General features: G+C 55.0%; 261 protein-coding genes, 2 tRNA genes, 5 pseudogenes and 1 riboswitch. Of the genes and pseudogenes, 135 read left to right on the plus strand and 133 right to left on the minus strand.

Annotation, left to right across the window (positions count from 1 at the left end):
- From CGZ80_RS25935 to CGZ80_RS25970, 7 genes are all read right to left on the minus strand, one after another.
- Positions 1-363: transposase family protein (locus tag CGZ80_RS25935; RefSeq protein ID WP_143544164.1), on the minus strand; the 363-nt coding region annotated here is incomplete at its 3' end.
- A gap of 55 nt (positions 364-418) precedes the next feature.
- The gene (locus CGZ80_RS25940; protein ID WP_158222853.1) at positions 419-739 is read right to left on the minus strand and encodes a hypothetical protein; all 321 of its coding nucleotides are present in this window, start codon (positions 737-739) and stop codon (positions 419-421) included.
- On the minus strand, positions 736-2,010 hold the full coding sequence (locus CGZ80_RS25945; RefSeq protein ID WP_143544166.1) for a hypothetical protein: 1,275 nt from the start codon (positions 2,008-2,010) through the stop codon (positions 736-738). Before CGZ80_RS25945 ends, CGZ80_RS25940 begins: the two co-directional genes overlap by 4 nt.
- 141 nt (positions 2,011-2,151) lie before the next feature.
- Positions 2,152-4,485, minus strand: a complete 2,334-nt coding sequence (locus tag CGZ80_RS25955) for a serine/threonine-protein kinase (RefSeq protein WP_094418600.1) — start codon at positions 4,483-4,485, stop codon at positions 2,152-2,154.
- A 42-nt stretch (positions 4,486-4,527) separates the two neighbouring features.
- A complete protein-coding gene (locus CGZ80_RS25960) occupies positions 4,528-5,103 on the minus strand; it encodes a sigma-70 family RNA polymerase sigma factor (RefSeq protein ID WP_094418601.1) in 576 nt (191 codons plus the stop codon).
- 70 nt (positions 5,104-5,173) lie between these two features.
- Positions 5,174-8,575, minus strand: coding sequence for an efflux RND transporter permease subunit (locus CGZ80_RS25965; protein ID WP_143544167.1), 3,402 nt, complete (start codon positions 8,573-8,575; stop codon positions 5,174-5,176).
- 75 nt (positions 8,576-8,650) lie between these two features.
- The gene (locus CGZ80_RS25970; RefSeq protein ID WP_158222854.1) at positions 8,651-9,949 is read right to left on the minus strand and encodes an efflux RND transporter periplasmic adaptor subunit; all 1,299 of its coding nucleotides are present in this window, start codon (positions 9,947-9,949) and stop codon (positions 8,651-8,653) included.
- 90 nt (positions 9,950-10,039) lie between these two features.
- On the opposite strand from CGZ80_RS25970, the gene CGZ80_RS25975 reads away from it, so the two are divergent.
- On the plus strand, positions 10,040-11,236 hold the full coding sequence (locus CGZ80_RS25975) for a multidrug effflux MFS transporter (protein WP_094418604.1): 1,197 nt from the start codon (positions 10,040-10,042) through the stop codon (positions 11,234-11,236).
- On the opposite strand, the gene CGZ80_RS25980 is transcribed toward CGZ80_RS25975, so the two are convergent.
- The 3 genes from CGZ80_RS25980 to CGZ80_RS25990 all read right to left on the minus strand — a co-directional run bounded on the left by CGZ80_RS25980 (position 11,233) and on the right by CGZ80_RS25990 (position 17,266).
- Positions 11,233-12,345, minus strand: a complete 1,113-nt coding sequence (locus CGZ80_RS25980; RefSeq protein WP_094418605.1) for an EAL domain-containing protein — start codon at positions 12,343-12,345, stop codon at positions 11,233-11,235. The two genes, CGZ80_RS25975 and CGZ80_RS25980, sit on opposite strands and share 4 nt — an antisense overlap.
- The gene (locus CGZ80_RS25985) at positions 12,338-16,093 is read right to left on the minus strand and encodes a protein kinase domain-containing protein (RefSeq protein WP_143544168.1); all 3,756 of its coding nucleotides are present in this window, start codon (positions 16,091-16,093) and stop codon (positions 12,338-12,340) included. The genes CGZ80_RS25980 and CGZ80_RS25985 overlap by 8 nt, the downstream gene beginning before the upstream one ends.
- A 195-nt stretch (positions 16,094-16,288) precedes the next feature.
- Complete coding sequence (locus CGZ80_RS25990; protein ID WP_143544169.1) at positions 16,289-17,266, minus strand: DUF6666 family protein; 978 nt, start codon at positions 17,264-17,266, stop codon at positions 16,289-16,291.
- A gap of 254 nt (positions 17,267-17,520) precedes the next feature.
- Here CGZ80_RS25990 and CGZ80_RS25995 point away from each other — a divergent pair, with 254 nt between their 5' ends.
- Positions 17,521-18,345 (plus strand): c-type cytochrome, encoded by an 825-nt coding sequence (locus CGZ80_RS25995; RefSeq protein ID WP_094418608.1) that lies wholly within the window; start codon positions 17,521-17,523, stop codon positions 18,343-18,345.
- On the opposite strand, the gene CGZ80_RS26000 is transcribed toward CGZ80_RS25995, so the two are convergent.
- Complete coding sequence (locus CGZ80_RS26000) at positions 18,346-18,825, minus strand: LURP-one-related/scramblase family protein (RefSeq protein WP_094418609.1); 480 nt, start codon at positions 18,823-18,825, stop codon at positions 18,346-18,348. It lies immediately after the preceding gene.
- A 166-nt stretch (positions 18,826-18,991) separates the two neighbouring features.
- Between CGZ80_RS26000 and CGZ80_RS26005 the strand changes: the two genes are divergently transcribed.
- Positions 18,992-19,507 (plus strand): MgtC/SapB family protein, encoded by a 516-nt coding sequence (locus CGZ80_RS26005; RefSeq protein WP_094418610.1) that lies wholly within the window; start codon positions 18,992-18,994, stop codon positions 19,505-19,507.
- Between the two features lie 105 nt (positions 19,508-19,612).
- Here the strand turns inward: CGZ80_RS26005 and CGZ80_RS26010 are convergent, their stop codons facing one another.
- Positions 19,613-21,919, minus strand: coding sequence for an FAD-dependent oxidoreductase (locus tag CGZ80_RS26010; RefSeq protein WP_233148690.1), 2,307 nt, complete (start codon positions 21,917-21,919; stop codon positions 19,613-19,615).
- 352 nt (positions 21,920-22,271) lie between these two features.
- Here CGZ80_RS26010 and accD point away from each other — a divergent pair.
- From accD to CGZ80_RS26035, 5 genes and pseudogenes are all read left to right on the plus strand, one after another.
- Positions 22,272-23,167: pseudogene (gene accD, locus CGZ80_RS26015) on the plus strand (acetyl-CoA carboxylase, carboxyltransferase subunit beta); the annotation flags it as partial.
- 10 nt (positions 23,168-23,177) lie between these two features.
- A complete protein-coding gene (locus CGZ80_RS26020; protein WP_094418613.1) occupies positions 23,178-24,101 on the plus strand; it encodes a serine/threonine protein kinase in 924 nt (307 codons plus the stop codon).
- A gap of 113 nt (positions 24,102-24,214) precedes the next feature.
- Complete coding sequence (gene speA / locus CGZ80_RS26025) at positions 24,215-26,278, plus strand: biosynthetic arginine decarboxylase (protein ID WP_094418614.1); 2,064 nt, start codon at positions 24,215-24,217, stop codon at positions 26,276-26,278.
- A gap of 76 nt (positions 26,279-26,354) precedes the next feature.
- A complete protein-coding gene (locus tag CGZ80_RS26030; protein WP_094418615.1) occupies positions 26,355-27,194 on the plus strand; it encodes a serine/threonine-protein kinase in 840 nt (279 codons plus the stop codon).
- Between the two features lie 9 nt (positions 27,195-27,203).
- Positions 27,204-28,013, plus strand: a complete 810-nt coding sequence (locus CGZ80_RS26035; protein WP_094418616.1) for a PP2C family protein-serine/threonine phosphatase — start codon at positions 27,204-27,206, stop codon at positions 28,011-28,013.
- Between the two features lie 7 nt (positions 28,014-28,020).
- Here CGZ80_RS26035 and rdgB read toward each other — a convergent pair whose 3' ends face one another.
- From rdgB to fae, 3 genes are all read right to left on the minus strand, one after another.
- Positions 28,021-28,641 carry an RdgB/HAM1 family non-canonical purine NTP pyrophosphatase gene (rdgB, locus tag CGZ80_RS26040; protein ID WP_094418617.1) on the minus strand — a complete coding sequence of 207 codons (621 nt, stop codon included), beginning with the start codon at positions 28,639-28,641 and terminating at the stop codon, positions 28,021-28,023.
- 48 nt (positions 28,642-28,689) lie between these two features.
- Positions 28,690-29,583: an NADP-dependent methylenetetrahydromethanopterin/methylenetetrahydrofolate dehydrogenase gene (locus CGZ80_RS26045; RefSeq protein ID WP_094418618.1), complete on the minus strand. Its 894-nt coding sequence runs from the start codon at positions 29,581-29,583 to the stop codon at positions 28,690-28,692.
- A 164-nt stretch (positions 29,584-29,747) separates the two neighbouring features.
- Positions 29,748-30,248 carry a formaldehyde-activating enzyme gene (fae, locus tag CGZ80_RS26050; RefSeq protein WP_094418619.1) on the minus strand — a complete coding sequence of 167 codons (501 nt, stop codon included), beginning with the start codon at positions 30,246-30,248 and terminating at the stop codon, positions 29,748-29,750.
- Between the two features lie 156 nt (positions 30,249-30,404).
- Between fae and CGZ80_RS26055 the strand changes: the two genes are divergently transcribed.
- The gene (locus CGZ80_RS26055; RefSeq protein WP_094418620.1) at positions 30,405-31,550 is read left to right on the plus strand and encodes an ATP-grasp domain-containing protein; all 1,146 of its coding nucleotides are present in this window, start codon (positions 30,405-30,407) and stop codon (positions 31,548-31,550) included.
- On the opposite strand, the gene dusB is transcribed toward CGZ80_RS26055, so the two are convergent.
- Entirely contained in the window at positions 31,534-32,577 is a 1,044-nt protein-coding gene (dusB, locus tag CGZ80_RS26060; protein ID WP_094418621.1) for a tRNA dihydrouridine synthase DusB, read from the minus strand. The two genes, CGZ80_RS26055 and dusB, sit on opposite strands and share 17 nt — an antisense overlap.
- Before the next feature lie 380 nt (positions 32,578-32,957).
- On the opposite strand from dusB, the gene CGZ80_RS26070 reads away from it, so the two are divergent.
- A complete protein-coding gene (locus CGZ80_RS26070; RefSeq protein ID WP_094418623.1) occupies positions 32,958-36,524 on the plus strand; it encodes a hypothetical protein in 3,567 nt (1,188 codons plus the stop codon).
- A 33-nt stretch (positions 36,525-36,557) separates the two neighbouring features.
- On the opposite strand, the gene CGZ80_RS26075 is transcribed toward CGZ80_RS26070, so the two are convergent.
- From CGZ80_RS26075 to CGZ80_RS26085, 3 genes are all read right to left on the minus strand, one after another.
- Positions 36,558-41,630, minus strand: a complete 5,073-nt coding sequence (locus CGZ80_RS26075; RefSeq protein WP_094418624.1) for a tetratricopeptide repeat protein — start codon at positions 41,628-41,630, stop codon at positions 36,558-36,560.
- A gap of 119 nt (positions 41,631-41,749) precedes the next feature.
- Positions 41,750-42,880 (minus strand): glutamate--cysteine ligase, encoded by a 1,131-nt coding sequence (locus CGZ80_RS26080; RefSeq protein ID WP_409994569.1) that lies wholly within the window; start codon positions 42,878-42,880, stop codon positions 41,750-41,752.
- A 134-nt stretch (positions 42,881-43,014) separates the two neighbouring features.
- Positions 43,015-43,590, minus strand: a complete 576-nt coding sequence (locus CGZ80_RS26085) for a GNAT family N-acetyltransferase (protein WP_094418836.1) — start codon at positions 43,588-43,590, stop codon at positions 43,015-43,017.
- Between the two features lie 69 nt (positions 43,591-43,659).
- On the opposite strand from CGZ80_RS26085, the gene miaA reads away from it, so the two are divergent.
- Positions 43,660-44,670 carry a tRNA (adenosine(37)-N6)-dimethylallyltransferase MiaA gene (gene miaA, locus CGZ80_RS26090; RefSeq protein ID WP_233148691.1) on the plus strand — a complete coding sequence of 337 codons (1,011 nt, stop codon included), beginning with the start codon at positions 43,660-43,662 and terminating at the stop codon, positions 44,668-44,670.
- Here the strand turns inward: miaA and CGZ80_RS26095 are convergent.
- The 4 genes from CGZ80_RS26095 to CGZ80_RS26110 form a co-directional block, all read right to left on the minus strand.
- A complete protein-coding gene (locus tag CGZ80_RS26095) occupies positions 44,667-45,731 on the minus strand; it encodes an NAD(P)-binding domain-containing protein (protein WP_094418627.1) in 1,065 nt (354 codons plus the stop codon). The two genes, miaA and CGZ80_RS26095, sit on opposite strands and share 4 nt — an antisense overlap.
- 29 nt (positions 45,732-45,760) lie before the next feature.
- Positions 45,761-46,558: a glucosamine-6-phosphate deaminase gene (nagB, locus tag CGZ80_RS26100; RefSeq protein ID WP_094418628.1), complete on the minus strand. Its 798-nt coding sequence runs from the start codon at positions 46,556-46,558 to the stop codon at positions 45,761-45,763.
- A complete protein-coding gene (locus CGZ80_RS26105) occupies positions 46,549-47,778 on the minus strand; it encodes an HD domain-containing protein (RefSeq protein ID WP_094418837.1) in 1,230 nt (409 codons plus the stop codon). Before CGZ80_RS26105 ends, nagB begins: the two co-directional genes overlap by 10 nt.
- 125 nt (positions 47,779-47,903) lie before the next feature.
- Positions 47,904-48,716, minus strand: a complete 813-nt coding sequence (locus CGZ80_RS26110) for a hypothetical protein (protein ID WP_198953795.1) — start codon at positions 48,714-48,716, stop codon at positions 47,904-47,906.
- 238 nt (positions 48,717-48,954) lie between these two features.
- On the opposite strand from CGZ80_RS26110, the gene CGZ80_RS26115 reads away from it, so the two are divergent.
- From CGZ80_RS26115 to CGZ80_RS26205, 19 genes are all read left to right on the plus strand, one after another.
- Complete coding sequence (locus CGZ80_RS26115; RefSeq protein ID WP_094418629.1) at positions 48,955-49,545, plus strand: tRNA (cytidine(34)-2'-O)-methyltransferase; 591 nt, start codon at positions 48,955-48,957, stop codon at positions 49,543-49,545.
- Positions 49,546-49,927: 382 nt separating this feature from the next.
- Positions 49,928-50,104: a hypothetical protein gene (locus tag CGZ80_RS28140; RefSeq protein WP_158222856.1), complete on the plus strand. Its 177-nt coding sequence runs from the start codon at positions 49,928-49,930 to the stop codon at positions 50,102-50,104.
- Positions 50,105-50,669: 565 nt separating this feature from the next.
- A complete protein-coding gene (locus CGZ80_RS26120; RefSeq protein ID WP_094418630.1) occupies positions 50,670-52,436 on the plus strand; it encodes a hypothetical protein in 1,767 nt (588 codons plus the stop codon).
- 264 nt (positions 52,437-52,700) lie between these two features.
- Complete coding sequence (locus tag CGZ80_RS26125; protein WP_094418631.1) at positions 52,701-54,386, plus strand: hypothetical protein; 1,686 nt, start codon at positions 52,701-52,703, stop codon at positions 54,384-54,386.
- Positions 54,387-54,392: 6 nt separating this feature from the next.
- Entirely contained in the window at positions 54,393-56,300 is a 1,908-nt protein-coding gene (locus CGZ80_RS26130) for a reverse transcriptase family protein (RefSeq protein WP_143544170.1), read from the plus strand.
- A 119-nt stretch (positions 56,301-56,419) separates the two neighbouring features.
- Entirely contained in the window at positions 56,420-57,580 is a 1,161-nt protein-coding gene (locus tag CGZ80_RS26135; protein WP_094418838.1) for a hypothetical protein, read from the plus strand.
- A gap of 355 nt (positions 57,581-57,935) precedes the next feature.
- Positions 57,936-58,886, plus strand: coding sequence for a DNA integrity scanning protein DisA nucleotide-binding domain protein (locus tag CGZ80_RS26140; RefSeq protein WP_094418633.1), 951 nt, complete (start codon positions 57,936-57,938; stop codon positions 58,884-58,886).
- Positions 58,887-59,045: 159 nt separating this feature from the next.
- Positions 59,046-59,798, plus strand: a complete 753-nt coding sequence (gene cmoA / locus CGZ80_RS26145; protein ID WP_094418839.1) for a carboxy-S-adenosyl-L-methionine synthase CmoA — start codon at positions 59,046-59,048, stop codon at positions 59,796-59,798.
- Complete coding sequence (gene cmoB, locus CGZ80_RS26150) at positions 59,795-60,802, plus strand: tRNA 5-methoxyuridine(34)/uridine 5-oxyacetic acid(34) synthase CmoB (protein WP_094418634.1); 1,008 nt, start codon at positions 59,795-59,797, stop codon at positions 60,800-60,802. Before cmoA ends, cmoB begins: the two co-directional genes overlap by 4 nt.
- 218 nt (positions 60,803-61,020) lie before the next feature.
- On the plus strand, positions 61,021-61,506 hold the full coding sequence (locus tag CGZ80_RS26155) for a hypothetical protein (protein WP_094418635.1): 486 nt from the start codon (positions 61,021-61,023) through the stop codon (positions 61,504-61,506).
- A gap of 51 nt (positions 61,507-61,557) precedes the next feature.
- Positions 61,558-62,487 carry a histone deacetylase gene (locus tag CGZ80_RS26160; RefSeq protein WP_094418636.1) on the plus strand — a complete coding sequence of 310 codons (930 nt, stop codon included), beginning with the start codon at positions 61,558-61,560 and terminating at the stop codon, positions 62,485-62,487.
- Between the two features lie 123 nt (positions 62,488-62,610).
- Entirely contained in the window at positions 62,611-63,279 is a 669-nt protein-coding gene (locus CGZ80_RS26165; RefSeq protein WP_094418637.1) for a sigma-70 family RNA polymerase sigma factor, read from the plus strand.
- The gene (locus CGZ80_RS26170) at positions 63,276-64,988 is read left to right on the plus strand and encodes a FecR domain-containing protein (protein ID WP_094418638.1); all 1,713 of its coding nucleotides are present in this window, start codon (positions 63,276-63,278) and stop codon (positions 64,986-64,988) included. Before CGZ80_RS26165 ends, CGZ80_RS26170 begins: the two co-directional genes overlap by 4 nt.
- 71 nt (positions 64,989-65,059) lie before the next feature.
- A complete protein-coding gene (locus tag CGZ80_RS26175) occupies positions 65,060-68,392 on the plus strand; it encodes a PSD1 and planctomycete cytochrome C domain-containing protein (RefSeq protein ID WP_158222857.1) in 3,333 nt (1,110 codons plus the stop codon).
- Between the two features lie 140 nt (positions 68,393-68,532).
- Positions 68,533-69,960 (plus strand): DUF1501 domain-containing protein, encoded by a 1,428-nt coding sequence (locus tag CGZ80_RS26180; protein WP_094418640.1) that lies wholly within the window; start codon positions 68,533-68,535, stop codon positions 69,958-69,960.
- 131 nt (positions 69,961-70,091) lie between these two features.
- Complete coding sequence (locus CGZ80_RS26185; RefSeq protein WP_094418641.1) at positions 70,092-73,754, plus strand: DUF1553 domain-containing protein; 3,663 nt, start codon at positions 70,092-70,094, stop codon at positions 73,752-73,754.
- A 15-nt stretch (positions 73,755-73,769) separates the two neighbouring features.
- Complete coding sequence (locus tag CGZ80_RS26190) at positions 73,770-75,104, plus strand: DUF1501 domain-containing protein (RefSeq protein WP_094418642.1); 1,335 nt, start codon at positions 73,770-73,772, stop codon at positions 75,102-75,104.
- 216 nt (positions 75,105-75,320) lie between these two features.
- The gene (locus CGZ80_RS29300) at positions 75,321-75,566 is read left to right on the plus strand and encodes a zinc-ribbon domain-containing protein (RefSeq protein ID WP_158222858.1); all 246 of its coding nucleotides are present in this window, start codon (positions 75,321-75,323) and stop codon (positions 75,564-75,566) included.
- 306 nt (positions 75,567-75,872) lie between these two features.
- The gene (locus CGZ80_RS26205; RefSeq protein WP_094418645.1) at positions 75,873-76,133 is read left to right on the plus strand and encodes a GlsB/YeaQ/YmgE family stress response membrane protein; all 261 of its coding nucleotides are present in this window, start codon (positions 75,873-75,875) and stop codon (positions 76,131-76,133) included.
- Between the two features lie 116 nt (positions 76,134-76,249).
- Here CGZ80_RS26205 and CGZ80_RS26210 read toward each other — a convergent pair whose 3' ends face one another.
- Complete coding sequence (locus tag CGZ80_RS26210) at positions 76,250-77,881, minus strand: sulfatase (RefSeq protein ID WP_094418646.1); 1,632 nt, start codon at positions 77,879-77,881, stop codon at positions 76,250-76,252.
- Between the two features lie 22 nt (positions 77,882-77,903).
- Between CGZ80_RS26210 and CGZ80_RS26215 the strand changes: the two genes are divergently transcribed.
- Positions 77,904-78,164: a hypothetical protein gene (locus CGZ80_RS26215; RefSeq protein WP_094418647.1), complete on the plus strand. Its 261-nt coding sequence runs from the start codon at positions 77,904-77,906 to the stop codon at positions 78,162-78,164.
- 76 nt (positions 78,165-78,240) lie between these two features.
- Positions 78,241-79,449 carry a DUF1080 domain-containing protein gene (locus tag CGZ80_RS26220; RefSeq protein WP_094418648.1) on the plus strand — a complete coding sequence of 403 codons (1,209 nt, stop codon included), beginning with the start codon at positions 78,241-78,243 and terminating at the stop codon, positions 79,447-79,449.
- Between the two features lie 24 nt (positions 79,450-79,473).
- On the opposite strand, the gene CGZ80_RS26225 is transcribed toward CGZ80_RS26220, so the two are convergent.
- Positions 79,474-80,373: an LpxI family protein gene (locus tag CGZ80_RS26225; RefSeq protein ID WP_198953798.1), complete on the minus strand. Its 900-nt coding sequence runs from the start codon at positions 80,371-80,373 to the stop codon at positions 79,474-79,476.
- A gap of 70 nt (positions 80,374-80,443) precedes the next feature.
- Entirely contained in the window at positions 80,444-81,523 is a 1,080-nt protein-coding gene (gene lpxD, locus CGZ80_RS26230; protein ID WP_094418840.1) for a UDP-3-O-(3-hydroxymyristoyl)glucosamine N-acyltransferase, read from the minus strand.
- 356 nt (positions 81,524-81,879) lie between these two features.
- Here lpxD and CGZ80_RS26235 point away from each other — a divergent pair, with 356 nt between their 5' ends.
- The 6 genes from CGZ80_RS26235 (at position 81,880) to CGZ80_RS26265 (ending at position 91,248) form a co-directional block, all read left to right on the plus strand.
- The gene (locus CGZ80_RS26235) at positions 81,880-82,647 is read left to right on the plus strand and encodes a hypothetical protein (protein WP_143544172.1); all 768 of its coding nucleotides are present in this window, start codon (positions 81,880-81,882) and stop codon (positions 82,645-82,647) included.
- Between the two features lie 591 nt (positions 82,648-83,238).
- Positions 83,239-83,805 carry an RNA polymerase sigma factor gene (locus CGZ80_RS26245; RefSeq protein ID WP_094418652.1) on the plus strand — a complete coding sequence of 189 codons (567 nt, stop codon included), beginning with the start codon at positions 83,239-83,241 and terminating at the stop codon, positions 83,803-83,805.
- 193 nt (positions 83,806-83,998) lie between these two features.
- Positions 83,999-87,082 carry a protein kinase domain-containing protein gene (locus tag CGZ80_RS26250; protein ID WP_094418653.1) on the plus strand — a complete coding sequence of 1,028 codons (3,084 nt, stop codon included), beginning with the start codon at positions 83,999-84,001 and terminating at the stop codon, positions 87,080-87,082.
- Between the two features lie 72 nt (positions 87,083-87,154).
- Complete coding sequence (locus tag CGZ80_RS26255) at positions 87,155-88,024, plus strand: matrixin family metalloprotease (RefSeq protein WP_094418654.1); 870 nt, start codon at positions 87,155-87,157, stop codon at positions 88,022-88,024.
- Positions 88,021-89,166 (plus strand): hypothetical protein, encoded by a 1,146-nt coding sequence (locus CGZ80_RS26260; RefSeq protein ID WP_094418655.1) that lies wholly within the window; start codon positions 88,021-88,023, stop codon positions 89,164-89,166. Before CGZ80_RS26255 ends, CGZ80_RS26260 begins: the two co-directional genes overlap by 4 nt.
- 39 nt (positions 89,167-89,205) lie before the next feature.
- Positions 89,206-91,248: a tetratricopeptide repeat-containing sulfotransferase family protein gene (locus CGZ80_RS26265; protein WP_158222859.1), complete on the plus strand. Its 2,043-nt coding sequence runs from the start codon at positions 89,206-89,208 to the stop codon at positions 91,246-91,248.
- 20 nt (positions 91,249-91,268) lie between these two features.
- Here CGZ80_RS26265 and CGZ80_RS26270 read toward each other — a convergent pair whose 3' ends face one another.
- Positions 91,269-94,130, minus strand: a complete 2,862-nt coding sequence (locus tag CGZ80_RS26270) for a hypothetical protein (RefSeq protein ID WP_094418657.1) — start codon at positions 94,128-94,130, stop codon at positions 91,269-91,271.
- Complete coding sequence (locus CGZ80_RS26275) at positions 94,127-94,516, minus strand: fluoride efflux transporter FluC (protein ID WP_094418658.1); 390 nt, start codon at positions 94,514-94,516, stop codon at positions 94,127-94,129. Before CGZ80_RS26275 ends, CGZ80_RS26270 begins: the two co-directional genes overlap by 4 nt.
- Positions 94,517-94,740: 224 nt before the next feature.
- Between CGZ80_RS26275 and ilvB the strand changes: the two genes are divergently transcribed.
- Positions 94,741-96,519, plus strand: a complete 1,779-nt coding sequence (gene ilvB / locus CGZ80_RS26280) for a biosynthetic-type acetolactate synthase large subunit (protein WP_233148692.1) — start codon at positions 94,741-94,743, stop codon at positions 96,517-96,519.
- Between the two features lie 120 nt (positions 96,520-96,639).
- On the opposite strand, the gene CGZ80_RS26285 is transcribed toward ilvB, so the two are convergent.
- The 3 genes from CGZ80_RS26285 to CGZ80_RS26295 form a co-directional block, all read right to left on the minus strand.
- Positions 96,640-97,836 (minus strand): EAL and HDOD domain-containing protein, encoded by a 1,197-nt coding sequence (locus CGZ80_RS26285; protein WP_094418659.1) that lies wholly within the window; start codon positions 97,834-97,836, stop codon positions 96,640-96,642.
- Between the two features lie 145 nt (positions 97,837-97,981).
- A complete protein-coding gene (locus CGZ80_RS26290) occupies positions 97,982-99,733 on the minus strand; it encodes an efflux RND transporter permease subunit (protein ID WP_094418660.1) in 1,752 nt (583 codons plus the stop codon).
- Positions 99,676-100,263, minus strand: coding sequence for a hypothetical protein (locus tag CGZ80_RS26295; RefSeq protein WP_158222860.1), 588 nt, complete (start codon positions 100,261-100,263; stop codon positions 99,676-99,678). Before CGZ80_RS26295 ends, CGZ80_RS26290 begins: the two co-directional genes overlap by 58 nt.
- A 14-nt stretch (positions 100,264-100,277) precedes the next feature.
- Here CGZ80_RS26295 and CGZ80_RS26300 point away from each other — a divergent pair, with 14 nt between their 5' ends.
- Positions 100,278-101,720: an ArnT family glycosyltransferase gene (locus CGZ80_RS26300; protein WP_158222861.1), complete on the plus strand. Its 1,443-nt coding sequence runs from the start codon at positions 100,278-100,280 to the stop codon at positions 101,718-101,720.
- A 5-nt stretch (positions 101,721-101,725) separates the two neighbouring features.
- Here CGZ80_RS26300 and CGZ80_RS26305 read toward each other — a convergent pair whose 3' ends face one another.
- The 17 genes and pseudogenes from CGZ80_RS26305 to CGZ80_RS26385 form a co-directional block, all read right to left on the minus strand.
- On the minus strand, positions 101,726-102,499 hold the full coding sequence (locus tag CGZ80_RS26305) for a hypothetical protein (protein WP_094418663.1): 774 nt from the start codon (positions 102,497-102,499) through the stop codon (positions 101,726-101,728).
- 3 nt (positions 102,500-102,502) lie between these two features.
- On the minus strand, positions 102,503-103,405 hold the full coding sequence (locus CGZ80_RS26310) for a TRAFAC clade GTPase domain-containing protein (RefSeq protein WP_094418664.1): 903 nt from the start codon (positions 103,403-103,405) through the stop codon (positions 102,503-102,505).
- 49 nt (positions 103,406-103,454) lie between these two features.
- On the minus strand, positions 103,455-104,483 hold the full coding sequence (locus CGZ80_RS26315; protein ID WP_233148693.1) for a formylglycine-generating enzyme family protein: 1,029 nt from the start codon (positions 104,481-104,483) through the stop codon (positions 103,455-103,457).
- Positions 104,484-104,502: 19 nt separating this feature from the next.
- Positions 104,503-105,372, minus strand: coding sequence for a hypothetical protein (locus tag CGZ80_RS26320; protein ID WP_094418666.1), 870 nt, complete (start codon positions 105,370-105,372; stop codon positions 104,503-104,505).
- 20 nt (positions 105,373-105,392) lie between these two features.
- Positions 105,393-106,832 carry an FHA domain-containing protein gene (locus CGZ80_RS26325; RefSeq protein ID WP_094418667.1) on the minus strand — a complete coding sequence of 480 codons (1,440 nt, stop codon included), beginning with the start codon at positions 106,830-106,832 and terminating at the stop codon, positions 105,393-105,395.
- Positions 106,829-108,460 (minus strand): response regulator, encoded by a 1,632-nt coding sequence (locus CGZ80_RS26330; protein WP_094418668.1) that lies wholly within the window; start codon positions 108,458-108,460, stop codon positions 106,829-106,831. Before CGZ80_RS26330 ends, CGZ80_RS26325 begins: the two co-directional genes overlap by 4 nt.
- 85 nt (positions 108,461-108,545) lie before the next feature.
- Positions 108,546-111,392 (minus strand): response regulator, encoded by a 2,847-nt coding sequence (locus tag CGZ80_RS26335; protein WP_094418669.1) that lies wholly within the window; start codon positions 111,390-111,392, stop codon positions 108,546-108,548.
- Entirely contained in the window at positions 111,392-112,759 is a 1,368-nt protein-coding gene (locus CGZ80_RS26340) for a methyl-accepting chemotaxis protein (RefSeq protein ID WP_094418670.1), read from the minus strand. Before CGZ80_RS26340 ends, CGZ80_RS26335 begins: the two co-directional genes overlap by 1 nt.
- A gap of 51 nt (positions 112,760-112,810) precedes the next feature.
- Positions 112,811-113,332: a chemotaxis protein CheW gene (locus CGZ80_RS26345; protein WP_094418671.1), complete on the minus strand. Its 522-nt coding sequence runs from the start codon at positions 113,330-113,332 to the stop codon at positions 112,811-112,813.
- A gap of 52 nt (positions 113,333-113,384) precedes the next feature.
- Positions 113,385-113,582 (minus strand): hypothetical protein, encoded by a 198-nt coding sequence (locus CGZ80_RS26350; RefSeq protein ID WP_143544175.1) that lies wholly within the window; start codon positions 113,580-113,582, stop codon positions 113,385-113,387.
- A 63-nt stretch (positions 113,583-113,645) separates the two neighbouring features.
- Positions 113,646-114,083: a response regulator gene (locus CGZ80_RS26355; protein WP_094418673.1), complete on the minus strand. Its 438-nt coding sequence runs from the start codon at positions 114,081-114,083 to the stop codon at positions 113,646-113,648.
- A 62-nt stretch (positions 114,084-114,145) separates the two neighbouring features.
- A riboswitch (cyclic di-GMP riboswitch) is annotated at positions 114,146-114,229 on the minus strand.
- Positions 114,230-114,436: 207 nt separating this feature from the next.
- Positions 114,437-115,570, minus strand: coding sequence for an aminotransferase class I/II-fold pyridoxal phosphate-dependent enzyme (locus CGZ80_RS26360; protein WP_094418842.1), 1,134 nt, complete (start codon positions 115,568-115,570; stop codon positions 114,437-114,439).
- Positions 115,570-117,324: a dockerin type I domain-containing protein gene (locus tag CGZ80_RS26365; RefSeq protein WP_143544176.1), complete on the minus strand. Its 1,755-nt coding sequence runs from the start codon at positions 117,322-117,324 to the stop codon at positions 115,570-115,572. The genes CGZ80_RS26360 and CGZ80_RS26365 overlap by 1 nt, the downstream gene beginning before the upstream one ends.
- A gap of 49 nt (positions 117,325-117,373) precedes the next feature.
- Positions 117,374-119,079 (minus strand): annotated as a pseudogene (locus CGZ80_RS26370) (glutamine--tRNA ligase/YqeY domain fusion protein).
- 179 nt (positions 119,080-119,258) lie between these two features.
- Positions 119,259-120,662 (minus strand): cytochrome c, encoded by a 1,404-nt coding sequence (locus tag CGZ80_RS26375; protein WP_094418843.1) that lies wholly within the window; start codon positions 120,660-120,662, stop codon positions 119,259-119,261.
- Between the two features lie 158 nt (positions 120,663-120,820).
- On the minus strand, positions 120,821-122,371 hold the full coding sequence (gene gltX, locus CGZ80_RS26380) for a glutamate--tRNA ligase (protein ID WP_094418675.1): 1,551 nt from the start codon (positions 122,369-122,371) through the stop codon (positions 120,821-120,823).
- Between the two features lie 123 nt (positions 122,372-122,494).
- Positions 122,495-124,504 (minus strand): hypothetical protein, encoded by a 2,010-nt coding sequence (locus CGZ80_RS26385; protein WP_143544177.1) that lies wholly within the window; start codon positions 124,502-124,504, stop codon positions 122,495-122,497.
- 241 nt (positions 124,505-124,745) lie between these two features.
- Between CGZ80_RS26385 and CGZ80_RS26390 the strand changes: the two genes are divergently transcribed.
- Positions 124,746-125,351: an HNH endonuclease gene (locus tag CGZ80_RS26390; RefSeq protein WP_094418844.1), complete on the plus strand. Its 606-nt coding sequence runs from the start codon at positions 124,746-124,748 to the stop codon at positions 125,349-125,351.
- Between the two features lie 88 nt (positions 125,352-125,439).
- Here the strand turns inward: CGZ80_RS26390 and CGZ80_RS26395 are convergent, their stop codons facing one another.
- Complete coding sequence (locus tag CGZ80_RS26395; RefSeq protein WP_094418677.1) at positions 125,440-125,718, minus strand: ferredoxin family protein; 279 nt, start codon at positions 125,716-125,718, stop codon at positions 125,440-125,442.
- A 107-nt stretch (positions 125,719-125,825) separates the two neighbouring features.
- Here CGZ80_RS26395 and CGZ80_RS26400 point away from each other — a divergent pair, with 107 nt between their 5' ends.
- Positions 125,826-127,103 carry a class I SAM-dependent rRNA methyltransferase gene (locus CGZ80_RS26400; RefSeq protein WP_094418678.1) on the plus strand — a complete coding sequence of 426 codons (1,278 nt, stop codon included), beginning with the start codon at positions 125,826-125,828 and terminating at the stop codon, positions 127,101-127,103.
- 231 nt (positions 127,104-127,334) lie between these two features.
- On the plus strand, positions 127,335-128,000 hold the full coding sequence (locus CGZ80_RS26405; protein WP_094418679.1) for an FHA domain-containing protein: 666 nt from the start codon (positions 127,335-127,337) through the stop codon (positions 127,998-128,000).
- A 1-nt stretch (position 128,001) separates the two neighbouring features.
- Here the strand turns inward: CGZ80_RS26405 and cdd are convergent, their stop codons facing one another.
- Together cdd and CGZ80_RS26415 are read right to left on the minus strand one after the other, a co-directional pair.
- A complete protein-coding gene (gene cdd / locus CGZ80_RS26410) occupies positions 128,002-128,415 on the minus strand; it encodes a cytidine deaminase (RefSeq protein WP_094418680.1) in 414 nt (137 codons plus the stop codon).
- A gap of 51 nt (positions 128,416-128,466) precedes the next feature.
- Positions 128,467-129,756: a thymidine phosphorylase gene (locus CGZ80_RS26415; protein ID WP_094418681.1), complete on the minus strand. Its 1,290-nt coding sequence runs from the start codon at positions 129,754-129,756 to the stop codon at positions 128,467-128,469.
- A gap of 154 nt (positions 129,757-129,910) precedes the next feature.
- On the opposite strand from CGZ80_RS26415, the gene CGZ80_RS26420 reads away from it, so the two are divergent.
- Positions 129,911-131,242: a S1C family serine protease gene (locus CGZ80_RS26420; RefSeq protein WP_094418682.1), complete on the plus strand. Its 1,332-nt coding sequence runs from the start codon at positions 129,911-129,913 to the stop codon at positions 131,240-131,242.
- Positions 131,243-131,513: 271 nt separating this feature from the next.
- Positions 131,514-133,556 carry a carboxy terminal-processing peptidase gene (locus CGZ80_RS26425; protein WP_233148695.1) on the plus strand — a complete coding sequence of 681 codons (2,043 nt, stop codon included), beginning with the start codon at positions 131,514-131,516 and terminating at the stop codon, positions 133,554-133,556.
- Between the two features lie 77 nt (positions 133,557-133,633).
- Here the strand turns inward: CGZ80_RS26425 and CGZ80_RS26430 are convergent, their stop codons facing one another.
- From CGZ80_RS26430 to CGZ80_RS26440, 3 genes are read right to left on the minus strand one after another with little or no spacing between them, the layout of a single operon-like run.
- Positions 133,634-134,560: an N-acetylglucosamine-6-phosphate deacetylase gene (locus CGZ80_RS26430; protein WP_094418684.1), complete on the minus strand. Its 927-nt coding sequence runs from the start codon at positions 134,558-134,560 to the stop codon at positions 133,634-133,636.
- On the minus strand, positions 134,557-135,321 hold the full coding sequence (locus CGZ80_RS26435; RefSeq protein ID WP_094418685.1) for a glucosamine-6-phosphate deaminase: 765 nt from the start codon (positions 135,319-135,321) through the stop codon (positions 134,557-134,559). Before CGZ80_RS26435 ends, CGZ80_RS26430 begins: the two co-directional genes overlap by 4 nt.
- Before the next feature lies 1 nt (position 135,322).
- Positions 135,323-137,251 (minus strand): RecQ family ATP-dependent DNA helicase, encoded by a 1,929-nt coding sequence (locus CGZ80_RS26440; protein WP_094418686.1) that lies wholly within the window; start codon positions 137,249-137,251, stop codon positions 135,323-135,325.
- Positions 137,252-137,489: 238 nt separating this feature from the next.
- Here CGZ80_RS26440 and CGZ80_RS26445 point away from each other — a divergent pair, with 238 nt between their 5' ends.
- The gene (locus CGZ80_RS26445; RefSeq protein WP_315851434.1) at positions 137,490-138,992 is read left to right on the plus strand and encodes a sulfatase; all 1,503 of its coding nucleotides are present in this window, start codon (positions 137,490-137,492) and stop codon (positions 138,990-138,992) included.
- A gap of 49 nt (positions 138,993-139,041) precedes the next feature.
- Here CGZ80_RS26445 and CGZ80_RS26450 read toward each other — a convergent pair whose 3' ends face one another.
- Entirely contained in the window at positions 139,042-139,752 is a 711-nt protein-coding gene (locus tag CGZ80_RS26450) for a class I SAM-dependent methyltransferase (RefSeq protein ID WP_094418687.1), read from the minus strand.
- Positions 139,753-139,899: 147 nt separating this feature from the next.
- On the opposite strand from CGZ80_RS26450, the gene CGZ80_RS26455 reads away from it, so the two are divergent.
- The 11 genes from CGZ80_RS26455 (at position 139,900) to CGZ80_RS26505 (ending at position 153,690) form a co-directional block, all read left to right on the plus strand.
- Positions 139,900-141,663: a DUF1549 domain-containing protein gene (locus tag CGZ80_RS26455; RefSeq protein ID WP_094418688.1), complete on the plus strand. Its 1,764-nt coding sequence runs from the start codon at positions 139,900-139,902 to the stop codon at positions 141,661-141,663.
- Positions 141,664-141,703: 40 nt separating this feature from the next.
- On the plus strand, positions 141,704-143,020 hold the full coding sequence (locus CGZ80_RS26460; protein ID WP_094418689.1) for a DUF1501 domain-containing protein: 1,317 nt from the start codon (positions 141,704-141,706) through the stop codon (positions 143,018-143,020).
- Between the two features lie 93 nt (positions 143,021-143,113).
- Positions 143,114-143,689, plus strand: a complete 576-nt coding sequence (locus tag CGZ80_RS26465; protein ID WP_094418690.1) for a sigma-70 family RNA polymerase sigma factor — start codon at positions 143,114-143,116, stop codon at positions 143,687-143,689.
- A complete protein-coding gene (locus CGZ80_RS26470) occupies positions 143,686-145,206 on the plus strand; it encodes a serine/threonine-protein kinase (protein ID WP_233148696.1) in 1,521 nt (506 codons plus the stop codon). Before CGZ80_RS26465 ends, CGZ80_RS26470 begins: the two co-directional genes overlap by 4 nt.
- Positions 145,203-146,321, plus strand: coding sequence for a hypothetical protein (locus CGZ80_RS26475; protein WP_094418691.1), 1,119 nt, complete (start codon positions 145,203-145,205; stop codon positions 146,319-146,321). Before CGZ80_RS26470 ends, CGZ80_RS26475 begins: the two co-directional genes overlap by 4 nt.
- A gap of 105 nt (positions 146,322-146,426) precedes the next feature.
- Entirely contained in the window at positions 146,427-147,698 is a 1,272-nt protein-coding gene (locus CGZ80_RS26480; RefSeq protein ID WP_094418692.1) for a competence/damage-inducible protein A, read from the plus strand.
- Positions 147,695-148,444, plus strand: a complete 750-nt coding sequence (locus tag CGZ80_RS26485; protein ID WP_094418693.1) for an RluA family pseudouridine synthase — start codon at positions 147,695-147,697, stop codon at positions 148,442-148,444. The genes CGZ80_RS26480 and CGZ80_RS26485 overlap by 4 nt, the downstream gene beginning before the upstream one ends.
- 47 nt (positions 148,445-148,491) lie before the next feature.
- Positions 148,492-148,971, plus strand: a complete 480-nt coding sequence (locus tag CGZ80_RS26490) for a putative molybdenum carrier protein (RefSeq protein ID WP_094418694.1) — start codon at positions 148,492-148,494, stop codon at positions 148,969-148,971.
- A gap of 234 nt (positions 148,972-149,205) precedes the next feature.
- Entirely contained in the window at positions 149,206-151,413 is a 2,208-nt protein-coding gene (locus tag CGZ80_RS26495; RefSeq protein WP_094418695.1) for a tetratricopeptide repeat protein, read from the plus strand.
- Positions 151,414-151,427: 14 nt separating this feature from the next.
- The gene (ribD, locus tag CGZ80_RS26500) at positions 151,428-152,588 is read left to right on the plus strand and encodes a bifunctional diaminohydroxyphosphoribosylaminopyrimidine deaminase/5-amino-6-(5-phosphoribosylamino)uracil reductase RibD (protein WP_094418696.1); all 1,161 of its coding nucleotides are present in this window, start codon (positions 151,428-151,430) and stop codon (positions 152,586-152,588) included.
- A 76-nt stretch (positions 152,589-152,664) separates the two neighbouring features.
- On the plus strand, positions 152,665-153,690 hold the full coding sequence (locus CGZ80_RS26505) for a hypothetical protein (protein WP_094418697.1): 1,026 nt from the start codon (positions 152,665-152,667) through the stop codon (positions 153,688-153,690).
- A gap of 3 nt (positions 153,691-153,693) precedes the next feature.
- Here the strand turns inward: CGZ80_RS26505 and CGZ80_RS26510 are convergent, their stop codons facing one another.
- Both CGZ80_RS26510 and CGZ80_RS26515 read right to left on the minus strand, forming a co-directional pair.
- Entirely contained in the window at positions 153,694-154,668 is a 975-nt protein-coding gene (locus CGZ80_RS26510; protein WP_094418698.1) for an AEC family transporter, read from the minus strand.
- A gap of 251 nt (positions 154,669-154,919) precedes the next feature.
- Complete coding sequence (locus CGZ80_RS26515; RefSeq protein ID WP_158222863.1) at positions 154,920-157,124, minus strand: glycoside hydrolase family 32 protein; 2,205 nt, start codon at positions 157,122-157,124, stop codon at positions 154,920-154,922.
- A 138-nt stretch (positions 157,125-157,262) separates the two neighbouring features.
- On the opposite strand from CGZ80_RS26515, the gene CGZ80_RS26520 reads away from it, so the two are divergent.
- Complete coding sequence (locus tag CGZ80_RS26520) at positions 157,263-158,033, plus strand: helix-turn-helix domain-containing protein (RefSeq protein WP_094418700.1); 771 nt, start codon at positions 157,263-157,265, stop codon at positions 158,031-158,033.
- A gap of 13 nt (positions 158,034-158,046) precedes the next feature.
- Here the strand turns inward: CGZ80_RS26520 and CGZ80_RS26525 are convergent, their stop codons facing one another.
- The 4 genes from CGZ80_RS26525 to CGZ80_RS26540 form a co-directional block, all read right to left on the minus strand.
- A complete protein-coding gene (locus CGZ80_RS26525) occupies positions 158,047-159,234 on the minus strand; it encodes a serine protease (protein ID WP_094418847.1) in 1,188 nt (395 codons plus the stop codon).
- Positions 159,235-159,449: 215 nt separating this feature from the next.
- Positions 159,450-161,564: a DUF5722 domain-containing protein gene (locus CGZ80_RS26530; RefSeq protein ID WP_094418701.1), complete on the minus strand. Its 2,115-nt coding sequence runs from the start codon at positions 161,562-161,564 to the stop codon at positions 159,450-159,452.
- Between the two features lie 99 nt (positions 161,565-161,663).
- Positions 161,664-162,968 carry a tRNA (N(6)-L-threonylcarbamoyladenosine(37)-C(2))-methylthiotransferase MtaB gene (gene mtaB / locus CGZ80_RS26535; protein WP_094418702.1) on the minus strand — a complete coding sequence of 435 codons (1,305 nt, stop codon included), beginning with the start codon at positions 162,966-162,968 and terminating at the stop codon, positions 161,664-161,666.
- Positions 162,969-162,983: 15 nt separating this feature from the next.
- A complete protein-coding gene (locus CGZ80_RS26540; protein ID WP_094418703.1) occupies positions 162,984-163,322 on the minus strand; it encodes an ATP-dependent Clp protease adaptor ClpS in 339 nt (112 codons plus the stop codon).
- A gap of 212 nt (positions 163,323-163,534) precedes the next feature.
- Between CGZ80_RS26540 and CGZ80_RS26545 the strand changes: the two genes are divergently transcribed.
- The 3 genes from CGZ80_RS26545 to CGZ80_RS26555 all read left to right on the plus strand — a co-directional run bounded on the left by CGZ80_RS26545 (position 163,535) and on the right by CGZ80_RS26555 (position 167,609).
- A complete protein-coding gene (locus CGZ80_RS26545) occupies positions 163,535-164,923 on the plus strand; it encodes a dipeptidase (protein ID WP_094418704.1) in 1,389 nt (462 codons plus the stop codon).
- A 98-nt stretch (positions 164,924-165,021) separates the two neighbouring features.
- Complete coding sequence (serS, locus tag CGZ80_RS26550; RefSeq protein ID WP_094418705.1) at positions 165,022-166,293, plus strand: serine--tRNA ligase; 1,272 nt, start codon at positions 165,022-165,024, stop codon at positions 166,291-166,293.
- Positions 166,294-166,349: 56 nt separating this feature from the next.
- The gene (locus CGZ80_RS26555) at positions 166,350-167,609 is read left to right on the plus strand and encodes a PQQ-binding-like beta-propeller repeat protein (protein WP_094418706.1); all 1,260 of its coding nucleotides are present in this window, start codon (positions 166,350-166,352) and stop codon (positions 167,607-167,609) included.
- A gap of 892 nt (positions 167,610-168,501) precedes the next feature.
- Here CGZ80_RS26555 and CGZ80_RS26560 read toward each other — a convergent pair.
- Complete coding sequence (locus tag CGZ80_RS26560; protein ID WP_094418707.1) at positions 168,502-171,729, minus strand: efflux RND transporter permease subunit; 3,228 nt, start codon at positions 171,727-171,729, stop codon at positions 168,502-168,504.
- Positions 171,726-173,030: an efflux RND transporter periplasmic adaptor subunit gene (locus CGZ80_RS26565; protein ID WP_198953796.1), complete on the minus strand. Its 1,305-nt coding sequence runs from the start codon at positions 173,028-173,030 to the stop codon at positions 171,726-171,728. The genes CGZ80_RS26560 and CGZ80_RS26565 overlap by 4 nt, the downstream gene beginning before the upstream one ends.
- A 536-nt stretch (positions 173,031-173,566) precedes the next feature.
- On the opposite strand from CGZ80_RS26565, the gene CGZ80_RS26570 reads away from it, so the two are divergent.
- Positions 173,567-174,559 (plus strand): alpha/beta hydrolase family protein, encoded by a 993-nt coding sequence (locus CGZ80_RS26570; protein WP_143544178.1) that lies wholly within the window; start codon positions 173,567-173,569, stop codon positions 174,557-174,559.
- Between the two features lie 126 nt (positions 174,560-174,685).
- Here CGZ80_RS26570 and CGZ80_RS26575 read toward each other — a convergent pair whose 3' ends face one another.
- Both CGZ80_RS26575 and CGZ80_RS26580 read right to left on the minus strand, forming a co-directional pair.
- Entirely contained in the window at positions 174,686-175,390 is a 705-nt protein-coding gene (locus CGZ80_RS26575) for a PH domain-containing protein (RefSeq protein WP_094418709.1), read from the minus strand.
- Positions 175,391-175,594: 204 nt separating this feature from the next.
- Entirely contained in the window at positions 175,595-175,972 is a 378-nt protein-coding gene (locus tag CGZ80_RS26580; RefSeq protein ID WP_094418710.1) for a hypothetical protein, read from the minus strand.
- Between the two features lie 402 nt (positions 175,973-176,374).
- Here CGZ80_RS26580 and CGZ80_RS26585 point away from each other — a divergent pair, with 402 nt between their 5' ends.
- The 3 genes from CGZ80_RS26585 to CGZ80_RS26595 all read left to right on the plus strand — a co-directional run bounded on the left by CGZ80_RS26585 (position 176,375) and on the right by CGZ80_RS26595 (position 183,388).
- Positions 176,375-177,544, plus strand: a complete 1,170-nt coding sequence (locus CGZ80_RS26585; RefSeq protein ID WP_094418711.1) for a serine hydrolase domain-containing protein — start codon at positions 176,375-176,377, stop codon at positions 177,542-177,544.
- 99 nt (positions 177,545-177,643) lie between these two features.
- Positions 177,644-180,982, plus strand: a complete 3,339-nt coding sequence (locus CGZ80_RS26590; RefSeq protein ID WP_158222864.1) for a c-type cytochrome — start codon at positions 177,644-177,646, stop codon at positions 180,980-180,982.
- A 48-nt stretch (positions 180,983-181,030) separates the two neighbouring features.
- Positions 181,031-183,388 (plus strand): alkaline phosphatase D family protein, encoded by a 2,358-nt coding sequence (locus CGZ80_RS26595; protein WP_094418713.1) that lies wholly within the window; start codon positions 181,031-181,033, stop codon positions 183,386-183,388.
- Positions 183,389-183,431: 43 nt separating this feature from the next.
- Here CGZ80_RS26595 and CGZ80_RS26600 read toward each other — a convergent pair whose 3' ends face one another.
- Entirely contained in the window at positions 183,432-184,355 is a 924-nt protein-coding gene (locus tag CGZ80_RS26600; RefSeq protein ID WP_094418714.1) for a WecB/TagA/CpsF family glycosyltransferase, read from the minus strand.
- A gap of 196 nt (positions 184,356-184,551) precedes the next feature.
- Between CGZ80_RS26600 and CGZ80_RS26605 the strand changes: the two genes are divergently transcribed.
- On the plus strand, positions 184,552-185,700 hold the full coding sequence (locus tag CGZ80_RS26605; RefSeq protein WP_094418715.1) for a hypothetical protein: 1,149 nt from the start codon (positions 184,552-184,554) through the stop codon (positions 185,698-185,700).
- Here CGZ80_RS26605 and CGZ80_RS26610 read toward each other — a convergent pair.
- The 7 genes from CGZ80_RS26610 to panB form a co-directional block, all read right to left on the minus strand.
- Entirely contained in the window at positions 185,658-186,170 is a 513-nt protein-coding gene (locus tag CGZ80_RS26610) for a hypothetical protein (protein ID WP_094418716.1), read from the minus strand. The genes CGZ80_RS26605 and CGZ80_RS26610 overlap by 43 nt on opposite strands.
- A gap of 106 nt (positions 186,171-186,276) precedes the next feature.
- Positions 186,277-189,738, minus strand: coding sequence for a pyruvate carboxylase (locus CGZ80_RS26615; protein WP_094418717.1), 3,462 nt, complete (start codon positions 189,736-189,738; stop codon positions 186,277-186,279).
- 275 nt (positions 189,739-190,013) lie between these two features.
- Positions 190,014-190,979 (minus strand): deoxyhypusine synthase family protein, encoded by a 966-nt coding sequence (locus tag CGZ80_RS26620; protein ID WP_094418718.1) that lies wholly within the window; start codon positions 190,977-190,979, stop codon positions 190,014-190,016.
- A 52-nt stretch (positions 190,980-191,031) separates the two neighbouring features.
- Positions 191,032-192,612 carry an MBL fold metallo-hydrolase gene (locus tag CGZ80_RS26625; protein WP_094418719.1) on the minus strand — a complete coding sequence of 527 codons (1,581 nt, stop codon included), beginning with the start codon at positions 192,610-192,612 and terminating at the stop codon, positions 191,032-191,034.
- A gap of 46 nt (positions 192,613-192,658) precedes the next feature.
- A complete protein-coding gene (locus tag CGZ80_RS26630; protein ID WP_233148697.1) occupies positions 192,659-193,333 on the minus strand; it encodes a DNA-3-methyladenine glycosylase family protein in 675 nt (224 codons plus the stop codon).
- Entirely contained in the window at positions 193,330-195,144 is a 1,815-nt protein-coding gene (gene pepF / locus CGZ80_RS26635) for an oligoendopeptidase F (protein ID WP_094418720.1), read from the minus strand. Before pepF ends, CGZ80_RS26630 begins: the two co-directional genes overlap by 4 nt.
- Before the next feature lie 67 nt (positions 195,145-195,211).
- Positions 195,212-196,018, minus strand: coding sequence for a 3-methyl-2-oxobutanoate hydroxymethyltransferase (panB, locus tag CGZ80_RS26640; protein WP_094418721.1), 807 nt, complete (start codon positions 196,016-196,018; stop codon positions 195,212-195,214).
- A gap of 213 nt (positions 196,019-196,231) precedes the next feature.
- Here panB and CGZ80_RS26645 point away from each other — a divergent pair, with 213 nt between their 5' ends.
- The 5 genes from CGZ80_RS26645 (at position 196,232) to CGZ80_RS26665 (ending at position 202,197) form a co-directional block, all read left to right on the plus strand.
- Positions 196,232-197,914 carry a formylmethanofuran dehydrogenase subunit A gene (locus CGZ80_RS26645; RefSeq protein WP_094418850.1) on the plus strand — a complete coding sequence of 561 codons (1,683 nt, stop codon included), beginning with the start codon at positions 196,232-196,234 and terminating at the stop codon, positions 197,912-197,914.
- Positions 197,911-198,864 carry a formylmethanofuran--tetrahydromethanopterin N-formyltransferase gene (gene fhcD, locus CGZ80_RS26650; protein WP_094418722.1) on the plus strand — a complete coding sequence of 318 codons (954 nt, stop codon included), beginning with the start codon at positions 197,911-197,913 and terminating at the stop codon, positions 198,862-198,864. Before CGZ80_RS26645 ends, fhcD begins: the two co-directional genes overlap by 4 nt.
- Positions 198,861-199,634: a formylmethanofuran dehydrogenase subunit C gene (locus CGZ80_RS26655; protein WP_094418723.1), complete on the plus strand. Its 774-nt coding sequence runs from the start codon at positions 198,861-198,863 to the stop codon at positions 199,632-199,634. The genes fhcD and CGZ80_RS26655 overlap by 4 nt, the downstream gene beginning before the upstream one ends.
- Positions 199,635-199,761: 127 nt before the next feature.
- Positions 199,762-201,309, plus strand: a complete 1,548-nt coding sequence (locus CGZ80_RS26660; RefSeq protein WP_094418724.1) for a Gfo/Idh/MocA family protein — start codon at positions 199,762-199,764, stop codon at positions 201,307-201,309.
- A gap of 153 nt (positions 201,310-201,462) precedes the next feature.
- The gene (locus CGZ80_RS26665; RefSeq protein WP_143544179.1) at positions 201,463-202,197 is read left to right on the plus strand and encodes a peptidoglycan-binding domain-containing protein; all 735 of its coding nucleotides are present in this window, start codon (positions 201,463-201,465) and stop codon (positions 202,195-202,197) included.
- Between the two features lie 165 nt (positions 202,198-202,362).
- Here the strand turns inward: CGZ80_RS26665 and CGZ80_RS26670 are convergent, their stop codons facing one another.
- Positions 202,363-202,854 (minus strand): YbhB/YbcL family Raf kinase inhibitor-like protein, encoded by a 492-nt coding sequence (locus CGZ80_RS26670; RefSeq protein WP_094418726.1) that lies wholly within the window; start codon positions 202,852-202,854, stop codon positions 202,363-202,365.
- A 676-nt stretch (positions 202,855-203,530) separates the two neighbouring features.
- On the opposite strand from CGZ80_RS26670, the gene CGZ80_RS26675 reads away from it, so the two are divergent.
- From CGZ80_RS26675 to CGZ80_RS26710, 7 genes are all read left to right on the plus strand, one after another.
- The gene (locus CGZ80_RS26675; protein WP_094418727.1) at positions 203,531-206,257 is read left to right on the plus strand and encodes a hypothetical protein; all 2,727 of its coding nucleotides are present in this window, start codon (positions 203,531-203,533) and stop codon (positions 206,255-206,257) included.
- 252 nt (positions 206,258-206,509) lie between these two features.
- A complete protein-coding gene (locus tag CGZ80_RS26680; RefSeq protein WP_094418728.1) occupies positions 206,510-212,227 on the plus strand; it encodes a hypothetical protein in 5,718 nt (1,905 codons plus the stop codon).
- Positions 212,228-212,346: 119 nt separating this feature from the next.
- Positions 212,347-213,123 carry a hypothetical protein gene (locus CGZ80_RS26685; RefSeq protein ID WP_094418729.1) on the plus strand — a complete coding sequence of 259 codons (777 nt, stop codon included), beginning with the start codon at positions 212,347-212,349 and terminating at the stop codon, positions 213,121-213,123.
- Positions 213,124-213,222: 99 nt separating this feature from the next.
- A complete protein-coding gene (locus CGZ80_RS26690) occupies positions 213,223-214,029 on the plus strand; it encodes a hypothetical protein (protein ID WP_143544180.1) in 807 nt (268 codons plus the stop codon).
- A gap of 651 nt (positions 214,030-214,680) precedes the next feature.
- A complete protein-coding gene (locus tag CGZ80_RS26695) occupies positions 214,681-215,901 on the plus strand; it encodes a DUF1559 domain-containing protein (protein ID WP_233148698.1) in 1,221 nt (406 codons plus the stop codon).
- Positions 215,902-216,045: 144 nt separating this feature from the next.
- On the plus strand, positions 216,046-216,246 hold the full coding sequence (locus tag CGZ80_RS26700; RefSeq protein ID WP_094418731.1) for a hypothetical protein: 201 nt from the start codon (positions 216,046-216,048) through the stop codon (positions 216,244-216,246).
- A 400-nt stretch (positions 216,247-216,646) separates the two neighbouring features.
- On the plus strand, positions 216,647-217,849 hold the full coding sequence (locus tag CGZ80_RS26710) for a DUF1559 domain-containing protein (protein WP_094418733.1): 1,203 nt from the start codon (positions 216,647-216,649) through the stop codon (positions 217,847-217,849).
- A 62-nt stretch (positions 217,850-217,911) separates the two neighbouring features.
- Here CGZ80_RS26710 and CGZ80_RS26715 read toward each other — a convergent pair whose 3' ends face one another.
- Positions 217,912-218,643, minus strand: coding sequence for an AraC family transcriptional regulator (locus CGZ80_RS26715; protein WP_094418734.1), 732 nt, complete (start codon positions 218,641-218,643; stop codon positions 217,912-217,914).
- A gap of 188 nt (positions 218,644-218,831) precedes the next feature.
- Between CGZ80_RS26715 and CGZ80_RS26720 the strand changes: the two genes are divergently transcribed.
- The 6 genes from CGZ80_RS26720 (at position 218,832) to CGZ80_RS26745 (ending at position 227,038) form a co-directional block, all read left to right on the plus strand.
- Positions 218,832-219,764 (plus strand): dihydrodipicolinate synthase family protein, encoded by a 933-nt coding sequence (locus tag CGZ80_RS26720; protein WP_094418852.1) that lies wholly within the window; start codon positions 218,832-218,834, stop codon positions 219,762-219,764.
- Positions 219,764-220,756 carry a proline racemase family protein gene (locus CGZ80_RS26725; RefSeq protein WP_233148699.1) on the plus strand — a complete coding sequence of 331 codons (993 nt, stop codon included), beginning with the start codon at positions 219,764-219,766 and terminating at the stop codon, positions 220,754-220,756. The genes CGZ80_RS26720 and CGZ80_RS26725 overlap by 1 nt, the downstream gene beginning before the upstream one ends.
- Positions 220,753-222,012, plus strand: a complete 1,260-nt coding sequence (locus CGZ80_RS26730; protein ID WP_094418735.1) for an NAD(P)/FAD-dependent oxidoreductase — start codon at positions 220,753-220,755, stop codon at positions 222,010-222,012. Before CGZ80_RS26725 ends, CGZ80_RS26730 begins: the two co-directional genes overlap by 4 nt.
- A 141-nt stretch (positions 222,013-222,153) precedes the next feature.
- Positions 222,154-223,230: a magnesium/cobalt transporter CorA gene (gene corA / locus CGZ80_RS26735; RefSeq protein WP_094418854.1), complete on the plus strand. Its 1,077-nt coding sequence runs from the start codon at positions 222,154-222,156 to the stop codon at positions 223,228-223,230.
- Between the two features lie 111 nt (positions 223,231-223,341).
- On the plus strand, positions 223,342-224,925 hold the full coding sequence (locus CGZ80_RS26740; protein ID WP_094418736.1) for a WD40 repeat domain-containing protein: 1,584 nt from the start codon (positions 223,342-223,344) through the stop codon (positions 224,923-224,925).
- A gap of 103 nt (positions 224,926-225,028) precedes the next feature.
- The gene (locus CGZ80_RS26745) at positions 225,029-227,038 is read left to right on the plus strand and encodes a hypothetical protein (protein WP_143544181.1); all 2,010 of its coding nucleotides are present in this window, start codon (positions 225,029-225,031) and stop codon (positions 227,036-227,038) included.
- A 28-nt stretch (positions 227,039-227,066) separates the two neighbouring features.
- Here CGZ80_RS26745 and CGZ80_RS26750 read toward each other — a convergent pair whose 3' ends face one another.
- Positions 227,067-227,240, minus strand: a complete 174-nt coding sequence (locus tag CGZ80_RS26750; protein WP_198953797.1) for a hypothetical protein — start codon at positions 227,238-227,240, stop codon at positions 227,067-227,069.
- A 28-nt stretch (positions 227,241-227,268) separates the two neighbouring features.
- Between CGZ80_RS26750 and CGZ80_RS26755 the strand changes: the two genes are divergently transcribed.
- The gene (locus CGZ80_RS26755; RefSeq protein ID WP_094418739.1) at positions 227,269-227,529 is read left to right on the plus strand and encodes a hypothetical protein; all 261 of its coding nucleotides are present in this window, start codon (positions 227,269-227,271) and stop codon (positions 227,527-227,529) included.
- Between the two features lie 130 nt (positions 227,530-227,659).
- Complete coding sequence (locus CGZ80_RS26760; protein WP_143544182.1) at positions 227,660-228,310, plus strand: hypothetical protein; 651 nt, start codon at positions 227,660-227,662, stop codon at positions 228,308-228,310.
- Between the two features lie 199 nt (positions 228,311-228,509).
- On the opposite strand, the gene CGZ80_RS26765 is transcribed toward CGZ80_RS26760, so the two are convergent.
- Together CGZ80_RS26765 and CGZ80_RS26770 are read right to left on the minus strand one after the other, a co-directional pair.
- Complete coding sequence (locus CGZ80_RS26765) at positions 228,510-229,292, minus strand: hypothetical protein (RefSeq protein WP_158222865.1); 783 nt, start codon at positions 229,290-229,292, stop codon at positions 228,510-228,512.
- Between the two features lie 228 nt (positions 229,293-229,520).
- Complete coding sequence (locus CGZ80_RS26770; protein ID WP_158222866.1) at positions 229,521-230,594, minus strand: GNAT family N-acetyltransferase; 1,074 nt, start codon at positions 230,592-230,594, stop codon at positions 229,521-229,523.
- A gap of 414 nt (positions 230,595-231,008) precedes the next feature.
- Here CGZ80_RS26770 and tnpC point away from each other — a divergent pair, with 414 nt between their 5' ends.
- Complete coding sequence (gene tnpC / locus CGZ80_RS26775) at positions 231,009-232,442, plus strand: IS66 family transposase (RefSeq protein ID WP_233148700.1); 1,434 nt, start codon at positions 231,009-231,011, stop codon at positions 232,440-232,442.
- A gap of 97 nt (positions 232,443-232,539) precedes the next feature.
- Here the strand turns inward: tnpC and CGZ80_RS26780 are convergent.
- Positions 232,540-232,612 (minus strand) — tRNA-Arg (locus tag CGZ80_RS26780).
- 188 nt (positions 232,613-232,800) lie between these two features.
- Between CGZ80_RS26780 and CGZ80_RS26785 the strand changes: the two genes are divergently transcribed.
- Positions 232,801-234,120 carry a MauE/DoxX family redox-associated membrane protein gene (locus CGZ80_RS26785; protein WP_143544184.1) on the plus strand — a complete coding sequence of 440 codons (1,320 nt, stop codon included), beginning with the start codon at positions 232,801-232,803 and terminating at the stop codon, positions 234,118-234,120.
- On the opposite strand, the gene CGZ80_RS26790 is transcribed toward CGZ80_RS26785, so the two are convergent.
- The 4 genes from CGZ80_RS26790 to CGZ80_RS28935 form a co-directional block, all read right to left on the minus strand.
- Complete coding sequence (locus CGZ80_RS26790) at positions 234,101-234,802, minus strand: LuxR C-terminal-related transcriptional regulator (protein ID WP_094418744.1); 702 nt, start codon at positions 234,800-234,802, stop codon at positions 234,101-234,103. The two genes, CGZ80_RS26785 and CGZ80_RS26790, sit on opposite strands and share 20 nt — an antisense overlap.
- 473 nt (positions 234,803-235,275) lie before the next feature.
- Entirely contained in the window at positions 235,276-236,235 is a 960-nt protein-coding gene (locus tag CGZ80_RS26795) for an acetyltransferase (RefSeq protein WP_094418745.1), read from the minus strand.
- 134 nt (positions 236,236-236,369) lie between these two features.
- Positions 236,370-237,833 (minus strand): DUF1501 domain-containing protein, encoded by a 1,464-nt coding sequence (locus tag CGZ80_RS26800; protein ID WP_094418746.1) that lies wholly within the window; start codon positions 237,831-237,833, stop codon positions 236,370-236,372.
- 12 nt (positions 237,834-237,845) lie between these two features.
- Complete coding sequence (locus CGZ80_RS28935) at positions 237,846-240,896, minus strand: PSD1 and planctomycete cytochrome C domain-containing protein (RefSeq protein WP_233148701.1); 3,051 nt, start codon at positions 240,894-240,896, stop codon at positions 237,846-237,848.
- Between the two features lie 293 nt (positions 240,897-241,189).
- Between CGZ80_RS28935 and CGZ80_RS26810 the strand changes: the two genes are divergently transcribed.
- Entirely contained in the window at positions 241,190-244,156 is a 2,967-nt protein-coding gene (locus CGZ80_RS26810; RefSeq protein WP_094418747.1) for a PVC-type heme-binding CxxCH protein, read from the plus strand.
- Positions 244,157-244,173: 17 nt separating this feature from the next.
- Here CGZ80_RS26810 and CGZ80_RS28145 read toward each other — a convergent pair whose 3' ends face one another.
- Positions 244,174-245,850, minus strand: coding sequence for a methyl-accepting chemotaxis protein (locus tag CGZ80_RS28145; RefSeq protein WP_094418748.1), 1,677 nt, complete (start codon positions 245,848-245,850; stop codon positions 244,174-244,176).
- A 473-nt stretch (positions 245,851-246,323) separates the two neighbouring features.
- On the opposite strand from CGZ80_RS28145, the gene CGZ80_RS26820 reads away from it, so the two are divergent.
- Positions 246,324-247,652 carry a carbohydrate porin gene (locus CGZ80_RS26820; protein ID WP_094418749.1) on the plus strand — a complete coding sequence of 443 codons (1,329 nt, stop codon included), beginning with the start codon at positions 246,324-246,326 and terminating at the stop codon, positions 247,650-247,652.
- Positions 247,653-247,683: 31 nt separating this feature from the next.
- On the opposite strand, the gene CGZ80_RS26825 is transcribed toward CGZ80_RS26820, so the two are convergent.
- Positions 247,684-247,896, minus strand: coding sequence for a hypothetical protein (locus CGZ80_RS26825; RefSeq protein WP_094418750.1), 213 nt, complete (start codon positions 247,894-247,896; stop codon positions 247,684-247,686).
- A 257-nt stretch (positions 247,897-248,153) separates the two neighbouring features.
- Between CGZ80_RS26825 and CGZ80_RS26830 the strand changes: the two genes are divergently transcribed.
- From CGZ80_RS26830 to CGZ80_RS26840, 3 genes are all read left to right on the plus strand, one after another.
- The gene (locus CGZ80_RS26830; protein WP_233148702.1) at positions 248,154-249,278 is read left to right on the plus strand and encodes an SIS domain-containing protein; all 1,125 of its coding nucleotides are present in this window, start codon (positions 248,154-248,156) and stop codon (positions 249,276-249,278) included.
- Positions 249,279-249,351: 73 nt separating this feature from the next.
- Positions 249,352-249,879, plus strand: coding sequence for a KdsC family phosphatase (locus tag CGZ80_RS26835; RefSeq protein WP_094418751.1), 528 nt, complete (start codon positions 249,352-249,354; stop codon positions 249,877-249,879).
- Positions 249,876-253,004 (plus strand): hypothetical protein, encoded by a 3,129-nt coding sequence (locus tag CGZ80_RS26840; RefSeq protein ID WP_094418752.1) that lies wholly within the window; start codon positions 249,876-249,878, stop codon positions 253,002-253,004. Before CGZ80_RS26835 ends, CGZ80_RS26840 begins: the two co-directional genes overlap by 4 nt.
- A gap of 167 nt (positions 253,005-253,171) precedes the next feature.
- On the opposite strand, the gene CGZ80_RS26845 is transcribed toward CGZ80_RS26840, so the two are convergent.
- The 4 genes from CGZ80_RS26845 to CGZ80_RS26855 form a co-directional block, all read right to left on the minus strand.
- Complete coding sequence (locus tag CGZ80_RS26845) at positions 253,172-253,384, minus strand: hypothetical protein (protein WP_094418753.1); 213 nt, start codon at positions 253,382-253,384, stop codon at positions 253,172-253,174.
- Between the two features lie 500 nt (positions 253,385-253,884).
- Positions 253,885-257,232: an ATP-dependent RNA helicase HrpA gene (gene hrpA, locus CGZ80_RS26850; protein WP_315851436.1), complete on the minus strand. Its 3,348-nt coding sequence runs from the start codon at positions 257,230-257,232 to the stop codon at positions 253,885-253,887.
- Positions 257,172-257,936, minus strand: coding sequence for an AAA family ATPase (locus CGZ80_RS28940; protein WP_233148703.1), 765 nt, complete (start codon positions 257,934-257,936; stop codon positions 257,172-257,174). Before CGZ80_RS28940 ends, hrpA begins: the two co-directional genes overlap by 61 nt.
- Positions 257,933-259,948: a S46 family peptidase gene (locus tag CGZ80_RS26855; RefSeq protein WP_094418857.1), complete on the minus strand. Its 2,016-nt coding sequence runs from the start codon at positions 259,946-259,948 to the stop codon at positions 257,933-257,935. The genes CGZ80_RS28940 and CGZ80_RS26855 overlap by 4 nt, the downstream gene beginning before the upstream one ends.
- Positions 259,949-260,499: 551 nt before the next feature.
- On the opposite strand from CGZ80_RS26855, the gene CGZ80_RS26860 reads away from it, so the two are divergent.
- Positions 260,500-261,993 (plus strand): GGDEF domain-containing protein, encoded by a 1,494-nt coding sequence (locus CGZ80_RS26860; RefSeq protein ID WP_158222868.1) that lies wholly within the window; start codon positions 260,500-260,502, stop codon positions 261,991-261,993.
- A 14-nt stretch (positions 261,994-262,007) separates the two neighbouring features.
- On the opposite strand, the gene CGZ80_RS26865 is transcribed toward CGZ80_RS26860, so the two are convergent.
- The 3 genes from CGZ80_RS26865 to glyA form a co-directional block, all read right to left on the minus strand.
- Complete coding sequence (locus tag CGZ80_RS26865) at positions 262,008-262,385, minus strand: PH domain-containing protein (RefSeq protein WP_094418755.1); 378 nt, start codon at positions 262,383-262,385, stop codon at positions 262,008-262,010.
- Between the two features lie 69 nt (positions 262,386-262,454).
- Positions 262,455-262,922, minus strand: coding sequence for a response regulator (locus CGZ80_RS26870; RefSeq protein ID WP_094418756.1), 468 nt, complete (start codon positions 262,920-262,922; stop codon positions 262,455-262,457).
- 55 nt (positions 262,923-262,977) lie between these two features.
- Positions 262,978-264,240 (minus strand): serine hydroxymethyltransferase, encoded by a 1,263-nt coding sequence (gene glyA, locus CGZ80_RS26875; protein WP_094418757.1) that lies wholly within the window; start codon positions 264,238-264,240, stop codon positions 262,978-262,980.
- 539 nt (positions 264,241-264,779) lie between these two features.
- Between glyA and CGZ80_RS26880 the strand changes: the two genes are divergently transcribed.
- The gene (locus tag CGZ80_RS26880) at positions 264,780-267,752 is read left to right on the plus strand and encodes a zinc-dependent metalloprotease (RefSeq protein ID WP_094418758.1); all 2,973 of its coding nucleotides are present in this window, start codon (positions 264,780-264,782) and stop codon (positions 267,750-267,752) included.
- Positions 267,753-267,823: 71 nt separating this feature from the next.
- Here the strand turns inward: CGZ80_RS26880 and cls are convergent, their stop codons facing one another.
- From cls to CGZ80_RS26895, 3 genes are all read right to left on the minus strand, one after another.
- Positions 267,824-269,323, minus strand: a complete 1,500-nt coding sequence (gene cls, locus CGZ80_RS26885) for a cardiolipin synthase (RefSeq protein WP_094418759.1) — start codon at positions 269,321-269,323, stop codon at positions 267,824-267,826.
- Complete coding sequence (locus CGZ80_RS26890; protein WP_094418760.1) at positions 269,310-271,862, minus strand: chemotaxis protein CheB; 2,553 nt, start codon at positions 271,860-271,862, stop codon at positions 269,310-269,312. The genes cls and CGZ80_RS26890 overlap by 14 nt, the downstream gene beginning before the upstream one ends.
- Positions 271,863-271,928: 66 nt before the next feature.
- Positions 271,929-275,156 (minus strand): chemotaxis protein CheB, encoded by a 3,228-nt coding sequence (locus CGZ80_RS26895; RefSeq protein ID WP_094418761.1) that lies wholly within the window; start codon positions 275,154-275,156, stop codon positions 271,929-271,931.
- Positions 275,157-275,830: 674 nt separating this feature from the next.
- On the opposite strand from CGZ80_RS26895, the gene CGZ80_RS26900 reads away from it, so the two are divergent.
- On the plus strand, positions 275,831-276,391 hold the full coding sequence (locus tag CGZ80_RS26900) for a response regulator (protein ID WP_094418762.1): 561 nt from the start codon (positions 275,831-275,833) through the stop codon (positions 276,389-276,391).
- Positions 276,392-276,859: 468 nt separating this feature from the next.
- Here the strand turns inward: CGZ80_RS26900 and CGZ80_RS26905 are convergent, their stop codons facing one another.
- Positions 276,860-277,513 (minus strand): LuxR C-terminal-related transcriptional regulator, encoded by a 654-nt coding sequence (locus tag CGZ80_RS26905; protein ID WP_094418763.1) that lies wholly within the window; start codon positions 277,511-277,513, stop codon positions 276,860-276,862.
- Between the two features lie 237 nt (positions 277,514-277,750).
- Complete coding sequence (locus tag CGZ80_RS26915) at positions 277,751-277,972, minus strand: hypothetical protein (RefSeq protein ID WP_094418765.1); 222 nt, start codon at positions 277,970-277,972, stop codon at positions 277,751-277,753.
- 287 nt (positions 277,973-278,259) lie between these two features.
- Between CGZ80_RS26915 and CGZ80_RS26920 the strand changes: the two genes are divergently transcribed.
- Positions 278,260-282,234, plus strand: a complete 3,975-nt coding sequence (locus CGZ80_RS26920; RefSeq protein ID WP_094418766.1) for a chemotaxis protein CheB — start codon at positions 278,260-278,262, stop codon at positions 282,232-282,234.
- A 320-nt stretch (positions 282,235-282,554) separates the two neighbouring features.
- Complete coding sequence (locus tag CGZ80_RS26925) at positions 282,555-283,328, plus strand: response regulator (RefSeq protein ID WP_094418767.1); 774 nt, start codon at positions 282,555-282,557, stop codon at positions 283,326-283,328.
- Positions 283,329-283,437: 109 nt separating this feature from the next.
- Here the strand turns inward: CGZ80_RS26925 and fabF are convergent, their stop codons facing one another.
- From fabF to galE, 9 genes are all read right to left on the minus strand, one after another.
- Positions 283,438-284,727, minus strand: coding sequence for a beta-ketoacyl-ACP synthase II (gene fabF / locus CGZ80_RS26930; RefSeq protein ID WP_094418768.1), 1,290 nt, complete (start codon positions 284,725-284,727; stop codon positions 283,438-283,440).
- Between the two features lie 144 nt (positions 284,728-284,871).
- On the minus strand, positions 284,872-285,117 hold the full coding sequence (locus CGZ80_RS26935) for an acyl carrier protein (RefSeq protein ID WP_094418769.1): 246 nt from the start codon (positions 285,115-285,117) through the stop codon (positions 284,872-284,874).
- 223 nt (positions 285,118-285,340) lie between these two features.
- Positions 285,341-286,099, minus strand: coding sequence for a 3-oxoacyl-[acyl-carrier-protein] reductase (gene fabG / locus CGZ80_RS26940; RefSeq protein WP_094418770.1), 759 nt, complete (start codon positions 286,097-286,099; stop codon positions 285,341-285,343).
- A gap of 37 nt (positions 286,100-286,136) precedes the next feature.
- Positions 286,137-287,060 (minus strand): ACP S-malonyltransferase, encoded by a 924-nt coding sequence (gene fabD / locus CGZ80_RS26945; protein ID WP_094418771.1) that lies wholly within the window; start codon positions 287,058-287,060, stop codon positions 286,137-286,139.
- A 361-nt stretch (positions 287,061-287,421) separates the two neighbouring features.
- Entirely contained in the window at positions 287,422-287,604 is a 183-nt protein-coding gene (gene rpmF, locus CGZ80_RS26950) for a 50S ribosomal protein L32 (protein ID WP_094418772.1), read from the minus strand.
- Between the two features lie 292 nt (positions 287,605-287,896).
- On the minus strand, positions 287,897-288,904 hold the full coding sequence (locus CGZ80_RS26955) for a class I SAM-dependent methyltransferase (RefSeq protein ID WP_094418773.1): 1,008 nt from the start codon (positions 288,902-288,904) through the stop codon (positions 287,897-287,899).
- A gap of 4 nt (positions 288,905-288,908) precedes the next feature.
- The gene (gene aroF, locus CGZ80_RS26960; protein ID WP_094418774.1) at positions 288,909-289,916 is read right to left on the minus strand and encodes a 3-deoxy-7-phosphoheptulonate synthase; all 1,008 of its coding nucleotides are present in this window, start codon (positions 289,914-289,916) and stop codon (positions 288,909-288,911) included.
- Positions 289,917-290,117: 201 nt separating this feature from the next.
- Positions 290,118-292,052 (minus strand): c-type cytochrome domain-containing protein, encoded by a 1,935-nt coding sequence (locus tag CGZ80_RS26965; protein ID WP_158222870.1) that lies wholly within the window; start codon positions 292,050-292,052, stop codon positions 290,118-290,120.
- A gap of 161 nt (positions 292,053-292,213) precedes the next feature.
- The gene (gene galE / locus CGZ80_RS26970) at positions 292,214-293,206 is read right to left on the minus strand and encodes a UDP-glucose 4-epimerase GalE (protein WP_094418776.1); all 993 of its coding nucleotides are present in this window, start codon (positions 293,204-293,206) and stop codon (positions 292,214-292,216) included.
- A gap of 277 nt (positions 293,207-293,483) precedes the next feature.
- On the opposite strand from galE, the gene xerD reads away from it, so the two are divergent.
- The gene (gene xerD / locus CGZ80_RS26975) at positions 293,484-294,437 is read left to right on the plus strand and encodes a site-specific tyrosine recombinase XerD (RefSeq protein WP_094418777.1); all 954 of its coding nucleotides are present in this window, start codon (positions 293,484-293,486) and stop codon (positions 294,435-294,437) included.
- 6 nt (positions 294,438-294,443) lie between these two features.
- On the opposite strand, the gene CGZ80_RS26980 is transcribed toward xerD, so the two are convergent.
- The 3 genes from CGZ80_RS26980 to CGZ80_RS26990 form a co-directional block, all read right to left on the minus strand.
- Positions 294,444-295,265: a hypothetical protein gene (locus CGZ80_RS26980; RefSeq protein ID WP_143544186.1), complete on the minus strand. Its 822-nt coding sequence runs from the start codon at positions 295,263-295,265 to the stop codon at positions 294,444-294,446.
- Between the two features lie 216 nt (positions 295,266-295,481).
- A complete protein-coding gene (locus CGZ80_RS26985; RefSeq protein WP_158222872.1) occupies positions 295,482-296,657 on the minus strand; it encodes a serine hydrolase domain-containing protein in 1,176 nt (391 codons plus the stop codon).
- 28 nt (positions 296,658-296,685) lie between these two features.
- Positions 296,686-297,234 (minus strand): hypothetical protein, encoded by a 549-nt coding sequence (locus CGZ80_RS26990; RefSeq protein ID WP_143544187.1) that lies wholly within the window; start codon positions 297,232-297,234, stop codon positions 296,686-296,688.
- On the opposite strand from CGZ80_RS26990, the gene CGZ80_RS26995 reads away from it, so the two are divergent.
- The 3 genes from CGZ80_RS26995 to CGZ80_RS27005 all read left to right on the plus strand — a co-directional run bounded on the left by CGZ80_RS26995 (position 297,233) and on the right by CGZ80_RS27005 (position 299,581).
- The gene (locus CGZ80_RS26995) at positions 297,233-297,772 is read left to right on the plus strand and encodes a hypothetical protein (RefSeq protein WP_143544188.1); all 540 of its coding nucleotides are present in this window, start codon (positions 297,233-297,235) and stop codon (positions 297,770-297,772) included. The two genes, CGZ80_RS26990 and CGZ80_RS26995, sit on opposite strands and share 2 nt — an antisense overlap.
- 144 nt (positions 297,773-297,916) lie before the next feature.
- The gene (locus tag CGZ80_RS27000) at positions 297,917-299,344 is read left to right on the plus strand and encodes a sulfatase (RefSeq protein ID WP_094418782.1); all 1,428 of its coding nucleotides are present in this window, start codon (positions 297,917-297,919) and stop codon (positions 299,342-299,344) included.
- 163 nt (positions 299,345-299,507) lie between these two features.
- Positions 299,508-299,581 (plus strand) — tRNA-Arg (locus CGZ80_RS27005).
- Positions 299,582-299,586: 5 nt separating this feature from the next.
- On the opposite strand, the gene CGZ80_RS27010 is transcribed toward CGZ80_RS27005, so the two are convergent.
- The 12 genes and pseudogenes from CGZ80_RS27010 to CGZ80_RS27070 form a co-directional block, all read right to left on the minus strand.
- Positions 299,587-300,987: a tyrosine-type recombinase/integrase gene (locus CGZ80_RS27010; protein ID WP_143544189.1), complete on the minus strand. Its 1,401-nt coding sequence runs from the start codon at positions 300,985-300,987 to the stop codon at positions 299,587-299,589.
- Between the two features lie 75 nt (positions 300,988-301,062).
- On the minus strand, positions 301,063-301,245 hold the full coding sequence (locus CGZ80_RS27015) for a hypothetical protein (RefSeq protein ID WP_094418784.1): 183 nt from the start codon (positions 301,243-301,245) through the stop codon (positions 301,063-301,065).
- 19 nt (positions 301,246-301,264) lie between these two features.
- Positions 301,265-301,489, minus strand: coding sequence for a topoisomerase II (locus tag CGZ80_RS27020; protein ID WP_094418858.1), 225 nt, complete (start codon positions 301,487-301,489; stop codon positions 301,265-301,267).
- Positions 301,490-302,138: 649 nt separating this feature from the next.
- Entirely contained in the window at positions 302,139-303,005 is an 867-nt protein-coding gene (locus CGZ80_RS27025; protein WP_094418785.1) for a DNA adenine methylase, read from the minus strand.
- 18 nt (positions 303,006-303,023) lie between these two features.
- The gene (locus CGZ80_RS27030) at positions 303,024-304,460 is read right to left on the minus strand and encodes a hypothetical protein (RefSeq protein ID WP_094418786.1); all 1,437 of its coding nucleotides are present in this window, start codon (positions 304,458-304,460) and stop codon (positions 303,024-303,026) included.
- A 390-nt stretch (positions 304,461-304,850) separates the two neighbouring features.
- Positions 304,851-307,979 (minus strand): type I restriction endonuclease subunit R, encoded by a 3,129-nt coding sequence (locus tag CGZ80_RS27035; RefSeq protein ID WP_094418787.1) that lies wholly within the window; start codon positions 307,977-307,979, stop codon positions 304,851-304,853.
- A 166-nt stretch (positions 307,980-308,145) separates the two neighbouring features.
- Positions 308,146-309,813 carry an ATP-binding protein gene (locus tag CGZ80_RS27040; protein WP_094418788.1) on the minus strand — a complete coding sequence of 556 codons (1,668 nt, stop codon included), beginning with the start codon at positions 309,811-309,813 and terminating at the stop codon, positions 308,146-308,148.
- The gene (locus tag CGZ80_RS27045; protein WP_094418789.1) at positions 309,810-311,117 is read right to left on the minus strand and encodes a restriction endonuclease subunit S; all 1,308 of its coding nucleotides are present in this window, start codon (positions 311,115-311,117) and stop codon (positions 309,810-309,812) included. The genes CGZ80_RS27040 and CGZ80_RS27045 overlap by 4 nt, the downstream gene beginning before the upstream one ends.
- The gene (locus CGZ80_RS27050; RefSeq protein ID WP_143544190.1) at positions 311,114-311,473 is read right to left on the minus strand and encodes a hypothetical protein; all 360 of its coding nucleotides are present in this window, start codon (positions 311,471-311,473) and stop codon (positions 311,114-311,116) included. The genes CGZ80_RS27045 and CGZ80_RS27050 overlap by 4 nt, the downstream gene beginning before the upstream one ends.
- A complete protein-coding gene (locus tag CGZ80_RS27055; protein WP_233148704.1) occupies positions 311,470-313,338 on the minus strand; it encodes a class I SAM-dependent DNA methyltransferase in 1,869 nt (622 codons plus the stop codon). The genes CGZ80_RS27050 and CGZ80_RS27055 overlap by 4 nt, the downstream gene beginning before the upstream one ends.
- 341 nt (positions 313,339-313,679) lie before the next feature.
- Positions 313,680-314,221: pseudogene (locus tag CGZ80_RS27065) on the minus strand (RadC family protein).
- Positions 314,222-314,366: 145 nt separating this feature from the next.
- Positions 314,367-314,633 carry a hypothetical protein gene (locus CGZ80_RS27070; protein WP_094418792.1) on the minus strand — a complete coding sequence of 89 codons (267 nt, stop codon included), beginning with the start codon at positions 314,631-314,633 and terminating at the stop codon, positions 314,367-314,369.
- 96 nt (positions 314,634-314,729) lie between these two features.
- Between CGZ80_RS27070 and CGZ80_RS27075 the strand changes: the two genes are divergently transcribed.
- From CGZ80_RS27075 to CGZ80_RS27195, 24 genes are all read left to right on the plus strand, one after another.
- Positions 314,730-314,990 (plus strand): hypothetical protein, encoded by a 261-nt coding sequence (locus CGZ80_RS27075; protein WP_143544191.1) that lies wholly within the window; start codon positions 314,730-314,732, stop codon positions 314,988-314,990.
- Complete coding sequence (locus CGZ80_RS27080) at positions 314,987-315,376, plus strand: DUF6876 family protein (protein WP_094418794.1); 390 nt, start codon at positions 314,987-314,989, stop codon at positions 315,374-315,376. Before CGZ80_RS27075 ends, CGZ80_RS27080 begins: the two co-directional genes overlap by 4 nt.
- Before the next feature lie 24 nt (positions 315,377-315,400).
- Positions 315,401-315,766, plus strand: coding sequence for a phosphoglycerate kinase (locus tag CGZ80_RS27085; protein ID WP_094418795.1), 366 nt, complete (start codon positions 315,401-315,403; stop codon positions 315,764-315,766).
- A gap of 145 nt (positions 315,767-315,911) precedes the next feature.
- Positions 315,912-316,736 (plus strand): N-6 DNA methylase, encoded by an 825-nt coding sequence (locus CGZ80_RS27090; RefSeq protein ID WP_094418796.1) that lies wholly within the window; start codon positions 315,912-315,914, stop codon positions 316,734-316,736.
- A 76-nt stretch (positions 316,737-316,812) separates the two neighbouring features.
- On the plus strand, positions 316,813-317,175 hold the full coding sequence (locus tag CGZ80_RS27095) for a hypothetical protein (RefSeq protein ID WP_143544192.1): 363 nt from the start codon (positions 316,813-316,815) through the stop codon (positions 317,173-317,175).
- Between the two features lie 56 nt (positions 317,176-317,231).
- Positions 317,232-317,507, plus strand: a complete 276-nt coding sequence (locus CGZ80_RS27100) for a hypothetical protein (protein ID WP_143544193.1) — start codon at positions 317,232-317,234, stop codon at positions 317,505-317,507.
- A 204-nt stretch (positions 317,508-317,711) separates the two neighbouring features.
- Entirely contained in the window at positions 317,712-317,987 is a 276-nt protein-coding gene (locus CGZ80_RS27105; RefSeq protein ID WP_094418799.1) for a hypothetical protein, read from the plus strand.
- Positions 317,984-318,301 carry a type II toxin-antitoxin system RelE/ParE family toxin gene (locus tag CGZ80_RS27110; RefSeq protein ID WP_094418800.1) on the plus strand — a complete coding sequence of 106 codons (318 nt, stop codon included), beginning with the start codon at positions 317,984-317,986 and terminating at the stop codon, positions 318,299-318,301. The genes CGZ80_RS27105 and CGZ80_RS27110 overlap by 4 nt, the downstream gene beginning before the upstream one ends.
- Before the next feature lie 81 nt (positions 318,302-318,382).
- Positions 318,383-319,012, plus strand: coding sequence for a recombinase family protein (locus CGZ80_RS27115; protein WP_094418801.1), 630 nt, complete (start codon positions 318,383-318,385; stop codon positions 319,010-319,012).
- A 467-nt stretch (positions 319,013-319,479) separates the two neighbouring features.
- On the plus strand, positions 319,480-319,893 hold the full coding sequence (locus tag CGZ80_RS27120) for a plasmid mobilization protein (RefSeq protein WP_094418802.1): 414 nt from the start codon (positions 319,480-319,482) through the stop codon (positions 319,891-319,893).
- A complete protein-coding gene (locus tag CGZ80_RS27125) occupies positions 319,883-321,535 on the plus strand; it encodes a relaxase/mobilization nuclease domain-containing protein (RefSeq protein WP_143544194.1) in 1,653 nt (550 codons plus the stop codon). The genes CGZ80_RS27120 and CGZ80_RS27125 overlap by 11 nt, the downstream gene beginning before the upstream one ends.
- Positions 321,536-321,719: 184 nt before the next feature.
- Positions 321,720-322,163 (plus strand): hypothetical protein, encoded by a 444-nt coding sequence (locus tag CGZ80_RS27130; protein WP_094418804.1) that lies wholly within the window; start codon positions 321,720-321,722, stop codon positions 322,161-322,163.
- A 10-nt stretch (positions 322,164-322,173) separates the two neighbouring features.
- Positions 322,174-323,181: a hypothetical protein gene (locus CGZ80_RS27135; protein ID WP_094418805.1), complete on the plus strand. Its 1,008-nt coding sequence runs from the start codon at positions 322,174-322,176 to the stop codon at positions 323,179-323,181.
- Complete coding sequence (locus CGZ80_RS27140) at positions 323,174-323,878, plus strand: hypothetical protein (protein WP_094418806.1); 705 nt, start codon at positions 323,174-323,176, stop codon at positions 323,876-323,878. Before CGZ80_RS27135 ends, CGZ80_RS27140 begins: the two co-directional genes overlap by 8 nt.
- An 869-nt stretch (positions 323,879-324,747) precedes the next feature.
- Positions 324,748-325,089 (plus strand): hypothetical protein, encoded by a 342-nt coding sequence (locus tag CGZ80_RS27150; RefSeq protein WP_233148705.1) that lies wholly within the window; start codon positions 324,748-324,750, stop codon positions 325,087-325,089.
- 192 nt (positions 325,090-325,281) lie between these two features.
- The gene (locus tag CGZ80_RS27155; RefSeq protein ID WP_143544195.1) at positions 325,282-325,851 is read left to right on the plus strand and encodes a hypothetical protein; all 570 of its coding nucleotides are present in this window, start codon (positions 325,282-325,284) and stop codon (positions 325,849-325,851) included.
- Positions 325,851-326,648: a MotA/TolQ/ExbB proton channel family protein gene (locus CGZ80_RS27160; protein WP_094418810.1), complete on the plus strand. Its 798-nt coding sequence runs from the start codon at positions 325,851-325,853 to the stop codon at positions 326,646-326,648. Before CGZ80_RS27155 ends, CGZ80_RS27160 begins: the two co-directional genes overlap by 1 nt.
- Positions 326,649-326,650: 2 nt before the next feature.
- A complete protein-coding gene (locus CGZ80_RS27165) occupies positions 326,651-327,517 on the plus strand; it encodes a hypothetical protein (RefSeq protein ID WP_094418811.1) in 867 nt (288 codons plus the stop codon).
- Positions 327,510-327,848: a hypothetical protein gene (locus CGZ80_RS27170; protein WP_094418812.1), complete on the plus strand. Its 339-nt coding sequence runs from the start codon at positions 327,510-327,512 to the stop codon at positions 327,846-327,848. The genes CGZ80_RS27165 and CGZ80_RS27170 overlap by 8 nt, the downstream gene beginning before the upstream one ends.
- A gap of 359 nt (positions 327,849-328,207) precedes the next feature.
- Positions 328,208-329,911 (plus strand): type IV secretory system conjugative DNA transfer family protein, encoded by a 1,704-nt coding sequence (locus CGZ80_RS27175; protein ID WP_158222874.1) that lies wholly within the window; start codon positions 328,208-328,210, stop codon positions 329,909-329,911.
- Positions 329,912-329,944: 33 nt separating this feature from the next.
- On the plus strand, positions 329,945-330,478 hold the full coding sequence (locus tag CGZ80_RS27180; RefSeq protein WP_094418814.1) for a hypothetical protein: 534 nt from the start codon (positions 329,945-329,947) through the stop codon (positions 330,476-330,478).
- 26 nt (positions 330,479-330,504) lie between these two features.
- On the plus strand, positions 330,505-330,921 hold the full coding sequence (locus CGZ80_RS27185; RefSeq protein WP_094418815.1) for a hypothetical protein: 417 nt from the start codon (positions 330,505-330,507) through the stop codon (positions 330,919-330,921).
- A 58-nt stretch (positions 330,922-330,979) separates the two neighbouring features.
- Positions 330,980-331,981: a DUF3991 and TOPRIM domain-containing protein gene (locus CGZ80_RS27190; RefSeq protein WP_158222875.1), complete on the plus strand. Its 1,002-nt coding sequence runs from the start codon at positions 330,980-330,982 to the stop codon at positions 331,979-331,981.
- Between the two features lie 123 nt (positions 331,982-332,104).
- Positions 332,105-332,413 (plus strand): GIY-YIG nuclease family protein, encoded by a 309-nt coding sequence (locus tag CGZ80_RS27195; RefSeq protein WP_233148706.1) that lies wholly within the window; start codon positions 332,105-332,107, stop codon positions 332,411-332,413.
- Positions 332,414-332,505: 92 nt separating this feature from the next.
- Here the strand turns inward: CGZ80_RS27195 and CGZ80_RS27200 are convergent, their stop codons facing one another.
- Positions 332,506-333,075 (minus strand): hypothetical protein, encoded by a 570-nt coding sequence (locus CGZ80_RS27200; protein ID WP_094418818.1) that lies wholly within the window; start codon positions 333,073-333,075, stop codon positions 332,506-332,508.
- Positions 333,076-333,865: 790 nt separating this feature from the next.
- Here CGZ80_RS27200 and repC point away from each other — a divergent pair.
- Positions 333,866-335,197, plus strand: a complete 1,332-nt coding sequence (repC, locus tag CGZ80_RS27205; RefSeq protein ID WP_158222877.1) for a plasmid replication protein RepC — start codon at positions 333,866-333,868, stop codon at positions 335,195-335,197.
- Between the two features lie 54 nt (positions 335,198-335,251).
- Here the strand turns inward: repC and CGZ80_RS28400 are convergent, their stop codons facing one another.
- Positions 335,252-335,635 carry a hypothetical protein gene (locus tag CGZ80_RS28400; RefSeq protein ID WP_198953801.1) on the minus strand — a complete coding sequence of 128 codons (384 nt, stop codon included), beginning with the start codon at positions 335,633-335,635 and terminating at the stop codon, positions 335,252-335,254.
- On the opposite strand from CGZ80_RS28400, the gene CGZ80_RS27210 reads away from it, so the two are divergent.
- Positions 335,543-336,904, plus strand: coding sequence for a type IV secretory system conjugative DNA transfer family protein (locus CGZ80_RS27210; protein ID WP_158222878.1), 1,362 nt, complete (start codon positions 335,543-335,545; stop codon positions 336,902-336,904). The genes CGZ80_RS28400 and CGZ80_RS27210 overlap by 93 nt on opposite strands.
- Positions 336,905-336,913: 9 nt before the next feature.
- Here the strand turns inward: CGZ80_RS27210 and CGZ80_RS27215 are convergent, their stop codons facing one another.
- Together CGZ80_RS27215 and CGZ80_RS27220 are read right to left on the minus strand one after the other, a co-directional pair.
- Entirely contained in the window at positions 336,914-337,420 is a 507-nt protein-coding gene (locus tag CGZ80_RS27215) for a hypothetical protein (RefSeq protein ID WP_143544196.1), read from the minus strand.
- A gap of 53 nt (positions 337,421-337,473) precedes the next feature.
- On the minus strand, positions 337,474-338,193 hold the full coding sequence (locus CGZ80_RS27220) for a hypothetical protein (protein ID WP_094418822.1): 720 nt from the start codon (positions 338,191-338,193) through the stop codon (positions 337,474-337,476).
- 80 nt (positions 338,194-338,273) lie between these two features.
- On the opposite strand from CGZ80_RS27220, the gene CGZ80_RS27225 reads away from it, so the two are divergent.
- Positions 338,274-338,858: a hypothetical protein gene (locus tag CGZ80_RS27225; RefSeq protein ID WP_094418823.1), complete on the plus strand. Its 585-nt coding sequence runs from the start codon at positions 338,274-338,276 to the stop codon at positions 338,856-338,858.
- A gap of 12 nt (positions 338,859-338,870) precedes the next feature.
- Here the strand turns inward: CGZ80_RS27225 and CGZ80_RS27230 are convergent, their stop codons facing one another.
- The 8 genes and pseudogenes from CGZ80_RS27230 to CGZ80_RS27255 all read right to left on the minus strand — a co-directional run bounded on the left by CGZ80_RS27230 (position 338,871) and on the right by CGZ80_RS27255 (position 348,333).
- Complete coding sequence (locus tag CGZ80_RS27230) at positions 338,871-341,669, minus strand: MAP7 domain-containing protein (RefSeq protein WP_143544197.1); 2,799 nt, start codon at positions 341,667-341,669, stop codon at positions 338,871-338,873.
- A gap of 315 nt (positions 341,670-341,984) precedes the next feature.
- Positions 341,985-342,614, minus strand: a complete 630-nt coding sequence (locus CGZ80_RS27235) for a hypothetical protein (protein ID WP_143544198.1) — start codon at positions 342,612-342,614, stop codon at positions 341,985-341,987.
- Between the two features lie 14 nt (positions 342,615-342,628).
- Positions 342,629-344,431 carry a hypothetical protein gene (locus CGZ80_RS27240; protein WP_143544199.1) on the minus strand — a complete coding sequence of 601 codons (1,803 nt, stop codon included), beginning with the start codon at positions 344,429-344,431 and terminating at the stop codon, positions 342,629-342,631.
- Positions 344,428-345,279 carry a formylglycine-generating enzyme family protein gene (locus tag CGZ80_RS27245; protein ID WP_094418827.1) on the minus strand — a complete coding sequence of 284 codons (852 nt, stop codon included), beginning with the start codon at positions 345,277-345,279 and terminating at the stop codon, positions 344,428-344,430. The genes CGZ80_RS27240 and CGZ80_RS27245 overlap by 4 nt, the downstream gene beginning before the upstream one ends.
- A gap of 241 nt (positions 345,280-345,520) precedes the next feature.
- Positions 345,521-345,694, minus strand: a pseudogene (locus CGZ80_RS28945) (IS256 family transposase); the annotation flags it as partial.
- Positions 345,695-346,112: 418 nt separating this feature from the next.
- Positions 346,113-346,241: a hypothetical protein gene (locus tag CGZ80_RS29055; protein WP_255407731.1), complete on the minus strand. Its 129-nt coding sequence runs from the start codon at positions 346,239-346,241 to the stop codon at positions 346,113-346,115.
- A gap of 107 nt (positions 346,242-346,348) precedes the next feature.
- Complete coding sequence (locus CGZ80_RS27250) at positions 346,349-347,338, minus strand: hypothetical protein (protein ID WP_094418828.1); 990 nt, start codon at positions 347,336-347,338, stop codon at positions 346,349-346,351.
- Positions 347,335-348,333: a hypothetical protein gene (locus CGZ80_RS27255; protein ID WP_094418829.1), complete on the minus strand. Its 999-nt coding sequence runs from the start codon at positions 348,331-348,333 to the stop codon at positions 347,335-347,337. Before CGZ80_RS27255 ends, CGZ80_RS27250 begins: the two co-directional genes overlap by 4 nt.
- A 1,318-nt stretch (positions 348,334-349,651) precedes the next feature.
- Between CGZ80_RS27255 and CGZ80_RS27260 the strand changes: the two genes are divergently transcribed.
- The 6 genes and pseudogenes from CGZ80_RS27260 (at position 349,652) to CGZ80_RS27795 (ending at position 353,401) form a co-directional block, all read left to right on the plus strand.
- Positions 349,652-350,311: a hypothetical protein gene (locus CGZ80_RS27260; protein WP_146042913.1), complete on the plus strand. Its 660-nt coding sequence runs from the start codon at positions 349,652-349,654 to the stop codon at positions 350,309-350,311.
- Entirely contained in the window at positions 350,242-350,913 is a 672-nt protein-coding gene (locus CGZ80_RS29305) for a polymorphic toxin-type HINT domain-containing protein (protein WP_094418831.1), read from the plus strand. The genes CGZ80_RS27260 and CGZ80_RS29305 overlap by 70 nt, the downstream gene beginning before the upstream one ends.
- A gap of 11 nt (positions 350,914-350,924) precedes the next feature.
- Positions 350,925-351,299, plus strand: a complete 375-nt coding sequence (locus tag CGZ80_RS27270) for a hypothetical protein (RefSeq protein ID WP_094418832.1) — start codon at positions 350,925-350,927, stop codon at positions 351,297-351,299.
- Positions 351,300-351,519: 220 nt separating this feature from the next.
- A complete protein-coding gene (locus CGZ80_RS27275; protein WP_094418833.1) occupies positions 351,520-351,834 on the plus strand; it encodes a hypothetical protein in 315 nt (104 codons plus the stop codon).
- Positions 351,835-352,050: 216 nt separating this feature from the next.
- Positions 352,051-352,584 (plus strand): annotated as a pseudogene (locus tag CGZ80_RS27280) (SUKH-4 family immunity protein); the annotation flags it as partial.
- Between the two features lie 445 nt (positions 352,585-353,029).
- The gene (locus tag CGZ80_RS27795) at positions 353,030-353,401 is read left to right on the plus strand and encodes a hypothetical protein (RefSeq protein ID WP_143544202.1); all 372 of its coding nucleotides are present in this window, start codon (positions 353,030-353,032) and stop codon (positions 353,399-353,401) included.
- The last annotated feature ends 176 nt before the right edge of the window (positions 353,402-353,577 follow it).

Here is a 353,577-nt window from a genome sequence, read left to right on the forward strand (position 1 = left end):
GCGAAACTGTTCCAAGACACCGCCACGCTGAAGTTCGGCAAACACGTCCGCGAACGCTTCATTGAGTGCGTCGGCCTCGATCGGATCGAGGATCTCTCTGAATTGCGTGTCACTGGGGATCGATTTGATTCCGAAAACGTTTTTCAACGACGGATCATCTTGTCGTTCGCCGTAGGCAAGTAACGACGGATCTTTGAGTGAAAACATTGCCAGACCGCTGGCCAGCACGTCAGGCAAAGTGAACGTCAGGTGCGATTGCTTGCGAGGATCCTGGACCGTTTCGAATCGCTGTCGCAGCAACGCAAACAGGGCGTCGGCAGAAAGATAGCGTCTGGTGCGTGGGGAGATGGCAGGGCCGGACATGGTGCTTTCCACATGGCTTGCGAAAACTGTCAGGCACTATCATAGGATGTTTCGGTCACGAAGCGAGACGCAACAGGCCAAGGAGATTCTGGCGAACCGCTAGCAAAAGCCAAGTCGGCAAAACACGGTGTTTTTCAACAGGCCGGGAACTGCTGGTGCCAGATGGACTCCAGTAGCCAACCATCTGTGCATCCGACGGCAGTTTTTCACTGACCTGCTGTAACGCTTCATTCCTGGAGAGCGTCGATGTGGACTCCGCCGATTCCCATGCCTTTTCCAACAGATCAGTACTGGTGTAGGCAATGAGCACCGTTCGTGAATCGATCGCACCGGCATACATTTTCATGCCACCGGGTCCGAACATTTTTTCCATCATCCTTCCATAGCAGCCTGCTGCTCTGCGGGGAAACCTGGAATCGATTGAGCCGGCATGATCGTGCGTAAGACGCGATGATCCTTCACTGTCATCTCTTCGAATTGCGACTGTGCAATGAAAGATTGATCCGAGTCTTTGGTAATCTCGCGGACTTCCTTCCAATATTTGACGTAGTCATCCAGATACTGATCCGAGTCAGGAACAGTCATCGCGGCAGCCATCTGCCCGTAGATCGGCATGTCACCTTCTCCGGCTCCCATTAGGAACGACATTCCCTCGATGTTGGAAAAATATTCTCTCGACAGTTCCATCATCTTGTCGATTTCGCTGGGAGTCATGTGATAGAGCTGTGGCATCGACTGCATCATCGTCTTTGACAGATCAAGCATCTTTTCGAAGCCACCGCCGGGAATTGAGACTCCTGCCGCGATGACAAATGGGATGTCCGGCAGTCCGACCAGCAGGTCTTGTTCGCTTGCGGGAATACTCTTCAGCACGGGTGCCCATTCGCTATCCGGCTTGACGACAAAGCTTTTGGTCACACGCAGTGAACTTGACTCGTCCAGTCGCATCGTAACGGCGATCGATTGCAGATCGCTTTTCACGAAGACAAACAGTTTTTCATACATTCGCAGGCCTGCGATAGCGGGATTGTCCGGGCCGCTTTGCCTTTCGATCACACGAATCATTTCAGAAAGACCTTCCTGAGCGACCTCTGTGACTCGTACAAGCCCGGCTTCCGTGGCAACCATGGCCAGATCGAAATCGCCGCTTGGCTTTGTGACAGCCTCCCCACCACTCGCGATTTTCTGCAACGCAGACGCAAGAACCGCCCGATCGCTTGCCTGAGTGACAACCGCGTGCCCTTGCACCTTTCCCAAGGCCAGCGTATTGCCGTTGAAACTTCCTTCGGTGATTCCGTCTTCGGTCGAAGCATCCGTTAGCTGCTCGATCAACGCTTGATAGTCGTCGACAGGAACATAAACGAGCGGGGCGACACGATTCCCCGATGGCATCAACGCGATGGCTAGCGAACCATCTTGGTCCAACGTCGCGTTCAAATCGGGCATTGACGTGAGCAACGTTAGCACACTTGGAATGGGCAGATGCATCCGCTTGGACAGCATCTGGACTTTGCCATCAAGTTGTTCGGCATTGGGTACAACGACAAACCCATAGGCGTCGCTCGGTATCGCTGTCGTCACATCAGCGGCGAAGGACGATGCCGCTGTCGCAAGACAAGCAAACATCGCTAATAAAGGCTTTCTCATTTCCGGTCTCCGGTTCACGGTTAGGCACCAACACCGAATGGCATTTTCGCCAATCGCAATTGTAAATCAGTTTGCGATGCGTGGTGAGTTCGAGACGATAGGCCGAAAACCACGGCATCCGGAGCGCAAAGAGAAGAACCTTTAACGTTTTTTTGAATTGGCGATCGCCGACATCGCTTCGGATTTCAGTGGTTGCAGCCGACCATCCCATCGCTGAGAGAGCCAATCGCTGGAACGTTTGCCAACTTGTACACCGGCGTTTTGGTAGTTGACTAAGAACTCGACCCAATCAAACCACGGCATATTGGGAATAAAATCACTGCGAGATTCAGCTTGAACCAAGAAACCGGCCATTGTTTCGTCAGCAGCACGCAACGTTTCCATCGCTTGCTGATGGTCGCCGAGACCTTCATAAGCGATCGCGATCAAGGGTGTTGAAATCCCGCTGCCGCGCCAATCGAAGGTTTCTTGGTCCGCCTGTTTCAGACGAGCGATAGCCTGTGCAAATTGGCCTGCTCGCAGGTGTGCCCATCCGGCCACATACAGTTTTGCGCCAAGCGGCGGACCAGAACGGCGACGACGAACAACGTAACCTTGGGGCGGCTCCGGCACTTTCCCCTGGTCTTCGTACCCGGCGAGTGTTAATTGTTCTTCGGCAAACGTCACCAATTCAGTTGCGGTTTCAGGATCGATTGGCCCGATTAAACGGCCGCGTGCTTCCACGGCAAACTGGTCTTTTTCAAGCGTGGATAGTTTTGCGTTGATGCCTTGATAAACGGTGTGATTGCCAACCATCCAATGCAATTGAGGCACGCCGAGAAAATCCGGCTGATTGCTCACGCCACCGAGCTCAACCGATTTCGCGTAGTCTTCCGCGGCCTGTTCCCAAAGCCCAAGACTTGCATAGAACACACCGCGTTCGGACCAAGCTTGATAGAAACGCGGCTGGACTTCGATCGCAGCATTGTAAGCGGTGACGGCGTCTGCCAAACGTCCGGCGTCAACGTGGGCTCGCCCGGTCGCTAGGAACGAGTTGGCAAGCTTCAATCGTTCAACAAATCCGGCAAGATCTTGCCGTGCCTCGATCGCTCGTTTTTCCGACTGACGTGCGGTATCAAGCGCCGCGGTCGCTCGGTCGCGTTGAACCGTTGCTACCGAAGCTTGCCATAAACTGACCGCCGTTCCGACTAACAATGCGACCGCAACGATCGCTGTCGTCACGATCGTCACCTTGTTTCGTTTTGCATAGCGTGACAACCGATAGGTCCATGTCGGCGGGCGGGCGGCAACGGGATTGCCATTGAGGTAGCGTGTCAAATCATCAGCGAGCTCGGCAGCAGTCGCATAACGACGTTCGCGATTCTTTTCGAGTGCTTTCATCGCGATCCAGTCGAGATCACCTCTCAACACGCTTTCCAATCGATTTGATTCCGTACGACGAACCATGGAAACCGTTGAACGAACGTTTTGGTCAAGCGTGCTAACGCGTTTGCTAGGCCGTACCGGTTCTTCCTCGCGAATCATTCGGCGCAGTTCGTCAAAGCCGACCGTTTGCAACCGATCACTTGAAAGCGGCGGTGCCCCGGTCAGCAATTCATACATCAACACGCCTAACGCATAGATATCGCTGCGAGTGTCGACGCCGGCATTTGTCATCTCGGCTTGTTCGGGACTCATGTATGCCGGGGTACCGACCATCGACGCAAAACGGGTGTAGATCGTGTCCGCTGTCAAACGTTGCCCGATCGCTTTTGCCACACCAAAGTCAATCACCTTGGGAAGCGGCTCTCCGTCTTGAAGAGTGACCAGAACGTTGTTCGGTTTTAAATCGCGATGAATGATGCCTTTTTGATGTGCATGTAAAATCGCATGACAAATTTTGATCAGCAAATCCAACCGTTCTCGCATACTCAAACGGTTCTTGTCACAAAACGTTGTCAGCGGGACACCACGAACCAATTCCATCACGAAGTAGGGTTGCCCGGTTTCCGTCGCACCTGCATCGAAAACCCTGGCGATGTTGGGGTGATCCATCATCGCGAGTGCTTGCCGCTCGGCTTCGAAGCGTGTCAACACTTCGTGCGATTCCATACCGGGCTTTACCAGCTTGAGCGCCACACGTCTCTTGACGGGATCCTGCTGGTCCGCGACGAAGACGAGTCCAAAGCCGCCTTCGCCAATCAGTTCACGAAGCTTGTAGTTCCCGATCACGGTCCCCGGTGTGAATCGATACGAGGACGGAATTGGCATGCCCTGGTCAAGGGTTTCATCCATCAGCCCATTCGATCGGATTTCGCCGACGATCGGTTTATCGATACAGACTGACGTGTGTTCGTGACGGTGCAGCAGATCGGTAACCGACTGATAAAGCGATTGATCTTGATCACAAGCTCGCCGGACAAACGCATCACGCTGCTCGGGACCTTCGATCTCGAGGGCTTCAAAGAAGATCGACTTTTCATTTCGAGGGATCATGGCAATCTACGCCAACTAGGAATCGTCAACATCACACAGCGTTTACGGCAAGTTATCTGGTTCGGCATCCATCGCCCGCGCCAACCAAACACGTGCATAGGCCCAATGTCGTTTGACGGTTCGGGGAGAAATCGCCATGACCTCTGCGGCTTCTTCGACAGACAGTCCCGCGAAGTATCGCAGCTCGACTAACTTGGCAAGTTCGGGTTCATCGACCGCTAGCTTGGTTAGCGCCGCGTCCAGGTCCAAAAGTTCGTCGGCATTGTCCAACGTGACGATGCCGTCTGATTCATTGAGTTCGAATTGTTGGCGATCGCCTCCACGCTTCAATGCGTTTCGACGTCTCGCGTGTTCGATCAAAATTCGTCGCATCGCTTCGGCGGCCGCCGCAAAAAAATGCGACTTCCCATCCCAACGGACATTTTCATTGCCGATCAAACGCAAAAACGCTTCATGAACCAGAGCGGTCGGTTGTAAGGTTTGTGCATGGCTTTCCCTTCGCATCCGAGATGTCGCCAACCTCCGCAGCTCTTCGTACACGAGCGGCAGCAGCTCGCCTGCCGCTGCCGGATCGCCTTGTTCGAGGCTGTTCAAAATGCGAGAGATTTCAGAATCCATGAAACTAGTTTAGGACACCGGCATCATGACTGCATCGCGTCATTCTTTTTGGTGGTCTTGATAGTGTTTGTCAGGTAGTCGGCTGCATCGGGGGGAGCGTCTGGGACGTCGGTCGCTTGAACGGCAGGGCCAATCGCAGGTCAACGACAAGACTGAAAAACAGCGGCACGATCAGCAGTGTAAAGAACGTCGCCGTGGTTAGCCCGCCGACAACGATCGCCCCCAATCCACGGTACAGTTCACTGCCCGCACCGGGTGCGATCACCAAAGGCAACATCCCGAACACGCTCGTGCAGGTAGTGATAAAAATCGGCCGCGTCCGTGTTTGGACCGACAACGCGATCGCATCTCGAGGACTCATTGGCATCGCACCCTTTTGGTCGACTTCGTCGGTTTCGCCTCGCATAAAGTTCAACGCTTGGTGCACGATCAGAATTGCGTTATTGACGACCACACCGATCAAAATGACGAAACCCAACATGGTCAGAACGTCCAACTGCTGTGTCGGGTCAAACCAGTGAACAATCGCTAATCCGGCGAACCCGCCAACCGTCGCCAATGGGACCGTCAACAAGATCACCAACGGATAAATAAAGTTCTCGAAGAGGGCGGCAAGCAACAGATACGTGATCACCAGGGCGATAAAAAAGCGGCTTGTCGCAACACTTCCTATCGATTGCCAATCCCAACCGTACCAGCTTCCCATCAACAGCCGACGGACTTCGGACAACCGGTCAGCGTTTCCTGACAGGGTGACGAACATGTCGTTGCCGAGTTTTCCCGAGACACGGGCCTGTTCGACGATCGCCAAAATCCGTGTTTGGGCGTCTTCCAATGCAACGTCGTTTGGCGGCGTCACCGTCAACGCGATCGCCCGCTGTTGCTCCACCCGGCGGATTTCCTGTGACGCTTCGCTGGGGAGAAACGACACTAGCTGTCCGAATGGAATCGTGCTTGGCGTCCCCGTCGAATCTCGTACTGTGACAGGAACCTCGGCGACCTCTTCGGGGGCAAGTTCGATTGACGGATCGCGAATCAAAATCAAGTCGATGTTGTCACCTTCGAAATCGAAATCCCCAACAAATGCGCCATCGATCAACGAGCGTGCGGTCGTCGCCAAGTCGGTCGCGTTCAAGCCCAATCGCTTGGCAATTTCCTCGTTGACTTCGATCCGCAGTTCGGGACCGGATTCGTTGAAGTTACCCGGTGACGTTCGAACTGAAAATCGCGAAAACTCGCGTTGCAATTCTGACTCAAGGAAACCACAAGCCACTTTCAGTCGTCGCATGTCATTGCCGCGTACTTCGATATCGACCGCGTTAGAACTTCCAGCGCCACGTCCAAAGATCGATGCCTGTGACGTGACACCTTTGCTGGCCGGGACAACATTGAACGCACGGTTAAAAACGGCAGCGATTGGTTCGACGTTTGTTGGGTCTTGGCTGATCCCGATCATGAATACACTGCCGCGAGCGACAACGAAAAAGAACTCTTTGAGAGCCGGGATATCGGTATAAGTTTTCCCGGAACGTTGATCCACAATCGGACCATTGGCCGACGCCTCTTCACCGGTCGTTGCACTCCAGAACGGCTGGAGTTCCTTTTCGATCCGCTGGCCTACGGAGTAATTTTCCATGACGGAATAGCCCGCCGGAGTCGACATCCGACAGAACGTAAAGTTTTTGCTGCCGTTGGGTAGGTAGCTTGCTGGCGGCATCCACCACATGCTCAGACCGATCGATACGGCCATCGTCAACGCGATCAACAACACTCGCAACCACGCACTGGACAAACTGCGGAACGTCATCAGGTGAATCAGCCCCGCCCAACGGTCAGTCAGCCAAGCGAAGATCCCTACCAATCCAAACAAGTTGTGGGGCGAGAATTTCTGACTCGACCTAGCTGTGTCACCCGACGAAGCACCTTCACCATTTCGCGACCGCCCCAAAGTACGGTCGCGATGCGGTCGCAAGATCAGTGACGCGGCCATCGGGATTGCGGTGATCGAAACGATCAGCGAAAGAGCAACGGCCGCACAGATTGCTAACACCAAGTCATAGAACAACTGGCCGGCCTCATCTTGGATTGTCAGCACCGGTGCGAACACAGCGATCGTCGTTAACGTCGATGCCAAAACTGCCCCCCAGACCTCCCGCGTGCCTCGCAGTGTCGCGGTCCGCACGTCGGCACCAGATTTTAGGTACCGGTCGATGTTTTCCAGCACAACGATCGCGTTGTCGACCACCATCCCGACTGCGAAACTCAGTCCCGCAAGCGAAATGACGTTCAAGTTTCGTCCGCTAAGCCATAGCACCACGAAAGTCCCGATCACTGAAATCGGAATGGCCAACGAAATGATCAGCGTTGACCGCATGCTGCGCAAAAACAGCAGCAGAACGGCGATTGCAAGGCCGCCACCGATCAGCAAGTTGTCGCGAACCAGACCGATCGCACTATGGATGTAGTGTGAATCATCAAACGCATTTCGCAGCCGCAACCCGTAGCGATCGTTTTTGAACGATCGCAAGACGCCGCCTTCGGCATTCATTTCATCAACGACTCGATTGACGTCCTCGATGATGTCCAGCACGTTGCTGCCCGTCTTTCGTTTAACGAAAATGGTCATCGACGTTTTGCCTTTGCATTGGTCGAAGTGCACTGTCTTTTCGAGGACCAAGTTAGCACTTGCCACATCGGCAACACGGATCGGACTGCCCGCGACGTCATACTTAATTACGGTTTCACGCAACCGTTCCAAGGAATCGAACTGTTCGACGACACGAAAGCGAACGTCCTGACGACCGCCAGCCATATCGCCGGCAGAAACGTTCACGTTGTCTTGACGAAGTGCCGCGGCGACTTCGGGAATCGAGATATTGCGTCGGGCGAGTTCTTTAGGGTCAAATCGCACTTGGACTTGGTGTTCACGTCCGCCTTTGATGTCGATCTCTGCAACACCATCGATACGCTCCAAACTTGGCTTCAAGAAGCGATCGGCATAGTCGTAAAATGTCGCGACTTCGAAGTTCGGATCATCAGCCTGGAGCAGAAGATACGCGATCGAATCGTCGCTGGCCGTGTCGGCGATATCGATCACGGGACGGTCCGCGTCTTCGGGATACTCCTGGACCTCGTCCATCTTGTTGGAAACGTCTTGTAAGACACGGTCGGGAGGGCTGCCAACGTTGAACTCCAATGTGATCGATGCACTCCCCAGGCTGGCGAGCGACGTCATCTTCCACAGTCCCTGGACGGATTTCAGTTTTTCCTCTTGTTCGATGATGATCGAACGCTCGATTTCCTCGGGGCTTCGTCCAGACCAGTTCGTGCGCACGGTGATCACTGGCCGATCGACATCCGGCGTCAATTGGACAGGAATCGCGTTGAGTGCCAGTCCACCGAATAACAGCACCATGATGATGCCAACAGCGGTTTTCACCGGGTTTTCAATTGCAAATCGAATCGGGTCCATGGCAAACTTTTCGGTACAACGTGCGGTCGGTCGGACAATCAAACGGTGGGAGAAACGTTGAGTTCTACTGCGGGATCAGTCGACCATTTGCTGGCCGTTGGGATACGAACCGGGAACAGCGACCAGAGGTTGTCCGTCAGCGTCGATCCGCACGGGAACGCCCGGAACCAAACGCTCGAGGCCTTCGGTAACGACTTGCGCACCCGGTTTCAATGCGGCCTCATCAGCGGTCCGAACACAAGCGATTGCGAATTGCTCCGCCGTATGCGACAGAATTTTGACGGGAACCGGACGCGTGGTCATGGGCTTACCCGGTGTATCGCGTTTTGGGTTTTGTTCCAACGCGCGAGTGTCGATTTCCAAGATCCATACGACCGATTCGTCAGGCTTCGTCAACACCGCATCGCGCGGCACCAACAATTCGGTTGACGGTGGCATCGCGGGAACATCCAAGCTGACACCCATCCCGGGCTTTAGCCGCCCGTTTTGATCATCAAGTGCGATGCGGACGGGAAACGTTCGGCTGTCGAGCGAGCCTTTAGAATTGATTGCGACAACATTCCCGGTAATCTCGACATCGGTGTGGTCAAGTTTCACCGCGATCGCGTCACCAAGTTTCAACAACGACAGGTTCTGCTGCGGCACCATCGCTTTGGCATCGATACGACCGGTCGAGACGATGTCGACAATCGGAGCACCGACGGCGATGTACTCGCCGACTTCGGTGTGCTTGCTAACAACCTCGCCATCGAAGGGCGCGATGATATTCAGTCGCTCCATCCGTGTCCGAACTTCTTGCAGGCTCGCTTCCAGCTCGTCGAGCGATGCCTGTGTCTGCTCGATGATCGCCAGCTTGGCGTCGACTTCGCTGGTGGATGCGGCTTGCTGATTGAGCAGTTTTTTCAGCCGCGCCATCTCAGCTTGTTCAAAACGTAGCGTCGCGTTGGCTTGATCAATTTGTGCGGCGATCTTTTTTTCTTGTAACGTTTCCCAAGTCCCGTCGACTCGGGCTAAAACGGTTTCGCCACCAACGACGGTGGAACCTTCATCGACAAAAACTTCCGCGACTCGCCCAGGCACTTCGGTGGCAACGGCTGCGGTGCGAACGGGAATTAAATCACCCAGCAACGTTCGAGTGGGTGCGATCTGTTCCCGCTGGACCGTACCAACGCGCACGAGCATGGCCGGGGTAGACGGTGGCCCACTTCTTCCCGGGCCGCCCTTGGCACTTCCCGCGTCTTCTGATTCGCCTACACTCCCCCAGATCCCGTAACCGATCAAAACCCCAGCTGCCAACATTGTGGCGGCGGTCGAGAGCAAGAAAACCGCGTGTTTTTCCGACGTATCGGCGACTTTCTTTAGACTTCGGAGCATGACAGGCATTCGTGACGGGGAACCAAATGTGTGTGTTCCGTCAATGCGTCCTGTGGCTCCTACGGGTGCCAATGTTTTTTCAAAGTTGCCATGCCTCAGCACCTCTACAAGTACTTTCTCGGACTCCTGGCCGCGACCGCCCCACTGGCGACGGATATGTATCTGCCGGCTATCCCGATGCTGGCCGAACGTTGGCAGGTCCCGACCAGCACGGTCCACCTGTCACTCGTTCTGTGGTTTTTTGCCTACGGTTTGATGCTTTTGTTTTGGGGCAGCGTTTCCGACCGCACCGGCAGACGGCCAATCCTGATCATCGGACTGAGCCTGTTTATCGGGGCATCGCTGTTGTGCGCGATCTCGCAAGACGTGACGCAATTGATTGGCGCCCGGATCTTGCAAGGGATCGGTGCCGCCGGTGCGGCAGCGATGGTGATGGCGATCGCGCGAGAGCGGTTTGAAGGGCAGGAGCGGAAACGAACACTCGCCTGGGTTTCGGTCATCCTGGGCTTTGCCCCCATGATTGCACCCACGATCGGCTCGGCGATTTTGGAAGTAGCGTCATGGCGGGTGATCTTTATCGCCCAAGGTTCACTGGCGGGCGTCTCACTGCTGGCGACCTTGTTTCTCTATCAAGAGACTGCAACCATCACGGCTCGCAAGACATCGCGTATTGCGGGTGTGACGAAGGAGTTGTTTGCCAGATATGGGCGACTGCTGCACAACCCGGGCTACCTGCTGGCCAATGGATCAACCAGTTTATTGTCGGCGCCTCTATTGGGCTTTGTCGCTTACTCGCCCGTTGCCTTTATCGTTCACTTTGAATTCACGCAAACACAATTCGCGATGGCCTTTGGTGGCAACGCCGCTTTCGTCATCATTGGATCGCTGATCTGTGCCAAACTGGTTGACAGGATTGACGACCGCAAGCTGCTTTCGCTCGCATTTATGGGTTGCCTTGTCGGCGGCGTTTTGTTGCTCGCATTTGGGGCTCAGCAGTGGCTGGCATTTTCGACTGCGATGGCGATCTACTCGTTTTTCTTTGGACTCAGCCGGCCGCTGGTCAATCACCTCGTCCTTGATTACGTCCACGAAGATTTTGGCGCGGCGGCCTCCGGGCTGGTCAGCGTTCAATTCCTTTGTGGTGCGGCCGGAATGGCGATCGCGACAGCAGAATGGCAACAACCGTTCCTCGTCTTCGGCCTGCTATCGACCGTCTGTCCGGTACTCACACTGATTCTTTGGCCGCTCGCCAAAGCCTGTGAGCAGCCTGACGTCAGCCACTGCTAGGAAAGTGCGGCGGGACGGCCATAGTAATAGCCTTGGCCCAATTCAAAACCGAGCTCCAGGCAACACTGATGTTCCGCCTCCGTTTCGACACCTTCCGCAAGGGTGCTCGCCCCCGTATCGTGAGCGAGTTTCACCAGGGTACGCAACAGTTCCACACGACTGTTGGCTGCGGTGTCGATCCCGCGAATCAGCCCCATATCGAATTTCAAAACATCGGGTGGCACTTCGGCCAGTTCCAACAACCGGCCTTGGCCGGCGCCAAAGTCGTCGTATGACAATCGCATCTTCAGATCCTGCAAAACCGCCCGAAAGCGACGCATCGTATCCGGATCGGTAATGGATGCTTCATGGATCTCGATCGTGATCGGATAGTCTGGAAACTCGGCTCGCAAATCACGCAAGGACTGGATCAAACGATCCGTAACGACTTCGCTGGGGTGGGTGTTGAGAAACAATTCGCGTGAGCTGATCGAAGACTCAGACGCCTTTCGAACGCCTTCTTCACGCATTAACTCGCTGAGTGCGCATTGCTGGCCCAACCGTTCAGCGGCACCAAACATCAATGCCGGGTTCCCCAAGTTTTCCAGATCACTTCGTGCCAACAATTCATAGGCAAGGGTAGCGTTGTGATCATCGCTTCGTTCAAAATCAGCGAGCCGCACAATGGGCTGGAAAAACGGAACGACGGCACGCTCTGTCATTAATCGGTCGAACAACAACAGGGTTTGCGCCCATGGGATAATGCCTTCTTCCATGGTTCCATCGGCGATCGCGTCACAGCTTCGTCCGACACGAAAGAGCGCGTTGGCGAATTGCAGCAAGTCGCCGACAGCAACAGTTGAGCAATCAACTTGTTTCCCATTGACGTATGTCCCGTTTGTGCTGCCCAAGTCTTTGACCAACATCTCGCCTTCGAGGAACGAGATCTGCGCGTGACGTTTGGAGATCCCCTGTGCGGCGATCGTCAAGTCGGCCTCACCGGATCGCCCGACGACAATCGTACGGTTTGGCAAATCGAGCGTTCGCTGCTGATGTTCGCCCTGCCCGAATTCGGTCAACGTCCAGCGCTGCTTTAGACTTTGGATCGTCGAAGATTTTTGATTAAGCATGGCTTTGGAAAGGAATGGGTTTCATGAAAAGTTGGATGAGTCGATTTTTTCCGCCGGGCAGGTCGACGGTCTGATGTTGTGGTTGCCGATCGAGCGACTGAACGAGCGTTTGCACTGCCGGATCTGTAAAGACGCTATCGGTCAAAGCAATGCCTTGCGCAACTCGTTGTGAAAGCGCCAGCACTTGGCGAGCGGTTGTCCCAAAGTAATCGAGTCGTCCGTTCTGAGTTGTGACCAACAAGGTGCCGCGATGAAGCCCACAGGCCAGTGCGACGTCCGACAACTCTTCACGCTGCAAGCGATCCTCAATCGCCAAGGCTGCGGACAAGGCACGCCCGGGATCTTGGAATGACGCCAAGACCGTCTCGCCGAGCGACTTGATTGTCGCGCCTTCGTGTGCCACGACGGTTTCTTCAATTGCAGTCATCACACGCTGAATAATCGCATAGGCCTGTGCATCGCCGACCTGCTCGTAAAGTTCTTCGCCGCTGCCAATTCGAACGGCAAGCAATGTCAGTTCGTCTGATGTGATAGCGCCGCTTCGATCAAGCACTTGGTTCGGGAACAGTTCCCTGAAACGCGGCAGCGCGGATGCCACGGCGGCGGTCAATACATTGGAACGTCGAATGGTGCGTTCGAGCCTGACGACTTCGTGACATGCCTGATCGTTGTAGACGATTAACGTGATGCTTCCAGAACGCACGATCGGCAATGCTGACCCGCTACCGAGTTGGCTGGACCACACTTCGACACTGCTGGACGCTGAACGTGTCTGAACCTGCAACATTTCACTGTTGCCGACTCCGGATCGCCGTACCAAATAGTCGCCCTTGGTCAATTCGACGTTGACCTCTAATCGTTCGCCTGGCTGCAAACGCAATTGTGTAACGACGTGCGGTGAATGCTCGGGACCGCCAATACAGTATTGCCCGTTGTCGATTTTTCGAATCTCGGGATGAGCCTGAAAAACCAATTCGATGGCCGACGCGATGTCTGACCGGAATGCCGCGTCGCAAGCTTCACAGTGCGTGTGCTGCTCGATCTCGGCCAAAATTCCTGTCGCGGACGCCGGGGCACGACAACTTGGACAAAGGATATCCCAGCGCAATTGCAGCAATCCGCAGTGTGTTCCCACCAAACAGGCATCGACGATCTCTTCACTGGGAAGCCCCAACCGATCAGCAAGCGCGACGGGGCGGATCTGAGCAAGGTCTTGTGCCGCAGCGTTGCAAACATAGTCAACAAGGCGTGTTGCTGTTTCAACACCGATACCGAGCTGGATCATTTGGTCCAGCCGTTGTTCGACTCGGCGTTTGACTGCCTGCGAGAGCGAGATTGGTTCTTCGAATGGATCAAACAGCGGATTGTGTTTTTCGTTTTGCAGCGCAAGGTCGATCCGGCGATAAATACGGTTCAGCGCACGACCGCCTTTCCAGCCCGCTTCGATCGATGCGACCATTCGGCCCAACGCGTTGCGTGGCAAGATACGGACGGTATGAGTCAAGCGAGTTCCGCCTTCGGGAAGTGGCGTGAGTTCCACTAGGCTTAGGAACCACTCGAAAGGCCCGCTTTGGAACTCTCGCAAAATTCCCATCCGCTGGCCTTCGATCCATTCGAAGGGGTGTTCCTCCCACTCGATTTGCAAACCGGCGAGGCGAAAGTTCCCGAACTTGCGTAAACCGTGTTCCGCGTCTCGCTCCGTGCGATACTCCACCGCTTGCAACCCCGCAGCGCGGTTCAACCGATCGGTATTGGAAACATGCGGCCACAGTTCGCTGGGTTGGCTTTGCAGGTCCCATCTAAAGACTCGCTCCCAGAGCTTGCCTTGCGATTGGCTTGGCAAGCGAGGATGCTGCTCAAATTCGCTCACCTGTCCACGGAGCAACCGCTCGATTTCATGCACCAACTGGCCTGCGTCCCCAGGACGTTCGCCAGGCGACTTGGCCAGCATTCTGCCCAACAGTGTGGCGGTCGAGTCGGAAACGGAATGGTTGCGTTTACGAATATCTGGCGGTGCGTCGAAGCAGTGTTTTGCCGCCAAATTCATGGGATCGTTCGACTGAAACGGCGGTTCGCCGGAGAGCATCGCGTAAAGTGTGATTCCAATCGAATACACATCGGCGGCAGGTGAGATCCGATCGGTTCCTTTGAATTGCTCGGGCGCCATATAAGTCGGTGTGCCAAGCAACGAACCTGCCCGGGTAACCTCCATCGATGCGGTCTGCTGCATCGCTCTGGCGATCCCAAAGTCGGTCAACTTGATCTGAAACCGCCCCGGCTCCAATGTGTCTTCGAGATCGCTTTGCAACAGGACGTTTTCTGGCTTGATATCTCGATGGACGATTCCAAGATCGTGTGCTTCGACCAAGCCACGCGCGATGTCAGCAGCGAGACGCAACGCAAGCTCTTCCGTCATTGTCCCTAGCGATGCCATCCAACGCTTTAGATCCGTCCCATCGACATACTCGATCGCGATGTAGTGCACCCCTTGGTCAACACCGGAGTCGAACAGTCGCGTGACATACGGATTGTTCAAGCCGGCGAGCAAACGGGCTTCCTTCTTGAATCGTCGGACCGCTTGCGCGATATCGTTGCCGGTTGGCCGAAGCAATTTGATCGCGACGACGGTTTCGTTTGTCGTGTCCGTCGCACGATAAACGAGGCCCATCCCGCCTTCACCGAGCAAAGCGTCCAAACGGTATCGGGCAACTCGCTCACCGATCCCAGGCAATGGCTTGATGTTGTGATTGACAGCGGCAGGATTGATTGCGATTTCACCAGTTTTTTCATCACTGGCAACGCTTGGCGCCTGCCCGATGACAACCTGCACCTCGCCGGTCGCATCGGAAAGTAATTCATCTTCGTCAGAATGGTGACTGATCGGGTTGATCGCGACTTCGCAGGTCACATCGTCTTGTACGGAAGGAGTCTCGTTTCGATCTCCCAAACGCTGTGGCTCGGCGGGTTCAACCCGAGCGGAAGCAGCAAACCACTGTGACCACCGGTCGAAGGTATCGAGCGGATCTTCGTCCTGGTCAACCGAATTGAGCAACCGTCGCAACTGCCCGCGACGTTGACCACCTAGCTTTGCAGCCGCGGGATCGTCGATCACAGGACGCAGCAGTTGGCGTATAACGGAAACGGTCGCCCGCGCGTCCGCTTGAGCGGTTGCCGGCACTGCATAACTTTCGGCGGAGTAGAACCTGGCAAAAAAGTCGATGCAGATACTGCCTTCGTGATCTCGCAAGATCGAAAAAGGCGAGATCGCCCCGTGAAAGAGGCCTCCCATCAAGGCCTGCTCGACGGCAACAACGATCGACGCGCCAAGGTCGATGCGTGCTTCTGGCGTCAGCGTTGCATCAAAACTCGCCAACGGTTCCGCCAACTCACAAATCAATTTTGGCGGAGACTCTTCTAGGCGCCAGACGGCGACTTGGCGTGCAGAAACTCCGGCAACCAACCGAGTCAGTCGAAGTTGGTTTTGAAGGTTACGTTTCCAGTCGTGCGTATCCGGCCAAGGCAGAATACGGATTTCATAGTTGCGGGTCGTCGACAGGTCGACCGCTACAAATGCATTGCAATCCGCATCACGGCCGCCAAGCTCCGTTGGCAGTGGCTCCCAATTCGACAAGACAATGTCAGCGGAACCAGAGTCTGCGGCAACAGAAGGCGTACCGTTTGACGAAGGTCCGGCTGAAAGGGTGAATGAGCTGACCGAATTGATTAATGCAGGTTGAGCCGTGGACACCAATTGCCTCCGAGGTAGTGAACGGAGGCAGATACCGATTCAGTTTGGATACACCGATATCTCGCCCATCATTGACCTAGCTTTAGCAAAGGGCCCCGCGACACCACATCAACGGCCAACGAACAGGTTGTCACACTCGCATTCGGCTCGTATCGGCTGTAACGGTTTCGACGTCCGACGCCACCGGAGCGATACCTAAAGTCGAATCAGGTCGGCGGCCAGACTGACGGGTGACGCGACTTCAAACATCGGACTGAATTTGCCGCGGCGTGCCGAATACGCTTTTGCACCGGGATACCATTGAATGCCCAAAAATGCATCAACCGTCCCGGTATCGATTGGGGTGATAATATTTGTTTCGCCATAGATCGCCAGCGAAGGGGTAAGCGGCATCAAGACATCAGCCCCAAATAGAAACGATTCATCTTTCGCTGGCGCAAAACCCGTTACCGCGTTGTCTTCGCCATGCCCATCGGCCAGTCCTAGCCAAAGCGAAGTCTGCGCACCGGACTGCCAATAGTGTCGCCAGTAAAACTGCAATTGGTCGATCGGCTGGAGTCGAACGTCGGTTGATGCACCGAACGTTCCAGTGTCGTCGTACGAGCGCAACATCGCGGTAGCGCCAACTTGGTTGCATTCGTTGAAATCAAAACTCGAACGAAGCCGCCACTGACCCAAGCTGAAATCGTCGAAATAATCTTCGTACAGGAAATCGTGGACAACGCCCCAGGACCATCCGGAATCAAACCGCTGAAACATCCCCACGGTTGTAAAACTTTGGGTCCGCCCGGTTGTCTCGCCTACTAACTCGTATACACGAACGGCGTTGGAAGTGGCTGTGATGCTAGAACCGATTTGAAAACCAATTCCGTAGTCGGGCAGCACCGGCAAACCGAGATTGATTGTCGCCTGCGCCCCGGCAACCGCATTGACGCCGAAATCCTGCGGCTGCTTGGATCCGTCGAATGCGAAGCGAAGATAAAGTTCGTCGAATAGCCCGGGTGCCTTACAGACACCCGCGTTGTCACACGCCTGATACGAATCGAGCTCCCAAGGCTGCGTCACTTCTGCTGACGGAATTTGATCTGCAGACCGAGCGTCAGCGGCCCAAAGGGAAACGCCAGCCGCCACCAGCAGTACCAGTGCAATTTGTTTGAATCGATGCAGAGACACAGTGCTTCCGAATGCCGTCAAGTGTGTGTGAAACGGCTGCCCCGTTGGATTACCGCCAAGCTTCATCTACATCGGCCTGCGACAGACGGTTTGCTCAGGTCACGCCTGAAATTGGGATTGCGAAATCTATACGCGACTTTGACGGATGCATTCTTTTGAGAGCAAATTGCTGAGCAACAGGATGCTTGGCGGAAATCGTTCCCGATCCGTCATTCTGAAGAAGCGTCCTGAACTTTTACTCTCGGAGCTTCTGAATGATTGAAAGGCGATCGAGCCGCCGGCGAACGTTCCCACTTGCTTTCTTTTTCGCAGTAGGGCTGGCCGGCAGCAACTTGCTTGCAGGCGAGACCGCACTGGAATCGTCACCTCAAACCCACGCTGACCTTGTCGAACTCGGCGAGAGCATCGTTGCGCAAACATCAGAGCACCCTCTGTCCAAGCGGTATGTCGGCAACCGATTGAATTGCACTTCTTGCCACTTGGAAAATGGAAGGCACTCTGAAGCGGCATCGTTCATTGGGATCGCGACTGCGTATCCCGCTTGGTCACCGCGAGAAAAACGCGTGATCACGCTGCAGGATCGGGTGCTGAATTGTTTCATGCGGAGCGAGAACGGGACACGTCCTCCGCAGGGCAGTTTGGTTTCGATCGCGATCACGACTTATATCACTTCACTCTCAGAAGGGCTCCCGATCAAAATGAATCCCAATCGACCGCTAGGACCGAACGCCGTAAAACCGTTGCCAAACACAATAGGCAAAGCTGATCCGGCACGCGGCAAACAGCTTTACGAAATTCACTGCGCGTCCTGTCACGGAGACGACGGACTTGGCAACGATGATGAGCCGCCGGTCTGGGGTGACCAATCGTACAACGACGGAGCGGGTATGAGCCGCAACGAAAAGTTGGCTGCATGGCTGAAGGTCGCGATGCCACTTGATGACGCGATCCTGACCGATCAGGAGTCAGCCGATATTGCTGCCTACGTCAACGAACATTCACGGCCTCGCTTTGAATTGTCGAGCCATCTACCGCCACCCGACCAATCGGGCATTTACAACGGCGTTCAGCCTGACTGATCAATCGTCGTGGCAACACATGTCGATGACCACGGTGCAAGCAAGAATCAGAACATCATCTTCGCCGTCGATGATTTCCACGCCGTAGGTATCGCTCAACGAAAAGAACTTTTTCGAAACCGAAGCAACTGGTTTACCGTCACGAGTGAATGTGTATTCGTGGTGGATAAAATTACCGCTGGCATCAAGATCCCCGGCGGCTGTGTCTTCGACATCAAAGACATCACGGAAGAACGTAAAGTGTTTCTTCTTGACGTGCCCAACGGTTTGCCCATCACGGATCAAATGGTAGGTCTTCCCAAATGAGAGCACCTTTTGTTCGATCTTGAGCAACTCGCGACGTTGCATGTCTTGAAACGATGCCTTATCGCCAATCGAAAACGCTTTGCCGTCGACAAAGTAAACATCATTTCCGTCGGAGTCTTTGATGGTGAAATCATCGCCGAAGGAAAAGATTTTTTGTCTCATTTGGTAACGCATTGCAAACTCCACTCTCTTGCGGTTTCGAAATCATTCGACAGGATCGACTCCGTCGAATCGCCACGACAGGTTGGCTCGATCAACCTCGCATTGCGGCACAGACTCCTGTTGCCATTCGCGTGCCAACCTCGAAACTTGGCATTCGTTTTGCGGCAATCCCAATTGAATGGGTTACCAGCAGAGTTCCAATGTCGACGTCACCGCAGCGTGGGTATTCACCATCGATTACCAAAACTTACTGACCGTATTGATTGCCGGCGCACTGGGAGCGATTCTAGGTCTCGAGCGAGAAATTGCCTCGAAGCCAGCTGGAATTCGCACTCATATCCTGGTCGCTTCAGGGTCCGCACTCATGATGATCCTAGGCCAAGATATTATCAGCGAATTTCGACAGGAAAGTTCGCCGCCGGAGCTCCGCTCGGACCCCATTCGTGTCTTGCAGGCCATCGTGGTCGGGATCAGTTTTTTGGGAGCCGGAACGATCGTCCATGATAGAAAAGAGGGTGTCGAAGGGCTAACGACAGCGGCGACCATCTATGTGACAGCTGGTATCGGCGTAGCGGCAGCTGTCGACCGCGTCTACTTTGCGTTTCTCGTCACGGCAGTCGTCGTGATGGTATTGACTGCCGTCGGATTCGTCGAACGGTCCGTGCACCGATGGCAACAAAATCGTCGGCGTTGACAACACAAGCTGCAGCATGCGGTGATCGTCTACAGCCCATAGGCTGACTGATACACGATCGCTGCGACAGATATCCGGTCAACCGCTGCAGGCGCGCTCTCGCGTCTATTGTTTTAAGAACTGCGCCGCATCGAGATGCACCAACCCGGTGACACCTTCTGTTAGCTGAACCACTTTCACTTCGCCGCCGGCTTTCAGTTCCACCGTTCCGACTTCGACGAACTCGCCATCTTCGCTGCCTTGATAGTTAACGAGGCTTTCGGTGACATCGCCGTTGTGATGGATCTCGACCGGCGCCGACGTCGAACGATTGTCGAAAGGAGCCGTGCGGAGTCCGATGCGATAAACGCCGGATTCCTTTGCCGTAAACGAATACGTTGCTTTGGCACCGCTACCGTTTCCGGCATAGTGATACCCGTAATCGACATACCGTCGTCCGGTCGAACCTGCTTTCCAACCGCCTTCCACGTTGGCATCTCGATCGTCGATCACAACACCTTCTATCGTTTCCGAATCAACTCCGGTCGGAGGTCCGTACTTTGATGCCCGCGGCAACGCACCCGGATCGATCGTGATCGGCGCGGACGGTGTGCTTCGCCGTGCCTTTCCGGGCAGTTCCAACAATTCGAGCAGTTCTGCTAGGTGATGTTCATAGACATCACGGGGAGAGCACTGTTTGGCCGCACAAATCGATGCCGCCTTGCCAACGACTTCCCCCATCATGCCACAAGTCTTCATCACGCGTACGGTTCCCAATGCCTCGTGCGTCACACTGACGTTGCGACCGGCCATGAAAAGGTTGTCAATATTTCGACTGTAGAAACAGCGATACGGGACGGGGTACCCGTACATTCGGTCAACGCGTTGATCGTGAACCGCTTTGCTAATGAATGGATTGCTTGGGTATTTGTCCGCGTATTCATCCTTGGGGTAGTGCAGATCGATCGACCAAGTGCTTGGCACACAACCGTCGGGGAACTCACGCTTGGCAACGATGTCGTCCTGCTCGAGAACGACGTCACCTAATAGGCGGTTACTTTCGCGCGGCCCGCCGACAAAGGCGACCCACGTCAGCACCGCGTTTTTGTGATCAGCCGCGCCGTCACGATTCTTCATCGCATTGAATGCCCCATACACCGCACGCAAGTTCCAATCCCGAATGGCTTCCGCATCGCCAATAGCATCTTTGTCGAAACCGCTTTCCCAAAACCATTGGCCATGATGATCGCGCGGATAGGGAAAGTCTTCCATCACCAAATCAAGCGCCCATGGCGTGCTCGGAAACTCGGTCGGTGAGTCAGCCTCGTCCCATCGCCACATATTGCTCATACCCATCCGTCCGTCGGGAGCCATGTCGCGATCGGCATCAACGAATTGTCCCAACCACCCATGCCCGGTGCAGTCGGCAAATCGATCACCAATCATTCGGACGACTTGACCGGTTTGCGTATTGAGTGCGTCGACGGATGCGATCTTGTTTTCATGAATGGCTGCGTCAAAGACATGGTGATGCAGCCAAAGATCGATTTGGGGCTCGGCAAGGACGACGCGTTCTTTCAATTCGTCGCCGAACTCTTCGTATCGCCCGGGAGATTTTGTCGCCTGGTCAGCGAACTCCTCGACAATTTCGCCAATGCGAGGAAATTTTCCACGGCGAATATTTCCCATCGCCCAAACACGGACCTCACTAGATCCATTGCCGCCAAGCACCCCGCGGTCTTGGACCAGCGCGACACGGCAACCCATGCGTGCGGCACTCAAGGCTGATGCCATACCGGCGTATCCGCCCCCCACAACGACCAAATCGTACGGGCCGCGTTCCGCCGGTGACGCAGGCAAGTTCAACTGCTTGCGTCGCCATTCGGTGAGCACGCCGTCAGCCGGTGGCGGCGTGGCGTCTACATCCGTGGTCAGATAGATGCAATCACAGCGTCCATCAAACCCAGTGAGATCGTGCAAGCGAAACTCGGCAGGCCCACGATCCAAATTCACCAATCCGCCATCCTGCCATCCCCACGTTTTGCCCTTGGTTCCAAACGTCTGCGGCAAGGTGTTGCCGGCAATCCGAAGTTCAAATTTCCCAGGCGCCCCCTTCGCGTCCCAACGTGCTACCCAATCAAAGGTGCGAACCCAGACTCGATAGGTTCCCGCTTGGCCGACATTCACGGTCTTGAATGCATCGTCGACCGGTTCGCCTAGACCATGGGCCAGCAAATAAGGCGACCCCATTTGTTCAATAAATTGGGTATCGAGCTTCCATCCACCAGGCTCATCAAAGCTTTCACATTCGACGAAAACTTCAGCCGCTTGGGCAGAAGCCTCCAATGGCCCACGAAGGCCGTTGCCACCGATACCGGCCAGGAGAAACGCGACGAAGAACAGTCTTACTTGCCGCGAAAGTTCGCGGGTCATGCAGTCGGTGGACATGTATTGCGGGGATGTCGGAGGGAGGGAGGAGGAGGGGCAGGATGGTCTGTCCAATGATGGTTTTCCACCCTGGCTATTGGGGTTAGGATACACCGCTGGGCGACCGCCCGTGTATCACGCCCAACATCGGACGCCAGATCCGCCGCAAGACCGCTTACCCCGATTGGCGGATGAGCTTGTTTTGGGGCTGAGAAAGACGCCGGGTTCAGCTAAACTGGTCGACCTCTTAGCATGTACTCAATATTTCACTGCGGCATGGCGATCGGGACCGTTCCGACCCGTCGACCGTTTTCGAGTCTACTCGGCTTCTAGATGCGTATGGCGACTCTCGAATCCCAATCCAGTCAAAACTCGTCCAGCCGAATTTCCCCCAGCCAGCAACAGTCCAGCCGCAAGATGCCCGAATCGACCGAAGGAACCACAGGGCCAACCAAAAAACGCGGCGTCCCCGAGGGACTATGGCTGAAATGCCCTGGTTGCGGCACAAGTGTTTACAAAAAAGAAGTCGAGCAGCGTTTCAACGTTTGCCCTAAGTGTGAACACCATTTCTATGTTTCGGCGCTCGATCGCATTAATCAAGTGATCGACGATGGCACGTTCGAGTCGATGAACGAGCACCTGCGTCCGACCGATCCGCTCGAGTTTTCGGACCGAAAACGATACGCAGAACGCTTGGTCGGCGAGCAAAAACGGACGGGTCTGACCGATGCCGCGGTGACCGGAACGGGGATGATTCGTGCCCGCCGTGTCGCACTTGCAGTCACCGACAGTGCCTTCATCATGGGCAGCATGGGTTCGGTCGTGGGCGAACGCCTGACCCGTTTGATCGAGCATGCCACCAAACAAGACCTACCGCTGATCATCATCAGCGCAAGTGGTGGTGGTGCACGGATGCACGAGGGCATCCTATCACTAATGCAAATGGCCAAAGTCAGCGCCGCGCTGGCCAAATACGATCGTGCCGGTGGCCTGTTCATCAGCGTCTTGACCAACCCAACGATGGGTGGTGTTGCTGCCAGCTTTGCTTCACTCGGTGACCTCGTCTTTGCCGAACCGAAAGCGTTGATCGGATTCGCCGGCCCACGGACGATCAAAGCGACGATCGGAATCGAGCTTCCCGAAGGTTTTCAGACCAGCGAGTTTCTACTCGAACACGGCTACATCGATCGGATCGTGGCACGCAAAAACCTGAAGACCGAAATCGCGCGAGCTATCGACTACTGCGGAAAATAGGCCAGAGCTGATGGGAATTTTTGATTCCGTCAAATCCATGCTTGGCGGCAGCGGCAAGTCCGGTGGCGGCAAAATAGATTTAAAGGAGCGATTCGCACTCGAGCGGACAGCGGTCACGGGAACGATGGCCAAGTTCTTTGCCGCGAAAGACCTACATAACGACGGAAAAATCGTCGGCGTAAAGGTCTTGGACCCGGAAAAGGTCGAAGCATTTGAGTCCCGATTTCGGCATCTGAAGAAGCCCAGCGAGGGCGAGATTGCGATGAAAATGCATCATCGCAACATTGTCGAAACCTATGAAGTCGGCGTGTCAACAGACGGAAATCCGGTGTTGATCATGGAGTACATCGCCGGCCCCAGTATGCAGAACATCATCGTCAAGAAACAGGAAGAGCACGTCGCAGGTCGACGTCTGGCCCTGATCAAGTCGATGGCCGAAGCGTTGCGGTACGTGCATGCGTTGGAATTCATCCACCGTGACATCTGCCCGCGGAACTTTATCCTGACCCCGGATCGCAAGGACGTCAAATTAATCGATTTCGGTCTGACCGTCCCCGCATTGCCACCGTACATGGCTCCCGGAAACCGAACCGGGACTCCGTTATACATGTCGCCGGAAATCGTCCGTCGACGCCCTACCGACAAGCGTGTCGACCTCTTTTCGCTTGGGGTAACGTACTACTGCTTGATCGCATTTCGTCATCCCTGGCAAGGTGACGAAGTCACCGGACGGGCAGCGCTCCACCACGACACCTCACCCCCATTGCCGTTGACGACCGCCTGCCCAAACGTCAGCCCCGCGCTGGCTCGGACCATCATGCAGATGATCGAGCCCAAGGTCGACGACCGGACGCCAACGATCGAACACTTCATCCAATCCCTCGCCCGGGTCAAAGAAGTGTATGTTGAAGGTGCAGCCAGCCCGGCGAATTGACCGGTCGATCTCTCTCGCACCACCGATCTCTCTTGCAAATCGCGCTATAAAACCCATACTCCTGCGCGGTACGACGTATCAAATCAATCCGATTTTGAACAACAAATCGAGGCATGAGCGCATTGAAGACGATTGCACAGCCCACCTGGTCCCTTGAAGACGCCGAAGAAGAATACGGAATTGGCCGCTGGGGCGACGGATACTTTTCGATCTCGCCGCGTGGCACCGTGAGTGTCACTCCAGATCGAGACCCCAATAACGCAATCGATCTGGAAACCATTGTCGACCGGCTCTGCCAGCGTGGTCTGCAACTGCCGATCCTGATCCGGTTTAACGGGATCCTGCGAGATCGACTGCGGCATCTCGACAGCTGTTTTAAAAACGCGATCGAAGAAAGCGGCTACAAAAATCGCTATCGCTGCGTCTTTCCGATCAAAGTCAACCAACAACGCGAAGTTGTTCAGCAGATCATTGGCGAAGGGTCCAAGCTCGGTTTCGGTGTTGAAGCTGGTAGTAAACCCGAACTGCTGGCCGCGATCGCAATGAGCGACGCGAACGTGCCGCTGGTTTGTAACGGATTCAAAGACGAAGAATACATGCGGTTGGCTTTGAGCGCCCAAAAGCTTGGCCGAAAAGTCTTTCCCGTCATCGAAAAAGCGACCGAAGTCGACTTGGCATTACGCGTCGGCGCCCAAATTGGCGTCCGCCCGACCCTCGGCATGCGAGTCAAACTTGCCACGCGCGGCTCGGGACGATGGCAAGCCAGTGGCGGGTACCGCAGCAAGTTCGGCTTGACCGTCGCAGAGATTCTCGAACAGCTCGACCGCCTGATCAAAGAGGACATGGCGGACTGTTTGCAGCTACTGCACTTTCACGTCGGCAGCCAAATCGGCAACATCCGCCAGCTGAAATCGGCGATTTTGGAAGCCGCTAGGATCTATGTCGACCTGAAACGGCGTGGCGCGGCGATGGGATACCTGGACGTTGGCGGTGGTTTGGGCGTCGACTACGACGGCTCACGAAGCGATTCCGAATCGAGCATGAACTACACCGTTCAGGAATACGCGAACGACGTCGTTTATCACATTCAAACGGTTTGCGATGAAGCCGGAATCGAACACCCGCAATTGATTAGCGAAAGCGGACGTGCGATCACCGCCCAACACAGTGTGTTGGTGATGGAAACGCTTGGCGTCACCCGCCAAGGCAACACGAATTTGCCTGATTGGGCTGAATCGGCGACCGAGAGTGAAGAGCCGGTCGGACCGCCGGAAGAGTTTGAACAACCGGTGCATGACCTTTGGGACGCGTACAACAATCTGACGCAGGCCAACATGCGCGAGATGTACCACGATTCCCAGGTCGCACTCGATTTGTGCATGAATCTGTTTAGCGGAGGTTATCTGCCGCTGGAGCAGCGTGTGGCGGCCGAGACGCTGTACTTTGCCCTCTGCCACCGAATTCGCGGCCTGATCCAAGACGGCAGCGATTGCCCGAGCGAACTGGCCAACTTAGATCGCATGTTGTCGGACATCTACTTCGTCAACTTTTCGCTGTTCCAATCGATGCCTGACTCCTGGGCGATCGGGCAACAGTTCCCAATCATGCCAATCCACCGGCTGGAGGAACGCCCCACACGTCACGCGGTGCTAGGCGATATCACCTGCGACAGCGACGGCAAAGTCGATTCGTTCGTCTGCGGACAAGGACGCGCCAAAACGCTGATGCTGCATTCGTTCGAAGGCGCCGAAAAACCATATCGCCTCGGCGTCTTTGCCGTCGGTGCCTATCAAGAGATCCTTGGCGACCTGCACAACCTGTTCGGCGACACACACGCCGTTCACGTCGAATGCGATGGTGGCGTGGCAAAGGTTCGATCGATTGTCAAAGGAGACACCGTGAGCGAAGTCTTGAGCTATGTTCAATACGAAGTTCGCGAACTGATCGAGAACATTCAAGATTCGGTTGAGGAAGGAATCATCGCCAACCGGATTGACCATGAGCAAGCAGGTGAAATCGTTGAGTTGTTCGAGTCGGCGTTGCGGGGCTACACCTACCTGACGCCAGGCAAGAAACCGGCGATTCGCGATGGCGCGAACGTGGAATCCGATGCGGCACTTCACTCGCCCAACAACGGGTTCTCAACGCCAACGTCCGACGACGAGCGGGATTCGTAAACGAGTCGCTCGCCCAAGCACCACGATACGCGTTCCGCACCTCACCAGCTTGCGTTACGCCAATGAGCCATCATGAATGAGTAAGTACCCCGTTCCTACCGGCGCCCGCAAAGCACTGCGTACAGGCAGTCGCTTGGGAAAGTACCGGTTGGAAAAACGGATCGGACAGGGCGGCTTTGCTGATGTGTATTCCGCCACCGATACCCTATTGGGAGTCAAGGTCGCACTGAAAATCCCCAGTGCCCAATGGGTCACCGAGGATCTTGTCGACGAATTCCGTCGGGAAGTCAGACTGTCGCTGCGATTGGAGCATCCTTACATCCTGCCCATCCGCGACGCCAGCTTCATTGATGGACACCTGGTCGTGGTCACACCATTGGCGGACCGCACGCTCGACGATCGCTTGAAAAATCGACTTCGGTTTGAAACCGCTTTCGAATACACATCGCAGCTGCTCGATGCCGTTGCCTTCGCTCATGACGAAGGTGTCATCCACTGCGACATCAAACCCGAAAACATTTTTTTGTTCCCTGACAACACTTTGCGACTGGGTGATTTCGGGATCGCTAAGGTCGCCCAAAAGACCATTAATGGCTCGGGAACCGGCACGCTCGGATACATGGCGCCCGAGCAGGCAATGGGAAAACCCTCCCAACGAAGCGACGTGTTTTCCATCGGATTGATCGCATATCGCATGTTCTCGGGGAAGTGGCCCGAGTACCCCTTCGAATGGCCGCTCCCCAACGCGGCGCAACTCCGCCGACGCCTCCATCGCGATGTAATCGCTATCATCCGTAAATCCCTCAGCATTACGCCGCGCGATCGGTACGCTGATGCCGGGAAAATGGCCGCCGCTTGGGAGAAATCCCGTTTGAAAGCATTTCGATACATCAACCGCCAGCGTGCAAAGACGTAAAATGGCGGGATGTCTACGATAGTCGAAACAACCAAGATCTACCGCGAAAGCGACATGGATCAGCCAGAGCTGATTGATGTCGTTGGCGGTCATGTCGTGGCTTTTTCGAGAACCTGTCCGGGCAAATCGGAGCCCAATGACGACAGCGCTCTGATGATGTCGCTGTCCGCGAACCGCTTTGTTATGGCCGTTGCGGACGGTGTCGGTGGTGCCCCCCTCGGATACAAAGCCTCCGCAATCGCGATGGAGTGCTTGGCCGAATCGCTCGGTAAATTGGACGAAGCCGTCGACCTGCGTCCGGCGATCCTTGACGCGATCGAAAGGGCCAATACCGAGATCCTGGACCTTGGAACCGGCTCAGCGACCACGCTTTCGATCGTCGAAGTCTGCGACCGTGTCGCACGGGGATACCAAGTCGGCGATTCAATGACCATCGTCGTTGGCGGCCGTGGGGCGATCAAATGGAAGTCGAACTCCCATTCGCCAGTCGGCTATGCCATCCAGTCCGGGCTGATCGACGAGGAAGACGCGATGTACCACGACGAACGCCATTTGGTTTCGAATCTGGTGGGTGCACGTGACATGCACATCGAAATCGGGCCCGCGATCCAGCTCTCCGCCCGTGACACCATTGTCGTTGGCAGCGACGGACTGTTCGACAACCTACACGTCAGCGAGATTGTTTCCCGTTGCCGTGTTGGCCGACCGACCGACCGCATGAATGCACTTGTCCGCCTGGCAACCGACCGCATGCATGGCGAAGACGATTCACTGCCGGGCAAGTACGACGACTTGACCGTGATGATGCTCACGCCTTAGCAGGCTGTTAGACCGCTTGCGATTCGATCTGGGCCACCAATCGCCGCAGCTTGGGCAGGAACTGACGCAGCGCTCGGCTGCGATGACTGAGCGCTCGCTTGACCGTCAAATCAAGCTCGGCAAACGTCTTGTGGTATTCCATGATCTCGAACAGCGGATCGTACCCAAAGCCACCTGCACCAGACGGCTCAGTGCGAATCCTTCCTCCACAGGTTCCGCCCGCAGTGATCTGCACATTACCCTCGGGGTCCGACAAACAAATCTCGCAGTGGTAGCGTGCCGTTCGGCGTTCGAGTGGAACACCGTCCAGCGATTCCAACAGCTTGCAATTATTCGCTTCATCATCGCCATGCGTGCCTGCGTACCGAGCCGAATACACGCCCGGATCACCGTTGAGCGCATCGACCGCTAAACCGCTGTCTTCAGCCAATACCCAGCGTCCAAGATGCTTGGCCTGTTCGACCGCTTTCAACGCGGCATTTTCTTTGAAGGTCGTTCCGGTTTCGTCGACGTCAATTGACACGGGAATCTCGGCCAATGAATGCAGCGAGTAGTGCTCTGGCGGGAGCATCAGCTTGAGCTCGATCAGTTTCTTTTTGTTGTTGGTTCCGAGGACCAAATCGAACATGGGTTTGTTCCGAGAGAACGAATATTGATGGTGATTGCTTACGATCGACTAGGACGCGTCAACGAGTTTGGCCAAGGCATAGATCTCGCTCGCGTTGAGCACCTTGTCATTCGATTCGAACAAGGACCGGATCGCGGCCTTGTGCGTTTTCATTTTGAGTCCGCCAACACCGATCGCGCCATAGGCGACCGCCTCGGTGCCCTCAAACCCTTTTGCCTTGTCAAAGACCTCGATGCCTTCCAGCCCCGCTGGTGGGACGGCATTCAAGTCAATCGCGACACGCAGACTGCTCGATTGTGCCAGGTTTTCGCGTGAAGCCAACTGGACTCCCGCGGCGCCACAAGCGATCACGATCTGTGCTCCATCAAGCACCGATTGCAGTTCGTCGGATGTCGTCGGCGCGGCGGCCGATAGCTGGCCAACACCATCAACGCTGTCGCTTTCGAGTTGCTTGGCGATCTGCTGGCACACACTCTCGGCTCGTGATTTTGAACGGCTGGTCAGAACAACGTCTGCTCCATCGGCGGCAAGCAATTTGCCAACTCGCTGTCCCACCGGCCCCGTTCCGCCCAAGACGATTGCTTTGGCCCCGGCAAGGTCCACGTGTCGTCCGGCACAGACGACTGCCGCGGCAGCGGTCGTGTTGCATCCGTTGGCGTCCATCATCACCGAGACTCGAACCGGCCCAAAGAACGTGTCAGTGACACAGCGAAGCAGGGTTTCGGCGACGGCAACGTCCGACCCACCAATAAAGATTGCGGTGTGTTTCAAATCATCGCCGCCGCGGGTAAACATCGTCCCGTGGACAAGCGGCTCAACGCTGGTTGCCTGGACGTTGGCAACTGGGACCAAGTGATCGATGTCGGAGTCGATTGCGACAACGGAGTCAAAGGTGCTGCAGTGTGAATCGCTGTCGAATTGAAACAGAATGCGTTTACTCATGAACTCGCGATGAATCCTTGGCCAGAGAGGGCGCCATAGCAGAAGGGCAGGTAGACCATTGTCGATGGTCCTGCCGTGAGGCGTCGTGATCGACAACCCGATTGATGAAACGGTGACGCGATGTTAGCCGCGAAAACGGCTAACATCGACGATCACACGTTGATTTAGAAGTTGCCCTTGAATGGGTGTGCTGCCGAATCTTTCTTGGCAATCATTTCTTCGGCGGTGGGCTTGCCGCCCATCGCGTTGGCAACCGATTGCTTGACGGCTTCGTAGTTGTAGTTGTAGATCTTTTCGTCGTCGTCGGCTTCGGGGTGAATGAAGACGCCACAAACGCAAACCAAGTCTTCGGCTTGGTCAGCGGGGATCACGCCTTCGGCGACGGAATCGGCAATCGCTTTTGCGACAGCCGCTTGAGCAGGGCCGAACATTTGAACGACTTGCTTCATGCCTTTCAAAGTGACCTTGGTGATCATCACGGTCGAAGGCTTCACAGCGACGTTGGGTTCCAAAACGGCCAACAGGTTCGTGTGGCCTTCGCTCTGGGTGCTGAGCGCGTTTGCAAAAGCAACACCAACTGGGCCGTCTTTGCTGCCCAGCATCAAATCGATGTGTGCAACTTCGTTACCATCACCCACCAGGGCTTCACCAATGTAAAACTTCATTTCAGTGACCTACTTCAACAGAAACTTCATTCGGTAGACCGGTGGGGATGCACGAATCCGTTACCCCGCAAGCAAACCGGGGCAGTTCTGGAAGGAACCAAATTCGGCGCTTGGGGTGGGTCTGGACGGGAGAAAAGCTAACAAACCGGCACGCCCATGCAAACACCCCAGGACAATCCGTGTGCCCCTATTTGTGCCGATCTCGCTCGACGCGTCGTCCTAATCGGCCCGTCGGTTCGCGCCGCCGCCCAATCGCTGCAAATCGCCGGTTATTCGCCGATCGGAATCGACCAATTTGGCGACTTGGACACCCAACAGGCCTGCTCCCAATGGCATCGTTTGCAGGACTTTCGTGACCCGCCCCACAGTACGCCCGACAGCACGCGAATCGAGCCAATACTTTGCCAGACCGACGGCGTCTGGATTGTCGGCGGTTTGGCGTCGGGGTACGACTGGCTAGAACCGATCGCGGACCGAATCTTGGGAGCGTCGCCAACCGCGTTCCGTGACTCCACCTCCCCGGAAGCCCTGGCCGAAATCGCTCGAGTCGCCGGCGTCCATTTTCCGGCGGTAGTAGAACGTGGCACGATCCCAGTTGGCTGGCTAACAAAGCGACGAAATTCCAGCGGGGGCATTGGCGTCCAAATCGGCATCCCCGGCCAACCCATCCCTGTGGGGTGTTTCGCCCAGCAACGCGTGACGGGCCAGGTCTTCGGTGCGAGCTTGGTCGCCAACTTTTCGCACGCACATCTCGCCGGAGTCTGCCGACTTCGCAAGAAACGGTTCCCCCAACGACCGTTCGTCTTTGCCGGAGCGATCGGCCCGCTGCCCATCCAGCCTGCTGTCGCTGACCAGCTTGAACGCATCGCCAATGCATGGCTATCACAACATCCGATGACAGGGCCACTGAATATCGATTTCGTTTGCGACCACATCGGCAGTCGCATCACGTTGCTAGAGATCAACCCGCGGTATAGCGCGTCGATGGAGTTGATCGAGCGAGCCTATCGAGAAACTCTCGAACGACCGATATCGATGTTCGATCCGCCATCCCAGTGGGAAAAGCAGCTATGGCGGACTCGAAACCAACGAGATTGCCTCACACCGCTTAGCAAGCAGATTCACTTTTCCCGTACCGGAGACATCGTTTCGCCTGATGACTTCGCTGGCAAGGGACGATTCTCCGGCACCGGTTGGCACGACATCCCGGCCTCCCGCACCGTCATTCCTGCGGGCGGACCGATCGCAACCTGGATCGGCCCATTTCGTCGCGACCGCTTGCGGACTAAGACATTGCCTTGACTTCTTCGTTGGACATCAAGGGGAAGTATTCGTCGACGACCTGATGAAACTCTTCGGCGGTGTTTACACGTGCGACATGGGTACGGAAATGCCGAGCACCATGTTTGCCTTGGGCATAGCAGCATGCGTACTTGCGCATCAACACAGTGCCCTTCTCTTCGCCGAAGCGATCGACGACCAAACGGTAATGCCGGAGCATACACTCGCGTTGCTCGTGCAATGTCGGATCGGGCGGGATCGGTTCGCCGCGAAGTGCAGCCGCAGCTTGTGCAAACAGCCATGGCCGCCCCAGGCAAGCGCGAGCGATCATAACGCCATCAACGTTATAGTTTTGAAACGCGTGCACGACTTTCTCGGCCGAGTCCAAATCGCCATTGCCGATCAGCGGGATGTTCTTGAGGTAAGACTTGATCTCGCTGATTCGTTCCCAATCGGCATGCCCACGAAACATGTCTTTCGCGGTTCGCCCGTGAACGGTCAGCGCCGCGGCGCCCGCCTCTTCGACGATCTTTGCGATTTCGTTGCAATTGATCGTTTCGGGGCTACAGCCCAATCGAATCTTGGCGGTCACCGGCGTTGGGGCACAAGCTTGAACCAGCTTTGAAATGATCTCGAACATTCGCATCGGCGTGCGCAGCAAATAGCTTCCGCTGTGCGCTTTTTCGGTGACCTGGCGAACGGGACATCCAAAGTTGATATCCACGACACTGACGCGGTACTCCTCCACCAAACGACGCCCGACCTTGGCCATGGTTTCGGGATTGTTGTCCCAAATCTGCACCGCCAAAGGCCGCGCCTCCTCGGCGACCCCCCACAGGCGATCGGGGTGCTCCTCAGCGTGCTCGTCCATCCAAGCGAACCCGCGGGCATTGACCATTTCCGTCGCGATCAGCCCTGTTCCGCCGTAATCGCGGACCATTTGGCGAAACGCCGCATTCGTAAATCCGGCCATCGGCGCCTGCAAAATGGGCGGGTCGATGACCAAGTCACCAATCTTGAAAGCCGGGGGAGGAAAGGGTCGAGACATGCGCGATCGTGTTTTTGCTGTGAAGGTTTTGCATCACTCTAAAAAGACACAGGATTTCTGGCAATGTTCGAACTTTCTGGGATGGCGGAAACCGTCGGGAGCTCGCGATTTCTCAAAAGCCGAATCGACAAACCGTTTTGAACACCCCACTGCAGATTCTCCGGGAAACACGATCTGCGTTGACGCCTTCTTCAGCAGTTTGCTATAGCCGAATCCGAGTGAATTTTCGGACGCACTGATAGCAAAAGAGTGCCATGTCAGCCGTCCACCTGTCGGCTGGATGACCGGACCGAAACACACCTAATACGACTGAACGATCGCTGGTCGAGCACGGACGCGACAGCCCCTTCAGTCACACTGACGACGAATGGAATCGAACGATGGGCGAGATCTTTGGACTGCCGATATTCCCGATTTTTGTTTTCATCTGCGCCGGCATGGGACTGGGTTATCTGTATTGGTACCAAGTCGGCATTGAGAAAGACGAGCGGATCGGCGAGCTCGAAACAGAGATCCAACAACTTCGTGAAGCCTCGCTTTCGTCGGCTGATTCGCCTGTTTTGAATGAGGATGTTCGCCAGCTCAACGATTCGCTGGAATCGGCGAACTCGGACCTCGATCGTTTGTACGACGAAATCGCGGCCTTGAGATCCGACAACGAAGAACTCGACTCGATGCTGCGGCACGCCCGTGAGCATGCTGATGGTGAAGCCGAACGTCACCAGAAGTTGTTCGACCAAATCAATTCCCTTCAAACCGAACTCGAATCGACACAAAACCAACTGCAACAGTCCGTTGCTGCCCACGACGAAGTGGTCAGTACGCGCGATGAACTGCAGAATCTGCTGGACCTCGAACTCGCCGCCGCCCAAACCACGAGTGCCGAACTTGCCGAGCGACAATCGGAGTGCGATACGCAAGCAGAACAGATCGCATCGCTTAAAGAAACGATCGAAACGCAGGCCGCCGAACTGGAGACCTTTACCGCACTTTCGGATCAACTCGCACAGGCACGCGCAGAATGCGAACAGCGAGAAGCCCAAATTGACGAACTGCGTCAAGACCTTGCCCAGCTCGCAAGTGAAAAGGACAAAGTTGCCGCCGCTTCTGAACGACTTCAATCGCAACTCGATGCCGGTGGAACTGCGGCAACAGCAGCCGAAGAACAGATCGCCGAACAGCTTGAGCAAATTGCAACGCTCGAAGCCAAGGTTGCAAAGCAAACCGCAGAAATCGAAACACTGGAACCACTCGCAGTCCAGCTAGCAGAGTCACAATCGAACGTTAGCGACCGCGACACACAACTTGTCGAACTTGAAAAACAGCTCAACGAAATCAAGATCGAGAAGGATATCGCTTCTGCGGAGGTCGAGCGACTGCAATCACAATTCGATGCAGATGGGAATGCTGCGATCGTTGCTCAAGAGCGGATTGCTGAACTTCAAACGCAGCTTAGCCAATCGACGACCGAGAAAGGCAATGCGTTAGCGACTTGCGATCGCCTGCAAGCTCAACTTGACGCCGGCGGAACCGCAGCGACTGCCGCTCAGGAACAAATCGCCGACCAGACCAAACAAATTGCGACGCTGAAAGACACCGTTAAGCAACAAGCGGGCGAAATCCACTTCATGGAAGCTACCGCGGAGCAACTCAACCAGGCTCAAACAGAAATCGCCGAACTTGAGCAACAGATCACAGCACTGAACGACACGCTCGCGACAAAGACAACCGAGGCCGAAAGCCTTCGAGCGACTGCTGACCAACTCGCTTCGGTCCAATCAGAACTTGACGCGACTCGCGAACAGACTGAAACGCTGACAAGCGAACTGGAACACCGAAACCAAACGGTCAACCGTCTAGAAGACCAAATCGACCGACTTCAACAATCGCTTCTCTTGCGTCAACAATCGGATGCAGAACTCGAAGACTCGACACAACGCCTGCTGCAGCAAATCGATGACTTAAAGGATGTGCTCAGCGATAAAGACAATCAGATTTTCGAGCTAAAACAAGAAATCGAACGCCACCGCATTCGGGGCGAAGAGAGTACTGCCGCCGTCGATTCGCTACGCCGCGACATCGAAACTTTGTCTCAACAAAAGGACGACGCGACCGGCAAGTACGCCTCCATCGTCACCAGCGTCGAATTGATGCAGCAGCAACTTGCGTCCGCACTCGACCAAGCGGAACGGACAGCGGACCAAAATGAACGCCTCGCGGATCTGGTCGAGGAAAAACAAAACCAGATTGCGTCACTCGAATCCGATTTAAAGCACGCTGAATCGTACCGCGATGACTTGCTCGAATTGCAGGTCGAAAACGACGGGCGTGTCGCCGAATTAGACGACCGCGAACGGCTCATCGCGTCGCTGCAAAGCCAAATCGAATCGCTGCAGTCAGAACAAGATGCTGAGCTGGAGCATGAAAGAAACATTCGCTCTGGCCTGGAAACCAGCGTGAGCGAAAAGACCACTCGCATCGCTGAACTCGCCAAACGATGTGAAACAATCGATCCGCTTCATGCAGACAACGCACGCCTTGGCGAAACGGTATCGGCCCAGCTCGAAACGATCGCCCAACTTAGCGAGCAACTTGAACTAACCGAATCACAGTCCCAAAAATCTAGCCAGACGATTACCGAGCTCCAAGAACAGCTTTCCGTGATCGATTCGCTTGAGAACGACAACCAGATTCTGGCGGACAAACTTCGCGACCATGTCGACAAAATGGATTCGCTGACCAAAGGCCTGCGAGACCGTGATGTGCATCTCACCGAACTAAAAGCACAAGTCGAACATGTCGAAGACCTGGAAGCACACCTGGCGGAACTCACGGCCAAGCTTGCGATCAGCAGTGACCAAGTCGAAGACCTAGCCGATAAACTGAGTGCCCGCGAAGTCGAAGTGGCGCGGCTGTTGGATCAGACCGAGTTGGTCGCTCCGTTAACAGAAGCCAACGAAGCAATCTCGGCGCAGCTCAAAGAGGCAAATCGGCAAATCGCGGGATTGAATGCGGCACTGAGCGACCAAGAAATGGAGATCGAATCGCTTCGCGAAAAAGAGCAACAACTTGGCGAAGTCGAAAACCAGCTCGATCAGGCACAACTTGAATTCAACGAACTTGCGGAAGCGAAACAAGGTGTCGATTCTGAGCTTGCTGTTGCGATTGCCAAGTATGAAGCGTTCGCTGACGAAATCAGCGTCCTGAATGACCACAACGACGAACTTCGCAACGAACTCGCCGCGCAGCAGGAACGGTTGGTGTCGGCAATTTCGACGATCGAGTCGATGGGAGCAAAACTGCGAGAGAAAGACCAGATTGTCGCCGACATGAAGACCCGAATGGGTGGCGTCATCGATCTCGAAAAACAGCTTCACTTGCGTGACCGAGACATTCATCAACTGAAACAGCAGAGTGACTTGCAGACGCGAGCCTTCGCCGAACAGCGTGAAGAACTGCTCCGACTTCGGGAAGAAGTTGTTGATTCCGATGCGACGCGTCAGCACTTTGAAACCGCCCGTGTTCGCATCAACGACTTGACCGACAAATACGAATCGCTTCTGTCGACCAACAAGACGTTGCAAACCCACGCAAACGACCTGTCGGAAAAACTCGATTCCAGCAACTCGGTCCTGTCAGATTTACGTAAACAACTGACCGAACGATCCAACCAGAATCAGGTTGTCAGCGATCGGTTGAAAGACGTTTCGGCGGAACTCGATTCGGCCAAGCGGGCGAACCAAACGTTGGCCGCGAAAACATCCGACCTGACGGCCCATCTGAAACGCATCAGTGAGGAACACGAAGCAAGTTTGCAAGCCAACGAACAAGCACACGTGCAAATCCGCGAACTGCAAAACGACATTCACCGTCAAAACGCAACCATACGAACGCTACGACGCGAGCGTGGAACGATTGATGGGATCGATTCACGCGACGCCGCATAGCGAGACCGAAACGTACGCCCTCACCGGAAACATTCAATTCGCCGGTGGGGCTTCGTTGCGAGGCATGACGTATTTCGCTTTGCGAAGCTTCTTCGCCAAGCGTCGCTGTCCGGCCGCTTCGGCAATCCGTCCACGCAACTCTGCAAACACGTACTGGTCGACCTGCTGAAGCTCTCGATGGGCGAACTCGTCCATCCAATGGTCGATCAATCGCTCTTCATCTCCGCGTCCTTCGCGAATGCAGTCGACGCCGATTGTGATCAATTGGGCCATCCGTTTGAATGCCCAGTCCAAGTCGTTCTTATCGACCAGTCGAATCGCTTCGTCCAATCGATCGAGATCCATGGCATGAACACCGTACATAGCGATGATGACCATCATCTCGCTATTCATTGAATCAGCCCGATAGGAAATTGCGTCCTGAACCAACTCACTTGCCAATCGCAAGTCACGCTGACAAAGCGCCGCCAGCACAGCCGGCACCATCATGTGAGCTTCTCGGTCGACGACCAGCTGATACTTCGAGGCCAGCTTGGCGGCTCGCTTATTTTCCTCGCCGTATAACAACATCCATGTCGCCGCTTTCCAAAGCATGCCGCTTCCATAAGTCAGCGTCCCAAGCTTTCGAACGATGCGAATGGCAAGGCGATTTCCTGATTTACGGATAGCCATATCGTCCGATTCACACCAAACCGAAACCTTCCTGATCACATCGAACGCGGCGGCCGACAGTACCTCTGACTTTTCCGGAAGCTTTAGGAATCGTTTCACGCCTTCCGCAAGATTATCTTCCTGCACGTTGATTCGTGACCAAAGATAACCCAAGCTTGCCGAGGCGTTTTTTTGCCGGACCGCTTTATTCAACGACTTTGCAAGCTCTCCGTCGGAGCTTAGCTCAAAATGCCGAAGGATCTCGCGTGTGATCGTGACATAGTCTGCATCGCTGGGAAACTTTTGAAAAACGGTAATCAAGCCTGCGTCATTCCCCTGTGCAATCGCCAGCGTCCCCTGGGCAATTGACAACGCCATCTCATCGACGCGATCTTTCAGTGAACCGACAAAGCGTTCTGCCCGATCAATTTCGCTGTCTTCGATGAATAGCCCGAGTAGCTCGGGGACCGCATAGACGTACCCGCCGTCGAGGTCGAGCGCTCGTTGCAAATGCTCTTTGGCTTCCTCTCGGTTGCCTCGTCGCAGGGCCGTGCTGGAATAGTAACCGTGACTCGACGCCAAATACGGTGCACGATCCAACAACGCGGTTGAAGCCAAATCGTACAGTTCGAATTTCTCGAGTGTCTCCGCCCAATCCGCCAAGCGACTCCAGCCTTCTAAGTTACTCGGGTCACGTTCCAATGCAGAAACCACCCGTTCGCACGCCTCCTCCGTTTTGCCGGTTAAGTTCAGAAGATTCGCCGCGAATAGATTCAACTGGTTTAGATCAAACGGATCAATGCCTTCGGGGGAACAGCTCGCAATGGCATCATCAATCATTCCGCGTTCGTAGTACCGCTGAGCAAGCAACCCATGTAGATCGACATTACGCGGGTCACGCTCGATGGCAGACTTGATCACACCGACCGATTCATCCCATTGATCCTCACGATGCAACATTTCGGCCAAACGCAAGGTCGCGTTGGAATCACTCGGACGTTGGGCAACCAAATCTCTCGCGGCTTGTACGGCATCCGCTTCGCGATTTTCAAACTGACACAGCGACAACAGCATCGCCCATGTGTCACTGTTATTTGGCGATAACATCGCGGCGTCGAAAATCAACTTGCCACGCTCTGATTCGTCTTCTGTGTGCTTTCCAAGCTCCACCATTAACGCGGCGTCTGCCGGTGCCGCACCGAGAGCCCGACGAAGCGTTTTTTCGGCGTCCTGCGGGCGTTCTACTGTTTGGTAAACCTGGGCGGTGCGAATGGCGAGATCGCGGTTAAAGGGATCCAATTCCAACGCTTTCTCGAACGCTTCAACCGCAGCTGGCATGTCATTTTTGGCAAGATACACTTCCCCAAGATGTTGCCAATATTCGGGTAAGTAGCTGAAACGTTCTTCAACGCTACGGAGGACTTCCTCGGCTTCAGTGAAACGCTTGCAATCGCAATGATGATCGGCAGCGATCGTGTGCATTGTCAACACGTCCGGCCGGACTTCACGGAGTTGCTGATACTGCGAACAAAGCTTTGCGTCATCAACGAAACCCGTTGAAAAACGCTTGTATGCGATCACGCCATCGCCGTTGCTGTGTTGAAAGACCAGCTGCTGAAAGATCTCGTCGAGCGTCTCTTTGTTTTCGTCCTCATTTTTGCAGAGCTTCACCCACGTCAACATTGCGGGTGGATAATCGCAGTCCAATTGCACCGCTTGGCGGCAATGGTTGACTGCAGATTCCACATCACCTTGACCAGACTCGGCCTCGGCGAGAATGTTGTACGACATCGCCGACCGCTCGCATTCCAGCCCTCGGACGGCGCTTCGATAGGCTTCGTCATACCATCCGGCGGCCGAGCAAACCAATGATCGCTCTCGCCAAGCCCAGGCGTCAAAATCACAGGTCTCCAAGATTCGGTCCAAGTATCCGACGGCATCTTCGTAGCGTGCCGCACGATGCATGTATTCGGCCGTAATCGACAGCAGGCCACGGCAATGCGGGTGACGACAGGTAATTCGTTCCAAGAATTCGATCGCACCGCCAATGCCTCCGACGGTCGCTTTGAGGTCTGCGATACGTGAGACCGCATCGAAATTCATCGGTTGCAGGTGATGCAAATCCAGCAACGCCTCTAAAGCTTCGTCGGGTTGCCCTGCACTGAGCGCCAGGTTTGCCTTGGCGTACAACACCTGGTCTTTTGGAAGCGGAATGGTCGCGTTTTCCAGCAACTCAAGTCCGACAGAAGGTTTTTCAAACCGACCGAGGGCGGAGGCAGCTTCACACAACAAATCGCCGTCTTCGGGACGTACCTGCAAGGCTTTGCGAATGACTTCCGCCGCACGATCGGCGTGAGTTGTTCTTGCAAGAGCGTATGCATACGTCATTCCAGGTTGGCCGCTCGCGTGACCATGCTTTTCAAAGCGAACACGCATCACCTCGATCGCTTCGTCTTGACGGTTCATCCGCGCCGCGGCTGCCAGATACCGCCGCGCATGATCTTCATCGCGCTCTCCCGTCATCGAAGCCAGACGCAAAAGCTCCAACGCATCGTCCCGTTGCATTCGATCCCAAAGCAAAATCGCTTCCTGGGACAGCCCCTCTGGATTTGTCGGTGCGTCCTTGAGAATCCTGCGAAGCTGCTCGTGTTTTTCCTCGCTATCCGATTCGCTCTCTAAACGGGTCAACAAACGCAATCGACTTTCGATGCTTGGCGTTTCCCCACGCACGCACTCGCGCAAACGCTCAATCACTTTGTCTTGACGATCGATCATTGCTAACAAGTCACACTCAGCGAGGGTTAGCAATTCCGTATCGGGAAAGTTTTCACGCAACTTCTGAATCACATTCAATCGCTGCGGCAAATTGAAATCGTAGCGAGCCAATTCAACTTCGGACCACAACGTGATCAGGTTGTCCGGATCGGACGATCGCATCGAATCTAGAATCGCCACGGCATCGTCACGATCATGCTTTTGCAGTGCGATCGCGATTGCGTGCTGTTGGTCATAGCGATCCACGTCCGGCATCTCGATTCCCTCAAGCAAGCTCTGCTTGCCTTGTGGAATCAGCACCAATCCACGCGGTCCGAACGCTTGATACTGCTCAATAAACTCCCGCAACAACGCTTCGATCCCGTGCCATGTCCCTGGATCTTGCATTAACAAGACACCCCTTCTCGAATCGTATCCGCAAACGACGTTGATGTGCCCGCCACCCGGGTCAACACTCGAGATACCGAAGGGAATCTCCGCATCAATTAGCTGATGTGCGACTTGTTCCGTCAGACGAAACTCGCGTACGACCATCCCGTTTGCTTCGGCCCATGCGCGTTGGCGTACAGGAGCTGTGCCGTCATAGCAGATCTCGTTTACGACCGCGTCGTGATCGACCTCGATGCCCCAGTAGGCGGACAACATCGCGAGTGTCGCGGGTGCGCACGTCACATCGTTTTGTCGTACAAATGGGACATCAAGACGCTTCCGCTTTCCGCCTTCACGATTGTTTTTGAGATTCTCGACCAAAGTGTCATGAAACTTATTGTTTGCTTCGTGTGCCAGCGCGATCGCAGTTTCGTAGTCGCCATCGTAGCAAGCCAATTCGGATCGCATTTTCGCGAGCGACGAACGGACACTGTCCTGTTTCGCTCGGCCATTGCGTGCCGGATCCGCTAACGGAAAGTAATCTTCCAAATCACCAATCAGCTCTTTCGCGGCAGCATACTGACGCCGCTGAATCTCCATACTTGCGAGCTGTAACCTGCACCCACCAGATTGTGTTGTACCGATCGAATCGCGGAGCACTTCGAATGCTTCGTCGACCTGATTGTCTTGCAGCAACAGGTGCGAAAGCGTTTGAATCGATGGCGGGTAGCTAGGGATCATCGCAACCGCATCTCGACACGTTTGGATGGCAAGGTCCAAACGGTCATTTGACAGATGCGCCGTTGCGATCCGAAGCACCGGGCGTGGGTCGTCTGGCAACAGCGAGTGCCCCTGCTCAAGCAACTCAAATCCTCGATCAAAGTCTCGCATCCCACAAAGGATTAAGCCCTTCACGACGGCCCACTGTGACTGCAACTCTGGATCGTCAGTCTCCAGCTGTTGATCCCGAATTTGCAGCCAAACACGTGCCAGAGGCTGCCGCGAAAGTTTTTGCATCGTGCGCAAAAACCTGACTTCGAGATTGTCTGGGTAGAGTCGCCCCAAACGATACGTCAACACGTTCGCCAATTGCGTTCCGCCAAGACAGTCAGCGATTCGCAACGCCAATAGGCCTCCTTCGCAACCCGGCCATTGCAGCAGGTCATCACCAAGCTGTGACTTCACATATTCATAATTATCAAGATACAAACCCTGATCCGCTAAACGACGCATTTCGGCGCGTATGACAGTGAAATCAATGGTTTGATCGACGTGACGATCGAGTAGACTTTCGCTTTCGAATTGCATCATGCGAACCCAGACTGTGATGAGCTTGCCCAGTCAAAATTATGACGGAGCAAACGATGATACCAGTTTGGATCTCACGACAGTGCGGCGGCGGGTGGGTTCGCGACCCTTCTTTTATTTTTTTACTGACTAGAGCAATCAGCAAGGGAAATACCGTGTGCAGTCTCTCGAACGCAGCAGCGGACGGCCTCAGAAAAATCGAGCGAATTGCCCGCCCACTCACGTTGCTTCATCGCGCCATTTCCGTGCTGTGATAAGCGATGAAGAAATGACTCGACGCGATCAACGTCACCGGATTGTTTCAGCACCGGTGCGCACCAATCAAAGAGACGCCCGAGTAGACGGTGCGCATCAAGTGGCTTTTTTTCGACAGGGTCAATCAATTTTTCCGAAACACCATAGCGAGCTGCCTGCCACATCGCGTGGCGGAGCAATTGGTTACAGATAGGCTCCTGTGTGACGCGATCGTCCATGTCGACTTGAGTCTGCATCACTATCGCTCGTATCAGTCCGACATACGCTACAACGTCCTCAACGTGCAGCATCACATCCGCGACACGGAACTCGATCGTCGGAATTTTTTCAGGCAGACGAACATCCCAGTAGATGAAACTCTCGTCTGCAATCGCGCCGACTTGGATCAAGTCAGCAATCGTTTCTTGGTAGTCGGCGTAACTTTGAAAATGCGGTGGTGGGCCTGCCATCGGCCACTGTGCCCATAACTCACGTCGATAGCTGGCATACCCTGTATCGTGGCCGTCCCAAAAAGGACTGTTCGCGGTGATCGCGAGCAGCGCTGGCAACCAACGACGCGCTCGGTTCATCACCTCCAGCCCAAGCACGCGATCGGGCATCGAAACGTGAACGTGACAACCGAAGATAAACAGATCACGTGCCAGCTGCTGGTACTGCTGCGTCATCCGGTTGTAGCGTTCTTTGGGCGTGATGTCGTCGGTGTGCGGCAGCGGCAGTGGATTGGTACCGGCTGCCGATAATGCCGCACCTGTTTGCATCGCGGCCCGCGAGAGCGCCTGTCGGGTATCGACCAATGATTGCTGTGCTTCATCCAGCGTGTGGCAGATCGGAGACGCCATCTCGATCTGCGAAAGATGCAGTTCATGCTGGATCTCTGCGGTCACCTTGCCGTTTAAGCGACGCATCACACGTTTGCAGTCTGCCCGCATCGCTCCCGAATTTGGATCTACGAGCTGATACTCTTCTTCGACGCCGACGGCTGGGATGTCCATAGCAATGGTGATTTCGGGGAAGCGAATGGTCCTGCGATTTCATCCACCGAGGTGCACGTTATGTGCCAAAGGCGACCGGCGTGAGAAAGGCTACTAGGGCAGCGTCCATTACAGAATGACGCGAGCGAATCAGCACACGTCTAAGAACGTGCGCCGGCGACTTCAGCCGCCTTGTAGACAATCCGAGATTTGCGAAACCCCATTCGCTCGTACAGTCGTACCGCACCCGTGTTTTCGGTCGTGACTTCCAGGTGCATTTTTTCAAGACCGACGCTCGCGAAGCCAGACGCGGCCTTGGCCAGCAAGATACTGCCGAGCCCCTTCCCGCGATGCAGCGGGGACACCCCCAGATTCTGAACTGCTCCCCAGCCGTCGCTCGACAAACCCTGGATCGTTCCGACGGGCAGCTTGCAAATCGATCCCGTTGTCGGATCTTGTTCCAGATGCCTGATCAGCCAAGTAGCCTGGGGGACGAAGTCGTGCCGGCTGGTGATGTCGCGCATCAGCTTCAAACATCCGTCGCGACGGGCCAAACATGGAAACACATCGGCGTCCAGCTCGTATCGGAAGCTGTTGTACTTGGCAATCGCATGCTCACGCAGCTGGTCAGCGGCAAACGCCACCAACTCATACTCGGCCGGAACCATAGGCTCATCGCTTCGCAAATTGCGAAGGTCGAACTCCATCCGGTATCGCTTGAAATATGTCATCCCCATAGCAGGCAATTTTACCACGCGTTTACCGGTCATGCCCTCTTCGCCTAAACTTTAGCGGATCGGAACAACGTGACAAATCGTTCCGATTCAGCTTTTGACGCACACCTGATCCGCATGCCTGACTCGATCGTTTCAACTTACCCATCACTGATCGACAAAACCATCGTCCTGACCGGTGCAACCGCATCGGGCAAGAGCTCCTTGGCGATCGAACTCGCCAAGCGACTCGGTGGCGAAATATTGTCACTCGATTCCATCGCCGTTTACCGCCAGATGGAAATTGGGACTGCTAAACCGACACCCGAGGACCGCCAACAGGTTCCCCACCACCTGCTGGATTTGGCCGATCCGGATGAAGATTTTTCGGTGGCGTGCTACCTGGATGCCGCTCACCAATGTGTCCAAGAGATCCTGGACCGGTCTGCGGTACCGATCTTTGTCGGCGGCACACCGATGTTCCTCAAAGCGATCTTGCGCGGCTTCGATCCCGGCCCGCCGCCAGATTGGGCGTTTCGTGAAGCGGTCGAAAAAGACGTCGAACGATTTGGCGTCGAACCACTTCGCACCCGGCTTCAACAGGTCGACCCGTTGTCAGCGAGTCGCATCGCCCCGAACGATGTGCGGCGAATGATCCGTGCCTTAGAAGTCGCCAAAGCCACTGGATTCCCGCTCAGCCACCGCCAAGTCCAATTCGATCAACAAACGCATGCTGACGCCTGCAAGGTCTTCGCGATCCAGCACCCGCGTGCCCAACTGCATCAGCGGATCAATCAACGCGTCAATGAGATGTTCCGAATCGGACTGGTCGACGAAGTAAGGCGACTGCTCAGCGACCATGGCGAGCTTTCACGCACCGCCGCACAAGCAGTCGGATATCGTGAAGTCATCGAGTGGATTCGCGGTGGGGAGTCTACGCCGATCGAGACAGTGATCGAAGAAGTCGCCGCCCACACTCGGCAGCTTGCCCGCCGGCAGGAAACGTGGTTCCGATCCTTTTCCGAAATCACGACCGTACAAGTTGCTGACTTCGAAGGTTTCGACGCAATCCTTGAATGGCTGGTCGAACGAGTCAGCGGCTAGCTCTCCGGCTGTGCCACGATTTGCGATTCGTACTCACGCGAATGCTCGACGGACTGACCCGTTAAATGCGAGACAATCTTGTCGACATGGTCGTGACAGTTCTCCAGAAACGTCTTGTACTTGCTGGTTTGCGAACCGGCGACCGCGGTCCCGGCAACATAGATTCCAGGAACGTTGGTCTGCATCGTTTCCGGGTCATACTCAGGGCGTTTCACTTCATCGAGCAAGTGAATGCCGGCGGACGTCAGCAACGTTTTATCTTGCGAGTATCCGATCAAGCTCAGCACGTCGTCGGCGGGAACTTCGATCAATGCGTCGTCTGACTTTCGCCGCAGGCTGACCGTTCGCGATGAGATCTGCACTGCTTCGGTACCGACGAAGTTTTCGATGCGGCCAGCTTTCAGCAAGCCTTTGATTTCCGGCAACAACCAATACTTGATGCCGTCTTCTGGTAACTCGTCGCCACGATAGCTGAGCGAAACATGCGCACCGGCATGATGTAATCGCAGCGCCGCTTCGATTGCACTGTTGCGTCCACCGATGATTAGAACGCGACGGCCAAAGTACCGATGCGTTTCTCGTAGATAGCCATCAACGTGCGGCAGGTCTTCGCCGGGGATGCCAAGCTTGCGTGGGTGATCGGTTCCGCCAACGGCCAGCACAACCGCACGGGCATTCCAAGGCGTGACATTGCCAGACGGTTTGGTCGTGACACAAAATCCGTCGCCTGACGCTTGCACATCAACGACCGGGCAATACGGGTGGACGTTCAAATCGAACTGCGTCACCACGCCTCGCAGGTACATCAGGTATTCTTCACGCGTCGCCTTAGATTGATCCGTTGTCAACAAGGGCACGCCTGCGATCGCGATCCGCTCGTTGCTGCTGAACCAACGCGTCTGAGGTGCCCACCACGCGATCGTTTGCCCGATCGGGCCCGCATCGAAAACCACGGAGTCCACACCGGCCTTTTTCAAAGCGACGGCAAGCTCGAGCCCAATCGGCCCGGCACCGACGATCGCGACTTCTGTTGATTGGGCGGGCTCGTTTGAAGGGCTCATGGCTTTGGATATCGCGTTGGGCGAGTGGGTTAGGTTGTCTGTTGCTCTGTTGGCATCTTACGCGTGGTGTCGATCCCCAAGCCGGCCGCGGCATCTCGGTCGAGGACGACAGTAACGGCAGGGTGCTCACGCAGGAAGCTAGCAGGGACATCTGCACTGACTTCGCCAAGCAACATTGCGTTCACGGCATCGACTTTGCCGCTGCCCATTGCCAACAAAACAATCTGTTTGGCTTTCAGAATGGTCGCGATGCCCATCGTGATCGCCTGCCGTGGAACCTCATCGGCTGAGCTAAAAAATCTCGCGTTCTGTTCAATGGTATTTCCAGCCAAATCGACCAATCGAGTCTTGGTTTGCGAATCGGAACCGGGTTCATTGAACGCGATATGCCCGTTGTGCCCGATTCCCAGAAGCTGCAAATCAATGCCGCCATGGCGATCGATCATTGCTTCGTACTGTGAGCAATGTTCGGCGATGTTGTCAGCCAGTCCATCGGGGACGTATGTCTGCTCAATCGGCACGTCGATTTTGGAGAACAAGTTGTCGTTCATGAACGAGCGATAACTTTGCGGGTGGTCTGCCGCCAAGCCAACGTATTCGTCCAGATTGAACGTCGTCGCGTTTTGAAAACTGCATTGACCGCTTTGGTTCATCGCGATCAATGACTGGTACGTCATCAGTGGCGTACCACCGGTTGCCAACCCCAGCACGCATCGCGGATTCGCATTGAGCTGATTGGCGATCAGCTTTGCTGTGGCTTCGGAAGCTGCCTCCGCGGTATCACAAACCAGGACGGAGATGCCGTTGATGGTGGTGCTTACGCCCATTGGTTCTCTGCGAGTTCAGCCGTTTCGAGCAACAGATCGGCCCAGTGCTTCCCGGTCGGCAGCTTTTCTGCGAGCAGTTCACGGAGGTCTGGGCGGACGAACAAACGCACTCGCTTGACGTGATGATCAAACTGGCGTTCGGCAAGGACAGCGGCAACAGGTGAAGCGTCGCCGAGCCGCGATGGAGTACCGTCGTGGTGAATGACAACGGTGTTGATGTCGACTTCCAATTTGACCGGTGGCGCATCGATCAAGATGTCTGCCGGCGCGACGGGCACGTTGTATTGTTTCGACAGCCGCTCGGCGAGTTCTTCGGCCAACGTGACCAGCCACCAGTGCGGACGGTGTGCCAAAGTTTGATGCACCTCTCCGCCGTTGATGACACTGAATTCGACAACGCGTTTGAAAAGCTGGCGACGAGAACCGAACAAGCCTTCGACCATTGGTTCGGCCAAGCTTCCCGCAGCGGTCCGGCGAAGCTGCGCGATCCATTCCGCATCGCCGAGCTTTAGCGAAGCGGACAAGTCCAACCGGTGACGCAGCAGAAATACGCTGCGTTGCAACATCGCTGTCGCGGCCCGAACGGCGTGATGCCAATAAACTTCGCTGAACATGATGTATCGGGCGAAGACCATCATTTCGGCCGCGGTACGTCCTTTCTCGCCGACCGCCAAACGGTGCGATTGAGGATCAACGACCAACGATGAAATCAGTCGACCGGAATCGAAGTTGCGACCATACTCGACGCCGCAGTGCAGACTGTCACGCTGCAGGTAGTCGAGCTTGTCGATATCGACAGGTCCACTCAGACAGCTTTGCAAGAATCGTTCGACGGGCTTGGCGGAATCGGCGCCGACTAAAAGCGAGACCACGTCATCGGGCGAACAACGCCAATCGCTTTCGATCAAGGATGCAATTTCGCCGCTCAGGATGATACCACGTGCACGTTCTTCGTGACGTGCGACGTCGTCCAGCATCATGTCTTCGATGCAATGACAAAACGGCCAATGCCCGACATCGTGCAAAAGTGCTGCCAAGACAAATGCGTCACTGTTTGCATCATCTAGCAGCGCGGCGCCACGATCGTCGGCTGAAAAACGTGCCAAGAATTTCAGCGCGTTGTGGTAAACGCCTAGCGTGTGCTCCAAACGCGAGTGCGTCGCACCGGGATAGACGCGAGAGACCAAACCAAGTTGGCTAATCCCGGCCAGTCGATGCATCGAGGCAGTGTCGAGCAGACGACGGACTCGATCAGAGAGCGGAACGGAATCAGAGGGCGGTATCCGAATCAAGGACCCCGAACCTGCACCGGCTTGGTGAAGGAGATCGATTTCGGGAAGGCGAATCACAGGCGAGTTGCGGTAGGGGGAATCGGGCGGGGAGACTCAAAAAATCCCTGATGATTGGGCGAGGCGGATTCGCTGACAAGCTGCACCAAATCACGGTCGTCGTCTTCGTCGAGATCTGTCTCCACTCCCGCCAATGTAACGCCACTGACAAACGCCAGTAAGACGATTGAAACAAAGTACATTCCGGCATGGACCACGCCGTTGAAGTATTCGAGTTCAAAGGTTGCCGCGGATGCCAGCCCCCCGAGTGCGATCATTACGCACAGTGTCACTCCAAAAACGGCCCACGACATTTCGTTGATCTGATCGAGTTCAAAGACATAGGTGGGCACAAACGCGTACACGCACCAGATCAGTGGAAAGATCGCAGAACAGACCAGCACGCGATTTCGAAGCTCGGGTCCGACGTAGGGCTCGCGTTCTTGGTCATAAAGAAAGGAGTAGCCAGCCCAGATCAGTGGCGGTGCGGCGATAAAGAGCGCGACCAGCTTTGCCGCCAGTGGAACGCCATCGGGATGTGTGAAGCGGAACACAACGGCCAACCCGAAAACTGCCACGATGGAGCCAATCGTGATCAGCAGTCCGGTGCGGGTGACGTCCGTTTCTTTGCGGGTGATCGGCTTGAGAACGCTTTCGCCCTTGCTGTCCTTGGGCGAATCGTCCTGGGGGGCGTGGATGACGACTTGTTCATCGAGCGCCGGGATTTCGATCGGCTTCTTACAATTGGGGCAGGGGCCCGTTTTGCCGGCGAACTTGTCGCTTACTTGGAATCGTTTCAGGCAATGTCGGCAAGTGACTTGGATCGGCATGAATCGGGGCCGCTACCTAGAGTTTGAACCGGGGCCGTTGGAACAGGCATCGGTTTCGGGGGCGTTGAGGATGACCGGAGACACCCCGCTGAAATCTGCGTGGAATCTGTCATGATGTACGGACAGTTTGTCACGCCCGGCCAGCACTTTGCAACCCATCGGGCACCCACCCTGATGGCGGTGGCCCAGCGGTGTCGGCAAAGCCACTCGATCTAAATTCTTGCGACCGCACTGACATATGCCTGACGAAGCGACTCCCGACCCCGTCATCCAGCCGCCGATTTCCGAGGGCTCGCCCTCAGAACCCCCTGCCGCCCGTGAGGTCGAAACCGTTTCAGCGGATCGGGCAAACCCCGTCGCCCACGTCGTTCTTTACCAGCCAGAGATTCCTCCCAACACCGGTAACATTGGCCGTTCGTGTGTTGCCGTCGGCGCGAAGCTTTGGATCGTTCGACCGGCGGCGTTTGATTACAGCGAGAAACGGGTTCGGCGGGCTGGGCTGGATTACTGGCAGCACCTTGATTTTGATGACGCCGAAAACTGGGGGGAACTGGTGCAAAAGCTGCCGGCGACGAACATCTACTTTTTCTCGCGATTCGCCGAACGCACGATTTGGGACGTGGAGTTTCAGCACGGGGACTGCTTTGTGTTTGGCAGCGAATCGAAAGGCTTGCCGAGAGAGATCGTGCAGCCGGGCAACCCACAGGCGTTGCGACTTCCGACGACCAAGGTGGTGCGAAGTTTGAATCTGGCAACAACGGCGGGAATTGTGCTGTTCGAGCAGCAGCGACAATTACACCAGCGAGCCCAACAGGCAGGCAACTCTTAGGCGAAGTGCTTATCGAGCTAGCATGGCTCCAGGGTGATCACGGACGCTGCTGCGTTGTCGCCACACCCTCGCTGGTGGCGAGTAGCCTGTACAAAACCTTCTCTGAACATTTAGCGAGGGAGTGGCTCTCACGATGAGACGTGAGACGTCACGTTGATGGCGGCGTACAGAAATCCCAAAAGTCGGATTTGGCGCCGGGTCCGTCAACGTTGTATGAGGAGAGGTCAGAACGTTTCTCAGAGCGAGAAAACCTGGGTGGACTACGTCTGGTGTGCTTCAAATTTAAAGATGTTGTCACCAAGTAAGAATTGGAACGAATCTTGCTAGGAGAAGCGATCCGATAAAGGGTTATCTTCCTCCAATTCCATCAATGAGGCCAACGATGGTTACCTTGACTCCACAAACTGCAGCAACCAGCGCCGCTACCGCCGAGATCGTGATTCAAACTGTTCATGGGAACATGATGTCCATTTCGGTTGCAATGTTGCAGCAGATTGGGATTGGTCGTGGAACGAGCACGTTGCAGACGACGCGTGCAAATGCCGTCGCCAGCAAGTGATTGCGGATTAACCAGAAGCGGGCCAGGGCGATGCCCCCGCAAAACAACCGCCAAAGCAAATCGGCCTGATGCACTAGGGCTGGCCGATTGAGCCCGAGGTCTTGATTCCTAGAGTCGACCGACGGCGAGCAAGCAAAACGACCAAACATTGCTCTCCCCGAGCAACAACCGTCTCCCGAAAGGTGCCACCCACCTTCCGTCTTCTGATGGCACAGCCTCATCTTAGAAAGTGCCACCCACCTAACTGCGACCTGTCATCGCGCAAGTCTCTCTGATTGGTGCCCGACACTTTCCTGCCTTCGCACTGTTTGCTGGCAACCACATTCGGTGCCACCCACCTTTCAGAAAGCATTGGTTGGCTAGCAAATCAAAGCGGAACCGGCAAAGTGTCCAGCTTAGAAGGTTGTCGATTTTTGCTTATTCTGAACGGACTCGATCCATAAAGTGCCTGGCACCTATTGGTTGGTCGGAATTGCTAGTGCTGCAACATCGTGGCTTGAACGTCCGTATAATCGACGGTGCATTTCGCGATTGATTAGGTCTCACCGGAAGAAGCACATCGGACATGGCAGGGCGTTCGCAATCCAACAGCAGCTCTTGGCTGCTTGTCGAAGAACACTTCGAAACCGGTGCCCCCGCCTTCGTTGATGAACTCTGTCGCTGCGACGACGCCGAGAAGCTCGGCAACTTTGCAAGCCGCTGGCTGAGCGATCGTCGCCCTGAATCGCGTGAATTCCTCAGTCGATACCTCGACCAGCCACTCAATCACGCCCGCCACGAAGCTCTGGTCAAACGGCTATTTAAGTTGGCCGAAAAAGCTGAGGACGACAAAGTAATGGCGTGGATGATGGTCGCGTTTGATCGTTCCATTCGTCGCCAGATTCGGAAAACCCACCAATACGACTGGCAATCCAGAGAAAGCTGGGAAGAAGAAAGACTCGTCGCGCCTCCAGATTCCGCACTGCCTCGCGACCCGCGCATCTTGAAATGGATGCGCAATCTTGAGGAACGACGACTCTTCAGCTTGAAAACACGTCGGTACCTCAGACGTCGGAGCTGGCGTTACTTCCGAAACCTCGGTAATACGGATCCCGTTCGCTACATCAAAGCGATTTCAGTCGCACTTGACCGCTATCGCGACGACGACGTCGGAGATGGTGTTGCGTTGCTAGACAACTGGGGCATGATCCATGCAATGTTTCATCACAGCAAGCTACTCCAATCGCCGCCAGTAGGTTGGACCTTGGCCGAAGACGCCTCGCTCGCCGATTTGTCCGCCGCACCAGCATTCCCAACGGCTTGGAAGACCAACGCACAACCGCTGCTCAGATTATTAACCACCGCACAATGCCGTCCCGTACGCCAATGGTGCATCGCTTTATTGCGAGCGGATCATGCCGACGCAATTCAGTTGATCGACATTGGCACCCTAATTAGTTGGCTTGCGAGTGAACAAACGGAACTCGCTGAATTCGCGATCGAATCACTGCAAGTCGGCGCGTCCGCTGCAAAATTCAAGGACGAACACTGGCTAGCCCTGCTGTCAAGCCACAACCCGGCGGTAATCGCAAGCCTCTGTAACTTGGCAAGAGAACACCTTGCCCCAGACCGACTGACCCTCGATCAAATCGTTTCGCTAGCGGTCCAGCCATCAGCACTCGTCGCCCGCTTAGCCAACGAGTGGCTCCAGACACGTACCCTGTCGACTCGTTCGGAATGCCTGGATGCATTCAACGTTTGCGAGGCCCGCTCAGAAAGCACCCGCGAAACGCTTGTCGCGACCGCAATAGGCATGGTAGCGGCCTCGCCTGCGTTTACTCCCGAACTCGCGTTAGAGCCACTCGACAGCCGATACTCCGACGTACGAAAGCAAGGTTGGCAATGGTTGATCTCAGACGCTCGCTTGACCAACGAAACTCTTCTTTGGCAGCGTCTGATCGAATCGCCCTATGACAACATTCAACTGCCGCTCGCTGAATTGCTCGAGCAACAGTTGCTCGAAAGCAAGCTTTCGTCACGAGACATCGGCAATGGGCTGATTGCATCGACACTCGACGATCACGAACTACAACGACTTTGGGCAGCAGTCCTGCTCAATACGCGTCGTGGAAGTCGGCGAAAACCCGGCGTTATTCTTCAAGTGATCAATCACCTGATGGCGTCACCCGATCAAGCCGATCGTTTGGAACCACTGCTCGCCGTTGGCCTCAAGTCGATTCGCCGCCCCGAGTGGAAAGCAACCATCGCAGGCCTGACGCAACTTGCCGAGCGCCACCCGAATTTGCGAGAACGTTTCCAATCGGCTTTTGTTGAGCTGACGTTTTCGCCATGAAACGATATAACAGAAAACACTGAACCATCGGGAGGAGTGCGTCGTCGACCGAGACTAATTTGCTGTGGTGTTACGCCATGGTTTGAGATTGCTTCGCCATGCTTCCCCAAAGCCGTTGTTCGTTCGCCAGAGACTACACCGTAGCGGCGAACTGAAGCAACGAGGTTTACGCCGCTACGGTGTAGTCTCTGGCTTGGGTGAACGACCTTGGTCAACGCGTTGAAGTCGGTCGCACGAACACTCCTCCCGTGTTTTTTAATCACGATGGATCTATCAGTACGCTATCGCCAGCGAAGCCAAATTAGCCGCGGACCTTCAGGCCTCGCGATCGCGTTGGCACCGAATCTGCGCCGTGATCGCGTCAGCTTTCGGGGACAACTGACCGATCCTCTTTCGTTTCGTGAAGCGATTGGCGCGTTGCACGATATCGTGATCAGCGACCTGCGTTTCCAACCACGAGATCGCTCGGCGTACGAAGCCTATCAGGTCGCCGAACGGGAACGCGAAAATCAACTTCGCCGACGGACGTACCAAAGCCGACTTGGCGAACTGCGCGACCATCAAATCGAACCGATGCCGGATGGGCTGGAAACCGAATTCCAATCGATGCGTAAAAAGTACTGGCGAACGCGGATGAAGTACTCCGCGCATTTGCTGTTGCACGACCGGGAAATGTGGCGGCACTTGATGCCATGTGACCCTGTCGTCACGGTCGCGCCCGACGTTTTGCTGTTCGAGTGTTTTAGTGCTGACGAATCGAGTTACGGTTGCTTATCGGTTGATCGCGAGGCATTCCAATCCGAATCAGATGTAGCGATCGGCACGACCAACGTCGACTACTCGTGGCAACTCTACGAACATTTTCAAACACTGCGTAGTTATCGGCAAACGAGTTTTGTAATCGACCCGCAGGGCTTTTCCGCTACGACCGAATCGGCTGGTGGTCACTACGAAGAAAAAATTGATCTACCCGATGGATGGCTGCGCGGCTTCATGCAACTTCAGTCAGCAATGAGTCTACCAATGCGAAGAGTCGAAATCGGTCGTGAAGCACTTTATAACGTGCTGGCCTACCTTCGACGACATCGTGCGAAACGAAGCCCACGGGCGATACGAATCGAATGTCACCGTGGACAAGTTGCTCGACTAGTCTTGGAGCCCTGGGAAAAAGCGATCCAGCTTCCCCCGCAATCAGAAAACTTTACACAAAGTCTTTCGGTGCGGTTATGGGGACGTGATCGCCTTCACGTTTTGTCTCGATTGTTGCCGATCACCGACTCCGCTGAACTCTATGTGTCCGGATCAGGACTGCCTAGTTTTTGGGTGATCCGGATGGGCGCAATGCGACTGACATTGGCATTGAGCGGATGGACGACGAACGACTGGACGAAGTCGTCGGCACTGTCACAACTCGCCGCTCCAGTGGATCTAAGCGATGCGATGTTGACTCATATCGCTGCGGCATTCAAAGACTCTCCGTCACAAACCTTTGAACGCTTGTGTCAAACGATTCCAACGCGACCAGTCGAAATCGCTGCCGGGTTGAATCGATTAGCGCTGCTCGGCCAAGTGATCCACGACTTGCCTGCCAAGACCTATCGCTGGCGACAAGTGATGCCGGCTCCACTGACGTTCGAACAGCTAGGCGGGGACGATCCAGAGACGGATGCGGCGAAACGACTAGTGGCTCAGAATCGCATTAAAATCTCGCGAGATCAAACGACGGATTCAGGACTTCGGATCATGGAAGGAACGATTGAAGGGAGGGAAGTCGGTGCAGTCATCGATGGCGACGGACGGATAACTCGCGGAAATTGTACGTGCCCACACCACTTTAAAAATGCTTTGCGGCAAGGCCCGTGTCGACACTTGCAAGCGCTTCGCGGTTCGTTGCTCAACGAATCTGCGGTCGATTCAGTCGAAAGTTGGTACCAACGGTTTTGGAGCTAGGTGTCGATGGCTGATAAAGCAACCACCGAAGCTGTCGAACGCTTTGTGATCGAATTGGTCAACTGCGACGAAGCGTTCACGGCGGCTGACGTGACTCTGGGAGCTCGCGCGGCGGGCATTCAGGTTCACTACAGCGACTCACGCAACATTCTGCACGACTTACATCGTCGCGGTATTCTTGGAACTAGCTACCAGCGTTCTTCGGTCCAGCTCACCGATGGAACAAAACCTTTTGTCTATCATCCGGTTGGTTTCACGGCGAATCACTATCGCTCCAATCAATCCTCGCTCATGGCGAGCGATCACCCCGACCAAGTTAGCCAACCCAAGCCAGGCTTGCTTGCCAGGCTAAAGCAATTCCTTTTAGGACGAGGCGATTCGGATCGATCCGACAGTTCGAAAGATGCCAGGAGTTTAGCCAATCAGGCCCCAGCAACTCAGGCGACTCGTGCGGCTCAGCGCAAAAACGTCACGCTGAATTTGAATGCCCCATCGCTTCTTCCGATTAGCCGGAAAGAGTTGCTCGCAGGCGCGAAGTCAATCAACCTTTGGTCTAGCCCGTGGTTCGGTCGGCGTGATGTGATTCCGCCGATCGATGATCCACGCACGTTATTGATTGATCGGGCAATGATCACTGCAGGGTTGATAACGCCAGAAGAACTGGCCCGGATCCATGAGGTCGGTGCTCAGATGGATCGCTACCGGCCTGACGAGTTGCTGATGCGGCACCAAGCGAATCGTGCAGGGCGGGATGCGGTTGCAGAAGACCGGCGTGCGAAAGCAGAACGAAAAGCTGCAAAGAAAGCTGAGTCGGAAGCCAAGCGCCAGCGACGAAGAGAAGAAATCGAAATACGTCGCGCGACACGAATCGATTTTTTGGGTCGCCGCGTTTCGACAAAACTGCATCTGTGCGAAAGCGACGAAGAACGTTTGAATGCGGCCGGCCTACCGATATTGCATACGACGACTGAACTTGCCGATGCGATGGGGATTCAGCTCAGCCAACTGCGATGGCTAGCCTTTCATGATGACGTTGCATCATCGACTCACTACGTCGAATTTGACATCCCCAAACGTGCCGGCGGTGTTCGGCGACTGTCTGCACCGCTGCCGCGACTCGCTGAAGCACAACGATGGATCTACTCTCAGATTCTACGTGGGATGCCTGTCGACGACTGCGTTCATGGCTTTGTGCCAGGACGTGGTACAGCGACCGGTGCGGCACCACATGTTGGGCAGGACGTCATCCTTAATATGGACCTGGAAGACTTCTTCCCGTCGATTGGGTTTGCACGGATTCGACATACTTTTGAGCGGCTTGGATACTCACCGGCAGTTTCAACGGTACTCGGACTGATCTGTACCGAAGCGCCGCGACGGAAAGTGAGTTTCCAAGGGGCGACGTACTATGTCGCCACTGGGCAACGGGTGCTGCCGCAAGGAGCATGCACGAGCCCCGCGTTGTCCAACTTGGTCGCAGGCAAACTGGACCGGCGTATTCTTGGGTTTGCAAAGTGCATTGGGGCGACGTACACGCGTTACGCGGATGACTTGACACTTTCCGGCGGGCAGGATTTGGCAAATCGAATTGGCTACACGATTGCCAAGATTCGTCATATCAGCGAGGACGAAGGCTTCCGGGTGAAGCCGTCGAAGACTCGTGTGCTGCGTCAGAATACAGCGCAAAAGGTGACGAGTTTGGTCGTGAATTCAAAGCCGGGAGTTGGCCGCAAGAAGCTGAGACAGCTACGGGCAATCTTGCACAATGCATCACAAACGGGACTCCAAGCTCAAAACCGCAATAGCCATCCCAACTTTCGGGCTTCACTTGAAGGCATGATTGCTTACATCGGCATGACGCATCCGGAGAAAGCAAGCGAATTGAAAGCGAAATTAAAGACAATCGGCGACTAGCGCCCGTCTTGCGTTAGGTGCCACCCACCTATCAACTCCAGAATGGTGCCACCCACCGTTCAGTTGACATCGAACACCCTACGCCTACGATAGCGACACCCCCCTGCATGGAGAGTGTGATGCCGCGGCCGAAGCGATGTGAACAATTCACCACAAGCGACATTTGTATAGTACACATCACTCAGCGTTGCGTTCGCCGCGCGTGGCTTGCCGGCTTCGATCAGGTCACTGGAATCGATTATTCGTTCCGCAAGGAATGGATCCGACGTCGGATGGAAGCTCTGGCGTCTGTCTTTGCGATCGACGTACTTTCGTATGCCATCATGAGCAACCACATGCATCAGATTCTGCGCAATCGCCCAGACGTCTGTGCAACATGGACCGACGAAGAGGTCGCAATCCGCTGGCTTCGAGTCTATCCAGGGAAGCGACTTGAAGAGCACCTTGCGGAGCCCAACGAAAATGATGTTAAAACGCTTGCGAGAAACAAGAAATTGATCGCCATAATCCGTGAACGGCTTTGCGATCTCTCATGGTTCATGAGGGCCCTCTCCGAACCGATTGCCCGGATGGCCAATAAGCAAGACGAATGCACGGGCAGTTTCTGGGAAGGACGGTTTAAAGCACAACGCATTGTCGACGAAGCAGCACTACTCGCCTGCAGCATGTACGTGGATCTGAACCCAGTACGCGCCGCGATCGCCGAAAACGTCGAGGACTTTCCACACACAAGCGCGTTTGATCGCATTAAATCTCGACGTGGCGCGGAGATTCCGTCGGCTGCTTTCGACCTCGTAGCAATTCGTACCGATGAAGCGGGTCGAAAGATTCGCGAAACAACGGTCGACACGTTACGCGCCGAGAAGAAACAGAAAAAGAAAAATCCAACTGGACGTCGAGTTCGGCGAGACGGATGGCTGAGTCCGATTCGACTAAAACCGGAAAAGCTAACCAACGATGCCGAAGTCCATGCGGACGGACTTCGAAGTAGCAATCGAGGTTTTTTGAGCGTCAACTGGGAAGCGTACTGGGAGTTACTCTGCTGGACCGCAAAGCAAAGCGTCGATGGCCTGTCAGCCGAGATCCCGAAATCACTTGTAACCGTCGTCGGCAAGCTTGGAATCGACGTCACCATGTGGCGTGATTTAGTTTGGCACTGGCCGAAATTTTTTGGGAAGTCAAGTTGCGTCGGACGCCCTGATGCAGTCAAAGAGCACGCCAGGCAAACAGGCCGCCGCCATCACCACGGGCAAGCAAGCTCAGCCTGCTGTTTCACCTAGCTTCTCAATCGGACGGCAAAACGAGACTCTGTGGCAATCCGGCCTGCCACACGCTTAGGTCGTTTGCCATGCGCGTCTCAATCGTTCGACTGCTGCCGCGATGCCGAAAACGGCTTCCCTGACAGTGTCTCCTCGGCCAATGCTGGCCTCGATCCGTCAAAAAACCGACTAGCCAAGCCCGTTTGTGGGCTAGAAGCAAGCCAAAAGGTGTCAGGCACCTATCTGGGGAGAGGAAAGGTGGGTGGCACCAATTGGAGGGAAAGAATTTGGCGTGTGTCTGGGCGGAACTTTACGGGTGAGCTACAGTTAAGGAGAAATCTGTTCCCAGACCATCGTGACTCTCGATCGACCTGCCATGGCAAACCTCCGGCTGACCAAACACAACATTGCGATGCTCGAATCTGCGATGACTTTGGTCAACGACATCAACGCCGACGCGCTGGTGCTGCTGCTGGAAGGGGCCAGCGATTGGGAACGGATCTCCGAAATGGTCCGGAAAAAAGGCTGTGAAAAGCCTCTGATCGTTGCCGTCGACTCGGTCGAAGAACTGCAAGGTGCCGCCGAAGCTGGCCTCAAGCCAATCGCGCTCAACAAAGAGAAAGCACCACTCTTAGAACGGCTCCAACACGCAATCCTCGAAGCTGCCGCCGACGAATTCATCAAACCCAACGACGAATTGGTCGCGATCTACGGCGGATTCACCTCCGGACGACTCGATTCGATCAGCCATCTTAAGCTCGATGAACGCATGCGGCGTTTGAGCACACGAGACCTGCAATCGCTCGAAAGCAGCGTCCCACTGAAAGTCCTCAAGGCCGTCGTTGACCTGGCCGTTCAAATCGGTGTCGAAGGACGCGAGGGTAAACCGTGCGGTGCACTTTTTGTTGTCGGAGACACCCGCAACGTGCTCAAACATGCCAACGAAAGCGGTGTGGACCCGTTCAAAGGCTACAACAAAAAAGCCCGGAATCTGCTCGACCCCAAAACCCAAGAAGACGCCAAAGAACTCGCCCAACTCGACGGCGCCTTCCTGATTACCGCCGACGGAACGATCGAACGTAGCCGTCAAATGCTGGAAGTCCTGCACGAAGACTTGAACATGTCCAAGGGACTGGGATCCCGGCACTGGGCCGCAGCAGCGATCACTCGCCGCACAAAAGCCATCGCGATCGTGGTCAGCCAGTCGACAGGAACCGTTCGCCTGTATCAAAATGGCTTCCTCAAGATGCAAATCGAACCGATGGACAAAGGCATCAAGTGGCAGGAGATCTCCTTCAAGCCCCCCACCGCTAGCGGCGACGACTGAATTCGCCGTGCGGTTGCTTCGGAGTACCCAATTCATCCGAAGCCGCCAATGTTGCTGGTCGGCCCCGCACGCCGCTGTGGCCTTGTCGTCTCGTTCGGTCATCTGCGTCCCAGCACCGAACACAGCACAAACCATTCACCGCACCGTCCGCCATCCCCCATGCCTCGCGACAACATCTACGCGTTGCCCCGAGATCAAGTCGGAAGCTTTCAGTTCGACGATCACGTCGCCGAAGTCTTCCCTGACATGATTTCTCGAAGCGTCCCCGGCTACACCTCGATCCTCTCCGTCATCGAACAACTTGCCGAACGCCTAGTCCAGCCCGCTTCCAATGTCTACGACCTCGGTTGCTCCCTCGGCGCTGCAACTACACTGATCCGCGGCAAAGCTCCTGCCGACGCGACGATCTACGCGATCGATAACTCCGAAGCAATGATCCGCCGCTTACGCGATCAACTTGCCGGCTACAGCCAAACAGACACCGCGTCGGTATCCGATCTCTGCGATGTCATCATTCAACAACAAGACCTCTGCGACACCGAGATGTCGAACGCGTCAATGGTCGTGTTGAATTTCACACTGCAATTCATCGCCGCCGAAAAGCGAACCGAACTGCTGTCACGATGCTTCGATGCGATGATCCCAGGCGGCGGTTTGGTACTGAGCGAAAAAATTTGCTTCGACGATCCGGCAGAACAGGATCTGCTCGCCGAGCTGCACCTGGATTTCAAACGAGCCTGCGGCTACAGCGAACTCGAGATCGCACAAAAGCGAACGTCTCTCGAAAACACACTGATCCCGGAAACCCTACAAACACACATCAGCCGTTTGCAACAAGCGGGTTTCCAAACCGTCACGCCATGGTTTCAGTGCTTTAATTTCGTTTCCATTTTGGCCATCAAGTCTCGATGAGTGATTCGTCCTGGTTCGATCGCAATGAGCTCGATCGATGGTTGCGCGAACAAGGCCAAACGTCGTTCGCCGACTTAATCGCTGAACGCTCCGCGCAGCAAATCGACCAGCCAACCAACGGTGACCTGAAACGCTGGATCAGCACCTTCAACGAACTGCCGTCGCCTGATCAATTCCACTTGGACCTATCCGACGACCGCGTCCGGGTTCTGCCAACCAACGAAAACGACGACGAAGCAGTCAACACAACAACCGCATCAGAAGCAATTCGAGAACAGCTGATGTGTTTTCACCCCTGGCGAAAAGGCCCGCTCGAATTCGCCGGGCACTTCATCGATACCGAATGGCGGTCCGATTGGAAGTACGAACGCATCCGATCCGGTGTCGACTTTCGAAACAAAAAAGTGCTCGATGTCGGCTGTGGAAACGGCTACTACGGTTGGAGAATGCTGGCTGACGGAGCAAGCTTCGTCCTCGGCTTCGACCCAATCTTGCGGTTCCTCGCCCAATTCGAAGTCTTCCGACGGTACGCCAAACCAGACTGCCCGCACCACGTCGTCCCGCTGATCGACGAAAACCTACCCGACAAATTGAACTTCTTCGACGTCGTCGTTTCCGCAGGTGTCTTGTATCACCGCACCAGCCCAATCGATCACCTCCGCAGCCTCGCGGGGGCACTCGCACCAGGCGGACAGTTGGTCCTGGAAACGATCGTCATCGAAGACGATTCGCCAAATGTGCTAGTCCCCGAAGACCGCTATGCACAAATGCGTAATGTCTGGTTCCTTCCGTCCGTACCGATGATTTTTCGCTGGCTACAGCGAACCGGATTCACCAACCCACGCTTGATCGACATCAGCACCACGACGTCCGAAGAGCAACGCACCACCGACTGGATGACGTTTCAATCCTTGCGTGACTTCATGGACCCAAACGATCCGACCAAAACAGTCGAAGGATACCCTGGACCGGTCCGCGCGATCGTCGTCGCCGATTGCCTTTGATCGCCAATCGAGTCCCGTTTTCGCTCATCCAAGCAAAACATGCGTGACACGCCGTCACGATTGCTCAGGCTTCAAGTTAGCCAGCGCAATTCGGCATAGCAAACGTTTGCCCGAATCTGCTACAGCCGACGATGGCACGCTTTCTAAAGGGAGTTGTCACCCCATCTCGCCGCCGCGTTTCCCCCCTCGCCGCGTGGTCACACGAAAGGATTCTTATCATGTCAAAGCACAGGATTCTGGGCTCGCTATTCGCTGTCTTGGTCATCGCCGGAGCTTCCGTGCTCTGCCTCGTCGACGCCTTTGCCGATCAATCGGTCCAACCGATCGAGCAATCCGAAGGCATGCTAATGCGTTCGAAACTAAAACGATCCCAAAGCGTTCTTGAAGGCCTATTGCGAAACGACTTCGCCGCGATCGCTCAAGGTGCCAACGAAATGAAACTGATCAGTGAAGCCGCGGAGTGGCCACGAGCACGCGACCAAGTTTATGAACACTTCAGCGCCGAATTCCGCCGTCAGTGTTCCGAACTCGAAGACTTGGCACAGAAAAAGAACCATCAAGGTGCCACGTTTACTTATTTGAGCATGACGAAACTGTGTATCGAGTGTCACAATTACGTGCGTGATTCACTTCGCGTTGCTGAACCCAATGGGCGAAGCGGGATACAATTAATTCCAGCCCAATGGCCCGAAAGCGGCCGCTGATCAAGACCGCATTTCCGAATCGGCGTTACACCCGCAGAGTATCGTTTGCTGATGACGTTGCTTTACCAAGACGATCGCTTTCGCCTTCATGACACCGGTCAGCATCCTGAATGCGCTGCCAGACTAGAGCCTGCCGGTGAATACCTGCGAACGCTGAGCGAACACGACGGTATCGTTCGTCCAGAATGGGAGCCGGCGACGGTTCAGCAGATCGGCTCCATTCACCAGCCGTACTACATCGAAAAGGTCAGTAACTTCGCTTCCCGTGGTGGAGGCAGGATCGAAACCGACACGGTCATGAGTGCTGAGTCCTACGATGTGGCTCGGCTTGCAACCGGGGCGGTTTGTGATGCGGTTGAGCAGATTTTTGCGGGTAATGATCAGCGTGCTTATTGCTTCATTCGGCCGCCTGGGCATCACGCACTTGCGGGTGCTCCCATGGGGTTTTGCTTGTTCAATAACATCGCGATTGGGGCACGCCTGGCGATTGATCATTTAAAGCTTGACCGAGTTATGATCGTGGACTGGGACGTCCATCATGGCAACGGAACACAAGACGTTTTCTGGGACGACGCTCAGGTCGCATTCTTCTCCATTCATCGCTGGCCATTTTATCCAGGGACGGGAGACGAAGATGAAACCGGAACCGGTGCGGGCTTAGGGACAACCATGAATGTCCCGATCGGATTCGGAACATCGCCGCAGTCTTACTTGGATCAATTCCGGCGTCATTTAGAACCATTTGCCCGTTCGTTTCAGCCACAACTGTTGCTCCTCAGTGCCGGGTTTGATTGTCACTACAACGATCCCGTCGGGTCCTTGGGCTTGGACGCGGAGCACTTCAAGGAGATGACGGAGTTTGTCGTTGGATTGGCAAACGAGCATTGCGATGGAAAGCTCGTTTCGGTTCAGGAAGGCGGCTACGATCCGCAGGCGATGCGTGATTGCGTCAAAGTCCATCTCGAAAACCTGGCGTTGTAAACGAGTGATCGGAATTCGTCGGCACTTCAAGCGGTACGGGTCCGCAGATTCGTTTTCTTGAAAAACGGAGTTTCTTTTCCCGTGAAGGGGTAACCTTATCGCTTTAGCTGCCATAGTAAGGCGATGACGGTTCCAAAAGACACGACCGACAGCAGGCGTCAATGCGCCCCTAAGTTAGCCACCGAGCCAGCAGTGGACGCTGATTTGGAGCGGGTGATCGTACGCGCCCGCGGCGGCGAAACGTCTGCTTATGAAGGCGTTGTACGCCAATTCGAGACTCGCTTGAGAGCTTGGCTCGCCGGGCAGGCACCGCCCGGGATCGACGTCGACGATATCGCTCAGCGTACTTTTGTTGCCGCTTATTCTCGTCTGGCTGATTACACGCCGGGAACTCGCTTTGAAGCTTGGTTGTTCGCGATCGCTCGCTATCAGTTGAAAACCGAGATGACTCGCCTGCGCCGAGTTGCAGACTATCACGCCCGCTACGCACCCGATCTTTTACAGCGAGAGCTAGAACGAAGAGCAAGTGGTCCGACAGAGTTTGAGATCGAACGGTTGGAGTCTTTGAAGACTTGCGTCAGTTCGCTAGCTGATCATTTGCGGCGATTTATTCGCTGGCGCTACGATGAAGAGATTTCATTAGAGGAAATGGCGAGTCGTAGTGGACGGTCGGTCGCCGCTGTGAAAAAGCAGCTTTGGCAAATCCGCCAGCGACTCCAGGAGTGTGTGGAGCAGCGTTCGCTGGCTAGCGAAGGTGACTCATGGGCTGGCGATGGAGGTGAACTCGGATGAGCGATGAACAGCGGTTCGCGGAACTGTGGACGGACTATCTCGAAGGTGAACTTGATGCGTCGTCGATGGGCGAACTGCGTCAATTGCTTGAATCGAACGACCAGCAATTGAGGCAAGCCGCCGATCTGTACCAGACCCATCGCCTACTGAATCTGGTTGGTAAGCAAGACAGCCTTGCCGACCAGCAAGACGACTTTGTTGAACAGGTGATGAAGCGATTGCCCCGTTCACCAGAACGTTTCGTCGACGATGTGATGGCAGGCGTTCAAGCGAATGCGTCAAATTCCGTTTCACCTGTGCCGGTGACAAGTCCCATCCCGCCGACGTTCCTGGCGTTGATTGCGGCGACGTTAATCGGAATCGTTTCTCTTCTGTATTGGCAAGCGTTTAACAGTGATGCAGGAAACCGCGTCGCCGTTTCTCAGAATAGAAATCAACGCAACTCGCAGATTGCGACCAACCAAATCGCGGCCGTTCGTTTTGCCAACCTTGCTCACGCAAAGTTCTTTGGCGAGTTGCTGCCGCCAGTTGATTCGGCTCTCGCACATCAACGCGATTATGTACTGATGACAGGCTTGGCTGAGGTTCATTTTCCAAGCGGTGCGGAGGCTATTGTCGAAGGCCCTGCCGTCTTTCGTGTCCTTTCTGACGAATGCTTGGGATTGGACGTTGGCAAATGCAGTGTGCACGCGCCCGATGGTGCAGAAGGATTTCGGATCGAAACACCGATGATGCGTGTTGTCGATCGCGGCACCCGTTTCACCATCAATGTTGGTGAGACAAGCGAAACGGAAGTGCACGTCGTGGAAGGTGCGGCAGATGTGTATGAAACGTCGACTGCGGCAACGCCTGCCGGTCATTCACAAGTGCATCTGACGGACGGCCAAGCCCAGCGGTTTGCCGCATTATCCGAATTCGGTGCGGACCCGATTGAGTACGATCCACGACTCTATCGGCGTGAATTGCCCGATCGTGTGATCAGCTACGATGCCAGTAAAAACAAAGCTGGGCATGCCGACCAGCTTGTCAGTGTCACGGTTCAACGTGGTGGTCAGATTCAATCAGTTCCGGTCGAGCAATTGATTCGCGCGAAAACGATTGCATTCAGTTCTCCGGAAGTAGGTGGATTTCTTTGTGGACCGGCAATGCTGCCAGGTGATCGTGCGTCGCTAACGTCGGACAACAGTTTGGTGACTGGTGTGATCAACCCCGGTGGTAGCAGAACGCCGTACAACTCCGATCCGGTGTTGGCTGGTGATGCCCCGACGCCTGGGATGGCGATTCAGTTTGATCGTCCGGTCGTCAATGGACCGGGCGATGACTTGGTCGTCTTCGACTTGCAGGCGTTTTCGAATCCGCCTGATGGAGACGCCTTTCATATAGGGCCACTAAGATTTCGCGACGGTTTAAAGGTGCAGACCATCACGTCATTCGATCTGACCTTGGAATCGCCGTCCGCCCATCCCCTCGCCGACTTTTATGTCCATATGTTTCCCGGGCCTGTTTCCTCGGTCGATGAAGTTCAGTCGACTGAAACCGTCGGACGCCGACAAACCATTCGATTCCGAGGATTGGTTGTCGGTGTCGATTTAACGGACTTGGGATTCGACGACGGTGAATCGGTTGATGGGCTATTTATCCAAGACGCTTTAGACGACGACCATCATATTGATCCGGTATTTATCGGTGGCCTTCCGCCGCTGCCGTAGTCACTTAAAACGAAAACATGGCGATCCAAAGCCAAGCAATACTGAGTAGAAAGAAACGGATTCACGCCCCTATGAACACTTCTTTGTTGCCAGTTAAGAAAACATCGTTGCGACTGTCCGTCTTGCTTGGGTTGTTCGGGCTTGGTGGGAGCGTTGGCGGATTTGCCGGGGCAACTGAATCGGCCGTCCCCGACGAAGTAAACGCAGCGCAGCACTTAGCGTTTTTTGAAAACAAAGTTCGTCCGCTGTTGGCGAGCAAATGTGTGCAGTGTCATGGTGAAGAACAACAAAAAGGTGAATTGCGTCTCGACTCGATCGACGCGATGACCCGCGGTGGCGAAAGTGGAGCGGCAGTCGTTCCGCACAAACCGCAGGAGAGTTTGCTGGTCGAAGCGATCAACTATGAATCTTTCGAGATGCCGCCAGAAAAGCAACTGAAGGCGGAAGAAATCGAAGTCTTGACCCAGTGGGTTAAACTCGGTGCCCCTTGGCCGCAGGCAGATTCTTCGCAGATTCGCGCAGCCGGAAAAACGTTTACCGACGAAGACCGCAACTGGTGGGCGATTCAGCCCGTTTCCGATCCGATGCCGGCAGGAAGTGATACGACACATCCACAGTGGGCCAATCAATGGGCCGAAAATTCAATCGATCATTTCGTCGCAAAGCGATTGGAACAAGCCGGATTGAAACCGGCCGCGCAAGCCGATCGCCACGAATTGGTCCGACGCGCTTACTTTGATTTGCATGGGCTTCCGCCTACACCGGAGCAAGTCGACGCATTTGTGAATGATCCGAAACCTGACGCATGGCCGCGTTTGGTCAAGCAGTTGCTGCAAAGTCCTCGCTACGGTGAGCGATGGGCACAGCATTGGTTGGACGTGATTCGATATGCGGAAAGCGACGGTTACCGGGAAGATGCGTTTCGCCCCGATGCAAGTGTCTTTCGCGACTACGTCATTCGTTCGTTCAACAATGACAAGCCCTTCGACCAGCTGATTCGCGAGCATATCGCTGGCGATGAGATTTCGCCGGATGATCCAGACGCGTTCATCGGAACCGCCTACCTGCGTCACGGTGTCTATGAGTGGAATCAACGTGACGCCCGAATGCACTGGGACCTGATCGTCAACGAAATGACTCGGGTGACCGGGGAAGCGTTCTTGGGCATCGGGATCGGATGCGCCCAGTGTCACGACCACAAGTTCGATCCGATCTTGCAGAAAGACTACTTTGGCTTGCAGGCGTTCCTGTCTTCGGTTTCATGGCCCATGGATAAGCCGCTTGCCGATGCCGAACAGATTCGACAACACAACGAGCAGCAAGCGATCTGGGAAAAAGCAACCAAGTCGATTCGTGACGAAATCCATGAATTAACAAAGGTGGCGATTCAGAAAGCACGTGATAACGCGGTCGTGCAATTCCCTGACGATGTCAAAGCGATCTATCACAAATCTGAATCCGAAAAGACGACTTATGACAAACAGTTGTCGTATCTAGTTGAACGGCAGGCAGCCAGAGCGGCACGCGGCGTCGACTTTGAAAAATCACTGAAAGGAAAGCCAGACGATCTAAAGCGATACAAAGAGCTTCAGGATGCACTGAAAGAATTCGATTCGATCAAGCCCAAAGAGTTGCCAACCGCATTTATCGCGGTCGATCATGGTCCTCAGCCAGCACCGACTTATCTGGTAACACGGACGTCGAAGACGGAAGTTCAACCCGCGTTCTTAGAACTGCTGGGGCAGGCACCGCCCGAGATCGAATCGCTTGAACATTCCACTGGTCGGCGAACAGCTTTGGCAAACTGGATCGCTGATTCGAAGAACCCGTTGTCGACGCGAGTGATCGTCAATCGCATTTGGCAACGGCACTTCGGTACCGGAATCGTGCCAACGCCAAATGATTTTGGAACGTTAGGTGAACTGCCAAGTCATCCCGAATTGCTGGATTGGTTAACCGTCCGCTTTTTGGAAGGTAAATGGAGGATCAAAGCAGTTCATGAGCTGATCATGATGAGTGCCACCTACCAGCAAACTTCGGCTCGTGAGCCTTCCGATGAAGAGTTGAAAGTAGATCCCAGCAATCGTTTGCTGTGGAGTTATCCACCGCAACGGCTGGATGCCGAACAGGTTCGTGACGCGATGTTGGCTGTTTCTGGTGAGTTAAAGCAGCGAGAGGGCGGTGCATCGGTTGCAGGTAGTTCTCCTTATCGAAGCGTCTTCGTCAAGAAACTTCGCAACAAACCAGACGAAATGCTAGGCGGGTTTGATGCGCCACTGGGATTCGAATCAGCGCCGGATCGCGTTTCCACAACAACTCCGCTGCAGTCTTTACTGTTGATCAACGGACAATGGAGTGTGCAACGCTCACAGGCTTTCGCCAAACGTTTGCTCGGACAGCAAAAGCAAGCGTCTCCAGAATTGATTCAAAGCGCTTACCGCCTAGTCTACGGTCGATCGGCGACGGATAGCGAAGTCAAAGCCGCCTTGGAGTTCATTGTATCTCAAGCGGTGTCGATTGAAGAGCATGCCCCGTTGACGGTTCCAAAACCAAAGTACCCGGACGAAAATGGGTTGCGGCCCATCACGCAGCACTTTGGCAATGTCGATCAAAGGTTGCTTGGCGACAAAGCATTGTGGATCCAGCCTGAAAGTCGGTTTGAGCGGCTAAGGTTGAAACAGTCTGAAGGCTTGGCAGATCAATTCACGGTTGAAGCGATCGTTTGTTTGGACCGCGTTTATTCCGACGCGAGTGTCAATACACTGCTGTCACGCTGGGATGGGAACCAATCCGTCGGCGGTTGGAACATTGGAATCACCAGCAAGAAGTCTGCCTACACGCCACAGAATTTCATCGTGCAATTGGTCGGTCGAACCTTTCAAGACGAGGCCAAATATGAAGTGGTGGCGTCAGGATTAAAATTCCCCTTGGGAAAACCAGTCTATATCGCTGCAGCAATCTCGGCGACCGCCAGTGGTGACAACCCAACGTCCGGTACCGTGACGTTCTACATGAAAGATCTGTCGGATCCGGATGCAACGCTTCAGTCTGCGACCGTCGAAACGGATATTGTCAGCCATGTTCAGAATCCAAAATTGGATGTGATCGCCGGTGGCAGGCAGTCCACTGGCCATCTGTGGGACGGTCAAATGGCAAGGCTGCTGGTTAGCGACGGAGTCCTGACTCAAGAACAATTGCTGGTCAATCAACCGGACTCGACTTTGGTACGGTTGTTGGACTGGAAGTTTTCAGGAACCAACGGCGAGCAACCGGCTCCCAATACCGTTTGGTATCGACCGGCTAAAAAGCAAGATAGTCACGGCTATTCGAGCAAGCTTCATGCGGCAGTCACTGATTTCTGCCACGCTCTGTTTAATTCAAATGAATTCCTTTACCTGCACTAGCGAAGCGGGAAGCCCGTTCCATCGTCTGTGTTCACGCGGTGCATCGATCCAACAATGACCGCCACAAGCTAACTCATTCGCTTCGTTCACCCGTATCGTCGCGATAAAAACTCCGGAAAGAATCGCTCTGGAAAGAATCTATGAGATGCAACAATATTGACAAGCTTCATTCCCGGCGTGAACTGCTGACTCGTGCCGGATGCGGGTTTGGTGCACTCGCCTATGAGGCAATGTCCGGCGAGCGTTTATTCGGTGCAGAGACCGCGAATCCGGCATCGCAAAAGATTACCAATCGATTAGGAACGGCCAAAAACGTCATTTGGCTGTTTATGGAAGGTGGCCCCAGTCACATCGATTTGTTTGACTACAAACCTGCTGTGAACGAATTGGCGGGCAAGTCATTGCCCGACAGTTTTGAGAAGCCCGTCTTAGCGATGGGCGAAATCAATGCGCCGATTTTGGAATGCAAGCGAAAATGGCAGCAGTGTGGCGAAAGCGGATTGTGGATCTCTGATTGGCTTCCACACCATCAACAAATCGCGGATGAACTGTGCGTGATTCGATCCTGTGTTTCGGACGGGATCAATCATGCCGGTGGCGTCTGTCAGATGAACACCGGAGCTGTCTTTGGGGGCAGGCCGTCGCTTGGAGCGTGGGTATCCTACGGTCTTGGTAACCCAACGGAAAGCTTGCCGACGTTTGTCGTCATGAAAGATAGCTCTTCAATGGTCGTCAACGGAGTACGAGCTTGGGGATCAGGGTTCATGCCATCGATGCACCAAGGCGTCCTGTTCGAAACGGGTGATGAGCCACTGCGTCACCTGAACAACCCTGCCGGAGTTTCGCAGCAACAGCAGCGTAGCAAGTTGGATTTCATTAACCAATTGAATCGCCAGCACTTTGAAGGTCGACATTCCAATACAGAGCTAGAAGCACGTATCCAGAGCTACGAACTGGCTGCCAAAATGCAGGCGGATGCCCCCGTCGCGATCGATATCGACAACGAACCCGAGCACATTCGTTCGATGTACGGATTGGATCAAAAGGAAACCGAAGTTTATGGACGTCAGTGTCTGCTAGCTCGGCGACTGGTCGAACGTGGAGTCCGGTTTGTGCAGTTGTATTCGGGAGCCGGGAGCAAGTGGGACAGCCACAGCAATATCGAATCGAACCATTCACGTTTGTGCGGAGGAGTCGACAAGCCGATTGCCGGTTTGATCGCAGACTTGAAGCAACGCGGGATGCTGGAAGATACGTTGGTCATCTGGGGCGGCGAGTTCGGACGAACGCCGATGAGCGAAAAGGGCAATGGCCGTGATCACAATCCGACCGGATTCACTATGTGGATGGCCGGCGGTGGTGTGAAGGCCGGTCAGGCTGTCGGCGCAACAGATGAACTGGGGTTGCATGCGGTGGAAGACCGACTGCACGTGCACGACATTCATGCGACGATCATGGGACTGTTGGGCATGGATCACAAAGAAGTCGTGTACATGCACAAAGGCCGTCCTGAACGAGTCGATCTCAATGAAGGTGAGTTCTACAAAGGGATACTCGCCAAGACGTAAACACAATAGACCTTCATCCAACCTCCCGCCTGCTGGCAAGCATCCCTCCCCGCCTTCCCACCAACTGACTGCCCAAGAAGATCCTGATTGCCCGATCACAAGTTCTTCCATCTGTTGAGGAGTCCACGGTTATGTCAATCAATCTTGTCGCCGTCTTGTTCGCCTTTGCAACGACTGTCGGTGAATCTCCTGTTGCCCAGTGGAGCTTCGATGGCGAGTCCGTTGAGTCGGTCAGCAACCATGGTGACGTTCGTCGTGACATCGCCGGGCCACGTCCTCCCGAATTTCCGGATCTTGCCGAAACGAATACTGCGATCGAAGTCAGTGCCTCTGCATATGTCTCGATCCCAGACGAAGGACCTGAAAGCCGATTTGATTTTGCCAACGGCGACGAACTGACATTGGAAGCCTGGGTCAATCCGCAGCGATCGGCCGAGGGACAACCGGTTTACATCATTGGCAAGGGGAGAACGGGTTCTGCAAAGTTCACGCGTGATAATCAGAACTGGGCGTTGCGGATTATCAATCGTAAAGGCAACGCACACATCAGCTTTCTCTTTGCGACAAAGTTGTCTGGTAGCGATCGACACTGGCACCGGTGGACGTCGAATCGAAGTTTTCCGATCGGTACCGGATGGCACCATGTAGGCGTCTCGTATCGGTTTGGGATGCCGGAATCGATCCGTGGCTGGGTCAATGGAAAGCCTACCGAAGGCAAGTGGGACATGGGAGGAATCACGACCGAACCGCCCATCAATGATGACGATGAAGTGCGTTTAGGCGTCAGCTACGCGGGCGGTCTGGATCAGATCATGATTCATCGAGAATTGCTTGACGATCAGACGATGCGGCAACGCTTCCATCGAGTTGGCGAGCCACGGGTTATCGAGCCACAACCCGAAGTCATGCCACGGATCGCATCGATCCCAAACGGAAAGGTGGTGGTTCAACTTTGCGAGCGATTGCCCGCGGTCGATCGCTGGTTGAATAAGGGCGAGCAATGGCCGGAGGAAGCATCACGTTGGTACGGTGAATCGTTTCTGCTTCCCCGCATTCCTTTGCATTTCGATTCTTGGGGAATACGTGACGCTTGGGGAGCTCCGTTGTTGTTGCGCATGGCGGGTGATGTCCAGTTGCCAACAGGAACTCACCAGTTCTTGATCCGATCGCGAGCGATGAGCCGACTTTGGATCGACGGTGAACTTGTGACTCGAACCGATTCCGTTTCTCGAAAGCCACCTGATGGCGAAGAACCTGTCACCCCGCGGGCCGAGCCACCGCTGCCCGGTGTTCGTCCGCACGGATACAAACAACAGGAGGCTTTTGGCGAGATCACGATCGATGGATCGTCGGGACAGCCTCTCAAGACATGCCGTGTGGTATTTGAAGTCATCGTCGGTGGCAGCGGGCATCGCACCGAAACAGGTGAAATCTGTGTCGCAATGCTGAATGCAGAAGGCGATGGCTATGACCTGTTGGCGACGACCGAGACGCATATTCCTTTGTCGAACGAAATTGTCGAACCACTGCTGGAACGAATCGAAACCGAATTAGTCGACTTCGATCAGCAAAGCCAGCACTTGGCTGCGAAGTCGCAGGATGAATTCTGGATCAAACGCCAACAGATCGCACATCAGTGGATCGAGTCAAATCGTCCCAAACGAGACCAGCAGCTTTCCAGTCATCCGATTGATCATTTCATCGAATCGAAAATCCGAAACCGTCGACAACGCCAAACCGATATCGATCCTGATCTAGCGAGTCACTTCAACGAAAACGTCCTTCCGATTTTGCGTGAGGAATGCTTCCGCTGTCATGGTGAAAAAGAAAAAGGTGGGCTACGTCTGAATTCGCGTGAAGAATCGCTGTTGGCAGGTGATTCTGAAATCCCCGCTGTCGTTCCAGGTGATGTCGAAGCGAGCGAATTGATTTCGCAAATCCGCTCGGGCAACATGCCACCGACCGAGGAAGGGCTTAATGCAGACCAAATCGCGACGTTGGAAACCTGGGTTAGCAACGGAGCGGTTTGGCCGAGTCCGCCCTTGGACGAGGAAGCGATCAAGATCCCCTCGGTCATTGACGATGCATCATTCTTACGGCGAGCTTACTTTGATTCCGTTGGTGTGCCGCCAACGGCTCAGGAAGTTAAAGCTTTCTTAACTGACACGTCAACCGACAAACGACAGCAGCTCATTGAGCGTTTGATTGAAGATCAACGATTCGCGGATCGGTGGGTCAGTTTTTGGATGGATCTTCTCGCCGAGAACCCTTCATTATTAAACGCATCGCTCAATAGCACCGGTCCGTTCCGTTGGTTTTTGTACGACTCACTTCGTGACAACAAGCCGATTGATCGCATGGTCACCGAATTGATCATGCTGCGTGGTGGTGCAGCTGAAGGCGGAAGCGCCGGTTTCGGCTTGGCGGGTGAAAACGATTCGCCGATGGCCGCAAAAGGCCATATCATCGCGTCCGCTTTCTTAGGAATCGAACTGCAATGCGCTCGTTGTCATGATTCGCCGTACCACAGCACGACTCAAGAGGATCTTTATTCATTGGCGGCGATGTTCAGTCGCAAACCAATCAAAGTCCCCGCCACAAGTCGAGTCCCCGCTGCGTTTTTTGAAAATCAAAAGGTGCGCAAGTCGCTCATTCAAGTATCGCTTCCGGCCGATCAGGCTGTCACGCCGACTTGGCCGTTTGCAGAAGTCACCGGGGTGGAAGATGGTCCCGAAATAGATCGACTGGTTCGATCGAGCAACGATACCCGCGAAAGACTCGCGGCGTTAATCACGGCACCACAGAATCAACGATTTCCTCAGGTGATCGTAAACCATGCATGGAAACGATTGATCGGTGCTGCGATTGTCGAGCCGGTTCACGATTGGGAGGGCAACTTGGCCAGTCATCCGAAGCTGCTGCAATGGTTAGCGGATGACTTTGTGTCCAGCGGATATAATTTTCGTCGACTCATTCAACAGATCATGGATTCGGATCTGTACCAGCGTCAGGCCATCGGTACGAATCAAGTGGCCACTGCGGAGTCGCGGTTTTTCAATGCTCCTGATCGACGGCGTTTGAGTGCAGAGCAAATTGTCGACGCGCTACATCAATCGACAGGACACACGATTTCGGTGGAAGAGCTAACCTTCGTCCATGACGGACGACGTCCTTTGGGGGCAAGGCAAACGCTGGGAACGCCGACTCGGGCGTGGATGTTCGGGGACTTAAAAAATGAGCGTGATCGGCCCAGTTTGTCTCTGCCAAAGGCTCGAGCTGTTGCCGATGTTTTGGAAGCCTTCGGTTGGACGGGGGCAAGGCAGATGCCGATCGCCGAGCGAGACCAAGAGCCAAATGTATTGCAGCCTGGTGTGCTGGCGAACGGTGTGCTGGCAAGTTCGCTAACTCGCATTTCAAACCGAAGCGTTCTTGCAGAGTTGGCGATCAATGAGGATTCGCCCGAAGAGCTTGTGGATCAACTCTTTCTTCGTTTCCTCAGTCGACATCCCAATGCTGAAGAGCTGCACGTGTTCTCCTCTGCGATCGCCGAGGGCTATCAGCAGCGGATCTTACCGGCAAACGAAATCACCGAAGTGTTGGTCGCGAAACCACTGCCGCAGGTTGATTGGTTCAATCACCTTCGCCCCCAGGCCAATGAAATTCAGCTTGAAATTGAAAAGCGTGTTCAAGCCGGACCGCCTGCCGACCCGCGTTTCATCTCCGCATGGCGCGAAGTCTATGAAGACGTCGTCTGGAGCCTGATCAACCATAGTGAGTTCGTTTGGATTCCATAGCCAAAGCAAACCAAGATGAAAAAAGAAAAACAGCAAGAACTCAGCCGTCGAGCCTTACTTCGGCGAAGTGCGGCATTGGGTAGCCTTGCGTTGCCGTCGCTGGGGATTGCGAATGATGCGGGTGGCAATGTCCAAGGTGAGCACTCGCATCAGCAACCGAGCATTTCGGGAAACGCAGAACATGTGATCTCCATATGGTTGGGTGGAGGCATGGGGCAAATCGATACCTTTGACCCCAAAGAAAAAGGAGATCCAAAAGCGAACCGCCCCGGCGCCTACTATGACTCCATCGAAACATCCCTCGACGGAGTTCGCTTGTGTGAACATCTTCCGAACGTGGCTCGGTTGATGGAACACGTCACCGCCGTTCGCAGCGTCAATCATGACATGATCGACGAACATGCCGCGGCAACCAATCGAATGCACACGGGGCGCGCGGTCAGTGGAACCATCACCTATCCATCGATCGGTTCGATTATCGCACATGAACGCGGCGCCGCATCGGATACGGCACCACCCTATGTCTTGATTGGCTATCCCAATGTGACACGCGGGCCAGGTTTTTTGGGAGCCAAACATGGCTACCTGTACCTCACCGATACCACAAAAGGGCCTGCAGGATTGTCACGTCCGGAGGGCATCACGATGACGCGGCAGCAGCGTCGGGAGCACTTCCTTGCAACGCTTCGACAACAAGCGAAAAATGCACGAGGTCCATTGATCAATGACTATGAACAGGTGATTGATCAAAGCTTGAAGCTGAGTGGCCCCGAATTCAACCGCGTCTTTGAACTCGACAGAGAGCCTAACAGTCTGCGAGATCAATACGGTGGGGAGTTTGGTCAGCGATGCCTTTTAAGTCGACGATTGGTCGAACAAGGTGTGCGTTTTATTGAGGTCTCGCATAACCTGAACTTCCTAAATGGATCTGGATGGGATGTGCACAACGGAGGGATTCTACAACAGCACAAGCTGATCCAAGAGATGGACATTGCCGTTGCGACATTGATAGAAGATCTCCAGTCCAAGCGACTGTTGGACAAAACGTTGATCATGATTACCACCGAATTTGGACGTCCACCGGAATTTGACGGTGGTGGCGGGCGAGGTCATCAAGGCACTGCATTCACCTGCGTCCTCGCAGGCGGAGGGCTGAACCACTGTGGTGCCTTTGGCGAAACCGATGAGCGTTCGCAAAAGATCTTACAAGATCCCGTCAGCGTCCCAGATTTCTTCGCCACGGTTTGTGCGAGCGTTGGGGTGGACTACCAAAAGAACCTCTACGCCGGCGACCGTCCCGTCCCCATCACCGACCGCGGGCGGCCGATCAAATCGTTGTTGATCAGTTGATTCGGCGAACGGATCGAATGCCTTGCCGGTATGGCTCAATGCCATGTTTGACTTGAACGATTGCAGCGAGGACGTTTTGCGTACATTTGATTGGCAAAACGGTCACTCGGACTGCGAATGTGCAAAGGATTCGGTCTTGATCAACGATCGGTACAGACTTTGCGATCTTCGTTGATTGACAAGGGGCGATGCTTTTCAATCAACGGGGTCAGCACAATGGTTATCTTTGGAATCTCTACCAAGCAAAAAGTCGAGTCAGCTGGCGAATTTACTTGTCCCGCATGCACGACAAAAACGTCTTGTGGACGAGTAGTGATCGCGCGCTACTTCACACTGTTCTTTATTCCAGTACTTCCGTTGGGGCGTACACGAACACATCGCTTTGCATGCCGACGGTGTGGAAGCGTTTATTCCGAAGCCGCGGTTGGACACCGTCCGACAACCATCGGACTAAATGGGTAGCGATGTGGCTGGTCAATTTACGACCAATCGCAAGCGTCGTTCCGTGCTTGATAGCTTTGGCATGCAATTCGCATAGCAGATGATTCGAAGTTGCTCATCGACGAGCATCCCCAAAAGTCCGAATCATGCGTCTTCGACGCGTTCCCCGATTGTATGCGTCAGCGCATTGAATGAGGGTGAGTTGTGCGCAACGGCTTTCAAGGCCATGAGACTGGCGGGGTAAATAAAACGCGGTGTCAAACCTGACTTTGTTCAGTTTGACGCAGAAAAAGTTAACCAACGATAGTCAGTAAAGGAGATTCCACGATGTTGATTCCAATTCTTGGTTGGATGCTTTTCGGTCTGTTTATCGGTGCCATCGCAAGACTTTTGGTTCCCGGCCCCCAGTCAATGGGTTTGCTAATGACAATGATGCTTGGTGTCGCGGGATCTTTCGCGGGTGGCTTCGTTGCCTACCTGATCTTCGGCGGTACACCATTCCAAGCTGCGGGCTGGATTGGCTCCCTCATCGGCGCGGTTGCACTTTTAGTGATTGCCGAACGAACCAACCATCGCACAACCGCGTAACTCAAACACGCGACGCCAATTCAGAATCTGGTGGAAAGCGATCTGGCCCGGTGGGTGACATTGGATTGATGTCACCCACCGGGCCTTTCGTTTTTTCAATTGTGCGGAATGGCTACTTATCTCTTTCGATTGTTATTCCGCCGCTGCGGCCCAGCAGGGTCATCATCCTCTGGAACGCCGAACTTTTCTCTCGCGGCGGTCAATTGCTGCCGCAGCTTTTGCTGGACATCGCTGTAGTCCGTGCTGCCGTAGACGCTTTGCAGTTCGTTCGGATCTGATTTCAAATCGAACAATTCCCAATCATCGATCGTTTTCCCTTCGAGCGCATAGTAGTGAATCAGCTTGTGTGTTCCATCAGTAACACCATAGTGCCGAGCGACGTTGTGCGCACCAGGGTTTTCGTAGTAGTGGTAGTAAAACACCTGCCGCCAATCATCGGGCGTTTGACCTTTGAACAGTGGCACCAACGAACGGCCTTGCATGTCGTCTGGGACCGGTTGTCCGGCGAGGTCTAAAAACGTTTCGGCAAAGTCGAGATTCGAGGTGATGTCGTTGTTGACCGAACCGGGCTGGATCACACCCGGCCAACGAACCAGCAGCGGCGTGCGCAGCGATTCTTCGTACATCCAGCGTTTATCGAACCAGCCATGCTCGCCGAGGTACCAACCTTGGTCGGAGGAGTAGATCACGATGGTGTTGTCGGCTAAGCCAGCTTCGTCGAGATAGTCGAGGACTTCGCCGATTCCATCATCAACGCTTTTGACACAACGCAGATAATCTTTGACATAGCGTTGGTACTTCCATTTGATGATCTCTTCTTCTGTCATCGAATCGCGAGCATCCAGGTACGCTTTATTCTTTGGTCCGTAAGCGGCATCCCAAACCTTCTTTTGCTCGGCGTTCATGTTGCCATAGCCTGACAGCTTCAAGTCGTTGTCGTTGAGGTGCTCACGGACAGTCATCGTTTGCTTGCCTGCAGATTGCGTCCGCCCTTGGTAATCATCCCAAAGCGTTTCGGGTTCTGGGACAGTGACGTCGTCGAGCCAGTGCAGGTACTTTGGCGCAGGTCGCCAGTTTCGGTGCGGGGCTTTGTGCTGGTACATGACCATGAACGGTTTGTCCTTGTCACGATCATTCTTTAGCCAGCTCAGAGTTTTGTCGGTGATGATCTCGGTGGTGTAACCAGTGTGGCTGCGAGTGACCGGCTCGCCGTCTTTTCCGGCGGTGACCATTGGCGGGTTGTAATACGGACCTTGCCCTTTCAAGACGTCGTAGTAGTCATAACCTTGTGGTGTAGTGACAAGGTGCCATTTGCCAATGATCGCCGTTTGATATCCGGCCTGTTGCAGCAACTTTGGAAATGTTTGCTGATCGCCATTGAATCGATTGCCATTGCGAATAAAGCCGTTCAAGTGGCTGTACTTGCCAGTTTGAATGACTGCGCGGCTTGGACCACAGATCCCGTTGGTCACATAACAGCGATCGAATCGCATTCCCTCGCGTGCGATGCGATCCATGTTGGGTGTCGTGATCCGCGACGGGTCGTACGCACTGAGTGCTTGGGTGCAGTGATCGTCGGTGAAAATAAACAGGATGTTTGGCTGATCGGCGGCGATCGTTGGTCGAGACAACGCGTGCCCGATGAGGCAAGCGGCTAGCCCGAGCGACAAGACATAACCGAAGCCCTGACGCCATCCTCGATTGCAAGATTCGGGAGGAAGCGACGAGCGTGTTGCAGAGAATCGCATAGATTTCGTCAATTGGGAGGGAATGAGCGGGGCAAATGGCGATCGCGATAAAGAAAAATCGCCTCCGGAAGAATCTCCATCGTACCCGCCCCACGGTACCGACGCCCAAGACCACGGACAAACTTTGGTGATCGCTGCGGCACAAACCGGTGAATCGGACGAATTGCCAGTCCCCTGCGTCCGATTGGGTCGACGAAAACTGCTTTTTGGGCCACGAATCAAGGTGCTTTCACGGTCAGATGGTGGAGTAGTAGCCGACAGCGAACTAGACTTGGACCGCTAGAAAATTGGCTCTCGCATCAGCCCACGCTGGTCCGCCTACGCCTGGACGAGCTTTTTCCCCACTGCTTATTCCCACCATGACCGTATCGCTCTCTCGCTTGTTCGCAAAAACCGTTCTTCCCGCATTAATCTTGGCCGCCGTGCCAAACGCAAACCTGTTTGCTCAGCAACACGGCAGCGAAAAAGGCCCCGCCTACACCGAGCCGCCACAGGATGATGCCAGCTATCATTTGATGGGCGAGTTCGTTGGTAAGTTCAGGAGCGGCGAGAAGAAAGGCCAAATCCTGGCGTTGCAAATCCGTCCCGTCGCTGGCGACCAATTCCAAGCGATGGCGTTCTACGGCGGGCTTCCTGGTGAAGACGGTCACGAAGCCGAGGAACTGCGATTGATCGGCCTTCGTTCAGGAGACAATGTCATCCTGTCCGGCGGACCGTGGGGGATCTTCGTCGATTCCGAAGGCTGCAACATCATTGCGTCGGACGGAAAGATGCTGGGGCGATTGAAGCGAGTCAACCGCGTCAGCCGAACCCTTGGTGCACAGCCACCTGAAGGCGCCTTGATCCTTTTCGACGGCACTTCGGTCGACAATTTCGTCGGCGCCGAAATGACCGAAAATGGTTTGTTGAAAGAAGGCGCGTTGATCTCGCCGATGTTCCAAGACTTTGACTTGCACGCCGAATTCCGTTTGCCATACATGCCAATCGCCGATGGCCAACAACGTGGCAACAGCGGGCTGTATCTGCAAAGTCGCTATGAGTGCCAAGTCCTCGATTCCTTCGGCACCGAAAAGATGTTCAACGGACTGGGCGCGCTGTACCGCATGAAGTCGCCTGATTTGAACATGGCGTTCCCTCCGCTCGTCTGGCAAACCTATGACGTGTCGTTTACGGCACCTCGATGGAACTCCGACGGCAAGAAGATCCGTGATGCCCACATCACTAGCTGGATCAATGGGGTCAAAGTCCAAGACAACGTCGCACTGCCAAGCAAGACTGGTGCTGGCAAGCCCGAAGAACCGACGTTGTCACCGATCAACATCCAAGATCACGGCGATCCGGTTCGCTTCCGTAACATTTGGATCGTGGACCGCGGTATTAGCAACGCAAAGTTCCCTGTGATCGCTTCCCAAGAACAACGCGACGCGGCCGCGGAACTGGAGTGGAATCAGCCACCGAATGAAGAGGCGACCGAAGAAGCCGAATCGGAAGAGCAAGTGACTGAAGAAAAGCCAGCCGAAGAGCAGGCCGCCGAGGACGAAGCCGCCGAAGAAGCGTCTGGCGAGTAAGGCAGACGCTTCGTGAAAGCCATGTTATGCGGCTTCGCTGCGAAGACTCTTTTCGATCGTCGCCGCGTCGAGAGCGACAATCTTGATCCCATGTGTTTTGGCGAGACGTAGTGTCTCGTCACGTTCGACCAAGATCGTCATACCTGCTTCGATGACGATCGTCTTGCCACCGTTTTCGGCCACCCTTTCGATCGTTTGTGGGCCGATCGTAGGCACGTCAAACCGCATGTCCTGGTTCGGCTTGGCAACCTTCACCAATGTCCATCCGCCGCGACGGCAGAGCTGGCCAGTTCGCTCGATGCACGAATCGGTCCCCTCAACTGCCTCGACGGCTAAAACGGTCGAGTCTTTGATCGTGATTGATTGGCCAATATCCATGCCTCCCATCTGCTTGGCAACGTTCCAGCCGGACACCGCATCACGGTGTTCACGTTGATCCAATGGCGCTCCGGCGAGCTGACCTTCCTTGACCAACAGCTCGGGTGCAAAATCGGTTGCAGGGCAGACGTTCATTTTGTTTCTGGCGTAGGTTCGGGTCACGGACAAAAGCAAACTGTCGTCGCGTGAATCACGACGCTTTCCCAGCAGACAAGGACCAAAGGTACGGATCGCGGTCAGGTCGGGAAAGTGCTTGATCCAGACGCTGCCCTGGAACAGCAAGTCCGATTTAAAAAGCTTGCCTGCCATCGTGACGTCCTGTACGTCGTGACGACGAAAGTACCGCACATGGGCACCGATCTTGCCGACGCCAGACCATTTGACGTGATCACAAATCGATTCCAACTCTGGACTCGCATGACCAGTAATTGCGATGCAACAAACGCGCCCACCGGCGCTAACGATTTCTTCGGCAACTTGCACGGGAAAGGAGCCCCAGCCGGCGATCAGTCCGACGGGTTTGGGCTGGCCTTCGGAAGCCAACATCCCGCGTGAAAAGAAACTTCGCACCAGATCTCGTCCGTAGCTTTGGCGTTTGACGTTACGTTCCATTGCACTAGGCAGCACGCTCGTTGACGACACGAGAGCTAGCGTGATCGTCCGCGTCACTGCCATCGGTCAGCTCGCGAAGCTGTGCAGTCAATTCGGCCAACTGCTTTTTCAAGGACTTGAGTTCGCGCCGCATGTCAGGCAGCTTGCGCTGGAGCGCGAAGATTTGCATTTGATCACGTTGAGGCATCGCGGGAGCACCCAAGTAAACCTGGCCGCCTTCGCAGTCGTCCATCACGCCAGCTTTTGCGCCAACGATGGTTCCGTCGCCAAGTTTGATATGGTCTTTTAAACCGACCTGCCCGGCCAAGATCACGTGATCACCGGTGCTGCAGGACCCTGCGATACCGACTTGGCTGCAGATCAGATTGTGCCGCCCGATCTGGCAGTTGTGTGCAATCATGACTTGGTTGTCGATCTTGGTTCCTTGACCGATCCGTGTCGCGCCATAGGTGCCACGATCGATGGTGACGCCAGCACCAACATCAACGTCCGATTCAATTTCGACATACCCAAGTTGACTGGCCGGCATGTGCCGACCATTTTCGAATCGATAACCGAATCCGTCCGCGCCAATCGTCGAACTTGCGTGGATGACAACACGATCACCAATCTGTGTGTGTGAATAGAGAGTGACGTGAGGATGCAACACACAGTCGTTACCAATGCGGCATCCGGGCATCACCACAACGCCGGGCATGATCAGCGTTCGCTCGCCGACGACGACGTCACGACAGATCGTCGCTGTCGGATGCACCTTCGCTGAACTGGCGATCTTGGCGTTCGAATCGACTCCAACACCGGGCAAATTGGTCGTGATGGGGGGCCGGAAGTGGGCGACGATCCGAGCAAATGCAGCGTGCGGTTGATCGACAATGATTTGCGGACGATCGCAATTTTCGAGACGCGCCTTCGTGACAACCGCCAACGCGGTGATGGGTCCGATCTCTCCGACAGGCTGGACGACCAAGGTGATCTCTGCTTCGGTGGCGAGGTCCAACGGATTTGCACCCTGGCAGATCAAGGCACCATCACCATGCAAGGTACCTTCAACCAGTTGGCTGAGCTCGTCCAATCGAATTGCCATGGCGACTTCCTTTTCGCTGTTGCTTCTGTTTTCAGACCACTGGCAAGAATAGCGGGTGAGGCGATTTGATGACAAGAGAAATGAACACGGAACCTGGAGACCTGGGCAGGCTCGCGATCGTTGCCACCGACCACTGACGTCCAAATGAATGCGCGCCTACCGAAAAACGGATCATCCTGACCACACCAAAGATTCACAACGTTCGAACACATCTGCGTAAACCATTGCCATAAAGGCACTTAAAGAATCTCCACTGTTGTTGGCACAAGCGGTGCATAGGTCTAACGCCGTTACCCAATCCAAATTTGACGTCCGCAATGACGCCGGGCGAGCACGAACCGCTTCGGAGATCACGAATGATTCACACCACCAAATCCATCGCCTCGATCGTCTGCCTCGTCCTGGTGTCTGCAGCCCCTGCAGCTTTTGCAGGACATGATTCGCCACTCTACGGAGCGGCCGACGACTACCGTGACGCGGTCTGTGACTTCGAACGATTGGTGCTTCGCGAAGACTTTGTCGAGCGGTGTGACGAGCGTTTGGTGGATGACTTGGAAGACAGCACCAGTGATTTGCGATCGGCCTCGCGCGACACACGCCGACCGGAACGATTGTTCGAACAATTTGCGACAACCGAAGCGCTGCACTTCCAAGTCCAACAAACGTTCTTTGAAAGCCATCGGTACCCTCATTGCTCGCGGTTAGAAGCAAGCTGGCAAGTGGTCAGTTTGCGGATGTCGCACTTAGCTGCAGAGTTTCGAAACTTCGAATCTGCGATTCACCCAACAAGTTGCGTCACTCCCGCGATCGTTTCACGATCACAGACGTCCTTTCGTCCAGCAGTTCCCAATCGTCTCAATGGGAATCGAGTTGAGCTTCAAATCAGCGTCCCTCCACGGATGCCATCACGATTTGACCAACCCTCGAACCACCACGGAACATTCTACCGTTCACAGGTAGTGACGCCCCCCTCACACAGCCACCCTTCGTCTTCCGTGAATCGACGATCCCATTCGGAGGGTTTCCAACGCCATGACAATCGTTACCGGCGAGCAGAGACCAACGTTTCTGCCGGCGACGAAATTCGCCGTGCGATCGTTGGGGCATTGCTTCAACGTCTATGAATCGACGCGGAGTAAAAACTATTCAAAAACCCACTGAAAACCATGGCGGTCTCCGGCGGGTCTTGTTGCTCTCCTTTTCTGCAAGACAAGCAGCGAGCCAGGCACTGCAAGTGAACACTTCCGTGTCGGATACATGCGAAGTGATCTAGCGTCCAGGCTCTTCTCCACGCTGTGCCTGCTCATTGCTTGGCCTTGTCGTTCCTTGAAGAGAAGCATTTTCAAGACCGCCGGGCACGACCGTAATGGGGCAGCTCTACTCGTGCAGTAGAGAATTGCGGACGTGTCCGGCTTTTCTTTTTTGCTGACTTGTCGACCGAGTCTCTTAGCAGCCAGCCGGACGAATCCGAAGGTCCGCATCTTCAAACAGCAATTTCGGGGGGCACAAAACAGCTTCCGAGAGCTGATGATCGTGAGATTTGTCACGAGAATTCGAAAAAAAACATCGGTTCGTGAGATAAATTGCGCGGGTGGTTTGCTTGAGCCGAAGACAATCAAGGCTATCGTCGAACTACCAAATTGACGATGAACGTCTGCTTCGAACGCCATTAAGCCTCGATAGTTACAGTGGATCCAGCCTTACCCACTACCGACATGACTTCAACCGACCGATCGCTGGTGGTTGCGGTTCGTGATGGCAATGAGCAAGCGGCTTCGATCCTATATGACCGATATGCGCGTCGAGTATTCGGTTTGGTACGATCAAAAATCGGAACCAAGATCGGCGTGGTCACCGAGCCGGAAGACATCGTTCAGTCCGTCTTTAAAAGCGTCTTTCGCGGGATGCAATCGGGCAACTATGACGCGCCGCCCGGATCGACGCTCTGGAATTTGCTGGCCGTAATCGCGGTTCGCAAATTAACCAACCAGGCGAACCACCATACTCGCCAACGTCGAGACATCAGCCGAAACGTTTCACTGGAGGCGGCATCAGATGGCATCAAAGACTCTATTGACCAGACATCGATGGAGTTTTTGGAAATCTGCATTCGCGAGTCACTTGAATCGCTCCGGCCGATCGATCGTGAGATCTTAACCTTGCGAATCGCTGGCCACAGCATCGAAGAGATTCACCAAAAAACAAACCGCAGCCGCCGGACGATAGAACGCAGCCTTCAACGAAGTCGCGAACAATTGGCGGAGCAGTTACTCTCTGAATAGCAATTGCTGCGGTGGCGAATCCTGGCGACACACTCTTTTGCGGGCGAACGAATATCTCAACGTTTGCACCTTTTTTCTAAATTCGCTGGCGGGCGATTCGCGGGTTTGCTGCTCCACCCAAGATAGGAATGGTTCGGCCCGCCGCGTAATCGCTGGCCCAGGTTTATCCCTGATTTTGGACTAGGCTCACCGGATGATTAATCGAGGCACCTTCGACAGGCTTGATGAAGCAATCGACGAATTCGAAGCCTCGTGGACGCCAAATTCGACCGCAACGATCGAAGACTTGGTTGCCCGTTATGGTTTGAGCGATGACCACGATGCGATAGCAGAGCTAATTCGGATTGACATCGAACTTCGATATGAAAGCGGCGACACGATTGAGCTCGCTCAATACCTCGATCGATTTGATCTTCTCCAAGATAGGCCGGACTGTATCGCCGAAATCGCTTTCGAAGATTTCCGTGCGCGCTCAGCCATGGGCTATCCCGTAACGGTTACGAGATGGAAAGACTTACCGGGAGTTCGTAGCGAGCCTTGGTTTCAAGACCTCGCACGGTCGGCGAGACGCCAGGACGTTCAACGTCAACTCGACGAACTACGTACGAATCCCAACGAAGACGCCGCCTTCCAAGCCGAACTCGCCTCGATCGGATTCCAGTTGGTTCAGCAAATTGGGAGTGGTGCGTTCAGCCACGTTTACCTTGCCAACCAATCGGAACTCGCCGATCGATATGTCGTCCTGAAAATCGTCGGAGACACGCTTGCAGAACCCGAACGGATGGCGACTCTGCAACATACAAACATTGTTCCGATCTACTCCAGTCACCGAGTGCTCTCACGAACGGTGATCTGCATGCCCTACGCGGGCAGCGTCACACTGGCAGATTTCTTAAGCAATCGCACCGAAACGTCACAACGTAGTGGCGAAAGCTTGGTCGGAACTGTCGAAGCGAGAATCCAAGACACCAAAGTCATGGTGGTCGACGACGAAACTCAGTTGCCGCTGGCAATGTTCCCGCGAATTCCTGCGGCAGACGAAGTGAACGCCACACGGCCGTTGGAACGTTTCAAGTCACTCGATTGCGATGAATTAGCGATCTCCATTTTCTCGCGCCTTGCCGGGGCACTTTCCCATGCACACGTGCGTGGGATATTGCACAACGATTTGAAACCCAGCAACGTTCTGGTTCGAAATGATGGCGAACCGGCGCTGCTCGATTTCAACCTTTCACAAACTATCGGGCAAAAAACACACCGACGGGCCGGTGGAACGTTGCCATACATGTCTCCGGAAATGCTCCGCGCATTGATGGGCGCCGGTGACCAGCCCGATGCGACATCGGACATTTATTCGCTCGGTGTGATGATGTACGAATTCGTCACCAGCCGTCTTCCCTATGCGACACCGAACTCGATTGCCGAAATTGATTTGGCACCAGCGGTTGCCGACCGAAAGTCTTCACCGCGTTGGGATGCGAACGACACAGTCACACCCGGTTTGCGTTCGATCATTGATCGCTGCCTCTGTTTCGCGTCAGAGCAACGCTATGCAAGTGCGGACGAATTACATGTTGACCTGGTCCGCGAACAAGACCGTCGATCCTTAGCACACACCGACGAGCCCATCGGGTGGAAGTTCAAAAAGTGGACCCGGCGGCATCCCCAACTACTGTCTGCATCAATCGCATTCGTCTTGATTCTGGCATTACTGGTTCCCGTTTCGATTGCACTACAGAACAGCAAGAAAACGATTGACCGTCTCGACGGCCAGCATCGATTCGCGAATTTCTATGAGGCATCGAGTGACTACCTTGCCGAAGTAATGACGGATCCGGGCCGTCAAGATGTCGAAAGCATCGAGCGTGGACTTGCGTTGTTCGAGACGTTCAAGCTTTCAAGCTCAGACGAAATCGAACAGATGGTTCATGCGTTGCCAGCGACGCAACAGCAAAAAGCAAGAGACAGCCTGCTAATCTTCACCGTTCACTTGGCAATCCTCGAACAAAACAATCTCTGGAAGCAAAAATCACTTCAGGGTATCGACGAAACAGACCTTAACAGCCTGGATCAGCTGATCACCATCGCTGACTACCTCGACGGCGACTCCGCATCACGCGCGAAGCTCTACTTGCAATCACAGCGTGCGCGTCTTGTCGACGATATCGAGAGACAAGTGATGCTCGAATTAGACGCGATCACGGTCCCCGCCCAAACCGACACGGAAGTTTATCTCGACGCGGTTCGTTTGCTTTCGATTGGGGACTATAGTTCGGCTTCTGACCTGCTAGCGATTCTTGCCGACCGCGACACCGTTCCGTCGGCGCTTCGCTGGACACTTCTAGGACGGGCCCAATTTCAGGATGAACAATTCGACCAAGCGAAGTTGTCGTTCACGCAGTCGCTGGAACGAGCGCCAAATTCGGCCGAACTCTGCGTGCTCCGCGGACGCTGCCACTACCGTTTGGGCCAAAAATCAGCGGCAGAGCGTGACTTTCGACGAGCCATCGAGCTCATTCCAACCAATTCGGCCGCCTGGTATTACCTCGGCTATGTCCTACGTGACCAAGGACAACTGAAACCTTCGCTGGAGAGTTTTCTTGAAGCGGCAAGGCTTGCCCCCGATCGTATCCGCCCCCACTTGCAAGCCAGTCGCAACTATCAATTGCTTGGCGATGACGAGCTTTCAGAGCAAAGCCTTGAAACAGCTTTCAAGCTCGAATGCAATGATTTGGACAACCTGCTAACGCGTGGGCTCGCCAACATCAAACGCGAGCGTTATGAACTTGCCTTCGCTGACTTTGAATCAGCACTCAAAATCAATCCTTCCAGTGCACACGCTCGATTGCAACTTGCCTGGACACAAGCGACGTACTTGCATCGCTATCAAGATGCGATCGCAAATTACAAAATTCTCCTCGACATTCGCCCCTACGACGAACGGGTGTTAATCAGCATCGGACTCGCTTACCTGCGTGAAGGCATCCACGATCTAGCGTTGGCCTACACCAAGAAGGCGATGGATCCGCCCAACTCCCCGAGGACGATGTACCAAGCCGCCTGTATCCATGCGGTGATCGGCCGGCCGATGAATCGCCGACGTGCGATTAGCCTTTTGACAGAAGCTGTCAAACACGGTTATCCGGCTGAAAAACTCGAATCCGATGAAGACCTCCAATCGATTCGTGACACCGAAGAATTCGAGACGATCCGAAAATTCCTGGGCAACTCAAATCGACGCGTTTCTGAATCCGGCTCTGACTTCGATCCAGACTGAAAGCCCTGATTTACCCGACTGCCGCACCTCCGCTTATCAACGCTTTTGCAGCGAACGACAAGGAAGCCAACCATGCATCGCACAACGAAGAAGAATCGTTACTCGCAAATCAAACTCGAAAGCCTTGAACAACGGCGACTGTTAACCACTTTCGGAGAAGCTTGGCCCAATGAACGCGAATTGACCATCAGCTTCCCCGCTGACGGCGTCGCGATCGGCCACGGCGAAAACGAAATTGACAGCCTGCTCGATCAAGTTGCCGCACGACAAGACTGGCAAGAACTGTTGCTGCGGGCTTACCAAACCTGGTCGATCCATTCCGGTTTTAATGTCGGCTTGCGCAACGATTTTGACCTCCGTTTCGGTACACCCGGGCTGACCGTGGGCGACCCACGCTTCGGCGAATTTCGCATCGGTGCATTTCCACAATCAGGCTTGGTCGCCAGCAGCATCCCATTTCAGGCGATGGCCGGTACACACTCGGGCGACCTGTTACTCAATTCCAATCAAACGTTTACTTACCACGATTGGCAAGACGGAATCGCCCCCGATCCCGCGACGATCGAGCCAAACGACCGTGATCTATTCAGCTTGTTTTTACATGAAACGGGCAACACGCTTGGCGTACCAGACAACGATATGACATGGTCTGTCATGTTCGGCCAATACACAGCTCCCAAGGGATCCCTCGCTCAGGAAGACGTAGCGGCAATTCAAGCTTTGTATGGACATCGTGTCGACCCCTATGAACTCGTCGACAACGGTCAAGTTCAAGTCGCAACCCTGCTTGAAACGCCCGGTGATTTTGATCCCGCGTCACAGGTTTTGCGGACCCGCGGAAGCCTGAACGACGGCCAGGACATCGATGTCTATAAATTGTCCCCGTCGCCAACGCGAACGAAGTCACAGTCAGGATTCGCGCCGCTGGCGTCAGCCTCGTGAAATCGCAATTAGAAGTACTCGATGCCTCTGGCAGTGTTCTTGCCACTGACATCGCCAATTCCGTGTTCGACAATGACAACGAACTGACGATCAGCGGAATCACCGGACAAAGTGAACTTTACATCCGAGTTTCTCCGGCCGACACCAGCGACATCTATTCGGTAGGCGACTTCTTTCTCGAAGTCGACTACCGTGACGCCGCGACACGGGCGAGCGATTTACTGCGCAGCCCTTACGATAGTGGAGCCGACGCGCTGTTTGCCGGTTTCGACATGGCAGATTTCGAATCTGGCCAAGACGATATCCTTGCGAACGCGAACGCATTGACGTCGCAACCGACGCTCGATTCGAGATACGAGTTCGAAGCGTCTGTGTCGTCAGCGAATGATGTCGACTATTACAAGATCACGGCACCGAGCGATGTTTCTGGAAAGCTGATCGTGCATCTTTCCGCTGTCGGGATTGATTCGCCGAGTTTGAACATGCAGGTGGTCGATTCGACGGGGACACCGGTCGGCACCGCCGGGCGTGTACGTGCCGACGGCACCATCAGTATCGAAGTCGCTTCGCCACAAGCGTCTGAAGATTACTACATACGCGTCAGTGTCGACACCAGTTCCAGCGTCAGTGTTGGCAACTACATCACGGTTGCCGAATTCGACAACGCAGCCGCGACGATGCACCACCTTTCCGATGGCACCGTCGATGCTGACGTTGATAAATTCATTCGTTGGGAAGCGTGGAAATCGAAACTCTTTCGATTCGACCTTGCGGGCATCGGCGCGGACGCCGGTCAGTCCGTGCGTCTTACTATCTACGACGCACACACACGAGAAATCAAACTCGTGGTGCAAGCCAATTCTGACGTAACTCGATCAGCAATGGCATGGCTGCAAGAAGGTGAATACATCCTGCGATTTTCGTCCATCTCAAGCGGAAGCAATGCCAACCTTGGTATCGACTATTCATTGGCCGTCAACGGAATATCTGACGACCAAGATGATGACCCATACGATACCGGTGATGAACCGGATTACGATGCCTACAACTACGACTATCGAGACTACTACGACTACTCGGATGTCTACGCCTATGGGCCAAGCGAGTACTACTACTATTACTACTATGGATACTACGTCTAAGACGCCGAGCTCGGTGACTTCATGAAGGAATCAGACTCTGTGAGTGCCATCGAACCGTCTCTCGACTTGTTCATACGGTCGCTTCTGAAATCAGTGTCTCCCAATGCCACTGCGTCCGAAGCGACCATCGTGGGTGACTGCCATCGGCAACTACGTCAGCGTGTCAGCCATCACCGCAACGATGAACACGTCGCCGCAGCCGCCCCGGTGGTTCATGTCGTCGTCGCAGATTTGCTTCGCCAAAAAAAGCAAGACCAAGCGGTCGCTATTCTGTTTGCTCATGCGGACATGGAGAACGATCCGGTTGCGAACCGATTGCGAGCGTACGCATCGCTAGCGGCAGGCGACCTGGACAGTGCTCACGAAACGCTTGAACGATCGATCCAACTGGATCCTCATCAGGCCGAATGCTGGTACCTGCTGGGCAAGATCGCCGAGACGAAGGACAATCCAAAAGCAGCGTTAAAGTACTACGAACGCGGGTCGTTTTTCGATGACGAACAATACTCGTCCACACTGACTCTTGCGGAGTATCATGAACAACGCCACGACCTTGGCGAAGCTATTCACGTTATTCGCGTCAATCTCATCCGCGACGCACGCTCGGCAAAGCTCAATCGCACGCTTGCAGGACTGTTAGAAAAACGCGCGACCAACTTGGCTCGCCGCAGCCGATACCGGATGGCGAAACGTTTGCGTCTCGAGGCTTTGGAATGCTATGGCATTGTGAATGCTCGCGAACCCAGTCGAAAATCGCTGATCGCCGAAGGGCGTCTCCGGCAACAACTTCATCAATACGAAGCAGCAAGAGAGACGTTTGCAAAGGCTGTCAAACAGGACCCCGAGTCATCGATTTCGCTCAGCTATCTCGCCAGCGCGAATGTTGACTTTGGCGAAATCCCGACCGCTCTCAAACTGTTTGAAAAAGCCATAAAACAGGATCCTGATCGCGCCGAAACGCACTTCCGATACTCGCGTGCAAAGAAGTTTGAAGACAACGCTGCGACACGACAATACGCTAAGTTGCTACATCGCCTGATCGACCAATCTAAGCCTCGCGAGCAAAAGCAAATCAGCTTGAATTTCGCACTGGCAAAGGTCTACGACGATACAGGTCGCTATCAAGAGGCCTGGCAACACTACCAGCGTGGCAATCAGGTCAAGGCCGATCGCAACCGGGCGAAAGCGGAGGCGAACATACGTGGCCGGTCACTCGACCTTGCGATGTCCGATATCGTCGATCGAGCGATCGATTTCTTTACCCCGGAAATATTTTCAAAGCTCCGCCACCTTGGCAATCCTTCTGCGATGCCGATCTTTATCGTCGGGATGCCGCGGTCGGGCACAACACTGACCGAACAAATTGTCAGCAGTCATCCCGATGTTGCCGGTGCTGGTGAACTGTCTTCGATTAGCCAAATCCGATTTCATGCGTCCCATGTGGGCAACGCCCAACCGAGTCGCAACAATCCAAACAGCGACCGCCAACGACAGTACCCTGATTGCTTGGCCTCGATTGACGCGGTTGATTTTAAAGGCATGGGGCAAGAATACCTTGACGAGTTGGCAGCGTTTGCCGGTGATGCCGCACGAGTCACCGACAAGATGCCAACGAACTTCTGGCATCTCGGTCTGATCGGCATCTTATTCCCGAATGCAACGATCATTCATTGCCAGCGCAATCCGATGGACGTGATGGTTTCTTGTTTTTGCCAAAACCTAAACCCGCCGTTTTGCGATTTCGAACAGATGATGACTTACCATCGCGACTACCGCCGGATCATGCGTCACTGGGAGAAGGTTCTGCCACAGCCGATCTATCACAGTCGGTACGAGGAACTGGTAGCGAATCCCGAATCGAAGTCACGCCAATTGATCAATCACTGTGCACTCGAGTGGTCGGAACAATGCCTGACGTTCCATCAAAACGATCGAGCAGTTCACACACCGAGTAAATGGCAAGTCCGCCAGCCGATGTATCAATCGTCGGTCGAAAAATGGCGCAAATTCGAATTGCCTCTTTCGAAGATCGCCGAGCAACTGAATCAGGAATTGGCCGCCGAAGCGACCTTGACCGAGTAACGAGCTAGCAAGCGATCGCGTTATTCGAAATCAACCCGAATTCGAGTTTCCGGTTGTGGCATCCAATGACGGACGCCCTCGTCGCCAGAACGAATCGTGGATGCCTCCAGGAACCAAGCGTCACCGGGTTGGATCGGCCCACACAAACTGCGCAGCTCGATCGCAATTTCACACACGACGCCTTCGGGTTGTTCGCCGGTTGCCAAATACCATGTCGGATCCCATGGCAGCACACCGTCTAGATCGTCGCGAGTCCGTCCGTCACGACTGCAGGTAAAGTTCATTGAGGTCAACAAATCCTGGTCACAATCCAAACCGATCTTTAGCCGATCGACATGACGCAGGTCAGCGTCGCGGTAATGACGAATTTCAGTTTGCCCACTGGCTTTGAATTCTTCCTGCGGAACGATCGCTGACAAATACAGGTACTCATCATCCCAGGCCAATGCGATACGAATCGGCAATGCCCCAGCAGACGTCGCCGCGGAACTCTCCCAGGCAAGCTGCCACATCGCCTCGTCAAGCTTCCCATCAAGTTTAGGCGGTTGCGACGTCCGCTTCGCGACGGCAACTTGCCCCGAACGAGGTTGCAAAAGTTTCGCCCAAGCGGTGCTTTGACTCGCGATCTGCCGAAGGGCACCAGATGAAATCGTGCTTGCCGGCAGATCACCCTGGTTTTCTTGCTCAACTGTGTGATGCTGTCGTTGCTTTTCGATCGCAGCGTTGACGATCCGAGTCACCGGATGCATTTGCCAGGCAAGGTCCAGTTCTTGCCCAGTTTGCTTGGCGTTTTGCGCCGCCAGATCATTTCCATATGGATCCGAATCGGCAGGCATCATCGCAGACGTTTGCACGACCGACGGACCGCTTGACTGGCGGTTCTCTACGCTGCTCTGGAAAGGCGATACGATGCTGGAGTGCCCCGACTGCCCAGGTAAGATTTCGCGGGACTTTGAATCGAGTTGTGCGTACTCATCACCGCCAGTTTGCTGAACATCGTGCAAACGTTCATCGGGAACGATGCCTTCGCGACTCCTCTGCCAACTGGCCCATTCCAAACTGGTTGACCGAGTTCTCGCATAGAGCCCGGCAAGCTGTGCCGAAGAGGTGTCGGGAAAGTGTTTTTCAATCGCAAGCAAGACAGTCGGCAGGCTCGGGTGATTGCGTGCCTGTGCGGCAACCATCCATGCCAAGCGAAAACGATCCAAACGACTGGTTTGCGCGAAAAGTAAATCCAACGACTTGCTAAACGCGGTTGAATCAGCAGACGAACGTTTCAACAAGTCGGCGATCATTGACTGCTGACGCAATCGCCCCTGTACCACTTGTTGTCGGCGGCGACTGGCGGTTACCTGTCGTTTCGGCAAGCGACACGTTGCATCAAGTTTTATTCCGTCCGACAAATCATCACTACGCGTGAGTTGATTCCCTGCGGCATAGACGGTGTTGAGATAGATCCCTTGGCTCGAGCGATTCGCTTGAGAAAGTTGAAAACTTCGATCAGCCCAAATCTGGCAATCGATGTCGAGATCGTCAGCAAGCGTGCCCATTTCTGACAGCAACGCGTTCCGGTGCAGAAGTGTCTCGCCGGCACCTTCACGTGAAAACTCAACGACCTTGCTGGAGCTACCCTGCGCGGCAAACAATCGAATGCGGTGCCGCAGATCGGCAGCAACGGATGCGTCAACGGCGACGATCGGAGCCTCATAAATTGCCAGCAGCCCGGACAAGGATTTGTCACTGAAATCCGTCGCAAGATCACATCGTTCGATGGAAGCGACCCCCAGATTCATCGCCATCTGACGCATCGCAGGATCAATCGGACCGTTGGCCGAAACCAAGAGATTGCATCGCAGACGTTGCTCCAAGGCCTGACGCCCAACAAGCGCCCAGGGGATACTCTCGAGATCCTTGCAGATGACAAGAAGCCCACAATTGCCGGCTTCTCGCACCGAGTCCCAAGTGCGGCCACCGTCATTTGATCGAAAGATCTGTCCATGATCGCCAGCGCACAAAAATGTTTGCTCATCAATTTTGCATGACATGCGAACAAGGCATGGCTGCCCCACAATTTCCCGCCACCGCTGACAACGCTCAACCGTGATGTGACTGAACCTGTCTCGTTCCGCAACCGATTCGGTCCCATCCGCTTCGATTTCGTCGGACCGGATTCCCTGCCAACTCTCACCTCCGTCAGTGGACAGAAAGACGTCGTTTCCTGTGATCGGGTCGCGTTCGCCGAAAGCGACGATGCCGGGTGCCCGGCGAGAGTTGGACGTCGAAGAACGCCCTGTGAACTGGGATTCCCACTGCATCGACCAGAATCGCGGCAGATCATCGATCGCTGCCCTCCTCCAGGTTTGTCCTTGATCTCGGCTAACCAAAACAACTCCGCGTGAGATCGCGGTGACGGGATCCTGTCCGCCTCCCACGGCAATGACTCGATTGGAATCGAGCCAAAAGACGTCACTCAGCGAACATTCCACGCCACTAGCGACATCATTCCAAGTTTGGCCAGCATCATCGCTGCGGAGCATCAAGCCATGGTCACCAACCGCAACGCCAACCTTTGCAGCATTAAATCGCAAACAATGGATCGTCGCCGCCGAACGCAACACGTCACTGTCACAGTAATGAGGCGTATCGAGTGCGTGCGGGGCATCGGTGTCATTGGAATCATTTCGATTGGAAACGGCCTTCAGTGTGGGAGCATCGCGAAGCGGCCACAGGCCGCCGCCCGAAGGTGACTGCGAAAACGCCCTGGGACTTCCAAGCAGCACCAACGGGGCAATAAGAATCACCAGTCCGGCGGTAAAGCACTGCCCAAGTGACGGCTTCCCACCAATTGGCGTCGACCAGAAACTGAGAATTTGTTTTTTCATGAAGCCCATCCTTTGACCCAACCCGATGCCGCCATCAGAGCGGCCCAACCGAGAACCAAATTTGCTAGCGTGTACGCTGTTGATGCCCCCCACTGCCCATCTTCGGCGAGCACAGACGACTCGGAGGCAAAGGTGGAAAACGTTGTCAGTGACCCTAGAAATCCAACACGAACGGCTAAAATAACGCGCTCTGTGACGACCGAATCCGGCACCTGAAGGGCCGATATCCCGCCTAATAGGGCACATCCTAAGACGTTGACAATCGTGGTGCCATAAAGGGTATTCCCCCCGGGGACGGCTGCCGCAGCCAGGGTAATGCCGTATCGGCAAAGCGAACCGGTTGCGCCAGCTATCGCGATTGCCAACAAATTGAACCAAGTACTCATCGTGTCCGCAGGTTTTACGCATTGCCTAAGTTTGGGCCCCCACTTACGTTACCGTTTAGATTCGGAAGTTCTGTCGGCTGCGTAAATGTCAGTTTTTTTCCCGAACGTGGACTGAGACGGCTGACCAGCGAACCGCTGCCGGAGTTTTCGTGTCGCACGAGACGCGTGAATCCCTACTCGTGATTCCTGTTTTTCCCCATCTTTCGCAAGAACATTCCCCTGCCATGAGCACTGCAGAAGCTGCAAACACTGATAATCGCGTGATGACCGGAGCCGACATTGTTGTCAAGTCTTTGGTAGATCATGGCGTCGACGTGCTCTTCGCATATCCGGGCGGATGCAGCATGCCGATTCACCAGGCGTTGACGCGTTTTGGTGATTCGATTCGTACGATTTTGCCACGACACGAGCAAGGCGGCGGTTTTGCCGCACAAGGTTATGCTCGGGCAACCGGACGAGTCGGTGTGGTGATGGCGACCAGCGGCCCTGGTGCGACGAACTTGGTCACCGCGATTGCCGATGCAAAACTAGACAGCATTCCGATGGTTTGCTTGACCGCCCAGGTCCCCACCAAGGCGATTGGGTCGGACGCATTCCAAGAAACCCCGATGGTCGAAGTCTGCCGTGGGATCACCAAACATCATTACTTGGTGACCTCGATCGACGATTTGCCGCGCGTGATGAAAGAAGCTTTCCACGTCGCCAGCTCCGGTCGCCCCGGCCCTGTTCTTGTTGACCTCCCAAAAGACGTCCAGCTTTCGGACGTTACCGAAGTCGACCTCGACCCGCCGATGGACTTGCCCGGCTACGAGCCAGCCCCACCTGCAATTCCGGCCGAAACCGTTCGCCAAATCGCCGCCGCCATCAAACTGGCTCGCCGCCCCGTGATCTATTCCGGCGGTGGAGTCATTCTTGGCAACGCTAGCGAAGAACTGCGTGATTTCATCAACAAGACCGGTATCCCAACCGTCACGACGATCATGGGTATTGGCTCGGTTCCGCCCGAGAACGAGAACTCGCTGGACTGGCTGGGAATGCACGGCGCTGCCTACGCCAACTACGCTGTTCGCGACTGTGACTTGCTGATCGCATTGGGCGTTCGATTTGATGACCGCGTGACCGGCAAGGTCGAGGCATTCGCCAAAGACGCGAAGATCATCCACATCGACATCGACGGATCGGAGCTGAACAAGAACAAGGAAGCGCACATCCCAGTTCGTGGCGATGTGAAACAGGCTCTGACGGAACTCAACAAAACCGTCACACGCTGCGACATCGATCCGTGGCGAAAGCACTGCACCGAACTGAAGGCGAAGTTCCCCTTCAAGTACGACACCGAGTTCGACGGCATCCTGCAACAGCACGCGATCCAAACACTCAGCGACATCACCGCCAACATGAACACCCAAATCAGCGTGGGTGTCGGACAGCACCAAATGTGGGCGGCGCAGTTTTACAAGTTCCGTAAACCTCGTACCTGGCACAGCAGCAGCGGCTTGGGAACGATGGGATTTGGTTTGCCAGCGGCAATGGGCATCCAGGCTGCTTTGCCAGACGCTTTGGTCATCGACATCGACGGTGACGGCAGCTTCCAAATGAACATCCAAGAACTGGCAACTTGCTTCTGCGAAGAACTGCCCGTGAAGGTGTTCTTGCTGAACAACCAACACCTTGGAATGGTCGTCCAGTGGGAAGACCGCTTCATGGACCGCAACCGCGCCCACACCTACTTGGGCCCAATCAGTCACGACGAAGCTAGCGGCAACAGCACCGCCGAACGCTTTACCTATGCCACCGAGCGGTATCCGAACTTTGTTCAAATCGCCAAAGGCTACGGATGTGGTGCGGCAACGATTCGCAAGAAGTCGGACCTGGAAGGTGCGATCAAAGAAATGATCGAGCACAAAGGCCCGTACCTGCTGGACGTCGAAGTGCCTTACCAAGAGCACGTCTTGCCGATGATCCCAGGCGGAATGACCGTCGACGACATGATCATGAAATAGGCCGCTTCAGTTAGCCTTTGTTGATTGGCGACCGTGAAATACCAACGAAAACCGCCCGGTGCATGCCGGGCGGTTTTTTTGTGAATCAAGATCAATTTGAATCAAAGGCCGGCCTTCGCCCTAAAGCGTGAACCCGCTGCTGGTCAGCCACTGAAGGGATTCCTGGTACGCATCCCCAACCTTCGAAAATCCGATGTTTGTGCCCGTTGTGTTCCCTCGCTCGTAGCCCAACACGCTTTCCAGAACATCACCCATCGGACCAGAATGCTCCAGCAGCGCCTCGTTGATTTCGCCAGCCAACGGCAACAGTTCAAGCACCTCGTCCATTGGCTGATCTAGCATCGCGTCAAGGACGGAAAACAACCCTAGGGTGTAGTATCGTTCGGGAGTGTCGCTGTCGATCGCCTTGGCAAGCAACTCGCACGTCTTCGCACGCGTCATTGCCAAATTGATCAGCTCCTTTGGCTTGCTCTCATCCAAGCCAGTCAAAACTAACATCGATGCAAGTGAGCGAAGTCGCTGTATTCCCATCAAAGCCGTTGCCTGCTTCAACGATTCGATCTTTCGCGTCGTACCGGCTCCGGCAGAATTCACAAAGCGGAGCAATCGGTACGACAAATTCGCATCCATTTGAATCGTATTTTCGACATCGGTCGGCGTGATGTTCGGATCTTGCAATTCAGAAACCAATCGAATGACCGCCGCAACGTTCGACTGCATTTTCCCGCGACTGATCACCTGCGGCTTACTAAAGAAATAGCCTTGGAACAGATCGCAACCGACATCCACACAGAGTTCGTACTCGTCCTGCGTTTCAACCTTTTCGGCCAAGATCGTTTTAATGCCGCTGTCTCGAAGACGTTGCACGTGATCTTTCAATTCGTCTCGTGGTATCGCCGGGAGCTCAATTTTGACCAGATCAGCCAAGCAAATCATCGGCTCCAGTTCGGGCCGATAGACAAAGTCATCTAGTGCGATCGTGTAGCCCATCTGCCGGAGCTCACGAAGTGCCTCGAGAACTTCTGGGTCCGGTTGGATGTCTTCCAGCACCTCGAGCACCATTCGGTCTTGTGGCAAGCAGTTCAGCGTGCCATTAAGCAGCAGGTTGCGAGTGGTGTTGATAAAGGCGAGCTTGTCGCCAATCAGCGTTTCTAGTCCGATGTCCGTGAAGGCACTCAGCACAACAGTTGCGGTCGCGTGATCGCCATCGCGGAAATCCGCCGCAGACGTTTCACTGGAGCGAAAGAGCAGCTCGTAGCCGTACACATCCTGCGACTGAGTGAAGATTGGCTGCCGCCCGACGTATGCTTTGTTCATGATTTCCTGGTGTGATTTTAGTGTCCAGGGGAAACTAGCTTTCGGGAAAACCAGGATGACTGAAATCCGCAGTCCTTGAGGGATTTCGGCCCAGTCCCGTGGAGGACATCGCAAGGTAAAAACGGCTTCTGAAAGCCTGACTTGTTCAATCCGCTCCGATGCTGACAAGTGCCGGCAAGATGCTTAGGTTGACCCATGTACCAATGACCAACGTCCACGCCACAAGTGTGCCAAAAGTTGCCGTCGGAATGAACTCACTCGTCGATAAAACACTGAAGCCCGCAACGAGAGCAATCGTTGCTAACAACACCGGCGCACCGATATTACCAGCGGCAGAAACGGCAGCCGCATCGGACGTGCGGCCAATCTGACGTCGTTTTCGATAGACCATTAACAAGTGCACCGATCCATCAATCGAAAGCCCGACTGAAACAGCAGCAATCATTGCTGCTCCCATATTGATCCGACCACCTGCGAGCGAAACCACGGACAACACCAAGAACGCTGGCAACAGATTGGGAACCAGCGCCGCCGTCGCTTGACGAAGACTGCGTGTTGCGCAACACATCAGCCCCCAAATCAAAAGTGCGGCCGCACCAAAACAACGCCATTGATCACTGACCAACTGATCGACCAAGCGAGTCATGATGACATAGTATCCTGTGACAAGTGGCGGCGACTCCGCGCGAACCGACTCCCAGGCCTGCAATTCTGCCTTCGCGATCTCCAGCGTCCGGTCCATCAGATGCCGCTTCTGATCCGCTGGCAATCCTTCGGGACTTCGCAACATGATTCGCAGTTTTCGATACCCGGGTGAATCTGACAACGGGTTCGAAATCAGCGCCCTGATGAACGATGGCAACCGGGTACGCATCGCTTCGATTCGCATTGCCGCGGGCAACCATTTTCCAGCAGCGGATCGCCCCACAACCTCAGTTGCATCGGCAAGGCTGATCGCCTTAGCTAGTCCATGCGACCCAAGTTCATCCAATAGTTTCTGCTCAAGCTTGCGGACATTGGCGAGTTGTTGCTGCGTAATCGGGTCCTGAACCTCAAGCACCAAATCCCATACGCCTGCGCCACCAAGATTGTCTTCAACACGCCCGTAATCGATGACGATCGCACTGTCGTCACGAAAGTTACTCAAGAAACTCGTTTCCGTTTCTGCATCGATCACAACAATGACCGTGCCGACCATCACTCCAACCGTCAGCAATGCGGTTTGCCACCGAAAACGAACAAACTGACTGGCCACACGAAAACACAACCGCCGCATCGTGCGTGTGAGTTGCGAGTGATACCCAAACTGGGAACGGGCAATCCTTAGCTCTGGCATCAAAAAGCAAATCGGTGAGAACAGCAAGATCGCAACAAAGACGGCCAAAGCAGACATCGCGACCATCAAACCAAACTGACGCACCGGCTGGATCGCCGAAAACCAAAGTGCGGCGAAGCCTGCCGCGTCGGTCGCGCAGGTCCAAAAGATTGGCCAGGCCATTGCGTCCATCACTTGTCGCGTTGATTCCTCGCGTGAAAAGCCACGCCTCCGCCGGCCATGGTACCGCACGCCAAGGTGCAACACTGCGGTGACGGCAATCACGGTGACGATGGCGGTCAGGATCGACGCGATCAGTGATAACTCGATCCCCATCCAGTACATGGTCGCTTTGGTGATGATCACCGTCCAGCCGATCACCAGCGACAGCAGCACCACCAAACGAAAGTCCAACAGCGAAACGATCACCACCAATGACAACAAAACAACGGTCGTGATCGCTAGACGATTCCCGTCGCGACGAACCAACGAAAACGCTTGATCGACCAAGACGGGTTCACCGATTAACGCGACATCGGAGACGCCCGGTTCGCTTTTCCACTGCTCAGCAATCGCGCGGATCTGGTCAACCGTTTCGGCAGATCGAGTTGATCGATCATCGCGACGACGGCGGCATGCGAAAAGTCAACTGAATGCGTGTAGCCGGAAAAGATTTCGTTCAGCCCACTGCCTACCGGATCGTCCGGACGCATTAACCGTGGCAACGGGTTTTCATCTGTTTCACCGATTCCAAACGGCAGCGCTACTGCGCCCATGCCTTCAGCGGCGCCATTCAATACCCAGGGCGACAACACGGCCGTCACTCCGTCGAGCGATTTTAATTGGCGGGTGAGCTGTTCACTCCGCCGCATCCCGGAATCGCTCGGGAGTGCCTCGTCTCGATACATCAAGACCAAAATCTCGTCGTTGCCGAACCAAGTCTTCAGGGCTTGATACTGCCGCAGCGTTGGGTCATCTTTCCCAAACAACGATTGAACGCTCTGGTCAGTCTGCAATCGAGTGGATGCAGGATAAGCGACAGCCAGAAGGACGATGCCGAGCACCGACAGAACGAATCGGCCACGGATTGCGTATCGAATCAAGGTTTGCATCGCGTCGATGCTACGTGGCAGCTAGGATCGTCGTCAACCAGTCCCCATTTGCTGTTGCGGATTCGGCTGGACAGCCAGTCGTGATCCCATACGCCCCGGCGAGCATTTCATTGGATTTCCTGCGTCATCACCGATACTTGTTGCTTTCGATTGTGGCGTGCCTACTCGTTCGCGGGGGGGGACTGTTCGTCAACAGCAATCGCTTCGTTGAAGACCCTGATGCATACCAAGCGATTGCATCGACGATCTCTAACCACGGGGTTTTTGGCTTAACCTCTCCGCAAAACGTGCCACGAGCGATCGCATTCCGACCGCCGCTTTACCCGTGGCTGCTATCTTGGATCGTGGTTGATGATGCGACAAACGGGTCCCGTGTCAGTCCGGTCTTACTGGGGATCTTTCACACCTGCTTGGGTTGCCTGACCGTTTGGCTCGTCTTTCTATTCGCACGTGATACCGCTCGAAGGATTCGCAATGTGTCGCCGCGTTCAGCCGATGTCGTAGCGTCCATCGCGGCACTGATTTTCATCTTCGACCCGATCCTACTTCGCCAGTCAATTGACGCGATGACAGAAACACTCGCCGCAACCCTGGCGATGGCTGTCATTTATTGCTGGTACCGATGGTCAATCGCATCGCATACGAAAACTCAACTCGCTTGGTCGGTTTTGCTTGGGACCTCGCTCGCCCTCGGTTACCTTTGCCGCCCTACCTTTTTGGTGTGGAGCGTCTTCCTCTGCGGCGCGATGCTTTTGAACATTCGCGAGCGCCGCTTGTTGCCCCAGCTTGCATTGACGGCTGGAATCATCGTCATCGCGGTCGCTGGATGGACGATTCGGAATCAACGCGTAACTGGGCATCCGGTCTGGGCCACTACGCATGGTGGCTACACTTTGTTACTGGGAAACAATGAATCGTTTTATGACTACCTGGCAGACAACACGTTTGGCGAAGCGTGGGACGCAACCCGCTTTATCAATGCCTACCAACACCGCTACGAGGGTGATCCACTGACCGCAGAGTTTTGGTCGAAAGACTGGCAAGGCCCAGTAACGACAGCGGTATCAGCGTCTGAATACGAAGATGACCGACTCGTCTACCAATCCGCGGTTGAAACGATCAAACGGCGCCCATCGCTATTTGTATGGGCGTCGATCGTACGTGTCGCACGTCTATGGAGCCCTCTCCCGCACGAAGTCCAAGGGCGATCACTAGTCGCCATCCTTGGTGTTGGTATTTTCTACCTCATGCTCGGAGTGGCAGTCTTGATTGCGATCGCTCGCCATTGGAAGAGTTTGATCGATCAACGCTTCTGGGCCATTGGCCTGCTGGCATTCACGCTGTCCGGTGTCCATGCGGTGTACTGGAGCAACATGAGAATGCGAGCTCCGATTATGCCAGCGATCGCTTGTCTGGCTGTCCTCGCATTCCCTCGCGGTCGTGACCTGCCAGAGTAAAATCGCTATTTCGTCTCGCTCAAAACGCGAGCGATATCGATCGGTACGATACCAGAGCGTTCAAGTTCCATCTTCAGTTTCGGCGTCATCTCTTCATGCAGGAATTGGACGCGAAAATCACGTTGGCCAGACTGCTTTAACCCACACGCAAAACTTGTCGTACTTCGTTCGCTTGGATTGAGTTGGTCGAACACCAAGGTCAAGATCGGCAGCGCATCACACTGCCCAACGATCATCACCTTGTGCCGGTCACGAAGCAGGCTGACTGTTTCGCGGGCGATCCAGTTCACCGCGTGGCTAGGTAGTGTTGCAGGCGTACTGTCTGCGAAGTCGCTTTCGGGAAGTGGCATCGAAATTGGCTTGTCGGTCATTTCCGATTGCGGCAATTGGTGATTCTCGTCCGCGGGGAGAATCAGGTGGCCAAGTGCCAACGCCGTTCGAGCAAAGTCGATGGCATGAAAGCCATATTGCATTAACTGTCTTCGTGTCGCGACCAACGCATTGGTGACGACGGAAAACCCGCCGCGCCCGCTGTATTCTGGAGCCCCATGGATGCTGCGGGCGACCGCATGATGTGAATCGGAAAGCGCAAAAAAGCTCAGCCCCCAAGCGGATTGCAGATCACGATTCGGAGTCGTCTCAATCGAATTGTGGGACGGTGCCCACTTACAAAACGAGGTCGAGAGCGTGGCATCGATCCCGGCCGATTGGCCGATGATTTGATACCCTTGCATACGGCTTCGATTTGCCGATCCATAAGTGATCTGTTCAACAAGCATGGCTTAGCTGTTTTGAATGGCCCAGTGCAACGGTTCGATGACGCCACGTGGCTGGATATGAAGTGGCAACCGCGAGAGTGCTCCCGAATTCTGGCTCATCAATATCGACGAACCAACGACACTTGCGCTAAAGACTTCATGTCGCGGAAAGTTTTGGTGACAGTAATCGCTAAAACGCGGCATGTTGTTTTCCATGAACCGACGTGGATCAGCTTCCGCTTCAGGACACGTGTCGCTTTTCGTGAATACGATCGCGACCGCAGGCGTCAGGTCGCGTGATTTGTCCAAGTGCGACAGACCTTGCTGCTGTGCAATGTATGAACCGAGTTTCATCGCGAAGAGATCTTCACGGGCACCGTTGTCGCGGACTTCGATGGAATCGCACAGCAACAGGAACGCAGACGTCCGCTCGACGATGTGCGATACCGCCGGATAGGTTCCCGGGCGTTCCAATTCCATCGCAATCGCTTCCCCGGCAAAGTCGGGAGCGACAAAGTCGACTTGTTTAACCTTTCGTTTCGCCGAATCGGTGACGACGCAGTGCAACCATTTCCATTGGTCGGATTCGTTTGGTGTCTTTTCGGGAAAGCGGCGATCTTCGAGTGCCGAGACGACTTGTTCTTGTAACCGCAAGGAGAACGCTCCGTTGGGTACACCTTTCAAATACTTTGCGCCGCCACAAAGCACGTCCAACAACAACCCGAGGTAGACGGTCTTGCCGGCGTTGCTCGGCCCAACAACGGAGATAAAGTGAGGACTGACATGCCGTTTAGCGATCGAACGGGTGATTTCTGCTGGCGTATTACAAACATCACAGAAGTCATCATCGCTGTTCATCTGGGCGTCACAGCAAACGCAAAGGACTACTTCGTCCGTTTGCGGGATTTCATAAGTGTCAGTCGTCATGATGGGTGCAAGCCTACCTATTTCGTCAGTAAAACCAGAGCAGTTTTAATCAAGGAGCAGAGACGTCTGGAGGGTCCAGCCCGTCTGCGGAAAAGCAACATCGGAAACCCAAGTTGGGCTTTCGAGCCGTCAAAGTATCTGCACTACGGCTTTGGCAAGTCGTGTGTGAGTGGAAATAGCTGTCGTAGGCTCCGCCACGGATTTCCGCCATCGAATCCTGCATGTGGACGGTGATCTCTTCCGTCGCAGCTAAAAGATACTGTGTGTTGATCCACTCCCAGACGTTTCCGACCATTTGACGGATACCATCGGGGGTGCTGCCTTTGGGGAAGTCATGCACCGACGCGATACAGTGGTTTCCCGATGCCCAGGTATTGGCAAAACTCGGGTCAAAGGAATTTCCCCAAGGATACCGTGCCTCGGTCAAGCTATCGCCTTTGCTTAGACTCCAAGTCGCCGCCCGTTGCCACTCGGCACTTGTCGGCAAACGCTTGCCAGCCCATTGTGCATAGGCATTCGCTTCGTACCAACAAACGCCACTTACCGGTTGCGCTTCGGTGCCGGGAAGTGGCCGCCCGTCTTTCCATAGTGCCGGTCCGGGGTGACGCGTTGTGTCCACGAATTGAAGCACTGTGGTCAGAATCTGCTCGGGCCAGAGGTGCACATCATCATAGCCGCCGTCATCGACGAAACGCTTGTAATCATGGTTGGTGACACACCAGCGATCGATGAACAGCGACTCGACTTCGCTGGTCCCAAGCATCTGCGGCACTAGCGTGAGGCCTTCCGAAGTGTTGGTGGCGTATTCACCTTGCAGGACAACCGTCCCACCAGGCACATAGGCCATGTCATGGTCGATCGCCTGCCACGCGAAACCGATCGATTCGGCATCAAATTGCACGCCATCCTGTGGTCGAACGATATGCGCGTACTGTCGGTTTCGTACCAACAGACGAATATCAGGTGGCGCGTTCGGGAAGTCGAGCACCGGTGGCGGGGCTGAATCCGCTTTCGATTTCGCTCGTCCTGGTGAGCGAAAGAAACTCAGTGGACGAGTAAAAAAAGTCGTTAAGGGCACGGTAGTCTCCAACAGACAGTTATCGATTGCGGTTCGACCGAAGTGCACGCTGCATTCGTTTGAACTCTTCAATTCGTTGACGCGACTGTGCGTCATTGGGGGAAGCAGGGTCGCTTTCGGATCCGTCTTGAGGGCGACTTTGCACGGCGTTTGGAAGGATCGGCCGATTCGCTAGCGGCGGCACGATGTGAGGTGCGGACTGCGGGATCCCGCCGAGATTCGCCGCCTGCGGTTCGGTCGCGGCAACGGGCAGATGGGAAGGACTCGGGGTCACTCCCTGATTCCCATCCGCGTGCGTCGGTTCGTGTGAAGCGGGCTGAATCGACGTCGGCATCGGGATTTCGCCAACCGACGACTCTGCGTTGATCGGAGGCGTCTCCACCCCCGCATGCATCGCCGCAGCAGGAAGCACCGGTGATGCATTCGTCTGAGCGGGAAGCACCGGACGTACCACCGGCACGACAGTGGCTTTGGATGACGCGGTGCGTCCGCCTTGCATTGACTTTCGACGCTCGGCCTCGACTTCCAGCCAAGCTTCCGTCAATCGTTTCGCCTGGTCACGAAGAGCCAACTCGCGTTCGGCCGTTCGTTTGCTCCATTCCGTCTTTTGCTGGTCAAGCTTTGCGATTGCCCCGGCGAGTAACGATTCTCGTTCGAGCAACTGAGCCGATCGATTGATCACACGCCGGATACGAATAATCCACTGGCGTGTAAACTGCTCAACGTCACCGGCGATCGAGCGAAGTGCCTCGACGTCGTGTGCGTCCAGCGGTGTCGATGGCCCACCTTGAAACGAACCGCCCGAGGAGGCGTTGGAGTGCAACGCCCCCGAACCGAAATGGTTCTTCGGTTGGTGTGTCGAGGTGAAAAAATCGTTGGATGCGGTCATCAGTATTCAGCTGTTGGGGATCAATACTCGTCGCCGACTCGTTTCCACAAATTAGAAATCCGTCCCATCAACGTGCCGGGTTTATCGTCACGTTGTGATTTTTCCTCTTCATGAATTTCACGGAGGTGCTCGCGAAGCGTTTTGAGTTTGTATGCGAACTCGCGATCGGGTTGATCTTTCGCGACTGGTACGTTCCCAATGTCTTCTAGCTGTTTTGACAATTGGAAACGAATTCGCGAGACATCCGCCTTTTCTTTGGCAAGCTCAGCTCGCAACGACTGCACGTTTTCGGGCTCGTCGGTTTTCAGATGTTCGACCTGCCTGGATAATCCGGCAACCTGCTTTTGAGCTTCATCCAATTGCGAATGTAAGTCCGCATTTCGACGCTGCAATTCTTTCAGGGTTTCATCATCGAGCTCTTCTTCGACCGTCTTTCCGCCCATTCGTTTCTTTGCCGAGTGAAGCAACTGCTGAAGCTTGTCGCGTTCGGCACAGGTTGCCTCCAGGCGTTCTCGAAGTGCATCGTGCTCTGCTTTCAGTTCGGATTCACGCTGAGTGACGCGCTGTTCGATTTCGCTCACCCAAGTTTCCAAACACGCACGTTCGTCGCGTTCGGCTTGGTTTTGCACCTCGGCCGCTTGCAACAAATCTTGCAGCGTCGCGACGCGGTCATCATGCTCTTCGAGTTCTGCCAGAAGCGCGTCGACACGGTCCGCCAAATCGCTGCCTGCGAAATCCGTGGTGGTTGCAGGCACCATCGGAACTCCGACGGAACAATCATTTTCCCCTGACAATGTCGCGAGTTGCTCATCACGCTCGGCAAGTTGCATCCGGAGATCGTCAATCTCGGCTCGCAACAGCGCGACCACTTCCGGATCGATCTCATCATCAACGTCGGCCGGATCCCAATCGTAATCCTGGTCCAGCGAAGCGGCGGGGTCTTCAAAGGGCAATGTGAGCGCGGATTCCGGTTCGGATTCATCATCGAAACTCGCTTGTGGAGTCTCGGTAAATTCAGGCTCAAAGGAATCAGTATCGACTTGTGCTTCCGATTCCGATGACAACTCTGTGTCGATTGGCAAAGTCGCTTTGACGGATACGGGTGATTCGACCTTTGCCGGCGTCGGTTTGGGTAGTGCTTGCCCGACGACTTCGATTCGTAGGCTGCCGAGCATGATCTCGTCGCCGACGTTGAGTGCCGTCTTGTCATCAATGTTGGTCCCGTTGACGACAGTTCCGGCGTCTGACGCCCAATCCTGGACCGAAACGGTTTCACCTTCGACATCGACCAGACAATGAATTTCAGCGACGCCATCGCCTTCGATGTTAATTCCACACGAAGCGCTTTTGCCAAGAAAGACGCTACGCCCGTCTTCAAGTGCATGCTCAATCGATGACTTACCAGGTCGATGGACTACCAATCGAAAATGCGAGAGGGCTGGAGAGGTAGAACGACTCATGAAAGTGCCTCGACTTCTTGCGTGGGGCTATTGGGTGTGACGACCGGCGCGGGGGATGGAGTGTGCTCGGGTTGTGGTGCGAGTGGAATCGAATCAAGTTCACGCATTGTCGAAATCAGCGTTTCGTACTTGTAGGGCGATTTGATCAGGCGATCGGGTACGAATCCCAACAGGCGCGCCCAAGGGACGTTGGGATCATCAATCACCTGAGGTGGGGCCAGCACGATTTTCCTTGCGTCACCAAAAGCTTCTGTCGCCGCGGAATAAGCTTCGCGAATGGCATCACAGCTTTGCGGCGTGTCGACGGCAAAGAAAACGGCGTCCGGCTGAGTACGTTTGACGAGCAATTGCAGGGTCAACGTGTCACGGACGACCTTTCCTGCAAACGGTGTTGTGTTTTGTTTCAGCTCGCTGCGAAGTTGTGCCGCAACCATTGCGTTGGTTTCATAAGCGACATACTTTCCTTCACTCTCGTCACGTTTGCATTCAAGCACATCGGCGGCGATGAAGCCGGCCAGCACGCGACGCAGTTCATCACGTTCCCAGTTCAGTCGTTGCTGAAGGTCATCAAGCGAGCGTGGTTCGCTGACTAGGTTGAGCACCTTCATGTGCTGTGCTGACAGTCCGGCGCGATCCAGGTTTTGGCCACGAATCGCTTTTCGTGAATAGCGAAGTGACGATTCATCGGCTGGCAATTTCGATGCGTCGCAGTGCAGCGCATATTCGACCAATAACCCCATCAAGCCGATTTCCAACGGCAAGTCGCGTTGCAGCGAAGGAAACTCGTTGAGGGCTCGGAATTGAAATCCTTTCAGCGGACGACTCTGCACCATTCCGATCAGCATTGCCGCTTGGAATCGCAACAGTTTCGCGGTCAAACGTGGATCAAGGACTCGCTTATCCATCAACTGAACGAAGCCATCGAACTCGGCCGAGCCACGTCCTGCGATTGTCAATCGCAATACTTCCGACAGGTTTCGCAGCGATTCCGGCAATTGATCAACAATCATTTGCGTTTCATCGGGTTGAAGCCCTGTCGCGTTGATCCCTTGGACGCGACCGCGGTCCAGATAGATCCACAGACGCAGACGCTCGGCTTCGATTTCTAGAACACCTTTCTTGGTTCCGTTGTTCAAAAAATCGACGACTTCGCGAATTCCAAAGACGCTAAACCGGCCGGCGAAATCGGGCTCGGCAGTTTCGCCAATGATCTCAGGAACGGCCGAGCCTTTCGTTTGCGACTCGACGATCATCGCTGCCGTTTCGATCGCATTTTCGACCGTCGTTTTAAGCAGATTCTCGGTATACGGTTTGGGCAACATATCGACGACGTTGTCGAGATCCGCATACTCCACGTACGCCTTTTTCCGCAGCGTCGAACTAACGACCACAGGAATCGTCTTGAGCGTGGAAGAAGCTGCGAGCTGTTGGCAGACTTCGAAGCCCGTCGTGCCAGGCAATTGGTGATCCAGCAAAATCAGATCAGGGCGAATCTCTTCGGCCAACTGCAAGCCTTCTTCAGCGGTTGGCGCGAGAGTGACAGCATAGCCGGCGGGACTGAGGTGCGAATCGACCAGCTTTCGGATGGTCGCACTGTCGTCGATGACCAAGACTTTCTTTTCGGCCATGAAACTGATTCCTCAAGAACTGTGAAAAAACTGTGAATTGAATGAATCGGAAAAACGTTCCGATCGTGCCCCGCGTCCAACCGCATCAACGCTTTGCCCATGGCAACGATGCGACCACACTATCAAGCCGCTCAGGTGTGAGCGGTTTTTGTACATACTCCATCGCGCCCAACGCACGAGCCTGCTTGCCCGCGGTATCAATGCTTCGACTGCTAATCACGACTACGGGAATCGGTTCCAATCGTGGTTCGCTTTTGATCGTCTGCAATAGTTCCAGACCACTCATCCGCGGCATATCGATGTCGCTGAACACCGTTACGAACAGATCCTTTGCGAGCAGTTCGATGGCGGCTTGTCCGTCTTCCGCTTGAACAATTTCGACCGGGTATTTCTGCAATGCCCGAGTCGTTCGCAATCGAGCGCTCTTCGAGTCGTCAACGACGAGAACTTTTGGCAAACGCTTGCTCGAACTCGGTGTTTGTGGTGTCGGTGAAGAGACAACCGGCGAAGCCCCAGTCGCAGCTTCAGTTAACCCACGAGGGTCGAGCAGCAAGACCGTTTCTCCCATCCCACTGAGCGTCGCTCCGATGCAAAGTGGATGCGACTTCAACAGTGGCGGCATTGGCCGAACAACAACCTCTTCCGGCCCAAGCACTCGGTCGACCAACAGCACCAGATCCTTGTCATGGTTTCCATCAGCACTTGTTCCACCCGTCGCCAATTCGATAACCGATCGACGTTCATCGTCTTCTGCGATCGTTGCGATGGGACCTTGCAGCGACAGAACTTCGTTTAGATCCACCGGCGAATTAGATCGATCGAATTCTCCCGTACGACGAACCGCTTGCGCCGGCAGTGCAAACAGTTGACCGCCAGAACGAAAGACCATTGCGTGTTGAATCATCGATGGCAATGGCAACGAGAGTCGGATCGTTGATCCTTGGCCAGCTTCGGATTCGACTTCCACCCAGCCGCGCATTCTTTCCAGCGTCGCCGCGACAACGTCCATGCCGACGCCGCGTCCGGAGACTTGACTGGCGACTTCTTTGGTCGAAAACCCTGGGTGAAAAATCAACCGGGCAAGCTCTGCTCGACTGATCGATTTATCGCTTTCGATTAAGCCACGCTCAATTCCACGACGCCGAATCGCATCATAATCGAGGCCCTTACCATCATCGCTGACTTCGATAACCAACAAATCTGGCCCCGCGTGAGCATGCAGCTTGACGACCCCGGGGACCGGCTTGCCAGATGCCGCTCGTTCTTCTGGTGTCTCCACTCCGTGGCTTACCGAGTTTCGAACAATATGCAGTAGTGGCTCGAAAATACGTTCTTGAAGGGATCGTTCGATGCCGGTGTTTTCCCCAACCAACTCGACACGAACTTGTTTTTGTTCTGCCCTCGCCGCATCGCTGATCGCACGGTGCAAACGGCGGAACAATCCTGAAACCGGCATCCGTCGGAGTTGGACCAATTCCAATCGGAAGTTTCTGATGAACTGCGAAACGGCTTGGTTACCATCAGCCACCGGTTGGTAGCACTCACGCAACCGCTGGGCGGATTCCAGAACATCGTTGGCCACTTCGTTGAGATGTGAAAACGAGACGCCTTCCTCAGCCAAGGCGGGATCGGCCAAATTATCACTGGCCAACAGGGCTTCGCCTTCATGACTCAGCATCCGGATTCGTGTCACGCTGTGAATCAGCTCATCATGGATTCCTTTCAATTCCGAAATCTCGGTGTCGCGTTGGTTGCGCAACATGACCAATTCACTCAACATGTCCATCAGACGATTTAGCTGGGACGCTTTCACACGTACCGTTTCGTCATCGGAATGGGCGTCTGAGGCTGCGGCTGACTTGCGAGGCCCGGCAACGGGAGTACTTGATTGTGGCGACGCGACCGCAGCGGGACTGCTTGAGACAATCGGTGCATCAATGTGTTGTACTGGCTGAGATGCATTTAACGCGGGTACAGGGACCGCGTCGACCGGTTCCGGATCGTCGTCACCATCGACACGCGCACGGATCAAATCGACATGAGGGAGCAACAGTTCCGGAGTCACCGGGCGCCCTGCTTCTTGCGTTAGCCGGATTAGTTCTTCGACTTCGTGGATGTAGGTCGCGAGATTTGCCAAGCCAATACTGGCGGATGCACCTTTGATCGTGTGCAACTCACGTCCGATCGTTTTGACGATAACGGGATCCGACGGGCTCGATTCCAAATCAAGCAAAGCCTGTTCCATCGATTCCAAACCACGCGTCGCGTCATCCATGAACGCTTCCATCAATTCACCGTCGACGACAACATCATCTTTCGCGGGCGGCTTGATCTCGCCTGGCTCGGCACCGGGTGCCACCGATACTCGATCGGCAAACATTTCGCGAGGTTCGCTTGGCGCAGCGGCAACCGGTGGGGCGGGAACGGCTTGTGTTTGTGCACTCAGGCTGCTCAACAATGCCGCAATCTCTTCACGAGACGGCGCGGAAACGTCTTGATCTTCCTTGGTCGGTGTCGAGTCCCAACCGTCATCGAGGTTGACGTCACGAGGTACATCCGCCATCGCCTCAACACTTTCCAGACGAACATCGACCGCGTCCAACAGCATGCCCAGTTGCTGGCGATCAGGCTGTTCGCTTTCGCTGAAAGCGACTTCACGAATCATGCCACAGCTCTCGATCACGAAGTCGAGCAACTCCATGACCTCGGGATGATCATCGTTGAAATCTGAAAGCGACGATTCCACCGAGTCGGCAAGTCGTCCTAAGCGTTCAACCGCTTCGCCCAAGACGTCATCGACATCGTCGAGCCCGGCTTGACCGAGTTCCGCAAGCAATTCGACGGCGGCGGTAAAATCGGCAAGCCGATCATCATGTGGCACTGCAGTAGGTTGGGATGCCATCGGAGTAGTGTCTGCGTCGTGAGTGCTCATCAGACATCCTCCCGTGTGTCGACAACCATTCCTTCTGACGAAACATCAGCGGGTGTTTGGATTGCAAGGTCGACCAATTGGCGGCGTTGAGAAGGCGTCAAGTCAAGATTCGGGTTTGTGCATCCACGGAGGCGATGGATGTTGCCGTCTAGGTCGATCGCCGTTTTTGCAAGTGACTTGATCGCCCAAGACGCATGGTCGGCACGTTTGCGATCCGCCGCGTGAGCACTTGCGATCGAATCGATGCCGCCAGCGAGGCCTTGTACGAGTTGATGCTGTTGGTCGCCTTGCGACGACAAATCTGTGGCGACGTGTAATCCAGCCATTGTGACTTCAGACAATTCCAGCAGCGTCGAGCGAATCGAGTCGAGAACCATCATGTCGGCTTCAACCTCGCTCTGTTCACGCCCCAGTACCGAAAGGGAATCGTTCGTTTGCAGTTCAAGAGATTCTGCCAACACGCCGATCTCTTTCGCCGATTGAGATGTTTGTTCGGCAAGCTTTCTCACTTCGTCAGCGACCACTGCGAAGCCACGACCGTGTTCGCCAGCGCGAATCGATTCGATCGAGGCATTGAGCGCCAACATTTCGGTTCGGGCAGCAATGTCCGTGATTGTTCCAACGATATTGCCAATCTGACGTGTGGGATCGCCGAGCGAACGTAGCTTTTTCTTGCTCATTTCACTGCAACTACGGATTCGCCCGATTCCCTCGGCGAGTTGACCAGTCTTTTCTGTCGCCACACGAACCGCTTTTTCCGCAGCACCGATTTGCTGCTGCAGTTGCTTACAACGATCCGTCACCTTGCCAATTTCACTCGTCAGATTTTGCAGAAGTGCCGTCGTTCGATAGGTCGCTTCGGACTGTTTTGTGCTGTGGATTTCCGAGTTACAACGCCCGATTTCGATCAGGTCTTTTTCGATTTGTCCCATCAACTCATTAAGCGATCGCCCCATTCCGTTGAGCACGTTTTTGAATTGAGACATGTCGACCGATTCGATACCTTCGACATTTGAAAGTCGTCCGAGCATCGACTGAAGTTCGCGTTGATTCTGGCGACTGACAACTTCGATTTCGTCATAGTGCTGGGCGGTGTGCATGATCGTCTCACCCAAGGCATCAATTTCACGAATGCCGGTTGCGACCAAAGTCTGACGACGTTCGGTCAGCATTAACTGAAGTTGACCGAGCCCTTTCGAAACTTTGTAGCCGAGTGCTAGTGATGCGATTGCGGCGGCAACGACCGAAGTGGCCAACACAACCGACCAATGCATCTCGTCCCACATGGTCGATCCGGCCACTGCGACGGCGGATGCAACCACAGCCACGAAGCAATGGCTTGCCAGAAATGCGAAGTTCGTTTTCATACCGTGCTACTGTGTTGACGCTTAATTAAGTTGATTGAGAGCTAGACGGATTTAAACAGCGACGGTTTCCGCAACCGACCAAGGCGAAACGCTGGCAGACCACTGTGATTCGAGTGTTTGTTGGGCGATCCGCTGCAAACCATGAACGTCCAGTACGCTGATCACATTGCCGTCGTAACTTGCCGTTCCGAGCATAAAACTTGCCGAGTTTTCACCACGCTGTGCAGCGTCGATGTGAGTCTCGATGGCGTCAATCGCGATCACCTTGTCGATCGCGATGGCCCAATCGCCCAATTGACTTTCGACGACGATCATCTGCCCGACTTTGGCACAGCGCCGTGCTTGGTCACCAACGATTGGCTCAAGGTCGATCACTGGCAAAAACTCACTACGCAAATTGCCAATTCCCGAAAGCAACGGATGGCTGAGCGGAACCGGCACGATGGTCGGTTTGATTGTGACTTCGCGTACCGTCGTCGCGGGCAATGCAAAGATCGCATCACCACAGCGAAACACGCAGTGCTTGTCGCTCAGGTTTTCGATTCGAGATCGAGATTTGATTGCGCTGTCCATATGCCGGTCTGTGTTTTAAAACGCTTATGATGTCGTTGTCGCTGCCGAGTCGTTACAAGTTGCCATCGCGAAGATTGTCGATCACTCGTGATGATTCAGTGCCGCTTGGATCTGACGCGTCGCCCGTGAATTCGCTCAGTCGTCGCAACATCTGCGAGGCAAATTGATCGAGCTCAGTTTCCCAATCATCAAGCGTTTCGATGGTCAATTCGAAGTCTTCAGGGACGCCTGCGCTTGTGGGGTTATTCATATCAGTCACCGTTGCCAAGTGAGGGCATGCGTGTCGCAGTGATCGAAAGCAGGAAACGCGGCCTTAGCGCGCGTTTGCCTTGCGATGGATCAGTTTTGCGACGGTCTCGAGCAGCAAATCTGGTTCGGTTGGTTTGGACAAAAACGCGCCAAGTTCTTCGCCCAACACAGAAAGGTGGGGCTCTGAAGCGCTCGTCAAAAAGATCACGGGTGTGCGGCTATCCCAATCGGGATTGGCTAGCAGTTCGTGACAGACGCCATACCCGTCCAATTCGGGCATGTTGATGTCCAATACAACGAGATCTGGGTTCTCGGACAATGCACAAGTAACGGCACGACGTCCGTCCTCGGCGAGTAGCACTCGATAGCCGGCCTCACGTAACGTGCGATCGATCAATCGAAGGACGGTAAGACTGTCATCAGCCACAAGAACTGTTCGCTCCTGTGATGACGATTTGCGTGACCGATCGAGCGCATGGGCTGACGGTTGCGTAGCGGTCATGGATAAGACTCCGGTACCGGCGCAAAAAAGTCGTAGCGCCGATACTGTGCGTGGGGTGTTCGTTCGGTGGCGCGGCCATCTCCCCGAGTCGGAGAGATCCGTCACTTTGCGTGCACGGCCTCGCGGCCGGCTTGCCTTTATCGCGAGCCCCGGTCACCACCGGATTACTCACTGGTGCCCCCCTCCTTTCGCAATGCGTGCAGGGTAGGGCACTCTGGTGAAGGGTTGGTCACCGATACGCAGAGTCAAGTGAAACAAATAATTCTGACAAACAAATGTCGCACTCTACTCGCCCCCCGCGACAGAATTCGCACCTAAACCCTTGGGGACAATCGACTTTCGCCTCTACACGTTTACCGAACAGCGTCAACCAATCGCGACAGCATCTCGTCGGTATGTGCCGCCGATAAAGAAACACGCAACCGAGCAGTGCCTTCCGGGACGGTAGGCGGTCGAATCGCCGGTACAAATAAACGATGCTCGACCAGACGACGTGACATCTCCATCGCGTCCTCGTCGCTACCGATCACGATGGGAACGATCGGGACCTGCATCTCCAACTCGCTGCAGGACAATCCAAGTTGACTTCGCAGGCTTGATGCCAACCGGGTCACGCGATCTCGACGGTTCAATAAACCTGCGCCGGTAGCAAAGAAACGCAGTGCCGATTCGACAGCCAGAGGTGACAAGGCGGTACTAAAGATCAATGAACGGCAACGGTTGATCAAATAATCTGCGATCACATTCGGGCAAACGACAAAGCCGCCTTGGCTACCGATCGCTTTGCTTAGTGTTCCCAAGCGAATCGCGATTCGATCTTTGAGTCCGAAGGCTTCGCACGCCCCCGACATGTGCTCGCCAAGGATCCCCGTTCCGTGAGCTTCGTCGACGATCAGTTCAGCATTGTGCCGCTCGGAGATGTCGACCAACTCGGCCAACGGTGCGACATGCCCATCCATGCTAAAGACCGTCTCGGTTACGATCCACACGCGGCGGTAACGCTGACGATCACGCTGTAACAATTCCGAAACGAACTGAACGTCTCGGTGCGGATAAACGACACGTTCAGCGCGACTCAATCGGCAGCCATCGATCAATGAAGCATGATTCAATTGATCACTAACGATTAAATCGCCTTCCTGGCAAAGTGTAGCAATGGTTCCGCTGCACGCGGCAAATCCGCTCGGGAACAACACGGCCCGTTCGGTTTGTTCAAACCGCGCGAGTTGATTTGCCAACAGTTCGTGTTGCTCGGTCCAGCCACAAACCAATGCACTTGCCCCCGCGCCCATCAGCACATCAGATGTCGCCGCCGCCTCGATCGCCAAACCAAGATAGTCGTTGGAGCCAAAGTTAACCAACGTCTGCCCTTGCTGATCACTAATCTCGATGCCGTTCCATCGCCTTGGGATCAGCTCTCGAAAACGTGACTGCGCGTGCAACTGACCGAGAGCTTGCTCGAAATCTTGCCAATCCTTCCCCGACATCAGAACAACTGCCCCAGCGACGTCATCCACTGATCAACGTCTTCATTCGTCATCGCAGCTGAGTTCGTTGTCGCAGCGAACGACAATGATTTTGAGGCAGCTTGTTCGGAGACGCGACGGTATGCAAATTCGCCTTCGGCTGACTGACTTGCCGAAGCCTGACGCAGTGCGATTGCGTTGATCACCGACAACGCGTCACGTGGTGACAGCAATCCGTCTGCATTGGCATCGTAGAAATATCGCCCGGACGTTGGTGGAACAAAACCTGACTGACGCGCGAGCTGATTAATAATGGCGAGTGCATCCAAAGGAGTCGCCTCACCCGATCCGTCGACATCCAAGCGGTCATACAAGTTCGTCTGCACGACGCTGACACCACCATTCACGGCGATCTCGAATTGGCGTAGAGTCGGTCCAGACGAGGCAACGATAATGTAGTGTTCTCCAGCAACCAACGAAGCCGTCAATGTATTCCCGTTTCGTTGTCCGACGTCGGTGCGGTCGGGCTGCGTTACCCAAATGCTCTGGCCCAATGAATCACCGGCTTCAATCATTAAGCTCGCATTCGTATCCGCTTGGATCATCAGCGTTTGATACCCGGCCCCGGCTTCGAGATCGAACGTGCCATCAACCGTTGAAGATTTGATCGGCACATATCCGGTTTCGAAAACAGATTGCTGGGCCAGCAGTCCACTCACATCGATGTTTTGATTTTCCGTTTGATATTCCAGTTGCATCAACTGTCGGCTCACACCGCCATCGATCCAATAATCACCGACCGATAAAAACGATGACAACAATCCACCGGTGCCCGAACAAAACTCGTCTGCGAATTGACCATCGACGGATTCGACCGACACACAACCGCTGGTTTCTTCGCCAATGTCATAGCCCGAGTTCTCGTTCGCGTCGTCATACGCGATGCCAACCAAATAGCCACCGATGTTGCTGTTGCGAGAAAGGGTATGGGTCGCCAAAAAATTTGTATCGGATGACGATGGACTGAATCCATCGAGCAACTCGTAGGCAACGCCAATCGCGTCACGCTTGGTATGCAACAACGCTTCAAGGTGTCCGAGCGAACTGGAATTAAACTCCAATACGAAGTTCACAACATCATAGTAAGCCTGACGCTGGCGGTGAGCATCGGAACCGACCGCATACTCTGCTCGCGTTTGCGGCATGGTCGGTCCAGACTGGTATCCAATATTCTCATTGAAAGCGCCGCTGCTCCACTCACCCAGTGTGCTTTTACCGATGTAATCTGGAGTACTTGCCGCACGTGACGGGTTATACGTCAGGCCTGGCATTTGCCCCAAACAAGAAGACGCGCTGCCGTTTTCGGCAGTGCTATGGGCAAAGCAAGTTGTCTGCATCCAGGTATTGTGGTGGTCTGATTCGAGATAGAGCGAATCCTCCCACGCCAAAGGCGGCAACGGCTCCGTCGCTCGTAGCAAGTCGATTGCGGCACTCACATTCGACGGCGTCAAACTGGAAGCAATCGCCGTCCGCAGATCCTGCCAGACGGGATCGGTGTTGGAAAAGCCGTGCCCCGTGGCAGTCCGATTGCGCCGCATGTCATCCAGGACGTCTGCAAATGCTGGCGGGTCGGCACGCATCTGGTTGATGACGTCGAGTGCGTAGAACTCCATTGGCGACGCCACCATCAGGAAACGACACTCCAGGCGTTCAATCGCAGGTCGCAAGGTGGCTTTACGATGACGATACGTCTCGTTGGTCCGTATGGCTGCCATAGCAAAATTGCCTTGTTACAAGAACGTCGTCACCTGAGTTGTACCGGGTCTAGCCAGCTTTTCCAGTCGCTACCATTTTGCCCCAGCTATCACGCAATGGGACGATGCGATTGAAGACCTGTTTTTCGGCGGTGGAGTCTGGGTCGACGACATAGTACCCCAATCGCTCGAACTGCACGCGTTCGTCTTCGCCCGCCGCACTGAGCTCGGGTTCGGCATAGCCCGTCGTCACGTCAAGCGAGTTGGGGTTCATGTTGTCGAGGAACGTCTTGCCCTCTTCGGTTTGATCGGGGTTCTCGACGGAGAACAAGCGATCATAGTTTCGCACTTCGATTTCGACCGCTTCGCCGGCACTGACCCAGTGGATCGTGCCTTTGACTTTGCGTCCCGAGTTGTCTTCACCCGATTTGGTTTCGGGATCGTAAGTGCAAAGTACTTCGGTGATGTTTCCGTCAGCGTCTTTGACCACGTCATGACAATCGACGATGTAGCCACCACGAAGCCGGACCGAACCGCCTTTCTTTAGACGGAAGAACTTGCGCGGAGCTTCTTCTTGGAAGTCATCGGAACCGATCAGCAAACTGCCACTGAACGGGACCTTGCGTTTACCGGCCGATTCATCTTCTGGGTTGTTGCCGACCTCCATCATTTCGACCTTTCCTTCAGGCCAATTGGTGATCGTCAGCTTGATCGGATCAAACACAACCATTCGCCGTGACGCGACACGATTGAGGTGCTCACGGACGGCGTTTTCCAATCGAATCACGTCGATGGTGCTGTTGAATTTGGCAACACCCACATCGATCGCAAAGTTGCGAATCGACTCGGGCGTGTATCCGCGGCGACGCAGACCACTGATCGTCGGCATTCGCGGATCGTCCCAACCGTTGACGTGGTTTTCTTTGACCAGTTGCAACAGTTTGCGTTTGCTCATGACGGTGTAGGTCATGTTCAAACGCGCGAATTCGATCTGGCGTGGGTGATGAATCTCCAACGCACCGCAGTACCAATCGTAAAGCGGGCGATGGTTTTCGAATTCCAGTGTGCAGATCGAAAACGTGATGCCTTCGATCGAGTCACTTTGCCCGTGCGCCCAGTCATACATCGGATAGATACACCACTCGTCGCCGGTACGATGGTGGTGGGCGTGCATGATGCGATACATGACCGGATCACGCAGATTCAGGTTGGGCGACGCCATGTCGATCTTGGCTCGCAACGTACGGCTGCCGTCTGGGAACTCGCCCGCTTTCATACGGCGGAACAGATCCAAGTTTTCTTCGGGCGTGCGATCGCGAAAAGGGCTGTTCTTGCCAGGTTCGGTCAACGAACCACGGTATTGACGAGTCTCCTCGGCATTCAAATCACAGACATACGCTTTGCCATCGTTGATCAGCTTTTCGGCCCACTCGTACAGTTGGCCAAAGTAATCACTGGCGTAATGCAGCGAATCCCACTGGAACCCCAACCAGCGGACGTCTTCCATGATTGACTCGACGTATTCCGTTTCCTCTTTTGACGGGTTGGTGTCGTCAAATCGCAGGTTGCAGGTGCCGGAATAGTTTTTCGCCAGCCAAAGTTCAAGCAGATACTTTTGGCGTGACCGATGTGCAAGTAACCGTTCGGTTCCGGCGGGAAACGCGTGAAAACACCAGCCGCCTTGTTGGCCGCCAAATCGGCGTCAATCGCTTGCTCGATAAAGTGTTTATTGGGGCGGCTGGAGGCCGAATCGCTCTCGCGTGTCGTGTCATTCATGGCGTGGCGGAATCCGTGTGTGGGGTCGATGGCGGATCAAACAAAAATTCCCCTGCAAAAGCAACGTCAGCCTAGCGACGGGCCTGCGATCCGACCAAAGATCGCAGGCAAGGGGAATGATGCAGATCGCGACAGAAGTTTAGCGACCGAACACGAAATCGCCGATGCCAGGCAAACGCTTAGCGCGCCGCCTGCATTTCCGGGGCCGGCTGGTCGCCTTCCGCCGCCGGCGTTTCTTGATCCGACGTCTCTTGGAGCGATCGGATGAAGTTGATCAGATTCCAGATATCGTCTTCTTCGTATTCGCCCGGCACAAACGTGCTGGCTGCTGGCATTGGGGTGCCTTCGATGCCTTGCGAGATCCGGCGATACAGGTCCTCGCGCGAGCTGCCGCCTCGGAAAACGCCTTCGGTAAAGTTACGCGGACGGGCATTCTTCGGTGGCATCGCACCGCGAGCCATCAATGGAATCAACGCGTCAAAGTCTTCCGGTTTCAAACCGACTCGCGATGTCCAGTCCTTTGTCCAGTCGTCGTAGTCCTTGTTTTGGCCGTCGCCTTTGCCGGTGTTGCCGTGGCACTTGTTGCAGCCCGCGACCTTTCCGGTGAAAACCGCTTTGCCGCGAGCAACCGAGGCTGCCAACGCATCGGCATCGTCACCTTGTTGCATCTGGACAAATTCTTCGTGTGAATCTGGAACCGGAATGTCTTCTGGCGGATCCGGAACTTCGACGACTTCGTCTTCGGCATCTAACCACGAACCGGCGATGTCCTCGGCCAGCTCCTCTGCCAATCCCATCGAATCGTCGTAAAGCTCAAGCTGCTCGGCCAGCTTTGCTGCTGGCGAGTCTTCTTTCTCGCCGTCTTCTTCCCAAGCGGCGACCTGTTGTTCGATCGCTTCACGTTCGGTCTTCAGCCGTTCGCCGAATTCGACATTCACGATCCGGTCGACTTCGAAATCCAACTCGAACACGGATTCGTCGATGATCGTTCGCTCGAGTTCACCACGCAGTGACAAGTAAATGACGTAGTCGACCAAGGCTTCGACATCGTCGGCGGACAGCTCGGGGATCTTTTTCATCGCGGTCCCATCGATGCCGTCACCGATCACATGGATCAAATCGTCACGCGTGGGCTTCTCGCCGCGAGCGGTCGATTTCCACTTGAACAATCCCATGCGATAGTCACGCGGATAGGGATCCAAGATCGCGCTGTTTTCGCCGCGGCCGTTTCCGGTGATCCCGTGACAGCTGACACAGTGTTGGCGATACAAACCGCTGCCTTCAGCCACCGGACCGGCGGCCTTTGCCAGGCGGTCCATGTCAACCAAACCTTCGTAATCTTCGCCTTGCAGCACCTCAGGCATCTTGGGCTCGTCCGGGGTTCCGAACATGCCGTTGATGATCCATGTCGTATCGGCAAGCGCTTGGTCCATCGAGACCTCGTTCTTGATCTGATACTTCATGGCGTGAACCAAGTTGGGCTCGAACTCGGCCTTGTACTCTTCACGACCACGGTTGCACCCGGCGACCAATGCGACCAGGGGCAGGGCGGCGATTGTCAGGACGGAAAAGGTTTTTCGCATGGGTCCTTTCGGCGGGAATGATGAACGCGAGGGGTGTGCGGCTGGGATCATTTTGGCCCCCGGCCGCACCAAAAGTTCGCTACCGAGTGAATTCATACAGAATCACTGGTATTTCAAGGTGGGGTCTACCTTAAGGCTGCACGATTTTGACCACAGAATCAAGAATCTGCGGCATTTTTAACCGCCTTTTCGATGCGATCCGCCACGCATTGTGGCCCCAGAATTGAAAGCGTATCGAACATGCCAAATCCGACAGCCGTTCCTGTCGCGGCAACACGCACGGCGTGGATAATTTGGCCGATCTTGATCCCCTGCTGCTCACAATAGCCCTTCAGCAGCGATTCGCAGCTTTCTGGATCAAACTTGTCCGCCGACAGCACCTGTTCGCGGAAACCGGTCAGCAACTCGCAAGCACCGTCCGCTTTGGCGATTCGCTTTTGGAACGCCTTGTCGTCGTACTGGATCTGGTCGGTGAAAAAGTAGTCAAAATCGATGATATCGCCGGCGACCTTCAAACGATCCCCCGCTGCCACGACCACCTTTGAAAGTGTGTCATTGCCAGCCGAGTCGACTAGGCCTGCAGAAATTGCGAACGGCGCGACCGCCGACAAGCGATCTTCGTGTGGCAAATCGGCAAACAAGTCCGCTTGAAAGGCCATCAATTTTTGAGGGTCAAACGACGCAGGCGATTTCGTGACGCGTTTCAGCGAGAAATGTTCCACCATCTCTTTGAGCGTGAACTTTTCGCGTTCGCCATCCAGCGACCAGCCAAGCAGCACGAGGTAGTTCAACAGGGCTTCGGCGGAGAAGCCGATGTCACGATAGAAATCGACGATCACTGGGTTGAACGTGTCGTCGCTGGTTTCGATGTTGCAGCGTTCGGCGATCCGCTGTCCGTGGGCAAGCAGGTCCGCGAAGTCTTTGTTCTTGAGGTACTTGGCTAGCTTTCGTTTACTAAGTTTTGCCGTTCCGCCGGGCTCGGCGACGTATGGCAAGTGCGCGAATGCGGGACGTTCGTACCCGAGAGCTTCCAAGATAAAGATCTGGCGTGGCGTATTGGGCAGGTGCTCTTCGGCACGGACGACGTGGGTGATGCCAAATTCGTGGTCATCGATCACGCTTGCCAAGTGATAAAGCGGGCTGCCGTCGGCACGAGCGATCACATGGTCTTGCTCGGTTTCCCAAGCGACAGTGACGGTGCCACGTACCAAGTCTTCGATCACACAGTTGCCTTCACGAGGCATCTTCAATCGGATGACCGCTTGGCGGCCTTCGGCTTCGTATTTTGCCGCCGCTTCGTCGTCTGCGGCCATCCATTGCCGGTCATAGAAATACCGTTCACCACGCTTTGCCGCTGCGTCGCGTTCGGCTTGCAACTCTTCGGGAAGTGCATAGTCACGGTAGGCGTGGCCGGACTCCAACAGCTTGACCACGGCTGCTTTGTGTAAATCGACACGTTGCGATTGGTAGTACGGTCCGTGCGGTCCGCCGACTTCGGGGCCTTCGTCCCAGTCGATCCCCAGCCATTTGAACCCATCCAGGATCGGTTGCAACGCTTCGTTGACGTTTCGTCCGGCGTCGGTGTCGTCGATTCGCAGGATAAACTGCCCGCCGGACTGCCGTGCTAGCAACCAGTTGAACAAGGCCGTCCGCACGCCTCCGATATGAAGGTAACCGGTGGGGCTGGGTGCAAATCGTGTTCGTATCATTTCAATCAAGCGTGGTTGTAAGCAGATTCCGGTGGTTCGGCGCGGCAGGGCCTGCGGGGCGAATCATCGCGGCAACAAAATATCAGCCAGCAACGGAATCACGAAGACCTGGAAACGGACGAATTAAGCGGCGCGGCCGCTGCGCCGAATCTTTTTCCGAAGTCGACGTCGTTCCGCCTTGCTGAGCGAATCCCAGTCGATGTCGTCTTCGTCGATGAACTCCTCGTCGTCATCTTCACCGACTGGCTGCGACGCCGAACTCTGCAAACTTGCCGCGGCAGCAGGCGGTGATGAAGCCGGCTTAGACCTCGCAGCCAGAGGGGCTTTTGCCGCAGGCTGCGATTTCGAGGGTCGTTCGTTTTTCAAATCAGCCGCTGAAACGTCTGAATCGGAATCGTCGTCATCCGCCTCGTCTGTCTCCGCATGCGACTTCTTCGCGGGCAGCATCGACTTTACTCGAGCGAACAAGCCGGGCTTTGGTTCGGACGGTTCGTCTTCCGCTTCAGTGGACTCAGTTTCCGCAGCCACTTCCTGCGCAGTGTCAGCTTTCGGTGGCTTCAAACGCAATGCGAACCAACCTTTTCGCTTTGGCTTTACAGCGGCGTCGCTATCGGCGTCAGCCTCGTCAACGTTGCTTGCGGCGGCATCATCATTGTCCGTCGCTTCAAGTTTCTCATCTTGTTCGACTTCGGTTTCCGCGTTCACCCTTGGCTTGCGTGAGGGCAAGCGGAACCATTTTTTCTTCGGCTTTGGCTCAGTCGCTTCGGCCGAATCGCTTTCTAGGCTGGCGTCTTCGCCGGCATCATGGTGTTCTTCCGCGTCGCCGTTCAATTCCTCGTCGTCGTTCTCAGCGGCCGATGTGATCGGTTTTGGACGCCGCCTCAATCGCTCCAGCAGTCCTGGGCGTTTGGGCTTTTGTTTTCGTTCGGCTTGCTTTGTATCGGTGTTTTCCGACGCGTTGTCATCGGCTTCCACATCTAGCGAATTCTCTTCGACAATCGCAACTTCTTCGCTGGCCTTCGCCGGGCGACGCTGAACTTTCAAATCAGCAGCTGCGGGGCGCAAATCCGTTGCACCGGCAAAGAAATCGGACTCAATCGGCGCACTGAGCACCTTGCGATCCGACTTCCATTGCTCCACGCGTTCACGAAGTGTCGGTCCGTCGGCGATATTACGGACCTGGCGGAACAGGACTCGCAAATAGACGGCGAATGCCAATGTCAGCAACGAACAACCGGCAAAGGGGGCCGACAAGACAATTGTCGATCGAACCATCGAGTCGACGACGAAGACGTTCCACGCGGCAGCTTCGAACAATGCGAACGCCGCACCGGACAAGCTCAAAAACACGAGTGATGGACGGCAACGATACGTTTCGTGTGCCAACCGCATGAACAGGATCACGCCGCCGACGTCCAACAAAATCCTCAGCCAACGCCCACCGGACAAAACGGCTCGGTCACCCAGTGCCAAATCCAAGCAGGCGCCCAACCAGCCGACCAACCCAACGACCGAATGCACACACGTAATCAATACCACCACGGTCGTCAAACGCCAAAGCTGGTACTGCCCGCGATAGTCGTCGCGCCGGTGTAGTCGCAGCCCATAAATGAGATACGAAGCCCCTGTGCAGACCAACAGGTTCATCGTCAGCCACCATGCACCGAAGCTGTCGGGGCGATCCAGTCGCAGCGGCCGGGCCAGGCCGTCGCGATTGACCAACGGAGGCCAGGTGACCGCCATGTGGTGACCGATCGTCAGGGCAATGAAGGCAAACAGAAACCCGATTGCTACCAACACCATCGACCGCAAAGACACCGGCACCAGGGCAAACCAACGCCCGCGAAGGTGGCGGTTGACTCGGGAACCGAATTGGCTTGCCGGCTCACGAGCTTCGCGCAGATCCGCTGCACCACGACGCGACGGGTCGGAGGTGTCGGAGGTGACGTGGGCCTGATACAGCACACGTCGTCTGCGTTCGCTAGAGCGGCGTACCGACGGCATGGGATTTCGAATCCGATCACTGGGGAGAAGTTCAGGCGGAGACGTTAGGAAAAACGCTCGGTCAGGGTCAACGGAGATCAGCCCGCAGAATGTGTCCAGTTCGCGTTCAGCGATTTCGCGTGAACCCACCGGACCATTCGGGGTGTCAGTGAAGCCACGACGAATCGCAAAAAAACGATGAAAGTCGAATGAGTAACGCCGCCCTGGCCTCAATTGGGCCCCCATTGCGGCGAATCACTCGACTAGAATGGCGAGGACCTCGGGAGGTCAGCAGCTCCACAATCGTGCGGTTTGCATGTTCCTTTACACCAATTCGTTGGCCCGACTGGCAAGTGCGTGCTGGTCAAGTTTCTGCAAGGATTTTGCTGAGATGAGTCAGAGTTTGCTGGACAGTCACGTTCTAATCCTAAATCGCTTCTATATGGCGATCCGTGTTGTCGACGTACGCCGAACGTTGACACTGCTTTATCGCGAGTGCGCGGAAGTCATCAGCCACGAAGCCGGACAGTTCATCAGCTACGATTTCGAAAGCTGGTGCGAGATGAGTCAGCTGAACTCGCTGGAAAAACAACCCAGCGACGAGTTCATACAAGCGGTCGGGTTCGAGCTTCAAGTGCCTCGGATCGCTCGATTGACCCGGTTCGACCGGATGCCGATGCAAACGGTGCGGTTCAATCGCAAAAACCTGTTCGCCCGCGACGAACACACCTGCCAATACTGCGGACAAGATTTTCCGACCCACAAGTTGAGTCTGGATCACGTCGTTCCGCGAAGCCAAGGTGGACCGACGACGTGGGAAAACATCGTTGCCTGCTGTTTGCGGTGCAATTCACGCAAAGGTGGGCGGACGCCGAAAGAGGCCGGCATGAAGCTGCGAACCAAACCGGTCAAACCGCGGTTCAACCCGCTCGTCACGCATTCGGTCGATGACCCGCGTTACGATTGCTGGAAAACATTCCTGCCGGCTGCCGGTTAACGGTCCGCAGAAAGTTTCACCAGATAAAAAAAGAAGGCCTCGCCGGACTGCATCCGGCGAGGCCTATTTTTCGATTTGCCAATCGGGATCAATCGTCCGCGAGTGGCTCTTTCTTTTCTGTGATCACTTCACACTCTTCTGCTTTCTCAGCGTTCAGCTCGATGTAGCTTTTCCACTCGTCGGGAACGTTATCTTCGTGGAAAATCGCCTCAACGGGGCACTCGGGCACACACGCTTCGCAATCGATGCATTCTTCTGGGTGGATATAAACCATTTGGTCGCCCTCGTAAAAACATTCGACGGGGCAGACGACGACACAATCGGTGTATTTGCAGCCTGAGCAGGGTTCGGCGACAACGTGAGTCATGTTCAAAAACCTTTCATTATGGGAACCTATCCAGAGTCACCTCTTCGCCCAATATATCGACCTGACAAGCGATTGACTGCACCCCAATGAGCCGTCCGTAATAGGAAATGTCAAACGAATCCCCCAAACCAGCCAAAACCGCCCCATCTTCCGATCAGTCCACGCCCCCTGTATCGGCGGGCCAAATCAGGGTCAAACCGGGCCGACACTTCCCTTTTCATGCCCGTCACCCCTGGGTTCACGCTCATGCGCTGATCGGCACTGCAGATCGCACCGAAGACGGAAAGATGTTCCAGCGTGGCGATGTCGTCGAACTCGTCGATATCGATGGAAATTTCCTCGCCCTGGGACTGATCAATCCGCACAGTCGCTTGCGTGTGCGGCTCTACAGCTTTGATCGCCGACACCCCATCGACGACCAATTCTGGTGCCAGCGCATCGACGCGGCGCTTGCGCGACGCCGCTTGTCCGGCGAAGCAGACCCACAAGGTGCCGAACGATTGATCTTCAGCGAATCCGATCTGCTGAGCGGACTGATCGTTGACCGCTACGCCGATACCCTGGGGGTCCAGTTCACCGCCGGGTCACTGCTGCGATACCGCGATGTCATTCTCAATCACCTTCGTGAAGTGACCGAATGCAGCCAGATCGTTGTGCGGATCGACGAAAAAACGGCAAAGCATGAAGGCGTTGAAGCCGAAGGCGGTACCTGTGTGATCGACCAGCAACCCCAACCTGACGGGGTTGCCTATCGCCAAAACGAACTTGACTTGGTGGTCGATTTGCTCGGTGGACAAAAAACAGGCGGCTATCTGGACCAGAGAAAAAATCATGCCGCCGCTGCGCGTTACCTCTCGGGAAAACGCGTGTTAGATGTGTGTTGCTATACAGGCGGCTTTGGATTGGTCGCGGCAAAGCATGGCGCGGCCAGCGTTGTCGGTGTCGACTCCAGTGCCCAAGCCATCGCGTCTGCCGAGGCGGCCGCCCAACGCAACGGATTGAGCGAACGCATGTCCTTCATTCGCGAAGATTGCTTTGACGCACTCAAACGATTGGGCGACAGCGGCGAAACCTACGACGCAGTGATCCTGGATCCGCCACGTTTTGCCGGCTCACGAAAACAAGTCGACCAGGCGCTACGCGCTTACCGTCGGCTGAACGCAATGGCGCTTGACCTGATTCCGCCGGGTGGAATCCTGGTCACCTGCAGTTGCAGTGGACGTGTGTCGCGAAGCGAATTCGGAGCCATGCTAACAGAGGTCGGACGTAAAAAACGCCGCGACTTAATCGTGCTCGAAAATCGAGGTGCCCCTGCGGACCACCCTACCGCTGCGGCTTGCCCTGAAAGCGAGTACCTTAAGTGCGTCATCGCACAAGTGATGTAAACTGCGTTGACCGAGCCGGGCTGACCGAGACAAACGCGGTGCGTCGAATCAATCAACACACCGCACGAACGGACCCATCCCCCCGATTAGACCACAAGAAACTTCGAGACATTGTGGTCAATACCGGATATATTGTTGCAACGGTAGATAACGACCACTGTATTTGCCGATGTCCAATACGATTGCCCTAAGCGCCAAGAACTACTCATCTACTCGTTGCGGAGTCTACCCATGTCGGGTGTGACATTAAAAGTTTTACACGGCGCAGATCGAGGGAAGGTTTTCCACAACCTCGTGCCTCCCTTCACGGTCGGGCGAGAAGAAATCAACGACATCCAGCTCAATGACGAGCGTGTCAGCCGTTGCCACTTCAAGATCCAACGTGACAACGATCGCTTGGTTCTCACTGACTTGGACAGCACCAACGGCACCAAAGTCAACGGCGTCGAGTATCCGCTTAAGATCCTTCGCAGCGGGGATCTAATCTCGGTCGGAAGAAGCTTGATGCTGGTCGGCTCAGAAGAGGAAATCGCGGCGCGCCTGGCGGCACTCGGTAGCGACAACCCGACGATGGCTCGCGAGATGTCGTCATCGGAAAGCTCCGTCGCACTGGAACTGAGCCAAGAGAAATCGCCGTTCCAGCTCGACGTTGCGTCGCTGCGTGATGCACCTTCGATTCCAGATAACCTCAGCCCCGGACAACGCGCCCAACTCTGCGAAATCCTGGACTTCCTCCAGCACCGAATCTGCCGTTTGGTCGAAACCGCGAAGATCGACGAGAACAGCCAAAGCGTGACATTGAAACTGAGCGCGTGGCAGCGTCTGCTTGGCGTTCAAGCGCGACTCAGTGAGATGCATCGCAAGATCGCCGATCCTGATTGGAACGGCGAAGGCTGAATCAATTCGTCGGCAGGTTGCTGGCGTCAAACGCATCCGGCAAAAGCTGCGACAGGCTGCGAATCTGTCGCGCGCCGGTCAGCACGTCTGCCATGATGATCTGCACGTCCATGCCGAACTCTGATAAAAACTGTCGGCACGCACCACAGGGACTGACACCGCCGACGCTGGCGACCGCAATCGCGTGGAACTCTCGATAGCCTTTCATGACCGCCGTCGATGCTGCCACGCGTTCGGCACAAATCGATAGCGAGTAACTGGCGTTTTCTACATTGCATCCGTGGACGATTTCGCCGCTTGGAATCCACAGAGCGGCGCCGACATAAAAATGACTGTGCGGGGCATAAGCCTGATCGCGAGCATCAATGGCGGCTCGGACCAAGCGATCAATTTCTTTGGGCTTTAATTCAAACATGCGGATTCAGGTAGTCGCCGGGGCAATCAGGATTCAATCAATCGAAGCCGCCTACATCGTCAGCGGACGCAACTCAACCGGCTCGTCCGCCAACCGAAGTGTCGCCCGCAATCGCTCAGCATAATCATTTTGCTGCTCGTTAGAACAATACAGGTCCATCAACGGTTGGCCCCGCGACACCCGATCGCCGACCTGCACGTTCATCGAAACGCCGACCGAATGATCAATCGGATCACCGACGCGGCGCCGACCTCCACCGAGCTCAACAATCACCGAACCGATCTCGCGACTCTGGATTTGTTCGACCCATCCGTCTTGTTGTGCTTCGATCGTCATGCGCTCGGCTAAGTCGAGCGGACCATCCCAACGGCCGCTTTGTTGATGCACCATCGCAAGGAACTTCTCCATCGCGCTACCATCGGCAAGCGCCCGCTCTAACAAGACGCGTGCCGCGGCAGAATCCCCCGCCACGTTCGTCGCCGTCAGCAACTCGGCACACAAAAGCAACGTCAACTCGCGTGCTCGCTCGACCAACGGATCGTCGCGGAGCTCGCCCTTTAAAATCGCGACCGACTCGTTGATCTCGATCGCATTGCCGACCGCCGCACCAAGTGGTTGATCCATATCAGAAATCAGTACCGATGTCGGCAACCCGCAGGCCTTCCCCACGCGACAGATCGAATCGGCGAGTGCCCGTGCCTGCTCCATCTCAGTCATAAATGCCGCAGATCCGACTTTGACATCCATCACCAACGCGTCCAGGTTGGCCGCCAACTTCTTGCTCAAGATGCTGGCCGTGATCAATGGAATGGACTCCACCGTGCCCGTCACATCACGAAGCGCGTACAAACGGCGATCCGCCGGCGCGATTTTTTCACTGGCACTCACGATGAATGCGCCGACTTGCTGAAGCGCCGTCTCCGATTCGGTCTGATCAAGATCTGTTCGGAACCCGGAAATCGATTCCAATTTGTCGAGCGTCCCACCCGTTAAACCCAAACCACGACCGCTAATCATCGGCACGTGAACACCACAGGCCGCCAGCAAGGGCGCCAATACAATGGAGACTTTGTCGCCCAAGCCGCCCGTACTGTGCTTGTCGACCCGCGGCGTGTCGGCGGAACATTCTCGCCGCATCAGATCGCCACTTTCGAGCATCGCCCGGGTTAAACTTTCTGTCTCGCCGGCCGACATTCCACGCAGGCAAACGGCCATCGCGAGCGCCGACATTTGATAATCGGCAACCGATCCACGACAGAACCCATCGATCAAAAAGCGGATCTCGTCATCAGTCAGTTCAACGCCTTCGCGTTTTTTGACCAACAGATTGGCGGCAAGCATTCGGATGACTGGGGTTGGTGGGAAGGTTATAGTGCAGTGACGTCTCAGCTTGTCGGACGTGACAAATTATTCAATGGAGATTCCTTCAGTGCCACGCCCCACGCAGGTGTGGCGACAGCCTTGACGGATCTCCATGACCGAAACGGATTGACCTATGCAGATTCCACGCGTATTGCCTGCCATTCTCGCACCTTCACTTGCCCTCCTGGTGCTCGGCCAATGCTTGGCCCCGATGACTTGCGTTGCCATCCAACCCGATGACCTGCCAACCGGTTCCAGCGGCGGAAGCACGGCCGGGGAAGCGAGCCCGACCAATTCCAGCGACACCACGCCCGAAGCGGCGAATCCCGCTGAGCCCGCCGACGCTTCCCTCGTACCAGGCCTTCCTCGCTCAACCGCCGAAGAGGACCTATTGGCCGCCATCCAGGCTGGACCTCGGGCACTTTCCCTCGCCTTTCGGATGGCCGCCAAACGCGCCACCGGATCCGTGGTCGTCCTTTTCGCCTATGGCCAAGGCGAACCCAAGCAACTCGACTCCGATGCCGAAGAAGAAACGCCTAGTGAGCCGCCGTTGCCATTGCTCGAACACCCTGAGATCCCTCCCGTCCCACCACAGCCCGACGAATTTCCGCCCAATCCAGACAAGCTGACCGGCCTGGGATCGGGTGTCATCCTGTCCTCCGATGGGCTGATCGTCACCAACAATCACGTCATCACGGGTGCTTCCCGGATCGTGGTTCAAATGCCTGACGAAACCTGGTTCGATGCAGAAGTCTTTCGTGGTGACCCCGACAGCGACGTTGGGATCGTTCGCATCAAAGCCCCCGAACAACTGCAGCCGATCGAACTGGGGGACTCGGACAAACTGGAAATCGGCGACTGGGTGCTCGCGATCGGCAGCCCATTTAAATTGCAAGCAACCGTGAGTGCTGGAATTATCAGTGCCAAAGATCGCCACTTAGAAAAAATCCCTCGCAGCAACATGCTGCAGACCGACGCGGCGATTAACCCCGGAAATTCCGGCGGGGCGCTGATTGACCTCAACGGCCAAATCGTGGGAATCAGCTCCGCGATCGCAACCCGCACAGGTTTCTATCAAGGTGTGGGGTTTGCAATTCCGATCAACCAAGCGATTTGGATCGCTCAGGAATTGGATCAACATGGTGAAGTTCGACGCGCCGCAATTGGCACCACCTTGGTGGATCTGAAGCCGCGGATTGCGAAACAATTTAACCTGCCCCCCTACTCGGGAATCCTCGTCTATCAGGTCATTAAGGACTCAGTCGCGGAGAAAGCCGGGATCGAGCGATTAGACGTGATCGTTGAGTTTGCGGGGGAAAAAGTCCGTGATTCTGGAGCACTTCAGCGTGCGATCGAGCGTCAAAAGATCGGCTCCGAACACCCCATCGTGGTTCAACGTAACGGTGAACGCGTCGAGTTGTCGGTGCAGTTGGCAACCGTTGATGATCCGACAACCGCCGAATGAACTTGGTACAGTGAGCTTGGTGCAGTGAGACAGTACTTATTGAAATAGTACAGTGGAACATTCGAACCGCCGCATCCGGGGTGGGCATTTCGGTTCGAATGACCGGTTCACGCGGACCGACCAAATTTGGTGCGGAAACCAACATTGCCTGGATTTCGCCACTTTCCTACCATTCCATCGAAACTAGTCCCCCTCGACCCTTGGGTAGATACATATGGTTCTTCAGCGACGACTGGGCGCAATAGCGACCGCCTTACTCATTTCGATCGCCGTGGCCTGCACGACGCAATCCGTTGTCGCCCAGGAGACGCTACCCGCTGGCGGCACCTCGCCGAAGCCCACCGTCCAAGACCGCTTGATCGCCAAGATCATCGCTCAGCGCATTGAACGCTATCACATCTCGGGCGACAAACTTGACGACCATATCAGTGAACGTGCGCTCGACCTCTACATCGAACGATTCGACCCGCTGAAGCTTTACTTCTACCAATCAGACATCGCCGAGTTCAAACAACAGAAAGACTCGATCGATGACATGGTCAAAAAAGGCAATCTGGATTTAGCCTATCAAATCTTCGAGCGTTACACCCAGCGTGTCGACGAACGTGTGGCGGTCGCACTCGAACTGCTCAACGAAGATTTCGATTACACCAAAGACGAATACATCATCGTCGACGCAGACGAAACCAGCTTCGCAGCGACCCCCGAAGAAGCCCGCGAACGCTGGCGCCGACAAATCAAGTACACGCTGCTCGACCTACGTGACAGCGACGAAAAAGCCGACGACGATGACGCGGCCGAAAGCGACGAGGTCGAAGACCCTCGCGCCGTCCTTCGCCGCCGCTATGAACGCTACGCTCGACGTTTCAAAACCTACAGTTCAGACGATCTGCTGGAAGCATTTCTGACCGCCGTCACCAGCGCGTTCGATCCGCACTCCAGCTACATGTCGCCCACAACTTACACGGATTTCCTCATCTCGATGCGTTTGGAACTCCAAGGCATCGGGGCGGCACTTCGTGAAAAAGATGGCAAGACCGTTGTCATGCAGGTGATCCCCGGCGGCGCCGCCGACCTCGACAAACGACTCCAAGCCGATGACATCATCATCTCTGTCGGACAAGGCGATGATGGCCCCATGGTCGACATCGTCGAAATGCCACTGAAAGAAGTCGTCAGCATGATCCGCGGTAACGCCGGAACGACCGTTCGCTTGGGCGTTAAGCCAGGCGGTAAAGGCGATACCAAGGTCTACAAAATCAAACGCGCGAACGTCGAACTGGCGACCTCAGCTGCTCGTGGCGAAGTCATCGACCACAAAATGACCGATGGCACCACACGTAAGATTGGCTTCATCAACCTGCCAAGCTTCTATCTCGACATGGACGCCGCTCGCGAAAATCGCCCTGATTTCCGCAGCAGCACCCGCGACGTCCGCAATATCCTGCTGGACTTTAAAACCAAAGGCGTCGAAGGCGTCGTCATCGATCTCAGCCGCAACGGCGGTGGCTCGTTGACCGAAGCGATCAACCTGACCGGACTGTTCATCGACCGTGGCCCCGTCGTTCAGGTCAAAGACAGTAACGACGAAGTCCAACAGTACAACGACGAAGACTCCGGGACCGTTTGGAGTGGACCACTGGTCGTTCTGACCAGCAAGTTCAGCGCAAGTGCAAGCGAGATTTTCGCCGGCGCGATCCAAGATTACCACCGTGGCATCATCGTCGGTGACCCGGCGACCCACGGTAAAGGCACCGTGCAAACCTTGATGAACTTGGCCGAAGGTTTGTTCGGCGTCGGACGTGAAAACTTCGGTGCCCTCAAAGTCACCCTGCAACAGTTCTATCTCCCCGACGGCAAGAGCACGCAGCGCGACGGCGTTTCCGCAGACGTGATCCTGCCTAGCTTCACGCAAAACTTTGACGTTGCCGAAGGTGACCTGCCGTACGCACTCGAAGCCGATCGCATCAACGGTGTCCGCCACGACATCTACAAATTCGTTCCCAGCGGACTGCTCACCGAACTGCGTCAAAAATCAGAAAGCCGCGTTCAAAACAATGACGAGTTTCTTGATCGTATCCGACGTATCGCGTTGTTCATCAAGCAGAAAGAAGAATCGAAGGTGCCTTTGAACGAAGAAAAGTTCCTGGCCCGACGTAAGCAACTGGACGCCCAAAAAGAGCAAGAAAAGGAAGAGATCAATCAGCAGAGCGATCAAGAAGTCTTCCGCGATGACTTCTATAACCGCGAAGTCCTCAACATCACCGGCGACTACATCGAAGGCCTCCAACGCCAACAACTCGTGAAGAGCTAAAAAGGTACCAGGTACCTTTTCCAAAGCCAAAACGGCGTGGTGAACCCTCACCACGCCGTTTTTTCATTGCCGACAGGCTAAAAAAGGTACCTGACACCTTTTAAGACTCGGCCTGGGTTTTCGGTGGTCCAGCGGTGGACTTGCTCCGGTGTGGCGATGTGGTTGCTAGCCAGCATCGCTGACATCTGATTCATCTCGGTTGCACAGCCGGCGAATTGCTTTCGGCCTTCGCCCCATGCCGCCAACGATTCGTCGACCTCGACCCACTGATCACCCAACCGGTGCTTTCCCGGGCCCAGACCAGCCGCACTGATCGCGTCGGTCACGATCACGACATTCGACTCGGGGATGCTGTTGAGGTAGTTGCGCATGGCAAACCAAGGCACATGGTGACCGTCAGCGATCAATGAAATCATCATTCGATCGGCAAGCGACAAGACACGATTGATAATGTTGTCGTGCCGATGCATTGTCACCGGACATCCGTTGCCAAGGTGCGTGAACATCGCCATACCGGCATCCAGCCCGGCACACAATTGATCGATCGACGCGTTACTATGTCCACCCGACACGACGATCCCCTGATCGGTCAAAAACTGAATCACACGAGCGGCACCGTTGACTTCGGGCGCGAGCGTGACCAAGCGAACGTAGCCTCGTCCCGCGTCAAGCAGCCGTGACACTGCATCGATCGATGCGTCGCACACCGCCGCGACGGGATGGGCGCCGACATAACCAGGCTCGCGACTGATGAACGGGCCTTCCACATGAATTCCTGCCACCAATTCGCTCGCAAGCGAACTCGATTCGATCGCGTCAACCACTTGGCTGATGCGGCGACACATCGCGTCCAAATCCGCTGTGATGATTGTCGGCAAAAACGCATGTGTCCCGGCGGACCGTAACCGAACGCAGGCTTGCTCGATTTCCGCAACCGTCACATTGTCGCTATTAAAATCAATCCCGCCGTACCCGTTGACTTGCAAGTCGACGAAGCCACTCACAAAATTCGCTCCATCGCGGCAGCTCGCTCATCAGGAATCTGACTGGCTGCCGCTTCATCGACAATCAATGTGGTGGCGTTGTGTTCGGCCAAGATACTCGCTGGCACATCCGGCGAGACTGGGCCCAGCACGGTCTTTCGAACCGCTTCTGACTTGCGTTCGTCAGGCACGCTGCAATAGATGTACTTCGATTTTAAAATCTGCTTGACCGACATGCTGATCGCGTGCGTCGGCACGTCATCGATCGTCTTGAACCAGCCTTCGCCGACCTGCTGCTGGCGACAAGGCTCGTCCAGTTCAACCATCAGGTACGGAAACTCCGTTTCAAAATCGGCCGGCGGATCGTTGAACGCCAAATGCCCGTTCTCGCCGATCCCGACCATCGCGACATCCACATCGATCGACGAGATCGCTTTTGCCGCCGCACGAATGGTGACCAGTGGATCGACCGAACCATCCAAGTAATGGAACGATGCCAACTCGACTTTGCTAACGAAACGTTCTCGCAGGTACCGACAGAACGATGCGGGGTGATCGGCGTCGATTCCGACATATTCGTCCAGGTGAAAGCCATCGACACTGGACCAATCGATCCCCGGTTGCTCGACCAAATGCGAAAGCACTTCGAATTGCGATGCGCCGGTCGCGACAATCAATGCCGCTTTCCCTTTCTCCGCGATCGCCTGCCGCAAATTGGCAGCGGCTTGCTCAGCCGCATAGCGACCCATTTCTTTCGCGCTCGGCGCGATCACAGTTTTCATGTCAGACTTGCTTCAAAACGTCTTCGAATGGAATTTGCTCGCACACACCAAAACTGGCGTGCCGCGAAAGACGTGAGCGTACCATTTTTGGAGACGACAGGCCGCACAAGAACCGTGCCCGCTGGCGAGCGGTTGTGAATTGGTCGGGATATTCCTTGACGACTTGATCGATCGCACGTCGAACCGAATCGCCGATCTGACGCGGTTTCGGCTTGTGAATCGGCATGGGGCCGTCACCGATGCAGTGGCTGCATTGACCGCAATCGTCCGCCATCGTTTGACCGAAATGCTTTGCCAACAGCTTGGCCTGGCATTCGCCAGCACGTGCGATTTCGAAGACCTCGTCGATCCGGCTGACCTGGGACTTTTCACGTGACATCACGCGTTCGAAGTATTCGTCCGCCAACACCTTGGGCTGATCGATCCGTTTGATCCAACGATAGCCGTGCACCAAATCTTGTACTTTGACTTCAACCCAGTTCTGCGCGGCCATGAAATCAACCGCTTTCACCAAGCGTGCCCTCGGTTGCCCAAGAGCTTTACACGCAGCCGCCATGTTCAACGAGAAATACGTACGCCCCTTGGTCAGTTGACCAAGCAACCCCGAGAGAAACTCGCGTCGTTCGCCGTTAAAGTTTTTCAGAATCGCGGCCGAGGTCACGTGCGGACGGATCTTGTAGGTGTCATACCGAGGCGAAGTTGACTCGAGATAACCATCCAGCTCCAAATAGGTCAGCAGCGTGCGGACGACCAAGATGCGAATGTCCGTTTCGAACGACAGCTTGTAGTGCGAAATATGAAATTCGTCCGGCTGACCGATCAGAAAATCGATCAGTCGCCCGACACCATGCCGGCTGGGCGTATCGCCGTACGTAAAGTTCTCCAGCACGATGCGGTCTTCAGGCACGAGCAGCAGCTCACAAATCGAATCCTCGCCATCGCGTCCCGCACGACCGATTTCCTGTGCGTAGGCTTCCAAAGACTGCGGCGGGTTGTAGTGATACACATACCGAATATTTGATTTATCGATGCCCATTCCGAACGCGATCGTGGCAACAACCACACCTTGATCGGACTCGATAAACTGCTGTTGGATGTCGGCGCGATCTTCGGAAGACATGCCGGCGTGATAGACCATCGCTTCGACGCCGTCTGTGCACAGCTTCGCGGCGACTTCTTCGGCCGTCTTTTGACGCGACACATAAATAAGCGTGGCTCCAGGCGGACGCCCGATCAGCCGTTCGTGCAGATTCCCGTAGTGCTCGGCCTCGCTCATCACCGAACTGCGGATCCGCAAATTCGGCCGATGAAACGGCGTACAAATCGCGTCGTCTGTTTCGATATCGAATGCTTTGCGGATGTCCTCAAGCACCGCCGGTGTTGCCGTCGCGGTAAGCGCCAAGATCCGACCGGCATTCAATCGCTTAGCCAATTCGGCCAGCTTCAAGTAATCGGGCCGAAAGTTATGCCCCCACTGGCTGATGCAGTGCGCCTCGTCAACCGCAAACAACGCAACGTTCAACGAACCGATCGTTGCGATGAACCGCTCGTTGAAGAAACGTTCCGGGGCGACATAAAGCAGCTTGATCGAACCGTCGCGGACACCGCGAACCGCCGCACTGAATTCCTGATCGCTGAGCGACGAATCCAACCTTGCCGCGCGGATGCCACGAGCGGCAAGCGCATCACATTGGTCTTTCATCAGCGCGATCAACGGCGACACAACCACTGTGGTCCCGTCGATCATCTGGCTAGGCAACTGGTAGCACAAGCTTTTCCCGCCACCGGTGGGAAAGACCGCGGCGACGTTCTTTCCGTCGAGTAACCGTGAGATGACTTCGGTTTGACCGTCACGAAACCCATCGAGCCCGAACGAATCTCGAAGAACGGACTGCGCATGCCGAAGCGAATCTGTTTCTGCAATTTTCATTGCGAATCCCTGTATACTGATAGCGTCAGGAAAGACGCCCGCAGATTGCTGGCTCGCTCGATTTGATCACCTTGCGAACTCAATCACCCTGCCGCTGCCGGCGCGATGGAAAAGGCCTGCTGCACCTGCCACAGGCGTTTGTTATAGATACAGGATCGACCTAGCGTTTGACCACCTTTTGACGATTCCCGCCGCTTAAACATTGACCTTTCCCGCTATGAAATCAATCCCACTAGTTGTGAAATATTTCGCGCGACACGTCGCTCCGCTCACCACCTGCTTGGTGATCGCGGCCGCCTTGATGGCCCCAGCATCACGCGCCGCCGCCAAGGACACTCCGCCAAACGTGGTCGTGATTTTCATCGACGACATGGGCTATGCCGACATCAATCCGTTCGGATCCACCGCCTACCCCACGCCAAACCTCGACCGTATGGCAGCCGACGGTCGCAAGTTTACCGACTTTTGCGTTTCGTCAGCCGTGTGCAGCGCTTCGCGTTCGGCCTTGCTGACAGGATGCTTCCACAAACGTATCGGTATCTCGGGTGCACTCGGTCCAAAATCCAATATCGGCATCAACGCTAACGAAACCACACTTGCCGAAATCTGCAAAAGCCAAGGTTACCGCACCGCGATCTATGGCAAGTGGCACTTGGGACACAACCCAAAGTTCCTGCCGACCAACCACGGATTCGACGAATACTACGGAATCCCCTACAGCAACGACATGTGGCCGCTGCACCCGAACTCGGTCGCCAAGCGTCGCAACAATCCGAAGGCGCCGATCAGCTGGTCGGAACTGCCGATGATCGAAAACACCAAGATCGTCAACGAGAGCATCCAACCGGATGACCAGCGCGAGATGACCAAAGAATTCACTCGCCGCGCGGTCGATTTCATCAAACGCGATTCGGAAGATCCGTTCTTTTTGTACCTGCCACACCCGATGGTTCACGTCCCGCTGTATGCGTCGATAGACTTCGAAGGCAAAAGCGGCCAAGGCCTGTTCGGTGACGTGGTCATGGAAGTCGACTGGTCGGTCGGCCAAGTGCTCGACGCGATCAAGGACATCGGTGCCGAAGAAAACACGCTCGTTGTCTTTACCAGCGACAACGGCCCGTGGTTGTCCTACGGCGAGCACGCCGGAAAAGCGACGCCGCTTCGTGAAGGCAAAGGCACGATGTTCGAAGGTGGCTATCGCGAGCCAACCGTCATGCAATGGAAAGGCAAAATCCCTGCCGGCACGACCTGCGATACCTTCGCCAGCACGATCGACTTGTTGCCAACCGTCGCCGCAATGATCGGTGCTGAATTGCCCAATCACAAAATCGATGGCCACGACATCCAACCGCTGATGTTCGGCGAAGCAGACGCCACGTCACCTCACGAAGCATTTCCTTGTTTCTACGCAGGACAACTGCAAGCGATCCGTAACGAACGCTTCAAGCTGGTCTTCCCCCACCAGTACCGAACACTGGACGGCGGATCCGGCGGCAAAGACGGCTTGCCAGCGAACTATTCGCAAGCGATGGCCAAGAAAGCCCTGTATGACTTGGACAATGACGTCAGCGAAACGACCGACGTGTCACAGGATTACCCCGAAGTCGTCGCCCAACTGGACGCCGCCGCCGAGCAATACCGACAAGCCTTGGGCGATCGGCTGACCAACACCAAAGGCAGCGAAGTCCGCCCGGCCGGACGCATGCAACCTGGCGACGAAGAACTTCCGCTCGTCTGGTAATCACTTCGTCACTCGCCGGCCGAGCAAAAGCTTCCGGCGATTGGTTCAATTAACGCCGTGGGAATGCAGGCGGTTGCCCATACCACGGCGGATAGACTCCAGACTTCACGGCCAGCAAGACCGCTTTGCCGTGAAGGTGCTCGGGACCGTGCGTGTAGTCCCATTCCAAACGTTCTTCGTAACGCAGCACACGCAGGTCCGCATCCGGTTCCGTCGCCCAACGCAACAATCGGTTGGGCGGAAAGTAATTGATCACCGCGCCGGCCGTCTCGCTGACCGGCGCGTCGCTGTCCACACCGGGCTTCTGATCACTGCCGGGATCTTCGGTCGAGTGGACTTCGACATACAAGGCACCTTCGCGGTGCAGTCCCGACAACATCCCCTCCCAAACTTGACACGAAGCGTCCGTTGGAATGTGATCCAACACCGTCGTCGCACAGATCAAATCGAAGCTGCCCGGTTCGATCTTGAAATCACAGACATTTGCGACGCAGGTTTTGACCCGATCGGCGACTCCTTGGCGGCGAGCACGCTGCATGATTCGCTCGGCACCACGTTCGCTCAAGTCGACCGCGGTCACATGAAAGCCTGCCTTCGCCATCGCGATCGTGTCACGTCCCGCGCCGGCCCCCAGGTCCAACGCCTCCCCCGTCACAGGGACCTGACGCAGATAAGCCGCCAGCGGTGCGGACGGTGTTTCCCCGTATGCGATGTCGTCGCGGTCGTAGGCTTCGTAAAATGGGTCGTTAATTTCTGACATCGTCGGTTCGGTTTTCTAAAATAAATTTGGTTGTTCCGCCAAGCTTGCCGCCGATTGGACGAATGGCCCTCCGCTGTCGATCTGACAAACACCGCGCAAAATCATACAGAAACGACCAGTCTGTCCCATCGCCCCTGAGTCGATTTGATGAAACGAGCCATGATTTCCGTCGCCAAATGGGCCTGGTTCGGGCTGTTGATGCTGATTGCGTTCGGCTACATGGCATCCGGATTGTCCAAACCGGGCGAAGTCGACGAAAACGAAACACCGACTGGCGTTCGACAAGTTTCCGCCGAAAACGCCGTTCTCGACGGCGCAGAACAACTCGCTGAGACTCGGATCCCAACGCTCGACGCTGCCGCCGGTGCGTCATCTGCCCAGCTCAACTCGAGTGAATCTGTCGACTCAATCGAATCCGTCGTCGATGCCGTCAACCTTGCTCGCCAACAAGCAATGCTCGATGCGGAAGTTGAATCGGCGCCCACAGCGGACTGGATGACGATCTGCCGACGTCTCTCGCTGGCGATGGTCGGCAGCGGAATGTCACTCGAAGAGATCCGTCATCTGGAATCGCTCCCCGCAAGCGAACGCGAATCGGCGCACCTCGAAAGCCTGCTTCACGACGGACGTTTCCATGACTATTGGGGCGAACGTTGGATGCGTTATCTGGTCAACGATGAAGGCCCATTCCTGGTGTTTCGTCGACGCCGTTTCGGTCATTGGTTGAGCGAAAACATTGCCGCCAACCGACCCTACGATGCGATCGTTCGCGATTTGATCACCGCCGAAGGACTTTGGACCGATCGCCCACAAGTCAACTTCTTAACGGTGACATTCGACAGCAACGACGGCAGCCCCGACCCCGTGCGTTTGGCCGCCCGAACCTGTCGCGCGTTCCTGGGGCTTCGAATCGATTGTTTGCAGTGTCACGATGACTTCTTAGGCAACGTCAACTTGGGTGATGCCGACGATCGGCGTGGCGGACGGCAACAAGACTTTCACCAACTTGCCGCGTTCTACAGCAGCGCAAAAACAAACGGATTGCAAGGCGTCCGAACAGAGGACGTCGATTACAAGTTTCAATACCTTGATGCCGACGACACTGTCGACGTCGAAGCGACCGTTCCCTACCAAAGCGATCTCTTGCCGCAGGACGGTAATCCGCGTGAGCGTTTGGCTCACTGGGTCACGCACCCAGAGCACCGACAATTCTCCCGTGCCGCGATCCATCGTTTTTGGGCGTTGATGTTCGGCCGCTCGATCACCGATGCCGTCGACAACTTGCCGCTCGATGAAGCGGCCAACCCGGTACTCGATCCCATCATCGAGGACTTTCAATCGCACCGAGACATTCATCGCACGATTCGTATCATCGCTGCCACCGATGCCTTCCGCGCCGACAGCAAAGCCGACTATGAAATCACCGCCCGGCACGAAAACAACTTTGCCGCATTTCCACTGACTCGCCTGCGTGCCGAACAAGTCGCCGGTGCAATCACACAAGCATCGAAAATCAAATCGATCGATCGTCAATCGTCGCTGCTGGTGCAGTTGATGCGTTTCGGAGCGATCAACGATTTTCTGAAACGCTATGGCGACCTAGGCGAAAACGAGTTCTCCAAAGACGGCATCACCATTCCACAGCGATTGATGATGCTCAATGGAAACGTTTTGAACGAAGCCGCCAAATCCGAACCGCTGTTGAACACCACCGGCCATCTGAAATCATTTGCCAAAGACGACTCGCTCGCCGTCGATGTCGCGTTTTTGTGCTTGCTCAATCGACATGCCAGCGAAGCTGAGGTCGAGTACTTCGCGGACAAGCTTCAACAAGCAGACGGCCGTGGGAACGGCTTAGTCGACCTGTTCTGGATGCTCGCCAACTCGACCGAGTTCGCTTGGAACCACTAACCGCCTTTTCTCAACCGGCTTCATTAACTGGTCAAACACAATGATCCCATCAACGATCTGTGACCCGCGACTTCATTTTTCTCGCCGACGCCTGCTCGGTGCCGGTGCCGGAGGCGCGATGCTGACCGCGATCGCGAATCAGTTGGCATTTGCCGATGAAGTCGCGAAGACAGATCCACACCAGCGCAAGAACGTCATCTTGCTGTGGATGGAAGGCGGCCCCAGCCAGCTAGAAACGTTCGATCCGCACGCCGGAACAAAATACGGCGGCGATGTCAAAGCGATCCCGACCAGCGTCAAAGGCATCGAGTTCGCAGACACACTTCCTAGGACCGCAGAACGAATGCACCTGGGAACGCTGATCCGCAGCATGACCAGCAAGGAAGGCGATCACCAACGGGCTGTTTACAACATCAAAACCGGCTGGCGTCCCGACCCAACTTTGGTCCACCCCGCCATCGGTGCCGTGCTCTGCGACGAGTTCCGCGAAACGCTGGATATCCCCAGGCATGTGTCGATCGTTCCGGGACAATGGCCGGCCAAAGGTGGTTACCTAGGGCCGATCTACGACGCCTTTAAAATGGGCGATCCGAACAGCCCGGTTCCTGACTTGAAAGCGCGTGTTGACGCTGCGCGAATGGAGCAACGTCTCGCAGGCCTCGACTTTCTGGAATCGCAATTTCGCCGCGGCCGCTTATCCGACCTCGATCAAAATCGAACGCTGCACGAATCGTCCACCAAAGCCGCGCTGCGGATGATGTCCAGCGAGCAGATCGATGCCTTTGACGTGAGCGGTGAAACGGCAGCCACGCTTGATGCTTTCGGTGATACGCCTTTCGGACGTGGTTGCTTAGCCGCAACACGGTTGATCGAAGCCGGCGTGCGATGTGTCGAAGTCAACCTGAACGGCTGGGACTCGCATATCAACAATCATTCGCTGCAAAGCTCTGCCTGCGAGACCCTGGACCCGGCGCTGGCTGCACTGCTCGATCGGCTGGAAGAACGCGACATGCTGAAAAACACGCTGGTCGTTTGCGGCGGCGAATTCGGGCGAACGCCGACAATCAATCCGGCTGGCGGACGCGATCACTGGCCGCACGGGTTTTCGATGTTCTTGGCGGGTTGCGGTATCCGTCGCGGGTTCGCGTATGGCGAAACATCTGCAGACCCGATTGTCGATTCCAGCGATCCCAAATTCAGTCCCACCGTCAACATCGACAAGCCGGTCACGGTGGGCGACTTGCACGCGACGATTTTTAAATGCTTGGGTGTTGAATACGATCGCGAAATCGAAACCCCGGTCGGTCGTCCGCTGGTCCGTGTCGAAGGTGAACCGATCGAAGCCATTTTGGCCTGATCAAGATGCCGTGTGACACGCTGATTCTTTTCAATAGTTTTTCTAACCCCAGGCGTTAGATCTCGGTCATCAGCCAGCCTTAAACTGGTTGTGATGAAAACCCCCGAGACACGACCGAGCCTGATTGTTCGACTGCCCAACCATCGCGACCAATCCGCATGGTGGGCTTTTGTCGAGCTTTACGAGCCTTTCTTGCGGCACTTTGCCAAGCGGCGAGGCGTGCCAGAATCGCATCTTGGTGACGCGACACAGCAGATCCTTTTGGCGATCGCCAAATCGGTCGAGAGATTCCAGGACGACGGGAAACAGGCTTCGTTTCGTCGCTGGCTGTGCACCGTCTCGCGTCACGAGGTCATCAAGTACATGACCAAGATGCGGCAGCACGTCACGCCAACCGGCGGAACGGACTCCATCCGCAGCCTGCATTCGATCGCGGACCAGCCTGACTTTGACGACCAGTACGAACACGAACTAATTGTCTGGGCGGCCACCAAAATCCGCGGCGAGTTTTCCGAATCGTCCTGGCAAGCATTCTGGCAAACCGTCATCGACCAACGCCCGGTCGACGCAGTCACGCGAGAACTCGACCTGTCGCGTGGGGCGATTTATATGGCCCGCAGCAGAATCCTGAAACGCATTCGCGCTATCGTTGAAGAGGTGATGCAGTGAAACATCCCTCGCAACAACAATTGCTCGACTGCCTGGACGACCGCTCCGATATGGCAACGCAGGCCTCGGTGGTTCGGCATCTGGATCACTGTATCGATTGCCAAAAACGCATCGAATCGTTTTCTGGATCGGACAACGGCTCGCTGCGAATCGTGACGGCGCTGCAAGCGGAATCGCGTGCGATCACGTCGTCAAAATCGACAACTCCACCGTTCAGCACCGAGCGTCCCATAGATCACACGGAACAATCTCTCGCCGACTTTGCCGTTAATTTTTTGAAGCCCGCTCGACGTGACGATTCGATCGGATGCCTGGGCGATTTTGACGTGATCAGCGTGATCGGCATCGGCGGGATGGGGATCGTTCTGAAAGGATTCGATACTGAACTGAACCGCCCCGTGGCAATCAAGGTGATGTCGCCACACTTGGCCGCTCTCGGAGTCGCGAGGCAACGTTTTTTGCGAGAGGCTCAGGCGACAGCGGCGGTCGTGCACCCCAATGTGATGCCAGTCCTATCGGTTTCTGATTCACAAACATCATTACCGTTTTTGGTGATGCCGTACGTCGTCAGTCACTCGCTGCAGCAACGGATCGACTCCACCGGCGCGCTCGATACCATCGATGTGCTTCGAATTGCCAGCCAAGTCGCCGCTGCCCTTGCCGCGGCCCACAAACAAGGCTTGGTTCATCGCGATGTCAAACCGGCAAACATCTTGCTCGAACGTGGTGTCGATCGAGCGATGTTGACCGACTTCGGTTTGGCACGAGCGGCGGATGATGTGTCTTACACCAGATCGGGCTTCATTGCCGGAACACCCCAGTTCATGTCGCCTGAACAGGCACGTGGTGACGCGATCGATCACCGCAGCGACTTATTCAGCTTGGGCGTAGTGATCTACTCCATGTGTGCCGGACACCCACCGTTTCAATCCGAAACCAGCTATGGGGTCCTGCGCAAAATCATCGAATCGAAGCCAAAACCACTTCGCGACCAGAATGCCAACGTCCCGCATTGGTTGGAAACGCTGACAGAACGTTTGCTTTGCAAAGACGCTTCGTCGCGTCCCCAGTCCGCGGCAAAAGTTCAAGACCTTCTCGAAGGATGTCTTGCCCATGTTCAGCAACCCACCAACGCGAAGTTACCGGAGTCACTTTCGATGGCAAAACCGAAGTTTGCAAGCTGGCTGCTCTTCGTCAGCAGTACTTTCTTGATGCTGTTCTTATTTTGCTCAGGAACGATGCTGCTGTTCTGGGACGCCCAAGCACCACCGACAGGACCGTCGAATACAAACGCGTCGATGCCGCCTGATTCGCAAGAAATCTTCATCGAGCAACCGATGGACCAGGCGATCGATCAGCTGCAATCGAAGCTTGATGCACTGAAACAAGAAATCGAGCAAGACAACTTGTCAATCTTGCTCGGCACCCCGTCGTCCAAGCAGCATGACACCGCAACAGAACGCGATAGCCCTCTTCTCTTCGTTCCGATCCGAATACAAAAGGAAGCTTCTCGATGATGTCGACCATTCGATGCACAACAGGCACGACACTTGGTGCCCTTCTACTGGCAAGCGTTTTGGCGATTCCACAGAACATCGCTGCACAAACCAGCCAAACAAACAATCTAGAGATCGTTGTCATGCTGGGGCCTGATGCCAAGCGGAACGATTTCCTCACCGCCTGGGAGATTCAAAACGCATTGTCCACCGCTGGGGTCGGTCAAATCAAACTCGACCAAATCCGCATCGACAACGAATCACCATTACCTGAAAAAGCGGAACTGATTCTCGCAGCGTCCTACCCGGCAAGTTGGAGCGACTCTCAAATCAATGACTTCAAGGCCAAATGCAACAAGAAAGCATTGTTGTTTGGAATCAACAAAGTCGAAATCGGACCACAAAAGGAATCGGCAACCAGCAACGGATCATCCGACAATCCTTTTTATTCCGCAGCTGGAGACCCTTTCGCAAGTCCTCCCTCCGCACAGATGTGGTTGCGAATTGGGATTAAGACGTCGCGTGACCTTTCAGAATCGAGTGACGTCATCCTAACGCTTGCGAAGGCATTCGATACCAACCAACCTCGTGTCGACCTATACAACCTTCGCGAGATCCCGGGATTTGACCCGTTTGACGGACCGACACTGCCGAAATTAATTGGCAACATACCGCTTGCGAACCACCAGCCTGCCAAGACCGACCAGACACTCCAGCAATCAGATAATCCTTTTGCACCAAGCATTAGCAAACCGAGCACTAACAAGACAAACGCCAAGCCTGCTGCGGATCCGTATGGCGGCCAGCAAAGCATGAGCCCCAAAAGCACCGACGCAGTGCAATCTTCGGGTGACGTGGCACGGTCCGAGAAGCGGCTTGAAGTTCTGAAATTGCAGCTGCAGAGACTGCGTCAACGCTATCTCGACGCCGAAACGAACGATCAACGCGAAAGCATCAGACAGTCTGGCGGGAAGGTGCTCTCCTCGCTTCACCAAGCACAACGAGAGTTACAGCAGTCGAAACTCAATGCACTTGCCGAAGAGCTCGCCGCGTTACAGAAAACGCTACAGGAATCGGAATCGGCGGATGCCAAACTCGAGCAAATGGTCCAAGAACTGTTCCCGGACACCAAGTGACCCTGTTGCTCACAGTGCCTCGCTTCTCGGGGCGTTTCCTTCGATCTATAACATTGTCGGGCGACTGATGGTGGTCGCGATTTTGATCTCCAGGTCTCCCGGCAAATGTCTGAATCCACGCTTCGCGCCGAAATCATTTCCATTGGCGATGAAATGACCAGCGGCGCCCGTCTCGACACCAACTCGCAGTGGCTCAGCCGACGCCTGGGCGAACTGGGTATCGAAGTCGAATTCCACAGCACTGTGGGCGATACGCTACAGCACAATATCGATGTCTTTCGCATCGCAGCGGGACGTGCCGACATCGTCGTCGCGACAGGTGGACTGGGGCCAACCCGCGATGACCTGACGCGGCAAGCCCTCGCCGCGGCAGCGAATGAGCCGCTGGAGTTCCGCCAGTCGGCACTCGACCACATCGAATCGCTGTTTTCCAAACGCAATCGCGAGATGCCGGAGCGGAACAAGATCCAAGCGATGTTCCCCGTCAGCAGCGACGAAGTTTTCAATCCCCAAGGCACCGCGCCAGGCATCGATGTTGTCTTGACAGAAAACGACAATCGCTGCCGCGTGTTCGCGTTGCCCGGTGTGCCCGCCGAAATGATGCGAATGTTTGACGACACCGTCGCACCGCGAATCATGGCCATGGCCGGAGGACAAGCCAATCACATCGAACATTTTGTGATGAAGTTCTTCGGGACTGGCGAAAGCGATATGGAACAACGGCTAGGCGATATGATCGAACGTGACCGAACGCCACGTGTCGGGATCACGGTCAGCGCCGCGACCATCTCGCTGCGGATCACCGCGATCGACCGCAGCAAAGATGCATGCCTCGCGCAAATCGAATCGACGCGTCAAGAAATCCTTTCACGCGTCGGTGACTTGCATTACGGCGATGGCGAAGACTACGAACAGTTTCATGCCGTCGACAGTGAACTACAACAGCGTGGCGAAAGCGTCGTGACGGTCGAATTCGGCTATGCCGCGCAGCTCGCCGACTGGTTCGCAACGCTTGGGCCAACGCCAAGTCATCGCGGTGGGATGACGTTTGCCGAGCTCTCTGATCTCGCAAGCTTTCTGGGAGTCACGCCTGACGCCGCACTCGAACAGCTGCGTCACCAATCTTCCGCCGATTGGCTGCTCGCCGTTGATCAGTATCCGTCACTCGAAGGCAGCAATGAAGCTCCGCTGCCAGCTGCCGATGTAGAACTGATTGTTCTCTCGCCCACCGGCGAACGGTTCAGCACCACCAGTCGCATCGGCGGCCATCCATCAATCATCCAGCCTCGGATCGCCAAAGCCGCACTGGCCTGGTTCCGGCATCTCCTTCGGGAAAACACTGACACGGTATCGGCGACTGATAAGGCGGCACGATGAACGTGATCTACGAGGACAACCATCTGCTGGTTGTCGACAAGCCGGCCGGTATGGCCACGATGGGTGCCGAAGACGATCAACTGACCGCACACCGCTGGGCGTGTGACTATGTTCGTCGCAAGTACAACAAGCCGGGCAACGTTTACATCGGCGTTGTCAGTCGCTTGGACCGTTTGACGACCGGTGTCCTCGTGCTCGCGCGGACCAGTAAAGCCGCCTCGCGTTTAACCATTCAATTTGGCGGCCCCGGCAAAAGCAAGAAGGTGACATCCCGGGCGGAGAAGGTCTACTTGGCAGTCGTTGCGAATCCCGATGCGTCTCTTTCGTCCGGATCTGGAACCTTGCGTGACCAAGTCTACAAAGACGACGCGGCACACCGCATGCGGGTCGACCGCCATGGGAAACAAGACTGCCAATCGGCCGAACTGCAATACACGTCACTTGCCGAATCAGAGACACATCTGCTTGTCGCCGTCAAACTATTGACTGGCCGCAAGCACCAGATCCGCTTGCAATTCGCCGAACGCGGTTGCCCAATTGTCGGCGACCAAAAGTACGGCAGCGAAGAAAACTTTGCCGACGGCATCACGCTTCACAGTTGGCGTTTGGGGATCGAACATCCGACCAAAGGCGATCGTTTACAATTCACCGCTGATCTGCCCAGCGGTTGGCGACAACGCTTTCCCTGGATCCCCACGATGCCTAAGATCGAATCTCAGGTCATCGATTGGCTGGGACAGTGTTAGCTAGCCAGTGCTAGTGAGCCAGTGATACTCGATCTCCGTTTCACGATTTGAATCAAGACCGTTCCACGCCGACTTTCGTTCCACAGCGCATCGTGTCCGGTGGCCAAACGGGCGTCGATCGCGCGGGTTTGGAAGCCGCACTCGCGTTGGGCATCGAACATGGCGGCTGGTGCCCCAAAGGCCGACTGAGCGAAGACGGCTCCATCCCCAGTCGTTACGAATTGCAGGAAATGGATTCGCCGGAGTACCCGCCGCGGACGGAACAAAACGTGGTCGACAGCGATGCCACGTTGATCCTTTACGAAGGAAAACTCAAAGGCGGCACGTTGCTGACCCAGCGTTTGGCGAAACGCCACAATCGCGATTGCCTGTGTGTCAAAATCGACCCCAAGAACCTTGATCGACTGCGCGAATGGCTGGCGCAGACACGTCCAAGCGTGCTGAACGTGGCCGGACCTCGCGATAGCAGCCAGCCAAAGATCGAAGCTCGCGCTCTGGAGTTCCTTTTGCAAGCTTTTGCGACTTAGGGCGTGGTTTTGGCAGCTCACGCGATACCTTGCCACGGCGAATCGAGGGCTTGGGGAAAATGCCGCTCCCGTGGTACCATTGTGCCCCTGGAAACCGCCGTGTTCGACGCTTCCTGGTCCTGACCAGCGTCACCGCCGAACCATCCAGCAACCGAACAATCAAAGCGTCCTTGCGATGCCCCCCACCGGTGAGCGGAGATTGCTCGCCTCCACTAACTCTGGCAACCAGAATTCATGTCTGTCGATCCATACGCGATTTGCCCTTGCGGCAACGGAAAGAAAATCAAGTTCTGCAAATGCAAAGATTCCGTCGGCCAGATGGATCAAGTGTTGCGGATGGTCGAAGGCGGCCAAGTGGTTCCGGCATTGGACAAATTGCGATCGATTCTGGAAAAGCACTCGGACGCCGCTTGGGCGCTGGCGATCCGCGGTCGCTTGCTGCTCGGACTGCAAGAACTCGAGTCGCTTGCCGATAACGCCGAACGTTTCATTCGCTTGCAACCGTCAAACCCGCTCGCGTTGACCCAACGTGCCGCCGTCTCGGTTGCCAAAGGGGAGATGCAAGTCGCAACCGATTCGTTGCTCGAAGCGTTCAACGAAAGCGGACAAAACATCGACTCGTTCTTGATGGACGTCGCCACATTGGTCGCAATGGGCTTGGTTCAAAACGCATCGATCCTGTCGGCACGTCTGTTCGCGATGTTGCCTCTCGGCGCCAACGGATACGATTCCTCCGAAGCCCAACATTTCATGGCTTCGCTGGACAACTCTCCGATGATCAACCATTTGCTCAAGAACATTCCGGACTTGATCGAATGCCCCGAAGGTGTTGACTGGCAAGAACGCTATGACGAAGCGATCGCATTGCTTGACGTCAACAAGGTACTGCTTGCCCAAGACAAATTCGAATCGCTGCGCCGTACCGCACCGGGACAACCGGCGATCCTGTCTGGCTTGCTGCGTTGTGCGATCTGGCGTGGTGACACCGAACGCCAATCCGAAATGGCTCGCCAACTGTCGGCCGCCGAAGGCTTGGACCTGGTCGAGCGTCAACGCTACCTTGCGATTGCGGCATTGCTGCTTGAACGCGACGAACTGGCTCCCAAGTCGGCAACGGTCCGCATGGAGTTCAAAGACGTCGAGCAAGCCGAGATGGCTTTGATGGCCAGCAACCGCACCAAGCAGTTGGAACCGGCACAAGCATCCCGTCTGCGCATCACCGAAGACAGTGTGCCACCACGCAGCGCGTTCTTTATCGCCGATCGCGAGCTGTCCAGCGAACTTGCCGAAGGCGAACCAAAGGGCGCTGACGCTGCTGTTACCCTTTGCATCGCTTGTGTCTTCGGACGCCAAACCGATCAAGAGCCACATGTGTTGGCCTATGACGTCAGCGAAGACCAAGTCGACTCGGTCAAAGCGGTCTTCGAATCGGCAATCCCAGAAGGCACGATCGAAGTCAAGGATCCATTGCCTACCCCGCTGCTAAGCGAACTAGAACAGCGTCCGATCCGCTTGGAAAACCCCAAGTCGATGGAAGAGTTCACCCGCTACAACCTCGACTTCTCGCTTGCCAACACCGCAAAGCGGGCGTGTGAATTGAACCTCAAACTGCTCGGCGGAAAATCGCTAAATGACGTCGCCAACGATGAATCGATGGCACTCGCTCGCGCCGCGTACCTGCGAATCCTCGAAGGCTACGAGCGTTTCCAAAGCCTAGAAGGCGTGCTGGGACAGATTTGCGAAGCCGGCAATGTCGAGCCACTTCCTGTTCTGACGCCGGATGACGAAGAAGCGAACATGCTTCCGCCAGCCGACTATTTCCGTATCGACCCAAGCAAGCTGAGCGCATTCCCGCTGTACTACTTGGCTTCGTCGGCACGTCAAATCGGTGCCAAGAACGCTGCTCGCAAGTTTGCCAAACGCCTGGTCGAACTGCAGGCTCCGACCGCTTCGACCGAAGAAGAAAAGCAACTCGCCTACGAAGGCTATCTGGTTTGGATGATGTCGACCGCGGCGCCCGTCGAAGCGATCGGAATCGGCAAAGAAGCAATGGTGTTTGCCAAAAAGCACGGACTGAACTTCGCATCGGTCCTGATGATCCAAATGGAACTGTGCTTGATGACAGCCGACCAAGAAGGCTTCCGCAGCACGATCATGGAGATCGAAAAGAACTACGGTAGCGACCCCAGCGTGATGGCTCGCGTTCAGCAAATCCTGATGCAGTTGGGCGTCATTCGTCCCGATGGTTCACTTCGTGCTCCAACCGGCCCCGGCGCCGGACCAATGGGCGGTCCCGCAGCGATGGCAGGCGGCGGAAACGACTTCGTTCCCGCGCCAGCACCACAGTCCGAACCAGCTAGCGAAGGTCTCTGGACACCAGACTCGCCGAGCCAGCCGAAGCCTGACGGCGGCAGCAAGCTCTGGGTTCCCGGAATGGATTGATCTCCGGACAGCCGATGCCCGTGTCCTCTCAAGCTGCCACAACGCATCGAGATGAACTCTGGATGCGCAAAGCGATCGCCCTCGCCGAACTCGGCGAGGGTTTCGTGGAACCGAACCCTATGGTGGGCTGTGTCATCATCAAAGATGGCCAGTGCATCGGGCAGGGCTACCATCAACGATTCGGCGGACCGCACGCCGAGATAGAAGCCCTTCGCAGCTTGAACTCGCCCGCTGATGCAGAATCCGCGACGGCGTACGTGACACTCGAACCGTGTTGTCACCACGGCAAAACGCCACCATGCAGCCAAGCGTTGATCGACGCCAAAATTGGACGCGTCGTCATCGCCATGCAGGACCCGTTTCCTAAAGTCGCCGGCGGCGGACTGGCACAACTACGCGACCATGGGATCGATGTCACTGTCGGAGTCCAAGAGGTCCAGGCAAAACGCTTGAACGCGCCCTACCTGAAACGGCTTCGCACCGGCCAACCTTGGACCATCGCGAAATGGGCGATGACCATCGACGGTCGCGTCGCCACCACGTCCGGCGAAAGCCAATGGATCTCCGGCCCACAATCACGCAGCCATGTGCACCGACTGCGCGGCCGTGTCGATGGCATCTTGGTCGGAATGGGGACCGTCCTTGCTGATGACCCCATGCTCAACGCCAGACTGACAGACGCCGACGGCAATCCCGCCACTCCGCCTCGAGTCGCCAAGCGGATGATCTTTTCCCGTGGTCGACTGCCACCGGTCGATTCCAAACTGGTCCAAAGCGCGAAAGACATCCCGACGTACCTGTTTACCAGCCCCTTCGTCAATCCAGACGAACGGGCCCAACTGGAGTCGCTGGGGATCATCTGCTTCGCCGAAAATGACAGCTTGCCAGACATCCTCGGCCGCTGCGCAAGCGGCTTGCCCGGACAAGAACCGGCAACCAACGTGATGATCGAAGGCGGACCAAACCTGATGGCAAGCCTGATCGGCGAATCGGCCGACGAATGTCTGATCGACGAAATCCATGCCTACGTCGGCCCCAAATTGTTCGGCGGTGCCACCGCACCTGGACCAATCCTAGGCAGTGGAATTGCACAACTCGCCCAAACGCCCCAATTCACGCTCGATCAAGTCGACAAATTCGACGATGACGTGCGGCTGATCTACCGAAGGCAATAGTTTCCTCTTCCCGCCGAACCGCGTCTTTTGATATAGACTCCGTGTCTGTTTTCAAACTCGTGAAGGAACCGGTGAGATGAAGAAAGGTTGGATCCGTGCGGCTGCATTCACCATTCTGGCTGGGCTTTCGGGATCGCTTGCGACTGCCGATGAACCGGCGGTTAAAACGGCGGGCCAAACCGAAGCCCCGAACTCCGGACCTTTTGCTAGCGGAAACGTCATACAGGTGGGAGAAGGTGAAACAATCGCCTTGCGAATGCTCCGCCAAGTTTCGCACGAGATCCCCCGCGAACTGATTCGATTCGAGATCTACATCGTCGATGTGAACGACGAAACGCGTGAATCGATCTATGAACAGATCAACCACGAAAACATCCAAACCGAGATCACAACGATCGAGGCCCAAAACAAAGCCCCTGCGGCAGCCGCCAGCGACTCGACAGCGGCCAGCTCACGCCGCACCGTTTCTGGCAGCATCATCAGCACGGCCTCGCTCACACCAGAACAATTCCAATCTGCGATGGCGTTTGTTCGTGATAACCCACAAAGCGGCATTGTGAGCACGCCCAAGATCATTGTCGCTCCGGGCCAAACCGGTGCGATCGAACAGATGGTACAGCGCCCGTTTGTTTCCAAGCTCCGCGAAGTCGCACTGGACAACCAAGTCTCGTTTGAATCCGGAATCGAAGTCCTTAACGAAGGCATCCACTTGGCTGTCGAAGGCGAATGGATTGACCAAGAACTCTTGATCCGCACAAAACTGCAACAGTCCCAAGTAACCGACGTGCAAGAATACAGCTTGTACGGAATTGGCGACAAAAAGCTGACTCTGCAAGTTCCCACACACGAGACCCGCCTAGCGGCAACGTCACAGAAGCTTGCCTCGGGCAACGTGCTGATGCTGGATCCGTTCATCCGCAAGACAAGCGAACAAACCGAGACCAAGGTGTCACCGGAACTGTCCGCAGTGCCCTATGCGAAAAAGATGTTTGGCAAGCAAGTCACCGAGTCGGTTACGACGTCGACGCTCGTGTTCATCGCAGGTGAAAAAGTGACGCCCAAAGAAAACGTGGGTCTCCCCAACGGGCAACCGGCGAAGTAGCGTTTAGACGCCCAACCACCAACCGCCGAACGCAAGCCAAAACGGGATCGTAAATAATCCCGTCAGCGAGGTCCACAGGATCACGCGAAGTGCGGTTTGCGTATCACGGTCGTACAGCTTGCACAGCACGATCGGAAACACGGCTGACGGCATCGCGGCTTGCAGCATCGCGACGATCCGCAAGTCGGTCGACGGTACCATCACTCCGCTCAAAAAGACCAACATCGCCGGCAGTACGATCTGACGGAGCCCAATCGCGGAAAGGATCACTCCGGGCTCGGAACGCCAGGTTCGATCACGCATAAAGTCGATGATGATCGCACCACTAAGCAACAATCCCATCGGGATCGCACAAACGCCAAGAGCATCGACAGCTTTCATCACCGGGACAGGAATCCGCTCGGTTAACCCGATCATGCTGGCACCGATCGACAAGACCACTGCCCATAGCGGAATACTGGTCAGCGTTTTTTTCCAGCCGTCGCCGCCTGACCCACTGATGATCGAAATCCCGATCGACCAAAGTGCAATCGACACGCCGACATTGTGAATGATCAGGTCGATGACCGCTGAGGGATAGAACGTCTCCGCAAGCGGCAACGGGATGTATCCGTAATTGCAAATCCCGACACACAATGCGAACGCCCGCTGCGACGCATCGGTTTTCAAACCGACCTTGGGCCCGATTTTACGGGCAAATAACATCGCGATTCCGAACCCAATCGCTGTCGCCAAAAACCCCATCAAGGGCGCTTGCCAGGTGTTCGCCAGCGAGAGCGATTCCATCTTCTCGCCGGTGTTACCGCCCGGTGAAAATTGTTTTAAGAAATACGCAGGCATCAACACATTCGCCGTCACGTTTGCCAACGTGCGGTCAGCTTCAGCGGTCAACCAGCCGGCGTAACGGCATGCGGCGCCGACTCCCATCACAAGGAAGACGCCGATTACGGATGCGATAATGGGCATAAGTTCTGTCATGCCAGCGTTATCATTGAAAACCGACTGAAGTGTCAATCACCAAATGACAACGCTCACCCTACTCGGCAAACATTCACCGCTAGTCGCACGACAACGCCGCCTCCCACCACGTTCGTTCACCAGTCACGATGGCATCGAACGGCATGTCGTTTTGGAGCCCCCCGCGACGTTTTCTGGATCGCTCTCAGTACGCGGACGATCCCCGGCGTTGTGTCGCCTCGATTTGAAAACGACACAAAGCCCCAAGAAAACTAGTGCCCTTTCCAAGCCGAACGAAGCTCGTGGACCTTCATCGATTTGACATCGATCGATCCGCCGCGAACCTCGAAATGCACGCGTTGATTCTCAGGCTTGGTATTGAACGGCAGCGGAACGTAACACAGTCCATCGCTAGCGAAAACTTCCACGCCCGTTCGGTCACAATAAATCCGCAGACGCTGCTTGCCATCACGCAGCGGTGCGGCAGCCGAATGATTGTCGACATGCAAACGTTCTGACTGGGGATCATAAACAACCATCACGTCACGAATGTTGAATACGATCTGCTCGGCATCACCGGGCTCGAATTCAACTTCGACCTCTAACAATTGGTTACGGATTTGATCGATAGGATTAGCGTCCTTTTCGGTGAGCTCGAACGCCCCAAGGTCGTGTGTTACTTCCCGAAGCGTTTCCAATTCATGAACGGGTGCAAACGTCATGCGTGGCCCATCGTCGGTCGAAATCAAATTCAGTTCCAACGGAATCGTCATGCTTTGGTTAAACGGCATTCCCCGCGTATCGGTCTGCCACCAGCCGATCTGGATGCGCCGCCCGTCGCTTTCGGGAACATCGCTAAAGGTCTGCGCCGCATAAAATCCACGACCTTGGTGGCCGGGCAGTCGTTCGAATTCTGGCGTGAATTTCTTTCCGTCGAACGAACCGATCGCATACACACTGTCCGCCGCCGTTAGCACCCATTTTTTGTTGTTTGGATCGCCATCAACCGCCAGCTCAAAGAAGTCAGGACACTCGAATAGATAACGCCCGCCTGGGGCATCGCCATCGGTGATACTGGCCAACTCCCAGTCACGCAGGTTTGGTGAGGTGTAAAAGTGGACCGTGTGTTTCCCTTTCCACTCCACATACAAAACCATCACCCAGCGTTTGCTAGGTTCGTGCCAGATCACTTTGGGATCGCGGTTGCCCGGTGTCACTTCGCCAACGATCGGGTTGCCTTCGTACTTGGTAAAGTTGCGTCCGTCGGTGCTGTACGCCAAACCTTGAATCGTCGGATTGCCGGCCGCGGTGTAGAACAACACCATCGGTGGTTCTCCGTCTTTTCCGAAACCGCTGGTGTTATTCCAGTCAACGACGGCGCTGCCGCTGAACATCGGACCCATCTCATCCGGCAGCAATTCGTCACGCAGTTCGGTCCAGTGAACCATGTCTCGGCTGACCGCGTGGCCCCAGTGCATGTTGCCCCATCCCCAGCCGTACGGATTGTGCTGGAAGAACAAATGGTATTCGCCTTTGTAGTAAACCATCCCGTTGGGATCGTTGTTCCAACCTCGAATGGGCGAAAAGTGAATCTGGCCGCGCATCGGCTCGGCGTACAAGTTGTCACTCTGTTTTCGCTCATCCATCAACTCAATCGACTCAAGTGCACGCGACGATTCGGGAAGCTTGTCGACTTGCACCGTCAGCGTTTTGCCTTGCCACTCGCTGACATCCATCGGTGCCCACCAATCGGCACCTTCGTCAGCAAGTTCCATCGTGTTGACAACCGCAACCTTGCCATCAACCAATAACGTGACCTCGCGTTTGTCAGCACCATTTTTGATCGGAAAGTTGAGGTAGGTCGCGTCGGCAACGAAGTTTCGCTTGGCGTTACGGATTGGGCCTACCGGACGCGTGTCGGTTTGGACGATCTGGTCAACGTTCAAGTGCCCCCAGCCACCGGTTGCTTGATCAACGATTCGGATCTGTGCTTGCTTACCTTTCAAGTCTTTGACATCCCAGGAATCTTGGTCCAGCCGTTCGCTGCCGCCCGCCTGATCATTCGGCCCCGTCGCACTTCGTACGACTTCGCCACCAACGAGCAATTGCAATGCCAGCTTTTGCGTGTCCTTGCCCCCGCCGATTAAGAAACCGATGTAGTCTCGCTCGATCGAAAACGCGGGCGATGTCAGCGTGCCGGTCGTCCGGTCACCTTCAAAGAAACTGTTGACCAATCGCTTACCGGCATAACCATCCACGCTCATCTGACCAGGCAGCGTACCTTCGGCCGGCCCTGGCCCGAACGCATCGCCGGTCACCGTCCATGGTTCATAGGTCTTTGATTCGAAGTCCGCGATCACGAGGTCGTCGGCCGCATAGGTCGGCATTGCAAAACCAAAAATCGGACACGCGATCGCAATCGATGCCACGCCGCGGCGGCAATCACGAATCAGGTCGGCTGTTGTTTTTCGAAGCATGGGGAACCGCGAAGATGCGTCTAGTTGGAGGGGGGACGAGCAGGGTTGGCAAACCGGAGTGCGGTTCGCGGGATTCATCTTGGCTAGAGGCCGTGGAAACGTCTTTTGACTTGCTGCCAAAAACATTATGATCCGGCCATGCGTGCCGATGTTTTCCAGAAACGTTTTTTTGACAGTCTCGCCGATTCCGGCGCGATCCGTGGCATTTTCGACCACCTTCCCGGCGTCTACTTCTTTGTCAAAGACCGTGACGGTCGCCTGATTTCGGCCAGCGCAATGATTCTGGAACGGCTGGGGATGAAAGACGAGAGCGAGTTCATCGGCAAGGTCGACGAACAGGTTTACCCCCCACAATTGGCCGCCGCCTATCGCGCCGACGACGAATGGGTATTCCGAACGGGCAAACCACTGGTCAATCGCTTGGAAGTCTGGCTGGACGAAGACCGGCGGCCCGATTGGTGCGTGACAACCAAAGTTCCGCTGTTTGGCAAGAAGACCGCCAGCAAGCCCGCACCAATCGTGGGATTGATGGGCATCTCGCGTCGGGACTTGGATCGCGAAGTCCTGCGGCCGGTCAATGAAGCCACGCAAGCGGTCAACTACTTGCGAACTAGGTTGGATAGGATCGTTTCAGCTGACGAACTCGCCGAAGGTATCGGGACTTCGGTGCGAACACTGAATCGCAAGATCAACGATACGTTTGGGATACCGCCCTATGAACTGATGCTGCGGATGCGAATTCAATCCGCCGCCGAATCATTGCTGCGATCGGACGAAGAGATCTGCCATGTCGCGGTCAATCACGGCTTCTGTGATCAGAGCACGTTCACACAGCACTTTCGCAAACGTATGGGCATGACGCCTCGCCAATTTCGCATGGCCCATCTCGCTTCCAACAAATCGTCCTGACGATCGCACCACCTTAGTTCTTCATGTCCAACCATGCCGCCAGCGTGGCTTCGGCGGACGCTTCGCTTGGCTTGGGATTCAAATCCTTTTGCATCGCACCGGCCAATCGGGCCACATAGTCAATCGTGCTTTCCATCGCTTCGTCGCTTGCCGTCGCATCCAACTTAGCGACGAAGAACACGATATAACCGTCGTCGTTCTTTTCGATCGCCCAAGACCCGATTTTTGTTGCCGAGTTCTGACGCATCAATCGCATCATCAGCTCTTCGCTTGGAGTGCTCGCGGTCGTTTGGACGGTCGACCAAATCCGACGCACATCAGCACGTCCGTGGTACTCAGTATTCTGTGCGACGAAGACCGCTTGCTTCTGTCCGCCGCCAATCGCATGATCGATTTGGTAGTGACCGCTGCTGTGCCGCGTGTACGTCACACCGACTTCATCCAGCATCACACGTGTCGCCAACGGAGCACTCTTCCAAGGGCTGGCCAGGATCTGCCGAATTTCACTGACGTCAACACAAAAGCTGACCAACGCACTTTGCGGCGAGAATGATTGCGCCAAAGCAACGAGTTGGCCTTCTTCGTCAACGATCGGTCCGCCGCTGTCGCCAGGTTTGATCGGGCTTTGTGTTTCGACTGCCATGAAGTCATGCTCGCCGTGTGTCGATTTGAACTTCTTTTGATACACCGACCGAACCGTCCCGGAGGTGTAGACCCACAGGATTTCGCTATCGCCGGGATTGCCCACCAAGTCGACTTTCGTCCCCGGAGCGGTGCTCTCGTCCGCCAGCTTGATCGCTGAGACCGACGCGGGCACACGCGGCAATTCGATCAGCGCCAGATCACGCTTCCGGTCGACGGCAACGACGTCGCCCTGGATGCCCAGCTTCAAGATGTTCTGCAAATAATGCTTACGGCGCACCGCCAACTTTCCGTCTGGCGAATCTGGAAAAAACACGACCGCTTTGCGACTGTCGCCAACAACGTGCGAGTTGGTCAGCAACAGCCGTTTTTCGGCATCGACATAAACGCCGGTCCCAGTGCTGGTCTCGTTTTCCGCATTGCTGGTGATCACCCACGCGACGCTTTGCAGGACCTTTTTATATTGCCCCGAATCCGCCCGCGAAGACCGCACACCGACCGAAGTCGCGATCATTGCGACCAATATGCAAACGACTGCTCGTGAATTCTTGAAGGACATCTTGACCACCTGTTTTCGCCATTGCGTTGAAAAACGTTGAACCAAGATGCCAAGCGGATCACCGGCAGCGATGTTTCAAGAAAAATACCCCAGAGTGCCAAATCGCTTCGTCGTTCGCCGATTTGGCGGCTGACTCAACAACGTTTCCGCCGATTTAGGAGCCCAAACGCCCGTGAATCACGCCGATTCAGGCAGAACGAAAGGCGGCTTCGCAGCTACTGTTTGAGCAGGTCGTTGACGAAATGCGCTTCCCGCTCGGTATTGATCGCGTGAAACACTTCCCAAGCCGGTTTTGGATTTCCGATCCGATTCCCCGGTTGCGGCAAGCCGCGAAGTCCCAGACGCAATCCGCCTTCGTGTGGGTGGTCGACAGGCCGGTGATAGTCGAACGCGATCACCGAAGGACACTCCCGCAGGATCTGCCAAGTTTTCAACAGTGCGACCGATTGAGTTTGCAGCTGTGCCGGCTGATCCTCGGCAGCGTGGTACCCTTGTTCGCTACAGATCACCGGCCGCACGCTGCCGTCGGCAGCTCGTGTTTCTGGTTGATGCATCAGCCGATCGAGCACGTGCAGATTCTTCATCGTGATCAGCTCGGTCTCGTCAGTTTGATTCAACCGCGTGTCGTCCCAAAAGTCTGCCTCCCAAAGACTCTGCGGATACGGATGATAGGCGACGCCCCAACCGTAATCGCCGTGCTGCTCTGAATCTCGAATGACCCAGCGCATCATCTCGCGTGGGGCATACGTTTTCCAAGGAATACAGTCGGTCGCGTTCCAACGGTGCGTCAACGAGATCAACACTGTCGCATGCGGGTTGTGCCGCCGCATCGCCCCATCCACTAGTCGCATCGAGCGGACGTAGTGATCCATGAACACTTCGAACGGTTGTTCGCCCATGTTCGTCCACTGCCAACCATAGTCGACTTCGTTGTGAACGATCCAATGATCGATGCGACGTCGTGAATCGGTTCCGCAATAACGTTCGCCAAGCACCTCCAATACGGCGGCGTACCTTGCCACGGCGTCTGCGGTGGTCAGGTTCGGCATCGCGTACGCCCCGGCCGTACTGGACTCGGGATGCCCCAGCCATGGGTTGGCCGGATCGGCGACATTGCCGTGCGTCTGAATTAACAAGATTCCCGCCACGACACAGCCCGCGTCACGGGCGATTTGAATGTTGCGATCGTATCCGACCAACTGCGGCTCATTCACCCACCAGCGGGCGCCTTTGAGTTCGCGCGACACCCAACCGGGCTTTTCAGTCTGGCTGACCAAGCCATCGAGCAACAGATTGACCGATGCGTGTTGCAGCCCGAGGTCCCGCAGCATGTCTGGATCAAACCGTGAATCAATACACGTCAGCCCTTTGGCCGCATGAAGCGCTGGCGGCGGATCGATCGAAACTTCACTTTCAACCGTCGGGTAAACCTCTGCCGAACAAGGCAGCAACGAAGGCGATTCCGACTCGCGACGACAGACTTGAAAACGGCTTCCCGGACGCAACGCGCTGGCAGCCTCTCCATCGAGGGTGACTTGGAATTGATCATTCAAAGCATCAGCTTCGATTGGCCATGCCGGACGTGATTCCAACGCGACCGGCGTCGCGGCGACATCCTCTGGCGATCGCAACACCAACCAGTGATCAGTGTTCGCTCTCTGACGCGGACAGACACCGCGAACCACCACCGACGCTCCTTCACGCTTGACCTGCGAAATCACAACAGGCCATTCCTGCTGATGATGTTCGCGGATCGTTTCGGCCAGCGTTTGCTTGTCCAAGCGACGCTGCCGTTCGTGCTGCTGAGCTTCCAACTCCTGCGCAGAGATTGGCCGAATGATCGTGCGGCGAAGACTCAACCGCGACTTCGCTTTGGTACCAAGATCCATCCGCACTGAAACCGACTGGCCATACGGAAACCGATCACGCAGCAGCCCTGAAAGGTTGACCGAGTACGTCGTCCAGCCTTCCGCCTTGGGAACACTTGGCAACTCCCAAACCGGCGACAGGCTGGCGTTGTCTCCCATCCGCCATTCCGGAGTCGTGATGCCATCAGGGCAAAAGTACTCCCACTCGAAAACCCAATCCATGTCACGGTGTTCGAGCGGCGGCAATCGGAACCAAACGAAAGGATCGTTGCCTTGCGAGACGAACGTGATTTCGCCATTGGCGTTTTGCACGTCCACCTGATGATGGCGACTGGCAAGCGACGACCAGTCGATCGCAATCGCTTGATCGTCCGCCTTTACCGAAGCATTGACAAAGAGTGAAAGAAGAAGCGTCCAACAGAACGCTTGCAGAATCGAGGACACAGGTGGTTTACGCAGCATGATGAATTACAACAGTTCGGACCAAATCAATTGGCCCGAATGATAGTCCATCAGCGATCGCCGTTGTCGAGCCAGCGAACTCGATTACAGCAAACTCAATTACAGCGGCGCAACCAACACTCGGTCATCTTCGGCACTGCGAACGGTTGCACGAATCAACTGGCCTGCTTCGACATCCTTGCGATCGGTGACATATTCGGCGGCAGCGTAGCGGCAGGTTGTGCCGCGGACGACCGTCTGATTTCCATCGGTGCCGAAGGATGCGAGTGACCGGGTCGATTCGACCAGCAGTTGTACCTCTTCGCCGACCAAGCTGTCGTAGTACTCGCGACGCAACTCCGATTCGACTTCACCCAATCGATGAACGCGATCGTTCTTTACATCGCCTGGGATCTGATCCGGCATCTCAGCTGCGGGCGTGCCACGGCGAGCACTGAACGGGAACGCGTGGATTTTGGAGAAACCCGCGTCGCGACAAGTCTGCACCGTCTGCTCGAACTCCTCCTCGGTTTCACCAGGGAATCCGGCGATAATGTCGGTCGTGATCGCCGGTTTGAGCAGCGATTCACGCAGCAGCCGACAACGATCGAGAAACATCTTGGTGCCCCAGCGACGGCGCATTCGACGCAGTACCGAATCGCTTCCTGCTTGCAGACACAAGTGCAAGTGCGGAACGACGCGTTCGGGATACTCGTTCATCACCGCGATCAAGCTGCGTGTGACTTCGGTGGCTTCGATACTGGACAGACGAATTCGGAACTCGCCGGGCAGTTCGCAAAGGCTGCGGACGAGGTCTGACAATCGCGTCCATTCTTCGCGTGGTTTGTTGCGATTCCAATCGACGCCGTAGTGTCCCAAGTGGATCCCGGTCAGCACGACTTCGCGGTGCCCGGCTTCGGTCAGCCGGCGGACTTCGTCGGTGATGTGATCCAGCGGACGCGACGTCAGATCGGGACGGACGTGCGGGATGATGCAGTAACTGCAACGCAGCAAGCAACCGTCTTGGACTTTAACATAGGCGCGGTGACGGCCCGAAAAGCCATCGAGTCCGGTGGGGACATCGACAACGCCGAACCGAGTCATCAAATCTGGCAGTTCACGCTTGTCGGTCACGACGTCGACCACGCCTGGCAGCGCCGCGACTTCTTCGGGCGCCCGCGTTGCGTAGCATCCCATCACGACGATGCGTGCGTTGGGGTTGTCGCGAGACATGCGACGGATGACTTGGCGGCTTTTGGCATCGCCTTGGTTGGTGACCGTGCAGGTGTTGACGATGCACACGTCAGCTTGATCGCCCTCGTCACAATCGGTGAAGCCGACCTTTTGGAGTCCCTGTCGAACGAGTTCAGTTTCGTACTGGTTGACTTTACAACCGAGCGTGGTCACACGCAGTTTCGCGGTCATGAAATTCTGTTGCTGCTATCCTTCGACCGGCTCGATGGTTGCGGACATACTGCCCTTACAACGCGGAATCAGGTCGTCTTTGCCAAAGGCGTGTATCTGGTCTCGTTTTAGTTCGGCATGTTCCATCGTCGTCGTCAAACAAATCGCTTTCCCTTTAAAGTCCACTTGGGTCGCGATCTCGAACCCTTTTTCGACGGGGTGCCGAAACACTTTTCGCATCATCATTACCACATACTGGTAACTATGATCCGAGTCATCCCACAGGATGACGTTGTACATCGGCTGGCGTTTCGGTTTGGTCTGCTTTGACTTTTCCGTGGTGGGTTCGGCCACCATCACATCATTTTCTGCCATAGTCGCCTGAATGCTCCCTGCTGAGCTCCATCACTGGCCCTCTAATCTTTGGCCCTCTGTTATTTACATCAAGCCGGCCCTATTGTAGCGCCCCGGGTGAGTGACGGCAGACCCTTTTTTCGATCCAAATCCCCGTTTTTTGGACGAAGTAGCATCGCTGGCCGCCCTCAAATTTCACCTCGTCAACGCTAACCTCCAACCGTGCAGGTCCAATGCCCTCCGACGATTCCTTTGCCGAATTACTGTCCGCCATCCAATCCAATTCGCAACGACACTTAGACGACTTGGTCGAATGGTTGCGAATCCCAAGCGTCAGCAGTGATAGTTCGAAAGTTGGCGAAGTCCATCGGGCAGGTCACTGGGTCTTGGAAAAATTCCAAGCCGCCGGGATCGAAGCACGGATGATCGAAACCGAGGGCCACCCGTTTGTCTTCGCCCAAACCCCCGCGGTCGAAGGTGCACCCGTTGTGCTGGTCTACGGGCACTATGACGTCCAACCTGCCGAACCGCTGGCCGACTGGATCACCGGCCCCTTCGAACCGACCATCCGCGACGGCAACCTCTACGCTCGCGGTGCCACCGACGACAAAGGCCAAGCTCTCACACACGTGCAAAGCGTTTGCGAGTGGCTGGCCAGCGGAAAATCCCTGCCGCTCCAAATCAAATTTCTGATCGAAGGCGAAGAAGAAGTCGGCAGCGCCAACCTGGAACGTCTGCTTCCCGAACTCGCTGACGAGCTGGCTTGCGATTGCGTCGTGATTAGTGACAGCGGCCAGTACGCCGACGGACAACCTGCAATTACCTACGGACTTCGCGGCATCGCGACCTACGAACTAAGTGTCAAAGGCCCCAGCCAAGACTTGCACAGCGGTTCGTTCGGCGGCGCGGTCATGAACCCAGCAATCGCCTTGTGCAAAATGCTGTCCTCTGTCGTTGATGCCGATGGCGTCATCCAAATCCCCGGCTACTACGATCGCGTCCAGCCACTGGCCGAAACCGAACGCGAGCAATGGAAACAGCTTCCCCAGACCGACGAAAAATTCGCCGCCGGAATCGGAGTCAAAGAACTGTTCGGCGAAAAAGGCTACACCACCGACGAACGCCGCTGGGCTCGACCGACATTTGATATCAATGGATTGACCAGTGGACACCAAGGCGAAGGTGTCAAAACGATCATCCCCGCTCTCGCCGGCGCGAAACTCAGCTTCCGATTGGTCCCCAACCAAGACCCCAAGGAACTGACTCAACAACTTCACGATCACTTCACAGCAAATACGCCTCCCGGTGTGACCTGGACGCTGGTCGAGGATCACGTCGCTCCTGGCATGCTAGCTAACTTCGACACACCGTTCGTCGAAGCCGCCAACGTCGCCATCGAAGCGGCCTTTGGCGCCCGTCCGGTGCTGATCCGAGAAGGCGGCTCGATCCCGATCGTGACACGTTTTCAAGAAGTCCTCGACTGTGATTGCCTATTGCTGGGCTGGGGATTGTCCGATGACAACGCACACAGTCCCAACGAAAAGTTCCGTGTCACCGATTTCCATCGCGGGATCGAAGCCTCCGCTAGGCTCTGGCACGAGATCGCAAAACGGGCACAATAACCGCCTGATCGCAAGACTTGGCCGCGCGCGTTCCCCTTCGTCGCGGGCCGCACCATCAATCGCTGACAACCGAATTCCTTCCCGACACCTGACTAGCAATGCTCGATCGCAAGTTCATCCTTCAAAACCCCGATTTGGTTCGTGACAACTGCCAAAAGCGTGGCGTGCCCTGCGACATCGACCAGATCGTGTCCCTCGAGTCGCAGCGGATGGAGCAACTGCAACTCGCCCAGGAACTGAACCGTCAGGCCAACGAAGTCAGCAAGTCCATCAAGAGCGCCAGCAACGACGAGCGGCCAGCGATCATCGAACGCGGCCGCGAACTGCGTCAACAAAAGGATACGGCACAATCGAAGTGCGACGAACTGGATGCCGCGATCAATGAAATCCAAAAACAGATCCCCAACCTGACGCACCCCGACGTGCCCGAAGGCGGCGAAGACGACGCCAACGAATTGTCGTTCGGTAAAACCGCCAAACCGCAGTTCGATTTCAAAGCCCTCGATCACCTGGAACTGGGCGAGAAGCACGACCTGTTCGACTTCGAAGGCGGTGCTCGCGTTGCCGGCGCAGGCTTCTACTTCTTGCGCAACGCTGCCGTCCGTTTGGACCTCGCGCTGCAACAGTTCGCCGTGTCGTTCCTGTCGGACAAAGGCTTCACGCCTGTGTCCACTCCCGACCTCGCGTTGACCGATGTCTTGCAAGGCACCGGGTTCAACCCACGTGGTCCCGAAACACAGATCTACAGCATCGAGAACACCGAGCTGAACTTGGTCGCGACGGCCGAGATCACACTCGGCGGCATGATGAGCGGCCAAACCGTCATGGATACGGAACTGCCGCTCAAGCTGTGCGGACTCAGCCACTGCTTCCGTACCGAAGCCGGTGCGGCTGGCCGCGCGTCCAAAGGCCTTTATCGCGTGCACCAATTCACCAAAGTCGAAATGTTCGCGTTCACGTTGCCTGAACAGAGCGACGCGATCCACGAAGAGATGCGTGGACTGGAATGCGAGATCTTCGACGCGCTGGAAGTCCCATACCGTGTGATCGACACCGCCAGCGGTGACCTCGGCGGCCCCGCGTATCGCAAGTACGACCTCGAAGCCTGGATGCCCGGCCGCGGCGAAGCGGGTGAATGGGGCGAAGTCACCAGCACCAGCAACTGCACCGATTACCAGTCACGCCGCTTGAACGTGCGTTACAAAACGGCTGGCGAAAAAGGCACGAACTTCGTTCATACCTTGAACGGCACCGCAATCGCAACGGGCCGCGCGATGATCGCCGTACTGGAAAACCACCAACGCGCCGATGGCTCCATCGCCGTCCCCAAAGTGCTGCAACCTTGGATGGGCTGCGAAGTCATCGAGTAGCCGCAGCGGTTATAATCGCGACTCTCCCACCTTCACCCCACACCCGATTTTCAACGATGCGTGTCACCTCGCTTTTGATTTGCCTTTTCGGTCTCACATCACTCGCGGCGGCTGACACGCCAACGTTTTCAGAAACGGACTGGCCCTGGTGGCGAGGCCAAACCCGTCAAGGCGTCGCCTTCGACACCAAAACGCCGCCGCTTCATTGGAGTGAAACGGAGAACGTCGTTTGGAAAACGCCGCTCCCCGGACGCGGCCACGGCGCGCCGATCTTGTTGGGTGATCGGGTTTACCTGATCACGGCCGACAAACAGCAACGCAAAGAACTGCTGCTCTGCTTGGATCGCGAAACCGGCAAACAGGTTTGGGAAACGGTCGTGCACGAAGGCGAGTTCTTTCGTGTTGACAGCCGCGAACCAAACCAAAAAGCGTCTTGGGCATCATCAACGCCTGCGACCGACGGCAAACGGATCTTCGTCAACTTCTATTGCGACAAGGCCGTTTACACGAGCGCCGTGACATTGGACGGCGAGATGGCTTGGCAAACCAAAGTCTGCGATTACCAGATTCACCAAGGCTTCGGTTCATCGCCAGCGATCTACGAAAACCTGGTGATCGCATCGGCTGATAACAAATCCGGTGGCAGCATCGTCGCGATGGATCGCGAGACTGGCGAAGTGGTCTGGCGTCGTGAACGTCCTCAACAACCAAACTACGCATCGCCAATCATTTTGAACGTTGCCGGAAAAGACCAGCTCTTCATGACCGGCTGTGATCTCGTCACCAGCTTGGACCCGATGACCGGCAAAACGAACTGGGAGATCGATGGCTCGACGACCGAGTGCGTGACATCGACCGTGACCGACGGCAAGCACATCTTCACGAGCGGCGGATACCCAAAGAACCATGTCGCCGCGGTCAACGCCGACGGTTCCGGCAAAGTCGAATGGGAAGTCAACACGCGTGACTACGTCCCGTCGATGCTGGAGAAGGACGGTTACCTCTACATGTCGCTGGATGCCGGAGTCGCAACCTGCGTCAATGCTGCCGACGGCGAAACGATGTGGAAGAGTCGCCTCGGCGGCGAATTCACCGCCTCACCCGTGTTGGTTGGCGATTTGATTTACGCGACGAACGAAGACAGCGAAACGTTTATCTTCAAAGCCACGCCCGAGGATTTCGAAAAGGTCGCGACGAACAAGTTAAGCGGCACCACCTTTTCAACGCCTGTCATCAGCGACGGCAAGCTCTATCTCCGCGTCGCCAAAGATGAAGCGGGCAAGAAGCAAGAATATTTGTATTGCATCGGTGAGTGATTGACGCGGACTCCTCCAAAGTCAACGTGTCTGCGGAGATCCAATTGCCAATTTGCAATGTTCATTTTGCAATTTGCAATCCCTGATCACTCGCTCGCGGTGCGACCCCGCGAAACAAGACACAGAAACATTCCATCGCCCCGGAGAGGCCGACGTCAACGAACCGACGACGGCCCCTCCGGGGCGAGTTCTTTGTGGGACAACAGAACTCGGGGCTTCCACCCCGAGCTATCAAAGACGGCCCCTCCGGGGCGATTGCGAAAGCGACAACCCCACGCAATCCCATGTCAAACGTGGAAGGTGATTCAGCCTCATTCAGACCGCCTCCATAGGGCGCAACGCACCTGCGACGGTTCCGAGCCGACCACACCGACACCGGAGAAGTCTGCGTCGGTAGCTCGGGGTGCAAACCCCGAGAAACAAGACACAAACACATTCCATCGCCCCGGAGGGGCCGACGTTAACGAACCAACGTCGGCCCTCCGGGGCGAATTTTCTGTGTGACAACAAGAACTCGGGGCTTCCACCCCGAGCTATCAAAGACGGCCCCTCCGGGGCGATTGCGATAACGACACCCCCACGCAATCTCCATATCAAACGTAGAAGGTGATGCAGTCTTATTTAGACCGCCTCCAGAAGCCGTATCGCTCTTGCGACGGTTCCGAGCCGCCCACACCGACTCCGGAGGAGTCCGCGTCAGTAGCTCGGGGTGCAAACCCCGAGAAACCCGACAAAGAAATTTTCTTTCGCCCCGGAGGGGCCGGCGTCGCAAACCGCGGGATAAACCAATCGACATTGCCGCCGCTCGAAAACCGACGCTTTCGCGTATCGGCTCAACGAATGGATCGAAATCGCGAACTGCTTTCGCAGCTCGCGACTCGCTGTCCTAGGATCAACTTTCTTCTGACTGATCCTTTTCCGGTTCCTTCGTTTCAACCTTCTCTGGAATCGCTGCAACTGGCGATGGTGTTGCCAAAGCAACTTCGGGGTGCGTGTCTTTGGCGAAACGACGCAGCACGACGTAGAACACAGGTGTGAAGAACAACCCGAACAACGTCACGCCCAACATCCCGCTGAACACGGCCGTTCCCAACGCCTGACGCATCTCTGCACCCGCTCCCGTTGCGATCACCAAGGGAATCACACCCAAGATGAACGAGAACGCGGTCATCAAAATTGGTCGCAATCGCAAACGACATGCTTCCACCGCGGCGGAGAATCGATCGAGCCCTTTGTCTTCTTCCGCTTTCGCGAACTCCACAATCAGAATCGCGTTCTTGCACGCCAAACCGACCAGAACGACAAACCCGATCTGCGTCAAGATGTTGTTGTCCATCCCACGGAAGTAGACTCCATAGATCGCACACAACAAACACATCGGAACGATCAGAATCACCGCCAACGGCAACAACCAGCTTTCGTACTGCGCCGCGAGTGCCAGGAACACAAACAACACGCACACCGGGAAGATGTAAAACGCGGTGTTCCCGGCTGCCTTTTGTTGGTACGCGATATCAGTCCATTCGTAACCAAACCCAGGCGGCAAGTTTTCCTCCGCGAGCTGCTCCATCCGCGCGATCGCTTGCCCGCTACTAAAACCCGGTGCGGTGTCGCCGTTGATGTCTGCGGCACCGAACAGGTTGTAGCGCACGACCCGGTCTGGTGCCGTCGTGCTGCGCATCGTCACCAACGATCCCAACGGAACGATCGATCCGTTGTTGCTGCGTGTACGCAGTTTGACCACATCACCTTCTTCGTCGCGGAACTGGTTATCCGCCTGGGCCGTCACGCGATACGTCCGTCCCAGGAAGTTAAAGTCGTTGATGTAGGCCGATCCCAAATAGATCTGCATCGCTTGGAACACATTGGCAAGCGGCACGTCCATCATGCGAACCTTTGTGCGGTCAATGTCGGCGTACAACTGCGGGGTTCCGGAGCTGTAGTTGGTAAAGACTTGCACCAAGCCAGGCTCTTTCTGCGCCGCGGCAACGAGCTTGTTGGTCGCTTCTTGAAGCGCCGCCAATCCCGCTCCCGACTTGTCCTGTACCTGCATTTTAAATCCGCCACCGGTTCCGATCCCGCGGACCGGAGGAGGCTGGATCGCGAACACAAGGGCTTCGTTGATCGAGCCGAGTTTCTGACGCAAGTCGTTCAATACCACGTCCATCGTTCGGCCACGTTTGGCACGTTCTTTGGCGTCTTCCAAGACAGGGAAAATCGCCGCCGCGTTGGAAGCGTTCGCCCGCGTCGCGCCGGAGAAACCGACAAACGAGACCGCATCGGCAACCCCGTCAACTTCCAAAGCCAGTTGCGTTACTCGGCGTGTCACTTCGTCGGTGCGATCCAAGTTCGCCCCCGGAGGGTTTTGGATCGCGATGATGACGTAGCCTTGATCTTGGGCCGGGATAAAACCGCCCGGCACCTGATTGAACCCGACATAGGTCAGGCCGAGCAAACCGCCATAAATCAACAGCATCACGAAGCTGACGCGGATGAGCCGTGACACAGTCCCGCCGTAGGCACTGCTAGCGACATCAAAGACACGATTGAAGATCCGAAACGGCCAACCGAAGACGCCATCGATCATGCGACCGATTTTATTCTTGGGTGCCGAGTGGGGACGCAACAGCAACGCACACATCGCGGGCGTCAGCGTGAGCGACACGAAGGTCGAGATCGCTGTCGACACGGCGATCGTGATCGCAAATTGTCGATAAAATTGGCCGCTGATTCCGGGCAAAAAACCGGTCGGCACAAAGACCGCGATCAATACCAAGGTCGTCGCGATCAGCGCCGAACCGACTTCGTCCATCGCTTTACGCGTCGCTTCGCGCGGCGTCATTCCTTCGGCGATCAAACGTTCGACATTCTCCACCACCACGATCGCGTCATCGACCACAACACCGATCGCAAGCACCAACCCAAACAGCGACAGATTGTTCAAACTGAACCCGATCGCGTGCATCAAGGCGAATGTCCCGATCAATGAAATCGGAATTGCGATGACAGGAATGATCGTCGAACGCCAGTTTTGCAAAAAGAGAAACACGGTCAGCACAACCAACAGGCCGGCTTGCCAAAGCGTTGTGAACACTTCGTCAATCGATTGCTCGACGAAAGCCGTCGGGTTGTAGATGACTTGATATTCGAGTCCCGGCGGGAAACTTTTGCTGAGCGTTTCCATCGTGCTGAGAATCCCTTCAGCAGTTTCGATCGCATTCGAACCGGGACGTTGGAACATCGCCAACGCCACCGCGTTTTTCTCTTTCAGGTAACTGCGTACCGAATAGTCGACCGCCCCGAGTTCTACCCGTGCGACATCGCTAAGCCGTACCAAACGTCCGCTTTCACCAGACTTCAGAATGATATTGCCGAATTCCTCGGCCGTCTGCAGTCGTCCTTGAGTGTTGACGTTGACTTGGAAAGCACCGACCGGATCGATCGGCTGTTGCCCGACCACACCCGCAGCGACTTGAATGTTCTGGCTGCGCATCGCTTCGACGGCGTCACCGGCGGTCATGTCCAGCGCCGCCAACCGGTCGACGTCCAGCCACACCCGCATGCTGTACTCGGTCGCACCAAAAACGTTGATGTCACCGACACCATCGAGTCGTGCGAGTGAGTCGCGAATTTGCAGGTAGGCGTAGTTACCGATGTAGAGTTGGTCACGTGAGTCATCGGGCGAAAACAGGTGAATCACCAACATCAAGTCCGGCGAACTTTTTCGTACCGTGACACCGATTTGGCGGACTTCCTGCGGCAACCTTGGCTCGGCGATCGAGACGCGGTTTTGGACCAAGACCTGTGCTTCATCGATGTCAGTGCCCAAGCCGAAGGTGACGGTGATCAGCAGCGTTCCGTCAGCCGTCGCTTGTGACTCCATGTAAAGCATGTCGTCGACGCCGTTGATCTCTTGTTCCAGCGGCGTCGCCACCGTCTTGGAGATCGTTTCGGCGGTCGCACCGGGATAACTTGCCCGTACCGTCACGGTGGGCAATGCGACCTCCGGGTATTGACCGACAGGAAGCTGGTAATATGCGATCCCGCCGATCAACACGATCAATGTCGAGAGGACGGTCGCGAAGATGGGGCGGTCAATAAAGAAGTGTGGAAATTTCACTGCACACGCTCCTTACCGGCCAATGGGAAACGCTCTTCCATCGCAATCGGCTCGGCATACATCGAGTTATTCGAGTGAACGCCGTACGGTGCTGGCGCCGGTCCACGCGTTAACCACTGGTCTTCGGGAACGGGTTTGTAATTGTCCGGCAGCGAGCTTTGTTTGGCCTCGATCGATTCGATTTTGGCGGCGACTTTCGCGCCTTCAAAAATCTTTTGCAGACCGCTGGTTACAACGGTTTCCGATCCATCCAAACCGGCCCTGACAATCCGTAGCCCGTGTGAAATCGGCCCCAGCTCGACCGTTTGACGATGCAAGGTGCTTTCCCCGTCAACAACGTAAACGTATTTTTCAGATTGGTCGCTGATGATTGCGGCATCGGGGACCATCACCGCGTCATAGCGACCACTGCCTGGCAAGCGAACCTTTGCAAACAAGCCTGGCGTCAAAAGCCCATCGTCGTTCGGCAGAATCGCCCGACCACGCATCGTCCCGGTGTTGGGATCGATCTGGTTGTCGACGAAGTCCATGTGGCCTTGGTGTGGATAACCTTGTTCGTCGATCAACGAAACAAAGACCGGGTTTTTGACGTTTCGCGAACTTTCCCGTTTGCCCGCTTTCGCCAATCGCACGTACTTCAAGAACTCTTGTTCGTTGGCGTCGAAGTAAATGTGGATCGGCGAAACAGAAACGATCGTGGTCAGCAGCGTTGACGTTTCGCTGCCACCGCTAATCAAGTTGCCTTCGGTGACGTTGCGACGACTGATCAAACCTGTGATCGGCGCCCGGACTTCGGTGTATTGCAGGTTCAGCTCGGCGAGCTGCAAGTTGGCTTTTGCCGTTTCGATGGCCGCCTCTGACGTTGCGATCGCTGCTTTCGAAGATTCGATCTTCGCGTTGGCGGCCTCGAACGATGCGGTCGCCTGCTGTGTTTCGCTGCGTCGGACGTCGACTTCTTCGTCCGAGATCGCCCGTTGTCTCGCGAGAGCCTGGGCGCGTTCCAAACGCGAGGTCGCGAGCGACAACTGCGCTTCCGCGTCAGCTTTTTCGGCTTCGGTTTGCCGTAAAACCGATTGTGCTTCCTTCAATCCCGCATTGGCCTCTTCTAAACGCGCTCTGGCGGCGTTGACTTCGGCACGAAAGGGTCGCGGATCGATGATCGCCAGTAGGTCGCCGGAGCTCACCATCTGGCCTTCTTCAAAATGTGTTGATTGCAAATATCCGCCAACACGTGAGCGGATCTCGACCGAGTTGATCGCATCAAAGCGTCCCGTGTATTCGTCCCACTCGACGATAGGCATCACAATCGGTTTCGAAGCCACAACGGGGGTGGCACCGGGAGTCGGGCCGGTGGGAGTGGCCTCACTGCCGCACCCAGCAACCACAGTCGCACTGGCAAGGATCAGAGCTAATCCAAATTTCATCTTTAATTTCACTCATAACAGAAGCGGTAACACTGGGGTTACCAAACTGTCTCACCGCGCTTACAAGTTGTGACAAAAGAATTGCACGACGCGAAACCGAATTCGCAGATGCGTTTTGACGGGCGTGAGACACTAGCTTTCGTAAAAGAAACCACAGCGACGCCGATCGACAACTAGGCGACAATCGACTCCGCTAACACGTAGCAGTCACAAGGATGGTCAAACACACCTCCATGCGATTGACTTGACCATGGCAACAGAATTGCGAGCGAGCACCAACAGGATTCTGAGTAGACTCAGCACCTGATGAGCCACTACGCGTCGCAAAGGTTCGCGGGGTGCCAACATTGACCGGTTTCCAACGAATCAATGTGCTGCTTGATCGCCCCAACCGATTCACTGGAGACCTCGAAATGTTTCGTTCGACTTTGAGCTTGCACTGCCTCTTTCTAGGAATCGTTTCTCTGACGGCCTGCGATGCAGCCACTGCGGCGACATACGATCCGCTTCTGATTAGCGAGACATCCGAGCCAATCGATTTCGAAGTGACGGACTCCAGTCGCAAACGTGAAATCCCACTGCGAGTCTACCTACCGAAGGAAACCAACCCGCAACCCGTCATTTTGCTCAGTCATGGCCTGGGGGGATCACGACGCGCGTGTGGCTATGCCGCCAAGCATTGGTCGGCCCGTGGTTACGTTGTCGTCGCGATGCAGCATGCCGGTAGCGACGAAGCGATTTGGAAAGACGAGCCGCTTCGAAATCGAATGGCCGCTCTAAAAAATGCGGCGACGGTGCGTCCGGCGCTCGACCGATTCGCCGACGTTCCATTTGTGCTTGACCAACTGGCTCAGCTAAATCAAACCGACTCTCGTTTCAAAAATCGACTCGACCTCGACAAGGTCGGGATGAGTGGTCACTCATTCGGAGCCGCGACCACCCAAGGCGTCAGCGGACAGAGCGCACCCGGCTTCGGTCAACGTTTCACCGACCGGCGGATCGACGCAGCTTTGATGTTTAGCCCCAATCGCCCGCGACGTGGTGATCCGAAGGCAGCGTTTGCGAAGGTTTCAATTCCTTGGATGATGATGACCGGCACCAAAGACACCTCACCGGTCAATGACACCACACCGGAAGACCGGCGGCAGGTTTACCCCGCACTTCCAAAGACGATCGATAAATACGAACTGGTGTTGCATGATGCAGAGCACTCCGCGTTCGGTGATGGCCGAGGAAAAGCATCCGATCGCAACCCAAATCACCATCGCTCGATCCTTGCTCTTTCAACCGCATTTTGGGATGCGAACCTAAAGGGCGATGCGGATGCGAAAGCATGGCTGGAAGGCCCAGAGGTAAAAGAGATCCTAGACGAGAAGGATCTCTGGCAGTTCAATCGTGCGGAGTAGTTCTGGCAGCGTGAGAATGGGTGGTGAACATTCCGGATCTTCGACAAGATCGACTACCGAAACGCTACTGTTGGTTGCGGATGTAGTGGACGCTTCGGATCTTTGACAAGATCCGCTACTGAAACGCTACTGTCGTTTGCGAATGTAGTTCACGACCTCTTGTGGCCTTGGGATGTCGTTGACGATGATTTCCATGTCGTCTTGACCGGCACTGGAGATCGCAATGTCACCGAAGGCAAAGATTCTCTCGAAGATGTTTTGGTCGAGCTTCACATTTCGCACGTCATCATGGCGTACTTCACTGGTGCTTCGACTGAAGATGCCTTGCTGGTAAACCAACCGCTCGTTGGTCAATGTCAACGATTGGAAGCGGCTTTCAACGTACCACTTCAACAGAAACATGCCGCAAACGACCAGCAGCACACTGCTGACCACCAACATCACCATTGGATCTAACCCAAGCAAAAGCTGCCCGGTCAAGCCTGCCACAACGCCCGCGATGGCGACGAGAACGCCGAGCGCACAAACGGTTGTCCCGACCAAGTGACGTCGGAAAACAACAGGATGAATGACCTGCTCGACCGCTTCGGTGTTGGCAACGTCTGCCGGTGACACAACAGGCGTGTCGCTGCGTCGCTCCAACTGATACTCGTCCGGCGAAACGGGCCATGCCTGCGGAGGTGTCACTTCAAATGGACGCTTGCACGATGGGCAGTCGATGGTTTCCCCAACGAAGTGTTCGTCGATCTCTACCGACGTCTTACACATTGGACATCGATAAAGCATCGTCGAAGTCGTCGTATTGGGATCTGTGACAGTGTCGGCTTGCATGATTTGTTTCTACGGGTGAATCAACCAGGGATACAAAAAGAGCAGAGGACACCACGTTGGGAACGATCTCGTTCCAATCGTGAAACCCTCTGGAAACCAGAACTCACCGCGTGGATTGCCGAGCCCGCGACCCTCTCACGGGACGCTGTGTTGCTCGGCAACCGATTGACGCAGTGATAAAATAACGGCAGCTTGCCGCCCGACTTAGTCGTCGATTTCTTCAAGGTTGTCAGCCTTCTGTTCGCCTTGCTCTTCGATCATGTCAGCTTTTTGCTCACCTTGTTCTTCGAGCATGTCAGCCTTGTTTTCGGCTCGGTCGCGAATCGCTTCAGCGCGATCTTCCGCATTGTCTTCAACGGGTGGCTTCGCAGAGCTGTACTGTTCTTCGAGGTTGTCGGCACGCTGCTCGGCAGCTTCGCGTGTGTTTTCAGCCATCTGCTGTGACGAATCACGCACGCCTTCGGCAGCAGCTTGGCTGTTGTCACGAACGGCGTCTGCTTGGTAGTCGGTTGGACTGTCATTGCAACCAACGAAAGAAGCGGCTGCCAACAACAAACTGAAAAGTCCTAGAGAAGATCGCATGACTGATTCCTTTTAGTGGGGAAGGTGTAAGGTTGTCCGAGACCTCGCCCCGAGGCAATTCGATGCCGCCGAGCGATGTCTCTGATAACACCAATACTTGGCAAACCCCGTGCCGATTGAACAAAGAAGACGTGAAGCAGAAGTGAATCGTCAGCGGTTTCTCCCCGCAACACCGCCTATTCACGTGATTTCTCCATTGCGATTCGTTGTGTCGGCTGCCTTCGTCGCGAGTTCTCGGCAACCGCGGAATCACACTCAATGCAGTGATGTTTGATCGAAAAAGAACCAAATCGCGTGCTAGCACCGAGCGAGTCTGAATGATTTTCGCGCTCTGGTCACTTAGAATGGCATTCCCGCCCGATTCCTCATCCATTCAAGCTACGCGAACCACTGCGTCCCCAGATGACACGATCCGATCGCTCGATCCCCGCCCTTGTATTCACAGCTGCCTTGACGCTTGCCCTATCGTCCACGTCGTTGGCAGATTCGCCCAGCCCCGACTCGATCGATCACGCAGTCCAGCCTTATGTTGATCGCGACGAATTGGCCGGAGCTGTCATGTTGATTGCTGACACTGACAACGTGCTTTATCGATCAGCGGTCGGTTTTGCCAACATCGAAGACCAGCAAGCGATGACGCCCGATTCGATGTTTTGGATCGCTTCGCAATCCAAGCCGATGACGGCGTCCGCGTTGATGATGTTGGTCGATGAAGGGAAGGTTGATGTCAACGATCCGGTAGAAAAGTACCTGCCAGAATTCAAAGGCCAAATGGTGCTGGTCGAACAAGATGACCAGCATCGCTTGTTGCAGAAACCGGTACACCCCATCACCGTTCACAACGTCTTGTCGCACACCAGCGGATTGCCGTTCCAATCCGCGATCGAAGTTCCCACGCTGGATCGATTGCCGCTTGCCGACCGTGTTTGCAGCTATGCGATCACGCCGCTGCAGTTTCAGCCCGATTCGAAATACCAATACAGCAACGCCGGAATCAACACGGCAGCTCGAATCATCGAAGTCGTCACCGGCAAACCGTTCGAAACATTTTTGCAAGAGCGATTGCTGCAGCCTCTTGAGATGAATGAAACCACCTTTTGGCCAAGCGAATCGCAAGCGGCACGAATTGCGACCTCGTATAAGCCTGGCAAAGGTGAACGCGGCCTGGAGGCAACGACGATCGGTCAATTGCAGTACCCACTGACGGATACAAAAGACCGTTATCCGATGCCAGCTGGCGGCCTGTTTTCGACCGCGAACGATTTGGCAAAGTTCTACCAAATGTTAGCTAACGGCGGCGTACTCAACGGACGTCGTGTGCTCTCCGAAAAAGCGGTTGCCGAGCTGACTCGCAAACAAACCGCACAAGACTTGCCAAGCGAATATGGATTCGGCTTCTCAACAGGTGGCAATCGCTTCGGTCACGGCGGCGCGTACTCCACCAACTCGTACTTCGACAAATCGAACGGCCTGATCTTTATCTGGCTGGTCCAGCATGCCGGATTTCCCGGTGAAGGCGGAAAAAGCCAGGACGCATTTCGAAATGCCGCCATCAACGTGTTTGCCAAGTGACCCAGCAGGTTGCAGCAGCAATCAACATGCTCATCCATTTCACATCACCTTAGTGACCAAGTTCCCTCACGACCTACTGAGATGCACCGATCCGAATTCATGACCCGACACGCTAAGTCGCTTGCCAAACTGGTCCTCTGCTTTATCGCTGTCTCGATCCCGGGAACTTCTTCTGCGACCGAACCATGGGCCGACTCATCGCTGCCGATCGAGAAGGACTTGGCCATTTGGCTCGATGCTTCGCGGATCAATGCCGGGATTGCTGCGGCAAACGGAAACGAACTGAAAAACAAGCAGACGGTTTCCGTTTGGCCTGACGCATCGGGCAACGGCCGTGACGTCATCCAATCCGATGCTAGTCGCCGGCCACGCTTTATCACGGGTGATGACTTCCAAGCGGTGCGGTTTGGTGGTGCCGAACAGTGTTTGCAGCGAACGGCGTCCCAATGGCAAGCAAACGAACTGACGGTGTTTGTTGTTGCGGCAACGTATTCAAACCCCGATGCGTTTTCAGGCTGGCTGTCATTCAGCAGCAACGACACAAACGATTACTTGTCAGGACTCAATATCGATCAAACGACGGGATCTCCGGCGACATTGCAGGTGATCAGCGTCGAAGGAGCTGGGCAAGCCGGTGCAAGCAACTTACTGACGAACTCGCATCGTTATGGTGAAGTCGTCCAATTTTGCTTACGAACCGTTCCTGGCAGCACGACATTGTGGCTTAACGGCCAACAACAAGGCTCGCGCGACCGCGCCGACAACTCCCCGATCTCGCTCGAAAACTTCGTACTCGGCGCCAGACGATTTACGCACGGCGGGCCACCAGAACCACGCGGATTTTTTCATGGTGACATCGCCGAAGTGTTGGTCTACTCACGCGGGCTGGATCACGCGGAACGAGAATCGATTCAGCGTTATTTGGAACACCAATATGCTTCCGTCCCGGACCAACCGATCATTGGGATCGACAACGGCGGCAAACCGCTCGCTCGCGTAAAACCATCGATCCCGGTCCAAGTCTTTCGTCCAGGTTTTCGTGTTCGCAAGCTGCCTGTCGACCTGCCCAACATCAACAACATCCGTTACCGCGAAGACGGACAATTGATTGCCTTGGGATATGACGGCAATGTTTGGAAACTCAGCGACAGCGACGATGACGGGCTGGCCGACCAAGCGGACTTGTTTTGGAAGAACCAGGGACAACTTCGTGCCCCGATCGGGATGGCGTTGACGCCGCCTGGATACTCCAAGGGCAACGGGCTGTTTATCGCCGCGAAAGGCAAGTGCACCTTGTTGGTCGACACCGACAACGACGACTTCGCGGACAAAGAAATCATTGTCGCCGATGGCTGGAACGAGATCGCGAACCACGTCGATGCCCTTGGCGTCGCGGTCGACCCCGAGGACGAAAGCGTCTTCTTCGGACTGGGAACGACCGACTATGTAGACGGCTACCTCATCAACGATGACGGCGTTGCCGAATACACGGTCGACAATGACCACGGCAACATCATCAAGGTTGCACCGGATTTCAAGTCACGCGAGATTTACTCCACCGGCATCCGTTTTCCGGTCGGGTTGCATTTCAATCGCCAAGGCGACTTGTTCTGCACCGACCAAGAAGGCGCCACTTGGCTTCCCAATGGCAATCCGTTTGATGAGTTCCTTCATCTTCAAAAAGGGCGACACTACGGATTCCCACCACGCCATCCAAAGCACTTGCCCGACGTGATCGACGAACCGAGCACGTACGACTACAAGCCACAGCACCAATCCACCTGCGGGTTCTGTTTTAACGAGCCGGTTAATGCCAACGGCCGAACCTTTGGCCCCGAGCGTTGGACCGGCGACGCATTCGTCACCGGATACTCCCGAGGCAAACTGTATCGCACCGAACTTGTCAAAACCGGCGAGGACTACGTCGCACGGAACGAGCTGTTTGCGTGCTTGAATCAGTTGACGGCGGATTGTTGCATCACGCCTGACGGAGGCTTGTTGGTGGCCTGCCACAGCGGCGGCCCCGATTGGGGAAGCGGACCGGCGGGGCGTGGAACGCTGTTCAAAATCGAATACGCCCAAGATGAAACCGCGCAACCCGTCCTCGCATGGCCATCTGGACCACGTGAAGTTCGTATCGAATTCGATCACCCGGTTGATCCAGAACAGCTGCAACGCTTGGCCGCATCAATCGATATCACGGCTGGCGAATTTGTCGGTGCCGGCGATTCATTCGAATCCTTGTGGCCGGGGTATGCGGTCGTTCAAGGCCAACACCGGACCCCGCGTCATGACATCCGAGTGTACTCTGCCCAGCTCACAAGCGATCGTCATGCCTTGCTGCTTGCGACTGATCCACTGGACGCGGCGGTCAGCTATGCCGTCAGTATCCCGCTGGCGAATTCACCTGACGCATCCGATGACAGCTTGCCGCAACAATTGCAACTCGATTTAGCATTCAACATGACTGGCACGTTGGCCGAATTTAAACGTGACAACAAAGTCCTGTGGAGCGGTTGGCTTCCGTCAGTTGATTTAGCAGTCAGTCGCGAGTGGACCGCAGGCTCTGCCTTTCATGATCAGCTTTGGACGTTGCTGGACGAATCGAAAAAGCAGAACGCCAACGGCCAACTGACCATGAATAGCAAACTTGACCTTGAGCAGCTCCTACGTCCGGTGGTCCAGCCCGGATCGAAACTCGATTTCCAATGGCCCGATGAAATTGTCACCGTCGATGTCAATCAAAATGTCACGCTGGCGATAAGTGATGGCGACGCAAGCCAACGCGTATTCACGGGTATCGACCAGCTTGTTCCTGTCACCTTATCAGCACTACTCCCGTCCGACGAAACGGTTTCGACGGCGATACGTTACAGCACCAATGAAGACAGTCGCTGGCGACCGCTTCCGCCCAGCCGAAGCTACCTGCCTTGGGTGACAGAGCAATCTTCTGCTGATTCGGAAATTGCGATGGTCCCCGAAGAAATCGCTGGCGGCGATTGGAACGCAGGATATGAACTGTTTCATCACGCACAAACCGGTTGCGCCAAGTGCCATACCGTCAACGGCAAAGGCGGACAGATTGGCCCCGATCTGTCGAACCTGATCCACCGTGACTATGCCAGTGTCTATCGCGACGTGACGCAGCCAAGCTTCGCGATCAATCCAGACTACCTGGTATCAACACTGCTGCTCGAAGACGGGCGAGTCTTGACCGGTTCGATACGCACCGTGGAAGGAAAACTGCATGTTGGCGACAGCAATGGCAAAACAACAATCATCGATCCCGATGAAGTAGAGCGTTTGCAACCGTCGCTGAAATCGATCATGCCAGAAGGTCTGTTGGACCAGTACTCGCCTCAGCAAATTCGCGATCTAATGACGTTCCTGCTGACTCACGCCCCGGCAGAACCCGAACAACCGATTGACGGTCGCTAAGCAACTATACTCAGGTTGTCCCCGCCCCTTTCAACACAATCCAGACCTATGACCAAGCACGTCCCACGCCGTTCTGCGCTTAAAACACTCGGTGCCAGCAGCGCATTGCTGGGGCTAGCAGATTCGACCGCTGCACAGGAACCTGCCGCGGCAAACTCGTCTGCAATTGCGACGACTGACCAACCAGTCGTCAATTGGGCAGACACACATGACCGTGTCTGGCTAGCGGGGAACTGTTGGGCGAACCCGATGGAAGATTGGGTGATTCGTGACGGTGCCGCCGAGTGCACCTCGGCGGGTGGAGACCGGAACGTGCACTTGATCACACATCAATTGACCGATCCTACAAAGCCGTTTCACACCAGCGTGATCATTTCGCAAGTCGAGCTCGCTGGCAATGACGATGGCGTTGGATTCCGTCTTGGTGTGCAAAGCGACCTGAACGAACACCGTAGCAACGTGTTTGCCAAGAACGGCATCAAAGCAGGACTTCAAGACGGCGAACTGTTTATCAAAAACAAGCGTGTCGTGGTCGAAGGCACCAAGTCCCCACAAGACATTCGGCTTCAACTGGTTGGTGAACCTGCAGGTGATGAAGTCAAGCTTTCGTTGACGGCATTTAAATCCACCCAGGATAACGCCGCCGATACCGAACTCGGACACGTCAGCATCAACGTCGCGAAAGACGGGGTGCTAGGTAATATCGCGATTGCCAACAGTTTTGATCCACAGTTTCGCAACCAACAAGGCGCACGGTATCGCTTTCGTGATTGGCAAGTCGGTGGTGAAGCCTTTTCTGTCGATCCCGATCGTACGTTTGGTCCGATCCTCTGGACGATGTACTCACTCAGCGACACACGCACCGACGAAGGATTCGTACTCAAGCTGTCTGCATTGACGGGGCCTCTCGGTGAGGCGGATAACAAAGACCTCGAACTGCAATTCCAAGACGGAAGCGATTGGACGACCGCCGGAACGGCAACACTGGACACCGATGCCTGGACCGCAACCTTCCGAATCGCCAATTGGGATGCCTCCAAATCTGTCACCTACCGCGTGGTTTATCGCGAGAAGCACCCCAGTGGCAAAGAGACCGAGTCGACTTGGTCAGGAACGATTCGCCCCAACCCAACCGGCCGCCCGTTGCGAATGGGTGCGCTCACGTGCCAAAACGACTACGCGTTTCCGTATGAGCCCGTCGCCGAGAACGTCGTCAAGCTGGATCCCGACCTGCTGTATTTTTCGGGCGACCAGCTTTACGAAAACCATGGCGGCTACGGCATCATCCGCCGCCCTGCCGACCGAGCGATCCTGAATTACTTGCGAAAGTACTACCAATTCGGTTGGTCGTTCCGTCATGCGATGAAGGACCGACCGACGATCTGCTTGCCCGACGACCACGATGTTTTCCAAGGCAACGTCTGGGGCGAAGGCGGCGCGCCGATGGACGTCGAATCAGGCGGTGCGTCATCAAATGGCGGGTACATCGAACCGGCGCGTATGGTCAACGTCGTTCACAAAACCAACTGCGCGCATCACCCAGACGCTTATGATCCGACGCCCTGTAAACAAGACATCAGTGTGTATTACGGCGACATGGTGTATGGCGACGTCGGATTTGCGATCATCGCGGACCGGCAATGGAAAAGCGGCCCACAGCGTGTCGATACGGGTTCCGGCCGAGCCGACCACTTGGCCGATCCAGACATCGATCCGCTAAAACTAGACAAACCTGGACTGGAACTGCTCGGCGAACGCCAGCATCTCTTCCTGAAAGATTGGGCGGCGGATTGGCGTGGACATTCCATTAAAGTCCTACTTAGCCAGACGGTATTCGGTGGAGTCGCCACACACCACGGCGGATACAACGGTTACCTGGTCGCCGACTTGGATTGCGGCGGCTGGCCCCAAACGCAACGTGACAACGCAATCCGTATCGCCGCGAATGCGAAACCACTGCACATCAACGGTGACCAACACCTGACGTCGCTGGTCCAGTACGGCGTCGACAAACAACGCGATAGTTTTTGGTCGTTCTGCACACCGGCGATCGCGGTCGGATACCCACGCTGGTGGCGCGCAGACGAAGTCGGCATGCCTCACGAAAACCGGCCCAAACACGGGATGGAAAACACAGGCGAGTACTTGGACGGACTTGGCAACAAGATCTACGTGTACTCGGTTGGCAATCCGATCGTTCCGACCGCGAAAAACCGCTACGAGAAAGCTCACCAAAAAGCGAGTGGCTTTGGGTACGTTGTCATCGATCCGAAAGAACGCACCTACACGATCAACTCGTTTCGATTCCTTGTCGATGTGACCGATGGCAATCCCGAAAACCAATTTCCCAATTGGCCAGTCACGATACACCAAGACGAAAACGGCGGCGCCAATCGGATTTCATAGCAGCCGTTTGACGTCGTTTGCCGCAAATTGCGAGACGTTCGGATCAGTCACCTTGTCGCCGAGCATGACCGCTCGATCGAGCTGCCTGCGGCTGGTCATCGACGCTCATTCCCCACGATTCAACTTTGTGCTTCCAATCCTTGACCAACGAACCGGCCAAGAACATCGCATTGGATGCATAGCGGGGCACCAAACGTTTTGGATCGCTTAGCATTCGATACGCCCATTCGGCGCCAATCTTTTGCCAGGCCTTGGGTGCACGCTTGGCGGTGCCAGCGATAAAGTCAAACGATGCACCGAGTTGGATACTGACGGGCACGCCCAGCCGACGGTAGTGCTCATGAATCCAGCGTTCGCCTTTGGGTTGTCCGAAGGCGACGAGCAAGATTTCAGCCTTCGAATCACGAATGCGGTTTTCTTGAGCCTCTTGCTCTGCTTGTGACAATTCACGAAACGGCGGCGACTCGATTCCGGCAATTCGCATCCCCGGATAATCCCGTGCAAGTCGCTTCGCACAGGTTTCGGCAACCCCCTCAGCTCCGCCAAGGAAATAGATCCCCCAGCGGTTCTGGCTTGCCGCTTGTGCGAGCTTGAAAATCAGTTCGCTGCCCGCAACGCGTTCTGGCAGCGGATTCGGTCCAAGCTTGCTTCGCCAAACGATGGGCTGGCCGTCCGCCAGGATCAAATCTGCGTCACCGGTGATCGCCTGCAAATCGGACTCCTGCTCGTGCAGCATGACATAGTTCAGGTTTGCCGTGATGACGTAACTTGGCTCCCCGCGGCGAACAAGTTCTTCGATCCGTTGGACGGATTGCTTTAACGTCACACGGTCAAAGGGAACGTCCCACACGACGGTTCGGTCGAGCGGTGGAAGTGCATTGGGCGTATTTTTTGTTGGCTGCGGCGGCAGTACAACCGGGACGTAGGGAGCTGCAGTGGAAAATGAACCAGTCGGTTGAATGGACATAGGACGCTACGCAGTGAAAGACGCTGTGCGGTGATCGAAAATGTGTCGACGGAGGTCGCCAGAGGACAGAGGACGCAAAAGTCTAGGTCCCCGCTTCGCGTATTCGGCGAACCCGTTAAAGTTGACGTCTTTGGTGAATCAGCGACGCCCGCGATTTACCGATTGCACCGATTCGAACGATTGCACCGATCCCCACATGGAACGCCCAAAAGCCTTGTCTCCGATCACGATTGTCATCACCGTCGAAGGGCTCTCGACGGCGCCGCTGGGCTGCTATGGCAGCTCGATCGGCGAAACCCCAGCGATCGATGACGTGGCAGCCCGCGGCGTCGTGTTCGACCGCTGGACCAGCCCCATCGATCGTCCATCGGGGCTGATCCGTCACTGGCTGAAAAGCTGTGACGACCCAATCCAAAACGATGCGCCGGCATCGCTGTGCGTCACCGATGACGCTCAGCTGGACGAAGCCGACTTTGACCCGATCTTTGGTGAGGTGCGAAAACTCGATTCCAAATCCGGTGGAAGCATCGCGCCGAGTATCGAACGGACACAGCTTGCTCGAACCTTTTTCGAGCTGATGGACCACATCGATTCAGATACCGAACTGGCTTGGCTGCACACCGCGACACTGCGTGATAGCTGGGACTGGATCGAAGTCCCACTGCCTGATCCCGATGAAGACACCGAGCCTCCCAGCGAAGAATTCTCTGACGAGGAACCGGAACCGCCGATCGAGCCGTTGGTGCTGCCCGACAATGCGGACGTCCCCCACCTGGAACTCGACAGCGAAGGACACCCCGACCTGCTGTTTTCCTGGATGCAGCGATATGCAAACCAAGCGTTCGTGCTGGACACGATGATTGACGCCCTGGTGCAGTTTTTGGGCGAGCGACCGTTCACGATGATCATTGCGGGCGCCAGCGGATTTTCGCTTGGCGACAACCGCTGGATCGGCCATCACGCCGGACCGCTGCGAAGCGCTGACATACGGCTTCCGATGATCGTTTCTGGGACTTCACCACTGCGTGTCCCTTCGGTCACCTCAGCCGACCAGTTCGCGAACATCATTCGGGCCGCGATCGCCGGGCAATCCTGCATGACGCCCGCGGCATGGTCGCATCGCGACGAAGAATTCACGCCTCAGATCCACACGGACTCCGATCGTGCGACCAGCGCGATCACGACCGCATCTTGGTTTCTGGTCAGTGAAAACGACGACCCGATGCACGCCAAACTGTTCTTAAAGCCCGACGACTTGAACGACGTCAACGATGTGGCGCGGCTGAGACCGAACGTCGTCAATCAGTTACTGGCCGAAGAATCCGGCGATGACACGGCCGACTGATCTGAAGCTTCAGTCTCGGCTACCTTTGCCAGTTTCATTTTCAATCGCAGATGTGGTCCGCCACGACGAATGATCGGGCTGACCGCCGGCTGGTAGCCTTCGGCGACGATCCTAAATCGCATCACCGAAAAACCGCTGGTTCGTGGCCATTGAAGCAGGCCGTCTTTCATCTCGCGTTTCAGATTGTCGCGCCAGCGGATCGTTGCTTTTCCATCGTCGTCGGTCGAGATCGATCCGGGGATCACGGTAAACGCAGCGATCGGTAGCCCGCTCTCGGAATCGACGACGGGGCCTTCCATCAGCCACTTTGCACGCGAAGCGGCATCGATGTTTTCGACCGCCGGCAGGGCCGGCGACTGAGCCGGTGACTGAGCCGGCGACAATGGTGGCTCGGCGGTGGCAAGATTGCTACCGAAACAGACAGCCGCAAACAGCGATGGGATGACGAGTTGGAGCACGAAACGTTTCATTGCGACCACCGGAGAGGAAACGGAACGGACAGTGTAGTCCGATCACAAGTTCGATTCACCCGTTTCCCCTCGTTCGATTCTCCCGCCGAAGTCGTCAACTCGCGGGCTATTCCAAAACGACCAACAGGTCGCCGGCTTCGACCTGGGTGCCGGCCGGCGTCTGGATCGATTTGACGGTGCCTGATTTTGGCGCGTTGATGGTCGTTTCCATCTTCATCGCTTCGAGGACCATCAGCTTTTGCCCTTCCTTAACCTTGTCGCCTTCGGAGGCGGCGACGGTGATCACCATACCGGGCATGCTGGCGGCGACTTGGTTGGAATCGCTTGGGTCGGCTTTAACCGCTTTCTTGGTCTCCGGCTCTAGCGACTTGTCGACGACAGTGACTTCACGCGGCTGGCCGTTCAGTTCGAAGAACACCGTTCGCGTGCCATCGGGGTGCGGCTGACCGACGGCCAGGAACTTCACGATCAGGCGTTTACCTTTTTCGATGTCGACGGCGATTTCTTCGCCGTGCTGTTGGCCATAGAAAAAGTTTGGTGTCGGCAGCTTCGAAACGTCACCGTACTTGCGGAAGTGCTCGGCAAAGTCTTTGAAGACCTTCGGATACAGCAGCTCGGTGACTCCCAGCTGATCAGTCGCAGGCTCGTTGATTAATTCAGATGCGGTTTTGCGAGCAGCTTCGACATCGGCATCCGGCATCGATTCACCGGGACGATCCAGCACAGGGGCCTGGTCACCCAAAACCTTCTTGATGACTGGCTCGGGGAAGCCTCCTGGTGGCTGTCCCATACGGCCACCGATCAAGTCGATAACGCTGGCAGGATAGGCCAAGGCTTTTTCGCTGCTCAGAACATCGGCGGCCGACATTTCGTTTGCGACCAGGAACAACGCCATATCGCCGACCGCTTTACTGGTCGGTGTGACTTTGACGATGTCACCGAACAAGCGGTTCACGTCCGCATACGCCTTGCAAACTTCGGCCCAACGGTCCGACAACCCGAGGGCGCGTGCCTGTTGGAACAGGTTGGTGTATTGACCACCTGGCATTTCGTGTTCGTACAAGTCGCCGGTTGCCGGCAACACATAACTTTCGAACGGCAGGTAGAACTCACGTGCGGCTTGCCAGTAGGTCGCGATCTTAGTCAACGCTTCCGTTTGCAAGGTGCTTTCACGTGGCGTGTCACGCAGGGCTTCGACGAGCGAGTTCAAGTTCACTTGGCTGGTACCGCCCGACATCGGCGCGAATGCCGCGTCGGCGATCTGCAATCCCTCGTCGGCGGCGGCCAAGATCGTTGACGCTTGGATGCCGGCGGTGTCGTGGGTGTGCAAGTGAATCGGGATGCCGACTTCTTCACGCAAAGCTCGGACCAGGGTGATGGCGGCTTTGGGTTTCAACAGGCCAGCCATGTCCTTGATCGCCAACAAGTGCGCGCCCATCTTTTCGAGCTGCTTGGCGAGGTCGACATAGTACTGCAAGTTGTACTTCGTCCGTTTCGGATCTTGCAGGTCGCCGGTGTAGCAGATCGAGGCTTCGCAAATCCCGCCTTCTTCGATCACAGCCTCCATGGCGACTTTCATGTTCTGTTGCCAGTTCAGTGCGTCGAACACGCGGAACACGTCCATGCCGGCTTGAACGGCTTCGCGAACGAACAGTCGCACGACGTTGTCGGGATAGTTCGTATAGCCGACGGCATTGCTGGCCCGCAGCAGCATCTGGGTCAGGATGTTCGGCACCGCTTCACGGAGATCCGCCAACCGCTGCCAAGGCGATTCTTTCAGGAACCGCATGCTGGTGTCAAACGTCGCACCGCCCCACATTTCCAGCGAGAACAGCTGCGGGGCAAGCTGTGCATACGCCGGTGCGATTTGAAGCATGTCATAAGTTCGAACGCGGGTCGCCAACAATGACTGATGCGCGTCACGCATTGTCGTGTCGGTCATCAGCAGACCCTTTTGCTTTCCGATCCATTCGACCAAGCCCTTCACGCCCGACTCTTTGAAGATGTCCTTGGTGCCCTTGGGCAGCTCAGCCTTGCGGTCGACATCGGGGACCGGTGCGGCATGGCGGCGTGTCGCTTCGGGACGGCCGTTGACCAGCTCGTTTCCGTTGACGATGGTCTCGCCAAGGAACGTCAACAGACGCGTCGCACGGTCACGTCGGCGAGGCAATTCGAACAGCTCTGGCGTGCTGTCGATCATCCGCGTGGTCGCTTCGCCCGCCAAGAAGGTCGGGTGATTGATCAGCTTCAGCAAAAATGGAATGTTGGTTTTCACGCCGCGAATACGGAATTCCTGCAAGCAGCGGTCCATCCGCGAGGCCGCGTGTGCGAGCGAGGATGCCCGTGCGGTTACCTTGACCAACATCGAGTCGTAAAACGGGTTCACGACCGCACCACTGAACGCGGTACCGGCATCCAAGCGAATGCCCAAACCGGCCGCCGAACGATAGTGGCTGATCCGCCCATAGTCGGGACGGAATTGGTTTTCCGGGTCTTCGGTTGTCACGCGACACTGCATCGCGAAGCCGGTGGTGCGGATGTCTTCTTGGGCCGGGATACCCAACACTTCGTCGGTCAGCTTATGACCTTGGGCGATCAAAATCTGCGAACGCACAATGTCGATACCGGTGACTTCTTCGGTCACAGTGTGTTCGACTTGGATCCGTGGGTTGACTTCGATGAAGAAGAACTGGTTCGAATCGGTATCGAGCAGGAACTCGACCGTTCCGGCGTTTTCGTAGCACGACCCGTCCATCCCGACAGCCTTGCCGATTTCCAAAGCGGCTTGGCAAAGCCCGTCGCGGACTTCGGGTTTCAGATTGGGTGCGGGCGCCAATTCGACGACTTTTTGGTGACGACGTTGAACGCTGCAGTCGCGCTCATACAGGTGCAGCAGGTTAGTGCCGTCACCGATGATTTGAACTTCGATGTGGCGGGCGTGTTCGACAAAACGCTCCAAGAACACTTCGTCGCTGCCGAACGCGGTCGCGGATTCACGCATCGCCGCTTCCAACTGGCCGGGCAGTTCTTCCGCCGACTTGACGATTCGCATACCGCGTCCGCCGCCACCGTGAGCCGCTTTCAGCATCACGGGATAGCCCATCGAACCGGCCAACTCGAGTGCTTCTTCGGCGGTTTTCAGCGGCTTGTTTTTGCCGCCCAAAACCGGCACGCCAGCTTTTTCGGCTAGCTCGCGGGCGGACATTTTGTCGCCCAACTGTTTCAACGAATTGACGCTTGGTCCGACAAAAACGATGCCCGCGGCGCCAAGAGCTTCGGCAAAGCCCGGTCGCTCGGAAAGGAATCCGTAACCGGGGTGCACCGCGTCCACATCGTGCTTCTTACACAGCGCAACGATCGCGTCGATGTTCAGGTACGAACGGATCGGCTCGCCAGCTTCGCCAATCTGATAGGCCTCGTCCGCTTTGAAGCGGTGCAGCGCGTACCGGTCCTCGTGCGAATAGATCGCGACGGTACGGATGCCAAGCTCGGATGCACTTCGGAAAACGCGGGTGGCAATTTCGCTTCGGTTAGCGACGAGCAGTTTCTTGAAAGGCCGAATCGTCATGGGCGACTGGATCTGTAGGAAAACAAGCGGTGTGGACGGACAAAGTGCGGCGGGAGACTTTCCCCCCGCCGTCACGCAATGGTAGCCGATGGGATGCACAACGACAGCACGGCATGCGGCTATTCGTGTGGTTCATCGTCGATTGCAGGCATCAAACTTGACCGCGACCGACCAGACGGACCGTCGATCGGAGCATCTCGTTTGATTCCGCGAAAAATTATTCGGCGCCCGGCAACCGGTGGGTCACCCGACCATCCCATGCGACCGCGGGCGGATCACCAGCCCAAAACGTAGGCAAAGATCAGCGGCGCGACGATCGTGGCATCGCTTTGCACCATGAACTTTGGCGTGTCACGCGACAGTTTCTCCCACGTGATTTTCTCGTTGGGAACCGCACCGCTGTATCCGCCATAGCTGGGCTGGGCGTCGCTGATCTGGCAGAAATACGACCACAGCGGGATGTCCAGCTTTAAATCCTGACGCATCATCGGGACCACGCAAATCGGGAAGTCGCCGGCGATCCCCCCGCCGATCTGGAAGAACCCGATCGGGTGTTTCGCCGAAGTCTCTTGGTACCACTCCGACAAACGCTGCAGTTGCACGGTGCCGTGGTGCATCGCGGCGTGCGTCGACAAACTTCCGTCGATCACGCGGGCGGTGAAGATATTTCCCATGGTGCTGTCTTCGACGCCGGGAACATAAACCGGTATGCCGGCGTCCTTTGCCGCGGCCAACCAGCTGTTCTCGCGTGGAACTTGGAAATGCTGCGGCAGATCGGGATCGTCCAGCAATTCGAACATGAATTCCGCTGGGGTCCGCGGCTTGCCTTCCGCGGCCGCCCGCTTCCACAGGTTCAACAAGCGAGCCTCGATATGCCGCATCACCGTTTCGGGAATGCAGGTGTCGGTGACGCGGTTGAATCCTTCGTCGAGCAGCTTTTCTTCGTCGTCGGCCGACAGTGCCCGCCAGTCTTCGATGACGCGGTATTCGTCATGGGCGACCAAGTTGAAAATGTCTTCTTCCAGGTTGGCGGCGGTGCAGGTGACCGCATGGACCTTGCCCTGGCGAATCATTTCGGCCAGCGACAGCCCCAATTCGCCGGTGCTCATCGCCCCCGCCAGCGTGACCATCATCCGCCCGTCTTTCGCATCGATAAATTCACGGTACGCCTTGGCCGCCGCCAAAGTCTCGCGGGCGTTGAAGTGACGGTAATGCTGTTCCAAAAAGTCGCTAACGTTCAACGGTCACTCCGTCGTGGCTAAAAGGTCAGTGGTCCCAATCAGGTGGCCGGCATTATTGCGGCAAGCGGGACTTTAATTGAGCGATCAGATCGTATTTTTCGCGATCGGTCGAGCGTTCGAGTGCCTGCGTCAATCCGATCATGAATTCTGCGTAATCGTTGTGCCAGTCATGGGCCACATGGTCAAGGTCCAATCGTGGCTCGGCGACGCCTTTCGAAAGCGGTCCCGTCCCCGGTTTCAGCTCGTAGGTCTCGTCAAAGGTCGGCATGTGAATCCGCTCGACGTCCAAACCACGTTCGCCCAACAGATCACGCAACATCGCCCGTGCGTCGTCTTCACCATGGTTCAGGAACAACCCGCCGTTGATCGGGCAACGGGCCAGAATCCAATCGAGCAGTTCCTGTTGGTCGGCATGGGCCGAATAATTGCCGAGGCTGCGGATGTTAGCGCGGACTTTGTACGTCGCACCGTGAATTCGCACTTCTTTGGCACCACTGCTGATGATGTGCCCGAGTGTCCCTGGCGATTGATAACCGACGAACAACACCGTGCACTCCGGCCGATGGATGTTGTAGCGCAGGTGATGCTTGATCCGTCCGGCGTTGCACATCCCGCTGGCGGAAATGATGATCGCACCGCGTTTGATCGCGTTGACCGCCTTGCTCTCTTCGAGCGACTGGACCAAGTGAAATTGTTCGTGCCGGAATAACTTCTCTTCGTCGACTTCGACGTCTTCGAGCTCGCCAGCGTATTTCATGAACACCTCGGTCGCGCGGCGTGCCATAGGCGAATCCAAATACACGCTCGCTTGTGGGATCTCGCCGTTGGCAAGCAAGTAACCGATGTCGTGCAACAACTCTTGGCTGCGTTCGACCGCGAACGAAGGGATCACGACGTTGCCACCACGGCCAAGTGCTTCGACCAGCTCGTCACGGATTGCCGCACGTCGACGTGCCAAGGTGTAATCGTCGCGGTCGCGATTGCCATACGTCGATTCGCAAACGATGTAGTCGTAGCCGACCGGCGCATCGGGACCGGGGTGAAACACCTTTTCCTCTGGCCCCAAATCGCCAGAGAACAACAGCGTCAACGGAGTGTCATTTCCTTCGTCGATCTGCAACTCAATCGATGCCGACCCCAACAAGTGACCGGCGTTCCAAAACCGAGCCTTGATGCCGTCTTCCGGACCGAACCAGCTTTCATAAGGCTGATGATTGAACAGCTTGAGCGTCGCTTCGGCGTCCTCGATGGTGTAAATCGGCTTGACCATCGACAGCCCACGCCGTCGCCGCTTGGTGTTGTGCCGCTTGACGCCGGACTCTTGAATATGCGCCGAATCCGGCAGCATGAATTTCAGCAAGTCATACGTCGGCTCGGTCGCATAGATCCGCCCCTTAAATCCCTGCTTGACCAGTTTTGGCAATAGTCCCGAGTGATCGATATGGGCATGGGTCAAAAGCAAGAAATCGATCTTCGTCGGATCGAACGGGAACGATTCATAATTCAACTCTTGCGTCGTTTTGCTGCCTTGAAACAAACCGCAATCGATTAAGAAACGATGTGAACCGGTTTCGATCAACGAGCAAGAACCGGTGACCGTGCCCGCCGCGCCGCAGAACGTCAATTTGGCCATGAATACAGAACCGCCTGGATTGAATTACCTAGAGACACGCGATCGATCAAAAGATGTCGCGACCACGCTGTTGAACATACCATTGCCACACCATCCGCGTGGCAATGCTGCGCAGCGGCCGCCAAAGTTCCGCCCTTTCGATGATCTGATCATTGCCGGCGTATTCACATTGATCGATCTCGCCCAAGCCTTTGACGAAAGCCAAATCACCCACCGGCAAGATATCCGGACGTAGCAACCCCATCATCATGAACACGTCCGCAGACCAATTGCCCAGCCCCTTTCGCTGGACGATCAACTCGCGAACGCGTTCATCGGGCAAACGACTGAGCGAATCGACTTTAAAAACGCCCGACACACAGTCTCGCGCCAAGCCGACGGCGTAATGAGCTTTCTGACGGCTGAATCCGAGTTGCCGTAGGCCGTCTTCATCGAGTTCAAGAATGCTTTGCGGCGAAACACGCCCGCCACAATGTGCCGTCAGCTTGTCGTTGGTCGACTTCGCCGACTCGACCGAAACCTGCTGCTCCAGAATGATATGCACCAGCGTCGCAAACGTGGCCGGCCGCCGCAGCAGTGGCGGCGGCCCAAACCGATCCAAGACGGTTTGCAGTGCCGGATCGCGTTTGGCGAGCTCGACCGCCCCTGCGGCGATCGCTTGCTTCGTTAATCGGATCGGCTTTTCAGTTCCACGTGATTGGCGACGTGGCGTTTCGGTCAAAGGAGTTCGTCCAGTTCTTTTGTCAGTTGCTTGAAGCGGTCCAGTGTCGTCTTCACCGGTTCAGGGCTTTCCATGTCGACGCCCGCGTCACGCAACAAGTCCAACGGATCTTTGCTGCAACCGCCCGACAAGAACTTTAGATAGTCGTCCAGTTCGGCCTGGCCGCCTTCGAGCACGCGGCGTGACAACGCGACCGCGGCACTCAGCCCCGTGGCATACTTGTAAACGTAAAACGCGCGATAGAAGTGCGGGATGCGGAAGCATTCCAGCTCCAGTTCTTTGTCGACCACAAAGTCTGGTCCGAAGTACGCGTCGAGCAGTTCACGATACACCGCTCGCATCGAAGCGACCGTCAGTGGCTCGCCCGCTTCGGCCATCTCGTGGGTGCGTTTTTCGAACTCGGCAAACATCGTCTGACGCACAACGGTTGCACGAATCCCGTCCAGCTCGTTGTTGATCAGAAACGCGCGTTCGGCATCGCTGGTCGCATTTTTCAGCAAATGCTCGGTGAGCAGTTGCTCGTTGAACGTACTGGCAACTTCGGCGACAAAGATCGTGTAGTTGTAGTACTGAAACGGCTGATTGTTGGCCGAGTACCAGCTGTGCATCGAGTGCCCGGCTTCGTGCGTCAGCGTGTAAACGTCGTTCAACACGTCGGTTTTGAAATTCATCAAGATGTACGGTGCACCGTCGAAGGAACCGCAGCTGAACGCGCCACTTTGCTTGCCACGATTGGGATAGCGGTCCGCCCAGCGTCCACGCAGGCCCTTTTCGAGCACGGTGGTGTACTCATCGCCCAGTGGTGCCAGCGATTCGATCACCACGTTGACCGCTTGGTCCCACGTGTGTTCCTTTTTCATATCGCTCAGGATCGGAACGTACGTGTCGTAATGGTGAATGTCCGGCAGTTCCATCTTGCGGCGGCGGACGTCAAAGTATTCGTGCACGCTTGGCAGCGAGTCACGGACTGCCGAAATCAAATTGTCGTAAACACTGACCGGCACATTGTCGGGGAACAACGCGCCGTGCAACGCGCTTTCGTGGTTGCGAGCGCGAGCATAGTACACGTCGCTGTGAATACTGCCCGCCAGCGTCGCGGCCAATGTGTTTTCGTGCTCTTCGATTTCTTTGTAATACTGCTGAAACGCTTCACGTCGGACTTTGCGTTTCGGCTTGTGCAACATTTGGATGAACGTCGCGTGCGACAACTCTTGCTCATTGCCTTCTTCGTCTTTGACCGTTCCGAATCGAAGATCGACGTCGTTCAATTGGCGGAACGCGTTTCCGGCGGCAGATGCCATCTCGCCCTGCATCGCGAGCAATCGTTCTTCACGATCGGTCAGCGTGTGGGGGCGACGGCGGAGCAAGCGTTCCAGTTCCAACCGGTACGGTTCGAGCAAGGGATCGGCAACCAGCGTGTCCATCGTCTCTGGCTCGATCGCCAACAGTTCCGGCGACCAGTAGCTGCCCGCTTGGCTGGCGCGGACGGCCAAGTTCTGGAACCGCGACTTCATCGCTTGGTAGTCGCTGTTGCCTTGATCCTCGGTCGTTTTCAGAAACGCGTAAATCGCGACGCGTTCGCTGTCCCGAGAAAACTGGTTGTCGAATTCCATCGCTTCGCGAAGCACCGCTGCCGATTCACCGAGACGGCCTTTGAAGGTTTCGTAGGTCGCGATTTTTCCATCCAAAGCCTTAAACGCTTCTTCCCATTGCTCGTCGTTTTCGAACAAGGTCGAAAGGTCCCAGCAATCCTCGGCAGAAACTTCGGATCGTGGCGGCAATTTGGATGCAGTTGGCGAAGCGGTAGACATATTGGGCTTATTGGAAAAGGAATTGACGAAGAAACGGTTAGAGTCGAGCATCGGCACAAGGGCACGATTACTTGAACGACTCGTCTGGGCCGGGAAAACTGCCGTCCTCGACGGATTGCCGAAAGGCCTCCGCCGCTTGGCGGATGGTTTCACCGACCGAAGCATAGGTCCTAACGAACTTGGGAGTGTATCCGGCCGTCAGCCCGATGAGATCGTGGGTCACGAGAACTTGCCCCGTCGTCCCACCGCCGGCACCAATCCCAATGGTCGGCACCGAAACCGCGTCGTGAATGGCCGCGGCAACGCTCTCTGGCACGCACTCGATCAAAACTGCAAACGCCCCGGCACTTTCCGCAGCTTTGGCGTCGTGAATTAGCTTTTCCTGTTCGCGCTGAACGCGGTAGCCGCCATCGACGTGAATGTTTTGCGGCCGTAAACCGACATGCGCCATCACGGGAATTCCCGCAGTCACCATCGCTTCGATACGCGGTGCCTGTTCGGCGCCGCCTTCCAACTTGACCGCGTGACACTTGGTTTCCTGCAGCACACGGGCGCCGGCTTCGATACTGCGGCTGACCTGTAACTGGCCTTCGGGGAACGGCAAATCGACCACCACCATGGCTCGTTTGGCAGCCCGTCCGACCATTTCGGAGTGATAGATCATCTGATCCATCGTCGCCGGCAGCGTGGTTTCGTGCCCGCCCACGACCATCGCCACCGTGTCGCCAACCAGTAAGATGTCGATACCGGCTTCGTCGAGAAATTTTGCCGTCGGGAAATCGTAAGCCGTCAGCATTGAAATCGCTTGCCCCCGCTCACGACGGAGCTGCAGCGATCGTGTCGTGATGCGTGACGGCGTATTGTCAGAACCCATTTCGTGCCTACTTCCCGAGTGCTCGCTGCCGCCCCCATGCAAAGGAGGCACCGATTTTTTAGACTAAAACCATTGCTGGGCCTCAACAGCACCAAGCCCCTCGCAGGAACCAGCTTGCCCCGATCTCGCCCCGCCGACGAATAAGCCTAGCGAATTGGTGCTTTGACGCAAATGATCCCTCCAGCTGTCAACGAAGGATGGCGACAACGCGGAATGAAAACACTGATCCGAGGCGGTCGAGTCATCGACCCGGAATCCGGAACCGACCAAACGAAGGACTTGTGGATTGATGGCGATCGGATCGTCGAGCCCGCAACTCTGGACTCGAATTCGGCAGACCGATTGATCGATGCCAGCGGCTGCGTCGTCATGGCCGGCGGTATCGATATCCACACGCACATCAGCGGCGGCAAACTGTCCTTGGCACGTTTGCTGATGCAAGACAGCTTGGAACAAGAGGCGTTCGAGCTCGGTCGCCAAGCGATGGATTGCGACTACCTACCGGCCGCCGCGATCACCGGTCAACGTTACTTGGAAATGGGATACACGGTGGCCTTTGAACCGGCCGTGATCCCATGCAATGCCCGCGCGGCACATGCCGAGATGGCTGACATACCGGGTCTAGCGACCGGCGGTTTTTGTTTGCTTGGCAATGACGAACTGCTACTGCGATTGATCGCCGCGAACAGTCCGCAAGCGTTGATCAACGATTACGTCGCCTGGATGGTCCGCGCCACACAAAGCATCGCCGTCAAAGTTGTCAACGCAGGCGGGATCTCCGCGTTTAAGTTCGGCGAACGCAACTTGGACGTTAACGAACTGCATCCACATTACGGCATCACTCCCGGCGACGTGATTCGTGTTCTCGCACGAGCCTGCCACGAAATCGGCTTGGTCCATCCGCTGCACATTCACTGCAGCAACCTAGGCGTCCCCGGCAACATCGATTCGACGCTCGCAACCATCATGGCCGCCGACGGCTTCCCGGTGCACCTGACGCACGCCCAATTCCATTGCTATGGCAAAGGCGAACATGGCATGACGTCGGCCGCCGAAAAACTGGTTGCCGCTTTGCATTTGCACCGAAACGTCACAATCGACGTTGGGCAAATCATGTTCGGTCAAACGGTCACAATCAGCGCCGACGCCCCGCACCAGTTCGACAATCGCGGTCACGCTTCACCTCGCAAATCAGTGATCGCCGACATCGAGTGTGAAGCCGGCTGTGGCGTGGTGCCGTTTCGTTACCGCAAGAAACAATTCGTCCACGCGCTGCAGTGGGCAATCGGACTGGAGTTGTTTTTAAAGATCAACGATCCAAGCCGAGTTTTCTTGACGACCGACCATCCCAACGGGGCGCCGTTTACCGCGTACCCGCATTTGATCCGGCTGTTGTGTGACCGCACCTTCCGCGAAACTGCACTCGCAGAAATCGATCAAGACGCGGCGGCGTCCAGCTCGCTTGCCGGCATCGACCGCGAATATTCGCTCACCGAGATTGCCACGATGACGCGGTCGGCTCCCGCAGCAATCCTGGGGCTTTCCGACCGAGGTCACCTCGCCGCTGGCGCGATTGCCGATGTCGTCGTCTACAAGTCCGACGAGAACGCCGAGACGATGTTCCGCTCGCCACAACATGTCTTCGCGGGTGGAAAGCACATCGTCGATCGAGAGAACAATCCTGGCGGCATCGACCTTGAAATCGCTCGCACGATGGATCACCAAACGCTGATTGCCGATGTCAGCTATGACCCGGCAAGCGTCGACCGGTTTCGATCAATGTACAACGAACACTCGACCTTCGATTTTTCTCGCCTCGCGATCAGCGACGATGAACTGCATTCGACCATCAACTCGCGTCCCGTCCGGCAAACCACCAGGGGCCGGACATCATGAGTGATCCGCAAGAGAGCGACTCCGACGAGACCGCACCGCTACAAATCAATGGTGTCACCATCGAACCGACCTTCGCGGAAGCGTTCGATATGAAAGCGACGCGTGTGATCGTGACCGCGATCGACGCTTATTGGGCTCGCCAAGCGGCTGTCGCGATGAGCGGTTTTGGCACTAGCGTCATCGATTGCAAAATCGAAATCGATATCGAACGTGAGCTCACCGCGGACGAAACGCCCGATGGTCGCCCCGGATTCGCGTTGCTCGGATTTGCGATGTCCGGCGACGGCTTGGACAAACAAATCGTCCGTCGCTGCGGACAGTGCGTGCTGACCTGTCCGACAACATCACTGTTTTCGGGAATGGAACACCTGCGTGACCAAACCGACAAACGCGTCGCCCTCGGCAAAGCACTCCGGTTCTTTGGCGACGGACACCAGATCAGCAAATGGATCGAAGGGCAACGCTACTGGCGTGTTCCGGTAATGGATGGCGAATTCCTTTGCCAGCACGACGCGCCCCGTACGGACGGCATCGGCGGTGGTAATTTTTTGCTGGTTGCCGATTCGATTGGCGTCGCCCTACAAGCCGCGAAAACCGCGGTGGATGCGATCGCCCCGCTGCCCCGTGTGATCGCACCGTTTCCAGGCGGCGTTGTCCGCAGCGGATCAAAAGTCGGTTCCAAATACAAAACACTGGTCGCTTCGACCAACGACGCGTACTGTCCGACACTGCGTGGGATTGTCGATTCCAAGCTAACGTCGGACCAGAATGCCGTCTTGGAAATCGTCCTTGATGGGTTGGATTTTGATTCGATCGCGACAGCCATCGGCACCGGCGTTCACGCCGCTTGCGAAGCGTTCGGACAAAAGGGTTTGCTTGCCATCACCGCCGGCAACTACGGCGGCAAGCTCGGTCGTCATCACTTCAAGCTACATGAGATCTTGCGATGACGCGTTGGACACTCACGCTACAGCCACACCCCTTTCAACGCATCGATGCCTCGACGCTGCGGCGCAGTTGGCTGGCTGACAAAACACAAGCACAGATCGAAAAGTCAACGCTAGTCGCCGACGGAATGCCTGTTCCGTTTGGTGACCTGTTTCGCATCTTGGTCAACGAGAGTGAGACGGACGAGATCATTATCGAAGGCGACGCGGAGCGATGCGATGGTCTCGGGGCGCTGCATGATCGGGGCGTCTTTCGAGTGCTGGGGCACGTCGGTGACTACGCCGGCGCAAGCCTGCGAGGCGGAACGCTCCTGATTGGCGGCAGCGCCGGTCACTTTGTCGGCGCACCTCTAGCGTCACGAAAAAGCGGCATGTCACGCGCGACGATCGAAATCACTGGCGATGCAGGTGATTACGTTGGGCATCGAATGCGCCGCGGTACGATCGTGATCGCCGGTTCGGCCGGAACGCACCTCGCGTCCTCAATGGTTGCCGGAACGATCGCCGTGGGATCAGACATCGGACACCAGCCATGCATTGGAATGCGACGTGGCACCGTGTTCCTGCCGGGTGCCTCAACGGCGAGCCTATTTGATTCGAAGTTGACATTTTCGGCCCCGTTTGACTACGACGCGTCGTTTCTGTCGCTTTACCAGTCACCGATGATGCGGCGAGTCCTTCACCCACTGATTGACAACGTTGTGAAACGGATCCGCGCCGATCGCAGTGTTGGCGGGCAGGGCGAAATCCTGACGATTAGCCAACAGTCCTGAATGCTAGTGCGAAACCGCTTCGGCGTTCAAAAGCGAGTCCTGCATGAAAAAAGCTGCGGCGACAGAACACGAGCGTTAAACTGAACCTCCACCAACCCCGCCTCTTCCCACCAGGAGTCCTTCTGTCATGGCTCGCATTACTCGACGTCAATTTTCGCTGACCTCTGCCGCTTCGATCGCTGGCCTTTCGATCGGCGTTCACTCCAGCAACTCTGTCAAAGCGTCCGATAGCCCGAACGAAAAACTTGGTGTCGTGGTGGTTGGTCTGAACAGTCGCGGGCGTTCGCACGTGGCAGGGTTTGGCAACGACAAACGGTGCGAGATCCGCGCGATTGTCGACATCGATTCGAAAGTCGCCGAACGCGCTGCCGCTGACATTGCACGCCGGCATGGCAAATCCCCCACGGTTTACAGCGACTTTCGAGAAATGCTGAATTCCGACGACTTACAAATTGTCACCGCCGCGACACCGAACCACTGGCATGCGTTGATGGGCGTCTGGGCGATGCAAGCTGGCAAAGACGTTTACATCGAAAAACCGATCAGCCACAACATCATGGAAGGGCGTTCGCTTGTCGAAGCCGCCAAGCGTCACCAACGCATGTTCCAAACGGGAACCCAGTGCCGCAGCAGCAAAGGCGTGATCGAACTCGTTGACTTTGTCCAAAGCGGCGGTATCGGCGAAGTCAAACTCGCGCGGGGGCTGTGCTACAAACGACGCAAATCGATCGGCCCACTTGGCGATTACGCCATTCCAGAAAACGTCGACTTCAACCTTTGGAGCGGCCCGACGACCTACACCGATCCCAAAGTTACACGCCAACAGTTCCACTACGATTGGCACTGGCAACGTCACTACGGCAACGGCGATTCCGGAAACCAAGGGCCACACCAAACGGACGTCGCACGATGGGGATTGGGACTCGAACGTCACCCACAATCCGTGCTGACCTATGCCGGCCGACTGGGCTATCAAGCAGAACGCAAAGACCCCAGCTATGTCGATGCCGGAGATACCGCGAACACACAGGTCTCGATCTATAACTACGGCGACAAAACAATCGTGTTCGAAACACGCGGACTGGGCGTCGACAACAGCGCTGACGAAGAAATCAACAAACTGTTCGGCAGCAACCGTGGCAACCGAATCGGTGTGATCTTCTACGGCAGCGAAGGCTATGCGATCCAAGGCCCACGATATGAAAACGGCGCCCTGTTTGACAAAAACATGAAGCTCGTGCGAGAGTTCAAACACGATGTCGCCGTTGACGGTGACCTGAACGACGTTCACATGAGCAACTTTGTCGACTCGGTGATTTCGCGCGATCCGTCGACGCTCCATGCCGACGCGACGTGCGGACACCTTTCCGCATCAATCGCGCATCTCGGCAACATCGCGTACTACGTCGGCCAAGACGAGAAAGCATCGCCCGAGGAACTGCAAAAAGCGGTGGAAGCATTCCAATCCTCCGACGACGATCTTGCCACGCTCAATCGCACACTCCAGCACCTACGCGATAATGGGGTGAAGCCAGAATCGGAACGCCTTTCGCTTGGACCGACGCTGCGTTTCGACCCCGAGTCGGAAACCTTTGCCGACAACGATGCCGCCAACGCGATGCTAACTCGCGACTATCGCGACGGCTTCGAAGTCCCCAAACCGGCCGACGTTTAAGATTCGATGTCCGCTCCGTAAACGGGGCAGTGGTGATCGTGCGCACGGCATCGCATCCTGGCACCAAAACGCTAGAATGCGGCGCAGCCAATCATTTGTATGCGTTGTCGTGTGCCACTTCCGTTTTTGTTCGCCCCATCGAGCTTGCCAAAGGTGACTCTTTCTATTCGCGCATCTGTCGGTCGCCATGGTGTCAACAAATTTGATGACACCAAGGCTGTACAGAACGCGATCAACGATGTCCCGCTTGATGACGGCGGATCACCGATTCCTCTGAAACCGGACGGTGACTGCGGACGAAAAACGATTGACGCAATTACCCGATTTCAAATCCATCACTTCGGGTGGCCAGGCGCTGACGGATTGATCGAACCGGGCAAACAAACGTTCAACCGGTTGTTGCTCTACACGTTTCCCGATCTAGAACTTCCGCCGCTACCCAAGCGACGTTCCGAACCAAGATCAACGAAGTTCATCATCATGCGTGAAAACTCGCGTGATTCATTCGGCGCCAGCAACCACGACTACTACTTCGAGATCCGCTCGGTACCGCATAATTTCGCCAGTGTCTATTACTTGGAACGACGGCCGATTCCCAAGCCTCGCCCAATCCCGACGAAATTCAACGGACACTTCTCAATCTTCCACACCAAGAAGCCGATCACGACGAAGGAATTTCAGTGCCAAGCGGTCTACTTTTCACGTGAGCAGGTCGAACAAAAAGTCGAAAGCCATCTGACACTGTTTCTCGACAGCGGAAACATCGAAATTCCGATGGACTCTCACTTAATCGGGCCGCACGGAATGGTTCGCCACAGCCAAGGCGGTGCGAGCACATTCCAATCCGGCCTCTTCGACTTTGTCTCGCTTGCCGATCAGATTTTCTAAGTCGACATTTTTTCTAAGTCGATTCAAATCGAACCGTTCGGGCGACTTCCAATGCGATCAAGAACGATCCGGGCAGCCAACATTTGGTCATCCCAACGCAATGTTTTGCCGCCCGTTCGACTAACTCCGGTCGCTCGATAACCTTCCTGGCAGTTCACTCGCGAGCTACACCGTTGCCCGCTGCGACGTACCGACCAGCTCCGATTCGGCCAACACGTGACCACTCATTGCCGCATCGAGTGCGGCGCGATCCGCACCGGGTGCGAGATCAAGCTTTGTGGACAATGCATACAGCTTGAATCGGTAGTGGTGCGTCTCACGATGCTTCAAGTGCTCAGGACCTTGGTACCCGACCTTGGGCCCCTTCAGTCCAGAGTGGCGTCCTTGAAGCACCCGGATTGGCATCTCAGCCGAAGGTTCAAGCGGCAGGTGCTCTGGAAGCTCTTCAAGGTCTGGCGGGATCTTGTAGACCAGCCAGTGAACACTCGCCTCCTCACAAGAAGCATCGGGATCCTCGCAGACAATCGCCAGCTCTTGGGTCCCTTCAGGTAATCCTCTCCATCGCAGTGGAGGAGAGATGTTTTCGCCGTCCCCCGTGTACTTTTCCGGCATCGTTGCCCCGTTAAAAAACGCTGGGCTCGAAATGGTAAGGCACATGGTACTCACCTACTTGCTAGTTCACGTCAAGCGCGACGACCGATCTTGGGTAGGGTGGAACAGAACCGCGACCGTTTTCGCGCAGAAAGGAAACATCCGCACTCTCAAATATAGCCGATCGCAACGCATAAACCGAACATAAAGGACGCGATTCCCACCGAGTACCTGACACTGTGCAGAAGACATCGGCCAATGCTTTCAAATCTATCTGACACAGATTCGGTCGCACACACTGACTTCGTTTGCGTGCAACGACCATGGTGTTGCACCTAACGTACCAAACATGAAATCTTTGGCATCATTCTGCGGCGAGTCGGGATCCCTCCAGGAGTGGAGCATGTTTTGAACATCACCACTGTTATTGAACACCCTAGCCTTGTGATCCGACTGTTTTACCTCTTGCCGCGGCATCCCGATCGCGTGCAACCAATACGCCCAAGGAACGTTTGAAATTGTGCTGTTTTTGCACACACAAATCGCTCACCGCGCATTCGCCAACTGTCCACTATTCGCCAGCAAGGCAAGCGAAGGAAACAAAACGGCAGCAACGATTGAGAACATTGCGTTCTAACGCCACTTCGTCGAGTGAGGCCTGAAGCCAGTAACTATAGTAACGCCATCGGGGCAATCGCAGCCCCACCGCAACGCAGCCTGTTCCTCTGATTCGACGATCACCATGAATTACAAGCTTGCCCTCGCCATCGTGACCACGCTCACGCTACTTGGCCACGAGACGCCCGCCTCCGCCGACGAGCCACCTGCAGCTGACTGTTGCAAACCGATGTTGTTACATGCAAAAAGCTTACTCGACGTTGCGACAATCCGCGCCGAGTCAAAGAAGGCCGCGTTGGCGACCGAAAACTCTCGCTTGAAAGAACTCCTCGCAGACAAAGCGGCAACCTACCTAGCCCGCGATCAAGCGAACACGCGATTAGGGACAGAAGACGCAATCGCGAACGCCGCCAAGACCGAATACGCAGCAGCCTCAACCGACCAAAATACTGCCGACTGGATCAACAAAAATTCAATTGCCGCCCAAACACGACGCACTATTGCCGACCTCAATGCCAAGATCACAAATACTGAAAAGGAAATCGAGAATGTGCAGCTTGCCGTCGCGAGAGCAAAGCTACTGCTTGAAGACGCCGAAGCTGAGAAAAAGTCAGCAGAACATTTGAATGCGGAAATCAAAAACTTCTGCAAATCAAAAGCAGTATCAGAAGCGGCCACGTCCGAACCCGCAGACTCTCAAGACGATGAAGTCACGCCTGGTAACAGCAACAGCACCTCGCCGCAGACAACGAGTTCTACAAAAATCATCTGTCCTGACGAGCTACGCAAGAAGCTGCTCGAGGGTCAACCGAACGTCCCCGCTGCGATCGAAGACTTCGACACAACCGACAAGGATGTTTTGCTTCACCGACTGGTGAATGCCGTGATGAGAGCGCAAACACTTCGCGCCCAGGTCGAAGAGATCCACGACCAAGTGGCTTCCTTGCAAAAGGAAAACGATGTCTCCAATAGTGACATCCAAGAAACGGTTCGCAAAATTCATGAATCCGTTCAAGAACGTTTGCACTGGATGCTCCTGATCCAAAAGCGTCTCGAACGAATTAAACCGCTTGCCTCGCAACTTCAAATTGACAGCGAGCAAGACCAAGTGAACTGTGGCAACGGCTCGTACGCCTTAAGCTGTGATTCATTGTGTACGGTCAAGAACAATCACCAGGAAGTCGTCGAACGCTACGCCGAAATCAAGAAACTGAATGAAAGCCTAGAACAGGCGACCCGGGAATCAATCTCAGATCACCTTCGACAACTGAGTACACTTTTTAAGAAATACAAGATCGTTACAGAAGTACCCGCCGCCCCTAAGGCTGAGTCGACTGCGGACCTGTTGCGCAAGCTATGGAGTTCCCCTGAAGCACTGAGCCAAGCAGTCGCCCAGTGCGCCCAATCAGCCCTGGAAACACTCCAATCTCAAAGGGCAATAACAGCTCGTGCGATTCGCGATCGTGCCGCACAGGAGTCACCAAGTATCGAACCTCGTGGTCACCTTGATGTCGAAGTGCTACTCCTGAATGACGAGTACAAAACGATTGCTAAACATTTAGCGGCTATTGAAGACACACGCTTGAAATTGCGAGTGAAGTTGCTCGCCTGCGACGAGGTCAGCGAGTCTTACGTCAACGACATTGCGACACAACTAAGCATCATCCTCACCGAAGTAAGCGGGACCGAAGCCAATCTTGCCTCGCTTCAAGCTCTCGATCCGACCGTTGCAGTCATCGAACGTTTGATTGCCGGCGATCATGAAATTTTTGCCCAGATCAACGCTGATGATCATTCAAAACGACTAGCGATCATCCAACAGATCAGACTTGAACTTGCCGAGTTGGAACGCCAGCGAATTCCCTCCGGCAATAAAATCGCTGACCATCGCCTACTCGAACAACTTGGCGATATCGCCGTCGATTCCTGCCGGAACCTTCGACATCTCTATCAACACTCGTCCGACGGCTTGGTCGCATTAACAGAACACCACCAAAGCTTGCACCAACTCTCACAAGAACTCGATGCGATTGTCATCCAGTGCGAAAACCAGCAACACTCGCTGGAAATCAAGAAGGAAAACACTGATCTAATCAGAAGCGAGTTTGACCGGATGATCGCTGAGGCACATGCAATTTCCGAATGCTTCGGTAGCTCGTTGCACACAATAGTCCAAGAACAAACGCAGGACGCCAAGAACGAAGAATACATTCGCTCACTGAGACTGACGCAACAACAGTTGCTCCTCGAGCGCGCGCAGAAGGACGCCGAGATGGAAGAGAAACTCGCGCAAATGCAGTGGAAAGTGGTCCAGGCAAATATGCGGGCGAAGTCCGCGAAGAAACGCAACCGACCAGACTCGAAAACTGTCTTCAACCAACCTGCACGATTCCCGATTCCTCGCTACAAGATTGACGGCGCGCCTGACGGACGGGACGGGTTGACGATCGCCGGTGGCATGAAACTTATCACACGCGCCGACGGCACCTACGAGGTCACGTTGCGGGTCAGCCGTACACAAGTTCCAGTGACCATCCGCCTGCAACTGGAACTCGACATCAAAGAACACGCACTACCAGTGACGATCGTGCTGCCTCCAAAGCACTTTGGTAACCACACCGAAACATCGCCATTCGCAAGCTACCTGGACAAATCTTTGGACGATAGCGCCGCAGGAATGCAAGGACAGTACGCCGGGATGCAGGACGACCAATGGTACGAAATTCGATTCACCGGATCGCACGATGCCTTGAAAGAAACGGGAGGGGAGATCCGTTCGGCGCGTCGCAAAGGCAGTGTCACGTTTGGCCATGGTTACCAAGGACTAGACGTCTACTCCGCATCCTACTAATTCGCCCAAGACGCTCGGCATCGCCTCTCGCCGACTTGAACCAAACTTTTCACTTGCAGCGTTTTTACTAACTGAAAACGCTGCCGGTCGCATTGGGTACGAACAAACGATTAGTGACAATCATGAGGTTCAACTAAAAGATACCGATTAGCCTGAATGCGATCCCCCCGATCAGCCGAACTATAGGGACAACCCCCTAAGGATGGTAGAAGACCATCCGATAACCGTTGTGCCCTCTGGCTAGGCAGACAGATGCGTTTCTGGCAAGCAAAAACTGGCTCTCGAAAGATCGCAATTGCCGGACTGGCAATCCTGTGTGGTGCCGTCTGGTTCTTTTCTCAGCGTCCAACATCGACGCCCACAAATCCGCGAGCCGCGAATCCACTCACTCGCATCGAGCAAACTGCAGAATTTGCCGAACTTCGCAAGTTCGAGAACACGCCTGAAAGAACGCTCGCGCCCCCCACCGTACAACACCCGGAAGGGTCGGTACGCCCAGTGAACTGGCTGCAACAAGCAGATGCGGACAGCGAACCGATCAAAGGCGCTTACTCATTAGTCTCCATCTCGCCTGCAAATCCAACGACGGCGTTTAAGGATCTGGTTTGGCCAATCAGCGAAAAAGACTTGGCACTAAATCCATGGGCGATTCCGCTAGCAGCTAACAGCCGCTTTCAGATCACCTTCAAGGGTCCAGCAAACCTTTCCAATCCGACGCTCTCATTGAAGGTCACTTCGGTCGACAAGCAGCCCAAGCCCGAATCGTTTACCGTGACTGGCAAAGTATCGCCAAGCGCTGACGAAGAGGAAGAGAGCGAGCTGTACACAGTCGCGTTTGCCCCCATTCAGCTCCCAGGGCCCTCTGTTATTTCGGTTTCGTTTGTGGAAGCATCCGTCGCACAAACGGTCGCAAATCCAGAAATCGCTATCGGCAGCTTTCAAGCAATTCCGGTCGACACGATTTCTCGAATTTACGTTTCCAACGCGACACACAGTGAGTACCGGAAGCCAAACATCCCAATTGATCAAAACGCAATTACGCTCTTCAAGACCGAAGTTTCGAACACTGCCTTGCTACGTTTTAGCGGGATCGATGCACAGCGAAGTGGCGAGTACGTTGGGTATTTGATTAACGACAATACAGTGATCGACCAATTCGAAATTTTGGTCGATCAATCGAGCGAAGATCAAACCTACCTGGCAACGGCAAACATTCCGCTACGGCGTATAAGCGATGCCTACCAATCGCTTCGGCTGATGGTTGGCGATGCGAGAAGCCAACCAACAAAATTGCGTCTCGCCGACCAAGCAATTCCACACAACTTCAATGCGAAAAACGGTTCGGACTGGAATGTTGGCGAAGTTGTAATTTCAACCTATTTAGGCAACGGCTCGAAAGAACCAAGCGATATTGATAAGTCGAAGACGATGTACACCGTCAAATCACTGCAATCGATCCACGTAACGGCGAAGGATTGGTCAGATGATTTTGATTTGATTGTCGAGCAGCTCCAGGGCGGGCAATTCAGCAAAGTCTTGAGCGGCAGGACGATGCTGAGTTCACCTAACGAAAGCGACCAAAATTTTTCCGCCGATATCCCTATTGGTATCCCGGCATCCACGCGCCCCCAAGAAGTCAAACTTCGCTTGGCCGCATACGCCGGTGACAGCCGAGTGATCGCATTCCCCGTAACGTACACGTTCCTGCTTCTCGACAAGCCGTTGCGAGTGGAGCATTTCGAACAGAATGGGATCGGCACCATCGCCGGCGCGAACGAGGTCACACTTCGATTCCCGCAAGAACAGAAATTGGAACTTACTGAAGGAGCGGACGACGGGAACAAAAAACATTTCAACCTTTACAAAAGTTCCGACGCTGTAGTGATCTCCCCCGAGTCGGCATTTTTCAGCGTCCAAAGCAATTCGGTCATCCTGAAATTCCCTAACGCCAAATTAACGCCTGACGAATACAGACTTGAGATCACAGGTCTTACGGATATCTATAAAAACGGGATCGTTGTCAACAATCCGGCCGTGCTGAGCAGCGGATGGGTTGAGATGTTCGGCGCAAGCGTTGGCGTGGTTGCCAATGGCAGCGTTCTTCCTGGACAAGTGATGCCAGGCATTCACGGTGCAACAGGCGAATACGTCGCGTATCAGGAATGGACGCCTCCGCGTGACACCCCCGATGGTTTCAATCAAAGCGACAAAGTAGAAACGCGTGTCGCACCGCTGTACTTTTTCCGCGATGCCCATCGTGTTGCCCAAATCATCAATCGAAAAGTCAAGTCACACAACCGACACGGCGTGTCGATGGCAAGGCAGCATGCCGATCAAGCGCGAACGCGCGCTGACCAGACAACAGCAGCTCGCCAGCAAGCCGAACGAGAAGCGATTCGCAAAGCACAACAGACCCGCGAACTCGAGCAAAAGCTTTCGGATGCCCGGAGCAATTTTGACAAGACACTTCAACAACTCCGGCAAACATCGCAACAACGCAATTCGACGGATCCTGAGAACGAGGATGCCCTCACCGCACTGAACAGCAGTGCCGCGGCAATGGAACAAGCGGTGCGAACGTTCTCCGCAGAAGTGAAACGCCTGGAGGGCGAAGTCGACACGGCAAAGCAAGCCGAACTCGACGCCCGAGAACAATCCGAGCAACTCGAGTCGCGTGAACAGCTCGCGCGACAAGAACAATTTCGTCGTGAAGTGTTTGCCGCCCATGCGGATCCAGATACTTATGCCGAAGGTGTCCCCAACAGTTCTGACCCGGTGGAACAAACGAGCATCTCGGTCATTGGCGAAGGGCTAATCCATCTGCGAGGTCCGCTCAAAGGTGTCAACCAAATCCGGCTCATGATCAACCAGATCGATACCCCTGTCGGACAAGTCCGCGTCAATGTCCACAGCACACAGATCAATGGCGATGACGCCAAACGACTGGAAACGGTTGCCTCGCGGATCCAAACCTATATCGACCAAGCTCGATTTATGACGGTCCAAACGGGTGAAATGATCCGTAAAAGCGTGATGTTGGCAGCCGCCGAACGGGCTGAGCAAGCTTGTACGATGTACCCCGGCGCCACTCAACAGGAACGTGACGAACGATACCTGTATTCGTTCTTCGGCCACGAGTTCATCGACGAGTTGAAAGCGATGGACAGCGAGTTCCTGCACACCGGCAACAAGCTTTTGTCCTTGCACTCGATGGATGTGACCAGCCTGTCGTCGGCACTGCTGCTGATGTCGCTCGCCAACAACGAAACCCGAGTGCTTATCCTCAGCCATCTTGATCAGCAGCTTCGCGAAGAACTGCCACTAGCGGAACAAAACTACCTTGATGCGGGCATGCATCACAGCGACGGAAAAATTCACATCTGCACCGACGCTTGTGGAAACCCCTGCTCGCACCACACCAAGCTTGGATCAGCGTTTCGCCGCATGTGGGACAAACACCATGGCCCGCCACCGTTGGTGTCGCTCTCGCAAAATGCGGCGTTCCAGTCGCTTCGCGGCTTCTACTCGGCAAACGGCATGCAAGGCGACACGATGACACCGTTGCAACGCGAATTCATTCGCTTGGCCCAAATTTTCAAAAGCCGTCTGATTACAGAGCTTGAATACAAACAGCGCGTGATGGAACGTGCCTTGATCGAAGACCGGCTTGGCAATCGCCAACAGGAATTACTCTCGGCCAAAGAGAAAGAGAACGAAGCGAAACGAGAACTCTACCGTGCCCAACAAGCCAAGTCGGAAGCGATCCAGAACGTCGTTGTCGAATTGACCAAGGCTCAGTCCGAGATCCGTAAAGCTGTCATCGCGTCGTCCGACATCCTCAAGTGGTTCGATGCCAATTTCTCCGAATTCATCAACGACCTGACTGACACCGAACAGAGAGTCGAAGTTCAAAACTTCCGGCTCAACTCCAGTCGCACTCTCTCAAGCGTCTTCACGTTCTACGGCAGCATTATTCAAGAGGGCGTCGAGTTTCATTTTGCAAAGCAGGACGCCGAGTCGCTTGACCACTCGGTGATCATGATCGTTGCTGATCCGAAACACAACACCATCATTGAGACTCAAATTATCGCTGCGGTCAACAATGCGATCAAACTTGCTACGGAGCTTTCCCAATACACGTTGGACAATCGGGCCGAAACGATCCGTGCGAAGCTGGCAATTGTCAGAAAAGATGTGATCATCCAGCCTTCGCACAGCGTCCCACAACTGCAACTCGATTACAAATCGCTGGAAGACTTCGCCGACTTGTATATGGAGCTCAAATCTCTGGTCACACAGACATTTGGTGAAATCCAAGACTTGTCGACGACACGTCTCCGTTTGCTGGAACAACTCAAAGATCCGGAGGCCAAGTTCACCACTTACTACACCTTGTGGCAGAGCTACCAACACCGGATCGAACGCACCTTCCAAAAGCATCCACGCAAACAATACATCCTGTACCACATGAACAACGTCAACGAGCAGTTCAACCTGCTGCTCGAAGTCGACGTGCAGGCTAACTTCAAAATCCAAGAGGCAAACGATGCGCGTCGGCCATTGGACCACAAGAAGTTCTTGGACATGTTGATCGATGATTTGGAAGAGAAATACATCGAACTGCTCGAAGGCACGCGGGCGCACACCGCCAACATCGACAACTACCTCAAACGTTTGACAACGGCACTCGACGACGATTTCAACACACAGTTTTACTATCCAACATTCCGCAACATTCGCGAAGGCAGCCAATACAAAGACGTCGAGTTCGGCCAGACCGAAACGACAAACGTCTTGGCCAACAACCGTGCGTTCGCCAAGGTTTCGCCAAGTGCGACGATGGAATTTGACTTGCCCAAACGCGACATTCTGATCCGTGAAGGGATCGATTCCGCGTTGGCGATTTACAACGATGTCGGGGCCCTGGTCAACGATCCCAACCTACTGGCCCTCGCGGCAAGCCAGGGCGGCCTACCAACATCGCAAGTTGTCGCCGGACAATCCGGTATGGTTCGCGATGTACTGCCAGGACTGCAGTCGGACACTCAGGCGGACATGCTGGCCCAAGACGCCGGCAATCGCCCTCGCTACGAATCGAACGTCGAAAAACTGATTCCCGATCCGGCAATCTACAAATTCGAAACTGGAACAGGCTATGAAATCCGCCCAGTGATCGAACCGGATGGCCAAGCAGTCGTGTTCGACTTCAATTACATGTACACGACCAACGTACGTGAACCGGTGCGTGCCGATGAAAAGCATCTTGGCCGAGTCAAACGTCACTTCATCGACACCGATGTGCAACTGTCGAACTTCGAACTGCGTGAAGTCAGTCGCTACACCGTCGCGCTCAAAGCAGAACGCACCGCTCGCGGTGTACCGCTGCTGGAAGACATCCCCGTCGTGGGCGCGTTGTGGCGACCGGTACCGAACCGAGAGAGTTCGCTGCAGCAGAACATCATCATGGCCCAGGCAACGATTTTCCCAACCCTATTTGACCTGATGGGATTGCGTTGGGCGCCCGCTGTCGCCGAACTGGATCCGCTCTCACTTAGCAATCGTGAATTCATCGTCCGTGGTCGTCACCATGTTTTGGAAAACCGCGTCTACGATGTCAGCAGTTCTCGTGTCGACGAATCCCTTCGATTCCCCGCATCGCAACGCCGTGCGGACCTCTATCGATCCCAATCGACGATCCCCAGTGTGCACCCCAACGGCTACCGGGGACCTGGCCTCGATTATCAAAACAGCGATCTCGACGGCGGATTCGACGTCAACCGAGCCTATCCGGAATCGCAATTCGTGCCCGCAACAAACGGTGAAGGTGTAGAGAGCCAACACCTCTACTTTACACCGGGGACGATCATGAACGATATGGACTCGATCCCCAGCCAACCCAATACGGACTACGCGACCCCGCAACTGTCAGATGATGACTTTGCGATCCCCGAACCGCGTACCGGGCGTTAGCCGGGAAATGAAAGATCCGTACCGTTCCGTTGCCAATACAAGATGACCCGTTTCGAGTGACTGGTCGAAAGAAACTGGCGTTACATGACCGTGGCATTTCGATGATCAAGGATGATTAAATGAGCCACAATGAACTTGAACGACTTGCCAATCGCCGCCAATGGCTGCGACAACTCTCGATCGCAGCTTTAGGATATGGCAGCGTCAGTTTGACGGGCGCCGATTGGCCACGATTGATCCCGCGAAGACATGTCACCAGCCCAACGCCGATCGGCTGCCTCCCAAAAAATGATTACCAACACCAAGGGCGCAGCCCCTCGCTGGTCATCAACAGTTTGACTTTCCAAGCGATTGAGTCGGACGCCTATGAAGCAATGATCCGTGATGCGGCAAACGGAGACGCGGTCGAGCCAGCCGAGACCACTCGGAAACGCTTTCGCCCCAATCGATCGGAACTGACGATCGATCACTGTCGAATCAGTGATGTGGTCTTGGAAATCACCAGTGGTGGCGATTGGTCAATGTCTCTGTTGGCTGAGCAAAATTTTGCGGAACTGGATGTAGGGGACGAGCTCAATCCGTTCGCTCATTTGAGACGCAATCGGTTCCATTTCGAAGCCCGATTGCTGGCTTCCGAAACGGCTGCCCAAGCTGACGCAATCGAATCGGACCAAGTTGACCGAGCAGCGAACCCTGGACGCCTATTCGCCGCACGGCTTGCACCAAAACCGTTTTGGGTGCAACGGAATGAACCGCGTCGCCTGCGATGGCACGACAACGACTTTCAAGTCCTGAAGGCGTTCCCGTTCACTGAGGCCGTCGAGTTCGAATTCTTCTATCAACTCGATCCGCTCACTTCGGCGAGCCAAAACGTCCGCCGCTTAGAAGACACCTAGCCTTCGTTTAGTCAACATTTAATGCACGCGTTTGTTTACGCGTGCTTCATCTTGCTGCCTTGCCTGCATCCGTCAATCACGAAATTTACGTCGAAACCAATGAACGCTCTGACGTCACGACGATCATTCCAAACGCGCATCATCGCCTGGATCATTGCTGGCGTAGCGTTGCACCAAGGCAGCGTGACTGCGCAAGACCTTCGTAAATCCACTGTTTCGCCGGCATTGGAAATCGAGGTGATCGATCCGGGTGCAGATTCATTAGGTAACCCGGCCGTCCAGCTACAAGACGCTGGGTCAGGAATGGCCGTTGAGATCCCTCCGACAGTGTTGGTCCATCGCTATTACTACACCGGCGACCGTTCTTTCCGAGGACCAGATCTTCCGGGTGGGCCTACGATTGTTGTTGCGTCGCATCCCCGAACGGGTGAGCGAACCTATGTTCAAGTTCAAATGTTGCCGGGCTCGCCCATCGTCCACTACGACGCCCATGGAATCGACTATGACTTTGGCGATGCGGGGATCAAAGTCGTCTTCCCTCGCAACGGTTGCCCCAAAGTCAAAGTGCGAAGTGGGCGAGCGCTCACCGATCAACTCGGTAATGCACTGCAATTAGAAAAACTTCGCAAGTGTGGCGAGAACCTTGTGGAGTCACAAAGCAAGACGCCCAAACGAATCGCGGTTGCCGCCGAAGGACTCGTCTTAACCGCGAAAGACGTGGTCAGTCCTATCACGCAACCATTTCAACATGTCGCTCGATTGATCCCCGGATACGTCGCCCTTACAGACCCGAATACCGAAATCGAAAACGCCAGAAGGGTGAGCGAAGTCAACCAACAACTGCGTCGAAAGCACCGCGACTTTCAAACACGACTCGACAACCTCGACTCAATTACTAATCGCTAGCCGAGTGACCAAGCTGGATCACCCCGTCTGATGTAGGCACTCACCCTACACTCTCTTCCATTCGAGGTAGATCGCTGTCTTCTTTTTGCATCGCCCTACTCAATGAGATGCATCTCGATTGAGCAACGTTCTCAAAACGCGAAGGCCGAACTTTCAAGATCATTTGAGTAAGCAACGCAAGCGTGCGAGAACCGTTTTCAGGAGAACCTGAGTTTGAATTTTTGCAAACCTGAAGTTTCTTTCGAAGCGGTGGTAAAGCCTAAGTACTCACCCCCAACAGAGCTTAAAAAACCGCGCGCTTTAGGACCGATCAATGCACACCGTAGGGATCTGAAGGGCATCAAGCCGCACACTAGTTTGCGTGCTTTGAATTAAAGAATACTGATGTATTAAAAACGGATTGGTTTCCTGTTTAATGTCGTCGACGAATCGGGCAGGCTCATCGTTTTGGGCAGGCATCGTTTAGTGCGACTCGAGTAGCCCATTGGGCTGAGGCATAAGAGTTGACGACGTGTGCTGATTGTCTTGTTCTCATGTAACCCTTCACGGTTACGCAAAGAGGCGGATCGGATCGTTTCGACGTTTACGTCGAACGCGGCCATTTATCGGTAGAGCTGCGCTATTGGTCGGCGCAGCCACTGAAAGCACTTAATGGAATCAGATCTCGCAATGCAATTGAATCGCAAACGTAATCAGGGCTTCACGCTCGTAGAACTTCTTGTCGTGATCGCCATCATTGGCGTCCTGGTTGGCTTGCTCTTGCCAGCCGTCCAAGCAGCACGGGAAGCGGCTCGCCGCATGAGTTGCAGTAACAACTTCAAGCAAATCGGGCTATCGGTACACAACTACCACTCTGCTTACAAAGCGATGCCCCTGCAAGGAACCGGCACCGACGATGGTTCGGACCGCCTGAACCAATCGTACTGGTACCAAAACAGCAGAAAGTACAACTGCAAGATGCTGAGTGCGTTCGTCGCGCTCACGCCTTTCTTCGAGCAACAAGGTCTGTGGGACAAGATTTCGCAACCGATGGATATCGACGGCGACGGAGTCGTCGACTATCCAGCGATGGGGCCAACCCACGAGAAAGCAGACTACAGCCCATGGGCAACTGAAATTCCAATGTTGCGTTGCCCGAGCGATCCGGGCACGGGACTTCCGGCGCTGGGACGAACAAACTATGCGGTCAGCCTTGGCGACGCAGGTTACGAACTTCAGTTCGGCTCCTTGGGTGTGTGGTTGCACCACAACGCGACTCGAACCGCGAAGTCAATGGCATCGCACCGTGGCGCGTTCGTCTTGCACCGCCAAATGAAGTTCCGAGACATCCTTGACGGATTGTCGAACACCATCTGCATGGGTGAAATCGCAACCGACCTTGGTGACGACGACGTTCGTACGATTTCCGTCAACTCGCAAGGTGCGGCGAACCCGGTCGAAAACCCCAACGCTTGCACCGACCTTGGCTTCCGTGACCCTGAGCGGCCACGTTTCTGGGGCCCCGATGCGCCTGACCGCACCTTCGCATCGAACGGTCGTGGCTTCCGCTGGGCATCAGCGTGGAACCCCTTCTCCGCGTTCAACACGATCCTGCCACCGAACCGCGAAATCTGCACCTCGACCAACTGGTCGAACGCAGAAATCTATCCCGCATCCAGCCGTCACCAAGGTGGCGCTCACGTCTTGATGTGTGACGGTTCGGTCCAGTTCATCACCGACTCGATCGATGCCGGCGATTCGCACAGCCCGGTCGTCCGCCGTGCCGCTGACGGCGGTGCTGGCAAGTACCTTCCAGGTAACCCCAGCCCCTATGGGTTGTGGGGCGCTTTGGGTACTCGCGACGCTCGCGAAATCATCGATCAACAGCTGTAATCAGCGACCCGGTGTGTCGCACCTCAAACACAGACTGCGGCAATCAGTAGTTCGCCGGGAGTTCCTCGGCATCGTTCGCCGGACTTATTCCGGCGAACTTACTTTTGAACGAATCAACAGCAACGCCTTTATGGAACCCAATCAATGCGTCATGCAAATCTTCTGAAACCGGCAGCCGTTTCTGCAAAAGCGAAAGCGTGTTTCTGCCTCGCAGTCGTCGCATTGGCGATGACCGGTTGTGGATCATCTGATCCTGTCAACGTTGTCGAAAACGCCGACGCCGAAGCGCTCGCCGCTTACAACGAGATGGTCAAACAAGACACGATGGCCCCGCCATCTCGTTAATTCCCGATCTGGTGAATGCCTCGAAGCCCCTAGAGCTCGAGGCAACAAATTGGCCAAGTCATTTGCGATTCAAGCACCTCTGAATTGCGGAAGGCTTGGCCAGTTTTGTTTTTCGTCGAAGGGTTTCAGCCCCTTCCCACCGTTGCGTTCGCTTTTCTCGCTTCAGCACCGTACGCTCTAGGCCTATTCTCCCGCCCCCTGCCGTCACCAATGGCTCGCGATAAAGCCACTCTGTCGCGATAAGGTGGATTCTCTTCCGATCGCATCCGGCCTTTGACCGAACCTCTTCTTTGGCCATTTCATTGTTAGGGCCCGGCACCGGCAATCGCCAATGAGTTAGCGGGATTCACGATGACGTTTTCGTGCGAGCCGACCACAACTCTATTGAAATAGATTGCCAATGTCTTTGAAAAGGAAACAGAACCACGGTTTCACCTTGGTTGAACTTCTCGTCGTGATCGCGATCATCGGGATTCTAGTCGGGCTGCTCTTACCCGCGGTGCAGGCGGCACGTGAAGCGGCTCGTCGGATGAGCTGCAGTAACAACTTCAAGCAGATCGGCTTAGCAGTCCACAACTACCACTCTGCATACAAAGCAATGCCGACTCATGGCGCCGGGACGGACGACGGTTCAAACAGCTTGTACCAATCGTATTGGTATGAAACGAGCGCCAACTACAACTGCAAGATGCTAAGTGTGTTTGTCGCTCTCACCCCGTTCTTTGAACAACAAGGCATCTGGGACCAGATTTCACAGCCGATGGACTACGACGGAGACGGCGTCGTCGACTTCCCACCGATGGGCCCGACGCATGAACAGGCCAACTACCAACCTTGGGTAACCGAGATCCCGATGCTACGTTGCCCGAGCGACCCAGGCAACGGCTTGCCCTCGCTTGGCAGAACGAACTACGCGGCAAGCTTGGGTGACTCGGGATTCCGAAATGAACTGGGTGTGCTGACAGAGTGGCTGCACAATGACACGACCCAATCATCGGTGTCGAATGCATCGCATCGTGGCGCATTCGTTTTGCATCGCCAACTGAAGTTCCGTGATATTTTGGACGGGCTTTCCAACACCGTTTGCATGGGCGAGATCACCACTGATCTCGGCGACAATGATGTTCGCACGCTTCCTCTTGATGCATCGGGTGGCGCCATGCCGATCGACAACCCAAACGCGTGCACCGATCTCGGTTTTAAAGACCCATCGCGACCAAATTTCTGGGGCCCAACGGCGCCGGCATTAAGCACCCCAACGAATGCGCGTGGTTTTCGCTGGGCGTCGGCTTGGAATCCCTTTAGCGCCTTCAATACGATTCTGCCTCCCAATCGTGAATTCTGTACCTCGACGAACTGGGCAAACTCGGAAATCTTGCCGGCATCCAGCAGGCACCAAGGTGGCGTTCACATTCTGATGTGCGACGGTTCGGTACAGTTCATCACCGACTCGATCGATGCGGGGAACTCACACAACCCAGTGGTTCGCCGCGCTGCCGACGGCGGCTCCGCCAATTACTTGCCTGGACACGCAAGCCCTTACGGTCTCTGGGGTGCACTCGGCACTCGTGCGGCGCGCGAGGTGATGGATCAAACGCTGTAAGGTGCAACCATTTCGATCAGCCGACGTCCGTAAGCACATCAATCGCCTCGCGGACGGCGGCTTTATTTTTGCTGATAGGTCAGACGATAGTCTCGTGGCGACATGCCGGTAGCTTGTCGGAATTGCCGCGTGAAAGCGCTCTGATCCGAATAGCCCACATCCAGTGCGATTGATGCGATCGGGTCGGTCGTGCTTTGTAGCTTCCGCTGTGCCCGATCGATCTTGAGCTGGATCAGCCACTGGCCGGTAGTCAAACCGAACACCCGTCGCATGCGACGATCAAGTTGGTAGCGTGACATGTTCGCGACTTTTGCGAGCTGCTCAACCGACATGGCATTTGCCAAGTGCTGCTTGGCAAAGGCAATGGCGTCGGCGAGGTGTTGAAACTCGTCGGTATCGAAGTCGGGAATTTTGACGTCCTGCGAAACGCCAACCAACCCAATGATTGTCCCCTGCGAACCACGCATGGGCATTTTGGTCGTCAAACACCAGCCGGTATCTAATGTCGGATAAACATGAAGCTCAAGCTGCGATGTGAGGGATTGTCCCGATTCAATCACGCGTCGATCTTGTTCTTCGTACCGAGCACCGAGCGGAGCACGCAACAACTGTGTGGGTGTCTTGCCGAGCAGTTCCGCCTTGTTATTTTTGCCACAACGACTGACCAGCGTTTGATTGACCACGACATACTCACATCGCTCGTTCTTGACGAAGAATACGATGTCATGCAGGTGGTCAAAGAGGGCTTCCCCAGTGAAAGGTTGCTCCAGCAGGCTGAAAATTTCGGGAACCATCAAGCCTCTCGGGCAAATGTGCGCCTTTTCAAGTGGGCAGCGTGGGTCGTGTCAAGAAATGCCAAGTGATCGATGTCACAATTCTAGTGCGAAACAGCTCGAAGCGAATCAGGGCTTCGACCCGACCAAAATTACCGGCAGCTCGAAATGACGCTGCCTCCAAAGTGGAGATTGCCGTGACGGGAGAGATGACAGTCTTTCAAGGTTGTATTCCGGCGTTGATGACGCCGTGTGACGAGGCCGGACGGCCGAACTGGGACGCCTTGGTCGCCACCGGCCAAAAGCTGATGGACGCGGGAATGAACGCGGTCGTGTACTGCGGTTCGATGGGCGACTGGCCACTATTGACCGATGCCCAACGCCAAGAAGGTGTCGCCAGGCTGACCCAAGCGGGGGTTCCTGTCGTCGTCGGAACCGGCGCACAAAACCCACGCCTTGCGGCCGAACACGCCGCACATGCGGAACAAGTCGGCGCTGCCGGATTGATGGTCATCCCACGCGTGCTCTCACGCGGCACATCGATTGCCGCCCAACGTGAACACTTTTGTGGAATCTTAAACGCGGCCCCAAGCTTGCCCGCCGTGATTTACAACAGCCCCTACTACGGCTACCAAACCAAGGCGGACCTGTTCTTCGAACTCCGTGATCGCCACGCCAATCTAGTCGGCTTCAAAGAATTCGGCGGTGCTGAATCGCTGTCCTATGCCGCCGAAAACATCACCAGTGGCGATCCAAACCTAGCCTTGATGGTCGGCGTCGACACTCAGGTGTTGCATGGCTTCGTGCGTTGCGGCGCGATCGGAGCGATCACCGGAGTTGGCAACGCATTGCCAACCGAAGTGCTGCGACTTGTGGAACTGTGCCAACAAGCCGCCAAAGGTGACTCGAAAGCACTGCGACTGGCTTGCGAATTGGAATCCGCACTTGCGGTCCTCTCCAAGTTCGACGAGGGCCCTGACTTGGTGCTGTATTACAAGTACTTGATGGTCTTGGAAGGAAATTCTGAATACCGGTATCACTTCAACGCCACCGACAAACTGGCCGCCAGTCAACAAGCGTTTATTGACGACCAGTGGCAGCAGTTCCGCACGTGGTGGGGCCAATGGGAAGGGGCGGTCTGATGCACAGCCTGATGCGTGGTGAAACGCCAACGTTTGAATACATTGACGCACACACGGCGGGGGAACCCACACGCGTTGTGATTGCCGGGGCGACCGAACTGGCAATGCTTACCCCCAAAGCGTTGGTCGAACGACTATCGAATGCAGACGACTGGATCCGTGCCAGCCTGATCGATGAACCACGCGGGCATCAAGCGATGGTCGGCGCGATGCTTTGCCAGCCTGCGAATGCAGACTGTGCTGCCGGCGTCGTCTTCTTCAACAACACCGGCTACCTAGGGATGTGTGGTCACGGTGCGATCGGCGTCGCTGTCGTTTTAGGATACCTTGGCAAGTTAGTCCCCGGCTATCATCAGCTCGACACGCCCGTCGGAACCGTTGGTGTCAACTTGATCGATTCACATCAAGTCGAAATCAAAAACGTTCCCAGTTATCGCTACCGCAACGACGTGACCGTCCGAGTTGACGGGATTGGCGAAGTCACCGGTGATGTCGCTTGGGGTGGTAATTGGTTTTTCCTGACACAGTCTTGTCTGTTGCCGTTGACTACGGACAACCTTGCACCGCTAACGGACCTTTCGATTCGCATTCAAGATGCCTTGGCACAGCAGGGAGTTACTGGTGCGAATGGTGCGATGATTGACCACGTCGAATTCTTCGCACCGACCGAAACGGAAGACGCCGATTGCCGCAATTTTGTCCTCTGCCCGGGCGGTGCATACGACCGCTCACCATGTGGCACGGGAACAAGCGCCAAACTGGCTTGCCTCGCGGCCGAAGGAATGCTCGCCCCCGGGGAAATCTGGGTCCAAGAAAGCATCATCGGAAGTCGCTTTGTAGGGACGTATGAATTGGGAACAGACGGAATGATTCTGCCCACGATTCGCGGTAGCGCGTATGTCTGCAGCGAAGGACGTGCGGTCTATCAATCGGACGACCCCTTCGCCTGTGGCCTGTTTCATCCCGGCCGCCCCGCAGGTACCGCCCAATGAATGTCGCGGGATCACCAAACGTTGTCGTCGTTGGCGGAGGCATCGTCGGAATCGCCAGCGCGCACTATCTGAGTTCGGCCGGATTGGATGTCACTGTCGTCGACCGTCGCGAAATCGGCAGTGGCTGCTCGCACGCGAACTGTGGATACATCTGTCCCAGCCACGTGCTGCCTCTGACTGAACCCGGTGCGATCGGCTTGGCGCTCAAGTCGATGTTCCAACCCAATGCGCCGTTCCGGGTGAAACCTCGGTTGTCACCAGCACTGCTGCGATGGATGCTGGAATTCGCACGCCGCTGTCGACACCAGACGATGCTGGAGTCCGGCAAACACTTGCAAGCGATCTTGGAATCTTCGATGCGTGAGTATCGAACCCTGGTTGCCAACGAAGTGTTCAAAGGCCAATGGAAAACCAATGGCTTGCTGTACGTCTTCCGTAGCTCTTCGGCGCTTGCAAAGTTCTCCGACACTTGCGACATGATTCGCGAGAACTTTGGTGTCGCCGCGAGCAAGATCTCAGGAAGCGACCTTCCCGAATTTGACCCGGCGCTGCGCAGCGGTCTTGCCGGCGCATGCTACTACGAAGACGACTGCAGCGTCCGCCCCGACCAAGTGATCTCGCAGTGGGTCGAAAATCTTCGTGACCGCGGCGTGCGGTTTATCGAGAACTGTGATGTGCATTCGCTGCAGCGCAAACAAAGCAGACTCGCTTCGCTGTCGACCAACAGCGGTGAGCTAGCGGCAGAGAAATTCGTGTTCGCGACCGGCGCCTGGAGCCCAACGTTCGCGTCAGAGTTAGGCTGCCGAATCCCGATCGAGCCGGGCAAGGGCTATTCGATCACCATGAGTCGCCCCAATCCCTGTCCCACACACCCGATGCTGTTCCCCGAGCACAAAGTCGGTGTAACCCCTTTCGACGACGGCTATCGGCTTGGCTCGATCATGGAATTCGCCGGGTATGACACGCGGATTTCAGCCAAGCGGATCGAACAGCTGAAACGGTCAGCGGTCCCATACTTGCAATCACCCTACACTACCGATGTCAAGGAAACGTGGTATGGATGGCGGCCGATGACCTGGGACAGCTTGCCAATCATTGGTCAAGTTCCAGGTCTCGATAACGTATTTCTGGCGACAGGACACAACATGCTGGGGCTCAGCCTGGCGCCCAGTACTGGACGCTTGATCGGCGAACTGGTTAGCGGACAAACGACGCATTTGGATGTCGCACCGTATTCTCCAGCACGTTTTCGCTGATCTCTTTAAAAATCAATGTGATCACGTGTAGCGGGTTTCTGGGGCAAACGGACTTGCCACCCGCTAACGTGTTTTTGGCGACGTCTTACAATTCGGCATCGAGACTTTCGAATAATGCTGCCGATCCACGCCAAATTCAACATGTTCAAGAAGCGACACACAGAAGTCGGTGCCCGCCCGGGAACCCTCGTCATCTCCGACGAAGCCCCCAAACCGTCGGTCTATATGATTCACTACCGCCGCGAAGGCCAAGCGACGGAAAAGTTGGTCGCCAGCACGGACGAACTAGAAGCCGCGTTTCACGACGGACACGTTACCTGGGTCGACGTGCAAGGATTCGGCGACCATGCATTGATGAAGTCGATCGGAGACATTTTCAACTTGCATCCGCTGTTGCTCGAAGATGTTGTCAACTTGCCGCAACGCGCCAAGGCTGAGCACTACGACGAGCAATTGTTGTTGATCGTCAAAATGGTTGCCGCCGAATCGGCCTCGGTGATTGAACTGGAGCAGATCAGCATCGTGATTGGCGAAACCTACGTGTTGACGTTTCAAGAGTACCCCGGCGACGTTCTCGATCCCGTACGAAAGCGAATCCGAGCGGAAAAGACAACCATCCGCAATCACGGTGCCGACTACTTGGCCTATGCCATCGCAGACACCATCGTTGACGCGTACTATCCGGTGCTGGAAACCATTGGCGATCGGATCGAAGATCTCGAAGACGACGTGGTGATCAACCCAACGCCAGAACTACTGCGTGAGCTAAACCGATTGAAAAATCGTCTCGTCAACCTTCGCCGGGCGGTCTGGCCACAACGCGAAGCGATTCATTCGTTGATTCGAGACGGCAGTCGATTCTTTAGCGACGAAGTCCGCTTGTACCTTCGCGACACACACGACCACTGTGTTCAAACTTCGGAAGTGATCGAGATGTATCGTGAAATGGTGGCCAGTCTTCTGAACACTTACCTCACGTCCATTGCCAATCGCACCAACGACGTGATGAAGGTCCTGACAATTGTCGCAACGATCTTTATCCCACTGACGTTTATGTCTGGGATCTACGGCATGAACTTCGACCACATGCCTGAATTGCATACGCGTTGGGGATACCCGATCATTTGGGCAGCGATGATCCTCACCGCCGGCAGCATGGTGGTATTTTTCCGTCGCCGAGGATGGCTGGGCGGCGGTGACGCTGCCGATGACGAGTAGTTTGCGATTCGGCCCGTTGCCGAACCCGACACTTTCGGCCGGAACATGCCCCCGGCAATTGGAGTAGACTGAAGGGAGACTTCTAGTTTTCTCATCAAGACAAACGGTGAAATGCGGTCACTTCTTGTTCGCCTTGTCGTCGTGTTGTTTGTCACCAACATCACGCATTCCGCAATCTGCCAATCGCTGGCATTTCCGAGGGCGGTGACAAACCAGGCAACGCCATTTGTCAATTCGGCGTTTGCGTTGACCATCGATCCCGAACGGATGCGAGTTGCCATCGGCGGATATCGTGGCGATGTCGTGGTTTATGAAACCACCTCACTCGCGGAAATCACTCGTCTGGAGTCCGATGGCGGAATGGTGCTCGCGACCGCTTTCGATCCACAAGGCCGGTTCTTGCTTGTGGCCGGTGATCCGACGCGTCTGAACGTCTATCGAACACTCGATTGGACATTGCAACGAACGATCAAATTGCCGTTTCGTTGCGGCTTTCTGTGCTGTCACCCGAAACTTCCTATCGTCGCGTTGTCCGGCAAAGGAACATCACTGCTGTTTTATAACTTTGAAACAGGCACACTCGTCGGCAGTCTCGATCGCGGGCTGGAACGCGGTTTTGAGTTGATGTTCACGCCCGATGGTCAGGCATTGCTCGCGGTGGCGAAACTCCCCGACAACGAATCGACTCGGCGTCACTTGATCGCAACGGACACGTCAGGCCTTTCGGAGACTGGATTCCGACCCGCAGACCCTGCCTTTCGAACGCTTGAAACAACTTCTGTTGGCTTTCACTCGCTTGTCGGATCTTTGTCGCACAGTCGTTTTGCCGTCGTCGATCAATCGGGGCGTATCTTGGTGTTCGATTCACAATCACTTCAACTGCTGACGTCGATCGCAGGAAATTTCGCTTCTGGCAAAGGACTCGCATTCGTCGATCGAAACACGCTGGGTATTTCGACAGGTGATGCCTTTCACACAATAGACCTTTCGAATCCTGAAGCTTCTTTAACAACGCCTTCGGATGATGCCAAGAACAGCAATCACCTGGTTTATGACTTCACACAAAGCCGCATGTTTGTTTCGCATGCGCGTGCGAAAAATCAACTGACCGTTTGGCACCTCTCATCGAGAACTGTCGACGCGGGCGGCTTTGCCGGTCATCCGGCAGGACCAATCCCCGGAATGGAGGTTGCGATCGATTCATCTTCCATGCAACCCCAAGAATCCGTCGCGGAGACGGAACCGATCGAGGTCACCTCCCCTGTCGAAAAACGTATCGACCAAGGAACGTTTCATCCTGCCGATTTGGCGGCGCGTTTATGGACAGACACACGAAGCTCAAAACAGATTGAAGCGAACTTCATCGGTATCGATGGCGACGAAGTCTTGCTACGTCGTTCGAACGCGGATGAAATCATCGTCTCTCGGCAACGCCTTGCGGGTGCTGACCAAAAGTTTCTCGATGAGATTCTCGAAACGTTCCCAGCAACCACTGATTTCAAATCCTTCGCAGAGACCCAATCGCGTCCGGCAGGTGCAACGCGATTGGAGTCCAAGTTCAAAATGGAATTGCATCTGTCGATGAAAACGACCGAGACAAGCCGCCGAAGGTTGACGGAGCAAGTGTGCTCACGATCAACGGTTCAGTGCCCGATCGACGAGGCGGATTTTTCTTGTCGACCGATCGTGGCTTAGGCAAATATGCGCCGGATCAACGCTTGGTGAGGCTGATTGCCAAGCACCCGAATTTGAACGCTTCGCGCTTCCCGGCGTTCGCGAATCTGTCAGCGAATTGACCGTGGATCGATTTGGTCGCGCTCTGGTACGATTCACTGACGGGGCGCAAATCTTTCGCTGGAACGGATTCGAGTGGAGCCATCTTTGGACGGAACTGGATGGCGGGACCATGTGGCTGGCGGCAACCCGATCTGAAATTTACGCCCTGGTCAAACAACAGCCGTTTCGCTCCATCGCGAATCTTGACGATCCGATCAACCACATTGTCAAACTGTCCCGGAATGATCGTTGGGTCCCCGTACCGGTGATCGTTGACGGGCAACCAATCCATGACATCGAGAGGCTTCTTGCCAGCGGCGAAAACAAACTGCTCGGCATCCGCCGAGACAAACCGCCGGTCCTGATTGACCAAGATGCGGCGACCACGTTGGAGATCCCAGAGTGCACCGACCATTTGCTTAGCAAGCTGGCCGGTACAAACCAGTCACCGTTTATCCGCAGCGACGGGACACTTTTTTTGCTTCACACACCCAATGGCCCCAAATCACATGGTCGCGTGGAAGTCATGCGCTCTGATGGGAACTCGCGGCATGTTTGGAGCAATGACTCCTCGTTTTATGAACTCGATCAGCCAAAAGGAATTGGTGGTGATCACCTCGACCGAGTCTATACGCGGTATCGCGATGGACGAGTGTTCGAAATCTTGCCCAATGACGAATTACAAGAAGTAAAACTTTCGCGACGATTGACCGCGACATGGGTTGCAGAATCCACTGCCACATCTGACCTACGGCAACAGGATCAATTCGCCCGCTTGCTGGCTCCGTTTGTATTTGAACGCGTTTGGACGGCGAAAACTGGGGCAGAATTAAAGGCAACTTGGTTGGCAAATAACGTTTCACAAGTGCGACTGAAGGCTTCAAATGGTCGAATTGTGAACGTGCCCATCGAATCACTGAATGCGAATGACCAGCGTTTTTTAACGGACCTTCGCTGGCACCGACGCGCCCCGACGATCGGACCCGGCAAACTCGAAATCGTCGCGCGGCATCGCACTCGTCAAGGATCGTTTACGAACTGGGACCAAAAATCCGAAGCAGAAAAAGCTGCCGTGCTGCCCCGAATTTTTCGATTGTCAGCGGGACGCGATCACCACGGAACAGGGCGGTGCCTGTTCGCAACGACGCGTGGGCTGGAAACGTGGGACGGGATGACCTTGAAACGACTCACGGCGGCCCCTGCAGACTTACAAGGCCAAGAGGGAATCAGCATCCCCGAAATAACGCAACTGTTAAGCTTGCCAAACGGCGACGCGATCACAATGTTTACGTGTGATCCGCGTGCGTTTTATTGGGACGGATCGAACTGGGGCGTCACGAATCTTCCCGACGACGTGAGCGTCCGCGACATGACGATGATCGGCGATGTACCCTGCGCTACGTACTTTCAAAAAGGCGAGGCGGGGAATTCACATTTTGGAATCGCAACGTTCGATCGTACGCATGGCTGGAAGAAGCACACGCTGATACCGCTCGCGCAGTTCAAAACACATCTGATTTCACTAAAGAGCCTTTTGCCGATCGACTCAAGTCGTTTCGTGATTGCGTGGCTTGAGCAACGTGATCGCAATCCAGAAGTGACGCGATTCACGTTTCACGATTTAAAACGTCTTGTGCCCATCACACCCGAAGCGTTTTCAACTGCTGCGGTGATCCCCCATGACTTTGGTGGACCGGCTGTCTTTGCAAATGGCTTGATGATGTTTCGAACGCACAGAATGCCGTTTCGCCTATTGCGTTGGTGTGACGGCGCGCCGTTCGAATCCGCGGTCATCGACGGCACCTACTCAATGGAGCCGTTTACCGCAGCGCGTGACTTCGCGGTGCAACCCGATGGTGTGTCATGGAGTATTGAGCAAGGTAAAATCACTCGCATGGACGCATCGGGAAGTTCAACGATTGACATTCACGACCCACTAGCCAACGCGATCGATGTAGACAGCGACGGCATAGCCTACGCACGAAGTGACCACCTGACCGTGATCCGCTACGTCAAACATGACGCCCCCTAAAACACGGCGGAATTGCTTTTGTAGGTGTCTAGCGTGATTTGAAAAAGATGCGATCAACCAGAGCGGCAATCAGATGCTGCACCAGATTGTAGAGAATGATCGGCAACATCACTTCGGGATGATTTGCCAGGGTCAACCCCGCCAAAACCAACCCGGTCCCGTTGTTGTTCATTCCTAGTGCAAACATCAACGACGCTTTCATCGAAGTTTCAACCGCGAACACATGGGCAATGACCCAACCAGCCGATCATCAAGACAAAGAAGTCCAAATCAGGATGGGAGTCGTGATTGCCATTTTGCCCCGTTGGTTACTGCCCGGTGGGAGCCGTTCACCTGACCTGATCCTTGATGCGTTGTGGATCGTCTACTTGCTTCAATTCGCAGGAATTTCATACTGGCTTTTGTCGCGGCCGCAGATGGCCGGTCCCGCCGAGCGAATGTGTAAAACCAATCTCAACGATCGCGACTCAGAAGTCAGAAAGCACACGTAGCCCTCCAATGAGCGAATCGCAACTCGATACTCACGAACCCGTAGAACCGGCTGCTCCTGACAGCCAACCAACGCCTCCTCAACGGCAATTCGTGATCGTGGGAAGCGTGGTTGGCGCGCTGCTTCCTTGCTTGTTTGCACTCGTCTTCAACGAACGAAGTTGGCAGGAATATGCAGACTACTATGGGCCCGGTTATCATCGGCTTGTTGGTCTGCTGACCGAATTCCCGGTTCCCATGTTTCTCGGTGGGATCGCTGGGGCCGTGGCTGGCTACTTCCTCTTCCTCGCAATCTATTCAAACCGCGGTTTCCAGTCGAGAACATTGGCTGGCGGTGTTGTGGCTGGCGCGGTCGTTGCCAATATGATTGCCATGGCGGTGTATTCTTCCGAACTTTTTGCGTCACGCTCGCGGGGAGAGCCTGCCTATGCGGACGACGTACTCCGCGGTGTTATCTGGCTGATCATGCACCCCACACCTCATGGAGCCTGGATGGGAGCGATCTTGGCGTGGGCGATTGCGAGTGCATTTGCTCGACAACGCGTCGGGCCAAAGACTGGCGCGATCGGCTCATCTATTTTTGCTGCCGTGCTTTCGACAATCGCAATGGTTGTCATCATGTCCCTGACCGCACCGCCAGGGAATTATCACGGTGGCACAGGCATGGGCCCCCGAGAAAGCCATGGATTGATTTTCATATTCATCCATCTGGTTTTCGTGCTGCCGATTTCGATGATCGTCGGCGCAGTACTCGGGTGGCGAACGCACCAGGGGCCGCGCTAACCAACTTGATCATCATGAGTTCGATCCTTCCGAAACAGACCGACCGATTCACGATGGTCGCATCATCAATCACATCTTGTCGAACCTAGCTCAGCCTAATCCCATTTCGCATGGATATGAGGATTAGATAGCCGCAGCAACTGCCGTGCCTTGATAGCTTGTCTTGAACCATTCATGACTTCCAAAAGGCACAAAGAACTCACGACAACACGTACTGCAAGAACAGCAATAGTGCGATTGTCACTGCATGAGGAATCAACATGGCGAGAGCGCGTCGGTAGGTGAAGCTCGCAAGGATTGCCAGGGCGATGGACGACACCATTCCGATCGTCACAACACCAACTGCATTGAAGACCGCACCGAGCCCACTTTCGAACATGGCAATTTTTAAAAACCAAACCAACCCGATCACGTAAACTGCTAACGACAAGAACGCAAGTTGTCGTCCATCGTGAATCCGACGTGCTGCTGAGGTCTTGGAATTGTGGCTGGTGGAATTCGGGCTGTCGGCTGAACTGGCCTCTTCGGTGTCCGGCTGATCTTTTGGTTCTACCGCCTGTCTTGATTCTATTTTCCGATGGGAAGAATGGAGACTCCGATGGCCGACCATCCAGACAGTCGCGACGAGGAACTGGATCCAGTAAATGACATAGATCGAAGACGGTACATTGGCTTGATCACCTGATCGGGCACTTTTTGCAAACATCAATACGGCAAATGCAAACAGCGAGAACTCGCCTAACAGAAATGACTTTCCACGAAAGGACACAAACAGACCGAGAAGAACTTGGACCCAGTAAAAGATCCAGACATCGGTCGGAATCACACTCGTGCGTACATGGACAAAGCTGTAAATGTCGACAACCGGCCAAGGTAAAAGCCTTATCAGCATCAGCAAAAATGCCTGAATCGCCAGATAGCCAAACAGCCTGACGAGGATCGGGTACCCTGAGGTGTCGCAGCGTTCAGCGTGACTCGCCATGATCGAATCCCTATCTGTCATCGCGATTCGGCCTGTTCCGCAACAAACCGCCACCGCCATGTTTTCCAATAGTTTGACAACTTGAAGAGCCCGAGCAAGGAATCCGCCTCTGCAGTTTATCGAGCATTGTCGCCGAAATTGTCATCGCGATGGCTGCAGCCGCATCAATCGAGGTGAAGCTTGAACTCGTGAATACGAGTCTTCATTCCCCCTCGGTCATGCTTCGAATCAACTCGCATCCTTAAACGGATTTCGCTCTGGCGGTTCGTCGTGATTGACGGTTTTCATGATTTGCTGCACGACGAAATTGAGGAGAGGAACTCGGTGCCTGACCCAGACGTGAGTCGCCTCTGGTTTGCAACCCAAACGACTCTTGGCATCCAACGCCGTTCGCCCGAATGAGATCCGTTTGCATCGCCAGCGGATTGCTTGCTCGATCACGGCCAACAGCAAGGCGTGATAGACAGGCAAACGTGAGTTTGCTTCGTAGTCCATGCCCAAGTAGAAGCCGATCGCCGTTTCGCCATCACGGATGATCGTCACAAAGCCTATCAGCAATCCGTTCTCACGGATCCCAATCGTCACAAAATCATCGTTCAACGACTCGGCGATTCGCGGAAGCGTCGTGTTGCTTAATTCGAACAAACACACATCGGCCCGCGCAGCGACTGCTTTGTACAATTCCAAGATTCGCTCTGATTCGTCTCGCAGGTTTTCAATCGGCGATACTGAGAGAGTGTCGCAGTCGAACGGTTTTCTTACCTTTCTTGCTGCCGCGCGGTAACGCTTTGTCAGGCTGGCTAGGTAGTCGTCCATGACCTGCCAATTTGGATCGATCGATAGAACCATGTTCGGCTCGGTTTCCATCGATCCGTAGCGGAACGACTCCAGTGCCGACGCGTCCAATGGGTCGGATTCGAGAAGGTCTTTGACGATCACATAGTCAACTTGGCCGTGAAGTCGATTGGCACGTCGGATTCGATACAAGCACTCGGCGATACCTAGCCAGATTTGCTGTTGGTCCCGGCCCGCTGCGATTGCAACACCGTGTGGCCCCCACGTATGCACATTGCCGCAAATCATGATTCTGCGTTTCAGTAGTGAAAGCGATTTCCGTTTCCATTGCTCCGGCAGATTATTTGTTGCCGCTGATTGATTTCCAGACAGTTGAGTTCCTATGACGTCGAATGTTTGCGTCGCAATTGCGGCCACGGGTTCACCATCGTCGTAAACGATGGCAAAGTCACGAACAATCTGACCAGAGAACTCGTGCTGGGCAGAGAGTAAGTAGCGTCGACTCATGAAAAGGGACGCTCCTTCAGTCACGCGATCCCAGTGCTCCGCATTAAGAAACTCGATTCTGCTCGCAATGGCGAATTGAAATCCAGAGGCCTTCCTGGTGACGGCGTTTGGTTTGTCGTGAGGCATGATGGGGATTGCCTGAGGGATGCATGAAGTGCGGAGCGCCCAGGGACGCGATGAGGAGACGTTGTAATGATTGATTCAAGACGACACATCTGAAGCAGACGATTTAGTGCCCATCCTGACGTGACATTATCGCGTCAATTTCGCAAACATGGACCTTTGTTATTTTCAGAATCTGAATGCCCTGAGCACCGAAATCCTTGGTCCGATCCTAAACGTGGTCAGTACTTGTCTACCGGACCAAGACCGCTGTTATTGACCTCCCTGTGATTCGACGAGAATTCTGGAATCATGGATGTTCCCAAAACCACAACCGATTGCCCGGGTTGCAAGCAGCAACAAGCAGTGATCGATGCCTCGGTCAAACAAGTTGAAAAGCTAACCAAACGGCTCGAGAAGGTCGAGCGCGAGGACAAACGCCAAGCGGCCCCATTTCGCAAAGCACGCAAGGCCGATCCAAAGAAGCCCGGCCGAAAGAGCGGAAAGGACCACGGCAAGCACCATCGCCGTGCTGCTCCGGAGCAAATCGACGAGACATACAATGTGCCGCTGCCAAGCTGTTGCCCTGGTTGCGGATGCGATCAACTGACGAAGACCGAAACTCGAATCCAGTATCAAACTGAAATTCCTCGGACGGTCATTTATCGACAGTTCAGTATCGACGCTGGAACCTGCACCGGTTGCGGCGTGGCGGTGCAAGGTCGGCACGAACTGCAAATATCCGATGCAACCGGAGCTGCAGCGGTGCAGCTCGGACCGAACGTTCACGCTGCGATGGCACTGCTTATCAAAGAACTGGGGCTCAGTCACGGCAAGGTAAAGCGTTTGCTGGAAATGCTTTTCGAAATCACCTTCGGACGCAGCACGAGTTGCCGAAGCATGCTTTCTACCGCAAAACGTTTGGAATCGGCCCATGGTGAGGTTCGCCACGCTGTACGTGGCGAACCCCAGGTTGTGGGTGACGAAACAGGCTGGCGTGTCAATGGACATCCGGCTTGGTTGCACGTGTTTGTTGGCCTGACCGCAGTTGCATACGAAATTGACCCGTCGCGCAGTATCGAACCGGCAGAGCGACTGCTTGGAAGAGATTGGTCGGGCATCTTCGGACACGACGGTTGGTCGGTCTACGACAAATTCAAGGCTGCAACGCATCAACAATACCTCGCTCACCTGCTTCGGCGATGTGAATCGCTGATCGAAAGCGGGACCGGTGGTGCATTGGTGTTCCCACACGCGGTGAAGAGCGTTCTGCTCAAAGGGTTTGAATATCGAAATCGGTTTCGCGTCGGCAAGATGACCGAACACGGGCTAAAGGTGATGGCGGGACGCTTGACGATGCGAATGCGTGATCTGGTTCGCCCGATCAAAACACATGCGGCCAACGAGCGTTTCGCGAAGTTCCTGGAAAACCATTTAGACGATCTTTTCGCCTTTCGCCGTCATCCAGGAGCGGATGCAACCAATTGGCGTGGCGAACAAGCGATCCGGCCGGCGGTCGTCAATCTGAAGGTGTGGGGAGGCAACCGAAGTGAAGCCGGTGCAAACGCACAGTCGATCATCATGAGCGCAATGCGAACGTGCATGCAACGACTGGCCGCCCCATTTACATTCTTGCATCGTCAATTAACAAGCCCGACGCATTGCCACTGCCCATCACTGAGCGGTAAACCAGTACAAGCTCAATCGCATTTACGTTTGCGCGTTGGGTCCCAAACCAACTTTTGAATCCGGCTCATGCCCAGTAAACGCCAAGTGCGTTTACGACCCTCGATGCCCCAACCCAATGGCTCAGGTCGCACGATGTTCGGGCGGAAAACGAAAGCACCCCCGGCAGGATTCGAACCTGCGACACCAGCTTTAGGAAAGCTGTGCTCTATCCCCTGAGCTACGGGGGCGATTGCTGACTTCAACGCCCACAATGATTCGACTGTTTTACCAATCGCTTGGTTCTGCGGAAACCTGGGATTTTCTTTTCCGCTGTGCTTCGAGTGCGATTTCGCGGCCTTGCCCGAGTCCAACCTGGCAAATTTAATAGCAGGGCCTCATCCCGCCGCCCTCCAAGCCCGCAAATCCAGGCCCCAAGTTGACTTCTGAATCGTCGCCTGCGAACGCTTCGCCTCTCAACGCCTCGCCAAGCGTCCCCAAACTTTCTTTCTCGCGATTATGGTCCATTGGCGTCCTAGCGTTGATCGCGGTCACGTGGCCGCTTTGGCTGCCTCGCCCATTGGCATCCGGCGTGTATCCCACCATCGGCTTCATTGCGTCCCCGACTTCGGTCGCAAATCGCCTTGAATTCGCCGGGGCTGTTGCAGCAATTGGGACGCTGATCGCGATCGCCAGCGGACGTGTCACCGCACGATGGTGGTGGCTCGTTTCGATCGGGCTTGTCGTACTTGTCAGCACCGATCAACAGCGCTTGCAACCCTGGTGCTACCAAACGATCGCCTACGGATTGTTGTTTGCCTTTTTTGATTGGCGTTCGGCGCGTTTGTGGATCACGCTCATCACCGCCAGCATCTATCTTTATAGCGCGGCAGGAAAGCTGGATTACCAATTCACACATTCGGTAGGCCAGCAGATGGTGCTGCAAGCCCTGCAGATGATCCCAGGGATCACGCTTGACGAATCAATGGCGAGGTTGGCGACTCGGCTTGCCATTACATTGCCGATCGTCGAGTTGTGCATTGGGGCGATGATCTTGGCAAAGCCGACGCGACGCTATGGAGGCATGGCGGCTATCGCGATGCACCTCTCGCTGTTCGCATTACTCGGCCCTTGGTCGCTGAACCACAGTTTTGGCGTGCTGTGCTGGAATTTACTGCTCGCAGTACAAAGCTGGATGCTCTTTGTGAATCCGGCCGATGGCGGCAAAGACATCGAACCGGAAGTCGACCGTCGGAAAGCACTCTCGCCCTGGTCACGCCTGGTACGAACAGCGGTCATGGTTTGGGTCGTGGTGATGCTTGTTGCGCCGTTGACCGAACGCTGGGGCATCTGGGACCACTGGACTTCTTGGTCGCTGTATTCGCCACATACGAGCCGAGCGACTGTCGAAATCCATGACTCGGCGGTGGCGCGTCTTCCTGATGAGCTCGTTCGCTATTTGAACGACACCGATGGCGATCGATGGAGTCGGCTGAGTTTGGAAGACTGGTCGATCGGTGAGCGATGGGTGCCGGTGTATCCGCAAGCTCGCTTTCAAGTCGAAGTCGCAGAGTCGGTCAGTCGCACCTATGACCTCGGCCAAGCGATCCGCGTCGAACTGCGTTCGGTCTCGGATCGTGTCAGCGGACAACGGACCTCGCGTTACCTGATCGGTCGCGATGAAATCACGCGAGCGGCCGACGGATACTGGTTTCCGATCGGCCGATCAAAGTTCACCACTAACCAGCGACAGCGGTGACGGCGAGGTGCGAGTTGCGAGCGGTTTGCCACTGCGCGTCACTGGCTGAATAGGTCCATTGGCGGAGGAGGTCACGCTCAACAAGCTTGGCCACCATCTCTGAAATGGTGGCTGCCCCGAGATGCTTCATGATTGCGGCGCGGCGGCGTTCGACCGTACGATCGGACACGTTCAGTTCGATTGCGATGTCACGGTTCATCTTGCCTTGCATGATGCGTTCGGCAACGTCGCGTTCTTGCGAGCTGAGTTGTCGTGCGGCGCGATCAAGGCTGTGCAGTCGCATCATCAACTGACGATGTGATTCGACACTGTCTGTCACGTCGCGTGCGATGCAATGTCGTCGCTCCACTGGACCGCCGGGACGTTCGCTGACACCGACCGTTTGAACGGCGAGAATTCGACGTTTTCCAGAGCGGTCAAAAACGCTTCGCAACGCGTGGATCATTCGTCCGCCACGCAAATCGGCGTTGAGGCATTCTTCGACGTCGTCATTCAATGGGTCATCACTGACCAAAAAATCCATGTAGGAAGCGCCTGGAAGCGTCGCCGGGTTGTAACCGAGAACCCTTTCCACCGACGGACTTACATAGGCCAATTCGGTCCGGCCACGGCTCGAGAAAAAGAAGTACGGCTCAACGAAGTCTGTCGCTTGCGGTAGATCCAAAGGCGATACGCTATACACCTATCAAATCTCCAAGAGTGTATTTGAAAGAACAGCCGCCACAATAATTTGGCGTCAACGGCTTCCTATGTCTTTTCAGGGATCTGACCGTGAACCCTTCCCAGATTGCCATACAGCAACCACACGAAGGTCCACAGGTGCCACTGACTGCTTCGATGTCCGCTCAAAGAAGAAGGTTCCTAGGATTCACGGCGGGTGGCAGTAAGACAACGGCCCCCGCAAGGGCCGGACTCGAACCCTGCCGCTGAAATTGGCATGCCTTGGGGGTTCGGCGTCGTCATTACGCCAGCCTGTCAGTCCATTCGTTGATTCGGTGCAGCAGACTTTCACCAATGTTGTGAAAATGCGAACACTCGGAAATCTACGGGACTTTCTCGTAAATCAGCTCAGAAAAACGCACCCCCACGAGGCAGCTTGAACGCCCTTCAGCGGTGAAAACTAACCACCCGACGGGCGTGAGCGACGAGTTGTCATTAGGTTGCGAATTGCTTTTGCATCGCGTCTAAAAATTCATCCAACTGGTCACCTGGCAAATCATTCACGCCTGCCGCGGCTTGGCGCCCACCACCGGTTGGGAACTGGCGACAAAGTTCGTCGGCCCCCGATTTCGTTTCCAATGGGGCGCGAACGCTAATCAAGTAGCCACCCGAAGGCAGCAAACTGGCGAGCGCGTGAGCACGACTCGGATTGGAGCGTGCGAGTTGGTTGCTGTAGACGCCACTCACGCGACGAGAAAACGCCTCGCAAGGGAAGACGAATGCGGCACAACGATCGGTCTGCAAGACAGGCTCAATCGACTCCGCTCGCGTCATGTCACTTTCAAATCCGTCTGCCAGTTTTTCGAAGGCTGCATCCGTATCGATAAACTCAAACGGGTCGCTGTAGGGTTTGACTTTTCGATAGAGCTCGTCTGGCGGGAAATACAGATCGTCGATCGTGCTTCCATAGCCGTTGTAGTTCATCAACGTTCCCAAACGCTCGAGCTTGGCCAGTTGATCATCGGACAACGACAACGGTTCGGCCGCTGCGCGCGCCGCGTCATGCAGGTTATCGCCGTACAAGGCGGTGACCGCCCAAGGCAAAAATGCGCTGTTCAAATAGCGATTGACCAACAACCCCGTGCAAACATCACCGGCAATATCAATGTGGGTTTCCAATTGATCCGATTCAGGGATCTCACCCGCAAAATGGTGATCGAAGTATTGCACCGAAGCGCCTTCCGAAAGCACTCGCTGAATCTCATCGCGGTTTTTGTCCAAGGAGATATCCAGGACCGTCACGGTGTCGCCAGAGGTCGCTTTGACACGACGCACCAAATTGATGTCGCGTTTGACCCCGGTGATTAACTCCGACTCGCGCGGCTCGGCCAGACGAAGTTGGTGGAGGGCACAAATTCCGTCTGCATCACCGTTAAAAACGTCGAAGTGTGTCATGCGATCTGAACTAGCAGGCAAAAGTGGGGCGGAGCGAGTGAGGGGCCAATCAGACAGCCTGAATTTGACGCCTTTCGGAGACCCCCTGAATGTACTTCCCCGGTTCATAAATACCAGAGGCCAACACTGGGGCACTAAGCCAACAGGTCATGCACGACATGCCCGTGTACGTCGGTCAAACGAAAATCGCGGCCTTGGAAACGGTAAGTCAGCCGTTCGTGATCGAATCCGAGCTGGTTCAAGATGGTTGCTTGTAAGTCGTGGACGTGAACGGGATTTTCGGCAACGCTGAATCCGAGTTCATCCGACAAGCCATATTCATAGCCTGCCTTTACGCCACCACCGGCCATCCACATCGTGAACGTGTCCGGATAGTGATCGCGTCCCAGAATGTTACTCTTCGCCGTCCGCCCTTCGCGGAACGGTGTCCGACCAAATTCGCCCCCCCAAACGACCAGCGTATCGTTCAGCAGACCACGACATTTTAGATCACGGATCAGGGCAGCAACAGGCTTGTCCATCGACGCACATTTTTGCGTCAGCCCATCCGTCAAACCCGTATCGGCACCGGTACCGTGGAAGTCCCATCCCCAATCGAATAGCTGCACAAATCGCACGCCGGATTCGACCAGTCGACGCGCCAACAAACAATTGTTTGCCAAACTCGAACCGCCCGGCTCGGCACCGTATTCATCGAGAATCGCTTGGGGCTCCGAAGAGATATCCATCACCTCAGGGACGGACGTTTGCATCCGGTAGGCGAGTTCATATTGCGCGATCCGAGTCAGCGTTTCGGGATGCCCCATCTGTTGCACTTGCATGCGATTCAAATCGGCAAGCGCGTCCAAGGTTGAACGGCGAATGTCGCGTGGCATGCCTGGCGGGTCCGAAGAATACAATACCGGGTCGCCTTTGGAGCGGCACTGCACGCCTTGATAGACAGACGGAAGAAAACCACTGCCGAACGAATTCTTTCCGCCGTTGGGCTGCACACCGCTCGATATCAATACGACGAAGCCCGGCAAGTCTTCGTTCTCGCTTCCCAGTCCATAAGTCACCCACGATCCCATCGAAGGACGACCGCTTCGTGGCGAACCGGTATAGACCAACAACTCAGCCGGCGCGTGGTTGAATTGGTCTGTATAGACCGAGTGCACGACACACATTTCGTCAGCGATCGAATGGAAGTTGGGGATCGCGTCCGACATCCACATCCCACAATCGCCAACCTGTTTCCACTTGCGTGGTGAACCCATTAATTTCGGCGTGCCACTCGTAAATGCGAATTCACGCCCCGCCAAAAATTCGTCGGGGCAATCTTGATCGCTACGTTTAATCAACTCCGGTTTGTAATCAAACATGTCCAGGTTGGGCGGAGACCCGGTCATGTGTAAATAGATCACTCGCTTCGCTTTTGCGGCGAAGTGCGGAAGGCGAGGTGCGAGCGGATTCTCAACCGGACCGTTAGTTCCTGGTTCGGCAGCTGGGCTATCTTGATGAAGCAACGATGACAACGCGATCGCACCAATCCCGGCCGTTGATTGCCGAAAGAAGTGACGTCGCGTCTGTGATTGCAGTCGTTCGAATTGAAAATTCATCCTGTCAGTCTCCTACCGTTTCATCAGCAGTTCATCCAAGTTCAACATCACGTTGCCAACCACCGTCCAGGTCGCGTATTCGATGGCATCGGTCTCGGTACTCGCGTTAGCGGGCAGGGGGCCCAGCGGATCTGTTGCGATTCGCATCGCTTGTTCGGGGTCCTGCTCATATCGCTGGCGAACGGAATCAACGAGTTCGGTTAACCGTTTGGTCTCCGCATCGGTGGGCGACCGGGTGAGGATTTGCTTGAATGCGAACTCGATTCGGCCGTCGGTTGTTGCGGACGCGTCCACACAGCGTCGTGCGATTGCTTGGGCGGCTTCGACATAAACCGGATCATTAAGCGTCACCAATGCCTGCAACGGTGTATTGGTTCGGATCCGGCGAACGGTGCAAACTTCGCGGTTTGGCGCATCAAACTGCGCCATCGAAGGATAGGGGTTACTCCGTCTCCAAGTCGTGTACAGCCCGCGTCGATAACGATCTTCGCCTTCACTGGTACTCCAGTCCGTCGCTGACCCGAATGCGGCTTTCAATCCTAGCGAAGGCTGCGGGGGTTTTGCCGGTGGGCCAGCGAACTTATCGACCAACAATCCGCTGACTGCCAATGCTTGGTCGCGAACCATCTCCGCAGAAATCCTAAAACGCGGCCCACGCGTGAGCATCCTGTTCGCCGGATCAACATCGACAGCTTCGGCGGTTGTCTTGCTGCTTTGACGATACGTTTCGCTCATCACGATCAACTTCACCAGTCGTTTCACATCCCAACCGCTTTCGACCAGCTCGACGGCCAACCAATCCAGCAGTTCAGGATGCGAGGGCAGCTCACCTTGCGAGCCGAACTCTTCACTGGTTTCAACGATTCCGATCCCAAATAACTGTTCCCAATGTCGATTCACGATCACGCGCGCGGTCAACGGGTTGTCCGGCGAGATCAACCAACGGGCAAGATTCAATCGCGTCGGCCTTCCATCGGACTCGATTTCATGAAACGCCTCTGGAACTCCGACGTCGACCGTCTCACCTGTGCTTTGATAGTTTCCTCGGATTTGAATCTTTGTGGTCCGTCGTTGCTGCGAAGGCAATTCTTGCATGACAGGAACGGTCGTCACGGGTTTCAGTTTTGCTAAATCGGATTGGGCACGCTTGAGCTGTCGACGTACCGGCGCAAGTGAATTGGCGATGGAGCGAAAGTGTTCCCGTGCGTTTGCCAAATCGTCTTCCGACCACTGATCGACAGGAACTTCGGAGAGCGATTTGATCGATTCAGGAAGTCTCGTCCAGGCTTCGATCGATTCGTCAGCTGAGTAGCTCAAACGAAACGCATCCAGCAAGTGCCGTGAATACTTTGACTGCTGCTTGATGGTGACTTTCAAGATTCCCGATGCGTTCTGGATCACCTCGCCAAACGCGAGATTCAGTTGATGCTCTTGCCCCATGTTCGGCGAGATCGCCCAACCCTTGTCGCGATTTAGCTTGGGCTTAATTGCCGATGATGCCGGGAATGCATCCTGCTCGAAATCTGCGGTCGCGATCGAGAACTTGACTGCATTGCCTGTTTCGGAAATCGGTTCGGTTGGGTACCAAGTGGCTTCGATCTGCGAGACAACAAAGTTCGACGTTTGCTCCGGCGAAATCTCCAGTCTCAAAGCTGCGATCCGGTCCGTTTCGACAGGAATAGAAATCACATAGTCATCGTTGTCTGGTTTATCGCCGCTGGCCTTCATCCAGCCTTCTTCACCGATTTCGATCGTCCGCATCGATTGGATCTCGGACGGTACGAGCGAATTCCAATTCGGTCGCGAAGGCATCGCGGTAAGCCAGGTTTTGAATTCCTCTTCAAAGGCTTCGCCGGATTCACGATACTGTTTTTCAAGTGATTCGATTTGCTTTGAAAGTCGTTCTTTGTCGGCCTTGTCTTTGTCGGTCCAGAGTTCGATGGTTGGGCTTTCATCGCGTCGATCGGCATCCGCCGTGCTGTTAAAAAACGCGAAGAAGCGAAAGTATTCTTCCTGGGTGATCGGATCGTATTTGTGGGTATGGCACTGTGCGCAAGCCATGGTCGTCCCCATCCAGACCGCCATCGTGGTGTTCACACGGTCGACCACCGCGACGTTGCGAAACTCTTCGTCGTTCGTCCCGCCTTCGTTGTTGGTCAACGTGTTCCGATGAAACGCGGTAGCAACCAGTTGCTGATCCGTGGGGCGTTCCAATAGGTCACCAGCCAACTGTTCGATCGTAAACTGGTCAAAGGGCAAATTGTTGTTGATCGCATCAACGACATAATCACGATATGCCCAAATGGTTCTTGGCGGGTCATCGGCGTAGCCGGCGGAATCGGCGTAGCGAGCGAGGTCCAACCAAACGCGAGCCCAGCGTTCGCCGAACGCCGGGTCGGCCAACAATGAATCGACGTAACGTTCATAGGCGTTCACACTGGTATCCAATGCAAACGATTCGGCTTTGTCCCAAGTCGGCGGCAACCCTGTCAAATCGAGTGCCACGCGACGGGCAAGTGCCAATCGATCGGCAGCGGGCGCGGGTTGCAACCCAGCGGCTTCCATCTTGGCGAGCGTGAAAAAATCGATTGCCGAAACGGGCCACTGAGACTGCTTCACACTGGGAAGCGGTGGCCGCGTCGGTTGGCGATAGGACCAATGCTTGTCATACCGAGCTCCTTGTTCGATCCAAGCTCGCAGCGTCGCAAGTTCGGCTTCAGTAAGCGCGTTGCCTTTGTCGGACGGCGGCATCACCAGATCAGCGTCGTCACTGGTGACACGTGCGATGATTTCGCTGTCGTCGGGGTGTCCCGGGTTGATCGCCGCATATCCGCCGAGGTCTTCGCGTGCGCCCTCTTCGGTATCGAGCCGCAACCCGGCCGCGCGTTCTTCTTCGTCGGGGCCGTGGCAGGTGACACATTTACCAAACAAGATCGGCCGGACATCGCGATTGAAATCGATTTGAATTCCAACGTTGGTCTCCGCGGCATCGCCTGCGACGGACATCAGACCAATCGCTAATAACACCGTGAGAACAATCGAAAAAACGGAAGGACGTTTCATGTCGGGAGGCAGGAAGAGGTCGAAGGCGGGCGCCGCTGTTGAACGTCGGCGAGAGCGGTCAGGCTCGAGAATCTATGATAACCGATCCTCCCGCCAAACCGAGCGTTTTTCCCGGGTGATCCTGCGTGACTCGCCTGCCCAGTGTCTTCTACCCAGCGACTTCTGAACGCTTCCCCAAAGGAGGCAGTCACAACGCATTCCCAGGGAGGTTAAACTGAACGATCGCTGCCGCGACGCCGTCAGCGTTGACTTTTCCCCGCCAGCTTTTCTGCTCCCTGCCACCCCAGACGCTGATGCAAACGCGCCCCCACCGATCCGGTCACCGGTTATCAAAACTAATCCTGGCCTACGCAATGTTGGCGTTGGCGACTCGAATCGTCATCCCTGTCGTTTCCATCAATCGCTGCCACGCCGACGATTTCCCCGAAGTCTACAACAACGAGGCCGACAAAGATGCCGAGCCGATGGACGCGTCGCTGGCGGCAAAAACGATGAGACTGCCGGCGGGTTTTTCGGCGACGGTCTTTGCGAGCGAACCCGATGTACGCAACCCGATCGCGATGGCTTGGGATGACCGCCAGCGAATGTGGGTCGCGGAAAACTACACGTATTCTGACCGCACGCAACATTTCGACCTCGCGCTGCGTGATCGTGTTATCATCTTGAATGACAGTGACGGAGACGGACATGCCGAACAGCGTTCGGTGTTTCTCGACAACGTTCAAATGTTGACGAGCGTAGAAGTCGGGCGTGGCGGCGTCTGGCTGATGTGCCCACCACAACTGTTATTCGTCCCCGATGCGAACGGCGACGACGTTCCCGACGGCCCGCCCGAAGTTGTCTTAGACGGTTTTACCGTGGCCCAGGCAAACTATCACAACTTCGCGAACGGGCTTCGTTGGGGACCTGACGGATGGCTGTACGGCCGATGCGGCCATTCCTGCCCCGGCGAGATCGGACGCCCAGGAACTCCGGACGATCAACGCATCCCGATCGATGGCGGCATCTGGAGATACCATCCCGAATGGAAAACGGTCGAGGTGCTGACCCACGGTACCGTGAATCCCTGGGGCCATGATTGGGACAAAAACGGCGAGCTGTTTTTTATCAACACCGTGATCGGCCACCTGTGGCACTGCATCCCCGGTGCGCATTTTATCGAGTCGTTCGGCGAAAGCCCTAACCCGCTCGTTTACGAACGACTGGACATGATTGCCGATCACTATCACTACGATCGCAACGGGTCATGGACCGAAAGTCGTGACGGGGCCGCCAACGCACTCGGCGGCGGACACGCACACATCGGTATGATGGTCTATCAAGGAAAACGTTGGCCGACGGAGTATCACAACAAGCTATTCACGCTGAACATGCATGGATTGCGATGCAATGTCGAAACGCTAGAGCGTGAAGGCGCCGGGTACGTCGGTCGACACAATCCAGATTTTTTGATCTGCCAAGACCCGTTCTTTCGTGGCATCGAAATCAGCACCGGTCCTGATGGCGACGCCTATGTGCTGGACTGGAGTGATACCGGCGAATGTCACGACCACTCCGGAGTCCACCGCACCAGCGGCCGCATTTACAAGATCCACTACGACGGATCCGAGGCAACGAACAACGCCTCGCCGCGGGCGTTTACAAAGCCTGCCTGCTTGGCCGGCGATGGCAAGTTGCCTCAGCTTTGGAAACGTTATCTCGCCGGCGACCTGACCACGGATCAATTGCATGAATCCCTTCGTGATCCGGATGAACATGTTCGAGTCTGGGCGATTCGGTTGCTTACGGACCGCTGGCCACTCGATACCTTTCGCGGACCACAGCCCGATGCAGTCTACCCCGATCAGCCAGCGACGATTGAATCGTTCCGCCAACTCGCCAAGGACGATCCGTCAGGGCTGGTGCTGCTTGCCTTGGCTTCGACATTACAGCGATTGCCGGTGGACCAACGCCTGTCACTCGCACAACCACTGCTCTCTCGCGACGAATTCGCCTCTGATCGTGATCTGCCGGCGATGATCTGGTTTGGATTGATGCCAGTTGCAAATCAGTTTCCGGATCAATTGGCAATCGCCGCGGCAACTTGCGATTACCCCGTGGTAACAAAATGGATGACACGAGCACTCGCATCACAAGCTGACGAAAACCTAGCTCCGTTGGAAACTGTGCTGGCGAAAGCCACATCGTTTTCGCATGAAAAACAGCTCGCCGTTTTGAACGGATTGAGCGAAGCGTTCAAAGGCTGGCACAAAGCCCCCGAGCCAGCTTCATGGAAAGCTTTTTCACAAAGCACTGCCGCTCGCGATAATCCAGATGCCGTTCGCGAACTCGACCTGTTGTTCGGCGACGGCCGCGCACTCGACGAACTCCGTCAAATCGTCCGATCGAATGCCCCACTTCAAACTCGCAAGTCCGCTTTGGAATCCCTGATCAAGGCAAAACCCGACGACCTTCGCCGGACGTGCGAGTCACTTCTCGATCAACGTGAAATCAACGCGGTCGCGGCACGTGGACTGTCGCAGTTCGATGACCCAAAAGTTGGCGAACGGCTGGCGCAAATGTACCGACGCTTCCAACCGAATGATCGTCCGGGCCTGATCGAGATCCTTGTCTCTCGGCCTAGCTTTGCCAACGCGTTGCTGGATCGAATTGACGCCGATCGGAACCCCATACCGCGAGGCGATGTAACGGCCTTCCACGCACGCCAAATTCTTGGGTTCTCTGATCCGATATTGAGTGAGAAACTCGCACAGCGTTGGGGAACGTTGCGAGACTCACCCGCTGATCGTCGACAAGCGATTGACGCGATGAAGGCAAGCATGACACCAAATGTGCTCGCGGATGCCGACGTTACTCAGGGTCGCACTCTGTTTAACAAGACATGTTCGCAGTGCCATCGGCTGTTCGGCGAGGGCGAAAGTATTGGCCCGGACCTGACCGGGGCACAACGTTCCAGCCTTGACTACTTACTCGAAAACATCCTCGACCCAAGTGCAGTGGTTGGTAAAGATCACCGGATGTCGATCGTGTTGCTGGACGACGGACGCGTATTCAATGGATTGATCGTTTCACAAAATGACAAAACGTTGGTCATCCAAACGCAAACCCGAAAGGAAACTCTGTCCCAAGACGCTGTCGAGCAGATTCGAATCACGCCACTTTCGCCGATGCCGGACGGACTGTTGACGACACTGAGTGACGACCAGATCCGTGACCTAATCGGATATTTGATGAGCCCCACGCAAGTGAGCTTGCCATAGCGATCGCTACGGGCAATTTACCCCACCGGCCTTTTCTGGGCCTGTGGGCCGATCGCTGAAACAACGGCGTTTACTGCCCGTGATGTCTGTTCGACATTCTGATAGATCTCGGTCGTTGCAATGTTTTGTTCGCGAACCGAGTTTCTGATCTGCTGGGTGATGCCATCGACTGAATCGATGACTTGGTTAATCTGCGATATTTCGTCGATCGCATTGCCCGACATTTTTCGCAGCTCCACCAGCCGATGGTTGATATCCTCGGTCGCTCGCGCGGTTTGCAAGGCGAGCTCTTTGACCTCGTTCGCGACAACGGCAAACCCACGCCCCGCCTCACCCGCCCGTGCCGACTCGATCGTGGCATTGAGCGCCAATAGATTGGTCTGCTGAGCGATGTTTTGAATCATTTCGGCAATCGAACCAATCTGGTCGGCGGCAGCACCGAGACCACGGAAACTGTCCACACCTCGCCGAACGACGTCCGAAGCATTGCGCGATGCCGATGCGGCTTCGTCGGTGTTTTCAGCGATATGCGCGATCGACGCCAACATCTCTTCGATGGCTGCGACGGTGGAAGTCGTGTGATCTTTCATCGAAGCGACGGCCGGAATGATCGGCTCGGTAACGGACTGTGTGCACAACTTGCCTGCCAAGAATGCCGCCACTGTCGAGGCGGTCAACGACAGCAGAATCACGAAAAAACAGATGATTTGAGTAATAAAAACACTCGCCTTTTGCGACTCGACTTTTCCATCCGCTTCCTCTTCAAGCTCCTCGACAAAGCCGAGTAGCGTCGTCGCGGCGAGATTGTATTTTTCCTGCATCTTGACCAATTCAATTTTCTTTTCGAACGCACTGCCGAGCGCCGCTCGAAAATGATTGACTGCGTTGCGATAAACGTCGCTCAAACGCTGGCCTTGATATTTGCCATCGAGCTCTTCGGCGGACAAAAGGATATCGAAGGAGCCACTCGCAAACATTTCCTTGATCGCTTTGTTGTGTTCCTCTTGAGCATCAATAATCGCTTGGCGGCAATCGGATGTCTCGCCTCCGCCCAAAAATCGAGAAAAGTGATAGAGTTGCGTGAGCACCCAAATCGAACATTCCATGCCACGGTCCGCGGCGACCCAACGTTGTTCGACATCTCCAGACCAGGTGATTGGTTCATTGGGTGACTTCTTGAGCAACTCCACTTGCTGATCACCGACGGACTCCAGGACATCACTAATCCGAACCAGTTCCGCAGAGGCCTGATCGATCTTTGCTTGTGCATTCGAATACGCGGTGAACGCGTTCAACAAAGCAGTATTTTCCCCGTCGTATGCCGTCAGTTGATCCTGTAGTTCGCGGACCCGCTCAACCGAAACCAAGTTGGCTTCGATCAATCTCCCCATCGACTCGGCAGCCCCTTCCCGGGCTTCGTCAAGCCATTGCTGATACTGGTCCCGATCGCGATTGTCGATGATCCCATCGGTTGCCAACATCTGGCTCTGAATCTGAATGGAACCTTCCATCGCACCATCGGCGCTGTCCCAAGCCGGCCCCAAAATGAACGACAAGGAAGAACTCAGTCGCCAAACGCCAAAGATGCCCGCCAGACCGCAGAGTACGGCGAGTGCCCCAACCACGACATAGCCAACTGCGATGCGCTCGCCGAGCTGCATTGACTGTAATTTCTGCCGAATGGAATCAAGCATTGCGATTTGGTCAACAAAGGAATCGAATCATCGTCTCTTACCATGAAGGTGTGCGAACAACACACCTTCGGCATTCCCTGTTAGATAGGTCAGCACTATTGCGGCGAAACTAATTTAGGCATCAACGACCGCATCACGAGGGGATTCCCATGCGTCGGTTATCGGTCTCCTAAACAGACGTTGACGTGATGACGGTGTTGCTCGTCCGAGGACCTTCCCTCGGTGAGGTCTTCACGTCACGAACAACGAAGCATTTGTTCCAGACGAAATCTCAATGCGCCAAAGAGATCTCTGGTTGCCCACCTGCCGTCAACGTCTCGTGTTGGGGAAGCCCCTTATGTTCCGTCGTTAAGACATGCTTTTGTCGAAGCCGATATCCCAATCGGAATATTTGTATGACAGTTACCGATTTCGCGCTACAGCGGCGACCAACGCTGATTGACAACGCTCGCTAGGCTTCAACAAGACGTCCCATGAAACGCACTTGCTCTCAACTACTCTTATTCGTTGCTGGCTTTGGGACGTTGGCAGCAATGCAGTGCCGAATGGTCGCCGCACAGACTGCACTTCCCATCCCAGCGCATCCGTCTCGCGGATTGCCTTTGCCAGGCGAGCCGAGCACAACCGATTGGACTCGCCACTACTCTTGTGACTTGGTCGAGCAAGGCGAGGGAGAGCCCGTACCGACATTGATTCCAGAACGCCTCCACCACATCGGACCGATCGTCGGCGAATACATCTATACCGGTGAAGTGTTTAACAATGCACGTGGCGGCCTGAACACAAACGATGCCACACTTTACCGCGGCAACTTGGACTTGGTATTCACATTGGATACGGAAGCGGCCGGCCTCTGGTCGGGCGGCCGACTACTTGTCTATGCCAACCAATTTCATGGTCGCACGCTTTCACTCGAAGACGTCGGCGACGTTCAGTTCTACAGCAATATTGAAGGCGACCCACGGCCTGCTGACACCTTCCAATTGAATGAATACTGGTACGAACAGGTCTCCGCCGATGGCAGAATCCTCACCAAGGTTGGCAAACAGGATGCGAACGCTGACTTCGCCTATGTCGACCTCGGCGGTGACTTCGTCCATTCTTCCTTTGGACAGATCCCGACCGTTCCACTTCCCACGTGGCCAAACCCAGGCCTCGGAATCGCGGTGATCGCCGACGTCAGCGATGTACTTCACCTCAAAGGCGGCATCTATGATGGAACCGCAACAACAGGTCCCAGCACCGGTGGGCGATCAGGCTTCGAATCGCTTGGGGACTACGGCATGATGCTGCTTTCCGAAGTCCTCATCACAAGTTCGCTTGCTGAGGACGAAGCTTTGACCGGCGCATACCGTGTCGGTGCTTGGTACCATTCCGATAACTTTGACGACCTGCGTCCCGGTGCGACGGACCCGTTTCGAGAAAACTACGGGATGTATCTCGGCATCGACCAATTGCTTTGGCTTGAACGGTGTAGTGACGATTCAGCGCAAGGCCTGGGCGTGTTCTTTCAGTTCGGCTGGGCCCCTTCCGATCGAAACGAAATCGACTTGTATCTCGGTGGCGGACTGACCTACCAAGGTCTAGCGCCCGGTCGCCCCGACGACCTTTTCGGTGTCGGTATCGCCAACGCAGGCTTCCGAGATCAAACCCTGGATCCAGAACGTGCCGTCGAATTGTTTTATAAGTTCCAGCTGACGCCCTGTTCTAGCCTGCAACCCGACTTGCAATACATCTCCAATCCGGCTGGGTCGATTGATGACGCATTGGTCATCGGGCTTCGCACCGAGGTGGTGCTCTGAAAGTCGGCATGACCGACTTGCCACCGACCGACTAACTGCGGCGTGAACGAGAAACCATCGCAGTACGACTCCGCTTGCCGGATGAGCGGTAAAAATTGCGAGTGCGATTGCGTAGGTGGTAGCGAGCGGCGACGGCATCGACTTGAGAGGGCGATCCCGTTTGCGGAACGACCGACGGGTTCACCAACAGACTTGCGAGTGCGATCACAGCGATCGCCAACAGGGTCACTCGGTTCTTAGACATGGGAGCTTCGACTGGGGGGAGAGATAACGAACGGACGTTTTCGACGTCTCGTGTCCTCCAGTACATTTACGGTTCGGCAACAAGTCAAGGTATTTGACAGCAAACCGACATTCACTCGGGTTCCTGTGGGGGACACCCGAAACAGCCTATTCCACGCATTTCCCGTCGCTCCCCTTGTCTGGGATTGGTCTTTCGCGGCGAAGGGTGGTTGGACTACGATCGCGATTCGACGTCCCCGTACGCATGGAAGGATCCACGTGTCTGCCGCTCCACAAAATCAAGGATACCAATCCCATCCGGCTGATTCGCTGCACGGAAATGCTCTCTCCGATGCATCGGTGCCAGAGACGCTGATCGAGCGTCTGCGGATGATTCGTGGGTTTCTGACTGCGGAATCTGCGGCCATTCAGTCGGCTTCCCAGACGATCGGCCCGTCGGCTGTCGAGGCAGCTGAACTGACTGCCAAATGCAACGGCAATGTCGTTGTCACGGGCGTCGGCAAAGCAGGATTGGTCGGTAATAAACTAGTGGCAACACTGGCCAGCACGGGTACCCCGGCGCATTTCCTGCACCCTACCGAAGCGGTTCACGGTGACTTCGGACGCGTCAAATCAAACGATCTGGTATGGGCGATTTCTAATTCCGGTCGCAGCGAAGAAGTGCTCGCCATCGCGTCGCAGTTGCGGCGACAATCATCAGGCCTGATTTCGATTACGGCCGACGAAGACAACCCATTGGCCAAAGTCGCGAATTGCAAAGTGACGTTTGGCAAACAACCAGAAGCCTGCCCGCACGGCTTGGCGCCGACCAGTAGCACGGCGGTGATGATGGCGGTGGGTGACTCCATCGCGCTGCTTGCGAGTACGCTGCGGCAGTTCACTGCGAAAGACTTTCGCCGCTTTCACCCTGGCGGTGCACTCGGACGGAAACTTGACAAAGTCGACAAGGTAATGCGGCCACTGGATTGCTGCCGGATCGCCAGCGAATCGGTTTCGATTCGCGAATGCATGGTCACCAGTTCGATCAGCGGTCGCCGCAGTGGCGCGATCATGCTGACCAACGGCGACGGCGTGTTAACGGGAATCTTTACCGATAGCGACTTAGCCCGGTTGTTGGAATCACGCTGCGAAGATTCGCTCGATGGGCCGATCGAAGCGAAGATGACCATCGACCCACACTGCATCTCGCCAGACACATTGGTGAGCGATGCGATTTCGCTGCTGAGTCAACTTCGCATAAGTGAATTACCGGTTGTCGACTCGGCGCGTCGGCCTTTGGGAATGATCGACATCACAGACCTAATCGCGATCGGCGAAGTCAATCCGGACCAAGGTTTATCCGGGAACCCTGACGCCCGCCCCACGATTCCGTTCAAGCTGTAGTCCGCCTCGCTGCCAAGCGTTCATTTACCTGGCAACGACACTGCTTTCGATCAAGCCCATTCTGTACTCTCTGATGCCTGTCCTGCTCCGCTCTGATTCTGAACTGGCCGCTCCCATTCGCTGTGTCCTCAGCGACGTTGACGGCGTCATGACTGACGGCAAAATCATTTACGATTCCAGCGGTGCGGAATCGAAGCAGTTCAACGTCCGCGACGGTCTAGGCATCAAGCGATGGATCGGCGCCGGATTGGAATTCGGAATCGTGACCGCCCGCAGCAGCGAAGCGGTTCGGCGACGCGGCGAAGAGCTGACCATCGGGCATATCTTCCAAGGCGTGAAAAACAAGTTGGAATGCGTGCAATCGTTAGCCAAGTCCATCGGCTGCGAACTCAACGAAGTTTGCTATATCGGTGACGATCTTCCAGATCTGCTGCCGATGCGCTCGGTGGGCCTAGCGGTCGCACCAGCCGATGCGGCGCGCGATGTTCGTGACGCAGCCAACTGGATCCTTAGCAAAAACGGTGGCGACGGCGCGGTGCGTGAATTGCTAGAGCGACTGTTGCGCGCCAAATCGCTCTGGAATGTCGGGAGCAACGCATGAGCTGGATAAGCGTCAACATGCGGAATTATTTTCTCGCGTTGGTGACGCTGATTCTATGCGCGTGCCTCTATGACGAATCGTCACGGCGACTGCTGGCTGTCCCCGAAATCGAAGTTGTCAAGCCCAAGCCACCGACGAACGACGCGTCGCTGCGCGCAGAACTCGAAGACCTGTTCGCCGAAGACGAATGGGAACTCGGCAATTGCAAACGGGTGATCACCAAAGAGATGACCCTGCTATTTCAAGAGTGCACGCAAAACACCGAAGGACAATGGAAACTGGAACCGCTAACGGTTGTCATCGGACGCGGACTCACCGACAACGACACCGCTTCGCCGATCGTGCTCAAAGCCCCCAAGGGTGCCGAACTTCAGTTTTCACAAAGCCTGGACCTCACGACAGAAAGCACCAACGGCCCACCCATCAAAATGGGCCGGATGATCGGCGATGTCGAAATCATTCGCGCCGGTGACCTCACCGACAAACAGCCTTTGCACGTCAAAACAAAGGACGTGTGGATCGATCGCGAAAAGGTGTGGACCACCGAAGAAGTCGACATGGCCCTGGGTGCGGCAACGATGCGTGGGCGAGACTTAACGATCTACCTCGCCGTTTCAACAACGGCGGCGAGCAATGTCGATTCGCCATCGGCACTGCTAGACCGGATGAATTTGGTTTACCTCGATGAACTCGTCGTTCCACTGGAACAAGAAAACTATACCGACGGGCCCAATGAAACCGGCAAGGCGAAAGACGACTCGCTGGGCGGGGTGATCTCGGTCACCTGCAACAACCGTGTCTCCTACGATTTCTCAGTCGATAAACTCGCACTTTACGACCGAGTTTCGATTACACGCACCGTCGAAGGAGCCACCCTGGACCGCTTCGATTGCGACTTCGTCGAACTGACCCTACTGGACCCGACGAACCAACAGAAACAACGCAGCGGCCCACTGGACTGGATCGATAGCTTGCGAGCCAGCGGCCACCCGGCGACACTCAACCTCGGGTCGCAAGAGTTCATGCTGGAAGCCGACTTGATCGACTTCAATTCTGTCAAAGGCATCTTGCAAGCCAACAGCAGTGAAGGGGTTCACTTGGTCCGCCAGAACCTTCGTGCCTACCTTCGGCAACTCACATACCAGTACGATCCGGCGCTGCCCAAGAACCTTGGCTTGATCGATGTCGATGGATCAGGAAACGTCGTCATTGATGACCCTGACTTGGCGATCAAGCGGCTGACTTGGACAGACTCATTTCGACTGGAACCGGTAACGCCGACCGACATCGACGCGATGCGAGATGGCAAAGCCGACTCCAAATTTGATTTCCGGATCGTTGGCCATGTGCGTGCCGAATTGACCGACAACGGAATTGCGAGTGCAGGCGAGATCGGCGGCAGGCTGAAATCCGCACCACAGATTGCGGCTGCAGACGCGCAGAAGAAAACGATGTCGCTGCAGCCCGAGATCTTTCGCGCGATCCAATCCGTTTCGATCGATACCAGCCAAATCGCGGTCGCGACCCAACAACTTAGCTTGTACTTCGAACCGGCCGCTGACCTCGGCCGCACTCCTGAACAAAGTGGCGACACCAGCTTTTCGAAACAGCTTGCGGTTTCGCAACCCGCGACGAACAACGCGATCGTCCAATCCAACGGCCCACTCGGCAACTTGGTTGGATTCGCCAAGTCGCCTCAATCTGACAACTTGCGCCAACCGGTCGCTCGGCCACGGCCACAGATTTCGGGGGACGTCATCAGCGCCCAACTGCTGATCACCGACGAAGGATTGGAACCGAAAGACATCAGCATCAACGGAATGGTACGTGTCGAACATCAAGTTCCGGCCGCCAACGGCTTCCTTCCCGTTGAGATGCTCGGCCAAACACTCCGTTTGATCCGCGGCGCGGCGACACAGTCTTCCGGTCGCGATATCTTGCAATTGGGAAGTGGTCCCGACCGTCCCGCACAGCTGAAAATGGAAGACGGTTTCTTTGTCGGTCCAACAATCAAAGTCTGGCCTTCGGAGAACCGCGTCGAAGTCAACGGCGCCGGTGAGATGAAAGTGCCGTCGTCGCTGCTGGCTAAAAAGTCAGACACCCCTGATCAAGACGCTACAAATCCAAAAGCAATTCGCTGGTCCGAGGCTCCCCATTGCCACTGGGGCACCGCGCTCGAGTTCGATGGAGTTCAAGCGATCTTACATGGCGGGGTCCAAATCGATGCTGCTATGGAGAGCGATGAAGGCCCATGGCGACAACGAATGACTGGCCAGCAAATGCTGATCGCGCTTTCAGCTCCCGTGAAGCTGATGGACAAACAGTCCATACAATCAACTGAATTGCAACAGATCAGTCTGTACGAATCACCCCAAGAAGCCGTTGTCGTTCGTGCCGAGCAGCGCGATCTCAACAACGAAATGAAAGCGATCCATGTGCTCACCTCGCGCAAACTCGACTTCACGCCTGCCAATGGCGGACACATCGTCGGCACTGGTCCCGGTTGGTACCGTGGCTGGATGCTGACAGACTCGCAAAACTCGATCCTGTCGCCTAAAGCTGCTCAAACAGAACACCTGGGGAACCAAGTGCTGCAGGGCGTTCACTTGACCTATCGCGATTCATTGCAATGCGATCTCAAAACAGAGACGGCTGAGTTCGTTGGAGGCGTTCGGGCAGGCGCGAAGAAAGTTGATCGCTGGGACGAGATCGTCGACGTGAACCAGATGACACGATTGGCAATCGGCGAAATGACTCTCGACTGCGACCGACTGGGCTTTGGCGTCTCGCCAAACTATCCCAAAGACTTGCTGAAAATCCCTGGTGCGGTCACGCCTTGGGAATTAATCGCCGACGGTGGCGTGATCGCCCGCTCTAACACCGAAGCACAAGGTCTGTTCGAAGTGATCGCAAATCGAGCGTCCTACCAATCGCTGAAGTCCTGGCTGATCATCGAGGGCGCCCCGAGCCGCAGTGCGGTAATCAAGCGAGTGCTACCAAACGGGGCACCGGGTTTTCACGTCAATTCGCCGCGAGTGGCGTTGAATTTGAAAACGTACCAAGCGCAAACGGTGATCAAGGACGCACAAGTTAGCAGCCTGCCGATCCCATCACGGCAAAAGTAAATCGGTAACGGTGCGACGGCTGAGCGAACACCTGCTTGGAAGAGGGAGCTCCGGAGCCCCCCCGAGTTCATTTTGATAGCATTTTTTTCTTAGAATGCGACGACTCCGGCGAGTTTCCCACACGCCGGAGGGAGTGCTTAGAAAGTAAGCATTGTCTGCTAGATGGACTATCGGCGACCAGAATAGCGCGAGTGGTCGCTAACGAACCGATCGAGCTCTTTTTCCATCAGTCGCAATTCGTCGTCTAGCCAGGACGCGTAGTTGTCACGTGACTGTTCCGATAGCAAGCCTGTCATCGCCGTCCAATCTTCTACGGCACGAACCGCGTCCACTGCGCCGTTGTGGTTCGACAAATTGTTTTCATTGCTGGAAGCTTGCATCGGGATAACCCTCCGGCAGGTGGCGATGTTCTGGGTCGTGATTCCGTTCACTGCGGTGGCGGCTCGCGGGATTGCTGGCCAGCCTTGGTTTATGTGTTAGACGCGCCAAAGTGGGTCATGGTTCGTCATCATTGCAAAAACCATTCTGTCTTCCGTGGTGAGCAAGTGTTGTGCCAGACTCGCAGTTTCACTTGCTTCCGCGACTTACCTAAAAACGCCAAACATTGGTTTTTGTGGTAAAAAATCCTGTCTACTGGTTCTTCAAAATCTTCCTGGACTTCGATGGAAGTCGAGCAGATACAACGCGATGTTGCGAATCTGCCACAACTTCATGCAACAATGGCAGAGACTGCCTAATCTCGCTGCACTGCTGCATTCTACTCCATTATCGTCCGATAAAGGAAAACATCTGCTCGCAATTTGAAATATTGACTGGGGCTCGCCACCCATACTCCGGATCACGTTGCCGGTGTCATTCAGCCTCCCCCTACGCATTGGGTTCACTTTGCAGCGAGCAACTTTTCACAGCGGGTCGGCGAGACCTTTACCGCGGTCCCCAGTGGCTGAGCAAACAGGCTGACTCGCAACTCCTCGATCATCCAGCGAAACTCTGTTGCCGCTTGCGCTTCCGGCGTCATCTCATGCTCCGATAGCGACGATCGGAAAGCATCCCAAAGCGACTGGACCGTCGCAGTGCCCTCGGCATCACGCTGCCCCGATCCGCTTGTCAGTTTATCGAGACGGTAAGAAATCGCCGAGAGGTATCTTGGATAATGTTGTAGCCATTGCCATGGCGTGATAGCAAAGAAACGCGGGTGCAGCAGCCAACTAAGTTGCTGGCGCACATCACCGTCCGCCTGCATGAATCGACTGCTAGCAAAAGTTTCCAGATCGCCACGCGTTTTCAGATAGGCAGTGGAAAGTGTCGTCAGCCACTTGGCAATCTCTTGCACCGCAACCGCGATTCGCTCGCCACGATCAGCACGCCGCCGTTCAAACTCCTCGCGTGTCCGAATCAGCGGCTGCTTTTCGACGAAGGCCAACCTCGCAATCAGGTCGATCAACTGGGGTTCCAAATCGCTTCCCAACTTCAACCCTGACAATCGCACGCGAGTCTGGTCCATCTCTGGCAACCATCTGACTTGCCGGCGCAGTTCCTTGCGCTCAGAGATCGCATACAAACGCATCAACCCACATCGAAGCGCCGCATCGGCAGACTCCTGGTCGGAGAACAACTCGATGGCCACGTGATCTCCGCGATCGACCAGCGCCGGGAACTGGGCCACTTTGACCCCGCCACGTTCACGGATCACTTGGCGATCGAGCGCATCGATTTCGAAGGTCGTCATCTTTTGACTGGTATCGAGATCAGCTCCGTCGGATCCTACGACTGCGACACCGGCGTCTTGCGGCTGGACCACAGCGATCTGCGACCGGAGCGGATCGATACCACGACCTTGTGCGATTGTTTTCCCTTCGTCGTCAACAACCTGCACTAGGAATCGCAGGTGGTCATCGAGTTTTTCCTGTTGAAAGTCGTCGGGGCTGATCCGCATTTCCGCATGCCGCCCCATCGCGTCGCAAGCGGCTTGCATGAAGGGGACTTCGCCATACGAAGGCATTAATTCATCACAGATCTGCTGCGCGACGTCCGCCGCCGGAACCAGGTTCCGACGAATCCGCTTTGGTAATGACTTGATCATCGCGACAACTTTTTGATGCAACAGCCCAGGCACCAACCAACCGAGTCGATCATCGCTGATTTGTGAGACGGCAGCATGGTGCACTTTTAAGCTCACACCGTCGTCTTCGGCCCCGGGTTCATAACGATAACGCAGCGGCAACTCGCTTCCGCCGACGACCAACTGACTTGGAAACTGTTCTTCAGTGACCTGCGGGACTTCGATGTCAATCAGGTCGGCTGGCCGCATGTAACACGACGATTCATCCGCATCATCGCTTGGCGGATTTGCCAACCAATCGGACAAGCGTGTCGCGTCAAAGGGGCGTTCCCCCCAAACCGGAACCGGATGCGACTTGGACAGTTTCTCTAGACGCCCGCGATCAACGATTTCGTCTGACAAACGTTCTTGGTAAAAGCGACCGATAACGTAGTCATCGACAACGAGGTCGCGTCTTCTTGTTTTCGCCGCAAGCTCGGTGAACGCTTCACGCAGTGCGCGGTTGTGGCGAACGACCTTTGCGTTGGTCACCAGACGTTGCTCTACCAAACCATGGTTGATCAGTAACTCGCGTGCCGTTGCCGGATCGATTGGCGGCAGCGGGACGCGACGTTTAACGACGATCGGCAAACCGAATAGTGATTGGCGTTGATAACAGAATGCCCCGCTTGCCTTGTCACTCCAATGTGGATCCGAATAAGACGACTTCAACAAGTGGGCTCCGACCGATTCGATCCAGCCTGGCGAAATGCGTGCGACCGTTCGGGCGTATTGCTTAGCCGTTTCGACAAGCTCTGCTGCGACAATCCACTTTGGCTTCGATTCGAACACACCGCTGCCGGGCCACAAATAAAGCTTCAGATTTCGCGGACCGATGTAGACGTTCTTGTCACCCGCCATCGCCACGCCGCTTAAAAAGCCGGACAACAGCGCCTGATGCACATTGGCATAGACCTCTTTGTCGAGCGTCTGCTCCCCTTTTTCCGCATAGCGAATGTGATTGACCGATCCCTTTCGTCCGCTCGCGATCTCACGCAATTGTCGATAGGTGTCCGACCACTCGCGCATCCGCGTCGGCGATAGAAACCGTTTGCCGAGCTCTCGAGTCAGACGACTGCGTGAATAATCACTGCGGGCTTTTTCGTAAAAGCGCCACAGCCGTAACAACGACAGAAAATCGCTTTCTTGGTCACGGAATTCCGCATGGGCTTCGTCAGCGGCCTGCTGCTTTTCAGGCGGCCGCACGCGAGGGTCAGCGATTTCAAGTGCCGCGGCGATCGGCAACACTTCACCCAAAACGCCAAACTGCTCGGCAGCCAAAATGATTCGCCCGATCCGCGGGTCGACTGGCATGTTCCCAAGTGCCTTGCCGATCTCGGTCAATTCATGTCGGTCGTCGATCGCATTGAGTTCGATCAACGTCTGGATGCCTTCGCGAATGGATTCGTCACGGGGGACTTCCAACAACGGCAATGCGTCCAGCGATCCCAGCCCCAGCACTTTGCTTTTCAGAACCACCGACGCCAAATTGGTTCGCTTGATTTCGGGGGTCGTAAAGTCTTCGCGGGATTCATAATCCTCGGTGGAATATAAACGCACACAGATCCCCGGCCCGACACGACCGCAGCGACCGGCCCGTTGGTCGGCGCTGGCGCGACTGACAGGTTCGATCGGCAACCGCTGCAATTTGCTGCGTGGGCTATAGCGACTGATCCGCGCGGTCCCACTATCGATCACATATCGGATTCCGGGTACCGTCAACGAACTTTCGGCAACGTTGGTGGCAAAGATCAATCGTTGCTTGCTACCGCTCGGATGAAAGATCCGCTGTTGGTCTTTTTGTGGCAACCGCGCATACAGCGGCAGCACTTCGACACGCCCTTCCATGCCCAGCCGTTTGTAGTGCCCGGCCACGCGATGCGACACCAAGCGAATGTCACGTTCGGTCGGCAGGAACACCAGTGTGTCACCGGTTCCGCTGCGCGACAGATTTTTGACCGCGGCGATCACGTGGGCAGACAAGTCGTAGCTTCGTCGCTCGTCTTCGCTGACGTCTTCCCAAGGCAGATAGCGGATTTCGACAGGGTAGCCTCGACCTTCGACGTTCAAGATCGGTGCCGGCCCGGCTTCATCGGCGAAGTGCTCGGCAAAACGTTCGGCGTCGATGGTTGCGAGGTGATAATGATTTTCAAATCTGGACGCTTCTCTTGCAAACGACGCAAGTAAGCCAATAGAAAATCGATGTTGATCGAACGTTCGTGAGCTTCGTCGATGATGATCACGTCGTACCGATCCAGGAACCGATCCGTTCCCGTTTCGGCCAACAGGATCCCGTCGGTCATCAGCTTGATCATCGTTTCGGGACCAGTTTGGTCGCCAAAGCGAACCTGGTATCCGACTTGGTCACCAAGCTTGCATTCGAGCTCTTCACTCAAGCGTGTCGCGATACTGCGTGCCGCCAACCGTCGTGGTTGGGTGTGGCCGATCATGCCTTGGCGGCCAAGCCCCGCTTCCAAGCAGAACTTGGGCAATTGCGTGCTTTTACCGCTACCCGTTTCACCGCAAACGACGATGACTTGTCGCGAACGAATGGTGTCGACGATCTGATCACGATACTTCGAGATCGGCAGTTCGTCGGGATAGTCCAGCTTGGGCTGGTACGCTTCGCGACGTTGGCGAAGCTGGGCCGAATCGAGCAGACGCTTTTGAAAGGTTTCGGGGTCGAGACGTTTCTTTTGGCGACGCAACCGGAATTGGTCGCCGCGCATCGCGTCATCAATTGAAAGATTCGCGGGGTCGAGCTCGCCATCACTTGGAAGCGATGGCGAGTTGGAATCATTTAATGAAGGACTAGAGGGCTTAAAGCTCATTTCCCGATGGAGTCGGCTAGCTCGTCGGCTCCGTAGATTTTGCGTAGGGCGTGCAAAATCCCGACGCCGGAAACGCTGACCGCTCGCGCCTGTTGGTCGGTGTAAAGGTAATCACTGGTAAGGCTTTGAATGTTACCGTCAAAGATCAATCCGACCAACTGACCGTCGCGATTGACAACCGGTGAACCGCTGTTGCCGCCGATAATGTCTGCGGTGCAAACGAAGTTCAACTGGGTCGACAAATCCAAGTCGGACTTGTGGTCGTTCCAAGATTGCGGCAAATCAAAATCGGTTTGCCCTTCGTGACCTGACTCGTGCTTGAATGCACCTGCGAAGTCAGTCGACGGTTGGATTTCCTCGCCGTCTTGGGTGTAACTTTTGACCTGCCCGTAGGCCAGTCGCAGGGTAAAGGTCGCGTCGGGGTAGCCGGAGTCACCTTGGACTTTGCTGATCGCTTGAGTCAGTTTCGCGTACGCTTGGCGTTCTCGTTCGTCGAGTTCTTCGCTGACGGTTCGCAATTTGCGGTATTCGCTTTCCAGCTTCGCCGCCAACTGGATCATCGGGTCATCCGATTGCTCGATCATTGCATGGTCGCCATCGACGTACGACTTACGTGCCGCGACATCCAACAACGTTGTGCCGTCGACCAATTCGGCAGCGCGCTCGCGTGGGCTTTTCCCATCGAGCACCAGTGCGACGAGCTCGTCATCGCCGCCACGGAACTCGACCATACGCGAGATCTCGTCGGCCAGCTTGACGCGTTCGAGGTCTTGATAGATCGGCGCTTCGCTGAGCAGATCCTGCAAAAGCGACTCGCGACCGGACTCAGTGAATTCGCGAAGTCGTTCTTCGTTCGACTTTTGGTCTTCGGCGGCGCGCAGTACCAACGTCAGTGCCAAGTCAAACAGTCGTGAGCCGAATGTGACCGAGCGGCCGAGTTGCTTCGCTTTTTCGTCTTGGATTTCGGCGATCTCGGCAAAGGCGGCTTCGGTGCCGGCAAGTTCTGGGTCGGCCTTGATCGCTTCGATCAGGCGTGCTTCACGTGCTTCCTTGGTCGCGATCGTTTTCGGGTCTTGCAATCCGGCCAACATCCCGGTGTACGCTTTGCGTCCATTCTGAATTCCAAATAGTTCGTCACGTGCACGACGTGTGGCTTCGACGCCATCGAGCCCGAACTGCTGCATCAAAACCTCTTTACGACGAAGGTAATCGAGGATGTACGGCATTCGGTGGTCACGCAAAAACTTCAGTGCCGCGACAGTAAAAATTCGCTGCGTCCGTCCGGGGTTACCGCTGACGAACACCAAGTCACCAGATTCGACACCCGCGTCGCTCCAACGCAAGAAATGGTCCAGTTTCGCGGGCTTGCCATCTTCGTAGACACGCATGATCGTCGCATCCATGCAGTACCGCGGATATTCGAAGTTGTCGGCATCGCCACCGAAGAAGGCGGCGGCGGTTTCCGGTGCCCAGACCAGACGGACGTCGGTGTATTTCTTGTAGCGGTAAAGGTGATACTTGGCACCGCCGAATAGCGTCACCACGTCGCTTCGCAATCCGGTTTTGTCGAGGGATTCCTTTTCGATTTGCGCGATCACGGCGCGACGTTGCTTTGCTGCTTCACCGACGGGCACATCTTTGGCAACGCCTGCGCTCACACGATCGGTAACGTCCTCGATCGAGACCAGTTGATTCAGCTCCAGGTCAGGCGCCTTGAGTTCTTCGCTCGTTGACTTGGCCAGAAAACCGTCATCGATCAGGTTGCGATCAGAACTGCTGAGCTTGTGCAGTGTGTCACTGGCGACATGGTGATTGGTCAGAACCAGACCGTCGCTCGAGATAAACGACCCCGATCCGCCGCTGTTGAACCGCACCGACGACAGACGCAACTCGTCCGCCCATTGCTGGGTCGGTTCGAACTCGTATTTCGATTTCAGTTCTTCGACCGGCAGATCATTGAAGAGATACATCCCTTCGTCGCCGGACGTTTCCAGGGAGAGCGAGAAAGACATACAGCACACCAAACCAAAAACTGCGAACGATTTTCCATTCATGATTGTTCCGTTTTCCATTCATGATCGATTCAGCGGTCAAGCCAGAACCGTCGCCAACCCTGAGCAACACCCCCTCCTTGTGGTCTTTTAATCGACCGTCCAAAAAGGCTGTTTTCGTGATCAAGATCAGGACGCAAGGACCGAACAAAAGTCCGATTCAGCTTAACCGTAACCGTTCGTCAACGCATCGCCCCTAAAGCCAGTGGCGCGATGCCAGTTCGATGGCGTGCAATGAGGGTGACGCCCGCTTCGCCTTTGCGAAATGACGATCATCCGACGCAATATGTTGACCTATGTTTACTCGACGGGGAAACCAGCACCGAAGGTAATCCCTCATCACCCGGCAGCAATTGTCGCTTCCCTCGTGTTTGCGACGCAAAGTTTGCCGAGCAGTCGACCCCCCGAAGTCGCACCACCGGACTCCAAAGATCCAAGACCGATCCGCTTGCCACTATGATTTCGCCAGGACGATGAAGCCGGAACTCGCGAGAATAATCGAACAGCCAGAGATGCCGTCGCCGCCAACGGTGGCCGTAGAGATTCTACACCGGGTCGATCGTCCCGACGTGCGGATTGAGGAACTCGCCGAGGTCATCAGTGCCGACCCCGCACTCGCGGCAAAGCTGATCGGCTATTGCAATTCGCCGCTGACTCAGACGACACGAACAATCTCCAGCTTGCACCAGTCCGTCACGCTGCTGGGCATGCGAACGCTGCGTCTGCTGTCACTATCGTTTTCGTTGATGGAGACCCGCGGCAAAGACGGCTTCCCATATGAAGATTTCTGGCGGCAATCATTGGGTATGGGAATCGCCGCCAAACGACTCTCGAAAATCTGTGGAACTGATCCTGACGAAAGCTTTTTAATGGGGCTGGTCTACAACATCGGCGTGATGGGACTTGGCATCTGCTACGCCGACGAATTCGGCCGACGCTTCCCGAACAAATGCCTGCTCAATGACGTCAGCGTTCGGATCGAGCGAGACATCAGTGGAACGGACCGGTACGAACTAGGCGCATGCCTGTTGTCGCATTGGAACTTTCCCGAGTCGATGGTGAAAACACTCGAAGACCGTCGCTACCAAATCGAAAATTCACGCTGCCAATTCGGATGTGCCGAACGACTCAGTCGATTGATGCTGTCCACCGAAACGGACTTGCGAAACGTCGTCGACGTCCGCAAAGAAGTTTGCGCGACGTACTCGCTTCAAGAAGAGCAATTCGACGAATTGTTTGACGGCATGCTTGAAGACTGGCGTGCCTACGAATCGCTATTCAATTTCGAAGCAATCGCCTTCGATTCACTTCGCGAATTAGAAGCTCGCGCCAAACGTTCGATGATCGAGATTTCGATCAACATGGAACGAACGATCCGCGAGATGTCACAACAGCACGACGAACTGCGACAGCTCGCCTGGATCGACGGCCTGACACAACTGAAGAACCGCACCGCTTACGACAACGAAGTCCCCAAAGCGTCGGAGCACTATCTGCGTGAGTCACAGTCATTTGGCCTGATGATCGCCGACATCGATCACTTCAAATCGTTCAACGATACCTTCGGACACAGCGCAGGCGATTGCATCCTGCGTGAAGTCGGCAACTGCTTGAAACGCAACCTTCGCAAAGCGGATCAAGTCTATCGATTTGGCGGCGAAGAATTCGTCCTGCTGGTCAGCAACTGTGACTTCGACTCGGCACTGCGTGTCGGTGAACGTTTACGAACGTCCATCGAAGACCTACGTGTCGGTTACGACGAATACGAATTATGCGTGACGATCAGCATGGGGATTTGCTGGGTCAATCAAGGCCAGCACAATCACTTTGAAGACCTCTTCGAGTGCGCCGACACCTGTTTGTTTGAAGCCAAACGCAAAGGACGCAACAACTGTGTCGCGGCAATGGCAAACGGCGAAAACGCTCATGTGATGGTCTCGCCAAGCAGTGGAAAAATCCCAATCACGCTCGATGCTCTCAGCACGTCGCCGATGCAACAGGTGTAGCGGCTACCGCGGCGTTACCCGCAGATATGCCGCGTCAGGATCTTGACGATGTCGGACACGTGATCGGACTTTCGAAAGTCGAAGCACAACGGTTCGGCGGTACTCGACAGCCACAACTTCAGATCGGCGTCTAAATCGAATGTGCCAGCGGTTTCGACCGAGTACCTCACGATGCTGCGGTACGGGATCGAAAGAAACTCGGTCTTCTTGCCCGTCACCCCTTGGCGATCGATCACCAAGACACGCTTGTTGGTCAACACGATCATATCGCGGACCAGCTGGTAGCCTTGCTCGATCGTCTCGCCTTCGACGATGATCGAATCGATCAGCTTTTCGACCTTTTCCAGTTTCGCCTCGGACGCAGAACCGAGGATGCCGGAGAGTAAACCCATCGCAGTTTGCCTTGTGGTTGGTGGATAGTTTACAGGCTCACGAAACAGCCACCTTGGGCGCGCGAGGTGCTACCTGCCGCGATCGCCGTCTTCGATCGACTGGATGTAGTTTCGCAAACGCTCAAGTTCGTCTTCGACGCCCTTCAGCTTGAGCATGTTCTCGACACGCTTGAGCAAATGCATCCGCTGAACCGGCTTGGTCAAAAAGTCATCGGTGCCGGCCGCAACAGCGCGCTCGATGTCGCCAAGTTCGTTTAATGCGGTGACCATCAGGATCATCACGCGAGATGTCTCGGCGTTGTCCTTGACCTTTTTGCAGACTTCGAAGCCACTTAACTTCGGCATCATCACATCCAGCAGCACGAGATCGGGCTGGAAGGACGCGACTTTGTCGAGAGTGTCCTGGCCATCGATTGAGGTTTCGATTTCGCAATCGATCTCAGCGAGATACGCTTCCAAAAGCTCTCGGTTTGCCACATTGTCGTCCGCGATCAGGATTCGATGCGTGTTAGACGAATTCGATGGAGATTGAGACATGAATGGCGAACAGAGAGCGTTGTAAATCGTCAGTGAAACGGATGGCGAACCGAACTTAGTTGGTAACCGCCAAAGACTCGCGATCGGCAGGTACCGGGAAGCTTTCGCACATCTCACGAATCTCATCGCGGATTTTGGCGTGCTGCTCGCTATCTTCTCCCGCCGACAGGGCACTGTGAATCCAGTTGCCAACGCGTTTCATTTCGTTGGTGCCCATGCCGCGACTGGTCAGTGCGGGGGTTCCGATGCGGATTCCCGAGGGATCCATCGGCTTGCGAGTATCGAACGGGATCATGTTCATGTTCACGGTGATACCGCACTCGTCCAAGATCGACTCGGCCGCTTTGCCGCCCAATCCAAGGGAAGTCACGTCGACCAACATCAAGTGGTTGTCGGTGCCACCGCTGACCAGCGACAGCCCAGCCGCGGTCAACGTTTCGGCGAGAACCTTGGCGTTGTCGACGACTTGTTGGGCATAACCTTTGTAATCGTCCGTCAGGGCTTCGCCAAAGCAAACTGCTTTGCCAGCGATGACGTGCATCAACGGGCCGCCTTGAGTCCCTGGGAACACGTTGCGATTGATCAGTTTGGCGTGCTCTTCCTTGCACAAGATCATCCCGCCGCGTGGGCCACGAAGCGTCTTGTGCGTCGTGGTGGTCACGTAGTCAGCGTAAGGAACGGGCGAATTGTGAATCTTCGCGGCGACCAGACCGGCGTAGTGCGCCATGTCGACCATCAACTTCGCACCGACTTCGTTGGCGATCTCGGCGAACTTGTCGTGTGGGATCTCACGTGGGTAGGCGCTCGCACCGGCGACGATCAATTTTGGCTTGTGCTCGCGAGCCAGTGAAGCGATCTGATCAAAGTCCAAACGGTGGGTGTCTTTGGTGACGCCGTAGGAAATAAAGTTGTAGAGCTGGCCGCTGATGTTCAGCTTCATGCCGTGCGTCAGGTGACCGCCTTGAGCCAGATCCAACCCCAGCACGGTGTCGCCAGGATTGAGGCACGACAGGTAAACGGCCGCATTGGCTTGGGAACCACTATGTGGCTGGACGTTGGCGATTTCGGCACCGAACAGTTCTTTAGCACGATCGATCGCGACCTGCTCGACCACGTCAACGTATTCACAGCCGCCGTAATAACGACGTCCGGGATAGCCCTCGGCGTATTTATTGGTCAACACGCTGCCGGCGGCCTGCATCACCGCATAGCTGGTGTAGTTTTCGCTGGCGATCAGTTCCAAACCTTCGCGTTGGCGACGGGCTTCGTCTTGGATAGCGTCCCAAATCTGGGGGTCTTGTTGCTGCAGCGGATTCATGGGCCGTGTTTTGTTGGGAGGGGAAATCATCGGCGGGGCACACGCACGACGCCCCGATTGTTGATGGCGAACGAAAAACCGTCAATCCTTGCCGATCGCAACAGCCTACCTTGCGTCGGGCCCCGAGGCAGATCCGGCGATGGAACTCGGCCACTCGAATACGGCAGCAACGATCGGGAGGCGAGTCATTCGATGCGCCTTGAGAACGCCTAAGATGGCGATTCGAGCGTCATCTCCGCCACTGCCGCCCCCCCACCCTCCGAGAGAATCTGGGCGAACTGGTGGACTTAAAATCACCCGAGACGTCAGGTTTGGCGTGCAGTTTTCCCCTGTCGCTGTCGGCGCGATCGGACTGGGGAAAAACTACACATCGGGTGCTTTGTGAGGATACAATTGGTCGATTGGCATGCCCGGATGGAAACCGGCATGTTCTGCGCGTCAAAGTCCCGTCGCCCTCGCTAGGGATACCCGCCAATCGACGTTAAGCGTGACCTACGCTTTCATCGTTACCGTCTCTACCCGATTCTCGAGTTTCTCGAATGAAAAACTGCGTTGCTGCAATCGCTGTGCTGTTTTCGTCAGTCGGCGCGATCGAACGCGCCGGCGCAGCCGACCTGCCACCGTTCGACAAGGTTTCCGAAAACTTCAAGCCGGTCTCCGTCTCGGATCAACAGGACCGCAAAGGGTTCTTCAACGTCTGGGAACGATCGAGCGACTCTCAACTGATTGCCGAACTGCCCAAAAACTTTGCGTCCAAGAGCTACTTCATCGCCCTGACGCTCAGCAGCGGTGACACCTACGCCGGATTGCAATCTGGAGACTTGGTCGTCAAATGGCGGGAATACAACAATCGCTTGGCCCTGATCGCCCCAAATCTGTCGATCCGTGCGACCGGAGATCCAGAGTCCAAAGCGTCGGTCAAACGACTGTTCACCGACCAAGTGCTTCTGGACATCCCGATTTTGGCCAAGGGTCCAAACGGCGGCCCGGTCATCGACCTGGATTCACTGTTGGTCAACAACGCCAGCACGTTCTTCGGACGCAGCGTTCGCATCAGTAACCCTCGCATCACCTCGATCGGTTCGGTCAAGGTATTTCCATCGAACGTCGAAGTTGCCGTGGAAATCGTCGGCGCATCGAACCGCTTCCAAATGCTGCACTACAGCTTCAGTGAAGTCCCCAACCCATCAACCGGGTTCAAGCCACGTGAAGCCGACCAACGCATCGGTTACTTCACCACGACCTACACCGACCTGAGCAAGTACACCGACGACGAAACACAAGTTCGTTACATCAACCGCTGGAACCTTGCCAAACGTGACCCCAAGCTGAAACTCAGCCCTCCAAAAGAACCGATCATCTTCTACGTCGAACACACCACACCGGTGCGTTACCGACGCTGGATCAAAGCCGGCATCGACTACTGGAACAAAGCTTTCGAAAAGGTTGGCATCGTTGACGCGATCGAAGTCCATTACCAAGACGCCGAAAGCGGCGCGCACATGGAAAAGGACCCAGAAGACATTCGTTACAACTTTGTCCGCTGGTTGAATAACAACATCGGCACCGCGATCGGACCGAGCCGCGTGCACCCGATGACAGGCGAAATCCTCGACGCCGACATCATCCTTACTGACGGCTGGATTCGTCACTTCAATTTCAACTACGACGACCTGATGCCCAAGCTGGCGATGGAAGGCACCAGCCCGGAAACACTGGCCTGGCTCAGCGAACACCCCTCCTGGGACCCTCGCGTTCGCATGGTTTCGCCTTCGAAGGTCAACCAAGTTCGCGAACAAATCGCCCGCCAAGCACGCCAGCCCTACGCCGGCTATGCGATGGCATCGGCCGACGCCAGCATGATGGGTGACGACGAGTACGACGGACTGATCGGACACCTCAGCCAAAAGAATGGCTTGTGCATGGCCCCGGGAGCTCGCTCGCTAGACCTCGCGATCGCACGCATGGACTGGGCGCTCGCGATGCTCGACGAAAAGCCTTCGGTTGACGAAGACGACAAGAAAAAAGACGAAGACGACGAAGCCGAATCGAAAGACGACGAGTCCAAAGAGAAGTCCGAAGCCAAGAAAGACGACGAAGAAAAGAAGGACGAGGACAAAGCCGAAGCGAAGGATGACGAAAAGTCCTCCGACGACAAAACCGCCGAAGCCAAAGACGAATCCGACGTCCTCGACGGCATGCCCGACTGGTTCATCGGACCGCTTTTGGCTGACCTCGTCGCACACGAAGTCGGCCACACCCTCGGCCTGCGTCACAACTTCAAAGGTTCGTCACGCTACACACTCGACGAAATCAACAGCGAAAAAGTCAAAGGCAAAGAGACCTTCACCGCTTCGGTGATGGATTACACGCCGATCAACTTCCGCTATGAAAGTGGTGACGTCCAAGGCGACTACGCCATGATCGATATCGGTCCCTACGATTACTGGGCGATCGAATTCGGCTACACCATGGACGACAAAAAACTGCCTGAACTGCTCAAACGCTGTGTCGAACCAGAATTGCAATTCGCAACCGACGAAGACACCAGCGGTCCCGACCCATTGGCACGTCGCTATGACTTCGCCAAAGACCCGTTGGACTACGCCGAAGAGCAGATGAGTCTGGTTAAACTGTACCGCACTCGCATCCTGGAAAAATTCGTCAAAGACGGTGACCCATGGGCGAAAGCACGTCGCGGTTACGAACTGACCCTCTCGCTGCAAACCCGCGCGACGAGCATGATGTCGAACTGGATCGGTGGCGCGTTTGTCAACCGTGACAAGAAAGGCGATCCGGGCAACCGCTCGCCAATCGAAGTTGTCCCTGCCAAACAACAACGTGCCGCTTTGAACTTTGTGATCGAGAACACATTCAAAGACGACGCGTTTGGTTTGAGCCCCGAACTGCTCGAACGCATGACCAGCGAGCGTTGGCTGGACGGGGCGGGAACACTGGGAAGCAGCGGAGAAGCCACTTGGCCGGTTCACGACCGCGTCCTCGGTTTGCAATCGTCAGCCCTGACTTGGCTGATGAGCCCAACAACGCTTCGCCGTGTTTATGACAACGAACTGCGATTGCCAGTCGATGCCGACGCACTGACGCTGCCAGAGCTTCTGGAAACGATCAGCACCGCGGCTTGGACCGAAATCGCCAGCGAATGCCCCGAAGGACGCAATAATCGTCAGCCAATGATTTCGTCGCTCCGTCGCAACCTGCAAAAGGAGCACGCACAACGGTTGATCGATTTGGTATTGGAAAAGAACAACAACACCGCCGCCTACAAGCCGATCACCGACTTGGCGCGGATGGAGTTGATCGACCTCCAACACGATATCGAAGAGCGATTGAAGACCTGTGAAAAGAAAATGGATGCCTACTCGCGAGCTCACCTCAACGAGACCGCGATGCGTATCAGCCAAGCCTTGAAGGCAGGCTTCACGTACCAGTCTTCGTCGTCAAATCCGCTGGGTCAGTTCATCATCCTTGGTGAAACGCCTGACGATCAGTAACGACAGATTTTGTCTGAACAAGAAATCGCCAAGCGGTCGGGAGTTTTCCCGGCCGCTTTTTTATTTGCCGTCTACAAGATCGGACTGAACAAACGGGCGACGACTCGCCCGATCCCGGTCAGCCAGGGATGATCCGCTTTCGCCGCCGGATCCGGCCACCGAGCCTCTTGAAAATCGCTTTGCAACATCTGCTCCATCGTCGCGATGAAGTTCGGACATTCAATCGCAACCATCATCTCGAAATTCAAATGCAACGAACGATGATCCAAGTTAGTTGAACCGACCATGGCGAGCTTGTCATCAACCAGCCAACACTTTTGATGCATCAAGCCTTCACGGTATCGCCCGACGCGGATCCCGGCGTCCATCAGCTCACGTTCGTAGTAGAACCCGGCAAAAAAGACGCTGTAGTGATCGGCGATTGAAGGGATCAGAATTCGCACATCGACACCACGTGCGCGGGCCATCAACAAACTGACAAGCGTCGTGTCATCGGGCACCAAATAGGGCGTCGTGACCCACAATCGCTCGCGGGCCGATGCGGCAACGGTGGAAAACATCATCGTCGCACGCGGATGATCGTCGGCCGGACCGGTCGCACACATCGCCGCACGGCACCCAGTCGCTCGACAATCGCCGGCTTGACCGTCCTGACTGACGTGGGCGGGCGGCTCCATCGGCTTCCAATGCGCCTCCGGCAAATCCTGCCTAGCCGCCCAGTAGTAATCGCCAGCGAAGACGGCTTGGACCTTGCGAGTGATTGGACCGGTTAACAGCACTGCGGTGTCACGCCAGTGATCCGTCCATCCCGCGTTGCCGGTGTATTCTTTGCCGACGTTGAAGCCACCAACCAGCGACGTATGGCCGTCGATAACGATCAGCTTGCGATGGTTGCGAAAGTTGACTTGGAATCGAGTCGTCAGCTTGGTCGGCGTATCGAACGCATGAACATCGATCCCGGCATCGACCAGCCGCTGGACGTAGTGGCGTGATAGTCCGATGCTGCCGATATTGTCGTACAGCAATCGTACTGTCACGCCGCGCTGGACACGCTCGATCAGGGCAGCCGCCAATTGACGCCCGATCTCGTCATCTCGGATGATGTAAAACTCGAGGTACACATACCGCCGAGCCTTTTTGATTTGCTCGATCACGCTGGTGTAAAACGCCTCGCCGTTGATCAGCAATGACGCCTGATTGTCATCGCAAATCGGCGTATCCAGCACGTCAGCGACTGCATCAAGCGGTGTCCGAAGCTCAGTCGAACGCACCCCAACGGCCGTCTTTAGCTCGGTATTGATCGCCGCAACGCTGCGTTTATGACGCTGGCCGACCTCGCGAATCGATTCGCGGTAGCCCTGAAAACGGTAGCGGCCGAAAACCCAGTACAGCGGGATACTGACCATCGGCAGCGAGACGAGTGCGACCACCCACGCGATTGCCGCTTGTGTGGTTCGTACAAACCAAATCGCATGGAGCGCCGATGCAATGGCAATGATCTCGATCCCGATGACTAACAGCGATGTCAGCGTCGTCCAAGAAAGCGATCCTAGGTAATCAATCAGATTCATTCGTCTGGCTACCGACGTCGAACGCACTGGTATCGATGATGTTGATAATCACCCCTTTCTGCTTCGCGGTCGTCTCGTAGACCATCAACTTAACAATCACCCGGTGCCGTTCACTTTCGCCGAAAGTTTTGATCACCGAATGTCCCGTGACTTGCACTTGCTCAAGCAATTGTGGCAAGTCGCTAATCTGAAGCGAGTGCGTAAAGTTATTGATCGGCCGCCCCACGTCGTGACTCATCAATCGAAAGTACTTCGTCGCCAACGGCGTGAACTTTCGAATGCAGAGGTCTTGATCCAAAAAAATCGTCCCGATATCGGACAAGCCCAGCAGGTTGTTCAAGTCATCAGTAACGACTTGAAGCTCCGTGATTTGCCGCTGATTCTCCGTATTGACTGAGTAAAGCTCCTCGTTGACGCTCTGCAATTCCTCGTTGGTGCTTTGCAGCTCTTCGTTGCTGGCGATCAGCTCCTGGTTGGTCGACTGCAACTGCTCATTGCTCGCTTCTAACTCTTCGATCGTCGCGTTGAGGGTCTCCTTGGTGTATTCCAGTTCGGACCTTAACGCATCATGTTCGACGCCGGTGCGAATTTGACTGAGCTCTTCGAACTCGGAGCGTGGACCAGGCCGCTCAGCATCGAATTCGATGAACCAAAGGAATCGATTCGAATCTGGCTCTTTACGAATCGCGCGAATTAGGACGTCACGCGTCAACACTTTTTCGCCACCGTTCCCATTTCCGCGTTCGGCGGAACGAGTCTCAAATTCGACGCCACGCAGCAGCACGTGCTTTCCCGCTTCGGCGGCACGCACCATTCCCGCGCCGATGCTGCCACGGACCCCATCGGGCAACAATTGACTCACTCTCCCGCTCGGACGTCCCGACATCGGGAGCAGGAATTTACTGGCATCGCCAAAGACGTGAATCACATTGCGATTTTCGTCGACTAATAGGCCGTTGTGGACAAACTCGCCCAGCAACAAATCATAGGAATCGAGCAGCGTGCTAAAACTCGGCTGACCTGACGCGCTTCGGTTCACCAGATCGACCAAACGCGACGGAAACACCTGACGTGTTGGATAGAATTTCAACTGCGCGGGCAAAAACCGCGGAAGGTTGCCAAGCTTTTTATACAGACGCCACGTCGGGTCGATCGTTTCGAATTCGGACTCCAGCGAACTTGGCACTTCGCTAGGCCCAAGCATCAAGATACCCTCTGTATCGAGCGCAAAGTGGAACGAATGAAACGCGGCCTGCTGGGCATCTTTCTCCAAATAGATCAACAGATTGCGACAGGCGACTAAATTCATCCGCGAGAACGGCGGATCCTTGATCACGTCGTGCCGGGTGAAGATGACATGACGACGCAAATGCGTGTCGACGCATCGCATCCCGGAATCAACCTTTTGGAAAAACCGCTCTTGCTGAGTTGGCGTGAGGTGCTCAATCGCCTCCTGCGGATACACCCCCTTCGCCGCGACTTTTAATGCCCGGTCATGCACATCGGTTGCCAAGACTTTAAATCGCGGCGGACGCCCTAAGGCCTCAAACGCTTCGATCGCGACAATCCCGATACTGTATGCTTCCTCGCCGGTTGCACATCCGGCAACCCAGATTCGCAATTCCTTGTGCGGATCAAAGCCTTCGACCATCGCGATCAGTTCTTGACGCAGAACTGAAAAGGCTTCTTCATCACGAAAGAACTTTGTCACGCCGATCAACAAATCGAAGTACAAGGCGTCCAATTCCTCTGGATTCTGCTCGATCGCCCGTGCGTACTCTGCCAATGTTTCTGCACCAACGGATCGCAACCGCCGACTGATTCGACGATCAATCGTTCCCGATTTGTAGTCCGCAAAGTCGATCCCGTGACGGTCGCACAGCATCGAAAAAATTCGCTCGATATCGGAAAACGAATGCTGCTCTTCGGCCGCCTCCACTGCCTTGACGGAATCTGGGTCCTCGGCAAACTGCATCAACAATTGCGAAATTTGGTCTCGCGGCAATGAAAAATGCACTTCGCCAGTCGAAAGGGCGTTGGTCGGCATCCCGTTAAACTCGGCGGTCTCGGGCGACTCAACGACGGTAACACCGCCGGCGGCACTGATGTGGCGAATCCCTGTTGAACCATCGGACCCGGTTCCGGAGAGCACAACACCGATGCAGTGCTTGCCGAAACTTTGCGCGGCCGAAACGAAAAAGTGATCGACGGGCTTGGGAAGCTGTTCCGCGTTCGCATCACTCAGCACGAAATGGCTCTTCTCGATTCTGGTTTCTTTCGAGGCGTTGTTTAGATAAATCTTATTTGGCTCGACCGGCATCCCATCGGTCACGTTGCAGATCGGCATATCGGTATGCCGGGCCAAAATTTCATCCATCAGGCTCTTAAAGCCTGGTGATAAGTGGACGATCACCACGATCGCGCAGCCGGTGTCTTCTGCCAAACTTGAAAAGAGGACCTCCAGAGAACGCAATCCACCGGCGGAGGCGCCGATGGCGATCATTGATTTTGCACGGTTGCTGTTGTTCTGGTTGGTCATAGTTGTGATCGTGTTGCCTTCAATGGCGTTTTATCGCATCAACCTGCATTCATTCCGACTCGGAATTCATTCGGACTCGGCAATGTGCAGTGAAAACTTCACCACCGTTCCATGCCGTCGATTCGGCTCGATCCAAATCTTTCCCCCGTGACGCACAATGATTCGCTTGCAGAGTGCCAACCCTGCACCAATCCCCGGAACGTTGTGCTCGAACCCGAGACGCTTGAACATTGAAAAAACGCGGTCGAAGTGACGCGAGTCAATTCCGATCCCGTTGTCTTTCACCGAGATGTGGGCAAACTTACCTTCAACCGTTGCCTCCACACGAATTTTTGGCGGCTCTTCACTACGGTACTTCACCGCATTGTCAAAGAGGTGAAAAAACACTGTTTGCAACTGATCTGCATCGCCGGAGACATTCGGCAATTCTCCGATTTCCAAATCGGCGTCGTGATACTGTAGGCTGGAGGCCAAACTTTGCGATGCATCGGAAGCCACTTCCTTTAGATCGACACGCCGCATCGCGCCGCCCCGTGTGTTGATCCGCGAATAGGCCAGCATTGCTTCGATCATGCCACGAAGTGTTGCCGAGCTTTCGTTGATCACACGGACGGACTTGACCATCTCTTCGGAAATATTGTCGCCCGCTTGCTTCTCCAAGATCTGCGCATACTGCTGAATATGGCGGAGCGGGACTTCCAAGTCGTGGGACACGGCATAGGCAAAATCAGGCAATTCTTCGTTGATTTGCGCAAGCGTAACCATCGTTTGTTTGGCTCGCTCGGCCTCTTTGATTGCCGAGATATCCGTCGTCGTCAGCACGATGCCTTCGACGCGTCCCGATTCGTTCCGATAGGGCTGCATCCGCTGCAAGAACACTCGCCCATCGCCGCTTTGAACTTCGACTTCTTTGGCGATTTGCGATTCCAGCACTTCACTGGCATCAGCAAGCAAATTTGGGCTATCGAGCTTGTAGGCGATGTGTTCGATCGGCCGACCGATGTCTTGGTCAAGCACATTGAACGCCGATGAAATCGCAGGCGTGAACATACGAATCCTGAACTCTTCGTCTAGGAACACCGTCCCGATATCGGTGCTCTTGAGCAAGTTGTCCATGTCGCTGGTCATCTGCGTCAGCTCTTCGATCTTCTGTTTGTGCTCCGCGTTGACGGTGTACAGTTCCTCGTTGACGCTGTGCAGTTCCTCGTTGGTACTCTGCAGCTCTTCGTTGGATGCGATCAGCTCTTCGTTAGTCGCTTGCAGCTCTTCGTTGCTCGATTCCAGCTCTTCCACCGTCGCCTGCAGCGTCTCTCGCGTGTATCCGAGCTCGCGTTCTAATTGCGAAATACGTTCGTTAGCAAACTCATTCGCGTTCAACTGGGCCAAGTCGATCGAGTTGCTCGACATGTCCTGCGCCTGTTCTACCGAGATCAGATAAAGGCTCTGTGTCGCTTTCCGATACGGTTCAATGGTGACGCGATAAACCGCGTCTTCTTCACCATCGACCTGATAATGAATCCCGTTAAATACAATCGGCTTGTCATCTTGCTTGGCTCGCAAAACTCCGGCGCTAACGGCAGTCCGCAGCTCGCCGGAAAGCAGCTTGATTGCGTCCAAGGTTGGGCGACCTTCGGGTTGAACTAACAACTTGCGTGCGTCGCCAAAGGTATGGACCAGTTCACCAAAATCATTGATCAAGAAACTTGGCGGAACATACTTGGCCAACAACTCTTCGTAGGCTGATGACAGCCATGCTTGCCGGTCTCGCTGCGGGCTACTGGCAACAAATATCGGGCTCTTTTCGCGAATAACGCTTTGCAGCGAAGGCGACACAGGCATCCGGGTCGTATCTGGCAAACGCACATCGCGTTTCTTGGTATAGATTCTCCAATGGCGATCGAGCGTCTCGAATTCGGAGGCTAGTTCACCGACCGTCTCACTTGGTCCCAAGAACAGCACGCCGCCAATCCGCAAGCCGAAGTGATACATCGACAACACACGGTGCTGGACGCGCGGTTCGAGGTAGATCAAGACATTTCGGCAACTGATCAAGTCGATACGCGTGAATGGCGGATCACTGGTGATATCGTTCGCGGCGAAGATCACACGCTGACGCACTTCACGCTTGATGTGGCACAGGCCGTTGTTGCGAGTGAAGTACTTGATCCCCAGTTCATGCGGAACTTGATCGAGCACGTGCGACGGATAAACCGCCATACTGGCCGTTTCCAATGATGTTCGATGAACATCTGTCGCGAACACTTTGTAGTCGATATCGTGACGGCCAGACTTCTCGATCGCTTCGGAAAACAAGATCGCCAAAGAGTACGCTTCTTCACCGGTCGCGCATCCGGGGACCCAGACGCGCAGGTCTTCGTTCGCCGGTGCGTTTTCGACCAACTTGGGGATGAATTCGTTTCGCAGTCGTTCGTAAGCTCCGGGGTCACGAAAAAACTGTGTGACCTCAACCAGCAAGTCACGGAACAACGAATCGAATTCGTGCTGATTTTCTTCTAGAAAATTCGCATAGGTCGAAACATCAACGAATCCGCCCATCTGCATCCGCCGCTCGATTCGACGGGTGATCGTTGCAGGCTTGTAGAGTGCAAAGTCGACACCGTTGTGCAGACGATACATCCTCAAGATGCTGAAGATGCCCGATTCACTTGGCGTCCCGCCTTGGTCCCCGACCGTTGACAATTGCTCACGGTTACGATTCTCGCAGTACTGCACCAATCGCTTGGCCATGTCCGCCGGCACACAGACAGCGTCGACGACACCTGACCGAATGGTGGCTTGGGGCATCCCATCGAAACCAGCCGACTCGGGACTTTGTGCGATTACGATCCCACCGGATTGCCGGACATCACCAACACCACGCGACCCGTCACTTCCTGTTCCTGACATCACGATCGCGACGGCGCGGTCTTGCGCATCTAGCGCGAGAGAGCGAAAGAAAATATCGATCGGCAGATTCAACCCGCGATCTTGATCCTGGTCAGTAAGCAGCAGCTTCCCATCGGACAGCGCCATGTTTTTTTCAGGCGGGATCAAATAGATCGAATTGGGTTCCACCGTGATTCGATCGACAACCTTGTGAATCGACATCTTGGTGTGACGAGCGAGCAACTCGTCCATCAGGCTTTTAAAGTCCGGCGAGAGGTGCTGCACGACGACGAATGCCATCCCCGTCTCGGCCGGCATGTTGTCAAAGAACTCTTGAATAGGAGCAAGACCACCGGCGGATGCACCGATGCCGACGACCAGGCTCGGGCTGTCTTTTGATTCCGACATTGAATTGATATTTCAGCGATGTTGTAAAGTTTGTCGTCAATTCAGGGCGACGCGAAGACGCATCGATCAACCATTAGAGACCCCAGACGTGCGGCCTGTCACCAGCCGACTCCATTTAATCGAGGCGAGTGATGGCAAAGGTGACTCAAGACCAGAGGGCATGCAATACGTCTCGACCATTTCACGGCGGCGATGCGAATTTACTTCTGCAAAAACGAAATCGTTTCGCTCCGACTTTTCCAATAAACGTGCTGTGAATACCCAGTCCTGCTTCGCGATCAGCCCACTTGTTTCGCACTTCGCAAGCCATGCCTCGATGCGCGTCGAAAGGCATTAACCCTAAACCTCTGCCGTGCATGCGCAACGACCAAACCTGTCTTAACACGACAACTTTCGGCGTGGTTTGACAATAACATATACCCCTCTGATTTTCTGTCAGATTAACCTTGCAACCGGGGGGCACCAGCCCTATAGTCACTCATTAGCAAGTTCTGCGAAGAAGTTGATTCTTGCCGACTCTTTCGGCGACTGGATGTCACGCAGCAGCTTCCAAGGTACCTATGTGCCCACCAATGTTGTCATTGGGGCAGTGACATCCATTACAGCATCAGATGATTGCCGGCGTGTTGCCATCCGTCGGCGTGATGATGCGACAGGCGTGAGGAGGAATCGCCATGCTCGTTATTTCCCGGAAGAACGACGAATCCATTTGCTTCCCTGGCACCGGAATCGAAGTCCGCATATTGCGACCAGGACCATCAAAGGTTCGCGTTGGGATCAAAGCGCCACCGGAGATCCCCGTGCTTCGCGGCGAACTCGAATGCGGCGACGCATCCCCAGCGACCGAGCCTGCCGTTGCCAAGAAAGTCATGATCATTGACGACAACTGGAACGAGATGAAGCTGCTTGCCGGCTACCTGCGTCTGAAAAAGATGGATGTGGAAACCGCCGAAAGCGGTGCTGCAGCCATGGAGCGACTCCTCGCTGGCGCCACTCCCGATGTCATCCTGCTGGACATGATCATGCCCGAGTTCGATGGCGCGTGGACGATTCACAAACTCCGCTCCTCGCCCGTCACTCAGCACATCAAAGTCCTTGCGGTCAGCGGATGCGACCCCGACGAATTGAATGTGCCCATCGGGCCAATGGGAGTCGACGCTTGGTACCCCAAACCCCTGAATCCGGAAAAACTTGCCCATGACCTTCAGCGGCAAGCCTACCTGACTCCGGCCTGACATTTCGCCAAGACGCATTGCCTGGAAACACCCACTGCCTGGAACCGCTGCCCAGCGCGGCCACTGTTTGCGGCCACTGTTTCGCTCCATTCATCCAAGCAACGCATGGATGAACCACCGTCTGTGCGCGTGGGTGGGATCGACTCGGGGCAACCGCGGCAACGAAACACTTCTCGTTGCAGCGCGAGGTCCCGCCCACGCGTTTTTTTTTACTCGACGTTCTGCCGGCAAACAAACTGCCCAACTCCGAGCCACATCAAGAAATTGCGTTCCATGCGTGTGGGTGGGATCAACTCGGGGCAACAGCCGCAACGAAACCATTCTCGTTGCGGTTCGAGGTCCCACCCACACGTTTTTTTGATCGAAGCCCGGCCAGAACATTCCTAGAAACGCAACCGCAACACATCTCGGCCAAGAACTTCGAGCTACCCGAGAACTCAAAGAAAAATGTCCTGACCAAAAGGACACCTAGTTCTCTTCTAGCGAAACGACCCAGCGAGTCGCGTAGTGCAACAATTCTGAAGTTGATGTGATCTCCAGCTTGTTCTTGATCCGTTCGCGATAGGAATCAACCGTCTTCGTCTTGACGCCCATCTGTTCGGCGATCAACTTCGTTGAACAGCCCTGGCCGATCAATTCGAAAACAGACAACTCGCGTTTGGACAGCGTTGACACCTCTTGGAACAACGTCGTCCCGCCTGTCGAATTGCCGAGCGCGTCATCGATCGAAACACTCTTCGAAACGTAGACCCCGCCATCCAAAATGGTCTGAATCGCTAAGTCGATATTCACATCCGACTCCTGCTTTGCGATATAGCCGTGCGCCCCATGCGAAATGCACCGGCTTGCAAACAGATGCGCGTCTCGCATCGACGAAACCAACATTTTCAGATCGGGGCGGACCTGTCGGGCGCGGGCAATGAACTCGAGCCCGCTGCCATCGGGAAGACCTAAGTCGACGATCGCAAATTCGAACTCGACGTCCTCCAAGGCACGCATCCCTTCCGCTAAGGATCCGACCGTTGCGACGATTTCCCAGTCTTCGTGTTGGCTGATCGCGGCACGAATTCCCAAGCGAATCAAATGATGATCGTCGAGAACCAAGAAGCGAATTTTGGACATGCTGCTATGTCAAAAAAAAATGGGTCATGCGGTAACTCTCCCACATACTGAAAACCAAATAGCCGGGAGAATCCCCCCCGCAATGCTGCTCTTCGCGGCTTGGATTTCAACGATACACCCGAATAAACAGTTGCGGGAGCACTGCCCCAGCTTCACCGTCAACTGTTTTCGCCTCCACAGGCTTGTTGCCCCGCCTGTGGAGGCTTTTTAAAATTCTAGAGATCCCCGGCGTCGCGATTACGCTTCGGGTGGACCAAATAGCGGACTATTTGCCAATTCGGCGATTGCTTCGCCCATCTGGACGCAAATCTCACGCAGTTCGCCTGGTTCTAGCCGTTCGGGTTTCGTGATCAGTGAATGCCCGACCTTCAACGCCTGGATATGGTCGCGAAGTTCATGCACTTGATCACTCGTCAGCCAGATCCCACGCTCACTAGATTCCTGGTTGTTGTCTGTCATCGTCCTCCAACAATCTCCAATCGGGCGCCCCAACGCCAGCGATTCTACAGCGCATTGCGATCAGAGTGAACTCGGTTCAATTGGCACCCCCTGCCAGAACGAAGGGAAACCAATCAACTGAAGTTGATTTCTCAGGAGCTCCAGAAGTTGTGCACGGCTGCGAAATCGTGGTAGCATTTCGCTCGCGGGGTCAGGTTCGATGGTGTTTTTTACCCAATTTTCAGCCCCAAACCTAATTTCTTTTGCTTAGGTGATCGAATTCTTCGATTCCAAAGGGGCGTTCGAGCATGCCAGAAACCGGTGAGTGTTTTATCGTAGGAATTGGCGCCTCCGCAGGGGGATTGTCAGCGTTGGAGGACTTCTTCCTCGCCGCAGATCCTCACGCGCCGATGGCTTATGTGGTCATCCAACACCTCTCACCGGATTTCAAGAGCGTGATGGACCAGTTGCTATCACGCAAAACGCAACTGCCAGTGCATGTGATCGAAGACGGCATGCGGGTCCTACCACGTCACGTGTACCTAATGCCCGCCCGAAAGGAGGCCATCGTCAGTGATGGCAAACTTCGACTAACCGATCGTGCAGAAGGCGAACAGCTAAGTTTTCCGATCGACTATTTTTTGCGATCCCTTGCACAAGACGTTGGTTCGCGTGCAATTGCCGTCATCTTATCGGGCACCGGTTCGGACGGGTCACGCGGGATTCGCGAGATCCATCAATGCGGTGGTCGTGTGATCGCCCAAAGTAACCCAAGCTTTGACGGGATGCCCAGCAGTGCAATCGCAACGGGAGTGGTCGACCTGGAATTACCTGCCAACCGAATCGCGCCCGCACTCAACAAGCTCATCAACTCAACCGAAGAACTGCCCGCGGCGATCGCAGACGAATTTCAGGTTAGCGATGAACCCTTGGCAGCGATCCTGGAACAACTCACGCTGAAATATGGGTTGAACTTTGCGAACTACAGAACGTCGATGCTGAAACGACGAGTTCTGCATCGTATCGAAGCGACCTCTCAAAATGACTTAACTTCGTATGCCAGGCTCTGTCGCGACTCGACCAGCGAGTTGGAGTCGCTTTACCAAGATTTGCTTGTTGGCCGTTCACCGTTTTTTCGCGACCCTGAAGTCTTCGATTACTTGAAGGCCAACGTTGTCCCGCGAATGACAAGTCGTCTTGAAGGCCAGCAAGAACTGCGCGCCTGGATCGCCGGCTGTGGCACTGGCGAGGAAGCTTACACGCTGGCGATTCTGATTGCCGAACACCTCGAAACACTGGGAATCAATCGCGACGTTCGCATCTTCGCGTCCGATGTTCACGAAAAATCATTGGCAGCCGCCAGCCAAGGGATCTACTCAGAAGAATCGCTCGGCGGGATGTCACCGGAACGCGTGCAGCGTTTTTTCATCCGTCGTAACGGCAGCTATCAAGTGTCACCGCTGCTGCGAAAGATGGTTGTATTTTCGCCGCACAACATTTTGCGTGACGCGCCATTTACCAAGCTGGACTTTATTTCCTGCCGCAACTTGCTGGTTTATTTAACGCCGGCGGCACAGCGGAAAATCCTTGGCCTGTTCCACTTCGGATTGAAACGCGAAGGGTTCCTGTGTCTTGGCACCAATGAATCGATTGGCGACTTGCAAGACGTCTATCGCGTCGTCGACGAGCACTCAAACGTTTACTCAAAGTGTCGCGATCGGTACCCCAGCAAATCGTTTGACTTTACACCAGCGATTCCGGCCGAACGCCGAAGCTTAAACACGGGCGATGACTTCGCGGGCTTTGCCAACGCGCGGTCGATGCTCAAGACCTACGACAGCCTGCTGGAACAGTTCATCCCGCCGTCAATCTTGATCAACGGCAACCGCGAAATACTCCACACGTTCTCCAAGGCCGGACGTTTTCTACGATTCAGCTCCGGACGCCCCACCAAAGATGTCCTTACGCTACTTCCGCCCGACTTGGCCTCTGTCGTGGGACGTGCGTTACGCCAAGCCGAACGCTCCGGAAAGGAAGTCGTTGCCAAAGGCGTCGAGTACCGAACCGATCAAGGCAGCACACCGATCTCGATTTCGGTCCTGCCGATTCAAATTGATGAGTCCACGCATCAATGGCTCATCCGCCTCGAAGAATCGAACGATGCCCCGCAGCGCCCCGTCTTCGCGGAAGAACTTGAGACATCCAACGAGTCTCGCGAACTCGACGAGATGCGTCGCGAGCTGGACTTCACCAAGGAAAGTTTGCAAGCTTCGATCGAAGAGTTGCAGACGACAAACGAAGAACTGCAATCGGCGAACGAAGAACTCGTGTCTTCCAACGAGGAGCTACAAAGCACCAACGAAGAACTGCACAGCGTCAACGAAGAGCTTTACACCGTCAACTCGGAACACCAACGCAAGATCACCGAGTTAACCGAACTGACAAACGACATCAATAACTTGCTCAACGGCAGTGATGTCCACCAACTATTTCTTGACCGCGAACTGGGCATTCGACGCTTCACCACCGGCGCCGCGGCAATCTTCAACCTCATTCCTCAAGACGTCGGACGTCGGTTCGACAACTTCTCGCACCGAATCAAACACGACACCCTTGATCGCGACATCGAGTCGGTCATCCTCCACGGCAAACCGAAAGAATTCGAAGTCCGCGACGACGTGCACGACACTTGGTACCTGATGCGCATCCGCCCCTATGTCGCTCCTAACGGGATCGACGGCATTGTGCTGACACTCGTCGATATCACATCGCTTAAAGTCGCTCAAGCTCGACTGATGGAACTGAGCGAAATCGTCGAACACACCGACGATGCGATCTACCGCGTGAACCTGGATGGCGAGATCCGTACCTGGAACCGTGGTGCCACGAGACTGTTCGGTTACGACAATAAAGAAGTGGTCGGCAAACGTGATTCCCTGCTCGTTCCAGACGAACGTCTAGAAGAAGCGTCCGGCTACCTACAGCGAATTCGCAATGGGCTATCCGTCGATCGTGCAGAAACGCTTCGCTGCCGTAAAAACGGCGACGTATTCGACGTCTCACTCACGATCTCACCAATCCAGAACCACATCGGCGATATCGACGGCGCCTCGATTATTGCCCGAGACATCACCCAACAACGACGCGCCGAATCCGAAATCCGCCGAGCCGTTCAACAACGCGACCAGTTTCTCGCCACGCTTTCACACGAACTGCGTAATCCCTTTGCGGCGATCTTGAACGCGTGCAGCTTGCTAAAAGAACCGCACCTCGACAGTGAAAGCACGACCGAAGCACGCGAGGTGATGGAGGCTCAGCTACAGCACATCGCGCTCTTGCTGGATGACTTGCTGGATGTTGCCCGATTCACTAATGGAAAACTCAACATCCGCCAGCGTCCACTTGACGTTACGAAGCTGACCGGACCGGTGCTCGATTGTGTCCAGCATCGATTCGATCGATCAAATCAAACACTCAACATCCAGGTCGATGACGAGCCGATCTATGTCCTCGCCGACGCTGGACGGCTACAACAGGCCCAAATCAACTTGCTTGTAAACGCCAGCAAGTACAGCCCATCACGCCGTTCCATCTGGTTTAGCGTTGGACGTGACGGTGACCAAGCGGTGATCACGGTTCGAGATGAAGGCGAAGGAATCTCCGCAAGTTTGCTTCCATCGATCTTTGAACCGTTCGTTCAATCCGAACAAGCGATGGATCGCACACAAGGCGGGATGGGATTGGGCCTGCCGATCGTCAAAGCGATCATCGATGCGCACGGCGGCTCGGTCGAAGCCCATAGCCCAGGGCCAAACCGTGGAAGCGAGTTTGTACTGCGGCTACCACTGACCGATGAACGCCCACAAACGCAAATCGAACCGCGGGGTGACTTTGTCGCAGGTATCCGTGTGTTGCTGGTCGAAGACAACGATGGCATTCGACGCATGTTGGCCCGGTCGCTGCAACTAAAAGGCTTCCAAGTCATCACTGCGGCGAACGGTCGCTCGGGGCTTCGTGAAGTCGACCGTGAAGAACCCGATGTCGCGGTCGTCGATATCGGGCTGCCCGATGTTGACGGATACGAGTTCGCGAAACTCGTCCGTTCCGACAACCGACACCACAACCTCGCAATGATTGCGGTCACCGGCTACGGCCGAGAGGAAGATCGCCTGCAAGCCGAAGCAGCCGGCTTCAACCTGCACCTCGTCAAACCAGTCGACCCGCAGCGTCTGATCGAGGCGATCTCTAAATGCTGCAACAAATCATCCGCACTGGACGACTGACCAGCTAATTTGCTTGCCTCTTGCGACGCCCACTTCGCCCTCGCGAAGGATCGATGTCAGCCCTCCGCCAATCGTGCGTGTTTGTCAAAAACAAGGTGCACAGGGCCTGCAATGGAGTGTTTACGATGATAGTTCAGCGGTGGAAGCACTACTGAACAACTGGCATCGAATTGCTGGTGTAAGAAATAATCCCACAAATCGAAACCAAAAGTGGTATTTTTCTGTTGACTGCCTAGTTGCAATTCGTATGTTGAAATTACTTACTTTTCCGCACTCTGGGGGGCGACCAGTCCATCACAGGAGCGACGGGGCAAAAATTTATGCTAGTACTGACACGAAGGACCGATGACCTAGTGACGTTTCCGGAAGTGGGCATTAGCGTCCACTTTTTGAAAGTCCGCGCTGGGCAGGCACGAATCGGAATCGACGCGCCGAAAGACATCTCAATCGTTCGCGGCGAATTGCGGCCGGACGAATCACTCGAATTCACCTCCCTACTCGAACGATCGCCGTTGCGATGCCTTCCTCCCGAAGCACGCCATGCGATCCGCAACGATCTCCAGCAGATCAGCGTTGGAATGCACCTCTACCGTGAGCTGCTTGCGGCAGGGCAAATCCGCGAAGCAGAAAGCATTTTCCAAGACGTTGATGACGCCCTCTCGCGTTTGAACGAAAGCCAATGGCTAAAACGCCAGCAAGCGAAATCGCCAACGCCCAATGTCAAAATCGCGCTGGTTGAAGATGACCGCAATGAGCGCGAACTACTCGCAGGACTGCTGCGATTAAAAGGCTACCGGGTCGACGGTTACCAAGACGGCCTTTCCGCAATCGAGAACATGTCCACCACCTCGCCGCCAAATATCATCCTGGTCGACATGCTCATGCCAGTGTGCGACGGCGCGGAAACCGTGCGAACCATTCGCCAAAACCACTGCTTCGACTCGAGTGCCATTTTCGTGGTCAGTGGCACCACGCCCGATTCCAGCGACCTCAGCATCGGCAGCGGTGGGGCCGACCATTGGTTCTGCAAACCGCTCAATCCGGAATGCCTGATCGATGCGATCGAATCACGCGTGCGAGCAGTCAGCAACTAATTGACCCTATTCCGCGTCCATTAAAAAACGTCCGTGTGGAATCACCACCCGGACGTTTTTTAATCTTTGTCAACGCCGCGATTGCGACGCTCTCAACAGCTGTGACGGTCTAGCCCTCGTACTGTCCAACAACGATGCAAGCGTTGTGGCCGCCGAATCCGAAGCTGTTGCTCATCGCAACCTTGACCGGTTTCGAAACCGCTTCGTTTGGCGTGTAGTCTAAGTCGCACTCGGGGTCTTGGTTGTCCAAATTGATCGTCGGTGCGATCACCTGGGTCTCCAGTGTCTTGCACAAGATCACTGCTTCGATACCACCGCTGGCTCCCAGCGAGTGACCGATCGAACTCTTCGTGCTACTGACGGTTGTTTTATAGGCGTGATCACCAAAAACGCGTTTGATCGCTTTGGTTTCGGCAATATCACCCAACGGTGTGCTGGTACCGTGCGCATTGATGTAATCGATCGCAGTCGGATCCAATTCCGCATCAGCCAATGCTGCACTCATCGCGGCAGCTGCACCGGTGCCTTCTGGATCGGGAGCCGTGATGTGACCGGCATCGCTGGTCGTACCATATCCCAACACTTCGCCGTAGATTCTTGCGCCGCGAGCGAGTGCATGATTCAGTTCCTCGAAAACGAGCACACCGCTGCCTTCGCCGAGAACGAATCCGTCACGGTCCTTGTCGAACGGACGGCTAGCCTTGGTCGGCTCTTCGTTCCGCATCGACAGTGCCTTCATGTTTTGGAACGCAGCAAGTCCCATGCGTGTCAAAGCGGCTTCGCTACCACCGGTGATGACCACGTCCGTTTCGTTCAAACGGATGCTGCGGAGCGCATCGCCCATGGCGTTGGTCGCACTCGCACACGCAGTCGCGACCGCGTAGTTCGGACCTTTCAATCCGTAGGTGATCGAGATTGTTCCGCCGGCGGCATTGACCATCATCTTCGGAACGGTGAACGGGCTGACTCGGGATGGCCCCTTGGTCAACATTCGTTCGATCTGATTTTCGATTTCGACGAGCCCGCCGATGCCACTCCCTAGGATCACGCCGCAGCGAGTCCGATCGATCGAATCGAAGTCCAACTTCGAATCCAGGATAGCTTGATGTCCGGCATGGACAGCGAATTGAGTGAACCGATCCAAGCGTTTTTCTTCGCGAGGGTCGGTGATGCCTTCGAGCGAGAAGTCGTAAACCTCGCCGGCAAAATGAACTTTGTATTCGGTGGTATCGACCAAGGTGATTTTCCCGACGCCGCTTTCACCCGCGGTCAAACGTTTCCAAAACTCTGGGACGTCCAATGCGAGCGGCGTAACGACACCGACACCGGTGATCACAACACGACGTTCACCCTTGTAAACCTGGGGCGGTGTCGCGGAAGAATTTGATTCCTGGGCCATCGTGCTGCCTGGAAGAAAGGAACCTTGACGGACAAGGTTTCATAAAGAAGTGGGACAAACGTTGCATCGAAATCGGGCGATGCACTCGCACTTTGTACGCAGTGTGCATCGCCCGTCGCAGTCTTCGAGAATGACGCGAGCAACTTACGCGTCTTCGCCCCGTGCGTTTTCGATAAAATCGACGGCTTCACCGACCTTTTGGATCTTTTCGGCGGCTTCGTCGGGGATGCTGATGTTGAACTCTTCTTCGAGTTCCATCACCAACTCGACGGTGTCGAGCGAGTCAGCGCCCAAATCGTTGACGAAAGAGGTTTCACGGGTGATTTTGTCTTTTTCGACGCCAAGCTGTTCAGCAACGATGTCGACCACGCGCTCTTCGACGGTAGCCATAAGCGATTCTCCAGTTTGTTATGTTCGTTAACAGGGAAGTTCGAATGGGAGGTGGTGCGTTCTGGCCGGTGCCTGGCAGATTGCCAAACAGGGCTTCAAACGCGGGTCAGCCGATGGAGCCCTCGGACGCCTCGTTGATTCGCCGAAAAGATAGGGGAAACAAGCAAAAGACGTCAATATGCCGGACTTCACTAAGCCGGACATACATCCCGGGCGCGGCTCCTTAGCCGGTCATGCCGCCATCAACAACGATGGTTTGGCCTGAAATGTAACCTGCGTCCTTGGAAGCCAAAAACAGAACTGCCGCCGCAACATCTTCGGGGTTTCCGACGCGTTTGGCGGGAATCGTCTTTTTCACTTCTTCCAAAATCGCTGCGGGAATCGCGTCAGTCATCTCGCTGGCGATAAACCCTGGGGCGACCGCGTTGACGGTCACGCCACGATTGACCAGTTCCTTGCTCATCGTGCGAGTCATCCCGATCATCCCGGCCTTGCTGGCCGAGTAGTTCGCTTGACCGGGGTTGCCCATCAGACCCGAAATACTGGCCATGTTGATGATCCGGCCATACTTCTGACGACGCATGATCCCGGCGGCCGCACGACAGCAAACAAAGCAACTGGTGAGGTTGGTCGCAATCACGCTGTCCCATTCCTCGTCGCTCATCCCACGCATCGTTTTATCACGCGTGATGCCGGCGTTGTTGACCAGGATGTCCAATCGGCCGTGCTCTTTGGCGATTTGCTCGATCGCTTCACCGGTCGCCTTGCGATCGGTCACGTCACAGGCAACCGCGACAGCCTTGCCGCCGGCAGCTTCGATTTCTTTCACCGTGTCGGCGAGCTTATCCGCATTCCGCGCCAAGCAAGCAACCGTCGCGCCGTTCATCCCCAAAGCAACCGCAACGGCTTTACCCAGCCCCTGCGAAGCACCGGTCACAATCGCAACTTGTTCCGACAAGTTGGCCTTCAATGTCATTTCCATGGCGGTCGTATCAATCTCTTGTGTCAAGAAAACCGTGCTACGCTTCGTCGCCGAACCCGTCGGTCGGCAGCTTGCGTTGAATTCGTTTAAGCGTGCCGCGAAGCACGCGTCCGGTCCCCAATTCTTCGAACCCACCGATGCCGTCGTCGACCATCCGTCGAATCGAAGCTTCCCACTGCACCGGCTCGGTGACTTGGCGGCTCAACAACGCACGCACTTCGTCTGCAGACTGGTGCGGCTGCGCGTCGACGTTGCTGTAGACCGGAATCTGAGTGTCTTTAATTGGCATCTCGGCGAGCGCTTCGGTCAATTTTTCGACCGCAGGCTGCATCAACGAGGTATGGAATGCGCCGGCAACGCTCAATCGCACGACCTTCATCGCCTTTGCTTCCAGCGCCGCGGGCTCCAATCGATCCAACGCCGACAAGTGACCAGAAACAGCGATATTGCCAGGGCACAGCAAGTTGGCTGGCCGCAGGACTTCGCCCTCGCCACGAACTTCGTCGCATAGAGCGGTTAACGTTTCTAGATCCATGCCGATGACGCTGGCCATGCCGCTTTCGACCACATCAGCAGCCGCTTGCATCGCTTGGCCACGACGCTGCACCAACCGCAACGCGTCATCGAATTCTAACCCGCCTGCAAAGCACACTGCGGTGTACTCACCTAAGCTCAAACCTGCGGTCGCCTTGACCTTGGCGAGACGCTCAGGCTGTTCCTGCCGCAACACACTGGCAGCGGCCATACCGACGGTAAACAGCGCAGGTTGGCTGAACTCGGTTTGGTCAAGTTTTTCCGACGGACCGTTTTGGCAAAGATCCGCGAGGTCGTACCCGAGCACCTCACCAGCACGCGCGAACAATTCGCTTGCGACGGAGAAGTTCTCGCACAGCCATTTGCCCATTCCGACTGCCTGGGCACCCTGTCCGGGAAAAAGAATCCCGACCGCGTCGACGTCCATTGATGTGTATTGCCACTGGGGAGGTGAATCAAAAGTTTGCCAGCGACGCAACTTGCACTCGCCCCGCCAAATCGACAAGCCCCCAGGGCTCGCCTTTCCTCGGAAGAAGCCTTCAGGCTGGAAGGAAACTGCACCTTCGCTGGGCCCACCGAATTTACCGGTTGCCTACCGATCGGCAATTGGCCGAACTGGCCGTCACACACCGAAAGGGGACCTGAGCGCTGGCCAGGAGCCAAAACGGCCACCTGGACGTGCACACCTAAAGACTGGACGCTACCGAACTGGCGTCGTCATGACAGCTAGAACGCCGGCTAACGAAGGAAGCCTGGCGTCAAATGAGATCAACTGGGCGGAGCCGCGATTACTCTTCGCGTTGCTCAACCAGAGTTCGGCCCATGTAGTAGCCGCACTTTGGGCAAATCGTGTGCGTCGGCACCGAGTTGCTGCACTGTGGGCAGTAACCGATCTGACGTTTTTTGACTCGGTCGTGACTGCGACGTTTGCCGGTTCGACTATTGCTGTGTTTTCGCTTTGGGACAGCCATGGCTGCATTTACATGAAAGAGGAGACTTATCGTCTGTTTTGATCAATTTGGCCCAGCAATGTAGAAATGCCTGATCCGGTTCGTCAATCCACGATTACCAGAAAGTCATCGCTTTGGCGGAGATCCGCGCTGCGACTCACACCACCTGCCCCTCGAAAGGGCCAGCGCCCTCGCTAAAGAGCCATTGCCCCTGCTGAAGATCCGGAAGGCTTCCGAAACCTTCCCAGGCCCAAACATCGGCCAAACGCCCCCAGCAGTGCACTTTTTGTGGACGATCCGGCCCGATGACAGCCTATGCCTTTTCGGCAACCATCATCCCCAGCCCGGTCGGACTTGCGGCCAAATAAGTGAACTGAATCGCTCCCAGACCGGCTGCTAGCAGCATCTGCTGACAATCACGAAGCTCACGCACCCGGCCCGCTGGCGTTGCCAAGTTCGTGGTCAAACGCCCCAGAGATTCCTTCAATCCGGCTTTGCCAGGCCCAATGTACAAATCTGGAACCGCCAACCGGCCCCCGCTGGCTAAGACCGACGCGGACTGCTTCACCAACGCTGCCGCTTCGTCGTCCGAATAGGCCGACAAGACCTGGGCCAGCACCACCAAATCAAACTCGCGTTCGCCCAAGTCGACTTGGCGAGGATCGGCCGGCAAAAACTCGTAGCGATCTTGTAAATTGATCGACTGAGCCGTCGCCCGTGCTGCCTCAACCGCGCCGGGATGATCCACCGCCAACACCGTCGCGGTTTCATCTCGGTGAGCCATCGCACAGCTCCAGACCGCGGAACCGCAGCCCAGATCCAAGACACGGGTGCCCTGATAGCTTTCACCACCAACGTCCAGCACCTCAGCGGCTTGCATCGCAGCCGAAGTGTGAATCCACTGGGTCGCCGCAATGTCATCACGGTAGGAATCGGCACTCAACGACTCGACCGTCTCACCCTTCAGTCGGGCAACCAGTGTCCCGTAGCGGGCATCGCCAAGATCCTCGTCGTACTGACACAGCAAGTGCCCGGCGCGAGCCAACGCATAATCGTCGCCGTACTGCTCGACATATCCGATCGCGACCAATCCGCCCAACAACAACCGTGTCGTCGCTGGCTGCAACGACAACGCTTCACACAACTCCTCCAGTGAATGCTGGCGATCGCGCAGTGCCGCAGTCACGCCCGATTCACGGGCGGCACGCATCAGGTGCGCCGCGCCGTTGATCTGCATCCATTCCTGGTATTGCTGGACAGTGCGATCACCGGCCCCGCGAACCGATTGTGCTTGCTGTTGGTCAGTCGGCTGGTCGCTCATGCAATTAGTCCTGAAGCGCGGTCAAAACTTTTTGACAGCGTGACATCGTCTTGGTGAATTCGCCGAACGTCTGCGATTGATAGCCGTCGCTCATCGCGTTGGACGGATCGGGGTGAACTTCCAAGATAATGCCGTCCGCACCAGCGGCAACCGCGGCAACACTCATGTCGTGAACCATGTAGGTATGACCGGTGCCGTGCGAGGGGTCGATGATCACAGGCAGGTGCGTGCGACGGTGCAAGTAGGGAACACTGGCCAGAGGCAACGTGAATCGCGTGTGCGACTCGAACGTGCGAATGCCTCGCTCGCAAAGCATGACCTGTTCGTTGCCTTCGTTCAGAATGTATTCGGCAGCCAACAAGAATTCGTCCATCGTGGCCGACGCGCCACGTTTCAGCAGGACCGCTTTGCCGCTTTTGCCGACCGCTTCAAGCAAACGGTAGTTCTGCATGTTGCGGGCGCCGACTTGCAAAACGTCGGCATAACTGGCAACCAAGTCAACGTCTTCGGTCGCCATCACTTCGGTGAACACGGCCAAGCCGGTCTCTTCGCGAGCGGCGGCCAACAATTTGAGGCCTTCTTCTTTCATCCCCTGGAAACTGTAGGGGCTGGTCCGTGGCTTGAACGCACCACCACGCAGGCCTGTCGCGCCAGCCGCTTTGACGGCACGCGCGGTCGACATCAGCTGCTCTTCGCTTTCAACACTGCAAGGACCACCGATGAAACCGACGCTGCCCGCACCGGCAGCGAAGTCCAACACCTTCACTTCGCTAGGCTCGGGACGAACTTCGCGACTGGCCATTTTGTACGGAGCGGAAATGGGCGCCACGCCGCTGACCCCGGGGCTGCTTTCGATCGAATCTTTAAAGTCCGACCGCTTGTCACCGATCGCGGCGATGACGGTCCTTTCGGTGCCAACAATGACGTTCGATTTGAGTCCCATCGATTCAACTTTCTTGGCGACCGCATCAATTTGTTCTTTGGTCGCACTCTGCTCCATTATCACAATCATGGAAAGATCCAGGCGTGGCCGGTGGCCTTTAGGGGGAGGTGTCAAGAATTGAGCCAACATGCTAGCTGGAACCGGCCAAGTCCGATACTCGGTCAATGACCAGTTCTGTGAACGATGCCCCGCAGACGCCGCACTAGCCAGCTTGTACCGGCACTAATGACATGGCGGCGGAGCGTTCCTCAATCGCATGAGAAAGAAATGCTATCGCGAATAGCTCAAAAACTGGTCCAGATAGACCGCTGGGGAAACGCCGAACCCTCCGGCAAAGGCTTGCTCAAACGGCTTGCCTGCGGATAGGTATCGGATCGTGGTGTCGAGTGATTTTCTGCGAGCTCGATCAAGCATGGTCATAGCGATAAGCGTTCCAAGTGCGTCGGCCTGCTCTGGAGTCAAACGGTTCTCCAAAAAGGCCTTCGCGTCTTTTACCGTGGACGCGGCCTCCATCATCTTGGTTCGCAGCTTTGCCTTATCGAGCCGATTTTTCACGGTTTGCTCACTCGCCAGGGCCGAACCGATCCCCTCGGAAAACCAGCGAGGCACATCCATCCCGCGACTCGCAACGGCCAAACTGATCACCGGCGCAAGCAACCTGTCTTCGATCGCCTCTTCGTCGTCACTCTCGCTCGCGACGGTCACCAAATAAGCGTCCTCGCCATCATACGACCAATGCGAATTCCAATCCGCCGGGACGCTGCGTTGCTCGACCATCTTCGCGAACTCGCTGTAGTCATAGCGTTTGGGAAACACAAAAATCGTCGCCTTGCCCTGGAAATAACCCTCCGCCGACGCGTCGGCCTTGGTCTTGCCCGCGGACTTCGCGACCGTCTTGGCGATTTTGAGATGCCCCTCGGCTGCCTTCGCGACCATCTCTTGCGTCGCTTTTGATCCTGGACCAACGACGCGGAAGTGATCGGTTTGTGTTTCGGTCAGCGGCTGCGAGCTGCCAGCAAGTTTTAAGTTCTGATTGGCCAATTCGGTGCGACGTGCCGTTATCTCCTCGCTACTCGCACTGGCGACCCAAGCCATCCGAGCCATCACCTTGACCGGCAAAGCCTCGTCCGCATCCAGCTTTGCACCTTCGTCGATCCAGCGGCTGATCAATGCGATCGAATCGTCAGACAACGCCGGACGACCGACCGGCATCCGCGCCCCGTCGGCGGCGGTCCCACGCAGCTTTTTGACGATCAAACTCGCTTCGCCACGCCCAGGCGTGATCACCGGACCGCTGTCACCACCACGCATTAATTGCGTGAACTGGTTCATCTGCAAACCGCCGCGTGTCTGCATCGCGTCCAAATGACAACCGCTGCAATTGTCGACCAACAACGGTGCGATGTCGGCAGAAAAACTGATTGACTCGTCGCCAGTCGCTTTTGTGATCACCGGCGTCATCTGCTGGGGCGCCGGATCGGGGGTGCCGCCCGCACCGATCCGAGCGGTCGCGTCGGCACCATCAAATTTGGCACCTTGCAACACCCAATCTTTCAAGGTCTTGAGCTCGTCTGGTGAAACCGTCGCTCCACCACGTGGCATGTCTCCGGTCTCGATCGTTTCGATTAGCCGACTTCCGATGACATCGCCAGCAAACACGACGACGCCTTCGGGTGGCCCTTTCATCAGAACCGCATAGCTGGCCAGCGAAAAACCGCCTTGGCTGCGCGTCACATGGCAACTGCCACACTTCGTCGACAAGATCGGTGCGACATCGTCTTGAAAGCTGACGAGGTCGGTCGCGGAATCCCCAGGCTTCATCCCCGCGCCGGTTCCTGTCGGACGCTCCGGACGCCGAAACGGGGGCAGTGAAGCCCCTTCCAACTCCAGCTTCGCATGCGTCAGCCGCATCGCGTCAAGGTGCTTTGTAATCGCGTCGAACAGATCCGGATTGTCCTGCGCCACAATCCGTTCGACCTGCTCCTGCGCACGGCGATAATCGTTTTCGGCAGACTCGATCTTTTGGTCGAAGTAGTTCTTGTTCGCGCTGTTGATCGCGATGCCAAGATTTCGCACTAACGTTTGTTGCCGCCGATCTAACTCGGCCGCACCGCCAACTCCTGCGGTAAACATCACAACGACCACCCACACGGCAGCTCCAGAACGGATTTGACTTGCTAGCCGATTCATCGAATGCATGGTCATCAAGATTGGCGATACAGAGTGGAATAAGACGAGAAAAGGTTTGCGAATGAGCTGGAACGCCGAAGCACATCCCTTTCCAGAACGCATCACCTGGCCACTTGATCCCAAAAAAGCGGCATCAAGTGGTGGCACCTTTCCATTCTAGATCGCAAAAGCGGTCGCTACGACTTTGGCATCGAGTACCCTTGTGGGTGGCTTTCGTGCCATCGCCAAGCGGTTTCGACGATTCCCTTGACGTCGGTGTATTCCGCAGTCCACCCCAACAGCTCCTTGGCGAGCGACGCATCAGCAATCAGCTCTGGTGGGTCTCCCGCGCGACGCTCACCCATGACTTCTGGGATCGGATGACCGGTGACTTCGCGGCAAGCATCGATAATTTCGCGGACGCTTGTCCCACGCCCTGTCCCCAAATTGACACAGATGCCTTTGCCAGGCTGCAAACGTTCCAGGGCCGCCAAGTGGGCCCTCCCAAGATCGTCGACGTGAATGTAGTCGCGAATGCAGGTGCCGTCGGGCGTGGGATAATCATCGCCAAACACCGTGATGTGCTCGCGCTGACCGAGCGCCACTTGCAGGACAATCGGGATCAAGTGGGATTCCGGATGGTGATCTTCGCCGATCGTTCCGTCAGGCCGCGCGCCGGCCGCGTTGAAATAACGCAGTGCCGCATAACCAAACCCGTAGGCCGCCGCATAATCAGCCAGTGCTTGCTCGAACACCAGCTTGGTAAACCCGTACGGGTTGATCGGCTGTTGCAGCGTCGTTTCGGCGATTGGGATCACGTCCGGCTCACCATACGTCGCCGTCGTGCTGCTGAACACGATCTTCTTCACATCGGCTTCACGCATCGCGTCAAGCAATTCGACCGCGTCGATCACGTTGTTGCGGTAATACAGTGCCGGATCGTTGACCGACTCGTTAACGAGCGCGAACGCGGCGAAGTGCATCACGGCGTCGATCTGTTTCTCTTTCAACACGCCGACCAGCTTCTCACGGTCGGACAACTCGCCTTCGACCAGCATTCCCTCTGGAACCGCTTCTCGATGACCACGCGACAGGTTGTCGTAAACCGTCACCGAATGACCGGCATCGAGCAACAAGCGAACGGCATGCGAGCCGATGTAACCGGCTCCACCCACAACAAGAAGATTCATCGTAAATTCGTGTCATCAAAAAGGATTGAAGTCAGCCTCTTGGCGTTCGCGACCAAGCACCTCGGACGCGACAAAGGTAGTTGTAGTCCCCCGCCGGATGATCTGCACCCGCAGAACAACTCCCTTTGCCAATCGGCCCATTCCAGCATTCCTACGCGGCCATCACAACCACTACCAACCCCACGTCCCCACTGACAGCAATCTCCATCCGCCCACCAGCCGATACAAAGGTGTCAGGTACCTTTTTTGCCGCTCCACTCGCTCAATCACCAACGCGTTGGCCAAACGAAAAACGAAACTGCAGATGCTCCAGGCTGCCGGACCTTCGGCAAAGCCTCGACAATCCGCACAATCGGTGCGCGACGAATTCCTTGGTTACCTCCGCGGCGAATGCCACCTCGCGGACAATTCCATCGCCGCTTATGGACGCGACTTAACGCGATTCATCGACTGGCTGGGCAAACGCAGGCTCGATGCGATCCGTGTCGGAGACCTGACCGACTTCATGGCTTGCCTGCAACAAGCAAAGCTTGCCCCCGCATCCGTCTCACGCGCCGTCGTCGCCGTTCGCACATTTTTTAAATACTTGCAACTCGAAGGCGTCGTCACCGACAACCCTGCCGAACTGCTTGCCGCGCAGAAACTTTGGCAACGCGTCCCCGGCGTCTTAACACAACGTCAGGTCGAAGCGTTCTTGTCCGCACCACGCAAGATCGATGCGTTCTGGGAACGCGACAAAGCAATGCTCGAAGTCTTGTACGCGACCGGTTGCCGGGCCAGTGAAGTTTGCACGCTACGGCTGCAAGATTTGTCGCTCGATCAAAAGCATCTCAAGTGCACCGGTAAAGGCGGCAAGCAACGAATGGTGCCGATCGGCGGACGTGCGATCGAAGCGATCAAGTTGTACCTCGATCCACTTCGCACCGAACTGGCCGCCAAACGGAACAACGAACACAGCGAACTGTTTCTCTCCCGCACCGGCCGACCTCTCGATCGCATCCAACTGTGGCGACTGGTCAAACAGTACGCGACACGCGCGGGGATCACCAGCGATATCAGCCCGCACTCACTACGACACAGCTTCGCGACTCACTTGCTGGCCGGCGGCGCGGACCTTCGCCAAGTCCAAGAGATGCTCGGACACGCGAGCATTCAAACGACACAGATCTACACACACGTGGAACACTCGCGACTAAAAAAAGTCCATCAGCAATTCCACCCGCGTGCTTGAAAAGCACTAGCGACGCCGACGACGGCACACCAGTCCGCCTGCGATCGTAACGAGCGCCACAAAGCCAGTCGGTTCGGGAATCGCAGTCGCAGCCAGCTTATAGCCGTACGCTGATGCCAGCATGTTAAGCTCCAGCATCGAGATATCGATCCGGCCTTCGGCGTTCGACAGACTGGTGTCCATCAACAATGAATCGTCGAGCACATGCGCCACATCGCCAGGCTCCATCGCGACGTTCAACCCGCCCGGATCGAACACATCGCCAATGATTTTGTCTGACCACGGATTGGATTGACTCGGCAATCCTACGTCGTCAGCGTACGCGCTGCTGAAACCCAACATGTGTCCGATCTCATGGCGAGCAACGGTCAGCGCGTCCCAGTCGCTAAAGGCCTTGTCGCTGCCATCATCCGCTGGCGTTGCATCAAACCAGAGCTCGTTGGTTGCCCCCGAATTAATCGAGCTTGAATTGAAACGGATCGTGTGCGCGATGGTGTAGCTGGCATCAGTCGCTTCCCAGGGGCGAATATTGCTTCCAACGGAAGCGGAAAGCGGGCCGCTCCACATACCCAGCGGTCCGCCATTTCCAAAGTTGAAAAACTCCGCTTCAAACTGGACGTTGATCGACGCCACCCCGCCGAAACCGTCATCGATACCGACGATCTCGTTCTCCCAATCAGCAATTGCCTGATTGACAACGCCACGGGTAACAGCGTCCCACGATCCGTCTGCGGTATCGGTAAAAACAACGTCGATCGTCATGGCCGCTTGCAGGGCCCCCGCGATCAATAAACCCACAAAGGGCGAACAACAACGTAACCAATTCATGATGCGTCTGTCCGGTGAAAGAATAGCGACAAGAAGAACAAGCCATGGGTCTTCATGGCCACCCGGGAAAAGCGGGAAACTTTTCCGGTCAATCTGAAAAGGTGAGGCCAACTATAGCCGTTACTTGTTCACTGTGCTTTGTTACACCAACGAAAGTTGTCGACTCGCCAAAATCTTCATCGAGCAACTTCGCCAGCGAGCTGCGGTGACACGCAATCAGCCGAATCGATTGCCAAGAACTGTCGCGATATCGCCAGCCAGAGAGTTCACCGCGCCTTTGCCATCGGGATAGAGACGGGAACTCAAAAACACGTACACCAACTGCTTCACCGGGTCGATCCACAGCACCGTTCCCGTGAACCCGCCATGACCAAACGCTCGCTCCGAAAACGCTTCACCGCGGTTGCGTGAATAAGGCGAGCGGTGGTCCCATCCCATCACGCGTGTCCCGCGTGATTGCTGCTCCGGCACCGGATGCGGTGTGATCATCCAGTCCAAAGTCGCTTGCCGGATCAATTTCGATTCGCCCCGGGACGCCGCCAGCAACTCGCGGCCAAACTTGACTAAGTCATCGACGCTGGAAAACAATCCCGCGTGTCCGGCAACGCCGCCCATCTCGAACGACCTCGGGTCATGGACACGTCCGCAAATCCAATCGTCGCCTTGATTCTCGGTCGGCGCGATCCGTGACCGCAACGTTTCCGGCGGGTTGTACATCGTGTCCGACATTGCCAGCGGCTTGAACAATCGCGACGTGGCGAACCGATCCAGCGTCATCCCGCTGACTCGTTCGACCAACTTGCCAAGAACAATGAAGCCGACGTCGGAATAAGCAAACTTGGCACCGGGCTCCGATCGCAACCCCAACCCACAGATCTTTTCCCAAGCAACCTCCGGCCCATCCAAGTAATCGGCCAACGCGTTGTCCGGCGTCAAACCGCTGGTGTGCAACAAACACTGCTTGATCGTGATCGCGTCTTTGCCACGACCGCCAAACTCGGGCAAGTAATGCTTCACCGGCAAGTCCGCGTCGATCAACTTGTCTTGATACAGCATCGCCACCGAAGTCGCCGTAGAAACCGCTTTGCTGATCGACGCCAAATCAAAGATCGTGTCTTTGGTCAAAGCAACCGGTTCTGGCTTGACCCAACGATGCCCAAACGTTTCCAAATAGTGCACGTCACCCGGACCAGCACAACACACCACCGCGCCCGGCAAGTCACCCTCGCCAATCGCTTGATCAACCAGTTGCTTGATCGCTGCCGACGCATCAATCTCTGACTTGTCATCAGCCTCGGCCGCCTGTACGTCACAGCAATCGAACCGCCCAAACGCCACACCCAATAAACCGCCCAGCATCATCCGACGGTCCAAACCAACTCGCGAACGCATCTGTGATTGATCAGTCATACCGGTTGTTTCAAGTGGTAAGAGACGCCGCGATCGGCACGGGCTGTGGCAACGATTCGATCCAGTCCAGCACACGCTGTGCATACGCCGCGCGAGTTTCGCCGACGACCTCCAAGTCACCTTCGACAGGGTTGTGTATCATCGCGTTCAAACGCTGAGCAACCTGTTGCAAACAGTCACCCAGTCGCTGCAAGATGGCTGCTTCGGATGTCGTGCTTAGCGCCGTGGTTTCTAACTGCAACCGGCTGACCGCTACACGTTCATTCGAACGCTTCTCGATCAAACACAACCGCCCGCCTTCGGCACGGTATGCTTTGCCGCCCAAGTAAACACGACGCAGGGCTTGATCGGCATCAAACTGGAACACAGGATCCTGGTCCCAATATAAACTGAGGCGCCCGTCGCGGCGAAAGCCGATCACGATTTCCAACTGGTCGTCTGGGTTGCCTTCCACGACGACACCATCCTCCGTCAACTTTTCCAACCAGATCCGGCCGCGAACGACCATCGCCACGCCGTCTCGCAGCAAGTCTTCTCGGTCTTGTGTGTTTTTTGCCATGACAGATGAAACCGTTCGCAGTTCATTGAAAATGCAGCCGACGTTTCGTGAACCATTGCCTTGGGGCATGGACGAATCGAAACGACGGATTCGTGCGGTCGTCCGCGACACCGAAATGTCACCGCATGCCGAAACGGCTGGAACCGTGATCGATTACAAAGTCGCCACGGCCGAACAACGGATTTGGTCACCGCACTTGTCGATCCAATTGAACCCCGGCGACACCCCCGAGTCTACCGAGGCGTTCGGGCGATTTTCACCACGCCCCGAAATCTGGACGCTCGTCATGGCCGTCTACTTGGCGTCCGCCTGCACACTGTTCGGGGCGATGATCTATGGACTGGTTCAGTGGATGATGAAGAACCCGCCATGGGCACTGCTGGTCATCCCGGTCTCGCTTGGCACCATCGTCGGACTGCACCTGGCCAGCTTGATCGGGCAGAGCTGGAGCCACGATCAAATGGAAGTCCTCAAGGCCCGCTGGGAAAGAACCATCGAGCTCGCGGAACAGATCTCCATAACCGAGACTTCGTCTTAAAAACTTTGCTGATCCGGGCCCGCCACGCACAAGCCAGGCGCCAAGTCGGTTCGGCGAACCGACTACACTTCAATTCATCCGGCGGCCCGCCAACATACAGCGTCCGTCGCTTCATCCCACACCCACGACCCCGCGCAGATCTCTATGCATCGATTTGTGATCGCCGCCCTGGCGCTGCTTTCAATCGGCTCAGTCTTACATGCCGAAACGACTCCACCGAACTTCGTCTTCATCATCGCCGACGACTGCACGTTCCGGGACATCGGTTGCTATGGCGGACAAGCTCACACGCCGAACCTCGACGGACTGGCCGAACAAGGCATGCGACTGACACGATGCTTCCAAGCCGCGCCGATGTGCTCGCCCACACGACACAACATCTACACCGGTTTGTATCCCGTCCACAGCGGCGCGTACCCCAACCACACCTATGCCAACCCCGGCACCAAAAGCATCGCGCATTACCTCAAGCCATCCGGCTATCGGGTCGCACTGAGCGGCAAGACGCACATCGAACCGGAAACCGTTTTCCCCTTCGAATACAGCGCCGTCAAACGGAACCCCGACATGAAGGTCGTCGACAAGCTATTCGCCGACTCGGCCAAAAACGAAACACCGTTCTGCTTGCTCGCTTGCTCCAACGAACCACACTCGCCTTGGAACAAAGGCGACGCGTCGCGCTACCCGGCGGACAAAGTCAAACTGCCACCGTACTTGGCCGACACCCCAGTCGTGCGCAACAACTTCTCACGCTACCTCGCCGAGATCACTTACTTTGATGATCAAGTCGGTCAGATCCTCGGCATGCTGGACAAGCACAAGCTCGCCGACAACACGCTGGTGATGGTCGTTTCCGAACAAGGCAACTCGTTCCCGTTTGCCAAATGGACGTGCTACTCCAGCGGCCTGCAATCGGCGATGATCGTCCGCTGGCCCGGTCAAGTCGCTCCCGGTACGACCTCCGACGCGATGGTCGAATACGTCGACATCACACCGACCTTTATCGACGCGGCCGGCCTGCCCGCACTCAGCCAACTGGACGGCAAAAGCTTCCTGCCTGTGCTACGTGGCGAGACCGATCAACACAAAACGCACACTTACGGATTGATGACCACACGCGGCATCATCGCCGGCAGCGACATGTTCGCGATCCGCACCGTTCGCGACGACCGCTACCGTCTGATCTGGAACCTCAACCACGACGACACCTTCACCAACGCGTGCACCGAAGCCGACTACTTCCGCTCAATGGAAAAAGCCGCCGCGGCCGGTGACTCCACCGCCGAAGACTTGGTCAACAAGTACCAACATCGTCCCGAGTTCGAACTGTTCGACTGCGAAAAAGACCCGCTCGAAATGACCAACCTCGCCGATGATCCCAGCTACGCCGACCACGTCAAACGCTTGAAATCGAAGCTGGACGAATGGATGGAATCGCAAGGCGATCAAGGCTTAAAAACCGAACGCGACGCGATCCTGCACCAAGTCCGCTACAAGGACATGACGCCAGATCAAGCGATGAAGACGTACGAGCGAACGGTCAAAAACCGCAAGAACAACCCGATCAAATAATCGGGTAAATCCGCATCTTCCGAGTGGCACGGCTTTGCCGTGCCACTCCAGGCTGATGGAACAGCCCGGCAAGGCATTCAGGAAGCAGGAATTTAGCCCCGGCCGAAGAGACGGAGCTAGACAAGCGAACCGGGATCGGTAAAACTGCGTCCCACAACTGAACGCACCCGTAGCTCAACTGGATAGAGCATCGGTCTTCGGAACCGAGGGTTGGGGGTTCGAACCCCTCCGGGTGTACTGACTTAAATACTTGCCAGTAAACGCTTTAGCGTCATTAACTCCGCAGCCGATAGCTGTGGAGTTTTTTCTTGTCCCCCCACTAATCCCCCCACAAATGCATCCGAAGTTGCATTAGTGGTGAGTTTCTGACGGACTTCCGATGCAGCGGCTTGAGCCGAACGCATCGCGCCGTAGTACTTCTCCGTCGTCGCGAAATCGGCGTGACGCATGACGACCTTCAACGTCTCCGCAGAGACGCCGGCATTGATCAGACGCTGCGCGCAGCCTCGCCTGATATCGTGAGCACTCGCGAACTTGGTTCTGGTGCCAGTTCGCTCATCCTCCTGACGTACCACGATCCCAGCTTCTTCTCCGATCGCCGCAATCGTTCTGCCGACACATTCCTTGGTCAGTCGATCAGTAATCGGAACCTGCACCGCACCTGTTCGGCGCTTGGCTCGGCTCTCAACATCCTGGACAACCGCCTCTGGGATCGCACCCGTGTCGACCTTGAACTCTCGGCTTCGCCGATAACCTTGCTTCTTCAGCCATTTTCGCACCGCCGCATCAGACACTCCGCAAGCCGCCGCGATTGACAGATTGCTGTACTGCTTGGCGAGGGCGACCAAATCATCGGGTGCGGGTTGGAACCACTTGCAGCCAGGCTTCACCGTCGACGTGATCGCCTGCGGATTGACAATCCAGCCCGCACGTTTGGCCTTGGGCACTTCCAACAAAAAGGTTTCCAATTCCGGCAGCATCGGGATCTCCTGAAGCTTGCCGTTTTTCTGGGAGGAGGGGATCGTGATCGTTGGGTGGACGGTGCTACGTGTCGGCCAAACGGGCCGAATGTGTCGCTCGTCATCCCAATGAAAATCCATTAAATCACCCACCCGAAACCCGCTGTACCACAGCACTCGCAAGGCAAAGTGCCAGGACGGGGCTTCGTTCTTGCCGACCACACGCGATGTTGCCTCGATCATGCGATCAAACTCTTCGCCCGTGATTGGGCGACCCTTCATCACATCATCAACGCTCAGCGAATCGAGATCCGGCACTTTGACGATCCAATCACGTTTGGCGCAAAACCGCACAAACGCCATCACGGCACCCATCGAACTATTGACCGTGTTCGGCGACCGATGGTCGTACCGAGACTCGTCACCTTCGAGCAAACGCTCTTGAAGGTACTCCAGCATGTCGAGTGTCATGACATCTTGAACCATCACTTCGCCTTCGATCCCATGGTCAGCCATGTATCCCAGAAAGATTCGTTCGGCGACACTGAGCCGCGAGGCCGAGTGCTCGAACGATTTTTTTCGTACACGCAGTAACTTGTACGAGCGGTACTTCTGATAGCACTCTTCCCAGGTCGGACCGCGATCGGATTCGGTTCGAATGGACTGGGGAAAAGAGGCTTGCATTGGAGCCGGCTTGATGTCGACTTCGTGTTCGGCGGTGATGGCACCGCCCGATGCGACGTAGCTCCCATCGAGCAATCACTGTTGGCATTCCCGCAAGATCCGCCGTGCTTCGCGTCGATCACGAGTACCGCAGTTCTTGCGGACGCGCGTCCCACGGATCGGGCAATAGAACTTGAGGACAAAGCCATTGCGGTCGGTCTTTTTGAGCGGCCGGTCCGGATAGAGTTGAATGTTGCCAATTTCGGGCCTTCTCGGCATGGCAATCTCCTTTGAGGTTTCAGTTTTGGTGCTGGATGCATTCGCGTTTCCTCTCTGCGTTCCGGACGAGGTGTTCGATCAGGGCGCGCCCCGTCACCCACCGTGAGTGACCGATATTCGTGTAGGGCAGCCCTTCATCGAGCAATTTATCCCAAAACTTCTGTGAAATCCCAAGTCTTTGCAGCACCATTTGCTTGCTGTACGCCTCATCCTGCCGGATCAAGCCCGTATCAATCTGCGGCATCATTCGCCTCGCACTGTGAAAAATGAGAAACCGGATCACCAGCCGAGCCGATCGAGATCCCGAATTCGGCCCAAGCACACCGAATTGATTTCAAGCAGAAAAGAGCGAGGCAATCGCCGCTAAAGAGCGATCAAAGCGAGCAAGAAAAACCGGTGATCCCAGTCAATGAAGTCGCCCCGTAGAGGTCGAATCGTTCAAGATTCGTCGCGTGGTTTGAAAGAAATGCCGAAGCAAGTACTTCAATCACGATGCGATGACGCTACGATCGACCACAGGAAATTCCACGTGATCGCAAAGCGATAGAAGCGGGTGTCGAAAGTCCGATCCGAGAAGGCGGAGCATGGAATTCTCGAACAGGAAGCAAACGAATGGCATGGGACGCCCTCAAAGAACCCTATGCTAATTCGATCTCTCGGCGTGAAGAGGAACAGCGCAGCGGAACGAGCAGATGAGCAATACTTAACATCTTGGACACTTGGTCTTCCATAGCGGACGCCACATTGGCGTTGGTCAGTCGTCGCCCACAAGCCCCAGACAATATGTCCTGAATCAACCTCCTCGACGAATTATCCGGAGCCGACTACCGGAGCACCCCAGCCGGTTGGCAAAGCCCCCATCAGCCTGAAAAGCTGGTCGCGTCACATTCTTGCTAGAAGCATTTATCACCACCCGGTAAATATTCAAAGTTGCTCCGTAGCGACCGACTCCGAACCAGTAATTCGGTTCCTTGTCGTTTATTTTGAGCGGCGTAATTTAATACGATCTTGCGAGGTGATCGAGAACGATATAGCTTTCGAATTAGCTTGGCGTTGTCATATGTTAACACCCATGGATATGTTGCTGTTCCAAGAAGATGTGCAGCGAGCTTTTCGTGCTTTTTCTCGTTAAAGTCGGAATCGTATAGGCGATCAGCTTTCTCAACATAGGGCGGGTCGAGGAAAACAAGCTTCTTCCGTTTGGTACGCTGAACCGAGCACAGGAAATCTAGTCCATCCTTGTTTGAAATTGCGATTCGGTCGGAGAATTCAGAAATCGCACGGATTCGATTTGCAAGCTCAGTGCGGTTGAATCGAACATCAATTTTCCATTTGCCTGCTTGTGCGTATCCGCCGATCGGACCACCACTCGTGATGATCCCTGAACGGTTACACCGATTTAAGAACAAAGTAGAAAATGCAACTTTGAGTTTGCCGTATCGCTTATACGACGAGTAGATTTCACGTTGCTTTCGCCAATTATCAATCGTAACTGGTTCTTTCAGAATCAGGTCGCAAAACTTGTCGGTATGATGCAACAGCGAATACCAAAATGCGTAAATGTGAGGATCACGATCGTTGATCCGAATCGAGTCCACATATTCACCGAGCAACAAATGGACTGCAGCCGCTGCACTTCCCGCATACGGTTCGACAAATTCCGATTCGGCAAGATCGTTGAGTTCGAGCACCTTACTAAGGAATGGAACGAGGCATGTCTTGCCGCCTGGATATCTGAGCGGTGATAAGGAGTTCCGCATCACTAAAGTCCGGTATTGCTACGAATGTTTTCGGTACAGAATTGCAACTAGCGGACGTGTCCGATTCGCAATGTCTTCAAGTTGCTTTGGGTTTGGTGTTTCGTGCCGGTTGTGTGCAAAGCCGTCCAGTGCAGATAAGCAAACGCCGGTTGTTTTGTCATCTACGAATCGATCCAAAGCTCGTCTCGCGGAAGCTTGAAGGGGAAAGTCCGCTGCGGGGATATCCTTGACGATAAACCGCAGCATCTGCGGAAGACTTGGCATCCAGTCTGCCGGCTTCTGTCCTTTTTTATCGACTTTTGTCAGCAAATCCTTTATGCGACCTGTCGAGTCGAGGTACTCGGCAGCAAGCATATCGAGTAACGACCGGTAAAGCATCGCGACTGAATTCGGGTTCCGTTGGTAGTTGACTTGGTTGATTTCCTGAATGATCGCTGAGATCCGTGGCACATCAACTTCTAGAGTCGCATCTTTAGGCAAAATTGCGATTTTCGCAGATGTTCCATTTCCGTTGGGCTTCGTTTTGGTTGGTTTCTTCTTTTTGGCAACACCGGACGCAGTCGTTGGTCGCCCCCCTTTTGGTTTTGGCTTAACGGACTTGAGATTTCCAAGATACTTCTTCATGTCCTCCGTTTTCTGCAAGCTACGGGTGGTAACTTTCTTTTCAGCTACGTCCGTTACTATCTTCCCTAAAGCTTTGCGAAAGTCGTCAACTTTTGTGTTGATCTTCCAACCAGCTTTTTCGTCGGGCTGTAGCCCTAACCATTGCCGGCCTTCCGTGCTTTCGGCGACTCTCTGCAACACGCTGAAATTGAACTTATTCGGGTTTTCAACTGTCGATTGGACGTCAGGCTTCAAGTCCAACGACATTGCCATCGAATAGAGCTTCGCATCCCGGAAGCGTCGTGAGAATTCCTCCGGTTTGAACCCCATGTCGCGGGCGATCTGCTCGGCCGAAAAGCCTTCGGCTACCATCGTTTCTATGTAACGAGCTTGTGCAACAGGGCTCCAACGTTCGATGCTTGCCTTAGTATGTTTACTCAGGATGATCGGTCGAGCTGCGACACGGCTTGGAGCGACAACACACCGGACTGCGGTCGGGATGCGTCCCTGTCCTTCTTGTTTGAGAACTTCAAACTTCGACTTCTTGGCGACTGGCGCAAAGGAAGGGTTGCTCAAGCATTTAATTGCGGCCGTCCGTCGATTCCCCTCCAGCACGGTGTATTTCCCGCCGCCATCATTAACTACGACCAAACTCTCTGTCGGGTAAAACCCCTGACCAACGATATCACGCGCAATCTTATCGACATTGCCGTGCTCGATCATCTCCTCACAAATCGCGCGTTGCTCGTTGTTCGGGCTTGGTGTTGTGAGACGGGGGTTCTCCGGATCGAGTCGTAGATTGGTGATTTTGATAAACTTGTGCGGCCAATCTGAATATGAAGTGTCCGTCATTTGTTGCCCAAGATGCTGAATCGTCGATGTTTAGTAAGTTTGATCCAGATTTTAACGCTTCTTGACCATCCGCGTCACACTCGCGCATGGCGATCCTACACAGCCCTATCTTTTCCATGATTGCACCCGCATGCACAGTGTAGAGTCGAGCGGAACCTAGCCGTTCACTGCCAAGTCTGGTCATTCTGGCGGCTGCGCTGGAGCATGCTGGCGGGGGTGTGGGGGGGGTGCTGAAACAAATTAAGACGCATGCTCTCATTCCGCGCACTCACTTGCGATTGCCCTGCTTGCGATGGGAGTCACAGAAACTGGAGCGGCTCCGGCGACCGACCACGGAACACAATGACTTATCAATGCTTTGCAACTTGACATAAAGTCAGATCCTTGCGGTCACGCCGCTCCGTCTGGTAATGTCGGCTCCGATTCTCTCAGGGCTTCATATAGCTTCGAAGGACCGATCAAGATATCGCGCAGGCCTTCCTGGACGGTTTGCGAATTGAGGGCCTGGGTACTCATCTCGGTGTGGGCGTCTAGGGCTTGCATTACAGCGTTTAGGATCTCGGTCCTCAGGTCCGGTGAGTTGGCGAATTGCTCTTTGGTGTTGTTGCGGGCTTGCTGCTGTAGAGTTTCGGATTCGAGCAGCTTGCCCTTCAGGACATCATTGACGTAGACCAGTTTGTCGTTTTCGGTCAGTTCGCCTTCAAAAAGGTCGTTTACCTTCTCGATGATCTCGGACAGGTAGGCAGTTTGCTTCTCGCGGACTTGTCCCGAGCCGGCGGCAGACAACGGCTCCAGCTGCGGCGTTTCGCCTTCGCGGAGGTTCATCTTTTGCTTGCCACGGTTCTTGAGATTGTGGTGCGTCAACCGCACTTCCGACAAATCGACGCCTTGCCGCTCGCGTCCAAACTTCAGCAAACGAATGAGGTGCTTGTAAAAGATCGCCCGTTTTTCGAGATCGCTGTTTCCGTAGTCAAAAATCTGAGAGAGAAATGTGTACACACGGAGGTAGCTGACCATGTCACCGCGGAATAGAGTCAGGGCGTTCATGGTGTCCTTGGCGTCTTGTGCAGCCTTCTTGTTTTCATTCTCGGTTGCCGTCTTGAATGCTTCCTTTGCCGCTGCGTATTGCTTTAGCATCCGATCGGCGACTGGAGTGATCGCAGCCTCCAGTTGGCTCTGCTTGGCTTTCGGGTTGAGTTCAACCGCGACAACCCGCTCGACTTCGTGATCGTCGTAGTAACCGGTCGCATCCAGTTTGGTGCGGAGATCCAAAACGATGTTTGGATCGGTTGTTCCCGATAGTTCAGCGGTTGCATGATAAGTCTTGAATGCCGCTAGGATGTCTTCAGGATCATTGACGAAGTCCAAAACGTACGTCTGATCCTTGCCCGGATGGCACCGATTCAACCGGGATAGCGTTTGCACGGCCTGAATTCCGTCCAATCGCTTGTCGATATACATGCCGCAGAGCAATGGCTGATCAAATCCGGTTTGAAACTTGTTGGCAACCAGCAGGATCTGGTAATCCGGATCATTGAATGCGGTGCGAATATCGCGGCCATCCAGTCCGGGGTTCAGTTCTTTTGTCGATTCCTTGAAGGGATCGGGACCGGATTCCTTGTCGCTGACTTCACCAGAAAAGGCGACGAGCGTTTTCATCGGATAGCCACGGTCTTTGATGTAATTGTTGATCGCCAGTTGCCATCGGACCGCTTCCAATCGGCTGCTGACAACAACCATTGCTTTAGCGCGACCGTCCAGTAACGGCGCGATCGTTTCGCGGTAATGTTCGACAATGATTTGGACCTTTTGGGCAATATTGTATGGGTGCAGTTTGACCCAACCCATGATTCCCTTCATCGCGGCCGAACGTTCAACCTCAGCGTCCGACCATTCTTTGCCGCCACTGGCCAGCTTGAACGCCAATTTGTACGACACGTAATTCTGCAGCACGTCGAGAATGAAGCCTTCCTCAATCGCTTGCCGCATCGAATAGACGTGAAACGGCTGGGGAAGATTATCGTCTGACGCCGGTTGATTTGGCTTGGGACGCCTACCGAACAACTCAAGCGTTTTCGGTTTGGGCGTCGCCGTGAATGCCACGTAGGTGATGTTTTTATCGTCGGCGCGGGCCTGCATCTGTGCCGCCAACATGTCTTCGCTGCTGATCTCATCGCCATCATCGAGCTGTTGGCGTTCTTCGGTCGACAGCAACTCTTTCAGTTTGGTCGCCGCTTCGCCGGTCTGTGAACTATGGGCTTCATCAGCAATCACAGCGAATGCCTTGCCTTCAGTTGCCGTCAATTCTCGCACAGCCTCCAGAGCAAACGGAAACGTTTGAATCGTGCAAACAACGATCTTCTTGTCTCCTGAAAGAGCCGTCGCGAGCTGGGAACTCTTGCTGCCCTTCTTGCTTTCGATCGTCGCAACGACACCTTTCTTTCGTTCAAACGCTGCCAACTCTTCTTGCAATTGACCATCGATGACATTGCGGTCCGAGATCACGATAACGGAATCGAAAACCTTTTTGTCGTCGGCATCGTGCAGGTCCGCCAAAAAGTGCGCGGTCCAAGCAATCGTTTTCGTCTTTCCAGAACCGGCGGAATGTTGGATCAGGTATTTGTGGCCGGGGCCTTCGCTGAGTACCGCAGCACGCAGCTTGCGAGTCGAATCCAGTTGATGAAAACGCGGAAAGATGATCGTCTTGATCTGCTTCTTCTTATCCAGTTCGGTGACCAGGTAACGACCCAAAATTTCCAGCCACATCTCGCGACCGAAAATCCGTTCCCAAAGATACGCCGTTTTATGGCCGTCAGGATTGATCGGGTTGCCGGCTGCGCCATCGTCGCCTTGGTTAAACGGCAGGAAGAACGTTGTGTCTCCCTTCAAGTGCGTGGTCATCCGCACTTCACTGCTGCTGACCGCGAAATGAACGAGGGCACCGCTCGGAAATTTTAGCAGCGGCTCGGCGGATTTGCCTTTCGGCTCTGGGATCCGATCAAATCGATACTGGTCAACCGCGTCATGAATGCTCTGCGTAAAATCCGTTTTCAGCTCGATGGTGGCAACGGGAATGCCATTGAGAAACAGCACCAAGTCAATGCTGTTCTCGTTGTGCTGGGAATAACGCACTTGCCGGACAACACGCAGCCGGTTCGCTTGGTAGCGGGCCATGATGTCCGGGTTCATTCCTAAAGCCGGCTTGAACTCAGCCATCCTGATGCCCCGGCGCAGGCCGAGCACATCGAAGCCGTTCCGGATGACGCTCAGCGTTCCCTGTTTATCAAGGCAATCACGCAACCGCTTCAGCAGGCTAGATTCAGCATTTTGGCCATGGCTTTTCTCCAGCTTGCCCCAAGCTTCCGGCTGCGTCTCCTTAACCCAAGCCACCACGTCTTCCGGGTAAACCGCAAGAGGGCGGTCGTAGTTCGCTGCGTCCCCATCGACGTAGAGCCAGCCATCCTCGGCAAGGTGCTGACAAATTTCGTCTTCGAAGTTAATCTCCTTGTGCAGGCTCATCGAAGGTCGCCTTCCTCGGTGTCTGGCTCAAGTGAGTTAGAAAAGCAATTTTGCGGCAAGAGTGTGACAATCCCCAATGCACAAAACCTCGGAAATCCAGGCATATCCGGTCGGAGTGCGACAACAATGCGGCAATAGTGTGACAATTTACATCGGCCGTAATGAGTCATCTTTTCTTCTCCGCGCGGGCAATCCAGCGAGCTCCAGAGCCCATGCCTTCGGGCGCTGCTTGTCCCTTTCCTTTCAACGACCGGAGCAGGTTTCGCACTTCACGCTTCGGCAGCGAAGGCAAAACCTGGGCGAGTTCATCAAGACTCGCTCCGGCTGGCCCGCTTTCGTCAATGTGCTTCTTCAGCAACGCCAAATTGTGCTCACGATCGAGCCCTTTACGGCGTGTGTAGTCAGCAGCCTTGCCGACGAATTCGTAGAACTTGCGGGAAAGCATGAACGCACGGCCTTTGCCTCGTTCGATGATGCCCAAGTCGATCAAATTGCTGATACGACGTTCCGCCTCTTTGGGCAATTTCTCGCCTCGGCTGGCCGCCGACATTAATAGCCAATCATGCGTGTGAAAAGAGGCGGTCGTTTCGTTGGAGACCTTTTCAACAAAGCGTATAAACGCGGGATCTTGAACGGTGCCGTGCAGCGTTAATCCGACTTGATACTGGTCGGTACGTGAAAACTCCGGTGCAGGTTTGCTTTGCTTGATCAAGTCCTCGTAGATCAAGTTCATTCCTTGGCCCGAGCGTTCGACCAGCCCGCAGCGCGTCAAAATCTCTGCGATGCGACGGTTGCGTGGGTTCTGGCGATCAAGAATGTTTTCGAGTGTGATCCCAACCGGTAAGCCGCCGGGACTATCAATCTCCAATCGCCGTGGATACTGGCGAATGAAGATGCTGCCACCAAGTTGGTAATCGCGGTGACTGACCGCATTCAAAATTGCTTCCCGAACAGGCCGTTCGTTGAATGTCGAAATCGGCGTGACGAACAGCCCCTCCTGAAAATCTTGCTTATCGTTTCGCAAGTTGATCTGCTGCCAGAGTTCATCGTAGTAGCTGAAGAAACCACGGCGAAACTCTTTGCGATCCTGTGCGGGGCCGGAGGCATCCGAGGACCGATACTCAAACACGATCTCCGCCGCCGCAAGGTTCCTCGACAATGCCCGGTTGGTACCGAATAAGATCAATCCCGCATAAGTGACTTTACCGTCAACGATGGCCCCCACATCTTCCAGCAATTGAGCATCGTCGAGCGACCGCACACGGCGAGCCTGTTCCTGGTCTTCTGCTTTTTCGGCCTTGGCGATCCAACGCTCGCGAAAATTCTCGATGGCTAAACCATCGAGATCGCCTGGCGTTACACTCGCACAAACATCAGCCGAGAAATCGTGCCCGCTCTCCGAGTAGATGCGTCGCAAGCGATCATCGCTCATCTCGACAAGGCTGTCTTCTTTACGAACCCAACGATGGCCATCGTGTTGAATGGCCACGCCCACGGGACGTGATGGAACCGAGAAAACAAGAACTCGGCTGTCCGGGGCACAGTCGGAATGATTGATTTCTTCAAAGTCGATTCCCAAAGGAATCCGTTCACAAAGTCCCTTCCGAGTACGCTCAGGCTGTTGAAACGCTTTCGAGCCGACGATTTGTCGAGGGCGCTCATCAGTCACGCCAAGAATGATTTTCCCGCCGCCTTCATTGGCCAACGCCACACAGTACTTCGTCAGTTCTTCAAAGTGAAAGTTGGATCGCGCACTCTTAAACTCCAGGTTTTCGCCTTCTTTGCCACGAATCCATTCCTCCAAAGCGACGATGCGTGATGGATCAGCCGTCATGCAGCAGCCTCTTTGTCTGCAAATCCTCGAACGTCGATTTTGCCGGTGACGGCTGCAGAGATAAGGGCGGTGCGGCGTTCTTGGAGAAGTTTGATTGCTCGTTCGGCTTCCGCAATTAACAACTTACTGGTTTCCTTCACTCGACTCGCTTCGGTAAGTATGTTCTCCTGCTCACGGGGCGGCGGGATCAGCATTGGAATGGTGAGAAGCTTTTCCTTCCGTAGCTTCATTCGTCCGACGCCTTGCTTAATAAGCCACGGAGACAGGTCCTTATGCTCGAAGTAAAGTGAAGCCCATTTGGTTGAGCACTCTCCTTTCCCGCGGATCAGATGGGCGTGATTGTTGACGTTGAATTTCCCTTTAACGTTCAAACTCATGGAGTGGGTTTGGTACTTTAGAAAATGGTCTCCATCTTCTCCGAGCAAGAAGTATTCTCCTTCAACAACAAATCTGTTTATCCGTGAAAGCACACCGGTTGGACCGTAGTACGGATAGTCACCTGTGATTTCCAATCTGGTCTGTTTGTCAATTGGCGTTCTCAATGTGTTGTGGACATCGCAGGCATAACGAAAGGTTTTCACCTCCCAGTGTTCCGGAACATCGCCGAGACATTCGATGCCGGAGGGTTTCATGGGCGCATTCGGATTCAGGCCTTTAGTGACGGCATGGCTGATGACTGCCTGACGCTTCTCCTTCAGCAACTCGATCAAGCGACGCTGCTCTGATACCAAAGAGTCGATCTTAGCCGTTTCCGAATCGAGGAACGCCGCGATCGCTTTTTGCTCGTCAAACGTCGGCTTGGGAAGCCGGTATCCTCGTAACCTTTCGCCTGTCAAGTGCGGGATCGTGTTTGGATTGGAACTCGCAAGGAAAACTTGCATACTCGTTGCGAATCGCATTACGTAGTAGAAGTACCTAACATGTTCAGTTTCATCGATTGGGCGTAGTCGGTGAATGGCTTTCTGAAACGCCACCTTACCACCCTCGCCGTTCCAAATTGCGGTTCGTCCAATTTCGCCTCCTTCGCAAATGAGCAAATCGCCCTGATTAAGAGTGAATCGTTCTCTTTCCGATGGCTCAATATCAATAACAGGCAGGGCTTCGGCATTAACTTGGTCCCACTGCACATCGACGTTCCGTACGTACGGTACGGGATGCATGCCAGTCATTTTGTTCTGGTCGAGCATCTTACCAAGGACTTGTTCGTATCGAGCGTACAACGGGGGCAAGGACCAGTGGTCTGGCAACTCAGCGAACCAATCCACGCCGCTATCTTTGTAGGCTTGATAAGCCGGAAAACTCATTGCTGCTCCTCAAGGGATGACTCCAATTTTTCATCACCCCACATGTCACGGTAGGCGAAGATGTAGGTCGCCGTTGCTTGCGGATCGATTATCCAGTAATACTTGCAGAGCCGCCAGAACAACTCTAGTCCAACCGGATGGGCCGCGGCATCGAGCAGATGGTCGAGCGAACGTTCAATTGCCGCGATGTCTCGGCTTTGCGCGCGAATCAATTGATCCACGATCGAACGCTGTGATTCCGCGAGTTGCAGGTGTAGCTCGCTGATCTGCCCCGCCAGACCGTTGACCGATTGAATGAATTGCTCGTAGGTCATGCCGCACGCGTCAGACCGCATTGGTTTAAGATGCTCTGTCACTGCGACAACTCTCCGATCATCTGAACGATGCGGTCGGTGACACCTTTCAGTTCTTTATCAATCTCAGCCAATTCACGCGGAGGCTTAAACACATAGAAATGACGATTGAAGGAGATCTCGTAACCGATCTTCGTTTTCTCTTCGTCGATCCAGGCATCCGGAACATGCGGCTTGACCTCTCGCTCGAAGTAATCATGAATGTCGTCGTTGAGCGGTACCTCCTCGGTATCTCGTAGCTTTGAATCCGCTTTGGGCTGGCCTTTGTTTTTTCCTCTTGCCTCCCGCACGATCTTGCCGTCGTCGTCCAATAGCGGTCGTTCGACTGTGATCGTTTGATAGCCAAAGTCTTCGTTCTTGAAGATCCGACTCATAGGAACGGGCGGGTTGCCGGATGGAGAGGTTCCATCGGCCACCATTTTACCGCTGACCTTTTTGCGGCTTTCCTCGTCAACGTAAACCTCTTTGGCTTCGCCGAAGAGTCGTGTGATCTCGCTGATGTGATCGTCAGAAAGCTCTTTGCGTTTGCTGCCAAGACTTTTACGCATCTTTTGCCACATCGCACTGGCGTCGATCAGTTGCACCTTACCCTTGCGATGCTTCGGCTTTCGGTTGCTGACGATCCAAATGTAAGTGCTGATGCCGGTGTTGTAGAACATGTCGGTCGGCAAGCCGATAATGGCTTCCAACAGATCGTTCTCCAGCACGTAGCGGCGGATCTCGCTTTCGCCGCTTCCCGCTCCACCGGTAAACAGCGGTGAACCGTTCAAAACGATCCCGAAACGGCTTCCACCGTCTTTGGTCGGTCGCATTTTGCCAATCAAATGCATCAAGAACAGCAGCGAGCCGTCGCTGACGCGCGGCAATCCCGGTCCAAAGCGGCCGTTATATCCCTGCTTCTTGTGTTCGTCCTTGATTGCTTTTTGGATCTTCTTCCATTCCACACCGAACGGAGGATTGGAAAGCATGTAATCGAACTGCTTACCCGGCAGACCATCATCGGACAACGTGTTGCCGTGAATGATCTGGCTGATGTCCTGCCCCTTGATCAGCATGTCGGCTTTGCAGATCGCGTAAGACTCGCCGTTGAGTTCCTGGCCGTACATGACCAAACGCGCGTTCGGGTTTTGCTCGGCCAAGTGTTCCTGGGCAACCGACAGCATACCGCCGGTTCCCGCAGTCGGATCATAGAGTGATCGTACGATGCCAGGCTTGGTCAAAGCGTCGTCATCTTCAATGAACAACAGATTGACCATCAGCCGGATGACTTCGCGGGGCGTGAAATGCTCCCCGGCGGTCTCGTTGCTGATCTCGGCAAATTTGCGAATCAGCTCTTCGAACACCGTCCCCATCTGCTCGTTGCTGATCGCATCGGGATGCAAATCGATCCCGGCAAACTTTTCAGCAACCAAGTAAAGCAAGTCCGCTTTGGCCAATCGCTCGACCTGGACATGAAAGTCGAAACACTCAAAGATGTCGCGAACCGCCGGCGAAAATGCCTCCACGTAGCTGAACAGGTTCTCGGCGATGTTGTCCTGGTCGCCCATCAGCTTTTTGAAATCGAGCGGCGACGTGTTGTAGAACAGCAAGCCCGACTTCTTCAGCAAGAACGGTTCCGGATTAAGCCCCGCGGCCTCTCGCTTTTCTTTCTCTTTGAGGACGGCTTCCTTGGTTTTCTCCAATACGCAGTCCAATCGCCGCAACACGGTAAACGGCAGAATCACGCGTCCGTATTCTGACTGCTTGTAATCGCCACGCAGCAGATCTGCGACAGACCAAATGAATGAGGAGAGATTGGTTTGGTTGCTGGGCTGCCGGTCCATTGGCGCAAGTGGCTCATCATCTTGAAGGCTAGCGATCAAATTCATCGTGTGTGCTCCGCATTCGTTACTAACCCTATCGGTCTAGCGCAATTCGCGCAAAACATCAACCGATCTGAGCACGTTACGGATGCGGGGCCACCATCTTAACCCAACGCCCGAAAAGCCGGGAGTCATCACCGCTTCATTCAAAAAAGCCGGACTTGCGAAGTTTCTCGGAAATCCGTGTCGGCGTCGCGGCGAGCGGAAAAGGAAACGGCGAGCTGGCTGACAGGAGTTGGCATACGCCCACGCTTGGAAACGCAAATATTCGGCTGTTTTGCGATGGTGTTCGAAAGAAGCTGCCACGGCCGTTCTCCACCGATTGCACAGTCGCATAGGTGTTGAACTTATCCGTATTCGCGAATGCTGACGCACCCTTCTCGGGCGACCACAACGTGATCCAAGACGGTGATCCCGATCATCGTACCAACTTCTGTCAGTCGGTCCGTTACCGTCCGGTCTTCTCGCTCGGAGTGGGATCGCCAGATGGATGATTGTGCACGAGCAAAATGGCACTGGATGAATCTTTGATTGCGGGGCGGAAGACTTCGCGAGCATGAACGAGTGAAGCGTCAAGTGTGCCAACCGTAATCAGATGCGAGTCAATCATCCGGTGTTTGGTATTGAGCGTGACCACGTGGAACTCTTCCTGAAGTCCCTCGGCGATCAGCCTCGCAAAGTGAACCCTGCAAAATTCCGCCGCAAGTGCCGGCGAAGTGATCTTGGTGTTGTAGTTTACTTTCGGTTCGGCCACGCGTTTTCCGAGTTCGATACCGGCCATCAGTCGGCTATACGCGAGATCCGTCAATCCCAACTCCGACTTTCCTGCTTGAGCAATCTCGTGAATGCTCTTGTTCGCGACACGAGAAAACTGCGTCCGCAGAACCATCGACAGCAATTCCTGATCGCTTTTCTCTCTCACTCAGTAAGAGTGCCACAAAACTCGTATTCTGATCAAGCCTCGAGTGCTGCGTAGGTCCTAGCACTTTCCATTGTCAACGGTTGCTGAAAGTGTCGAATCTATTTCTGCTCTCTTAGATCGAGGGATCACACCCCGTGTTGCGTTGATCCATGACCAGTCGACAAGACGCTCGGCAGAATTCACGAGCCATTTGATCGTTCAGCAAAAACACAATCTCGCCATCGGTCGACACCCGCAGCGGCGGCGGAAACCCAACTTTAGGTAGCCACTCCGCCAAGTCTTCGGCATGGTCGGCCGCGTCCTCGTACTGCCCCAAAGCAAAGGCTTCCATCATCGCGTTGAATGCTTCGGTCGGATCCATCACCGAAAAGCAAAGCATCGATCACAGCTTTGTGTCAACCAATTCATGTTCCCTTCGTTTTTTGAAACCCGCCATGTCGGGGCAAACGGGTTCAACAAAACGAAAGGAACAACCATGACCGACGTAAGAAAACCAATCGATACCATTCGCCTTCCCGGCGGCCTGAAAGCCACCATCTGGCTCAACACAACGGAGAAAGGCAAGACCTTTGCCAGCACCGAAATCTCGCGGACCTACAAGACCAAAGACGGCTTCGGGGACTCGCACAGCTTCGGGCACGACGACCTGCTGAAGGTCGCACGCCTGGCCGAGATCGCCTTCGATCGCATCACGCAAATCAAAGCGGCCGAGAAAGCCGATGGCGGTGCCCAATGATCCGCCAGTCCGATCTCAACCAATTCACGGGTTCTGAAAGTTTCTTTCAGCACCCGCTGAACCGCAAAGTGGTCTACACCGAGGGCGTCCAGTACCTCGCCCAAGAAGCAGGAGCCTACTGGCTGATCGATGCGATCGCATCTTGGCTCGGAAGCGACAAACATCGCACCGCCGCAGCCAAGGATCCGCGGATCGACTATCTGCACTTCTGGACGCTGAAGCGCCAAACCGGCGGCGGGGCCCGCCTTGTTGCCAAGGCCGACTCACCGGATGAAGCGTTCATCGTCCAGGACATCGAGTTCACCGACTTCCCGCTCGACACCGTCGACATCTGGGTCGGCTTCGATGGATCGCGATGGACCCTGTATCTGCCGAGTGAACACTAAACAACCCAAGCGAAAGGAAACACCATGGGACTTGATATGTACGCATGCATCACCAGAGAGCATCCAAACCAACCGGTGGACTTCACCGTCACCGAATACACGGAGATCCACTACTGGCGAAAGCACCCGGACCTCCATGGCTGGATGGCCGATCTGTACTTCGCCAAAGGCGGGACAAACGCCGACTTCAACAGTGCGACGCTCGCCCTTACACCGCGTGAACTCGATCACCTGGAAACGGCTGTCAAAGCCGGCTCGCTCCCGGAAACCTCCGGGTTCTTCTTCGGTGCTTCGATCGGCGACGAAGCCGAAGGCGATCTCGAATTCATCGCCAAGGCAAGAAACGCCATCGATGAAGGCTACACGGTGTTTTACGACTCGTGGTGGTAACCACGTCACAACGCGTCAACGGAATTGCCCGTTGACGCACCACATAAAACCGTGCCAATAGTGGCACGCTATGACAACGAACCAATGAAAGGGCGAACCGATGACACGCACAGCAGGACCAGCCCGCCCGAAAGCGTAGGGCGACATGGCAAAAGAGCAGTTTTTTCTAGCAGCCAGCAAAGGCATTCTCAATCTCATTGACGCCGCCGCCGATAAGGCCGGCCTCAGCCGCGGACAAGCCTTCGACGACTTTCTCACCCTCGTCCGCTGCAGTCTCGCCGGCCAAACCATGGAAGAAGAATATCTCGCCACGGTGCGTAAAGGCTACGACAAAGGCGAAAAAGGTAAGCGCGGCATCGATCTGATCGTTCGAGCGTTCGCCGAACTCGTCAATGCAATGGAAGAAACCGGCCAAGATATCCTGGGCGATATCTTCACCGGCGGCATCACCTACGGCGAACGAGGACAGTTCTTCACACCCGACGGTGTTGCTCAACTGATGGCCGACCTGACCCTCAGCGATAACGACAATAAAGAACGTCGAACCATCAACGATCCCGCCTGTGGATCCGGCCGCTTTCTGCTTGCTGTCGCGAAGAAGCATCGCAACTGTGAATTCATTGGGCAGGATGTCGATCATCGCTGCGCCCAGATGACGGCCATCAATCTCGGGCTGAATGGACTCTATGGCTGGGCCGTATGGCAAAACACGCTCACACTCGAATGCTACCGCGTGTACAAGATCGGTCTAAACCTGACCGGTGGCGTAATTCGCGAGGTGAAACCGGAAACCTCGCCGTTCTACTACGATGCCGCCAAATCTCAACGCTCTGCGGCTTCCGGTAAGCCAAGAGCGAGCAAAATCGAGCCAGGCAGAAACGAACAGAAGCAACCGGCTTCTTCCGCAGAGACAAACGAATCCGATCGACCGAATCCATCATCCGGGGCATCTCAACTCGATCTCTTTTGAATAGCAAGCAGGTGCCCCCTTTCTGTTGCCGTTCATGTGTTGGATGAAGAACGGCAAACAAGAAAGAGGGGACAGCATGGATTTTGACTCGAAACCAAAAGTGATACGAGACGAAGGGTATCGAAATCTCAGGGCTCGACACGGCCATGCGAAAGCGGGCTATCGCATCGAGCAGATGGCCGACGGAAGCTTTCGCGTTTCAATCCGTGTGGCCTATGGTGTCGGTGACTTTCACGGTTTCGGTTCACCGCGTATCGAAATGAAAACACGCGACGATTGCGTACAAAGTTTCCTTGATGCCGCTCGAAACCATTTTTCAAAGCTATTGACGGGCAGCGTCGTGACGGACAGGCAACGGACGTCTCAAAAGCAGATGTTAAGCCTTCCCGATGCCGGGTTGTTCGGGTTCCTCGAACCCGATCCGGAAGAAGCCCCTTGAAGCAGCAAGCCATCGCCCTACTTCAATGGGCGCTTCATCAACACGAAAGGAACACCATGGCACACAACGCACACGAATTTCATCCCGTCGACGTTCTCTACGATGGTTCGCTATCGGCGAGTATCTATCGCGGTGTCGACCGGCTCGGCCCGTTTTACTCCGTCGAATTCAATCGATCGGGATCGATTGACGGTCGCTTTGTTACGACAAAGCTCTTTCGCCAAGAGCAATTGCTCGCGCTTTCGCACCTGTCAAAACGCGCCTACGATCGTGTCGCCCACCTGAAATTTGAAGACGCCAAAGCGGCAACGCCGAAGCCGAGCCTGAACTGATCAAAAGTGTTCATTTTGGGGTGGGTCGGAATCTGCAGTGAAAAAAACGCAGAATTCCGTCACCCCAATCGGCTTGCTTTGTGTTCGCTTTGGGGTGTACCCCAAAACGTCCATACTTAGCGGCCGAAGTGTTCAACACCCACTCCCCAATGTCTTTGCTATTGCCAGAAGCTGTGTGTTAAACTGTGGCGAAGGAGCTACGTCATGAATATCGAAATTTCAGATCAATCAACCCGAAGCATCGAGAAAGCACTCGGGACAACGGATCCCGTGGTGATTTCTCGGCTGTTTGAACGCATTGTCTCCGACGAGCAGCTCCTGCAATCGTACCTGGTGGAAGACCCAACCGACGATGAGCTACGTCAAAGCCTGGCGATGTGTGATCGTGGATCACAAGAAATGGAAGAAGGGAAGGCGCAACCGGCCGACGAAGCCCTTCGAAAGATTGCTCAGAAACACGGCTTGAATGTCGATCGATGAAGTACAGCGTTCATGTTGCCGACGGAGCGGTTGCTTCTATCGACGCTTACATCCACTATCTCGCCATCGAACAATGTGCTCCCCAGGCGGCCGAGCGAGTGCTTTCCCGGATATGGGCTGCAATCGACAATTTGAAAATGTGGCCACGTCGTTGCCCGAAAGCGATTGAGGACCAATACCGCGATTACGAAATACGAATGATCGTCGTAGCTTCGATCGTCATGCTTTTTCGCATCGACGATGACGCCCAGGCGGTTACGATCATTGCATGCCGACATGGAAGGCAGCGTCCGCGGGAGGATCTTCCGGAATAGACGCCGGCAAAACGATCTCATCTCAGAATCGCAGCGATTGCTTGAAAAGCTTTCTCGATTACTGCTACCATTGCTTTGAGAATGCCTCAAAGCGATCATCATAATCACCAAGCGAGCATCGCTTGCTATATTCGTGTTTCGACCAGCAGTCAGAACAGCGACGCTCAACGGACGGGAATCGAACGTTGGCTGCGCGGACATGGATTGGGTTCCACTACGGTTCGTTGGTTTGAAGATAAAGAGACCGGAAGAGATCTCCTCCGGCCAGCTTTTACTGCACTGCAAGAGTCCATTTTTATTGGCGACATTAAGACGGTTATTGTCTGGCGACTGGACCGTCTTTCACGCAGCCAAAAAGACGGCATCAACACCCTTGCTGATTGGTGCGACAAAGGCGTTCGCGTCGTCAGCGTCACGCAGCAGCTCGATCTCAGCGGCGCCACCGGCCGATTGATTGCCGGCGTTCTCTTCGCAGTCGCCGAAATGGAGCTGGAAGCCATCAAAGAACGACAGGCAATGGGTATCGCCGCGGCCAAAGCAAAGGGCGTTTATAAGTGCAATGGAGAGCGCCGCCGCGGCTATCGCAAAGCCGATCGCGACAAGGTGCTTCGCCTTCGTGATCAGGGGCGAACAGTCACATCAATCGCCCGTGAACTCGGCATCGGCCGGACAACCGTCTACAGCTACCTTAAAGAATCCGATCCGCGATAGGCTGGTTAATTGCTGAATGCCAAGGTGAGCGAATCGTGTTATCGTCATATAAAGTAACGTCTTCTTTTTCCTCTTGCCCAGCCCGCCGCAGGCGCACGATATGGAAAGTGTCCATTGGTCGCGACGGTGTATCCGAAGCCGTCTCCGGTAGTGCGGACGAACTCCGTTCGCAGCGTTGGCAAAGCGTCGTGTAAGCGACGCGCACTCGGCGCAATTTGAAGTTGCATTTTTTGTTGACTCAGGGTCACCCCCTGTGGCTAATTCGGTAGTGATGACTAGCCAGATATGTTTTTGTGACACTGATACTCATGAACGCTGCGCGTCATAGAGCGTCACAAAAACAATCTGGGTCATGGGTCACTGCGTAGCCCCCCGACACCCCCTCGCTAAACGTGGCGCCGTTTAATCACGCATGAGCCACGTCGTTGCCGTGGCTTGTCGGGCCTTATGGACAAGAGGAAAACAGAATGCGCGACGTACCTGATTTCGAAGAGCCCCGTCCCGAACCGCGGCCGCAGCTGTATGGCCGGCCGCGGATCGATCCGGCCGAGCGGCGAACCCGCCCGTTGCGTGTCTTCTTAAACGAAGCCGAAGAACGCCGGCTTCGTGAAGACGCTGCCACAGCCGGCATCAATCGGCACGACTATATCCGTGCCTTGATAGCCGGGCACAAACCGCAGTCTCGCGCCGGCGGTCACTACGACCCGCGGTTGTTGCACGAGCTCAATGCCATCGGCAACAACCTTAACCAGGCTGTGCGTGATGTGCACGCCGGATCCAAACGCCAACGCGATTGGGAAGCCCTCCGCGAATTGCTGGAAGACGTCATTTTAAGAGTAGCTCTTGGTCCCGAAAGCGAGCAAGACGGCAATGTTCATTGAACTCAATCGATCTTACAGCTTCCGAAAGGTCTCGCAGTATTGCCTGCACGACGTAGACGCCCAAACCAGTGACCGCGTCGATTTTGTAGAAACACGAAACCTGGCGACACGGAATCCGCAAGCGGCTTGGCGGATTATGGCGTCTCGTACGTACGTCCAGAGCGAGCTCAAGGAGAAAGCCGGCGTCAGCCTCGCCGGCCGCAAAGACGGAAAAGCGGTCGGACACATGCTGGTCAGTTGGGGACGGGATGAGGCCGATGCCCAGAAGCTGGACCGCGCCGGCATGGTCCAATCCATCGAAGGCGCTTTAAAAGCCATCGGCGCCGATGATCGCCAAGCGATGATCATCGCCCACAATGATACATCGGACCGCAATCCCCATTGTCACGTGATCATCAATCTGATCGGTGACGATGGACGGCTTTTAAAGAGCTACAACGACCACAAAAAGCTCTCGCGGTTTGCGCTCGAAGAAGAGATCCGTATCCATGGCCGTCCCATCGTGCAAGAACGCAACAAGCGATGGCATGACCGCGATGCGGGCGAGACGCCGGCACCAATGAAAAAGAAACCCCGCCACCAATACGAACTCGAAAAGCAGGCCGAGAACGACAACACCGCAGCCCCCAAAGCTCAGCGGTTGCTGGAACAGCAAAAGACATTGGAGCGTGAAAAGGCCCGGCAATGCGATCGGCACCGCCGGAACCAAGAGCGATTGCGATCGATCATGGAAGAACGGGAGCGACGCATCAAGCTGCAAACAGAAGCCCTTGTGCGACGATCCAAAACCAATGCCCGCAAGGCGTATGACCAAACTTGGCGAGACCTGCACGACGATCAACAAGCCGAACGCCAACAGTTCGAAGAGAATGAGAAAAGCATCCGCGGTTCCATCGAGAACGGTTTGCGTATGGTCGATTGGTTCAAGCTCTTTCATCGCCCCCGCGATACTGGTGCCGATAGCTTAAAAACTCTCTTCCAAACGCTGACCCAAGAGGCGAAGCGACGGGAGATCCTTGATCAGCGGCAGCAATCCGAGAGAGACAAGCTCCGCGCGGAACAAAAGAAGCTGGAGCGAGAGGCCGAAAAGATTGCGAAGCAGCACTACGCGGCGAAACTCGAGCAAGTCCGTGACGACTACGTACTCAAAGCCGAGAAGATGAGGCAGCGGCAGGAACGTAGCACGGTGGAGTTGAAGAAGTCGCAGCAGAACATTGCCCAACAACGCAATGAACTACTAAAACAGCAACGGGAGCAAGAACAGGAAGCAAAACGCAAGCTTGTGCTTCAGCAAAAACTGCAACGGGAGTTTGACGACGCTGCAAAACGCGAACAAGAGCAGACCGAACAGGAAGCCGGCGATACAGATCAGACCGATCAAAGCAGCACCGACGTTACAGTTCAGCCGAAGAAAAGTCGTCGCGAGCGAAAGCCACGAGATCCGAACACATCCCGCCGCAGGCGAGACATCGAAAACCGTGAACAGGGCGTATCGAACGACAATAGGCAAGAACCAGATGCTCAGCAGCAAAGCGTTTCGACGCCGGAACTGGACCAGGAAGCTCAAAGACAATACGAGGAACAGCTTCTTGACTACCTGAATCAAATAGATCGTGGGCACGATCTTGATTTTGAGCATTGACCCTACCCAACGCTACACATCAATTTTCTCTGGAGATGACAGTAGCTCGATCCATCAAAGCCACGAGCGGGTCGGTGATAGCATTTGCCATCGTTGCAGATGAATGCCTGACGCTTCCGTTGCATGACCTGCCTGTCAAAACTATGATTGCAGAATCACTCACGTTGTGTTGTGATAGTGCACAATGTTACGGGAGAAGTTCACAAGCGAGTATTTTAATGAGCTGGCGGCTCGGCCGCATCATGCGAACTTGATTGAAAACTTGAGAGCACTCGACGAAGTCTTGGCATTCAATCTGCACGAAGAGTTCTTCGTATTTCTTAACCCAGAATCGCGATGGGTAGAAAATCCTGAGAAGACGGAGGGCGAAATACAAATGCTGATCGATTTGCTGGCAGCACGGCTGGTCACAGCGTCAACCACGGAAGCTCTTACATTGGTGTGGAATAAGATCACAGAGCACAGGAATCGGTGGCGTGAAGAGTTACGTGAGGGAAAGGTGAATCGGGAACAGCGTCGCGATTTGATACTGGGTTCGGCTGACTTACTCGATCTAAGGGGCGTTGTAACTAAAACCAGCTATGATCTGAGTTGTCGGAAAGTTACTTTGGAACTTGGCGCCGAATAATCTTAGGTCCATGAAGTCATTGTCGTTCCTTTTTGCGAATTCGTCTTGGCGTAGCAAGCTCTATATATTCCATCTTTGGTCAACAGCGGCGGTCGCCAGCATTGCAATTGCCGCGTTTGTCTTCGGTGCTGCGAGGAGCTTGTGTGCAGGGCAGATGGTCAGCCTGGCGATTGTCGCTTTATTTCTTGTTTGCAGAAGACGTCCGCATCATGACTTGCTTTTGATGCTGAACTTCCTGCAGGCGTCTACTATTTACCAGGGCGTTCAGTTAAGCGAAACTTTGAATGGAATATTGGTGGGGTTGTGGTTTTTGTACTTGGCAGCATGGTTTAGAGTCTCAGAACCAATAGGGAAGAAAGCAACGTTTCTGATTGGCTTGGTGTTTCTGGCACTGGCTTGGTTTGCTGTATATGCAGGGATTTTTAGAGGCGGCATGTCGGGTTGGATTCGAGATGGTTCGATCGGGAAAATCAACGTCTCAGATAATGGCATTTATGCATATTTTTCACCGTTGCATGTTTTTGGCTGTGTTCTGCATGGAATCCTTGTCGTGTTTGCATTCGACTTTTTCGCGAATCGCAGCCGATACTACCGAAAACTCGAGAAGATAGGTCGCGAGGGAATGCTGCAGTTAGCAAGCGGCCCACTGTACGAAGAGCGCCTGAAGGACTTAAAAGATTTTGAGAAGCTTCAGAATGTCAGTTTTAGCCAAGAGTTTTTCTTTCACGTCTTGCCTACTAGTCGATGGAATCCAAACCCACTATCGCCAACTGATAATCCTATGCGGCGAGCGATTGAGCAGTTCGCGTGCGAACTGGCAACCGCAAGTAGCTTAGCATCACTCACCATTCTAAATCGCTCATTAGTGTGCTATCTGGGAAGCTTGCGGAAAAAGCAGGCATCTGCTGGTCTTAGTCAGGAAGAGCGGAAGGACATCAAGTGGGCAGTGTCCGCGAGCCATCAGTTGCTTGGGTTGGTCATAAAGTACCAAAATGAAGTGCAAAAAATTAATGAATGAGGAAAACCAGCATACTTTGGATTGTCGGCATGTCGCGGAGATCTTTGGCAAACTGTCAAAGGACACCAACATGAAAACTCGTGAAGCGTTGGACATGCTGAAGGAATTGCCCACCGTTAGACAGCACTACAATCGGCACGTAAGAAAGTTGGCCGAGGAGAACGACAACGTGCGCGAATGTGGACTGATTCGGGATGACATAGAGTTCTTGCTTGACACATGGATTGTCTTGCACCTAACAAGCACAGGCCTTGGGAATGATGAACTCGACGTGCTCGAGCAAGTGAAGCAAATTGTCGACCGTGCCGTTGACCATCAGTTTCATGCCGCCTTTACTGACATCAGTGAGTTCATGGAAGGATCGCATCTGGAAAACGCGTATCTCGGTTTCGTGATAGCCCTAAAGGAAACGGGAGATACGTGGGTCCGTCACATCCTTGACCCCTTAGAGCGTTTCCATCTTCAGCCAGTTCGCATGGATGTATTCAGGCCACTTTATCGGGCACGAGCCGATGGTATTGACAGAGAGCAGTTGCTCGAAATCGTCACAGGTGTTGGTGAGTGGAATGGAAAGCTATGGAAAACTAAAGTGTCCCAACCCATTGCACGAATGCGACCAACGCTAAACGAGCATACTTTGGAAATCGCCAAGACCGCAGACGATGAGATCTACGTTTTGATCGAATTCACCGGGTAGAAAATACGATTCGAGGAAAGAGCCAAACTCTCTACTAAACTCGTGGCTGCAATATCCTCGACCGTTCGAATTTGATCCCTTCCAGACGGAAGCGAGACCTCATTTTACCGCGGGGGCATTTTAGATGTTCCTGCTTTCGATCCGCTAGGGTCCGCGTAATAGCTATCGCCGTTAGGTCTTCCGTGACTTCGAATTGGGGCGAGGCGACTTCTTTTTTAGCGGTTTCCGAATTCGAAACCGCATCTTCGCGTCACGGTACAAATTCGCCCGTCTGGGAAACGGTTTCCGTCGTTTAGCGTGACCGATTCTAGGCTTCCGTCAGTGACTTTGAGCAACCTGGATTGAAGTCGCAACCGGTTATGGTCCGGCAGATCTTTGATCGCAATAGACCCCAGCATGAAATCCCAAACTGCCATTGAGAATATATGCCGTGCAACTCGGTGCTCAGCCTGTCAGTCAACCGTATACATCGTTTCGTTATCGGATCAACGGTGTGTCGTTGAGTGCATGATCTGCGGGCGCACGGAAACGATCGAAATCCCAACGAATGCGTCAACTTCTCTCGCCGCCTCCTCCCAACCCAAAGACGAGACATGAACCGCGATACTGAGCAACGACGGTGTGTTCGCTGTGGCGTCTACTTCGATTCTGATTCCAGTTGGCGTCTTCTCCGTTTGTTCCGCCTGGGAAGCAGCGAGCGGCACTGCAGTCGCTGCCGAATTTTGGCGACGTATCTAGCGGAGGGCGGTTCAATCCTCCAGGAGTGTATCACTGAGCAGATCGCAACTCCCAATCCCTACACCTCGCCACTAGACGACAACAAAGAGCAAGATCTCATTCCAGAGACTCTCAGCATGGCGTCGGAGTGGATGGCAAAGTTTGCAACGCGCATCGACGCGATTTTTGTGTTGGTTACGGCGCCGCACCTGTTCATTCTGTTGGCCTTCGGATTGGTCGACCTTATCCCTGAGATCTTCCCAAATTTTGTCGCCCAATCAATCAAGTGGGTGTTTCGTACATTTACCGATCCGTATTTGGAATGGCTGATCGGAGCTATGATGTGCTTTGCTGTGGTGGCCGGAATGTTCGCCTATCGTTTGGCGGCCGGCAAGCTCATTGATGAGTATTTAGTCTTACAACGGCGACTTGTATCCGCTGCGCTTTGGCTGACCGAGAGGTCAACATCTTCAAGCTCAAGGGGCGATGCGTGAACAAGTTCAAATCTGTCTTCTCCGGATTACCGCCACCCTTCTTCTAACTGGCGAACTGATTCGTCGGCTTCCTGCGGTTAGCTCTGCAGGGGCCAATCTGAATTCGCGGCCGCGCCGCGACTGTCACGTTTGAAAACGGCTATCGCCGTTGATCGCTACCGGTACGCAATCACCTTTCATTTGGAAAACAAAATGACCAGACGTTCCCGTCAAATGCAGATCCTTGCAGATTTGAGTCGACCTAGCAACGAACGCTATCCGTCGTCGCAGTACAGGTCGGTAAATCCTGACAGCGGACTGCAGAATACGCCGCAGCTTCAAGATGATTCGAACCCCGTTCGACGATTCATGCGCCGCTTGGGACTGAGTCTCCATGATCGCTACATCGAGGACGTTCAGCACCACGAAGAAGCTGATCGCTTCACGCATCACCAGAAGGCAGCAACCCAGACGGCGAAGCAAGAGGTTGATCATCGTCAGTTTGTGTTCGATGAGCGACAAGCACTGCGCTCTCGCAATGTCGCTGCATCGACGGGCCTAGCAACCTTCGTAAAGTCCGCACGCATGATGCGGTTGCTCACCCAACGCATCGACGAATGGCTGACCGAAAAGAAGGCCAGCACGGGCAACCCTGATCTCTACGTCACTTTCGAACGAGAGTTCAAAGCGATGCACCAAAAAATAATGGCCAAGTATCGGCACAATGCCGTTGGCCCGGATATTGATCCCTATGAATTCGAAGACGAGGAGTTCTTTGGCTAATGAACATTTCAGACATCTTTACTCCAGTCGATTCCAACGCCGGAAGGCGTTGGACGCTCACCTGTGCTGGGATCGGTGGTCTCGTCGGTTTCGGCCTGGCGACTGAGCGAGTAATCGAATCGGCGACTGCCGCAATTTTGGTGCATGCATTTCTGAACGGCAAATTGTCGTTGGTGAAATTGAACCATCACATCAATATCGATTCAGAGAGATCCCAAGACGAGACTTACGTACTGCAGCAGACTCCGGCAGAAGCAATGCATTACTACCGTACCGCGACAGGAGACGCATCGTCTGTATCCAAGCTGGCAGTTTCGTTGAACGTATGCGGTCGCTTTGTCGATCGCCGCGAGGCCCTGGATGCCCTGCTGCAACATGCTCGCATGGCATGGCAAGCAAAGCTGGAGCCAATCAATTCAGTGGCAGCAACTCTGCCGATGCTTGGACTGCTTTTCACTTTGCTCGGCTTAACGTTTGCGATGGGAGACATCGGTCAGGCCATCGCAACGATTGACATCGAAAACATTGCTTCCATCTTCGATATCCTGCCGCTCTTTGTTGGCGTTTTCAAGTCGATGGCGTTCGCAATGGTGACCACGTTCGAAGGTCTTGCAACTGCGCTCTATTTGCGTGGACACATCGACAACACAAGCAATGCGCTCGAAAGGCATCTTGCGAATGTCGAACTCGCAATCCGCATGCTTCCAATGGCATCGTTCAATGAAGCGGATGAACAAGAACCAACATCGGACCAGGCCGATGATATCGCTTACCAAATACTTCAGGAGGGGATTTGAGCATGCGTTCAAAACAAAAAAATGAAGGTGGGATCTTCACGGTCCTGCTCGACCTCACCTTCAACATGGTGGGAACGTTAGGGGTTGGCTTGCTCATGATGATCCTGATTTTGGTCCTGGTCATGGCAGCGCTCAGCAATGCCGAGGAAGAAAATCGTGGTCTCCATAGAACCATCGGTGGATTGGAAACCAGAATCAAACGACTCAGCGGTCGCCCCCTGACACTTGTGGTCTGCATCGATATTTCTGCATCGATGGATGACGAGATCCGAGCACTTACTGCAGCAATCGATGCTACAAGTGTGTTTCTTCCGGTATCCAGTACGCGTTTCGAGTTGTCGATTCTGGCGTTTCGGAAGGGCACGGTTGCCAAGCTGCCGTTGATGGAAATTAAGAAAGGCGAGATTGATGGCGGCCGCTCTCGGGAACAGGCGATCGATTTCGTCAAGTCTTTGTCGGCCGAATCGTCTCCCACAGAGCACCGCTCGGTCGCACGTGAGGCATACCGAGAGTTCCAACGCGCTGACCCTGAGTTTGCCAAGGATCGGCGAGAGTTATGGGTTTGGATCGGTGACGTCTTTACCGCCGAACTCGACTCTGACTTCGAGTCGTATTCGGATGCGGAGCGTCACGAAGCGAAATCCATTGTTGCGGCTATCAAGCGATGGGCAAACACCGGCGGCGATCGACGGGTTCTCGCTTTCTTTTCGGAAAAATCTGAAGCCAAAACGTCCGCGGTCACGGAGGAGAGTCGGGCTTGGTTCAAGGCACTCGGCGAAGTCAACGATCGATCGGTGTTCGAGACTGAAATCTCACGTTTGCTGGTAGCAATCAAAACCGCTGTCTTAACGGAGGACTCTGATGACTGATGACACCATTTTACCATCTGGCGAAATTCATCTTGCTGGCCCACCCTCGCGGCATCGAGGGCGGCGGCGATCCAAGAAGCCAACGAGCCTGATCGGGTTCCTGACGTTTGGCTTGGTCCGATTCATCATCAAGGGGATGTTTTGGAACGCAGCCACCTTCGGAGGAGCAATTGCCGTTGCCGCCATCATCTACTTCTTCAAATCCCAGATCTTGCTTTGGGCATTCGGAATCGAAGTAGGTGACGTCGGTGCCATCGTTGGCGACCTTTCCATTCGTGATTGGGCAAGCAGAACGCTCAGAGAAGCGATTCATCGTGGACGCGGAGGTTAAGAGCGATCATTGCAGCCCCCGTGCTTTCGCCACAGACACATGGCCCTAACTCACTGTTTTCCCACGTTTGCGGAGACCATCTCGAAATGAACACCAATTCATCAGAACCACTTTTTGCCTTCTTAAGGTCGACAGGAATTTCAATCGCATGCGGATTCGGGTTCCTTTATCTACGCGATAACTACGCTTCGAGCGAAGCTAGACTTGCCGGGCTGTTTCTCGGTTTCGTCGCGGTCCTCGCGGCAATGACGGCCGGCATCTCGCTTATCGTGCTACTTGCGGGTTTTGCAGTTCAGGGAACCACGGGCATCTTGCACCAAGCGACAGGGATCTTTCGTGAATATGGCCCTCGCAAGGCATTGGCAGTCGCCGTTGGTGGTCTGGTCGCTACTGCTGGATTGTTGGGAGCAAAGGCGTACGGCCTACGCTACGGCCTTCTGGCTCTAGCAATGGGACTGGTAATTTCGAAGCTGCCGGACTTTTGGGTCGCATTTGTTGAAAGCAGCCCCGTTCACACATTGCTTCGCAGTGGACGGGAGCCACAAGCTGAATTCGCGCAGGCCTATCATCTCAAAAAGTACTATGCCGAGCCATTCCGCAATTGCTATCGCCCCGGCCACGGTTATTGCTCTACGAAGCTGTTCGTTGGTACGTCGATGCGACAGTCTTCATTGCGCCGACTTGATGTCTGGAACGACGATGCAGCTTCCGAATTTATCTGCGGGACAATCGGATCCGCGAAATTTGTCAGCGACCTCGCAATTCGCCTGATCACGTACATGGGAAGTGGCGTTTACATCTCGGTAAAACCGGAGTTGGCTGACTTCGCAGTTGGACGCAATGTTGATACATCGCCGCAATTCGCGGATGAGTTGCGCACAAAAGGAATCGATCCCGGCATTGATTCCCGCGGTATTTCGACGGTCCAAGTTGAAAAGCCTCGATTTCGTTCGATGGTTCCGGATCCTTTTCACCAGTCGACATATTGGGACCAGGACTGCCCCTGGAATCCTTTGGATGAGCTGCCCGATGACAATCCTGACATTGCGGAACCGCGGTGCGAGGCTCTTTGCTGGTCCATCATCGAAGAACGATTGAACGCCTCCGAGCCGTTCTTTCAAGAGGCCCCGCGGGCGTTCCTATACAGCGGTATCGGCCATGCCAAAACGCGGTGGCCGAAGGAAAGACAGAATCTTCCAGAGGTTGCTGATTTCCTGATTGGGCGCGATCCCGTTCACGGCGGCGCGAGTCCAGATCAGTTCAAGAAGAACCTCTGCGCAATGATGGCCAACAAGGAATGGGGCGGCACCATTGCAACCGGCGCCAACATGATCGCTGAGCTTGGTGATCGCGCTTACGGAAGTGTGAAAGCCGAGGTTGCTCTGAAACTGAAATTCTGCATGAACGAGACGCTCAGGGCTCACTTGTCGCGTCCCAGCCGATTCTCGTATGAAGAGGTAGGCGATTCCGCCTATCCTCTTTCCATCTTCCTCATTCCGGGGCGTGTCGCCCCGCAAGCATCCGCTGCCTGGATGCGTATGCATGTCGCCATGTCGACGGCTGTTTTTAAGACGCGGCCGGTGGCGCCTGAGCTGCCCATCTTTTTTGCAGCTGACGAATTCAAGCAGTATGCCGTGCCTGACCTTGCAGAACAGGCACTGGTGTTGCGATCGAGCAATGTGAAGCTGGCGCTGTACTTCCATGATATCCAATCGGCGATATCTGCTCTTGGTGAGCATGGTTATAGCGAGTTTATCACCGCGTCCACGAGCCGTTTCTACGGGGTGCGAAACCCCGACACCGCCAAGCGGATCAGCGAAATGCTCGGGCACCATAACGTTGGTGGTGCGGTTCATCCGCTCGCAGATCCGCAAACCATCATGCGTGAATTGGCGGTGCGCTCGAATATGACGTACGTGCTGCCCTATGGCGGACCGCCGGTGCTGCGATTGCGCCGCCGCGGTTTCAAGACCATTCGAACCAAGGATGGGTTGTATCTGCGTGGCCTGCCTTTGGCCGGACATTACGACGAAGGGCTCACGCGTCACACTCGCCGAAGCTGAATTTTTCTTTCCTCTTGCCAGTAGGTATTTGCAATGGCTGAGCCTCAATTTTTCGATGGCGGGCAATTGCCCGAGGGCTTTAACCATGCCGCTGAAAACGAAACTCCCGAACGCGATCTCCAAGAGCCCGAAGAGCGACACCTTCGGTACAACCCGCCGGAATTGGTCCCTACTCCCGGTGGTTCACAGATCTCGGACATCGCGAGGGAAGAGCTTGATTCCGCGGCACGTGATTCGATGGACCAAGCCCGTGACCGGATGGAGCGTGGTGAGACTGAAATGGGCGATCCGATCTTGCGTGATGACTTTCAACGCGCCGGATGGACGTCGGAGGAGATCGAAGAGGTCGTACAGGAAGATCGTGATCGCGGTCAGAATCTCGGCGAAGAATGGGATGAGCAGACCCAACGAGAGTACGAGCGATGGTCGATTGAAGAGGCCCAACGTCAATACGAAGAACGTTGGGGTGAACACGACGCCATCGAACTCTACGAAGAATACGAACGCAATCTGATGGACAAGATCCCGGATCGATCGCAGGACCGCGATATCGACATGGAACACTGACCCAATCTATTTCTAGGAGAACAGCTATGGACCTTACTGTTAACCAAGCCCGTGACCACCTCGAAGCCCAGCTCGCACCGCTTGATACCAAGGCGGCGGAGTTGGAATCGGTGCTCGCCGGAATCAATGAAAACCGCAAGCGATTGCGTGCAGCATTGACTGCTCTCGATGGCGGAACGGGCAAAAGCCGCAACAAACCGGCACGCAAGTGTGTGACCAAAGACATGGTGATCGAGATCGCCGATCAGCTTGTCGCAGACAACACTCAATTGCCGAAGGCAGATTTGGATGCGCTGATTCGATCCAAAGTCCAGGGCAAGGGGTTTAGTCTGTCCGGGTTCGCGCTGCGGTTCAACGAAGCGATGAATTGCGGACGTTTCACTGTATCGGACAGCGATGTGGTTTCGTTGCGTGCATCGGAACCGCGGGCACAGGCCGGCTAACCCCTACTCCACGCAGGTCAAGATTGCCAATTGGATCTGCGTGTCGTATGGTCGATCCATGTCGCACAGCGATCGCGAGCTCGAAGACATCAAGCGATTTCCGCTCACACTTGTGTTAGCGGGGCTTGGCTATGTCGAGAACAAACGCAAGTCCTCGCGTCACTCGTCATTCATGGTCAATCCGAATAGCAATTCGAAACTGGTCGTCTCGTTAAACACGAACGGCCATTGGCGGTTCTTTCCGATTGGCTCCACCGGTCGCGGCGGCACCGTGATCGATGCTCTGGCGCTGATCATGGGATTTTCGATCGGTCAGTGCAGACAATACATGCGTCCCCTCCTCTCTGGATCGATTCCACCGGCGCGTCGGCCTGATCCGTGTTCTTACTCATTGCAACTGGTGCCCGTTGAATCCGATATCGCCGAAGTCCAAAGGCTGTTCTATCAATCCGTCAAACCGCTTGAAAACGGGAACCATGCCTATTTGAACTCACACCGAAAAATCTCGGCCGCGCTGCTTGCCAAACCGACTTTTCGTGGTGCCGTGTTAACGGATCATCGGAAAAATGCCGTCTTCCCCCATCGGGATCGAGACGGCCAAATCGTCGGCGCTGAATTACGAAACGTTGCGTTCCAAGGACAGATCAAAGGCGGTCGCAAGACGTTGTGGTATTCGCAAGGATTCGGGCGAGAGGAAGAAAGACGAAGCCTATTGGTTGCAGAGAGTGGCATCGATGCTTGCAGCTACGCTGCACTGTTCTACTGTCCAAACACGTGCTACATGAGCACCGGCGGGACGCTCTCCCCCCTGCAAAAAGACCTGATCAGCTCAGCCATTAAAAAGCTGCCCAGTGCAGCCGGCGGCATGGTCACCGTGGCCACTGATCACGACGACGCCGGTGATGATATCGCTGCACAAATTGAGGCCATCTTCGAATCTTGCAATCGCGGTGATCTGCACTTCAAAGTCCACCAGCCGGATACACCGGGCTGGGACTGGAATGATCATTTGGTGCACACCGTCGATCCCTCCCCTACTCCCAAGCTTGACTTGGATTGATCAATCGGCATAGTGTCGATGCATGATGCACTGGTCTGCACATCACGCTCAGTCGTCGGCAATCTCTGCCATGGACGATCCTGCCCAATGGTGCACACTGAACACAAACGCTGGTCATCCATCATGACCAGCCAAACCCGCCTCCCCCGCTTTGTTGTCTATCTGTTGTTTTCGGAACGCACCGGACAGGTTTATCTCGGATACACATCCAATCTTCGCCGGCGGTTTCGCCAGCACAATGCCGTGGACAATGCGGGCTGGACGCGCCGCGGCCGGCCTTGGCGATTGCTTGCGGTCCGCATTTATCTCGACCGGGATTCGGCACAGCTCGTCGAGCAACGTCTAAAACAATCCAAATACGACAAAGACAATTGGATCCGCGCCCTACCCCGCTACAAAGAATTCAAATCACGTTATTTCGCGAAAATTTGACCGCTGAAGGCAGTGTTCAATTTTGAGTGGCCTCACCACCGAAAATCGCAAACAACGTAATCACGGATGATCCATGGCGGAATGCGGACGCATTAACCAAACAGCTTTTGGAAGAAGCCTTTTTTCTGATGCGACTCGGCAAGAGCTTTTCTTAATTGCTCAGCTTCATTTTTAGCTGCTTCCAGTTTCTGATCGGATTGACGCTCTTGCTGGGCCAGCTTCTCTTCGATCTGACGAAGGCGTTGTTTCCACTCGGCGCTCCCGCCTCTCTGGTCTTCCAGCATCAGCGTTGCCCGGTTGTGACCTTCGAGCGCCTTGTCCAAAGCTTCCTTCAGATGCTCAATTTGATCCAGCAACAGATTTCGCTCGCGTTCCCGCTCTTCACGTTCCTTTTCGACCTGATCCTTCCAGATGTCGTTGTTCACGTTTGCACGTTCCGACGCGGCGGCCGTCGATGACTTGGCCGGCTTGGCACCGCCCTCTTCCACCGAGAAATCCAAATCATCTCCATACACTCGGATCAGCTCAGATGCATCGATCTGTTTCGATCCATCCGGTGCAATTGTGCAGGACAGCTTGCCGTCTTTGATGTGTTTGGAAATGGTAGTGCGGCTCTTGCCGGTGATGCGATGTGCAGCTGCGATGGAGTAACTGGTGGACACTGTTGTTCAACTTGTTCTAGGGTGGACACTTCTGAATCCACCCTACGCCCTGCACATATCCACGCGCAAGCGATTGGTTTCTGCCGCTTGCAGTTATGCACAGCTTTTTTGACCAGTGATGCACACCGCTGCACAAACTGTGCTGCACACCCTGACCAATGAGCGGAAACACGCTGCTCACCCTATGCAGCACGGGGGCATGGCCAGCTGGTGATCACTGGGCTGACCTGTTCAAGCAATACATGAACAGTCTATGCAGGCAGAAAACCGTTTAATTACAACGCGTTACAAGAAACTGTTCACCGGATTGATCAAGTTTGTGCAGATCAGTGCGGTGGCCACTGGTCATCACTGTGCATGACCCTGTGCATAAAGTTCTCGAAATTTGTGCATGAATCATGTAGGGTTGTTGTCAGCTTGTGCCGAATCGTGGCCAGCTATCTTTAAGTCTCTTAGATTCGCGTGGCGTCCAGCCACACCCAACAACACCAAACCAAGGAGGATGCGACCCCGTAGGCCCATCGTTCGAATCAAAAAAGACCACTGCTTGCCGGCAGTGGCCTTTTGAAAATCGAAATGTTGCTAATCAACGTGGTTCACTTTGGCTTTGACTGTCTGGTTTAGGCGCCGATCGTTAAAGCAAGTGATGATCTCGGATTTCAGATTAGCGCGTTTCATCTTGGAATGCAATCAAAAATCGATTCGCAGTGCTTTGTGCTGTCCGATTGATTGATCAGCCGCATCCAAGATGCAATCGACGAAGCCGGGAAGGGGACGCGCTAGTCAATCAATGCAGCATATTTCCGCTATACACATCCCGCAGCCATTTCAACACGGAGGAGGGCGCGTCGGCTCAGAAGCCTATCGCCAGTCGCTCGATTTTTGCGATGACTTCGCCGGCCTGGAGGAGGGCGTCAATCGCTACGACTTGCTTTTGCTCGTCAAGAAGGTCGGCAAGCACGCCGGCTTCACGCCCCGCATGATCCAGCTTCTCGATTATTACTTCGCCTATACGCGCGATGTCGACTGGGAGGAGGGGAGTCGTCCGATCGTCTACCAATCGCTCAGCCGCACCGCTCTCGATCTCGGTGTCTCCGAACGCCAAATCCAAAAACTCGAACGCGCCCTGTTCGACATCGGCGCCATCACATGGCACGACAGCGGCAATCATCGCCGCTATGGTCAGCGCCACCCGGAAACCGGACGCATTCTTTACGCCTACGGCATCGAATTAACGCCCCTGGCTTCGCTGCAGGAAGACCTGGCAGCAACACTGCGTGAAAAGCAGGCCCGTGACGCACTTTGGATGGAACGCAAACGTCAAATCTCGTGGTACCGCAGTCAGATCCGTGGCATCTTGCTCGAACTGGCGGAAGAGGGGACTTGTCCGTTCTTGTCGACATTCCAGAGCCGGTACGATGCGATCGCCATCCAGATCCGCAGTCATATCGATCTTGATCGTCTAGCAGACCTAATTGACGAGCATAAAGCCCTGCACAGCGATCTTCGTTCATTGGCGCAGCAAAACACCACCGAAACAGAAGAGGGCACTCAGCGTGCTCCTATGCCCCAGGAAACACACAAAAGTTCGTCCAAGAGCGAACAAAAGTTCGCTTACTACAAATCTACAACCCAACAATCATTTAATAAATTAAATACGGGTAAACCTACGGTTAATTGCTTTCAGGGAAGCGTAGTCGAGGGGCCAGCACCAGCTAACGCGTTCCACAGCTCGGGGATCGATTATGTGAAACTGAAGATGGCAATCGAGGCATCGAGCGAGAGGTTTCAGACACATTTGCCGTTTGACCCGACGTGGCCCGATATCGTTGAAGCGGCTTACCATCTGCGCAATGAGATGGGGATTTCGCAAGCAAGTTGGGGCAGGGGATGTGAACTTCTCGGTCGCACCGGAGCAGCCCTTTGCATCCTGATCACCGACCGAGCCAGAGACCGCGACAGCCATCCCGTACGTTCACCCGCCGCCTACTTCAACGGCATGCTCAATCGCGCCGCAGACGGGGAGTTGCATCTGCACAAGTCGATCTTTGGTTTTGTCGCGAGTACAGATCTATTCCATCGAATCAGTGTGGATGCAAAGTTAGAGGCAAGTCCCAATTGAAACCGGATCAGATATTCGCGGCCTGATTCACCCAAAGGCTGATACGGCTAGCAATTAGGGTGGTATCAAAGGTAACCGCATGTCAAATACAATGAAGGTTGCCACCAGCAGCAGCGTATGCCATTGCAGGATATCAACTGTCATCGAATGTTTGGCAAAAGAAACAATCTTTCGGGTCTTAGTAGCCACGATCTGTTTGACCTCTTTGAGGATGTTCCCAGAGGAAAACCAGACGCAGGGTATGCCGGGCATCTTCCACGCTCGCATTTTGCGAGCCAAGCCGAAATTGCTGAGCGTCTTCCTTTTGAGAGCGGCAAACTGTTTCTGGGAGCGATCAATGCACCGATGGAACACGATACGAATGCACGCACTGGAGCGGAGCCGGTATTTGCAAGGGCTTCCCGTGATGACTTCGTCGGCCACATTGACGACCGGCATGTCTTCACGGTGGCGGGAAGCCGATCGGGGAAGGGGCGATCAGTCCTCGTGCCCAACATGCTGATGTGGCCACACTCGGTGATTGCGATCGATCCAAAGGGGGAGTTGGCGACTGAGACGGCGAAGTATCGAAGCGATGGTCACTATCAAAACGTGGTTGTTCTCGATCCGTTCAAAGTGAGCGACGTCGATGACAACCTGCGTGGTGGTTTTAATCCGATCGATATGGTCGATGAGGACAATCTGATCGAGCTTTCGATGTTGATTGCCGACGCCCTTGTCGTAACAGACAAAGGCTCGAAAGACACGCACTGGACCGAGTCGGCCAAGGGTGTTCTTCGGGGACTGTTAGGCCACGTGGCTACGCATGCAGATTTTGCCGGCAGAAGGCACTTGGGCACCGTTCGAGAACTTGCTAGCCGGATGGGAGCAAGCGAAGTTGATGCCGACGGTAACGAGAAACGCAACGAGATCGAAGTTGCGATGATGGGCAACGGATCCGGGGAAGGGTTCATTCAACGAGCCGCGTCGGACTTTTTCGATAAGCCAGATAACGAGCGTGGCTCTGTACTGTCCACGCTCAACCGCAACCTAATGTTCCTTGATCTGCCACCGATCAAGCGTTGTTTGGAAACATCGAGCTTCGAACTTTCCGACCTCAAAAACGAACCAACGACTGTCTATTTGTGCCTTCCGGCCCGTCACATGGGCACCTGCGGCCGGTGGTATCGTTTGCTCGTAAACTTGACTATTCAGAGCATGGAGATCACACCTCGAAGCGAGAAGATGCAGGGTTCGGTCCTGATGGTTCTCGACGAAATGGCAACCCTTGGTCACATGCAATCCATTTTGGACGCTGCAGGACAGATGGCCGGGTTTGGGCTCAAGCTTTGGGCATTCTGGCAGGACCTGGCACAAGCCAAGGAAATCTACGGTGATCGTTGGGAAACGTTCATTGCCAACGCCGGCGTTGTGCAGTGTTTTGCAAACACCGATCCGACGACCGCAGAGTGGATTTCGAAAAGGCTCGGCCGCATTGCGGTGATGGTGTCCGATCCGAGTTTTGCAAACGCGAAGTCGGCTGCTTCGAACCCATCAACGCACCGCCGGAGAAGTGAAATGAGCGAACTGCTCGCTCCACATGAAGTCGCCATGTTGTTTGCTCGGGAAGACCCGCTCAACCGGCAACTGGTGTTTGTGTCAGGGATGAATCCGGTGATTTTGCAGAAGGTCTATTACGACAAGCACATGGACCTAATGGCACCGTGATTCATGGACTTAAAGCTTCACAAGATCGTTGATGTCGAACAGGTGCGTGTGATTGCTGTTAGAGAGTTCCATCAGGACCTGGTCGTCAACGCTAAGTGGATCCCACTTGGACTTCTCGAAGTGCAAGTGCCATCCGGTCGTTGAAAGTTCACCACGGAACCAAAACTCTTTCATCTTCCAATTCTTGGACTCTGTTCTCTGCGATAACATCAAAACCGCATTGCGTCCTCGAGTAACCGTGATCGTTGCCGGCTGACCGTCCTCACCATGGTGAAAATGAAACTGAAATTGGTTGTCGTCCCGATCTTGGTGCCAGTGCGTGTTGAACAAACAAACCCAATACAATCCCCACCGATGAAAACGAAATTCATTTCGCATGAGCTTGTGAAGCTCGACAAAGATGGTTTGCATCTCGACCATAAATCGAGCTTTTACGAGATGCTTTTCGAGAAACCCGGAGAGCAGTGGGTCGAGAGGATAGTAGGTGCTAAAGCGTTGAGAGAAATGAAGTGTCATTCTTCATTGTCTCACACTCAAGAATCCGTTGTCAAAAGTCCGGTTCCCCACCTCTACATAGTGAGTTCTGGACCGCGTCGCTTACGCGGCTGTAGCTGTTGGGCGGGTGGCGGATTTCCACCACCGCCGTCGTCCCCACCGTCATTGACTTCTTGGCCCTGAACACGATCGTTGCTACGCCCCCCGCGTCCCTGTGAGTGAAGGTGATCTGAAAGCTTTTTCTGCTGGATGTCGTGTTCGGCGGTCTTCTTCAACAACTCGTTTTGCTGTTCAAGCGTGGGTTCCTTGTCACCAATCTTTTCCTGCATCGCCACAAGCTCGTCATTCTGCTTCCCTCGTTGCTCGTCGAGTTCTCGTTGAATTTCCTTTGGCATCAAGATGTGAGGTTCGCCACGCGAAAGCTGTTCTGCTCGAGTCGCCTCGTCTTGTCTTTCTTTGTCGTGACGCTCTTCCTGAAGCTTTTTTTGCTGCTCACGTCGCTTGTTCTGTTCTTGAATGTGGTCTTTCTGCTTGTCAGCGGATTCTCGCAACTCCTGCTGTCGTTTTTCATTCTCACGTTTACGCTCCTGCTCCTTGCCGTTAATCCGATCGAGCATGGTGGATTTTCGATTATCCTCTTCGCGTCTCAGAGCCTCTTGCTGATCAGTGATCTTCTTTAGCTCGTCCGCTTCTTTTTGTTTGGCTTTTCGGTGCTCGGCCAGCATGTCGGACTTTTTCTTACGACGTAGTTCCTCGGCTTCTTTCTTCCGTTTCTCCTCGGCTTGCATGTCCATGGCGATTTTCCCGTCTCAGAAAGCTACAATCGTGCGGTGGTTGGCGTTGTACGAGCCTTGTGTTTTATATCTCCGGAGTCATGGCCAGTTTAGTCGAATTCATTGCCCGTCGCTGCGGCTTTCACCGTTACCAGCACCCCGCGACTGGACGGTGGCCGCTGATCATGCGGGGCAACGGTGGCAATTGGTTCATTTTCTGTTCTCCGAACATGCTGGAACGCCATCGACGGGGAGCGATATTCGCGGTCATCGTCGTGATCATTGCCTTTTTCAAGTTCTGGCAAGCCAACTACGAACGATCGCTTGGTATTCCGTTTGAACAGCTTCTCTTTGGAACCTGGACCCGGACAGCGATTACAGCGGCTCTGGCGTATTGGTTAGCGGGGATCACGTTTGTCAGTCGTTACTTTCTCGTGACACCCAATCGGTTGCGGTACGCGATCGTGTACTCCATCCTCTATCAAAGCACCCAGGACTTGGGAATTCTTGCGGAACAAGATCGCAACGAAGAACAGGTCTGGCACCTGACGGTGCAATGGGGAATAGACGGTGCAGTGCAGCGACACCTGACCTCGTTTCGCGGAAGCAAATTCGCCAACAACGCCACCTCGGCTCGAGTCGCATTGCTCTTGGCACTCAACAACGGCGAATTCGGTGACGTATAAGGCCGCAAACCATCAGCGGCTAATCTGAGAGTAGATTTGCAGAACCTTCGATCCGAACACTGTCAGCGACTTCGTGTTGTGAAGGATAAGACCTTTAACAAGAACCGATTTGATGCCACGGTCGCGCATGCACTTTTCAACGGTCTTCAAACAGTTCCTCGAAATTTTTTCCTTTTCAACGTCGGAAAGCTGTTGCGGATTGGCAAATGCGTGCCGAGTCGCGTATTCATAGCATCTGTCATAGATAAGGATGCGGAGATGATCTTCGTCAATGCACGAATCAAGCTCATCGCTGACCGGAAACTCGTATCTTCCCCCGTTGGTGATGGAGTCCACATCATTCCCTTCTGCAGCCATCTGCGTGACAACCGGAGCAATCAACTTTAAATACGCGACCATGTCGAGACACCGATCGACTCGAGATTGAGTTGCAACAATCTGCTTCATCGCCTCACGAACCGTGCCGTCATAGCTATTGATTAGATTGGCGAGTTCAAACTCTTTGCCGTCGAACCCAGGAATCGAGGATTGTTCAATGGCGAAATACTCAGGTGCGTTCCACGATCCCCAGGCCGATTGAATATCAGCGTACAAATCCAGATCGATCGGAGTAGCGAAACGCACCACGCGTGTAGCTTCCGCGAGGGCATCCACGGTGCGAACTTCCCCCGATGACAGGTCGACACGTTGCCAACTGCCCAAATCTGCTAACATCGTTTGATTATCGGACGATAGGACAAAGCTTCCGAATTCCGGCCGAGCGGACAGTCGTTGATCGCTCGCAGTATCCACACTATGTAACCAGACCCCAATGTCTCCAACACCACCCTCCTCCACGAGGTAAACGAAGTGATTGTCATCAATCCAGGTCGCTTGAAAACAAGTTGGTGGCAATGGAGTAGTGGTACCCGTACCGAGGTCAACAAGCTTGTATGTGTAAAGCTCTTCCGATGCATTGGCTGCATCATCACTAAGGAGTTGACAGATAACTTTTTTGCCTGCCACGTCAAGAATTCTGACGCGTCCTGAACGGCGTCCTCTAACCGGAATTTGATCACCAAACCCGAGGTCGATACTCTTTGTTCGCATTGTCGGAATGTGAATGGCAAGAAGCTTTCGGTCTCCGGTTGTGGCCACACAAACGTCCTCGCCTACCATCTTCACGTCATTTCCAATGGCCCGACGCCAGCTATCGCCATCAACTAATCTCGGGGCACCAATCAAAGGAATGGAGGTCGCATCTTTCTTGCCGGGTACACCCGGGTGTGGAAGGTACTTTTTGTTGGGCAGATCGCGTACTTCAAGAGATGCAAGGTTTACGAATCGCAACCGATCACCTGTGGCTTGTAGACGCAAACCATCAGTGAGATGAATTGCTCCGGAAAGCTCTTCAAACGGTCCCGGCGGGCGTTCCGAAAAATCACCTGAAATGAGGTTGATTTCGACAATCGGGTTTGTGGGGTTCGAGGGATTTTGCATCGTCAAGGTGTTTCCCCGCCAACGCAGAAGCTTAAACTTATCAACAAGTCCAATGTTCGTAATCTTCCCTTCGAAATTCTCTGCTCCTTGTTTCCAATTGAGGACACCTCTCACTAAATCGCCATCCTCAATTTTGAGACAGCGAACTCGATCCTCGGAGTAGATGATCTCCCTTTCGGCTTTATGAGTGGGGAACGCATCGCTGACGACGGGGTTCCAAATGGAGCCTGGTCTTTCAAGAACGCCAAACCGTTCAAATGACCTGGTTCCTGGGCTGGACAAGGCAGCGGATCCGATCACTGGCGATACGCTTTCGCCAAAGTAGTTGACTGATCCAAGGGACTCGAACGTCTTTGCATCAACAACCTCGACATTGCGCCCTAAGACCTTTGAATCGGGAGAGGGACGTCTTACCAACAACCAGTCGTCGGGACGCTTCATCGCGTCTTCGATCGTTTTTTGCCTTGCAAGGATGCGCTGACGTTCCGCTTCGGCTTTCGCAGCGGCTTCACGCCGGTCCTTCTCTTCTGCTGCCCGTTTGCGTGCTTCGCGTTCCTTTCGCTCTTGCTCCATTTTCGCAAGGGCTATTTGTTCCTCTTCACGGCGTTTCTCTTCCCGTTCAGCCGCTAAGCGTTTTTGCTCTTCCATTCGCCGGCGTTCTTCTGCGATCCGAGCTGCCTCTCGCTGCTCAAAGTCGCCTCCGCCAGAAGTTTCGGGCGTCGCGGTGTTAGGCTGAGCAGCAGGAGTCGCAGAGCTTGCAAACGACATGTCGGAGTCGTCTCCGCCGCCAAAGAAATACATCCCGCCACCGATCAACAAAAGCAGTCCGATCGCTGCAGCTGCAAGAATAGCTTTCTTCTTGTCGCCCGGTTTTGAATCGATGGAGTTTTCTAAAGCACTGATCTCCTCTGAAATTGCGGAAGCTTTCTGTATTTCTGACTCCAGTCCCGGTGGCGGGTTATTAGCCATCGAGCCGTAGAGCGAACCTCCCAAAGCTGCATGCGATTTCCCTAGACGTTGTCGCGTCGTCTCGACTTGCACTTTCTTCTTCGCTTCCTTTGCAAGTCGGGAGGTTTTCTGACCGACGGATTCCCCATCAGGAATGGGTGTCGGCTGCTGCAGATTGGCGATTTCGGACTCAATCTGACGAATCTGTTGGAGCTGAGAGTCCGTCTCGGGTACAAGTCCCAACTCAATCGCTTTACGCGCGATCGCCGCCTTTGCAGCTGGCAGATCACGTGCTTTCATCGCGGTAAGCTTTGAAGCATCGGCAGCAACATTGAATATTCCCCTGACGCTTGCTGCCGCACTGGAGGCGGCTTCGGCAGCCATGTTTGTAGGTCCGCCTGTCGGATTTACAGCCGTTTCAGCCGATGATTCTGACGTTCTAGGATTTGGTCGCTGCCTCGTAACAGCTTTCGAAGGAGCTTCGGTTCCGTATTGATTGATCTGGTCAGAGCGACCCCAGTGTTCGTCGTCGGTCCGACGGATAGGCGTGTCTGGGGGAATCTTTCCACGAGAGACCAACTTCTCCATATCCTTACGGGAGATTGGTCCAAACTCTCCCTCTTGCGTTTTTATGAGCCATACTTTCGCAGTTGCAGGGTCGTGTTGGTTCATATCAGTTCCTACCTCAAATTAATTTTTTTAAGACCAAGGAATGTAGGCTCGGCGAAGCAAACCAACTATTCCCAAACCGCTTCCGCCGCCTGCTCCGACATCAATCACGACCCATCCCTTCTTCAATTCAAGTTGCCAGTTTCCCGCAAAGAGGCTCCAGAAGCCTCTTCCCGACGTGATGACAAATTCGGTATCTGCACCAAAACAGACCACGGCACTCGGATCAAAGGATGTATCAACGCCATCTGAACACCGAATGCACTTTACAGCCCGGCTCGTGGACTCGAAGTAAATCGTGCCTGGCCCCTTCACCTTGTGCAGGACTGTCTGGCCAAGCGTGAACGCCATCAGCGAAGCAGAAATCTTTCCACCGTCGAACTTCGCTCCGACGAGGCCCACAATCTTCTTAACCCGTGTAGCGATGACAGTTGGTGTTGGAACTTCAACGCGAATAAGAGTCCGACCTTGCGACGCTACGATCGTCGCCGAGTCATTTGCCGGAATTTCTTTAAGCAAAAGCGTTCCGGAAATGGCACGAGCAACCGCACTTTTTAGTGGCTGAGGCATTCTGTGTTCCAAACGTTTCCCAGATTGCAGAACTCGTTCGCAGACCCAGGCGACATCTGACGGATGGGAAATCTCGAAGTCATCAGCCATCTTTACTTCCACGGTCATAGGCTCGGCTGATAGGTCACTGGTGTGTTACGCGATGTTGCCGCCACTCTCAGAAAAATTCCCACGAACAATCGGGCCATCAGTAGTAGCAAAACGCAGGTCGCGATGGCTCCGAGTAGCTTCAAGAAAGAAAGCACCGTTTCCCTCCATGGGGAGGGCGTACGCATGTTGAACTGCTGCTCATCTGTGCTCCACTCGACCATTTCTACTTGAGGAACACCGAGCAAGAAAACAATCAATCCGTCCTCCATTGTCGGTTGACGCACGATCGGTCGCATAAGGGTGACACCTGGCATCACGACGTCCACCTCATGAGACAGCCCTGTATCCACCCACGACATGATGGTTTGGCTAACCCAATGATTGAGTGCCAAGCCCGGCAGAATGATCAGAAATGAGAGAAAGCACGGCCCAATCGCTCGTTTGGCAGTCTCCGCACGTAAAGCACTGTTGACTAGCCGAACAAGGGGTTCATTTTGGATTGTGAGCCATCCTGCAGCTGTTCCTGAGATGACGCCGGTTACCAGAACAAGCAAAACAACTCGCCACGCCCAGGCTTCCGATGATCCCAGGACGAAAGAGCAACCAACCAAACCAGCGAAGCCAACCAATACACCGGCGATCGCCCCAAAGCGAAGAATGTCAGCGTCCGAACCAACCACCGCCCCGATCGATGCTTCATCGGCTGCCTCAGAACGCAAACGGTAGCCAACGATTTTCTCCCAGGTCCAATCACCGAACCGCTCGACCGCCCATAGAACGGCAACGCTTGCCATGGTGAAAAGGACCGCGATCGGTAGCAGTGTTCCGACCGTCAAAGAATCTAGCGATCCTGAGAAAACAATTGCCACGACAAGGATGCCGCCCCCCAGCAAAGTCGCAGACACGCTTCCAAAAATAAGGACACGTTTGGATATCTTCGGCTGAAAATCGACAGTAGCCGAACCGACTAATCGATCATCCAACAAGAGCTTGCCCGTCATTATCACAGTGACGAAAGCTGCGGTCGCGATCGTTGCTATGAGGAGCGTGAGAACGGCGTTGCGGGTAAGCTGACCAGGCAGCAACATCGCAATCCTTGCATCTTCGATCTTTCCGTCGTCCTTTTCCGGTTTTCCATCGGGACCCAGGAAAACGAGAGTGTTTTCGTGGGTATCAACCACGTAAGCAACCGAGCCCTCGAAGAGAAGATTCGACAACTCTCGATCTCCGAGAGCCTCTGCGATCTGGGTGGAGTCACCATCAAAAACAGGCTCGATCCGTTCGATATTGCGGTCTTCGTAGTGCAGATCGAATGCACCGTGCGGCCAATGCTTTTTGAACTTGCTAAAGTCTGGTATTTCGAATGAAAGCTTTCGCTTTCGGTAGCTCACCCGAACCGGCGTAAAATGATCAGTCCGATTTTCTTTCTCCTGAACGAATAGGAGATACCGGATTCCCTCGATGTTGTAGAGATAGGCCGTCCTGTCAAATAGGTCATCTTTTTTGGCTCGCTTCGACCGCCTGGATTTCACATCGTCAGCTAGACGAACGCTTTGAATGAGTCGTCGTCGTCCATCAGCTTGAGGCTCACCAAAAAGAAGTGATGAGCTAACCGATGATCCGTTATTATCTTTACCTTGGATCGTGACTGTTCCGACAAAGTAATCAGAACGATCGAGATATTTCGCGTCGGGAAGGCGGACAAATTCGACTGCTGAACAACCTGTAAACAGGGCAGCACCAATGGCCACCAGGGAAAGTTTTAACCAGGTGGTAATTCGCGTTTGCTGACGGTTCTTGCGGGCTATGCGTTTCACTCGCCTTTCTCGGACCCTGGAACAGCGACAACACGGAAACCAATATGGGAACTACCCTGACTTTTTCGTCCCGAACCGCGTTGGGCACTGCGGCAAAGCTCTAACTTATCCTTGTAGGCACCGCCCCGAAGGACCCTCCGGTCGTCTCCAAATTCGGGTCCGGAAGGATCAAACGTCTCGGAATTCTCGTAGTACTCGTCATCGTAGAAGTCGCTGCACCATTCCCAGACGTTCCCGTGCATGTCGTAGAGACCCCACTTGTTGGGTTTTAACTGACCGACTTCACGTGCCTGGCGGTTGTTCCCTTTTTCGTTTAGGGCCCTGATCCGTTCGTAGCACCAGACGTCCTTGTAGGGATAACGTCGGTTGATGGTATGGTTGAACGGTGTACTGCGACCGGCTCGACAAGCAAACTCCCATTGGGCCTCCGTGGGTAAAGTGTACTTCATTCCCTCTTTCTCACTCAGCTTCTTGCAGAATTCCTGTGCCTCCTCCCAGTCGATGTAGATAGCTGGGTAATTGTCGCCGATCCGTTTGAATGAATTCGATTTTTCACCAAAAGGACGGGTCCCCATCACATCAATCCATTGTTTTTGGGTCACCTCCGTTGTTGACATATAGAAGGGAATTGTGATCTGGACCTCGTGCGGAGCCTCCTCTTTGTCGCGTCCCAATTCGTCGAGCGGTGAACCCATCGTGAACTTTCCAGGCTTGATCAGCACCATCGTTTGACCGACGGTATTATCAAATTTCTCAACAAGGTCCTTGTTGGATGCGGATTGTGCAGCAGCCGATCCGAAGATCGCGATTCCAATTATCAGGACAGAAGTCGGCCAAGTCTTCATCATCAGATTTCTCCATTTCGATTAGCAGATAGCTTTCCAAGAATACCCTGCCTGAACTGTCTCTCGCACCCCCACGGGGCATGTTGCAAGGCGATGTTTTCGAGATATTCGCAAACACTTGGCTCTGGGGAATTCATTGGGCGGCGAGTTCTTTCTGCTCGGTTCCGCCTTTGAAGTACCGCCCGCCGATGACCTAAATCTGCTTTTCGTGACTGTCAAGTCGTCTCCGTCGCTTCTCAGATTATGATTCCGCAAGTTTGATCACTATCGCAAAACTCGCTCGCCGTAACTTGCAGCCCCTCGTCTTCCGATGACGAACTCGAATAGTCGCGAAGGTTGATTCAATCGGATTGGTCGTCCTCAGATGACTCCAGTGTTCGGCTGGAAAGTCGTAAACTGTCAGAAGCACTGACCAATCGTCCTTTCACGCGGTCGCGTGCGTGAGAGTACTTGGCCAGTGCTTTTTCTCAGAACAGGTCGAACGTTTTCTTCGCATCGGCCTTTGCTCTGCTTGCCAAATCTCATGGGGATGGCCTTCGGCTGATTACTCTTTTGCATCGTACAGCAGTCGTTGAGTTACTAAGCGTCATTTCGTTTTCGCCGTGAGTCGGATAGTACGAAGCGTCACCATGAGTCCACAGAAGCGGCAGCGGACACGGAAAGGTTTGTAGGGACCGGTGCATCCAGTCATCACGAACCCGCATTCGGGGCAGTGTTCCGGGAAGCATCGTAGCGAGCGAGAGAACACCATGGGTTTGATCCGGGTGGGATTGATTTGGGGCGGGCATAAAAACCCCCCTCCCGGTTCCTTCCGGGAGCGGGGCGTGATGGCACGTTTATTTGCCGTTGTTGGCCTGTCGCGTTTGCTCGTAGTTCCGACGCATCTCATCGGATGCGTTCTTTGGCAATTGCTGGCCACGATTTGCCAAGTCGGTGCCCTGCTGGGCCTGGGTCTTTCCACTCATGATCTTCTCCGGGGTTTCAGAATGCTGCTTCACCAACTAGGCGAAGCCAGCGACCCAGTGTTCTGTCCACCGGACAGAAAGTCAAGCAAAAAAATATATTTGCCGCTTCAGCGATCGAGGATTGGATCCAAGTAGAGGAGGGAGGGCACTGTTTGTTCGACGGCTTTTTGTTCGTTCCCATCGACACTCGCAACGTGAAGACGTACCCCTTTCCGATCCTTTTTCTTGATTGCTGACAGATATGCCGGGTAGGTTTCACCATCTTTCGTGTGCTTAAGGACTCCCTCTTTTCTCCGAACAATCCCGCTAATTGTTTTGCGAAGTTCTTTCTTCGCCTCGTCGCTGGGTTCGATTCCGCCGAAGGTTCTAAAAAAACGGTTCGCGTTTTCAATGGTCGGGTTGTTAGACAGTTGGCGAATGGCCGCGTTGACCATTCCAGTTAATTCTGCCGTTGTTTCATCGAGCTGCTTCATCAGTTCCCTTCTGCGTGCAGCGAGTTCCGCAGCAACATCGAGGCCGCGAAGCGTCCCTTCGGCAACCTCCCCAAAATTCTGTGCTGGTCCATCAGTCACCTCCTCTGTTGCGCCGGCTTCCGGTCCAGGCGTCTCCTCATCGCACTCTACACTGCCATCGCCAGGATTGTCAAAATCTTCCGCTGCGACTACATGAAAAGCGTCTTCTACGCTTACGCAAAAGGGGTGTCCGTTCGCATTCTCGAGTAGGTCGAACAGCTTCTCGCGACACTCGATTAATTGCTCCCAACGCTGATCGTGGTCATCGAATCCTCTTCGTCTTAATATGCGTGACGGGCACGTTACGCGGACAGACGTGCATCCCGACTCAAACAACGCCTTTGAAAGCAGACGTTGCTTGTGGTCCTGCCGGTTGAGAAGATCGCGGACCAGTAACCAAAGATGGTATCGATAATGCTCGAACAACGGCATGGACGAAGCCCGCTCTGTACCAGCCAACGGTGGATGCGGTGCGAGCTTTGGCACCTGTCCGTCCAAAAGAATGCCTACCTCCAGAGAGACCGTCTTCGAAGCCTTGTTAGGTGAGTGTTTCGATTTGTCTTTTGATTGTACCTTTGTGCTCATGACATCGATATCATGCAATCATGCCGATCCGCTTCAGAGGCAACTCGCTTCAATTCATGAGCAATACCAGGAATCAACACATGTGGTATCGGTCCCGCGGTTCGTACAGCCAAAATACCGGTCGTAAGACCGTCAGCTTTTCCAAGATTCCAATTTATTTGCTGAATGTCGTTGCTGGTGACGCCGCCACCGATGTGCAGAGGTATGTAGCGTGTCATCACGATATCAAATGTATCGACGTATAAAAGTCGGCCAAGCGAATCCGTTTCGGCCTCCTCCAAGAGCGACTGTATGAATTCGCCGCTTGCAAGGTCTTTCGGATTGATCGTGTCGCAACCGTATGCGAGTTGCTCAGTGTGTAATGGATGGTTGCCGGCAAATCCGTCGCGGTCCAATCCAACAGCAAATACCTGAGACAACTTCTTTCTCCCATGCAACTGTGGCTTTGGACGAAACTTTACACGGGAAAGAGGGACAGACACATTTAAGTACTTTGGCTGAAAATTGATAACGTCATCTAAACAGTCGACGATGGTTCCTTTGACTTGTACATCTGGCTCACCCTCTGGCAGATCCTCTCCACCGTATCGGTGGGCTACTGCATTTGCGAAGCACATTCGTCCCGAGACGATTCGAATATGGCCTAGTTCCCATGCATGTTGTTCTGGCGAAAAAAAGTTTCTCAGCAATTTGCAGAAAGCCTCTTTCTGAGCCAACCAGTTTTTCCAAAATCGTGCTGAGCACGTCATCGGAAATAACTCCTGGAGCCAATTGCAAAAAAAACGTGGGTTTTGAGCAATTTGCGACCATGTCCCTGGAATCAGACCCGAAGGTAGTTTTCTGCTGTCGTCTCCAATCTCGCTCATCGCTATCGCGTCTTGAAGCGGTCCGACAACGTTGGACAATGCGCGCTGTTGCACCGCAATGCGAGCCGCTTCGATCAGTGCGTCATGATCTTGATTTAAGTCGTACCAGTCGTTTTCGATCTTAGCCATCGTTCCCTACCATGGCGAGAAGCGAACAAGAAACACGATTGCCGAGACGATGCGACGAGATATCGACAATTGAAACGGACTGCCAATGTATCACAGTGCGTGGTGTCCCGGGAAATGAAGTAAAAGGGTTGGCTCCACTATTTCGGTCTGAATTTCGATCGTCGGATTGCACTGCAATCGCATTCAACGTTTCAGTTCTGGGGCTTGGTCGTGTTGCTGATCGAAGTACTCAGTCATCCGCCGCTCGAAATCGTCCTCCGGATCAGTTGGTGGAAGCGGGGCCGTGCCGGCCGGCTCAGGTGAGTATTTCGGTGGACTCTACTTTTGCAAGCGTTTGAGGACGCTCTGACGTACTATGTTGGATGTCTCCGGTCAGTGGCGAAATCGGATTAGTGGGGGGACTTCAGGGAGGCGCGCGGAGCGCCAGATGCACGAGACCGATAAAAGGACCTTTGACGCGGGCTTCGAGATTTCCCCCTACTTATCCCCCCACTTATTAACGAAATCTGCGGCTGGTTGAAGTGTTGTCGAAAGGTGGTGAAAAATAAAACCCCGTGAATCACGGGGTTTTCGAAGCGTCCGGAACGCGTAAGGAACGCTTGTCACGTCTTCGGAACCGAGGGTTGGGGGTTCGAATCCCTCCGGGTGTACTCAATACGGCCAATGTCGACCAATCTGGACGACACTGGCCGTTTTTTATTGGGTTTTAGCGAATCGGTTTTGCTAGCAGATTCCACGGTTTTCGCCAGTTTGTTACCGCCCGCGATACCGTAATGTGCCTCTGTAGATTGCTGGGTAGGGGCTCCGCGATCTGGCAGCTTCTCTGGGTTAGTCAATTTGACCTCGAAGGGAGAAACACGCGGTCCAGGAATCTCCGCCAAGCTACTCCCTTAGCTCGTGCCCCGTCTCCACCTAAGTACCAAAGCGAAATGATCGGTAAGGCTCCACAACCAGCCTATCCGAGAATTTTTACCGCAGAGGGTGTTGCTGCCTCAACTCCGCGGTCCCCAGCGTCCTCCGCGGTAGAACGAATTGCGCCTTGAGTGTTGCGCCGCCGCCAATCATTCCACCGACTTACTACCTAATCAACACCATGACGCACTGATCGACTGTTGGTTGTTAGAATTGCGCCCCATAGCGGCAGGGGGCGAATTGCGACTGACAGAATTTGGAGTGATTTGAAATGGGGAGCGGTCGGCGTGCCATTGAATCCCGTGTGGATATGCGGAGGACAGCGATTGTTGCCTTGCTGCTTTTCACGTCGCTGATAACAGCGTCAGGATTTCTGGTGCCCAACCGAGCCGGACGCAGCCAGTCCGTGAGTGCCAAAGCTGAACCTGCAACCGCTGCAAAGGTCGCTGCAACCACAAAACCGATCGAGCAACTTCGCGTTGGCGATCGTGTACTGGCACACAATCTGCAAGTCTCGCAGGACGAGCGTGAGGCCTGGATAGAGCCAAGTTGGGGCGATTGGATCAAGCTGTCGCTAGTGATGCCCAAAGACGATGGATCGGAACTGCGCATCGAAATGCTGCGTCCTGAACCTTGGGTGCTGGATCAGGTTCAATTTCTCGCAACCGACGCATCTGACATACAAGCCATCTCTCCGCTTTCGCTGGATGGATTGAACCGGGCCGAGTCGCAAGTGCCGTTTTCGCCGCTACGGCCGCTCTACCGCAAGCTTGCGATTTCGAATGCGGATGCACGAGCCAACGGATTCGAACTGACGGCACTGCTGGTCGAGATGGATCTTCCTGAACTAGCAATCGAAGGCCCCGCGCTGGTGAACGAGATCACGCCGTGTGTTTCCGTCGCGGCGGGAACGGGACAAGTTGCCACCGCAACGTTTCATCACACCAGCGGCGATGTCATTGACCTATTGATCGGTGACGGCAGTATTCAGAGTTCATCGGCACGACGAGCAATCACCCGTTCTGGTCCGTCGACCGCCAGAACTACGTCCAGGCCGGGAAGCTGAACCTTGGCGATCGTGTTCAAACCTACTCAGGCGAAACGAAGCGAGTCCTAAACAAGCTCGCTCGCCCCGGCCCCGAGCCTGTCTACAACCTCGAAGTCCACGCCGAACACGTCTACTACGTAGGCGAGGCCGGTGTGCTGACACACAACTCACGGGGATACCCTGGCGGAGACCCAAACAGTGGTGAGCTGCCTAGTCTTCCTGAAGGATATCACTACCGCAATGTTGGCGGACAAACGCAAGTCGTAAGGAATCCTAATCGAGCAGGCGATCTTCCGCAGATGCACTTGGAAAACGGGCAGCTCATGTTGGGGCCAAGCCCGGGGATCGTACGCAATACAGCAACACGCAATGCGTTTCTTCGATCGCTAGCTGACGATCCGAATGTCCCGCGAAGTATTCGCGGATATCTACAACGAGGCGAGCTGCCGCCGGGGTATACTGTCCATCACAAGAAGGCCTTGTTCGATGGCGGCACGGATACCGTAGACTACATGGTTTTGCAGCTACGGGAACTGCATACTAACACACACCGATTCTATAGGCCGGGCGGTCGCATACCGACAACCAACCCGGTTCCGGGATCGTTTCAATCGAATTAGGGAATGAAGCAATGAAAGTAAACCATGATGAACTTCGGCGACGATTGAACTTGGTTGAGTCGTCTGGTTCATTCGTCCTCAGAGAGGTTGGAAACGATGGGAAGGCGGAGGTCAAGACCGTTGGGGTTGTGCCCAAAGATGATGGAATCTATTGGGTTGGCGGTGAAACAACGTTGAGAGCAGGTAGCTCGTTGCGTTCGGTCTTTCGTGTTGACACCGGCGCTGGCGGAACTCTTCTGACTGTCTACTGGAATATCGACGGCAGTTGGTATGAACACGATTCACCGGAGACATTCACAGCGTTAGGGATTGAACGAGAAAATGCGTTCCCGTTCGATTGGAGATACAGAGTTCCGTTAGAAGATGATGCGTTTCACTCTGCGTGATTTAACCCGCCGCGACGATGGACGTTACCGAAGGAGAAGGGTAGCCAGTCGCGGCGTGAGATATGATCAAAAATTGTGTTCTTCAAGGAAAGAAAAAAGGCGGCGTATCCTGTTGAAACTATCACCCTTCAACGGCCCAACGTGGGCACAAGAACACGCCATGAACCAGACTAAATCACAGCGAACTGCGGCACCAGTAGACGAGTCACTCGATCCATAAGTGATTTCATTTCGGGCTCAGCTTGACCAGAAAAGCCCGCTCGACGAAATCGTTCGAGAGAAATGCGAAAAGGTACGCGGACTCATTTGTGCATCCGACACTCAAGCCATCTCGCCGCCTTCGCTGGATGGATCAAAGCAGGCGGATTCGCAAGCGCCGCAACGGCCGATCTACCGCAAGCTTGCGATTTCGACGGCGGATGCGCGAGCCAACGGATACGAACTGATAGCACTGTTGGTCGAGATGGATCTTCCTGAATTGGCGATCGAGATGGTGCAAACGTCGCAGTGCCTGAGTTCGTCGAAGTTCGGGTAACCAAGACGAAGTGATTCAAGAGCGTCAGAAGAAAGACAACCAGCCTCCATTCAGAGGATGTCGGTGCAATTTGCACCACAGAAGCAAGTCATTGATCCAGCGAACGCCAAACGCGCCTATTCCGATTGCTACGATTACGTTCTCGTGGACCTACATCACGTCCAGAAATCCTCTTTCAGCCCTTGGATGTGAAGCCAAACTGAAGGCACTGGGAGAACTACAACTGTGATCGACCCTGCCTGGCCAAAAGAAACGATTACGAACCGACTCCCCGTACTAAAACCGTTATCGGAGGAAGGAATCCCTCGGCAGATCACTTGGTCCGCCACGCGAAATGGTCCCCACTATCGATTTGATTTTTCTGAACTTGGGAACGAGGACTTGGCAGCCGTCCGGGTAGGGAAGGAGAAACCCCAGCTGCGCATTGGGCGATACAGCCAAGAAAACCCGTTCTCGACCAGCGTCTATTTCGTGGTCGTGTCACCGACCACTAGTCTTGTATCCATGGTTGCCGAAGATGAGAACACAGAATCCGAACCGATCTATCTAACCTCTTCCGTCGGGCAACTGGGCAGGGCTTCAAGACTGTTCATTGCGTTGCATGAAAACTTAGCCACCATTGGACCACGGCAAGAATCGAGTCCTGCGTGGAAACAATTCGCTGATGCGTTTCGCGACCTAGACATGGACGCGTATCAACATCCATTTTCGTTTTGGGGGAATATGATTTTCGAGCAACTTCAACCCTAATAGGGCAGCAAGCAAAATCTGGGGCTTTGCTCCAAGCGATGCGTTGCCTCACGTCGCCAGACAAAATTCAGCGAATACCATTCTAGGAATCAACCCGATCGGCGGACTGGCGAAACTTGTTGGGCTTCGATGCGTGTGAAGCGACAGCGCGGTATCGCCGCTCTTCAAAACGTCGTTGACACGCTGAAACGAGCTGATTCGTCCGGCGCGTCGCGCGATGCCATCGTTGACGTGCTACGGCACGTTTGGCGAACAAGCCGCACGACGGAGGCAGGAAATGCAAAGTCCAGTACCAATTGCGAAACGGGCTTTCTACCGCCTCATGCTATGCGAGGAGATGTCCCGCGAATGCATTTTAGCGGCACATCGTACGGCGACCATCGAGAAGGCTCTGCAGGTTGATTCTCTGGTACTGATCATCCACGACACCTCCGAGTACGAATCCATGTTCGAACACGCGCAGAATCACGAAACGATGACCTTCTACGAACTCGCCGAAGAACTTGGCACGACACCTGCTGATGTCGAAAGACGCTTTCGTAAAGAAGCCGAAGATCGCGGGCAGCTCGATTACTTTTTACGAAGCGCGCTACTTCGGCAGCTCTATCACTACGTTCCAAACGGCGTTCGCAGTCACGGGGATTGGAAATTGACAAGAGCCCTCTCGTCCTGGATTGGTATGGTCGGCACCACGCGAGACGTCGAGTCGTACTGCAAAAAGGTGGGGGATGCGATTCAGAATGACGACCACGTTGCGACCGATTGGTTGCCTTCGACCGCGAATGACCCGGCGTTCTTGAAGTACTTTCAACAATAGCTGCTCACGGATCGGCGCGGACATCGACTCCGGGGGACGCCAATTTTATAACTGAGCGATCTCTGGCGTGACGCGGTAGTTGTATTCTTGCGGTGATTCGGGGTGTTGCAGCTTGACTCCGGCGGCAGCCTTACGTGCTTTGCGCGTTGCTGGTTTGAATCGCTGCTTCATCACAT

It is taken from the genome of Rhodopirellula sp. MGV (genome assembly GCF_002251265.1).
Classification (GTDB): Bacteria; Planctomycetota; Planctomycetia; order Pirellulales; family Pirellulaceae; genus Stieleria; species Stieleria baltica_A.

Coding starts and splice junctions, on each gene's coding strand:
- CGZ80_RS25940 (WP_158222853.1), bottom strand. CDS start 739: ATGATGGAAAAAATGTTCGGACCCGGTGGCATGAAAATGTATGCCGGT.
- CGZ80_RS25945 (WP_143544166.1), bottom strand. CDS start 2,010: ATGAGAAAGCCTTTATTAGCGATGTTTGCTTGTCTTGCGACAGCGGCA.
- CGZ80_RS25955 (WP_094418600.1), bottom strand. CDS start 4,485: ATGATCCCTCGAAATGAAAAGTCGATCTTCTTTGAAGCCCTCGAGATC.
- CGZ80_RS25960 (WP_094418601.1), bottom strand. CDS start 5,103: ATGGATTCTGAAATCTCTCGCATTTTGAACAGCCTCGAACAAGGCGAT.
- CGZ80_RS25965 (WP_143544167.1), bottom strand. CDS start 8,575: ATGGACCCGATTCGATTTGCAATTGAAAACCCGGTGAAAACCGCTGTT.
- CGZ80_RS25970 (WP_158222854.1), bottom strand. CDS start 9,949: ATGCTCCGAAGTCTAAAGAAAGTCGCCGATACGTCGGAAAAACACGCG.
- CGZ80_RS25975 (WP_094418604.1), top strand. CDS start 10,040: ATGCCTCAGCACCTCTACAAGTACTTTCTCGGACTCCTGGCCGCGACC.
- CGZ80_RS25980 (WP_094418605.1), bottom strand. CDS start 12,345: ATGCTTAATCAAAAATCTTCGACGATCCAAAGTCTAAAGCAGCGCTGG.
- CGZ80_RS25995 (WP_094418608.1), top strand. CDS start 17,521: ATGATTGAAAGGCGATCGAGCCGCCGGCGAACGTTCCCACTTGCTTTC.
- CGZ80_RS26000 (WP_094418609.1), bottom strand. CDS start 18,825: ATGCGTTACCAAATGAGACAAAAAATCTTTTCCTTCGGCGATGATTTC.
- CGZ80_RS26005 (WP_094418610.1), top strand. CDS start 18,992: ATGGGTTACCAGCAGAGTTCCAATGTCGACGTCACCGCAGCGTGGGTA.
- CGZ80_RS26010 (WP_233148690.1), bottom strand. CDS start 21,919: ATGACCCGCGAACTTTCGCGGCAAGTAAGACTGTTCTTCGTCGCGTTT.
- CGZ80_RS26020 (WP_094418613.1), top strand. CDS start 23,178: ATGGGAATTTTTGATTCCGTCAAATCCATGCTTGGCGGCAGCGGCAAG.
- speA (WP_094418614.1), top strand. CDS start 24,215: ATGAGCGCATTGAAGACGATTGCACAGCCCACCTGGTCCCTTGAAGAC.
- CGZ80_RS26030 (WP_094418615.1), top strand. CDS start 26,355: ATGAGTAAGTACCCCGTTCCTACCGGCGCCCGCAAAGCACTGCGTACA.
- CGZ80_RS26035 (WP_094418616.1), top strand. CDS start 27,204: ATGTCTACGATAGTCGAAACAACCAAGATCTACCGCGAAAGCGACATG.
- rdgB (WP_094418617.1), bottom strand. CDS start 28,641: ATGTTCGATTTGGTCCTCGGAACCAACAACAAAAAGAAACTGATCGAG.
- CGZ80_RS26045 (WP_094418618.1), bottom strand. CDS start 29,583: ATGAGTAAACGCATTCTGTTTCAATTCGACAGCGATTCACACTGCAGC.
- fae (WP_094418619.1), bottom strand. CDS start 30,248: ATGAAGTTTTACATTGGTGAAGCCCTGGTGGGTGATGGTAACGAAGTT.
- CGZ80_RS26055 (WP_094418620.1), top strand. CDS start 30,405: ATGCAAACACCCCAGGACAATCCGTGTGCCCCTATTTGTGCCGATCTC.
- dusB (WP_094418621.1), bottom strand. CDS start 32,577: ATGTCTCGACCCTTTCCTCCCCCGGCTTTCAAGATTGGTGACTTGGTC.
- CGZ80_RS26070 (WP_094418623.1), top strand. CDS start 32,958: ATGGGCGAGATCTTTGGACTGCCGATATTCCCGATTTTTGTTTTCATC.
- CGZ80_RS26075 (WP_094418624.1), bottom strand. CDS start 41,630: ATGATGCAATTCGAAAGCGAAAGTCTACTCGATCGTCACGTCGATCAA.
- CGZ80_RS26085 (WP_094418836.1), bottom strand. CDS start 43,590: ATGGGGATGACATATTTCAAGCGATACCGGATGGAGTTCGACCTTCGC.
- CGZ80_RS26095 (WP_094418627.1), bottom strand. CDS start 45,731: ATGAGCCCTTCAAACGAGCCCGCCCAATCAACAGAAGTCGCGATCGTC.
- nagB (WP_094418628.1), bottom strand. CDS start 46,558: ATGGGCGTAAGCACCACCATCAACGGCATCTCCGTCCTGGTTTGTGAT.
- CGZ80_RS26105 (WP_094418837.1), bottom strand. CDS start 47,778: ATGCATCGACTGGCCGGGATTAGCCAACTTGGTTTGGTCTCTCGCGTC.
- CGZ80_RS26110 (WP_198953795.1), bottom strand. CDS start 48,716: ATGCCGATCCAAGTCACTTGCCGACATTGCCTGAAACGATTCCAAGTA.
- CGZ80_RS26115 (WP_094418629.1), top strand. CDS start 48,955: ATGCCTGACGAAGCGACTCCCGACCCCGTCATCCAGCCGCCGATTTCC.
- CGZ80_RS28140 (WP_158222856.1), top strand. CDS start 49,928: ATGGTTACCTTGACTCCACAAACTGCAGCAACCAGCGCCGCTACCGCC.
- CGZ80_RS26120 (WP_094418630.1), top strand. CDS start 50,670: ATGGCAGGGCGTTCGCAATCCAACAGCAGCTCTTGGCTGCTTGTCGAA.
- CGZ80_RS26125 (WP_094418631.1), top strand. CDS start 52,701: ATGGATCTATCAGTACGCTATCGCCAGCGAAGCCAAATTAGCCGCGGA.
- CGZ80_RS26130 (WP_143544170.1), top strand. CDS start 54,393: ATGGCTGATAAAGCAACCACCGAAGCTGTCGAACGCTTTGTGATCGAA.
- CGZ80_RS26135 (WP_094418838.1), top strand. CDS start 56,420: ATGCCGCGGCCGAAGCGATGTGAACAATTCACCACAAGCGACATTTGT.
- CGZ80_RS26140 (WP_094418633.1), top strand. CDS start 57,936: ATGGCAAACCTCCGGCTGACCAAACACAACATTGCGATGCTCGAATCT.
- cmoA (WP_094418839.1), top strand. CDS start 59,046: ATGCCTCGCGACAACATCTACGCGTTGCCCCGAGATCAAGTCGGAAGC.
- cmoB (WP_094418634.1), top strand. CDS start 59,795: ATGAGTGATTCGTCCTGGTTCGATCGCAATGAGCTCGATCGATGGTTG.
- CGZ80_RS26155 (WP_094418635.1), top strand. CDS start 61,021: ATGTCAAAGCACAGGATTCTGGGCTCGCTATTCGCTGTCTTGGTCATC.
- CGZ80_RS26160 (WP_094418636.1), top strand. CDS start 61,558: ATGACGTTGCTTTACCAAGACGATCGCTTTCGCCTTCATGACACCGGT.
- CGZ80_RS26165 (WP_094418637.1), top strand. CDS start 62,611: ATGACGGTTCCAAAAGACACGACCGACAGCAGGCGTCAATGCGCCCCT.
- CGZ80_RS26170 (WP_094418638.1), top strand. CDS start 63,276: ATGAGCGATGAACAGCGGTTCGCGGAACTGTGGACGGACTATCTCGAA.
- CGZ80_RS26175 (WP_158222857.1), top strand. CDS start 65,060: ATGAACACTTCTTTGTTGCCAGTTAAGAAAACATCGTTGCGACTGTCC.
- CGZ80_RS26180 (WP_094418640.1), top strand. CDS start 68,533: ATGAGATGCAACAATATTGACAAGCTTCATTCCCGGCGTGAACTGCTG.
- CGZ80_RS26185 (WP_094418641.1), top strand. CDS start 70,092: ATGTCAATCAATCTTGTCGCCGTCTTGTTCGCCTTTGCAACGACTGTC.
- CGZ80_RS26190 (WP_094418642.1), top strand. CDS start 73,770: ATGAAAAAAGAAAAACAGCAAGAACTCAGCCGTCGAGCCTTACTTCGG.
- CGZ80_RS29300 (WP_158222858.1), top strand. CDS start 75,321: ATGGTTATCTTTGGAATCTCTACCAAGCAAAAAGTCGAGTCAGCTGGC.
- CGZ80_RS26205 (WP_094418645.1), top strand. CDS start 75,873: ATGTTGATTCCAATTCTTGGTTGGATGCTTTTCGGTCTGTTTATCGGT.
- CGZ80_RS26210 (WP_094418646.1), bottom strand. CDS start 77,881: ATGCGATTCTCTGCAACACGCTCGTCGCTTCCTCCCGAATCTTGCAAT.
- CGZ80_RS26215 (WP_094418647.1), top strand. CDS start 77,904: ATGAGCGGGGCAAATGGCGATCGCGATAAAGAAAAATCGCCTCCGGAA.
- CGZ80_RS26220 (WP_094418648.1), top strand. CDS start 78,241: ATGACCGTATCGCTCTCTCGCTTGTTCGCAAAAACCGTTCTTCCCGCA.
- CGZ80_RS26225 (WP_198953798.1), bottom strand. CDS start 80,373: ATGTTGGCTTCCGAAGGCCAGCCCAAACCCGTCGGACTGATCGCCGGC.
- lpxD (WP_094418840.1), bottom strand. CDS start 81,523: ATGGCAATTCGATTGGACGAGCTCAGCCAACTGGTTGAAGGTACCTTG.
- CGZ80_RS26235 (WP_143544172.1), top strand. CDS start 81,880: ATGATTCACACCACCAAATCCATCGCCTCGATCGTCTGCCTCGTCCTG.
- CGZ80_RS26245 (WP_094418652.1), top strand. CDS start 83,239: ATGACTTCAACCGACCGATCGCTGGTGGTTGCGGTTCGTGATGGCAAT.
- CGZ80_RS26250 (WP_094418653.1), top strand. CDS start 83,999: ATGATTAATCGAGGCACCTTCGACAGGCTTGATGAAGCAATCGACGAA.
- CGZ80_RS26255 (WP_094418654.1), top strand. CDS start 87,155: ATGCATCGCACAACGAAGAAGAATCGTTACTCGCAAATCAAACTCGAA.
- CGZ80_RS26270 (WP_094418657.1), bottom strand. CDS start 94,130: ATGAAAAAACAAATTCTCAGTTTCTGGTCGACGCCAATTGGTGGGAAG.
- CGZ80_RS26275 (WP_094418658.1), bottom strand. CDS start 94,516: ATGAGTACTTGGTTCAATTTGTTGGCAATCGCGATAGCTGGCGCAACC.
- ilvB (WP_233148692.1), top strand. CDS start 94,741: ATGAGCACTGCAGAAGCTGCAAACACTGATAATCGCGTGATGACCGGA.
- CGZ80_RS26285 (WP_094418659.1), bottom strand. CDS start 97,836: ATGAACAAAGCATACGTCGGGCGGCAGCCAATCTTCACTCAGTCGCAG.
- CGZ80_RS26295 (WP_158222860.1), bottom strand. CDS start 100,263: ATGCAAACCTTGATTCGATACGCAATCCGTGGCCGATTCGTTCTGTCG.
- CGZ80_RS26305 (WP_094418663.1), bottom strand. CDS start 102,499: ATGCTTGTTGAACAGATCACTTATGGATCGGCAAATCGAAGCCGTATG.
- CGZ80_RS26310 (WP_094418664.1), bottom strand. CDS start 103,405: ATGACGACTGACACTTATGAAATCCCGCAAACGGACGAAGTAGTCCTT.
- CGZ80_RS26320 (WP_094418666.1), bottom strand. CDS start 105,372: ATGACCGCATCCAACGATTTTTTCACCTCGACACACCAACCGAAGAAC.
- CGZ80_RS26325 (WP_094418667.1), bottom strand. CDS start 106,832: ATGAGTCGTTCTACCTCTCCAGCCCTCTCGCATTTTCGATTGGTAGTC.
- CGZ80_RS26330 (WP_094418668.1), bottom strand. CDS start 108,460: ATGGCCGAAAAGAAAGTCTTGGTCATCGACGACAGTGCGACCATCCGA.
- CGZ80_RS26335 (WP_094418669.1), bottom strand. CDS start 111,392: ATGAGCACTCACGACGCAGACACTACTCCGATGGCATCCCAACCTACT.
- CGZ80_RS26340 (WP_094418670.1), bottom strand. CDS start 112,759: ATGAAAACGAACTTCGCATTTCTGGCAAGCCATTGCTTCGTGGCTGTG.
- CGZ80_RS26345 (WP_094418671.1), bottom strand. CDS start 113,332: ATGGACAGCGCAATCAAATCTCGATCTCGAATCGAAAACCTGAGCGAC.
- CGZ80_RS26350 (WP_143544175.1), bottom strand. CDS start 113,582: ATGAATAACCCCACAAGCGCAGGCGTCCCTGAAGACTTCGAATTGACC.
- CGZ80_RS26355 (WP_094418673.1), bottom strand. CDS start 114,083: ATGACCGCTACGCAACCGTCAGCCCATGCGCTCGATCGGTCACGCAAA.
- CGZ80_RS26360 (WP_094418842.1), bottom strand. CDS start 115,570: ATGTCGGGGAAGGATTGGCAAGATTTCGAGCAAGCTCTCGGTCAGTTG.
- CGZ80_RS26365 (WP_143544176.1), bottom strand. CDS start 117,324: ATGGCAGCCATACGGACCAACGAGACGTATCGTCATCGTAAAGCCACC.
- CGZ80_RS26375 (WP_094418843.1), bottom strand. CDS start 120,662: ATGCGAAAAACCTTTTCCGTCCTGACAATCGCCGCCCTGCCCCTGGTC.
- gltX (WP_094418675.1), bottom strand. CDS start 122,371: ATGATACGAACACGATTTGCACCCAGCCCCACCGGTTACCTTCATATC.
- CGZ80_RS26390 (WP_094418844.1), top strand. CDS start 124,746: ATGAGTCAGAGTTTGCTGGACAGTCACGTTCTAATCCTAAATCGCTTC.
- CGZ80_RS26395 (WP_094418677.1), bottom strand. CDS start 125,718: ATGACTCACGTTGTCGCCGAACCCTGCTCAGGCTGCAAATACACCGAT.
- CGZ80_RS26400 (WP_094418678.1), top strand. CDS start 125,826: ATGTCAAACGAATCCCCCAAACCAGCCAAAACCGCCCCATCTTCCGAT.
- CGZ80_RS26405 (WP_094418679.1), top strand. CDS start 127,335: ATGTCGGGTGTGACATTAAAAGTTTTACACGGCGCAGATCGAGGGAAG.
- cdd (WP_094418680.1), bottom strand. CDS start 128,415: ATGTTTGAATTAAAGCCCAAAGAAATTGATCGCTTGGTCCGAGCCGCC.
- CGZ80_RS26415 (WP_094418681.1), bottom strand. CDS start 129,756: ATGCTTGCCGCCAATCTGTTGGTCAAAAAACGCGAAGGCGTTGAACTG.
- CGZ80_RS26420 (WP_094418682.1), top strand. CDS start 129,911: ATGCAGATTCCACGCGTATTGCCTGCCATTCTCGCACCTTCACTTGCC.
- CGZ80_RS26435 (WP_094418685.1), bottom strand. CDS start 135,321: ATGAAAACTGTGATCGCGCCGAGCGCGAAAGAAATGGGTCGCTATGCG.
- CGZ80_RS26440 (WP_094418686.1), bottom strand. CDS start 137,251: ATGAAAATTGCAGAAACAGATTCGCTTCGGCATGCGCAGTCCGTTCTT.
- CGZ80_RS26450 (WP_094418687.1), bottom strand. CDS start 139,752: ATGTCAGAAATTAACGACCCATTTTACGAAGCCTACGACCGCGACGAC.
- CGZ80_RS26455 (WP_094418688.1), top strand. CDS start 139,900: ATGAAACGAGCCATGATTTCCGTCGCCAAATGGGCCTGGTTCGGGCTG.
- CGZ80_RS26460 (WP_094418689.1), top strand. CDS start 141,704: ATGATCCCATCAACGATCTGTGACCCGCGACTTCATTTTTCTCGCCGA.
- CGZ80_RS26465 (WP_094418690.1), top strand. CDS start 143,114: ATGAAAACCCCCGAGACACGACCGAGCCTGATTGTTCGACTGCCCAAC.
- CGZ80_RS26475 (WP_094418691.1), top strand. CDS start 145,203: ATGATGTCGACCATTCGATGCACAACAGGCACGACACTTGGTGCCCTT.
- CGZ80_RS26480 (WP_094418692.1), top strand. CDS start 146,427: ATGTCTGAATCCACGCTTCGCGCCGAAATCATTTCCATTGGCGATGAA.
- CGZ80_RS26485 (WP_094418693.1), top strand. CDS start 147,695: ATGAACGTGATCTACGAGGACAACCATCTGCTGGTTGTCGACAAGCCG.
- CGZ80_RS26495 (WP_094418695.1), top strand. CDS start 149,206: ATGTCTGTCGATCCATACGCGATTTGCCCTTGCGGCAACGGAAAGAAA.
- ribD (WP_094418696.1), top strand. CDS start 151,428: ATGCCCGTGTCCTCTCAAGCTGCCACAACGCATCGAGATGAACTCTGG.
- CGZ80_RS26505 (WP_094418697.1), top strand. CDS start 152,665: ATGAAGAAAGGTTGGATCCGTGCGGCTGCATTCACCATTCTGGCTGGG.
- CGZ80_RS26510 (WP_094418698.1), bottom strand. CDS start 154,668: ATGACAGAACTTATGCCCATTATCGCATCCGTAATCGGCGTCTTCCTT.
- CGZ80_RS26515 (WP_158222863.1), bottom strand. CDS start 157,124: ATGCTTCGAAAAACAACAGCCGACCTGATTCGTGATTGCCGCCGCGGC.
- CGZ80_RS26520 (WP_094418700.1), top strand. CDS start 157,263: ATGCGTGCCGATGTTTTCCAGAAACGTTTTTTTGACAGTCTCGCCGAT.
- CGZ80_RS26525 (WP_094418847.1), bottom strand. CDS start 159,234: ATGTCCTTCAAGAATTCACGAGCAGTCGTTTGCATATTGGTCGCAATG.
- CGZ80_RS26530 (WP_094418701.1), bottom strand. CDS start 161,564: ATGCTGCGTAAACCACCTGTGTCCTCGATTCTGCAAGCGTTCTGTTGG.
- mtaB (WP_094418702.1), bottom strand. CDS start 162,968: ATGACCGCGAAACTGCGTGTGACCACGCTCGGTTGTAAAGTCAACCAG.
- CGZ80_RS26540 (WP_094418703.1), bottom strand. CDS start 163,322: ATGGCAGAAAATGATGTGATGGTGGCCGAACCCACCACGGAAAAGTCA.
- CGZ80_RS26545 (WP_094418704.1), top strand. CDS start 163,535: ATGCCCTCCGACGATTCCTTTGCCGAATTACTGTCCGCCATCCAATCC.
- serS (WP_094418705.1), top strand. CDS start 165,022: ATGCTCGATCGCAAGTTCATCCTTCAAAACCCCGATTTGGTTCGTGAC.
- CGZ80_RS26555 (WP_094418706.1), top strand. CDS start 166,350: ATGCGTGTCACCTCGCTTTTGATTTGCCTTTTCGGTCTCACATCACTC.
- CGZ80_RS26565 (WP_198953796.1), bottom strand. CDS start 173,030: ATGCCTATCGTCGAGTGGGACGAATACACGGGACGCTTTGATGCGATC.
- CGZ80_RS26570 (WP_143544178.1), top strand. CDS start 173,567: ATGTTTCGTTCGACTTTGAGCTTGCACTGCCTCTTTCTAGGAATCGTT.
- CGZ80_RS26575 (WP_094418709.1), bottom strand. CDS start 175,390: ATGCAAGCCGACACTGTCACAGATCCCAATACGACGACTTCGACGATG.
- CGZ80_RS26580 (WP_094418710.1), bottom strand. CDS start 175,972: ATGCGATCTTCTCTAGGACTTTTCAGTTTGTTGTTGGCAGCCGCTTCT.
- CGZ80_RS26585 (WP_094418711.1), top strand. CDS start 176,375: ATGACACGATCCGATCGCTCGATCCCCGCCCTTGTATTCACAGCTGCC.
- CGZ80_RS26590 (WP_158222864.1), top strand. CDS start 177,644: ATGACCCGACACGCTAAGTCGCTTGCCAAACTGGTCCTCTGCTTTATC.
- CGZ80_RS26595 (WP_094418713.1), top strand. CDS start 181,031: ATGACCAAGCACGTCCCACGCCGTTCTGCGCTTAAAACACTCGGTGCC.
- CGZ80_RS26600 (WP_094418714.1), bottom strand. CDS start 184,355: ATGTCCATTCAACCGACTGGTTCATTTTCCACTGCAGCTCCCTACGTC.
- CGZ80_RS26605 (WP_094418715.1), top strand. CDS start 184,552: ATGGAACGCCCAAAAGCCTTGTCTCCGATCACGATTGTCATCACCGTC.
- CGZ80_RS26610 (WP_094418716.1), bottom strand. CDS start 186,170: ATGAAACGTTTCGTGCTCCAACTCGTCATCCCATCGCTGTTTGCGGCT.
- CGZ80_RS26615 (WP_094418717.1), bottom strand. CDS start 189,738: ATGACGATTCGGCCTTTCAAGAAACTGCTCGTCGCTAACCGAAGCGAA.
- CGZ80_RS26625 (WP_094418719.1), bottom strand. CDS start 192,612: ATGGCCAAATTGACGTTCTGCGGCGCGGCGGGCACGGTCACCGGTTCT.
- pepF (WP_094418720.1), bottom strand. CDS start 195,144: ATGTCTACCGCTTCGCCAACTGCATCCAAATTGCCGCCACGATCCGAA.
- panB (WP_094418721.1), bottom strand. CDS start 196,018: ATGGGTTCTGACAATACGCCGTCACGCATCACGACACGATCGCTGCAG.
- CGZ80_RS26645 (WP_094418850.1), top strand. CDS start 196,232: ATGAAAACACTGATCCGAGGCGGTCGAGTCATCGACCCGGAATCCGGA.
- fhcD (WP_094418722.1), top strand. CDS start 197,911: ATGAGTGATCCGCAAGAGAGCGACTCCGACGAGACCGCACCGCTACAA.
- CGZ80_RS26655 (WP_094418723.1), top strand. CDS start 198,861: ATGACGCGTTGGACACTCACGCTACAGCCACACCCCTTTCAACGCATC.
- CGZ80_RS26660 (WP_094418724.1), top strand. CDS start 199,762: ATGGCTCGCATTACTCGACGTCAATTTTCGCTGACCTCTGCCGCTTCG.
- CGZ80_RS26670 (WP_094418726.1), bottom strand. CDS start 202,854: ATGTGCCTTACCATTTCGAGCCCAGCGTTTTTTAACGGGGCAACGATG.
- CGZ80_RS26675 (WP_094418727.1), top strand. CDS start 203,531: ATGAATTACAAGCTTGCCCTCGCCATCGTGACCACGCTCACGCTACTT.
- CGZ80_RS26680 (WP_094418728.1), top strand. CDS start 206,510: ATGCGTTTCTGGCAAGCAAAAACTGGCTCTCGAAAGATCGCAATTGCC.
- CGZ80_RS26685 (WP_094418729.1), top strand. CDS start 212,347: ATGAGCCACAATGAACTTGAACGACTTGCCAATCGCCGCCAATGGCTG.
- CGZ80_RS26690 (WP_143544180.1), top strand. CDS start 213,223: ATGAACGCTCTGACGTCACGACGATCATTCCAAACGCGCATCATCGCC.
- CGZ80_RS26695 (WP_233148698.1), top strand. CDS start 214,681: ATGGAATCAGATCTCGCAATGCAATTGAATCGCAAACGTAATCAGGGC.
- CGZ80_RS26700 (WP_094418731.1), top strand. CDS start 216,046: ATGCGTCATGCAAATCTTCTGAAACCGGCAGCCGTTTCTGCAAAAGCG.
- CGZ80_RS26710 (WP_094418733.1), top strand. CDS start 216,647: ATGTCTTTGAAAAGGAAACAGAACCACGGTTTCACCTTGGTTGAACTT.
- CGZ80_RS26715 (WP_094418734.1), bottom strand. CDS start 218,643: ATGGTTCCCGAAATTTTCAGCCTGCTGGAGCAACCTTTCACTGGGGAA.
- CGZ80_RS26720 (WP_094418852.1), top strand. CDS start 218,832: ATGACAGTCTTTCAAGGTTGTATTCCGGCGTTGATGACGCCGTGTGAC.
- CGZ80_RS26725 (WP_233148699.1), top strand. CDS start 219,764: ATGCACAGCCTGATGCGTGGTGAAACGCCAACGTTTGAATACATTGAC.
- CGZ80_RS26730 (WP_094418735.1), top strand. CDS start 220,753: ATGAATGTCGCGGGATCACCAAACGTTGTCGTCGTTGGCGGAGGCATC.
- corA (WP_094418854.1), top strand. CDS start 222,154: ATGTTCAAGAAGCGACACACAGAAGTCGGTGCCCGCCCGGGAACCCTC.
- CGZ80_RS26740 (WP_094418736.1), top strand. CDS start 223,342: ATGCGGTCACTTCTTGTTCGCCTTGTCGTCGTGTTGTTTGTCACCAAC.
- CGZ80_RS26750 (WP_198953797.1), bottom strand. CDS start 227,240: ATGAAAGCGTCGTTGATGTTTGCACTAGGAATGAACAACAACGGGACC.
- CGZ80_RS26755 (WP_094418739.1), top strand. CDS start 227,269: ATGACCCAACCAGCCGATCATCAAGACAAAGAAGTCCAAATCAGGATG.
- CGZ80_RS26765 (WP_158222865.1), bottom strand. CDS start 229,292: ATGGCGAGTCACGCTGAACGCTGCGACACCTCAGGGTACCCGATCCTC.
- CGZ80_RS26770 (WP_158222866.1), bottom strand. CDS start 230,594: ATGAGTCGACGCTACTTACTCTCTGCCCAGCACGAGTTCTCTGGTCAG.
- tnpC (WP_233148700.1), top strand. CDS start 231,009: ATGGATGTTCCCAAAACCACAACCGATTGCCCGGGTTGCAAGCAGCAA.
- CGZ80_RS26795 (WP_094418745.1), bottom strand. CDS start 236,235: ATGACACACTTCGACGTTTTTAACGGTGATGCAGACGGAATTTGTGCC.
- CGZ80_RS26800 (WP_094418746.1), bottom strand. CDS start 237,833: ATGAATTTTCAATTCGAACGACTGCAATCACAGACGCGACGTCACTTC.
- CGZ80_RS28935 (WP_233148701.1), bottom strand. CDS start 240,896: ATGAAACGTCCTTCCGTTTTTTCGATTGTTCTCACGGTGTTATTAGCG.
- CGZ80_RS26810 (WP_094418747.1), top strand. CDS start 241,190: ATGCAAACGCGCCCCCACCGATCCGGTCACCGGTTATCAAAACTAATC.
- CGZ80_RS28145 (WP_094418748.1), bottom strand. CDS start 245,850: ATGCTTGATTCCATTCGGCAGAAATTACAGTCAATGCAGCTCGGCGAG.
- CGZ80_RS26820 (WP_094418749.1), top strand. CDS start 246,324: ATGAAACGCACTTGCTCTCAACTACTCTTATTCGTTGCTGGCTTTGGG.
- CGZ80_RS26825 (WP_094418750.1), bottom strand. CDS start 247,896: ATGTCTAAGAACCGAGTGACCCTGTTGGCGATCGCTGTGATCGCACTC.
- CGZ80_RS26835 (WP_094418751.1), top strand. CDS start 249,352: ATGCCTGTCCTGCTCCGCTCTGATTCTGAACTGGCCGCTCCCATTCGC.
- CGZ80_RS26840 (WP_094418752.1), top strand. CDS start 249,876: ATGAGCTGGATAAGCGTCAACATGCGGAATTATTTTCTCGCGTTGGTG.
- CGZ80_RS26845 (WP_094418753.1), bottom strand. CDS start 253,384: ATGCAAGCTTCCAGCAATGAAAACAATTTGTCGAACCACAACGGCGCA.
- CGZ80_RS28940 (WP_233148703.1), bottom strand. CDS start 257,936: ATGAGCTTTAAGCCCTCTAGTCCTTCATTAAATGATTCCAACTCGCCA.
- CGZ80_RS26855 (WP_094418857.1), bottom strand. CDS start 259,948: ATGTCTTTCTCGCTCTCCCTGGAAACGTCCGGCGACGAAGGGATGTAT.
- CGZ80_RS26860 (WP_158222868.1), top strand. CDS start 260,500: ATGCCGTCGCCGCCAACGGTGGCCGTAGAGATTCTACACCGGGTCGAT.
- CGZ80_RS26865 (WP_094418755.1), bottom strand. CDS start 262,385: ATGGGTTTACTCTCCGGCATCCTCGGTTCTGCGTCCGAGGCGAAACTG.
- CGZ80_RS26870 (WP_094418756.1), bottom strand. CDS start 262,922: ATGTCTCAATCTCCATCGAATTCGTCTAACACGCATCGAATCCTGATC.
- glyA (WP_094418757.1), bottom strand. CDS start 264,240: ATGAATCCGCTGCAGCAACAAGACCCCCAGATTTGGGACGCTATCCAA.
- CGZ80_RS26880 (WP_094418758.1), top strand. CDS start 264,780: ATGAAAAACTGCGTTGCTGCAATCGCTGTGCTGTTTTCGTCAGTCGGC.
- cls (WP_094418759.1), bottom strand. CDS start 269,323: ATGAATCTGATTGATTACCTAGGATCGCTTTCTTGGACGACGCTGACA.
- CGZ80_RS26890 (WP_094418760.1), bottom strand. CDS start 271,862: ATGACCAACCAGAACAACAGCAACCGTGCAAAATCAATGATCGCCATC.
- CGZ80_RS26895 (WP_094418761.1), bottom strand. CDS start 275,156: ATGTCGGAATCAAAAGACAGCCCGAGCCTGGTCGTCGGCATCGGTGCA.
- CGZ80_RS26900 (WP_094418762.1), top strand. CDS start 275,831: ATGCTCGTTATTTCCCGGAAGAACGACGAATCCATTTGCTTCCCTGGC.
- CGZ80_RS26905 (WP_094418763.1), bottom strand. CDS start 277,513: ATGTCCAAAATTCGCTTCTTGGTTCTCGACGATCATCATTTGATTCGC.
- CGZ80_RS26915 (WP_094418765.1), bottom strand. CDS start 277,972: ATGACAGACAACAACCAGGAATCTAGTGAGCGTGGGATCTGGCTGACG.
- CGZ80_RS26920 (WP_094418766.1), top strand. CDS start 278,260: ATGCCAGAAACCGGTGAGTGTTTTATCGTAGGAATTGGCGCCTCCGCA.
- CGZ80_RS26925 (WP_094418767.1), top strand. CDS start 282,555: ATGCTAGTACTGACACGAAGGACCGATGACCTAGTGACGTTTCCGGAA.
- fabF (WP_094418768.1), bottom strand. CDS start 284,727: ATGGCCCAGGAATCAAATTCTTCCGCGACACCGCCCCAGGTTTACAAG.
- CGZ80_RS26935 (WP_094418769.1), bottom strand. CDS start 285,117: ATGGCTACCGTCGAAGAGCGCGTGGTCGACATCGTTGCTGAACAGCTT.
- fabG (WP_094418770.1), bottom strand. CDS start 286,099: ATGGAAATGACATTGAAGGCCAACTTGTCGGAACAAGTTGCGATTGTG.
- fabD (WP_094418771.1), bottom strand. CDS start 287,060: ATGGACGTCGACGCGGTCGGGATTCTTTTTCCCGGACAGGGTGCCCAG.
- rpmF (WP_094418772.1), bottom strand. CDS start 287,604: ATGGCTGTCCCAAAGCGAAAACACAGCAATAGTCGAACCGGCAAACGT.
- CGZ80_RS26955 (WP_094418773.1), bottom strand. CDS start 288,904: ATGAGCGACCAGCCGACTGACCAACAGCAAGCACAATCGGTTCGCGGG.
- aroF (WP_094418774.1), bottom strand. CDS start 289,916: ATGATTGTGATAATGGAGCAGAGTGCGACCAAAGAACAAATTGATGCG.
- CGZ80_RS26965 (WP_158222870.1), bottom strand. CDS start 292,052: ATGACCATGCATTCGATGAATCGGCTAGCAAGTCAAATCCGTTCTGGA.
- galE (WP_094418776.1), bottom strand. CDS start 293,206: ATGAATCTTCTTGTTGTGGGTGGAGCCGGTTACATCGGCTCGCATGCC.
- CGZ80_RS26980 (WP_143544186.1), bottom strand. CDS start 295,265: ATGAATTGGTTACGTTGTTGTTCGCCCTTTGTGGGTTTATTGATCGCG.
- CGZ80_RS26985 (WP_158222872.1), bottom strand. CDS start 296,657: ATGCGTTCGCGAGTTGGTTTGGACCGTCGGATGATGCTGGGCGGTTTA.
- CGZ80_RS26995 (WP_143544188.1), top strand. CDS start 297,233: ATGACAGATGAAACCGTTCGCAGTTCATTGAAAATGCAGCCGACGTTT.
- CGZ80_RS26990 (WP_143544187.1), bottom strand. CDS start 297,234: ATGGCAAAAAACACACAAGACCGAGAAGACTTGCTGCGAGACGGCGTG.
- CGZ80_RS27000 (WP_094418782.1), top strand. CDS start 297,917: ATGCATCGATTTGTGATCGCCGCCCTGGCGCTGCTTTCAATCGGCTCA.
- CGZ80_RS27010 (WP_143544189.1), bottom strand. CDS start 300,987: ATGCAAGCCTCTTTTCCCCAGTCCATTCGAACCGAATCCGATCGCGGT.
- CGZ80_RS27015 (WP_094418784.1), bottom strand. CDS start 301,245: ATGCCGAGAAGGCCCGAAATTGGCAACATTCAACTCTATCCGGACCGG.
- CGZ80_RS27020 (WP_094418858.1), bottom strand. CDS start 301,489: ATGCCGCAGATTGATACGGGCTTGATCCGGCAGGATGAGGCGTACAGC.
- CGZ80_RS27025 (WP_094418785.1), bottom strand. CDS start 303,005: ATGCGGAACTCCTTATCACCGCTCAGATATCCAGGCGGCAAGACATGC.
- CGZ80_RS27030 (WP_094418786.1), bottom strand. CDS start 304,460: ATGACGGACACTTCATATTCAGATTGGCCGCACAAGTTTATCAAAATC.
- CGZ80_RS27035 (WP_094418787.1), bottom strand. CDS start 307,979: ATGAGCCTGCACAAGGAGATTAACTTCGAAGACGAAATTTGTCAGCAC.
- CGZ80_RS27040 (WP_094418788.1), bottom strand. CDS start 309,813: ATGACGGCTGATCCATCACGCATCGTCGCTTTGGAGGAATGGATTCGT.
- CGZ80_RS27045 (WP_094418789.1), bottom strand. CDS start 311,117: ATGAGTTTTCCGGCTTATCAAGCCTACAAAGATAGCGGCGTGGATTGG.
- CGZ80_RS27055 (WP_233148704.1), bottom strand. CDS start 313,338: ATGAATTTGATCGCTAGCCTTCAAGATGATGAGCCACTTGCGCCAATG.
- CGZ80_RS27070 (WP_094418792.1), bottom strand. CDS start 314,633: ATGCTTTGCTTTTCGGTGATGGATCCGACCGAAGCATTCAACGCGATG.
- CGZ80_RS27075 (WP_143544191.1), top strand. CDS start 314,730: ATGACCGACGTAAGAAAACCAATCGATACCATTCGCCTTCCCGGCGGC.
- CGZ80_RS27080 (WP_094418794.1), top strand. CDS start 314,987: ATGATCCGCCAGTCCGATCTCAACCAATTCACGGGTTCTGAAAGTTTC.
- CGZ80_RS27085 (WP_094418795.1), top strand. CDS start 315,401: ATGGGACTTGATATGTACGCATGCATCACCAGAGAGCATCCAAACCAA.
- CGZ80_RS27090 (WP_094418796.1), top strand. CDS start 315,912: ATGGCAAAAGAGCAGTTTTTTCTAGCAGCCAGCAAAGGCATTCTCAAT.
- CGZ80_RS27095 (WP_143544192.1), top strand. CDS start 316,813: ATGGATTTTGACTCGAAACCAAAAGTGATACGAGACGAAGGGTATCGA.
- CGZ80_RS27100 (WP_143544193.1), top strand. CDS start 317,232: ATGGCACACAACGCACACGAATTTCATCCCGTCGACGTTCTCTACGAT.
- CGZ80_RS27105 (WP_094418799.1), top strand. CDS start 317,712: ATGAATATCGAAATTTCAGATCAATCAACCCGAAGCATCGAGAAAGCA.
- CGZ80_RS27110 (WP_094418800.1), top strand. CDS start 317,984: ATGAAGTACAGCGTTCATGTTGCCGACGGAGCGGTTGCTTCTATCGAC.
- CGZ80_RS27115 (WP_094418801.1), top strand. CDS start 318,383: ATGCCTCAAAGCGATCATCATAATCACCAAGCGAGCATCGCTTGCTAT.
- CGZ80_RS27120 (WP_094418802.1), top strand. CDS start 319,480: ATGCGCGACGTACCTGATTTCGAAGAGCCCCGTCCCGAACCGCGGCCG.
- CGZ80_RS27125 (WP_143544194.1), top strand. CDS start 319,883: ATGTTCATTGAACTCAATCGATCTTACAGCTTCCGAAAGGTCTCGCAG.
- CGZ80_RS27130 (WP_094418804.1), top strand. CDS start 321,720: ATGTTACGGGAGAAGTTCACAAGCGAGTATTTTAATGAGCTGGCGGCT.
- CGZ80_RS27135 (WP_094418805.1), top strand. CDS start 322,174: ATGAAGTCATTGTCGTTCCTTTTTGCGAATTCGTCTTGGCGTAGCAAG.
- CGZ80_RS27140 (WP_094418806.1), top strand. CDS start 323,174: ATGAATGAGGAAAACCAGCATACTTTGGATTGTCGGCATGTCGCGGAG.
- CGZ80_RS27150 (WP_233148705.1), top strand. CDS start 324,748: ATGGCAAAGTTTGCAACGCGCATCGACGCGATTTTTGTGTTGGTTACG.
- CGZ80_RS27155 (WP_143544195.1), top strand. CDS start 325,282: ATGACCAGACGTTCCCGTCAAATGCAGATCCTTGCAGATTTGAGTCGA.
- CGZ80_RS27160 (WP_094418810.1), top strand. CDS start 325,851: ATGAACATTTCAGACATCTTTACTCCAGTCGATTCCAACGCCGGAAGG.
- CGZ80_RS27165 (WP_094418811.1), top strand. CDS start 326,651: ATGCGTTCAAAACAAAAAAATGAAGGTGGGATCTTCACGGTCCTGCTC.
- CGZ80_RS27170 (WP_094418812.1), top strand. CDS start 327,510: ATGACTGATGACACCATTTTACCATCTGGCGAAATTCATCTTGCTGGC.
- CGZ80_RS27180 (WP_094418814.1), top strand. CDS start 329,945: ATGGCTGAGCCTCAATTTTTCGATGGCGGGCAATTGCCCGAGGGCTTT.
- CGZ80_RS27185 (WP_094418815.1), top strand. CDS start 330,505: ATGGACCTTACTGTTAACCAAGCCCGTGACCACCTCGAAGCCCAGCTC.
- CGZ80_RS27190 (WP_158222875.1), top strand. CDS start 330,980: ATGTCGCACAGCGATCGCGAGCTCGAAGACATCAAGCGATTTCCGCTC.
- CGZ80_RS27195 (WP_233148706.1), top strand. CDS start 332,105: ATGACCAGCCAAACCCGCCTCCCCCGCTTTGTTGTCTATCTGTTGTTT.
- repC (WP_158222877.1), top strand. CDS start 333,866: ATGCAGCATATTTCCGCTATACACATCCCGCAGCCATTTCAACACGGA.
- CGZ80_RS27210 (WP_158222878.1), top strand. CDS start 335,543: ATGGAACACGATACGAATGCACGCACTGGAGCGGAGCCGGTATTTGCA.
- CGZ80_RS28400 (WP_198953801.1), bottom strand. CDS start 335,635: ATGCCGGTCGTCAATGTGGCCGACGAAGTCATCACGGGAAGCCCTTGC.
- CGZ80_RS27215 (WP_143544196.1), bottom strand. CDS start 337,420: ATGACACTTCATTTCTCTCAACGCTTTAGCACCTACTATCCTCTCGAC.
- CGZ80_RS27220 (WP_094418822.1), bottom strand. CDS start 338,193: ATGGACATGCAAGCCGAGGAGAAACGGAAGAAAGAAGCCGAGGAACTA.
- CGZ80_RS27225 (WP_094418823.1), top strand. CDS start 338,274: ATGGCCAGTTTAGTCGAATTCATTGCCCGTCGCTGCGGCTTTCACCGT.
- CGZ80_RS27230 (WP_143544197.1), bottom strand. CDS start 341,669: ATGGCTGCCGAAGCCGCCTCCAGTGCGGCAGCAAGCGTCAGGGGAATA.
- CGZ80_RS27235 (WP_143544198.1), bottom strand. CDS start 342,614: ATGGCTGATGACTTCGAGATTTCCCATCCGTCAGATGTCGCCTGGGTC.
- CGZ80_RS27245 (WP_094418827.1), bottom strand. CDS start 345,279: ATGATGAAGACTTGGCCGACTTCTGTCCTGATAATTGGAATCGCGATC.
- CGZ80_RS29055 (WP_255407731.1), bottom strand. CDS start 346,241: ATGAGTGGAAAGACCCAGGCCCAGCAGGGCACCGACTTGGCAAATCGT.
- CGZ80_RS27250 (WP_094418828.1), bottom strand. CDS start 347,338: ATGAGCACAAAGGTACAATCAAAAGACAAATCGAAACACTCACCTAAC.
- CGZ80_RS27255 (WP_094418829.1), bottom strand. CDS start 348,333: ATGGCTAAGATCGAAAACGACTGGTACGACTTAAATCAAGATCATGAC.
- CGZ80_RS27270 (WP_094418832.1), top strand. CDS start 350,925: ATGAAAGTAAACCATGATGAACTTCGGCGACGATTGAACTTGGTTGAG.
- CGZ80_RS27795 (WP_143544202.1), top strand. CDS start 353,030: ATGTTCGAACACGCGCAGAATCACGAAACGATGACCTTCTACGAACTC.